This window comes from Sphingopyxis sp. Q841, from assembly GCF_052384365.1.
In the GTDB taxonomy this organism is placed as follows: domain Bacteria; phylum Pseudomonadota; class Alphaproteobacteria; order Sphingomonadales; family Sphingomonadaceae; genus Sphingopyxis; species Sphingopyxis terrae_A.
Window position 1 is genome coordinate 1 of record NZ_JBQSUM010000001.1, and the last position, 444,177, is coordinate 444,177.

Here is a 444,177-nt window from a genome sequence, read left to right on the forward strand (position 1 = left end):
TCGTCTCCCGCAAAGGCGAGCAGATAGTCGCTCGCCTTGCTGGCCGCGCTTGCCGCGCGGAAGATCGCCTTCTCGTCGCTGCGCAGCACCGACAGCCACGAGCCGATATAATCCGAATGGCGGACCGTGGGCGCGATACCGAGCGAGGCGCAGGTGAATGCCGCCGCCAGCTCGGCGACAAGTTCTTCGCGGGCATAGGCCTCCGATCCGAACCCGCCCTTCTGATCGCGGTCCAACCTGCTGGCGTGACCCGTCCAATGGCCAAGCTCGTGGAGCGCGGTGCGATACCAGTTGATCGGTTCATGGAACGCCGCCTGCGGGGGCACCTGCACAAAATCGTGGCTCGGGCTGTAAAAGGCTTCGCCGCCGCCAATATTGAAGCGCGCACCGCTTCCCGCAATCAACGCGTCGGCCTCCGCGATCGCCAGCACTGGGTCGGGGCTGACCATGGGGACGGTGTAATCCTCGGGCAGGCCCTCGCACTGATCGACGTTGAACACGACGAAGCGCTTGAGGAACGCCACCTGACGCGCTTCGCGATCTTCGCTGCGCGCCTGTTCCTTCTCCGCCTTCGGGGTGAACCGGTCGGCGTAACAGACAATCGTGCCCTTCTCGCCGCGCACGACATTGCCGCCTGCGGCTTCGGCCTGCCGATAGGTAAGCCAGCGCTGCGAAGCGTAGCCCTTGGCGATGCCCTCGGCCCAGAGGATCAGCACATTGATGCCGCTGTACCTGCGCGCCGTTCCGGCGTTCTGCGGCATGGCGCATCCGCAAGCTGCCTTGTCCCAAGGCTGCACCCAAGGCAGCCGCCCTTCTTCGAGCTCGGCGATGATGCGGCTCGTGACCTCGGTATAAAGGCTCTGCCGTTCGACCTTCTGATGTTTCATATCCCTTCTCCTTCCAACCGCGGCCCGGCCCGGAAGGGGCGCAGGGGGGCGGCAGGAAGGAGCCGGCAGACCCGCATGATCGGGCGGGCTGCATCCGGAGGACCGAAATGCAATGGAGGACCCGCAGCGCGGGTTGCGGCCCGACCGGGCGGGGCTAGAGGCGAGTGACGCCTGCCTGCGTCCCTCCCGTGCCGGGACCAAATGACGCCGCCGCGAAGCGGCGACCGCTTGCCCGCCAGCGGCATCTCATATCCTGCGAATCGGACCGACTCCGCGCCGCTCGCGGCGCGTCATTTTAGGCGCGGCCGTCGCCGACGGCCTCATTGACGGCCTCAATGTCCGGCCGCGACGCCGGGGGCGAGACGATTTGAGAAAAATATGTTCGCCTACGCCACCGCACGCTGCAGCCCTCCAGGATACGCCAGCGTACGCCAGCCTACGCCAGCGCACCTACGCTAAACTACGCTAAACTACGATCCAATAAATGGCGCTTTTCTGCGGTGTTGACGATGCCCCTCTCAATGGCCTTCAATGCTCTCACGCCGGAACATGATCCCCCGAAACATGGAGAAGCATCACATGGCATATCAGTCCCCCCTCCGCCTCATGCGGCTCACCGAAGTCCTCAACCTGACCGGGCTCAGCCGCGCCACCCTCTATCGGAAGATCGCCGCCGGCACCTTTCCGCCGCAGCACAAGCTCGCGACACGCTGCTGCGGTTGGCGCGTCGGCGAAGTCGACATCTGGCTTCGCAATCCCATGTCCTTCAAGCTCGCCGATCTCGAGCGCGCTCGCGACGCTGCCTGAGGATTGAAGTGTCCCGGCACGGCAGATCCCCGCGCCGCAGATCGCGGCGCGGGGCGGCTGCCGTCTCAGTCGACCGCGTTCCAGATGATCGCATAAGCGTCATCGCTTGCCTGACCGGCAGCGCGGCCGAGGTTCGCATAAAGCCGGCGCGGCCCAAACTCGGGCGCGGCGAGGCTCAGCGACACATAGCGCTCGCCTGACTGCTGGCCGACGCGGATCCAGCCGGCACCGATCTCGACGCCTTCGGAATAGACCCGGTAGTCGGGCTGAACATCGCCGCTCTTCGAGCGGTTGGTGCGGATCTCGATCGCTGCGCGGATCGAGAGGGTCTTGAGCTGGCCCACGAAGCCCTTGTCGATGGTGCCGTTCACAAAGCCGATAGCTGCCATTGGTCGTCTCCTTCACTGTGCCGCGGGACCATCCCTGCGGCATGGGCGGACCAGGGACCGGGGCTTGAGGCGCCCCCGCGAACCGGCAAGGCCGCAGCGCAGCGGAGGAGTGCGGGCGGCGGGATTATTTGAAGCGAAGCGGCCGCGAGGAGACTGCGCAGCAGGCGGGGACATAATCGCGCCGAGCGCACTTTCGCGGGGCGCCGCGCCGGTCCAGGTCAGATCGCCCGCCGCCGGGTTGGCTCCGGAAGGGTGGAGCTCGCCACTCGGCATCGACGTAAACGATCACTCTCCAGCAAAATGAGGGGCTCAGCCCATGGAGATGACTGCGACCGCAGGGTCCGGTGCGAATTCCCAACTGTTCAGCGGGGCCGATAAGGCTCGCATGCTATGCCGTCACCGTCACCGTCCATCTCCGGACGGTAACCAGGCTGACCGCGATAAATGGGCGCAGCTCCCGCAGCGCGGGCCGCCTGGCAATTGGGATAATAGACCGAAGATCGAGGGGTTTGCCGAGGAACAGCCAACGAACGCGGCGGCTGCGACTGCGCCTGAGGAACGCGGTGCACCGATCGCCATTCTGAGGGAGCGACGAATTCTCCCGCCCAAATCCCTCTCGCCGCTTCACGGGCCCGCGCTTCGTCTATTACATAAGCGTCGCTATACCGCCTGAAGGCGAGCGCCATGCCTGCTTCGACCATCGCTCGACCCAGGTCGGTGCCGTTGACAGTGCAGACTGCGACGTTGCGACCATAATCATCGATATCGCGCTGCTGGCAGCGAACCGACCCCCGGGCAACGAGTTCGCCAAGCTTCGCGGCAGCCGCTTTCCCGCAATCCCAAGCTTCCCCGCCGCGCGTACATTTTTGATCATATTCCGGCGCGTCAATTCCATAGAGGCGCACCGATATGCCCGAAAGCAACAGACTGTCGCCGTCAACCGCCTGAGCCGGGCCGCTGATGTCCTGGGCCAATGCCGGTGCAACCGCCCCGGCCAGAATATTTGCAAGAGCTAGCCGTATCAGCAGCGTGACCATGACTTGATCCTGAATTTGGGCCTTCCAGCGATATTGAGGCGCGCACGAAAGGCAAAGCGCGCTCGATCGACTTGCACGCCCCTCCCCTTCTGTATTCGCATAACATGGATTAAATTCTTGTAACATTGCGCCGCTGTGGCAAAAGAGCAGCCTCGTTGCGGTGACGTAGCGCTCAAAGGGCGCTTTCTAGGTCGGTCCTCACGCGCATTGCTGGCAAGATCAGCAGGTTGCACCATTCTGGGACAGACTTTTGCGCGCAAAAAAGACTCGCATATCAAGCGATTCGGGTTAAGAATTCCTAATAATTAACATTGCAGGGCGAGTCGCGGGCCTGCCACCACCAAGGAGGATACCGACGATGAGAAAATTTCTTTCCAAAGCGCTTCTAGTTTCGGCTGCGGTCTTGGCCATGCCGGCGGCGGCAAATGCTGCGGTTACGCTCAGCACCGTTACGCCTGGCACCGATCCCTATTCGGGCCCGGCGCCGACCTATGATTTCGAAACCCCTGCCCCGGTCAGCGGCGGGCTTGTGACGACCGGCTCGGCAAGCGGTATCCGCGCGCAGCCGTTCGGCAGCACCGGCAACTATTGGACGGTCGGACCGAGCGACGGCTCGCCGGGCATCCTCGACCTTTCGTCGATCGCTGACATTTTCAACGTCAGCTTCCTCTGGGGTTCGGTCGATGCCTACAACCTCGTCGAATTCCTCGACATGGACGGCAATGTCATCGCCAGCTTCACCGGCAGCGATATTTTCAACCCGGCCAACGGCAATCAGACCGATCCGAACCTCAACCCGGTCGTTCGCTTCGACATCACCGGCAATGATGTCAGCAATCTGAAGTCGCTGCGCCTCAGCTCGACGAGCAATGCGTTCGAGACCGACAATTTCACCATCAATGCGGTTCCCGAGCCGGCAACCTGGGCGTTGATGCTGCTCGGTTTCGGCGCGATCGGCTTCGGCATGCGTCGTCGGCGTGGAACGGGCGCGCTTCAGTTCGCCTGACGCTCAAGGTTCCAGCAAGGACCAGAAGAGGCGGCCTTACGGGCCGCCTCTTTTTTTACCATGCGTCTTAGAAACGACGATTTTGTTGACGAAGTGGCATTTGCGCCCTTCAGCCAACCCGCAGATTTGCCTCGCTAACGGCACGAAACAGTCCGGATCCACCCAGGCCGAGATAGACCAGCCCGACCTCCTGCATATCCGCGGCCAGTACGGTTCCATTATCCATGCTCCCGCCCGGGTAGCGGCCGATCGTTTCCCATTTTGCGGCACCCGGACGACGCGGGTCAAATTCGATGCAGCGATGGAGGCCTCGCACGCCGGCCAAACCGCCCCAGGCATAAAGTGTCGGATAATCGCTCCCAGGCGCGGCCTTGCCGAACGCGAAGTCGAGCGGTTCGCGCACGCCGGCAACCCGCGCCCAGCTTGAGCCCTCGTCGGCACTGAAGAAGATTCCAATGTCAGAATCGCTGTCGTTTGCATCGACGTCGCCGACGCAGAAGAACAGATGCGGGGAGCGTCCTGGCGGCATCTTCAATTTGCAATTGAAGGCGTCGGTTCCGAAAATCGGTCCGATCAGATCCTTGCGCATGCGTTGGAAATTTCGCCCGCCATCGTCAGATTTCCAGATCCCGCGGAAGCGCCGGCTCGCGTCATCATGACGTTCATTGCCGACATGGTAGAGAAAGAAGGTTCCGGGACGTTCCTTGTCGGCGAGAAGCTGGATGCGCTGATAGGAATATTGGTTATGCCAGCGCATTCCGCTGTTATCGGGCTCGGCCCCCTCGAAAAGGCAATAGGCCCAACCCGCGCCATCATCGAGCGTCACGCTCGGCTTATTGTTGCCGGTAGGCAGCCAGACCAGATTTCCTGGAGGGCCCACAGCGATGTTGCCGCCAAACCCCGTGCCTTCGGTTGCCGGCTGCGGCGCGGTGGCACGGACATTTTGCGGAACCGCGGCGACGGGCGCCCAGCTCTTTCCGCCGTCCCGCGAAATATTGCAGCAGCCATTCTTGCTGCCAACCACGGCAAGATAATTCTCATTGCCCGCGGCGTGATCGATGCCGCCGCCATGATCGAGCGGTACCGCATTGCTGACGCCGATGTTGGCGGGATATTGTCGGAACTGCCACCAGTCGCGGGTCGCGACGTTACGGTCCTGCGTGACATAATGTATCCGGCTGTTCTGCGGCGGCACCATGATCTGCATCGACACGAGATTTTCGATGCCGACGCTGTCTTCGAGATAGACCGGGACGCTGCCATCATGCGGCGGGCTGATACATTTCCAGCAGCCTATGCCTTCCGCAATATAGAGAATGTCCGCCTCCGTATCCCACACACAAGCGCCGTTCGACATGTAATTCTCGTTGGTGGTCTCGTGCCAGCCGATATGGACCGCCTTGCGCCGGATCCGCGGTGTCAGCGGACCGAAGGTGGCGCCCCCGTCCAGCGAAAGCCGATAAGCGCTTGAAGCAATCATCGACACAATCCGCTTGCCGTCGGCAGATATTGCAATGTGTTTTGCGTCGGGGACGCCAGGTACTGAAGTCCAGCCTCCCCGCTCGGTCCAGCGGCGTAGCGGCGCGCCATCACCGCGGGAGGTTCCTCCGGTCCACAGATTGCCGCCGCGCGCAACCATATGTCCGATGTCGGCGGGGCTGGCTTCAATAAGCTCGAAATGGCCTTGAATTCCGGAAATCGACCGAAAGATGCCATGGCCATAAGACCAAATATAGACCAGCCGGGTTCGCTCGCCATTGCTGCCGCTGTCAGGGTCAAATGCGATCGCCATCCCGCGATCGGGGGCACTTGGCGCGGGGATTTGGGGATGCGCCGCCCAGCTGTCCCCGCCGTCAAAGCTGATATGGAGCCCGCCACGGGCGCCCGTATCGGGATTGCCGATGCCCACGACCAGATGATTGGCAGGATCGACTGCCATTCGTTCGTTGGTCATTCTCGAGCTGCTGTTGGCGCCATAGCCGTCATAATAGGGAAGAGCGGTCCGTCGCCACGTCCTGGCCCGGTCGCCGCTTGCATAGACGAAGCCGCCTTGGCACACATAAATGCAATCGGTCCGGCTCGGCGCTACGGCAACATCGTAACAGCCCGCACCGCGCGGATAATGGTAGCGCATCAGCTCGGGATCGATGTTGATCCCCGCCTGCAGCAGCGGCTGCCACCGGTTTTCCTCGGAAGCCAAGATAAAGCCTCCGGCGGTGTCGGTGCGGCAAACCCGGACCTTTTCGGAGCCCCGCCCCGCGATCCGCATTCCGGTCACATATCCACCGCCACCGATCGCGACGCGCTCGTACCGCCAAGTGCCGGATTGCCTGTTTTCTGCGTCCACGCTTCTGCTCTTCCCTTTACCGCGCCAAGGCTTTTGCGGGGCCGCCAACGCGCTCGACATCTGCACCGCGTGATGCAGCTGGAGCCGGATGCTGGCAAACGGACCGGCGAAGGGCAGCCTCGCGCAAGCGCTGCACCATTACAATACAATATAAGCATTTATCGCTTAGGATGGCTTACAAGGCCGCTACCGCGAATATGCATTCGCTGCTATGCTGCGGCCCGGATTTAAAGGCGAGAGCGATCGCGGAAATCCGGGGTCGAGAGCTGGCGAGGGTTCGGGAGGGACATGTGGAGACGATTTGGGACTGGATCACCGTCATTGCCTTTTCAGGACTGGTGACCTTGCTGCTACAGCGATCGGCCGAGGAAACGCCGCGCGACAAGCTTTGGCAATATGCACCGCCGGCGGTCGGCTGTGCCGTCGTCAACTATATTGGCAATGAAGGCTATCCGCTATTTGCCGCAATTCTACTGGTCGGCGTGATCATCTACATCTTTACCGTGCTCAAGGTGCCGAACCCTTTCCAGCAATCGCGTTAAGCTTTGCCAAGAGGCCTTTCCCCATTCGGGACGGCGTGCCGCGAGTCCCGGAATTGCACTGTAAACGCTGTCGATTTCTCCGCCATTCTGCTATTTGCATTGGCTGGCGGTGATGCCGATAGGTCAACTGGGATCGGGCTTGAAGGGCCGGGTGCCAAGTGGTGAAGGGCGGGAAAATCTACAGCAGGCCTGATCATGACCTGTCGCTCGCGACACCGCCGAACCCGTCGAGCGAGGGCGGCCTCTTTGCGTCGGCGCGCGACAAGCGGACCTTTCTCTACATCTTCTCGCTGGCCCTCGACCTTCTGGCGCTGGTGCTCGGCTATGCTTGCGCGCTGCAAACCCGCGACGCGCAATGGCTCAGCGCCGGCGGTCATTCCATTCTCTTCATAGCCCTTCCGCTGTTCCTGATGTTCGAAATCGCGCGCGAAACTCAGGACGCCGAAACCTTGCAGAACCGGTTACTCGGTACCAAACGCGCGCTTGGCGCGCTCGGGGCGACGGCCTTCGTGATCGTCGGCATCAGCTTTCTTTTCAAGGTCGACGAAATCTCGCGCATCGGCTTTGCGATCACTTTCGGTGCGGCGGCCATATTTCTGATAGTGTCGAAAATCATCCTCGATCGCGTCGTGAAGCTCGTGATGGGCGACGTGGTGGTCGCCACGATCCTGTTACTCGACGGCCTCGATGCCGTTCCCGAAGGATCCGCCGTGGTTGTCGATGTCGGCGCCCAGGGCCTTTGGCCCGATCTTGATCGCCCGGACATGATCGACGCGCTCTCGCGGCTGATTGCGCCCTTTGACCGGGTGGTAGTCGCCTCGCAATATGATCATCGCGCGGAATGGTCGACCTTCCTGAAGGGTCACGATGTTGGCGGCGAGATCATGCTCGACCGGGACCTTCTGCATGGAGCAGTCGCGCTCGGCCGCTATGATCGGCGCGACACGATCGTTCTCTCGCGTGGGCCGCTCAATCTGATGAACCGGGTACAAAAGCGCGCGCTCGACCTCGTCACGGCCAGCGCAGCGCTGATCCTGCTCGGCCCTCTGCTCCTGCTTGTCGCCTTGGCGATAAAGCTCGACACGCCGGGGCCGGTCTTCTTCCGGCAATTGCGCGTGGGCCAGGGCAACCGCCAGTTCAGCATTTACAAATTCAGGTCGATGCGCGTCGAAGCGAGTGACGCGATGGGCGACAAGTCCGCCTCGCGTGCGGACGATCGCGTAACGCGGGTCGGTCGCTTCATCCGCCGCACGAGCATCGACGAGCTCCCGCAGATATTCAATGTCCTCAAGGGCGAAATGAGCATGGTGGGACCGCGTCCGCACGCGCTTGGCTCGACCGCGGGCAATGAATTATTCTGGCATGCTTCACAGAAATATTGGCTGCGACATGCGCTCAAGCCAGGCATTACCGGTCTTGCCCAAATTCGTGGTTATCGCGGATCGACCGAGAGAATTGAGGATCTGGAGCTCCGGGTGCGCTGCGACCTTGAATATCTGTCCGAGTGGTCGCTGTGGAGCGACATCATGATCCTTCTCAAGACCGTACGCGTGGTGATGCATAAAAATGCATATTGATCCCGTCTCGCAAGGGAGCTGAGCGCGCGGTGCGTATTCTTGGCATCCTCCTGATTCTCGCATCGCTGCCCGGCCTGATCTGGTGGGTACGGGCATTCCCGCAGCACCGCAAATGGGCCTATTTCGCGATCGGCGCCCTGCCCTTCACCATGAGCTTCGCGAATCTCGATGTCGCCTTCATCAACTGGGCGACATGGCCCGGTTTTGCGCGCGGGCTTATCGTCTCCATTCTCGACACGCTGGCGATAGCAATCATTGTCGCGGCCAGGTCACCCTTTCGGCGGCTGCCGCTCCTCGGCGCCCTCGGCGCCTATCTGGTTGCGGTGACGGTATCGGTATTCGTCTCGCATCAATGGGAAAGTTCGAGCTTCTACGTTTTTCAGCTCCTGCGTGTCATTCTGGTCTTCGTTGCCGTCGCTTCGGTTGCCGGCAAGCCGGGCGCGGTTCGCTGGATTGCCTTCGGGCTTGCTGCAGGCGCGATTTTCCAGGGACTTGTGACGATCGAACAACGCATGTCGGGCATAGTCCAGGCCACGGGCACCATGGCTCACCAGAATCTGCTGGGGCTGATGCTGCACTTCGTGACCCTGCCGCTGCTTGCGCTGCTGCTTGCCGGCGAACGCAGCAAGCTGATCATGGCTGGCGTCGTCGCCTCGCTCGTCGCAGTGGCGCTCGGCGCGTCGCGCGGTGCGGTCGCCTTCGTAGCGGTGGGGATCGCATTGCTACTCATCCTTTCGCTCGCAAGGCGGATGACGCCGCACAAATGGAAGATCGTTGGACTGGCGGCCTTGTCGCTGGGCATCGTCGGCCCGGTTGCTGCCACGAGCTTCGGGGAGCGCTTTGCTAGCGGAGCATCAGCCGCGCTTGGTCCCGACGGCGAACGACAGGCCTTCGAACGCGCTGCGAAAGCGATTTGGCGTGACCACCCGATGGGTGTGGGCGCGAACCAATATGTCGTGATCGCTAATTCGCAGGGCTATTCGCAAAAGGCCGGCGTCGTCTGGAACTACAACAGCCGTTCGGCGCATGTGCACAATATCTACCTGCTCGCTGCGGCCGAGACCGGCTGGCTCGGCCTTCTGACGCTCATTTTCCTGTTCGCCTGGAGCGTCATTCGCGGGCTCGCCTTCGCTTTCATGCATCGACGTGATTCACGCGGCGATATCGTGCTCGGGGCGAGCGTCGCCATTCTCGTGACGGCGCTTCACAGCCTGTGGGAATGGGTCTTCATCGTCTATTTTACCCAATATGTGTTCGCGATCGCGCTTGGCATCATCGCGGGATGCATTCGGCAGGCAAAGCTCGAACGCCGACATAAGACGATCCGCAAGCCACCTCCCGCCTCGTCCGGCGGACAGCAGGACGGCTTGGTCGATACTCCAGCCGCGGCCCTCACCATGGGGCGCGGGAGCGCGCGTCGGCGCGGTTCGGGCGCGTTGCGCCCGGCGCGGCGATAAGCCGCGATGGAAAGCAGTCCCACCGATATCGGCGCCGCCACGCCGCCGACCTCGCGGCGCTGGCTGCGGCAGATGGCGGGATGGACCGGCCATTTTGGCTCGGTCAGCTGGATTGCCGCGACCTATGCGATTCAACAGGTCGTGCGGCTCGCCTCAAGCATTCTCTTGGCCTGGCTTCTCGCGCCAGCGCTTCTCGGCACGATGCTGCTCATCAACGCGCTGCGGACGGGCGGGGAACTGCTCACCGACGTCGGCGTCGGTCAGAGCATCGTCAACAATCGGCGCGGCGAGGAATCCGACTTCTTCAACACCGCCTGGACGGTGCAGATCGTGCGCGGCCTGCTGCTCTTCGCGGCCGCCCTCGCCCTCACCGCGCCCATCGCTCATGCCTATGGCAAGCCGGAGCTGCTATACCTGCTGCCTGCCGCTGCCCCGATCTTTCTGCTCACCGGCCTCACTTCGCCGTCACGCTTCCTCCTTCAGAAGCGACTGGAGGTTCGCAAGCTGGCCTCCTTCGACCTCGCAATGGCGATCTTCGGCTCGGCGATCCAGATCATTCTCGCCTATTTCATGCCAACCATCTGGGCGCTCATCATTGCGCTCCTGATCAGCATGGCCGTCCCAGCAATCGCGAGCTTCTTCCTGGTCGACTGGCGCATGCATCGCCTCCGCTGGGAACGGACGGCGCTGCGCGACATTGTTCATTTCGGCAAGTGGGTCTTCCTGTCCTCGTTGATCTACTACCTCGCCATGAATTTCGATCGTCTCTATCTGCCAAGCGCGATACCGCTCGCGCTGCTCGGGATTTACGGTATCGCGCGGACATTCGCCGACGCGGCCGCGGAACTTTTCCAGCGCGTCGGCAGCTTCCTTGTGTTCCCGAAGATTTCGGCCACCAACCTGCGCGGGCATGATCTGCGCGAGGCAATCGGACCGATGCGCCTTGCGCTGCTTGGCTTTGTCGCGGTCGGGCTCGCGCTCGCTATCGCACTTGCCGATCGCTTCATCTACCTCGTCTACGACGCGCGCTATCACGATGCCGGCATTCTGCTGACCGTTCTGCTCGCTGGCAGCTGGTTTGCGATTCTTGCTGCCATGTCGGATGCCATCATGATGGGACTTGGAAAGCCATCGGGCGTGGCGTTCGGCAATGGAGCCAAGCTTGCCGTTGTGGCGATCGCCCTGCCCGTCCTTCTCCCACGCTATGGCCTCAATGCCGCGATGCTCGCTTTCGTTGCGGCGGAAGCCGTACGCTATTGCATCCTCGTCTGGCGCAAGCGAGCTGCAGGGATCAATTTCGTGCGGCAGGATATTGGGCTGACGCTGCTATTCATTGCCTTGATCTTCCTGTTCCGGGAGGCGAGCTATCTGGCCGGATTGACGGGCAGCATCGGCGATTGGCTGATCGAAGGGCAGAGGATGCATGGCTGACCGGCAGCAGAGCCGCATGGGAGTGGTGGCGATAGGCCGTAACGAAGGCGAACGGCTGCAGCGCTGCCTTCGCTCGATCCCGCCCGGCATTCCCATGGTATATGTCGACAGCGCATCGATCGACGACAGTGTCGCCTTTGCTCGCTCGGTCGGTGCCGACGTCGTCGAACTTGATATGCGCCTCCCCTTCTCGGCCGCGCGCGCGCGCAACGAGGGTGCAGCCCGGCTTACCGCGCGGCATCCCGAGCTGGCCTTTGTCCAGTTCGTGGACGGCGATTGTGAGTTCGAGCCCGGCTGGCTCGCCGAGGCGACCCGCTTTCTCGAAACCGAACCCGAATTCGCCGCGGTTTGCGGTCGCCGGCGCGAGCGCTATCCCGAGGCGAGCTTCTACAACAGGTTGTGCGACGCCGAATGGAACACGCCGCCGGGGGAAGCCGCGGCGTGCGGAGGCGACGCCATGGTTCGTCTCAGCGCTTTTGCTGCCGTCGGCGGCTATGATGGCGCGGTCATTGCCGGCGAAGAGCCCGAATTTTGTGCGCGGCTTCGCACGCGCGGCTGGCGGGTCTGGCGGCTTGATGCGCCGATGACGATACACGACGCCGACATGCATCATTTCCGCCAATGGTGGATGCGCGCGGTGCGCAGCGGCTATGGCTATGCGCAAGTCTGGTCGAAAACGCGGCGCCTCGGTGCGCCGCTCTACGGGCGCGAGCTTGCGCGCGCGATCGGCTGGAGCGCAGCGCCCATAGCGCTGTCACTGTTCTTGACAGTACTCCTCGGACCAATAGGTCTGCTTGCTGCACCATTGTTGTGGGCGGCTCAATTTGTTCGGCTCGCACGGCGAGACGGCGGCATGCAAGCCGTGCATCTGCTCGCCGGAAAATTCGCCGAGACCTGGGGAGCGCTGCGTTATGGCGCGGCGCGCGCGGCGAAGCGCCGGCAAGGAGCGATCTACTACAAATGAAGATCGCCTATCTCGTCAGCGACTATAGCGCCCCATCGCACACATTCGTGCGCCGCGAAGTGGCTGCCCTGCGCCTGCGCGGGGTTGAAATCGCAGCGTTCAGTGTCCAGCCGGTCGCGCGCGAAGGCGAAGCCGAGAGTCTGCTCGGGCGCCCGCTTTTGGTCTATTTCGCGGCAATTTGCGTTATTCTCGCCACCAGACCTGGACGCTTTGTGTCGACCTGGCGGCTGGCGCTCCGCCACCGCGTCGGGGGCCTACGCGCGCTGCTTTGGTCGCAATTTCACTTCGTCGAAGCGCTGCTGCTTGCGCGCCGGCTGCGCGCAGAGCATGTCGGTCATCTTCATAATCATTTCGCCAACAGCGGCGCCACCGTGGGCATGCTGGCCGCGCATTGCGCGAACGTGCCGTGGAGCCTGACGCTGCACGGCATTTCCGAGACCGACCCACCGGCAGGAGCGCTGCTGGCCGGCAAGATCGAGCGGGCGCGCTTCGTCGCCTGCGCGTCCTATTTCATGCAGGCCCAGGCGATGCGGCTCGTGAATCCAGCTCAGTGGGCCAAGATGCACATCATCCGCTGCGGGATCGATCTGGCGGCACTTCCCAAGGCACAAAAAGTTCGTTCGGCGCGCGCGTCGACACCGCCGCGCCTTGTGTCGGTGGGACGGCTGTCACCCGAGAAGGGTTATGCGGGCCTTCTTTCAGCGCTTGCGGCGCTGGTTGCCGAGGGCCGCGATTTTTCGCTGACCATTGTGGGCGGCGGGCCGGCGGCAGATGCCGTCCGGGAACAGGCCGCGACACTCGGGCTCGCTGAGAAAATCGAATTTACCGGACCGCTTCCCGAACGCTCGACGCTCGCGCGCATGGCCGAGGCCGACATCTTCGTCCTGCCGAGCCTGATGGAAGGTCTTCCGGTCGTTCTCATCGAAGCGCTCGCGCTGCAACTTCCCGTCGTAGCGAGCCGCGTTGCGGGTATTCCCGAACTGGTCGAGGACGATGTCACGGGCCGGTTGTTCACCGCGTCGGACTGGGACGACCTCAAGCGCGCGCTCGGCGCGCTGATTGATGACCGCAAGGCGTGGATTCGGTTAGGCGAGGCGGGGCGCCGGCGCGTGGCCGACGACTATCAGGCGCATAGCGCGGCCGCGCGCATGTCACGTCTGTTGACCGGCCTCGGCTGAGATGCCCCCCGTTTTTGACCGGCGCCGCAGACCGTCCGTTCCGGGCGGCCTGCCGCTCTACCAGTGGCTCGCCGCGCCGCGCCGCTTGATGAGGCGATTGGCGGCGATGCAGGGGCCGAGGTTCAAAAATGTTGCGGCGAGCGAGAATGGCGCCCGCGCCAATGCCTTGCGCCAGCCGACGCCCTTGAGATTGTGCAGTCGCCAGCTGAGCATCCGCGGGGGCAATGCCCACCATTTGCCCGCGACCTCGCGCGCGATGATCCGGTCGATCCAGTCGGGTTCATCCTCGTTCCAGGACCGGATGCGCTCGCCGACATGATCGCGGTGTTCGCCGGCCCACAGATGTTCGAATATCCATCCGTTGATCGTGGTGCCGAGCGTCATGCGCCGCTCGTGCGCGAAGAAGCCCGCGATACTATGGGCTTCAAAATAATGCGTCGGATGCGGCATGCGCGCGATCGTCTCGAACCGCGGGGGATGGGTAAAGCCGCCGGTGTGGATCATGGCGCTGAGCGCGCCATCCTCTCCCGGAGTCGGGACCGGGAGCCAAATCTTGCGCAATTCCGACATGCGCGCCGCGTAGAGCGAGCCATTGATCGCGTGCGGCGCCGGCGTCTGGCTCGAAATACGTAGCGAGAAGCGATCAATGAGCGTCTTGTGCGCCTTGCGGGCGATATTCTTTAGCGGAAATCCCGAAACGGCAAGCAGCACCGGATCGCCCGCGAGGCGATCGACGAGTTCCGCCAGCACATGCTCGCCCGCCAGTTCGATATCGGCATCGAGAAAGATCGCAATGTCGAGATCGCCATCGAGCAGTTCATGAACCGCGAGATTCCAGCTGCGGGCCTTGCCGCCGATCGGCGTGTCGTGGACACTCCAGATCGGTCCACCGTCGGCGAATGCGTGCGCGAGCGCTGCCGAGGCCTTGGCCGCGGTCGCGTCACTCGACCCGTTGCTGACAACGAGGATGCGGGATACGCCGTTGCCGGCCACCAGCGACTGTCCCGCCAGCTGATCGATCAAACCGCCGATCGTGTCGGCCTCGTTGCGCGCAATGATGCAGATCGCGACGCGATTGCCCTTACGCTCGGCGAGCGCCGGCTCCGCTTCCGCTTGGCGGGTCACGACGGATCGTAATATTTCCCGTAATCGGGCCCGCCATAGCCATAACCATAGCTGTCGGCGAAGCCGCCGCTGTAGCGGTTGAGAATCGTCCCGACGCACGGCGTCGGGTGAAGAACGGCCAGCACGTCTTCGACATGCTTCCTGGTGGTTTTGCCGCTGTCGACGACGAGCACATAGCCGTCGAGCAATTCAAGGCTGATCATCGCATCGTCGCTGGCGAAGGCTGGCGGTAAATCGAAGAGGATGATCGCTGCATCGCTGCGGTTGCGGAAAATGTCGATCATCTGCGCAAAGCGTTCGCCGGCGAGAAGCTCGGCGGTGTTACGCTTGCGGCGAACGGCGGGAAATATCCCGAGTTCGCTGCCGTCGACATGCCGACCGAGCGCTGCAAGATCATCGGCTTCGCCTTCGAGGAAGCTCTCGATCCCCTGATCGAGAGTCAGGCCGATCTCTTCGGCGACCGATGCGCGGCGAATATCGAGATCCACCAGGAAAACGGGTTGCTCGGCCACGCGCGCGAGCGACGAGGCCAGATTGAGCGAAAGATAGGATTTGCCTGCCGCAGGTGTTGCAGAGGTCAAGCCGATGAGCCGAAACCCGCTTTCCTTGAGCTTCTTGCTCAGGCTCGAACGGAGGAGATTGAAGGGACGCGCGCGAATGTCGCGGCTGTCGAAGCCAACGAGCTTGTGCGAGTTGAGCTCGGCGCGCTCGGGAGTGAAAAGCGGAAGGTCCGCGAGCCGGAGCAGGTCGCGGACGCCGGGAGAGGAAAAATCGCGGTCGGCCATGGTCGAACCTTTATTGGTATCAGGAGCGGCGAAGCGGAACGAAACGCTGCCAACCGCGCTTGGGAACGCGCGTTGACTCGATCACGGGGATGATACCGATCGGCGAGGCACCGAGGATCGCCTTGAGCGCCCCAGGATCCCGGATCGGGCGCAGGAAGAGCTCGACCGCAAAGGCGAGTACAAAACCGAGCCCGAGGCCGCCACCGATGCCGAGGGCAGCGAGTAGGATGCGGTTAGGCCAGCTGGGGCTGTCGGGAATGACCGGCGGCTCGACGACCGACAGGCGCTCGGCCATTTGCTCGTCCTCGGCGCGCACGCCCGCGCGCGCGGTCATCAGCTGCTTTTGCACCTGCTCATATTGCGTGTTGAGCGCCGTCAGACGTTGCTGGAGTTCGCCGAGCTGCTGCTGGACGAGCGGAGCCCGCGCCTGCGCGGCGAGCCGCGAGCTGACCTCGGCATTCTCCTGCGCCTTTGCGGCGCGCAGGGCCGCGATCTGCTTGTTATTGAACGCGATCTGGTCATCGATCGTGTCGAGCGGCAGCTTTTGCGTATTGTCTTTGGCAAGCCGCCGCGCCTCGGCGAGCGCCTGCTTGGCGATCACCACGTCGGGGTGGGTTTCGGAATAAAGCGCCCGCGCGGCGGCGAGCCGTTGCTCGGCTGCCGCAACCGTGGGATCGCGTTCGTCGCTCGTCTGCGCGACATTACGCTGCATGAGGAGAGTCTGGTTGTCGCGCTGGAGCGCGGCAATCTGTACGTCGTAGCTTCCTGCCCCCGAACCGATGACCATGCCGCCGGAGGCCAGCACATTGCCGTTGCGGGCGTTGACGCCAGCGATCTGCGATTGAAGGTCGCCGATCTGCGATTCAAGGCCCGCGGCCTGATCCGAAAGAAACTGGACAGTATTGGTCGCCTGCTCGGTATTGCCGCGCGCGTCGAGCTGCAGGACGCGATCCATCAGCGCCTGCGCTACAGCCTGTGCCTGCGCGGGCTGCGAATATTCAAAGGCAAGTTCGAAGGCGATGGCCCGCTGATCGGGGCGATTGGGCTGCGAGCCCGCATCGGTTGGTGTAAGGCTGATGGATTCGCGCATTTTCTCGAGAATTTTCGAGAGGGGCTTGCTCTTGCGGTCGCTCGCATAAAGACCGTTGCGTTCGATCAGTTCGATAAGATCGGGACGCGATGTGATCTGCTGCTGAATGGCCGCGATCCGGCGGTCGATCGCATCTCCGCCGTCGAGCCCGATAACCTCCTGCGGCAGCTGTGGCGACTCGACGAGCATGATGGCATTGGCTCGGTAGGTCGGCGGAATGAACAGGATACCCGCCAGCGCAGCGAGCGCGCCGACGATCGTCGGGACGATGATCCACCAGCGGCGTTGCCACAGGATTGCAGGCAATTGACCGATGAAATCGGACCCGCCTTCACCCTGCTCGCCGGCCATATCGTCGAACTGATCCATCAGCGAAGCTTCCCGAAACGCACCGTTACACCGACCATCAGCGAATAATTTGCATCGCGCCGGCCCTGGGTATCGCCATAGAGCTTGGTATAGGCCGGTGTCACGTTCAGACTGACGCGGTCGCTGAGCTTGCGACTGTAAGTGGCGCTCGCTCCGACGATGTCGGTGATGCGCGTCTGGAGCGGAAAGCCCGCAGCACCGCTTTGATCGGTGCGGCCATAGCGCCCGGAAAAGGCGAGACGGTCCTTCTCGGACAATTGCGCATCATAGGTCACCGCAAAGGCGGTGACGTTCGAGACGCCCCCGAGCGCGGTCGGCTGCGCGGAGCGATTTGCCGAAACGCACATGGTGCGATTGAGACCCTGATCACACAGGCCAATATTGCCGGAAAAGCTCGTAAGTCCGACCCTCGATCCGGTCCCCACATCGGTCCGAACGTAAGATATGCCTGCCCCCGCCACGAGGCTCAGGCGCGAATTGATTTTCTGCCGCAAGCCGATCTGCGGACTGATGATCGTACTGTCCCCGATGCTGCGACCGAGATAATTGACGCGGCCGACCGAGACGCTGGCCGTCAATGAGGTACGCTCGGTCAACTGACGCTGATAGCCGACGTGACCAGAGAGATCCTGATAGTCGAAGCCCACGTTGCGCTCGACGAAGGCAGCGTCGAGCGACAGGCCGGCATCAATCGAACTGCGCTCGTCGATCGCATGGCTAAGGCCGATCGACGCGCTGGCATTCTGCCGGCGGGTGCGCACGCCCGCAATCGACGTATCGACCGGCGGAATACTGGGATCGGGGATGCTTCCTGGATCGAGCGGTGCCTCGATCGGAAAGAAAAAGCCATCCTGCACGACCGAGCGCGAAGTCTGATAATATCCCGCCATGCTGAGCGTCGTGCGCTCATCGAGCTTCTGATCACTCGACACGCCGGCGCGCCCCGAAAAATCATTGCCGTAGCGCTGGCTATATTGCGCAAGGCGCAGCGTGCCATCGAGGCTGGTCCGGCCCGATTCAGTTTCCCAGACAATCATCGGACGCACTTCGAGCGTCGCGGCCGCGGCGGTCTTGCTATCAACGTAAAGAAAAGGATTGGTCGACACCGATGCGCCCGCCGACACATCGACGGTCACCTGCGGCTCCTGCGCCTGCGCGGTGCCGAAAAGGCCGCACGCCAACATCATTATCGATGAAGCAATTTTCCGCATCATGCCCCTCCTGCCCCACCTGCGCCTCACGGGACGATGACCGTGTCGCCGGTTTCGATGCGCAGAATATTGGCGCGCGCGATATCGCTGCTGTCGCCGCCCATCTTGAACAGGGGCGCCAGCCGGACCCGCATCGTGCGCAGCTCGTCACCGGATTTGCGAATGATGAGCACGTTGTCGAGATTGGCGAATTCGCTCGGTCCGCCCGCCATGCTGAGCGCTTCGAGCACATTGACGTAGCGCCCCGGCGTGAAGGTGCCCGGCGAACGGACACGTCCCATCACCGAAAACTGCATCCCCGAAGGCTGCACCACCGACACCGTCACCTGCGGAACCTGGCCGCGATACTGATCGCGCAGGCCGTTGGTGATCATCGCTTCGACTTCGGACGGCAAATAGCCCTGGGCTACGACCTTGCCGACAAGCGGGAAGGCGATCGTTCCGTCGGGAAGCACCTTCACCTTGCGCTGCAGTCGCTCCTCGCCCCACACGTAGATCTCAAGCTCGTCGCCCGCATTGATGCGGTAGGCACCCGCACGCGGCGTCGGCGCAGCGGTGGCGGCGGCGGCAGGGACCGGATCGGCCTCGACCGGCGCGGAAGACTGAACGGGCTGCGGCGCGGGGTCTGCCTGCACGGCGGCCGCGGGTGCCATCAATAGCAGGGAGATCCCGATCGAAAGCAAAAATCTGCGCATGGGGATAAAACCTTTACGGCGCCGACTCTATCGTTGCCCGGCGTCAGCCAGCCCGATCAGTCGACAGAAGAAGTTGCAACAGTATAAGGATGCCTATGATCCCTGACTATCACGTTAACCCTGAAAGGCAAAAGCAGCTGTGTCGCGGCGGCACAAAAACGCGCGCCGGCTTCACGCTTGTTGCTGCCCTCATGGCGAGCCTTTTGATGTCGGGATGCGGCCGTTCGGACGCCGCAGCGGCGCGCGATGCGATGCGCGCCCAGGAATTGCTGGGCGAGCGCCGTTTCGCCGAAGCCCGCATGGCGATCAAGGAAGCTATTGCGGAACGCGACGACGAACCGCAATATCATATACTTAGAGGCCGGATCGAATATGCCGTCAAGGCTATTCCGCAAGCCTTCGACGCGTATAGCAACGCCATGGCGCTCGACCCGAGCAATATGGAAGCACTGCAGGCGGTTTCGCAACTGGGTCTCCAGACCGGCAATCTGCGGGAATCGCTCGCGGCCACCGAAGCGATACTCTCACTCGAACCCGACGATCCGAACGCGCTGCTCGTCCGCGGCCTCCACGCGATCGTGCGCAACCGTTTCGACGATGCGATCGGCTATGCAGACAAGATACTGGCGCGCGACTCAGCAAATGAGGGCGGTGCGATTCTCAAGGCGCGCGCCCTGTTTCGCAAAGGGGAAGGCAAGGAGGCGCTGGCGGTCCTCGATCTCTTCAGTGCCAAGAAGACTGATACCAGCGGTATCGCGATGACCCGGCTCGAAATCTACCGCGCCCTCCATGATTCCAACGGCATGCAGGCCGAGTTTGCGAAGCTTCGGAACCTAGCGCCCGCCAATGATGCGTTGCGGATCGACGAAGCCAATTTTGCTTACAAGCAAGGCCGCACCAAGGATGCGGACGCGCTTCTCGCGGCGCTGTTGGCCAAGAGCGAACTTGCTCGGGACGATATCCCGCAAATCCTTGCCCTCTGGCGGGAATATCACCCCGAGGCTCCGAGTGATGCCGCTGTCGGCTCCATTGCCGCGTCCGGCACGCCGGCAGCACGGATCGCAGTGGCAGCCTATCTTGTCGAAGCAAAACGCCTCGCCGCGGCTGATCGCCTGATCGCCACCCTGTCAGGCACCGATCGGGCGACATTGGAAGCGGCCGCCCTCCTTCGTCGCGGCGATCGGGCCGGGGCGCTGGCACGCGCGAACGCAATCCTTGAAGAGGATTCGACCAATTGCCGCGCGCTTGTGGTGCGGGCGAGCGCGCGTCTCGACATGCGGCAACTTGATGGAGCGCTACGCTCGGCCCAGGAGGCGGCCACCCAGTGTCCCGAGAGGATCGACGCATGGCGTCTGGCCGCTATCAGCTATTCCGAACGCGGCGATCCTGAGAATGCCAATCGCATGTGGCGTCAGGGCATGGATGCAAATCGTCAGAGCTCGGTGCTCGCAGCGCAGTTCATGGGCTGGCTCGAAGCGAATGGAAAGCAGCGCGAGTCGATCGCGGTGGCCCGGCGACTGACCCATGATGCACCCGCGCTGATAAGTGGCTGGCGCCTCTATGCGGCGGCCTGCGATCGCGCGGGAGATGATTGCAGGGCGGCAGCGCAGCGCGGGCTTGAGCGTGCGCGTGAGCTTTACGGAATCGATCTTGTGCCCGGTGAGGCGCCGCCGAACGGGCTCTTTGGCCGGATCGTCACGCGATGAGAGAAAAAATCTCTACAAGACAGGAGTTTTTGGGACTTTCCTTCGATCCCATCGATATCGATTGCGCGCGGCGGGCGGTGGTAAGCCGCGCTGGCGGCGAGAGGTTTCACTATGTCGTCACGCCGAATGTCGATCATATCGTGGGACTTGACCGATCGCCAAATCCCCAGCTGCTCGCTGCCTATGAGGGCGCCGCGCTCTGCCTTTGTGACAGCCGCATCCTGGCGCGCCTCGCCGCGCTCGCGGATATTCGCTTGCCGGTCGTTCCGGGAAGCGATCTGACGCGCGATCTGCTCGGCTACGCGCTCCCGCGCGGCCGTATCGCGGTGATTGGCGGCGATCCGCTTATGCATGCGGCCCTTGAGCAAATTTACCCGCGTTTCGAGTGGCTGTTTCATGCGCCGCCTATGGGATTGCGGAGCAATGCCGACGCCCGACGAACGGTCGGCGACTTTGTTGTGAGCAGCGAAGCTGATGTCATCCTTTTTGCCGTTGGCGCTCCCCAGAGCGAATTGCTGTGCGCGGAGATCGCGGCGCGTGGCGGAGCCCGCGGGGTAGCGCTGTGCATCGGAGCCTCGCTCGAATTCCTGACCGGCGCGAAGCGCCGGGCGCCGAACTGGATGCAGCGGGCGAGCCTTGAGTGGTTATTCCGCCTGCTCAGCGAACCGCGCCGTCTTTGGCGACGCTATCTTGTCGAGGGACCCCGAATAATCGCCATCTGGCAACGTTGGCGAACCGCGCGGGCTAGTCGCGACCTGTCCGGTTCCACCCCGTCTGCCGGCGGGTGAAGAAGGCAAGATAGACGGGCAGCTTCCAGAGCAGATAGAGCGGGGCACGCAGAAGATCGCGCGCCGGAAGCAGCGCCCGCGCCTCGCGCCACCAGGCGGCGAGCAGGGCGAGCGCAACAAGCGCGAGGAGCACAAGCAGCAACATGGCGGGCCGACTGTCAGCGCCCGACAGCGCGAGACCGGTAACAAGCGCCAGGTCGAGCGCGGCTGCGAGCAGCAGCAGGGCGAGCGGCGGCACGAGCAGATGCGCACCAAGGGCGGCCAAATGCCGCGAGCGGCGGCGCCTCGCTGCGCCCAGCAGCGGCCCCGCCTGCCTTCGCGCAGTGTCGAGAAACCCATGTTCCCACCTGCTGCGCTGTCCACGGCTACTCGCAAGGCTGGCTGCGGGACTGGTCACGCGCGCGCCGTCGTCGAAGCCAACCTTGATCCCCTCGCGCGCAAGGCGAAGCCCGAGCTCGAGATCCTCGACCGCATTGGCGCTCGCGAGCGGAAGTCGCGCGAAGAGCAGCCAGGGAAAGGCCATGCCGGTTCCGAACAAGAGCGCCCCGCCGCCAATCCGCAGCAGCCCGCGCGCCCGGACGACATTCTTCACCAGCATCGCGAAATTGGAGATGGAGACGAGCGGCGACACACCGGGAGGGGACGCCAGCAAATTGCTGGCCTGAACCGGCGCGCCCGAGATCAGCGCTGCGGCCGCGAGCCGTTCGGCGCTTCCCGCATCCATGCGGCAGTCGGCGTCGACGACAATCACGGCGTCTGGTGGGGCGCCGGCAAGATGATCGCGTCCGAAGGCAAGTGCAAATCCCTTGCCCCGTCGCTCGCGATCGTTGCGCTCGATGGCCTCGGCGCCCGCTGCGCGCGCACGTTCGGCGGTGTCATCGGAACAATTATCGGCCACGACGAGGATGTGCGCTGTTGGTGAGGCTGCCGCCAGCCCGCGCACCGTCTCCGCAATCGAAGCGGCCTCATCATGCGCTGGTATGAGCAGCACCACATGCGCTGGCGGAGTGTCAGGATCGCGCGGCGCGAGGCGCGCCAGGCCGGCGGTCAGTTCGACCAGAAGATAGGCGAGGAGAAGAAGAAAGGGGGTCGCCAGGACCCAGGCGAGAAGATCGATCACCGCGCCATCGCTCCGGACGAAAGAGTTGGAGCGCGGGCTGTTTCAAAGTGCAACGCTGGCGCGCTGTGGAGCGCCGCGAGCTTGCAACATTCCTCAGTGCCGATAGAGAATGGAAAGCAGAGGGGAATTTCGGTATGGCGCGTGACTATTTTCTGGCCCGCAGGGTCCTGGTTACCGGAGGCGCCGGCTTTGTCGGTTCGCATCTGATCGACAGGCTTATCGAGCGCGGCGACGAAGTATTGTGCGTCGACAATCTCTTCACCGGTGCCAAGGCAAATATCGCTCATCTGCTTTCGCATCCGCGCTTCGAATTCATGCGCCACGATGTGTGCCATCCCCTTTTCGTCGAGGTCGATGCGATCTTCAACCTCGCCTGCCCCGCATCGCCCATCCATTATCAGCACGATCCGGTGCAGACCACCAAAGTCTCGGTGATCGGCTCGATCAACATGCTTGGCCTTGCAAAGCGCATCAAGGTACCGATCCTGCAGGCGTCGACGAGCGAAGTTTATGGCGACCCCACTCAGCATCCGCAAACCGAAAGCTATTGGGGCAACGTCAATCCCATCGGACTGCGCAGCTGTTACGACGAAGGCAAGCGCTGTGCGGAGACGTTGTTTTTCGACTATCACCGTCAGCATGGCATCGACGTAAAGGTCGCGCGCATTTTCAACACCTACGGTCCGCGCATGCATCCCGCCGATGGCCGTGTCGTCTCCAATTTTGTCATGCAGGCCCTGCGCGGCGAGGATATCACCATCTATGGCGATGGTTCGCAGACCCGCAGCTTCTGCTATGTCGATGATCTGGTCGAAGCGCTGCTGCGCCTGATGGAAACACCTACCGGCTTCACCGGCCCCGTTAATCTCGGCAATCCGGTGGAGTTCACGATCCGCGAACTGGCCGAGCTTGTTATCGAACTCACCGGCGCGCGTTCGAAGCTGGTCCAGCTCCCCCTGCCCTCCGACGATCCGACGCAGCGTAAGCCCGATATCAGTCTCGCGCGCCGCGAGCTCGACTGGGAACCGACAATTCGGCTGCGCGAAGGGCTCGAGCAGACGATCGCTTATTTCCGCCGCCTCGCGAACTGATCAGCGCCGCGCCAGCAGTGCCGAGATAAATTCGCGATACTGCGCGGCGATCGTCGGCCAGCCAAAACGCTCGATCCCGCTTGCGACGCCTTCGGTCCGGCGACCCTGCGCGAGCGCCCGGCGGATTGTCTCGACCAGCGCTTCACTTTGCTCGGTGTTGCACAGATATGCGCTGTTCTCACCCAGGATCCACCGCAGCCTTTCGCTGTCATGGCCGACAACCGGAAGGCCGCTCGCCCAGGCTTCGAGGAAAACATTCCCGAAGGATTCAAGAAGCGAGAGGTGCAGAAAGATATCAGCCGATCGGTATAGCGCCGGCATTTCGGTCGCTGGCAGGCTCACCCGCTGATAGCGACCGGGCAATATCTCGGCAGCGAGCGCTGCGGCTTCGTCGCGGAGCGGACCATCCCCCGCCACGACGAGATGCGCATCTTCAAGCTGCGCAACGGCGCGAATGCCGTCGAGCACGCGCTTTGTTGCGATATGCGCGCTGACCATGAGCACGATCGGTCGGTCCAGCGGGAGTCCGAAACGTGCGCGCTCAGCCTCGCCGGTATGGAAACGCTCGAGATCGACGCCGTTTGGAATGAGCGCCGAGGGCCATTTGGACCGGTTGCGTTCGAGATAGTCGGGATTGGTGCAAACCAGGCCATCACAGCGAAAGCTGCGATATTCGGAATTGGTGGCATAGGCTGGCCAGTCGCCGTTCTGGGTCACGAACAGGCGCAGCGGCCGCTTGCTCGCGGGCCTTCCGAGCGCCCAATGGGTGAAGGGAAAGGAGCAGGTTATGACCGCGTCGAAGTCGCCGGGCCGATAAGCCGCAAGGAGACCGGGAACAAAGCTCGCATCTTCCCATGCGGTTTCGCTACGAAGCGGCGGAAAGAAGGGAAAGGCTTCGAAGCGCTCACGGCGCACGGCACCGACGCGGCGATACGTGTAAGGCAGACCTTCACGTGGTTCGCCTGAACCCATTACGGTAACTGCGTCGCCGCCGCGCGCGAGTTCCGTCGCCACCGACAGCAAGGCAACCTCTGCGCCGCGGTCGAAACGATGAAATCCCGGCAAGGCAAACAGCAGCTTCATGAATTTCCCTGGTCAGCTTGGGTGCGCACGGCGCGCGCAATACAGTGGAAGGGCGGCGCTACCAGCGGCGCCACCCTTCCGCCCACTGTCATAGCGAAAAACTTGTTGCGAAGCGGTGAAGACCCTGCGGTGGATGATACGAAGAGAAATGCTCAGGTCCGCACGGCGAGATAATCATTATACCTGCAGTCGCCGCTCGAAACGATCGGAACGAGCCGCGTACGCAGCAGGCGCTTGTCGATTCCGAAGACGGTGTAGCGATGGCGGTGCAGCAGCGTACCTATCGCTTCGGCTGCCCCTGCCCCCTGATCCTCGAACAGAATTGCGCGCGGCGCGAGGCGCGCAAGCTGGACATCGATGGCACGAAAAACGGTCTCCTCATGACCTTCGACATCCATTTTGATGAGGTCGAGACGCGGCAGACCGGCAAGCAATTCTCCGGCATGCATCGCGGGCACGGCGAACTCTCCGTCCGCGTCTATGCGTGAGGCACCCCGATTGGCCTGATCTATGCGAAAACGGACTTCGCCAGCGGCGTCGGATAGCGCAACGCGGTGGATGGCGACTCTATCGCCAAAGGGCGCCATATTCGCTTCGAGCAGATCGACAATTTCGGGTTGAGGTTCAACGCAAATTGCACTTGAATCCGCGATCCGGCTCAGGAAGCAGGCCGCGACATAGCCGATATTCGCCCCGATATCGAGAAGCACGTCGCCTGGACGCGCGTGATCCAGCAGGACCTGGACGACCGAACGATCGAAGCGGCCTGTGAGCAGAATATGCCGTCCGATCAGGTCATCGGCGCGAACGCGCAGCGCAAATCCGTCGCTCGTCTGCGCCAATCTTTCGCCCTGTCCCAGATCGACCCCGCGCGCGAAGCGGTCGATGATCCGCCCCGACCCGTTCGCGAAGGGCCAATAGCGGGCGGCAAGAACGGCGAGGGTCATGATGCGGGAATAGCAAAACTGGCGCCGAGGGCAATGTGCGCGTCATACGTATCAAAAGGACACAGGCTGGGCTTGGCAACAGTGGACCTCGTGCTCAGGCTATCCTACGCCTTGACGGGCAGTTCGCGGATTCGCGAACGAAATCATAGGGGCATCGATTGGTGCGACGTCTGCGGAGGATCGGATTATGGGCAGCGCTGGTGCTGCTCTACGCATGGCCGGCCCTGCTCAACGGCGCCCCCTTTTTCTTTCCCGATACCAGCCATTACATCCGAGCCGCGGATGCGGCGGTGGTGTCGCTGACGGGTCATCGTTCGAGCTGGTCGGATCGGCTTCTCGAAGCACCTTCAGCCCCGGCAGCAAACGCCTCTGGTCCAGACGCGGCGTCGCCCCCTGGCGCTGACCCAGCATTGGCCACCGCAACGGCCATCCCTCCTCAGATCCGCCCGGCGCGGACTGTCCTCACCGGGCGATCAATCTATTATGGCGCCTTCCTCTATGCCGGGCTTGAAGGGCTCGGGCGGTTCGGGCCCGTGTTTTTGCAGTCCGCGATCGCGGTCGGGACGGTTGCGCTGTTCCTGTTCGGCGCGACGGCATCGCTCACGCCCGGTCGCCGGCAACGCTGGATTTGGAGCGGGCTGATCGCAGTGGGGCTTTTCAGCCCGCTGCCCTTCTTCGTATCGCGCCTCATGCCGGGCGCTTTCACCGGCCCGCTCATTCTGGCCTTTGTGTCATTGATCCTGTTCGGCGCGCACTATGGCCGTCTCGCGCGCACATTTCTATTCATGGTAGCAGCAGCGGCGATCACCTTTCATATTTCGCACATCCTGCTCATCCTCTCGGTCGGCGGCGGCGCCTTGCTCCTCAACCTCGGGCAGCGGCAGGGCTGGACGCTCCGGCTTCTGCTGCCGACGAGCCTCATTCTCATCGCTATCGCGGCACAAATGCTTTTCTCGGCAGCGGTAACGCGCACGCTCGGCGCTCCGCCGACCGCCCCGCCCTTCCTTTCCGCGCGGCTGATCGCCGATGGCCCCGGCTACCGCTACCTCGAGACCCACTGCAATCCGCCGAAGTTTCTTCTGTGCGGCTACCGCGATCGGATGCCGCAACCAAGTGACATCATGCTGTGGAGCGAAGATCCGCGCGAGGGAATATTCAGCACGCTCGGCGAGGATTCGAAGCGCCAGCTCGGTGGCGAAGATGTCCGCTTTTACCTTGCTGTCCTTCGCGAATATCCAGGCGAAGTGATCGGGTCGATCATCCGGTCAAGCGGCGAGCAGGCACTGGCTTTCGATCTTGATCACTTCAATTATGTCGCCGAGCATCGCGAAGGGGCGCGGAGCCATCTCCCCCCCAAGATATTTTCCTGGGTCGAACGCTCGGCCGCGTACCGCGGCACCGTTCCGGTCGCGCCCACGATTTTCGTGACGATCGCGGTGACACTGCTCTCCCTCATTCTGCTTGCGGCCGGCTTTGCCTCCCGGACCGGCCGCGCGTCATGGCGGTCTCCGGGCGCGGCCGCGGCACTTTTGATCCTGCTCGCGCTCGCTGCCAATGTCGTCATATGCGGCGGCATGTCGACCCCGCATGCCCGTTATATGATGCGCATTGTCTGGTTGCTGCCGCTTGCCGTCATCGCTTTTGCGGCCGCAATGCCGAGGCGGCGCGGCGATCATCAGCACGTGCCGGTATCGGACGCGCCGCCAGCAATGGAGAGGACCGCATGAAGCTGATCATCCAGATCCCATGCTATAATGAGGCCGATACGCTTCCGGCCACTATCGCCGATCTGCCGAAACAGATCGATGGCATCGATATGATCGAATATCTCGTCATCGACGATGGATCGGCGGACGGCACCGACGCGGTGGCGCGCGCGTGCGGGGTTCACCATATCCTGCGCAATCGCCGCAATATGGGCCTTGCCAGAAGCTTTCGGCGCGGCCTCGATTACGCGCTCGGCGCTGGTGCCGACATTATCGTCAACACCGACGGGGACAATCAATATTACGGCGCTGACATTGCGCGCCTCGTGGAACCGATCGTGGCAGGACGCGCAGACGTGGTCATCGGCGATCGCCAGACCCAGACGATCGCCCATTTCAGTCCCGCCAAGCGCATGCTGCAACGCTTTGGGAGCTGGGCGGTGCGCCATTTCTCGGGCGTCGATGTGCCCGATGCTGTAAGTGGCTTTCGCGCCATTTCCCGCACTGCTGCCTTTCAGGTAAATATCGTCTCGTCGTTCAGCTACACGATCGAGATGCTGATCCAGGTCGGTCAGAAGGCGATGGCCTATGAAGCAGTCCCCGTGCGCACCAACGCCAAGACCCGCGATTCAAGGCTCTTCAGATCGGTGTTTCGCTTCATGGAGCGCTCGGGAACGACCGCGCTGCGCATGTACGCCATGTATCAGCCGCTGCGCACTTTCGCACTCATCGGCGCGGTTATCGCGTTCATCGGCGTGCTGCCGATGCTGCGTTTCCTCTATTATTATTTCTTCGTCAGCGGTGAAGGCAAGATCCAGTCGCTGGTGATCGGTTCGGCACTGCTCACGGTGGGCGCGCTGACCTTTCTCCTCGGACTGATGGCCGATCTCATCGGCCGCAATCGCCAACTCACCGAGATGACCCTCGAGCGGGTCAAACGCATCGAACAGATCGCCCTCGCCCGCGGCGCCCTTTTACCTCCCGCCGCCGAAGAGCCGGCGATAGGCGAAGAATTTGACCAGGGTGGAGACCGCCAGCACGAGCAGCAGCGCGGCGGCGTAAGAGAGGATCGCGGCTGATCGTAACGCGGAGAATGCGAAAAACTCGGCAATCCGGAACAGCGCATTGACCAGGGCGTAGCGCCACAGATCGCGTCCAATACTTGCTTTGCTCGCAAACACCAGTCGGCGCAGCGTCAGAAAATTGAAGGCATAAGCAATGGCGAAGGACAGGCCGACCGCGGTTCGTTCGCCCAGCCCTGCCCACTCATGCAGCAGGATCGGCAATAGGAACGAAAGCGACGCACTTGCAAGTGTCGCCACCGCGAAGCGCGACAAGGCGGTCAGCAACGGCACTTTGGCTCCCATTTCGGCGGCGCGTGCGCGAAGGGAGACGGCCGCGCGTCCCATCACCGCATTCCCCAAATGAAGCGCAGCGCCTGCATGGACGGCGTCTAGCGCGCGCGGCATGCGATGCGCAAGCGCACTTCGCGCGCGACTCGGCAAGCGCCCGGCTGGTAACGGCAGTGGTTAACCATATGCAAGTTTTGCCTAATTTATGTAAAATCCCGCGATTCTGACCTCCGCCTTCCCGTCGCGGCCCATAAAGCCCAGTTTCCTAGGCCTTTTGAGATGCCATAATGATACTGCGCGAACGGCAGAATCCATGTTTCGCGACCGAACAAATTACTATAATTAGGTCAAATGGCAGGGGTCATAACATTTCTTGCGTCCAAAAGACGGATTGCCGCGGGTGCAGCAGCACTCGCCGTTCTTGCAACGACGTCGGTCACCGTGCCGCTGTTCAGCGGCGATGGCGGCCTTCTCCTGGCGCAAGCATCGGACGCGCTGCAACGCTTCGTCGACCGCTCGCCCGGCGAGCGCGGCGAAACCGACCTCATCAAGACCAAGGTGAAGCGCGACTTCGGCGGTCCAGCGAGCGCCCGTGCGCTCGGGCCGCAGCGCGATGCGCCCGAAGAACGCGCGCTCGGCAAGATTTTCGACACGCCGCCTGAAGAGGCTGTGGATCAGTTGAGCGAGAATCCGCTCGGTCCGCTGGCGCTCGCCGATCCCGATCCGTCGCTGCTCCCGCTCGGGGACGTCGGAACGATTGGCGGCACGCCGACCGGACCCGGGTTCCCGGGCGGTATCAGCACGGTCGTCCCGCCGATCGCGACCGATCCCGGGGACCCGACCACCCCTGTCGATCCTGAACCGCCGGTAACGGGTGCGGTGCCCGAGCCCGGGACCTGGGCGCTGATGATCCTCGGATTCGCGCTCTGCGGTGCAGCGCTTCGTCGCCGCAATGGCCTTTTGCAAGGTCGTCCGGGCATCGCCTGATGCGCGGCTGGATCGTCGGCATTCCCCTCGGCGCGCTGGCGCTCGCGATGCTTGGCTATAATCTTGATGCCGCAAGCTCGGTGGCCGCCGATCAGGCGGCGCGAACCGCACCGGTCCATCAGGCGCTGGCCGGTCGTACATTTCTTTCGGCGCAAGAGGCTGCCGCAGCCGTGCAAGCCGGGCTCGTCCCGGCAGGAACCAAATCGCTGCTCGACACCAAATACCGGCTTCGGCACGGCGAATATGACTGGAACGACATCAATATTCCTGCAGGGAAGTTGCGCGTGTGGGTTGATCTGCGGCGGCAGATGATTTCCGTTTTCCGGGGCGGACACGAGATCGGCACCGCGGTAATCGTCTATGGCGCCGAAGGGATGCAGTCGCCGCTCGGCACGTTCAAGATTCTCAACAAGGATGCCGATTATCATTCGCGCAGCTACGATGCGCCGATGCCCTATTCGATGTTCATCACCAATACCGGCATTGCGCTCCACGGCAGCCCGATGTCCAGCCGGCGCGCCACCCATGGCTGTATCGGCCTACCCGTCGAATTTGCAAAGCTGCTCTTCGCCGTCGCCCAGCGCGGCGACACCGTCGAAGTCGTGCGCACCGATCCGCGCAGCGTCGCGGCCGCCGAAAGCAGACGCTTCAGCTAGATGCGCATGACGGATCGCCGGATGTGGCGCGCGCCGTCTGCACCGAAAGCTCCTCTACCGCACGGCCTCGTCGGCCTTTGGCCCAAGCGAGCGGCCTTCGAAAAAATCTACGGCGGCGTGAGCGGCGCTTTCATAAGCGGCAAGCGAGGCGCGCGAACCGGCAAAATCGCCGCTGCGCTGCCTTGCCATATAGTCGGCATAATAGCCGAAGGCGCGGCGACATAAGATATCCCATTCTCCATCGCGGTCACCGCTTTTGAGACGGAAGCTTCGATAATTTTCCCAGCCATATCCGACGCATGCCGGTTTCTGATCGAGCCAATCAACCTTGCCATGTTCGCGCATGATCCGCTCGGCGACATCAGCCGGGTCGGCGGGCATGGAGCCGCTGCCGGGATTGCCGGCGCCACCTTCGCGTTCAAGCTCGTCAGCCGAGCGGCGCAATTCGGCGACATCTTCGCGTGACAACTTGCCCTCCATTGCATCGGCGGTAGCACGCAACTGACGCACAATGTCGGCATTGCCTGCAGCACCGGGCTGGCCGGCCAGCGACGCTGCCGATGCCAGAACAACGCCAACTAGGAGGCCAAGGCCGGAGGCACGCACCCGACCGATGCGGTGCCAGCGCACCTCAAGCCCCCCTGTTTTGGGCGAGCCTTGACAGCTTGTCCCAAATATCTGCCGGGTTGGGCAGGTCGATCGCGAAAATCTGCGTAAGCACGTCGGCAAACTCATCGGAGCTTGTCACAAGCCGCTCGCGCATACCAGCTGCGCTCACGCGCCGCAGCGTGCGATCCTGCAGGCTCGAATAACCGTCGCTATCGTGACGAAATATAGCGAGGGCGCCGGTGAAGGGCGAGCCGGCATCGCGCATCAACCATTGCTGCATGGCAGCGATTTTCGCTTCATCCTGCTGGCCGAGCCTGAAGTCGACGGTGCGAGCAACGCCGGCGGGATGGTTATGGAAGCGAAGCCAACCATCGTCCGCAGCTGATATCGAGAAGTCGAAACCGCGCTGCCGGAAAGACCCTGCCACCAGCGGCACGGGTTCTACGAACGCGTCGGCGACGCCGACCTCAGCCAGATAGGGCTGATCCAGGTCCACCTGCAGCGTCAAATGATTTCCTACCGCAATGTCGCCGAGCTTTGGCCGGTCGACGCACCCGCACAGGCGGGTTACCCGGTAGCCGAGCGCCGTCAGCGCCGCGCCGAAGAGCCCGTTCATCTCGTAGCACCAGCCGCCGCGGCGTCCCTCCACCATCCTTGCGAAGATATCGGAAATCCCGATCGCGGGCTGCCAACCCATGAAGGCATCGACGGCCTCCCAGGTGAAGGCCATCAAATGCGCCCGGTGCAGCTTCGCCAGCGTGGCCAGATCGGGCTTATCCGGTGCATCGACGCCGATGCGCGCAAGATAAGCCGTCAGTTGTGCCGGACTGAGTGTCGTGGGATCGGTGGTTACGGCTGCGGAGGCCATGCAATTGTCCTTCGGGGTTGATTGATCATGTTCGCCCGATAGCTCGGCAAAGCGATACCGCGTTCCTAAATGAATGTTCAAAGCGCCGTCGATTTCCTAAAACATGACTAAGCGGATTGGTGATGGGGGGAAGCAATGCGAATGACCGATGCGCTTGCGGCGTTTTTGGAGCAGCCACTCATGTGCATATTGGCGGCGACGGATTCGGAAGGGCGGCCGACCGCCGGGCGCGGCATTGGCGTAGAGGTCGTCGATGACCGTACCGCGATCGAGGTGATTTTCTCCAGCTGGCAGTGGCCCGCCCTCGAGACGGCGATCCGTGAGACAGGGCGGCTCGCCGCGACCTTCGTGACGCCGGCAGACTATGTCACCTATCAACTCAAGGGTACTGCTGCGGTGCGCGATGTGGTCCCGGGCGACCTGCTGCGCGCCGGACATTTCATGGCACGTGCGACCGGCGCACTTGAGGCGCTTGGTGTTCCCTCATCGATCATCGCCCCCTGGCTCACGGACCGGGGAGCAACCGCGGCGCGACTAACGATAGCGGAAATCTACATCCAGACGCCGGGACCTCAGGCCGGCATGCGCGCGAAAGCCGCCCCATGACGGATTATCGGCTGAGCGATCTTGCATCCTGCTTCGAGGGCGTGATTCCGTCGATCATCGCGACCGCGTCCGCCGACGGTACGCCCAACATTTCCTACCTGTCGCACGTCGTCCGGGTCGACGAGACGCATGTGGCGCTGTCCAACCAGTTCTTTGCGAAAACCGCCGCCAATATCCGGGCGAATCCGCATGCCACGATCATTCTTGTTGACTGTCTCACCGGAGACCAGTTCCTTCTTTCGGCACATTTTGTGCAGTCGGTCGACAACGGTCCGCTCTTCGAGAAGATCGCGCTCCAGCTCAAGGCGAGCAGCGCTCAGATCGGCATGTCCGACGTTATGCGGCTTCGCAGCGCCGACATTTTCCGCGTCGCGCGAATAGAGATCGTCCCTTCTCCGGTGGCGGGCACGCAGCCCCATCCCCGGCGCGCGCCGATCAGCCTGCCAACGCTCGTCGCCGCGGGTAAAGCGCTTGAGAAGGAAAGTGAAGCCGAGCGCATCATCGACGATCTATTGGGCGCAGTCTCAGAAATTCTGGGGTGCAGTCACGCCCTTGTCCTCCTCCGCGATGCGCACCGCGCCTGTCTCGTGACAATGGGCAGCATCGGCTATGATCGATCGGGGCTTGGCTCGGAGGTTGCGGAGACCGACGGGTTGATCGGAACGGCTGCCCGAACCGGACAGACGGTCAAGGTCAATGACATGAGCCGCGTGCGAAGATTAGGCGATGCCATTGCCCGCGATAGCGAGACCTCGGAAGATGAAGAACGCACCGTGGCCTTCCCCGCGCTTGCCACGCCGATGAGCCAGATCGCGGTTCCGATATGCGCGCGCGGCCAGTTGCTCGGTATCCTCTTCGCCGAGAGCCGCGATCGCATGGCATTTGGCGACGAGGACGAGGCTGCGCTCGAAATGCTTGCGGGCCAGGCCGGCCATGCGCTGAACGCTATCGAAGAGCCGGCAGCGGCGAGCGACGCCCCTTCCCCACCCCCGCCCGAAGGCCAAGCAGCCGATGGTCCAATGATCAGCATTGCCCATTACGCCTTCGACGACAGCATTTTCGTCGATGATGCCTATATTGTGAAGGGCGTTGCCGGCGCGCTGCTGCGGCAGATTATCGAATGGCATCTTGAAGGCGGGCGCACAGACTTCTCGAACCGCGAACTGCGGCTTGCGCTCGCGGCCCGGATGCCGGACATAAAGGATAATCTCGAAACCCGGCTGCTGCTGCTTCGCCGGCGACTGGACGAGAAATCAGCCCCGCTTCGCATCATTCGCATCGCGAGAGGGCAAATCCGCCTCGAGACGGATGGCCCGCTGATTTTTGTCGAACGGCGTTAGCCGGCACGTCCTGCCGTCTGTCGTGCACGCCTATCGTCGTAGCCGCACCACGATCTTGTTTCGCGCGCAATCGATGCATCGGCCTTTCTCGCGGACAAAGGCCTCTTCACCTTCCATGACGCGCGTCACCGCATTGGCCTGACTGCGAACCGACAGGTCGAGCCGGTCCGTTATGCAGTCGCCGCAGATGGCTGCACCGCCGAGCATCTCGACGAGCTGCTCGATTTGCCCGGCAATGGTAAAAGGATCACGCATTGGGATCGGCAGTCCATTCGCCGGCGACTGCGGCGAAATTCCCGATCGCGAACCTTTTTCGGGGATACGGGATCCGCGATGCCCCGCGCTGATTAAGAAGCCGTCGCAAGGCGCGGCCATCCCGCTCCTTCGGCATGGCTTTATCACAGCATCCCCCCGTCACGCATTCCTCGCTCCTGCAGCCGACCTTTGCCGTTGCGGGATTGCCTGGTTCGCGGTCCGTCGATCATTTGGATCGCGGGCGACCGCGTCCCTCGCTGGACATCCTGTTGAGCGCGGACGAGGGTTGCAACCCCTGGCTAGCAAAAGGGCGCGTCCTGCTCCAGGCTCAGCGACCGGAAGACACTACCGGCGAAGGGCAAGTGTCAGCCTCAAAGTGGTTAGGGCGCCGTTTACCGCCGACGTAAACCTTGTTTTAGCGGGCTTGCGATAGCTTTTCCCTGGTTTCGGGGATTTGCGCATGAAGCACATCAGCCTCAAGGCAGGAAAAATCGCGCTTCTGACAGCGGTTGCGCTCGTTTCGACCGGCGCGCAGCCGCGCCTGGGTGCGCTCGATGATCGCCTACTCGACAGCCACAACCGCGAGCGCGCCCTTATGGGCGTTCCCGCCTTGCGCTGGAACGACGAGCTGGCGCGCGGAGCCCAGGCCTGGGCCGATCATCTCTCGGCGACAGGCCGCTTCGAACATTCGCCGAATATTCCTGGCAGGCCGCTCGAGGGCGAGAATATCTGGGGCGGGACCCCCGGTGCATTCCGTCCCGAAGACATGATCGGGCTCTGGCTCAAGGAAAAAACCTATTTTACCCCGGGAACCTTCCCGCTCAACAGCACGACGGGCCGCCCCGAGGATGTGTCGCACTATACGCAGCTGATCTGGAGCCGTTCGGGCGAAGTGGGCTGCGGCATCAGCGATGTCGGGCGCGAGGAAATCCTCGTCTGCCGCTATTCCGAACCTGGCAATGTGCGCGGACGCGATCCCCTGGCGCGGAGCGAAGCCGCGCCTGCGCGGCGCATGCGCTATTCCCCTTTCAGCCGTCCGCTGGTGGCGTCGGCGGCCGGCGCCGTCCGGTTCGCATCGGCGGCCAGCGGGGAGACTGCCGGCGTCGCCGCCCCGCCTCCGCTTGCATCCCCGAGCGGCGCACCGGCATTTTCATCCGCAACGAGGCGCGGCGGGTTCAATATGGCGCTCGTATTCGGAACGGTTGCGTTCGCCATCAAACCCGCTTCGCCGATCGCCTCGATCTGCGGCTGGTCGGCAAGCGGCTGCTCCTGGCTCACCGATTGAGTGAAGGCTGCGCGGCGGCCCCAGCCGCCGGTCCATCGATAGAAAATATGATGATCGAGCTGCGCGATCTTGGCGAGCGAGCTCGCCCAATAGGGCACGACATAATCGGCATGATAGTGGGTCGCCATGCCAACGCTAGGCTCGACGGCGCCCGATAGCGCGGCAACCGCGATACGGCGCGCCGCCTCCCATCCCTGACGGGTCGGAATGCGCGCAAGGCTTCCATCGCAGGTGAAGGTGAACTGGCAGCCTGTCGGCCGTTCCGATCCCTGGTAAACCACCCCGCAAATGCTGTTGGGAAACGCCGGATGGCGGACGCGGTTGAGCACGACCTGCGCGACGCCGCGCTTGCCCTGATCGCTTTCCTGGCCCGCTTCATAATAGATGGCCGCCGTCAGGCAGTCGATCGACGAACGCCGCCCGGCAACGTCGGAGGCGTTGATCGGCAGGACCAGCGGCGGCGCCCGCTCGATTGGTGCCGTCGAAAAGGGAAGCGCGGCATTTTCCGCGCGCGCCGCCTCGGGTGCCAGTTCCTTGTAGAGCTGCGGCTGGGGAACGGGCGGCCTCGCCATGGCGACGGGTGTTCGTTCGGCGAGCTGGCGTGGAGCCTGGCCGCGATGAAGCAAGGCCCAGGCGGCGAACGCGAGCGCTGCAACTGCTGCAAGGACAAGCAGAGCCGCGATCAGGCGATCACGTATCAGCCCGCTATCGGTTCGAGTCCGGACCATATCCGCTCACCATTTCGGCACTCGCGCGGCTCTATGACAAAGCCCGGTCCGCGTCCAGTGGCTGCAACCGATACCCAGCCGATTGTGCCTTGCTGGTACGGTTCGACCGGGCGGTGCGTCGCCCATTGGCAGGTGCCGCGCTTTGCTCTATCGGATATTCATGACTGCCGATGCCGGAAAATTCGATGGCAACGCTCGCTGAGCAATCGCGAATTGCGCCGCCGTCGCTGCCGACGCGCCTGTCGCCCGGCGCGTGGGCCTTGATCGTCGGGCTTGCGCTCTACTGCATTCCCACCTTCATCTTCGTTGTCCGCGAATCCTGGTCAGGCGAAGCCGGCGCGCATGGCCCGATCGTGCTCGCAACCGGGCTCTGGCTGCTGCACACGCGCTGGCTCGAAGTGCGGGATATGCGCTCCATCCCCGCGCAGGGACCGGTCTGGGCAATGCTCGCGGTCCTCATTCCGCTGACGATCTTTGCCCGGATTACCCAGATCGTCGAGATCGAAGGCTATATGATGTACGCGACCGTGCTCGTCGTACTCTACAGCCTCGTCGGCCTGCGGGTCATGAAGGGGCTGTGGTTTCCGCTCTTCTATCTCGCCTTCATGTTTCCGCCGCCCGAGACGCTCGTCGCTGCGGTCACCGTGCCGATGAAGATGTGGCTCTCGCAGGCAGCCGTCGGCTTTCTTCAGCTGTTCGGCTATCCGATCGGCGGCGAAGGGGTTCGCATCTATATCGGTCAATATGAGTTGCTGGTCGCAGCAGCCTGCTCGGGGATCAATTCGATCGTCTCGCTGGCAGCGATCTCGCTCTTCTATATCTATATGCGGCATCAGGCCGAATGGCGCTATGCGCTGCTGCTCGTGCTGTTCATCGTGCCTGTCGCGCTAATCGCCAATTTCTTCCGCGTGCTCATCCTCATCCTCCTGACCTATCATTCGGGCGAGGCAACGGCGCAGGGCTTCCTGCATAATTTCGCAGGGCTGGTGATGTTCGGGATCGCACTGCTCACCATTTTCGGGATCGACGTGGTGCTCAAACCGCTCTGGGATCGTTTCGTGACGCATCGCCGGGAGGCGACGCATGCCTGACGAAGCCCCGGCACCCAATCGCACCGTATCGCGCCGCAGTGCGATGATCGGCGGCGCGCTTGCGGCAGCCTCCGCCTACGCCTTCGTCCGCCAGCCGGCCGTCGCCAATCCGATCGTTCCGGAGAAGACCTTCGAGACCTGGGTACCCCGGCAGTTCGGGCGCTGGACGAGCATTTCGGAGAGCGGCGTGGTGCTCCCGCCGCCCGATGCGCTTCGCGACCGGCTCTATGACAATCTCGTCACCCGCGTTTATGCCTCGGCGAGCGGCGTATCGGTGATGATGCTCCTCGCCTACAACAATGCGCAGGATGGTGTACTGCAACTCCACCGGCCGGAGACATGCTATCCGGTCGGCGGTTATGCGCTGAGCGGCACGCGTGAGGTCGATATTCCGGTGGGCGGGCGGCGCATCCCCGCCAATTTCTTCACCGCGACCGGTCCCGACCGGGTCGAGCAGGTGCAATATTTCACGCGGCTGGGCGACGCCTTTCCGCGCAACTGGGCGGAGCAGCGAATGGCGGTCATTCGCGCCAATATCGCCGGCGACATTCCCGACGGCATGATGATGCGCGTCTCGACGCTCGGGATGGACGCGCCCGAGGCGGAAACATTGCTCGACGAATTCTCTCGCAGTTTTATCCTCCATTCGAATGCCCGCCTGCAGCATCTGCTGCTCGGCGCGACCAGCAGTACATAGAAGGACCGATTGATGCGTACCAAGACCGTCACCGCCATTGCCTTGGCCTGTCTTTCGCTTTCCGCCTGCGACAAGGAGCCGACCGGCCAAGTTGCCGCCGTGGTCAATGGCGAGGAAATCACGCTTCAGGAAGTCAATGCCGAGCTCGGAAACGTCAATATTCCCGATGGTGTCGACAAGAAGGTGGTACAGCAGGCGGCGCTTGAGCGTGTTGTCGAACGGCGCCTACTGGCGCAGGCAGCACGTGACGAGGGCCTCGACAAGACCCCCGATTATCTACTGCGCGAGCGCCAGCTGCGCGATGCGCTGCTCGTCCAGCTCATGGGCCAGAAGGCGCAGCGCGCGCAGCGCGTTCCCGAGCAGGCCGAGATCGACAAGTTCATCGCCGACAACCCCGACATGTTCGCCGATCGCAAGATTTTCGCAATCGACCGCATCCAGTTCCCGCTGCCCAAGGATATGGGAGCGCTGAAAGCGCTCGAGAACGACCATTCGATGGAAGCGGTTGCGGCGCATCTTCAGGAGCTCGGCATCAAGTTCGCACGCACCGACGCGCAGATGGATTCGGCGCAGGTCGGCAAGCAGCGCATGCAGCAGATCCGCGCGCTGCCGGCGGGCGAGCCGTTCATCGCGCCTGAGAATGGCATGGTCACGGTTGCAGTGATCAAGAGCGAACGCGCCGTTCCGCTGACCGGCGACGCGGCGCGTCCGTTGGCGGTCCAGGCGATCCAGAATCAGCAGCTGACGAGCGCGATGCAGGATCGCCTCAAGCAGGCCCGCGCCGCTGCCGAAATCAAATATCAGCCCGATTTTGCGCCCAAGGGTGCGGCGAAGCCTGCCGCCAAGTAGCGCCGACCTGGCGGCGGCCTTCGCTTAGGCCGCCGGCGTGCGATCAGGCGCTGCGTCTTTGGGTGTGCCGCCTGAGAGAGCAGCCCCCGCGATCGCGGGATAGAAGAGAAAGCTGTTGAACAGCGCGTCGATCGCGGACAGCAAGAGGAGCAATATGGCGAGCCGCGCGCCCGCCGCGTTCGGTCCGCCCGAACGGGCGATGGCGGCAAGACGCACGAGCGCGCCGCCAAACGCCCCGCCAAGCAGCGCAAGCCCAACGAGGCCGTAGGCACCGAGGATGAGAAGCGGGAGCCCCCAGGGGCGCGTGCCCGCGGGCCGGAACCAGTCCCATCGCCCGGTGCCCCCAAATATATCCCTGCGCAGGAGCGGCAGGGTCTTGAGATCCTGGCTGACCCGCCAAGTTGCCGAGCCGCGCCCGCTCGCGCGCAGCGCACCGACAATCGCCTTGCCGGGCGCGGTGTCGGTGGCGATGCTTCGCAGCGGTACGGCGCCGCTCACATGGAGCGCGCCGACCGCGAGCGCACCAGCGAGCGCCATCGGCAGGGCGATGCGGAGCGTGCCGAACAGGCGCGGCATGAAGAGAAGCCCCAGCCCCGCCGCCAAGAGGATGATCGCTCCCGCCGATTGCGCGGCAAGCGTTGCGGCCGCGAGCAGGACGGCGGCGACGCGCCACCGCGCTGCCGCCCCCTCGCCCGCCGCATCGCGCCATCGCCAGGCCGCTGCGAGCGCTGCCCCGGCAATCCACAGTCCATATTGATTGCCATGTTCGAAGAAGAGTTGCGGCCGGAAGCCGATGTAGCGCTCGATGCCATCATGCGCGAAGGGATTGGCCCCGTAGATCAGCGTTTGAATACGAAAGCGCGTCAAACCCTCGATCAGCGCGAAGGGAAGAAGGAGCAGCGTCAGCCCGGCCAGCAGTCCCGCGAATGCGCGGGCATCGTCGCGGCCGCGAAGATAGAGTTTGCCCGCAAGCCATGGCAAACCCCAGGCGCCCAGAAGATAGAGCGACGCAACCGGCGGCGCGGGCGACGCGCTCCCGACGAACGCCCCCTGGAGGAGCGGCCAGAGGCAGAAGCCGGCAATCGGCAGGTCCCACCAACGCAAGGTAAGACCGCCCCAGCGCGCGCGATCGAACAGCGCGGACGCCAAGAGGGCGATTGCGGGGGCGGTCCATTGTTTGGTGACGAGCTGCGCCGAGGGCAGCCCACTGCCCACGATGGTGAAAGTGAAGCTGCCGGGCGGTGGCAGCGGCCCATAGGCCGCCGGGGGCAGCAGTAGCCACCCGCCGATCAAGGCTGCCCAGAATGCCTGGCGCGGCGGCACCGTGCGGAAGAGGATGATGGCGACGACGCCCCAGAGGATATGCGCGGCGATCAGCACAAGCTGGTCTTAGCCCCCCGCGAGGGATATTGAAGCCCCTTTAAAAGGTGGGGGGCTTGATGGACGCGACCCAATGGGCGGGACTTGTGGCTTTCGGCGGCGCGGCGGCCGCCTGCCTGTCGCTGCGCGTGCCGTCGGGGCGGATACTCGCGGCGGTCAATGGCTGCCTGGCTGCTGAATGCGCGCTCGGCTTCCGCCACGGCCTCCACGACCAAGTGATAAGCCTGCTGGGCGATTATTATCCCGAACGTCAGCCGTTCCAGATCGCGCTTGTGCTGATCGCCGCCTTTACGGGACTGACCCTCCTCGCGCGGCGCTGGCGGCGCACCCGCAAGACTTCAGTGAATGTCCCGCTGATCGCGACCGGGGCGGCTCTCTTCCTCTTTGCAGTGGAGACGATTTCGCTGCACGCGCTCGATCGGTTGCTCTATCGCCCGGCGGGCCCGGTGCTGGTCATCGGATGGCTGTGGATCGCGACCGGCTCCTTGACGATGGTGAACGCGATCACCCGCCGGGAAAGGCGAGCGTAAGCCAGCGCATGTATTCGCGACTATGGCTAGCCCTCAAGTTAGCTTCTTGCCCCCGCTCTTCGCTTGACCAAGGACATTTGCGACGCCTGCAAGTCTATAAGTTAATCAGCTACTGCGATAGCGGCGGACCCGCCCAAATCGGTGGCAGTTCCACTGACCTTGCGCGATGCGCCGAGACGAAACCCCGGCCCCTCGCGACCCAGCCTGGCCGAGAATTGCAGCGCACTGCCCGGCTGCCTCCGGAATGACTCTGGAACGCTGCGGTGACCAGGAGAATTGACCCTGCCCTGGTCCAGCGCCGCGAAGGCTTGACACGTGCCGGGGTAGTGGCAAACGCCGGGCCCTGCAGCGTTTATCGAACTGGTGAATATGCGCCCGACCTGCGTCCCCACGGGAGCGATCAGATCGTGCGCTGCGAACCCGGGATGATAAAGCAGCAAAAGGGCCGCCGATCAACGAGATCGACGGCCCTGCTCAATTTCAGGTAAGCTGGATCAGCCGAACGAGACGCGCACATTCGCGTCCTTGCGACGCGACCGCATCGCTCCGCCAATCAGGCCGAAGCCGAGCAGCATGAGCGCCCAGGTCGCCGGCTCGGGAACCGCGGCGGCGAGCTGGCTGACACCGCCGAGCCGCACCTGACGCATGTCATGGATGCCCGTCGTCGACGGATTGGCAACAAAGCCGGCGCTGGTGAAGACTTCGCCCGCATCACCGTAAATGCCGAACCAGTTGTTGCCATTGGTGGCAACCGACTTGGTGATCGAGGCAGTCGTGCCGTCGGAGAGAAGGTAGGTGAGAAACACGCTCGTCGCTTCGTTCAGCGCGTTGCCAGGGACGGGCGAGAGATTGAAGATTGCCGATTCGAAGCCATAGCCGGTCTGGATGGTGAAAGTCAGGGCGTTAAGAAGACCGTCAGCCGATTCAACGCGCGCCTGGCCATTGGCACCACCGACCAACGTCGAATCGGTGCTGCTGCTAAAGGTCAGGCCAACGCCGCCCACGCTGCCAGTGACCGTCGAACCGCTGCCGCTGTTCACAAGCACATTGCCGTCGGTGCTGACGCAGTTTGCGCTGGTGCAGATGAGGATGGCAGCGTTAGCCGGCGTTGCCGAAAAGGCGAGCGCGCCGAGGAGGGCCGGAGCCACAAGTGATTTGAGTGCGAACTTCATGACAAACGTCCCTTGAGAATTGAGATGCGCGACCCACGCGCCTTCGCTCGTCATCCGAGTCGATTTAGGTGCTCTTAACATTTCTTAGGCGCTGCAACATGATTTTTCCGGGCGCTTCGGCGCGCTGCCTGTCTCAAATTAACACATAATAAGAATCGGCTGAGCCATGCTCATCAGTTTTGCCGTCGGCGGGGGCCGCCGGAGCAGAAGCTGCCGTCCGTCATCTGCTCGAACTGGCGGCTTTGGCGCGGCGCTCGTTGGCGGAACGCGCCGCCGCACGTTCAGACTTGGGAAAAGTCCATTGGGCTTTCCGACGCTGGACCGAGCACGAAAGCGCGAAAGCGCAGCGTCTTGGCTCAGACCGCTACGGCGAGACAATTATTGAGCCGCGGCCACGTCGCCTAACGCTACTTTGGCAGAAGTTTGATTGTCGGGGCGGCGATGCGATATCCGCATTGCGGACAACAAGCGGGTGGGGGCCTGGACAGGTGGTCAAGGATGGCCTGGCGGACTGCCGGTAGGCTGGGTTGCGGTGGCGGGCCTGCGATTCTTTTTTTCCAGTCCCGCCTGAGCGAGGCGGCGGGATTGCAGGAAGGCATATGCGATCATCGTCATGAGGGCATGGCGATGGAGACCGGTCCAGGATCGCCCTTCAAAATGGTCGAGGCCAAGCTCTTCCTTCAGTTGCTGATGGGCTTGTTCGCAAATCCAGCGCGCCTTGATGGCGGCGGTGATATCCTTGACCGGCGTGTCTGCGGGCAGGTTCGAGAGATAATATTTGCGCTCGCCGCTGGAGCGATCAGCTATCGGATTACGCTAAACGCGGTGCGGCCGAGATCTGCGATCGCGGAAGCCCGAAAATGATATTGATCACGGTAGGGTAAGCGATCAGTGTCGATGAGATGGATCAACGGGTGCGTAGCGGCAACCGCTGCTTGAGCCTCCCTGACTCGTTTCAAAAAAGGATAGGATTTCCAGCTATTGGGAAGCCGCGAAATCAGGATATGTGCTGTCGGCCCGAGAGCCGCGCGCAAGTCGGCGCACAGCAAGGTCAATCGAGCATAGCACGCATCCGCGAGGTTTTCGCTTACGCCCTCGCTCTCCCCGTTCACCATAAACGCGACGACATCATCCCATGGCCCTCGGGCAAGGCCCTCTCGGGCATACGACTGAAGCCAGGCTCGTTGTGCTGACTGCGCTATCCATTGTCCCAGGTTCGAAGCATCCTGTTGGCGCTTCATAATCAGGAGACGGCTTTCGGCATGCGGGTTCGCGCTCGCCCAGGATGCCGCAAATCCCCCCTCCGGGCCCCATGCAGACGGCCCGTCGGGAAGGTTCGAGTGAGAAGGGTGATACGGCACCTGATGGAAAGCGCGGCCGTCCGAATATCCCAGCTGAACCTTATCGCCTGGAATCGTAAGTATATCTGGCGGGAATTCTGCCCGATCAGCTGTCAACGCCGCAGTCGTACAACCATATGCGATCGCGTTCGACTGGCCGAACAACAATAAAAATGTGCGCCGCGGCGCAGGATTCGTCTCGGATTGTGACATCAATGGTCCAAATAAAGCTTTTGCCATGCAGCACCACGGTCTAGCTGAAGCGCTATGGGGAACTCAACCGGGCAACGCATCCAGACGCTGGACGGGTTTCGCGCTCTCGCGATCCTGCTTGTAACCGCTTTCCACTTTACGATCACTTTCACAGCCCCGCGCGATCCGTTGAGTCATATCCCTGTCACGTCGCCTTTCTCCGGCTTTCTGCCCTTCGAATATGGATGGATCGGCGTCGAACTTTTTTTCGTGATTTCGGGGTTCGTTATCCTGATGACCCTTCGGAAGAGCGCGGGGATTTTGGACTTCGCCCGCCGCCGTATTGCGCGCATCTGGCCTCCGTTAATCGTCGCCGCGACGCTGACTGCGATAATCGTTCGGATAATTGGCCCCCAAGACTGGCACACGATGCCACAGGACTATGTGGCTAGCCTCCTTCTTCTAGACCCGAAGTTCATGGCGATTGCAGCTCCGGATCTGCCCGTTAAATGGGTGGACCCCGTCTATTGGAGCCTCGCGGTAGAAATACGATTCTATGCGGTGGCGGCGGCAATCTACGCGGTCTCGCGCGAGGCGTTTATCCGAAATTGGCTGATCTGGCAGGCAGCGGTTGCTTTCGCGGCCCTGATTATTGGCACTGAGGGCATGGCCGGACTGATTATAACGGTAGTGGGCATGCCCAAATACCTGCCGTATTTCACATTCGGCATCTGCTGTTATGAAATCTGGTCACAAGGCAGCGAGCGTCGATGGGCCTTGGCTGGCGCGACCCTCCCGGCGCTGCTGGTGCTTGAAGCGTCGTTGTTTCACGCCGACACCCGATCGCCCCTCGTGCTCGTCGTGGCCAATACGGCGATTTTCTCGCTCTTCGTCCTCTTCCTTCGGGGAAGCTCGACGCTTGCGATCTTCTCATCGCGACCGATGCTCCTGATCGGACAGACGTCCTATTCATTTTACCTGATCCACGACTTCATAGGCGTGTCGCTTATCCGGCTGTTTGTTATTGCCGGAGCCCCATTGCTCGTAGCGGTTCCAATCGTTTACGGGATTTGCCTCGCTGCGGCGGTCGCTATGTTCCGATCGATCGAAATGCGTGGGAAGGATCTCGTGATGCGCTGGACCGACCGCTTAACAAGGCCTCAGCTCATCCGAAACTTGTAATCATTACGCGCGCAGTACGCCGCCCGTCGAGCTGATCATGAGCGAGCGTGAGGCAAGCAACGTCTGATGTTCCCCACCTCAGCTTGAACGTGATGTCGTCAGCGACGACGCTATCGACGCTATCAAATTCATTCTGAAGGACCAGATTCTTCGCTGATGGCTCAGAAATGTTGCTCGCGATCTTCGCAGAATTGCGGTTGCCGACCCGATTTCCGCCCAGATTTACCGGCAGCAATTCCGAATTCAGGAAGCTCGCTCTGGATTGGGCAGGAAAAACCCTGCGCGGTGCCCATGCCTTGGCGGAGCAGTGTTTGGCGATGGGGCGCGATGCCCTTCCCCCTCGCTCGACGGTACACTGCAGCATCCCAGCCACCGCCTGTCGCATTGGGGGCTTCGCACCTTGTCCTATCTGAGGGAGCCTATATCGCCGCGTGCACCGCCCGTCGGCGCGGTCGCCAATTCTCGCGGCCTCGTCGCCCAACACATCTCCTGCTGAGAGTGGCCGCTAAGGAAGTCTTAACCCAATTTCTCCACTCTATGATCCCAATGGCCGACCATCTTTCCCCCGATCCGAATTTCGCGAGCGAGCGCCGAAGCGCTCGCCGCAATCTCCCGCTCCTTATTGAAGGCCGCCTGAGTGACGGCGAACGGCTCGCGGTTCAGATATACAATATTTCCGAAACCGGCCTGCTTATGGAATGCGACGCTGACCCCAAGGCCGGTGACCGGATCGAGGTGGATTTACCGCATGCCGGGCTGGTTTCAGCCAAGATCGTGTGGACGAGCGGCCTCCTCTTCGGCTGTCAGTTCCGGAAGCCGCTTTCGGCTGCGGCGTTGAGCGCCGTTCAGCTGCGCAGTGCAGCTACGCCGCATCTCGACGCGCTACCCGAAGAACGCCGCACGATTGCCCATTTCGGCGCGCGCTTACAAAGGCTGCGTGTCCGCAAGGGCCTAAGCCAGGCCGATATCGCGGCGCATCTCGGCGTTAGCGCGCCTTCGATCTCGGGTTGGGAAAAGGGCCGCGCCCGCCCCAAGAATGCGCGCCTCGATGCACTTGCCGAACTGCTCGGCGTATCGCTCGATGAGCTGATCGACGAACCCGAACCGGAGTCCATCCAGACCGTGATCGATCGCAGCCGCGAGGAGATCGCGCGTGCCGTCGGGACAAGTCCGGAAAAGGTGAAGATTAGCGTCGAGCTTTAACCAGGCGCTCGGCTTCCGCGCCTTCCGAAAATCTGTTCGTTGCGTGGTCTGCCGCGTCGGCAGGTACCTAATCCTGCGCGCCTAATCCGCGCGCGCCATTCATCGCGCTACTCTGTTGCCGCTGTGGTCGATCTCTGCGTTCCCATCACCAATCAAGCGCGATGCCCAATAGCGCCCCCCAATGCCCCGTTTTGGCACAGCTGCGCAGCGTGGCGAACTGATTGACTCCCCGCGCAATATTTCTTACTTTTTGTTAATCATCATCAGGGGAAGTTAACGATGCGCATCAAGACTCTGCTTTGCAGCGCGGCCCTCGCCGCAAGCTCCGTGCTTCTTGCCGCGCCCGCCTCGGCCGCAACCTCGCTCGATACGACGCAGCCATTTACCGGTGCGTGGAGCCCGTTCGGCGACCCTGATACCTCGGCCTATGGCCAGACCTTCACCGTCGGCGCTGACAATGTCCTCGACAGCTTCTCGCTGTATCTCACCGGAGGGGTCACAAACCCGGTCGATTTCCGCGCCTATATCTACGGCTGGGACGGATCGAAGGCGACCGGCGCGCAACTGTTCGCCAGCAGCCTGCAATCCTTTACCGGATCGCTCTACGACAATCCGACCGAGTTTCTTTTCTCGACCGGAGGCCTTGGCCTGACGACCGGCGCCCAATATGTCGCCTTTCTCTTCGCGGATTTCTCCGGCGCTGAGAGCACCGCATCGATGCCCTATTCGGGTAGCTTCGGCAGCGAACAGATGCCGGGGGGCGGCTTTGTCTACTATAATGCCGGCGACAATTTTGGCGCGCTGACCAGCTCGACTTGGAACAAGGCCTCAGGAGACGACGACGTCTGGTTCAAGGCGAGTTTCTCGCAAGGCGACGTGGGCGCTGTTCCCGAGCCGGCAACCTGGGCGCTTTTCCTGTTCGGCTTCTTTGCCGTCGGGGGCTTGATGCGTTCGGCGAAGCGCGAGCAGAAAGTTCGCGTAACCTACGGATGAAGCCCTAAGGCCGGTAGCGCTGTCGGGTTCCCTGCTGACCTTCGGCAGGGAATATCGGGAAATCATATTGCCGGAAAATCCGGCCGATCTTGATGTGGGGCTATGGCGAGATGGCGCCTAATGCCCCGCATTTTCGATCGCCACATCATGCAGCGTCATCCGCGCCCCCTTGCTTGGGGCCAGCGCTAAATCGGCGGGCGCGATTGCGGGCCGCCAGGTATCCAGATCTGCAAAAATCTCTTCGGTAATCCCGTGCCCGAGTTGGCCGCGCTTCAAAGACGCGCAAATGCGGTCGCAAGCTTGAACTCTGCAAGCAAGGCATAGGGACCGTTCCCTCGAGGGGGCGTTGCGCAACGCCTGGCTATCGCCTAGCCAGCGCAAGGGCGCGATAGAAAGGCGTAATCCGCCGAACTGTCCGGGCAGAAATCCGGACTATCGATCGCGGTAATGCAGCGATGCATCAGGACGCAGACTTCACCGACGATTAAGAAATATTGCGTGTCGATTGGCGCCGCGACGCCAAGGCACTTGAGACGGCCTATCGCTCACTCGCCAAAATTTATCATCCCGATCATCACGAGACGGCTGATGTCGTCAACTTGAACCAGATGATCGAAGCCTATCGCAAGCTGCGTGATGCTGAATTGCGTGCAGAATATGATCTACTCCACAAGGCCCATCGTCCCTGGGCTGACGGCGTACAATCGGCGAGCGCCGGCCTTGATATCGACACCCAGGCAGCGCTGGACGATGCGGATGCCCAAAGCCGTATCCTGCGCGAGCTGTACAAGCGTCGCCGACAAAATGCGCAGGACGCCGGCGTCGCGCCCTTCTTCCTTCAGGAAATGCTCGGGTGCAGCGACGAGCATTTCGATTTTCATCGATGGTATCTGAAATCCAAGGGACTGATCGAGACAAACGAGCGCGGAACGCTGGCGATTACCATCGATGGGGTCGATCATGTGATCACCACGTCGCGCACGACGGCCGCAGAACAATTACTGATTGCCCAAACGCGCGAGCGCAAGGGTGAACCAAGGCCATAATTGCCGACGTCAGTCCAGCGTCCCCTCCGCATTTCCGAAGCTGCCGACGACGCGACCGCCAGCGAGGCGGGCAGCAACTCTCGATGACTTGCGAACGAGCTTCAGGCCGACCCGTCGGTGTGGCCGGCCGTCCGCTCTGCTTCGCCTATCGGTTCAGCGACACTTCAGCTCCCCGCGGTCAATGGCACGGCCCAGCAGCCCACCGCCTGCAGCGCCGATGATCGTTCCTACGGTCCGGTCGCGCCCGCTGGCGAGCTCACGTCCCAACAATGCGCCGACCGCAGCGCCGATAATGAGACCGGTTGTTCCGTTGTCCCGTCGGCAATAATAGCGCCCATCCCGGCCGCGCCACACACGATCGCCGCGCGACAGTCTGCGCGGCTCATAATATCGTCCGTTGCTGTCGTAGAGACTGCGCTCCTTGGCACGTTTGCCATGGGCCGGCGCCCAGGGCGGAGGTTCGGCAAGAGAAGGTGTTGCCGGCGCTACCAGGCTACCGAGCAGAACTGCTGCAATAATCTTCTTCATACTTCAGCTCCCAATCGAGCAAGGCGGGTATCTGCCCCGGACGAGCCGGGCTGTGCTTCGTTGAAGCTAGTACCCGACCAACGTAAGACCGAACGCGCAAGCCCGACCATTTTGCGATGGTCCTGCAACGGCCAATCCGCCGATAGGTTGCCAGCAGCCGAATGCCTTGTCCCAAGCGGCAGATGGGCACGGCGATACAAGCTGAGGCCGCATGTTACGGTCTATCGAAAGCAGCCAGGGCCGGTCAGACGTCCCTTGAGGCTTCGCTCTGACATCGATCGTCGATGCTTTGAATGCGCCGGTGGGACGACAATCCGTACGATTTCTGGTAATTTCCTCGCCACGGTATCAGCATTGAATGACCATTAGGGTGGGGGCGAAGCGGATGACGGAAAATTTTGGAGCGCTAGTAGGCTGGGCCCATCATGATGCGGGCGACAAGATCATGCTCCGGCTCGAGAGCGTCAAATCGTCAGAAGCCGCAAGAAAGCACGATCCTGATCTTAGCCGTTTTGTGATGACGAAGCAGCAAGCTGCCATTCTTGGCAATTACCTCATTCAGATTTCCGGACTGTCGCCGCATCATCATGGAAGGCGCGGATGGGCCCGGCGCCTTTTCGGCTGATGGCCCCTCGGTCTTAGCGCACTGGCTCGGTCGGGTATTGCTCACCTGTGGTTTGAATCCATTCACCCTTTCAAAGACGGCAACGGACGTCTCGGTCGCGCCATTGCCGAAAAGGCGCTAGCTCAAGGCCTCGACGCGCCGGCGATTACCGCTCTTGCGGAGATGATCCAGCGGCATCGCAAAGATTATTACACGCAACTTCAGCGAGCGAGCGTGCCGAACCGTATAGACGAGTGGCTCGACTGGTTTTTCGATATTGCCCTTGCGGCTCAACAACGCACGCTCGAGCGGGTTCACTTCCTGATTGCAAAAACCAAGCTGCTTGATCGTCTTCGCGGTCGAATCAACGTGCGACAAGAAAAGGCTCTTTTACGAATGTTCGCGGAAGGGCCGGATGGCTTCAGAGGAGGTCTGAGCGCCGCAAATTATCGTACCATAACAGGTGCGGCCACGGCGACAGCCACGCGAGACCTTGCTGAACTGGTGCTGCTAGGCGCGCTTCGAAAAGATGGGGAATTTAAGCGCACGCGATATCGCCTGCGCACTTAAGGCGAGCAGGCGGACAAAGCCGACGCTCCGCCGCGAAGTAGAGCATAATGGCCAACAAAGGCTGCAGTTTGCCCGACCGCCGGATGCGGTGTGATCCCGCCGACGCACGCCTAATCGAGGCTGCTTCCATTTGGGACTTACAGCATCGCCTCGGCAGGGCCTCCGGCACAATAGCTTCCCCACGCGTCCATCAGCCTGACGCGCGCGCCGGGCCGGCCCGGCGTACCAAGATAGGTTGTGCGCCGATAAGCCGCCTCCACGGCATCGGGTGTCTTGTGAGCCAGCGCCGCGTCTACCACCGCATCGGCGAAATCATCGTTCGCCGCCCAGTCGGTAAAGGTGGAACGGAAGCCATGGACATGGAAGGGCACCTCCATGTCGCGTAACACCTTTAGCAGGGTCATGTCGGACATCGGCTTTCCGGCCGCGCCCGGGAAAACGACATTTGTATCGGGAAGGCGAAAGGCATTCGCTTTGGCCAGCACCGCGAGAGCCGCGTCGGACAGCGGAACCATATGTGCCTTGCCCCGCTTCATGTGGTCGGCTGGTATTGTCCAGAAGCGCTCCTCAAGATCGAACTCCGCCCACGTCGCGAGCCGAACTTCCTGGCTGCGCACGCCGGTAAGGATGAGCAGTTCGAGCGCCAACCGTCCGAAAGTAGGCTTTCGCCGTAGGGTTGTGATGAAGTCGGGCAACGCGCTGTAAGGCATGGCCTTGCGATTCTCTCGCGATTTCACCTGACGGGGCAACCCTCGCCCGGCTTTCAGGCTTCCACTGCCCGACGGAGCTTCGGTAGAGCGCCAGCCTTTCGCGTTCGCATAATCGAGAACAACGCAGATACGGTTGCGGATCTGACGCGCCGTATCGGGAATCTCCTGCCAGATCGGCGACAACACCTCGATAATATCGGCGGCAGTGATTTGCCCGGTCGGAAGATCGCCCAATTTAGGAAAAACGTAGCTCTCCAGAGACGCGAACCACTGGCGCGCATAGATGGCGCTTTTCCAGCTGGCGGCATTCTCGCTATGATATTTGCGCGCCGCTTCGCGGAACGTCACCTTGGCGGCGGCTTCGGCCTTCCTCTCCGCCAGCACATCGCGTCCGTCGATCTTGACTGCCTTGCGAATTTCATGGGCTTTCAGCCGTGCCTCTATAAGCGGAAGCAGCTTGGCGCTGCCCAGGCCGATATCATGGCGTTTGCCGTCGCGTTGCAGCCGGAGAAGCCACGAGGCGCCTCCCCGCTTATCGACCTTCAGAAACAGCCCGTCACCGTCCTGATAGGTCCCAGGATTTCCCAATGCTGCCTTGACCGCCAAAGCTGTTAGCTTTTTCATAGGTTTAATCCAATTTTTTTCCCCCACACTTCATTTAGGGGTCGAAAAACCTTCCCCCACATTTTCCCCCAACTTTTTTTCGCGCTGCAGTGATATGGCATGGGATGCAGAGGACCGACAAAGGGCTAATACCCCAGGTTTTCTGCGGCTTCCAGCGATTTCAGGAGATGCCCTCGGACCGGAGGGTGGTGGACAGGGCTGGATTCGAACCAGCGTACGGGAAACCCGGGCAGATTTACAGTCTGCTGCCTTTAACCACTCGGCCACCTGTCCATGGGGTCCGCGTTGGGAAGCGGTCCAATGGCGAAAGGAGTCTTGCCTGTCAATGGCAGTCATGGGAAAGGCCGCCGCTATGAGACAATTTTCCCGTCATCGCCGCCCACAGGGGCAGACTCCGCGCGGTCAGGGCGTCCGTTTCTGGGGACGCCACGCCGTTCTGGCCGCGCTCGCGAACCCCGAACGTCGCGTCAAGCGAATCTGGGGGACGCGCGAAGCGCTCGGCCAGCTCGATTTGCCGCCGGTTGTTCCCATCAGTTTTGCCGACGTTGCAGACCTAGCGCGGCTCGTCGCGCGCGATGCCCCGCATCAGGGGCTGGTGATCGAGGTCGATCCGCTCGACGAAATCTATCTCGGCGATCTTTTGCAGGACGAAGTCGATGCGGAGAGCAAGCGGCCGATCGTCGTCCTCGACCAGGTCACCGATCCGCACAATATCGGCGCGGTGCTGCGCTCCGCCGCGGCTTTCGACGCCGCCGCTATCGTCACGCAGGACCGCCACAGCCCGCCCGAAAGCGGCGTGATCGCACGCTCGGCATCGGGCGCGCTCGAAACCGTGCCGTGGGTTCGCGTCGTCAATCTGTCGCGGGCGCTCGAGGAAATCGCCGAAGCGCAATATTGGCGAATCGGCCTGACGGGCGACACCGAAACGACGCTGGGAGACACGCTGGACGGCAGCAAGGTCGCGCTGGTGCTCGGGTCCGAAGGCGACGGCATGCGGCACAATGTCATGGAACATTGCGACGTGCTGGCAAAGCTCCCCATCTCGCCGCGGATGGAGAGCCTCAACATCTCGAATGCTGCGGCGATCGCGCTCTACGCGGTCGCGACGGCTGGAGCCTGAGCCCATGAGCAGTCACCCCGGCGAAGGCCGGGGTCTCAACTTCGCGTTATAGCTGAACCGTCGAGATCCCGGCCTTCGCCGGGATGACGAATGGAATCAATCTTCGGCGGCGATCCGCACCTTCAGCCCGTCGAGCGCGTCGCTGAACGGGATCTGGCACGACAGGCGCGAGGTGTCGTCGCGGTCGCTGGTCGAATCGAGCAGATCATTCTCGTCCTCGCTCATCGCCGGAAGCGCCGCGGCGTCGCCCGCCTCGACATGGACGTGGCAGGTCGCGCACGAGCAGCAGCCGCCGCACAGCGCGAGCAGTTCGTCGAAACCGGCGTCGCGGATATTTTCCATCACGGTCAGGCTGGTATCGCCCTCGATTTCATGTTCGGTTCCGTCGCGCGTCACGACAATCAGCTTGGCCATGCTCGTCCCCATAGTTTCGATTCGGCAGGGCTATGTCGTGCGTTGCGTGGCAAATCAAGCGTTGCTAATGACGGCAGCCGGAACAAAAGGAGAATATCAATGGGGCTGTCGCAGGAGCAATTGAACGCCGGGATCGATGCGCTTGCGGCGCGCGAGCCCAATTTCGCGCGCGCGCTGGGCAATGCCGGCTATCCCGAACCGCGCATCCGCGAGCCCGGCTATACGACGTTGCTGCGTACCATCGTCGGCCAGCAGGTCAGCGTCGCAGCGGCAACCTCGATCTGGAACAAGCTGGAAGCGGGTTTCGGGGCGGGTTGCCCCGCCGAGGTGATGGCGGCCGCGGAGTTCGACGCCCTTCGCGCCTGCGGCCTCTCGGCGCAAAAGCAGGGCTATGCCAAAAGTCTCGCGCAACTCGTGCTCGATGGCGAGCTCGATTTCGCCGCCCTCCCTGCCGATGATGAAGAGGCGATCGCGCTGCTGACAAAGGTCAAGGGCATCGGACGCTGGTCGGCCGAAATCTATCTGCTCTTTGCCGAGGGGCGTCCCGACATCTGGCCCGCCGGCGACCTGGCGGTCCAGGAGGCCGTGGGCCGCATCCTCCGCCTCGACGCACGCCCGAGCGAGAAGCGCGTCCGCGAAATCGGCGAGGCATGGCGTCCCCACCGCGGCGCCGCCGCCATCTTCAGCTGGCATTGCTACAATATGGATGTGATTTAGCCACGCGGTCGGTCCCCCACCCTCGTCATTCCCGCGAAAGCGGGAACCGGGTAGCCGCGCCAAACAAAAAGGCCGGGCGGAGCATCCTCCACCCGGCCTTCATTGTTTCATCGCCGCAGGATCAATCCTTGGCGGCAGCCTTTTTGGCCGGAGCCTTTTTCGCAGGCGCCTTCTTGGCGGCTGCCGGCTTTTCCTCGGCATCGGCCTTGGCCGCAGCCTTCTTCGCCGGCGCCTTCTTTGCCGGAGCTTCGGCCTTTTCGGCCTTGGCTTCGTCCTTCACCGCGTCCTTCTTGGCAGCGGGCTTTTTCGCAGCCGCCTTTTTGGCGGGCTTGGCGTCATGATCATGGTCGTGGCCACAGCCCGGACCATGGACATGGTCGTCATCGGCTTCGATCGCGGCTTCCAGCTCTTCGCGGGTCACTTCGCGATCGCTGATTTCCGCCTTTTCAAACAGGAAGTCGACGACCTTGTCCTCGTACAGCGGAGCGCGAAGCTGCGCCGCCGCGAGCGCGTCCTGCTGGACATATTCGACGAAGCGCTGGCGGTCTTCGGGGCGATATTGCTGCGCCGCCTGCATGACCAGACGCTGCATCTCCTGCGCGCTGACCTGCACGCCATGCGCCTGGCCGATCTCCGAGAGGAGCAGGCCAAGGCGGACGCGGCGCACCGCGATGCTGCGATATTCGTCGCGATCCTTTTCGAGTTCGGCCTTCGCCGCTTCGGGATCGGCTTCGTGGCTCGCTTCATGTTCGAGCTGCTGCCAGATCTGTCCGAATTCGGCTTCGACCATCGTCGGCGGCACATCGAAATCGTGGCTCGCGGCGAGCTGGTCGAGCAGCTTGCGCTTCATATAGGTGCGCGTCAGGCCATTATGTTCCTGTTCGACCTGGCCCTGCATAAGCTCCTTGAGCTTTTCCAGGCTCTCGAGGCCGAGCGACTTGGCGAACTCGTCGTCGATCGCGGTCTTGGCGGGAACCTTCACTTCCTTCACCTTCACGGCGAATTCGGCGGGCTTGCCCTTCAGATTTTCGACCGGATATTCGTCGGGGAAGCTGACCTTCACGGTCTTTTCGTCACCGACCTTCACGCCGACGAGCTGATCCTCGAAACCGGGGATGAGCTGGCCCGAACCGATTTCGACCGCCATGTCTTCGCCCGTGCCGCCATCGAAGGCGACGCCATCGACGCTGCCGGCGAAGTCGATGATGACCTGATCGCCGGTCGCGGCTTTCTTGGTCTTGGGCGCCTCTTCGAAGCGCTTCATCTGCGCGGCGAATTCCTCGATCTTGGCCATCACGGCCGCATCGTCGGCCGCGACGGTCAGGCGCTCGAGCTTCAGCCCGTCGATCGACGGCGCCTCGATTTCGGGCAGCACTTCGAGCGCGACCGTCAACTCGGCGTCCTTGCCGCGTTCATAGCCGTCGTCCAGGCTGACGGCAGGCTGCAGCGCCGGACGAAGCTTTTCCTTCGTCATCAGATCGCGCACGCCGGCATCGATCGCCTTGTTCAGCGCGTCGGCCGACAGCGCTTCGCCGTGCATCTTGCGGATCAGGTTCGGCGGCACCTTGCCGGGGCGGAAGCCGGGCATGCGCACGGTCGGCGCGATCGCCTTGACTTCGTCATCGACGCGCGCGTCGATGTCCTTCGCGGTGATGGTCAGGCGATATTCGCGCTTCAGGCCTTCGTTCAGCGTTTCGACGGTCTTCATTGCCTTGGTCTTATCCTTGCTCAAAATCTCGTATCGCAAACCCGGCCCGAAAGCTGGGTTCTTCTATCCGACCTCGCTCTTACGGAAGTGGTGCGGGCGAAGGGACTCGAACCCCCACATCTTGCGATACTGGTACCTAAAACCAGCGCGTCTACCAATTCCGCCACGCCCGCATGAGCTGTCGGCCGGGTGCACGAATCCATGCGCTGTGCCGCGCACGCCCGTGCGGGCCGGGCGGGGCTATAGCAGACGCGTGGCCGAGGGCAAGGGCGGAAAGCCGCGATATTCCGTGAGCGGAACGATGAACGCGGCTATAGGTTGTTGGAGTCCAAGGAGACGATCATGACCAGCGGCACCAACAGCCTGCCTGACCCCCTTCCCAAGCCCAAGCCCGATATCATCGAGCCGCAGTCGCCGCCCGAAAGACCGGCGCAACCCACGCCACACGAAGACCCCGCGGGGCAGCCGCAGGAAATACCCGGAAGCCCCGGCGGCGGCGATATCGACGAGCCCGGCCGCGGCCCCGATGAAGCGCCGCCGCAGCACATTTAGTTTGCTAAGCGCTTGACCGTTCCCCTTCCCCGCCGCCAAGAAGGCCGCGGGAGAGAGGGCTATGAAAAAGACCATTGGGGCGTTCGCCCTTTTCGCCGCGCTGACCGTGCAGTCAGCGGGCGCGCAGGATCGTCCGACCATCTATCGCGGCGGACCGATTGTCACGATGGACGGCGACACGCCGCATCTGGCCAAGGCCGTCGTCGCCAGCGACGGCAAGATAATTTTCGTCGGCGATGAAAAGGGCGCGCGCCGCGCCGCCGGCAAGGACGCCGTGATCCACGATCTCGCCGGTGCGACGATGCTGCCTGGCTTCGTCGACGCCCATTCGCATTTCGCCGTCGCGCTCCAGATGTCGGGCGGGCTCGACCTGTGGGACAAGTCGCTGCCGCCCGTCACCGACATCGCCAGCCTGCAAGGCGTGGTCCGCGATTTCATAGCGCGGCGCGCCATTCCAAAGGGCGGCTGGGTGGTCGTGTGGCAATATAATGACGAAGCGCTGAAAGAGCGGCGTCATATCGCCCGCGCCGAGCTCGACGCGGTATCGCCCGATCACAAGATCGTCGTGCTGCACATCTCGCTCCACGGGCTCGTCGCGAACAGCGCAGCACTCGCCGCGGCGGGGCTGTCGGACGCGAGCCAGCCGCCGCCGGGCGGGCTGATGTTGCGCGACGACGCCGGACGGCTGAACGGCGTGCTGCTCGAAAAGGCGATGTACCAGATGCTGCCCGCGATGCCGCAGCCGACGGCGGAACAGAAGCTCGCGATGCTCGATGCGGCGCAGGCGCGCTATTTCGCCGAAGGCTACACCCATGCGCAGGACGGCGCGACCTCGCCCGCCGACCTGGGCTTTTTCACCAGCGATGCGGCCCGCGCGCGGCTCAAGATCGATCTGGCGCTGCTGCCCATCTATACCGGACTCGACGCGTTGCTCGCGAACCCTGACATCCGCTTCCGCACCTACCAAGGCCATGTGAAGATCGAGGGGGTCAAGTTCATCCTTGACGGCAGCCCGCAGGCACGCACCGCCTATTTCACGCGCGATTACGAACGCGGCAGCCCGAGCGGCGACCACCCGTGGCACGGGCAGCCGATCGTCAGCCAGGAAGAGTTCGACACGCTGGCCCGCAAGGTCTACGACCGCGGCTGGCAGATATTCGTCCACGCCAATGGCGACGCCGCGATCGACATGGCGATCAAGGGCTTCGATGCACTGGGGATCAAGGCCGCCGACGATCGCCGCCCGATTGTCATTCACTCGCAGTTCCAGCGCCCTGACCAATTGCCCGCCTATGCCCGCATCGGTGTCGGCCCGGCCTATTTCTCAAACCACACCTGGTATTGGGGTGACGTCCACCGCAGCAATTTCCCGAAGGAGGTGGTCGATTTCATCAGCCCCTTCCGTGCCGCGCGCGAAGCCGGCCTGATCGCGTCGAACCACAGCGATTTCAGCGTTACGCCGCTCGACACGCGCTTCATGCTCTGGACGTCGATGGCGCGCGTCTCCCCCACCGGCGTCGTCGCCGGCGCCGACCAGCGGCTTGACGCCTATGAAGGATTGCAGGCGCTCACGACCGCTCCCGCGTGGCAGGTTTTCGAGGAGAATCGCAAGGGTCGCATCAAGGCCGGGCTGCTCGCCGACTTCGTGATCCTCGACAAAAATCCGCTGGCGTCGCCGGTCGATGCCATCAAGGACATCAAGGTGCTGGAAACGGTGAAGGAAGGCCGGACGGTGTGGAAGGCGTCCGCCAACTAAGGGTGGCCGCCCTCCCCTCCAACATTGCCAGCGCCTTCAGGAAAGCGCCTTTTTCAGCAGCTCGTTCACGACCTGCGGGTTCGCCTTGCCCTGCATCGCCTTCATCGTCTGACCGACGAAGAAGCCGAACAGCGCTTCCTTGCCCCCCTTATACTGCTCGACCTTGTCGGCATTGGCGGCAAGAACCTTGGCGATTTCGGCCTCGATCGCGCCCGTGTCGCTCGTCTGCTTGAGGCCCTCGCGATCGACGATCGCGGCTGCGCCGTCGCCGGTTTCGAGCATCTTTTCGAAGACCTGTTTCGCAATCGTGCCCGAAATCGTGCCGTCGGCAACCAGGCCGAGCAGTTCGCCCGCCTGCGCCGGGGTCACCGGGCAATCGCCGATGTCCTTGCCGAGACGGTTTAGTGCGCCGAACAGCTCGCTGGTCACCCAGTTCGCCGCCGCCTTGGGCTCGGCGCCGGTTTCGAGCAGTGCGTCGAACCAGCGCGCGTTTTCGACCTCGGCGGTCAACACGTCGGCATTATAGGGCGAAATGCCCAGCCCCAGGTAGCGCGCGCGCTTGGCGTCGGGCAGTTCGGGCAAGCTGGCGCGGCACTCGGCGAGGAAGTCATCGTCGAGTTCGAGCGGCAACAGATCGGGATCGGGGAAATAGCGATAGTCGTGCGCGTCTTCCTTCGACCGCATCGTGCGCGTCGTTCCCGTGTCGGGGTTGAAGAGGCGCGTTTCCTGGTCGACCGTGCCGCCGGCCTCCAGCACCTCGACCTGGCGCTTTGCTTCATATTCGATCGTCTGCATGACGAAGCGCACCGAGTTCACATTCTTCGTCTCGGTGCGCGTGCCGAATTCGTCGCCGGGCTTGCGGACGCTGACGTTGACGTCGGCGCGCATCGAGCCTTCTTCCATATTGCCGTCGCACGATCCGACATAGCGCAGGATCGCACGCAGCTTGCGGACATAGGCCCCGGCCTCGGCGGGCGAGCGCATGTCGGGCTTCGACACGATTTCCATCAGCGCGACGCCCGAACGGTTCAAATCGACGAACGACATCGTCGGATGCTGGTCGTGCATCAGCTTGCCGGCATCCTGCTCGACATGGATGCGTTCGATGCCGATCACCTTGTCGGCGGCGATTCCGGCCTTCTCATCGGCCTCGATATGCAGCGAGCCTTCGCCGACAAGCGGATGATAGAGCTGGGAAATCTGGTATCCCTGCGGCAGATCGGCGTAGAAATAATTCTTGCGGTCGAAGCGCGACCATTTGTTGATCTGCGCATCGATCGCCATGCCGGTGCGCACCGCCTGGCGGATGCACTCGCGGTTCGGCACCGGCAGCATGCCCGGCATCGCGGCGTCGACTAGGCTCACCTGCGTATTGGGTTCGGCCCCGAAGGCCGTCGCGGCGCCCGAGAACAGCTTGGCGTTGGAGGTGACCTGCGCATGGACCTCGAGGCCGATCACGACCTCCCACTCGCCGGTTTCGCCCTTGATGCGATAATCAGACATCTTCGTTCCTTCTTGTATCCCCGCGAAGGCGGGGATCCAGTGCGGGGCAGCGCTAGGCCGCTCTGGGCTCCCGCCTTCGCGGGAGCACACCGCTAAATCACCACCACTTCTCAGCCCGCGCGGTGAAACCCGCGCGCTCCTCGATCGCCAGCCCGGCGTTGAGTACGCCCTGCTCGTCAAACGCCTTGCCGATGATCTGCAAGCCGAGCGGCAGCCCTTCGCGGTTCAGGGCCGCGGGGACCGACATCGCGGGGAGGCCGGCGAGGCTCGCGGGCACCGCGAATACGTCGTTCAAATACATCGACAGCGGATCGGCGGTTTTTTCGCCCAAACCGAACGCCGCCGACGGCGCGGTCGGCGCGAGGATCACGTCGCACGTCTCGAACGCCGCGGTAAAGTCGCGCGAGATCAGCGCCCGCACCTTTTGCGCCTGCGTGTAATAGGCGTCGTAGAAGCCCGCCGAGAGCACATAGGTGCCGATCATGATGCGGCGCTTGACCTCGGGACCGAAGCCGTCGGCACGCGTCGCGGCGTACATGTCCTGCAAGCCCGCACCCTGCGGCAGATCGCGCAAACCATAGCGCACGCCGTCATAGCGCGCGAGGTTCGACGAGGCCTCGGCCGGCGCGATGATATAATAGGTCGGCAGCGCATATTTGGTGTGCGGCAGGCTGATCTCGACGACCTCGGCCCCCGCATCCTTCAACATCGCGATGCCGGCGTCCCACATTGCGTCGATCTCGGGATCGATGCCCTCAAGGCGATATTCTTTGGGAATACCGACCTTTTTGCCTTTGAGATCGCTCGACAAGGCCGCTTCCCAATTCGGCACGGGCAGATCGAGGCTGGTCGCATCCTTCGGATCGAAGCCCGCCATATTTTCGAGCATGATCGCGCAGTCGCGAACATCGCGCGCCATCGGCCCCGCCTGGTCGAGCGAGCTGGCGAAAGCGACGATGCCCCAGCGCGAGCAGCGGCCATAGGTCGGCTTGATGCCCGAAATGCCCACGAAAGCCGCGGGCTGGCGGATCGAGCCGCCGGTGTCGGTGCCGGTCGCCGCAGGGCAGAGCCGCGCCGCTATCGCTGCAGACGAACCGCCCGACGACCCGCCCGGCGCGAGCGCGGCATTACCGCCGTCGTTGCGCTTCCACGGGCTGATCACATTGCCGAAATAGCTCGTCTCGTTCGACGAGCCCATCGCGAACTGGTCGAGGTTGAGCTTGCCGAGCATCCCGCAACCCGCGTCCCACAATTTCTGGCTGACGGTCGATTCGTACCGCGGCACAAAGCCTTCGAGCATATGGCTCGCGGCGGTCGTCTGGACGCCGTTCGTCGCGAACAGATCCTTCATGCCGATCGGCACGCCCGACAGCGGCTTCAGCGTTCCGGCCGCGCGGTCGGCATCCGCCACTTTGGCGGCCTCAACCGCGCGGTCGGGCGTTTCCACGATGAAGGCATTGAGCGCCTTGGCCGCGGCGACGTTCGCGTTGAACGCCTCGGCCACTTCGACGGCCGAAAAATCACCGGCGCGGTGGCCGTCGCGGATTTCTGCAACGGTGAGATTCGTAAGATCTGTCATTTCCCAAACCCGCTCGTGCTGAGCTTGTCGAAGCACCGTTCTTCATTTTTCGAACGGTGAAGAGAAGAACCGCCCGTCTCCCGGACTTGATCCGGGGTCAGGGCAAACGGAAAAAGAGCAAGGCGTATCATTCGATCACCTTCGGCACGCCAAAGAAGCCGTGCTGCGGTTCGGGCGCATTGGCAAGAATATCGTCGCGGCGGCCCCCGCCGGTCAGCGGGTCGGCATCAACCACATCGTCGCGCAGGCGCAGCGTGTTCGGGATGACGGCGGTCATCGGCTCGACGCCGGTCACATCGACCTCGCCCAATTGCTCGACCCAGCCGAGGATACCATTGAGTTCGCCTTCCATCGCCGCCGCTTCGTCATCGGTGATGGCGATGCGCGCGAGCGACGCAATTTTCCGGACTGTTGCTTGATCGATTGCCATGTCTGTCGCCTTATCGGGAGAAGCAGCGCCGCTAGCACCCTCGCCGCACCGCATCAACTATGATCCTGACCGCCGCGGCGCGGCTAGATCGAGTGACGCCCCTATTCGAAATTGCCGCCCACGGCCTTGCCGCCAACGAAAAGCTGCCGGCGCTGGACCGTGCGCAGCTCGACCGGCGCCTTTACCAGATCGTCGACGGTCAGCGCCGTGTCACCGCGCGATGCGCTGTCGCCCAACGCATAGTTCGGGCTCCAGCGGCCGTTGGCGTCGCGTTCGAGCATCATCACCCGCGCCTGCCCCCGTCCGATCACCGCGACGCGCTGATCCGACAGCCAGTAGAGAATGCAGGGTGCATCGCGGCACCATTGCTGCTCCTCGATCGCTTTTTCGAAATCCGGAATCAGGGTCCGCCCGGCCGGCAGGACGCGAACCTTGTCGGCGAGCGGCGTTGCGCGATAGGCGACTTCCGCCGCATCGCCGTCATCGCCGGGGCCCAAGTCCCAGCGGTTCTTCGCGCTCATGGCGATTTTCGCGCGGTTCGCGCGTGCCTTGTCCGGCGACTTGGCGAGACGCGCCAACGCCTGCCGCCCGCTCGGCCCAAAATCGAACGCCAGCGCCGCCCAGTCGAACTTGTCCGCACCGACCTTGCCGCTTTCCAGTCGTGCAAGCTGATCGCGCGTTGCGATCGCGCCGAAATCGACGATAGGAAGCGCCAGAAAACCTGCAAGCAGGACCAGCCCGATCGCCAATTTCTGTTGCAGCGGCCGCAACAGATCGTCGAAATCATGCCGTCCCCGGACGACCGACCACAGCCCCGATATGCCATAGGCGACGGCGATTACCGCCGCGATCACGCCCCACAGCCGCTCGGGCGTCCAGCCATATTGGAGCACGCGCAGGTGCATCGAATAAAAGGCAATGACCGCGAGCGGCAGAACCACCGCGACCAGCGCCGCCGCCGCGACGTGCAGCAGCAGGTTGCCCGCACGCTCTTCGCGGCCATTGCCGATCGCCGCATTCGCGAGCAACACGGCAAAGGCAGCCGCCGCCATCATCAGCGCCGCAGTCGAAAAACCCGATCGCCACAAGGGTTGCAGGCCCGTCCCGACAAGCGACAGCAAAAAGATCAGCAACGCCGCGGCGAGCACCGGGGCGAGCACCGAAAGCACGATCATCACCAGTCGCTGCAGTGTCGCGACGAGCTTGTCGCGTTCACGCAGCAGCCCCACTGCGCCGCCGAACGCCGCCCCTGCGAGCATCCATCCGAACCATTCTCCCCGCAGCAGTTCGCGGATCAGATCGATGCCGATCAGGTGGAACATTTCGCCGATCAGCACGGTGAGCAGGAAGGAAAGGCCGACGAACGCCAGCGATGCCGCCCCGATCACCGCATCGGTCCAGGCGTGGCTGTGCAGCCTGTCGTAGGGCATCTGCCACAGCTTCCAGAACCGTCCGTCGGGCGCGACGTCACGGCGCGTCTGAAAGAGCGGCGTTGCGACCAGGACCGCCAGCAGCCCCGACCAAAAGGGCCATTCAAAGGGCGAGGCATCGAAATTATAGCCTGCCCCGTTCCACACGATCAGCGCCATGATCGCGCCCCACAGGAGCGCGAAGCCCGCGGCCCAATGCACGCGGCGGATTTCCATGCCGAGCGTGAACACCAGCGTTGCGACCGCGACGAAGGTCGCGAGCGCCATTCGCCAACGGTCAAGCGGATCGCCATAGTCATGGTCGACGCAGGCGTGGAAAAGCAGGCCCGCGGTCGCGCAAAGCGCCGCCATGACCCAGGGGCGCTGAGGCCACGGCGGGTCACTGTCGTCGAGGCGAGTGGAAAGCATGGGCGAATCGGGCGCGGCGCCGCTAGCGATGCTGTCGGTCATGCCCCACATCTGGGCTTGTTTGATGGCGCCGCGCAAGCCAGATAGCACACCCATATCTCCCGCCGCATGGAGCCCCGACTTGGCCCGCAAATTCCTTTATTTCATCGCCGCGATCATTCTGATGATACTCGGTGTCGGCATTGCCTATCAGCTCAATCCCGGCTGGTTCGGCCGCGTTGCCTTCGTTCCGAACACCGAATTCAAACCGCAAGCGGCGGTGGCGGCCAACGCCTATGACGATCCCAAAATGTGGATCGCCCGCCCCGGCCTGCCCGACGACCCGTCGGCCTGGCGTCCGCCCGCCGCCGAAGCGGAGGCCGGAGGCGGCGAAGGCGAGGCAAGTGCCCCTGAACCGAGCGCGCGTCCGCTGATTGCGCCCGCAAAGGCGGCCGAAGCAGCGGGAGCGGCACCGATCGCGCCGCTCGGCGATGCCGCGGTCTTTTTCGTCCACCCGACAAGCTATTACAGCAAGGCGAGCTGGAACGCGCCGCTCGGCGATGCCGACGCCGATTACCGCGCCACGCTGTTCGTGCGCGGCATGGCAAGCGCATTCGGCGATGCGGGCGCCATATGGGCGCCGCGCTATCGCCAGGCGACGCTCGGCGCGTTTCTGGCCGAAGACCGCGTCACGGCGAGCAAGGCGATCGACGCCGCCTACCGCGACGTCGAACAGGCATTCGACGCCTTTCTCGCGGCGATCCCCAAGGACAAGCCGATCATTCTCGCGGGCCATAGCCAGGGCGCGCTGCATCTGACGACGCTGCTGAAGAACCGTATCGCGGGCACGCCGCTCGCGAAGCGTATCGTGGCCGCCTATGTCATCGGCTGGCCCATCAGCCGCGATACCGATATGGCCGCGCTTGGCCTGCCCGCTTGCGACAAGCCCGATCAAAAAGGCTGTATTCTGTCATGGGCAAGCTTTGCCGAGCCCGCCGATACGTCGATGGTCACCGGCGCCTATGATGGCACGATCGGCTTCGACGGGCGGCCGCGCGCCGGCACGCGCATGCTCTGTACCAACCCGCTCACCGGCACGCCCGATGCCGCCGCAGGACCGGAGGCGAACATCGGCACGCTCAAACCGTCCGATGGCTTCCGCAAGGGCGAGCTCATCACCGGCAAGGTTGGCGCCAAATGCGACGACGATCGCGGTTTCCTGATGATCGGGGACGCCGACGCGGCACAGCATTTCGTCGTTGCGGGCTATGTGCTGCCCGGCAACAATTATCATGTCTATGACATCACCCTGTTCTGGGCGAACGTCCGGGCCGATGCGCTGCGGCGTCTCGCTGCGTTCGAGGAGAAGGCGTCGCCGGTGTCGCCCCCGGCAGCGCCGGTTGCGGCGACGACGCCCACCTCTAAATCCTAACATCGTCATTGCTTCGCTTCGCTCGCAATGACGCGGCTTTAGGGTTAAGGGCAGCCCGATGATTACCACCACCGCCTCCGATTTTTCTGCCGCCCTGCCCCGCGGCGGCCGCCTGATGGGCCTCGATGTCGGAACCAAGACGATCGGTGTTGCGCTGTGCGACGCGGGGTGGAGCTTCGCAACGCCCGACAAGACGATCGTCCGCAAGAAATTCACGGTCGATCTGGAGGCGCTCAAGGCGCTGGTCGCAGCACAGTCCGTGGTCGGCATCGTCGTCGGCCTGCCGCTCAATATGGACGGTAGCGACAGCCCGCGCACCCAAAGCACCCGCGCCTTCGCCCGCAACCTCGCGCCGCTTGCGCTACCTCTGTTACTCTGGGACGAGCGCTGGTCGACCGCCGCGGTCGAGCGCGCGATGATCGCGGCCGACGTCAGCCGCGCCAAGCGCGCCGAGCGCGTCGACAGCGCGGCCGCCGCCTTCATCCTGCAGGGCGCGATCGACGCGCTGGTGCGCTGACCTTAACATTTCGCGGGTATTTCGCGGTTATACGGCCGAAAATGACCGCCTATATTCTCTATTGGCTTGTCGCGGCCAACCTGATCGCTTTTGCGCTGATGGTAATCGACAAGCAGCGCGCCGACAAAGGGCTTTGGCGCATCCGCGAAGCGACGCTACTCGACTGGGCAAGGATCGGCGGCGCGATCGGGGCCGTCGCGGCGTCACGCCTCGTTCGCCACAAGACGCGCAAACAGCCTTTCGCCGACGATATGCATTTTCTGTTCGCGATGGAACTCGTGCTCCTGGCCTTGTGGGCGCTCGGCCTCTTCGATCCGCTCCTGTCCGAAGCGGCAAGCAAAGTCGGTCCCTCCCTGTCTACGGCGCTTGCCTATTTGCGCGCTGCGACCTAAAGGCTCGGCTTTGATGACAAGCGCAACTCCTCGACCCGCCAGCGACTATCCGCCCGGCGGCGATGCCTTTCGCCATCGCCACCTGACCGGCATCGCCCAGCTCACCCCGTGGGAGATTTCCTACATCCTGGATGCCGCCGAAGAGTGGGTCGAACTCAATCGCAGCGGCGCGGCGAAGCATGACGACCGGCTCAAGGGGCTGACGATCATCAACGCCTTTTTCGAAAATTCGACGCGCACGCTCCTATCGTTCGAGATCGCGGGCAAGCGCCTTGGTGCCGACGTCGTGAACATGCACGCCGCGCAGTCGAGCGTGAAGAAGGGTGAGACGCTGATCGACACGGCGATGACGCTGAATGCGATGCGCGCCGACGCGATGGTGATCCGCCATGCGTCGTCGGGCGCGGTGCAGCTGATTGCCGACAAGGTCGATTGCCCGGTGCTCAACGCGGGCGACGGGCGCCACGAACATCCGACGCAGGCGCTGCTCGATGCGCTGACCATCCGCCGCCGGCTCGGACGCGTCGAAGGGCTGACGATCGCGATCTGCGGCGACGTATTGCACAGCCGCGTCGCGCGTTCGAACATCCTGGCGCTCACTCTGCTCGGCAATGAGGTGCGCGTCGTCGCGCCGCCGACGCTGACGCCGCCCGCGATGGAACGGATGCATGTCGCGACCTTCACCGACATGGACGAGGGGCTGAAAGGCGCAGACGTCGTAATGATGCTGCGTTTGCAGAACGAACGCATGGACGGCGCCTATCTGCCGAGCGCGCGCGAATATCACGCGCTCTACGGCCTGACGCCGCAGCGGCTGGACAAGGCGAAGCCCGATGCGATCGTCATGCACCCCGGCCCGATGAACCGCGGGGTCGAGATCGACAGCAATGTCGCCGACGATCCCGCGCGCTCGACGATTACCGAACAGGTCGAAATGGGGGTAGCGGTGCGCATGGCCTGCCTCGACATATTGACGCGCCGCAAGCGGGAGGTGCCGGGATGGAACTGAAGCCCCTTCTGATCGCCAATGCGCGCCTGCTCGGCGGCGAACCGGGTAGCCTGCTGGTTGCGGGCGGCCGCATCGCGGCGCTGAACCCGTCGGAAACGCCGGAGGGCACCGAAACGATCGACGCCAAGGGCCAATGGCTCGCCCCCGGCATCATCGATTTCGGCGTCTTCGCGACCGACAAGCCGGCCTTTCACTTCGGCGGCATCACGCGCGCGGCGCTGATGCCCGACAGCGGCCCGCTCGACGGCGCGGGTCTGGTCGAACGCGCCGCGAAGGGCGGCAAGCCCGACCTATGGGTTCACCCGCTCGCCGCCGCGACCAAGGGCCTCGCCGGCGCCGAACTCGCCGAGATCGGCCTGATGCAGCAGGCGGGCGCGCGCGCGGTCGCCACCGGACGCGCACGCATCGCCGATGCCGGCGTCATGCGCCGCGTTCTGTCCTACGCCGCGTCGCTCGGCCTTACCGTTATCGCTCATTCCGAGGACGAAGGGCTGACCGCCGGCGCGGTTGCGACCGATGGCGAGATGGCGACGCGGCTCGGCCTTGCCTCTGCGCCCGCGATCGCAGAGGCGATGGCGATCACACGCGACATCATGCTTGTCGAGGAAACCGGCGCGCCGATCCACTTCCGCCAGGTCACCACGGCGCGCGGGCTCGAAATTGTCCGCGCCGCCAAGGCGAAAGGCCTGCCCGTCACCTGCAGCATCACGCCCGCCCACCTGTTCCTGTCGGACACGGCGATCGGCGATTTCCGCACCTTTGCCCGCCTGTCGCCGCCGCTGCGCAGCGAGGATGACCGGCACGCCTGCCTCTCCGCCATCGCCGACGGCACGATCGACGTGCTCGCGTCGGGCCACGATCCGCGCGGCCCCGAAGACAAGCGCCTGCCCTTCGCCGAAGCGCTCCCGGGCATGGCGGGCGCCGAGACGTTGCTCGCGATGGGGCTGCAACTGGTGCGCGACGGTCATGTCACCCCGGCGCGCCTGTTCGATCTCCTCGCCGCGACGCCGGCGAAGTTGCTCGGGCTCGACGCGGGGACGCTGACGGTGGGTAGTGATGCCGACCTGATCCTGATCAACGAGGGCGCGCCGTGGCAGGTCGATGCGAAGCGGATGGCCGCCTGGGCGGGCAACACGCCCTTCGACGGCATGCCGGTGCAGGGCCGCGTCACCGCGCTATGGAAGGGCGGCCAGCGGATTCGCTGACCGCTCCACCGCGCCGGGTCGCAGGAGAGCCCGCCGCCGTTCGTCGATTGTGTCTGGAAAGTTTCATTTGCAACATTAGGGTCGCCCGAAATTTCGGGGAGTGACCATATGACGATTGCCGAGGCGACGCCGGATTTCGAAGAGGGCATGGACCGCGCCGACCGCGCCTTTCTGGGCCATCCCAAGGGACTCGGATATCTGGCTTTCGTCGAAGGGTGCGAGCGTTTTTCCTATTATTCGATGCAGACTTTGCTCGTCCTTTACATGGTCAAATATCTGCTGCTGCCCGAACATGCGAGCGGGGTCTTCGGACTGGAATGGTTGCGCGGCTGGTACGGCGGGATCGACGGCCAACCCTTCGCGTCGAAGATTTTCGGCGATTATACCTCGCTCGTTTATCTGACTCCGATCGCCGGCGGCTTCATCGCCGACCGCTGGCTCGGACGGCGCGCGACGTTGATCGCCGGCGGCCTGATCATGGCGATCGGTCATTTCCTGATGGCGTTCGAGGGCGCCTTCCTCTTCGCCCTGCTCGCGCTGATCGTCGGCGTGGGACTGTTCAAGGGCAATATCGCGAGCCAGGTCGGCGAACTTTACAAGCCCGGCGATCTGCGCCGTGCGATGGCGTTCCAGATCTTTTACATCGCGATCAACGTCAGCGTCATCGCCGCGCCGCTGATTTCGGGTACGCTGGGCGAAAAGGTCGGCTGGCATTGGGGGTTCGGCACCGCGGGCGTGGTGATGGTTATCGGCCTGATCCTCTATATCATGGCGGGACCATGGCTGCCCGCCGACAATCGGCCTGCGAAAGGCGCGGCTGCGAAAGCGAGCGAACCGATGTCGCGGCAGGACTGGCTGCGCGTCGTCGCGGTGCTGACGCTGGTGCCGGTGATGGCGGTCGCGCTGCTCACCAATCAGGAAATCTTCAACGCCTATCTGGTCTGGGCCGATCAGCATTTCCAGCTCACCTTCTTTGGTGAGACGCTGCCGACGAGCTGGATGATCACCATCGACGCGGCGGCGAGCTTCTCGATGCTCGCCGCGGTCGCCGCCTTCTATGTCTGGTACGGCAAGCGCCACCGCGAACCCGACGAGTTGGGCAAGATGATCATCGGCAGCGTCTTCACCATCGCCGGCGGACTCTGCCTCGTCATGGCGGCGGCGACGCAGGGTGACGGCAAGATCGGGCTGTTCTGGCCCGTGATGTTCCATCTGCTCAACAGCGTCGGCTTTGCGCATATCCTGCCCGTCAGCCTCGCGCTGTTCACCAAGCTGGCACCGAAGGCACTCAACGCGACGATCGTCGGCATTTATTACCTCGCTTTCTTCGGCGCGAACAAGATCGTCGGCGAGGTGGGCACGTGGTATTCGTCGATGCCGACGACCAGTTTCTGGCTGTTCCACGTCGCAACCGCCGCGGTCGGGCTGGTCGCGTTTATCCTCTTCAAGCTGTTCCTCGCGAAAAGGCTGATGGGTGGACCCGTTAAGCATGTGAGTTGAGCCCGGCATGTCGTCGACCAACCTCACACGCATGCGGACGCTGCTCTCTCAAGGCCGTTTTGCGGAGGCGGAACTTCAGGCACGAGATATTCTGGCAACCTCGAACAATGCGTATGAAGCACACGCATTGCTCGGACAATTCGCAGCGCGTCGTGGCGAAACGGCGTTGGCCCTGTATCACCTTGACCGGGGCACGCCGCCAGGTGAAGCACCTCACCCAGATCTGCTCGCTGCGCGCGGCGCTGCACTTGCCCGCGCCGGGCAATACGAACTGGCGGCGATGCAGTTAACGGCAAGCATAGACGGGAGCAGCGACCCGCTTGGGGTATTGCTCCGCTTAGGTTGGGTATTCGAAAGGCTTGATCGATTCGACGATCTCCGTGCAATTTTGGAGAGGGCCGACAAACTCGCAGCGCAATTGGGGCAGGATATCTCAGTTAGGACTGCGATTCTGAAGATGCGCACGGACGAATGGGAAACGGCGCTCGACATACTCGACCGAGCAAGTTCGATTTCCGGATCCGACAGGTTGGCACGCGGTCGACTGCGGGATCGCGCGGGCCGTTACGACGATGCGTGGGGAGATTTTGTCGCCGGCAAAGCGGAGATCGCGGCCTCAGAGAAGTTATCATATCCTGCTGCTCGCCTGACGGCACATCACGATCGAGTCATCGATATATTTTCAGCAGACTTTATCAATGCATTGCCCCGCGCACCGAAGAATGATCGCTTGCCTCAGCCGATCTTCGTCACGGGGCCGCCGCGGTCGGGCACGACGCTTTTCGAACAGCTGATAAGCGCTGATCAAATGGTCAGTGCGCGTGGCGAACTTCCCTTCGCGTTCCATCTCGTTCAACATATTTCTACGCAGTTCGGCAGCTATCCCGATGGCTTGGCGTCGCTCGGAAATGTTACAAAAGATCGCTTGGCTGTCGCGCTTCGCGACCTCTATTCAGGACTAGCCTCCGCCGACGCAGATACGGCTCAGGCGCCACACTTCGTGGATAAAATGCCGTTCAACGAACAGTTTTTGCCTCTTCTCACGATGGCGTTTCCGGAATCGCCGTTCATAGTGATGACTCGCCATCCCCTCGACGTTGTCGTTTCAATGATGTCGCATCATCTGACGCATGGATATAATTGCGCACTCAACCCGCTCAATGCAGCACATCATCTCGCGGCTATCGATAGACTTACCGCACATTGGGAAGCTGCCGGGTGCCTGCTGTATCGTCAGTCATATGAGCAACTGGTCGCCGATCCAGTAACGGCCGGAGAGCGGCTCAGCGTTGCAACCGGCCTCAGCTTTCCCGCGGCCAATTCCGTCGAAGTTACTTCAACGCCCGCAACGCCCGCAACGCCCAGCTATGCGCGCGCGCGCGGCCCGGTTAGCAAAGATGCGGTGTTTCGCTGGCGAAACTATGGACATCATCTAAGTGCTGCGATGCCGATTATTGCGCCTCTGGTCGCCCGCCATGGATACGATCTTGATTGAACATATTGTGTTAAGCTCATTCAGAACAGCCGAGCTCCATCGGGTACCACACGATCGGGAGCAAAGAGGATCACCTCGCCCGCCGCGTCGGCGAAACCCAGCGTCAGCACTTCGGACATGAACTTGCCGATCTGGCGCGGAGGAAAGTTGACGACCGCCGCAACCTGCCGACCCGGCAAATCCTCGAGCGCGTAGCGCGCGACGATCTGCGCGCTGCTCTTCTTGACGCCGATCGCGGGGCCAAAATCGATCTTCAGCTTGAACGCCGGCTTGCGCGCTTCGGGAAAAGGCTCGGCCGCGACGATCGTGCCGACGCGGATATCGACGCGCAGGAAATCGTCGAAGGCGATGGGCTCCGCAGCGGGGGCTGCGGCGTCGTGATTCAGGTGCATTCCAACTCTCCGTCATTCCCCCCCAGGCGGGAATCCAGCTTCCTCACTGCCTTAGCTGGATTCCCGCCTGCGCGGGAATGACGAAAGTGGATTATTCCATCTCCAAAATCACCGCATCGACCGCCAGGCTATCGCCTTGCGCTGCGTTGACCGTCTTCACGACACCCGATTTTTCGGCGCGCAAGATATTCTCCATCTTCATCGCCTCGACGGTCGCCAGCGGCTGACCCGCCTCGACTTTGTCCCCTTCGCCGACATGCAGCGCGACGAGCAGGCCGGGCATCGGGCAGATGAGGAATTTCGACAGATCGGGCGGGATCTTTTCGATCATGTGGCTCGCCAGCGGCGCGACGTGCCAAGGCAGCACGCGCACGTCGTGTATTGCGCCGCGCGTCGTCATGCGCCAGCCCGTACGCGTCTTCGCGACCTTCACCGCCAGTTCGCCGTCTCCGATCTCAGCAATCACCAACCGGTCGCCTGGCGTATATTCGAGCGCGATGTCGATCTTGTCACCGTCGACCTTGATATGCTTGTGGCCGAGTTTGACCTTGTGGCTCGTGCCGTCGATCGTCACCTGCCATTTCGCGGGCGGGTCGAGCCGGTCGCCGAGCTGACCGTCGGTGCGCCGCGCGCGATCGGCCTCGGCGCTCGCCATGAAGCCCGCGATCGCCGCGAGCGCGCGGGTCACCGCTTCGTCGGTCGGCGCGCCGTGGAAGCCCTCGGGATATTCCTCGGCAATGAAGCCCGTGGTCAGCTCGCCCGAGCGGAAGCGCGGATGCTGCATGATTGCCGAGACAAAATCGATATTGTGGCCAAGCCCCTCGAGCTCGAAGCGGTCGAGCGCCGCGACCTGCAGATCGGCTGCCTCGTCGCGCGTCTCGCCCCAGGTGATCAGCTTGGCGATCATCGGGTCGTAGAAAATCGACACTTCGCCGCCATCGTAAACGCCGTCGTCGACGCGCACGCCGTCGACACCCCGGCGGCCGTTTTCCTCGCCATCGTCGGTCCAGCCAGGCACCGGCGGTTTATAGCGCGTCAGGCGCCCGGTCGAGGGCAGGAAACCGCGATAGGGATCTTCGGCATAAACCCGGTTCTCGATCGCCCAGCCGTCGATCTTGATGTCGTCCTGCGTCATTTCGAGCTTCTCGCCCGCCGCGACGCGGATCATCTGTTCGACCAGATCGATGCCGGTAATCGCTTCGGTCACGGGATGCTCGACCTGAAGCCGGGTGTTCATTTCCAGGAAGTAGAAGCTCTCGCCCGTCGGGTCGGCGCCCGACACGATCAGTTCGACCGTCCCCGCGCTGTAATAGCCCACCGCCTTCGACAGCGCGACGCACTGCTCGCCCATTGCCTTGCGCATCTTTTCGGTGACGAAGGGCGACGGCGCTTCCTCGACGACCTTCTGGTGGCGGCGCTGGATGCTGCATTCGCGCTCGTTGAGGTAGAGGATGTTGCCGTGCTGATCGCCGAGAATCTGGATTTCGATATGGCGCGGATTGAGGATGAATTTCTCGATAAACACGCGGTCGTCGCCGAAGCTGTTCAGCCCCTCACGCTTGACGCTCTCGAAGCCTTCGCGGACGTCCTTTTCGTCATAGGCGAGGCGCATGCCCTTGCCGCCGCCGCCGGCGCTGGCCTTCATCATCACCGGATAGCCGATCTCGTTACTGATCTCGACGGCATGTTCGGTGTCGCGGATTTCACCAACAAAGCCGGGGACGACGTTGACGCCCGCTTCCTTTGCAAGCTTCTTCGACTCGATCTTGTCGCCCATCGCCGCGATCGCGTTCACCGGCGGGCCGATGAAGGCGATATTTTCCTTGGCCAGCGCCTCGGCGAAGCTGGTGCGTTCCGACAGGAAGCCGTAGCCCGGATGCACCGCCTCGGCGCCGGTCGCCTTGCATGCGGCGATGATCTTGTCGGCGATCAGATAGGATTCGGACGCAGGCGACGGCCCGATATGCACCGCCTCGTCGGCCATCTGCACGAAGGGCGCGCGCGCGTCGGCGTCCGAATAGACGGCGACCGTCGATATGCCCATGCGCCGCGCGGTCTTGATGACGCGGCAGGCAATTTCGCCGCGATTGGCGATCAGGATTTTCTTGAACATCAATATTCCTCGACAAGTGCCTTGAGTTCGGCGGTCCGCGCCTTGGTCAATCGTTCCATGCATCCGCTGTGGAGCATCGGTGCCATGCTACCGCCGCGCGCGGCGAAGCTTTCGGAGAGGCACTGCTGATCGCGATAGGTCAGCCACGCGCGCTGCGCGGCGAGCAGCGTGTCATAATGCTTCGGTTGGCTGTCATAGCGGCGATCGATCATCTTGTCGCGCGTTCGCATCTCGGCCACGGTCAGCTTCCACTGCGCATTGAGCGTAGCATCGGCGACCTCATAGGCCTTTCCGGCACAATGGTTCATCTCGACCTGATATCGTTGATTGTCGCAATCGACGGGAGGATCCTCCGCGACTGCTACCGCCAAATAGAAAAGGGCGAGGATCACTCCGCGGCCTCCGTCAGCATCCCTTGGCGCATCGGCTCTTCGCTTTCCATCGGCCGCAGCCCCAGCTTTGCGAAGAGCGCCGCGTCGGCATTGTCGCCCGCGTTCGCGGTCGTCAGCAGCTTGTCGCCGGTGAAGATGCTGTTCGCGCCCGCCATGAAGCAGAGCGCCTGCGTCGCCTCCGACATGCTCTCGCGTCCCGCCGACAGGCGGACCATCGATTTCGGCATCGTGATACGCGCGACCGCGATCGTGCGGACGAATTCGATATCGTCAATCTTCGCGAGCGGGGTGCCCTCGAGCATGTCGCCGAGCACGGTGCCCTTCACCGGCACCAGCGCGTTGACCGGCACGCTTTCGGGATGGCGTTCGAGCGTTGCGAGCGCGTGGATGAAACCGACGCGGTCGGCGCGCGTCTCGCCCAGCCCGACAATCCCGCCCGAGCAGACGTTGATCCCGGCATTGCGGACTTCCTCCAGCGTGTCGAGCCGGTCCTGAAAGGTCCGCGTGGAGATGATATTCTCGTAATTCTCCGGGCTCGTGTCGATATTGTGGTTGTAATAGTCGAGCCCCGCGACCGCGAGCGTCTGCGCCTGTTCCTTGGTCAGCATGCCCAGGGTCATGCAGGTTTCCATGCCCATCGCGCGCACGCCCTCGACCATCTCGACGATGCTCGCCATGTCGCGGTCCTTGGGGTTGCGCCAGGCGGCGCCCATGCAGAAGCGCTTCGACCCGGCATCCTTCGCCTGCGCCGCAGCTTGCAGCACCGCGCGCACATCCATCAGCTTGGTGGCCTTGAGCCCGCTGTCGGCATGTTTTGATTGCGAGCAATAGCCGCAATCCTCGACGCAGCCGCCGGTCTTGATGCTCAAGAGCGTGCAAAGCTGCACCTCGCCGCGCGCGTGATGGCGGCGATGGACGCCCTGCGCCTCCCACATCAATTCGTCGAACGGCAGGTCGAACAGTGCGGCGATTTCCTCGCGCGTCCAGTCGGTACGGGTTTCGGTCACGCTTCGGTCTCCAATGCCTGTGCCAGGTCAGCGATGATGTCGTCGATATGTTCGATCCCCACCGACACGCGGACGACGTCGGGCCCGGCGCCCGCTTCGACCAGTTCGGCCTCCGAAAGCTGGCTGTGCGTCGTCGATGCCGGATGGATGATCAGCGAGCGGGTGTCGCCCAGATTGGCGAGATGGCTGAACAGCTTGACCGCGGAGACGAGCTTGACGCCAGCATCGTAGCCGCCCTGGAGGCCGAAGGTGAACACGGCGCCGCCGCGCCCGCCGAGATATTTGTGCGCGAGGTCGTGATAGGGGCTGCCCCGCAGCCCGGCATAGGAGACCCAGCTCACTGCCGGATGATCCTGCAACCATTTGGCGAGCGCGAGCGCGTTGCTGCAATGCCGGTCCATGCGCAGCGCGAGCGTCTCCATGCCGGTGAGCGCAAGAAAGGCGTTCATCGGCGCGAGCGCGGGGCCAAGGTCGCGCAGGCCGAGCGTCCGCGCGGCGAGGATGAAGGCGAGCGGCCCGAACGCCTCGGTGAAGGTCAGCCCGTGATAGGAGGCATTGGGTTCGCTCAGCGCGGGATATTTGCCGCCCTTTGACCAGTCGAACGTCCCGGCATCGACGATCAGGCCGCCGATCGCATTGCCATGACCGTTCAGGAATTTGGTCGCCGAGTGGACGACGATGTCGGCGCCATGCTCGATCGGGCGGCAGAGCATCGGGGTCGCCATCGTGTTGTCGACGATCAGCGGTACGCCGGCATCGTGGGCGACCTTTGCAATCGCCGCGATATCCTGCACGACCCCGCCCGGATTGGCGAGGCTTTCGATGAAGACCGCGCGCGTCCTGTCGTTGATCGCGGCCGCAACATTCGCCGGATCGTCGGCATCGACGAAATGCGTCGTCCACGCCATCTTGCGAAAGCTCTGCCCCAGCTGGTTGAGGGAGCCGCCATAGAGCTTTTTCGCCGCAACGATCTCACACCCCGGCTCCATGATCGTATGGAAGGCCAGAAACTGCGCAGCATGGCCCGACGCCACCGCGAGCGCCGCCTGCCCGCCCTCCAGCGCCGCGATCTTGCCTTCGAGCGCGCCGTTCGTCGGGTTCATGATCCGGGTGTAGATATTCCCGAATTCCTGCAGGTTGAACAATCGCGACGCATGATCGACATCGTCGAACACATAGGATGCGGTCTGGTAGATCGGCGTGATCCGCGCCTTGGTCGTCGGATCGGGCGCGGTGCCGGCGTGAACGCTCAGCGTTTCGGGTTTATGGTTGCTCATGCAGCATCCTCCAGCGGGGGCATATTGTGGCCGAGCAGGCGCAGGACGTCGGCGGCGCATTCCACCACATTGCTACCCGGGCCATAGATGCCCTGCACGCCCGCGTCGCGCAGATAGTCGTAGTCCTGCGGCGGAATGACGCCGCCCGCGATCACCTTGATATCGCCGCGCCCCGCCTCGCGCAGCCCCTTGATGAGTTCGGGGATCAGCGTCTTGTGCCCGGCGGCAAGGCTCGACGCGCCGACCGCATCGACCCCGCTTTCGAGCGCGAGCACGACCGTTTCCTCGGGCGTCTGGAACAAGGGGCCCGACACCACGTCGAAGCCCATGTCGCTGAACGCCGAGGCGATGACATTGGCGCCGCGGTCGTGTCCGTCCTGCCCCATCTTGGCGACGAGCAGCTTGGGCGCGCGGCCCAGACGGCGTTCGACCGCCTTCACCCCGTCGACGACCTGCGCCCAGCGGTTGTCGCCCTGATAGGGCGCGGCATAGACGCCTTTCACCGGCTTCGGCACCGTGCCGTAGCGCCCGAAGCTGACCTCCATCGCGTCCGAAATTTCGCCCAGCGTCGCGCGCGCGCGCGCCGCATCGGCCGCGTGCGCGAGCAGATTGGTCTCGATCGACTGCGGAGCCGCCGCCGCGCGGCGCAGTGCGGTGAGCGCGGCCTGGCAAGCGACCTCGTCGCGGCTCGCCTTGACGCGGTTGATCCGTGCGACCTGCGCCTCGCGGACCTTGGTGTTGTCGACCTCGAGCGTTTCGAGCAGATCCTCGTCCTTCAGGCGATATTTGTTCACGCCGACGATGACATCGTCGCCGCGGTCCACCCTCGCCTGTCGGGCGGCGGCGGCTTCCTCGATCATCGCCTTGGGCCAGCCGGCGGCGACCGCCTTGGCCATGCCGCCTTCGCTTTCGACCCGGTCGATAATCTCCTGCGCCTTGTCGACGAGCTGCTGCGTCAGCGCCTCGATATAATAGCTGCCGCCGAGCGGATCGACGACGTTGCACATGCCCGTTTCTTCCTGGATCACGATTTGGGTGTTGCGCGCGATGCGGGCCGAAAAGTCGGTGGGCAGCGCGATCGCCTCGTCGAGCGCATTGGTGTGCAGCGACTGGGTGCCGCCCAGCATCGCCGCCATCGCCTCGATCGTCGTGCGCATGACATTGTTGTAGGGGTCTTGCTCGGTCAGGCTGACCCCCGACGTCTGGCAATGGGTGCGCAGCATCTTGCTGCGCTCGTCCTTCGCGCCCAACTTCGTCATCGCGCGGTGCCACAGCACGCGCGCGGCGCGCAGCTTGGCGATCTCCATGAAGAAATTCATGCCGATCGCGAAGAAGAAGGACAGGCGACCGGCAAACTTGTCGATGTCGAGGCCGCTCGCCACGCCATATTTAACATATTCGATGCCGTCGGCGATGGTGAAGGCCAGTTCCTGCACCTGCGTCGCCCCCGCCTCCTGCATATGATAACCGGAGATCGAGATGCTGTTGAACTTGGGCATTTCTCGCGACGTGTAGCCGAAGATGTCGCTGATGATCCGCATCGAGGGTTCGGGCGGATAGATATAGGTATTGCGGACCATGAACTCCTTGAGGATGTCGTTCTGGATGGTCCCGTCGAGCAGCTTGCGCTCGACCCCCTGCTCCTCGCCCGCGACGATGAAAAAGGCAAGGATCGGGATGACCGCGCCGTTCATCGTCATGCTGACGGACATCTGGTCGAGCGGGATGCCGTCGAAAAGGATCTTCATATCCTCGACGCTGTCGATCGCCACCCCCGCCTTGCCGACGTCACCGACGACGCGCGGATGGTCGCTGTCATAGCCTCGGTGCGTCGCAAGGTCGAAGGCGACGCTGAGACCCTTCTGCCCCGCGGCGAGGTTGCGGCGATAGAAGGCGTTCGATTCCTCGGCGGTCGAGAAGCCCGCATATTGCCGGATCGTCCACGGCCGCCCCGCATACATCGACGCCCGCACGCCGCGCGTGAAGGGCGCGAAACCGGGCAGGCCGGGATCGGTCTGGACGTCCTCGGCCGTGTAGAGCGGCTTGACATCGATCCCCTCCGGCGTGTGCCAGGTGAGGTCTTTACCCTTTACTTCCTTGTCGGCGGCGGCGGCCCATTGGTCGAGGGTCGGTTTGTCGGTCATATGCGTATCTCTACTCTCTTTTCGTCATGCCGGACTTGATCCGGCATCCGTTCCTCGCAGGGACGCAAGAATCGACCCCGGATCAAGTCCGGGGTGACGAGGAAAAATGGGTCAGTGCGCCCCCTTCGGCGTCTCCATGATCTCGGTCAGCACGCCGCCCATGTCCTTGGGGTGCAGGAAGAAGATCAACGTCCCGTGCGCGCCAATCCGCGGCTCGCCCAGCACGCGCTTGCCCATCGCCTCGAATTCGGCCTTGGCGGCGTGAATGTCGGGGACTTCGTAGCACATGTGATGCTGCCCGCCCGCCGGGTTCTTTTCGAGGAACCCCGCGATCGAGGTATTGCCCGGCAGCGGCTCGATCAGTTCGATCTGGGTCCCGTCGAGCGCCCCGCCCGCGCCGGGCGTATCGACGAAGCACACTTTGACGCCCTGATCGGGCAGGTCGAACGGCTCATGGATATTCGTCGCGCCCATCACGTCGCGATAAAAGACGATGCTGTCGGCGATCGACGGCGTCGCGACGCCGATATGGTTGAGGCGGCCGAGTTTCATCGGGAACTCCATCCAAGATAAATCAGAGCGGCGATAACGAGACCATAAACTGTCAATCCGCCGTAACGCCGAGCCGCTGCGGGCTTTCCCGAAAACAGCGCGGTCGCGAGAGAAGGTCTCTCATTGAAGTTGAGCCAGCCATCCACCAGCAGGAAGCCGACGACGAGGATCCAAAGCGCGGTGTTCATCGCAGCATTCCCTACAGCGGAATATTGTCATGCTTCTTCCACGGATTTTCGAGCTGCTTGTTTCGCAGCTTCCTTAACCCCAGCGCAATCCGCTTGCGCGTCGAGTGCGGATAGATCACCTCGTCGATATAGCCGCGCTGCGCCGCGACAAACGGATTGGCGAAGCGGTCCTCATATTCCTTCGTGCGTTCGGCGATCTTTTCGGGGTCGCCGATGTCGCTGCGGAAGATGATCTCGACCGCGCCCTTCGCGCCCATCACCGCAATCTCGGCAGTCGGCCAGGCATAGTTCAAATCGCCGCGCAGATGCTTCGACGCCATCACGTCGTACGCACCGCCATAGGCCTTGCGTGTGATGACCGTGATCTTGGGCACCGTCGCCTCGGCATAGGCGAAGAGAAGCTTCGCGCCGTGCTTGATAATGCCATTATATTCCTGCGCGGTACCGGGCAGGAAGCCCGGGACGTCGACGAAGGTAACGATCGGAATTTCGAACGCGTCGCAGAAACGGACGAAACGCGCCGCCTTCTTCGACGAATTGATGTCGAGCACGCCCGCAAGCACCAGCGGCTGGTTCGCGACGATGCCGATCGTGCGACCCTCGATGCGACCGAAGCCGCAGATGATGTTCGCGGCGTGCGCGGGCTGCACCTCGAAGAAATCGCCCTCGTCGACTGTCTTTCGGATCAGTTCGTGCATGTCGTAAGGTTGGTTCGCATTGGGCGGGATCAGCGTGTCGAGGCTCATTTCGGCGCGATCGTAGGGATCGCTCGTCGGGCGCACCGGCACGCCGCTGCGGTTGTTTTCGGGCAGATAATCGAAGAAGTCGCGCGCCGCGAGCAGCGCCTCGATGTCGTTCTCGAACGCCAGATCGGCGACCGAGCTTTTCGTCGTGTGGGTGATCGCGCCGCCGAGCTCTTCTTGCGTCACCACTTCGTTGGTCACCGTCTTCACCACATCAGGGCCGGTGACGAACATGTAGCTACTATCCTTCACCATGAAGATGAAGTCGGTCATCGCCGGGCTGTACACTGCGCCGCCCGCGCATGGTCCCATGATCAGGCTGATCTGCGGCACGACGCCCGACGCCAGCACATTTTTCTGGAACACGTCGGCATAGCCCCCGAGGCTGGCGACGCCCTCCTGGATACGCGCGCCGCCGCTGTCATTGAGGCCGATGACCGGCGCACCGACCAGCATCGCCTTTTCCATCACCTTGCAGATTTTTTCGGCGTGACGCTTGGACAGCGAGCCGCCGAAGACGGTGAAATCCTGGCTGAAGACATAGACGAGGCGGCCGTTGATCGTTCCCGATCCGGTAACAACGCCGTCGCCCGGAATCTTCTGATCCTGCATGCCGAAATCGACGCAGTCATGCTCGACATAGGTATCGAGTTCCTCGAACGAGTCTTCGTCGAGCAGTACCAGCAACCGCTCACGCGCGGTCAGCTTGCCCTTGGCATGCTGCGCATCGATGCGCTTCTGCCCACCTCCCAAAGCGGCAGCGGCGCGGCGACGTTCCATTTCGGCAATATTGGCGGACACTCGGCTTCTCCGGTTTTCTGAAGCCTGCCATCTGCGCCCGCGGCGCCCGCTATGCAAATGCGAATTTGCAAAGTTGCAAAGTGATAGTTTGCAAAGTAGAATTACCAGCTTCCGTTCGCCCTGAGCCTGTCGAAGGGCCGTCCTTGCCTTGGAGGAAGAAAAACCGGTGCTTCGACAAGCTCAGCACGAACGGAACAAGAGGGGGCGCCTATGACCCGCCAACGCATCTTTGCCGGTACGCGCCTGCGCCAGCTCCGCCTTGAGCGAGGCGTGAGCCAGGCCGATTTCGCCGAAGCGATCGGCATCTCTGCCTCTTACCTCAGCCAGATCGAGCATGACGACAGGCCGTTGACCCCTGCCCTGCTCGACCGGCTGCAAAGGCTTTTCCCGCTCGAATGGGAGGAGGTCGCCGCCGATGCCGGTGACCGCCGTGCCGGGGCGTTGCGCGAGGCGGCGGCCGATCCGCTGTTCGCCGCCGCACCGCTGGCGCCCGAGCAGCTTGAGCGCGCCGCGCTGCAGCAACCGCAGCTCGCCGACCAGTTCGTCGCGCTCCACGCCGCCTATCGCCGCGCGGGCCAGCGGCTCCAGATCATCGACGAAGCGATGACCGGCGGCACCGCCGAGGGCAGCCGTCTGCCGTGGGAGGAGGTACGCGACTGGTTCCACGACGCGGGCAATTATGTCGATAGCATCGACCGCGCCGCCGAGACGCTGGCGGGCCAGCTGCGCGGCCGCGATCCGTCGCCCGCGATCGAGACGATCGAACGACGGCTGCGCGAGGCGCTGGGCATTTCGATCGTCTATCGCCAGCACCAGGTGCTGCGCGATTTCGACGCGACGATGCGCCACCTGATCATCGATCCGTCGCAGCCCGCCGAAACGCGCCGCTTTCAACTTGCGCACCAGCTGGCGGCGCTGGCGCTCGCGCGCGAGATTGCTGCGGTGATCGAGGCGTCGCCGCTGCGCACCGCGGCGGCGCGCCAGTTGCTCCACGTCGGCCTCGCCAATTATGCCGCGGGCGCGGTTTTGATGCCCTATGCCGCCTTTCGCGCCAGCGCCCGCGCGGTGCGGCATGACATCGACCGGCTGCGGCTCGACTATGGCGTCAGCTTTGAACAGGCGTGCCATCGCCTCTCGACGCTCCAGCGCCCCGGCGCGCGGGGCATCCCGATGTTCTTCTGTCGCGTCGACATGGCGGGCAACATTACCAAGCGGCACAGCGCCACTCGCCTGCAATTCGCGCGCTTCGGCGGCGCCTGCCCGCTGTGGATCGTCCACGAGGCGGCGGCGATCCCCGACCGCATATTGTTCCAGCTCGCCGAGACAGCCGATGGGCTGCGCTATGTGTCGATGGCGAAGGGGCTCGTGAAACCGTCGGGCAGCTATGCGCGCTCGCCGCGCCGCTATGCCGTGGCGCTGGGGTGCGAGGCGCAATATGCCGCCGATTTCGTCTATGCTGACGGGGTCGATGTGACCGCGCCGCACGCCGCGACGCGTATCGGATCATCGTGCCGCATTTGCCCGCGCGACGACTGCGACCAGCGCGCCTTTCCGCCGAGCGACCGGCCGATCCTGGTCGACCCCGACCGCCGCGACGTGGTGCCCTACCGCATCGGTTAGCGAAATGTCATTGCAAGCGGAGCGAAGTAATGACGAAGACGCTCACACCTTCACGATTCCTCGCTCGATCAGGCTGTGCGCCGTCGCCAGCACCGCCTCCTCGGGCGTCCGCATCGTCCAGCCGAGCGTCTCCATCGCGTGACGGCTATCGCCGCCGCGAACATTGCCCAGCTCGGCGACGAGTTGCTTGAGTTCGGGGCGGAAGATCGCGAAGCCTTTGAGCAGCCAGTCGGGCATCCGCCGCGTCGGCACCTTGCGCGCCTGCTCGTCCAGGTTCGCGGTCAGGATGTTGGCGACGTCGATCATCTTCAGGAACGGTCCCGAACAGACATAGCGCTCGTCCCGGATGCCCGGCGCGGTGAGCGCGCGATAATGAAGGTCGGCAACGTCGCGCACGTCGATGATACCGAAGCCGACGTCGGGACACATCGGCACCTTGCCCTCGAGCAATTGTTTCACGACCTCGATCGACGTCGACAGATCGTCGGACAGCAACGGCCCGAACACCGCTGCTGGATTGACCGAGGCGAATTCCATGTCGCCGCCCTCGGCCGCCACCCAATCGCGCGCCGCGCGCTCGGCGACGGTTTTCGAGCGCGGATAGGGCATGACCGCCGGATTATCGAGGTTCGTCCAATCGGTTTCGCTGTAGATGCCGCCACCGTCGCCATGCCCATAGGCGATCGCCGCCATCGACGAGGTCAGAACGAAGCGCCGCACCCCCGCTGCCCTCGCGAAACGCAGCGCGCGCAACGCGCCTTCGCGCGCCGGAACCACCAGTTCATCGGCATGCTGGGGAACCCCCATCGGAAAGGGCGAAGCGACATGCGCGACATGGCTGCATCCGGCGATCGCCTCCGCCCAGCCGAGATCATGCTCCAGATCGGCCGCGAAGAACTGAAGCCGGTCGTTGTCGACCGCCAGCGAGCTGCGCACTTCGGCCTCGCGCTTCAGGCTGCGCACCGTCGTGTGAACCGTCCAGCCATTGTCGATCAACTGCCGGATCAGGAAGCCGGCGATATAGCCGCTGCCGCCTGTTACCAAGATCGTGCCCGTCATCTGCACCTCTCCTCGCCGCATTTGCGAAGAATAGCAGACAGGCCGCGCGGTCGCCGCTTATTTCAGCAGCACCAGTTCCTCGGCCATGCTGGGGTGCAGGGCAACCGTGGCGTCGAAGTCGGCTTTCGTCAGCCCCGCCTTCACGGCGACGGCGGCGGCCTGCAAAATTTCGGGCGCGTCGGGACCGATCATGTGAAGGCCGACGACCTGGTCGGTCGCCGCATTGACGACCATCTTGTACAGCGCCCGTTCGTTGCGGCCGGCAAGGACATTCTTCATCGCCCGGAAATCGCTGGTGTAGATGCGCACAGCGCCCAGCTTGTTGCGTGCCTCTGCCTCGGTCATCCCGACCGCGCCGATCGGCGGATGGCTGAACACCGCGCTCGGGACATTGGCATAATCGACGGTCGTCGGCTTGCCGCCGAAGACGCTGTCGGCGAACGCCTGCCCCTCGCGGATCGCCACCGGCGTCAGCTGGATGCGATTGGTCACGTCGCCGACGGCGTAGATGCTCGCCACCGACGACTGGTTATTGTCATCGACCTTGACCGCGCCAACCTTGTCGAGCTCGACACCCGCCGCTTCCAGACCCAAGCCCTTTGTGTTCGGTACCCGTCCGGTCGCGACGAGCACGGCATCGGCCGCGATCGGATCGCAATTGTCGAGATGGACCATCAGCGATCCGTCGTCCTGCTTCTCGATCGACTTGAACGGCGCATTGAAACGGAATTCGATCCCCTTGGTCATCGAAATCTGGAGCAGGCGGTCGCGGATCTGCTCGTCATAGCCGCGCAGGATCGCGTCGCCGCGGTTGACGATCGTCACCTTGCTGCCGAATTCGTTGAAGATACCCGCAAATTCGTTGGCGATATAGCCGCCGCCGGCGATCACCACACGCTTCGGCAGGCTGTCGAGATGAAACACCTCGTTCGAGGTGATCGCATGCTCGCTGCCCGGAAATTCGGGAACGAACGGCCAGCCGCCGGTCGCCACCAGGATGCGTTCGGCGGTGAGTTCGATCCCGTCGGCGAGCCGCACCTTTTGCGGACCGACGATTGTCGCGCGCGTTTTGAGCAGCGTAACCTTGTGATTGTCGAGCGTCTGACCGTAGAGACCTTCGAGACGCGTGACTTCGCTGAGCACATTGTCGCGCAGCCGCTGCCAGTCGAAATGGCAATCGGGAACGTCCCAACCGAAATGCCGCGCGTCCTTCAGATCTTCGGCAAAATGCGCGCCGTAGACGAGCAGCTTCTTGGGCACGCAGCCGCGAATGACGCAGGTGCCGCCAACGCGATACTCTTCGGCGACCGCGACCCGCGCGCCGTGCGACGCCGCGACCCGGCTCGCGCGAACGCCGCCCGACCCGGCGCCGATGACAAACAGGTCATAGTCGAAATCGCTCATGAAACACCCCTGGCAATCGTCGCTGACATTCGCGGCGAGGACCTATGTGGTTACGCCGCGCCGTCTTGCCAATCGAATATTTGGATTAGCCTGATCGCCTAGTCCCCCAGCGCGGCCTGCATCAGCGCTTCGGTGGCCGGATCGAATTGCACCGTTCCTTCGGCAAGGCCCTTCGCCATTTCCTTGCCTAGCTCGACCCCGAACTGATCGAAGGGATTGATGCCGAGCAGCACGGCGTTGGCGAAAACGCGATGTTCGTAGAAGGCGATCAGCGCACCCAGACTATGCGGCGTCACCTGTTCGAGCAGGATCGTCGTCGATGGACGGTTGCCGGGATAGGCGCGCGCGCCGTCCTCGCTCGCACGGCCGGTCATCAACGCCGCGCCCTGCGCGATGCAGTTCGCGACCAGCGTCTCGTGGTGGGCATCGTCAAGGATATGATCGGGCTCGCGCGCGACGACGAATTCAACCGGGGTCAGATGCGTGCCCTGATGCAGAAGCTGGAATACCGCGTGCTGGGCGTCGGTGCCGACGCCGCCCCAGGTGATCGGCGCGCTCTGCTGTGCGAGCGGCGCGCCGTCGAGCGTCACGCGCTTGCCGTTCGATTCCATTTCGAGCTGTTGCAGATAGGCGGGCAACAGCCGCAACCGTTCGTCATAGGCAAAAACTGCGCGGGTCTGGCAGCCCAGCCGGTTGGCGTAAATCTGGTCGGCGAAAGCGGCGAGCAGGCAGATATTGTCGGCGCCGTCGGCGAGCCGGAAATGGCGGTCCATCTCCGCCGCGCCTTCGAGCATGTCCTGAAAAGCGTCCCAGCCGAGCGCCAGCGCCGCCGGAAAGCCGATCGACGACCAGAGCGAATAGCGCCCGCCGACGGTTTCGCTGAACGGCAGGATGCGCGTTTCGTCGATACCCCATTCGACCGCGCGTTCGGGATTGGCGGTCAGCGCAATGAAACGGCCGACCGGATCATCGACGCCCGCTTCCTCCAGCCATTGAAGCGCCGAGGCCGCGTTGAGCAGCGTCTCGGTCGTCGTGAAGGTCTTCGACGCGACCGCGACAAGCGTATAGGCTGGATCGAATTTGGCGAAGACTTCGGCGAGCGCGGCCCCATCGACATTCGAGACGATGGCGACGTCGTAGCGCGAGCCATGCCGCCCCAGCGCATCTATCAACAGGTCGGGGCCAAGCGCCGAGCCGCCGATGCCGATGTGGAGCAAATGGCGGATTTCGCCGAACGCATCGGCCTCGATCGCGTCGATCAGCATCCGCATCCGCTGATGCAATGCCTGCGCGACATGGACGGACTCGGGCGCCCCTTCGCCGCGCTCGGCGCTGTGCTCTGCAGCACGGTCTTCGGTCGGGTTGGCGATGCCGCCCGCGAAAAGCGTCTTGCGGCGGCCGGCAAAATCCTGCGCTTCGGCAAGCGTCGAAAGGATCGCCAGCGCCTCGCCATCGAGATGCGTCTTTGCGAAGTCGAAGCGAATGTCAGCGACGTTGCGAACGAGCATCTGAAGCCGCGCCTCCGGATCGGCGGCGATCAGGTCGGCGATTGTTTGCGGTTGCCACGCGGAGAGCGCCTGCCACGCTTCGGAGGAGGTGGTCATCGAAAACTTCCTTCTAAGGTCCGTTCGTGTCGGGCAAAGTCGAGACACCCCAAGGCGCGAACGGCCGATGGGCATCTCGACTACGCTCGATGCGAACGGGGATGGAGATGTTCGCCCGTTTCATAAGCGCGCCACCGCTCGTACGCCAGCGTCATCCGCCGATATTTACTTGACGCGCAGACCTATTCACCGTCAATGCGCCCCCATGACCGACGCCAGCATCCCCGCCGAAAATCCCGCCCCCGCGACGCCCGAACCCGCACCCGTATCCGCCAAGGAAGAGGCGGTCGACACGATCCGTTTTCTCGCGCTGCTCGCGATCGCGGTGCTGATCTTTCGCAGCTTCTTTCTGTCGCCCTTCAACATTCCGTCGGAATCGATGCAGCCGCGCCTGCTGATCGGCGACTATCTGCTCGTGAACAAGATGGCTTACGGCTATTCGAAATACAGCCTGCCGTTCAGCGTGCCGCTGATCCCCGGCCGTATTTTCGCGCGTACGCCCGATCGCGGCGACGTTGTCGTGTTCAAGGCGCCGCCGGTCAACGACAACGACTATATCAAGCGCGTGATCGGCCTGCCCGGCGACACGATCCAGGTTAAGGACGGCATCGTCTGGCTGAACGGCAAGCCGCTGAAGCGCGAACCGATGGCCGATTTCGTCATTCCGGTGACGCAGAATATGATCGACGCCTCGCGCGCCAACGGCACCCTGCCCTGCTATTCGCCCGAGTTCGAAGAGATCGGCGCGAACGGCCAGCGTCAGTGCCGCTACAAGCGCTTCAAGGAAACGCTGCCCAGCGGCAAGAGCTACGCCATCCTCGATATCACCTCGATCCCCGAGGATAATACAGCGCCCGTTACGGTGCCCCCCGGCCATCTGTTCCTGATGGGCGATAATCGCGACCGCAGTGCCGACAGCCGCTTCCCCGCCGTCGAAGGTCAGGGCATTGGCCTGGTGCCCGAGGAAAATCTGGTCGGCCATGCGCTGGTGACGATGTTCTCGACCGACGGGTCGGCAAGCTGGCTCAACCCGATCAGCTGGTTCACCGCCGCCCGCTGGAGCCGCGCCGGGGAAGGCTTTTGAACGAAGGTGTATCCGCGGAAACGCTTGCCGCCATTACCGGCGCAACGCCCCGCGACCTTGGCCTCTACCGCGAGGCGCTGACCCACGGCAGCAGCGGTGCGGGTGATTATCAGCGGCTGGAATTTCTCGGCGACCGCGTGCTCGGCTTGGTCATTGCGTCCGAATTGTTCGCCCGCTTTCCGAAGGCTGCCGAGGGTGAGTTATCGTCGCGACTGCACGCGCTCGCGTCGGGCGAAACCTGCGCACGGATTGCGCAGGCGCTCGAACTTACCGCGCATGTCCGCTTCGGCGCGCAGGCGATCGGCGATGGCGGGCGGTATAGCGACAATATCGCCGCTGACGTGCTCGAAGCGCTGATCGGCGCGCTGTGGCTCGACCTTGGCCAGGACGCCGCGCGGGCATTCATCGTCCGCAATTGGGGCAGCATGATCGAAGGCCAGGTCGCCGCGCCCAAACATCCCAAAGCGGCGCTTCAGGAATGGGCGCTCGCGCGCAAGCGCAAGCCCCCCGAATATCGCCTCGTCCGCCGCGACGGCCCCGACCACGCCCCGCGCTTCCGCGTCGCCGTCGCGATCGGCAAGCTCGCCGAGGCCGAAGGCGACGGCCCGTCCAAGCAGGCTGCCGAGAAGGCGGCCGCCACCGCCCTGCTTGAAATCTTGACCCAGGAAGACGTGAAATGACCCAGCGCTGCGGTTTCGTGGCGGTCGTCGGCGCACCGAACGCCGGCAAATCGACCCTCGTCAACGCCCTTGTCGGCCAGAAGGTCGCCATCGTCAGCCCCAAGGCGCAGACGACGCGCACCCGCCTGATGGGCGTCGCGATGGACGGCGACACGCAGATCATCCTGATCGACACGCCGGGCATCTTCGCGCCCACCCGCCGGCTCGACCGCGCGATGGTCGCTGCGGCGTGGGGCAGCCTCGAGGAAGCCGAGGCCATCCTTGTCATGGTTGACGCCGCGGCCAAGCTGACGGGCCGCGTCGAACGCGTGCTGGAAGGAGTCGCGAACCGGCCCGAGAAGAAATATCTGGTGCTGAACAAGGTCGACCTGACCAAGAAGGACAAGCTGCTCACCATCGCGACCGAGCTCAACGCCCGGCTCGCCTTCGACGAAACCTTCTTCATCGCGGCGAGCAGCGGCGACGGCGTGCCCGAGCTCAAGGCGCATCTCGCCGCGCTGATGCCCGAGGGGCCGTGGCATTTCCCCGAGGACGAGGTCAGCGACGCGCCCGAACGGATGCTCGCGGCCGAGATCACGCGCGAGCAGCTCTATCGCCAGCTCCATGAGGAATTGCCCTATCAGTCGACGGTCGAGACCGAATTGTTCAAGACCCGCCCCGACGGCAGCGCCGAAATCCACCAGCAGATTTTTGTCGCGCGCGACAACCAGCGCGCCATCGTGCTTGGCAAGGGCGGCTCCCGAATCAAGGAAATTGGCGCAAAGGCCCGCGCCGAACTTGCCGAACTGATGGGCCGCAAGGTCCATCTTTTCCTGCACGTTAAGGTCAAGGAAAATTGGGACGAAGACCGCGGCGTCTATCGCGACATGGGCCTCGACTGGGTCGATTGAACGGCGAAATGGCGCACGATCCCTTCAACACCCCCGGCGACCGGTTCCGAGCGGTCTTCCGCTATTGGCAGGCCTATCTGCTCATCGCGGTGCTGATCGCGCTCGTCATCGAGCGCGATCGTTTCGCGAGCAGCGGCAAGGATCATCTGGTCGCCGGCGAGGTCATGCGGATTGAAACGCCGCCCGGCAAGCCGGAGGAGGCCGTCGTGCGCGTCAACAGCCTGCAGCAGGCGACCGTCGCGCTTCCCGCCAACGCGCATTGCCATAGCGGATCGAAAATCCGCCTCGTTCGACACGACGACGTCGCCCAGCACGACTTCCGCGCCGCCGACCAGCCCTGCGCGGGATAGGCGATGGAGCTTGGGCCGGTCGCCCAAGCAACATCACGCGTCCTTCGCGGCCTTCTTCTTTGCCGGCGCCTTCTTTGCGGCCGGCTTTTTGGCCGCAGCCTTCTTCGCGGGCGTCTTCTTCTTGCCCTTCGCCGGTCCCTTCGCGGCGCGGGCGTCGATCAGGGCGACAGCTTCCTCGACAGTCAGCGCGTCGGGCTCGACCGTCTTGGGCAGCGTGGCGTTGGTCGTGCCGTCGGTCACATAAGGCCCGAAACGTCCGGCCATCAGCTTCATTTCGCCGCCGCTCGTCGGGTGCGGGCCGAAAGTCTTCAATGGCTCGGCCTTGGCGCGCGCGCCGCGGCCGCCGCCATTCGCCGCATCGGCGATACGCGCCACCGCCGCGTTCATGCCGATGTCGAAGATTTCGGCGGTGCCGGTCAGCTTCGCATATTTGCCGTCATGGAGCAGATAGGGACCATAGCGCCCCAGTCCCGCGACGATCGGCTTGCCACTTTCGGGATGCGTCCCGACGTCGCGCGGCAGGCTCAGGAGCCGCAGCGCATAGTCCAGATCGAAATCCTCGGCCGGAATGTCCTTCGGGATCGACGAGCGCTTCGCCTCCTTGCCATCGCCGAGCTGGATATAAGGTCCGAACCGGCCGCTGCGCTTCGTCACCTCGAGCCCGCTTTCGGGATCGGTACCCAGCGTTTCGGGGCCGCTGTCGGCGCCGTCGCTGCCGCCCGGCTGCGCGAATTTTCGCGTGAATTTGCACTCAGGATAGTTACTGCACGCGATGAACGGACCGAAGCGCCCGCCGCGCAGCGCGAGCCGCCCGGTGCCACAATTCGGGCAGACGCGCGGATCGCTGCCGTCGCCCTTGTCGGGGAAGAGATAGGGGCCGAGAAACTCGTCGAGCGCCGCGGTAATTTCCGACGGCTTCTGCTCCATCACCTCGCCGGTGCGCGGCTTGAAGTCGCGCCAGAAGCGTTCGAGTACCGCCTGCCACTGGGCGCGGCCGCCCGACACGTCGTCGAGCTCTTCTTCGAGGCCCGCGGTGAAATCATATTCGACATAGCGGCCGAAGAAGCGTTCGAGGAAAGCGGTGAGCAATCGCCCGCTCTCTTCCGGCAGGAAGCGGTTCTTTTCGACGCGCACATAGGCGCGGTCCTTGAGCACCTGAAGGATCGAGGCATAGGTCGACGGGCGCCCGATGCCGAGTTCCTCCATCTTCTTGACCAGGCTCGCTTCCGAATAGCGCGGCGGCGGCTGCGTCTCGTGGGCTTCGACCTCGACGCCGGTCTTGGCGGGTGCATCGCCCTTTGCCATCGCGGGAAGCAAGCGCGCATCCTCATCGTCGGCGCTGTCGTCGCGGCTTTCGTCATAGAGCGCCAGGAAGCCGGGGAATTTCACAACCTGACCTGTCGCGCGGAGCATTGTCTTGCCGGTGCCGTCGCTCAGATCGATGCTCGTGCGTTCGAGCCGCGCCGAGGCCATCTGGCTCGCCAGCGCACGCTTCCAGATCAGATCGTAGAGGCGCGCATGATCGCCGCCGCCGACCTTGTCCTTGCCAAAATCGGTCGGACGGATCGCCTCGTGCGCTTCCTGCGCGTTCTTCGCCTTGGTCTGATACTGGCGCGGCTGATCGGGAACATAGCCCCCGTCGTAGCGGTCAGCAATCGCCCGCCGCGCGGCGCTTATCGCGCTGCCGTCCATCTGAACGCCGTCGGTACGCATGTAGGTGATCGCGCCGTCCTCGTAGAGATCCTGCGCAACCCGCATCGTGTGGCTGGCCGAGAAACCGAGCTTGCGCGCGGCTTCCTGTTGCAGGGTCGAGGTCGTGAAGGGCGGCGGCGGATTGCGCGTCAGCGGCTTGGTTTCGACGCTGTCGACGGTGAAATGGCCCGCCTTCACATCGGCTTCGGCGGCGCGCGCATCGGCCTCGTTGGTGATCGTCAAGCGCTCGATCTTGTCGCCGCGCCAGCGCGCGAGCCGCGCCTTGAACGGCGTGCCGCCCATTTCGAACTGGCCGGTGATCGACCAATATTGCTGCGCAACAAAGGCTTCGATTTCGCGTTCGCGTTCGACGACGAGGCGCAGCGCCACCGACTGGACGCGGCCCGCGGATTTGGCACCGGGCAGCTTGCGCCACAGCACCGGCGAGAGGGTGAAACCGACGAGATAATCGAGCGCGCGGCGCGCGCGGTACGCGTCGATCAGATCGTCGTCGAGACCGCGCGGATGCGCCATCGCATCGGTCACCGCCTGCTTGGTGATCGCGTTGAAGGTCACGCGGTCAACCTTTTGCGGCAGCGCCTTTTTCTGGCGCAGCAATTCCTGCACGTGCCAGCTGATCGCCTCGCCCTCGCGATCGGGGTCGGTCGCGAGAATCAGACGGTCGGCCTGCTTCGCGGCATCCTGAATATCCTTCAGCCGCTTCGCCTTGTCCGGATAGAGCTGCCACTCCATCGAAAAACCGTCATCCGGATCGACAGAGCCGTCCTTGGGCGGCAGGTCGCGGACGTGGCCATAGCTGGCCAGCACCTTGAAATCACGGCCGAGATATTTCTCGATCGTCTTCGCCTTGGCGGGCGATTCCACAATCACCAATTGCATCGAAAATTCGTTTCCCCGAAAACTCTTACGTACGTACGCGCGAGGGTGGCGGGCGCCGATCCCTTCCGTCAAGAGGGGAAATAGAGCGCCCGCCGTCGGGGATCAACGCAATGCGCCAAGTCTTCCGAGCAGCAATTCGTTTGCCAGGCTCGCTGCTTTCGCCGCGCCCTCCTCATAATTTCCTGGCTTTGCAGTGAACTGGAATTTACGCGTTTTGCCGAACATCGGCAGGCCGATGTTCGCCGCCGCTGCAAGGCCGCCTGCAACATTGGCAGCCGATTGCACGGCCTTTTCTGTACCGGTCGACGCATCGCTCTTGTCGATGAACTCGCCTTCGACGCCAATTGGGGCCTTGACCGTTATGACAGCCTGCTTGCCCGAGGGCGCAATAAGCGTCATTCGCGAATAATCCGCGCTGACAGACAGGCCGCTGTTTACATTGACCCCGCCGCCGAAGCTGAAAAAGCCCGGGCGCTTCTGATCCGAAAAGTCGATAAGATAGACGACATCAATCACGCCAACACCTGTTTGCCTGGCATAGTTTGACAGGGCCATATTCGCCTGCCCTGCCAACATATTGATCCCCATGCTGCTCATTCCGGAACCCGTAAAGTCCCCCGGGATCATCAACAGCGACGGGAGCGCACTCGGCTTGTAATAGGTTGCCTTGCCCTTGCTACCCTTCTCGAGCGCAATATTGACATCGAGCGGCGCTTCCAGCGACTTGGTCTTTGCAAGCGCCGCATGATCGAACAGGTCGGCGGCGGATTGAACGACATAACCGCGCGCACCCAGCTGCGACACGAAATCGGCATAGGCGGCATCGGTGATGGCCTGCATCATCTCAGGCGTGACGCCGACCAGTTCGCTCTTGGCCTTTGTGGTGCCGCCAAAGGCACCCATCAGACCACCCGTCTTCTTGATCTGGTCCGTAGACTCAAAGATGAAGCCGACATTGAAGGCACCGATCGTTACCGTCGTCACGCCCCTTGCATTGGCCGGCCCCGAAATCTTGACGGGTTCCTGATCCTTCGCAGCGACGACGACAGGCTGAAACAGCATCGCCGCAAGGGCGATGGCCGACAGCAATTTTTTCATGAAAACAAACCTCCGACCTCCCGCGGCCGGAATCGGACCAGCGACGGGAGATTTCCCGACGCAACCCACACCCCTGCATCGGTCAGATGCAGGAGGGTGTCAATGGCTGACGTCCAAGCGTCAGTTGCTGTCCCATTTGAAGTCGGCAGGCAGTACGCATTTGCCGCCGTCATATTGCCCCACGCTGCGGATCACCTCGTCCTTGTCGGGTTCGATGCGGCGGCCACTGATCTGGCTGTCGATCACCCGGCGCACCAGCGCGTCGAGCCGGGTCACGAGATAGCAGTCGATCGCCGGCGGTGCGTGCGGATTGCCCACGCCGCTGTCGTCGGTCAGGAAGAGGTAGCGCGACTGCGTTGCTGCGGCCATTGCGCGCATCGCATATTCGGCCTCGTCCGCAACGCCCGAAGCGGCGACCGGGGTGATATGGATCCGCTTGGCGCGAGCCGCTTCGGCGGCGGCCCAGGTGCGCCCGAACTTGTCGTCGTGCGGCGGCGCATCGGCGACGAGCAGCAGCGATTTGACCGCATCAGGACGCCAGGATTGCCCCACCGCGCGGATCATCGCCTGATCCATCGCTTCGGGATAGTCGCCGCCGCCGTTCGCGTCCTGCTGCGCCAGCACGCCTTGCGCGCGGCCGATATCGCGGTCGAAGCCGATAGTGCGCGTCACATAATCATCGCCGAGGTCGCGGTAGAAGACAAAGCCGACACGGATGTCGAGATCGCGGTGCCGCGTCGTGATCGCATTGATGATCGAACGCAGTTCGGACTGAAGATAGCGGATCTCGTCGCCCATGCTGCCGGTCGTGTCGATCACCAGCATCAGATCGAGCTTGGTGGCCTTCGCCGCCATCTGGTTAGCGGTCAGGCCGACAAGCTGGCCGCCCGGCGCATCGGCGACGAGCACCGGACGCGCGTCGGCAATCGTCCGTCCGCCCTGGCGCGCCGACACCGTAATGCGCTCGCTCAACCGGTCGAGCCCCGGAAAGAAGACTGCGCCGCCGTCGGCCTGCGTCGCCATGGTGATGCTGTTGCCGTCGCTGCACGTCACCACGACATCGGCGAAGGGAATGGGCTGCCCGTTGCGGTCGTTCACCTTCACGGTGACCACGCGCATCGTATCGACGCGCGGAAGATCGCGGATCTGCTGGCCCAGATTGCTGCGACCGACATAGGCCGCGTAAAGTTCCGGATTGAGCAGATCGTCATGCTCGCCGGCGGTCAGGATGCCCGACTGCGGCTGCGGCTGCGGATAGGGACGCGGCGGCATCACGGCGCCCGGCGCGCGATCGAAATCGGCCGACGATCCCTTTTCCATGGCGACGGGCTCGGCTGCACCGGCGCTGGCGTCACTGCGCGAGCCGGTGACGACGACGTCGCTCGCCGGCGGCGATGCCGCTTCGGCAGCCGGCGCCATCATCGGCGGTGGTGGCGGCGCAGGCGGCGGCGGTGGCGGCGGCGCGGCCATCACCGGTGCCACACTGTCATAGCGTCCACCCTTGCCGCCCGCGGCGGGAACGGGCCGCGGCCGCGTTTCGGGATCGAGCTGCGGCAGCGGCTCGGCATTGCGGCAAAAGCCGTCATTCCAGCCGGGCGCCGCCGCTTGCGCCGCCATGATCGGCAAGGGCGCCGGGCCGGAGGCCAGCAGCGCCGTTAATGTCACACCTGTCAGAAACCTGTTCCGCATCACCCAACTCCCCGCATGTGATACAATATCATCAGCCTGTCGCCGCGCCGCTGAACCGTGGCTGAACCGCGCCGAGCCGTTGCGGACCCTAAAGCAGCGCCCCCCGCGGGCCCATATGCCGCGCCAGCCCCCCGGCGCGTTCGAGTTCGAGCAGGACCGGTTGCACCGACGCGGCGGGATGTCCCGGCTGGCGAACGATCGCGTCGGTCGCCACCGGCGGCGGGCCGAGCCGGCTGGTCACGACATGCGGCGTGCGGATCAGCCGGATCCGCGCCGACCGCTCTGGGTGCGTCACGCAGCGCCCTTCTTTGCGCCGACGCGCGGTTCGGTTCCGGCGCGCAGCCGCGCGATATTCTCCCGGTGGCGCCACAGCACGATCACCGCCAGCCCGGCGAGGCCGACTGCATAGACCGGATAGCCGAAGGCAAGCGCCGCGACCGGCGCCGCGACCGCTCCCGCCATCCCGCCGAGCGACGAAATGCGCAGCAGCAACACAGTCCCCAGCCACACAGCTGCGAACACCAGCCCGACCGGCCAGGCGAGCGCCAGCGCGAGGCCGAGCAGTGTCGCAACCCCCTTGCCGCCGCGAAACTTCAGCCAGACTGGATAGCAATGACCGATCATCGCCGCCGCACCCGCGATCATCGCAGCATGATCGCCGAGCTGGGGAACGAAATGACGCGCGAGCAGCACCGCGACCGCGCCCTTCGCGCCGTCGAGGATCAGCGTCGCCGCGGCGAGTTCCTTGCGTCCGGTGCGCAGCACGTTGGTCGCGCCGATATTGCCCGATCCGATCTGCCGCAGATCGCCGGCGCCGAACGCGCGCGTCAGCAGGACGCCGAACGGAATCGAGCCGAGCAGATAGCCGGCGGCGGTCAACAATAAGATGGTCATGGCGCTCCCGGGCGTTGGTTCGGGAATATTGTGGCGATGTTGCAGCGGGCAATCAATGGATTCGATGAATCTGGACGCCGCAAAGGACCGGATTGACGCCGGGCGGGCGCATGCTAACCGGCTCGCATGCAGACTCCCGCGCCCGACGCGCCTATTCTCTTTTTCGACAGCGGCCTTGGCGGGTTGACCGTCCTCGGACCGACGCGTGCGCTGCTGCCGACCGCGCCGATAGTCTATGCCGCCGACTACGCCGGCCTGCCCTATGGCAAGAAAAGCGACGCCGAACTCGCGGCACGCGTGCCGGCGCTGCTCGGCCGGTTGGTCGAACGCTACCATCCCCGGCTCGCCGTTATCGCCTGCAACACCGCCTCGACCATCGCGCTCGCGCATGTTCGCGCAGCACTCGATCTGCCGATCGTGGGAACCGTGCCCGCGATCAAGCCGGCGTCCGAACTGACGCGCAGCGGCGTGATCGGCGTGCTGGGGACCGAGGCGACGGTGCGGCAGCCCTATGTCGATGACCTCAGCGCCAAATTCGCGCGCGACAAAATCGTGCTCCGCCACGGCAGCCCCGAACTCGTCACCGCTGCCGAGAGCAAGCTGCGCGGCGAACCGGTCGATCCCGCCGCGATTGCACGCGCGCTCGCCGGGCTGACCGATCAGGCGGGCGGCGGTGCCATCGACGTCATCGTCCTGGCCTGCACCCACTTCCCGCTGCTGCAGGACGAATTGCAGGCGGCGGCCGGACCCGGCGTCACGCTCATCGACGGCGCTGCAGGGATCGCGCGGCGGATCGCGCACCTCACCCAAGGGCAGGCGTGGCCCCAGACGGCGGCGCCCGGCATCGCGGTCTTCACGCGCAGCGACGATCGCCTGCCCCCGCCGCTGGCCGCGCTGGCGCCTTATGGCATCGGGCGAATTGAGACAATTTGACCCAGATCTGCGAATCGTTCGCACTGGATTTCACGGAAAATCGCGCGTATTGCCGCCCGGTTATCGCGCCGGCGGGGGCCGCGCACCCGAAACTGCGGGGCATGCAAGTGAACTACGACGATATTTTCGCCCGGGCCATCGACCGCCTTCACGAAGAAGGCCGTTACCGCGTGTTTATCGATATTCTGCGCAACAAGGGGGCCTTCCCCAACGCGCGCTGCTTTGCGGGGCATAACGGGCCGAAGCCGATCACCGTCTGGTGTTCGAACGACTATCTCGCGATGGGCCAGCACCCGAAGGTCATCGCCGCGATGGAAGAGGCGCTGCACGACGTCGGCGCCGGATCGGGCGGCACGCGCAACATCGGCGGCAACACCCACTATCACATCGATCTCGAAGCCGAACTCGCCGATTTGCACGGCAAGGAAGGCGCGCTGCTCTTCACCTCGGGCTATATCTCGAACGAAGCGACGCTCGGCACGCTCGGCAAGCTGCTCCCGAACTGCATCATCTATTCGGACGAACTCAATCACGCCTCGATGATTGCGGGTATCCGCAATTCGGGCTGCGAAAAGCGCGTTTGGCGCCACAACGACCTCGCGCATCTCGAAGAACTGCTCGCCGCCGACGATCCCGACGCGGCGAAGCTGATCGCGTTCGAAGGCGTCTATTCGATGGACGGCGACGTCGCCCCGATCCACGCGATCTGCGACCTTGCCGACAAATATAACGCCCTCACCTATTGCGACGAGGTCCATGCAGTCGGCATGTACGGCCCGCGCGGCGGCGGTATCACCGAACGCGACGAAGCCGCGCACCGCGTAACCATCATCGAAGGCACGCTGGGCAAGGCATTCGGCGTGATGGGCGGCTATATCGCTGCCGACAAGAATATCGTCGATGTGATCCGCAGCTACGCGCCGGGCTTCATCTTCACAACCAGCCTGTCGCCGGTGCTCGTTGCCGGCGTGCTCGCCAGCGTCCGTCACCTCAAGGGGTCGAGCGAGGAACGCGATGCGCAGCAGGCCGCCGCAGCTTACCTTAAGCGATGCTTCCGCGATGCCGGCCTGCCGGTCATGGATTCGGTGACGCACATCGTCCCGCTGATGGTCGGCGATCCGGTGCGCGCAAAGAAGATCAGCGACATATTGCTCGCCGAATATGGCGTCTATGTGCAGCCGATCAATTTCCCGACCGTGCCGCGCGGCACCGAACGCCTGCGCTTCACGCCCGGCCCGGCGCATGACGAAGCGATGATGCGCGAGCTGACGCAGGCGCTGGTCGAAATCTGGGGCCGGCTCGAACTCGAATTCAAAATCGCCGCGTGACGCAAGTCGAAGCGTATGACGCGGTCGTTCGCGGTCGCCGCTCGATCCGCGGCTTTCTCGACAAGCCCGTTCCGCGCGAACTGATCGCCGAAATCCTCGGCGTCGCGATGCGCGCGCCCTCGTCGTTCAACAACCAGTGCTGGAATTTCTCGGTCGTCACCGGCGACGCGCTCGCCGAAATCCGCCGGGGCAACACCGAAGGTATTCTTGCCGGCAAGCCGGACAGCCGAGAGTTTCGGCGTTTCGACGGCATCGCCGAGGAGCATCGCTTCCGGCAGATCGAAATCGCCAAGCAGCTCTTCGGAGCGATGGGGATCGCGCGCGACGACAAGGACGCGCGGCAGGATTGGGTGCTGCGCGGCTTTCGCCAATTCGACGCGCCGGTCAGCATCGTCGTCACCTATGACCGGGTGCTGCTCGGCAGCGATATCGCGCCTTTCGATTGCGGGGCGGTGACCAATGCGCTGGTCAACGCCGCCTGGTCGCGTGGCCTGGGGTGCGTCATCAACAGCCAGGGGATAATGCAAAGCCCGGTCGTGCGCGAACATGCGCAAATCCTCGACGATCAGGTCATCATGATCTGCGTCGCCATGGGCTGGCCCGACGAGGCGTTTCCCGCCAATGCCGTGGTATCGAACCGCAAGAACATCGACGAGGCGGTGCGCTTCGTCGGCTTCGACGACTGATCGCAAGCGCCCCGCCTTTCGAGAGCCCTCTGTAACGTTGGAGCCGCAGGCGCCGAATGACGGCCATGCGCATCCTGATCGTCCACGCCCACCCTGAACCCCGCAGCTTCAACGGCGCGCTAACCGATAGCGCCCGCGCATTATTGCCGACAATCGGTCACGAACTGATCGTGTCCGACCTCTATGCCATGGAGTGGGATCCGGTATCGGATCGACGCAATTTCAGGATACGCGCCAATCCGGAGCGATACGATCAGCAGGCCGAAGAGCGTTTCGCCGCATCCGCCGGCAGTTTCTCAAGCGACCTGCGCGCAGAGATGGACAAATTGCTGTGGGCCGACACGGTAATCTTTCAATTCCCCATCTGGTGGCTGGGAATGCCGGCAATCATGAAAGGGTGGATCGACCGCGTGTTCGCCGTGGGCGTCGCCTATGGCGGCGGCAAATGGCTTGACCAAGGGCGCCTGGCGCCGCGGCGAGCGATGCTGTCGGTTACGACCGGCGGCGGGGCGGCACCCTATTCGGATGACGGACTCTACGGCCCGATCGATCCCATACTCTATCCGATCCATCACGGAATTTTGCGGTTCACGGGTTTTCAGGTGATCGAACCATTTATCGTATACGGTCCATCGCGAATGACCGAGCTTCAGCGCGCGGCGACGCTTGCCCAGTATCGGTTGCGACTGATGAACCTCGCGTCGGCGCCGACACTCCCTGTCATACACGCCGCCGACTATGAGAATTTCGTGCGACGCCAGGCCTAGGTCAGGACCGGTTGCCGCATCATGCCCCAGAAATGGGGGCCGCCGCCCGCAACGTCCCATTCGGCCTCGATCACGAAGCCAAGCCGCTCGTACAGCGGCACATTCTCGGGCGTCGCCGTTTCCAGCCAGCAAGGAAGGCCATCGGCATCGGCCACCGCCGTCTGCGCCCGGATGATCCGCCCGCCGTGCCCCTTTCCCTGATGATCGGGGCGCACGCCAACATAATGGAGATACCAGAAGCGCCCTTTGGGCCGGTGCGCGTCGATGCTGCCCTGAACCTTCAGTCCGCGCGGGAGCGCCGTGCCGAAGGTTGCGATGAGTGGCAGCACCGTGCGCAAGAATTCCAGCCCGCCGCTGTGCGCTCGTTCCGGCCCACGCCACAGCGCCGCCGCCTCGCCCGCATCGGATCGCAGCGCTACGCCCGCGCGCATATCTGCGGGGACGAGCGTGCGGAACAGTCCGCGCAAGGCCCGCGCGCGATGGGCGGGGTCCGGCAGTATCCACGACAAGGCGGGATCGGTCTGGAATGCCTGCGCCAGCGTTTCGCCCACAACCGCTGCATCGCCGGGCTGCGCCGTCACGATTGCCTGCTCCATTGCCCACTCTCCCCCTGTTGCGCGCATGGGGATAGCAGTTTTTCAGCGCCGCGCGAGGCCCGCGCGGATCGCATATCCACGATAGAGCCGATCGCAGTTGACCCGTGCGGCGTCGGCCTCCCCCGCCAGGTTCGCGACCGCGATCGGCAGATCGGCGCGCGGCGCAACGTGAAAATGCGACAGCCAGCCGAACAGCAATCGGCGCCACAGGCCGGGCAATTCGTCCTGCTGGCCGAAATCGACAATCTCAAGCCGTCCACCCGGTGCGACGCAGCGCGCCGCTTGGGCGAGTGCCGCCCGCCAGTCGGGGATCATCGAAAGCGCATAGCTGATGAAGACGCGGTCGAAGGTAAGACGACCGAACAGCGCCACCGGGTCGAAATCGCACGCGTCGCCCCGAACGAGCGATGCCGCAATCGCGGCCTTTGCAAGCGATGCGTTGGCCTTTTCCAACATGGCCGCCGATATATCGATCCCGAACAGCTCGGCCTCGGGCCATGCCCGTCCGACGGCGATCAGATTGCGGCCCGTCCCGCAACCGATCTCGAGCACGCTGCCACCCGCCGGCGGCGCCAGATCGGCGATCAGCGCATCGCGGCCGAGCAGATAATATTTGCGCGTAGCATCATAGATGTGGCGCTGACCGCGATAGACGCGGTCCATCAACGCCCCATGGCTGCTCATATGCCGGCGTCCCGAAGCACATAGAGATGCACGCCGCCATATATCGCCGAGCGGTCGCGGCGCGCGAAGCCCGCCGATTCCTCGGCCCGATAGTCCCAGCGGCGCAGCAGATCGTCGGGCAGGCGCCCCGGCAGCAGGCTGGGTTCGGCCGCGGTGCGGAACAGCACGCGCGCGCCCGGCCGCGCGGTGCGCGTAACCTCGGTCCACAACGCCGCAAGCTGCGCGTTGCTCATCCAGTCCTGCGCGTCGAGGAAGACATAACGATCGAAGCTCGCGGCGTCCGACGCTGCCAGCATGTCGGTCATATTCGCGTGGAGCATCCGCACGCGCCCCGCCCGCGCCTTGACCGCATCATAATGGCGGGCCTGAAGATAGGGCGGCAGCGGCGCCCTATCATCCTTGGCGTAGCCGCGCCCGAACGCCTGCCAGGCGAAATAATTTTCGGCGAGCGGGAAATCGCAGGCCAGCTTTTCGAGCCGCGCGCGCAGGACGTCGGCCATCGGCTTGCCGCCCGCCAGGGCATCATATTGCGCCGGCGGAATGCCGAGCCCGAAAAGAGATGACCGCTGTGCCGTGACCCAGCGAATGAAGCCGCGGTCGAAAAAGGGCGCGAATTTCGCGTCGAAGATTGCCCGCTGTTCGGCGACGCTTTCCGCGGTCAGCAACACACGCGGATCAACGCCGTTCAGCCGCGCCGCCAAATGCGCAAGGCTGATGAAACTGCCGAGCAGGCCGCGCCGATAGACCCCGCGTGCGAAGCCCCCGATCCGGCGCCGTCCCGCGAGATCGCGCCCCTCCCAATAAGCCCGGCTGACCGCGTCGAGATGCGGCGCGATATAATGCTGATAGTCGGCGATATTCGCCTTGCTGTCGGCATCGCCGAAAAAGCGGCGAAGGCTGGCATGATGAGGCAGACGCTCAACCGCCGTGCGCTTCAGATGATTGAGCGCGACATGCGCGGTGTTGAGATCGACCGCGACGATCTCGCCGGGGTCGGCGGTCAGATAGGAGAAGACGTTACAGCCGCCGCTCGCGATCGTCGCGATCCGGTTGCCCGGTTCGATCGCAAGCGCCTCCATGTCGACCACCGGGTCTTCCCATATCTGGGCATAGACAAGACCCTTGAAGGCTAGCGCAAAGGCGCGGTCGAGCAGGCGCTGCTTCTGGTCGGCATCCTCGCGGACGACGGCGGTGGCGATCTTGCGGTTTGCTTGGCTGGCCATCGGTCATGGTCTCCCGGAAAAGCAATGTATCCGGGGCCGCGCATGGCAGCCTATGTTGCGATTCCCGCGTCGTTTCGATGACAAATCGGCGACACGGACGAAAATTATGATCCTATCCCGACATCCCGGCAGAGGTCGGGCTGCCGGGATGGAGGCCAATTAGTCGCGGCAATAGCCCTCGCCGCTTTTCACGATCAGGCATTCTTTCTTGCCCGCCAGATATTTGAGGCCGGTATCGTCGCCGTTGCCGCGATGCAGGCTCAATTCCTCGTCGCCGCGCTTGAACTTAATGCCATGCTCGCTGTCCCAACCGTCATATGTGCCCTTGGTGTCGAGATCGGATTGCATCTCCAGCTTGTAATGCTCGGGTTCGGTCGGGGTGATGGTGACGTACATGCCCTCTACCCCCGTCCACTTTCCAGCCCAACTGGCAAAGCGGTGCGGTGCAGTAGCCGGATCGCTCTCGGCTGCGGTGTCAGCAGCATCAGCCGGCATTGCGGTTTCGACCGGAACCTCGGTCGTTTCGGTCTGTGTCGGGGCGGGCGCTTCGGCCTTCTGACAACCCGCGAGCAGGGCCATCGCCGCGGCGCTGGCCAGAACCATGGTCTTCGTCATCTTGCGTCTCCTTCGCCTTCATAAACGCGCCAGCGCCGACAAATATCCTTGATGGCTCAGCCGGCAATGATCTCGGCATATTTTTGCGGATCGACATTACCGCCCGACAGGGTCACCAGCGTCGCATCGCCCGGCTCGACCTTCCCCGCAAGGATCGCCGCCAGCGCCGCCGCGCCGCCGGGTTCGACGACAAGATGAAGCTTTTCGAACGCAACGCGCATCGCGTGGCGCACTTCATCGCGCGTCACCACCACGCCGCGCACGCCGCGCGCCTGCAGCACCGCAAAATTGATCGGCCAGGTCTGCGGCGTCTGCAAAGCGTCGCATTCGGTCGGTGCCGCCAGATCCTCTACCGACAATATTTCGCCGGCGGCGAGGCTGCGGGTTACATCGTCCCATCCTTCGGGTTCGACAGCGACGATCTCGGCATCGGGACAGGCGAGCGCCAGTCCCGCCGACAAACCGCCGCCGCCGCAGCAGGCCACGACCTTGTCGGGCCCCACAATGCCGCGCGCGGCCAGCTGAGCGCGCGCCTCGATCCCCACGCTCCCCTGCCCTTCGATGATCCACGGGTCCCCATAGGCATGGACGAGCGTGCCGCCGCGCTTGTCGAGCAACCTTGCGGCGACCGCATCGCGCGATTCGGTGACGCGGTCATAAAGCACGACGTCCGCGCCGAGCGCGCGTGTTGCCGCGAGCTTCATCTGCGGCGCGTTGCTTGGCATCACAATCGTCGCCTTGATCCCCAGCCGCTTCGCCGCCCAGGCGACACCCTGGGCATGGTTGCCGCTCGATACGCCAACCACGCCCGCCGCCGCCTGATCGGGGGTGAGGTCGGTCAGCCGGTGCCACGCGCCGCGAATCTTGAACGCGCCGACCGGTTGCAGGCATTCGGCCTTGCACCATATCGTTCGGCCGCCAACATCAAGCGGCAGGAGCGGCGTTTGCGGCAGGAGTGCAGCGACTTTGGCCGCCGCGCGTTCCACTCCGGCGAGGCTCGGCGTACGGTCGGTGCTGAGCAAGGGATCGGGGCTTTGCTGAGTCATGGCTTCGTCCTATAGGGCGCGGCATACAAGACAAGCGGCGATGATCGCCGCGACAGGAGATTTTCGAATGACCAAGGTTCTGGTGATCGGCGCCGGTGGCGTCGGATCGGTTGCGGTTCACAAGATGGCGATGAATCCCGACATCTTTCCCGACATCACCCTTGCCAGCCGCCGCAAGTTCAAATGCGATGCGATCGCCGAATCGGTCAAGGAACGCACCGGCGTGACGATCAAGACCGCCGAGGTCGACGCCGACCATATCGACGCGACCGCCGCGCTGATCCGCTCGGTAGGAGCGACGCACGTCGTCAACCTTGCCCTTCCCTATCAGGATCTCACGATCATGGAGGCGTGCCTGTCGACCGGCGCGCACTATCTCGACACTGCCAACTACGAGCCGCGCGACGAGGCGAAGTTCGAATATCACTGGCAGTGGGCCTATCACGACCGGTTCAAGGACGCCGGCCTGATGGCGCTGCTCGGTTCGGGCTTCGACCCGGGGGTGACGAGTGTGTTCACGACCTGGCTTCGCAAGCATCATTTCGACCGCATCGACACGCTCGACATCCTCGACTGCAACGGCGGCGACCATGGTCAGCATTTCGCGACCAACTTCAATCCGGAGATCAACATCCGCGAAGTGACCGCGGTCGCGCGCCACTGGGAAAATGGCGACTGGGTCGAAACACCGCCGATGTCGGTGAAGCAGCAATTCGACTTCGAGGCGGTCGGCCCGAAGAATATGTACCTCATGTATCATGAGGAAATCGAAAGCCTCAAAACGCATCTGCCCGAGATCAAGCGCATCCGTTTCTGGATGACCTTCGGCGATGCCTATATCCAGCACCTGAACGTGCTTCAGAATGTCGGCATGACGCGGATCGACCCGGTGATGTATGAAGGCAAGGAAATCATCCCACTGCAGTTCCTGAAGGCCGTTCTCCCCGAACCGTCGAGCCTCGGCGAGACGACGAAGGGCAAGACCAATATCGGCGTCATCGCAACCGGCCTTGGCAAGGACGGCAAGGAAAAGACGCTCTATCTCTACAATATCTGCGATCATGAAGACGCCTATGCCGAGACGGGCAATCAGGCGGTCAGCTATACGACCGGTGTCCCCGCGATGATCGGCGCGGCGATGATGGTCACCGGCACCTGGTCCGGCAAGGGGGTGTTCAACATGGAACAGATGGACCCCGACCCCTTCATGGACATGCTAATGAAGCACGGCCTGCCCTGGCAGGTGAAGGAACTCGACGCGCCGCTGGATTTCTGACGCCACGTCTTTCAATTTCGTCATTCCCGCGACAGCGGGAACCCGGTAGCAACGGCTGAACTGGGTTCCCGCTTTCGCGGGAACGACGAGGGTTGGATAATCGATGAGACTTCGAATAGCCGCACTTGCTCTGCTCGCGGCCTGCGTCGCCCCCGCTGCCGCCCAAACCGACGACGCCTATGCTCCCGCGCGCGCCATTGTTGCCGACATCGGCAAGATCGTCACGCCGAACGGTGTGCAGGAGACGTTCGAAGCGACGCTGGGCGGCGCGCGGCAGGTTGTGAACGTGCGCGGCGCGGACCGCGACAACCCGATTCTCGTTTTCGTTCACGGCGGCCCCGGCGCCGTCGAAATGCCTTTTGCATGGGCATTCCAGCGGCCGTGGGAGGACGTTTTCACGGTCGTCCAGTACGACCAGCGCGGCGCCGGGCGCAGCTATCCGCTGAACGATCCGGTGGCGCTCGCGCCCACGATGACGCCCGAGCGTTACCGCGACGACGCCATCGAATTGATCGAACTGCTGAAGACACGCTATGGCAAGCGCAAGGTCGTCCTGATGGGCCACAGTTGGGGCTCGATCGTCGGCCTGTCGGTTGCGGTCAAACGCCCCGATCTGCTCTACGCCTATGTCGGCGTCGGCCAAGGCATAGATTTTCGCGAGGGCGAGAAAGCCGGCATGGCCTGGACACGTGCAAAGGCGCTGGCCGCCGGGAACAAGGAGGCCGTTGCAGCGATCGACGGCCTCGCGCCCTATCCGCAGGGCAACTTCACGATCGAGAAAGCCGATGGCTGGCGCAAATATGCGATCCCCTACGGCTCGCTGATCTACAACAAGCCCGATCTGAAATATTATTTCCAGACCCCACGGCTTTCGCCCGAATATTCCGCCGCCGACGTTCAGGCGTGGGGCAAGGGCAGCGAATTTTCGGTAAAGACGCTGTGGCCGCGTCTTGCCGATGTGAGCTTCCGGGGTGTGCACAGGATGGACGTCCCGGTGATCTTCCTGCTCGGTCGCCACGACTATACCGTTCCTTCACCGGTCGCCGCCGACTGGTTCGCGCAGGTCAAGGCGCCGTCGAAGACGCTCGTGTGGCTCGAACATTCTGCGCATATGCCGATGGTCGAGGAGCCGGGACATTTCTTTGCCGCATTGCTGAACGACGTGCTGCCGCTGACGAAAGAGAAGAAATGATCGCCTATCTTCTGCCGATCGGCCTGCTGTTCGTCTCGAACATCTTCATGACCTTCGCCTGGTACGGCCACCTCGGCGACACGTCGCGGCCGATCTGGCTCGCGGTGCTGCTCGCCTGGGGGCTGGCCTTCTTCGAATATTGCCTGGCCGTTCCGGCGAACCGGATCGGCTATAGCGTCTACACCGCCGCCGAACTCAAGACCTTGCAGGAAGTGATCACGCTCATCATCTTTGCGGGCTTCGCGGTCTTCTGGCTCGGCGAGAAGCTGACGGTGAATCATCTCGTCGGCTTTTCACTGATCGCGGCGGGCGCCTTTTTCATCTTCAAGGGGCCGATCGCGGCCTGACAGGAACGATATCATGGAAACCCGTGCCGGCGACCCCGGAGCCTTCGCCCGTTTTGACCTAAACCGCGTCCCTTCACCGGCCTTCGTCGTCGATGCAGCGAAGGTTCGCGCGAACCTGTCGGTCCTCCGCCACATCGGCGACGCGTCGGGCGCGCGGGTGCTTGCCGCGCTCAAGGCCTTTTCGATGTGGCCGCTCGGCCCGACGGTTGCGCACTATCTCGACGGGGTGTGCGCCTCGGGGCTTTACGAAGCCAAGCTCGGCCGCGAGGAATATGGCGGCGAGGTTGCAACCTATTGCGCAGGCTACAAGGAAGTGGATCTGCCCGAAATAGCGGCGCTGTCCGATCATCTGATCTTCAATTCGCCGGGACAGATTGCACGCTTCCGTCCGCTGCTCGCCGAATTGCGCGCCAAGGGTGTGACCTTCGATGTCGGGCTGCGCATCAATCCGCAGCATAGCGAAGGCGATGTTCCCAAATATGACCCCGCGGCGCCGTGCAGCCGGCTCGGTTTTCCGATCAGCCAGCTTTTGCCCGAACATATGGACGGCGTGGATGGCGTGCATATGCACACGCTGTGCGAGCAGGATTTCCCTCCGCTCGCGCGCACCTGGGCGGCGGTCGAACCGATGCTGCGTCCCTTTTTCCACCAGCTCAAATGGATCAATTTCGGTGGCGGCCACCATGTGACGCGCGCCGACTATCAAACGGATGACCTAATCGCCTTCCTGAAGCAGGTGCGCGCATCGACCGACTGCGACGTGATGATCGAACCCGGCGAAGCCGTCGCGCTCGACGCGGGTATCCTGGTGGGCGAAATCCTCGACCTGTTCGACAATGGCATGGCGATCGGCATCACAGACATTTCCGCAACCTGCCACATGCCCGACGTCATCGAGGCGCCCTATCGCCCCGCAATGCTGGGGGAGGAAGATACGGGCAAGCCGGTTCGGCTCGGCGGCCCGTCCTGTCTCGCCGGCGACGTGATCGGCGATTACCGGCTGCCCGGTGGCGCGCGCATCGGCCAGCGCTTCGCCTTCCTCGATCAGGCGCATTATTCGATGGTGAAGACGAACAGCTTCAACGGCGTCCCGCTGCCATCTATCTGGCTGTGGGATAGCGAGAGCGACGAACTGACGGAGATACGGCGCTTTTCCTATGAGGATTTCAAAGCGCGGCTCGGTTGAACGCCAGAAGTTAACGCGCGGTCCGATAAGGGTCTTTACAGGGGGGACCCCCCGCCATATATGCGCACCCCGCTGCCCCAGGGGGACTTCCAATAACCGCAAGGCAGCCTTTGATGTTTAACGTTAATTTTGGGGGTCCCTTGAGTTGCACCAGCATCATAGCGCCCACGGGCTGATTCAGGCACTTTCGCCGGTCGAACCTGTTACGCTTGTCCGCCCGCACGCCGCGCGGCGCGCAGCGCGTTTCTTCATCGAGCGATTTCCCGGCACGACCATGTATGCGGTCAAGGCGAATCCGTCGCCCGATCTGCTGCGCGTGCTGTGGGATTCGGGCGTCACCCATTTTGACGTCGCCTCGATCGCGGAAGTGCGTCTCGTTGCCCGCACGCTGCCCGGCGCCACCTTGTGTTTCATGCACCCGGTCAAGGCCGAAGAAGCCGTCCACGAAGCCTATTTCAAATATGGCGTGCGCACCTTCTCGCTCGACACGATGGACGAACTTCAAAAGATCGTCCGCGCGACCGAGGGCGCGCAGGATCTCAACCTGCTCGTCCGTCTGCGCGTCTCGTCCGATCATTCGAAGCTGAGCCTCGCCGCCAAATTCGGTGCCGAGCCCGAAGATGTCGCCGAACTGCTGATGGCGACCCGTCAGGCGGCCGATGCTCTGGGCATCTGCTTCCACGTCGGCAGCCAGGCGATGACGCCGCACGCCTATGCGCAGGCGATGGAACGTGTGCGCGCGGCAATCGTGGCGGCCGCGGTGACGGTCGATATCATCGATGTCGGCGGCGGCTTTCCGTCGTCCTATCCGGGCATGGAACCTCCGCCGCTCGACGCCTATTTCGACACGATCCACCGCAGCTTCGAGAGTCTGCCGATCAGCTATTCGGCCGAGCTGTGGTGCGAACCGGGCCGCGCGCTGTCGGCTGAATATAGCTCGCTGATCGTGCGCGTGGAAAAACGCCGCGGCGAAGAGCTTTACATCAACGACGGTGCCTATGGCGCGCTGTTCGATGCCGCGCATGTCGGTTGGCGCTTCCCCGTTTCGCTGATCCGCGAGACGGCGAGCGACGAGATGACGGCGTTCAGCTTCTATGGCCCGACGTGCGACGACCTCGACCATATGGCGGGCCCCTTCTATCTCCCGGCCGATGTGAAGGCCGGCGATTTCATCGAGATCGGCATTCTCGGCGCCTATGGCTGCGCGATGCGGACGCGGTTCAATGGCTTCGGTGCCGAGGAAACCCACGTCGTCAGCGACGAACCGATGGTGAGCCTCTACACCGGCGAAGTCGAGCAGGAACGCCGCAGCGCGACGGTGACCAAGCTCTTCTGAGCCAGCGGAAAAAGCCAAACGAAAAAGGGCTGGCGCAGCGATGCGCCAGCCCTTTTTTCCATTGCGCCCGCAGGTCGGGCTACCGCGCTTTCGCCTTTTGCCCCAACGCCTGCAGTTCGGCCTTGCTGACCTGATTGTCGCGGTTGCTGTCGGCGGCATCGAACATCGGCATCGGCCCGCCGACGAACTCGGCGCGCGAGATGCGACCGTCGCGATTCTTGTCGAAATCGCGGCGCAGCTGCGTCATGCGGTCGCCATCCCAGCGCGACCGCGCCAGCGCGGGCAAGTCGTCCCTGCTGAAATAGCCATCGCCGTTGCGATCCATCTTCGCCCAGCGGCCGACGCGATAGTGCTGAAACTCGGCGCGGCTTACGGCGCCGTCGCCATTGCGGTCGGCGTCGCGCAATTCCTGCGCAGCGCGTTCGAAATCGCCGCCGGGCGCGGCCAGCGCACCCATTGCCGGAAGAAACGCCGCAAAGGCGGCAAGCGGCAAGACAGTCCTGATTCGCATAAATATCCTGATAGCGTCTCGATGCCGTTACGGGAGGGGCGATGGGGACGCCCCTCCCAACCGGGGTGGGTCTGGAGGGGGGAGGCCCCGGTTAACGGCAGGGGATGACGGCGCCCGACGCGTCGGTGCAAGTTCCGCTGTGAACAGGCTTGCCCGTCGCGGGATCGATCGTCGTCGATCCAGAATAGCTGGTGCCGGTTGCCGAATTGGTGGCGCTCGTCGAACGACCGCCCGACCAGCTTCCGTCGGCTGCGCGCGCGACGGCGCCGCTGCTGTCGAAGGTGCCGCGCGCGCCGGTTGCCGACGCGCTGCCGCTGTGGGTCAGCGAACCGTCGGGTTTTACCGTCGTCGTCGACTGGCGCCTGCCCTTGCTTCCATTGGCACCGCGGAACGCACCGCCCGAGCGCGTGGTCACCGATCCATCGCCGTTCTGTACAGCGCCGCGGCCGCGGATCACGCCGCCCTTGGGACTGGCGCTGCCGGCGACGACGCCGTTCGAACCGCGGGCGCGGAACGAGCCCTGCCGGGCATCGGCGGTGGTAACGGCGGCAAGCGCAGCGGTCGCGACGAAGGCGGTCAAAATGCGGGAGGGGGTGTTCATCGGTTTCATCCTTCCTGATGGTGAAGACCAGCGTCTAATGCCCCTGCCCTGTATCGCGGCGATGTCGGCCAAACGCGACTGTGCGGCAAAATGCGACACAGGTGCCGCTTCGACATGCTTTGTCACATCTTTGGCTCTGGCGACGGTGCCACCGGGCTGGCATGTCGGGTCCATGGACGCCAAGGCACCCCGCATCCTGATTGTCGACGACGATCCCGAACTGCGCGCATTGCTCCAGCGCTTTCTGGCCGAGCATGGTTTTGCCGTACGCGCGGCCGACGGCGGCAAGGCGATGGATATCAGCCTGACGCGCGATCCGGCCGATCTGATCGTGCTTGATCTGATGATGCCGGGCGAAGACGGGCTGGCGATCGTGCGCCGGCTGCGCGAGCGCGACGAGACGATCCCGATCATCATGCTGACCGCGCGCGGCGATCCGGTCGATCGCGTGCTCGGCCTGGAAATGGGCGCCGACGATTATCTCGGCAAACCCTTTCTCCCGCGCGAATTGGTCGCGCGCATCAATGCGCTGCTTCGCCGTCTTTCGACTGACCGGGCAACGCTGCGCGATGAGGTGGTGACCATCGGGCCCTTCGTCATCAACTTTTCCGCCATGTCGGTGCGCCGCGAAGATCAGGCGCTGACGCTCTCGTCGCGCGAATTCGCACTGCTCGCCGCGCTCGCGCGGAGCGCCGGACGGCCGCTCAGCCGCGCGCAGTTGATCGACCGCGCGCTCGGGCGCGACGCCGAAGTGACCGACCGGGCGATCGACGTGCAGATCGGCCGTCTCCGCAAGGCGATTGGCGATGATGCCGCCAATCCCCGCTTCATCCGGACGATATGGGGCGTCGGCTATGTGCTGGCGCCGGGCACCGATGCTTAGGCGGCTGTTCAGTCGCAACGTCGCGATGCTGATCGGCGTCGTGCTCGCGGGTCAACTGCTCGCGGGCCTGCTGGTGCAGATATGGGTGATCGGCCCGCAAACGACACGCGTCGCCGACGTGACCGCCGACATGATCCACGCGCTGTCGACGACAGTGGGAAATCTGCCCGCCGATCGCCGCGCAGCCGTGATCGCTGGCCTCAGCGACGGATCGCATTTGCTGATCCGCCCCGTTTCCGCTCCCCCGACCGACGGGCAGCGTTTTCCCACCTTCATCGAATATAGGTTCATGCGGGCGCTCGCCGCGCGCCTGACGACACAGCACAAGCTCGACTGGATTACCGACACGCGCGGGCGGCTGTGGATCAGGCTTGCGCTCGGCCCCGATGATTATTGGGTCAGCGTGACACCGCCGCGTCGGCGCAGCGCGATGACCAGCCTGCTCGCCGCGCTTGCAGCGGCCTTCCTCGTCGCGACAATCGCCGGCCTGTTCCTGCAGCGCCGGCTCGATCGCCCGCTGCGCCGTCTCGCCGCTTCGGTCGACGCCTATGACCCCGAACGCCTGTCGCCGCCCGTTGCGATCGACGGCCCGGCCGAGGTCGCGGCGGTTGCGACCGCCTTCAACCGGCTGACCCAGCGCCTGGCCCGCAACGATGCCGACCGCGCGTTGATGCTGGGCGGCGTCAGTCACGACCTGCGCACCCCGCTTACCCGTCTTCGCCTGTCGCTCGAGATGATCCGCGGCGACGACGAGCTCAAGAATGTCGCGGTGCGGCAGGTCGACCGCATCGAAGCCATGCTCGGCCAATTTCTCGATTTCGCGCGGGGGTTCGAATCCGAAACGATCGCGCGCACCGATCTCGCGCCGCTGCTGCGCCAGATCGTCGCCGATTGCGGGGCAACGGACGGCGCGACAATATCGCTCGGCGACAATATCGTCATCCGTACGCGCCCGCACGCGCTGGCCCGTGCTGTCGCCAACCTGCTCGGCAACGCGCTACGCCACGGCGCCGCACCGATATCGCTTACCGCCCGGATCGCGGGCGACCGGCTGCGCATCGTGGTCCGCGATGCCGGGCCGGGGCTGTCCGCCGGCCAGGCCGACGCGATGCTGCGCCCCTTCGCCCGCGGCGATAGCGCACGCGGCGGCGACGGTGCGGGGCTCGGGCTGGCGATCACCGACCGCGCGGTCCGGGCGATCGGCGGACGCTTGCACTTTGCCCGCGACAGTGAGGGCTTCGCCGCGACCATCGACCTTCCGCTCGCAATAGACAATTGATCTGCTGGCGGATTTGCCCTTCCGTTTTGTTCCGCAACCATTCTATCGTGGCGGCGCAAAGCAGATGGGAGGACAAGCAATGCGGACGTCATCAGCACGATCGAGATGGCGGCGTGCGCAGGCAAGGCGCGCGCGGGCATGACCATGTTGTCAGGCATCCGCATCATCGACCTGACCACGGTCATCTTCGGCCCCTATGCCACGCAGATGCTCGCCGATCTTGGAGCGGAGGTCATCAAGGTCGAGGCCCCGGGCCTCGGCGACGTATCGCGCTATCTGGGGTCCGCGCGCAGCGACCCGACGATGGGATCGATCCATCTGACCGTCAATCGCGGCAAGCGCTCGATCGCGCTCGATCTCAAGCAGCCCGCCGATGCCGCCGTGCTGCGCGATCTGATAGCCGGGGCTGACGTCTTCTTCCACAACGTCCGCAGCAAGGCGATCGAGCGGCTCGGTTTCGACTATGCGAGTTGCAAGGCGCTGAAGGACGATATCATCTACGTCCATGGCACCGGCTTCGGCCAGAATGGCCCCTATGCCGACCTCCAGGCTTATGACGACGTCATCCAGGCGGCGACGGGGACGACCAGCCTCTTGCCGCGCGTCGATGGCGACCCGCGGCCCCGCTATTTTCCCTCGCTGATCGCCGACAAGATCGCAGGCCAGTTCGGCGCGCAGGCGATTCTCGCCGCGCTGGTCCACAAATTGCGCACTGGCGAAGGCCAGGCCGTCGAAGTCCCGATGTTCGAATGTTTCGCGGCCTTCATGCTCACCGAACATCTGCGCGATGCCGCGCTCGACCCGCCGATCGGACCTGCCGGCTATCCGCGCCAGCTTGATCCGAGCCGCCAGCCCTTCCCCACCGCCGACGGCTATCTGGCGATCGTACCCTATACGCCCGAATCGACCGCGCGGCTGATGACCTTGCTGGGCAGCGAGGCGCTGCTCGTAAGTCCGGCGTTCGAGGCGGCGCGCGCCGCCGGAACCCATATGTCGCTCGTCTATGCCGAAATCGCGCGCAAGACGCCGGCGAAGACCAGTGCCGAATGGCTGGAAATCTTTGCCGCCAACGATATCCCGGCGATGGTGGCGCGCGATCTCGACGATGTGATCGACGATCCGCATTTGCGCGCCTCGGGCTTCTTTCGCCGACGCGAGCATCCCGACGTCGGCTCCTTTTTCGAGATGCGCTCGCCCGTGCGCTATGGCGCCGCGCCGCATGTCGAACCCCGCTTCGCGCCGCGGATCGACGGCGACGGAGCCGCGATCCGCGACGAATTGGCGCGCGGCGCTCCCTGACATCAGTTTCCGTTGCATATTGCGACGCACGCCCTAGCATCGCGCGCAGGCGGCCAGGTCGTGAACGAGCCGCGAGGACAAGGGGGACTTTATGCCAGGAAATCTGCTGGCGGCCGGCGCGGTGCTCGTGCTTTGGACGCTCATCATGCTCGTCTGGGTTGCGGCAACGCGCTTCCCGGCGATGGCGAAGGCCGGAATCGACGTCAAAACGGCGCAGCCCGGCGGTCGCGGCGCCGATCTGGAGCCGGTGTTGCCGCCCGGCGTGAACTGGAAATCGCACAATTACACGCATCTGCTCGAACAGCCGACGCTCTTCTATGCGGTGATCGTCTTTCTGCACCTGTCGGGTGGTGACACGGCGCTGACGCAGGGCTTTGCCTGGGCTTATGTCGTGCTGCGCATCGTGCACAGCCTGTGGCAGGCGACGGTCAACCGGGTTCCGGTGCGTTTCGCGCTGTTTGCACTATCGACATTCTGCCTGCTCGCGCTGTCGGTGCTGGCCGTTATCGCAACCTTGGGCTGAGGGGGATATCATGGACACGAATGCAATATTGGGGCCGGTCGCGACGCTCGCGCTCTGGTCGATGGTCATGTGGGTGTGGATGTATGCGACGCGCATCCCCGCGATGAACCGCGCCAAGATCGACGCGAAGAATCTGGTCGGTACGACCGGGCGCGGGCTCGACGAGGTGCTTCCGCCCGAGGTGCAGTGGAAAGCCCATAATTATAACCATCTGATGGAACAGCCGACGGTCTTCTATGCCGTCGCGCTAGCGCTCGCGGTCGGCGGCATGGGCGGCGGGCTGAATGCCCAGATCGCCTGGGCCTATGTCGGCCTGCGTATCGTCCACAGCATTGTGCAGGCGACGGTCAACCGCGTGATGTGGCGCTTTGCCATCTTCGCGCTCGCCAGTCTCGCGCTGATCGCGCTATGTCTGCATGCCTTCATGGGTTTCGTGCTGCATTGATCAGCGACTGAACCGCGCGGCCAGTTCCACATGGGTCGACCAGCGGAACTGGCCGACGGGTTGCACCCAGTCGAGTCGATAGCCGCCCGCGACAAGCAACTTCGCGTCGCGGGCAAAGCTCGCCGGATTGCAGCTGACATAAGCGATCACGGGCGTCGCCGCGGCGGCAAGCTGCTTCACCTGCTCCTCGGCGCCGGCGCGCGGCGGGTCGAGGATCACGGCGCCGAAGCGGTCGAGCTCCGCAGGCACCAGCGGCCGCCGGAACAGGTCGCGATGCTCGGTCGCGACCAGCGCCCGCGCGCGGTTTGCGGCCCCCGTCAGCGCAGCGATCGCATCGCGCGCGCCCTCGGCGGCGTAGACTTTCCGTCCCGCCTGCACCGATAGCGCGAAGGTGCCCACGCCCGCGAACAGATCGGCCACCGCAGGCGCATCGCCGATTGCCTCGCGCACCGCGCCGAGCAGAGCCGCTTCGCCCGCAGTCGTCGCCTGCAGAAAGGCAAAGGGCGGCACTTCCACGGCAATGTCGCCGAAGCACACCGTCGGCGGTTCGGGTTGCCACAGGATTTCGAGCCCGTCGCCCTGATCGATGGCGAACCGCGCGAGCGCATGGGCGCCGGCAAAATCCTGCAGCGCCATCGCGGCATCGAGCCCCTCGGCCTTCACGCCTTCGAGGATGAGTTCGACGCCCTGATCGAGCCGTTGCAGCTTGACCTTCACCGGGCGCCGCTGCGGCGCGATGAGTCCGAGCAGATCGCGGATCGGAGCGATCAGCGCGAAGAGTTCGGGCGCGAGCAACGGACATTCGCGCATGTCGACGATCTGATTGCTCTGCGCGGCGTTGAAGCCGATCGCGACCTGTCTGCCCGCCTTGATCGCGGTGAGGACCGCGCGGCGGCGGCTATGGGGCGGCGACAGACGCGCGAGGCGGACATCGCCCGCCGTCACCTGCTGACCGGCGAGCGCCCCGGCAACGCGCTCGCGCACGAAATCCGCAAGCGCCGCCTCGCTGACATGCTGGAGCTGGCAGCCGCCGCATTTGCCGAAGTGTCGGCAGACCGGAACCGCGTGGTTCGGCCCGGCGACGAGCGTTCCGTCGGCGGCCACTTTGTCGCCCGGAACCCCGCCCGCGACATGGCGACCGTCGGCGGTTACGCCGTCGCCGCGCGCGGCGATGCGGACAATCAGGTCGGTTTCGGTCACGGGTATAGCTTTCGTCAGAACGGCGCGGCAACAAGATCGTCGGCGACAAGGCCGCCGCCTATACGCCGCGCCTGCGCAATATGCCAGCCGACGGCTGCGACCGCGGCATCGAAGGGGTCGCCGCCGCGCGCCAGCATCGCGCCGCACGCCCCCGCCAAGACATCGCCGGTCCCCGCCGTCGCAAGCCAGGGGCTCCCGGGCCAGGCCGCGCATATCCGCCCATCGGGCGCGGCGACCACCGTGTCGGCGCCCTTGTAGATCACGACGGAGCGCGCCCGTGCCGCCGCGGCACGCGCTCGGTCGATCTTGCTGCCGGTCGCTTCCGGAAAGGCGCGCGCGAACTCGCCCGCGTGCGGGGTCAGGATCGCGCTCCTGTCTCCGCCTTCGAGATTCGGAAGCGCGGCCGGGATCGCCGCCGCATCGAGCACCACCGGCGTCCGGCTTGCCAGCGCGGCGGCCAGTTGTTCATCGAGTGCATCGCCGGCGGGAAAGCCGGGGCCGATGACGAACGCGCCGACACGCGGATCGCCGAGCCGCCGGGCAAAGGCGTCGCCCTCTTCGGCGATGATCGCCGACAGCGGCGCCGGGCGATCGCTTTCGAGCACGACATAGCCCGCCCCGGCGCGCAGCGCCGCCGACGCACTCAGCGCCGCCGCGCCCGGCATCGGACCGGACGCGACCAGGACCATGCCGCGGCTATATTTATGCGCATCGGCGGCGGGCGCCCCGCGCGTCGGAGCAGGCAGCGTCTGCATATGGCGGCCGGCCGCAATCCCGATCGGTGCCAGCAGACAGCGCCCGCAGCCGGGTGCGGTCGGCAGCAGCACATGCGCGGGCTTGAGCGCGCCGAGCGCCAACGTCACGTCGGCAGCGAGCGGCGGCAGCCAGTCGGCGTCGCCATCGCTCGCAACCCCGCTCGGCACATCGACGGACAATATCCGCCGCCCGGAAAAGCGCCGCAACATCGCTGCCAGATCATCGGCCAGCGGCCGCGTCAGCCCGGCGCCGAACAGCGCGTCGACGATCAATGGCGCCGCAGCCGTTTCGTCGCTCAGGCTTTCGACGGGTCCGTCCCAGGCATCGCGCGCGGCCTTGGCCAGATCGGTGGTGGGCAGGCCAAGCGCGGCAACCCTCACCGCCGCGCCGCGCGCCTTGAGCCGGCGCGCCGCGACATATCCGTCGCCGCCATTATTGCCCGGCCCGCAAAGGATCAGGATCGGCGCGCCTGCCATCATGCGCCAGGCGAGATCGGCGACCGCAGCGCCCGCGCGCTCCATCAAATCCCCAAGCGACACGCCCGCGCGCACCGTCGCGGTCTCGGCCTCGCGCATCGCGGCAGCGGTCAGGATCGGTGCATCGGCGGGAACGGACATGCCCTTACCTACCATGCGAGCGGGAAAAGTCGCGCTACTTCGCTCCGCCGGTGTTGGCAGGCAGCCGGTAGCGGTCGGGGCCAACCGCAACCTCGATCATCCCGTCGCCGATCACCGTCACCTTCGCCGGATCGACGCCATCGGCCGAAACGACCCCGCGGCCATCGGTTGTCACCTGCAGGCGGCGGTAGCCGCTGTCGCTGCGGCCGACGATCAGGATGGTGCCGTCGGCGCTGCTCATTTCGGCGATGGTGCAGGTGCGGTCGAACAGCTTGGCGCCGCCAAGCGCGCAGTCGATCCGTCCGCTGATCGCGGCGTCCTTCGACCCCTGCGCTTCGGCCTCTGCCAGCGCGCCATTGTCGGGACCGGCATTGCAGCCCGCCAGAACGAGCAGCAGCCCTGCCCCCGCGATAGATTTCATCCCTTGCCCTTCAACTGCGACAGGTCGCGCACGGCGCCGCGCGCCGCACTCGTCGTCATCGCAGCATAGGCCTGAAGTGCTACCGAAACCTTGCGCGGGCGCGCCTTTTCGGGTTGCCAGGCAGCCTCACCTTTGGCGTCCATCGCGGCGCGGCGCGCCGCCAGTTCGGCCTCGGACACCGCCAGCGTGATTGTCCGGCTCGGGATGTCGATCTCGATCCTGTCGCCATTTTCGACCAGTCCGATCGTGCCGCCTTCGGCCGCCTCGGGCGACACGTGGCCGATCGACAGCCCCGACGTGCCGCCGGAAAAACGCCCGTCGGTGATCAGCGCGCAGGCAGCGCCCAGCCCCTTCGATTTGAGGTAGCTCGTGGGATAGAGCATTTCCTGCATCCCCGGCCCGCCCTTGGGCCCTTCGTAGCGGATGACGACGACGTCGCCCGCCTCGACCTGTCCGGTCAAAATGCCCGCTACCGCCGCATCCTGGCTTTCATAGACCTTCGCCGGGCCGGCGAATTTCAGAATCTTCTCGTCGACCCCGGCGGTCTTCACGATGCAGCCGTCGAGCGCAAGATTGCCCGATAGCACGGCGAGGCCGCCATCCTTGCTGAACGCGTGGGTGGCTGAGCGGATCACGCCATTTTCGCGGTCGAGGTCGAGCGAATCCCAGCGCCGATCCTGACTGAACGCCGTCTGCGTCGGCACGCCGCCGGGCGCCGCGAGATAGAAGGTCTGCACCGCCGGATCGTTGGTGCGCGCAATGTCCCATTTATTGAGCGCGTCGCCCAGCGTCGCGCTGTGCACCGTCGGCAGATGCGCGTGGAGCAACCCCGCGCGTTCAAGTTCGCCAAGGATCGCCATGATCCCGCCCGCGCGGTGAACATCCTCCATATGGACGTCGCTCTTCGCAGGCGCGACTTTCGACAGGCACGGCACGCGGCGCGACAGCCGGTCGATGTCGTCCATCGTGAAATCGACCTCTGCCTCATGCGCGGCGGCAAGCAGGTGGAGCACGGTGTTCGTCGATCCGCCCATCGCGATGTCGAGGCTCATCGCATTTTCGAACGCCTCGAAACTCGCGATGCTGCGCGGCAATACCCGCTCGTCCCCTTCTTCATAATAGCGGCGGCACATGTCGACGATCATCGCGCCGGCGCGCAGGAACAGCGCCTTGCGATCGGCATGCGTCGCGAGCTGCGATCCATTGCCGGGCAGCGACAGGCCCAGCGCTTCGGTCAGGCAGTTCATCGAATTGGCGGTAAACATGCCCGAACAGCTGCCGCAGGTCGGACAGGCGGACCGTTCGACCGCCGCAACCTCTTCGTCGCTATAGGCTTCGTCGGCTGCGACGACCATCGCATCGACCAAGTCGAGCGCGACCTCCTTGCCCTTCAGCACCACCTTACCGGCCTCCATTGGCCCGCCCGACACGAACACCACGGGAATATTGATCCGCAGCGCCGCAATCAGCATCCCGGGCGTAATCTTGTCGCAGTTGGAGATGCAGATCATCGCGTCGGCGCAGTGCGCGTTGACCATATATTCGACGCTGTCGGCGATCAGGTCGCGGCTCGGCAGCGAATAGAGCATGCCATCATGCCCCATCGCGATGCCGTCATCGACTGCGATGGTGTTGAATTCCTTGGCGACACCGCCCGCCGCTTCGATCTCGCGCGCGACCATCTGCCCCAGATCCTTGAGGTGGACGTGGCCGGGCACGAACTGGGTGAAGCTGTTGACCACCGCGATGATCGGCTTGCCGAAGTCGCTGTCCTTCATTCCCGTTGCGCGCCACAGGCCGCGCGCGCCCGCCATGTTGCGGCCGTGGGTGGTGGTTCGCGAACGATAAGAAGGCATTTTAGCGTCTTTCTGATAATTTTATTTCATAAAATAGCGACAGAAGGCGCCTCTACACGCCTAACGCGGTAGAATCAAACCCAGTTTCCGGCCCATATTGGACAGCCGCTGCGCCCAGAGCGCATGCCCCGCCGGATCGCCGACCAGGTCCTGCCGCATCTCGATCCCGACATAGGGGATGTCATTCGCCTCGGCGTGGCGGTTCATCGTCGCGTTGAGCAGCTTGCCCGAATAGGGAAGCTGGTCGCCGACGATCAGCCCCTCGTCGCCGAACGCTGCGATCGCTGCGGGCGCCAACCGCGCGTCCTCGTTATAGAGAACGCCGACATGCCACGGCCGCGCCTGCGCCGGATCGCTGGCGAGCGTGGGGGTGAAGCTGTGCAGCGAAAGGATCATCGCGGGCCGGTGCGCGGCGATCACCGCCGCGATATGATCGTGATAGGGGCGGAAAAAGCGCGCAATCCGTGCCTCGCGTCCGGCATGATCGAGCGCGTTGCCGGGGATCGCATGGCCGTCGCTGGCGATCGGCACCGCGCCCGGCGCATCCTCGTCGCGATTGCAGTCGACGACCAGCCGCGACACGCCGCCCAAAATCGCCGCGTCGACCGCGCCGTTCCGGACGAGCAACGCCGCGACTTCCGCAACGCCGATGTCGATCGCGATATGCTGCGACAGCAGCGCGGGGTCGATGCCGAGGTCGATGTCCGCCGGCACGGCCGCCGACGCATGATCGCCGATCAAAAGCACCCCGCCGACGCGCGGCGTACCTAGTTGTTGCCACGCCTCGCTCATCGCAGCGCCCCCGTCATCTGCCACCAGCCGGGATGGCGCACGGCGATTGCCGCCGCTGCGGCATCGCGTTCGGCGGGCGCGTCGAACAGCGCGAAACAGGTTGCCCCCGATCCCGACATGCGCGCGAGCCACGGGCCCAGCCCGCCAAGCTCGGTCAATATGTCGGCGATCGCCGGGCATTGCGCGATCGCCGGGCGCTGCAAATCATTGCGCGCCGCAAACAATTGCGCGCGCAGGTCTGCGCCGGTGAACAGCGGGCCGCGATCGGTGCCGTCCCAGGCCGCGAACACCGGCCCGGTCGCGACGAGTGCGCGCGGATTGATCAGCAGCACCGGAGTCCCGCCCAGCGCCAGTTCGGGCACCGGGCTCAATTCGGCGCCGGTCCCGACGCCGAGGCAGGTCGCACTGGCGACGCAGGCGGCGATATCGGCGCCGAGCGTAGCGACGAGCCGCGCCAGCGCGGTTTCGCCGACATCGGGCAGAAAATGCGCCCGCACCAGCCGCGCCATCGCCGCCGCATCGGCCGATCCGCCACCGATCCCCGCCGCGACCGGCAATGTCTTGGTCAGGCGGATGGCAAGCGGCGGCACGCGAGCCGCACCATAGCGATCGCGCAGCAAGGCGAGCACGCGCAGCACCAGATTGTCGGCGCCGGCGCTCAGCCCGTCGCCGAACGGTCCGTCGATAGTCAGTTCATCGGCGTCCGACACCGCCGCCGCAATTGCATCGCCGCCGTCGACGAACGCGAACAATGTCTCGATCTCGTGATAGCCGTCGGCGCGCCGCGCCCGGACGTGCAGCGCGAGGTTGATCTTTGCCCAGCCGGTTTCGTGGAACAGGGTCATGGCGCGATCAGGGCGCGGTCGTTTGCGGCGTCAGCCCGCCTTCGAGCTTCGCAGCAACGCGCGCCGCCATATCCTCTTCGGCGAGCAGCGCCGCGGCGCGCCACGTATAGCGCGCGCGGAAGCGTTGCCCCGCCTTCCAATAGGCGTCGCCCAGATGCTCGACGATCACGGCATTTTCGGGCTCGCCCTGCTGCGCCTGTTCGAGCAGTTCGACGGCCTTGTCGGTGCGTCCGGTCAGGAAATAAGCCCAGCCGAGCGAATCTGTGATGCTCGCATTCTGCGGCTCGGCCTTCCATGCCGCCTCGATCTGGCCGAGCGCGCGATCGACATCGATCCGCCGTTCAAGCGCGGAATAGCCGACGAAATTCAGGATTGTCGGGTCGTTCGGGCGCAGCGCGAGCGCGCGTTGCATCAGCGGCGCCGCACCGTCCCAATCCTTCGCCTGCAGCCGCAGTTCGGCGCGCGCCACAAGCAGCGTTGCGCGTAGCGGTGCGCTGTCGTCGCCATCGCCGAGCGCGGCTTCGAGCCGCGTGTAGGCGCGCTCGGCCGCCGCGGCATCGTCGCTCTGCCGTGCCAGATCGGCGAAACGGACGAGCAGGCTGCGCGGCGCATCGCCCTTGACGGCTTCCTCGGCGATCTTCACCGCCGCGGCACGATCGCCCTCCTCTGCCGTCAGCTCGGCGAGGCGCATCCGCAGAACGGGCGGCAACGGTCCGCGCAGTTCGCCAAGAAAGGCCGCGCCGTCGGCGGCGCGGTCGCTGCGCGCCAAGGCGTCGGCAAGCGCGCTGCGCGCGGTCCAGTCCTGATCGTTGAGCCAGGTCGCGGCGCGCGCGAAGGTCAGCGGCAGGCGCGCATTGCTCTTGGGCAACCGCGCAAGCGTATCGGCGACGAGCGCCAGCCAGTGGGCGGCGCCGGCCCGCGGGTTGGTGACCGCCTGTTCGGGCAGCAAGAGCAAAGGATCCTCGCGCTCACCCGCCGCCAAGGCGATACGCGACCGCAGCGTCTGGGCCGCATCCTTCTCCCGGGCGGCATCGAGGCTGGCGACAAGGCGCAGAGCGACGAGCTGGCTCAGCCGGTCGGTCGGGGTTGTTTCCAGGGCAGCGGCCACGGCGGCATCACTTTGTCCGGCCGCAAGCTGAACCAGCGCCGCTTCGAGCGCATAGGCGGGTTCGGGGCGCCCGCGCGTCGCGGCGGCCACCAGCGCGCGTTCGGGCTGGCGCGCGCGCTGCCCGGCATCGACCCATGCGCCCAGCGCCGGATCGATCAGGCGCGATATCGCATCGCCGCCCGACTTGTCGTCCTGCGCCGTCCCCAGAAGGGCGCGCGCGCCCTTCCAGTCGCTGCGCCGCATCGCGTCGACGACGAGCACGAGCCGCGCGTCGAACCGCTGCTCGCCGCTCGCCCACAGCGCCGCCGCTGCACTGCGCGCTGCGATGAGGTCGCCGGCGTCGATGGCGCGCTCGAGCATTTCGGCGCGCAAGCCCGGCAGATCGGGCGCCTGGCTTGCGAGCGATTGCAGCGCCGCCAGCGCCTCGGCGGGATTGCCTGCTTCTTCGGCAAGCCGCGCCCGGACAAGCGCGTCGAGCGCTGCCTGATCGGGATCGACCGCCGCCATCGCAGCGGGCGCCGCAGCCACCATCAGGGTGACCGCCAGCGGCGCAAGAATCGATCGGCGAGCGAACTTACATATTGGGATAATTGGGGCCTCCGCCGCCTTCGGGGGTGACCCAGTTGATATTCTGGGTCGGATCCTTGATGTCGCACGTCTTGCAATGCACGCAATTCTGCGCGTTGATGACGAAGCGCGGTTCGCCCTCATCCTGACCGACAACCTCATAGACGCCGGCCGGGCAATAACGCTGCGCGGGCTCGTCATACATCGGCAGATTATATTCGATCGGGATCGTCGGATCCTTGAGCTGCAGGTGGATCGGCTGATCTTCCTCATGGTTGGTGTTGGAGAGGAACACCGAGGACAACCGGTCAAAAGTCAGCACCCCGTCGGGCTTCGGATATTCGGGCTTGGGCATCATATCGGCGCGATAGAGCGTCGTGTTGTCGGGGTGATGCTTCATCGTGAACGGCATGCGGATGCCGAAGCTTTCGAGCCACATGGTCATCCCCGACAGGACCGTCCCCGCCAGATCGCCGAATTTTTCGACCAGCGGCAGCACGTTGCGGACGACACTCAGCTCCTTCTTCACCCAGCTGTCGTCATAGGCGTCCTGATAGGCGGTCAGCGTATCGCCCGAACGACCGGCATTGACCGCAGCGAAAGCCGCTTCGGCCGCCATCATCCCCGACTTCATCGAGGTGTGCGTGCCCTTGATGCGCGGCACGTTGAGGAAGCCGGCGCTGTCGCCGATCAGCGCGCCGCCCGGAAAGGCGAGCTTCGGCACCGACTGGTAGCCGCCGTCGCTGATCGCGCGCGCGCCGTAAGAGATGCGCTTGCCGCCCTTCAAAATCTTCGCGATCTCGGGGTGCGTCTTCCACTTCTGCATCTCCTGGAAAGGGGAGATGTGCGGGTTGCGGTAGTTGAGCCAGGTCACGAAGCCCAGCGCCACCTGCCCGTTCGCCTGATGATAGAGGAAACCGCCGCCATTGGCGTTGGCATCGAGCGGCCAGCCCTGCGTGTGGATGACGCGGCCGGGGGCGTGATTTGCGGGATCGATGTCCCACAATTCCTTGATGCCGATGCCATAGACCTGCGGCTCGCAATCGGCGTCGAGTGCGAACTGCGGCTTCAGCATCTTGGTCAGGTGGCCGCGCACGCCTTCGGCAAAGAAGCTATATTTCGCATGGAGCTCAAGCCCCGGCGCATAGTCGGGCTTGTGGCTGCCGTCGCGCGCGATGCCCATGTCGCCGGTGGCGACGCCCTTCACCGACCCATCGTCGTTGTACAGGATTTCCGCGGCGGCAAAGCCGGGGAAGATTTCGACGCCCAGCCCTTCGGCCTGTTCGGCCAGCCAGCGGCAGAGATTGCCGAGGCTGCCCGTATAGGTGCCCTTGTTGTGCATGAAGCCGGGCGTAATCAGATGCGGGACGGAGATTTTCTTCTTCTTCGTCAGCACCCAATGCTGATTATCGTTCACCGGCACCTCGGCGAGCGGACAGCCCTGCTCGCGCCAGTCGGGAAGCAGCTCGTCGAGCGATTTGGGATCGATCACCGCTCCCGACAGGATATGCGCGCCGACTTCGGACCCTTTTTCGAGCACGCAGACCGACAGCTCACTGCCCGCTTCGTTCGCGAGTTGCTTCAGGCGGATCGCCGCCGAAAGGCCCGCCGGCCCTGCCCCGACGATCACCACGTCATAAGGCATCGATTCCCGTTCGCTCACCTCAAAGCCCTTTCTGCCGTCCCCGCCGCGATCATTCATCGTAAGCGGCGCTCATTCTGTCACGATTTGCGATGCCTTCCAATTGACGCGCGCGTCAACCTCCTGTTTCAACATTTTCATGGGTGGGCGGAATTCAGCCTTGCTGGCGGAAAGCTATTGCGACTGGTGGTCGCTGGCCGGCGTCGATGCGCTGGTCGGCGAAGTGCCGGCCGGCTGGCTCGACGTGCCTGCCGCCAATGACGCTGCGGCACCGCGGCGAAGCCCCGTCCTTGCCGAACCCGAGGTCGCCCCGCTGCCCGCCGCGCTCCAGCGCGTCGAAGCGCCCCAAAATGACGAACCCAAGGGGCCGGTCGCCTTGCCGGGCGAATGGGACGAATTCCAGCTTTGGCTCGCCGAGCACCCCGACGTGCCCGGCAGCCAGTGGGACGCGCGCCGCGTGCTGCCGCAGGGAATGCAGGATTCGGCGCTGATGGTCCTCACCGCGTGGCCCGAGGTCGATGATCAGCGTGACGGGACGCTCTTTACCGGACCGGCTGGTCCGTTACTCGACGCGATACTGCGCGCGATCGGGCTGACGCGCGACGACTGTTATATCGCCAGCCTCGCAGTGACGCGCCCGGCGGGCGGCCGCTGCGACGAAAGCGACGCTGCAGAGCTCGACCGACTGCTGCGGCACCATGTCGCGCTGGCGCGGCCGCAGCGGTTGCTGCTCGTCGGCAGCGACATGCTGCGCATTGCGACGGGACGCCCGCTCTCCGAGGTGCGCGGAAAGTTACTCGATCTTAACCATGATGGCGGCAAAGTGGAGGCGGTGGCAATCGCGCATCCCGCGATGCTCCTCGCCCGGCCAGCGCACAAGGCGGCGGCCTGGGATAGTCTCAAACTGCTCAACCGGGGACGTTGACAGATGACAAAAGCGAAATGGGCGCTCGGCGCCTCGATCCTGATTTTCCTTGCGGCCGGAACCGTCCCGGCGATGGCCGCCGACGCGCCCGATCGCGATTTTTCGGCTCCGTCGCAAACGGTGCCCGAAATCCTGTCGGCGAAGCAGAAGCAATTCTACACGCAAGTGCTGACCGCCATTCGCGGACAGCGCTGGGCCGATGCGAAATCGATGCTCGACGGCGCCGACAAGGGCCCGCTCAACGATTTCCTGCGCGCCGAATTGCTGCTCGCGGCAAACAGCCCGCGCGCCGAAGTGTCGGACCTTATGCCGGTTCTCGCACGATCGCCCGAACTGCCGCAGGCCGACCGTCTGGCAAGCCTTGCCGCGAAGCGCGGCGCCACCGACGTGCCGGTCCTGCCCAACCAGAATCGCCTGAGCTGGTCGGGCAGCGCCCCGCGCCGGCTCGGCGCCGACAGCGTGGGCGGCGATCCGGTCGCCGCCGGGCTGGCCCGCACCATCCCGGACCGTATCAAGAACGACGATCCCGCTGGCGCCGAGGCGCTCTATGCAGCGGTCGCCGACCAGCTGACGCCCGAGGCGCGCGACGAATGGCGGCAGAAGATTGCTTGGTCCTATTATATCGAGAATGACGACGCCAATGCGCTTCGCCTCGCGGCGGAATGCAGCGCGAGCCAGGGCGCCTGGCCGGTGCAGGGCGCGTGGGTGCAAGGCCTCGCTTCGTGGCGCCTGCGCGACTATCGCACCGCACTGGGCGCCTTCGACCGCGTTGCCAAGGAAGCCCCCGACAGCGAGCAGCGCGCCGCCGCTTATTATTGGGCCTCACGCGCGGCGATCGCAACGGGCGAGCCGCAGCTTGTCGAGCCGCGCCTGCGCGCCGCGGCGAGCAATGAGGAAACCTTCTACGGCCTTCTCGCCGCCGAAACGCTGGGTCTGGAAACCAATATCCAGCGCGAGAATGTCCGCGCCGACCGCAGCGCCTTCCGCGCGCTCGAGGAACTGCCCAATGTCCGCGCCGCGGTTGCGATGGCCGAGATTGGCGAGGACGGCTACGCCGACGCGCTGCTGCGCCAGCAGGCGCGCATCGGCGACCCGCGCCAGCACGAACAGCTCATTGCCCTGGCCCAGGCGCTCAGCCTGCCCGAAACCCAGCTCTATCTGGCCCACAACACGCCGCGGGGCCGCAAGCTCGCCGCCGCGACGCGTTATCCGCAGCCGCGCTGGGAGCCCAATGGCGGGTGGAAGGTCGATCCGGCGCTGGTCTTTGCCCACACGCTGCAGGAATCGCGTTTCCAGCGCACGGTGGTCAGCCCGGCGGGCGCCTATGGCTTGATGCAGGTGCGCCCCGGCACCGCCAAGGATCTGGCGCGGTGGCGGGGCGAAAGCGTCAATCCTGCCGATCTGCGCATCCCCGCGGTGAATATGGATTTCGGCCAGAGCTATCTGCAGTATCTGAGCAAGGATTCGTCGACCGGCGGCCTGCTGCCCAAGGTGATCGCCGCCTATAATGCGGGCCCCGCGCCGGTTGCGCGCTGGTCGACCGAAGTGCGCGACAATGGCGATCCGCTGCTCTTCATGGAATCGATCCCCTATTGGGAAACGCGCGCCTATGTCGGCATCGTGCTACGCAATTACTGGATGTACGAAGCCGAACAGGGCAAGCCGTCGATCAGCCGCGCCGCCCTCGCGCAGGGCAAATGGCCGCGCTTTCCCGACAGCAAGGACCGGGTACGGCTGACCTACGCCGGTCCCGCCGGTCTCGCCAATGCCGATTGATCCGGCGCGCCCGTTCAAGCCCGTTCGCATCGCCATACTGACGATTTCGGACAGCCGCAGCAGCGACGACGACACATCGGGCGACAAGCTCGCTGAACTTCTTACCGGCGCGGGGCACGAGCTTGCGGCGCGCGCGATCATTCGCGACGAAACCGATCTTATCGTATCGCGGTTGCACAACTGGATTGACGACCCTGCGGTCGATGTCGTCATTGCGACCGGCGGCACGGGCCTGACCGGCCGCGACGTGACGCCCGAGGCGCTGCACCGCCTCGATGGCAAGGATATTCCGGGCTTCGGCGAACTGTTCCGCTGGATCAGCTTTCAGAAGATCGGCACCTCGACGATCCAGTCGCGCGCCTGCGCCGTCGTCGCACGCGGGACCTATATCTTCGCGCTGCCCGGGTCGACCGGCGCCGTCACCGATGCCTGGGAGGGCATTTTGGAAAGCCAGCTCGACAGCCGGCACCGCCCCTGCAACTTCGTCGACCTGATCCCGCGCCTCACCGAATAGCCCAAATGTCGCCACCGGCTTCCCGCGGGCGACGATATTTGTTCTTTATATGTTCTCGATGTTCCACTAGATTGCGACAGTGGAACCGACCCGTCCCCTTCCCCCGATTTCAGGCCGCGGCGCCCCGACCAACCTCCGCCCGACGCGGACCGGATCGCTCGACCGCGCGGCCGATGGCGACTGGCTCGACACGGCCGAAGACATCGACGGCACCGCGCCGGCGCTGCGCACCACCGTCACCGTCGAACATCCCAGGACGATCATCGCGCGCAACAACTCGCCAGACATCGGTTTCGACCGTTCGATCAATCCGTATCGCGGCTGCGAACATGGCTGCATCTATTGCTTCGCGCGCCCCACCCACGCCTTCCACGACCTGTCACCGGGGCTCGATTTCGAAAGCCGGCTCTTTGCCAAGCCCGATGCCGCCGCCTTGCTGCGAGGGGAACTGGCCAAGCGCGGCTATGTGCCCGCCCCGCTTGCCATCGGCACCAACACCGACGGCTATCAGCCGATCGAACGCGAATGGGGCGTGACCCGCGCGGTGGTCGAGGTGCTGGCCGAAACGCGGCATCCGCTGATCGTCACGACCAAGTCCGATCGCATCCTTCGCGATATCGATCTGCTCGCCGACATGGCGCGCGACAATCTGGTCGGGGTAGCGATTTCGGTCACGACGCTCGATCCCGCAGTCGCCCGTACATTGGAGCCGCGCGCGCCGCATCCCAAGCGGCGGCTCGCGGCGATCCGCAAGCTGATCGACGCGGGCGTCCCGACGCAGGTCAATATCTCGCCGATCATTCCCGCTATTACCGATCACGAGATAGAGGCGATCATGGCTGCGGCGGCAGAGGCCGGCGCGATCCGCGCCTCCTATATCCTTCTCCGCCTCCCCCACGAAGTCGCGCCGCTGTTCCGCGCCTGGCTCGACGCCCATTATCCCGACCGCGCCGCCAAGGTGATCCACATGGTGCAGGACATTCGCGGCGGCCGCGACAATGACCCCGACTATTTTTCCCGCATGAAGGGGCGAGGCGTTTGGGCGCAGCTCATCCGCACCCGTGTCAAGCGCGCGGCGCGCGAACATGGCCTCGACAAAAGCTTTCCGCCGCTCCGCAGCGACCTGTTCAGGCCGCCGGAACGCGACGGACAGATGGAATTGTTCTAACCGGCTGCAAAAGCCAATCGTCATTGCGAGCGAAGCGAGGCAATCCCCAGTTATTCGCTTGCCCTGTCGCGGTTGGCTGGAGATTGCTTCGTCGCTGCGCGCCTCGCAATGACACCCATAGGGGGTTACGCCTCCGCCAACGACTTCAGCTTGTAATCCTTGTAATCGTCGCGGATCTGGCGCTTCAGGATCTTGCCCGTCGCGGTGTGCGGCAGTTCTTCGACGAAGACGATCTCGTCGGGCAGCCACCATTTCGCGACCTTGTCCTTCAGATAATCGAGGATGCTCGCTTCGGTCGCCTCGGCGCCGGGTTTCCTGACGATCAGCAGGATCGGTCGTTCGTCCCATTTGGGGTGGAATACGCCGACCGCGGCGGCTTCCTGAACGCCGGGGGCGCCCACCGCGGCATTTTCGAGTTCGATCGACGAAATCCACTCGCCGCCCGATTTGATGACATCCTTCGCCCGGTCGGTGATTTGCATGACCCCGTCGGGATGGATCACCGAGACGTCGCCGGTATCGAACCACCCGTCGCTGTCGGCGGCATCGGCGTCAGCCTTGAAATAGCGCTGGATGATCCAGGGGCCCCGGCATTGCAGCCGCCCGCTCGTCACCCCGTCGCGCGGCAGGACATTATCCTCCTCGTCGACGATGCGCAGTTCGACGCCAAAGGGCGGGCAGCCCTGGCGGCAGACGATATCGACGCGCTCGTCGAAGCTCATTTCGTCCCAATTCCACGGCCGCTTGCCCATCGTTCCGATCGGCGAGGTTTCGGTCATGCCCCATGCGTGGCCGACGTCGATCCCCGCCTTCATGAAGCGTTCGATCATCGCACGCGGCGCCGCCGAGCCGCCGATGATGACGCGGTAAAGCTTGCCATAGTCGATCCCGGTCGCATCCATATGCGCGAACATCGCGAGCCACACCGTCGGCACGCCGGCGCTGTGCGTCACCCCTTCGGCGTGCATCAGTTCGCAGAGCACCTGCGCATCATTGGTCGCCGAAAAGACGAGCTTCGCCCCCACCGTCGCGGCGGCGAAGGGAATGCCCCAGCTGTTGGCGTGGAACATCGGCACGATCGGCAGGATGACGCTGCGGTTCGACATGTCGAAGACATCGGGTTGAATCTCGGTGATCGCATGGATGACGTTCGAGCGATGTTCGTAGAGCACGCCTTTCGGATTGCCCGTCGTTCCGCTGGTATAGCAGAGGCCCACCGGATCGCGCTCGTCGAGATCGACCCATTCGAAGCTGCCGTCTTCGGCGTCGATCAGATCCTTGTAGGAAAGATAGCCGTCGCGCGCCGGCGCATCGAACAGCACGAAATGCTCGACGGTGGGAAGCTGATCGCGCAGCCGTTCGACGATCGGCAGAAATGCCGCGTCGAAGAAGAGAATGCGGTCCTCGGCATGATTGACGATATAGACAAGCTGTTCGTCGAACAGCCGCGGGTTCACCGTGTGCAGCACCCCGCCCATGCCGGCGGTCCCGTACCAGCTCACCAGATGATGGCCATGGTTCATCGCGAGCGTCGCGATACGGTCGCCCTTCGTCATCCCCAGCCGCGTCATGGCGGCAGCGAAGCGGCGGGCGTCCTTGCCGACCTCGCCCCAGCTCGACCGCGTCATGCTGCCGTCGGCCCAGCGCGAGACGATTTCACGTGCGCCATGTTCGCGCGCCGCATGATCGATCAGGCTTGTAACGAGCAGCGGCTGGCCCTGCATTCCCATATGCATCTCTCCCGTGTCTTTCGTCAGGGATAGGGCCGGAAATGCGCGGCGCGCAAGAGGGGGCGAGCCTAGCGGACGCGAAAATCGCGCGGCGGGACCAGCGAAAGCGCCACATCGGTTACGCCTGCAACCATTTGGAGCCGCGAGACGGTGTCTGGGCCGAGCGCGAAGCCGCGTCCCAGCTCGATCCGGATGTCCTCGCCCGTCAGCGGATCGGTCGTCGATACGATCACCCGCCCGCGCGCATCCTCGCGCCGTTCGAGATAGCGGAGCATCTCGCCCGGCGCCTCGGCGAGTTCGACGCGGCAATCGAGTTGCAGCGCGGCACTCGCCGCAATGTCGGCGAGCGACTGCGCCCCGCGCACCGTCACGCGCGGCGTTTCCTCGCCCTCGAGCAGATCGAGTTCGACGTTGAGCAGCGCGCAGCCGCCGTCGACCGCCAAGGCCTCCAATATCTTGCCCGTCTGCTCGTCGAAGCAGCTCGACTGAAATTGTCCGCTGCGGTCCGACAGCGTCAGGTTGAGGAAGCGATTGCCGCGCTGCGACACGCGCGGGCGCGCGCTTTCGACCATCGCCGCCATCACCATCGGGATGCGGGTTCCGGGCGTCATTTCGACCGTTTCGCAGATATTGCCGTAGGTCCGCGCACCGCGCGCCGCGATCACCGCCTCATATTGTTCGACCGGGTGAGCCGAGAAATAAAAGCCGAACGCGTCCTTTTCCTTCGCCATCCGCTCGGCAAGCGTCCAGGGTTCGGCAGCGGACAGCTGGAGCACCGGCGCGATCGCGACATCACCGCCGAACAACCCGCCCTGCCCCGTCGAGCGTTCGTGCGCCGAACTATTGGCGCAGGCCAGCAACGCCTCGGCTCCAGCAAAGGCGCGCGGTCGGTCGGGTTCGACGCAGTCGAACGCGCCGCCCCCCGCCAGCGCCTCGATCTGGCGGCGGTTGAGCAGCTTGGGGTCGATGCGCGCGGCAAAATCGTCGAGACTCGCAAAATCGCCCTTGGCTTGACGCTCGGCGACGAGAGCCTCCATCGCCTTTTCGCCGACACCTTTGAGCGCGCCGAGCGCGTAGCGGACCGCGAGCCCGTCTTCGCTGCGCCCGACCGAAAAATCGGCCTCGCTGTCGTTGATCGACGGCGGCGCGATCGCGATGTCGAGGCGGCGCATATCGTCGATGAAGATCGACAATTTGTCGGTCTGATGGCTGTCGAACGACATCGACGCGGCGAAGAATTCGTGCGGATAATGCGCCTTCAGCCACGCCGTCTGATAGGAGAGCAGCGCATAGGCCGCCGCATGGCTCTTGTTGAAGCCATAGCCCGCGAATTTGTCGATCAAGTCGAACAGCTCGTTCGCGGCCTTGGCGTCGATGCCATTATGCTCGCCGCAACCTTTGACGAAGGTGTCGCGCTGCGCGTCCATCTCCGCTTGCACCTTCTTGCCCATCGCGCGGCGCAACAGGTCCGCGCCGCCGAGGCTGTAGCCGGCCAGGATCTGCGCCGCCTGCATCACCTGTTCCTGATAGACGAAGATGCCGTAGGTTTCGGCGAGGATGCCTTCGAGCAGCGGGTGCGGATAGGCGATCGGCTCGCGCCCGTTCTTGCGCGCGCCGAATAGCGGAATATTGTCCATCGGCCCTGGCCGATACAGCGCGACGAGCGCGATAATGTCCCCGAAATTGGTCGGCTTCACCGCCGACAGCGTGCGCCGCATCCCTTCGGATTCCAGCTGGAACACCCCGACGGTGTCGCCGCGCTGGAGCAACTCATAGACCGCGGGATCGTCCCAGCCGAGCGTATCGAGATCGACATCGATCCCGCGCAGCGCGAGCAGGCGCCGCGCTTCCTTGAGCACCGACAGCGTCTTGAGGCCAAGAAAGTCGAACTTCACCAGCCCCGCCGTCTCGACATATTTCATGTCGAACTGCGTGACCGGCATATCCGAGCGCGGATCGCGATAGAGCGGGACAAGCTGGTCGAGCGGCCGGTCCCCGATCACGACCCCCGCCGCGTGGGTCGAACTGTGCCGCGGCAGGCCTTCGAGCTGGCGCGCCATGTCGAACAGGCGGCGGACGCCGTCATCCTGCTTATATTCGGTCATCAGCTCGCTGACGCCGTTCAATGCGCGTTCGAGCGTCCAGGGATCGGTCGGATGGTTCGGTACCAGCTTCGCGAGCCGGTCGACCTGCCCATAGCTCATCTGGAGCACGCGGCCGGTGTCCTTAAGAACCGCGCGCGCCTTCAGCTTACCGAAGGTAATGATCTGCGCGACGGTGTCGCGGCCGTATTTCTCCTGCACATAGCGGATCACCTCGCCGCGGCGGGTTTCGCAGAAGTCGATGTCGAAGTCGGGCATCGACACGCGCTCGGGATTGAGGAAGCGTTCGAACAGCAGCCCGAGCTTAAGCGGGTCGAGGTCGGTGATGGTCAGCGACCAGGCGACGAGGCTGCCCGCACCCGATCCACGCCCCGGCCCCACCGGAATATCGTGCGCCTTCGCCCATTTGATGAAGTCGGCAACGATCAGGAAGTAGCCCGGAAAGCCCATCTGCGTGATGACGTCGACCTCGAAGTCGAGCCGCGCGACATAGGCCTGCTTTTCTTCCTCGGTAAGGTCCGGATAGAGCGCAAGCCGTTCGGCCAGCCCTGCGTGGGCATCGACCTTGAGCTGCGCCGCCTCGCCCTCGCGGTCGCCGGCAAGGCTCGGCAGGATCGGTTTGCGCTTGGGCGCCATGAAGGCGCAGCGCTGCGCGATCACCAGCGTGTTGCGGATCGCCTCGGGCAGGTCGGAGAAACTGTCCTCCATCGCCTCGGCCGATTTCAGCCAGGCTTCGGGGTTGGACGAGCGGCGATCCTCGCTTTCGACATAGGCCGACTGCGCAATGCACAGCATCGCATCATGCGCGGGATGAAATTGCGGATCGACGAAATTGGCGGGATTGGTCGCAACCAGCGGCAACGCGCGCGCATAGGCCAGCTCGATCAGCGCCTCCTCGGCGGCCTTTTCAGTCGCATCGCCCCGCCGCGACAGTTCGATATACAACCGCCCGGCGAAAAGCGCTTCCAGCTGCTCGACATACTCGTCGGCGGCCGTCTTCTGCTCGCCGGCCAGCAAGCGCGCCAGAGCGCCCTCGCCGCCCCCGGTCAGGCAGATGAGCCCGTCGGTCTTGCCGGCAAGGTCCGAAAGCAGGACATGCGGCTCCTGCTCGACCGGTCGGCCGAGGTGCGCCGCCGACACCAGCGCGCAAAGATTATTGTAGCCCGCATCGTCCTGCGCATAGAGCGCAATCCAGTCGATCAGCGGTGCGCCGCTCGCCAGCCGCTGCCCCGGCCGCGCCACGCTCAGCAGCGCACCGACTATCGGCTGGACACCCGCCGCCTTGCACGCGTCGCCAAAGGCCATGACACCGTACAGCCCGTTGCGATCCGCGACCGCTATCGCCGGAAAGCCCCGCTCGCGCGCCGCTTTCGCGATCGCCTTGGGCTCGATCGCCCCCTCCAGCATGGTGAAACTGGAAAAGACGCGCAGGGGAACAAAGGGGCTGTAGGCCATCGGATGACGCTAGGCACATGTGACGATTCGGGGAAGCGTCCGTGTGCAAAATATGCACATTGGCCGCGCACCCGAACCGTTCGTTCTGAGCTTGTCGAAGCACCGTCCTATTCTTTACCGCCGCAAAGTGAAGTACGACCCTTCGACAAGCTCAGGTCGAACGGCTTTGGCTTGGGGGTTCCTAACCCAGCAATTCCTCAATCTCCTTGCGCAGCTGCTCGGGCTTGGTTGTCGGCGCATGGCGCGAGACGACATTGCCGTCGCGGTCGACGAGGAATTTGGTGAAATTCCACTTGATCCCGCTGCCGAGCAGGCCGGTCTTTTCCTTCTTCAGATGCTTGAAGATCGGATCGGCGTCGTCGCCGTTGACGTCGATCTTCGCCATCAGCGGGAAGCTGACATCGTAAGTCAGCGAGCAGAAATTCTTGATTTCCTCGGCATCGCCCGGCTCCTGCGCGCCGAACTGGTTGCAGGGGAAGGCCAGAACCTCGAACCCGCGATCCTTGTAATCGCGGTAGAGCTCCTCCAGCCCTTCATATTGCGGGGTAAAGCCGCATTTGGAGGCGGTGTTGACGATCAGCAGCACCTTCCCCTTGTAGTCGGCCAGCGCTTGCGATCCGCCGCCCGGCAGTTTCGCTGAGAAATCGTAGAGCCCCATATTCGCCTCCCCTTCGGCTGGGCGTCGGCAATCGCTTCCAGCTTTGCCTACGCCTCGATCTGTCCTTCGTGCAAGCGCCACACGCGATCCATCCGCGCCGCCAGCCGTTCGTTATGCGTCGCAACCAGTGCGGCAGAACCATGATCGCGGACGAGTTTGACGAACTGGTCGAACACGCGGTCCGCCGTCGCTTCGTCGAGATTGCCCGTGGGTTCGTCGGCGAGCACGAGCAGCGGCCGGTTCGCCAGCGCGCGCGCCACCGCAACGCGCTGTTGCTCGCCGCCCGACAGCTTGCTCGGCTTGTGGTGCAGACGCTCGGCGAGTCCGAGCCGGCCGAGCAGGTCGGCAGCGCGCTCTTCGGCTTCGGCCTGGCGCGCGCCGCGAATGAGCTGCGGCAGCACGACATTCTCGGCCGCGCTGAAATCGGGGAGCAGATGGTGGAATTGATAGACGAAGCCGATCTTCTCGCGCCGCGTCGTTGTCCGCGCGCCCTGATCGAAGCGCGTCACATCTTCGCCATCGATGCGGATCGTGCCCTCGAAACCGCCTTCAAGCAGGCCGACCGCCTGCAGCATCGTCGACTTGCCCGATCCCGACGGGCCGAGCAGCGCGACGATTTCGCCGCGCTTCAGCGCCGCATCGATACCGCGCAGCACATGGATGGTAACGTCGCCCTGCGTAAAGCTGCGCTTCAGGTCGACAAGCTCGAGGACGACATCATTCATAGCGCAGCACCTGCACGGGATCGGTATTCGCGGCCTTGAGCGCCGGATAGAGCGTTGCGAGGAAACTGAAGACGATCGCCATCACCGCAATGCCGACGATTTCGAACGGATCGGGCTTCGACGGCAATTCGGTCAGAAAGCGGATCGACGGATCCCACAGCGGCTGCCCGGTGATGAATTCCGCTCCGCGCAGCACGCCGGCGCGGAAGTAAAGCAGGCTGAAGCCGATGATCATGCCGACAATGGTTCCCGCAACGCCGATCGACAGGCCGATCGCCATGAAGATGCGCATCACCGCATCGCGCGGCGCGCCCATGGTGCGCAGGATTGCCATGTCGCGCGTCTTGGCGCGGACGAGCATGATGAGCGAAGAGATGATGTTGAAAGCGGCAACGAGCACGATCAGCGACAGGATCACGAACATCGCGACGCGCTCGACCGACAGCGCCTCAAACAGACTGCTATTCATCGACCGCCAGTCCGAAATCACCGCCTGCGCCGCGACCTTTTCGGCCAGCGGCTGCAGTATCTCGCCCACCTTGTCGGGATCGGTCGTCTTGATCTCGATCATTCCCACCTGATCGCCGGTGAGCAGCAGCAGCTGCGCATTCTCCATCGGCATCACGACATAGGCCTTGTCGAAATCATAGACGCCGATCTCGAAGATCGCCGACACGCGATAGGCAATCTCGCGCGGCACCGTTCCGAACGGCGTCGACCGGCCTGCGGGATTGATGATCGTGATCATCGACCCGACCGTCGCGCCCAGATTACGCGCCAGTTCGCTGCCGATCGCGACATTGTCGGTGCCAGGCTTCAGCGAATCAAGGTTGCCCTGCAAAACCTTGCCGTTGAGCACGCCGTTGCCGCGAATGTCGGCGACGGTCATCCCGCGCACCAGCACCCCCTCGACGCGCCCGTTGAAGGTGGTGAGCAAGGGTTGCTCGATCAGCGGGGTTGCCGACACGACGCCCGGCGTCGCCTTCACCTCCTTGAGCAGATCGCGCCAGTCGTCGAGACGGCCGCCGAAGCCCTGCACCACCGCATGGCCGTTCAGCCCGACGATCTTGTCGAACAGGTCGGAGCGGACACCGTTCATCACGCTCATCACGATAACCAGCGCCGCGACCCCCAGCATCACCGCGGTAAAACTGAACGCCGCCGCGACGAAGATGAAGCCTTCGCCACGTTGCGGAAGCAGATAGCGTTTGAAGATGGCGCGTTCGTAAGGACGCAGGATCATCGGGCGGACGCCCCTTCAGGCGCGGTGCGCGTTGCGGTCATGCCGCCGCTTTAGGGGGCGTCCGGGCCGCTGGCAATGGTCACCGTGGGGCACAATTCGCTGCGAATGATTCGCAGAATATGTTGCCAAACGGCCACAGGGCGGTGCAAAAGCGCCGCAGCCTGTCGACGAATGGGTGACAAAGCCCGGCGCGGCGCATAGCCCAATGGCTTCTGGTTCAACGCGGCGCAAGGCCCGGTTCCAGGGAGTGCAGGCCGGTCGCCTGGCCTGTGCACAAGGGGGATGGCGACGTTCGTCACAGGCGCCCGGGTCTCGCATGAGGCCCGGGCGTTGTGATTCCGGGCCATCGTGCTGCCGGACCTCCGCGCCGCCCTCATTTGCGCCCGCACAGCTTCTCCACATCGTCCATCGCCAGCTTCACCCCAGCCAACCCACAAGAGGTGCCAGCTTTTCCGCCGAAGCTGGAGTAGAAATTCCCGATATGGGGATAGGAAGCGGACGAGAGACCGTCCCATTCGGCATTGGCGGCTAAGCCTTGATGCCATCCAGTATCGACTGTGCTTCGGCCCGGATTTGCTCCATTTCAGCTGCTGCGAGCATGGCCTCGGCATCACCGGAAGTTACATCGACGAGGTCGCAAAATCTTTCCGCAAGAGCCATGATCCGCGCATCCCAATGACCGAATACCGGTCTTCCGGACTTGAAATTCAGCGCCAAGTTGCTGCTGAACCGAATGGAATGGCATAGCTCTTCAGGAACGCATACTACGCTCTGGTCTCGCCCCATCCAGTAGTATTCTTGAAAGCCTTTGTCGCTTAGCTCTCTAAGAGCCTCTAAAACTATTCCCTTGTTTGGTTTAAACATGTCGGGGAATGCCTGCTACGATGATCGGTAACGACATCTTGGCAAATTGAGCCAAAGTCCGCAATGTCGGTCTTTTGCAGTCATCAATCATAGTCGTCCAAGCTATCAACAATGATCAATTAAAATAGCAACACGCTAACCCGTTCATTTACGGCCAAAAAGTCGCTCTACGTCCGCCATCTGCAGTTTCACCCAGGTCGGACGGCCGTGGTTGCACTGGCCCGAATGGGGCGTCACTTCCATCTGGCGGAGCAAGGCGTTCATTTCGGCGACATTGAGCGGACGCCCGGCGCGCACCGACCCATGACACGCCATCGTCGCCGCCACGAGTTCGAGCCGCTCGGAGAGGCCCAGCGCTGCGTCATAGCCCGCCAAATCGTCGGCGATATCGGTGACGAGTTTGTGGCAGTCAATCGCGCCCAGCATCGCGGGCGTCGCGCGCACCATCACCGCCGCGGGGCCGAAGCGCTCTATCTCGACCCCCAGCGCGGAAAGCTGACCCGCAGCCGCTTCGAGGCGATCGCACGCCGGCTCGTCGATCTCGACGATCTCGGGCAGCAGCAAGCCCTGCGACGGCACCGCCTGCCCCGCCATGCCGCGGCGCAATTGTTCGAGCACCAGCCGCTCGTGCGCCGCATGCTGGTCGACGATGACCAGACCGTCCTCGGCCTCGGCAACGATATAGGTGTTGGCGATCTGTCCGCGCGCGATGCCTAGCGGATGGTCGGCGGCGACCGGCGGCGGCGCTTCGGCCACTTCGGCTCGCCCTGCGATCGGCGCGGCGGCGCCCGCAAAGGTCATCATCCGGTCATAGACGCGTGCCGCGTCGGCGGGCGGCGGCGCGGCATCGGCGCCGAACAGATGCACCGCGCGCTCGCTGCGCTGGCCGAACAGAAATCCGGTCGTCGGCGCCGGTGCGGCCGGTTCCTGCTGCCACGCCGCGAGCGCGGCTTCGGCAGGGCGCTGGACGCTGCGAAACCCCTGTTCGTCGAGCGCGCGGCGCAGCCCGCCGACGATCATCCCGCGCACAAGCTGCGGATCGCGGAACCGCACTTCGGTTTTCGCCGGATGGACGTTCACATCGACCTCGCTCGTCGGCAGATCGAGGAAGAGCGCGACGACCGGATGGCGATCACGCGCGAGCAGATCGGCGTAGGCGCCGCGCAATGCCCCGACGAGCAGCCGGTCCTTCACCGGACGGCCGTTGACAAACAGATATTGATGGTCGGCGATACCGCGGTTGTAGGTGGGCAGGCTGATCACGCCGCCGAGCCGGACCTCGCCGCGCTCGACATCGACTCCGATGCTGTTCGCCGCCAGGTCGCGCTGGGTCAGTGCCGCGACACGGCTGAGACGATCCTGGCCGCCCTGGACGTCGAGCACGCGGCGCCCGTCATGCTCGACGGTAAAACCGACGTCGGCGCGCGCCATAGCCAGACGTTTCACGACATCGAGGCAGGCGGCATATTCGCTGCGCGCGCTACGCAGAAACTTGCGCCGGGCAGGCACGCGCGCGAACAGATCCTCGACCATCACCCGCGTGCCCTTGGCGAGCGCCGCCGGCCCTTCGGCGATGAGGCTGCCATTATCGATCACACGGCGCCACCCGTCCGCGCCCGCAACGCGGCTTTCAAGCGTCAACCGCGCAACGCTGGCAATCGACGGCAAGGCTTCGCCGCGAAAGCCCATTGTCGTCACTTCCTCGATCGCATCGGTCGGCAATTTCGAGGTCGCATGGCGCTCGAGCGCGAGCGCCATGTCGGACGCGGTCATCCCGCACCCGTCGTCATCGACTTCCAGCCGCAGAATTCCGCCCTCGGCGATTCGCACCGCAATGCGAGTCGCCCCCGCATCGAGGGCGTTTTCGACGAGCTCCTTGAGCGCTGCGGCGGGTCTTTCGACCACTTCACCGGCTGCGATCCGATTTACTAGCTTTTCCGGCAGGCGGCGTATTGACATGGGGGCTGTCCTAGCGCAGTCGGACGCAAATCGCGACCCATCCGCTCAGCCCTAATCATTTTGTCCAGCCACCCCGTCCGGGAAGAGCCGGAATCTCCCCCTGATTGGTCCTGTGCCGGTAGGCGCGCGGGTTCACATTCGATGGCGGCAGGACCAGACCGACCCGGCTGGCACGTGCCGATGACAGGAAGCAGTATCGATGTCCTTCTTTTCCCGTTTTCTGAAGTTCAATTCCCAAGACATGGCAATCGACCTCGGCACCGCGAACACGGTCGTTTACGTGCGCGGCAAGGGCATCGTGCTCAATGAGCCCTCGGTCGTCGCGGTCGAGACGCTGAACGGGATCAAGCGGGTCAAGGCGGTCGGCGACGATGCCAAGCTGATGATGGGCAAGACGCCCGACAGCATCGAGGCCATCCGCCCGCTGCGTGACGGGGTCATCGCCGACATCGATGTCGCCGAACAGATGATCAAGCACTTCATCACCAAGGTGCACGGCGGCAAGGCCAACGCGTTTCGCAGCCCCGAAATCGTGATTTGCGTGCCGTCGGGTTCGACCAGCGTTGAACGCCGCGCGATCCGTGACGCCGCATCGAACGCCGGGGCAAGCCAGGTGTGGCTGATCGAGGAACCGATGGCGGCCGCAATCGGCGCCGACATGCCGGTTACCGAACCGATCGGCTCTATGGTCGTCGACATCGGCGGCGGCACCACCGAAGTCGCGGTGCTCTCGCTGCGCGGCCTGGCTTACACGACCTCGGTCCGCGCCGGCGGCGACAAGATGGACGAAGCGATCGTCTCCTACGTTCGCCGCCATCACAATCTGCTGATCGGCGAATCGACCGCCGAGCGGATCAAGAAGGATTTCGGCATCGCGCGCGTGCCCGCCGACGGCGTCGGCATGACGATCCACATCAAGGGCCGCGACCTCGTCAACGGCGTGCCGAAGGAAATTTCGATCAATCAGGCGCAGATCGCCGAAGCACTGTCCGAACCGATCGGCACGATCGTCGAAGGCGTGCGCATCGCGCTCGAAAACACCGCCCCCGAACTCGCAGCCGACATTGTCGACCAGGGCATCGTGCTCACCGGCGGCGGCGCTTTGATCCGCGAACTCGACGAATTGCTGCGCGACGCAACCGGCCTGCCGGTGACGGTCGCGGAAGACCCGCTGACCTGCGTCGCGATCGGCACCGGCCGCGCGATGGAGGATCCCGCCTTCCGCGGCGTGCTGCAGCAAGCCTGATCGCGGACAGACGGTCCATGGTTCGCCCGGCACATCGGCGTCCGGGGCAATCCCGAAAGGCCCAGTACAGCCTGTTCGCCGCCTATGTTATTGCGATAACGGGCGCGCTTGCGGGGCTGCTTCTGGCGATCCTTTCGGTCGCCGACCCCGTCGGCTTTGCCGCCCTGCGCGTCGCCAGTCAGGAAATAACCGCGCCGATCGCGCGCGGCACGCGGTCGGTGATCGGGTCGATCTCGGGCGTCGACGACACTGTGTCGGCCTACGTCGGCGCGGGATCGCAGAACCGCCGCTTGCGCAAGGAACTGGCCGAGGCGCGCCGCCGTCTCGTCGCGACCAGCGCGCTCGAAGAGGAAAATCGCCAGCTCAAGTCGCTGCTCGGTCTGCAGCAGACCGATCGCTCGGCGCTCGCCCATGGCTATCTGCTCACCTCGACCTCGACGAGCAGCCGCCGCATCGCGCTGCTCAGCCTCGGGCGCAACCGGGGTGTTTTGGCGGGCCAGCCGGTACGCGGCGCCGACGGCCTGATCGGCCGCGTGCTGACCGCCGGGCCATCGGTGTCGCAGGTGCTGCTCCTTACCGACGTCGAAAATGTCGTGCCGGTGCGCCGGGCGCGTGACGGCCTGCCGGCGCTCGCAACGGGCCGCGGCAACGGCGATCTCGACGTTCGCACGCTCAACATCGCGAACAATCCCTTCAAACCCGGCGACATCCTTGTGACGTCGGGAACCGGCGGCCTTTATCCTCCGAACATTCCGGTCGCCATCGTCGTGCGGCGCCAGGACGATGGCGCGCTCGCGCGTCCGCTGGCCGACCCGGCAAAGGTCGATGCGGTAGCGGTGCTGCGGCCCTATACGCCCGATAATATCGAGGCGCAGGCGGTGCCCGCCCAATCCTCCACGGCGGCCGGCGCGCCATGAACCGGCACGGACAGCGGATCGGCGAGCCAGCCTCGCGCTGGCGGATGCAGGTCGTGCCGATCGCGACGGTGATGATCGCGTCGGCGCTGCCGTTGATGCTGCCGCTCGTCGCCAGTTCGCCCGTGCTGCCCCCGCTCGGTCTCCTCTTCTTCCTGAGCTGGCAACTTCTGCGTACCGAAATGTGGCCGGTGTGGATCGGTCTGCCGCTCGGCCTGTGGGACGATCTGTTCAGCGGCGCGCCGATCGGCACAGCCATCGCGCTGTGGACCGCCGCGAGCATCGCGATCGCCTATCTCTCGCAGCGCATCTATTGGCGCGGCTTCCTGCACGACTGGGCGATCGGCGCGCTGCTCGTCGCCGCTGTTCAGGCGCTTGCGGTGCTTATCACCTTTCCACACGCTCCCGCCGGGCATATGCTCGGCCTCGTGCTGCCGCAGATCATCATTTCGGTGCTGCTGATGCCGCTGTTCCTCCGCCTGACCGGCAAGTTTGACAATTTCCGTCTCAAGCGCCGATAATCGCCCGCCTCCCGCCCCCGCCTTAGCCTTCGCCCCAGATTGCCAACGAATTTCCGCTTTCATGTCCCGCAAGAAAAGTCCGCCCATTACCGAAGCCTGGAGGGGCCTCACCTTCACGCGCCGCACCCTTGTCGTCGGCGGCGGACAAATCGCCGTGGGCGCCGCGCTCGCGGCGCGGATGGGCTATATCTCGATCATCGACAATGATCGCTATGTCCTTGAATCCGAAAGCAACCGCGTCAATCTGACGCTCATCCCGCCGCGTCGCGGCTGGATCGTCGACCGCCACGGCAAGGCGCTTGCCAACAACCGCGTCTCGCTCCGCATCGACATCATTCCCGATCGCATGCACAGCAAGGAACTGGTGCTGGGCCAGCTCCGCACGTTGTTGCAGCTCGACGGCGACGCAATGGCGCGCATCGAACGCGACCTCAAGGCGGCATCGGGATTCCAGCCGGTTGCGGTTGCGGAGGACGTGACCGAGCAGCAATATGCATCGATCCTCGTCCGCCTCCCCGACCTCCCCGGCATTGCCCCGACGCGCGGTTTTGCCCGCAACTATCCCACCGGCGCCGCGGTCGGCCACCTGATCGGCTATGTCGGCGCCCCGACCGCCGAGGAATATGAAAAGGTCAAGGATCCGCTCTTCATCACCCCCGGCTTCAAGACCGGCAAGGACGGGCTGGAGAAATATTTCGAGGAATTGCTGCGCGGCAAGGCCGGCGCCAAGCGCGTCGAAGTCACCGCGCGGGGCAAGGTCGTGCGCGATCTCAGCACCCAGCCCGACACGCAAGGCAAGACCGTCCACCTGACCATCGACGCCGATCTGCAGGAATATGCCGCGCGCCGCATGGGCCCCGAATCAGGGGCGGCGGTCGTCATCGACTGCCTCAATGGCGACATCCTCGCCTTCGTTTCGATGCCGTCTTTCGATCCGAACAGCTTTTCGGACGGGATCAGCAATGCCGAATATGGCTGGCTGCGCGCCGACGATCACCAGCCGCTGATCAACAAGGCGACCCGCGGCCTCTACCCCCCGGGATCGACGCTGAAGCCGATGGCCGCGATCGCCGCGATCGAACATGGCATGGACCCGAGCGAACGCCACACCTGCATCGGCGGCTATCGCCTCGGCAACCGTTTCTTCCGCTGTCTCGGCACCCACGGCAGCGTCGACATGCCGACCGCGATCATGAAAAGCTGTAACAGCTATTTCTATTGGGTCGCCGACCGGCTGGGCTATGACGCCATCGCGCCGACCGCGAAGATGATGGGGCTGGGCGAGGAATTCCAACTTGCCGGAAGCAACCAGCGATACGGCACGATTCCCGACAGCGCGTGGAAGATGAAAAAATACGGCCAACCCTGGTCGGCGTCCGATTCGCTGAATGCGGTGATCGGCCAGGGCTATGTCAGCGTGAACCCGCTCCAGCTCGCCGTCATGGCGTCGCGTATCGCCTCGGGCCGCAAACTCTACCCCCGCCTCGTCAGCCGGCAATTCTCGAACGAGCCTTTGCCCTTCTCAGCCGAAGCCTTTGCGACCGCGCGCGAGGGGATGAACCGCGTCGTCAACGCCCCCGGCGGAACCGCGGGGCGCAGCCGCCTGCCGCTCGACGGCATCCAGATGGCGGGCAAGACCGGCACGGCCCAGGTTCGCGGCCTCAACACCGGCAACGGCAAGGGCGGCACGTGGAAATTTCGCGATCACGGCCTGTTCATTTGCTTCGCGCCGGTCGAAAATCCGCGCTATGCCGCGTCGGTCATCATCGAACATGGCATGGGCGGCAGCCGCGCGGCGGCGCCCGTTGCCAAGGACATCTTCACCTTCCTCTACGACCGTGAAAAGGCGATGGAGGCACTGACCGCCTTTGAGGCCGGCTGGGGCGGCACGATCAAGGAGCGGATGGACCGCGACTATGCTGCGTGGAAGGCGGGTATCGCGCGCCCCGATCCGGGGCTCGCGCAATGATCCCGGTTCCGCCCGCCGTCCAGCGCATCCCCTGGAAGCTGATCGCACTCCTGTCGGCGATCACCGGCTTCGGCCTGCTCGTCCTCTATTCGGCCGCCGGCGGCAGCGTGACGCCCTGGGCGCTCCAACAGGGGGTGCGCTTCATCGTCTTCCTGCTCGTCGCGCTCGCGATCGGGCGCATGCCGATCCGCATTTTCGAAGATTTCTCTTACCTTGGCTATCTGGGCGTCGCGCTGCTTCTGCTTGCGGTCGAAGCGCTGGGTTTTGTCGGCGGCGGCAGTCAGCGATGGCTCAATCTCGGATTCATGAACCTCCAGCCGTCGGAACTGATGAAGGTCGCGATCGTCCTCGCTCTCGCGCGCTTCTACGCCCAATTGCCGCCGGGCAGCACGCGCACCTTCAACGCCTTGTGGCCCGCGCTGGTGATGATCGGCATCCCCGCCGCGCTCGTGATGCTCCAGCCCGACCTCGGCACGGCGCTGGCGATCTGCGCCAGCGCGGCGATCGTGATGTTCGTCTCGGGCCTTCCGCTGTGGTGGTTCGGCAGCGCCGCGCTCGCGGGACTGGCCGCGTTGCCGATCCTCTTTTCGATGCTGCACGACTATCAGCAGAAGCGCGTGCTGATCTTCCTCGACCCCGAAAGCGATCCGCTGGGCGCCGGCTATCACATCAGCCAGTCGAAGATTGCGATCGGATCGGGCGGACTGTTCGGCAAGGGCTTCCTCAACGGGTCGCAAAGCCACCTCGATTATTTGCCCGAAGGGCATACCGACTTCATCTTCGCCACCATGTCGGAGGAATGGGGGCTGGTCGGCGGGCTGTTGCTGCTCCTCGGCTTCTTCTTCCTGCTGCGCTGGTCCACGCGCGTCGCGCTCGACGCGCGGACGCGCTTCGGCCAATTGACCGCGACCGGCCTCACCATGACGATCTTTTTCTACATCGCGATCAATCTGGGAATGGTGATGGGGCTGGCGCCGGTCGTCGGTATCCCGTTGCCGCTCTTCTCCTATGGCGGATCGTCGATGCTGACGATCATGACCTGCATCGGCATCATCCTCGCGATCGAGAGTGACAGCAAGAAGCGGCACAGCCGGCTGAGCTGACGACGCCAGCGGCGCCGCGACCGCGCGTGCCGCTTATTCGTGCCGCAGCGCGTCGATCGGATCGAGCTTCGACGCCCGGCGCGCCGGATAATAGCCGAATGTTATCCCCATCAAGGCGGAGAATAGGAAGCTCATCACATTGACGACCGGATTGAAGATGAAGGGCACGTCGATCACGCTCGCCATCCCCCAGGACAGGATGAAAGCGAAGGCGATGCCGACCGCACCGCCGAAACAGCACAGCACGACGGCCTCGGTCAGAAACTGGAGCTGCACCTCGCGCGCCAGCGCCCCGATGGCGAGACGGATGCCGATCTCGCGCGTCCGTTCGGTGACCGAGACAAGCATGATATTCATGATCCCGATCCCGCCGACAAGCAGGCTGATCCCCGCGATCACCGCAACCATCGCGGTCAACGCGCCGGTTGCCGCACCGAGCGCCTGATTGACCTGCGCGGTATCGACGATGTTGAAGTCGTTGGTGGCCGCGCCCTGCAACAGGCGCCGCTCGCGCAGCAGGCCGACGAGCGAATCCTGAATGGCGGTGCTGGCGTAGGCGCTGTCATATTTGATCACGAAATATTGGATATCGTCGCTGCCGGTGAAGCGGCGCTGCGCCATTTTCAGCGGGACCATCACGACATTGTCGCTGTCCTGATCGGGACCGCCGCCCTCGCCGCGTTCCTTGAGAACGCCGATCACGGTGCAGGACACGTTGTTCAACCGGATATTTTCGCCGAGCGGACTGCTCCCGGCGACGAATATCGCCTTTTGGACCTTGGGCCCGATCAGGCACATATTCTTGCCCGCGCTTTCCTCCTCGTTCGTGAACGCGCGGCCGCTTTCGATCTCAATCGACCGGGCGCGCAGGAAGTCATTGCCGACGCCCTGCACGGTCGTGCGCCAGCTCTGCCCGTTATGAAAGGCCGTGACGCTGGACGACACGCTGCCCGACACATCGACGACGCCGGCGATCTGCCTGCTCACTGCATCAACATCGGCTTGCTTGAACGGCCGCGGCCTGCCGCGATCGCCCTGCACGGGAAAGACGATCAGCACGTTAGACCCCAGCGAGGATATCTGGTCCTTGATCGATGCCGTGACGCCATTTCCGAGCGTCACCATCGTGATCACCGCCGCGACGCCGATGATGATGCCGAGCGTCGTCAGGAACGAACGCAGCAGATGGCGCCGTATCTCGCGAAAGGCGAGCAGGAGCGTTGCGCCGAACATCAGGCGGGTTCCTCGCTGCGGGTGCGCCTGCCGCGTTCGACCCGTTCGACCAGCCCGTCGCGAAAGCGCACGATGGTGTTGGCAAAGGCTGCCATTTCCTCCTCATGCGTGACCATCAGGATGGTGATGCCTTCGCCGTTCAGGCGCGTGAGCAACTGCATGATCTCGATCGAGCGTTCGGTATCGAGATTGCCCGTAGGCTCGTCGGCGAGCAGCACGTCGGGCTGGGTGACGAGCGCCCGGGCGATCGCCACCCGCTGCTGCTGGCCGCCCGACAATTCGGCCGGCGTGTGATCCGCCCAGGGCGCAAGACCCACCTGATCGAGCGCGCGCATGGCTGCGGCGTGGCGCTCGCTCTTCTTTTCGCCGCGATAGAGCAGCGGCAGTTCGACATTTTCGACCGCGCTGGTGCGGGCAAGGAGATTGAAGCCCTGAAAGACGAAGCCCAGATAACGCCGCCGCAGCAGGCTGCGCTGATCGCGATCGAGCGCCTGCACCTCGACCCCGCGAAAGCGGAACACGCCGCTCGTCGGGACATCCAGGCAGCCGAGGATGTTCATCGTCGTCGATTTGCCCGAGCCCGACGGCCCCATCACCGCGACGAAATCGCCGCGCTCGATCCGCATGTCGACGCCCTTGAGCGCCTGAAAGGCCGCCTCGCCCCGGCCGAAGGTCTTCGTTATCCCTTCGAGTTCGATCAGCGGGATCTCGGGGGGCGTCACTGGCCCGTCGCCCCCTTGCCCGTCACCACCTTCATGCCGGGCCGAAGCCCCTTGGCCGTCACGGCGGTCAGGCGGCCGTCGCTCTGCCCCGTCACAACGTCGACGGGCTTCAGCGTCCCGTCGGCCTGAAGCACCCAGACGCGCTGCTGGCTGCCCACGCCGATCGTCGCGCGCTGTTCATTCTTTTCCAGCCCGATTTCGGGATTGAGCACGCCGCCCTTTTCCTTTTCCTTCGCATCGGGCTGAAAGCGCAGGGCCCCGTTCGGAACCAGCAATTGTTTGCCGGTGCTGCCCGTCGCAATGGTCGCCGTCGCGGTCATCCCCGGACGCAGCAGCCCGTCGCCGTTGGCGACCGCCAGCCTCGCCTCATAGCTGACGACCGCATTGGCGGTTGCGGTGGCCGTCTGCTGGCTCGCCTGCGAAGCCGTGTTGCTCGACGCCTGATCGACGCGCTCGACGACCGCGGGAAAGCGACGACCGGGATAGGCATCGACCGTGAAGTCGGCCTTCTGTCCGGTCTGGACCTGTCCGACGTCGGCTTCATCGATCTCGACGCGAAGCTGCATCGCCGACAGATCTTCGGCGATGATGAACAGGGTCGGGGTGTTGAAACTTGCCGCGACAGTCTGCCCGGGCTCGACCTGGCGCGCGAGCACGACACCCGAAACGGGCGAACGGATCTCCGCGCGGTTGCGGTTGGTCACCGCCGACGACAATTGCGCCTCGACAGCGCGGACATTCGCCTGCGCCGCGGCAACGACGGCGGTATCGCGCTTCACTGCCGCGCGACCCTGATCGAGTTCGACCCCTGAGGGAACCTTGCCGCCCGAGATCTTGAACACATTTTCCAGCCGCGCGAGCTGCGCCTTGTCGACGTCAAGCGTCGCCTGCGCCTGCGCCACCTGCGCGCGCGCCGCGTTGAGATTGGCCTCGGCCTGGGTGATCTGGTCCTCGATCACGTCGGTGTTGATCTGGGCGAGGACCTGCCCCTTGGAGACGCGGTCGTTCACATCGACATAAATGTGATCGATCTTGCCCGACACTTCGGACCCGACCTCGACCTGATTGGTCGGCCGCAGATTCCCGGTCGCCGTGACGCTGAGCGTCAGCGACTTCTCGGTCACCGGCTCGGTGATATATTTGGCCTCGCCTTTCCCGCGCGAACAGGTTGCCATCGCCAGCAATATGAAGAGTATCAGCGCCGCCGGCAGCCAGTATTTCATCCAGCGCCGCCACTTGGGGCGCGGCTTCGCGCCAAGAAAATCCTCGAGTTCCTGCGTCGCAGTGCCGGTATCGGTCATTCGCTAGTCCCCTGTGTCCGAACGCCGGCATCCGGATCGAGATTGGTCCCGTCCCAACCGCCGCCGAGCGCCTGGTTGAGGCTGATAAAGGCGTTGGCCCGCTCGGCCTCGCTCGCCGCCAGCGCGTTGCGGGCCGCGAGCAACTGGTTCTCCGCAGTCAGCAAAGTCTGAAAGTCGATCAGGCCCGCCTGATACTGGCTGCGCGCCAGCAGCGCGGCATTGCTCGCCGCATCGCGCGCCGCTGCGAAAAGGACAACGCGCTCGCCCGCCGCGCGCTGGGCGGCGGCGGCGCTCTCGACATCTTCCAGCGCGCCAAGGATCGCCTTTTGCCATGCCGCAAGCGAAGCCTGCGCGGCTGCATTGGCGGCGTCGACACCCGCGCGCGCGCGGCCGCCGTCAAAGATCAGCTGGCTGATCCCCGCAAAGAGCCGCCCGGTTATCACATCGAACAGATTGCCGATCCCGAACGAGGCGGTGCCGAGGTTGCCGGTAAGGTTGACCAGCGGCAGCATCTGCGCGCGTGCAACGCCGATGCGCGCCGTGTCGGCGAGCAGCGTCGCTTCCGCCTGGCGGACGTCGGGGCGGCTGCGCAGCACGGCGGCCGGCGCATCGAACCCCACCGCGTCCGGCGGAGCCGGAATTGCTTTTGCTTCGCCCTCGATCGCCGTCCGCACCGGGCCGGGTGCTTCGCCGATCAGGGTCGAAATGCTGTTCGCCGCCTGCGCGAGATCGCGTTCAAGCGCCGGAATGCTCGCCGCAGTCTGGGCCCGCTGCGCGGCGGCCTGCTCGACATCGAGGCTCGATACGAGGCCGGCCTCGCGTCGCCAGCGCGCGATCTGGAGATTATCGTCCTGAATGGTCAGCGTTTCGCGCGCGATCGCGAGTTGTACCGCGAGCGTTCGCGCCGAAACGGTGGTCTGCGCCACCTGTCCCACGATCAGGCGCTGCAGGTCGGCAAGGCCATAGCCTGCGGCGGCAAGATCGGCCCGCGATGCGGCGACATTGCCGCCGATGCGTCCGAAAAGATCGATCTCCCACTGCGCGTCGGCGCCGAGCGAATATTGCAGCCGCTCGTCGGCCAGATCGCCGACATCGCGCTGCACGCCTCCGGAGGCCGTGACCTGCGGGAAATAGCCCGCGCGCGCTGCGCGCACACCCGCACGCGCCTGCACCAGGCGCGCCGCCGACTGGGCAATATCGCGATTATTCTCCAGTGCGCGCGCGACATAGGAATCGACCAGCGGATCGTTCAGCCGCGTCCAATAGGACGCAGTGGCGGCCGGGCGGCTTCCCGATTCGACCGACCATTGCTCGGGAACGGGAAGGCCCGGCCCGGACGGATATTCGGTCGGCGCCGAAACGCAGCCCCCAAGACCGCCCGCCATCAGGGCTATTGTCAGCCAGCGCCGTCCCGTCTGCATGCGCCCCTCAAAGTCCCACCGCGGATGCAAAAATTACCGCGCTTGCCGGACGGCAGACCATAAATTGCTGGAATACGCAAGCTTTCGGGCGCCGCGCAAGCCACCCGATGCCTCCATTTTGGTCGCCGACGCTCCCCCATTCCCGACATTTCCCGGCGCCGCCGTCCGACGCCCTCAACGCAAAAGCCCGATCGCACGCCTTACCCAAGCAACGTAAATTGCCTTTTGCGAAAAAATATTGCCGAAGCCCATTGCCATGCCTGAACGAGCATGATAGCGGGCCGCTCTCTTCGCAGCACAAAGCCTTTTTGGCCGCCGCGAAGTCCGCCGAAAACCGGCATGTGGACGCATAGCTCAGTTGGTAGAGCAGCTGACTCTTAATCAGCGGGTCCTAGGTTCGAGCCCTAGTGCGTCCACCATTATCTCTTGAAATTGGTCCGACGGTTTCGCCGATAGGGAGCCGTGGGCGTCGCCTTCGACCTGAGGACGAAACCCACGCAATCACCTTCGAACAGTCGCGGCCGTTCGTCCGTCACTCGGCGTCGGCCATCTTTTCGATGTCGCGGGCAAAGGCCGAGAAGCCGGCGGTCAGGATCACCGCAGCAAGGGGCAGCGCGATCCCCGTTACGAGCGCGATCGAATAGCGCAGTGCGCCATCGTCCATGAACAGATGATCGGTCAGCAATGCGATCAGCATCGGACCGAAACCCAGCCCGACCAGATTGACGACGAAAAAATAGAGCGCGGTCGCGCGCGCGCGATATTCGTTGGGCGTGATGAACTGCAGCGCCACCGTGCCGACGCCGTGCATTGTAAGCATGGGGAAAGCGACGGCGAGCAGGATGAAAGCCAGCGGCGGGTTCGGCATGAGCACAGCCGCTAAAAGGGGCGGCCCGCCCAGAAGGATAGAAAGGCGCATCACGCGCAGATGGGCGTCGGTCCGGCCCCGCGCGAACATCCGGTCAGCCAGCGTCCCGCCGAGCACGAGACCGGCCGCCCCGCCGGTCGCCATGATCAGGCCGAACCACAGGCCCGCCTGCGACACGTCCATGCCATAGGTCCGCGCGAAGAAGGTCGGCACCCACGCGATCACGCCGTACATGACGAGGCCGATCAGGGACATGCCGGCGAACAGCGCGCCAAGCGCGACCCTCTGTGCCCTGAGATGCGCCACAAAACCGGGCGCCGCCGCCTCGCGCGGCCCGGCGTCAGCCCTGGCCATGCCGCGCCGCAGCGGTTCGCGAAGCGTGAGCAGCAGCAGGCAGACGAGAATCCCCGGCGCTGCAACCCACAGGAAAATGGTACGCCAAGCCTCGACCGGACCGACCAGCGGCAGATGGACCATCGGCGCCGCAAGGACGGCCTGGACGACGAAAGAGCCGAGGATCATCGCAACCCCCGACCCCAGCGGCACGCCGATCGAATAGACCGCCATCGCGCGCGCGAGCCGATCACGCGGGAAAGTGTCGCTGAGCATCGAATAGGCGGCCGGCGACAGCGCCGCTTCGCCAACCCCCACCCCCATGCGCGCGAGGAACAGCGTCGCATAGCTTCCGGCGAAACCGCATCCCGCCGTCATCGCGCTCCACAGAGCGACGCCGATCAGGATGAGCTTCCGCCGGTTCCAACGATCGGCGATCCACGCGATCGGCAAGCCGAGCAAGGTGTAGAAAAGCGCGAATGCCAGCCCGATGAGCAGGCTGACCTGCGTGTCCGAAATGTCGAGCGCCGCCCGGATCGGCGCGACAAGCAGGGTCAGGATCATACGGTCGATGAACGACAAGGTGTAGGCGAGCAGCAGGACAGCAACGGTGTACCAGGCATAGGCGGGTCGCGGGAAATCGGCGGTATCGCCCGCGTCGGTCACGCGTCCGTGGAGATCACCCTGTCCCGCGTTTCCGCCCGCCATCGCACCCATCTCCCCGGCAGCCGCCCGCTCTTGCATCGCAAGTCAGCCTGTTATATAGAAACATATACTTAGAACACTAAGTAAATTTGTGACCGAGTCAAGCGCGATCGGGAAGCAAAATAACAAAACGGCTGGGAGAGTTGAGATGGCAAAAAACGGAAGGAAGCAGTCTGCCCTGTTTTTGACGGGCGTGGCCCTCGCCGCGATGCCCGCGGCGGCGACTGCACAGGATGCGGCAGCGGATAACAGCGGCGATATCATCGTCACCGCGCAGCGGCAGGAACAAAGGCTACAGGACGTCCCTGTGTCGGTCACCGCCTTCGGGGCCGAGCAGCTTCGCGACAACAGCATCGAGACCGTGCAGGACATCGCAATCCGCACCCCCGGCCTGGCGATCAGCGCGGTCGACCCGGTCAACACAAACTTCGCGATGCGCGGCATCGGCAGCGCGCCCGGGATCAGTCAGAATGCAGGCGGCGACCCATCGGTCGTTGTCTTCATCGACGGCGTTTACGCCGGCCGCGGCGGCACCCCCGATCTCGACGCGCTGGACCTCGAACGCGTCGAGGTGCTGCGCGGACCGCAAGGCACGCTGTTCGGGAAAAATGCAATCGGCGGGCTCGTCCAGTTCGTCAGCCGCAAGCCCACCGACGAAGAAAGTTTCCACTTCGAAGGCACCTATGGCAACTACAACCGCGTCGGGGTGATCGCGCGCGGCAACATGGCGCTCACCGACAAAATCTATCTGTCGGCGGGCCTGTCGCATAAACAGCGCGACGGCTTCGAATATAATGAAACCACGGGCAACGACGTCAACGATCTCAACCTGACGACAGGCCGCGCCGCGCTCCGCTTCGTGCCCACCGACACGCTCGACATCATCCTGCGCGCCGACGTCTCGCGTCAGGACCAGAAGGGCAACCCACGCCACAATAATTGCGATGCCACCTTTGCCGGTGGCATCCATTGCGTCGGTATCAACCCCGACCCGCGCGTCGTGAACGCCTATATCGACGGCGAGGTCAAACGGACGATCCAGACCTATTCCGGCGAGGTCAACCTCGACCTTCCGTTCGGGACGCTGACCTCGCTCACCGCGCTCCGCAAGGTCAAGTTCAACTTCGTCACCCCCTTCTTCAGCAACCCGATCAATCCGCCGGACCAGATCGAATCGACCAGTTTCGGCCAAGAAAACAACAGCCAGTTCAGCCAGGAACTGCGCCTCAGCTTCGATGCACTGGACGGCAAGCTGAAAGGCCAGACGGGCGTCTACTATTTGAAGGAAAACAATGATCGCATAGAGGGCCAGATCCAGGATTTCCCGACTCCGGCGGGATCGGGAACCGGCATCTACCCCCAGTCGGTCCATGCCCGCAGCATCGCGGTCTTCGGTCAGTTCGATTACGAAATCGTCCCGTCGCTGGTCGCGACGGTCGGAGCGCGCATGACGTGGGAGCGCAAGAGCGGCCGCTTCGCGGGCTACAAGGCCGACGACGGCCCGGGCCTTCCGCCGCCGCTCGGTTCGCTCGCCGGCTATGACGTGACCGGCAAGAAGAGCTGGAAAGCCTTCACGCCGCGGTTTGCACTCAACTGGAAAGCGACCGACGACGTGCTGCTCTATGGATCGATCGCGCGCGGCTACAAGAGTGGCGGCTTTCAAGGGCTTTCGGGCACTGCCGCGGGCGCATCGACCCCCTATGATCCCGAATTCGCGTGGAGCTACGAACTGGGTGCGAAGACCGACTGGTTCGATCGCCGCCTGCGGTTCAACGTCGCGGCGTTCCGCACGGATTATTCGGACCTCCAGATCTCGCAGCTCGTCCCGCTCTGCTGCGTCGTCGTCAGCAACGCGGCCAAGGCGCGGATCAAGGGCATCGAGGTCGAAACTGTCGTCAGGCCCTTCGACGGCTTCCAGCTTGACGGCAGCTATGCCTGGCTCGACGCGAAGTTCACCGAATATACGATCCCGGGGCAGAATTACACGGGCAACCGGCTGCCGCGCTCGCCGAAGAACAAGTTCAATATCGGCGGCCAGTATGAAGCCGCGATCGGCGACCTGTCGGCCAAGCTGCGCGTCGATTACAGCTGGGTCGACGATGCCTATTTCGAGGCATCGAATATTCCGCAGCAGCTGTGGCCCAGTCACGAAAATCTGGATGCGCGCCTCTCGCTAGGGGCGCCCGACAAGCGCTGGGAAATCTCGCTGTGGGGCAAGAATCTGACCAACGCGCTGGTCCCGACCTACGTCACCTACTTCGGCCCCTATCGCCAGACGCTCACCCCCTATGCCCCGCCGCGGACCTATGGCGTGACGCTGGCCTTCGGCATCTGAGTTCTGGCGCGGCGGGATCATCTCCCGCCGCGCCGACCGGTTCGACGAGAGGATGAACGATGGATAGTCCCGAATTCCGCTACCTTTGCTCCTACCGCGCCGCCTTTACCGAGCCGCAGCAACAGATTGGAACCGCCCATTTCGGGCGCCGGATGATCGCAGCGCTCACGGGCGGCGAAGTCGAAGGCGAGCGTTTGCGCGGCCGCGTGATGCCGAGCGGCGGCGACTGGGCGACGATCGACAGCAAGGACACGCTTCGCCTCGATGCGAGGATCACCTTCGAAACCCATGATGGGGCGTTGATCTACGTATCGTATCGCGGCGTCTTGCGACCGCTGTCGGTGGCGCATCGGCACGCCCGGAACGGCGGGCCGCAAACCGCCGACGAGCGCAAGGAAATCTATTTCCGCACGACTCCGATGTTCGAAACCGGCGACGAACGCTATGCGTGGCTCAACGACATAGTCGCCGTAGGCTTGGGCGCGAGTGTCGGCGGCGCCGTCCGCTACGACGTCTTCGAACTGCTATAATGTCCCGCGAGGCGGTGCCCGACCGAGCGCGCGCCGTCCGGCAGCGTGGCCGGAAAGCGCGCTAACCTTCGCTTTCGCTGATGTCCTCGAGCAGATCGGCGTCGAGGACGCGTACGCGCCCCTGTTCGAGCGCGATGATCCCCGATTCCTCCCAGCTGCGAAGCTGGCGGTTGATATGTTCGCGGCTCATGCCCGCGAAATTGCCAAGTTCGGTCTGGCTGAGTTCGACCTTATGCTCGGCATCGACGCTATCCTTGCGGATCAGGCGCTTGAGGTAGCGCGCCAGGCGCGGTCCCGAGGCATAGGCGCGGTCGCTTTCGATCGTCTGGTCGGCGGTGCGCAGGCGGCGCGCAAGCTGCTGGAGCAGCGACCAGGCGAAGTCGGGATGGCTGGCGGCGAAATCGCGCATCGCGTTGCGTCCGAGTTGCAGCGCGCTGCCGGCGCTGGTCGCGACCACCGACGCGGTGCGTTCGCCGCCGTCGAGTAACGCGATCTCGCCCAGGACGGCGCCCGGCTCGGCATAGGCCAGCACGATCTCGCGCCCGCCTGCGGTCAGCATCGACACGCGCGCCGTGCCTTCGGTCAGGATCAGCATGATGTCGCCCGGGTCGCCCTGGACGAGCAGTTCCTTGCCCTTGGCAAAGTTGATCTGCACCGCGCGGCTGGCGATATCGGACCAATCCTCCAGCGACAGGCCGGAAAAGATGCTGTCAGGCCCCTGAAGCTCGGCGAGTTTCGCGTGATCCATGGGCCCCCTTCCCCTGTTGATCCGTCAGACGAGCCGGCTCTGCTTCACCGCGGCCTCGATGAATCCCTTGAACAGCGGATGCGGATCGAAGGGCTTCGACTTCAGTTCGGGGTGAAACTGCACCCCGATGAACCACGGATGGTCCGGACGTTCGACGATTTCGGGTAACATGCCATCGGGCGACATGCCAGAAAAGACGAGACCGCCGCTTTCGAGCCGGTCGCGATAGGCGCCGTTGACTTCATAACGGTGGCGGTGGCGCTCGCTGATGTCGTTCGCGCCATAGATGGTCGCGACATGGCTGTTGGGCGACAGCTTCGCCTCATAGGCGCCAAGCCGCATCGTCCCCCCAAGATCGGTGTTTGCGCCGCGCTTCTGCAGCCCCTCGGCGCTCATCCATTCGGTGATCAGGCCGACGACGGGTTCGTCGGTCGGGCCGAATTCGGTGCTCGAGGCTTTCTCGATCCCGCTCGTGTTCCGCGCCGCCTCGATGCACGCCATCTGCATGCCGAGGCAGATGCCGAAGAAGGGGACGCCGCGCTCGCGCGCGAATTTGACGCTCTCGATCTTGCCTTCCGAACCGCGCTCGCCGAAGCCGCCGGGCACAAGGATGCCGTGCATCGGCTCGAGCTGCGCAGCGAGATCGTCGCCGCGCTCGAACATTTCGGCGTCGAGCCAGCGGATATTGACCTTCACCCGGTTCGCCATTCCGCCGTGCGCCAACGCCTCGTTGAGCGATTTATAGGCATCGGGCAGCGACACATATTTGCCGACCACCCCGATCGTCACCTCGCCTTCGGGGTGCCGCTTGCGGTCCATGATGTCGTACCAGGCGGTCAGGTCGGGTTCGCGCACGTCGTGCAGGCCAAACGCGCGCAGCACTTCGCTGTCGAGCCCTTCGCCATGATATTGCACGGGCACCGAATAGATCGAGTCGGCGTCGAGCGCCGGGATCACCGCTTCCTTCCGCACGTTGCAGAATTGCGCAATCTTGGCGCGTTCGCCCTCGGGCAGCGGCTTTTCGCATCGGCAGAGCAGAATGTCGGGCTGGACGCCGAGCGAAGCAAGTTCGCGGACGCTGTGCTGCGTCGGCTTGGTCTTCAATTCGCCCGCTGCGGCAATATACGGCACCAGCGTGACATGCACCGACAGCGTCTTGTCGCGACCCTCTTCGTTGCGAAGCTGACGGATCGCCTCGATGAATGGCAGCGATTCGATATCGCCGACGGTGCCGCCGATTTCGCACAGAACGAAATCGAGATCGTCGGTTTCGGCGCGCGCGAAGGCCTTGATCGCGTCGGTGACGTGCGGGACGACCTGCACGGTCGCGCCCAGATAGTCGCCGCGGCGCTCCTTAGTGATGATGTCGCGATAGATGCGGCCCGAGGTGACATTGTCGCTCTGCCGCGCAGCAACGCCGGTAAAGCGTTCATAATGGCCGAGATCGAGGTCGGTTTCGGCCCCGTCGTCGGTCACATAAACCTCGCCGTGCTGATAGGGCGACATCGTGCCCGGATCGACGTTGAGATAGGGATCGAATTTCCGAATGCGGACGCGATAACCCCGCGCCTGCAACAGAGCCGCAAGGCTAGCCGCCATCAAACCTTTGCCAAGGGAGGAGACCACGCCGCCGGTGATAAAAATGAACCGCGCCATGGGAGGAAAGACTTACTCAAAGGGTGGGTGACGGCGCAAGCCGTCGAATCGCATCCCGCGGAAAAAATTCCGCAGCATGCGGGGACGAAGCTGGAAGCCGAGCTTCCGGTTATTTCTTGGCGGGAGCCTGCTCGGCCGGAGCGTTCTGATTTGCAGCGGCAGCGGCGGCGGCAAGCGGATCGTCGCTTACCGGCGCGGCCGGAGCACCTTGAGCGGGCTGCTGCGCCGGGCCGGTCAGCGGCGCTGCGCCCCCGCTCGGCTGCTGCGCGGTCTTCGACAAAGAGGTGTCGAGCGCTGTAGTGCCGGCGCTGCCGACCGACGCCATGGCGGCCAGAACGATCGAAAGGCCGACGAACAGCGTCGCCAGCACGGTCGTCGCGCGGGTCATGAAGTCTGCGGCGCCGCGGGCCGAGAGCAGGCCTGCCGGGCTACCGCCGACACCCAGGCCGCCACCTTCCGACTTCTGCATCAGGATGACGCCGATCATCGCGGCGGCGACGAGCGCCTGAACGACGAGCAGGAAGGTAAAGAGGCTGGACATCGAATTTTCCCGAAAGCGTTGGTTGGCGCCGGATGGGCCGTGCTTGCGGCGCACATAGAGACGAAGCGCCTCCGCTTCAACCCACAGCGTGCGCCGCGCGTCAGCCGAGCGTCGCCGCCGCCGCGACGATCGGCAGGAATTTCTCCGCGGTCAGGCTCGCCCCGCCGACAAGCGCGCCATCGACGTCGCCCGCCCCAAGCAGTTCGGCGGCATTGTCGCCGTTGACCGAACCGCCGTAGAGCAGCCGCATCGCCGCCGCCGCATCGGCGCCGACCTGCGCATCGAGCTGCGCGCGGATCGCGCCGTGCATCGCCGCGACATCGCCGACCGTCGGCACCAGTCCGGTACCGATCGCCCAGATGGGTTCATAGGCGATGGCGAGCCGCGCCGGATCGAATTCGGCGGGCAGCGACCCCGCGACCTGCGCCAATACATAGTCGATCGCGCCGCCCGATTCGCGCACGCCGCGCGGTTCGCCAACACAAAGGATCACCGCAAGTCCGGCTGCCATTGCCGCCTCGGCCTTGGCCCGCACATCGACGTCGCTCTCACCAAAACCTTCGCGGCGCTCGCTATGGCCGACGATGACGAGTACGGCCCCGGCATCGGCCAGCATCGGCGCCGACACCGATCCCGTGTAGGCACCCGATGCCGCGCTGTGGCAATCCTGCCCGCCGACCGCCCCGCCCGGCGCCGCCGCCGCCATCGCGGCCACCAGCGTGAAAGGCGGGCACAGGGCGACATCGACCGCACCGTGCGCGCGCGCGCCATCGAATATCGCCCGCGCCTCGTCGATCGAGGCGGCAAGTCCATTCATCTTCCAGTTGCCGACCACATATTTGCGCCGTGCCATCATTTCCTCTCCTGCGATCGAGCCGTTGCGCCGAGCCCTAGCGGCGGTGGGGATCGAAAGGCAAGCCGCGCCTCACCACAGCGAGAAAAGGGGCTTTCCCGCCTTGATGCCCGCCGCCTCCCCGCCTAAAGCAACGCCGAAACCGCGCGCAATGCGCCACGCCGAAAGAAATGCTCCTCCATGATTACCGCAATCCGTCGCCTTTTCGGATCCCGGCTGGGCAAGGCCCTCGCATTGGGCTTCGTCATCCTCATCGGCGTCGGCTTTGCGCTTGCCGATGTGACCGGCAATTCGAGCTTCGGCGGGCTCGGCGGCGCCAATGTCGCGCGGGTGGGCAAGGAGAATATCGGCATCGGCGATCTGCGCGAGCGCGTTCGCAACGCCTATAATCAGGCGCGCCAGCAACAGCCCACGCTAACCATGGCTGCGTTCGTCGAATCGGGCGCGGTCGATCAGGTGCTCGACCAGATGATCGACGGGCTGGCGTTCGAACAATTCGCCGACAAGCTGGGCTTCGGCGTCAGCAAGCGGCAGATCGACGGGCGCATCGCCGATATCCCCGCGTTCGCCGGCGTATCGGGCAAGTTCGACCAGACCCGCTACGAAGCCTTTCTGCGCGAGAATAATCTGAACGAGGCGCAGGTGCGGACCGAGATCAAGCAGCAGTTGCTGCTCGAACAGCTGGGCGCGCCGATCGGCAAACTGCCAACGATCGCGCCGGGCGTTGCGCAGCCCTATGCCGCGCTGCTGCTCGAAAAGCGCGCCGGTCAGGCCGTCTACATCCCCTCTGCGCCCTTCGCGCCGACCGCCGACCCCGGCGATGCCGCGCTCAAGACCTTCCTGTCGAAAAACAAATCCAAATTCACCGTGCCCGAACGCCGCGTACTGCAATATGCGCTGTTCGACCGTAGCGCGGTCCCGGTTCCGGCAGTCACCGACGCCGAGATCGCCGCCGCTTACAAGGCCAATGCCGCCCAATATGCAGCGAGCGAGACGCGGCGCTTTGCGCAGGTCATCGCGCCCGATCAGGCGACCGCCAACAGCATCGCGGCGAAGGCGCGGGGCGGCGCCACATTGTCGGCAGCGGCGCAGGGTTCGGGCCTCGCGGCTTCGACCAGCGGCGAACAGACGCTGGCCGCCTTCACCAGCGCGACGTCGGACGCAATCGCCAAGGCGGCCTTTGCGGCCAAGCGCGGCGAAATCGTCGGGCCGCTGCAGTCCGGGCTTGGCTGGACCGTGCTGCGCGTCGAGGATGTCATTGCCAAGCCCGCGCGCACGCTGGCCGATGCGACCCCCGAAATTCGCGAGGAACTGGCCAAGAACAAGGCGAATGAAGCGATCGTTGATTATTACAACCAGGTCCAGGACGCCGTGAACAGCGGCGCGTCGATCGAGGAGATCGCAGCCGACCGCAAGCTCAAGCTGGTTCAAACGCCCGCCATCCTGCCGAGCGGCCGCGCGCCGAACGAACCCGGCTTCGCGCTGCCCCCTGAACTCGCGCCGATGGTTGGTCAGGCCTTCCAGGTCGCCGGCGAAGGCGAATCGCAACTTGCAACGCTGGTCGAGAATGAGAAATTCGCGGTCTATTCGGTTAAGTCGGTCGTCGCCGCGGCGCCGCCGCCCTTCGACCAGATCCGCAGCGCCTTGCTCGCCGAATGGCGCCTGTCCGAAGGCCAGAAGGTCGCGCGCGACAAGGCCCGTGCGATCGTGAAGGCGGTCGAAGGCGGCAAGAGCCTGGCCGATGCGACGCGGGCAGCCGGCCCCAATCTGGGCAATGTCCAGACCATCGGCGGGCTGCGCGGCGACATGGGCCGCGATGGCAAGCCGGTGCCGCCCGAACTCGCCCTGCTCTTCTCGATGGCGAAGGGCAGCGTCAAGACGCTCGAAATCCCCGGCAACCGCGGCTGGATGGTCCTGTCGCTGACCGAGGTGAACCGCCCCGATCCCAAGCAGATCGAACCCGCGCGCATCGCCGCGATGGCGCAGCCGCTGTCGCAGGCCTTCGGCAACGAACTGGTCGAACAGCTCGCTGCCGAGGCGAAGCGCCGCATCGGCGTGAAGATCAACAAGGATCTCGTCACCCAGCTCACCAGGGAGCTGACCGGCGCGTCGCCGGTCGGCGAATAACCCCGGTGGCGCTGGAAGGCAGGGCCGCCGCGCTCGAAGCGCTGGCCGCAGGGCGCGGCGCCGTCGTCTGGCAACGGATGATTGCCGACGTCGAAACCCCGGTTTCGGCGGCGCTCAAACTTATCGAGCCCGGCCGCGGCGACTGGGTGCTCGAATCGGTTGAAAGCGGCGAGACGCGCGGACGCTACAGCCTGATCGGCCTCGACCCCGACCTGCTTTTCGAAGTCACCGGCGACGCGGCGCGGATAAACCGCGAATGGCGCCATGACCGCGAGGCCTTTCGCCCGGTCGAGGCGGGGGCGCTGCAAGCACTACGCGATCTGGTCGCCGAATGTCGCTTCGACGTTCCCGAAGCGCTGCCGAAGGCGCTCGCAACGCTCGTCGGCTTCTTCGCCTATGAAACGATCGGCCTCGTCGAGCGCATCCCGCGCGCCGCGGGGGCGGGGCTCGACCTGCCCGACATGGTGTTCGTGCGCCCGACGACGATCCTCGTCTTCGACCGCTTGGCCGACGAGCTGTTCCTGATCGCGCCGATCTGGCCCGATCCCGACGCGCCGATCGACCGGATGATCGACGGCGCGCAAGACCGGCTCGACACCATTGCGGCCCGCCTGTCGAGCGCGAACGCGCACAGCGCGAAGGCAGAAACGGCACTGACCCCCGACATGGTCGCGGCGCAGCCGGCAACGACGCCCGAGCGCTTCGCCGAAATGGTCGCGGCGGCGAAGGAATATATCGCGGCGGGCGACATTTTTCAGGTGGTGCTGTCGCAGCGTTTCTCGACACCTTTCGACCTGCCTCCCTTCGATCTCTACCGGGCGTTGCGGCGCATCAACCCCTCGCCCTTCCTCTATTTCCTCGACCTGCCGGGCTTTGCGCTGATTGGTTCATCGCCCGAGATATTGGTGCGCGTGCGCGATGGCGAGATCACCATTCGCCCTATCGCGGGCACGCGACCGCGCGGCCGGACCAGCGCCGAGGATGCCGAAAATCGCGAAAGCCTGCTCGCCGACCCCAAGGAGCGCGCCGAGCATCTGATGCTGCTCGATCTTGGCCGCAACGATGTCGGCCGCGCCGCGGTCGGCGGCAGCGTGACGGTCACCGACAGCTATACCGTCGAATTCTACAGCCATGTGATGCACATCGTGTCGAACGTCATCGGCCGCATCGCGCCCGACAAGGATGCGATCGACGCGCTGTTCGCGGGCTTTCCGGCGGGAACCGTCAGCGGCGCGCCCAAGGTGCGCGCGTGCCAGATCATCGCCGAACTCGAGGCCGAAGCGCGCGGGCCCTATGCCGGCGGCGTCGGCTATTTTGCGCCCGACGGCAATATGGACAGCTGCATCGTGCTGCGTACCGCGATCGTGCAGGACGGGACGATGTACGCGCAGGCTGGCGCGGGCATCGTCGCCGACAGCGATCCCGCCTATGAACAGCGCGAATGCGAGGCCAAGGCGGGCGCGCTGTTCGCCGCCGCGCGCGAGGCGGTGAAGCTGGCCGGCACGCCGGCTTACGGACAATAGCTTGACCGGCGGGTGCGGTGCGTTAGCGTCGCGCTCATGCTGAAACGCCTCCTCCCGCTCGCCCTGCTGCTCGCCGCTTTTCCCGCTCAGGCCCAGATGGTCGAGGGCGCGACCGACGGCGATGCAATACTGAAGGATTTCACCTTCCGTTCGGGCGAAAAACTACCCGAACTCAAGATGCATTATACGACGCTCGGCAAGCCGCAGCGCGACGCGACCGGCGCAATCGTCAATGCGGTGATGATCCTCCACGGCACCGGCGGCACGGGAAATCAATTTCTCCAGCCCCAATTTGCGGGCGAATTATTCGGTCCCGGCCAACCGCTCGACACCGCAAAATATTACATCATCCTGCCCGACAATATCGGTCATGGCGGATCGTCGAAGCCGAGCGACGGGATGCGCATGGCTTTTCCCAGATATGACTATGACGACATGGTGGCGGCGCAGCACCGGCTGCTCACCGAAAAGCTGGGAATCGGCGAGCTCCAGCTCATCCTCGGCACCTCGATGGGGTGCATGCACGCCTTTGTCTGGGGCGAAAGCTGGCCGGGCTTTGCAAAACGGCTCGCGCCCTTCGCTTGCCTGCCCGTCGAAATAGCGGGCGAAAACCGGATGTGGCGGACGCTGATCATCGATGCGATCAAGGCCGACCCGGAGTGGAACGGAGGCAATTACGCGCAGCAGCCTGCCGCGGGTCTGCGGACCGCCGCCTCGATCGGCCTGATTGCGGGATCGAACCCATATGCGCTGCAGGCGCAATATCCGACCCGCGCCGCCGCCGAAGCCTATAAGGATGCCGCCTTTGCGCGCAGCTATGGCCGCAACGATGCCAATGACGTTATTTATCAGTTCGATGCCTCGCGAACCTATAATCCCTGTGCGGGGATCGAGAAGATCGACGTGCCCCTTTTGTGGGTCAATTCGGCCGACGATTTCATCAATCCGCCGGGCTATGGCATCGCCGAAAAGGCGGCCGCGCGCATGCCCAGGGCCCGCTATGTCCTGATCCCCGCGTCACCCGAAACCAAGGGGCACGGCACGCATAGCTGGGCGAAATTCTGGAAGGATGATCTCGCGAAGCTGATGGCCGAATAAAGCCCGCTTTGGGGCCGCCGAAGCTTCTATCCCTTCCCCCCGCTACGCAAAAGCATTAGGGCCGCGCCATGATCCTGGTCATCGACAATTACGACAGCTTCACCTTCAACCTCGTTCATTATCTGATCGAGCTCGGCGCCGAGGTGCGCGTGGTGCGCAACGACGATCTGACCGCCGCCGAGGCGCTGGCGACCGGGGCCGAAGCGATGCTGATCTCGCCGGGGCCGTGCACGCCGAACGAAGCCGGGATCAGTCTCGACCTCGTTGCCGCCTGCGCCGCCGCGCGGCGACCGCTGCTCGGCGTCTGCCTGGGGCATCAGGCGATCGGCCAGCATTTCGGCGCGACCGTCCAGCGCGGGCATCTGATGCACGGCAAGACCTCGCCGGTCTGCCACGATGGCACGGGACTGTTCGCCGGCCTGCCCTCGCCCTTCACCGCGACCCGCTATCACAGCCTCGAGGTCGTCGACATTCCCGACTGCCTCGCGATCAATGCGACGAGCGACGATGGGGCGGTGATGGGGTTCCGGCACGTCGACCTGCCGATCCACAGCGTGCAATTCCACCCCGAAAGCATCGCGACCGAGCATGGTCATGCGATGCTCGCCAACTTTCTCACGATCGCCGGGCTGCCGGTTCGCGCCCGCCAGGCGGCATGAGCCGCTTCGGTCCCTTTCCCGACCCGACGGGACAGCTCGCGCCCGATGAGGCGGCGCGCGCGTTTGCGACGATGCTCGATGGCGGCGGCAGCGACGAGGAGGTCGCGGCCTTTCTGGTTGCGCTGTCCGAGCGCGGCGAGACGACGGTCGAAATCGTGGCCGCCGCGCAGGCGATGCGCGACCGGCTGATCCCGATCGCCGCGCCCGAGGGCGCCATCGACGTCTGCGGCACCGGCGGCGACGGCCACCACACGCTCAACGTCTCCACCGCCGTATCGCTGGTCGTTGCAGCATGCGAAGTACCCGTTGCAAAGCACGGAAATCGCGCGGCTTCGTCAAAGGCAGGTGCCGCCGACACGCTCGAGGCGCTCGGCCTCGACATGGCGCGCGCGGGCCGGATGGCCGAGGCCCAGCTCGCCGACCTTGGCATCTGCTTTCTGTTCGCGGCGAACCACCATCCCGCGATGGCGCGCATCCAGCCGATCCGCAAAGCGATCGGCCGCCGCACCATCTTCAACCTGATGGGGCCGCTCGCCAATCCGGCGCGCGTCACGCGCCAGCTCGTCGGCATCGCGCGTCCCGCCTATGTCCCTGTCTATGCCGGCGCGCTGCACCAGCTTGGCACCGATCATTCGCGGGTCGTCTCGGGCGACGAGGGGCTCGACGAACTGTCGCTCGCGGGCGGCAACGAGGTGGCGGTGGTCACACGCGCCGGGGTGCAGATGCAGCGCAGCAGCGCCGCCGACGCCGGACTGCCGACGCATCCGATTGCGGCGATCCGTGGCGGTGACGCAAGCTATAATGCCAAGGCGCTGCGCGCGCTGCTCCAGGGGGAACCCGGCGCCTATCGCGATGCCGTTCTCTACAATGCCGCCGAAGCGCTCATGGTCGCGGGCGCGGTCAACACGCTGGCGGACGGGGTCGAGGAGGCCGCCGAAGCCATCGAAAAGGGGCTCGCCAACGCGCTGCTCAACTGCTGGATCGCGTATAAATGAACAAGCTCACCCAGATCCTCGAAACCAAGGCCGGCGAAGTCGCCGCGCGCCGTGCGCAGCGCACGCTCGCCGATCTCGATGCCGTCGATGCCGGGCCTGTGCGCGGCTTTGCCGCCGCGCTGCGCCGCAAGATCGACGCGGGCGGCTACGGCCTGATTGCCGAAGTCAAGAAAGCATCGCCGTCCAAAGGGCTGATCCGCGAAGATTTTTCTCCCGCCGACCATGCCCGCGCCTATGCCGCCGGCGGCGCGGGCTGCCTGTCGGTGCTGACCGACGCCCCCTATTTTCAGGGGCATGAGGATTATCTGATCGCCGCGCGCGCGGCCTGCCCGCTACCCGTGCTGCGCAAGGATTTCATGATCGATCCGTGGCAGGTCGCCGAAGCGCGCGCGATCGGCGCCGATGCAATCCTGATCATCGTCGCGGCGCTGGATGACGGCGCGATGCGCGAGATCGAGGCGGCGGCGGTCGAACGCGGCATGGACGTGCTCGTTGAAGTGCATGACGAGGCCGAACTCGACCGCGCGTTGACGCAGCTCAGGTCGCGGCTCATCGGCGTCAACAATCGCGACTTGCGCAGCTTCGAAACCGATCTTGGCGTCACCGAACGGCTGGCGAAACTTGTTCCCGCCGGAACCCTGCTCGTCGGCGAAAGCGGCATCGCGAGCCACGCCGATTGCGCACGGCTTGCGCAGAGCGGCGTTCGCGCCTTTCTGGTCGGGGAAAGCCTGATGCGCCACGCCGATGTCGAAGCGGCGACGAGGGCGCTGCTGCTCGGCTAAGCTTCGCGCGCGGGCAGGCTCAAGGTGAAGCGGGCGCCCTGGCCGGGGGCGCTGTCGACGGTGAGGTCGCCGCCCATCGCGCGCGCCAGGCGGCGCGCAATATAGAGGCCAAGCCCCGATCCGCCGCTGTCGGTGCGGCCAAGCCGTTCGAATTTTTCGAACACCACCGCCTGCTGGTCGGTGGCAATCCCCTGCCCCTGATCGGCGACCGTCACCATGGCGCGGTCGCCTTCGCGGTCGACGCGAATCCAGATTTGCGACTGTTCTGGCGAATAGCGGATCGCATTGCCGAGCAGATTGAGCAGCACCTGAAGCACGCGGCGGAACTCGCCATAGGCGGGCATCCGGTCGTCGGTACGCGGCGCGTCGATACGGATACCCTTTTCCTCGGCTTTCATGCCGAGCAGGCCGACTGCGCGGCGCGCCAGATCGCCCAGGTCGATTTCATCGCGCGCCGCCTTGAACCCCGGGCGTTCGATATTCTGCAAGTCGGCAAGATCGTCGACGAGACCGAGCAAATGCCGGCCCGCATGCGCGATATCGCCGGCATAACGGGCATAGTCGGCGCGGATCGGGCCGTCGAACTGGCCATGGATCGTCTCCGCAGTCGCGATGATGCGGCTGAGCGGACCGCGCAGCGCGCCGTCGATCCGCCGCCCGAATTGCGGATCCGACAGCGGCAGCGAGCCGAAGGCGGGATCGATGGTGCCGGACGTCGGCGCAGCGCCCGCCGTTTCGGTATCGCGTGTCGCCATGCCGCGAAAACCGGTAAAGCCCCCCGCTGCGTCGAAGAGCGCCTCGCCCGCCACGGTCATCGTCAGCGGCGCGCCGCCGATCTCTACGCGAACGCGCTGGCCTTCGAAGCTTGCCTGCCGCGCGAGCGCGCGCAGCACCGCAAAGCGCCCGTCGGCATCGGGTTGAAGCTCGAACAATTCGGACAGCGACCGCCCCTCCCAACCGGCGGGGATCGACGGAGCCTCCGCCCCGGCGCGCAGCGCCACGACGCGCAGATGCTGGTCGCATTCCCACGCCCATCCGTGCGGAACAATTCCCACGTCGGCGACCGGCGGCGTCTGCGGCATCACGACCGGGCGTGTGCGCCAGTCGCTGATCTCGATCGCCGCGCCATCGGCATCGGGGGCAATGCGCACCAGCGCATGAATGTCGCTATGATCGTCGGCGGCATAGAGCGGCCGGCTGATGTCGCGCTGGAGCCGCTGCGCCAGCGCGACGAGCCGCGCGAGCTGCGGCAGCGCCAGCGGACGGCCAAGCCCCGCCCCGGCGCGCTGTTGCAGCCGCAGCAGCGACGGATCGGCGCTGACGAGCGCCCCGCTGGCGTCGACGCGGCCGCGAATGATGCGTTCGCCGCTCATACCGCGGTCCCTGAACCGGCATCATCGCCGGCCAGCGCCCGCGCCGGCAGCATCGCGAGCGACGCCTCGAGCGGCGCCAGCGCAGCCGAATCGAGCCGCAACGGTGAAAGAAGGACCGGCAGTGCGGCCGCCTCGGCAGTGATCAGCGCCAGTGCCATGTCGGCATAGCGCCGTTTGCCCGCCGCCGCGGCCAGCGCAACAAGCGTCGGCCAGTCGTTTCGCGCGATGGCTCCCGCCGCCACTGCGGACAAATCTCCATTCGCGATCAGTAGGGCGTGATAAGCCTTTGCTTCGGCGTCGATTCCTATGGCACTCTGCTGTGCCTCGCCGGTCGTCCTTACCGCGTCGCCGAGCGCCGCCGCGCGATCGCCGTCGCCTTCGTCCCGCGCCAGCCACCACGCCGCAATATCGAGCAGCAGCGCGCGGAGCAGGTCGGGATCGAGATCGGCGACCGCGATCGCCGGGTTTCCGAGCGCGTCAAAGCGGCGCCCGTCCGCAATCCGCAGCGCAAGAAAGGCCCGATCGGTATCGCTGAGCTCGCTTTCGTCCGCAGCCGGCGCAGCCTCAGCGGTTTCGGCTGCGCCCGGCGACACCGTCGGCGCGCGCTGCGCCGATTGCTGCCGCCAGCGATGTTCTTCGGCGCGCGCGAAACAGGCCGGGGCCAGTCGCTCGGCCGAGGGAATTCCGCCCGCAAGCCAGTCGTCCCACAGCGCCGCGCCATCGATCCCGACATCGAGTTCAGCCGCCAGCGTCGTGACGAGCCGCCGGGCAATTCCCAGCGACAGCGCGCGCTGTTCCTCGGTCAGATGCCCCGCGGTCGGCGCCGCCAGATAGGCTGCCAGTTCGCGCAGCCGCGCCGACAGCGTCGGCGACGGCAGATCGAGACCGGTCGAGGGGAAGGATTCAGCCATGCACGCTCGCGGATAGCAGCATGTCGTTAATAGGCATTAAACCTTGAAGGCCTTTGTTCTACTTGGCCTCCGGTCGCCGCGCGAGGCGCATCCAGAGCAAAATCTGGAACAGCGCCAACAGCGGAAGGATCGCGAACATCAGCGGCGCCGCGCCGAAAACCAGCGCGGGGGCGAGCATGATCCATGCCTGATCGGCGTCGGGAAGCAGCCAGTGAAAGCGCCGCTTTTCGCCCGCATCCTCATAGAGCAGGCGCGCGAGCAGGATCGTCGCGGCAAGGCATGGTGCAAGCGCCGCTTCCGAAAAGCGCGGCATCGCGTGCCCCGCCCCGCCGAGCGAGAGCAGCCAGGGAAAGGCCGCCAGCAACAGCCACGCAAAACTGCGGATGGTCGCGCGTACCCGGTCGTGCGCCGCGCTCTGGGCGCGAAAGGAGGCAAGAAAGCGCATCGCGGCGAGGCAGAGGCCGCCGAACACCGCGACGAGCGCCCCCGCCGCCGCCAGCCCGCTCGCGGCGAGCAGCGCAACGCCGATCCAGAGCAGCGCGGTGACATAGGGCAGATAGCGCGCAGTTTTCGGCGATCGCACGAGCAGCGGCCCCGCAAGCCGGATCAACGGCATCATGACCGCCGAGCGGCCGAGCCCCATGCCGCCATAATCGACCTGTTGCAGGCTCGATTGCTCGATCAGCGCTGCCGTCGGCCGGTCGGTGACGATCGCGATGTCGCCCTGTTCGAACAGCGCGGGTTCGCAATAGAGGCGGCGCGCGCCGGTCTGCACCGCCATGCGCAGCAGCGTCAGCATTACGTCCCACTCGCCGGGCATCTCGGCGAGATCGCGCACCATCGCATCCGAAATACAGGCAAGCCCGCCCCAGCGCCGGGTCGCGTCGATGCGTTCGAACCCCTGCGTCAGCAGCGTATCGGCGGTGACGAGGATCGCCGGCGAACCGGGCTTGGCGATCGCGGCATAATGGGCGCTGCCCGCGCGCAAACCGTCGGCGACGAGGATGATGCGATCGTCGCCCTCGACCAGCGCCATCAGGTCGCTCGCCTCGCGCACCGGCGTCACCTTCATCCCGCGGCGGCGGATCCGGTCGCACGTTGCCAGCAGGTCGGCCGGCACCGCCGCGACGGCCACGGCGATATGCGTGACCCCGACGTCGGCAAGCCGCGCCGCCTGCCGCTCGATCAGTGTCTCGCCCGCAATCGCGACGAGCGCGCGCAGGCCGCCGTCGGGCAGCATTTCGCTGGCGCCGACCAGCGCGATCAAGGCCATCGGCGCCCCCCATTTGCAGCACAGCTCATCGCCGCCGACCTTTAGGCGCGAAGGATCGATTGGCAAGCGATCATCTGCGCAAGCACCGCCATGACGTCATCCTTCCCGCCCCGCGCAAAAACGTTGCCGAGCCACGAAAAAATCACGCTGAAAGGCACCGAATCGCTGGCAAAGACACCGGTCATGGGCTAGGCCCGAAGCATCTCCCGATAGCGCAACAGAAGGCCGGGCTTTGACCGAAGAAAATACGCATTTGCCGCCGTCCGACGACGGCATTTCGCCGATCAACATCGTCGACGAAATGAAGACGTCTTACCTCGATTACGCGATGAGCGTAATCGTCAGCCGCGCGCTGCCCGACGTGCGCGACGGGTTGAAGCCGGTGCATCGCCGCATCCTCTACGCGGCGCAGGAAGGCGGCTTCATTCCCGGCCGCCCCTACAAGAAATCGGCGAAAATCGTTGGCGACGTCATGGGTAACTACCACCCGCACGGCGACAGCGCGATCTACGACGCTCTCGCCCGCATGACGCAGGACTGGTCGCTCCGCGTGCCGCTGATCGACGGCCAGGGCAATTTCGGCTCGATGGACCCCGATCCGCCGGCGTCGATGCGCTATACCGAAGCGCGCCTTGCCAAGACCGCGATGGTGCTGCTGAACGACCTCGACAAGGATACCGTCGACTTCCAGCCCAACTACGACGCGAGCCGCGAAGAGCCGACGGTGCTCCCGGCGCGTTTCCCGAACCTTCTCGTCAACGGCGCGGGCGGCATCGCGGTCGGCATGGCGACCAACATCCCGCCGCACAATCTTGGCGAAGTCGTCGATGCGACGCTCGCGATGATCGACCGCCAGCTCGAGGGCGGTCCGGACATCACCCTCGAAGAACTGATGGCGATCGTCCCTGGCCCCGATTTCCCAACCGGCGCGATGATGCTCGGCCAGGGCGGCGCGCGCAACGCCTATGCCACCGGCCGCGGCTCGATCATGATGCGTGCGACGCATATCATCGAGGAAGGCAGGAACGACCGCCAATCGATAGTTCTGACGTCCATTCCTTTTCAGGTCGGCAAGTCGGGACTCGTCGAGAAGATCGCCGAGGCGGCGCGCGACAAGCGCATCGAGGGCGTCGCCGACATCCGCGACGAATCGAACCGCGAGGGCGTTCGCGTCGTTATCGAGCTGAAGCGCGACGCCACCGCCGAGGTCGTCCTGAACCAGCTCTGGCGCCACACCCCGGCGCAGTCGAGCTTCCCCGCGAACATGCTCGCGATCCGTGGCGGCCGCCCTGAAATGATGGGGCTGAAGGATATTCTTTCGGCCTTCATCGCCTTCCGCGAAGAGGTCATCACCCGCCGCTGCAAATTCGAACTCGCCAAGGCGCGCGACCGGGCGCACATCTTGCTCGGCCTTGTCGTCGCGGTCAGCAATCTCGACGAGGTTGTGCGCATCATCCGCGGCTCGAACTCGCCCGCAGCGGCCCGCGAAGCGCTGCTCGCGCGCGAATGGCCGATCGGCGAAATCGCGCCCTATATCCGCCTCGTCGAAGCGATCGAGGGCGAGATGGAGGACACCGCGACCTATCGTCTTTCCGAAATTCAGGTGAAGGCGATCCTTGACCTCCGCCTGCATCGTCTGACCGCGCTCGGTCGAGACGAAATCGGCAAGGAACTCGGCGAGTTGGCGACCGAGATTGAGGAACTGCTTTCGATCCTCGCCGACCGCGTCAAACTCTATGGCGTGATGCGGGAAGAGCTGGTCGCGGTGCGCGACGAATTCGCCACCCCGCGCAAGACGCTCGTCGCCCCCGCCGCCGATGGCATCGACGACGAGGATCTGATCGAGCGCGAGGAGATGGTCGTTACCGTCACCCTCGACGGCTATATCAAGCGCACCCCGCTCGACACCTTCCGCGCCCAGCGTCGCGGCGGCAAGGGCCGCGCCGGCATGGCGACGAAGGACGAGGATGTCGTCACCGAATTGTTCGTCACCTCGACGCACACGCCGGTGCTGTTCTTCTCCACCGCGGGCAAGGTCTATCGCATGAAGGTATGGCGCCTGCCCGAAGGCGGGCCGGCCACGCGCGGCCGACCTATGATCAACCTGCTCCCGCTGGCGCAGGGCGAGACGATCTCGACCGTCCTCCCATTGCCCGAGGACGAGGGTGAATGGGGCAAGCTCCACGTCATGTTCGCGACCGCGAAGGGGAGCGTGCGTCGCAACAGCATGGACGCTTTCACCAACGTTCCGTCGAACGGCAAAATCGCGATGAAGTTCGAAGGCGAGGACGAAGACGACCGCTTGATCGGCGTCGCGCTGCTGGACGAAAGCGACGATGTGCTGCTCGCGACGCGGCAAGGCAAGGCGATCCGCTTCGCCGGTGACGATGTGCGCGAATTCCAGAGCCGTAATTCGACCGGCGTGCGCGGTATGCGTCTGGCGGACGGCGACGAGGTGATCTCGCTCTCGATCCTCCACCGCGTCGGCACCAGCAGCGAGGAGCGCGAAGCCTATCTGCGCGCCGCCCCGTGGAAAGACAATGAAAACGCGCCGACGCTGCCGGTCGACCGGATGGACGAGCTCGCCGCACGCGAACAGTTCATCCTGACGATCTGCGCCAACGGCTATGGCAAGCTGTCCTCCGCCTATGAATATCGCCGCACCGGTCGCGGCGGCCAGGGGATCACCAATATCGACAATATCGGCCGCAACGGCCCCGTCGTGGCGAGCTTCCCGGCAACGCAGGCGCATCAGCTGATGCTCGTGACCGATCAGGCGAAGCTCATTCGCATGGGGCTCGACAGCCTGCGCGTCATCGGCCGCGGATCGGCGGGCGTGCGGCTGTTCGACGTTGCCAAGGACGAACATGTCGTATCGGCGGCGCTGATCGAGGATAGCGAGGACGAAGCACTCGATGCGGCCGACGCCCCGGCGGAGGCAACGGAAGCGGTCGCCGGCGGGACCACCGACGCGGGACCGGACGGCGCCGGCGAATGACCGCCGGCACCGCCTTCAAGGTGCTGACCGCCGACCAGTGGATGGATTTCGAGCGCGAAGGCCTGTTCCACGGCGCCCCCGTGGACCATGCCGACGGCTATATCCACATGTCGACCGCCGAGCAGCTTGCCGAAACGCTCGCCAAACATTTTGCCGGGCAGCAGGGGCTGGTGATCGCCGAGGTCGACCTCGCGCAGCTCGGCAAGGCGGTGCGCTGGGAAGAGTCGCGCGGCGGCCAGCTTTTCCCACACCTGTACGGCACGTTGCCGATGACGGCGGTCATCCGGGTCGAGAGCCGCGACTGACGGCAGCGCTCGCGGCGAGCCTCAGGCCATGCCGCGCGCCAGGTCGAGCCGCGATGCGTCGCCCACCTGGCTACCGCCATCGCAGTCGAGGATCGTTCCGGTGATATAGCTCGCGGCGGGCGAGCAGAGGAAAACCGCCGATTCGGCGACCTCCGAAACCTTGCCCCAGCGCTTCATCGCGATGCGGGCATAATGCGCCTCGCGCGTCGCGTCGTCGGGCGCGAGCCGTTTCATGCCCTCGGTGTCGGCGATCGGTCCCGGCGAGATGCCGTTGACGCGCACATCGGGGCCCCATTCGAGCGCCAGCACCCGCACGAGCTGGTTGATCCCCGCCTTCGCCGCACAGGCATGCGCCTGCAGCGCCGAGGCATTGACCGCCTGCCCTGCGGTGATCGCGATCAGCGAGGCACCCGGCTTGTTGAGCAGATCGTGGCAGCCGCGAAACACGTTGAAGGTGCCATTGAGATCGATATCGACCACGGTGCGAAAGGCGTTGGCCGACATGCCGAGCACCGGCGCGAGGAAATTGCCCGCGGCGCCCGATATGACGATGTCCATCGGGCCGAACTTGTCCGCGACCGTCTCCATCACCCCGCGAATCGCGCCATAATCGCGCACATCGCCCGACAGCCCGATCGCGTCATGGCCGATTTCGTCGGCGGCGCGGCGCGCCTTGTCGGGATCGCGCCCCGCGACGGCAACGCGCGCGCCCAATTCGGCAAAACGCTTGGCAATGCCAAGGTTGATGCCGCTCGTGCCGCCCGCGACGAAAGCGGTCTTGCCGGCGAGCAGATTGTCGCGAAAACTGGTCATGGCCTCACTCTTCCCTTCGCTGTTTCAGCGCCTTCGCCCCGCGCCGCCGCCCCATGCGGGGTTGACGGATCGGATTCGGTCGCCTTTTGAAACGCAACCAGACAGCAAGGATGATCAGATGGCAAGTGGCCCCACGTCGCACTCCTACATCTCGCAGCGGTTGAAGCTGCACTATGTCGATTGGGGCAATGCCGACGCGCCGCCCTTGCTTCTCGTGCATGGCGGGCGCGATCATTGCCGCAACTGGGACTGGGTCGCCGAAAAGCTGCGCGATCGCTATCATGTCATCGCGCCCGACCTGCGCGGCCATGGCGACAGCGCCTGGTCGCCCGACGGCAATTACGACATGGACGCCTTCGTCTATGACCTGGCGCAGCTCATCCACCAGCTCGATTTGTCGCCGGTGACGATCGTGTCGCATTCGATGGGCGGCAATGTCGCATTGCGCTACACCGGGCTCTATCCGGACACCGTATCCAAGCTCGTCGCGATCGAGGGGCTTGGCCCCTCGCCCAAGCTGATCGCCGAACGCCTCGCAACCCCGGTCGCCGACCGGTTCCGCAAATGGATCGACGACAAACGACAGGCGGCGGGCCGTTCGCCGCGCCGTTATCCGACGCTCGACGATGCGCTGGCGCGGATGATGGGCGAAAATGCCTATCTGACCCCCGAACAGGCGCGTCACCTGACCATCCACGGCGTCAGCCGCAACGAGGATGGGACGTGGAGCTGGAAGTTCGACAATTATCTCAACATCTGGTCGGTTTTCGATCTGTCGCACGACGAAATCGCGTCGCTGTGGGCGGAAATCACATGCCCGACGCTACTGCTCTATGGCGCCAACAGCTGGGCGTCGAACCCGGCGAAGGACGGTCGGATCGCACATTTCAAGTCCGCGCAGGTCATCGAGTTCGAGAACGCCGGCCACTGGCTGCACCACGACCAGTTCGAGCGGTTCATGTCCACGCTAGACGATTTCCTTTAATATTGGCCCCGAAGCCGCGCGATGGGCGCGCGCCGGGATCGGGCGATGGCATATAGCGGACAGCTTCCGGCGCGGCAGCGCGCCCTGGCAGGCGGCGGCGCGGCCCTGGCCGCGCTGCTGGTCGGCTCGGCGCTCGTCAGCAGCCTCGACATTGCGGTAATCCGCAAGGCCGGCGAGGCGATCAGCGCCATCGCGCTCCCCGCACCGAAACCTCCGCCGACACCCGCGACCCCCGCTCCGGCGAAAAGCGACGCGGCGAGCGGCAAGGCGTCGGCGGCGAACCGCTTTGCCAAGGCCGCGGCGGTCGCAGCGCCCAAGCCCCGGATCGTCCCGCCCGAGCCGCCTCCGGTCGCGGCGGCACCGCAGCCCGGCAGCGGCAGCGATCCATCGGCGGGCGCGACCCCAACCCCGGGCCCCGGATCGGGCGCTGGCGGACGCGGCGACGGCACCGGGTCCGGCGGTGCAGGCAGCGGAACCGGCGGCGGCACGCGCGCCGTGTGGCGCAGCGGAACGATCGAAGATAATGACTATCCCCGTGAGGCGCGCCGCGCGCATATCGGCGGGGTCGTCGAAGTACGCTTCACCATCGAGGCCAGCGGCCGCGTCAGCGGATGCCGGGTCAGCCGATCGAGCGGCGATGCCTCGCTCGATTCGACCACGTGCCGGCTGATCGAGGCGCGCTTTCGCTTCCGGCCCGCGACCAATGCGCGCGGCGAACCCGTCGCCAGCCCTTATGGCTGGCGGCAGAGCTGGTGGCTCGAGCCACGGCGCTAGTCACCGCCCCGCAGGCGTAGCCACACCCCGATCACTACCACCACCTGCGACAAAGTCGCGACATTATCGCGAACGATTCGCATTATTGTTGACTCTGCGAACGACTCTCAATAGCGGACTCCCAACAACAACCATAAGGGGGTAACACCGTGAAGCCTGTTTCTTTCCTCGCTCTCTCCTGCGTCGGCAGCCTCGTCAGCGCGCCCGCGCTTGCCGCGACCGCCGACGATGCGCAGGATGCGCCCGGCTATCGGGAAAATATCATCGTCACCGGCACCAATGGCGTCGCGGTGGAAACGCCCAAATCGACCGCGCCGATCGTCGACACGCCGCAGACGGTGACCGTGGTGTCGGAGGAACAGATCAGGCAGCAGAATCTGCTCACGCTGCGCGACGCGCTTTCGACGATTCCGGGCATCACCTTCGGCGCGGGCGAAGGCGGCGGCGGCTATGGCGATTCGATCAACCTGCGCGGCTATTCGGCGAGCAACGACATCACCGTCGACGGCGTGCGCGACAGCGCACAATACAGCCGGACCGACCCGTTCAACCTCCAGCAGATCGAAGTCTACAACGGCGCCAACTCGGTCTTCAACGGATCGGGCAGCGTCGGCGGGACGATCAATCTCGTCAGCAAGATTCCCTTCGCGCGCGATGCGACGACGGTGCAGGCCGCGGTAGGCACCGACAATTATTATCGGGCGGCGGTCGACAGCAACTGGCGGCTCAGCGAGCTGATCGCGGTGCGCCTCAACGCCATGTATCATGAAAATGACGTGCCCGGCCGCGACGTCGAATCCTATCAGCGCTGGGGCGTGGCGCCATCGATCACCATCGGCGTCGACAGCGACACCAGCCTGACCCTCGCCTATATTCACCAGGATGACGACAACACGCCGATCTATGGCGTCCCCTATTTCCTGAGCGGCGTGAACGATGGCCCGCTGCCGGGGGTCGATGACAGCTCCTATTTCGGCATCGTCAATCTGGACGAACAGAAGACCAAGGTCGACCGCTTCACCGCAACCTTCCGCCACGCGTTCAGCGATGCCGTGTCGATCCGTAACCTCACGCGTTGGCAGCGCGTCCACCAAGATAGCCAGACGAGCGCGCCGCAGGGTGTCTTCTGCCTGGCCAGCGGCCTGCAGCCGATCGGTGCGGCGCCCGATGCGACCGTCGGCGTCCCCTGCCCCAGCGGCCAGGATATGCCGGGCAATTATTACCCCGCCGGACCGCGCGGACTGGTCCGCGATCAGCTAAACGAACTGCTCTACAACCAGACCGACCTCACCATCGTCAGCGGTACCAAGGGCGGCATCCACAACACGCTGGTCATCGGCGGCTCGCTGAGCCAGGAGGATTATTCGATCGAGGTTGCGCAATTGCTGCGCAACGCGGGCGGCGCCACGCCCAATCCCGTGCAGGGACCGATCAGCTTGTCGAACCCCGACACCTATTGGTCGGGCCCGGTCAATTATGTCCGCACCGGCAACAGCTATGGCGATACGCGCGGCTGGGCGATTTACGCCTTCGACACGCTCGAGCTGTCGCCGATGTTCGAACTGAACGCCGGGCTGCGCTATGAAAATTCGCGCGCCAAATTCCGCGCGGACACCATAACGACGCCCGCAACCGGCGCGGTCTACACCCGCGGCGCCGACCAGATAAGCGACGAAAATCTCTTTTCCTATCGCGTCGGCGCGGTGCTCCACCCGGTCGAAAATGTCAGCCTCTATGCTGCCTATGGCAACAGCAAGACGCCGTCGTCGGCGACGGTCCGGCTCGGCTGCGGCACCAATTGCGATGTCGCGCCCGAAAGCGGCCGCACTTACGAGATCGGGGCGAAGGCCGAGCTCATGGACAAGAAGCTGCTGCTCACCGCCGCTCTGTTCCGTAACGAACGCAGCAATTACCGCGTGCCGTCGAACGACGCCTCACTGCCCAGCTCGCTGCAGGTGCTCGACGGCAAGTCGCGCGTCGACGGCTTCGCGCTCGGCCTGACCGGCGCGATCACGCCCAACTGGTCGATCTTCGCCAATTACACCTATCTCGACGGAACGGTGCGGCAGAGCGTGTCGGACTATTGCATCGCCAACCCCGGCGGCGGCACCTGCACCAACAGCGCCGCGCTGCCCGATCCGCAGGCGGGCGACCGGCTGATCCAGACCCCGAAACATTCGGGCAGCCTGTTCACCACCTACACGCTGCCGTTCGGGCTGCAGATTGGCTATGGCCTGACCTATCAGGGCAGCTTTGCGACCAGCCAGCGCAACATGGCGCAGCGCTCGCAATATTTCGTCGACGATTATCTGATCCACCGCGCGTTCGTGTCCTATGAATTCGGCAACGGCCTGGTGGCGCAGCTCAATGTGTCGAACCTGACCAACGAGGATTATTACACCGGCGTGCGCAACAATGTGAACAGCACCACCGGCATCGTCACCGGCGGCTGGGCGACGCCCGGCGAGGAACGCTCGGCGGTCCTCAGCCTCTTCTACAAATTCTGATTGCAACCCCGGGCGCGGCGATTGCCGCGCCCGGGCTTTTCGGCTTAGTAACGCGCATGATCCGCATCATTCCCGACCTCATCGATGCCGAGGGCGTCAAGGCGCTCCGCACCATCCTCGACCGCGCCGACTGGATCGACGGCAACGAGACGTCGGGACCGCAGGCGGCACTGGCCAAGCGCAACCAGCAGCTTCCCGAATTCGGCGACGCGGCGGTCGAGGCGGGCCGGATGGTGATCGACGCGCTCGGCCGCTCGCCGCTGTTCATGGCGGCGGCGCTGCCGCTCAAAATCTATCCGCCTTTCTTCAACCGCTATTCGGGCGGCGAGGCGTTCGGCGATCATATCGACAATGCCGTGCGGATGCGCCGCGGCACCGATTTCCGGATTCGCAGCGACCTGTCGGCGACGCTGTTTCTGACCGACCCAGACAGCTATGAAGGCGGAGGCCTGGTCATCGACGGCATGGCCGATGCGCCCGGCGTCAAGCTCCCCGCCGGCCACCTCATCCTCTATCCGTCGAGCACCGTTCACCGCGTCGAACCGGTCACGGGCGGCGTCCGTGTCGCCAGTTTCATGTGGATTCAGTCGATGATCCGCGATCAGGCGCAGCGCAACCTGCTGTTCGACCTCGACCTAGGGGTTCAGGGCGCCGCCGCGGCAATGGGTCAGGGCGATCCGACCGTCGTCCGTCTGACCGGCGTCTATCACAATCTGCTGCGCCAATGGGCCGACGCCTGAAGGCCTGGCGTTCCTAATCCAGCATCGCGCGCCACTCACGCGAGACATATTCGCGGCCGTCCGCGATTATCTGCATCGCAAGACCCTGCGCATCGGCAAGCGCCATGCCCTGCTCAGGACCAACGACGGTGAGCGCGGTCGCCCAGCCGTCGGCGATCATGCAGCTGCGATGCACCACCGTCACCGATGCCACGCCGTTGACGAGCGGGCGCCCGCTGCGCGGATCGAAGCTGTGCGAATAATGGCGGCAGCCGTCGGTAAAGCCGCGCCGGTAATTGCCCGAGGTCGCGACCGACAGGTCGTGCAGCGCGAGCCGCCAGGGCGCGAGCGACTGGCCGGGCGGCGGCTCGACATCGACCCACCAGGGCTGTGCGTCGGGCTGCAGCCCCTCGCCGCGCAATTCGCCCCCGACTTCGATCAGGAAATGGCGCACCCCGCTCGCGAGCAGCTGCTCGGCAGCAAGATCGGCGCCGAATCCCTTGGCGATCCCCGACAGGTCGAGCGCCGCCCCCGTCCCGCGCCGGACGCGCGCCGCCGCGGCATCGAAGGCAATGTCAGGCGGTGCATCGGGCGGTGCGATCTCGGGCACCGCAGCGACCGGCCCCGCCGCACCGAAGCCCCAGCGTTCGGTCAGCAGCCCCAGCGCCGGATTGAACGCGCCGCCGCTCGCTTCGGCGATCGCGGTCGCCGCAGCCATCACGCGCGCAAATTCGGGCGGGATCGCGTGCCATTCCCCCGCGGGCGCGCGGTTCAGGCGCGACAGGTCCGATTCCGCTTCCCACTGGCTCATCTGCCGCACGACGCGATCGAGCGCGCGCCGGACGCTTTCGCCCGCCGAAGCCGGTGCGTCGACCGCCTGCAACGACCAGCTCGTGCCCATTGTCCGTCCCGAAAAGCTCCGGACCGGCACCCCCGGACGGCGCGCCGCAAAGGCGGCGGGCGTCAGCGCCCGGGGGATCAATATCCGGTCGGTCAGGGCGCCATGACCTCGAGCGTCGTCACATAGCTTGCGCGGCGGGCAAGCGGCGGCGGGCCGCCCGCGCCCTCTTCGCGCTCCGCCTGCGGCGTGGTGACGTTGAGCCAGTACATACCCGGTTCGAGCCAGCTGATCGCGACCTTGCCGTCAGCACCGGTCTTGAGGACCATCTGGCCCAGCTGGTCGCGGTAGCGGATACCGCCCGGGATCACCGTGACGGGCAGGCCCGCCGCGGGCTTGCCGTCGAGCAGGAACTGAAAGGTCGCGGTTTCGCCCGCGAACAGATCATTTGGGTGCGTCACCGGCACCAGCTCGATCCCCTTGCCGGTCGGGGCGAACAGCGTCGTCGTCGGCTCACCCAACGTCACGAAAATCTCGTTGCGGTTGTTCGCCTCGGCGGTTCGCACATTGGTCGCCCCGGCGGGCAGGCGCTCGGCCAGATTGGCCGCCGTCGTCCCGCGCGGCAGGCGTTCGGTCTTGCCGTCCAGATCATAGCTGCCCATCAGCATGTCGGCGACCGAGGCGATGCGCCACGTCCCCTTCTGCGTCAGATGCACGTCGAAGGTGCTGCGATAGCGGCCGGTCGCCTTGTTCTCGATCGGCGCTTCGCTGCCGTCGGGCGCCCATGCCTTCATCGCGTCGAGCCGCAGCGGCTGATGCTCGAAATAGAACAGGTCGTTCGAAACGGCGGCATCGACCGTCACCCACGCATCGTCGCCCGACAGCACGGTCGAGGACGGCAGCATCCATTGGCGGTGCGCCTGCGCGGGCGCTGCGGCGAAAAGGGCCAGCGCGGCACTCGCGGCGATCAGCAATCGGGTCTTCATGATCGGTCCTCTCTTGATCAACGGAAGGAAATCGAAACGGTGCCAAGTTCGGCCTTGCCCACCGCGCGGCCCCCGGCGCCGGCCTTGGCGGGCCAGCGGAACGGAATGCGCAGCAACTCGCGCCCGCCGACTTCGCGCGCAGCCTCGATCACCAGGACATAGTCGCCGGGCGCCTGCGCGCCGAGCTGCGCGCGGCTGAAGGCGATCCTGTGCGTGCCCGGCGCGCGCGTCGCACCCGTCACGCCATTGGCCGGGAAGCGCATCGAACGGCCCGAGGCGCGCCACCACTGCCGCACGTCGCGCAGCCATTTGGTGCCCTCGTTATTCTTCATGTCATGGTCGTACCAGATCGCGACGGTCCTCGCGGGCGCGCCGGCCTTCTCTACCCAGATGGCGACATAGGGCCGATGATATTCGGCGACCTTGAGCTGCGGGATGGTGACGCTGACCTCCATCATCCCCGGATCGGCGGCGAGCGCCGGCGCCGACAGCGCCGCGCCCAGCCCCAGCGAGGCGCCGGTCAGGACGGATCGAAACTCGGTTTGCATGGCATCTCCTTAATGGATGAAGAGGATCGCGATGGTGGCGGGGATCGCCACCCCCGCGCCGACGAGCGGCCAGGTGCTCTTGCGCTTGGCCGAATGAAGCTGAAGCAGCACAAGCCCGGTCAGCGCGAACACCAGGCAGGCAAAGGCGAATATGTCGATGAACAGGCTCCACGCGCCGCCCGAATTGCGCCCTTTGTGCAGATCGTTGAGATAGGAAATCCAGCCGCGGTCGGTGATTTCCGCGGTGGCGGCGCCCGTCGCGCGATCGATCGCGACCCAGGCATCGCCGCCGGGACGCGGCGCGGCCATGTAGACCTCGTCGGCGGACCATTCGGCTTCGCCCGCACGGACCGGAAAATTCGCCTCGACCCACGCCGCAACCGGCGCGGGGAGCGTCCTCTTGCCGTCCGCCGGGTCCGCCGCCGCCAGCGCTTCGAGCAGCGGCGCCGGCAATTGCGCGCTACGCTCGGCGACGCGCGGTGCCCCCTCTATATCGGCGGCATGGTTCAGCGTGAAACCGGTGATCGCGAACAACAGCAGCCCGATCAGGCTGATAGCCGAGCTCATCCAGTGCCACATGTGAAGCTGTTTGAGCCAGAAGGCGCGGCGGCTCTTCTTGGTCGGCGTGCGCGTTGGGGTCGGTGCGTGCATGGAGGAGAGAGGCCCTTGAAATTTGGCCCTCACTATCGCGAACGATTCGCATTTACAATAGATAAGCGGGCGAAATTTGCGCGCATGCCCGCAGCCGCGGGCGACCGCCGCGAGCTGCTCGAGACAGATGGAAGGAAGAGGTGGCGGAGACGGAGGGATTCGAACCCTCGGTACGGTTCCCCGTACGACGCTTTAGCAAAGCGTTGGTTTCAGCCACTCACCCACGTCTCCGCATGGTCTGCCGCGCGAACGGCAGGTTGGCCTGAGCGGGCGCTATAGCCAGACCGATCCCGCCCCGCAACGCCTAACATTGGCCTTTTTGTCACTTATTCCCCTATTGGTCGGTGGAAATGATTCGGTCCGGCGCAAAATCGACTCAAGTCATCGCCCGTTCATTGCCGCGCCGACAGGATGAGTCATGGTTAACCCGGCTTGCGGCGCCCGAAGCCGCCGATTTTTGGGGGATTATATGCGGAATGCGCTCACCAATCTTGCCGTTGCGGCTCTCGCCTCGATCGGGCTGATGCTCGCCGGGCCGGCGGCGCACGCACAGATGACATCGGTCGATCCCAATACGGCGATCGATTCTGACCTCAACAATCCGGCGCCCCCGCCGCCTCCCCCCCCCGCCACGACGACCAGCGACCCGTCGCTCGACAGCGACCTTGCGACCGGTGCCGAACAATATTCGGTCACCTCACCCGACGCGAGCACGACCACCGCTGCGCCTGCAACGGGAACGACGGCCGCCGATGGCACCACATACAAGGAAGACGATCTGATCGGCGCCGCCGAAGGCGTCTTCGGCAAGGGCGCGCAGGGCCTCGCCGGCCTCATCGAAGATATTCTGAAGAAGCAGGGCGAGCCCAACGCTTATATCGTCGGCCGCGAAGCTGGCGGCGCGCTTGGTATCGGGCTGCGCTACGGATCGGGCACACTGTACCACAAGATCGAGGGTGAACGCCCCGTCTACTGGACCGGTCCCTCGATCGGCTTCGACGCGGGCGCCAATGCCGGCAACACCTTCGTGCTGGTCTACAATCTGTTCGACAGCGAGGATCTCTACAAACGTTATCCGGCGGGCGAAGGCGCCGCCTATCTCATTGGCGGCTTCAATGCGAGCTATCTGCGGCGCGGCGACGTAGTCCTCATCCCGATCCGCGTCGGCGTCGGCGCGCGGCTCGGCGCCAATATCGGCTATATGAAATTCCGCAAAAAACAGAGCTGGGTGCCCTTCTGAAGCACCCGCCACCCCCAAAGGGCGATGGGCCCGCGTCTCCGGACGCGGGCCTTTTTCTTTGGAGGGAAGCCGCGTTGCGGCGCGATGGGATATGACTGGAATCGGCCCTTAAGCAGACTCTAGCTCAATCTTTTGATCCGCCTCTCGGGGCACGATCCATCCGAATATCACTGGCACCCAGTTGATGATTGATCCGCCGATGTTGAAAGCTACATGATCCGAAAGATGCCATGTTGGTCCGATGCCAAACTGGAGGATCATCAAAAGCAACCACGCAGTGGATAGCTTCGCATCGCGAAGGCGATGATAAGTCATTATCGTCAGGGCAATCCCGGCAACGACTGCAACGAGAAAGATAAACCACGCGGGAATGCCGGCCGATATTTGCCGACGCTAAAGCAACGCCAGTAATTGCTACAAGCGCTGCCGAACCAATCCGGTAGCGCGACCTCTCCCCGTAGCGTCTCACATTCATCGGCATCATCAACAGCCTAAGATATGATCCGTCCACTGACCACTTCAAATCCGCCGCACCTCAATCGCCGTCGAAGGCGATCAGCGTTTCGCATGCGAGGCCCGCGGCCTCGAGCCGCTGCGAGCCGCCAAGGTCGGGAAGGTCGATGACGAACAGCGCCGCGGCGACGTCGGCGCCGACGCTGCGCATCAATTCGGCGGTCGCGAGAATGGTCCCGCCGGTGGCGAGCAGATCATCGACCAGCACGACGCGGTGGCCCTCGGTGACGGCGCCTTCGTGCAGCTCGAGCCGGTCGGTGCCATATTCCAGTTCATAGTCGACGCCGATGGTCACGCCGGGCAGCTTGCCGGCTTTGCGCACCGGCACCAGCCCGATACCGAGCGCGGTCGCCATCGCCGCGCCGAACAGAAAACCGCGCGCCTCTATCGCCACGATCAGGTCGGGGCGATAGCGGGCCGCGCGGTCTGCCAGGCGGCGGACGCTTTCGGAAAAGCCCGCCGCGTCGCCGATCAATGTCGTGATGTCGCGAAACTGGATCCCGGGTTTCGGGAAATCGGGGATCGTGCGCACCAGCCCCGAAAGGTCGAGGTCGGGACGCGGCGGAAGGGCGATCATCCTCGACCGCCCTTCGCTATGCCCGCGTCCCCAATCCTCAATGTTCCTTGCCGGCCCAGATGTTCCGGTACGACAGATAGGCAAGGATGGTGAAGATCAGAAGGTAGAGGAACACGGCCCAGCCGGTCCACACGCGCTTCACCAGCTTGGGTTCTGCCGTCCACACAAGGAAGGCGGTCACGTCCTTTGCCATGCTCTTGAGGTCGTTCGGCGAACCGTCCGCGAAGGTCACCTGACCATCGGCCAGCGGCGGTGCCATCGCGAGGTTGAGGTTCGCGAAATAGGGGTTGTAGTGCAGGCCGGTCGCCGGCTGCAGTTCCTTCGGCAGGTTCGCCGGCGGGTTCTGGAAGCCGGTGATCAGCGAATAGACGTAATTCTTGCCGTCTTCGCGCGCCTTGGTGATCAGCGAAAGATCGGGCGGCAGCGCATTGTTGTTCGCCGCGCGCGCCGCGGTTTCGTTCGCGTAGGGCGCCGGGAAGTGATCCGACGGCAGGCCGGTGCGGGTCGCCGGCTCGCCCGTGTCGGGGTTGATCGACGGGATATTGTCATAGCTTTTGGCAAAGCTCTTCACCTGACCCTCGGTATAGCCGAGTTCGGCGATGTCGCGGAACGCGACGAGATTCAGGCTGTGACAGGCCGAGCATACTTCCTTGTACACCTGCATCCCGCGCTGCAGCTGGGCTTTGTCCCAATGCGGGAACATGCCGTCGCTGGCGAGCGCGAGGTGGCGCGGGTGCTTGTGGAATTCATGCACCGCGTTGGGCTCGTTCGAGAGCGGCGTGGTGAAGATCGCGCACAGCAGCGCCAGGATGAAACCCAGGCCGACGAGAAATCCGAGCGGACGAACCATGGCTGTATCAGCTCCTATAAAAGTCCGGCGCTCAGGCCGTTGCCGGGGCCGACGACGCGTCGGCATTCTTGGCGAGGACCGCCTCGGTGATCGAATTCGGCATCGGAAGCGGCCGTTCGATCCGCGAGATGATCGGCAGGATGATCAGGAAGTGCGCAAAATAATAGGCCGCGCACAGCTGGCTGAGGATCACATAGGGCTGCTCCGCCGGGCTCTTGCCGCAATAGCCCAGGATGAACACGTCGACGACGAGGATCCAGAAGAAGATGCGGTTGAGCGGACGATAGTTCGACGACTTCACCGGCGAGCTGTCGAGCCACGGCAGGAAGAAGAGCAGCGCGATCGCCGCGAACATCGCGATGACGCCCCACAGCTTCGCATCGATCCACAGGAAGTTGAAGGTGAAGGCGCGCAGGATCGCGTAGAACGGCCAGAAATACCATTCGGGAACGATGTGCGCCGGCGTCGAAAGCGGATTCGCCGGGATATAATTGTCCGGGTGACCGAGCAGGTTCGGGCTGAAGAAGGTCAGCGCGACGAAGATCATCAGGAACACGCCGAGGCCGAAACCGTCCTTCGCGGTGTAATAGGGATGGAAGGGGACGGTGTCCTGTTCGTCCTTCACCTCGATACCGGTCGGGTTCGACGAGCCCGGGATATGCAGCGCCCAGATGTGCAGGATGATGACGCCCGCGATCACGAAGGGCAGCAGATAGTGGAGCGAGAAGAAGCGGTTGAGCGCGGCGTTGTCCGGCGCAAAACCGCCGAGCAGCCAGACGCGGATCGGTTCGCCCACAGCGGGTATCGCCGAGAAGAAGCCGGTGATCACCTGCGCGCCCCAGAAGCTCATCTGGCCCCAGGGAAGGACATAGCCCATGAAGGCGGTCGCCATCATCAGGAGGAAGATCACGACGCCGAGCAGCCACACCATTTCGCGCGGTGCCTTGTACGAACCGTAATAAAGGCCGCGGAAGATGTGCAGATAGACGACGATGAAGAACATGCTCGCGCCGTTCATATGCGCGTAGCGCAAGAACCAGCCGGCGTTCACGTCGCGCATGATATGCTCGACCGAGTTGAACGCGACGCCCGCATTGGCGGCATAATGCATCGCCAGCACGATGCCGGTGATGATCTGGATCGCGAGCGCGGCCCCGGCGAGGACGCCGAAGTTCCAGAAATAGTTGAGGTTGCGCGGCACCGGATAGCCGGCCCCGATCGCATTATAGACGAGACGCGGCAGCGGCAGCTTCGCGTCGAGCCACTTCATCAGCGGCTGCTGGGGTTCATAGTTCTTGGCCCAGGGAAAGCTCATCTTATCTCGCTCCTCAGCCGATCGTCACGACGGTGTCGCTGTTGAATTCATAAGGCGGCACGAACAGATTCTTCGGCGCCGGGCCTTTGCGGATACGCGCCGCGGTGTCGTAGTGCGAACCGTGGCACGGGCAGAAATAGCCACCATAATCGCCGCGCGGCTCGCCCTCGGCGGCGCCGAGCGGCACGCAGCCCAAGTGGGTGCAGACGCCTAGCGTGATCAGCCAGTTTTCCTTGCCGGGCTTGGTGCGCTCGTCGAGCGTCTGCGGATCGCGCAGATCGCTCAGTGGCACCTTCTTCGCCTCGGCGATTTCGACGGGCGTCAGGTTGCGGACGAACACCGGCTGCTTGCGCCAGCTCGTCTTGATCGCCTGACCCGACTGGATCGCGGAAATGTCGATTTCGGTCGACGACAGCGCCAGCACGTCCGCTGACGGATTCATCTGGTTCACCAGCGGCAAAACGACGGTGGCCGCACCAACACCCGCGAAGCTGACCGCCGCGATATTGATGAAGTCCCGGCGCCGCACGCCATCCTCGATGCCGGCGTTGAGATTGGATTCACTGGCCATTCGATTGCCCTTGCGCTGGGTGAACTGACAATGGTTCTCGGAAAACTGGCCACCCCGTTTTACGCGCGCAAAGCGTCGCAAATCCCAGCGGCCCCTCCGGGAATTGCGGGCCTGATAGCCGCACACAACAGCCTTGCCAACAGGCAATTTCCGCTTTGTGACCGCTATGTTGCCCCCTCTCGATTCCGCAGGCGCGCGAAGCTAAGGCGGAGCGATGCAAATCGCCCTGTTTCAGCCCGACATCGCCGGTAACGTCGGCACCATCCTGCGAACCGCGGCCTGTCTCGGCGCGCGCGCGCACATCATCGAACCGTGCGGCTTTCCTTTTTCCGACCAGGCACTGCGCCGCGCCGGAATGGATTATGCCGTGCGCGCCAATGTGCAGCGCCACGCCGATTGGGCGGGCTTCGGCGACTGGAACCGGGCCGAAGGCGGGCGGCTGGTGCTGATGACCACCGCGGGCGCGACCGCCCTGCCCGATTTCGTCTTTCAGGAGGGCGACGTGCTGCTGCTCGGCGCGGAGTCGTCGGGCGTCCCCGCGCATGTCCATGCCGCCGCGGCGGCGCGGGTCGCGATTCCGATGCGGCCGGGCTTTCGGTCCTTGAATGTCGCGGTCGCGGCTGGCATCGCGCTGGCCGAGGCACTCCGGCAGACGAAAGGCTTTGCGTCATGATTTCGCTCGATCCCCAGCAACAGGCGGCGCGCGACTGGTTCGAGTCGCTGCGCGACCGGATCTGCGCCGCGTTCGAGGCGATCGAGGCCGAGGCGGGCAGCGACGCGCGCTTTACCTATACGCCGTGGGACCGCGAGGCCGAGGGTGTTGCGGCGGGCGAAGGCGGCGGCGGCGTGCGCGGGGTGATGACCGGCCAGGTTTTCGAAAAGGTCGGGGTCAATGTTTCGACCGTCGCGGGCGAGTTCGCGCCCGATTTCGCTCAGTCGATCAACGGCGCCGAAAGCGACCCGCGCTTCTTCGCCACCGGCATCAGCCTCGTCGCGCATATGGCCAATCCGCATGTTCCGGCGGTGCATATGAACACCCGCTTTCTCGCGACGACTAGGCGCTGGTTCGGCGGCGGTGCCGACCTCAACCCGCCCATCCCCTATGCCGAGGACACCGACGCCTTTCATGCGCGGCTGCGCGCCGCCTGCGCGCCCTTCGGTCCCGATGCCTATGCCCGCTATTCGAAATGGGCGGAGGATTATTTCTATATCCCGCATCGCGGCGTCCATCGCGGCGTCGGAGGGATCTTCTACGATCATCTCGAATGCGCCGACGATGCAGGCTTCGACCGCAATTTCGAGTTCACCCGCGCCGTGGGCGAGGCCTTCCTCGACATCTTCCCTCAGATCGTGCGGCGCCGGATGAACCAGCCCTTCACCGAAGCCGAGCGCGAGGAGCAACTGGTGTGGCGCGGTCGCTACGCCGAATTCAACCTCGTCTACGACCGCGGCACGCTGTTCGGGCTCAAGACCGGCGGCAATATCGACGCGATCCTGATGAGCCTGCCGCCGCTCGCCAAATGGAGCTGACGAAAAAGGGGCGCCGCGTCGGCTGCGGGCGCCCCTGAATCTTGCGATATTGACCGTCGATCAGGCGAATACGCTGCCCGCATCGACGGGCCCGAGCGCGCGGTAGATGCCCGCCGGAATCCCGACCTGCAGATAGGCGACGGGAATGCTCATCACGATGCTGCCGACGATCAGGCCGACCATCGATCCCGCGCCCGGCATCCCGCCGCTCGCAAAAACCGAAAAGCCGACCACCGCGCCAAGGATCATCGCGATCACCAGGAAGGCGATGCCCAGCAGGATGAAATAGGCAAAGATCTTCCACTGCGCCGCGCCGGTGATCCGCCACGATTCGGACAGGCCGGTCAGGACGTTGAAGGTCCGCTTGTCGGCCATGATCGGCCCGGTGCAGCACAGCCGCGCCGCGAGCCAGACGATGAACAGCAGGAACAGCGGCACGAGGATCAACATCGCGAAGCCCATCCCTGCCAGCGCCGATTCGCTCGGCTGGCGGCCGCTAAGCAGCGCCGGCGCAAAGGCGCCGCCGAAGAGCAGAAAACCGATGATGCCGATCACGAAGAGGATCGCCGCCGTGAAAAGCAGCACGGGCAGCGCGGCGACCAGCCCATAGCCGAGGGCCCCCCCGACATTTTCCTGACCGTCGCTAAAGCCCAACCGCCACGAAGCAAAATAGCTGCCCGTCTGGAGGATGTAATTGACCAGGCCCAGCAGCATCGCAAAACCGCTGAACGCGGCGAAAGCCCCTGCCCCGCTCGTCATCCGCGCCGGATCGAAGGCGGCCATGCCGCCGCCGAGCGCGAGTTGCAGGATCAGCGGCACCGCGATGCCGACGCCGATCAGCGCGATGGCATGCTCGGCGGCACGGCCGCTGAAAAAGCTGGTCGCATAGGACCAGGCCTGACTGATGCTGATATTATTCACATCCATTCTCCCCTGTTGGACATGGTCAGGCGAAAATATCTCCCGCCTGGGTTGTCGCCAGCTGCCGATAGGCGGCCGCCGAAATCGCGATCGAGACCATCGTCGCGACGAGCCCGAAGCCCGCTTCGACCAACCCGCCGAGCATCTTGCCGACGCTGCCCGCGCCGCCGATCATGCCGACGAGCCCGCCCACCAGCGAGGCGGCGATGATGACGACCAGCGTGACGAGAAACAGGAAGAGGAAAATGCGCCAGCCATTGCCGCGCGTCATCTGCCAGCTCGTCGCGATCACCTCGACCGGATTGCGGATCGCGCGGTCGGCGACCAGCGGCGCGACGAAAGCGAGCCGCCCGATCAGATAAAGCCCCGGAATGATGAGCAGCAGAAAGCCGACGCCCAGCATCAGGCCGGTCAATATCTGCACCGCCACGATGGTGAGCAGCATCGAGGCGGCAAAGCCCAGCGCCTCGCCGACGCTGGTGCTCGACCGCGACAGCCACAGCCGCATGATCGCCACTGTCCCGAACATGGTGAACAGCGCAACGCCGATCTGATACGGCAGCATCTGAAGGATATTCTGCCGCATTGCTGCGGTCAGCTGGTCGATCGTCGCTTCGGCGGGCGGCTCGATCGGCGCCGGGCCGAACCAGGCCACCGCAAGCGCCGGCAGGAAAAGGAAAACCGCCGCGATGGTGCCGGTGAGCGGGCGGTGCGCCTTCAGAAGCTGAATGGCATCGTCCCACGCCGCGCCCATATCGAATTTTGCCATTGATACCCCGTCATTTATCGCTTCGGATTGGCGCTGAACCTGACTGGCTTCGCAGCCAAAGTCCAGCCCCGTTCGGTGCGGGTGCCGCCCCCTTGCGCTTCGCGCCCGCGCGGGGCAGAAGCCGCGCGATGTCCGCGCTCCCGCCTCCCGAATGGACCGTTTCGCCCGGCCTTGTCGATTTTCCCGCCGCGCTTGTCGATATGGAGGCGCGCGCCGCCGCGATCCGTGCAGGCACGGCGGGCGAGCGCATCTGGCTGCTCGAACATCCGCCGCTCTATACCGCCGGGACCAGCGCCGACCCCGCTGAGCTGCTCGACCCGCGCTTTCCGGTCTATGACGCGGGCCGCGGCGGGCGCTACACTTATCATGGCCCCGGCCAGCGCGTCGGCTATGTTCAGCTCGACCTCGCGCAGCGCGGGCGCGACGTGCGCGCCTATGTCCATGCGCTCGAAGGCTGGGTGATCGACGCGCTCGCGCGGCTCGGCGTCGAAGCGCGCCGCGCCGAGGGGCGGATCGGCATCTGGACCGATGACCGCGACGGCCGCGAGGCCAAGATCGGCGCGATCGGCGTCCGCGTCCGGCGCTGGGTGACGCTCCACGGCTTTTCGCTCAACGTCGCGCCCGACATGACGCATTTCGGCGGCATCGTACCATGCGGCATCGCCGAATTTCCGGTGACGAGCCTGGCGGAGCTTGGTCGCCCCGCTGATTTCGCCGCGGTCGACGCCGCACTCGCCGATGCCCTTCCGGCCTTTCTCGACAAGCTCGCGGCCAGCGATTAGGACCGGCACATGACGCGGATCATCCTCACCTCGCTCCTCACCCTGTCGCTCGCCGCCTGCGGAGGCAGCGAAGGCAGCAAGACCACGACCAAGCTCGACGCGGTCGAGGTCGAACCCGGCGCGATCAGCGACTCGATGATCGTCCTCGACAATGCGGCGAGCGACGGCACCGCGGTCGACACGAGCGTACCGAGCGACAATATGAAAAAGGCCGACAGCAAGGCCGACGACGAAAGCGCCGACAGCAGCAGCAGCGATGCAGCGCCCGCGGATCAGAGCGACAATCCCGACGCCGTTCCCGCTCCGGCGGCAAAGAAGGCCCAGGTCGACAGCCAGTAGGGCGGTCGCGAGCCTCTTCGCTCAGCGCAGCCCCAGCGTCTTGTGCGTCTGGAGCGACAGGCGCCAGCGCGGATCGCGCATCACCAGATCGATACAGTTCCGGACATTGTCCGCGGCATTGGCATCGTCGAGCGGCTGGATCAGCCGATGCGCAAAATCGAGTTCTGCGAGCCGTTCGACATCGCTTCCCGGCTGCGGCCACACCAGCTTGAGTTCGTCGCCGCTCGTCTGGACCAGTTCGCTGCCTGCCTTGGGACTGATACAGATCCAGTCGATCAGCCGCGGCACCGGCAGCGTACCGTTGCTTTCGATCGCGACGGTGAAGCCCTCGCCATGCAGCGCCTCGATCAGCGCATCGTCGACCTGCAACATCGGCTCGCCGCCGGTGAGCACGACATAGCGGCCCCCTTGCGCCGCCCCCCATGTTTCGCCAATCCGCTCCGCCAGCGCCGCAGCATCGGCATATTTGCCGCCCAGCGTCCCGTCGGTGCCGACGAAATCGGTGTCGCAGAATTTGCAGATCGCCCTGGCGCGGTCCTGCTCGCGCCCCGTCCACAGGTTGCAACCCGCAAAGCGGCAGAAGACCGCGCGCCGTCCGGCCTGCGCCCCCTCGCCCTGCAGCGTCAGGAATATTTCCTTGACCGCATAGGTCATGGGTCAGGCCTCGACTGCGTAGCGCGTCGGGTCGGCGAGCCCGGCGTCGGCGAAGCCCTTGCGGCGCAGGCGGCAGCTGTCACACAGGCCGCAATGCAGTCCCTCGGGCGTCGGGTCGTAACAGGACCAGCTCATCCCCGCATCCATGCCGAGCCGCGCCGCCTCGGCCGCGATGTCGGCCTTGGTCATATGCTGCAGCGGCGCATGGATCACAAAATCGACCCCCTTGTCGCCGTCGCGCGTCGCGAGCTGCGCGAGATGCTGGAAGCCCGCGATGAATTCGGGGCGGCAATCGGGATAGCCTGAATAGTCGAGCGCGTTGACGCCGATGAAGATGTCCTGCGACCGCCGCGCTTCGGCGAGGCCGAGCGTCAGCGACAGGAAGATCAGGTTGCGCGCGGGAACATAGGTGACGGGAATATCCTCGCACACGCTGTCCTTGGGCACATCGATGTCGGCGGTCAGCGCCGACCCGCCGAAGCGCCGCAGATCGAGCGGCAGCACGATATGCTCGGCCGCGCCCACCGCCGTCGCAATCCGCGCCGCCGAGTCCAGCTCGACGCGGTGCCGCTGGTTGTAATCGACGGTCAGTGCAACGATCCGTGCCCCCGCCTCGCGCGCCAGTCCTGCGCAAACCATCGAGTCCAGACCGCCCGACAGAAGGACGATCACCGTTTTTCCGGAAAGATCCTGCATCGCGGCGCGATACGCCCGCGCCGCGCTTCGCGCAAGACCGCGATTTGTGCGGCGCACCAAAGAAAATGGGCCGCGCGTCGTTCGACGAGCGGCCCAGTGCGGCATGAATGCCGTTAGGGAGAAGGACACACATCGGCGTGTCGCAATCCCCCTTCTAGCGAAGGATGGTTAACAAAAGGTTTGTTTCAGCAGCCGCCGGCGCGGCGCGCCTCGATCGCCTGCGAGAAGGGCTTGCCGTCGGCGATCCCCTGCGTGTCGATCTGAACGAGGCGGTTCGTTTCGCTGCGGATCGTGGTGCGGCCATGCCCGGCGCCGGGGCAGGTGTAATGCACCGTCACCGATGTCGGCGTATCCTCGATCACATAGCGCGAGCAGGTCGCGCGCGGATGATAGACCTGGATCAGGCGGCGCGCGTCACCCAGACATACGGTCTGGAGTACCGCATCCGTGCCGCGCTCGCGCAGCTGCCAACTGCCCTTTTCCAGCCGGTCGAGCATGGCCAGCGTCGGCGCCTGCGCAGGCACCGCGCTCGCCGCTCCGGTCAGGGCAAGCGCCATCGCCGATATGCGAAACATGGGAGAGAAGATCGTCATTTGCACCTTGTCCACCGGCCGTTCCGTGTGGAACGGCAACGACCCCGCGCATCACCTAATCATCGAACCCGCATATTTCAACCATTCAGCGCACGCATGCCTCGCTTCATCGACGGCCCGTGCGTCAGTGGCGGGTCGCGATCTCGGCGAGCGGGACGGGGAACAACCGCGAACAAAAGGCGCAATCGACCTGGATGATCCCCTCTTCGTCGGCCATTTCCTGCCGTTCGGCTTCGGGAAACTGTGCCAGCACCCGCGCATAATGGTCGATGTTGCAGCGGCAGCCGCGCGACACCGCCACGCCGGGTTCGACGCGCACTTCCTCTTCGTGGAACAGCCGCCACGCCAACGTCTCGAGCGAGGCCGCGGCGTCGGTCAGTTCCTCGTCCTTCAGCGTCGCCGCAATCGTGCGCGCATGGTCCCATTCGGGATGATCGGCGCGCGCTTCGATCCGGTCGCGCCCGACCTCGCCGTCGGGCAGATGCTGCAGCAGCAGCCCGCCGGCGACACAGCCGAGCTCAGCGTCGTGCCGCGCGCAAAGGCGGACGAGGCTCGGTATCTGCTCGGACTGCTCGAAATAATGTTCGGCGGCATCGGCGATCGACGATCCTTCGAGCGGGACGATCCCCTGCCAGCGCTCGCCGCTCACCGCCTGATCGAAGGTGATCGCCAGAAAACCCTCGCCGAACAGACCGAACAGCGTCGGATCGGGGCCGACCTCGGCCAGTCGTTCGGCATCGAACTTCAGATAGCCACGCAGCTCGCCAGCGCGATAATCGCAGACGAGCAGATCGACGGGACCGCCGCCGGTTTGCGCCTGCAGCGTCATCTGGCTTTCATCGTCCTTGAGCGTCGAACCGAGCAGCACGGTCAGCACCAGCGCCTCGGCGAGCAGCTTTTCCATCACCGGCGGATAGCTGTGCGCCGCCATGATGCGGTTGAGCACCGGCCCCAGCCGCACGAAGCGGCCGCGGACATGCCGCTCGGCGATGGTGAAGATCAGGGGTTCGTCGAACCAGGTTTCGCGCGTCTCGCTCACAATTTCCCCAACGCCCACAAAAGAACCGATTTCTGTGCATGGACGCGGTTTTCCGCCTCGTCCCACACGCGCGACTGCGCGCCGTCGATCACCGCATCGACCACCTCTTCGCCGCGATGAGCGGGCAGGCAGTGGAGGAAGAGCGCATCGCCCTTCGCCTTGCCCATCAATCGCTCATCGACCTGATAGGGCGCCATTGCGGCCAGTTTGTTGTGGGCATGCTCCTGCCCCATCGACACCCAGGTATCGGTGACGACGATATCGGCGCCCGCGACCGCCTCGGCCGCGTCGCGCAGGATGTCGATGCGCGCGCCCTGTGCGCGGGCCGCCTCGACGAAGCGCATGTCGGGGTCGTAGCCTTGCGGCACCCCGGCGCGGACATTGAAGCCGAACAGCCCCGCCGCCTCGATCAGCGAGGCGAGCACATTATTGCCATCGCCAAGCCACGCGAGCTCAAGGCCGGGCAAGGCCTTGCCGCCCTCGACGATCGTCAGCAGGTCGGCAACGATCTGGCACGGGTGCGACAGGTCGGTCAGCCCGTTGATCACGGGGACGCTGGCATGTTCGGCCAGCTCCTCGATCTTCGCATGATCATCGGTGCGGATCATGATCGCATCGACATAGCGCGACAGGACGCGCGCCGTATCGGCGATGGTTTCGCCGCGGCCGATCTGCATCGACCCCGCTTCCATCACCATCGCGCTGCCGCCGAGCTGGCGGATCGCCATGTCGAACGACGCGCGCGTGCGGGTCGAATTCTTCTCGAAGATCATCGCCAGCACATGGCCCGCAAGCGGCGCGTCGGCATCGACCCGGCCCTTGGGCCAGGCTGCGCGCGCCGTCTTGCGGTCGATCGCGTCGGCAAGCATCGCCGCAATGGCATCCCCGCCCGCGTCGGACAGGTTCAGGAAATGCCGCAGCGCGGGTGCGCTCATGCTTCCGGCGGCGTGTAGCTCGCCGCCCCCGCCGACAGTTTCTCGATACATTCGTCGATATGACCCTGTTCGATGTTCAGCGGCGGCAGGATGCGCACGACATTGTCGCCCGCCGCGACCGTCAGCAGTCCGTGGTTGTCGCGCAGATGCGCGACGAAGGCACGGCTGTCGGACTTCATCTTGATGCCGAGCATCAGGCCCATGCCGCGGATGCTTTCGAACAGATGATCGTGATTGGGGATAAGCTGTTCGAGCGCGCCGCGCAGCCGCTCGCCCGTCGCCTTGACCTGATCCATGAAGCCATCCTCCAGGATGACGTCGAACACCGCCTGCCCCGCCGCCATCGCCAGCGGATTGCCGCCATAGGTCGATCCGTGCGTGCCGATGACCATGCCGCGCGCCGCCTTTTCGGTGGCAAGGCAGGCGCCGAGCGGGAAGCCGCCGCCGATGCCCTTTGCGGTCGCCATGATGTCGGGCGCGACGCCGAACTGTTCATGGGCATAGAGCGATCCGGTGCGCGCGACGCCGCACTGGACCTCGTCGAACACCAGCATCAGGTCGCGTTCGTTGCAGATGTCGCGCAGCCCCTGCAGAAAGGGTTGCGACGCCGGGCGGATACCGCCTTCGCCCTGCACGGGTTCGAGCAGGAAGCCCGCCGTGCTGTCGTCGACCAGATCGAGCGCGGCGTTGAGATCGTCGAAGGGCGCATAGGCAAAGCCCGGAAGCAACGGGTCGAAGCCCTTGCGCAGCTTTTCCTGATTGGTCGCCGAAATCGTGCCGAGCGTGCGCCCATGAAACGCATTGTTGAAGGTGATGAGCGTGTGCTTGTGCGCATTGCCCGCGCTTGAATGATAGGCGCGCGCGGTCTTGATCGCACATTCGACCGCCTCGGCGCCCGAATTGGTGAAGAACACCGTATCGGCGAACGTATTGTCGACCAGCCGCTGCGCAAAGGCTTCACCCTGCGGGCTGCCGTAAAGGTTCGACACATGCATCAGCGTCGCCGCCTGATCCTGGATCGCCTTCGTCAGATGCGGATGGCCGTGACCGAGGAGGTTGACCGCGATGCCGCTCGCGAAATCGAGATAACGCTCGCCGCGCTCGCCGATCAGATAGGCGCCCTCGCCTCGCACCGGACGCACACCGCACCGGGGGTAAACGGGCATCAGCGGCGTGATCGACATATCGGGCACCTTTCCAAAAAGCCTAAAGTAAAAAGGCGACCCCAAAGCGGGCCGCCCTTGCACGGGCCGCCCCTATACCGCCGCCGCCAGAGGCGCGTCAACACGGCGCCTGACCCTGTCCTGTTCGATGCAACCAAGCCCTTTGATCCGCGTTCGCCCAATGATGCGAAAGATGCCCGCGCTCCTGTTGCTGCCCCTGCTGCTCGCCGCATGCGACGGCATGCCGCGCGATGCCGGCGGCACCAGCGAACGCATTTCCCGCACCGGCACGATGCGCGTCATCGTCCTTCCCGCGACACCCGACGCCGCGCCCGCGCTCGCCCTGCTCGGTCGCTACGCTGCGGCGCATGGCGCAACCCTCGCGCGCGTCGAGGCGCATGGCGAGCACGCCCTCCACATGCTTGAAGAAGGCGATGTCGATGCGGTGGTCGGCCATTTCGCCAAGGCCTCGCCGTGGAAGACCGAAATCGCGCTGTCGAAGCCGCTGACGCATGGCGAGCCCGACGATGCCGACACGCCCGTCCTGCGCATTGCGCGCCGCAATGGAGAAAATGCCCTCGTCCTCGCTACCGACCGCATGGTCGCAGAGGCGCGGCGATGACCGTCCACGGCGGTATTGATCCCGTCATCGCCGCCGACGTCCGGCGCGGCGAACGGCTCGAATGGTGGACGCTCTTCTGGATGAGCAGCGTGATCGTGCTGATGTGGCTGACGATGGGCGCCAGCCAGGCGATGAAATCGGCGGTGATCGAAGATTTTCTGAGCCTGGTGCCCGCGATCGTCTTCCTGCTCGCGGCGCGATGGGAACGCCGCGATCCGAACCGGCGCTTTCCCTTCGGCTATCGGCGGGGCAACAGCCTGGCCTTTCTGATCGCGGCAACCGCGCTGCTCTCGGTCGGTGCCTTCCTGTCCTATGAAAGCATCACCACGCTCATCCGCCGCGAACATCCCACCGTCGGCGGCGTCAACCTCTTCGGCCACACGGTCTGGCTCGGCTGGCTGATGATCGCGGCGCTGGTCTATTCGATCGTCCCGCCGATCATCCTCGGCCGGATCAAGCAGCCCGTTGCCGAACGCATCAAGGACAAGGTGCTGCACACCGACGCGCTGATGCAAAAGGCCGATTGGCAGACCGGGCTGGCGGGCATCGCGGGCATCGTCGGCATCGGTCTCGGCTGGTGGTGGGCCGATGCGACGGCAGCGCTGTTCATCGCGCTGTCGATCGTCAAGGACGCGATCGGCGCGCTCGATCAGGCGGTCGCCGAACTGCTCGACGGGACGCCGCGCAAACTGGCCTCGAACGAACTGTCCGACGATGCCGAGGATCTGATCGCGGCGCTCAAGGCCCGCTATGGCGATGTCAGCGTGCGGCTGCGCGAAACGGGCCGCTATATCGATGCCGAGGTCGATTGCCCTTCGCCCGCCGACGTGCCGACCGCCGCCGACCTGATGGGCGACGACGCGGCGTGGCGCCTCGCCAGTCTGAGCTTCCGTCCCGAACCGAGCGATCCGCCCGCCTGATCAGAGGCGCTTCGCCGCCTCGATCGCGATGGCGAGCGAGCGCTTGCGCGCGACATGGTCGTACATCGACGACGCGACGATCACCTCGTCGGCGCCGGTGCGCGCGGCAAAACTCTCTAGGCCCGCGGCGATGTCGTCGACCGTGCCGACCGCCGAACATTGCAGCACATGGTCGAGGATCGCGCGCGCATTGGGCGGAAGGCTGTCCTTGTAACCCGCCAGCGGCGGCTTCATCTTGCCCGGATTGCCGGTGCGCAGCGCGACGAACGCCTGCTGCTGCGACGAGGCGAGCAATTCGGCCTCCTTGCGCGTGTCGGCGGCGAAGACGTTGAACGCGGCGGCGGCGTAGGGCTCGGCCAGCTGCTCCGAGGGCCGGAACTGGCGGCGATAGATGTCGAGCGCCTCGTCGAGCGCGTCGGGCGCGAAATGACTGGCAAAGGCATAGGGCAGCCCGAGCATCGCCGCGAGCTGCGCGCCGAACAGGCTCGACCCCAGGATCCACAGCGGCACATTCGTCCCCTCGCCCGGCACCGCGCGGATACCCAGCCGGTCGTCCCCGGCAAGGAAGGCCTGCAATTCGACCACATCCTGCGGAAACTGGCGCTCGTCGCTCGCAAGATTGCGGCGCAGCGCCTGCGCGACGCGGCCGTCCGATCCCGGCGCGCGGCCAAGGCCCAGGTCGATGCGGCCGGGAAACAGCGCCTCCAGCGTCCCGAATTGTTCGGCGATCACCATCGGCGCATGATTGGGCAGCATGATTCCGCCGGCGCCGATCCGGATGGTCGACGTCGCCTGCCCGATATGCGCGAGTACCACCGACGTCGCCGCACTCGCGATCCCCGCCATCCCGTGATGCTCGGCCACCCAGTAACGCGCATAGCCGAGCGCTTCGGCATGGCGGGCAAGATCGGCGGCATTGGCGAGCGACTGGGCGATCGTGCCCGTGTCGGTGACGGGGACGAGATCGAGGAAGGACAGTTTCAGCATGAAACCGATATGCGGTGGCGGACGATGAGGTTCAAGGCGTTACCCTCGATCAAGCCCGCTCGTCCTTCGGCGAATCCATCAGCACATAGGTGGTGATCGAATGGACCTGCGGCAGCACGCCGAGCACTTCGGTATGGAAATGCTTGTACGCCGCCAGATCCTGCGTCTCGACGCGTAGCAGATATTCGATCGTCCCGGTAATATTGTGGCATTCGCGCACTTCGGGTGCGAGCGCCATCGCCGCTTCGAAATCGCTCCGCGACTTCTTCGTGTGCGACGACAGGCCGACGGTCACATAGGCCAGAAAGGTCAGCCCCAGCTTCGCCGGATCGACCACCGCGCGATAGCCCTTGATGACCCCGCTGCGCTCGAGTTCCTGCACGCGGCGCAGACACGCCGAGGGCGACAGCCCGACGCGGTCGGCGAGCTCGATGTTGGAGATTCGCCCCTCGCTCGCAAGTTCGCGCAATATCTTGCGGTCAATCTGATCCAGTCCAGCCATAAGTTGCAAAACTTATCACATTGACGCCCAAATTTGCAACCCGCCGGGACAGTTTCGCCCTTATGTTGCGCGGCATGCAACAGACCACCTTCGCCGCGCTTGCCGCCTTTGCCCTCGTCTCGTCGATCACGCCGGGGCCGAACAACATGATGCTGATGGCTTCGGGCGCCAATTTCGGACTGCGCCGCACCGCGCCGCATGCGCTCGGCGTGGGGTTCGGCTTCACGCTCATGATCGTCCTCGTCGGCGTCGGGCTGATGGGCCTGTTCGACCTGTTTCCGGTGTTGAACCTCATCCTCAAGGTCGTGAGCGTCGCCTATCTGCTGTGGCTGGCGTGGAAGATGGCCAACGCCGGCGCGCCGAGCGGCGGCGACAGCCTGCGCGGCAGACCGATGAGCTTCGGGCAGGCGGTGCTGTTCCAGTGGGTCAATCCCAAGGCCTGGTCGATGGCGCTGACCGCGATCGCGCTCTATGCGCCCGATCGCAATATCGCCGCGGTCCTGCTCGTCGCCGCGATTTTCGGCGTCATCAACCTGCCCTCGACCAGCCTGTGGGCGGTGATGGGCGTTTCGCTGCGCGGCTGGCTGTCATCGCCCGCACGGCTGCGCGCCTTCAACTGGACGATGGCGGCGCTGCTCGTCGGATCGCTCGCGTTGCTGATCTGATTGCAAGGTTGCGATCCGCAACCTATGCACGGGCCAGCTACCCCTCTCGAGACCGGAGATCCGCCCCATGAAAACGCGCCGCCTGGGCCAGAGCGCCATCCACGTCACCGACATCTGCATGGGCACGATGACTTTCGGCAGCCAGACCGACGAGGCCGAGGCGCTGCGCATCCTCGACCGCTGCTTCGACGAGGGGATCAATTTCTACGACACCGCCGAAGGCTATCCGGTACCGCCGGACATCAAATGGGTCGGCCGCACCGAGGAGATCGTCGGTCGCTGGCTCAAGACCAAGAACCGCGACGCAATCATCCTCGCGACCAAGGTCTCGGGACCGAGCCATGTCTGGTTCAAATCGCCGTGCCGCGGCGGCATGACCGCGCTCGACCGCCACAACATCCGCACCGCCATCGAAGCAAGCCTGACGCGACTGCAGACCGACTATGTCGACCTCTACCAGACGCACTGGCCCGACCATGACGCGCCCTATGATGAGATCATGGACGCGCTCGACGAGCTGGTCCGCGAAGGCAAGGTACGCATCCTCGGCTGCTCGAACGAGACGAGCTGGGGCCTCATGAAATCGCTCGCGGCGTCGGAAAAGCTGGGGGTCGCCCGTTATCACACGATCCAGAATAATTTCAGCCTCAACAACCGCCGCTTCGAGGACGAGCTGGCGCAGGTCTGCCGCCAGGAGGGCGTCAGCCTGATCCCCTATTCGCCGCTCGCCGGCGGCGTCCTGTCGGGCAAGTATCAGGGCGGCGCGACGCCCGAAGGCGCGCGCTTCTCCCGCTATCTGGCGATGGAGGGGCGGCAGGCCGCAATGGGCCGACGCTTCGTCAACGACAAGTCGCTCGCCGCCACCGAACGCTATCTCGCGATCGCCGCCGAGGCCGGCATCGACCCGGTGACGATGGCGACCGCCTGGTCGAAGCAGCATGACTTCGTCGCCTCGACCATCGTCGGCGTCAGCGGCTACGACCAGCTCGAACCGATCCTCGCCGCAAAGGAGCTGGTGCTCGACGCCGCGCTGATGAAGACGCTCGACCGCGTCGGCAAGGACATCCTCTACCCGATGGGGTGATCGACACGGCGAAGCGTCGGCCATTCGAGGACGAGCGCCTCCCCACACCGTAAGCCCCGCCATGCCTTCGACACCGTATCGAAGGCAGCAAACACGTCGGCTTGGACAGCGTCGATCCGCGCGCGCTCGTCGCTGCTGAGCGTTGTGCGCACGCGCGCAGCCTCGTCCACCGCCGCGCGCTGCGACGCGCTGTCCGAACGGGTCCGGCTGCGCCAACCGATGTCGAACAGGAAAGCGGCGAGCTCGGACAGTTCGCCTTCGCGCCCCTGCCCCTTCATCAGCGCTGCACCCTTCGCTGCCTGTTTGCGCGCCGCGCGGCGATGGGTCCTGGCATCGGCGCCTTCCGGGGCGCCGATATGAAAGGACCCGGCATCCCCGCCCGCCGCAATCTGGCCGAACACGCCGCCTTTCAACCCGAGAAGCGCTTCGGCGACAAAATGCACCATGTCGTGCGGCAAGTCGGGATCGAAACCCGGCGCGGGATCCATCACCAGGGCCGGCGCCGACGCGCGATCGATCCGCATCGCGTAACGCCGCTCGCCCGACCGAATGAAATGAACCCTCATCGCATCATCGGCGGCGTCAGAGCGCCGCCTTGAACAGCTCGAGCATCCGCCCCCACGCCTTTTCGGCTGCCGCCTCGTCATAGGCCCGGCCGTCGGGCGGGCACCAGCCGTGCATCGCGCCCTTATAGACCTCGACCTCGTGCCACTGCTTGCGCGGCAATAGGACCGCGTTCAGCCGGGTCTTTTCTTCAGGGTCCTTCGCATCGTCATTATCGGCGATCGCAAAGAGATACCCGGCGTCGCTCGCGGGGATCAACAGATGCGGGCTGTCGGGCTTGTCGGTCGCGACCGACGCGCCGTGAAAGCTCGCCGCCGCCTTGACGCGCGCCGGGTTCAGCGCCGCGGTATAGATGACCATCGGCCCGCCCATGCAATAGCCCGCGGTGCCGACCCCTTTCGTCGTATCGACCTCCGCCTGCGCATCGAGGAAGGCGAGATGCGCCTTGGCGTCGGTCTGCACGAGCGCGCGGTTCAGTTGCTTGAGATAGCCGAACAGCGTCTCGCGCACGCCGGGATCGTCGAAATCATGTCCTGCATAGACCACCGGCGCCTTCGCCCAGCGATAGAAGGGGTTGACGCACAGCACGGAATAGCCCGCCCCGGCAAGCCGGTCAGCCATCTGGCGAAAGGCGGGGCGCAGCCCGCGAATGTCGGGCCACATCAGCACACCGGGATGCTTGCCCTCGCCGGGCGCGACGAAATAGGCGTCGACGGTGCCGTCGTCGGTCGTGATCGTGACGTCGCGCCCCTTGATCGTCCCAGCCGCACAGGCCGCTGCGGGCAGCATTGCCGCCACCGCCCCGACGCCCATCAGCGCGCCGAAGTCGCGGCGCCGCACGGGCAGACCGGCACGGTCAAGGTCGGCTTCGGTAAATTCATCGCACATCGCATCTCTCCTCGGGTGAGGTGGGCCGTGAGAAACGGCAGGAAACCGCCGCTCGTCACGCGCGATCAGGGTTCGCGCGGACGGATCGCCGGGTTACCCGCAGCCTAACCGGCCTTTCCCTTGCAGGACAGCAATTTATGCGGTGGCTGCAATCGGCAGGCGGTGCAGCGTGGCGAAGTCCTCCGCAACATGGTGGACGCCAACGGCGCGCAGCATCGCGCCATGCGCGCCGCGATCGACGATATGCCCGGCGCCGCAAAAGCCGACGACTGTCACCCCGCGGCAAGCGCCGCCTGCGCGCCCGTCGGCGAATCCTCGATCGCCAGACAGGCGGCGGGAGCGGCGCCGATACCCTTCGCCGCCGCCAGATAGATGTCGGGATGCGGCTTGCCGCGATTCCAGCCGTCGGCGCTGTAGACGTGCCGGCCGAAATGATGCGCAAGCCCGAAGCGGTCGAGCGACATGGCGATATAGGCAGGGCTGCTCGACGAGGCGATCGCGCGCGGCCGGTCGCCCAGCGTCGCCAGAAACTCGGGCGCGCCCGGCACCGGCGCAAAGCCCTCGGCAAAGCGCTCGCGCGCCCGCGCCCGGTGCTGCTCGCGAAAATCAGGTGGCAGCGGCCCGCCGAGCCGCACCTCGATCCGCCGCTGCGTCTCCTGCCAATTATGGCCGTAATAGTCGCGCAGACACTCGTCATAGCTCGTCGGCAGGCCGATCGCGGTCAGGCTTTCGGCAAGCGTCGTGTTGGCGCGCACCTCGCTGTCGGCGATGACGCCGTCGAAATCGAAAATGATGGCGGTGGGCATTACGCGAAACTCATTATCTTCATACTTCACCGATAGAGCGGCCGGGGTCAGGAGACACAGTCATGAAATTCATTACCCTGAAATCGCGCGGCGGCGACTATCTCCTCGTTGCCGAAAATGTCGCCTGGCTTCGCGACTATGAAAATGGCCAGACGCAGGTCGGTATGGTCGGCGGTGCGCCGCTTCTGGTCGCCGGCAAGATCGACGACATTGCGGCGTCGATCCTGGCGCAAGCGAACGCGGCGGAGTGAACCACCGGACTCAGGGCATCATCGCGGCTTCGCGCGCATAGCCCCACGCCCCCTCGCCCGACCAGCCGCGCCCGTCGGGATAGACGAGCTTCAACCCGCTGAGCCGGTCGGGCGCGAACAGCCGCATGTTGACCCCCATCAGATCGACCGCGCCGCCCATCCGCTCGATCAACCCTGCGGTCGCCGACCAATGCGTCGAACAGCCGCAGGTCGCACAGAAATGCAGATCCGAATTGGGGTTCGCCCGGTCGGCGCGATTATAGGTCCGCGTTTTGCCCCCGATCGCGACGTCCTTCGGCGAATAATAGGCCCAGAGGATGCCGTGCGAAAGGCAGAGCGAGCAATTGCACTCGGCCACCTCTTCGGGCGCCTTGGCAAGACGCACCGAGACGGCGCCGCAATGGCAGGTCGTGTTCCAGGTCACTCCACCGTCACCGATTTCGCCAGATTGCGCGGCTGGTCGACGTCGGTCCCCTTCGCCACCGCCACATGATAGGCCAGCAGTTGTACCGGCACCGCATAGACCAAGGGCGCGATCAGCGGGTGGACCTTGGGCATCTCGATCGTCGCCATGCAGCCGTCGCCGGCTTCGGCGAGGCCTTCCGCATCCGAAATCAGTACGACCTTCCCGCCGCGCGCCATCACTTCCTGCATATTGCTGACGGTCTTTTCGAAAAGCGGCCCGCTGGGCGCGAGGACGATCACCGGAACCGCCTCGTCGATCAGTGCGATCGGGCCGTGCTTCATCTCGCCCGACGCATAGCCTTCGGCGTGAATATAGCTGATTTCCTTGAGCTTCAGCGCCCCTTCGAGCGCCAGCGGATAGTCGGGGCCGCGCCCCAGATAGAGGACGTCGCGCGCCGGGGCGATCAGATGCGCCATCGCTGCGATTTCCTCGTCATGCGCGAGCGCCGCATTCAATGCGGCGGGCGCTTCGATCAGATGCTTTACGATCTCGCGCTCGTCAGCCTCGCTGAGCTTGCCCTTCTTGAGCGCGAGGTGCGCGGCGAGCGCCGCGAGCACCGCGAGCTGACAAGTGAAGGCCTTGGTCGACGCGACGCCGATTTCCGGCCCGGCGTGCGTCGGGAGAAGCAGGTCGGCCTCGCGCGCCATGCTGCTCGTCGGCACGTTGACGACCACCGCGATCGTCTGGCCGTTGGCCTTGCAGTGGCGCAGCGCGGCGAGCGTGTCGGCGGTCTCGCCCGACTGCGAGATGAAGAGCGCGAGCCCGCCCGGTTGCAGCACCGGATCGCGGTAGCGGAACTCGCTCGCGACATCGATGTCGACCGGAACCCGGGCAAAGGTCTCGAACCAATATTTGGCGACCATGCCGGCATAATAGCTGGTGCCGCACGCGACGATGGTGATGCGGTCGATCGCCGACAGGTCGAAATCCATCTGCGGCAGCGCCACCGTCTGTTCGAGCGGGCGGATGTAGGAGGAGAGCGTCTGCGCGACGACGGTCGGCTGCTCGAAAATCTCCTTCTGCATGAAGTGGCGGTAATTGCCTTTTTCGACTGCCGCGGCGGTGACGCCCGACGTCGTGATCTCGCGCGTCACCGGATTGTTGTCGGCGTCGTGGATCTGCGCGCCGCCCTTCGTGATGACGACCCAGTCGCCCTCTTCGAGGTAGGAAATCTTCTGCGTGAGCGGCGCGAGTGCGAGCGCGTCCGAACCGAGATAGGTCTCGCCTTCGCCATAGCCGACGACGAGGGGCGAGCCGAGGCGCGCGCCGATCAGCAGGTCGGGATGCTGGCGAAACGCGATCGCGAGCGCGAAGGCGCCGCGAAGCTGCGGCAGCACCGCCTGCACTGCCTCCTGCGGCGACTTGCCCGCCTCGACCTGTTCCGAAACGAGGTGCGCGACGACTTCGGTGTCGGTTTCGCTTTCGAACACCCGGCCGCGCGCCTGCAGCGCCTCGCGCAGCGGCTTGAAATTCTCGATGATCCCGTTGTGGACGAGCGCGACTTCCTGCGTCGCGTGCGGGTGCGCATTGCTCGTCGTCGGGGCGCCGTGGGTCGCCCAGCGCGTGTGCGCGATCCCGACGGTGCCGGGCGCCGGATGGCCCGCCAGTTCCTTGACGAGATTATTAAGCTTCCCCTCGGCGCGGCGGCGGATCAGCTGGCCATCCTCGACCGTGCACACCCCCGCCGAGTCATAACCGCGATATTCCATGCGCCTCAGCCCGTCGACGAGGCGATCCGCCACTTGGGCCTGGCCGATAATTCCGATAATTCCGCACATGGGGATTCTTTCTGCTTAGCGAATTTGAGGGACGCGAATACCCGGCATATTTGCCGGGAAATCCTTGACATTTCGGGTCACGAGGATGCGATGATTAACCTGCGCCGACGCCAGGATCATGGCATCGGCAAGCTTCAGGCGCGGACGCTCCCTGCGCAAAGCAGCCGCATGTGCCGCGATGCGCGTATCGACTTCATCGATCGAAAAGCCGCCCAGAAAATTTTCGATGATCTTGAGCGTGCCGCCGGGCTCTTTCGACAACACCTCGATCCATGTGATGCGGCTGATCCAGGGACGGTCGACGCGCGCAATTTCCGCATGCGCAATCCGGTCCCCGGTCAGCGCATCGATCAGGATGTTGCTGTCGAATGAGTAGCCGCTCACTTTTTCTTCTGCTTGCGCGAAGGCTTCTTGCCCGACTTTCGGGGCGCCTTCATTTCAAGGTAACGCTGACGCTCCCGGCCATCATCCTCGTCGAACAAATCTGGGAATTCAGCCTTCACTTCCTCATAATCATCGTCCCACGGACGAGTCCAGGATGCCCGCTCGCGACGCTGCCATTCAACGGCGTCGCCGATGTCATCCCGATCATTCCATGCGCCGAAGGCCTGATCGAGCCAATGCTTCGAACCGGCATCGTGCGATTGCGCCTTATAGGTGGCCACGACATCGCGGAGAATCGACGCGCGCGACTTGCCCTGCTCGGTCGCAAGCTGGTCGAGCCACTTGATGTCCTCATCGGGCAGGTCGGCAAGTATCCGCGTCATTGATATACTGATATCATATCATGATATCATGTCAATCCTCACGCGCGCCCGAAATTGCGGTCGACGAAGGTCATTGCAAATTGCACCGGATCGGCAGGGCGGCCGTGCGCGGCAGCGAATTTGACGCGGCCGTCGTCCCAAATCTTGCGGATCTGCGCCGCAAGGTCGGGCGCGAATTTCATCTGCTGCGCAACCATCTCCTGCCAGCTTCCGGCAAGGCCCAGGCTGTGGCGCAGCGTCGGTTCCATCGCCGCACAATAGCTGCGCGTCGGCTCGTCGAGATGCCCGATCGCGTCGAGCACCCAGGCGTCGACATAACGCAGGAAGGGCTTGTCTTCGTAACGGTCGCTCATGCCTTTTTCTCCGCCGCCTTCTTCTTGCGCATCGCGTCGTGGAAGCGGTCGGCCCAGCCGGGCTTTACCGACTGTTCGGCGCGGACAATGCGCAGCTCGCCATCCATCACGTCGCGCGTCACGGTGCTGCCCGCCGCGACGATCGCGTCGGCGCCGATCTTCACCGGCGCGACCAGCGCGCTGTTCGACCCGATGAAGGCGCGTTCGCCGATCACCGTCTGATATTTGAAATAGCCGTCGTAATTGCAGGTGATTGTGCCCGCGCCGATGTTAGCGCCCGCCCCCACCGTCGCATCGCCGATATAGCTGAGGTGGTTCGCCTTCGCGCCCCTGCCGAGCACCGCCTTTTTCACCTCGACGAAATTGCCGACCTTCGCCTTGTCTTCCAGCACCGCGCCGGGGCGCAGCCGGGCATAGGGGCCGACCTCGCACCCCGCGCCGATACTCGCGCCCTCGATATGGCTGAAGGCGCGGATCGTCGCGCCGTCGGCGACGCGGACGCCGGGGCCGAAGACGATATTGGGCTCGACCGTCACGTCGCGGCCGATTTCGGTGTCCCAGCTGAACCAGACGGTTTCGGGCGCACGCAGTGACGCGCCGCCCGCCATCGCCTCCTCGCGCTTGAACGCCTGCCACTGCGCCTCGGCAGCGGCGAGTTCGGCGCGGCTGTTGATCCCCGCGACGTCGGCAGCGTCTGTCCTGACCACGGCGCAGTGCCGACCGTCGGCATTGGCGATATTCACGATATCGACGAGATAATATTCCTTCGCCGCGTTGTCGTCGGTTACGCGTGCGAGCAGCGCGAATAGATCGGCCGCCTTTGCCGCCATCAGTCCCGAATTGCAGAGGCGTACCGCGCGTTCGGCCTCGCTCGCGTCCTTGTGCTCGACCATTTTCACGACGCGATCGCCATCGGTGATCACGCGGCCATATTGCAGCGCATCATCAGGCTCGAACGCGAGGACGACGACTGCGGGCGCATCGGCAGCGTTCAGACGGTCGACCATTGCCTGCATTGTCGCGCTGGGCACAAAAGGCACATCGCCATAAAGGATCAACACATCGCCGGCGAAGCCCGCAAGCGCACCTTGCGCCTGCTGCACCGCGTGCCCCGTGCCGAGCTGCGGCTCCTGCACCGCCAGCGCCGCGCTGCCCGCGAGTGCCGCCTCGATCTGGTCGGCCTTGTCGCCGACGACGACGACCTTCTTCGCGGGCGCCAGCGCGTCGACCGCGGCCATCAGATGCATCAGCATCGGCCGCCCGGCAATGGGGTGCAGCACCTTGTGGAGATCGGACTTCATGCGGGTGCCCTTGCCCGCGGCAAGGATGACGGCGGCGATGGAATTGCTCATGCCGCGTGCCATGCCAGCAAATCATTGCGGTTTCCAGAGCGAGCGGCCATGCGGACCGGCATGAGCGACTTTCCCTTCCGCATCGTCGGCTTCGATCTCGACGGCACGTTGATCGACACCGCGGGCGACCTGACCGCCGCGGTGAACCATGCGCTGGCGCGGATAGACCGCGCGCCGCTTGCCGAAACAATGGTGCGGCCGATGATCGGGCTCGGCGCGCGTCACATGCTCGAACAGGGGCTGATCGCGACCGGCGGCGTTCCGGCGGAGGATTTCGATCGCTTGCTCGGCGAACTTCTTGCCTATTACGAAGCGCATATCGCGATCGAGAGCCGCCCCTACCCCGGCCTGATCGCGGCGCTCGACGCGCTCGAGGCGCGCGGGGTGCGCTGCGCGGTGGCGACCAACAAGGCCGAACATATGGCGCGCAAGCTGCTCGGCGAACTGGAACTGGCGGATCGCATGGCTGCGATCGTCGGCGGCGACACGCTCAGCGTCCGCAAGCCCGCGCCCGACCCCATCATCGCGATGATCGAGCGGAGCGGCGGCGGGCGAACCGCCTTCGTCGGAGATTCAATCTATGACGTCATGGCGGCGCGCGCCGCCGGGGTGCCCAGCGTCGCGGTGCGTTTCGGCTTTCTCGATCGCCCCGCCGAAGCCTTGGGCGCCGACCATCTTATCGGCCATTATGACGAGCTTCTGCCGCTGCTAGCGGGACTCTAGCTCTTCCGCCACTTCGTCCAAAGGTGCTTCGCCAGCAGCACCGGCGGCATGCGCAGCCAGTGCGAGCGGATGTAGAAAGCCTGTTGCAACGCGAAATTCGTGGGTCGCCCCCAATCGTCGCGCGCGAGCAGGCGGCGGACGAACCAGCCATCGCCCGGCTCGCGCCGGTCCCAGCCGGGCGGCAGCGCCGCACCGTAAAGATCGCGCGCCAGCCGGGCGGCGCGCTGCACCGGCGCGCGCAGTCCATGAAGCGCGGCGCGCGCTTCGAGCTTAGCCCAGAAATCCGCATCGGCGGCCGCGAAGTCGCGCGTCAGGCAATGGAAATCCCACAGATTGCGCAGGCCGCCCTGCAAGTCGCCGTCGGCGAGCAGATGCGCGGCGCAGTGGCACGCCATGTCGCTCGGACACAGCACGGCAAAACCGCCATCGACCAAGACTGCATCGCCGATCATCGCCAGCGCATCGGGCGTCACCCGGTGCGTGCGCGGCAATATCGTGTGGTGGACGTCGATCATCCGGTCTCGGCCCGAGTGGATCAAGGGCGGCAACTCGTGCATATGCTCGCGGTAATAGGCGTCGTCATAGGGATCGGGCTTCACCCATTCCCAGCCCGCCTCGATCAACTCGTTTTCGGCGCGGCCGATGTCGTGCCAGCCGACCAAAATGTCGAGGTCGCCGATCTGGCGCCCCTCGGCGCAAGACAGGCCCGCCGCCGCATAAGCGGTGCCCTTCAGCAGCACGAACGCGATCCCTTCGGGCGCGAGCGCGCGGCGCGTCATCTCGGCCTCCCACAGCGCCTGCGCCCGCGCGACCGCGGCGGCGGCGCGCTGGTCGGCAAGCAGCGCCGCGACGGGCGGCGGCAGCGCCGCATCCGCAAGCCGGTGGGCGAGCGTCGCGAGCAGCGCCTCGGCGCGCGCGGCGCCGATCACTCCGTTCCAGTCGCGCGGCGCTAGGCCGTCCGCATCGCGCCGCCCCGCGAGCAGATCGATCAGCGTACGCACCGCGCTCATCGCGCTGCCTCCGTCCATAATTGCTCGACCAGCGCCATGCCGGCCGCGCTGTCGGGATAGCTGATGCCGAAAGCGGGGGCCTCGCGGACCAGCCGCGCCAGTGCGGCAAAGCCCGCCTCGCCGAGCGCGACATAGTTCGTCGATGCTTCGGTCAGGCGGACGAACACCTCGCCCGGCGCCATCGGCTCGATCGCCGCCGTGCCGCCGAAGCGCGGAAACAGGATCAGCGCGGGCCGGGCCGGTTCGTGCATCGCGGCGATCGCATCGACGCGCGGGATCAGATGGCGGATATCGCCCTTGGGCGTTCCGGCAAGCAGCGGGCCGAGCCGTGCGGGGTCGACGCGCACCGCCAATTCGGCGATCGCCGCATTCTTCAGGCTTATGGCGCGCGGAAAGCCCAGCGCATCGCCGCTTGCGGGTTCGATCAGCGTGAATTCGTCGCCCATCAGCCGCCACGCGCCCTCGCCGAGCAGCGCCGCGAGCGTCGATTTCCCCGACCCTGATTCGCCCGACAGGATCACCGCGCGCCCGCCGCGCGCCACTGCGCTCGCGTGGAGCAACATGTGCCGCCGCCAGCCGAGCGCGACCTGCAAATTCATCCCCATTTCGGCGGCCAGCAAGCCCATCGACAGCGGCAGCGGCAGAGCGTCAGGAACGATAAAATCGCCGCCGATATGCACCGAGGGGCGCAGCCAGCGGCGCCACGGGCGCGCGGCGAACAGCCGCACCGTCGCATCGGCGGGGCGCGCCATGTCCTCGGGATAGCCCGCATAAAGGCGGTCGAGCGCCTCGATCGGCGCGCGCCAGTCGCTGCCGATGCGAAACTGGACCGGCCCTACCGCGATGCGCGTGCTGTGCCTCACGCCGGCGCCACCAGCCCCAGCGCCGCAAGCTCGGCGAGCCGCTCGCGCAAGACCGCCGCGACATCGTCGCCGCCCGCGCCCCCCAGGTCGAACATGGCGGCAAGCCGCTCCGCCAGCGCGCCCGCATCGCAGGGCGTATCGCCCATTGCGGCAATTATTTCGGGCATGGGCGCGACGACAAGGTGCGTCTGCATCGATCGCCGGTCGAAGATCGCGGTCAGGTCGCCAAGCGGCTCGATACGCAGCGCGCCGGCCTCGGGGGCACGATAAAGCCTATCCGCCATAATCTTCCGCGGCGCTCGTCAGCTTGGCGAGGATCGCCATCAGCGCGGCGCGCTCGCCCGCGTCCAGCGCCGCCTCCAGCTTCGCCTCGCTGGCGAGCGCAGCGGGCACGATCGCGTCATAGAGCGAGCGGCCCTCCGCGGTCAGTTCCAGATGGTGCGAGCGTCCGTCGGCCTCGTGCGCCTGGCGCGCGATAAGCTGGCGGTCGGCCAGCGCCTTGGCGGCGCGATTGACCGTCACCTTGTCCATCCGCGTCGCGGCGACCAGTTCGCGCTGGGTCAGCGGTCGCCCTTCGCCGAGCACCGCCATCAGCCGCCATTCGGGGATCTTCAGGCCGAAGCGGCTCTGATATTCGGCGGCAATCCGGCTCGAAACCGCGTTCGACGCAATCGACAGCCGATAGGGCAGAAATTCCCCGAGATTGAGTGTCTTCGCCGCCATGCCCCTATCCTTATCGCCTCTGCGCCGCCTGCGAAATCAATAAGCGGCGCGTATACCTACCCACAAGGTCCGCGGCGTCGCGCGTTCCAATATGCCCGCCGACGACAGCGCCGCCGGAACGAGCGCGTCGAAGATATTCTCGCCGCGCGCTTCGATCCGCAAGCCCTGCGTCAACCGCAACGACATCCCGGCATCGACGGTCAGCGCATCGCCGAGCGGTTGCAGCCCCAGATCATCCTCATTCTGCCTGCCGATATAGCGCAGGGTCGCGAAGCCGCCGAACGGTCCCGCATCGCCTGCGCGCAGCGACAGGCTGGCGCCATGTTTCGCGATCTGCGCCGGCCGCTTGCGGTCGAGCGCAGCCGCGGCGCCCGACGCCGCGACGCGCGCATCGGTGAAGGCATAGGTGGCGCGCAGCGTCAGCGGGCCGGCGCGCTGTTCGGCGCTGACTTCGGCGCCCTTGCTGTCGATCGCATCGAGATTCTGGCGCTGGCTATAGCTCGCCCCCGCCGCGACGAAACCGACGCCGGGGAAATTGCCCGGACCGGTGCCCAGCGTGACATTGGCGATCGCATTGTCGAGCCGGTTCGCGAACAGCGTGACGCTCAGCTTCGTACCGCCGCGCCTCCAGTCGGCGCCGATCTCGCCGCCCCACAATCGTTCAGGAGCCAGCGCCTCGTTCGCGGCCGTCGCATCGGCGCCGACGCGGAAGGGCCGGTAGAGTTCGTTGAGCGTCGGCAGGCGCCAGCCGCGATAGGCGGCGGCGCGCAGCGCCACATCGCCCGCCGACCAGCGGACACCCGCACGCCCACTGCCTTCCCAGCCCTGCCGCGCCGCAAAGCGGGCGTCGGTGATCGTCGATCCACCGAAATTATATTCGTGCCGGTACCCGGTGCCGATCCACCATTGATCGACCCGGCCGCTGAGCGTCCACAGCAAGCCGTCATCTTCGCCACCCGACGTCCATTCGGCGAAGGCGCCGACGGTGTCGCTGCTGCCCCCCGCGCTGCGGTGACGGCCGGGATTGAGGCCAGTGAAGAAATAATCCTCCTCGGTCCGCCCGACGGTGCGGTGCCAGTCGGCGCCGATACGCAGCGGGTTGGCCGCGCCGAACGCAGGCCGCAATTCGACGCGCGCGCCGAGCCCGGTCGCCGGCACCTGCTGAAAGAGCGCCGGCGCCACGCTGTTGCGGTTCGCCGCGACGCTGGCAAAACCTGTGTCGAAGTCGCGGACCTGGACATAGCCGAGCGCGAGCCATTGCAGCCCGTCCGCGGGTTCGTGCAGGTACCGCAAGCTGGCATCGATCCCGTCGACCGTGCTGGTCGTGAAATCAGTGCCGCGGTCGCGCCGGTCCGAAAAGCCGCGCACGCTCGCCTCGATCCGGCTGTCGGGGCCGGTATCGAAGCGCAGGCGTACGCCCAGCCCACCTTGCCGATAGGGCGCGGCGCGATCGGCGCTGCCCCGCTGTCTTTCGACGACGGGCACAAAGCCATCGCCGCGGCTGTAGCGGCCGTCGACCGCGACCTGTCCGTCGCCAAGCCGCGTGCCGACGCTGAACGCCGCATCCCAGCCGTCACGGCTGCCATAGGCAAGGCTCGCCTCGCCGCCGTCGGTCATCTGCGAATAGAGCGCAACGGTGCCCGCCAGCGCGCCCGGTCCGTCGGCGCCGCTGCCGCCGCCACGGGCAATCGCGACGCCGCCCAGCCGGATCGCATCATAGGCGCTCCACGCCACCCAGCCGCCGAACGGGTCGGCCTGCGGCACCCCATCGAGCGTCACCAGCGCGCGGCTCGACGCATTGCCGCCCAGCCCGCGCAGCGTGACGCCTTGGCTCGTCGGATGCGCCGATCGGCTGTCGCTGCGGCGAAACTGGACCAGCCCCGCCTCGTCGCGCAGCCGGTTCTCGACGCGCGCGCCAAGGCCGGGATCAAGGTCGGTCAGCACGGCCACCGCCTGCCCCGCGTCGCCGCTCCCGCTGAGCAGGCCGCCACCGGTCACGATGATGTCCTGCGGCTGCGGGCGACGATAGTCGGCGATCACAATGTCGCTATCGGACGCCGCCTCCTGCGCCAGCGCCGCCGCCGGCATCGCCAGCGCGGCCACCCCCAACACCAGCCGGATCACGCGGGCTTCACCGCATCGGGATGCGCGCGCCGGAACGCCTCATGCTCCATGCACGCAGCGTCGATTTCCATGAGGCGCGGATAATGATCCAGCGGCACCTCGAACCGGCGTGCATTGTACATCTGCGGCACCAGACAGCAGTCGGCGATCCCCGGTTCGTCGCCGCCAAGATATGGGCCTTCGCCGGCCATTGCCTCCAGCGCATCGAAGCCTTGCAATATCCATTCGGCGATCCAGCGATCCTTGGTCTGTTCGTTGAGCCCCAGGTCGCGGGTCAGATATTTGAGCACGCGCAGATTGTTGAGCGGGTGGATATCGCACGCGACGACATAGGCCTGCGCCAGCGCTACCGCGCGCGCCATCGGATCGTCGGGGATCAGCCGCGGTTCGGGGTGCGCGCGGTCGAGCCAGTCGATGATTGCAAGGCTCTGGATGATCGGCTCGCCGTCGGCGACGAGCATCGGCACGAAGCCCTGGGCATTTTGCGCAAGATAGGCGTCGCTCTTCTGTTCGCCGGCGATCAAGCTGACCTCGACGCGCTCGTAATCGAGACCTTTGAGGTTCAGCGCGATGCGAACGCGAAAGCTGGCCGACGAGCGGAAATAATCATGGAGGATGAGAGCGGTCATCGGGCCAGCCTAATGCGCGTCTTTGGGCATCGCCGCAATCCATTCCCGCAACAGCGCCGCGCCTTCCTTGTGAACCGTCGAGCGGCCAAGTTCGGGCATCGCAATGCCGGGGTCGAGACTTTCGAGGCGGTAGATCAGGAAACTGTGGTCGGGATCGCCCGGCTGGATCGCGAAATCCATGCCGCCGCTTCCGCGCCCGGCCGCTGTCGGACGCTTGCCGATGCCGTAGTTGACCCCGACCGGGTCGGTCCAGCGCAGGAACAGCCCGCTGTTCGACGCGCTGCCCTCGGGATTGTGGCAATGTGCGCAATTGGCCTCGAGATAGGCGCGCGCGCGGTCCTGCAGCGTGCCGCTCGCCGGATCGTCCCAGCGCGGCATCGCCGGCTTCAGCGCCGCAGGGTTGGTGAAATAGAGCGCGCGCGTATCGGCGCCGACCGTATCCGCCAGCACCATGTTGCGGGCCTTGGGGCCGATCGGGACGATCGCACCCGCGCGGCTGTGGCATTCCTTGCACTGGTTGCGGTTGGGCACGCCATATTGGATCGCATGCGCCGTCCCGTCGGGGCTTTTGAACGCCACCGGCACGCGCCGCCCCGCGATGGCGAGCGAGGCGTCCCGGCCGTCGGCGTCCCAGATATAGGGCAGCGCCACCCAGCCGCTCGCGCGGTGGATCAGCAGCCGCGTCTCGACCGGACGGCCATCGTTGAAGTCGGGCCAGCCGAAGCTTTTGACGATCACAGTGCCGACCGGAAAATCGACCGTGCCGTCCGCCAGCACCGTCGCCCGCTTGCCCGCCGGGATCGACACGAACCGATGCTTTTCGGCATAGTCGCTGAACAAGGGCGTGCGCAGCGTGTAGGCAAAGCTCGCGATCGGCCGCGCCGGATCATTCCCCGCGAACAGCCCAAAGGCGGAGAGCTTTGCGGGCATCGCGCTGCCCACGATCAAGGCCTGATCGACCGCGGCCGGCGCCGCCCCGCCGCCCGCGCTGGCGTAGAGCAGCGCCGCGATCAGCGCGGCGGCGATACGCTTCACTGGACCTTGGCCTCCATGCCCTCCGGCAGCACGATGGCGGGCAGCGCGGGCGGCGGCGTGCCGCCCAGCTTGACCGGCACCGGCTTCGCTTCGCTCTGCGGCGTCGTCACGTCGGGCAGGCCGAGCGACAGCACGCCGACATCGTCGAGGACGATCGCGTCGCCCGCGCCGTCCCACAGCACCGGCGGAATCGCTCCGCCCATTGCCGCCGCGATCTCGGCTCCGCCCGGAAAGGCCGGCGCGAAGCCCGCCTTGCCATGCGCATTATCGCGCACGACGATCTGCCGCGGCAGCGGCTGATATTTGGGGTCTTTCTGGTCGTAGCGATAGCCGACGATCATCACATTGGCGGTGCCATTGTCCTCGAACACATTGTCGAAAACCTCGACATTGCGGTTCGCCATCACCAGAACCCCGGTCCCCGTCGGCACGCTGGCGACGATATTGCCCTTCGGCGCGAAATTGGGCGTGCTGTTGTCGCTGACGACATTGTCGAAGACGCGGACATTATGCCCGCCTTGCTGCGGCAGATTGGGCAGGTCGAACACCAGGATCCCGCCGGTATTCTTGTTCGCGATATTGTCGTGCACGTCGGCGTCGAAACAGTTTTCGATCTCGATCCCGGCGACATTTTCGGTCGCGATCGAATCGCGCACGACGATGTTGCGCGACTGGCCCACATAAATGCCGGCGTCCGACGCGCCGCGCACATAGACGCTGTCGATCAGCACATCCTGGCTTTCGACCGGATAGATGCCATAGGCGCCGTTGGTTTCCTTCGGGCCCGCGGTCCATTCGACGCGCAGTTCGTTGTAGACGATGCGGTCGGCACCTTTCGACTTGATGCCGTCGCCGCGCGTGTTGAGCACCGCGAAATTGGTCAGCAGCACATCGTCGGAGGTGACGAGCAGCCCCTCGCCCGCTCCCTGCTGCCCTGAAAAGTCCAGGATCGATCCGCCCTCGCCGGTCCCCGCGCCGCGCACCGTGACGTTATCGACATCAAGCGACAGCCCGTCGGTCAGCTTCCAGGTGCCCGCACCCAGTTGCACGACATCGCCGGGCTCGGCGAGGATCAGCGCTTCCTGCAGTTTCTCGTTGGCGTCGGCGCCCTCGGCCGAGACATTGATCGTCTTGGCCGCGGCCGGACTGGCGGCGACCGCGACCATCGCGGCGGCCAGCGACAGGACATGGAATCGCATTGCACACTCTCCCTTGTTTTGCCCGAGCATGCGGCAAGACTTGACGGATGCCAAGCGGCTTGCTGACAAGCATGTCATTGGCGTGGCGGCACGCGCGCGGGAGACAGGCCGATGATCGACAATCGCTTTGTGCAGATGATGGCGCGCTACAACGGGTGGCAAAACCGCGCCGCCTATGCCGCCGCCGACACGCTGACCGATGCCGAGCGACGGCTGGATCGCGGCGCCTTTTTCGGGTCGATCCACGCGACACTCTCGCACCTTCTGTGGGCCGACCGCATCTGGCTGTCGCGCTTCGACCGCTGCCCGCCGCCCGATTGTCCGGGCAATGAAAGCGGCGGCTTCGTCGCCGACTGGGACGATCTGAAGGCGCAGCGCACCGCGATGGACACGCTCATCGTGACCTGGGCCGACGCGATGGCGCCGGGCGCCGTTGCCGGCAATCTCGACTGGTACAGCGGCGCCGCGGGCCGGAACGTCTCCGCCCCGCTCGGCATCGTGCTGCCGCATATCTTCAACCATCAGACGCACCACCGCGGTCAGGTGCACGCGATGCTGACCGCCGCCGGGTGCCGCACCGAAGACACCGACCTCTTCCTGATGCCGACGGCCGACTGGCTGGGCTTCGATCACAGAAGCTAGGCGCCGGAGACTGGGCCGCGTAGATAAATTCCAATGCTGCGAGGACGGCAGCTAACCTCCATTTCGTTCCGAAAGCTGCTTTTCCGGACACGACCGATTGTAGACGTCCGGCCGCTCAACTGACTGCTATTTTGTGACCCCGCTTTGAAAAAGCTTCATTCGAGCGAGCCAGAAAAGCCATATCATTCCAGAATAGGTTGCTATCGCCAGCATCCGTCCCGGCCAAAGCACCTCGAAAACAATCTCGGAGTCAGGTCGGAAAAACGGCAGACCGATCCACGATCCCAGCGGCGCATAGTAGAGCTGATGAAGGGCAAACAATATCAGATTTGGAAAAAGCTTTAGTAGCAGGAGCAAGGCCGCGGGTGCCGCCAATATGGCTATCGTGATGATCCTGATGGACATACTGCCTTTTTTAAGCGCGAAATCTTAATGGCAGCTCACCACCCCGGTTTTCGCCATCGGGTGCAGTTCGGGACGAGATGGCAGCTAAAGACCATTGCGGACGTCGCATCGCAGCGGCATTAAGCGTCGATGAAACCAAGCCTTCTGATCGCCTTTATCGCGCTAGCGGTCATTTTAGCATGGATGGGGTGGGCTTTCCGGGGGTTACTTGTCGTTGATGCATGTCTTGACGCGGGCGGCAGATGGCAAGCCAATGGGCAATATTGCCAAAGTGCTCGCTGACCGGTGCTACGACAGCATTCGACAGATACTGTTGAAAAAGTCGGCCGCCGCACGGCGCCCATCGAATTTCGGTAATAATGATTCATGAAGTCTCGGCCGCGCGAACGATCGATGCGCATAGGCAACTATGCTTGGTTCCAATATGGCCCGGCAAAACCCCTTTCGGACTTTTTCAACAGTATCGACCGATCTTAGGCCATTCCAATCGAGACGAGGGTGCGCCAATAGCCGTCATACGTTGACGCCCCGGGGGGGCATCGCGGTGCTTGAATATCGTGTGGCCGGAGGCCTGAATCCCTAGTCGCCGAGCGGACGCTCCGCTTGGGTTTTCACATAGCGTCCCATGAACAGGATCAAACCAGTCCGTAGGTCGCGCAGCAGGAAAAAGAACGGCTTGTCCGCCCGGAATATGAACGGCGGCGGAGGTGGTTCCCTTCGGGCGCTGGAGACGACGATATTCCCGACCGCAGTGGCGGCCGCAGCCTCCGCACCGACCTCGTCCACATCAAGATATGTCTTGTGAATGACGCGAGCGATTTTCAGTCCGACGGCTTCGGGAACCTCGCCGGGGTATGGAATTGTGGCCATTCCCGAAAAGTCGGCATCGTCTGAAAATGCTGTGGGTGCACCCATCGAGATAAGAGAATTCTTGAGGTCCTGCCGCAATTCTACATGCATCTTGGGTATCGTCAGGATGGTTTCGCGCCGCTCGGCGTTGGCGAGGTCGGTAAGCCAATTTGCGAGATCAGCGGCGGTGAGCTCTTCTTCGAATTTCGGCAGGCCCTTTGCCGAATTGGGCAGAAACACAACCATTTCGACTTCGTGGCCCACGTACGGCAGCGAGATCGCCTTGAAGCCGCCCCGCTCGATCAGTCGAAATCTGGACTGCTGGCGCATGAGCGGCGTGGAAACCTGATCGCCACTCAATTGCGTGAAAGGCTCCGTTTTTGTCTGCTTTTTATCGAAAGCGCCAGCCCATGCGCCCTTCCAGTAGATGGCATTGACGAGGATCGCGCGAGTTCGTTTTGTGATGTCGTCCGGCAGCAGCAGGTCTTTGATCTTGCCCCGAGTGCTTTCTGCAACCCAGCTATTGATCTGGATGCGCGCGGCATTCGCTCCTCCGCGAAAGTTCACACGCTGCAACCCTGCCTGCGCAAAAGCCGTCACGTCCTTCTCATACTCGGGCAGAAGCGGCATCTCGTCCTGCAACCAGACGGCATTCGCCGTTCGTAGTTCGCGTCGCGGTCCGGAAAAAGTCATCGTGTCAAGCACTTGCCCGTTGGCACGCAGATAGTCCCACGGCGGCTTGGTGAAATGGAATGTCTTCTCAAGCTCCCCCGCCGTCGTACCGCGCGCGCCGCGATAGGCAAGACCTATGGCAACCGAAACGCTGGCGGGCGACAGGAAATGGTTTTCATCAGCGGTCAGCGTGCGCCGATAAAGGTCAAGCGAGAACGTGTTGATCCCTGAAATAGCTGCTTTCGCATCTGATTCGACCACTGCCGAAATGGTGCGGATTGGCTCGTTCGACGAGACATCCGCGTCCTGGCAAAAAGCTGGCGAGGCCGTTGTCGTCGCCGCAATAACAACGATCTCTGCGATCCTGCGGAATGACATTTCTTGCTCCCACCCCTTCTTCAGCGCTACCCTTGTGCAAATTTCCTATGACTGCGTTAATTCTATCTTGGCTGATAATTATTAAGTCGTGGCACCATCGGATACTTGTAGCCAAATCCCGGCAGCATTTGCATATAGAAGACGCAGAGCAGCCTTTCAGCTCCCCATCCCATCCCGCTCATTCAGCTCGATGCCGAACATTCGCGAAAGCGGACGCTCCATGAGGTTGGTTTTTGTCCATGCGCCTTAGCTCCCCGACCCCAGCGCCCCGTCTTCGTCGTCCACCTTCGTCTGCCATCGGCTCGGTCCCCTTGCCTTCCTCTCATGCGACCGCGACGCATATAATCGACGAAGTCACTCGAAATTACCAATCCGATTGCTATATTCGATCAATGCAATATTACCTGCCCTCGCTAAAGCAGATGCAATATCTCGTCGCGCTGCACGAGCATGGCCATTTCGGCCGCGCCGCCGATGCCTGCAACGTCACCCAGTCGACGCTGTCGGCGGGTATCCGCGAGCTGGAAACCCTGCTCGGCCAGACCCTCGTCGAACGCACCCGCCGCGTCGTCCGCTTTACCGGGCTCGGCGACGCGATTGTCGAGAAGGCGCACCGGGTGCTGCGCGAGGCGGAGGAGCTTGCCGACATGGCCGCCGCCGCCTCGGCGCCGCTAGTGGGCGAATTGCGGATGAGCGTGATCCCGACGATCGCGCCTTTCCTGCTGCCCGACCTGTTGCCGCGGCTGCGCAAGGAACGCCCGTCGCTCAAGCTGTTCCTGCGCGAAGAGCCGAGCGCGCAGGCGTGTGAATCGCTGCACCACGGCCAGGTCGATTGCGTGCTGCTCGCCCTGCCCTACGCCTGCGGCGATGTGGAGAGCGAGGCGCTGTTCGACGACGCGCTGTTCGTCGCCTTCCCCGGCGATCAGTCGGAGGAACTTCCCGCAATGGTCAGCGCCGACCAGATCGACCCCGCGCAGATGCTGATGCTCGAGGACGGCCACTGCCTCAAAGACCACGCCCTTGCGGCGTGCAACCGCCCCGAACTGCGCGCGGGCGCACGCATGATGGGCACTTCGCTCCATACGCTCGTGCAGATGGTCGACAACGGGCTGGGTATCACCATGTTGCCGCAGATGGCGATCGAGGCGGGCATACTCGACCACACCGACATCGACACCCGCCCGCTCGATTCCGACCACGACTGGCGCACCATCGCCCTCGTCTGGCGCAAGGGCAGCCCGCGCGCCGACGAATTCCGCATGCTCGCCGACATTTTCCGCAAACACCGGGCAAATTGACCGACAGACCGCAACCGCGCCAGGGCGCGCAGCAGTAAAGCGCCCGGCCGGCAGCGGCCCCATTTATAATCTTATGAAAGTCCCGCGTCGATATATTGGTCCCCGGCGATCGAACGATCGCTAACGACCCCATGGCAGTTGCGGCGAATATTGATTATCGAACGCCCGATGCGGCTTATGATTTCGGCCTTTTCTTTGCTCGCGGCGTCCATCGTGATCACCTGTGTTATCGCGAGCGGGATGGAGCGAATCCCGGAGATCACGCGAGATCTCCCAGCAACATACGCCGAGGGTGAGCCGATCTTCGATGCGAGGCTGAAAGCTCGCTTCCCCCTCGGCACTGCTGAAAACGCCATCATCGAGGAGTTGGAGCGACAAGGTTTCTCAATCAAAGAGGGGCCACATGGTCGGTTCGCCACATTCGTAGAGAAGAAGCTGATCGTCTCAAACATATGGAATGTCGGCTGGGAGGCCGAGAACGGGGCGGTCTCGAAGATATGGGGGGTATATGGTGGTCGCGGCCCGTGAAGCACCTAACCATCCCAAACCGTCCCTTCCGCCCGCTCCCTAATCCCAGCCCTCCGCGCGCTCTTGATCGGCCGCGCGGGGTTCGACCCAGCGGACGGCGCCGTCAGCCAGCGTCTCGCGCTTCCACAGCATGACGTCGGTCTTCAACCGGTCGATCAGAAAGGTGCAGGCAGCGAGCGCTTCGGCGCGGTGCGGGCTGCTGGCGAGGACGAGCACGATCGCCTCGCCCGGCGCCATCGCGCCGACGCGGTGGATCAGCGTCAGCGCCGGCAGCCGCCAGCGGTCCGCGGCGGCGTGCGCCAGGTCGGCGAGGCCGCGCTCGGTCATTTGGGGGTGATGTTCGAGGAACAATTGGATCACGCCGTCGTCGCCGCGCACCCGGCCGACGAAGCTAGCGGTAGCGCCGTGCCCGCCCGCGTCGTGGCGGTCGGTCTCGGTCGCAAAGTCGATCGCCGCGTCCTGGACGACGACGCGGATCATCCGCCCGTCACCGGCGGGAACAACGCGACGTCTTGGGCGCCGGCAAGCGCCGCGTCATTGCCCATCATCTGGCCGTCGATCGCGACGCGAATCCGCGCCGGATCGGCAAAGGCCCGGGCGCCGCGGTCGTCGCGCGCGGCGAGCCATGCGATCAGGTCGGACGCGGTCGCGACATTGGCGGGCGGTTCGACCTGCTCCTCGCCGCATCCCATGCGTTCGCGCACCCAGGCGAAATAGGCGAGCTGCAGCGCCACCGGCGTCAGTCCATATGCCTCAGGCCGACGCGCAGATAATCCCAGCCGGTGATCATCGTCAGCACCGCCGCGCCCCACAGGGTGGCCAGGCCGACGCTGCGGACCCATTCCATAGCGGGCAGCGCGCCCGCCAGGATCAGCGCGCCGAACGAGACAAGCTGAAAGGTCGTCTTCCATTTGGCGAGCCGGGTGACCGGCATCGACACCTGCAAGGTCGCGAGGAATTCGCGCAGTCCCGACACGATGATCTCGCGCAGCAGAATGACGAGCGCGGCGATGACGTGGATGCCGGTGATGTCGCGCGTGAAGACGAGCAGCAGGATCACCGCCGCGATCATGATCTTGTCGGCGATGGGATCGAGGAAGGCGCCGAGCCGCGACACGGTGCCGCGCGCGCGGGCAACATAGCCGTCGAAATAATCGGTGATGCCCATCAGGCAGTAGAGGACGAAGGCCAGCGCATAATAGAGCGGCGCCGGCTGGTGCGTCCCCTCGCGCGCGCCCGGCCACAGCAGCGCCAGCAGGATCGGAACCGTCAGGATGCGCGAAAGCGTCAAAATGTTCGGTAGGCTGAGCATGACCCCTGATCGCGCGAAAGTTCCAAAATGGGCTTTGACCGTCCAAGCCCTAACCGATAAGCCCCCCGGGCGACAACCGAATTGCCCCTTTGGCGCGGCCGGGTCGCTATGTCGGACTGCAATGATGGAATTTCAATGACCGGATCCTTTGCGCTTTTGAAGCAACGCCGGTTCCTTCCCCTGTTCGTCACGCAATTGCTCGGCGCGTTCAACGACAATCTGTTCAAGAATGCGATGGTGCTGTTCGTCGTCTACGGCGTCTTCAACGACGAAGCGTCCGAAACGCTGTTCAGCGCGGTCGCGACCGGGCTGTTCATCCTGCCCTTCTTCCTCCTGTCGGCGCTCGCCGGGCAGCTTGCCGACACGCGCGACAAGGCGATGATCATCCGCATCGTCAAATTCTGCGAAATCCTCATCATGGCGGTCGGCGGCACCGGGCTCGTCCTCGCATGGATGGGCTGGGCGGTGCATCTGGTCGCCATTCCGCTGATGATGCTGGCGCTGTTTTCGATGGGCATCCACTCGACCTTCTTCGGTCCGATCAAATATGCGATCCTGCCGCAGCATCTGGAAAGCGACGAGGTGCTGGGCGGCACCGGGCTGGTCGAGGCCGGCACCTATATCGCGATCCTCGCGGGCACGATCCTCGCAGGTATCATCGACGTCGAATGGGCGGCGCTCGGCGTCGTGCTCGTCGCCTTCATCGGCTACTGGACCGGGCGCAAGGTGCCGCCGGCGCCGCCGCAGCACGAGGAAACGGGGATCGACTGGCACATCGTCCGCTCGTCGATCGCGCTGGTGCGCGGCACGATGCATATCAAGCGGCTCTATCTCGCGATCCTGTCGATCAGCTTCTTCTGGACGATTGGCGCGGTGCTGTTCATCCAGTTCCCGCCGCTGGTGAAGAATATCCTCCACGCCGACAAGAGCGTCGCGAGCCTGTTCCTCGCGGTCTTCTCGATCGGCATCGCGATCGGCTCGGTCGCGGTCAACCGGCTGCTCAAGGGCGAGGTATCGGCGCGCTACAGCCCGGCGAGCGTCGTCGTGATGGGCGCGTTCGTCGTCGCCTTCTATTTCGTCTGCCGCAACTGGGAGCAGGATCCCGCGGGCACGCTCTACGGCATCGGCGGCTTTTTAAACCACGCCGATGTCATCCCGCTGCTCGCCAGCCTGATGGGCATCGCGATCAGCGGCGGCATGTTCGTCGTGCCGCTCTATGCCTTCCTGACCACCACCGTGCCCAAGGACCAGACCGCGCGCACCGTCGCGGCGAACAATATCGTCAATTCGGGCGCGATGGTCGCGGGCTCACTGCTCGCTATCGGGCTCGGCTTCGCGGGCGTCGGCGTCGTCGATCAGCTGTTGATGAGCGCGGTCATGTGCCTGATCTCGGCGTGGCTCGCGGTCAAGCTCCACCGCGCCTGCGACTGACGCCCGCCGCCCGCCGCCCCCTTTCGCCTCAGCGCTCCCCCGCCGCCAGCCGCGCGCGCAGCGCCGCCAGCTCGCGCGGTGGCAAGGGGGCGAGCGCCGCCGCCGGCTTGCCCTTGCGCAGCCGAGCGCGATCCTCGTCGGACGGTTCGACCCGCCGCACGCGCACCGGCACCACGCCATGGCGGTGCGCGCCGAGAGCTTCGGCGGCGCCTTTCGACAGGTCGATGATGCGCCCGCCGCCGGCGAACGGCCCGCGGTCGTTGACGCGCACGACGATCCGCCGCCCGCTGTCGAGCGCCGTCACCTCGACATAGGTCGGCAGGGGCAGCGTGGTATGCGCGGCGGTGATCCAGCCGGGCCGGAATTTCTCGCCATTTGCGGTGCGATTGCCCGATTCGCTGCCGTACCAGCTCGCATAGCCGACGGCGTCATAGGCAGGCGCGGCGGCGGGGACATAGGTCGTTCCGCGGACCGCATAGGGCTTGCCGATCCGCACCGGAGTATCGGCCACCGGGCGATATTGGCCGCCCGCGCAGGCGGACAGCGCCAGCATGGCAAGGCCCGCCCCCGCCGCGCGCAGCATCGCCTATCCCATCACCCACTGGCGCCGCGCATAGCCCTGCGCCCACAAAAGCGCGGTCAGGTCGTGGTGGCGGATCGCCGCATCGGCGGCCGCGGCGGCGGCGGGATGCGGGTGATAGCCGATCCCGAGCCCCGCCGAAGTGATCATCGGAATATCGTTCGCGCCGTCGCCGACCGCCAGCGTGTCACCCAGCGTCAGCCCGCGCGCCGCGGCCTCGGCGCGCAGCGTTTCGAGCTTCGCCGAGCTGTCGACGATCGGTTCGGCAACCTTGCCGGTCAGCTGGCCGCCGGCGATCTCCAGCTCGTTCGCGACCACCTTGTCGAAGCCGATCGCTTCGGCAACCGGCGCGGCAAAGGGCAGGAAACCGCCCGATACCAGCACCGACCAGGCGCCATACGCCTTCATCGTCTGGACCAGCGTGCGCGCACCGCGGGTCAGTCTGACGCGTTCCGCCCGGCATTCGGCGATCGTCGCCTCGGCCATGCCGCGGAGCAGCCCGACGCGCTCGATCAGCGCGGCGCGAAAATCTAGTTCGCCGCGCATCGCGCGTTCGGTGATCGCGGCGATCTGCGGCTTGATCCCGGCATAGTCGGCCAGTTCGTCGATGCATTCGACGGTGATCATTGTCGAATCCATGTCGGCGATGATCAGCTTCTTCGTCCGGTCGCCAAGCGGCTGGACGACGACGTCGAGCGCGCCATGATCCATTTTTGCCAGTTCGGCGCGCGCGCTGACCAGACTGCCCTGAAAGAAGATGTCCGCGGCGTCGCCCTCGTCGATCCAGTGCGGCGCGCCCACCTCATGTCCTGTCGCATCGAGACGGTCGATCGCTTCGCGGACCACCTCGCCCGTCAGCTTCCCGGCTGCTATCAGCGTTGCAACGAACATGGCATCTCCTTCTTCTTCCTTCACGCACCGTCCACCGGTGGCGCTTATCGCTGGCCCCACCGCCAGCGGCAAGAGCGCATTGGCGGTCGCCCTCGCCCAGGCGCTCGGCGACGCAGAGGTCGTCAACGCCGACGCGAGTCAGGTTTATGTGGACATCCCCCTCCTCTCGGCACGGCCGGACGCGGCGGAGATGGCCGGCATCCCGCATCGCCTCTTCGGTCATGTCGATGGCGGGTCCGCCCACAATGCGGCGCGTTGGGCCGAAGAAGCGCGCCGCACCCTGTCCCACGCGCACGCCGCGGGGAAGGTTCCCATCCTCGTCGGCGGCACCGGCCTCTATCTGCGCACGCTGCTCGACGGCATCGCCCCGGTGCCCGAAATCGACCCGGATATTCGCGAAGCAGTGCGCGCCCTGCCCGTCGCCGACGCTTATGCCGCGCTCGCCAAAGCCGATCCCGCCGCTGCCGCCCGGCTCAATCCTGCCGACACGACCCGCATCGCGCGCGCGCTCGAGGTGGTGCGCGCGACCGGCCGGACGCTCGCTGCGTGGCAACAGGAACGCAGCGGCGGCATCGCCGAGGCGATCACGCTGGTGCCGCTCATTCTGCTGCCGCCGCGCGACTGGCTGCGCGAGCGCTGCGACACCCGCCTTGTGCGTATGTTCGACGGCGGCGCGATCGAAGAGGTGAGCGCGCTGCTCGCGCGCGGGCTCGACCCCGATCTGCCTGTCATGCGCGCGATCGGCGTGCCGCAGGTCGCGGCGCATGTCCGCGGCGAAAGCAGCCGCGAGACGGCGCTCGAGGCGGCGCAAGCGGCGACCCGCCAATATGCGAAGCGGCAATATACCTGGTTCCGCCACCAGCCCCCCGCCGGATGGCCGCGCCACGAAGAGTCATTATCCGTCGATTCCGTCAATCAGATCGCAATATTATTACGTGATACACTGTTGACAGGATAGAATCATATACCTATTGCCCGCTGCCTGCTGCGGCGCAACAAGGCCGCGGACAGGCTGCGCCCAGCATCGGGCCGCACGAAGGAAGGAGCGCATGTCGTGAAGGAAATGAGTGGTGCCGACATGGTGGTTCAGGCGCTGGTCGACCTCGGGGTCGATACGGTGTTCGGCTATCCGGGCGGCGCGGTACTTCCGATCTACGACGCCCTCTTCAATCATCCCTCGATCAAGCATGTCCTCGTTCGCCACGAACAGGCCGCGACCCACGCGGCAGAGGGCTATGCGCGCTCGACCGGCAAGCCCGGGGTCGTGCTCGTCACCTCGGGGCCCGGCGCGACCAACGCCGTCACCGGCATCACCGACGCGCTGCTCGATTCGATCCCGATGGTCGTGCTGACGGGTCAGGTGCCGACGACGCTGATCGGCACCGACGCCTTTCAGGAATGCGACACGGTGGGCATCACGCGCCACTGCACCAAGCATAATTATCTGGTCATGGACCCCGACCGGCTGGGCGCCGTGATTCACGAGGCTTTCTACATCGCGACGCACGGCCGCCCCGGCCCCGTCGTCATCGACATTCCGAAAAATGTTCAGGTCGCGACGGGCAGCTATAGCGTGCCCGAAAAGATCGAGCATCAAAGCTATCGTCCGCAGGTCGAACCCGATGCCGGCGCCATCGCGCAGGCGATCGACATGATCGCCGCGGCCGAACGCCCGATCTTCTATACCGGCGGCGGCGTCATCAACGCCGGCCCCGACGCCAGCGCGGCGCTGCGCCAGCTCGTCAGCCTGACCGGCGCACCGATCACCTCGACCCTGATGGGGCTGGGCGCCTTCCCGTCGGACGATCCGAAATGGCTCGGCATGCTCGGCATGCACGGCACCTATGAATCGAACATGGCGATGAACCGCGCCGACCTCATCATAGCGGTCGGCGCGCGCTTCGACGACCGCGTCACCGGCCGCCTCGACGCCTTCGCGCCCGAGGCGAAGAAGATCCACATCGACATCGACCGCAGCTCGATCAACAAGATCGTCCCGGTTGACATCGCGGTCGTCGGCGATGCCGGCCGCGCGCTCGACGCGCTAATCGCGGCCTGGGCCGACAAGGGCCACAAGGCGCGCGACCTTGGCGAATGGTGGCGCCGCATCGACGGCTGGCGCGCGACGCGCTGCCTCGACTTCCCCGAAAAAAAGGACGCGGGCGCCGAAATCATGCCGCAGCGTGCGGTCAAGGCGCTCTTCGACGCGACCCGCGGCCGCGATCCGATCATCACGACCGAGGTCGGCCAGCACCAGATGTGGGCGGCGCAGCATTTCGGCTTTGCCTCGCCCAACCGCTGGCTCACCTCTGGCGGGCTCGGCACGATGGGCTACGGCTTTCCCGCCGCCGTCGGCGCACAGATCGCGCACCCGAACCGCCTCGTCGTCTGCATCGCGGGCGAAGCCTCGCTGCAGATGAACATCCAGGAAATGGGCACGGTCAGCCAGTACCGCCTGCCGGTGAAGATCTTCATCCTCAACAATGAATGGATGGGGATGGTCCGCCAGTGGCAGGAACTGACCTACGAAAGCCGCTATTCGAACAGCTATTCGGACAGCCTGCCCGATTTCGTGAAACTGGCCGCCGCCTATGGCTGGACCGGCCTCAGGATCGACACGCTAGGCGAGCTTGAGGACGGCATCCGGCAGATGATCGAGACGCCGGGTCCGGTGATCGTCGACTGCCGCGTCGCCAAGCTCGCCAACTGCTTCCCGATGATCCCGTCGGGCGCGGCGCACACCGACATGATCCTCCAGCCGAGCGACGTCACCGGGACGATGGACGACGAAGCGAAAGCGCTGGTGTGATGATGGCAGACGCTCTTCATCCCCTCCCGCCTGCGGGAGGGGCAGCAAGGCTTGCGAACTTGTTCGCTCGCCGCAGCGGGGTGGGCACCGCAACGCCGCCTGCTCGATGCGCTCGCACCCACCCCTCGATCCCCTCCCGCAAGCGGGAGGGGAAGGAATAACGATGAAAATCACCACCGAAACGGGCGAGCGCCACGTGCTCGCCGTCACCGTCGATAACGAGGCGGGCATCCTCGCCAAGATCACCGGGCTCTTCTCGGCGCGCGGATATAATATCGAAAGCCTGACCGTCGCCGACATCAGCGCCGATCATGCGCTGTCGCGGATCACCATCGTCACCTCGGGTCCGCCCGCGGTGATCGACCAGATCATCGCGCAGCTCGACCGGCTGGTGCCGGTGCATCAGGTCACCGACCTCACCGATCAGGGCGCGCATGTCGAACGCGAGATCGCGCTGGTGAAGGTCGCCGGCACCGGCGAAAAGCGCATCGAGGCGCTGCGCCTTGCCGACGTCTTCCGCGCCAAGGTCGTCGACACGACGCTGACGAGCTTCATTTTCGAAATCACCGGCAACAGCGACAAGGTCGACCGTTTCATCGCGCTGATGCGCGAATGCGGTCTGGTCGAGGTCGGCCGCACCGGCATCGTCGCCATCGCCCGCGGGCCGGAGGCGCTCTAGTTTCACTTTCGCGTTCCCCCGCGAAGGCGGGGGTCCAGTCAACGTCAAATGGGTCCCCGCCTTCGCGGGGACACACTATGGGGAAGAAGAAAATGCAGGTTTACTACGATCGCGACGCCGACCAGGATCTGATCAAGAACAAGAAGGTCGCCATCCTGGGCTATGGCAGCCAGGGCCACGCCCATGCGCAGAACCTGCGCGACAGCGGCGTCAAGGATGTCGCGATCGCGCTGCGCCCCGGCTCGGCAACCGCGAAGAAGGCCGAAGGCGCCGGCTTCCGCGTCCTGTCGAACAAGGAAGCCGCCGCCTGGGCCGACGTCATCATGATCGCGGCGCCCGACGAGCATCAGGCAAGGATTTATTACGACGATCTCGCCGACAATCTGAAGCCCGGTGCCGCGCTCGCCTTTGCGCACGGCCTCAACATCCATTTCGGCCTCATCGAGGCGCGCCCCGACATCGACGTCTTCATGGTCGCGCCCAAGGGCCCCGGCCACACGGTGCGCAGCGAATATCAGAAGGGCGGCGGCGTTCCCTGCCTGATCGCGGTTGCGCAGGAAGCATCGGGCAACAGCGGTAACGGCCACGCCAAGGCGCTCGCCCTCAGCTACGCCTCCGCCGTCGGCGGCGGCCGCAGCGGCATCATCGAAACGACCTTCAAGGAAGAGTGTGAAACCGATCTTTTCGGCGAACAGGCGGTGCTGTGCGGCGGCATCACCCACCTCATCCAGGCGGGTTTCGAAACGCTCGTCGAGGCGGGCTACGCCCCCGAAATGGCCTATTTCGAATGCCTCCACGAAACCAAGCTGATCGTCGATCTCCTCTATGAAGGCGGCATCGCGAATATGCGCTATTCGATCTCGAACACCGCCGAATATGGCGACATCAAGACGGGTCCGCGCATCATCACCGACGAGACCAAGGCCGAAATGAAGCGCGTCCTTGCCGACATCACCTCGGGCCGCTTCGTCAAGGATTTCGTCCTCGACAACCAGGCCGGCCAGCCCGAACTCAAAGCCAGCCGCAAGGCCGCCGCAGCGCATCCGATCGAACAGACCGGCGCCCAACTGCGCGCGATGATGCCGTGGATCGCCAAGAACAAGCTGGTCGACAAGGCGGTCAACTGATCGGCGACGGGGGAAAGCGTTCCCTCTCTTTCCGCTCGTGCTGAGCCTGTCGAAGCACCGTTCTTACTTCTTCCATCGTCGAAGAATAGAACCGCCCTTCGACAGGCTCGGGGCGAGCGAATTTTCCTGTTGTGAGATTATCATCCTTGCCCCCACGGCCTGATCCCTTTCACGCCCACCGTGCCGACCTCGAAGCCCTCGCCGCCGCCGACCGCCGCCGCGCGCTCGCGCCGCGCGCCGGGATCGATTTCGCCTCGAACGACTATCTCGCGCTCGCGGGTTCCTACGCGCTCGCCGAAGCATTGGCGCAGGGCGCCGCGCGCGGCATTCCGGCTGGCTCGGGCGGCTCGCGGCTGCTGCGCGGCAACCATGCCGAGCATGAAGCGCTCGAGGCGCATGCGGCGCGCCACTATGGCACCGAGGCGGCGCTCTTCTTCCCCACCGGCTTCGCCGCCAACGCCGCGCTGTTCGCGACGCTGCCGCAGCGCGGCGACCTGATCGTCCACGACGAGCTGATCCATGCGAGCGCGCACGACGGGATGAAACTCGGCCGCGCCGAGCGCACGGAGGCTGCGCACAACGACCCGCAAGCCTTTGAAGACGCGATCCTCCGCTGGCGCGCGGGCGGCGGTACCGGCACGCCATGGATCGCGGTCGAAAGCCTCTATTCGATGGACGGGGACAGGGCCCCGCTCGCCGATCTCGCCGTCCTCGCCGACCGCCACGACGCGGTGCTGATCGTAGACGAAGCGCATGCGACGGGCGTCTATGGCCCGGCAGGACAGGGGCTTGCCCACGCGCTCGCGCCGCGGGCCAATCTGATCACGCTCCACACCTGCGGCAAGGCGCTGGGCTGCGAGGGCGCGTTGCTCTGCGGCCCCGCGATCGTGCGCGACTTCCTCGTCAACCGCGGCCGTCCCTTCATCTTCTCGACCGCGCCCTCGCCGCTCATGGCATGGCTCGTCCGCCAGGCGCTCGAAATCGTCGCCGAACAGCCCGAGCGCGCGGCGCGGCTCTCGGGGCTCGTCCGCCACGCCGAAAAGCGGCTCGCGGCGCTCGGCATCGCGCCGAGCGGCAGCCAGATCATCCCCGTCGTCATCGGCGACAACGCCCGCACGATGCGGATCGCCGCCATGCTGCAGGCCGAGGGTTTCGACATCCGTGGCATCCGCCCGCCGACGGTACCGCAGGGCACGGCGCGGCTGCGCATCGCGATCACCCTCAACGTCTCGACCCGCGACATCGACGCGATGGTCGATGCGCTGTCGGCGGCGATGGCGGCGGCATGACCCGCTTCGTCGTCACCGGCACCGATACCGGCATCGGCAAGACTGTCTTTTCGGCCGCGCTCGCGGGCGCGCTCGGCCTGCCCTACTGGAAGCCGATCCAGTCGGGGCTCGAAGAGGAGACCGACAGCGAAGCCGTCGCGCGCCTCGCCGGCGTTCGCGTCCATCCCGAAGCCTGGCGCCTCGTCACCCCCGCCTCGCCGCACCTTGCCGCCGAAATCGACGGCGTGACCATCGACGCCGACGCGCTCGCCCCGCCGCCCGGCGACCTGTTGATCGAAGGCGCGGGCGGCGCGCTCGTCCCCGTCACCCGCACGATGCTCTACGCCGACCTGTTCGCGCGCTGGCAGATTCCGGTGATCGTCTGCGCGCGCACCGCGCTCGGCACGATCAACCACAGCCTGCTCACGATCGAGGCGCTGAAGGCCCGCCACGTCCCCATCCACGGGATCGCCTTTGTCGGCGAGGCGGCCCCCGACAGCGAAGCGATCATCGCGGCACTATCGGGCGCAAAGCGTCTCGGCCGCCTCCCCCACCTTGACCCGCTGACCCCCGAGGCGCTCGCGGCGGCTTTCGCGGCCAATTTCAACATCGCGGATTTCTCCTGACTCCAATTCCCGTTCGCCCCCGAGCTTGTCTAAGGGCCGTCCTTGTCTTTATCGGGCATCCGACGAAAATGCGGTGTTTCGACAAGCGCAGCGCAAACGCAAAAGAGAGAAACCGCCAATGTCCCCCGTCTGGCACCCCTTCACTCAGCACGGCCTCGGCGAGCCGATCCCGCTGATCGACCGCGCCCGCGGCGCGCGCCTTTACGACGCCGAGGGCAATAGCTGGATTGACGCGATCTCAAGCTGGTGGGTGACGACGCACGGCCATGCGCACCCGCAAATCATGGCCGCGATCCGGGCCCAGACCGAAAGGCTCGACCAGCTCATTTTCGCGGGCTGGACACACGAACCCGCCGAGAGCCTCGCCGCCGAACTGATCCGCATCACCCCCGACCCGCTCACCCGCGTCTTCTTTTCGGACTCGGGTTCGACCAGCGTCGAGGTCGCGCTCAAGATGGCGCTCGGCTACTGGTTCAACATCGGCGAGGCGCGCAGCCGCATTCTCGTCCTCGACCACAGCTATCATGGCGACACGATCGGCACGATGTCGGTCGGGGAGCGCGGCGTCTACAACCGCGCGTGGCAACCTTTGCTGTTCGACGTCGACGCCATCCCCTTCCCCCATGAAGGCATGGAGCAGGCCACGCTCGACGCGCTCGAAGCCGCCTGCCTGCAAAAGCCCGCCGCCTTCATCGTCGAGCCGCTGATTCTCGGCGCCGGCGGCATGCTGATCTATCCCGCGTGGGTGCTCGCCGAAATGCGCAGCATTTGTGCGGCGCACGGCGTTCTCTTCATTGCCGATGAAGTGATGACCGGCTGGGGCCGCACCGGCACGCGCTTCGCCTGCGACCAGGCGGGGGTGATCCCCGATATCGTCTGCCTGTCGAAAGGCCTCACCGGCGGCGCGATGCCGCTCGCGGTGACGCTGTGCAGCGAAGCGATATTCGCGGCGCATTATTCGCCCGACCGCGCAAAGACCTTCTATCATTCGTCGAGCTACACCGCGAACCCCATCGCCTGCGCCGCCGCCAACGCCAATCTCGCCATCTGGCGCAACGAACCGGTGCAGCAGCGGATCGACGCGCTCGCCGATGCGCAGGCCGCGCATCTCGCGATGCTGGCGGCCGATCCGCGCATCACCAACACGCGCCACCTTGGCACCATCGCCGCGCTCGATCTCGTGGTTCCCGATGCGGGCTATCTTTCGGCGCTCGCTCCCCGCCTCACCGCCTTCTACCGCGATCGGGGCGTGCTGCTGCGCCCGCTTGGGAACAGCGTCTACGTCATGCCGCCCTATTGCACCGGCGCTGACGAACTCGCTGAAATATGGGCCGCCATCGCCGCGTCGCTCGACATCGCCTGAGCCCGGTTCGGCTTGCGTTCATCTTCGCGTGCCTATTGCGGATACGGGGATGGTCAGAGGGAACGCCATGTCGATTTCAACCGCCGCCCCGTCGCTGCTGCTCGCCGCTGCCATGCTGCTGGCCCCGCTACCCGCCGCCGCGCAGGACGAAAGCCTCGCGCAGCACAGCGAACCGCCCGAACGCATCTCCTTTCTCGTCACCTATGGCGACGACCATTGTCCGGTCGCCGAGGGTGAGGACATCGTCGTCTGCGCCCAGCGCCCTGAATCGGACCGCTACCGCGTGCCGAAGGAGTTGCGCGGCAAGGACGAGGACACGTCGGTCGGCGGCAGCGCCTGGGGCGCGCGGGTCGAGGATTATGACAATGTCGCCCGCCTGACGCGTCCCGACAGTTGCTCGGTGATCGGCTCTTACGGCTTCACCGGCTGCACCGCCGCGATGCTGCGCCAATGGTTTGCGGAGCGCCGCGCCGCGGGGCAATAACCCTCGCTTCCCGCCAAAGCCGCCCAAGCTCCCCAAAGCCCTCTACGCCCGATTTGCGCCGCGTCGCAATTTTGCCTAACCCTTTGGCTTCCGGCTTCGCCGCCTTGCCGGCGCGGCCGTTCGCGGGGGGCGGGATATGCGGCGGATGCGGACGATGCTGGCGGGGATATGGGCGGTGTTCTGGCTCGTCGCCGCGCTACCGGCCGCGGCGCAGATCGTCCCCGACCTGTCACCGGCGACCGCCGAGAAGGTTGCCGAGAATGACCGCAAGGAACTGGCGGCCGATCTTACCGACCGCGCCGCCATCTCCGAACGCACGCTCAAGCTGATCGCCGCCGACCGCGGCGAGAAGAGCGCTCCCTATCTCGCCAAGCTGCTCGTCCACGCGAATAATCTCAGCTGGGCGCACCGGGCACCCGAATCGCGGCAGGCGCTCGTACGCGCCGTCGAAATCGCCACCGCGCTGTACGGGGCGGGCACCTATGCGACCGCCGATGTCGAACGCCAATATGCGATCGCACTGCGCGTCAACGGCTACCGCGAAGAGGCGATCGAGCCCTTCTCCCACTATGTCCACGCGCTGACCGAGGAAGCCTATGGCTGCGGCCGCCGGGTCCCCGGCATGGTGATGGGCTGCGCGCGCGACGATACCGATCTTGGCGATACGCTGCTCGAATATGGACAGATGCTCAACGACGTCGGGCGCGGCGGCGAAGCCGTCGCCGCTTTCGATGCCGTCATCGCGCGCTTCGAACCGCGCTGGGCGGGGTGCGAGGGCCCGGCATGGGGCACGCGCTGCGACCGCGCGCGCGACAAGCGCGCCGACATGCTGTCGAGCTACGCTGCGCTGCTCGCCCTCGTCGGCCGCGCCGACGACGCCGGGGCGCTGCGCAAACGGCTGTTCGACGACAGCCTCGCCGCGATCGATGCCTGCACCGGCGACGATTGCGAAGGCCCCGATTTCCGCCTCGTCCGCCGCTATTACGACTATCGCGCCGCGCTTGCGGGCGCGAACCACCCCGACGACGCGCTTGCCCTCGACGAACGCATCCTCGCAATCCTGGTCGCCAGCCCGCATTATACGAAGGGCAAGGCGGGCAGCGGCGAATATTTCGACAAGGATATGGTCAATGATGTGACCGGCATCGCCGAAGCCTATGCCAAGGCGGCGGTCGCGGCGGGCAAGGCCGACCGCGCCCGCGACCAGCTCGCCCGCTATGGTTTCGGTGCGCTCGTCGGCACCCAGCTCGCCGGGATCGATTTCGACGCCGAGCAAAAGGCGATCGAGGCGGAGAGACGCACCCTGTCGAGCTATGGCGACGAGATCGAACGCATCGCCAACAGCCGCCGCAAGGTGGCGCTGTTCGCCGGCCATTACGGCAAGGACAGCGACGAATATGCCAAGGCGCTGCGCGACCTTGCCTGGGATCTCGACGATCTGCCCGTCAATGATACCGAAGCCGAAGCCGTCTACCGCGAGGCGCTGGCCGTCGAACGCAAGGCGTTTGGCGCCGGTGATTTCCGTACCCTTCATGCGCTCGACAATTTGACCACCTTCCTCAAGAAGCGCGATCGCAGCGCCGCCGCGATCGCAGTGCTGGCCGATGTGCTGGGCGATCCCGCCAATGACCATCTCGCCCTCTATCTCGACCCCGACCGGCGCTCGGCGCGGCGCGGCAGCTTCGGCGATCCCGACGACACGCTCAACGCGCTCAAGGCCGATCTTTCCGAACTGCTGCTGCGCAACCGCGGCGATCCGGCGCTGGCGCTCGCCGCGGCGCGCCATGCCGCGCTCGGCATGACCAGTTTCCGCGATGCGCTCGGCTTCGACCGCTTCGACGAAATGAAGCTCGACTGGGTGACCGCCGATCCCTGGGCATGGCTCGGCGAACGCCGCTACGCCGATTATTTCCTGCTCTACGCCGACGCCCTGTGGGCGAAGGGCGTGCATGACGGCGCTGCCGCCGAACAGGCTTTCACCGCGTTGCAGGATGCGATGGCGGGAACGACCAGCCGGGCCGTCGCGCGCGCCGCCGCCGAACGCGCCGCGGCGCGCGCTTCGGTCTCGCCGCTCGTCGAGGAACGACGCCGGATCGATGCAGAGATCGCGGCGCTCAACACGAAGCTCGAAACGCTCCCCGACGACCCCGCCGAACGCCAGCGTCAGTTCTCGACGCTGCAATCCGAAATCGCGCGCAAGGACGATCGCCGCGCGCAGGTCGATGCCGCGATTGCCGCGGCGACACCCGACTATTTCGCGCTGATCCGGCCGCGTCCGCTCGCCATCGCAGAGGCGCAGGCGCTGCTCGCGCCCGACGAAGCCTTCGTCATGCTCGTGCCGTCCGAATTTGGCACCCATGTCCTGCTCGTCACCCATGACGCGCTGCGCTGGAATCGCGCCGACATGCCCGCGGCAGAGGTCAACGCGCATGTGCGCCGCCTGCTGTGGGACGTCGGCGCCAGTATCGACGTCACCGCCGAAGAGGATGCAAAATGGTCGGCCGAAGGCGAAGGCGATTTTCCCTTCGATCGCGGCACCGCCTGGCTGCTCTACGACCGGCTGCTCGCGCCCTTCGCCGCCGATCTTGCGGGCAAGCGCCATCTCTTCACCGCCGCGACCGGGTCGCTTTCCTCGCTGCCGCTCGGCATCCTCGTCACCGAAAAGCCGACCGGCGCCGATGGCGATCCTGCGGTGCTGCGCGCGACGAAATGGCTCGCCGACGGCCCCGCGCTGCTTCAGCTTCCTTCGCTCCAGTCGCTGCAATTGCTGCGCGCGGTCGCGGCGCGCGACGAGGGCCAGGCGGGCACGCGCATGGTCGGCTTCGGCGATCCGGTGCTCGAGGGTCAGGCGGCCGCACGCGGCATTGCCGGCGCCCGCGCGCGCGGCACGCGCAGCAGCGGACTCCCCGTCACCGCCGGGCTGCAACCCGCGATCGGCGATGCGCAGCCGCTCGCCGATCCCGCGGCGCTGCGCCGCCTTGCCCGGCTGCCGGGGACCGAGGCCGAATTGAAGGCGATGCAGGCGCTGCTCGGCGCCGACGCCGCGCGCCTCTATCTCGCCGGCACCGCTACCGAAACGAATCTCAAGCGCAGCGATCTCGAACATCTCTCGGTGCTTTTTCTCGCGACCCACGGGCTGATCGCGGGCGAGGTAAAGGGGCTCGCCGAACCCGGCCTGGTCTTCACCCCGCCCGCCACCGCGACCCCGCTCGACGACGGGCTGCTTACCGCGTCTGAAGTCGCGGGGCTGCACCTCGGCGCGCGCTGGGTCGTGCTGTCGGCGTGCAACACCGCCTCGGGCGACGGCAGCGAAGGAGCGCCGGGGCTGTCGGGGCTGGCGCGCGCCTTCTTCTTCGCGGGCGCCGAAAGCCTGCTCGCCTCGCACTGGCCGGTGCGCGACGACGTCGCCTCGGTACTCACCGTGCGATTGTTCGAACTGATGCAGACGAACCCCGGCCTCTCGCGCGCCGAGGCGTTACAGCACGCGATGCGCGATATCCGCAACGATCTGCGCGCCGACGACTTCCTCAAAAGCTGGTCGCACCCCAGCGCTTGGGCGCCCTTCTCGCTGATCGGCGACGGGATCGACTGAGCGGACGAAACGCTGCGTTTCCGGGCGACGCGATTGACGGCGACGCGCGCCCTCGCCTAGCATCGCGTCTCCCCAACAGGAGGCTCCCGCTCATGCGCCGTATCGCATCGCTCACCACGCTTTTCGCTCTTGCTGTCGTTGCCGTTCCCGTCGTCGTCGCCCAGGCGCCCGGCGCCCCCGGCGCGCCCGACAAGAGCCGCGTTACCGCCGGCACCTACGCCGCCGATCCTGCGCACACGATGGTCGTGTGGCGCGTCGATCACCTCGGCTTCAGCAACTATACCGGCATCTTCGGCGACGTGACCGGCACCCTCGTGCTCGATCCCGCCAACCCTGCCGCCGCAAAGGTCGACGTCGTCATCCCGGTGTCGAAGGTCACCACCGCCAGCGCCGGCTTGACCGCGCATCTGCTGCGCGCGGGCAAGGACGGCGGCAAGCCCGACTTCTTCGGTCCCGCCCCCGCCGACGCCCGCTTCGTTTCGACTGCGGTCGTCCTCGACGACGACGGGACAGAGGCAAAGGTCACGGGCAACCTCACCCTCAATGGCGTTACCCGCCCCGTCACCCTCGACGTCGAATTTCACGGCGCCGGCATGGGGATGAGCAAGAAGGATACCGTCGGCTTCGAAGCCGAAACGACGATCAAGCGCAGCGATTTCGGCGTCCTCTACGGCATCCCCTTCGTCAGCGACGAGGTGAAGCTCGACATCCACGCCGCCTTCGAAAAACAGTGACGCATCAATCTGTCACACAGCGCCGCTAGCCAGGGGGCGGGGTCCGGTTGGGGCCCCGCCCTTTTCGCAGGAGTCGGCACGATGAGCGAACTGGTTCGCGAAATAGTCGAGGTGGCCGCCATGGTCGGCGGCGATGCGGACGATCCGCTGCTGATTGTCGAGGCCGACGGCCTCGCCCCCACCGCCGGATGGACGCATGTCCGGCTCGAACCCCATGTCTACATCACCCCGCCCGACGACGGGGTGCAGGATTTCGACCTTGTCGGCGATCGCCCGGCGGGCAGCGCCGCCGATGCGCTCGCCCCGGTCGAGGCGGGCTGGGAAGGCCCGCTTGCCGACTGGCTGATCGGCGTGCGCATCCACGCCGCTGACAATATGGTCGAGGAGGAAGTCTTCGAATTCGGCGATGATTTCGATGACGATGACGACGACGACGCGCGCGATCCCGCCGAAGGCCACGTCCGCGACAACGAAGACGCCTGAGGGGGCAACGCCCTCTCCCGCCGTTAACCCCACCCTGCGCCGGGCCGCCGCCCATCCTCTCGGATGGCGGTCCGGCGACATTTTCGCACGTTGCCCTTGCCAAGCGCGACATAATGCATCATGGGGGCGCCATGCGCGGCAACGCTCTTCTTCTTCTGCGACTTACACGCCCTTGGGCGTGACACTGGCTGCGCGTTAGTCGCGGCCACCCGCTCAAGGGTCCGATCGACACAGCCAGCCAATCCCAGCAGAAGAATTTCACCCCATGACCATGCTCCGCGACCCTTCGGTCAAATACCGCCCCTTTCCCCAGATTCCGCTGACCGATCGCCAGTGGCCCTCGCGCACGATCACGCGCGCGCCGATCTGGCTGTCGACCGATCTGCGCGACGGCAACCAGTCGCTGATCGATCCGATGGATGCCGAGAAAAAGACGCGCTTCTTCGACCTGCTCGTGCGCTGCGGGCTGAAGGAGATAGAGGTCGGCTTCCCCGCCTCGGGCGCGACCGATTTCGACTATATCCAGAACCTCGTCCGCTCGGGCCGCGTCCCCGATGACGTCACGCCGCAGGTGCTGACGCAGAGCCGCGCCGACCTCATTCGCACCAGCTTCGACAGCCTCGCGGGCGCGAAAACCGCGATCGTCCACGTTTACAACGCCGTCGCGCCCGCGTGGCGCAAGATCGTCTTTGGCATGGACAAGGCCGATATCAAGGCGATCGCCGTCGAAGGCGCGAAGCAGCTGCGCGACAATGCCGCGCGCCTGCCCGGCACCGACTGGCGCTTCGAATATAGCCCCGAATGCTTCTCGACGACCGAGATCGATTTCTCGATCGAGGTCTGCGCCGCGGTGATGGACATTCTCCAGCCCAGCGCCGACAAGCCGATCATCCTCAACCTGCCCGCGACGGTCGAGGCGGCGACCCCCAATATCTACGCCGACCAGATCGAATATTTCGGCAAGCATCTGCCGAACCGCGACGCCGCGCTGATCAGCCTGCACACGCACAACGACCGCGGCACCGGCGTCGCCGCAGCCGAGCTCGGCCTGCTCGCCGGCGCCGACCGCGTCGAAGGCTGCCTGTTCGGCAATGGCGAGCGCACCGGCAACACCTGCCTCGTCACCATCGCGCTCAACATGTACACGCAGGGCGTCGATCCCGAGCTGGATTTCTCGGACATCGATCAGGTCATCCAGACGGTCGAATATTGCAACAATATCCCCGTCCACCCGCGCCATCCCTATGGCGGCGATCTGGTCTACACCGCCTTTTCGGGCAGCCATCAGGACGCGATCAAGAAGGGTTTCGCCGCACGCGAACGCCAGAATGACGAAGCGTGGGAGGTGCCCTATCTGCCCATCGACCCCGCCGATCTGGGCCGCAGCTACGAAGCGGTGATCCGCGTCAACAGCCAGTCGGGCAAGGGCGGCGTCGCCTGGGTGCTTGAACAGGACAAGGGACTGAAGCTGCCCAAGAAGATGCAGGCGAGCTTCAGCCACGTCGTCCAGGCGCTCGCCGACGAAACGAGCCGCGAACTCGCCGCCGACGATATCTGGCAGGCGTTCGAACGCACCTATCTCGCCACCGAAGGCAAGCGCTTCCAGCTCGTCGACTGGTCGGAGACCCATTCGGGCGCCGACCGCATCTTCGCCGGCAAGCTAACCATCGACGGCACCGAACGCAGCGTCAGCGGCCGCGGCAACGGCCTGATGAGCAGCGTCATCGCTGCGCTCGCCGAATCCGGCGGCCCGCTGATGGACATCGTCGATTACAGCGAACACGCGATCGGCCAAGGCAGCAACGTGCAGGCCGCAGCCTATGTCGAATGCCGTACCGCCGACGGGAAAAGCCTGTTCGGCTGCGGCCTCGATACCGACGTCGCGACGGCGAGCGTGCGGGCGATACTTAGCGCGGCGAATGGAGCTTAAAGAAGTCATTCATCACTCGCCTCCTCGCAATCTCCCATTGGAAAACTCAGCTTCAGCGGGCGAAGGTCGGCATGTCGCCGTCCGCCGCCTATCAGTTGAAACAGCGGCCCTAAGGGGCGACGTTTCGCATCGGCTGCGCGGCGGCGGTGCTGATTGCGCGGACGCGGCTCGCCGACGAGTTTCTCGACTGCGCGATCCGGGGGCATGACGAGCCGGTGGAGATGCTGCGCGAAGAGGGGCGCAGTTTTGCCAAGCGCCGCCGCACCGACGCGCGGCTCGACCGCATGGTCGAAACGCGGGCGCGCGCGAACGATCGCGCGGTCGGTCCGCCCCCCGCCGCCGGGCGCGCGGCGCACGCCACGTAAAACGGCGCCGCGCGGCTGAATAATGGCGAATATTGTGGCGATCGTGGAAAATAGAATGGCGCGTCTTGCTTATATTCCGCCGGCTCGGGATGACTTAAAATCGGGGGGCGTTGCGGCGCGCGATTTTACCGCCACTTGCGCGGCACCTTGACTTTTCGGGAACAATCCTCCATATCGGCCTCGCTAACGTCGCCTGCGACGGAATTTGACGGCCCCTTGGGGCAGACTCTTCCCTTCACACGCTACCAGCTCCTCCGGTGCTTTTGCCGGGGGATTCCCGTTTCTCGTGAAAGGAAACACCCTATGCCGATCGGCACCGTAAAATTCTTCAGCCAGGACAAGGGCTATGGCTTCATCGAAAATGAAGATGGCTCGGGCGACGCATTCGTCCACATCACCGCCGTCCAGAACGCCGGCATGACGACGTTGGACAAGGACCAGCGCGTCCAGTTCGAACTCGAAACCGGCAAGAACGGCAAGACGTCGGCAGTCAACCTCCAGTCGGCCTGATCTTGGCCAAAGAGGAAGTCATGACCTTCGAAGGGCAGATCAACGAGATCCTGCCCGACGGGCGCTTCGGCGTCACGCTCGAAAACGGTCATCGGCTGATCGTCTATACGGCGGGCCGGATGCGGCGTTTCCGCATCCGGTCGGTCGTCGGCGACGCCGTGCGCGTCGAAGTGACGCCCTATGACCTCAGCAAGGGCCGCCTTGTCTACCGCGAACGCGGCGGCGGGCCGGTTCCGCCCAGCCAGCGCAAACGGCGCGGGCTCTGATCCTTCAAGGGTCAAACGATACGGGATCGGCGCAGTGGCGCCGGTCTCCAAAAACCACAACATCCAAAGCAAAGATAAAGATGATGACGAACTTCTATAACAACCCTTCTATTTTTCCCGCTCTGCCCGCGCTGTCGCTGGCCGGCCGGGCGCAGACGGCCCGGATTTCTCCGGCCCGCGCGCCGCGCCGCCGCCCGACGCTGTCGCGCCGCGAGCTTCGGCGCCTGATCGCCGATATGGTCGATTGATCGACCGTAACGGACAACCGTACAAGGAAGAGCAGCCATGTCGGCCACCACCGAATTCTACATCGCCCAGGCGGACAAGTGCCGCACCGATGCCGACGCATCGTCGTTGACGCAGGTGCGCGACCGCAATCTGCGCGCCGCCGCGGCGTGGCAGGCGATGGCCGACAAGCTGCTCCACTCCGAACGCCTGCGCGCCGAAAAGGAAGCGCGGGTCGTGGAGGAGGCTGAAGCCAGAACGACCGCGCCCGCGCCCTGACAGGTGCGCCGTGCGAGGCGCCGCTCAGCCGATGGTGCGCCACTCCTCATGCACGATTTCGCGGGCAATCCGTCCGCCGCGCATGTGAAAGACATGCACCAGCCGGAGCTCGACCCGCGCCCCGATCGCCACCGGTGCATTGACCATCCCGTCACCCGTCAGGCGAAAGCGCACCTTCATGTCATCGACGACGCGAGTTTCGGTGGCAAAACGGTCGAGCGGCTCCAGTTCGACCTCGGCCAGCGAGGCGAACATGCGGCGGTAATTGGCCTCGATTGCCGACTTGCTGTCGAGATATAGCCCCCGCCCCGGCACTTCCAGGACGATGTCATCGGTATAAAGATCCATCACCGACGCCGGATCGCGCGCCTCATTCTCGATATGCTCCGCCGCCACCGCCAGATTTCGGGCCACCATCTCGTCGCTGCGGTCCATCGCGGCCACCACCTGCTCCATTGCCGTCACTTTCTATCACAGCCTCCGGCGGATCGCCGATATAGGCAGTTATTCTGTCTAATGGTGCAATAGACAGTTAATCTGTCTTGTGTCAAGAGGCTGCAATGACCGAAAATCTCCCTCCCCCGCCATCCGGCGACGGCCAACGCCTCGCTCAGCTCTTCCACCTTGCCTACGACCGGCTGCGCACCCGCATCTACGGCCAGGCCCTCGCCGCCGGCTTCGCCGACCTCCGCCCCGCTCACTCCAGCCTGCTACGCAACATCGACCCCGCCGGGTCGCGGGTCGTCGACCTCGCCGAGCGGGCCGGCATGACGAAACAGAGCATGGCCTATCTGACCGACAGCCTGGCCAAACTCGGCTATGTCGCCGTCGGCCCCGATCCCGACGACGGGCGAGCGAAACGGGTTGTGCTTACCGAACGAGGCAAAGCCGCGGTCGACACCCTTGCCCGTCTAAGCCGCGAGGCCGAGGCCGAACTGACGAAAACGCTGGGCGAAACGGAAATGATGCGGCTTCACGCCACGATGCGCCAGCTGGTCGCAGCGCTCCACTGATGCAGCGCCGGACTAATCGACCGACCAGTAATCCGCGGCCCCCAGTGCCCCGCCGCGGCGGCAGATGAGCACGCCTTCACCATCACTAAGCTCGGCCCAGCTACCAACCGGCTCGCTCTCAGCTAGGGCTAGCGCTGCAGCGAGATCTGCCGCCTCGAAAGCGACGTGCTTCTCGATGCCGAACCATCGATCTTCGTAACGCAGGACGTATGTGTTTGGCGGCGGCATAGCGGGCGCATCACCGGCCGGTCGCGGCAGGCAGTCGCAACCGCCGCGCGGCACACCGTTATTTGGGGAGGGGATAGGCATGGTATAAATCCTTCGGCGGGGGGAAACGAAGGGGTCCGGCAGGCTTGTCAGGCCAGCCTGCGACCTGGGCAGGGCAATATCTCGACGCGCGAACTCCGAATCGCATACCGCCCAACCGGCACACGCTTAGTCCAACTTATAGAAAGATAGAGATATTTTTGCTTTATCTACTAAGCATCGTCTCTTCGACGGGCCGACGCTGCGGCTCGACGAACGACGGCACCATCCTTCCAAACAACGGCGCACGTCTGTCTTGATGCCCAACACGCTCGATGTCCCCAGACGCGGCTACGCCAAGCAGAGCGCGGCGCTTCATGCTTGCGCCACCTTCCGTTTACGTTAGGGTAAGCTCAAGACCATCTTGGAGAGACTGATTCATGGCCCTTCCCCCGATTTTCGACCGCCTGCGCCTGCCCGTCATCGGCTCGCCGCTGTTTATCGTTTCGGGCCCCGATCTGGTCATCGCGCAGTGCAAGGCGGGGATTGTCGGCAGCTTCCCGGCCCTCAACGCCCGGCCGCAATCGCTGCTGGACGAGTGGCTCCACCGCATCACCGAGGAATTGGCGGCATGGGACCGCGCCAACCCCGACCGGCTGTCAGCCCCCTTTGCCGTGAATCAGATCGTTCACCGCTCGAACGATCGGCTCGAGGCGGATATTGCAACCTGCGAAAAATGGAAGGTGCCGATCACCATCACCTCATTGGGCGCCCGGGAGGAATTGAACCAGGCGGTCCACGGGTGGGGCGGCATCACCTTGCACGACGTCATCGACGACCGCTTCGCGCGCAAGGCGATCGAAAAGGGCGCCGACGGACTGATCCCCGTTGCCGCGGGCGCCGGCGGCCATGCCGGCACCCAGTCGCCCTTTGCGCTGGTGCAGGAAATCCGCGAATGGTTCGATGGCCCGGTGGCGCTTTCGGGCGCCATAGCCCACGGTCGCTCGATCCTCGCTGCCCAGGCGTGCGGCGCCGACCTGGCCTATATAGGCAGCGCTTTCATCGCCGCTGCCGAAGCCAATGCCGACGACGGCTACAAGAACGGTATCGTCGAAGGGCGCGCGGCCGACATTGTCTATTCAAACCTCTTCACCGGCGTGCACGGAAATTATCTGCGCCAGTCGATCGTGGCCGCGGGGATGGATCCCGACAATCTGCCGGAAGGCGACCTCAAGACGATGAACTTCGGGTCTGGCGGCAACACCAAGGCGAAGGCATGGAAGGATATCTGGGGCTCGGGTCAGGGGATCGCCTCGGTCCGCGGCGTGCGCCCGGTCGCCGAATTCGTCGCTGAACTCGAAGCGCAATATCAGGACGCATGGTCCGAATTGCAGGGCAAGGTGCGGCTCCAAGGCTAACGGAACAGCCGCGAGATCGCTTCGTCAAGATATGGGCGATCCGCGAACAAGCGCATCGGATCGCGCCGGTTAAAGCCGGTGCCACGGCGGTCGGTGAGCGCGCGGCGCAAGCTGTCCTGCAGCAACGCCAGACTCATCGCGGCCGTGCGCCGTGCCGCGGGGGCGTCGCGATTGATCTGCCGCTCGAAACATATCCGGATCCTATCGACCCGCGCCGTCATCACATCATGATAACCATGGTGAGGGCCGCGGCTTTTGGGCATGGCCGCACGACAGCGCCAGCGGCTCCGAGCGAGGCGCCGTATGAGTCAGCGCGACTTCGGCGCCCCCCGGCAGGGTCGAAAAGCCATTTCCCGCAATCAGCGCGAAGGGCGCCGGCGCGGCGGGCCGTAACGAGGCGGAGCTAATCCCTGCTTGCATGTCGCGCGTCCCGATGGGTTCGCCCCAGCATCGCACGACGCGCGCCGATTTTCAGACGCCTGTCTGTTCAGAGCTGACGATCAGATGGCGACCTGGCTTCCCAGTTCGACCACGCGGTTGGTCGGCAGACGGAAATACTCCATCGCGCTTTCCGAATTGCGCAGCATCCATGCGAACAGCTTTTCGCGCCAGATCGGCATGCCGGGCTTCTTGGCGGCAATCAGCGTCTGACGCGACAGGAAGAAGCTCGTCTCGATCATCTTGAATTCGCCGCCGCACGCGGTCGTGCGTTTCAGCGCATCGGGCACGTCGACCGGCTGCATGAAACCATAGTGCAGGATCAGTCGGTGAAATCCCTGCCCCAGATCGTCAAGCTGGCAGAGTTTCGTTTCCGGCACGAACGGCACGTCGGCAATCTTGATGGTCAACAGGATGATGCGTTCGTGCAGCACCTTGTTGTGCTTCAGATTGTGAAGCAGAGCGTGCGGCACCCCATCGGAGGTCGACGTCATGAAGACAGCGGTGCCCGGAACGCGCGTTGCGCTGTTCGCCGCGGACTTCACGAACACCGGGATCGGCATCGCGCTTTCCGCCATTTCCTGCTGCATCAGCTTGCGGCCGCGGGACCAGGTCGTCAACATGGTGAAGATCGTCAGACCGATCACGAGCGGCACCCAGCCGCCATCGGGCACCTTGATCAGATTGGCGCCGAAATAGGCGACATCGACGATGAAGAATACCGCGAGCACGGGCAGCGCTTTCCACGCCGGCCAGCGCCACAGGCTGAACAGCACCACGCTCATCAGACAGGTGTCGATGAACATCGCGCCGGTCACGGCGATACCATAAGCCGCAGCCAGATTGCTCGACGAACCGAAGAACAGCACGAGCAGAATGACCATAACCATCAGGCCCCAATTGACGACGGGAATGTAAATCTGCCCCTGCGCCGACGCACTGGTATGTTCGACCCGCAGGCGCGGCACGAAACCGAGCTGGATGGCCTGCTGCGTCAACGAAAAGGCGCCCGAAATGACGGCCTGACTGGCAATGATCGTCGCCAGCAGCGCGAGCAGCACGACGGGGACGCGCCACGCGTCGGGCATCATCAGGAAGAAGGGATCCTGGATCAGTTGCGCCGTAGGTGCGACCTGTCCGGCAAGCACCATCGCGCCCTGCCCCATGTAATTGAGCATCAGCGCGGGTAGTACGAAACACAACCAGCTCAGCCCGATCGGCGCGCGGCCGAAATGGCCCATGTCGGCATAGAGCGCCTCCGCCCCCGTTACCGCGAGGACGACGGCCCCAAGCGCGATGAAGGCGGTGAAGCCGTCATAATAGAAAAAGCGCATCGCGTTGATGGGGTTCAGCGTGTGCATGACGATCGTCGGATGATCGACGATATGCATGACGCCCAACACCGCGAGCATCAGGAAGTAGCCGAGCATGATCGGCCCGAAAAGCATCCCGACCTTCGCGGTTCCGCGCGACTGGATCGCAAAGAGGCCGATCAGGATCGCAAGCGCGATCGGAACGATATAGGGTTCGAAACCGCGGCTGACATATTGCAGCCCCTCGGTAGCCGACAACACCGACATCGCCGGAGTGATCATGCTGTCGCCGTAAAAGAGCGCGGTGGCAAAAACGCCGAGCAAAACGATCGGCCAGGTCCAGCGAGCACCGCCCGACGAGCGACTTATCAGCGCGAGCAGCGCCAGACTGCCCCCCTCGCCCTTGTTGTCGGCTTTCATGATCGTCATCACATATTTGAAAGTGACGACCAGCATCATCGACCAGAAGACGAGACTGAGCACGCCATAGATGTGCAGCTGGTCGGCTTCGATCGAATGATGGCCGGCGAAGGTTTCGCGGAAAGCGTAGAGCGGGCTGGTGCCGATATCGCCGAAAACGACGCCGACGGCGCCGACCGCCAGCTTCAGCGTGCCGTCACCGTGATGGCCGTGACCCGTTTGGCCCGCTTCGATTCCGGTGGGCGCGGCGCTTTCGGCGCTTGCCTGACCCTGTTGCGACTCGACAGTCATTGGCGCGCCTTAGACCAGCGGGAGAGACAGGAATAGCATTGAATCAAGGCCCGGTCGGCGCATCGGGGGACAGGTCCGGCCCCATCGCCTGTCGCAATTGGGCCAGCCGCATCTCGAGGTCCGCGCGCCACGGCGCATCGGGCGGGGTGCGCGCCAGAAGCTGGCTCCATACCGCGTCCGCACCCTTCAGATCGCCGCTCTGCGCCATCGCAAGGCCTGCAAAGAAAGGCGGCGCGGGATGGTTCGGGTCGCGCTTTGCGGCCTCATCGAACGCGAGCGCGGCGGCGGGCGACATCACGCCGCCACCATGCGCAACAAGCGCATTGCCCAAGCCGACCCAAAGATCGACATTGTCGGGATAACGCTCCAGCCCCTTTTCAAGCGTTTGCGCAGCCAGCGCCGTCTTGCCGGTTCGCGCAAAGCCGTCCGACATCGCGATCCATTGTGCGGCCGGTCCAAAACGGTCGGCCATACCCTGCTGACGATCGGTGATCGCCTCGCCGAACCCTTCAAGCTGTTCGGGCGCCACGATCGGCTTGCCGGGCAAGGATGGGCTACCCTGCAGAGCATAACCGGCGACGCCCACCATGACCGCAGCGACAGCAAGCGGCCGAGCCGCCGCCGGCAGCTTGCCGAACAAGAAGATGGCGCCCAGCGTGACCAAGCCGACAAGCAATATCCACATCCAGATCATGGAGCGTTCTCCGCATCGCCTGCGTCGCGGCGGAAACGCCCGAAGGCCAGCCATCCTCCGAGCAACAGGAAAGCGAGCGGCCCGAGCCACAACAGGGCGGTGGCCGCATCGAACGGCGGATCGTAACTGACCCAATTGCCATAGCGCGCCACCAGCCATTGGCGGATCGCATCGGGGCTTTCTCCCGCGGCAATCTTGGTGCGCACCTCATGCCGCATGTCGCCGGCGAGCGGCGCATCGCTGTCGGCGATCGACTGCCCCTGGCAGACGAGGCAGCGCAACGTTTCCATAAGTGCCTTGGCTTTTTCTTCCTGCGCGGGATCGGGAAGCTGCTGATAGGCATAGGGCGCCGGCGGCAGGCGATCCTGCGCGGCCGCAGGCGCAGCGGCCAGAACAAGCGAGGCGAGCAGGATGGTCCAGCCCCTCACTTCATCTTCTCCAGCTTGGCGACGATTTCCGGCACCTGTTCCTGAAGGATTACGCCCTGTATCTGTTCGCGGATGATCCCCTTGCCGTCGATCAGGAAGGTTTCGGGGACGCCCGACGAGCCGAGCGCGATCTGGACGCTGCTTTGCACATCCGACCCGATGCGGTCGAAGGGATTGCCATTTTCCCGCAGGAATTGCGCCACATCGTCGGGCCGGTCGCGGATCGCGATGCCGTCGATCGGAACGCCCGCGGCCTTCAGCGCCTCAAGCTGCGGCGCCTCGGCACGGCACGGGATGCACCAGCTGGCAAAGACGTTGACGAGGCGCGGCCGCCCGTCGGCGAGGTCGCTGCTTTTCAGGCCCTCGACGCCGGCGGTTGCGGGCGGCAGGTCGAACAACGGCATCGGCTTGTTGATCCACTGCGACTGGATCAGCGTTTCGGGCGGAGTCGTCAGGCGATAGATGAAGGCCCCAAACAGCAGCGCGGTAATCGCCAAAGGCACGAACAGGATCCAGCGGGTCTTCATGCGTAGCGCCCCTCGGCCTTGCGCGCGCGGTGACTGCGCCACAGGGCCAGCAATTGCGCACGGCCGAGCAGCGACAGCGCCGCGCCGATCGCGATCAATGCCCCACCCAGCCAGATCCACCAGACGAGCGGCTTCCACCACAGGCGAAGCTGGTAGCGGTCGGCGCGGCCATCGGCGCCCGTGACCGGCTGGCCGAGCACGGCATAAAGCTGTCCGCCCGGCCGCGTCAGCAATGCGGCCTCATTGGTTTCGGTTGGCGCGCCGCCCATCAGGCCCGGAAAAGTTCGCGCCTCGGGCCGCAGGGTGAAGCTGTGTCCGGAGGGCGATGTCGCGATCAGCGTTCCTTCGACCGCGGTGTAATTGGGGCCAGCGATCGGGCGGACGCCGACGAACTTCACCGTGAAATCATCGACGGTGACCGTCTCGCCCGGCGCCGCAGCCACCAGCCGTTCCTTGATGAAAGCGCTTTCGGCGGCCATCCCGGCAAGCGCGACCGCGACGCCGAAGTGCGCGATCACCATGCCCCATGTCGGCAGCGGCGTCCGGCGCAGATTGCGGCCCCACAATGGCGCCAGGCTGGCAACCGCGACGATCCCGGCGACCGTCATGCCAAGCAGCGGCAGCACGCCGACCTTACCGCCGAACAGGATCAGGCCGAACAGCACCGCCGACCCGGCAAGAATCGCGGCAGGAAGTCGCGACCACAGCTTGCGCCCGTCGTCCTTGCGCCAGGCGAGTAGCGGACCGGCCACCATGACCAGACACAGGATCAGCGCGAGCGGGCCCGCAACCTTGTTATAATAGGGCGGTCCGACCGAAATCTTTTCGCCCATGGCCTCAGCCACGATCGGATAGAGCGTACCGAGCAGCACGAGCGCAAGGATCGTCGTGAGCAGCAGATTGTTGATGACGAGCGACCCCTCGCGACTGAGCAGCGCGAATTTCTTGCCTTCGGCGACGCTGCTGGCGCGCAACGCGAACAGCGTCAATGCGCCGCCGATGTAGATCGCCATCAGCGCGAGCAGGAAGGTTCCGCGTTCGGGGTCGACGGCAAAGCTGTGCACGCTGGTCAGCAGGCCCGACCGCACGATGAACGTGCCGACCATTGACATGGAGAAAGCGACAACCGCGAGCATCACCGTCCATGCGCGCAACGCGTTGCGCGTCGCGGTCACGCTCACCGAGTGGAGCAGCGCCGCGCCTGCAAGCCACGGGATGAGCGACACATTTTCAACCGGGTCCCAGAACCACCAGCCGCCCCAGCCCAGCTCGTAATAGGCCCAATAGCTGCCGGCGGTAATTCCCAGAGTCAGGAAAATCCAGCTTCCCAAGACCCACGGCCGCATGGCGCGCGCGAAGGCCGGGCCGATCTCGCGCGTGATCAGCGCGCCGACCGCAAAGCTGAAGGCGACCGACAAACCGACGTAGCCGACGTAAAGCGTCGGCGGGTGAAAGGCGAGCCCGGGATCCTGCAACAGCGGGTTCAGCCCCTGCCCGTCGGGCGGCGCGATCGGCAGCCGCTTGAAGGGGTTCGATGAAAAGAGCAGAAACGCAAAAAAGCCGAGGCTCAGCGCCGCCTGCGCAGCAAGCGTTGCGACCAGCGTATCCTCGCGCAGCCGCTTTTCGAAGATCGCAACGAGCGCGCCCGACAAGCCGAGGATCGTGAGCCACAGAAGCATCGATCCTTCATGATTGCCCCAGGCGCCCGCGACCTTGAACAGCATCGGCTTCAAACTGTGGCTGTTGCGCGCCACCAGTTCGACCGACATGTCGGACCGCACGAAAAGCGCGATCAGCATCGCGAAAGCCGCCGCGGTCAAAACGCCCTGCGCGACGCTCGCCGGCCGGACGAGGGCTGCAAGATCGCCTTTGCCGCTCCGCAGATAGAGGCTGCCCGCGACGAGCGACAGGCAGGCGAGCGCCGCAGCCATCCACAACAGCGCGAGACCCAGTTCGGCGATCATGCTTTCGGCGCTGCTTTCATAGCCTTGGGCATATCGCCCATTTGCGGCGGCATATAGCGTTCGTCATGCTTGGCCAGGATACGGTCGGCCACAAAGGTGCCATCGGCCCGCATCCGGCCGTCGGCGACCATTCCGGCATTTTCGGCAAACAGATCGGGCACGATGCCCTTATATTCGACTGGGATCGATGCCTTGCCGTCGGTGGCGACGAAGCGGATCGTCACGCCGTCGGGCTGATGCCTGATGCTGCCGGCCGCCACCATTCCGCCCAGCCGCATTGCTTCGCCCACTTCGGCTTTGCCCGCTTGAATTTCGGCAGGCGTGCGGAAATAGGCCGCCTCGTCGCGCAGCGCGCTCGCCGCGAGAACCCCCGCGCCGCCGACGCCGCACAGCGCCACCGCCGCCAGGATCAGTCGTTGATGTTTCGCTTTCATGTCCGGTCCCTGCGCAGCGCAGCGCTGCGCTTTTCAGCCTTCGTCATCGTCCGCCAGCTATGCCAGACCACCGCTCCGGTCAGGAGCGCGGTCAGCATATAGGCAGCCGCGACATAGGCCCATTGGCCGTTTCCGGTTATGACGCCGGTCAAAATTCGCCCCCCTCATCGTCCGCCAACCGGCGCAGGCGCGCCGCGACCCGATTGTCGGCTATGATCCGCCGCATGCGCATCAATACGATCGCCCCGAATAGCAGCGAAAATCCGGCCAAGGTCAAGCCCAGCGGCCACAACAGGCTGCCGTCGATGCTCGATCCGCGCATGGTGATGCTCGGCCCTTGATGCAGGCTGTTCCACCACACGACGCTGCGATTGATGATCGGGATGTTGATCGCGCCGACCAGCGCATAAATCGCGGCACCGCGCGAAAGCGTTCCGCCCTGCTGCTCGCTTTCGTCGCCCGTCGTCAACGCGACGAAACCGGCATAGAGAAAGAGCAGCACGAGCATCGACGTCATGCGGCCGTCCCACTCCCACCAGGTTCCCCAGGTCGGCTTTCCCCAGATCGATCCGGTCGCGAGACACAGTGCGGTGAACAGCATGCCAGGAACCGCGATCGCGCGCGCCGCAATCCCTGCCAGCGGGTGCCGCCACACGAGCTGCACCAATCCTGCAAGAGCGAGCGACGTCCAGCCCCCCATGCCGAGCCAGGCGGCGGGAACATGAACATAGAGAATGCGCGCCGTCTCGCCCTGCTTCGCTTCGCCCGGCACCATCGTCAGCCCGGCCCATGCGCCGGCGAGCAAGAACGCCAGTCCCAGCCACAGCAGCCACGGCGTCAGCGGACGCGCAATGGCCAGGAAACGGGTCGGATTCGCATAGGCGTGCATCGCGCGCCGAGCCTTAGGCGAGCGCACGGCCGCGGTCTAGACAATTGACGCCATCGGCGTCGCGCACGAATGATATCGATAGCAATGATGGGAAGACATAAAATTACTTAGTATGCGGCAATTGTGTGGCTCAATTGCCACATATGTCACCAAAACGAAATAATAGCGCCCCGCTCGGCCGCGTGAGGGGTGGAAGCGTCGGCATTTCTCATCAAACCTGTGCAGGTCGTTTCTAGGGGCAATCAACAGGGAAAGATGACCATGAAAAACACGACCCAATTATCGAGCCTCGCGCTCGCCACCGCTCTTGTCGCAAGCGGTTGGACTGCGCCGGCTTTCGCACAGGAAGGCGCCAACGACGCGGATGCGAACGAAACGATCATCGTAACCGGCACCCGCCGGACCGACCGGACGATCGCCGACAGCACCGTGCCGATCGACGTGATCTCGAGTGAATCGCTGCAGAATAGCGGGACGACCGAAACGAACCGGCTACTCAACCAGCTCGTTCCTTCGTTCAATTTCCCTCAGCCGTCGCTGACCGACGGCACGGACTCGCTGCGTCCGGCCACGCTGCGCGGCCTCGCGCCCGACCAGGTGCTCGTGCTCGTGAACGGCAAGCGCCGCCATCTTTCGTCGCTGCTCAACCTGAATGGCTCGATCGGACGCGGCTCGGCGGGCGTCGACATGAACACGATTCCGCCGCTGGCAATCGAGCGTATCGAGGTGCTGCGCGACGGCGCGTCCTCGCAATATGGCTCGGACGCGATTGCTGGCGTTATCAACATCCAGCTCAAGAAAAGCGTCGGGGGCCGTGCGCAGATCAGCTTCGGCAAATATATCACGACGATGGAGGATGTCGCGCAGGTCGCCAGCGTCGCACCGACGACGGGAGCGTCCGACGATCCGGCAATCACCTACACGGGCGAGGATCGCAAGCGCCGCGACGGCGACACCTGGACCATCGGGACCAATATAGGCCTGCCGATCGGCGATGCGGGCTATTTCAACTTCACGGCCGAATATAAGGACCGTTCGCCAACCAACCGCTCGGGCCCCGATTTGCGGCGCAACTATGCCGCTGCGGGGGATCCGCGCGAAGTGACCTTCAACCGCTACGAACACCGCTTCGGCGATGGCGAATCGAAGGACATGAACTTCTTCTTCAACGCCGGGATGGATGTTGGCGAAAGCTTTGAGCTCTACAGCTTCGGTAGTTACGGCATCCGTGACGCCAATGGCGCGGGCTTCTATCGCCGCTCGCTCGACTCGCGCAACGCCGACTGGGACAATGGCGGCCAGCCAATCTATCCCGACGGCTTCCTGCCGCTGATTACCAGCACCATTCAGGATATCGCCATCGCCGGCGGGCTGCGCGGCGAAACCGCAGGCTGGAACCTCGACCTGTCGGTCAACTATGGATCGAACCGGCTCGACTATGGCGTCGAGAACAGCGTGAACACCTCGCTCGGCAGCCTGCACAGCCCGCGCAAGTTCGACGCAGGCGGTCTCCGCTCGGGGCAAACCTCGGTCAACCTCGACGCAAGCCGTGACCTGAACCTCGGTATCGGCAGCACCACGCTGGCGCTCGGAGCGGAATGGCGGAACGAGAATTACCGCATCGTTCCGGGGCAGCTCGAAAGCTATATCGCCGGTCCTTACACCTTCTCCAACGGCGCGGCGCCGGGTTCGCAGGTGTTCCCCGGCTTTTCGCCGACCACCGCGATCGACAAGTCGCGCGACAGCTTTGCCGGCTATCTCGAACTCGATGCCGATATCAGCGATATGTTCAACGTCCAGGCCGCCGGCCGCTACGAACATTTCTCGGACTTCGGCGACACGGTGAACGGGAAGCTTGCGGCGCGGTTCGAGCCCATCGACGGTCTCGCTTTCCGCGGGTCGGTTTCGACCGGTTTCCGCGCACCGGGGATGGCCCAGCAGTTCTTCTCGACCACCTCGACGAACAATGTGAACGGGACGCTGATCGAGATCGGCACCTTCCCGGTTGCATCGCCGATTGCCGTCGCACTCGGGGCGCAGCCGCTGAAGCCGGAAAAATCGGTCAACTTCGGCGGCGGCTTCGCCTTCAACATGGTTCGCGGACTCAGCCTGACAGTCGATTATTACCGCATCAAGATCAACGATCGCATCACGCTCACCGAAAACCTGCAGGGCGCAGACGTCGTCGCGATCCTTCAGGCAGCCAATGTGCAGGGCACATCGGCACGCTTCTTCATCAACGGGATCGACACCCGCACGCAGGGTGTCGATATCGTCGGAAGCTATCGCCTGCCCGATTTCGGGATCGGCAAGGTTACGCTCACTGCCGGCTATAATCTCAACGATACCAAGATCACCGATCGCCGAACGTTCAGCGGCTTTACGGCGCAGCGGCTGTTCGCTCGCCCCGAAAGCTTCCGCCTGACCGACGGCCAGCCCTCGAACAAGCTGAACGTCGGGGTCGATTGGGAGGCGGGTCCCGCCGGCATGACGCTCCGTGCCAATCGCTATGGCAAGGTCTTTCTGCCCGGCCCCAGCCTCGACATCACCATCCCGAAGGGTGCCGCTCCTGGCGATATCACCCTGACCCCGAAATGGGTTGTCGATCTGGAGTTCCGCTTCCGCCCGATCCAGCCGGTGCAGATCGCCGTCGGTGCCAATAATCTGCTCGACGAATATCCGGACCGCCTGCCGTTCGGGGTTGTCGATGGCTATAACTATGGCCTGAACAACAGCTTCCTGCCCTATTCGTCGCAGTCGCCGTTCGGCTTCAGCGGTCGCTTCGTCTATGGGCGTGTGTCGGTCGACTTCTAAGCTCGGACGACATTGCTGAAAGGGACAAGGCCGGGGGCTATGCCTCCGGCCTTGTCCATATCCAGCTTCCCGTTACGACGGCCGCGATGATCGGCGCCATCATCCACGGCCAGGGCGCAAAGAGCAGCGCCAGCGCAATGCTGAAAACAAAGGCGGCACTTGCAGCAAGCTTGCCGCGGCGACTGATCGCCCCCTTCTCGCGCCAAGCAACAATGTGGTTTCCAAAGGTCGGATGCGTGAGCAGCCAGGCCTCGAGGCGCGGCGACGAGCGCGCGAAGCAGAAGGCGGCTAGGATCACGAAGGGCACGGTCGGCAACAGCGGCAGGAACGCACCGAGCGCGCCGAGCCCCAATGAGGCCCATCCCGAAACCAGATAGAAATGCCGCTTCATGGGAGCGGCTTAGCGCGTTTTCGCGCGCGCGCCATCCCATGTTGCAACCGGCCGCTGGTCAGCGCCGCCCGATCAGCTTTTGCGCCATATGATCCGCTACCGTCGCTGCCGGCGTGCCGCTTGCCTTGCTCTCGGCCCAGATCTCGGCGAGGCGACCCGGAATCAGGTGGATGCGGCTTTCGACCTCCTCCTGACTGCCCTGCCCCAGATATTCGAGCGCCACGTTGATGATGCCGCCGGCGTTGATCACATAATCGGGCGCGTAGACGATGCCGCGATCGTGGATGCGCTGCCCGTCGGCGGCGGTTGCGAGCTGGTTGTTCGCGCCGCCCGCGACGATCGGCACGCGCAACTTTTCGATGCTGCGTTCGGTCAGGATCGCCCCCAGCGCATTGGGGCTGAGCACATCGGCTTCGATTTCCATGATAGCCGCCGAGTCGGCGAGATCGGCACCCAATTCCTCTGCCAGTGCTTTTGCGCGCGCCAGATTGACGTCGGCAAGGGTCAGCTTCGCGCCTTCGGCCGCAAGCCGCCGCGCAACGCCGCCGCCGACGCTGCCGACGCCCTGGATCGCGATCCGCACGCCCGCGGCGCTGTCGGTACCCAGCCCTTCGCGGATCGCCGCCTTGATACCCAGATAAACGCCAAGCGCGGTATAGGGACCGGGGTCGCCCCCGGCCTCGCCGCTCGCGACCGGAAGGCCGCTGACATGTTTGGTCTGCTTCGCGATCTGGACCATGTCGGCGTCGGTGATGCCGACATCTTCCGCGGTCACATAGGCGCCGCCCAGCGATTCGACCGCCCGACCGAAGGCGGCAAGCAGTTCGGGGGTCTTGGTGCCGGCTTCGTCGGCCAGGATTACGCCCTTGCCGCCGCCCATCGGCAGCCCCGCCATCGCATTCTTATAGCTCATGCCGCGCGAGAGGCGTAGCGCATCGACGATCGCGGCCGACCGCTGCGGATAATGCCAGAAGCGCACCCCGCCCGCACCGGGGCCGAGGTGGGTCGAATGCACGGCGATGACCGCCGTCAGTCCGCTGTCGCGATCGCGGAACATGTGAACATGTTCATGATCGTCGAAATCGGCGAAATCCCAGACTGCGGACATGGCGTCACCCTCGCGTTAAAAAATTACGTAGGGGCGTAATAATGAAATAGCCGGCGCGAGTCACCCCCAAAGGGATCGCCACGGTTCTGATCAACGAAAAGCTTTGAAAATGGGGCGATCGACGGGACTTGAACCCGCGACCCCCGGTACCACAAACCGGTGCTCTAACCAACTGAGCTACGATCGCCATATGCCGGGCGAGACCGCCTGCGACAGCGCGCGGCGATAGGCGTGACCACCTCTTTCGTCAAGCATTGTTCGCATGACCAACGCCGCCTAAAAGAGGCCATGTCCGGAAACGAGCATGTCGATATGGCGCTGTCGGGCGCCGACCGTACCGCCGAGCGGCTGGCGCTGCTTCCCGGCATCCGGCGCGCACCGACGCCCAAGCTGCAGCAATTCATGCTGGTGGGTTTTCTCGATCCCGCAACATGCGCCGGGCTGATGGCGCAGATCGACCGCGACGTGCGCCCTTCGACGATCGCCGATCCCAATGGTGACGAAGCTTTCCGGACCAGCACGACCTGCGACCTCGATCACCGCGATCCGCTGGTGCGGGCGGTCAACGCGCGGCTGCACGATATCACCGGAATACCGCTGGATCATGGCGAGCCGCTACAGGGGCAGCGCTATGATGTGGGGCAGGAGTTCAAGGCGCATACCGACTATTTCGACCCGCACGGCGCCGACTGGGAGACCTATTGCGCGATTCCCGGACAGCGAACCTGGACGTTGATGGTCTATCTCAACCAGCCCCAGGCGGGCGGCGCGACGCGCTTTCTCGCCACGGGCAAGATGCACCAGCCTGAAACGGGCAAACTCGTCGCGTGGAACAATGTCCGCGCGGACGGAAAGCCGAACCCCGAGACGCTCCATCACGGAATGAAGGTGCGCAAGGGCCGCAAATATATCATCACCAAATGGTTCCGCGAACGCACCTGGCCATGGGCCGAGGGCGAGCTAGGCTGATCCGGCCGACCGTGCCTCGGCGTCTGCCGAGACACGGCCCAGACCTTTAGCGTACCAGCCGATACTGGAAACTCAAAGTCAACGTGTTGCCGACCTGACCCGGCTCGACCGGCGTCGATTTGGCCTCTGCGGCCATCATCTGCACGCGCGGCATGGGGACCGGCCCGCCGACAGCACCGCCTTCGCTGATCGAAACCAGCTCGGCGGCGCGATAGCCGGCCAGCTTGGCATAGTCCGCCGCCTTCGCTTCGGCAGCCTTGATCGCCGCGCCGCGAACGCCGACAAGCTGCGCATCGGGATCTTTTATCGCGAACCAGGGGCCATCGATATTGGTCCCACCCGCCGCGACGAGCGCATCGAGCAGCGGCCCGATATCGTCGATCTTCGGCGTCGTCGCGCGCACGCTGTTGCTGACCTGATAGCCCAGGAAGCGCGGCGGCTGACCGTCGCTACGATTATTATAGTCATATTGCGGCGACAAGCTGATGCCGCTTGTCTGAATATCCTCGGCCTTGATCCCGCGTGCCTTGGCAGCGGCGATCAGCTTGTCCATCGCGGCGGCGTTCAGCCGCATTGCTTCGACTGCGGTTGGCGCGGTCGTCGTCACGCCGGCGCCCACCGTCGCCTCATCGGGCCGCGAACGGACCTCCTCGCTCACGCTGAAGCTCAGGATCGGTCCTTCCGTCGTCGCTGTCGTCACCGTCGAACCTCCCTGCTGTGCAATGGCCGGCGTCGCAGCCAGCAGCGCGATGCCGGTCGCCATGGCGGTGAACATATGCTTGGTCATATCAAACTCCTGTAGGCCGGACCCCCGGCCGATCGTGGATACCCACCCCATACGCAGGACGGAGTGGGCCCGTTCCCGCCTTTGGGCGCTCGGCGCTTGCATGACGCTGAACGCCTATGTAGCGAGCCGTTCATCATGGCAGCTCCCATTCTCTCTTACGAAGGCCTGGCCCTGGTGCAGGGCACCGGCTGGCTGTTTCAGGATCTCGACATCTACGTCGGCGCGCGCGATCGGCTTGCACTGATCGGCCGCAATGGTGCGGGCAAGACGACGCTGCTCAAGTTGCTCGCCGGACGTATCGAGCCCGACAAGGGCAAGCGGACGATTGTCCCCGGCACCCACGTCGTGCTGCTGGAGCAGGAGCCCGATTTCACGGGCTATGCGACGCTGATGGACTATGCGATCGGCGGCGCGAACCCGCCCGCCGAACATGAGGTGGCGGCGATCGCCGACCAGCTTGGCATCGAAATGGCGCGCGAAGCGGCAAGCGCCTCGGGGGGCGAGCGTCGCCGCGCCGCCATCGCGCGCGCGCTGGCGCAGAACCCCGACGTGTTGCTGCTCGACGAGCCGACCAACCACCTCGACCTAGCGGCGATCGACTGGCTCGAAGGCTGGCTGTCACGCTTCTCCGGCGCCTTCGTCGCCATCAGCCACGACCGCACCTTTCTGACGCGCCTGACGCGCCAGACCCTTTGGCTCGACCGCGGCGGCATCCGGCGCAAGGAAATCGGCTTCGGCGGCTTCGATGCGTGGATGGAGGCCATCTATGCCGAAGAAACGCGCGCCGCGGAAAAGCTCGATGCGAAGCTGAAGCTGGAGGCACACTGGCTCCAGCGCGGCGTGACCGCGCGCCGCCGCCGCAACCAGGGCCGGCTCGAAAAGCTGATCGAGATGCGGGCCACGCGCGCGGCGATGATCGGCGGCCCCGGCGTCGCCAAGCTCGGCCTCGCCAACGACGACGTCCGCTCGAAGTCGGTGATCGTCGCCGACCATATCAGCAAGCGCTTCGGCGATCGCACGATCATCAAGGACTTCGACTTTCGCGTCCAGCGCGGCGACCGCATCGGGATCGTAGGCGCCAATGGCGCGGGCAAATCGACGCTGCTGAAGCTGCTCACTGGCGAAATCGAACCCGACGAGGGCAAGGTCACCCTCGCCCCGACGCTCGATGGCATCGTCATCGATCAGCAGCGCAGCCTGCTGTCGCCCGAAAAGACCGTGCGCGACATCCTCGCGGACGGCGGCGACTGGGTCGAGGTGCGCGGCGTGAAGAAGCATGTCCAGGGTTACCTCAAGGACTTCCTCTTCGATCCTTCGGTTGCCGAGGCCAGCGTCGCCGCGCTTTCGGGCGGTGAACGCTCGCGGCTTCTGCTCGCGCGCGAATTCGCGCGCGAATCGAACCTGCTCGTCCTCGACGAACCGACCAACGATCTGGACCTCGAAACGCTCGACCTCTTGCAGGAGGTCATCGCCGACTATGCGGGAACCGTGCTGTTGGTCAGCCACGATCGCGACTTCCTCGACCGCACCGTGACGGTCACCCTCGGCCTCGACGGATCCGGCAAGGTCGATATCGTCGCGGGCGGCTATGCCGACTGGGAAGCCAAGCGCAGCAAGCCCTCGTCGGCGAAAGCCAAGGCGGCCGGCGCCGATACCGCGCCGCCCCCACCGCCCCAGGCACGCCGGAAACTCTCCTACAAGGACCAGCGCGACTATGACCTGCTTCCGGGCCGTATCGAGGAGATTGAGAAGGAGATGGCCGGCATCGAAACCGAATTGTCCGACGGCAGCCTGTTCACGCGCGACAATGCGCGTTTCAGCGCCCTGACGGCAAAGCTCGACGCGTTGCGCTCGGAAAAAGCCGCAGCCGAGGATCGCTGGCTGGCGCTGGCCGAAGAAGTCGACGCGCTAGGATAAGTCCTGCACCACAGGCAAAGAAAAAGGGCACCGCGTTGCCGCGGCGCCCTTCTACGAAACAGGATTTCGTATCGAAGACGGTCTTACTTGATACCGTCGCGTTCCATCCGCTTGCGCTCCATCTTGCGGGCGCGGCGGACGGCGGCGGCGCGTTCGCGCGCACGCTTTTCGCTCGGCTTTTCGTAGTGACGGCGCAGCTTCATTTCGCGATACACGCCTTCCCGCTGCAGCTTCTTCTTGAGCGCGCGGAGGGCCTGGTCGACATTATTGTCGCGAACGATGATCTGCATACGCCGTGTCGTCTCCTGTTCGTCAGACGGCCGAGGCTTCCGGCGGAAATCCGGGTTGCCATAGCTCGCCGATATTCGGGCAATAAAAAGAGCGTCGCAAAGGCGCGACGTTCCGTTGGGGCGGCCACTAGAGAGATTCGCGCCAAAATGCAAGCCCCCACGCGGCAAATCGTCGCACTTCCGCGCGCGGATGCCCGCCGCCGCCATTGCGCGCGCCCGCTCGCCTGTGGCATAGGTAGCAAGACGAAACCGACAGGAAGAGGATCGCCCGATGGCAACCCAGCTCAAGCGCAACAGCAAATATAGCGAAGCCGAATGGACGGCGCGGCTCGAACTCGCCGCCTGCTACCGAATTTTCGCGATGATGGGCTGGGACGAAATGATCTTCAACCACATCACGGTGAAGGTGCCGGACGAGGACGGCAGCTACCTCATCAACCCCTATGGCATGCACTTCAGCGAAGTGACTGCGTCGAGCCTGATCAAGATCGACATCGACGGCAACAAGGTCGACGTGGATAATCCGTGGCACGTCAACAAGGCGGGCTTCGTCCAGCACAGCCTGTTCCACCGCGTGCTGCCCGACGCCCATGCGATCATCCACACCCACACGACCGCGACAACGGCGGTCTGTTCGCTAGAGGGTGGGCTCCAGCCTGTAAACTTCTATGCCTGCAATTTCATGGGCCAGCTTGGCTATCATGATTTCGAGGGTGTGACGGTGCGCGAGGAAGAGGGCGAACGCCTCGTCGAAAATCTGGGCGACAAGCGCATCCTGATGCTGAAGAATCACGGTCCCGTCGTGATGGGCAAGACGCTGACCGACGCCTTCATCAAATATTGGGCGCTCCAGCGCGCCTGCGAAATCCAGCTCGCTACGATGAGCATGGGCAAGCCGATCACCGTCCCCGAAGACGTGATCAAGGTTCATCAGCGCGACCTATACATGGCCGCAATTCCCGGCCAGTCGGGCAAGGCCGAATTCGACGCGATGGTGCGCAAGGTCGACAAGATCGACACGAGCTGGCGTGACTAATCACCGCGTTCGGCTAAGACGGGCGGCATGACAAAATTCTCGGTCAACGACCGCCCGGTCGAATATCGCATGGATCCCGAAACGCCCCTGCTCTGGGCGCTGCGCGATGCGTCGAACCTGACCGGGACCAAATATGGCTGCGGCACCGGCGACTGCGGCGCCTGCACCGTCGATATCGACGGTGAGGCCATCCGCAGTTGCCTTGTGACCATTGCCGAATGCGAAGGCCGTTTCGTCACCACGATCGAGGCATTGTCACGCGACCGCAGTCACCCGGTCCAGCAAAGCTGGGTCGCCGAACAAGTGCCGCAGTGCGGCTTTTGCCAGTCTGGGATGATCATGACGGCCGCCGCGTTGCTGCGCAAGAACAGCAACCCCAGCGACGCCGAAATCGACGCCGCGATGACGGGCATTTGCCGCTGCGGCAGCTACCCCCGCATGCGCGAAGCGATCCGCCGCGCCGGCCGGGTGATCCGGGGTGAGGAGCGCATCGCCGCCGCACCGCCGCCGGGCATCCGACCCGACGACGCTGCTCGCGCCGTCCCGGCGCTGCGCCCGGCGGAGAGAAACTGAACGACAGGCAACAGTCCGGTTCAGCGCTCACTCATCTGATCGGCGGTAATTTCCGATTCATCATCCCGATCGGCCGGGTGCCGCATGGGACATGGATCTGGAGTGTGCCGAAATGAAGAAGACATTCGGAGGATTGCTGATCGCAGCGACGATCCTCACCCCCATCGCGCCCGCCGCCGCTCAGGCGAATGGCGAGCGCATTCAGATTGCCCAGCGCGGCGATCGCGGTGACCAGCGCGGCGATCGCGGTGACCACCGCGGCTCGCGTGGGACCGATGGCCGCCGTGGCGACTGGAACGGCGGCAATCGCGGCCAGAACCGGACCGCCCAGCCAGCACCGCAACCGCAGGCCCAGCCGCAGCAGCGCAATTACCGCACCGACCGGCGCGCGCCGCAGGGGCAGCAGTGGCAGGGACAGCGCAACGATACGCAGCGCCAGCAGCAATGGCAGGGTCAGCGCGGCGAAAGTCAGCGCCAGCAATGGCAAGGCCAGCGCGGCAACACGAGCGACCGCAGCCGAGATCGCAGCGGCCAGCCCGACCGCCGTTTCTATCGTCAGGACAATGACCGGAACGACCGGCGTTACGACCGCAACGATAATCGGCGCTATGACCGGAACGACAACCGCCGGTACGATAACAACCGGCGCTATGATAACGACCGTCGTTACGACAATCGGCGCGGCAACAGCTGGAACCGCGACTGGCGCAGCGACCGTCGCTACGACTGGCGCGGGTATCGCGACCGCAACCGGAGCTATTACCGGATGCCGCGCTATTACAACCCGTACCGGGGCCGCAATTACACGCGCTTCAGCATCGGTTTTTCGCTGGGTTCGCTCTTCTACAGCCAGCGCTACTGGATCAACGATCCCGGCTATTATCGCCTGCCGCCCGCTTACGGTCCCTATCGCTGGGTGCGCTATTATGACGATGCGCTGCTCGTGAACACCTACACGGGCCAGGTGGTCGATGTGATCTACGACTTCTTCTGGTAATATTCCTTTCGGTTATCAGAAGCCAAACTGAAGGGCCGGTTCGTCCGGCCCCTCTTTTATGCACCCTCCCCTTGCCCTCGCGCTCCGGCCGCGCCACGGTAGGCGAAAGACAGGGGAGATATCATGCTGAAGAAAAGCCTGCTCGCCGCCGCAGCGGTTGCCGCCATGCTGGGCGGCGTTGCCGCCGAAGCCAAGACGACGCTCATCTATGCCGCGCGCGTCATCACCGATCCCGACAAGCCCGCGCTTGGCCCGTCGACCGTGACCGTCACCGATGGCCGGATCATGACGATCGAGCCGGGCCGCGCCGCCACTCCGGCAGGTGCCGAATTCATCGATCTCGGCGACAAGACGCTGCTTCCCGGCCTGATCGACCTCCACGTTCATCTGACCGGCGATCCGGGCGGTGATTTCCGCAACGAAGCGGTCGATCCCGACGAATGGGGCGTTGTCGTCGGCGTCAAAAATGCCGCGATCACGCTGCGCGCCGGCTTCACCACGGTGCGTGAGGCGGGGTCGGGGCAATATACCGCCTTCTCGCTGCGCCGCGGTACCGCCGAAGGGTTGATCGAAGGACCGCGGATCATAGCCGCCGGTGTGCCCTTGTCGATCATCGGCGGCCATGGCGACGTCACGGGCTTCCGCGAAGATGTCCACGCCATACTCGATCAGGGCTATACCTGCACGGGCGCCGTGGAATGCGCCGAAAAGGTGCGCAAGGCATCGCGCGCCGGCGCCGATGTCATCAAGATCACCGCGACCGGTGGCGTCCTGTCGCAGCAGGGCCGCGGCCTCGGTGCGCATTTCTCGAATGCTGAACTCGTCAGCATCGCCGATACCGCCCATTCGCTGGGCCTCAAGGTCATGGCGCATGCGCATGGCGAGCGGGGGATCGAGGCCGCCGCCGCCGCCGGGATCGACAGCATCGAACATGGCACCTTCGCCGATGATGCGGCGCTCAAGGTCATGAAGGCCAAGGGCACCTATCTCGTCCCGACCCTCATGGCGTTCGAGGGCGTGCGCGAACGGCTCGGCAAGGGCATCTACACCCCCACTGTCGAGGAAAAGGTCCGCATGACGCTCGGCCGCGTGGGTCAGGCCGTGACGCGGGCAAAGGCGCTGGGCGTGCCGATCGCGTTCGGCACCGACGCCGGTGTGTTCGAACATGGCCGCAACGCTGGCGAGTTCACGCTGCTCGTCAAGGCGGGGCTGACCCCGCGAGAGGCGTTGGCGAGCGCGACGACCACCGCCGCCCGGTTGCTGTCGATGGAAAACGAGATCGGCCGCATCGCACCGGGCATGTCTGCCGACATGATCGCGGTCGATGGCGATCCGCTCGGCGATGTGACGACCCTCGAACATGTGCGCTGGGTCATGGCGCGCGGGCGTATCGCCGACTGACGACAGGAGATCAGGCGGCGCGGTCGATCCGCCCGCCTGTCCGGCGTTCCTTCGCCCCGGCGCCGCCGACCAGCGCGCCGATGTCGACCATTTGTGCAAAACGGACGCCGACGCGGTTCCCGTCGGACCAGCGCGCTTCGGCGTCCATCACCACATCAGCGCCGAATTCGATCAGCAGCGACGTTCCTGCGGGGACATTCCACAAACCTTCGATCAGCGCGCCGCGCGACGACAGATTGCGCACAATCGCTTCATAGCGATAGCCGCCGCTCGCGATCTGGATCGTCCGGAAGGTCCGCATCCGCGCTTCGCGCGCGCTCTTGTAACCCTGCGCGACCGCCTTGCCATAGCCGTCGGCAAGCAAAGCCAGCACTTCCTCGACGGTCATCGGCTTGCCGTAGATATAGCCTTGGACATGGCTGCAGCCGAGGCCGCGGATCAGCGCCAGATCGTCGTGCGTTTCAACCCCCTCGGCGGTGGTTTCCATCTTGAGCGCCGTCGCCAATCCGACGATCGACGAAATGATCGCGGCATTCATGCTGCTGGGATCGGCCGCGCCGAGCACGAAGCTCTGGTCGATCTTGATCTTGTCGAACGGCGCCTTCTTCAGATAGCCGAGCGCCGAGTAGCCGGTGCCGAAATCGTCGAGGGCTAGCCGTACCCCGGTGCGCTTCAACCGTTGGAACATCTCCAGATTTTCGGGACTTTCGTCGAGGAAGACACCTTCGGTAATTTCCAGCTCGAGCTGATCGGGACGAATACCCGCGGCCGCGACCGCGCTGAGGATCGTCGCGGGCAGTTTTTCATTGGCAAACTGTCGCGGCGACACATTGACGGCAACGCGATACTCCTGCCCCAATCGCGCAATCGTGGCGCAGGCGGTGCGGATGATCCATTCGCCGATCGGGACAATCAGGTTCGATTCTTCGGCGATCGGAATGAACTTAGAGGGGCTGATGACCGCATCGCCGCCCTGTTGCCAGCGGATCAGCGCCTCGAAGCCGCTGATGCGTTCGCTGCAGACATTGACGATCGGCTGGTACAGCAGCTTCAGTTCGTCCTTCGCCAGCGCATCGCGCAGCGCATCTTCGATCGCCTTGCGCTCGCTTGCCTGATTATGCATCGCGTCGGCATAGAAGCGATAAACCCCGCGCCCGGCGTCCTTCGCCGCATAGAGCGCAAGATCGGCGTTGCGCACCAGCGCCGACGAGCCGATCCCGTCGCTTTCCGAAATGGCGATGCCGATCGACGATCCGATGCGGATGCGCTCGCCCTCGATCAGAAAGGGCTTGGCAAGGCTCAGGATGATCGCATTGGCGATCCCCGCGAGCTTTTCGACCTGGGTGATCTGGGGCAGCACGATCTGGAACTCGTCGCCGCCCAGTCGTCCCACCTGCCCTTTGTCGCCGACGACCTGCGTCAGCCGCGCCGCGACCTGTTGCAGCAATTGGTCGCCGACCGGATGCCCCATCGTGTCGTTGACCGCCTTGAACCGGTCGAGGTCCATCAGCAGAAGCGCGCAGGGCTGCGCCTGCCCGAGATGATTCTTGAGCGCGCGCTCGAGCAGATCGGTGATTTGCAGGCGGTTCGCGAGGCCGGTCAGCGTATCGTACCGCGCGAGCTGATTGATCTGCTGTTCGGACTTGCGCTTTTCGGTGAGGTCGGTGCCGCTGCCGCGAAAGCCCTGGAAATTGCCGAGCGCGTTCGAAATCGGATGGCCTGAAATCGACCACCAGCGCTCCTCGCCCGCGACCGCTGCCTGGACCGTCAGGTCGTTGAACGGCGTCCGCGACGACAGGCTGAAGCCCAGCGTGCGCTCCTCGCTCTCGTCGGCGCCGCCGCGCTTGCGGATCATGTCGGTAAACGGGCGCCCGAGCAGATCTTCGGCCGGCCGATCGAGCTTCGCCGCGACGGTCGGCGAAATATAGACGAGGTCGCCGTTGCGGTCGGTTTCCCAGAACCAGCCGCGTCCGGCACGCTCGAAGTCGCGCATCAGCCCAAGCGCCCGCTGCTGCTCGCTTCCCGACTGGCGTCGCACGCGCGTCGCGCGCCGCTGATGCCGGACATCCTCGCGCATCATCACGACCAGCATTCCCAGGAAGATGATACCCGCAATCCCGAACGGCCAGGACGCGATACCGACCGCGCCGCCGATCGCGGTGCCGCCGGCAAAGGCAAAGAAGGCCGGACGCACAATCGCCGCCGCGGCCGCGGCTACGAGGACGGTACCAAGCCGGATTGCCGAAAAGGCATCGAGGTGGGACAGCGCGTCAGGCGTCGCGAGTGCTGCGAAGGTGCCGATGGAAACGAAGAATGTTCCTGCGCCGACCAGCGCAAGCGAGGCTGCGGCAAGCGTCGGCAGCCATTCGGTCCGGTGCGCCCAGCGCAAGCGCGAGCATTGGCCGATCACGGTAAGCGCGACATCGCACAGCAGTCCAGCCACCAATGTGGCCCATTGCAGCGGATGCGATAGGAAGCCCGACAGGCCGGGGACGAAAGCGAAAGCGAAGAAGGCCACGGTCCGGCCGATCAGCACATAGTGCCACAGCTGCGCGACGCGCATCATGCGCCCCACGAATTCGGGGGTCTGCAACAGCGATTCGTTGTCGGATGACCCGCCGCTTGCGCCCCGGCTGATGCTGTGCCTAACCCCCAATGTGTTTGCCAATCCCGCTATCTGGTTCCGCCAGCCGCTCTGTCGCCGACGGGGTTTCCAAATCCTTACCGCGGGCGGATCGTTAACCCCATTGCTGTGCCAAAATGGAAGGGGTTGGGTTTCGCTTCGCAACGGGTTACAGCGGGACATGCCCGCCGTCCGCCTCTTGCCGCCCGATCGCTTTTTCGACCGCCAGCAGTGGGCGGCGATCACCAAGCCCTCCGCCTGGTACGGTATCTGGCTCGTCGCGCACGGCTGGATCGTCAGCGTCGCTGCCATCGGACTGGCGGCGTGGAGCGGCAATCCCCTGGCCTGGCTGCTCGCCATAATCATTGTCGGCGGACGCCAGCTCGGCTTTGCGATCCTGATGCACGACGCCGCGCACGGCGCGCTGCACCCCGATCGCAAGATCAACAATTTTCTGGGGCAGTGGCTCACCGGAGCGGCGGTGGGGTCCGATCTGATCGCCTATCGCACCTATCATCTCCAGCACCACAAATATACGCAGCAGGCCGAAGACCCCGACCTTGCGCTGTCCAAGCCATTCCCGACCACCCGCGCCAGCCTGATGCGCAAGATCAACCGCGACCTGACCGGACAGACATTTTTCAAACAGCGCGTCGCCCAATTCCGCTTCGCGCTCGTCGGATTGAAGGCGATGCTTCGCGGCGAAAGGGCGGAGAAAAGAGGCGCGAGCACCAAGGCGGGCACGCCGTTCAACAAGCAATCCGACGACGGCGTAACATCGCCCATGATCGATCTTGCCGGCGCGATGACGGTCACACGGTCCGTCGGCCGCTTTCTACTCGTTCAGGCCATACTGCTCGCGGCGTCGCTGCTGCTCTACGGCTGGACGCCCTATCTGCTCTGGCTTGCCGGACTGGCGACGACCTTTCAGCTCTATCTGCGCATCCGTAACATCGCCGAACATGCCTGCACCGCGACGGGAAGCGACGATCCCTTCAGCCACGCGCGCACGACGCACGCCGGCTGGCTCGCGCGCGCGACGGTTGCGCCCTATTGGGTGAATTATCATGCCGAGCATCACCTCTTCATGGGCGTGCCCTGCTATCGCCTTCCGCAAGTCCATGCCGCGCTCGGCCGCGCCGGCAAGCATGATGCGATGACGATCGCGCCGAATTACGCTGCGGTACTGCGTCAAGTTGCCTCTGCGGCCTGATCGGCCAGTATCAGCACGCCGTCGGCAAGCCACCGGGCGAGCAGCGCGGCCAGAGTTTCCATCGCGGTCGCCTCCCCAACTTCGTCCACTAAATGCGCGCTGATATCCGCGAAACTGGCGCCGCGCCCGATCCGCACCAGCGCAGCCGCCTCAACCCCGGCAAGGCTGCGAAACTGCGGCTGCAGCCCGCTGCGCCACACCAGCACATCGACAGGCGGGTCAAGGACCGCGAGCGCCGGAGGGGCTTCGCCGGCGCCGAGGGCGCTCCACAGGGCGGCGCTGTTATGGTGCATGGTGAGCAGCCGCGCCGAGGGATGCAGCGCTAGGCCGGCCCCGATCCATCCGTCGCCGAGCACGCCGATCGCGCCGGCATCGAGCGGCGATGCGTCGGGCGCGTCGAAGGCGTGGCGCAGGGCCCAGTCCAGCCGGGCAAGTTCGGCCAATTCGCCGTCTTCCGGAAAATGATGCGCGATAAAGCCGGGCAGCGCGGCGCCGTAATAGCGCAGATTTCGGGTCGTCGACGGGTGCGCCTTTACATAGGCATCGGCGATATGGCCAAATTGCGCATCGCCCAGATAGGCATGCAGCCGCTCGAAATGATCGGCGAGGACGCCGGTCAGGCTCACGCGGTAGTTGTTGCGATAAATGCCGATCCGGCGGGCCGCGCCGACGCGCGCGTCATCGACAATCAGGGCTTCGGCATCCGCATCCTCGCCCATGATCGCGGCGAGAAAGCGTTGCTGGATGGCGTACAGTGCGTCAGCCACCGACCGGCTCCAGCGCCGCCTGCGCCAGCTTGCGGGCCCGTTCGAGTTCGGACAACAGCGCCGCCAGCGGCGGAATGTCGTCATCGCGTTCGATCATCGTCGCGACGGGGCCGACCATCGCAATGGCGCGGGCATAGAGATCCCATACCGCATCGCATACCGCTGCATCGTGCGTGTCGATGACATAATCGCCCATGTCGCTGTGGCCCGCGAGATGGATTTGCTGGATACGCCCGGCGGGCAAGCCGCTCAGATAGTCCAGCGGATCGAAGCCATGGTTACGCGCGCTGACGTAGATGTTGTTGACGTCGAGCAGCAGCAGGCAGTCGGCGCGATCCGCCATTTCAGCCAGAAAATCCCATTCGCTGCGATCGGAGGCGCGAAAGCTGACATAGCTCGACGGATTCTCGATCAGGATCCGCCGCCCCAGATAATCCTGCACGCGGCCGATATTGTCGACAACGCACTGCAATGTCGGTGCGTCATAGGGCAGCGGCAGCAGATCATGGCTGTTATGCGCGTTGATCCCGGTCCAGCACAGATGATCCGAGATCCAAAGCGGATCGACCCGATCGGCGAGCGCCTTCAGCGCTGACAGATAGATGTGGTCGAGCGGCTCGTCGGACCCGATCGACAGCGACACACCGTGCATGACGATCGGATAATCGGCGCGAATCCGGTCGAGCGTCGCCATCGGGCGTCCGCCCGGCACCATATAATTTTCCGATATGATCTCCAGCCACTCGACCGGTTGGCGCCGCGCCAGGAAATCGGGATAGTGGGCGGGGCGCAGTCCCAGACCAAAGCCGGGCGAAGGGATCGCGATCTGCTGATCTTGAGACATGACCGGGCTCGATTATTCCCTCCCGCACGGAGCCGGAGCGCCGCGCGGGAGGGAATGGCATCAGCCGACGTCGCCGATGACGCCGCCGCCGGTCAGGCACTTGGCGGCGGCCATGGCCTTGAAACCATGGCCCTTGCATTCATTCTGACCCTTGCATTCGTTGGCCGAGGTCTTGCAGTCGGCCGTGCCCTTGCAGCTGTTGACGCCATAGCAATGCACGGTGTCCTTGGCGCCGACCGCGGCGCCCGAGCTGCCGGCAGGCGCCGGAGCGGCCAAAGCGGCGCCGGCAAGCGCGAGGGCGGTGGCCGAAGCGGCGATGGCAGCGGCGAATTTCGTGTTGGTCATACTATCCTCCGAAGACGGGATGGAGGGACAATATGTCCGTCCATGCTCCTATATTCGGAGACGCGCGCGCGAGGTTACAGCCGGGGCTATTCGCCCGCCGCGACGAAACGGCCGCCCGCGCGGTCCTTCACCGTGGTCTCGGGATCGAAGATCATGCCGTTCATCGCGACATAGACGTCGGGCGGCAGCGTCTGCACTGCCGCCAGCGCAAAGCCCACATTGAACTCGGCGTCGCTTGCCCGCACCGATGCGGGCTGCATCGCGCCGGTCAGCACAATCGTCTTGCCCGCGATTCCCGCCAGCGCCCGGCCGGTCACGACCATCGTGTCGGTGCCATGCGTGACGAGAACATGTGCCGAATCGCTCGCGGCGACCGCAGCGCGGATCGCCTCGCGGTCGGCGTCGGTGAGTTCCAGGCTATCCTTGCGCATCAACTGGGTGACGCGGTGGGGCACATGGACATTATTCTCTCGCAGCATGTCGGGGATCGCCGCCGGGCCGATCTGGAACTCTGACAGCGCGTCGAAATAGACTTTGTCGATCGTCCCGCCGGTGGTGAAGATGTCAATCATGCCAAGGCTTCTGCAATCAGGCGCCGCGTGTTGTCGATCCCGAACAGCGCGATGAAGCTACCCATTCGCGGACCTGCGCTCGACCCGAGCAGCGTTTCATAAAGCGCCTTGAACCAATCGCGCAGATTTTCGAAGCCATAGGCTTCGTTCTTGCCGATCTCATAGACGATATTCTGGATATCGTCGGCCGACGCATCGACATGCAGCGCCGCGAGCCGCTCGTCGAGTTCCTTGAGCGCAGCGCCCTCGCCCCCCACGGGCTTGCGGCGCTTCAGCGTCGGGGCGACATAGTCGCGATTGTACGCCATCGCATTGTCGATCAGCCGGTCGAGTTCGGGCCAGGTCGCCGCGTCGGCGCCCGCGACATATTGACCGAGGTAGCGCCAGATTTGGTCCTTCGCCGCATCGGCGCCCATCACGGCGACAAGGTTGAGCAGCAGCCCGAAGGTCACCGGCAGCACCGCGTCGGGCACATCTTCGCCGCGCGCGACATGGACGTGATGCACGGGGTTACCCAGCTTCTTGTCGGGTTCCTGCGCCGGATAGCTTCCGCGCATCTGCAGATATTCGTCGACCGCCTTCGGGATGACGCCGATATGAAGCTGCTTCGCCGCCTTGGGCTCGCGATAGGCATAGAAAGCCAGGCTCTCTTCGCTGCCATAGCTCAGCCATTGTTCGATCGACAGGCCATTGCCCTTCGACTTCGAAATCTTCTCGCCCTTTTCGTCGAGGAACATTTCGTAGATCAGCCCCTCGGGCTTGCGTCCGCCTAGCGCCTTGGCGATCTTGCCCGACTGGATGCCGCTGTCAGTCAGATCCTTGCCATACATCTCGTAATCGACGCCGAGCGCGACCCAGCGCATCGCCCAGTCGACCTTCCACTGCAGCTTGGCACCGCCCGACAGGATGCTGTGGGTGATCGTCTCGCCCTCATCCTCGAACGATACGAGCCCCGCATCGGGATCAACAACCGTCACCGGCACCTGCAGCACGATCCCCGACTTGGGGCTCACCGGCAGAATCGGCGAATAGGTCGCGGCGCGCTCGGCACGCAGCGTCGGCAGCATGATGTCGAGAATATCCTGATTGTGGCGCAGGACATTCTTCAAAGCATCGTCGAACGCGCCCGACAGATAGCGTTCGGTCGAGCTGACGAATTCATATTCGAAGCCGAAGCGGTCGAGAAATTCGCGCAGCATCGCATTGTTGTGATGCGCAAAACTCTCATATTTGCCGAAAGGATCGGGAATCGCGGTGAGCGGCCGACCCAGATGCTCGCGCAGCATGTCGCCGTTCGGCACATTGTCGGGAACCTTGCGCAGCCCGTCCATATCGTCGCTGAACGCCACGAGGCGCGTCGGCGCGCCGCCCGTCAGCGTTTCATAAGCGCGCCGCACCATCGTTGTGCGCAGCACTTCGTTGAAGGTGCCGATGTGCGGCAGGCCCGACGGACCATAGCCGGTTTCGAACAGCACCGGCGCGCCGCCCGGCTTGCCGTCGGGATAGCGTTTGATGAGCTTGCGCGCTTCCTCGAACGGCCAGGCCTTGGACGTTTGCGCGGGCTCGCGCAGCGAAGGATGAAGGTGCAAGTCGGTCATCGGGCGCCCATAGCGGCAAGCGCCCCCGAATCGAAAGGCAAAATTGTCCGCACACGGCAACGGAACCGCGCCAGACATGGTTACGCCAAATTAACCACGTCCGTCCTAGCCTCGGGCCATGACGAGTCCCCACACTCCCATCACCCGCGCTCACAAGCGCACCCCGGTCACGATCGAGGTGATCGTCAACGGCGTGCTCAACCAGATCGAAGGGCGCATCTGCGACCTTTCGGAAGGCGGCGCCCGCATCGACGGCGCGAGCATGCCGGCGCGATCCCGCTGCGAAATCCACTATGGGGGCCAGGTCGTCTATGCGATCGTCATGTGGTCCGAATTCGACCGCATGGGCGTGCGCTTTCCCTACGAGCTGTCGCACGGACCGCTGTTCAACGCACTCGAACGCGCACGCGGCGCCGCCAGCGCGCATCCTGCGCAGATATTTCTGTCCAACCGCAGCGCAGGTTTCGGACGCCGCGGGCTGAGCTGAGCGATCAGAAGGGCGCGATGGTGACGCCGTCGCGCTCATTGTCCCAGATCATCGCCATGATACGCCACCCGCGTTCGGGATCTTTGAATAGCTGGATCGAATTGATGCCGCGCCTCTCGGGCAGGGGGTCGTCGAGCGCCGAACGCGCTTCATAAGCGCTCCATACGTGCGCCATGTTGCCGAGTACGTCGATCCGCCGCGCAATTTCGAGCTCAAAGAAATCATTCTCGGCAAAGAAGGGCGTCGTATCGCGAGCATAGTCGGCGAGGCCCATGCTACGAAATATCGCGCGGCCATCGGCACCGACACCCGTTCGTATCTGACGGGCATCGGGATGGAAGCAATTATCCTGGCGCGACCAGTCGCGCGGCCCCTTCGGGCCCGAAATCATCGCATACATTTCGTCGACCACCGCGCCGATCGCAGCCTCTTCACCCATTGTGTCGCCCCTCTCATCTATCGCCCGCCGAACGATGGTCGTTTTTCACGCCGCTGCAACCCGAAAGCGTGTCACATTGATTGCCCGCCTTGCCGCGTTCGCCTTTTGTGCCTAGCGTGGGGCAATGGCGCCCGATCCGCTCTCCCTCCCCGCAATCCACGCGAGCCATGTCGGCATCTGGATCGCCGACGCCTCGGGCCGCGTCCAGCGCGTCGGACGCGGCGAAGCGATCGCGGCGGTCGCCGCAACTCCGCATGTCCTGCTCGGCGCGACGCTGACAGGCGACCGGCTCGGCTATCCCGAGCTGTCGGGGCTCGATCTGCTCGAACTCTTCGCCTTCCTGTTTCCCGCGCGCTTTGCGGTGCCGACGCCGGCGGGCATCGCCGCCGCGATGGACATCGCCCCGCCCGCTAGCGAAGCCGATGTTGCGGCGTTCCTGCCGCGCGCCGCCGCAGCGATGCTTGATCGCGCGGGCGATGCCGCGTGGCCCGAGCGCGAGGGCGCGTGGCACGGCCTGCAGGCGCTGTCGCGCCAGCGCTGGCCGTGGGCGCCGCTTCTGCAGCCCCGCATCGGCGCGCCCGAACGCAGCGAGCGCTGGCTGTTCGCGCGGCTGCCCGAATGGGAGGAAGCTGCCCCGCGCCCGCAGCCGCGCCAGGTAACGGTCAATCCCGACGATGTGACCGCCCGGCTCGACCGGCTCACCGGCGATGGCGCCGAACGCCGTGCGGGACAGCGCGACTATGCCCGCGCCGCCACCGCGATCTTCGAACCGCGCGAACGCCGCGACCGACCGCAGATGCTGGTCGCCGAGGCGGGCACGGGGATCGGCAAGACGCTGGGCTATCTCTCCCCCGCCAAGCAATGGATCGATCAGTCGGGCGGCAGCGTCTGCGTGTCGACCTATACCAAGGCGCTGCAACGCCAGCTCGCGCGCGAAACCGAGCGGTTGTATCCCGATGCACGCACGCACCGCGAAAAGGTGGTGGTGCGCAAGGGACGTGAAAATTATCTCTGCCTGCTCAATCTCGAGGATGCGCTGCAAGGCGGCTTTTCGGGCCGCGCTGCCGTTCTGGCGCAGCTCGTCGCGCGCTGGGCCGCGTATACGCGCGACGGCGACATGGTTGGCGGCGATCTGCCCGGCTGGCTGCCCGCGCTGTTCCGCCGCAACGGCACGACCGCGCTGACCGATCGGCGCGGCGAGTGCATCTATGCGGGCTGCCCGCATTTCCGCAAATGCTTCATCGAACGCTCGACCCGCGCGGCAGCGCAGGCCGACATCGTCATTGCGAACCATGCGCTGACGATGGTGCAGGCCGCCCGGCCCCGCGACGGCGGCGCCCCCGCAACGCGGCTGATCTTCGACGAAGGCCACCATCTGTGGGATGCCGCCGACAGTATGTTCGCCGCTGCGCTCACCGGGCAGGAAGCGATCGAGATCCGCCGCTGGGTGTTGGGGCCGGAGGGCAAGTCGCGCGGCCGCCGCCGCGGTCTCGCGGCGCGGCTGGCCGATGTCGCAAGCTATGACGAGGCTGGCGACAAGGCGATTCACGCGGCGATCGAGGCCGCGGGCCAGCTTCCCGGCGACGGGTGGCTCGCGCGCATTGCCGAGAACGACCCCTGGGGCGCGATCGAGCGGCTGCTCGTCGCCGCACGCGGGCAAGTCTATGCACGCGGCACCGATCCGAAAAATGCCGACAGCGGCTATGGCCTTGAAACCGAACTTGCCGATCCCGGCCCCGATCTGGTGGCGGCTGCCGCCGACGCGAGCGATGCGATCGAGGCGCTGCTGCGGCCGCTGATGACGCTCGGCAAGCGGCTCGACGCGTTGGTCGATGATCCGCCCGACTGGCTCGACGGACAGGCCCGCGCCCGCGTCGACGGCGCCCGCGCCAGCCTCGGCACGCGCATCGACACGCTCGGCGCGTGGCTGTCGCTGCTCGGGCGCGTCGGCGGCCCGGCCGATCCCGACTTTGTCGACTGGCTGGCGGTCGACCGCTTCGACGGGCGCGAATATGATATCGGCCTGCACCGCCACTGGCTCGATCCGGCGCGCCCCGTCGCCGATATTGTCTACGCGCCGGCGCAGGGCGTGCTTGTCACCTCGGCGACGTTGCGCAGCGGCGCGCAGGCGACCGGCGATGCAGGAAGCGGCTGGACTGACGCGGATATCCGCACCGGCGCACGGCACATCGACGGCGGCGTCCGCCATTTCGCGGTCCCGAGCCCGTTCGACTATGCGCGGCAGGCCGAGGTGCTGATCGTCACCGACATCGCGCGCGGCGATCTTCCCGCCCTTGCCGGCGCCTACAGCCGCCTGATTGAAGCATCGGGTGGCGGCGCGCTCGGCCTGTTCAGCGCGATCCGCCGGCTGCGCATCGTCCACGCCCGCATCGCCGACCGCCTCGCGCGCGCCGGGCTGCCGCTCTACGCCCAGCATGTCGACCCGCTCGACACCGGCACCCTCGTCGACATCTTCCGCGCCGATCCACACGCCTCGCTGCTCGGCACCGACGCGCTGCGCGACGGAGTCGACGTGCCCGGTGAATCGCTTCGGCTGGTGATCATGGAAGGGGTGCCATGGCCACGCCCGACGATCCTTCACGCGGCGCGGCGCGCGGCGCAGGGCGGCGGCGCCTATGACGACGGCGTCATCCGGGCCCGCATCGGGCAGGCGTTCGGCCGCCTGATCCGCCGCGCCGACGATTTCGGACAGTTCGTCATGCTGTCGCCCAGTTTCCCGTCGCGGCTGCTCAGCGCCTTTCCCGCCGGGACGCCCGTCCGCCGCCTGCCGCTCGACGAGGTTGTGAACCATGTTGCGGCGGCGAACGGCGAACAGCGAAAAAGAGCGTTTGCTGCCTTTTCACCGTCATGAGTTTCCGGCAGAAGGCAGCGCAGCAAGGCTATTGGGCTTAGGGGCTGGCGCAGCGGCGCGGGGAGAGATTTTGAAGACTTTGACTATCCTGCGTCATGCGAAATCGGGCTGGGACGCGACCGTTGAACGCGACTTCGACCGCCCGATCAACGCGCGCGGCCGTCGCGGCGCCGAACTCGTCGGCCAATATGCACGGCGGCACGCGATGGCGATCGACCGCATCATCGCCTCGCCCGCGGTGCGCGTGACTGAAACGCTCGATCTGTTTCAACCTGCCGCGGGAATCGATGCAATCGAACCCGATTGGGACCGCCGCATCTATCTTGCCTCGTCTGCGACGCTGATCGATGTAATCCGCGACATGGGCAAGGACTCGCAGAATTTGCTGATCTCGGGCCATAATCCGGGGCTGGAGGACCTGATCCTCGAACTCGTCCCCGAATCGCCCGACGACGAACTGCGCGCCAAGGTCGAGGAGAAACTGCCGACATCGGCACTCGCCCGCCTCGAACTCGACATCGCCGACTGGCGCGACCTCGATACAAAGAGCGCGCGTTTCGTCGCTTTCATCCGACCCCGCGACCTCGACGCATCACTGTCCCCCGCGATGGACGACGACTAAGGGATTTGACAATTGTGGGGTGGAGAACCGCCACAAGCCTTACCTTCAGTTCGATCTCATGCAATTCCGTGTTCGGCGACTTTGATTAGCAGGTCGGCACCTTCTTTACGGTTAGCTGTTTCTGGCATTCCCTTGCTTATGAGATCGCCAAGCTTCTCTGCGAGAGGACTGCATTTCTGAAAGCGATACAGATTCGCTTCACCGTTTGCAGGTTCAATATCGGTGGACCGCCAACCCGCTCTTTCCATGTCGCTTTTCAAGCACTTCCAATGGACTTCGTGTGCCTCAAACACGACGAAGTTGCTTTGCTGCATTTTTGAGCCCGCAAAATGTTCAAATAGTGGTCTAGCAAGCCAGATAACCCCGACTGCCAGCACTAGCGCCAATGCCACGACCAGTTCGATCCAGTCGATTAACAGTTCCATCACATCGAGACCTCTTGTTAATTGGCTACCCGTATGACGACCAAGGACTAAGGATTTCCTACGTCAGCAATCTGCCGATACTGTTGAAAAAGTCAGCCGCGGCGAGGCGTCCGTCGAATTTCAGTAGGAATGATTTATGAAGCCTCGCTGCACGAACGATCGACGGCGGCGGTATCCGGATGATAGAGGGCGACGGGCAACTTCGTGTCGCCTTCTGTCACCTTCCCCGATGGATGCATCGTTCTCCCCTGCCGTGACGCAACTTCTTGTCGCGCCGCCGCCCCACCGGCATTGCACCGCCCCCCTGCTGTGCTAACCGGTTGCCATGACCAGTATCGAATTGCTTGACAGCGCCTTCGCCACCCTGCCCGATCTCGTTCGCGCCCATGCCGCCGAACGTCCCGATGCCGTAGCGGCCGCAGACCCGGCGCGGCGATTGAGCTGGTCCGAACTGGATCAGATGGCCGACCGAATCGCCGCGCGGTTGCAGCAGGATGGGCTGGCGAAGGGCGACCGGACCGCGATTGCGGGCCTGAACAGCGTCGAACAGATGGCGGTCATTCTCGGCACGCTGCGGGCCGGCGGCGTCGCCGGGCTGATCACCAACAGCGCGACGGGCGAGCAAATGGCAGCGATGATCGCCGATACCGGCGCGCGCCACCTCTTCCTCGACAGCGCGGCGTCCGCAAGCCTCGAAGGCCAGACGGTCACAGCCAGCGATCGCATCGCGATGGACGGCAGCGACGTCGGCGTCGCGCTGGTCGAATGGATGGCGCCCGCAGGCACCACACCTGCAGCGGTCCCGATCGATCCGCTCGACGGCTTCAATATCATCTATTCGTCGGGGACGACCGGAACGCCGAAAGGGATCGTCCACAGCCACGCGATGCGCTGGCAGCACATCCAGCGCGGTGTCCCGGCCTATGGCCCTGACGCGGTGACGATCCTGTCGACGCCCCTCTATTCGAACACGACGATGGCAAGCTTTCTGCCCACGGTCGGTTCGGGCGGTCAGGTCGTGCTGATGAAGAAGTTCGATGCCCGCGGGTTTCTGGAACTGGCAGAGCGCGAACGCGCCACGAACACCATGCTCGTTCCCGTCCAGTATCGCCGCATCATGGCGCTCGAAGATTTCGACCGTTTCGATCTGTCCAGCTTCGTGATGAAATATTGCACCTCGGCGCCCTTCGCCGCCGCACTCAAGGCCGATGTGCTGAAGCGCTGGCCAGGCGGCCTCGTCGAAATCTATGGGATGACCGAAGGCGGCGCGGCCTTCATTCTCGAGGCGCATCAATTCCCCGACAAGCTGCACACCGTCGGCAAGCCCGCACCGGGCCATGTCGCAAAGGTCATCGACGAAGAGGGGCAGGAACTACCGCAAGGGTCGGTCGGCGAAATCGTCGGTCGCAGCCCGGCGATGATGACCGGCTACAACAACCGTCCCGATGCAACCAAGGCGATGCACTGGCACGATGCGGAGGGGAATCTCTTTTATCGTCATGGCGACATCGGCCGCTTTGACGAGGACGGTTTCCTGACGCTGATGGACCGCGCCAAGGACATGATCATTTCGGGCGGGTTCAACATCTTCCCGAGCGACCTCGAGGCGATCCTGCTTGCCGACGAGCGCGTGGTCGAGGCGGCGGTGGTCGGCATGCCGAGCGAGGAGTGGGGAGAAACCCCCGTCGCTTTCGTTGTGCTGAAACCCGACGCCGATGCGGAAAGCGTGCGCGCCGATTGCAACGCCAAGGTCGGCAAGACCCAGCGGCTGAGCGCGATCACCACCGTCGACGAACTGCCGCGCAGCCCGATCGGCAAGGTGCTGAAGCGCGAATTGCGCGACGCCTACGCCCGATAGGCGGGCCGCGGGTCGTTCAGATGGGGCTTGGCTGGCTCAGCGCAGTGCAGCCGCCAGCCGCTCCCGCAGTGCCACCAGCGCCGCCACCGGAATGCCCTTCGCTTCGCTGTGCGTCGCCCGCGCGACCGGGACATCGCGGGGTGTCGCGGCAGCGCCGTCGGGTTCCGACGACAGCGCCTTGCGGGCGCCATCGACCGTATAGCCCTTGACGTGAAGCAGGTGATGGATGCGCTCCGCCAGCGCAATATCATCGGGCCGGTAATAGCGCCGACGGCCCGACCGCTGGAGCGGCCGAAGCTGCGGAAAGCGCGTTTCCCAGTAGCGCAGGACGTGGGTCGGCACCCCGATGCGGTCCGCGAGCTCGCCAATGGCAAGCATCGCTCCGACCGCCTTGCCGTCCCCGTTGCGGCTATCGTGATCGCCCATCGGATACGACTGGCTTATTTGCCCGCAACGCGGGCGCGCATCGCCTGGCTGGCGCGAAAGGTCATCACCCGGCGCGGGAGGATCGGAACCTCGATCCCCGTCTTGGGATTGCGGCCGACGCGTTCGGCCTTGTCGCGCAGCACAAAGGTGCCAAAGCCCGAAATCTTCACATTCTGGCCCGCGGCCAGCGCGTCCGACATATGCGCGAGAATCGATTCGACGATCGTCGCCGATTCGTTTCGCGACAGGCCGACTTGCTGATTGATGCGCGCGGCAATGTCGGCGCGGGTAAGCGTTCCTGCTGTCATAATTGACCCCTCCCCTCCTGAAGCGGATGCACAAGAGGAACCCAGACAGCCCCCACCGTCGCGAGTCCCAAGATTATATGTAACAAAAGCGAATTAATCCGCCAAACTTAAACGGATGGAGCGTGGAGTTGATGCGACGAGCGTCGAACGCCCGTTCGTGGACTGCAAAAACTAGACGCGCAGGACCGCCGCACCCCAGGTAAAGCCGCCGCCCATCGCCTCCAGCACGACCAGATCGCCGCGCTTGATGCGCCCGTCGCGTACCGCAAGATCGAGCGCCAGCGGGACCGACGCCGCCGACGTATTCGCATGCTGATCGACCGTCAGCACGACTCGGTCGGCGGGCAGGCCCAGCTTTTTCGCGGTTGCGTCGATGATGCGCTTGTTCGCCTGATGCGGAACGACCCAGTCGATATCCTCCGCCTTCAGCCCGACGTCGGCCAGCACCTCGCCCAGCACACTGGCAAGATTGGTGACGGCATGGCGGAACACTTCGCGGCCCTGCATCCGGACATGGCCAACGGTGCCGGTGGTCGAGGGACCGCCATCGACATAGAGCATGTCGCAATATTGCCCCTCGGCGTGCAGCCGCGTCGCGAGGATGCCCTGGTCGTCCGCCACGTCCTTTGCCGACAAGATCACCGCCCCCGCACCGTCGCCAAACAGGACGCAGGTCGTGCGGTCCTCCCAGTCGAGGATGCGACTGAAGGTTTCGCTGCCGATCACCAGCGCATGTTCGGCCGCACCGGTGCGCAGCATCGAATCGGCGATCGAGACGGCATAGAGAAAGCCCGAACAGACCGCCGCCACGTCGAACGCGATACAGTCTGGCGCGCCGAGGAGCGCCTGGACCTTGGTGGCGGTGGCGGGGAAGGTGTTGTCGGGCGTCGCGGTCGCGACAATGAGCAGGCCGATGTCCGCAGGCGACAAACCCGCCGCCTTCAGCGCCTCGCGCGCCGCATCGGCGCCCAGCGTCGCTGTCGTTTCATCGGGTTCGGCGATATGGCGAAAGCGGATACCGGTGCGTTCGACGATCCATTCGTCGCTGGTATCGACGCGTTCGGCCAGTTCGGCGTTGGAAACGCGGGTGCGCGGGAGCGCCGAGCCGGTGCCGGCGAGGACAGCGCGCCGGGTCATGCCGCGCCGTCGCTGCGGAAATTGGCAAGATCCTCGGTCACCTGGCGTGTAATGTCCTTTTCGACGAGTTCGGCGCACAGATGCACCGCGTTCGCGACGCCCTTTGCATCGGCGCTGCCGTGGCTCTTGAGTACCACGCCGTTGAGGCCGAGGAATACCGCGCCATTGTGATTATTGGGGTCGAGATGGTGGCGCAGCAGTTCGGTCGCCGGCCGCGAGATCAGGAAACCGATCTTCGACCGCACCGACGAGGTGAAGGCGCGCCGCAGCAGATCGGTCACGAACCGCGCGGTGCCTTCGATCGTCTTGAGCGCGATATTGCCCGAAAAACCGTCGTGGACGACGACGTCGACATTGCCGCGCGACAGCTTGTCGCCCTCGATGAAACCCGCGAACTCCATCGGCAGCCCCGTAGCATCGCGCAGGATCGCGGCGGCGTCGCGAATTTCGTCGGTGCCCTTGAGCTCTTCGGTGCCGATATTGAGCAGCGCGACGCGCGGACGCTCCAGCCCCATCGCGGTGCGCGCATAGGCAGCGCCCATGACCGCGAACTGGACGAGGTTGTTGGCGTCGCAGTCGGTGTTCGCGCCGAGATCGAGCATGACGACGTCATTGTCGCCGAGCGATGGCAGCAGCGCCGCGAGCGCCGGCCGGTCGATGCCGGGCATAGTGCGCAGCGCCAGCTTCGACATCGCCATCAGCGCGCCGGTGTTGCCCGCCGAAACGGCGCCGCCGGCATCGCCGCGCTTCACCGCATCGATGGCGAGCCCCATCGAGCTGCCGCGGCCGCTCCGTAGCGCCTGGCTGGGCTTGTCCTCGCCGGACACGACCTTGTCGGTGTGGATGATGTCCGACGCGGCGCGCAGATTGGGGTGATTGTCGAGCGCAGCCTTGATCTGCTGCTCGTCGCCGACGAGCAGAAACCGCAGGCCGTCGTGCCGGTGGCGCGCCATGGCCGCGCCGGCGAGCATCACGCGCACGCCGACGTCACCGCCCATCGCATCGATCGCGATTCGCGGTGTAAGGCTCATACCAACGCCCTCCGGCTAATGCTTAGGCGCCAGCCGAAACCACTTCGCGGCCGTTATAATGGCCGCAGGCGTTGCAAAGGTTGTGCGGACGCTTCAGTTCGCCGCAGTTCGGGCATTCCTGATAGGCCTCGACCTTCAGGCTGTCGTGGCTGCGACGCATGCCGCGCTTCGAGGGCGAGGTTTTTCGCTTGGGGACGGCCATTTTAAATCCTGCATTCTCAAATGTTTATACGAATCGGCAAACCCGGTGTTGTCACCCCCCGATGCCGGGGAATGACTGGCCCGCCCGCCGCGCCGAAAACCATAACTGCCTTGGAACTGCAGTATAATCTTCCGCCGGAAGGTGCCTCAACGCCTGATGGTGTCGGGTGCCGGATCGGGCGCGGCTATAGCGTTTTTGCCCGCAAAGGCAACCCCCTCGCCGCGCGTCGGAGTACGGGCGGATGCTCCTTCCCCGTCGCCCCTTGCCGCGGACGCGCGCCGGTGCCACATCTGCACCCGGTCGCGCCAGCACGAGCGCCGGCCGATAACAAGAGGGGGAATCTCATGTTCATGTTGCCGATCAGCCTGACCATCGCCGCGGGCGCCGCCCTGCTCAATCTCTGGCTCGCGACCCGGGTCGGGCGCGTGCGTGGACAGGAAAAAGTCTCGATCGGCGACGGCGGCAACGACAGGCTGATTCGCCGCATGCGCGCGCAGGCCAATTATGTCGAGAATACGCCCTTCGTCCTGATCCTGCTTGCGCTGATCGAACTGGGGATCGGCTCGTCGATCTGGCTGTGGGCGGTGGGCGCGCTCTATCTCGTCGGGCGCATCCTGCACGCGGTCGGCATGGACGGCATGATGTGGGGCCGCATGGTGGGCACCGTTATCACCATGCTGACCCTGCTCGGGCTTGCGATCGCCGCGCTGCTGTCGGTCTATCTGACCCCGACGAAATTCGTCAGCACCGAAGTCACCGAAACCGTCGCCATCCAGCCGCAATAGAATGACGCAAGCAGGGCGGCCGCTTCAGCCGCCCACAACGCCGTCGGCGACATAGGGATTGGTGCGCCGCTCCTGCGCAAAGCTGCTGTGCGGACCATGGCCGGGCAGGAAGATGGTATCGTCGCCGAGCGGCCACAGCTTGCCGGTGATCGAATCGATCAGTTGCTGGTGATCGCCGCGCGGAAAATCGGTGCGGCCGATCGACCCCTGGAATAGCACGTCGCCGACGATCGCGAGCTTCGAGGGGCCATGATAGAAAACAACGTGGCCGGGGGTGTGACCGGGGCAATGGATGACGTCGATCGTCAGATTGCCGACCTTCACCGTATCGCCATCGACCAGCCAGCGGTCGGGCTCGAACACCTCGCCCGTCATGCCGAAGCGCGCGCCATCCTCGCCCAGCCGCTCGATCCAGAAACGATCGTCCTCGTGCGGCCCTTCGACCGGCACGCCCAATTCCCGGGCGAGCACCCCCGCCTGCCCGCAATGATCCATATGACCGTGGGTGACGAGAATCTTTTCGACCTCCACCCCCGTCTGCCGGATCGCCTCGCGCAGCTTGGGCAGGTCGCCGCCGGGATCGACGAGCGCCGCCTTGTTGGTTTCGGTGCACCACAGGAGAGTGCAATTCTGCTGAAAGGCGGTGACCGGGATGATGGCGGCCCTGAGCGGCGGGTTGGGAGCGTTCATGCTCGCAGATGTGGGGAAATGCCGCGCAAATGGCAAGCAGGCGCGAGCCCTGAAGAAGAACCGCCCGCGACCGATGCCGCTGCGTCAGGACTTGAAGGTTCCCGGACAGTCCCCATTTATCCGGTGCGGGCCGGGCCCCTCTGGCGATCCCAGGATCGTGATGTCGGACCGCATCGAGCGTGCTCGGTGCGTGATCGGCCATGGCCTTCGCTCTCCGCGCATCCTCGATGGATCGAAATCTTTCCACGAGGTGACCATGACATCTGCCCACAATATGCCCTGCCCCATCTGCAAGGTTCCGCTCGCGATGAGCGACCGGCAAGGCGTTGAAATCGACTATTGCCCGCAATGCCGCGGGGTATGGCTCGATCGCGGCGAACTCGACAAGATCATCGAACGGAGCGCTGCCGAAGCCGCGCCCCGCCCGGCAGCGCCGCAGGCCACGCCGCCGCCAGCTTACGGCCATGGCAACGACTATCGCCGCGGCTACCCCAAGCGGCGCAAGTCATTCCTGGAAGAATTGTTCGACTGATTCCCGGCGACGGGCGCGCCATTCGGATGGCGCGTCCGTCGTACTTTAAGCCGACGGCGAATACCCGGCGACTGGCTTGGCGTCCTAGCGCAGCGTCATTGTGTCGCCTTCGACATTCACCGCAGCGAGCTTTGCAAGATAGCTTTGGCCGAGCAGCGACACCCCCATGTTGGCATCGACCACTGCCGCCTCGACATTGCGGATCGTGATGCCGTCGACCTCGACACTGTCGAGAAGGACCGTCCGCATCGGCACCGTGCCACCCGCGGTCTGGGCGGTGCCGCCGATCGGCAGACGGTCGACATCGATGCCGATCGCCTCGGCATCGTTCCGCGTCAGCGCGACGAGCGATGCGCCGCTGTCGACCAGCATGCGAACCTGCCTGCCCTGGACACGGGTGTCCGCATAGAAGTGCGAATCGGATGCCCGCCGGATCCGGACTTCGCTGGGCCGCGAGGCGGCGTCGCTGGCAGTCACGGCGGCCTTATCGCGCGCGCCGGTCGTCCAGTTGCTCTCGCCGGCATAAGGATCCACAGGCGCTTCGGGCACATCGGCGACCTGCCGGCCGGCGATGCTCGCCATGCCGATCGATATGCCCGCGATCCCGGCTACCAGGGTAATGAAACGCCTCACCATGCCCGGTTTATTCGCAAATCGGGGTTGGAGAATGGTTAAATGGCGCCGCGATTTTGTGGTTCGGCAAGACCGCCTTCCGCCTGATCGATGAAGGCGCGCCATTGCGGCTCCCCGCCGCGGATGCTGTAGGCGATCCGCGCGCAGGCATAGGGGCGTCCCGGCCGGTTGTCGGCATCGAAGGCGGCGATCGGCCACAGGCGTTCGGCATCGACACGATCGGACCAGCACACGATCGCCTCGGCCTCCTGTCCCGCATCGACCAGCGCCCGTTCGCCCGCATCGAGCGTGGCCGCGTCCCAACCCAAAATCACGCGCTGCAGCTTCGCCGGAGCGCGCAACGCCGATGCAAAGGGGCTTGCCTGCGCGCCGAGCAGGCGCTCGACCCGCGCGCGGTCGGCGGCGGCCAGCCAGCGCCCGCCAAGCAACGGCACCCATTGCTTCGGATCGCCCGAGCGCAACGCGGGAAACAGCGCATCGGCCGCCGCGGAAAAGCGCGCCGTCCACGGCGAATCCGCAGCAAGCGGGCGAAGCTTCCATGCAGCCGGCGCGACGTCGGCGCGCAGTCGCCGTTCCACCGGCCGGTCACGAACCCTGTCCGCCCCCACGATGTCGAGCGTCGGCGCCGCTTCGGCCGCGCATTGCACGCCCGTGCAGCGCGCCGTCAGCGCGGTCAGGTGCAGCCATTGGGGCATCGACGCACGCGGCGCACCGGAATTTCCCGCATCGACAAATTCGCGCGAGGCCGGGTCGAAGACCATCCGCGCGGGCCCGCCGCGCATCGGGCGGCCCGGTACGTCGCCGCGATAGGCGATCGACACCCCGGCATAGATGGCGCCCACATCGGCGTAGAGGCGGCCGTTCCACGCGATGGCCTCGAGCTGCACGCAAAGCCCCGGCTCCGCCGCAGCGGTTTCGGCCAGCGTCATCGTGCGCGCATGATCGTCCGGGCAGGAGGCCGGACCGGCGGCGGCCAGCGCGGCGGGAGCAAGCAGGGCGAGCGGTGCGATCATCATTCCCCTCTACCCCGCCCGCGCTGCACCGGTCATGAACCGGGCGAAAGAAGGGCGCTGTGCATCCAGGCGGGTGCTTTCGCCGGATCAATGCCCTCGACGCGCCGATGCTCCACCGACCAGCCGAGTTCGGGATAGGCGATGACCTGACGCTTTTCGTCGGCTTCGGCGATCGGCACGACTATGAGTCGACGATTGACCTTCTGCCGCCAGTTCATCCGCGCGGTATTTTCCTGTCCGACGTAGCAGCCCTTGGAAAAGCTGACGCCGTTCAATTCGGCGGCATTGCATTCGAGCCACAGCGTCGTGCCGTCGCCGAGTTCGGCCCGCCCTTCGGTGACGCCGAGCGCCAGGCGGTACGCGCGCCATGCCGCCTCGACGCCCGCCGCGCCGCCTTCCTCGGCGGGAGCGAGCCAGCGCTGCCCCAATTCGGCAAGCCGCGGGTCGACGACGCCAAGATCGCCCTCGGGCGCCCAGTGAACCCGCAAAACCTCCTCGCGCTCGATCGTAATCGCGCGGCGCAGGCGATAGAGCGTCAGGCGCCGGGTCAGATCGTCCGCTGCCGCCGCCTCGCAATCGATCAGCACATCCGCCTCGTCGGCCCAGATCAGAAAATCGAACAGCGCCTTGCCCTGTGCGGTCAGCAGCGCCGCCCAGACCGGCAGATTGCCCGACACATCATTGGTGACAAGGCCTTGCAGAAAGCCGCGGACATCATCGCCCGACAATCGGATCAGCGCGCGGTCGTTGAGGGTGGTATTGGCCATGCCGATAATTTAGGGGCGGGGCAGCCAAAGCCAAGCCACGATTTGCCCGAGGGCCCGCCATGACCGATCGCCTGACCATACGCCGCCCCGACGACTGGCACGTCCATCTGCGCGATGGCGCGATGCTGGCGCATGTCACGCCCTATACCGCACGCCAATTCGCGCGGGCGATTGTCATGCCCAATCTGTCGCCGCCGGTGACGACCGTGGCCGAGGGCCGCGCCTATCGCGAGCGGATCGTCGCAGCGATCCCCGCGGCGCTCGATTTTACCCCGCTGATCGTCGCCTATCTGACCGATGGCACCGATGCGGAGGAAATGGCGCGCGGCCACGCCGAGGGCGTGTTCACCGCCGCCAAGCTCTACCCCGCGCATGCAACGACGGGCAGCGCCCACGGCGTGACCGATGTCGCGAACATCATGGGCGTGCTCGAACGCATGGCCGATATCGGCATGCCGCTCCTGATCCACGGCGAAGTCACCGACCATGACGTCGATATCTTCGACCGCGAGGCGGTATTCATCGATCGCACGCTCGCACCGCTCGTCGCGCGGCTGCCCGAACTCAAGATCGTGTTCGAACATATCACGACGGCGGAGGCGGCGCAGTTCGTCGCCGATGCGCCCGCCAATGTCGCCGCGACGATTACGCCGCAGCATCTTCACATCAACCGCAATGCGATGCTGGTCGGCGGCATCCGTCCGCACGCCTATTGCCTGCCCGTCGCCAAGCGCGAGCATCACCGGCTCGCGGTGCGCGCCGCCGCGACCTCGGGCTCGCCCAAATTCTTCCTCGGCACCGACAGCGCGCCGCACGCGGTGCATACCAAGGAAGCGCCGTGCGGCTGTGCCGGCATTTTCAACGCCCCCTTCGCGCTCGAAAGCTATATCGCGGCGTTCGACGAAGACGGCGCGCTCGACCGGTTCGAGGGTTTTGCGAGCGAACATGGCCCGCGCTTCTATGGCCTGCCGCTCAATCAGGGGACGATCACGCTCGAACGCGGCGCGACCGTGGTTCCCGACCGGATCGGCGATGTGGTGCCGTTCCATGCCGGAGAAACGCTCGGCTGGCGGATCGTCTAAACCCTAGGCGATCTCATAGGCCCTAGGCGATCTCGACCATCCGGTCGGCGCGCATCTTGCGCCACATGTCGAAACTGAACACCGCAATGCTGATCCAGATCAGCAGGAAGCACGCCAGTTGCACGGGCTTCAGCGGTTCGGCGAAGACGAACAGGCTGAGCAGGAATTGCAGTGTCGGCGCCAGATACTGGACGAAGCCGAGCGCTGCATAGCTCATCCGCCGCGCGGCGGTGGCGAAGAGGAGCAGCGGCACCGCGGTGACGATTCCCCCGGCCATCAGCAGTAGGCTGATTTTCGGGTCCGATCCGAAACCGCGCCCGTCGCCGATCCACAGATACCAGGCCGACGCCGCGAGCGCCAAGGGCATGAGCAGCGTCGTTTCGATCGCGAGGCCGGGCAGCGAGCCCACGGGCACCACTTTTCGCAGCAGCCCATAGAGGCCGAAACTGAAGGCGAGCGTCAGGCTGATCCACAGCGTATCGAGCGCACCGCCGAGCAGGATCGCCACCCCGACGGCGGCGATCGCGACCGCCACCATCTGCAATCGCGACAGGCGCTCGCCCAGGAAGACCATTCCCAGCATCACATTGACGAGCGGATTGAGATAATAGCCGAGGCTAGCGGCGAGGACATGATCGGTGAAGATCGAATAGATATAAACGAGCCAGTTCACTGCGATCAGCAGCGCGCTCGCCAACAGCATGCGCAGCACCCGCCAATCGCGCAAGGCGACAAGATAGTCGGCGATCTGCCGCCGGAATGCCATGATGAAGAAACAGAGCGGCAGCGACCAGACGATGCGCTGCGCCAGCACCTCGACCGGCGGCACGCTCGCAAGCAGCTTGAAAAACAGCGGGACGAAGCCCCAGATGCCATAGGCGGCGAGCGCGAAGGGCAAGCCGTTCTGCTGGCTCTCCGACGGAGCGGCGTGCGCTGACATTCTATGCGCGCTTAGAGCAGACCGCCGCCGAGCATCAGCCGGACGACGCCGACGACGATCACGACGATGTTCAGATTGCGCCCGCTCGTGCGGCTCGACATCGCGCCAAGCGCGAGCCCGACCACGGCGATCGGGATGATGCCCCAGTTCGCCCAGCCCAGAAACGGAATGAACGCGGGGATCGCGAGAATCAGCGCGACCAGACCGATGAAAATCGAAGCAATGTTCAGCATTTCCAATGTTTCGCACGCCGCCGGACGGCGGACAAGTGCCTTTCGGTTCGTCGATGACAGCACTCATTTCGTCTTGTTGCCGAAGGTTCATGCAACGCTGTGCGGACCCTTCTCGTTGTTTCGGGTGAAGCGCTCGTTCCTGAACGGTCGAGGCGCGAACCAGGAAAGGACAGGATATGGCTATTCTTACCAAAGGCATGATGGGCGCAATTGCGGCCGCCAGTGTCGTCGCGACCGCCCCCGCCTATGCCGGCATGGCAAGCGCCGTTCCGGCGCAGGGCTTGCACAAGAGCGAAATCACCGCTGACTTTTACAAGCGCAAGCATCACGACCGTCGCTATTATGCGAGCCGCGACCAGCGCGTCGGCGCCAACACGCGGATCTGGCGCGGTAACGACGGCCGATATTACTGCAAGAAGGACAATGGCACCACCGGCCTGCTGATCGGTGCCGCGGTCGGCGGCCTTGCCGGTCACGAAATCGCTGGCCGAGGCGACAAGCTGCTCGGCGTGGTTCTCGGCGCAGGCGCCGGTGCGCTCCTCGGCCGCGAGATCGACCGCGACAAATATCGCTGCCGCTAATTGACAGAAACCGTCCGGGTGCGGGTCCGAGACCCCTCCATCCGCACTCTGTGATGGCGAGGGCGTCGGTTCGAACCGACGCCCTCAAGGCCGATCGCGCGTTCGCGGTGCGTGTTTCAGCTTGCCCGCCAGCCTCCTTTCTCCCAGAAGCGTTGGCCACTGCTGCGGGAGAATATCGATGCTAAACGGCCCTCTGCTCGTTACCGAGCGGCTGATCCTCCGCCCGCCCGCGACTGAAGATTTCGACGCTTTCGCCGAAATGTGCGCCGAAGAAGACACGATGACCTTCATCGGTGGCAGCTGCGCCCGATCGCAGGCGTGGCGCCAATGGTGCACGCTCGCGGGGGCATGGCATATCCGCGGCTTCTCGATGTTTTCAGTCCTCGAACGCGCAAGCGGCGAATGGGTCGGGCGGCTCGGACCGTGGGAGCCCGACGGCTGGCCCGCGCCCGAGATTGCCTATGGCGTGCGCGCCAAATTCGCCGGGAAAGGCTATGCGTTCGAGGGGGCGGTCGCCGCCTGCGACTTCGCGGTCGAATTCCTCAAATGGCCCGAGCTGATGCACAGCATCGCCCCCGACAATGTCCGCTCGCAGGCGCTGGCCAAAAGGCTGGGCGCGACCAACAGTGGCCCGACGCACCTCCCCGCCCCGTTCGAACAGACCCGCGTCGACGCCTGGACGCAGAGCGCCGAGGCATGGCGGGGCAAACGCAAGGAGTTCCAGCCATGAGCGATCGTCACATCGACCCCGAACGCGCGCAGTTCGACACTTTCAAGGCATTGCCGCGCGATACGCCGATCCACATGCTCAACCTCGTCCGCTTCAAGGACAGGGCGACTTATCCGGACGATCACCCCCTCGCCGGCAAGGCACTGACCGGCGCGGAAGCCTATGCCAATTATGGCAAGGACAGCAGCGCCGTTTTTTCGCGCGTCGGCGGCAGTGTCGTTTGGAGCGGCATGATGGAGGCGATGGTGATCGGCCCAGCAGATGAACATTGGGACGCGATGTTCATCGCCCGCTATCCGAACAGCGGCGCCTTCATGGAAATGGTCACCGATCCGGTCTATCGTCAGGCGGTTGTCCACCGTCAGGCGGCGGTCGAAACCTCTCGCCTGATCCGCTGCGCGAGGAATCCGTCTCGGTCCGAGACAGTTTTCGGCTAACAAAGTCTTACCAATTAACGCTTTTTGCTCACATCTTCTTAACCAGCTTCCGGCAAGTCCGGGTGAGAGATTAAGGGAGTGTTAGCAATGATCGTCCGGGGAAAATGGCTGATTGCCGGCCTGCTGATGGCCGCGGCCCCGCTCGCGGGGTGCCGCGACAATCCGCAGGCAAAGGCCGACCTCAATCCGCTCGACGACGGGCTGACCAATGAAGACCCCGCGCTGAAGGGCGCGCTCGAAGACAAGATCATGGTTGACCCCAAGCTGGCCGGGCAGGCGAACCGCAATGCGGCGACGCCGGGCAACCGGCCCGTCGACGGCGGCGTTCCGGGCGTGGCGAGCGGCAAGGCGGCCGCGGCGGCCGAAGCGGCGGCGGCGCAGGCTGCGGGCAAGCTGCTCACCGCGCCCAAGGCACTGCCGTTCGAGGAAGGTTGCAACCGCGATTGCGCCGCCAAGCGCCCGGTCACCATCGGCGCGCTGGCGCGTGAACAGCAAAAGGGCAGCTGCGACGCCAAGCTGACCTACGGCAACCAGTGGGCCGACCGTCTGCCGCCAGCGTTCAAGCTCTATCCGCGCGCGACGCTGCGAGAGGCGGCGGGGGTGGCCGGCGGAAAATGCAACATCCGCGTCGTCAATTTCCAGACCGCCGCCTCGATCCAGGGCGTTCTCGACTATTATCACACGATGGCGGTGCGTGCGGGTTATACGAGCGACCACCGCGTGCGCGGCAACGAACATATTCTGGGCGGGACAAAAGGCGACCTCGCCTATGTCCTGTTCCTGCGCACCGACGGCGGGATGACCGACGTCGATCTGGTCGCATCCGGCGGCAAATAACGCCGCGTTCCCGAACCAGCAAAAAGCCCCCGGGATCGCTCCCGGGGGCTTTTTGTTGGCCGGTGGCCAGAGCGGGTCGGTCAGACCTTGTCGCCGAGCGCGCCCTGCACCTTGCCTTTGATGTTCTGGGCTTCGCCCTTGCGTTCCTGAAGGTCGCCTTCGGCGCGCAGGCGTTCATTGTCGGTCGCCTTGCCGATCGCCTGTTTGGTGTTGCCGATCGCTTCGTTCGTCAGGCCTTTCGCCTTTTCCGTCAGTTCGCCCATGGGGAGTCTCCTTTGCTGCAAAGAGGCGATCGCGCCTCTCGTCAAATCAACGACTTGCCACCCCTCATTGTTCCTTGGTCGCGGGACGAAACGAGACGAAGCGTCGACCGAGGGGCTTAGGCCGCACGCGCGTCCCGCTGCTGCATGAGCAGCGCGCGCAGGCCCATCCGAACCGGCGGCAGCGCGCCAAGCCGCAGCGCCGCATGGCGGAGCGCCATCGCCGGATGGCGGTTGTCGGTGAAGAGGCCAACGATCGCACGCGTCGCCTGAAACAGCGGCCAGGTCTCGGCACGATGCGCGGCAGCGTAGCCCGCAAGGCGGCGCGCATCGCCGACATCATCCGCAGACGCCAACAGCTTCGCGAGCCGGACCGCGCCCGCCAGCCCGAAGTTGAAGCCATGGGCGGTCACCGGATGCATGCCGACCGCCGCATCGCCGATCAGAACCGCACGCGGCGCCGCAAAGCGATGCGCGAAGGTCGTCGTCAGCGGATAGGCATGAAAATCACTCGCCAACGCGACCGCGCCCCATCTGCCGCGCGTCATCGCCGCAATCCGGCGCGCCTTTACCTCGCCGGATTCGGCCATGAAGGCATCGGCGGCTTCGGGCATCAGGGTGATGACTGCCGACGAAAGCCCCTCCCCCAGCGGCAGCATCGCCAGCGTGTGGTGCCGGGCGAACCATTCGGTCGCGACGCCCGCCTTGCAGGGCGCGTGACCTACCCGGCCGACGAGCATCGTCTTGCCGACCGGCCTGACGTCCACGCCGATGCCGAGCTGGTCGCGTATCGCCGAAAAGCGCGAGTCCGCCGCGACCAGAAGATCGGTCTCGATCACAGCGCCATCGGCAAGGGTCACGGTGACGCCGCCGCGCCCTGCCTGAACGCGTTCCACCGCGCATCCCGCGCGCAGATCCATATTCGCCTGTCCCGCAACGCTTTCGAACAGCGCCCGGCGCAAATGATGGTTCGACACGAGATGGCCGAGCGGCCGCGCGTCGCCGGCCCCCGGATCGATCCGCATCGCAAACCGCGCCCGGCCGCTCAGCACCTCGGCGCGGTCAAGGCGGTGAATGTCCGCCGCCGGAATCCGCGACCAGGCATCCAGGTCGCGCAGCGCGCGTTCGGACCGATGCGTCAGCGCAATCTCGCGCCCGTCGAAGCGCGGTTCGGCCAGTGCGGCAAGCGGCGCGCGCTCGATCAGCGTAATCTCGGCGGGGGTATCCGCCAGCGCGCGCGCGAAACTCAGCCCCGCCGGTCCCGCCCCGACGATGACGATCCGGCGCCGCGTGCCACCCATGCCCATGCCTCCTTGTCAGAGACACCGGCATGGCAGCGCCGCGCGGGCGGCGCATTGCGCTGGATCAATATCAGATGAGCCCGGCGAGCGGGCTCGACGGATCGGCGTAGCGACGCTGGCCCATACGGCCGGCGAGATAGGCATCGCGCCCCGCCTCGACCGCGAGCTTCATGGCGCGCGCCATGCGGATGGGGTCTTTGGCTTCGGCGATCGCGGTGTTCATCAGCACGCCGTCGCAGCCGAGTTCCATCGCCACCGCCGCATCGCTCGCCGTCCCGACGCCCGCATCGACCAGCACCGGCACCGACGCCCCCTCGACGATCAGGCGGATCGTCACCCGGTTCTGGATGCCCAGCCCCGACCCGATCGGCGCGCCGAGCGGCATGATCGCAACCGCGCCCGCATCTTCCAGCTGCTTGGCGGCGATCGGATCATCGACGCAATAGACCATCGGCAGAAAGCCTTCCTTGGCCAGCACCTCGGTCGCCTCCAGCGTTTCGCGCATATTGGGATAGAGCGTCTTCGCTTCGCCCAGCACCTCCAGCTTCACCAGATCCCAGCCGCCCGCCTCGCGCGCCAGCCGCAAGGTGCGGATCGCGTCGTCGGCATTGAAGCAGCCGGCGGTATTGGGAAGATAGGTGATCTTCTTCGGGTCGATATAATCGGTCAGCATCGGCGCGGTCGGGTCCGACACATTGACGCGCCGCACCGCAACGGTGACGATTTCCGCACCCGACGCGGCGACTGCCGCCGCGTTCTGCTCGAAATCCCTGTACTTGCCGGTGCCCACGATCAGGCGCGAGCTAAAGGTCCGTCCGGCAACGCTCCACTGGTCGGTCAACAACCGCCTCCTACAAAATGAACGATTTCCAGCGCATCGCCCTCGGCAAGCGCGATGTCGGCGAGCGTCGAGCGCGGTACGATCTCGCGATTGCGCTCGACCGCGACCTTCTTGACGTCGAGGCCCAGCGACGCGACCAGATCGGCAATGCTGCCTGCGCGCACCTGCCGCGGATCGCCGTTGAGAATGATGGAAATCACGAGTCCCGCCTGCTTTGCCTTTTGACGTGCAGCCCATATAGGGGGAGCGACCCGCGTCGCAACCGAAAGACCGTGCCCTTGTCCAACGAGTGTTCCGAAACGCCCGCCGTCTTTGTCCTTTCGGGCCCCAACCTCAACCTGCTGGGCACGCGCGAGCCCGAAATCTATGGGCATGACACGCTGGAGGACATCCACGAGCGGCTCGCCGAGCGTGCGGCGGCACTGGGTCTGCGCGTCGATTGCCGCCAATCGAACCACGAAGGCACGCTGATCGACTGGCTACACGAAGCGCATTTCGCCAGCGCCAAGGCGGTGCTGCTCAATGCCGGGGGCTATACGCACACATCGGTCGCGCTGCACGACGCGATCAAGTCGATCCGCGTTCCGGTGATCGAGGTCCATCTGTCGGACCCGATGAAGCGCGAATCCTTTCGCCATATCAGCTATATCGGCATGGCGGCGGCCGCGCATTTTGCAGGCCACGGCGCAGACAGCTATATGCTGGCGCTGGACGCCGCCGCGCGCTTCTGACAAGAGGCGCGATCAGAAACGGGGTCAAGGCACGCGATCAACAGTGCCGCAACAACAGGAAATATCTCATGGGTGACCATAAAGAGCACGGCATCAACATCGATCCGGCCTTCGTCCGCGCGCTCGCGGAACTGCTCGACGACACGCAGCTTTCCGAAATCGAGGTCGAGGACGGCGAACGCAAGGTGCGCGTTGCGCGGACGCTGACCGCCGCCGCGGCGCCGGTCGCTTTCGCGCCGGCCCCGGTTGCCGCGCCCGTCGCTGCCGCACCCGCAGCCGCCGCGCCGGCCGCCGTAGCTGCCCCCGCCGCCGACAGCTTCGCCGACGCCGTGAAGTCGCCGATGGTCGGCACCGTCTATCTTGCTGCCGAACCGGGCGCGCCCAATTTCGCGAGCGTGGGTTCGGCGGTGAAGGAAGGCGATACCATCCTGATTATCGAGGCGATGAAGGTGATGAACCCGATCACCGCGCCTACCTCGGGCACGCTCAAGGCCGTGCATGTCGAGAACAGCCAGCCGGTCGAATATGACCAGCCGCTGTTCACCATCGGCTGAGGGACCGCCGATGGCCATCGAGAAACTGCTCATCGCCAACCGCGGCGAGATCGCGCTGCGTATTCACCGCGCCTGCCACGAAATGGGCATCAAGACGGTCGCGGTCCATTCGACTGCCGACGCCGATGCGATGCATGTCCGCCTGGCCGACGAAGCCGTCTGCATCGGCCCGCCGGCGGCGAAGGACAGCTATCTCAACATCCCGGCAATCATTTCGGCTGCCGAAGTGACGGGCGCCGACGCCATCCACCCCGGCTATGGCTTCCTGTCGGAAAATGCGCGCTTTGCCGAGATTATCGAAGCGCATGACATGATCTTCGTCGGGCCGAAGCCCGAACATATCCGCACCATGGGCGACAAGGTCGAGGCGAAGCGCACCGCTGTCGCGCTCGGTCTCCCGGTGGTGCCGGGTTCGCCCGGCGCCGTCACCTATGGCGAGGAAACGAAACGGATGGCCGAGGAAATCGGCTATCCGGTGCTGATCAAGGCCGCGTCGGGCGGCGGCGGCCGCGGGATGAAGGTCGTCCCCGACCCCTCCGGCCTCGAAAGCCTCATGGGTCAGGCATCGAGCGAGGCTGCGGCGGCGTTCGGCGATCCGACCGTCTATATGGAAAAATATCTCGGCAACCCGCGCCACATCGAATTTCAGATTTTCGGCGACGGCAAGGGCAACGCCATCCATCTCGGCGAACGCGACTGTTCGCTGCAGCGCCGCCACCAGAAGGTGCTCGAAGAAGCCCCCTCGCCCGTGATTTCGGCCGAAGAGCGCGCCCGCATGGGCGGCATTTGCGCCGATGCGATGGCAAAGATGGGCTATCGCGGCGCGGGGACGATCGAGTTTCTGTGGGAAAATGGCGAATTCTATTTCATCGAAATGAATACGCGCATCCAGGTCGAACATCCGGTGACCGAGATGATCACCGGCTTCGACCTCGTCCGCGAACAGATCCGTATCGCCGACGGCATGGGTCTTTCGGTGCAGCAGAACGAGCTGGAATTCCGCGGCCATGCCATCGAATGCCGGATCAACGCCGAAGATCCGCGTAACTTCCTGCCCTCACCGGGCAAGGTGACCAATTATCATGCCGCCGGCGGCATGCATGTGCGCGTCGATAGCGGGCTTTATGCCGGCTATTCGATCCCGCCTTATTACGACAGCATGATCGGCAAGCTGATCGTCTATGGCCGCACGCGCGAAAGCTGCATGATGCGGATGCGCCGCGCACTCGAGGAAATGGTTATCGGCGGGGTGAAGACGAACATTCCGCTGCATCAGGCGCTGCTCGCCGATCCCGACGTCATCCACGGCGATTATACGATCAAGTGGCTGGAGGAATGGCTGGCGAAGCAGGATGCCGACAACAAGGCCTGACGCTGCCCCCATCGACGCCGGGTTCGCGCGCGGACACGACGGATTGTGTCCCAGCTCACTTTCGCACGGGGGGATTATTGGCTATGGGCCTTAACCATGGCCAGAAATCTCCCCCTTTACGCGCGCCCGGCCGCGGCGCTTATCCTCCCGCTGACCCTGCTTGCGGTGCCCGTCGCCGCACAGACGAGCGTCAAGGAGGACTCGGTCGTTCTGCAACCCGACAAGGTGACCGATGACGCGCCCGAGATCGAAACGGTCGCCGAGGCCAATCTGCCGAGCTGGAGCGTCGACAATGCCAGGGCGCTGCTCGCCTTCATCCAGTCGGCGGGCGATGAAGGCCTGTTCCCCAAGGATTACAATCCCGAAGCGCTGAAGGCCGCGATCGACGGCGGCAATCAGATCACGCTCGACAAGGTCGCGACCGATAGCTTCCTGCTGCTCGCCACGCACATGCGCGACGGCCGCACGCCCAATGCTGCGCGCAAACAATGGTTCATGACCGATGGCGACGCGCAGACCGAACCGCTGATCCCGCTGCTCGGCAGCGCGCTCACCGCGAACGACGTCGCGCAGGCGCTGGTCAGCCTCGACCCCGTCCATCCCGATTTCGCGGTGCTGAAAGCCGCGCTCAAGACCGCAAAGACGCCCGCCGACGCCAACGCGATCCGCGTCAACATGGAACGTTGGCGCTGGATGCCGCGCGATCTTGGCGAAGGCTATGTTGTCAGCAACGTGCCCGAATATCTGACCCGCGTCGTCCATGACGGCGTCGTCATCGCGACGCACAAGGCGGTCGTCGGCAAACCGTCGACCCCGACGCCGCAGCTCAACCCCATGGCGACGGGGATCATCGTCAACCCGACCTGGACGCTGCCCAAGAGCATCATCGCCGAAGGCATCGGATCGACGATTGCGACCAATCCGGCGCGCGCCCGCGCGCAGGGCTATACCTGGACGGGCAGCGGCAAGGCGCTGTCAGTGGTGCAGCAGCCGGGTGCCAACAATGCGCTGGGCGTCATGAAGCTCGAAATGCTGAACCCGCACGCCATCTATTTGCACGACACGCCCTCGAAGGGCGCGTTCGCCGCGGATTCGCGCGCCTTCAGCCACGGCTGCATCCGCACCGAAAAGGCGCTGCATTTCTCTGGCCTGATGGCGGTGATGTTCGCCGGCCGCACGCCCGAGGAATTCGGGGATGTCGTCGCTAGCGGCAAGACGACGCGCTTCGGCTTCGAAAAGCCCTTCCCCGTCTATGTCGCTTATTGGACCGTCGTCCCCGACGGCAAGGGCGGCATCAAGAAGCTGAACGACCTTTACGGCCGCGACGCGCCGGTGGTGACGAGCTTCGCCAAGCCCGGCCGCGCCGCTGCCGTGGTGATTTCGCCGACGCCGCCCGCGGTCGTTCCGACGACGCAGACGGTGCAGGCGCCCAAACCCGAAAAAGGCGCAATCTACTGATCAAGCGGCGACCGGGCGGCGATGCCCCCGGCTCCGTTCTTCCTTTCGGAATCGGATGACATTGCGTTGACATCCTCGGGCATGAAACCCGAGAATTCTCAATCAGCCTTGGTCGGCATCGATCCCTGGGTGGCGCCGGTGCGGATGATATTGTCGGCGACCGGCGGCAATTCGAAGGGCAGCGGAGACGCGGGCGCTACGCTCAGCTTGTCGGCGTAGAGCAATCGGCCCGGCCCCAGCTTGTATAGAATTTGCGGCAGCAACTCCTCTCCGAACACGAAACAGCCCTCGCTGCGCCCCAGCTTGCCTTGCGTCGCGATCAGCGACGGCTCGGCGTACCAGGCGCCATGCACGACGATCGCGCGCATGTCGGCATTGCTGTTGTCGGCCTCCAGCCCCGCGAGCCGCATCGACGATCCGTTCGATCCCCAATAATAATCGCTCGTGCGATAGGCGCCGCGCGACGAGGCTAGTGAGCCGGGGACGTTCGAAAAGGTCTTGAGCCATCCGTCATGTTGCGGGTCGGATCCGCGGCCATGGGTGACCGGATACATGTCCACCTTGCCGGCGATCAGATCGACGAGCGCAAAGCGCGGGCGATAGGAGGGCAGCCCGAAATCGACGATCCCGACACGGTCGGCCTGCGCGATCCGGTTGCCCTGCCGCGCCAGCTGTTGCCGCGCGACGGCCAGATAGTCGACCGGCGGCGGTGTCGCCGCCTGCCCATGCCCGGTGATCCAGTCCGGAAGTGGGGCTGCGCGCGCCGATGTCGCGGCCAGCGCCCCCGCGCCCGCCATCGCCGCCAGCATAGCCCTGCGATCGATCAATTCTTTCACGTGCAACCCAGCCCTCATTGCCGCCTTTGGCGGTCCCTCGGCAGACTATAAGCCGTGGTTCGGGCGCCAAAGGCAAGGAGTCCAAGCCTCTTCATGCGGGCAAATGTGCCATATATGCCATGAATAGTGCGTTTACGTTCCATTACGCTCCCGTTAGGAACTGCGCCATGAAGGCAACCATCTGGCATAACCCCGCCTGCGGCACTTCGCGCAAGACGCTGGCGATTCTCGAGGAAACCCCCGGCGTCGATGTCGAGGTGATTCAATATCTGACAACGCCCTACAGCGCCGACAAGCTGCGCCAGCTGTTTCGCGACGCGGGTCTGAGCGCGCGGGACGCGCTGCGCCTGCGCGGCACCGATGCCGAGGAACGCGGCCTGCCCGACGCCGACGAAGAAGCAATTATCGCGGCGATGGTCACCAACCCCGCCTATGTGAACCGCCCATTCGTCGAAACCGACAAGGGCGTCCGCTTCTGCCGCCCGCAGGATGTCGTGCGCGAGATTCTCTAGCAGTGTGGCCCGATCGGCGGTCCGCCGTCAGATCAGGAACATCATCGCCGCGGTAAAGAAGATCGCGAAGCTTTCCGCGAACAGACGAAAATCGCTGTCGCGCGACCAGAGCGCGGGACGCTCGCGCTGCGCCGCAAGCGCGCCACGCAATTCGCCCTGCCAATCCTCCGGCGCGCTCAGCCGCGCAAGGACCAGTTGCCGGGCGCCATAAGCGCGGATGCGCTCGCGGATGTCGATATGCTCGTCCGAATCCATGCCCGGCAGGCTAGGCGCCCGTTAACGAGTCGATAAGGTTAAAAGAGTGTTAACATCGCCGCCGTCCCGGCGCGGGACGCCTTGCCCTGCAGGTGTTAATCCATCGGCCGCACGCGCACCGCGCGCGCATCGGCGAGGCCGCGCTGAAAGGGTTTGCACGCCTGCGGCCGCATCCGCGGCCCCAGGCACAGCCGTACCTCGGTCAGCCAATCGCCGCGATCGGTCGCGACCGCGATCATCCGCTCATCGATGCCGCGATTGACCTTCGCAAAGGCGCGCCGCACGTCGCCCGCGGTGCGGACGTGCCCCGACAGCGCCTTCATGTCGGGGAAGCGCACGGCGCGGAACAGGATTTCGGCGGCGCGAAAATAGGCGGCGGGGTTGGAACTCATGCAGGTGCCGTGCTTCGCCCATTCATGCTGCAAAAGCTGCGCCGAAGGGGTCATGCACATATGGCGGCGCAGCACTGGCGCGGCGACGATCTTCGCGGGACGGCACCATTGGGGATAGGCCGGTGTATCGGTCTCGGGCCACAGACCGTGGAGCACCCATCCGAAACGCCCGTTTTCGCCCGAACATTGGAACCGGTCGCGTGCATCCTTGGGATTGCGCGCGCCTGCGCAATGCTGCGGGGACCAGCTCATGCTCAGCAGATAGCCGGTCGTCGGCGGCTTGCGGACGGGTTCGCCGCGCGCGGGCCGCTCGATCCGCGGCACCGGCGTCCGGTCGGGCGCGGCACAGGCCAGCGATTGCGCCTGCGCCGCCGCGGGGGCGAGCAGCAGAGTCAGCGCCAGAAGCGCCTTTCCTATCTTCCGCTCGTGCTGATCCTGTCGAAACACCGTTCTTCCTTGCCAAGGATGATGAAGGTCCACCCTTCAGACAAGCGCAGGGCGAGCGGATAGGGAGGGCGTATCAGACGAGCGCAAAATCGAGCCCGATGTCGGCCGCCGGCGCCGACTGGGTCAGGCGCCCGACCGAAACAAAGGTGACGCCGGTCGCGGCGATGGCGCCAATCGTGTCGAGCCGCACCCCGCCCGACGCCTCGGTCGGAACGCGCCCGGCGACGATCACCACCGCCTCGCGCAGTTGGTCGGGGGTCATATTGTCGAGCAGCAGATGCGTCGCGCCCGATGCCAACGCGGCCTCGACCTGGTCGATACGGTCGACCTCGACGATGATATCGGCGATTCCCGCCGCCACCGCCCGGCGCACCGCCTCTTCGACCGATCCCGCGACCGCGACATGATTGTCCTTGATCATCGCCGCGTCCCAAAGGCCCATGCGGTGATTGGTCGCGCCGCCCATGCGGGTTGCATATTTCTCCAGCACGCGCAGGCCGGGGATCGTCTTGCGCGTATCGAGCAGCGTCGCGCCGGTGCCGGCGATCGCATCGACATAGCTACGCGTCATCGTCGCAATGCCCGACAGATGCTGGACGGTGTTGAGCGCCGACCGTTCGGCGGTCAGCATCGCCCGCGCATTGCCCGAAAGGCGCATCAGGTCGGTGCCGGCGGGAACGCATGCGCCCTCCTCGACCAGAATCTCGATGACCATATCGGGCGCCAGCGCGCGAAAGAATCGCTCGGCGATCGGCAGCCCCGCAACGCTAATCGCATCGCGGCTGTCCATCACCCCGGTGAAAACGGCGTCGGCGGGGATGACGGCCATCGACGTGATGTCGCCGCCGCTCCCCATATCCTCGGCAAGCGTCGCACGGACGAAGGCGTCGAGGTCGAAATCGGGTAAGGAAAATCCGGTCATGCCCCGGCGATAAAGCGTGGCGGGCGCAAATCAACTTGACGTTTACGTCAACTGGCGCTGACATGGGTGCAAATAGCAAATTGGAGAGAGAGACATGCAATCGCCCATCTGCGCCATGCTCGGAATCGAATTTCCGTTGCTCGCCTTTTCGCATTGCCGGGACGTCGTCGTCGCGGTGTCGAAAGCCGGCGGCATGGGCGTGTTCGGCGCCGCTTCGTTGCCGCCCGAGCGACTTGAGGAAGAGCTTGCGTGGATCGACGCGCACATCGGCGGCAAGCCCTATGGCGTCGACCTGATCGTCCCCAACAGCTTCGCCGGCAAGGGCGAGGCACCGGCGGCGGGCGCGGCGCGCGTGCCCGAGACGCATCTCGGCTTCGCGGCCGATGTGCTCGACAAATTCGGCGTCGATGCGGCCGGCCTCGACGGTGCGACCGAAGCGCGGCAGAGCTTCGGCGACAATATGCATGAAGAAGGCGCGGCGAAGCTGCTCGAAGTTGCGTTTCGCCATCCGATTCGCCTGATCGCCAACGCGCTCGGCGTGCCGCCGCAACTGATGCTCGAACTCGGCAAGCGGCACGGCGTGCCGGTCGCCGCGCTCGTCGGCACCCGCGATCATGCGCTGGCGCAGGTCCGCGCCGGGGTCGATATCCTTGTCGTTGCGGGCGGCGAAGCGGGCGGCCATTGCGGTGAGGTCGCAACGATGGTGCTGGTGCCTGAGGTGGCTGCGGCGCTCGATGCCGTCGGCGCGACGACGCCGATCCTCGCTGCGGGGGGCATCGTCACCGGGCGTCAGATGGCCGCAGCGATGGCGATGGGCGCGCATGGCGCCTGGTGTGGATCGGTGTGGCTGACCACGTCGGAAGCCGAGACCAATCCGGTGGTGAAGGAAAAAATGCTCGCCGCCTCGTCGCGCGACACGGTGCGATCGAAGAGCCGGACGGGCAAGCCGTCGCGCCAGCTCCGCTCGCCCTGGACCGATGCGTGGGAGGCCGAGGGCGCGCCGAAACCGCTCCCGATGCCGCTGCAATCGCTGGTCAGCGAACCCGCGCTGCGCAAGGTCGACAAGCTGTCCGAAGGCGGTCACGAAGGCGCCAAGCAGCTCGCAACCTATTGGGTCGGCCAGGGCGTCGGCCTGATGAACGAGGCGATGAGCGCGGGCCAGGTCGTCCAGGCGTTCAAGGAAGACTGGATCGCCGCTTGCGAACGGTTGAACGGGTTCGTGGGAGAATGATGAAAGCCAAATCATCATCGCGAGCGCCCGCAGGGCGCGTGGCGATCTCCAGCCATCGTAACGTCATGCCGACAGCTGGAGATTGCGTCGTCGCCTGCGGCTCCTCGCAATGACGGAGCGAGTTACGCAACCGTCGCCTTGACGATCTTGCCGGGCTCGCGCGGCGGCTCGCCCTTGGGCAGCGCGTCGACATTTTCCATGCCTTCGATCACTTCGCCCCACACCGTATACTGGCGGTCGAGGAAGCGCGCATCGTCGAAGCAGATGAAGAACTGGCTGTTCGCGCTGTTCGGATTCTGCGCGCGCGCCATCGAACAGACGCCCCGGACATGCGGTTCGGCGTTGAATTCGGCGGGCAGGTCGGGAAGCTTGCTGCCGCCCATGCCGGTGCCGGTCGGATCGCCGCCCTGTGCCATGAAGCCGGGGATGACGCGGTGGAAGACGACGCCGTCGTAAAAGCCTTCCTGCGCGAGCTGGGTGATGCGTTCGACATGCTGGGGCGCGAGGTCGGGGCGCAAGCGGATGACGACGTCGCCGGTCGACAGCGACAGGGTAAGGGTCTGTTCGGACATGGTGTCTCTCCTTCGAATGAGTTGGCGCCGCCATAGCGGCGCGCCGCGCCAATGCCACGCACTAAATTCGGCTGCAGCGTTGCCATGACGCGCGTCCGCGACTAGTGGAGGGCCTTCGACGCCGTAGCAGCCAGGGAGGACCGCGCGATGGACAAACGCGAAGATTCCCTGCCGCCCGAAGACGTGCTCACCGCCGACGGGCTCGATCATGACCCCGGCCATCCCCCGCGCGAAACCGAAACCGAACTCGACGAAGACGATCGCCTGAAACCCGCGTTCGTGCGCGACGTCATCGATCTTGCCGAAGAGGGCGAGGTCGAGGCGGCGCGCGAACGCGTCGGCCGCCTGCACCCTGCCGACATCGCCGACCTTTTCGAGCTCGTCTCTGACGAAGACCGCCCGCTCCTGGCGCAGGTGCTCGGCGACCTTCTGTCGCCCGACGTGCTGGCGGAAATGAACGATTATGTGCGCGAGCGGCTGATCGATCTGCTCGCGCCCGAACAGGTCGCCGAAATCGCGTCCGAACTCGACACCGACGATGCCGTTGCGATCATCGAGGATATGGAGGAGGACGAGCAGCAGGCCGTTCTCCGCGCCATGGAGCCCGAAGATCGCGCCGCGATCGAGGACGCCCTCTCCTTTCCCGAGGAGTCCGCCGGGCGCCTGATGCAGCGCGAATTCGTCGCGGTGCCCGAACATGTCACCGTCGGCGACGTCATCGACCGGCTGCGCGAGGATGTCGATCTCGCCACCGACTTCTGGGAAATCTTCGTCGTCGACCCGATGCACCGCCCGGTCGGCACCTGCCAGTTGAGCTGGATATTGCGGGCGCCGCGCAGCGTCGCAATCAATGACATAATGAAGCGCGAGCAGACACTGATCCCGGTCGACATGGACCAGGAAGAGGTCGCGCTGCGCTTCCAGAAATATGCGCTCATCTCGGCCGCGGTGGTCGACAGGGCGGGGCGGCTCGTCGGGATGATCACGGTCGACGACGTCGTCCACATCATCCAGGAAGAGGCGGGCGAGGATATTTTGCGCCTGTCGGGTGCCGGCGACGGCGACATCAACGAACCGATCACGCTGACCATCCGCACCCGGCTGAGCTGGCTGGTCGTCAATCTCGGCACCGCGATGCTCGCAGCATCGGTCGTCGGCATCTTTGAAACCGCCATTGCCAAATATGCGCTGCTCGCAGTGCTGATGCCGATCGTCTCGGGCATGGGCGGCAATGCCGGAACCCAGACGCTCGCCGTGACCGTGCGCGCGATCGCCACCAATCAGCTTACCGCGTCGAACACGATGCGCATGATCCTGCGCGAATTTCGCATCGCGACAGTCAACGGCCTCTCGCTCGGCATTCTGATCGGCGCCGGCACCGCGCTCATCTTCGGCAACCCGCTTCTGGGTGCGGTGATCGCCTCCGCTATGCTCATCAACAATCTGGTTGCGGGGCTCGCGGGCATATTGGTGCCGGTAACGCTCGACCGTTTCGACATCGATCCGGCGGTGTCGTCGGCCGTCTTTGTAACGACGATGACCGACATGATGGGCTTTTTCTCGTTCCTCGGGCTTGCGGTGCTCAGCGGCCTGACGGCGATGGGCTGACCCAAATCGCTGGATTTGCACGCTTCGCCGGGCTCCCCGAAAATTTTTTCATCGCGGCGATTTTTTTGCGGAACTTATCCCTCGCAACGCGGGTTTCCCATTTGAGCAGCGATCATCGCCCCCCCGCAGCGCTGCTCAGCAACATTGGCCCGGCTCGCATTCCCTCCCCCCCCCTCGAAGCGCGCCGGGCCATTTTGCAAAAAATCCCGTGAGAGGTGACAGACTATGACGAGTGCTCGCGTAATCCTTCTTACCCTGCTCGCCAGCTTTCTGGTCGCTGGCTGCAACACGGTGAAGGGCGTCGGCCGCGATATCGAATCGGTCGGCCAAGCCGGCGACGACGCCATTCACTGATCGGCGGGTTACTTACCCTTTAGCCTCTTCCGGAGGCTCGACAGGCGCCGCTTCGGCGCCTGTTTTGCGTCGGCGCTGGGTAAACCAGATCGCAAAGATCGAAATCTCGTAAAGGAAGACAAGCGGCACCGCGAGGAGGAGCTGGCTCATCACGTCCGGCGGCGTGAACACGGCGGCGATCGCGAACGCCGCGACGATCATGTAGCGGCGCGCGCCAATCAGCTGCTGGCGCGTCACCAGCCCGGCGCGCTCGACCAGCATCAAAAGGATCGGCAACAGAAAGGCGATGCCGAACGCCATGATGAACTGCATCACGAAGCTCAGATAATTGCCTACTGACGGCAGCGCTTCCTGCGTCACGCCGCCGATCTCGCCCTGATAGCCGAGCAGGAATTTCAGCGCGATCGGGATCGTGATGAAATAGGCGAAGGAGGCGCCGATCGCGAACAGGACCGGCGTTGCGAAGAGGAAGGGCAGCAGGGCGCGCTGCTCCTTGCGATAAAGGCCCGGCGCGACGAATTTCCACAGCTGATTGGCGATCACCGGAAAGGCGATCATCATCGCCGCAAACAGCGCAACCTTGATCTCGACGAAAAACGCCTCGAACAATTGCGTGTAGATCAGCTTGCCCTGCCCCGCCGCGACGAGCGGGTGCACCAGCACGCCGAAGATCGGTCGCGCGAAATAGAGGCACACGCCGAATGCGAGCGCGATCGCGAGTAGCGATTTCAGCAACCGCGACCGCAGCTCGATCAGATGGTCGAGCAGCGGCATCTTGCCGCCCGCGCCATCCTCATCCTCTTTATGGACCGGCGTATCGGCGCTCATGGTAACGGGCCGTCCTTCGGCGGAACGGCGTGGGTTTCCGGCGGAGTTTCGGTCGACGTACCGGACGGGGCGGCGGTAGGCGGCGTCAGGGCCGCGGCATGATCGGGATCGACGGGCGGCGTTTCGCCGACGTCGGCCGCGCCCGCGTCGGGCAGCGAGGTCGCCGGAATCATCGGCGGCGCATCGACGCCATCGAGGCGCGGGAACTGGCGCATAATCGCGTCATTCTGTTCGCGCCACTGCTTTTCCAGCTCCTCAAGCTCGGCCTCGCGCATCATCGTGTCGAGTCCCGAACGGAAGTGACGCGCCATGCCGCGGGCCTTGGCGACCCATTTGCCGACAAAACGCATCGCCTTCGGCAGATCCTTGGGTCCGATGACGACCAGGGCTACCACCACGACGAGCAGCAACTCGGTCGGCGCGACGTCGAACATCGTTCAGGCCTTCCCCCGCGTGCGGGCCGCGATCAGCGGTTTTCGGTTTCCGCGGTGGGGGTCGGGGTCGCCTCGGGCGCGCGCTGACCGTCGATCTGGCGCGGTGCGGGCGGCGGCACATCGTCTTCGGCCATGCCCTTCTTGAAGCTTTTGATGCCCTTGGCGACGTCGCCCATCATGTCCGAAAAGCGACCCTTGCCGAACAATAGCAGGACGAGAATCCCGACCACGAGCCAGTGCCAGATGCTGAAGCTACCCATCTCAAATTCTCCTTGAGGCCGCTATCTAGGCTTCCTCGCCGTCTTTTACTAGGTCCAGTTCGTCCATCGCCGCATCGAAGGCGAGATCGACCGGGTCGAGCAGGCCCGCCGCGCGCAGATCCTCGATCCCGGGCAGATCCTTGCGGCTCGCGAGCCCGAAATGCTGCAGGAAAGCGTCGGTGGTCTTGTAGATCAGCGGCCGCCCCGGCACCTCGCGCCGCCCGGCAGGCGCGATCCATTCGGCCTCCATCAGCACGTCCAGCGTCCCTTTCGACGTCTGAACGCCGCGGATCGCCTCGATCTCGGCGCGGCTCACCGGCTCGTGATAGGCAATGATCGCCAGCACTTCCGCCGCGGCGCGCGACAGCTTGCGCGGATCGTCGCGTTCGCGGCGGAGCAGATGCGCAAGATCGGCGGGGGTCTGGAAATGCCAGTGGCCGCCGCGCTCGACCAGTTCGATACCGCTCCCCGCGTGGCGCGCTGCGATCGCCTGCAGAATCGCGCGCACTTCGCCCGGCGTCAGTTCGTCGTGGAAACGCCCGGCAATCTGTCGCGCATCGAGCGCCTCGTCGCTGGCAAAGACCATTGCCTCTATCGCGCGTTCGCGGTCGTCGATCTCGCTCATCCCTGGCTCGCTTTCAGATAGAGGGGCTCGAACGCCGCCTCCTGCCGCAATTCGACCCGCCCCTGCCGCGCCAGTTCGAGCGCGGCGACAAAGCTCGACGCGATCGCCGACCGGCGCAGCGGCCCTTGATAATCGGGGGGCAGAAAGGCCGACAACTCGGCCCAATCGAGCTGGACGCCCAGCATCCGCTGCAAGTGGGTGAGCGCCGCGTCGAGCGTCACCACGGGGCGCCGCGCGACCATATGCACGACGGGTTCGGTGCGCAGCTTGACCTGCCCATAAGCCGAGAGCAGATCGTACAGGCTCGCATCCCAGCGCCGCACCTTCACATCCTGCAACCCCTCGGGATTCGGACGCAGGAAGACGTCGCGGCCGATCCGGTCACGCGCCAGCAGCCGCGCCGCCGCCTCGCGCATCGCCGCGAGCCGCTGCAAGCGCAATTGCAGACGCAGCGCCAGTTCGTCGGGCGACGGGTCTTCGGTCGGATCCTTGGGCAGCAGCAGTGCCGATTTCAGATAGGCAAGCCACGCTGCCATCACCAGATAATCAGCCGCAACCTCCAGTTTTGCGCGCATTTCGGCGATGAAGGTCAGATATTGTTCGACCAGCGCCAGGATCGAAATCTGACGCAGGTCCACCTTCTGACTGCGCGCGAGCGTCAGCAGCAGGTCGAGCGGCCCTTCCCAGCTTTCGAGATTGAGCTGGAGCGCATCCTCGCGCTCCGCCGCTGCCGGCACGACTTCATATTCGAGCGGCAGTTCCTCCATCGATGCCTCAGCCCGCCATCACGCCAGCGCCAGCAGCGCGTCGCGCTGGTCGATCAGCGCCGCGAACTGGCGCTCGTCGTGCATCCCGGCGATCCGCTCCATCGCGCCTTCGAGCCGGGCGAGCGAGTCCGCGCCGATGGGGTCGAGTGCGTTGGCGATGCCGACCATGTCGTCCATCTTCGCCCAGCAGTTGAGCGCCAGGTCGCAGCCCGCGGCGATCGCCGCCGCCGCGCGCGTCGGGACGTCGCCCGACAGCGCCTCCATATCGAGGTCGTCGGTCATCAACAGGCCGTGAAAGCCGATGCGCTGACGGATCACGCTGCCGATGATCGTCGGCGAAAGCGTCGCGGGCAGATCGGGATCCCACGCCTTGAAGATAACGTGGCAGGTCATCGCCATCGCCGCGTCACGCAGAGCAGCAAAGGGCGCAAGGTCGGTCTGCAACTCGCGGTCGTGGGCATCGACGACGGGCAGTGCCTTGTGCGAATCGATCAGCGCACGGCCATGCCCCGGAATATGTTTGACAACCCCGACGACGCCGCCGTCCTGCAATCCGCTCAGGATCGCGCGGCCCAGCGCCGCAACGCGCATCGGCTCGCTGCCCAGCGCGCGATCGCCGATCACATCGCTTGCCCCCGGCTGGCGCACGTCGAGCAGCGGCAGGCAATCGACGGTGATCCCCACTTCGGCAAGCATGGAGGCGAGCGCCATCGCATTGAGCCGCGCCGCCTCGATCGCGCTCGCCGGCGCGCGTTCGTACAGCGCATCGAACGCCGCCCCGCTCGGAAAATCGGGCCATTCGGGCGCCTTCATGCGCGCGACGCGGCCGCCTTCCTGATCGATCAGGATCGGCAGATTGGCGCGCCCGTCAAGCTCGCGCAGCGTGTCGGTCAGGCGGCGAAGCTGGGTGCGGTTCTCGATATTGCGGCCGAACAATATATAGCCCGCGGGCGCGCTGTCGCGAAAGAAAGCGCGCTCGTCGTCGGTCAGCGTCAGGCCCGACAGGCCGAAGATCGCGGGTATCATCGTACGTCAACCTCCACCGGCGGACGCCCCCTCAGGCATCGGCCAAGGGATCGACTATGCCATAGCCGGTGCGGCGAACCAACGGCGGGTGCGGCAAAACGGGCGATATCAACGAACGACGACGCAATTTTCGCCCGCAACACGCAATTTTCCGCACAAATTCGATGCGTTAGCCGCCGTACCCGTCGCCACGCGCAAACGGTAGACGGTGCCGCTCCCGGTCTTCACCGGCGAAACGAACCGGTTCAATTCGGACAGATAGGCAAAGCGCTTGCTCAGATTGCCCCACGCCTTGTTCGCCGCCGCCTCGCTGCTGAACGCGCCAAGCTGAACCAGTCCGGTCGCGGCGCCAGCCGCCTCGGCCTGCGCGCCTGTCGCTTCGCCGGTCTTGACCGACATCGCCGCGGGCTTGGGCTTGCCCTTGTCAGCCGCCGCGATCCGCGCCGCTTCGGCCTTTGCAGCGGCGGCCTTGTCGGCCTGCGCCTTCGCGGCCTCGGCCTGCGCCATCGCGTCGCGTTCGGCGGGTGTCACTGCGGGTTCCTCGGGCATGCGGCTCGGATCGACCTTGCCCCCGGGGGTCAATCCTTCACTCGCCGCAAAACTCGCTGCGCCCTCACCCTCGAACGTCTTGGCGCCGTCGGTCTTTGGCGGCACTTTGTAGTCGCCCTTGTCGGCGACGATCAGCTCGCCCTGCCCGCGCGCGCCGCCGTTCTGGACCCACCACAGCCCGCCGAGCACAGCACCGATCAGCAGAAGCCCGCCGAGCACCATGATGAGCAGGCGCGCGGGCGAGACTTCGGCATCATCCTCGAAACCTTCGGCGGGTTCCAGCCACGGCAGGCGATCCTCGTCCTCCAGCCCCAATCCCGCATCCGTCGCCATCACGCCATCTCCTCGAGCGCCTCCACCCCCATCAGGTGCAGCCCGTTGCGGATAACCTGCCCGATTCCATCGGCCAAATAAAGGCGGGTTGCGGTCAGTTCGGCGTCATTTGCCAAAATGATACGGGCGTCGGGCCGATCGTTGCCCATGTTCCACCACGCATGAAAGGCCGCGGCGACATCGCCCAGATAAAAGGCGATGCGATGCGGCTCGCGCGCCGTCGCCGCCGCCTCGACCGTGCGCGGGAATTGCGCGAGCAGCTTGACCAGCCCCAGCTCATAGGCGTTGAGCCGCGCGATGTCGGGCGCCGCCGCAGCGATACCCGCATCGGCGAGCTTGCGCTTCAGCGATGCGATCCGCGCATGGGCATATTGAACATAGAAGACCGGATTGTCGCGCGACGCCTCGACCACCTTGGCAAAGTCGAAATCCATCTGCGCGTCAGCCTTGCGCGTCAGCATGGTAAAGCGCACCGCATCCTTGCCGACCTCATCGACGATGTCGGCGAGCGTGAGGAAATTGCCCGCACGCTTCGACATCTTGAACGGCTCGCCATTCTTGAGCAGCCGGACCATCTGGACCAGCTTGACGTCGAACTTCTTGGCGCCGCCGGTCAGCGCCGCGACCGCCGCCTTGATGCGCTTGACCGTCCCCGCATGGTCGGCGCCCCAGATGTCGATCAGCTCGTCGGCATCCTGCGCCTTCTGATAATGATAGGCGAGGTCGGCGCCGAAATAGGTCCAGCTCCCGTCCGATTTCTTGATCGGCCGGTCCTGATCGTCGCCGAACTTGGTCGAGCGGAACAGCGGCAGTTCAACCGGCTCCCAATCCTCGGGCGTCTCGCCCTTCGGCGCTTCGAGCACACCGTCATAGACCAGGTCATGCTCGCGCAGCCATTTTTCGGCGGCGGCGGGCTTGCCCTCGGCCTGCAGCTCGGCCTCCGACGAGAAGAGATCATGATGGATGCCCAGCTTGGCGAGGTCGGCGCGGATCATGTCCATCATCGCGCTCACCGCCTCGGCGCGGAACAGGCCGAGCCACGCACTTTCGGGCGCGCCGACATAACGGTCGCCATATTCGGCGGCGAGCTTTTCAGCGACGGGCTTCAGATAATCGCCGGGGTAGAGCCCCTCGGGAATCGCGCCGATATCTTCGCCCAGCGCCTCGCGGTAGCGCATGTGGACCGAGCGCGCGAGCACATTGACCTGCGCACCGGCGTCGTTGACATAATATTCGCGCGTGACCTTGTGCCCCGAATATTCGAGCAGCGCCGCCAGCGCGTCGCCCACCACCGCGCCGCGGCAATGGCCCACGTGCATCGGGCCGGTCGGGTTCGCCGACACATATTCGACATTGACGCGCCGCGCGGCGCCCATCGCCGAGCGGCCATAATCGCCCGCCTCGGCATGGATCAGCGCCAGCTCGCCGCGCCAGCTATCGTCGGCGACGCGCAGGTTGATGAAGCCCGGTCCGGCGACGCTCGCTTCGGTCACTTCGCCGATCGCCGTCAGTTCGGCGACGAGCAGTTCGGCGAGCGTGCGCGGGTTCGTCCCTGCGGGCTTGGCGAGCACCATTGCGGCGTTGGTCGCGACATCGCCATGCGCCGGGTCGCGCGGCGGCTCGACGCTGATCGCCCCGCGATCGAGCCCGGAGGGCAGTGCCCCGCGCGCGACAAGCGCATCCAGAGCGGTATCGATATGGTCGGAAAAACGGCTGAACAGGGTCATGGGTCAGGTCAATCTTCGGTCAAAAGGTCGGTCGGCGCCCTACCGCAGCTTGGCAGGCACGAAAAGCCCCGCGTCGCCCGGATGGCGGCGCAGGGTGAAACGGATGCGAACGGCGCGCGCATGCGCGCCGCCGCGACGCCTATCGTCGGACGTTATATTCGAGCTGTTCCTGCGTCAGCTGAAAGCCGACGAGCAGTTCGAAGCTCGCGCGCTGCACCGCGGCGCGCACTTCGGGGATGCTCAGCGGGTCGATCGCGGCGTCGGCATCGCCGGCGCGGCGCTTGCGGTTGATGCGTTCCTGCACATCAGCGGGCAGCGTCGCGGCGGCGCGGTCGACATAGGCGGCCGCCTGGGCATGGCCGCTGCCGCGCGTCTGGCCTTCGGGGAAGGAGACGGTGACGGTGCCGAGCCGCTTGGCCACGACCGCGGTGCCGCCCTGGACGACAGTCGCGAAATAGGGAAGCTCGACCGTCCGGGCCGGGCCGGCATCGCGGCGCGTCGCCACGACGTCGAAATCGGCAAGCTGATAGACTTTCTCCGCCTGGTCGTTGCACTGCGGCACAACATGGGTGATCGTCGCGACGACGTCGACCGCGCTCGCATCGCGGCTCGTCGCCGGATCGAACAGCGTGATGTCGCCGGTGTGCAGCGGCACGGCAACCGCCGGACAAGCGCTGCGCGTCGCGGTGATGCCGACGCCCGACGACAGGTCGATATCATTGTCCTTCGCGCACCCCGCGACCATGACCATGGCGGCCGCGCCGCACAGCATGGCGATTGATTTACGGGGCGGGACGAAACTGGGCATCATGATATAGCTTTCCAATCAGGCGCGGGCCGCGGAGGACGAACGTCACCGCTCCATGCGCGCCGCTTCTTATCGGTGCGATGAACAAGGCGCAACATGGACGAAGCGGCTTTACCTTGTCACGGCCGCTGCGCTAGAGCGCGCGGGTCATGACAGATCTTACGCAATCCGCCGCCGAAGCCCCGGAACTCAAGGTTTTGGTGGCTGCCCCACGCGGCTTTTGCGCCGGCGTCGACCGGGCGATCCGCATCGTCGAGCTCGCGATCGAGCGTTATGGCGCGCCCGTCTATGTCCGGCACGAGATCGTCCATAACCGCTATGTCGTTGAATCGCTGAAGGCGAAGGGGGCGATTTTCGTCGAATCGCTCGATCAGGTACCCGACGGCGTTCCGGTCGTGTTCAGTGCGCACGGCGTTCCCAAGGCGGTTCCGGCAAAGGCCGAAGCGCGCGGGCTCGACTATATCGACGCGACCTGTCCGCTGGTATCCAAGGTCCACAAACAGGCCGAGCGCGCCAACGAACAGGGCCGTCACATCATCTTCATCGGCCACGCCGGCCACCCCGAAGTCATCGGCACGCTCGGCCAATTGCCCGATGGCGCAATGACGCTGGTCGAATCGGTCGACGATGTCGCCGCGCTGTCGCCCGCCGATCCCGATAATCTCGCCTTCCTGACCCAGACCACATTATCCGTCGACGACACGCGCGACATCGTGGCGGCGCTGCAGCATCGCTTCCCCACCATCCAGGGGCCGCGCGGCGAGGATATCTGCTATGCCACGTCGAACCGGCAGGAAGCAGTGAAAGCAATCGCCGGCCAGTGCGACCGCGTCATCGTCATCGGCGCGCCCAACAGCTCGAACAGCCTGCGTCTCGTCGAAGTCGCGGAACGGCTCGGCACCCCTGCCCACCTCGTCCAGCGCGGCACCGACGTCGAACCCGCATGGCTGGCGGGGATCGCGACGCTTGGCATTACCGCCGGAGCCAGTGCGCCAGAAACACTGGTGCGCGAGGTAATCGACGCGGTCGCGGCGCATCGCGCGATCGTCGAAGATGTCGTCGTCACGGCCGAGGAGCATATGACCTTCAAGCTCCCCCGCGGGCTCGAGCCGGCGGCCGCCTGATGGCCGTCTATACCGCGGTCGACCCCGACGATCTCGCCGCGCTGGTCGGCCGTTACGACATCGGCACGGTGCTGTCGTGCAAGGGCATTGCCGAGGGCGTCGAAAACAGCAACTTCCTGCTCGAAACGACCGGCGGGCGCTTCATCCTGACGCTGTACGAAAAGCGGGTGCAGGAGGGCGACCTGCCCTTCTTTGTCGATCTGCTCGGCCATCTCGCACGGCGAGGCTGCCCGGTGCCGGCGATGATCCGCGACCGCGACGGCCGCGCGATCCAGCAGATTTCGGGGCGCCCCGCCTGCATCATCCAGTTTCTCGCGGGCATTTCGCTGACGCATCCGACCCCCGCGCAATGCGCCGCTGCGGGTGCCGCGCTCGGCGCGATGCACAAGGCGGTCGAAGATTTTTCCGGCGCCCGTGAAAACAGCATGGGCCGCGCGCATTGGCGCGGCGTCGCCGCCGCTGCGGGCGATCTGGACACCGTGCTTGCCGGGCTGCAGGCAATCGTCGATGGCGAGCTTGCCTTCCTCGACGATCGCTGGCCGGCAGACCTGCCGCGCCACGTCATCCACGCCGACTTGTTCCCCGACAATGTGCTGATGCTCGGCGATCGCGTGACCGGTCTCATCGACTTTTATTTCGCGGCGACCGACTTTCGCGCCTTTGACCTCGCGGTCACCCATGCCTCTTGGACCTTTTCCGACGACGGCCGGACCTGCGACAGTGCCCGCGCGTCGGCGCTGATGCGCGGCTATGCTTCGGAAATCGATCTCAGCGCAAACGAAGTCGCCGCGCTGCCGCTGCTCGCACGCGGCGCTGCGCTGCGCTTTCTGCTCACCCGCGCGCACGATTGGATCCACACCCCCGCTGATGCGCTGGTCACACGCAAGGATCCCGCGCCCTTCCTCGAACGCCTGCGCCGCTACCAGGCCGCCGACGCCGCCGACCTGTTCCGCGCGGGATGAGCGCTGCAATGGGCAAAGGCCATACCGTAATCGTGGCGACCGACGGCGCCTGCAAGGGCAATCCCGGCCCCGGCGGCTGGGGTGCGGTGCTGCGCTGGGGCGATGTCGTCAAGACGCTGTCGGGCGGCGAGGCGGATACCACCAACAACCGCATGGAGTTGCTCGCCGCGATCGAGGCGCTCGCCGCGCTCAAGCGCCCGTGCAAGGTCGAACTGTCGACCGACAGTGTCTATGTCCGCGACGGCATCACCAAATGGGTCCATGGGTGGCAGCGCAACGGCTGGAAGACCGCCGCGAAAAAGCCTGTCGCCAACGCCGACCTGTGGCAACGCCTGGTGCGCGAGGCCGCACGGCACGAGATCGAATGGCTGTGGGTCAAGGGCCACGCCGGCCACGGTGACAACGAACTCGCCGACAAGCTCGCGAGCGACGCCGCGTTGGCGATCAAACGCTAGGCGGCACGGGCCGACACGATGCGGCTAACCCTGTGCGGCAGTGGGGAGCAGCAGACGTTGCCGAAATCTCTTTTGCGTACCCCGGCGAAGGCCGGGGTCCACGGCCCTGTGCCGGCAATGTCAGCGCTGGACGCCCTGGACCCTGGCCTTTGCCGGGGTAAACAATATCAATGCCGCCCCTCTATTCGTTCGCAAAGCGCGCTCAGGCCGGCTTCCAGCTCTTGCGGTCTTCGGCCTGCTTCAGCACCTCGAACGCCGCCTGCCCGGCCGCGAAGCGTTTGGCAGCGTCGGCGTCGCCGGGCTTGACGTCGGGGTGGCATTCCTTGGCATAGGCGCGCCAGGCCTTTTTGGCCGCGTCGAAGTCGGCGTCGCTGTCGAGCCCGAACACCTCCAGCGCGCGCATCTCGTCCGCGCTGCGACTGCCGTCGCCCGGGCCGCCCCAGCCATAATGCTGTGCGCGGGCGTAACTGCGTGCGCCCTGCGCCTCTTCGGCGGCGCGCGCCGCGGCGTCTTCGGCGCTCAGGCCTGCGAAATAGTCCCAGCCGCGATTATATTCAGCGGCATGGGCTTCGCAGAAATACCAGCGTTCAGGACTGTTGGGCGATTTGGGTGCGGGGCATCGTCCGGGGGCGTCGCAACCATGGCGGTCGCACAGACGAACCTTTTGCGCCTCGCGGCCCTGCCCATAGGCGCGCCAGCGGGGGAAACCCCAATCGTCGGATCTCTTGGCGCGGCTCATCGGGACCATGTAGCGGCTCACGGCAGCGATTGCTACCCGAGCCGGCCAAAATCCTAAGTCTTTGGTTTATATCCGAACGCCTTTTGCGCCAGCTTCACGACAGCGGGATCGCGGTCGGGCGGGGTCATCGGAACCGCCGCCTCCAGCGTGGCCGCAACATGCGACAGCGCCGCGATCCGCGCCGCCTTCTTGTTGTTGCCGTCGATAACCTTCCACGGCGCCCAGCGCGTATCGGTGTGCGCGAACATGTCGTGCATCGCGTCCAGATAGGCGCCCCGGTGCGCGCGGTTGCGATAATCCTCGGGCCCGGTTTTCCAACGCTTCCACGGATCGTCGAGGCGGTCGGCAAGGCGCTTGTCCTGCTCGGCCTGAGTCACATGGACGAACAGCTTGACCAGATTGGTGCGGCTGCCGGTCAGCTGCGCCTCGAACTCGTTGATCTCGTCAAAGCCCTTGCGCCATTCGGCCTCGGTCGCGAACCCCTCGACCCGCTCGACAAGGACGCGGCCGTACCAGCTCCTGTCAAAGATCGAGATGTCGCAATTGCCAGGCAGGCGGGTCCAGAAACGCCACAGGAAATGACGCGCCTTTTCCTCGTCGGTGGGGGCGCCGATCGGCCAGACCTCGAAATAGCGGGGATCGAGCTGCGCGGTCAGGCGCTGGATGATCCCGCCTTTCCCCGCCGCGTCCCAGCCTTCGAGCATGATGATGCTGCGCTGCCCATGGGTGATGTGCGCCGCCTGGACATTTTCGAGCCGCGCCTGCAGCGCCGCCAGATCCTTGGCGTAATCGCCGTCATATTTGGCGCCGGCTTCATAGTCGGCGAGGTCGATCGTCATCCATCCATCCCCTTGGTCCGCGACCGCTGCTAACACAGCAGCGCGGTCGATGCGACGGGGTTAACCCTGAATGGCGGCAAGATCGGCGAGCAGCGCGGCGACGCGCGCGGGGTCTTCCATCGGGATGAAATGACTATGCTCGTCCCAGCGCTCGTCGCGCACCGCGCCGATATGCGCGCCGAGCCCCGGCGAGGTGGGACTTTGGGAAAAGTCCATCGAATCGCCGCGTTCGCCGCTCGGCGCGCGGATCAGCGTCACCGCCGCCGCCAGCCCCGATAGCCAGCGATAGGGGTCGATGCGCAGCGCATTCTGATAGACCGACGCCTCGAGGCGCGGCGGACAGGCCAACTCCAGCCCCGTCCCTCCGGACGCGGGCAGCAGGCCATAGCGGCAATAATCATCCAGCACCGCCGGTTGCCAATGTGCATAGGGCGGACGATCGGCGAAGCGCGCGCGCATCTGTTCTGCGCTGTCCCAATTATCGCGCCGACGCGCCACGGGATGCTCGGCGGGATCGGGGATCGGCAGCGCATCCTGACCCTCATAGAGGTCGGGCGCCATGATGACCGGATCGATCAGGACAAGGTGACGAAAGGCATCGGGCCGCTGCGCCGACAGGCGGGTCAGCGCATGCCCGCCCATGCTGTGCCCGCACCCGATCAGCGGCGTTCCGGCAAAGCGATCGATGAGCGGCAACAGCGCGTCGCCGGTCGCGCCCCAATCGGCGAGCGTCGCGGGGCGATAGCTGCGCCCATGCCCGCGATGATCGGGCGCGATGACATGCGTGCCTTGCGGCAAGGCGGCGACGACCTGGTCCCACAGCCGCGCATGAAATCCCGTCGCATGAAGCAGCAGCAGCGGCGGCCCCGCCCCCGCGGTCCCCCATTCGAACCAGCAGATGTCGCCTTCCGGCGTAGCGAGCCGGTGTTCGCGCGGCCCGTTCATTGGGTCAGCTCTTCGGCCCGTCCACCAGACGGATATGCAATTCCTTGAGCTGCTTCTCGGAGACCGGTGCCGGTGCGCCCATCATCAGATCTTCGGCCTTTTGCGTCATCGGGAAGACAATCACCTCGCGAATGTTCGGCTCGTCGGCGAGCAGCATCACGATGCGGTCGACGCCCGGCGCCGAACCGCCATGCGGCGGCGCACCGAACTTGAAGGCGTTGATCATGCCCGCGAAATTGGTGTCGACATCCTGCTGGCTGTAGCCCGCAATCTCGAACGCCTTGTACATGATATCGGGGCGGTGGTTCCGGATCGCGCCCGACGACAGTTCGACGCCGTTGCAGACGATGTCATATTGATAGGCGAGGATGTCGAGCGGGTCCTTGGTTTCCAGCGCCTCCATCTCGCCCTGCGGCATCGAGAAGGGATTGTGGCTGAAATCGATCTTGCCGGTTTCCTCGTCGGCCTCGAACATCGGGAAATCGACGATCCAGCAGAATTCGAAGCGGCTCTTGTCGATAAGATCAAGCTGTTCGGCGACGCGGGTGCGTGCAAGACCGGCGAGCTTCGCCGCCTTGGCTTCCGGGCCCGCGGCGAAGAAGATGCCGTCGTTCGGGCCGAGACCCATCGCATCGGCGATTGCCTTCATGCCTTCCTGGCCGTGGTTGTTGGCGATCGGGCCGCCGAACACGCCGTCTTTCTGCGTCGCATAACCCAGCCCCGGAAAACCCTCGGACTGCGCCCAGCTGTTCATTTCGTCGAAGAATTTGCGGCTCTTCTCGTGCGTTTCGGGCGCGGCAACGGCGCGGACGACCTGCCCTTCCTCGACCATCGAGGCGAAGCGGCCGAAGCCCGAGCCCTTGAAGAAATCGCCCACGTCATGGACGAGCAGCGGGTTGCGCAGGTCGGGCTTGTCGCTGCCATATTTCAGCATCGATTCGCGGTAGGGAATGCGCTGGAACGGCAGCGGCGACACGGTGCGGCCCTTGCCGTCGAAATCGGCGAACTCCTCGAACACGCCGTGCAAGACGGGTTCGATGGCGTTGAAGACGTCGTCCTGCGTGACGAAGCTCATCTCGAAATCGAGCTGGTAGAATTCGCCCGGCGAACGGTCGGCGCGCGCATCCTCGTCGCGGAAACAGGGTGCGATCTGGAAATAGCGATCGAAGCCCGCAACCATAAGCAGCTGCTTGAACATCTGCGGCGCCTGCGGCAGCGCATAGAATTTACCGGGGTGGACGCGGCTGGGCACCAGATAGTCGCGCGCGCCCTCGGGGCTGCTCGCGGTCAGGATCGGGGTCTGGAACTCGGTGAAGCCCTGGTCGATCATACGGCGGCGCAGCGACGAAATGACGTTCGAGCGCAGCACGATATTCTTGTGCAGCCGTTCGCGGCGGAGATCGAGGAAGCGGTTGGTGAGGCGGATTTCCTCGGGATATTCGGCCTCGCCGAACACCGGCAGCGGCAGGCGGTCGGCCGCCGACTGCACCGTCACCGCGCTCGGATAGATTTCGATCTCGCCGGTCGCAAGCTTGGGGTTCAGCGTCTCGGGCGACCGCGCGGCGACCTTGCCGGTGAAGGTCAGGACGGACTCGGGGCCGACGCCATTGACCGTCGGATACAGGTCCGAATCCGTCTCCACCACGATCTGGGTGATGCCATAATGGTCGCGAAGATCGACGAAGAGCACATTCGCATGCTCGCGCGTCCGGTGCACCCAGCCCGAAAGACGGACTTCCTCGCCGACGTTGGCGGCGCGAAGGTCGGCGCATGTGTGGGTGCGATAGGCGTGCATTATGTTCGTCTTTCAAATGTCCGGGGAGGCGCGCCGGAAAACGTGCCAATATGGCCGCGCCTAAGGCAGGTCGCGGGGCCTTTTGTCAAGGGTGGACCCGCGATTCGCCCCGAACGGCGCCGCCCATGTCCCTGCGATGAACAGCGGTAAATTTTCCTGACGATTATGCTGCGGGCGCTGTATAGGCTCCCCATGCAAATTCATCCGTTAATCGAGTCCAGCGAAGCGCTTCACCAGTTTGTCGACCTGATCAAGGGCAGCGACTTCATCGCCGTCGACACCGAATTCATGCGCGAAAACACCTTCTGGCCCGAACTCTGCCTGATCCAGGTGGCCGATGCACACCACGCCGCCGCCGTCGATCCGATGGCGCCGGGCATCGACCTCGCCCCGCTGCTCGACCTGCTCGTCGACAATGAAGATGTGCTCAAGGTCTTCCACGCGGGCGGGCAGGATGTCGAAATCATCTTCAACCTGACCGGCAAGACGCCGCACCCGATCTTCGACACCCAGATCGGCCAGATGGCGCTCGGTCAGGCCGAACAGGTCGGCTATTCGAATCTCGTCGAGGCCTGGCTCGGCCTGCAGCTCGACAAGGGCGCGCGCTTTACCGACTGGAGCCGCCGGCCGCTCGACAAGCGGCAGATCGACTACGCGATCGGCGACGTCACCCATCTGGCCAAAATTTTCCCGATGATGCTCAAAAAGCTCATCAAGACGGGCCGCGGCCACTGGCTCGACGAGGAAATGGAAAAGCTCGCCGATCCGTCCAACTATGCGATCGACCCCGAAAAGGCGTGGCAGCGGATCAAGGTGCCGTCGCGCAAGCTCGACGCGCTCGGCCGGCTCAAGGCTCTCGCCGCATGGCGCGAGCGCGAGGCGCGCAACAAGAATCTGCCGCGCGGACGCATTGTCAAGGACGAGACGCTCGCCGACCTTGCCGCGCATCCGCCGAAAAATCAGGACGGCCTCGGCAGCGTGCGCGGCCTGTCGGCGACATGGCGGTCGAACGACATCGGCGGGCGGCTGATGGACGCGCTCGCGAGCGCTAAGCCGTTGCCCAAGGACGACATGCCCGACCGCGCCCCGCGCGGTCCGGGGCTGGGCAAGGAAGGCGCGCTCGTCGCCGATCTGCTCAAGCTGCTGCTCAAGATCCGCTCGCGCGAACTCAATGCCGCGGCGCGGCTCATCGCGCGCAGCGACGATCTCGAAGCGCTCGCGGCCGGGCGCCGTGACGATATCCCGATGATGAAGGGCTGGCGCTACGACGTGTTCGGCCACGCCGCGCTCGACCTTGTCGAAGGCCGCGTCGGCTTTGCGGTCAAGAACGGCAAGCTGGTAATGAGCGAGATCGAAGCCCCCGCTCCGGCCGAAACCGACGCCTGAGGGCGCACCTGCGCGCCCTCCCATTCTGTTCAGAGCAGCACCAGCTCCGGTTTGACTCCGAACGCCTGCGCCAGCGCGCGCAGGCGCCGGTCGACCGATTCGCCCGCCAGATGATGCCAGCCGGGATCGAGGCTGAGCCGCAGCTTGCCGTCGTCGAGTGCGATGGCGCTCGCCTTGAGCGGCGCCTCCACCCCGCCGGTGAGCCGCTGCGCCAGCCGGATGGCAAGCCCCCACTGCCGCGCCCGGTCGATGCGGTCCGCCGGAACGAGGCTGGTCATCGCGGGAAAATCGATGTCGGCGCCGCCGAACCCGGCGTGCAGCGCGCGCGCGAGCAGGATGCGGCCCGGAATGTCGATGCTGCGCCAGTTGCCGTGCAGCCCGATCTCGGTCCCGCGTTCGGCACGGAAATCGGGGTTTGCCGACCAGGCGACATCGCTGAGCAGGCTGGCGGCGAGCCGGATGCGGCTGTCGCTCGCCTCCTCATTGGCGAACAGCGGCGCGATCCACTCGGCGATCGCGCGGCCGTGCGGGGCGAAGCGAGCAAGTCGTCGTCCCTCGAACTCCGCCGCGACGATCAGCGGATCCTGCGCCCGGGTCGCGGGGTCGAGCGCCTGATAGAGCAACCCTTCGCGCAGCCCCGATGAGGAGACGGTCATCTCGGGCACGTCGATGATATTGACCAGCGCCGCGAGCAGCGCCGCGGCATCGGGGAGCGTTGCAGCGCGGTTCGACGCCATCCCCGGAATCGCGCGCAACTCCTCGAAACTCATCCGTTTTGTCGCGCGCAGCAGCCGGCGCAGCGCGGCGCGCGGCATCACATGATGGTCGAGCACCGGCAGCGGGTCCTGCGTCAGTTCGATGTCGAGACGCGACAGCGCGCGCCACGATCCGCCGACAAGATAGAGCGGCAGCCCGGTCATATTGTCCGGCCAGCCCGCGCCCTTGAGCATCTTGCGCACGGATCGCTCGAAAGCCTGCTGCCCCTGCTTGCGCAGCGCGGGCAGGCGCAGCACGCCGAGCGGGAAGGACACGCGCCGCCCGACGGTGCCGCCCGACACTTCGGCCAGCTCAAGGCTACCGCCACCTAGGTCGACCGCGATGCCGTGCGCGTCGGGGATTGCCGAGATGACGCCGCAGCCCGCCGCTTCGGCTTCTTCTTCGCCCGACAGCAGGCGGATCTTCAATCCCGCCTCGGCAGCACCGGCGATGAAATCGGGGCCGTTCTCTGCATCGCGCACCGCCGCGGTCGCGACGCATTGCAGGTCCTTCACCTCCATGTGCCGCGCGAGCAGCGCATAGCGGCGCAGCGCGATCAGCCCGCGTTCGGCATCTTCGGGCGCGATGCGATTGTCGATCGCGAGCCCGCGGCCCAACCCGGCCGGCACCTTTTCGTTGAAGATCACCGCGGGCGCGCGCGGCGGCCCTTCATAGACGACGAGGCGGACCGAGTTGGACCCGATATCGATGACGGCGGAACGATGGGCGGTCAGTCTGGTGGATCGGGCGATCGGCAAGTGTCAGTCTTCGCGCATGTTAAAATCGAGGGTCGGAACATCCTGCCGCTTGTGCAGCGCGGTCCCGCGCCCCGAAAGCGAGGGGTTGTTCATGAAATAATGGTGCAGGTTAAACGGCTTGTCGCCCGGATCGACGCGCACATAGGTGCCGTCGGCCTGCAGCACCCAGCTTTGTTCATTGTCGATCAGATTGGCAACGAGCACCTGATCCAATATCTGGTCGTGGACGGTCGGGTTTTCGATCGGGATCATATATTCGACGCGGCGATCGAAGTTGCGCGGCATCCAGTCAGCGCTCGAGATATAAAGCTTGGCGCGCTGGTGCGGCAGGCGCGATCCGTTGGCGAAGGCCCAGATGCGGCTATGTTCGAGGAAACGGCCGACGACCGATTTGACGCGGATCGTCTCCGACAGGCCGGGAACGCCGGGACGCAGGCAACAGATGCCGCGCACGATCAACTCGATCGGCACCCCCGCCGCGCTCGCTTCGTAAAGCTTGTCGATGATGCCGGGATCGACAAGGCTGTTCATCTTCGCCCACAGCCCCGACGGCAATCCCGCCCGCGCCGCCGCAATCTCGGCATCGACAAGCTCGCAAAGATGCGCGCGCATGTTGAGCGGCGACATCGTCACCAGCTCGAGCCGCTCGGGCTCGACATAGCCGGTGATATAATTGAACAGTTGCGCCGCATCGCGCCCCGCGCGCGGATCGGCCGTGAAGAAGCTGAGGTCGGTATAGATGCGCGCGGTGATCGGGTGGTAATTGCCCGTACCGAAGTGGCAATAGGTCCGGTACCCCTGCCCCTCGCGGCGCACGACCATCGAGATTTTGGCGTGCGTCTTCCACTCGATGAAACCGTAGACGACCTGCACCCCGGCGCGTTCGAGCTGGTTCGCCCAGAGTAGATTCTGCTCCTCGTCGAAGCGCGCCTTGAGTTCGACAACCGCCGTCACCGACTTGCCCGCCTCGGCTGCCTCGATTAGCGCGCGGATGACGGGCGACTGGTTGCCGGCACGATAGAGCGTCTGCTTGATCGCGACGACATCTGGATCGGCGGCTGCCTGCCGGAGAAAGGACACGACGACGTCGAAGCTTTCATAGGGGTGATGGACGACGATGTCCTTGGACCGGATCGCCGCGAAACAATCGCCGCCATGTTCGCGGATGCGTTCCGGAAAACGCGGCGAATAGGCCGGGAATTTCAGGTCGGGGCGATCGACATCGACCAGCGCAGACAGCGCCGCGAGCCCTACGAAACCGCCGATCTTCGCCACGATCGCTTCATGCCCCTGAATATCGGCGTTGAGCACTGCGGCCAGTTCGGCCGGCATGTCGGCCTCGAGTTCGAGCAGGATCACCCGCCCGCGCCGGCGGCGGCGGATCGCGGTGCGGAACAGGCGCACCAGATCCTCGGCCTCTTCCTCGATTTCGATGTCGCTGTCGCGGATGATGCGGAACACGCCGATCGAGCGGCTCGTATAGCCGGGGAAAATCAGGTCGGCGAACAGTTCGACCAGATATTCGATCGGCACGAAGCTCGTCGCCTCGCCCGGTACCGGCACCAGTCGCGGCAGCGAAGCGGGGATCATCACCAGTTCGCGCACCGTGTCGCCCGTCGCCTGGCGCTGGAGATCGAAGATCACGCCAAGGCCGCGGTTGGGGATGAAGGGAAAGGGGTGCGCAGGATCGAGCACCTGCGGCGTCAGGATCGGGAATATCTGTTCGCTGAAATATTGGCGGAGCGAAGCGCGCAGTCGCTCGCGCTCCGACCCGGCGCCATGAACGATGACCCCTTGTTCGGCGAGCAGACCGTGCAGCTTCTGCCACTCGCTCTGCTGTTCGTCGACGAGCCGGTTCACCTCGGCCTCGATCTCGGCGAGCTGCTGCCCCGGCGAGCGGCCGTCGGCCGACGGATCGTCGATCCCCTGAAGCTGCTGCCCCTTCAGGCCGGCGACGCGGACCATGAAGAATTCGTCGAGATTGCTCCCCGAAATCGACAGGAAGCGCAGCCGCTCGAGCAAGGGATGCGCCGGATTGCGCGCCTCCTCCATCACCCGCCGGTTGAAGGCGAGCCACGACAGTTCGCGGTTGAAAAAGCGGTCGGGGTTCTTCTTGTCGAAGTCCGGAACCACCGGATCATTATCGGCGCGAAGGGGCTGACCGGTTATCGACATGTGCCTGTTTCCTGCCTTTCGAGCAAATCGGGATCGATGAGCCCCTGTGACAGTAATGTTTCACGCGTAAGACGAATGCTAATGGCGCGCCCTTTTTCGAGCGATGCCGCGTCGAGCGCCGCAACGACGCGGTGGATCATCGCATAGCTGCGCTCCATCCGCGGCACGACATAGGCGGCGACGTCCGGCGAAATCGCCATCCCGCGCTGGGCAAAAAGTGCGTCGATCAGGTCGCGTGCCAGGCAATCGTCGGGCTCGCCGATCGTCAGCACCGGCACTGCGCGCAACCGCGAAGCAAGGTCGGGAAGCGCGATCGCCCATTCGGACGGCGGCGCATCGGCAATGATGAGCAGGGGCGTTCCCGACGCCTGCGCCGCGTTCCAGGCGTGGAAAATCTCCTCTTCGGACACGCTGGCATGACCATCGATCACGCGCCCGCCCGATTCGCGTGCGAACAGCCGCCCCATCAGGCTGCGCCCCGATCCGCGCGGCCCGGTCAGCACCGCAGTGCGCACCGGCCAGGTCGCGACATGGCGCAGATAGCGCACCGCGTCGGCGTTGCTCGTCCCGACGATCAGCGGACCGTCATTGGCGCCGCCCGCGCTCCAGTCGAGCGGCAGCGCGATCTGTCCCGAACCACGAGGCATCAGCGACTGATCCTGAGCTGGCCGCCGCCTTCCTGCACCTTGAAACCGCGCGCCGCGAGCGCCGCCTTCAGTGCGCCGACGTCGCCGCGGAAGGTGACGCGCATCACCGACATGCCGCCGAGCGCGAGACTGCTCGTCGCGGCCGACTGGACTCCCGAAATGCCGCCCACGGCGCGTTCGGTCGCCGAAACCGATTCGACGTCGGGTGATGCATATTGGACCGTGAAGGTCTGCAGCCCCGCAGGCGCCGTCGTCGGCAGGCTGGTGTCGGTCTCGCCGGCCACCACAGTCTCGTCAGTCGCCACCTCTTCGGGCAGATCCTCCTTCTCGACCGGCTTTTCGAGCACGAGATAGGCGTCGGTGCGCAGCTGTCCGGCGGCGAGCGCCTGCGTGTAGAGCGCATCCATCCGTGCCACCGCCTTTTCCATCATGTCGGGAATCGCGGCGGCGTTGGGCGCGGTCATCGTGAAGGCGCCGATCAGGCGGTTGTCGGGACTGTAGCGCGCGGCGAAATGGCCCGTCACCGGTCCGCCGGGATAGCTGTATTCGACCCGCGCGATCGGAATCAGCACGTCGGCTGCGCCATATTGGTCGAGGATGACGCGCCACCAGACGCGGCCGCGCCGTCCGGTCTGCCCCGGATTGAGCAGCAGCGTGTCGGCGCCGGTGCCCGCGGTGCGGACATAGTCGATCGCGCTCTGCCCGGTATTATATTCGGCCCAGGCGCGCTGCCACGCGCTGCGCTGTTCGAATACCTGCTGAATGCCGTCGATCGAATAGACGGGAATCACCAGCAGCGGCGGCGAACGCAGGGTGCGGCCGCTGACGCCGAGGATCTGCCCGGCACGGACGCGGTCGAACTGGACGCCCAGCGTCGCGACATAGCGGCGCGGCCCGACCTGTTCCTTTTCCACCACGATCGCGGTGACGATGCCGTCGAGTACCGAATCGGACAGCGCCGGACCGTCGCTGCCGTTGGTCTTGCGATAGAGTTGCTGCCACCCCTTGCGCTGCGCCTCGCGCCATCCCTTTTCGCGCGCATCCTCCGGATTGTCGCCGGTGACGTCGATCGCGATGCCGCTCGCCAGAAAATCGCCGCTGCTGTTGATCGGCGTGATCCCGCGGTCGCCATGCGCGATCTGCCCCTGGACGACGCCGACGACAAGAATCAGCGTGAGGAAGCCGAGCAGGACGGCAAGCCGCCGGTCGCGGCCAAGAATTCCGCCAAGGTCGATGCGCGGAAGCGGGCGAAGGGATAGGGCGGAAATCATCTCTTCTCTGTTCTTTGCCCCGAAGTGCGGAGCCGGACAAGGAAATCATGGCATTTGTCGGCCGGAAGCGTTAGTCGCGCGGGCCATGGATTCCAAGCACAACCCGCCCGACGGCCAACCCGCCTCCTACACCTATGCGCAGGCCGGCGTCTCGATAGAGACCGGCAATGCGCTGGTCCGGGCCATCGCCCCGCTTGCCCGCGCAACACGCCGCCCCGGCGCCGATGCCGACCTCGGCGGCTTTGGCGGCTTTTTCGACCTGAAAGCGGCGGGGTTCGACGATCCGCTGCTCGTCGCCGCGAACGATGGCGTGGGCACCAAGCTCAAACTCGCGATCGACGCGGGCAAGCATAACGGCGTCGGCATCGACCTCGTTGCCATGTGCGCCAACGACCTCATCGTGCAGGGCGCCGAGCCGCTGTTCTTCCTCGACTATTATGCCACCGGCAAGCTCGACAATGCGATCGCGACCGAAGTGGTCGCCAGCATCGCGGAGGGCTGCAAGCAGGCGGGCTGCGCGCTGATCGGCGGCGAAACTGCCGAGATGCCGGGGATGTATTCGGACGGCGACTATGATCTTGCGGGCTTTTGCGTCGGCGCGGTCGAGCGCGACCAGGTACTCACCGCCGACAAGGTCGCGGCGGGCGACGTGATCCTCGGCCTCGCTTCGTCGGGGGTGCATTCGAACGGCTTTTCGCTCGTGCGCCGCCTCGCCGCCGACAAGGGCTGGAAGCTCGACCGCCCGGCGCTGTTCGATCAGACCGTCCTGCTGATCGACGCGCTGATGGCGCCGACGCGCATCTATGTGAAAAGCCTCCTGCCGCTCGTGAAGACCGGCAAGGTCCATGCGCTCGCGCACATCACCGGCGGCGGCCTGCTCGAAAATATCCCCCGCGTGCTGCCCAAAACGCTCCACGCGCATATCGATGCCGACGCCTGGGACCAGCCGCGGCTGATGGCGTTCCTGCAGGCGCAGGGCAATATCGAGCCCGAAGAAATGGCGCGCACTTTCAACTGCGGGATCGGCATGGCAGTCGTCGTCGCCGAACGCGACGTCGCGGCCGCGACCGAAACGCTCGAAGCAGCCGGCGAAACCGTCCACCGCATCGGCCACATCGCGGCGGGCGAAAAGGGCTGCACCGTGTCGGGCGGCGCGGAAACGTGGAGCGCGATGGGTGCGTGGAGCGCCACGCACCACGGCTGACGCACATTTCCGTTCGCCCTGAGCTTGTCGAAGGGCCGTCCTTCCCTTTGGACCTTGAAAGAGAAGAACAGTGCTTCGACAAGCTCAGCACGAACGGATTGAAAGGGTGGCGCCGTGATGAAAGCGAAAGTCGCGGTCCTCATCTCGGGCGCCGGGACAAATATGGCGGCGCTGCTCTATGCCGCAAAGGCCGCCGGCTGCCCTTATGAACTGGTGCTGGTCGCGAGCAACAACCCGGAAGCGCCGGGCCTCGCGCTCGCCGCTGCCGAAGGCATTGCGATCTGGGCGCAATCGCACAAGGAAATGTCGCGCGCCGCCTTCGACGCGCTGGTCGACGAACGGCTACGTGCCGCCGGCGCCGACTATGTCGCGCTTGCGGGCTATATGCGCATTCTCAGCGACGATTTCGTCGCCGGCTGGACCGACCGGATGCTCAACATCCATCCCAGTCTGTTGCCGCTCTACAAGGGGCTCGACACCCATCAGCGCGCGATCGACGCTGGCGACCGTTTCGGGGGGTGCAGCGTCCACATTGTCACGCCCGCACTCGACGATGGGCCGGTGCTGGCCCAGACCCCGGTCGCGATCGTGCCCGGCGACACCGCTGAAACATTGGCGGAACGCGTCCGTTTTGCCGAGCATCAGCTCTATCCCGCCGCGCTCGCCGCCTTCGTGACGCGCGAACGCGCACCCGACTGGCTGCTCGGCCGTGTCCGCACGCTGGCGATGGCGTTGCCCGAAGCCGACGAAGTGACGTCGCACGGCATGCCCTGTTTTGGCATCGTCAAGGGCAAGAAATTCGCCTATTTCACGCACGACCACCATGGCGACGGCAAGACCGCGCTGCTGGTCAAGATCAGCGGCGCCGACGAGCAGGCGCAGCTCATCGAACTCGACGAAGCGCGCTATTACCGCCCCGCCTATTTCGGCGACGGCTGGATCGGCATCCGCCTCGACCTCGGCGATACCGACTGGGATGCGATCGGCGACTGGCTCCGCAAGAGCTGGCTGGCGATCGCGCCTAAAAAGCTCGCGGGGCTGATGGGGGTGGCGGAGGAATTTTAGGCTCGGGCCGCAGTCAGCCAATTCGTCATCGCGAGCGGAGCGAAGCAACCCAGAGCAGATTACGCCCGCCCGGGATTGCCGCGTCGCTTCGCTCCTCGCAATGACGCCAAGGATTCCCCACCTTTCCCCTCCCCCAAAATTCGCACTGGCATTTTGCGCCAAAGCACGATGAACTGGCGGCGATGGAGTATGATTTCGCCCTGATCCTGTGGGCCGCGTACATCGCGGTCTTCATCGTCATCCTGGGCCGGATCATCCTGCGGCCGCAGCGCGAGCCCGCCTCACGGCTCGCGTGGTTGATCGCGACGATCGCGGTGCCGGTCGTCGGCATCCTCGCCTATCTGCTGCTCGGCGAGGCGCGGATCAGTGCTAAGCGCCGCGCGCGCTATGCCGCGATCGAGGCGCATCTGCCGCACCCCAGCGAGAAGGACGCCGTCCGCCGCGCGCTCGCCCGCAGCGCCTGGGCGGCGCCCTTCGCGCTCGCCGAAACGGTGAACGCGCTGCCGCCGACCGCGGGCAATCGCGCCCGTCTCGCCGCCGACAGCAACGCCGCGATCCGCGAGATGGTCGACGACATCGACAATGCGAAGTCGACCGTCCACCTCTGTTTCTATATCTGGCTCGCCGACAGTAACGGCTTCCGGATCAAGGACGCGCTGGTCCGCGCGGCCCGGCGCGGCGTGAAGGTCCGCGTCCTCGCCGACGCGCTGGGCTCGCGCGGTTTCATCCGGTCGGCCTATTGGATCGAGCTCGAAAATGCCGGAGTCGATGCGCGCATCGCGCTGCCGATCGGCGGGCTCATCTGGACGCTGATCCGCGGGCGCTTCGACCTGCGCAATCACCGCAAGCAACTCATCATCGACAATCGCATCGCCTGGTGCGGCAGCCAGAATCTCGCGGACCCCGAATTTCGCATCAAGTCGAAATATGCGCCATGGGTCGACATCATGACGCGCTGGGAAGGCCCGGTAGTGCGAGACTGCCAGTTTGTCTTTGCCGCCGACTGGGAAAGCGAGCGCGGCGACGACATCGGCGACCTTTTGCAGGACGATGCCGAGCCGCCTGCCGCCGCCGACCCGGGCATCGCGGCGCAGGTGATCGCGACCGGCCCCAATGTTCGTTATGCCGCGATGACCGCCTGTTTCACCGCGCTCATCCATTCGGCGCGGCACGAGCTGGTCGTCACCACCCCCTATTTCGTCCCCGACGAACAATTGCTCTTCGCGCTGCTCGACTGCGCGCGGCGCGGCGTCGCGACGGTGATGATCGTGCCGCACCGCAACGATAGCCGCGTCGTCGCGGGCGCGAGCCGCAGCTATTATGCCGACCTCGTCGACGCGGGGGTAAAGCTCTACGAATATCGTCCCGGCCTGCTCCACGCCAAGACGATGGTGGTCGACGGCGAAGTCGCACTGATCGGCTCCGCCAACCTCGATCGCCGCAGCTTCGAACTCAATTTCGAGAATAATATCCTGTTACGTGACAAGGCTTTCGCTACCGAACTTCGTACGCGGCAGGAAGTCTACCGCGCCGATTCGATACCCGTCGGCGCCGCCGATGTCGCATCCTTCGGCATCGTCCGGCGGCTGTGGCAAAACCTCGTCGCGACGGTCAGTCCGCTGCTCTAGCGCCAGCCGCTCCGCCACCGCCCGTTCCACCTGATTGCGGGCATGTTGACAGCGCTCCGCCCCTTCCCGAGAAGTGCGCTGCTAGATCTGGGGGATTTGACGATGGGCAAGGAATTCAATGCATTTTCGATCGTGGGCGTGGCGCTGCTGGCGACATCTGTGCCAGCTCATGCAGCGAGCGACCCTTTTATCGGCGAAGTAATGATGACAGCCGCGACCTTCTGTCCGCGCGGTTGGACCGAAGCCAATGGCCAACTCGTATCAATCAGCGAGAATATGGCGCTTTTTTCGTTGCTGGGAACGACTTATGGCGGGGATGGGAGCAAGACCTTTGCGCTCCCCGATCTGCGGGGACGCGCGCCGGTTCATGTAGGTAACGGCCGTGACGTACCGCCGCTGGTGCTCGGCCAAAAGGGCGGCAACAGCAGCGTCGCCCGCGACCCCGCGGCGTCGGGCGCAGTCAAAACGCAGCCGACACTAGCCATTCGCTACTGCGTCGCGATCCAAGGCATCTACCCGTCGCGCAACTGAAAAAGGCCGCCGGATCACTCCGGCGGCCTCTTTGGCCTTGCGGCTCGGCTGGTTCAGCCGACGATTTCTTCGGGCTTGAAGAAATAGGCGATTTCGATCGCCGCATTTTCGTCGCTGTCGCTGCCGTGCACCGTGTTCGCTTCGATGCTTTCGGCCAGCTCCTTGCGGATCGTGCCGGGGGCCGCATCCTTGGGGTTGGTAGCGCCCATCACGTCGCGGTTACGCTGCATCGCATTCTCGCCTTCGAGAACCTGGACGACGACCGGACCCGAGGTCATGAATTCGACGAGTTCGCCGAAGAAGGGGCGTTCCTTGTGGACCGCGTAAAAGCCCTCGGCCTGTTCCTTTGTCATGTGGATGCGCTTCGACGCGACGACGCGCAGGCCGGCGTCTTCCAGCATCTTGGTGACGGCGCCGGTGATGTTGCGGCGGGTCGCGTCGGGCTTGATGATCGAAAAGGTGCGGGTGACCGCCATTGGGAAAGCTCCTGCTTTATATCTTGTCGGAATGGGCGCGCCTCTAGCCGCGCTTTCGCCGCTCCGCAAGCAAAGAGCGCGGGGGCCTTTCCCGGCGCCGGATCAGCCGCCGTGGCCGTAGGTGATCGACCCGTTGACCATGTCGCCCGCCTGCGTCGCCGTGACCTGCACGCCCGACTTGCTGTCGCCAGGCCGTTCGGCGCCGAACATAGCGGTTTCGCCGGCCTTGACCTCGGTCGTGATCTTCATGCCCGCGGCCTCGGCCTGCTTGCGGAAATGCGCGATCACGTCAGCGGCCTGGCCCTTGACCTCAAAGCTCGCCATGCCGCCAGCGCCATCCTTGTTCGTCGCGGTGAAGCCGCCCGTAACCTTTGCGCCCGGATAGGGCGAGAAACCGGCGGGGAATTTCGCATTGCCCGCGCCGCCGCCGAACTGCATCTCGCCATCCTCGGTCTTGATGCTGATCGTGCCATTTTCGCCGCTGGTGTCGGACGTCACCTTATAGTCGGCGGTCTTTCCGGTTTCGGGGTCGGTGTAAGTGCCGCTGGCGACTTCCTTTTCAGATTTCGACCCGCACGCCGAAAGCGTTATCGCCAGCGCGATCGCGGTGCCAAGCGTCAATGTCCTGAGTGTCGCCATAATCTACCTCCTGCTGCCCCGAATCTCTCGGCTGCTGTCCCTAGGGTGCGACCCGATTGCCGTCGGTGATCCCCCTCACAGAAGACGATCTGCCCCGGCTCGGCCAGCCTATCGCGTCACGGCCCTTCGGACCAGCGTCCGCGTTCATCCTGTTTCCAGAAGTGAATTTCTACGCCCTCGGCCGTGGTCAGCGCGCGCCAGGTCGCGCGCGCATCGTCGATGCGGCTGTTGTCGAACAACAGGAATGCGCGCTGGAACGCCAGCGCCTCTTCGCGCCATTCGCCATCGGCGAGCGCGACATGGGTGGCGCCGTTGATCGCCGGGGCGCTGAGCGTGCCCGCGAGCAGGATCGGCTCGATCGCCTCGTCCGGCGATCCCGCCGCGCCGTGCGGCAGGAAACTTGCCGGTTGCAGCGTCCACAGCGCCTCGTCAATCGCCTGCCGCTGCAACGCCGCGGCGGCGACGACGAGCAACCGGTTGCCGCCTTGCAATATGCGCGTGGCGATCGCGGGGAGCACCCGTTCGACCGGGTCGCGGGTCAGCCGATAGAAGTCGACGCGCGCCATGCTCCCCGAACCGGATCAGCCTTCGTGATTGTCGGCGATATAGCGGTCGAGCAGGCGGACGCCATAGCCCGTCGCGCCCTTCGCCCACACCGGGCCGTCCTTGTCACTCCAGGCCGTGCCGGCGATGTCGAGGTGCGCCCAGGCGACTCCGTCCTCGACGAAGCGCTTGAGGAACTGCGCCGCGGTGATCGAACCGCCTTCGCGCGGGCCGATATTCTTCATGTCGGCGATGGGACTATCGATCAGCTTGTCATAGGCCGGCGACAGCGGAAAGCGCCACAGCTTGTTGTTCGTCGCCTCACCCGCTGCGATCAGTTTTTCAGAAAGCCCGTCGTCATTGGCGAAAATGCCCGCATATTCGTGGCCGAGCGAGATCACCATCGCGCCGGTCAGCGTCGCCAGATCGACGATGACCTTGGGCTCATAGACCTTCTGCGCCCAGGTGATCGCGTCGCACAGCACCAGCCGCCCTTCGGCGTCGGTATTGAGCACCTCGACCGTCTGGCCCGACATGGTGGTGACGATGTCGCCGGGGCGCTGCGCATTGCCGTCGGGCATATTTTCGACAAGGCCGACGATGCCGACGACATTCGCCTTGGCCTTGCGGCCCGCGATCGCTTTCATCGCGCCCGCGACGGCGCCCGCGCCGCCCATGTCCCACTTCATCATGTCCATGCCCGGGCCGGGCTTCAGGCTGATCCCGCCGGTATCGAAGGTCACGCCCTTGCCGATGAATACGACCGGCTTGTCGTCGGCATTGCCGCCGTTCCAGCGCATCGCGAGCAGCCGCGGCGGCCGCACCGACCCTTGCGCGACGCCAAGCAGCGCGCCCATGCCGAGCGCCTTCATCTGCCGCTCGTCGAGCACCTCGATCTCGACGCCAAGGTCGGCCAGATGCTGGCAGCGCTCGACGAAGCTTTCGGGATAGAGGATGTTCGGCGGCTCGGCGACCAGCGTCTGGGTCAGCGCCACGCCGTCGGCAACCGCCGAATAGCTGCCCCAGCGCGCCGAAATATCGCCCGCGGGCGACGCGATCACGATGGTTTTCAGGCTGGGCTTGGCGGTGTCGGAAAGGCGGGTGCGATAGGTGTCGATGCGCCAATCGCGCAGCTTCGCACCCATCGCGAAGGCGAGCACATCATCCTCGTCGATCTGGCCCGCGCTCGCAAAATCGACGTGCAGCACCGCCACGCCGCTCGTCTGCAGCCGCGCGGTCAGCGCGCCGCCGCCGCGCTCGAGATCATGGACCGTCCCTTCGCCGATGCCCACCAGCAGCAGCCGCGTGGCCCGGTCGCCATCGAAAGCGGCGGTTTCGGCCACCGAACCCGCGGCGCCGTCGAACCGCGCCTGCTTCGCCAGCGCGCCGAGCAACGCGCCGAGGGCGCCAGCCTCGCCCTTGCGGACCGGAAATGCGACAACGTCGGCAGACGCATCGATTTGCGCGACAAACTGAATGTCCATCTTTTAACTCTCTTATGCGATGATTGATTGGAACGTGCCGGACCGATAGGGGTTTCGCTCGCGAGTTGCAAAACTAAAGCAGCCAGCCCGCAAAGGGTGGACGCAAGATAAGGTGTGGGACAAAGAAATTAGATGAGTCGGACTTTGTTCCCCCACGCGGCGCGCGCGCGGCCCCTTTGGGTCGCCACCGCAAGCGGCATGCTGCTTGTCGCCGTGCCCGCCGCGGCACAGACCGACACGCCCGCGTCGGCTCCGGCCGCGCAGCCCGACCTCCAGAATCGCGACGTTTCGGCCGTCACGGTCGATGCACCGAAGCCCGGTGACGAAGAACAGATCGGCTTTGCCGCCGACAATCTGAATTACGACAGCGATGCCGACATCGTCGTTGCCGACGGCAATGTCGAAATGAACCGCGACACCATCTCGATGCGCGCCGACAAGGTGACGTGGAACCGCAAGACCGGCGAAGTGGTCGCCGAGGGCGATGTCGCGATCAAGAATCCCGAAGGCGACACCGCCTATGGCGACCGCATCGTGCTGACCGACACGCTGCGCGACGGCATCGTCCAAAATATGCTCGTCGTGTTCGATAATGGCGCGCGGCTCGCCGCGGTGAAGGGTAGGCGCTTCGACAACGGCAATATCGAGCTGGAAAACGCCGCCTACACGCCCTGCCCGGTCGAGGATGACGCTGGCTGCCCCAAGAACCCGAGCTGGCAGATCCGCGCCGTCCGCGTCATTTACGACCAGGCGAAGAACAAGATCCGCTACAAGGGCGCGCGCGTTGAAGTCTTCGGCCTGCCGCTCATCCCGCTGCCGGGGCTCAGCCACCCCGCCAACAATGATGCGGGCAGCGGTATCCTCGTCCCCGACGTCCGCCTCGGCCGCACCAACGGGTTCGAAATTGCCCTTCCCTATTATCTGCGCCTCGCCCCCGACCGCGACCTGACGATCACGCCGCACGTCTACACCAATACGGCGCCGATGATCGAAGGCGAGTTCCGCGCTCTCACCGATATCGGCGCTTTCCGAATCAACGGCTACGCGACCTACAGCTCGGTGGTGCCGCTGACCGGAACCGGCACCGCCGCCGATCAGCGCAACGATTTTCGCGGCTATCTGGAAAGCGCAGGCAAATTCCAGTTCGATCCCAAGTGGAGCCTGACCTATTCGGGCCGGATCACCACCGACCGCACCTTCATGCGCCGCTACGATATCAGCCGCGACGACAGGTTGCGATCGATGTTCGAGCTCGAGCGGATCGGTGGGCAGAGCTATTTGTCGATAGCCGGCTGGGCGACGCAGACCCTGCGCGCGGGCGACAGCCAGGGACAGCAACCGATCGCGCTTCCGATCATCGACTATCGCCAACGCCTGCCCGATCCGTGGCTGGGCGGACAGTTTGAGCTTCAGCTCAACACGCTGTCGATCGCCCGCACCGCGGGACAGGATACGCAGCGCGCCTTCGCCGGCGCGCGCTGGGATCTGCGCGGGCTGACCGGGCTCGGCCAGGAAGTCACGCTGACCGCACTGGTGCGCGGCGATGTCTATCACAGTGACGAAAATCTGCTGACGCCGATCGCCGACTATCGCGGCAAGTCGGGCTGGCAGGCCCGCGGCATCGCCGCCATCGCCGCCGACATGCGCTGGCCCTTCATCGGCGAATTCCTCGGCGGCACCCAGACGCTGACCCCGCGGGTGCAGATCGTCGCGACGCCGCCGCTCAAGAATGTCGATATTCCGAACGAGGATTCGCGCGCCTTCGATCTTGAGGACGGCAATCTTTTCGCGATCAATCGCTTCAACGGCTACGACCGGTTCGAGGACGGCGCGCGCATCACCTATGGCGTCGAATGGAATTTCAGCCGCCCCGGCTTCAATATCAGCAGCGTCATCGGGCAAAGCTATCGCCTGTCGGACAAGCCGACGCTGTTCCCCGACGGGACGGGGCTCACCGACCGGCTCTCCGACATCGTCGGGCGGACGACCGTCGCCTACAAGGATTTCCTGCGCCTCACCCACCGCTTCCGGCTCGACAAGGATAATCTGGCGATCCGCCGCAACGAATTCGACGCGACGATCGGCAGCCGCTCGACCTATGCCGTGCTCGGCTATTCGCGCCTCAACCGCGACATCACCCTGCTCGGCGAAGATTTGCAGGATCGCGAAGAAGCGCGCGTCGGCGGCCGTGTGGCGGTCGCGAAAAACTGGTCGATCTTCGGCTCGGCGATCGTGGATCTGACCAGCAAGGCCGACGATCCGCTCAGCACATCGGACGGCTTCGACCCGATTCGCCACCGGCTCGGCGTCGCCTATGACGACGACTGCCTGTCGATCGCCTTCACCTGGCGCCGCGATTACATCGACACCGGCGACGCGCGGCGCGGCAACAGCTTCTCTTTCCGCGTCGCGTTCCGCAACCTCGGTTTCTGATCGCTCAGCCTGCGTTCAGCGTTTTCCCGCTATCTCCCGGCTTCAAAGGTCCGGATGGCGGATTGCGCTGGACCATCGGGCGCTTCCGCTGATACGGAGCGTCGCATTCTTACTCGAATAGGATGGCAATGACCAAAATTTCGACCATGTTCGGACTGATTGCCGCTGCGGCCGCGGGGTCCGTCCCGGTGTCGGCCCAGACCGTAGCCGACAGCGAAACCCCTGCGACCAACCTCGCCATTCCCGGCAATGTCCAGCTTTACGGCGACGGCAAGCCCAACGTCTATCGCCCCTCGGCGATCGTCAACGGCGAAGTCATCACCGCGACCGACATCGAGCAGCGCATGGCGCTGATCCGCATTGCGAACAACAATATGGAATTGCCCGCCGAGGAAATTCAGCGGCTGCGCCAGCAGGTGTTCAGCAACCTGATCGACGAAAAGCTCCAGATTCAGGAAGCCCGCGCGGCAAAGATCGACATCGACGAAAATGTCATCAACGAACAATTTGCCCGGCTGGCGGCGCGTTTCAAGCAGACGCCCGACGAATTCAGCAAATATCTCGCGTCCAAGGGGTCTTCGGCCGCCGCGGTGAAGCAGCAAATCCGCGGCGAATTCGCTTGGGACCGCCTGCTGTCGCGCAATATCCAGTCGACGACCAATGTATCGACCGACGAGGTGGAAGCGGTGGTCAAGCGGCTGCAGGAGGCCAAGGGTCAGGACGAACTGCACCTCGGCGAAATCTATCTCGCGACGACGCCCGAAAATGCCGCCGCCGTGATGGCGAATGCGCAAAAGATCATTCAGGCGCTTCAGGCCGGCGGCAGCTTCGCTGCCTATGCACGCCAATTCTCCGAAGCCTCGACCGCGGTCGTTGGCGGCGATCTCGGCTGGGTCCGCCCCGCGACCCTTCCGCCGTCGATGGCGCAGGCGGCGCTCAGCATGCAGCCCGGCCAGCTCGTCGGCCCGGTCGAAGTCCCGGGCGGGATATCGATCCTGCTGATGATCGACCGGCGCCAGGTTCTGACGGCCGACCCGCGCGACGCGGTGCTCAGCCTCAAGCAGGTGTCGCTCGATTTCGCCCCCGGCACGACCGAAGCAAAGGCGAGCGAGCTCGCCAGCCAGTTCGCCGACGCGACGCGCAGCATCGCCGGTTGCGGCGCGGCCGACGATATCGCCGCCAAGCTCGGCGCGAATGTCGTGTCGCGCGACAATATCTCGATGCGCGCACTGCCACCGCAGCTGCAGAACACGCTGACCAACATGCAGATCGGCCAAGTCACTCAGCCGTTCGGCGCCGCCAATGAAGGGGTCAGCGTCTTGGTCCTTTGCGGCCGCGACCTGCCTGAATCGGCGACCGCTCCCGACGTTCAGGCGATCGAGCAGAAGCTGCTCGAGGACAAGGTCAACAAGCGCGCGCAACGCTATCTGCGCGACCTGCGCCGGGATGCGGTGATCGAATATAATTGATGACGGCTATGATTAAACGACGCCCGATCGCGGTCACCATGGGCGACCCGGCGGGCGTCGGTCCCGAAGTTGCGGCCCGCGCCTGGGCCGAACGCCACAAGCATGACCTTCCCCCCTTCGTCACCGTCGGCGACGCTGCGGTGATCGAAGCCGTCTGGGACGGCCCGATCGTTCGCGTCAACGACATGGAGGAGGCCGGACGGCTGTTCGACACGGCGCTGCCCGTCTGGCATCTCGAGGACAGCGGCCCCCTCACCCCCGGCGAACCGACTGCGGCCGGCGCGACTTGCGCCCTGCATGCGCTGGAAACCGGCATCGGCCTCACCCGCAACGGCGCCGCCGCGGCGCTGGTGACGGGTCCGGTGTCGAAACATGCGCTGCAAAGCATCGGCTATACCCATCCGGGGCAGACCGAATTCATCGCCGAACGCTGCGGCGTTACCGCGACCAATGCGGTGATGATGCTCGCCGGCCCCGGCCTGCGCGTCGTACCGCTGACCGTCCATATCCCGCTCGCCGAGGTGCCCGAACGCCTGACCGCCGAGCTTATCGTTGCCAAGGCGCGCATCGTCGTTCGCGGCCTGATCCGCGACTTCGGTATCGCCCAGCCGCGCCTCGCGATGGCCGGGCTCAACCCCCATGCCGGCGAAAGCGGCCGACTCGGCGACGAGGAAATCCGCATCATCGCCCCCGCGATCGAGCAGCTTGCCGCCGAGGGGATCGTCGTCGACGGCCCGCTCGCCGCCGATGCGCTGTTCGCGCCCGGCATCCGCGACCGCTATGACGCTCTGCTCTGCGGCTATCACGATCAGGCGCTGGCGCCGTTCAAGGCGCTGCATTTCCACGACGGCGTCAACCTGACGCTCGGGCTGCCGATCATCCGTACCTCGCCCGATCATGGCACCGCCTTCAACATCGCGGGTTCGGGAACCGCCGATCCCGGACCGACGATCGCCGCGATCGCAATGGCCGCGCGGATGGCCGGGGCGCGGGCGCGCGGCTGCGCCGCCGCCGCGTGACGACGCAGCCCAATCGTCCGCTGCCGCCGCTGCGCGATGTCGTGCGCGCGCACGGCCTCTCGGCCAGCAAGGCGCTTGGGCAGAATTTCCTTTTCGACGAACAATTGCTCGATCGCGTCGCGGCGATCCCCGGCAATCTCGACGGCGCGACGGTGTTCGAGGTCGGTCCCGGACCGGGCGGGCTGACGCGCGCGCTGCTGCGCGCCGGGGCGCGGGTGATCGCGGTCGAACGCGACGAACGCTGCCTGCCGCTGCTCGCCGATCTTGCCGATGCCTTCGACGGCCGGTTGACCGTCGTGTCAGACGACGCGATGGCGGTCGATGCGAACGCGCTGGCGGGCGGCCCCTATCATATCGTCGCCAACCTTCCCTATAATGTCGGTACCGCACTGTTCACGCGCTGGCTCGAACCCGCTGCCTGGCCGCCGCAATGGCTGTCGCTGACGCTGATGTTCCAGCTCGAGGTCGCCGAACGCATCGTCGCCCCCGTCGGCAGCTCGGCTTACGGGCGGCTCGCGGTGCTGGCGCAGTGGCGCGCCCAGGCGAAGCTCGCGATGAAGGTCCACCGCTCGGCGTTCACCCCGCCGCCCAAGGTGATGTCGGCGATCGTCCATGTCACCCCGGGAGACGAACCGCCGGGCGTGTCGCCTGCGGTGCTGTCGAAGCTCACCGAAAAGGGGTTCGGACAGCGCCGCAAGATGCTGCGCCAGAGCCTCAAGGGGGTTCCCGGCGCGATCGAGGCGCTGGACGCGCTCGGTATCGATCCGACCCGGCGCGCTGAGACGGTCAGCGTCGCCGAATGGGTGGCGCTTGCACGGTCGCTGACGCCCGCCGCCTGACGCTGGTGGATTGAGGCCCGCGGACCCGGCGCGACGCGACGCCCCTTGGCACCGCCGCCCATCTGCGCTAGCCTCTAGTTAACGTTTACGTAAATGGGAGGGTGCCGTGGCAGAGGCCCGCGAATTCGACATCATCGTCTATGGTGCGACCGGCTTTACCGGCCGCCTCGTCGCCGAATATTTCGTGCAGCATTATGGCGGCCGCAAGGACGCGCCCAAATGGGCGATGGCGGGACGCAGTCTCGACAAGCTTGCCGAGGTGCGCGACCTGATCGGCGCGGCGGCCGACACGCCGCTCGTCGTCGCCGACGCCAGCGAGCCCGCCAGCCTCGACATGATGGCGCATCGCACGCGCGTCGTGCTGACCACCGTCGGCCCCTATCAGCTTTATGGCAGCGACCTCGTCGACGCCTGCGCCAAGGCCGGAACCGCCTATGCCGATCTGTGCGGCGAGCCCGGCTGGATGCGCGAGATGATCGACGCGCATCAGGATCAGGCGCAGGCATCGGGCGCGCGCATCACCTTTTCGTGCGGCTTCGATTCGATCCCCTTCGACCTCGGCGTGCTGTTTCTCCAGGCCGAGGCGGTGAAGCGCCACGGCAAACCCGCGCCGCGCGTGAAGGGCCGCGTACGCAAGATGCAGGGCGGCGCCTCGGGCGGCACCATCGCCAGCCTGACCGAAACACTGAAGGCCGTCGCCAAGAAGCCGTCGCTCGCGCTGTTGCTCAAATCCTCCTTCGCGCTGACCCCGGGGTTCGAAGGTCCGCACCAGCCGTCGGGACTGATCCCCGAATATGATCATGCGACCGGCACCTGGACTGCGCCCTTCGTGATGGCGCCGATCAACACCAAAAATGTCCACCGCACCAATTTCCTGCTCGGCCACCCATGGGGGTCCGACCTTGTCTATGACGAGATGGTGATGACGACGATCGGCGAGGCCGGAAAGGCGATGGCCGAAGCGATGGCGAAGGCGAACCCCTTCGGCGAATCCAAGCTCAAACCCGGCGAGGGACCGAGCAAGGAAGAGCGCGAAAACGGCTTCTACGACATCCTCTTCGTTGGCGAATATCCCGACGGCACCACGATCCGCGCCAGCGTCCAGGGCGACCGCGACCCCGGCTATGGATCGACGTCGAAGATGCTCGCCGAAACCGGCATGACGCTGCTCGAAACCGATGGCGCGGGCGGCGTGTGGACCCCCGGCGCGCTGCTTGGTCAGGCCCTGATCGACCGGCTGACCGCCCATGCCGGACTGACCTTCCAGATCGAGGATTGAGTTTACCGATGACAAGCTCCCCCAGCGCGCTCGACGCGCTGCTCTCCACCCTGCGCGTCGACGGCAATGTCGCGACGGCGCATATCGACGACGGCTGGATGCAGGGCCGCACGGCCTATGGCGGGATCAGCTCGGCTGTCGCGCTCGCCGGCACGATGGCGCTCCACCCGACCGAGGCGCCGCTTCGCTATGCGCAGATCAGCTTCGTCGGGCCGGTCAGCGGCGATTGCACCGTGCATACGCGCGTGCTGCGCCAATCGAAATCGAGCCTGTTCATCGACGCTGGCGTCACCAGCGATGCAGGCTTCGGCACCGCCGCGGTCTTCGCCTTCTCGCCCGACCGGCAAAGCCATCTCGATCACGACCGGCTCGCCATACCCGACGCGCCCGCCCCCGAAACGCTTCAGCCGGTGCCCGAGCACAAGGCGCGGCCCAGCTTCACCCGCCATTTCGACATGCGCCCGACGACCGGCCCGCGCTTCAACTGGAAAAGCGATGTCGGCGAATATCTGACTTGGGTGCGCTTTGTCGAAGAGCCCGCCTGTCATCCGGCGGTCGCGCTGCTCGCGATGGGCGATGCACTGCCCCCCGCGGCGATGGCGCTGTTCACCGAATTCGGTCCGATCAGCTCGATGAACTGGACGGTCAACATGCTCACCGCAAAGCCCGAGACCGACGACGGCTGGTGGCTGCTCTCAGCCAAGACCGGCTTCGCCCGCAACGGGCTGTCGGTGCAGGACATGATGCTGTGGAACCGCGCCGGCGAACCGGTGCTGCACGGCAGCCAGGCGATTGCGATTTACGCCTGATAACGACCCCATCGCGGACTTAGGTGACCGAAGCCAAAAAAACAGATGGCTGGCCTGACTCAACTGGAACGCACTGCATTGCAGGCAATTTTTGCAGAAGCTGGTAATCTCGCAAGAGGTCTTGATCGTCTGCTCGATGCTGAGGTGTTGTCACGCGAAAACACCGGCGGAGGTTTCTTCACAACCCTAGCTGCACCGATTGCCCCTCGCCGGGAAAGTCTTCATTTAGGAGAGCATGTTTGGGTCGCGGTTGAAGGGCTGGATTTTGGGCTTGGCATCATCATTCACCTTCACGAACAGCGGCTACCGTTCATTGAGGGTTACGCGGTTGCGCTGGAAGACACATTGCAGGTGAACTTCGCTGAGGTCCGATTTGCGATGGTCAGCGAACCCGGCGCGATGCCGGCGGACTTCGGCTAACCACCCGTCTTACGTCAGAACCGGTAGCACAATCGCCGCCTCGAGCCCGCCGCCCGGACGGTTCGCCAGTACCAGCTCGCCGCCCTCGCCCGCCGCAATCTCGCGCGCGATCGACAGGCCGAGGCCGGCGCCGCCCGTCGCGCGGTTCCGCGACTGCTCGCCGCGCGCAAAGGGTTCGACCAGCGTGCGGATTTGCTCGTCGGTCAGCCCCGGGCCGTCATCGGACACGATGATGCGCGCATGGTCGCCCTCGCGCACCACCGACAGCCGCGCGCGAACGCCATAGGCCAGCGCATTGTCGATCAGGTTGCGCAGCGCCCGGCGCAGCAGCATCGGGCGCGCCCGCGCCGCCGCCTCGGCGAGCGCGCCCGCCGCGACATCCTTGCCCTGCTCGCCATAGTCTTCCGTCAGTTCGCGCAGCAGCAGCGGCAGCGCGATCGCCTCGGGCGCCTCGGTTCCCGCCCCCGACCGCGCGAGCGCCAATATGTCGGCCAGCATCGCGGTCATTTCCTCGATCGAAGCGATCATCTTTTCGCGCAGCCGGTCGTCGTCGACCTGCTCGACGCGGACGCGCAGACTTGCGAGCGGGGTGCGCAGATCGTGGCCGACCGCACCCAGCATCCGATCCTTGTCGGCGAGCATCGTGCCGATGCGCGCGCGATAGGCGTTGAACGCCGCAATCAGGTCGCGCACGTCGGACGGCCCCGCCTCGTCGATCGGCGGCAGATCGCGCGCCGCCGGATTGGCCCGCACCGCGCGGGTCAACTCGCGCAGCGGCGCCGCGACGCGCCACGCGATCAGGATGATCGGCACGAGGAGCAGCAGATAGAGCGACAGCGTCTGCCATAGCAAAAAGCCTTGCAGCCGCCCGCCGGTCGCCGGAATGCGGCTCCGCACGGTGAAATAGCGCCCGTCGACGCGCGCGCTCACCACGACGACGCGGCCGGGATAGCTGGTCTTCTGCGCACGCGGCCGCAGCGGCATCGCCCACGCGGACACCTCGCTCGCCTTGACCCCGCCCTCGCTCAGCAGGTCGGCGACATAGGCTGACAGGTCGGCAAGCGGCACCGACCCCGGAATCAGCGGCGGCGGCCCGTCGGTAATCAGTAGTTTCTGGACCCGGTCGTGCCGGCCTCTCGCGGCGCCGTCGTCGATCCGGCCGCGTCGGTCGCGATCAATCGCATCGATGATCCGTGCGACCGCCATGCCGCCGCCATGCGCAAGCGTCTGCTGCTTCTGGCCGCGTGCGAGCATCACGAAATTGATCCCCTGCGCGACGAACAGCATCGCTGCGACGGCCAGCACCAACTGCCCGATCAGGCTGCGCGGCCACAGACGAATGCTCATGCGGCCGGCCCCAGCCGCTTGACCTCGCAGGCCAGCGTATAGCCGCCGCCCCACACCGTCTTGACGATCTGCGGGTGCGCGGGGTCTTCCTCGATCTTTTTGCGCAGGCGGCTGACCAGATTGTCGATCGCGCGGTCGAAGATGTCGGCCTCGCGCCCGCGCACCAGATCGAGCAGCCGGTCGCGGCTCATCACCTGTCGCGGATGGCGCACCAGCGCTTGAAGCAAGTGATATTCGCCCGACGACAGCGCGACTTCGGTGCCCGCCTCGTCGACCAGCACGCGTTCGACCTCGCGCAGCACCCACGGCCCGAAGGCATAGCTCGTCCCGCCCGGATCGACCGCGCGGCCGTTCGCCTGCGTCCGGCGCAGCACGGTGCGGATGCGCGCGACCAGTTCGCGCGGGTTGAAGGGTTTGACGACATAGTCATCGGCGCCGATCTCCAGCCCGATGATGCGCTCGGTATCTTCGGCGCGCGCGGTGAGCAGGATCACGGGGATGCTGCTCGTCTCGCGCAGATGGCGGGTCAGCGACAGGCCGTCTTCGCCGGGCATCATGATGTCGCTTACTACCAGGTCGACCGATTGCGCGCGCAGCACCGACCGCGCTTCGGCGGCATTGGCCGCGTCGGTCACGGCAAATCCCTGCGCCTCCAGATATTCGGAAAGCGGCTCGCGGATCGACGGTTCGTCGTCGATCAGCAGAATGCGGGGGGTGTCGCTATCGGTCATGGCTATCCGCTACAAATAACTAGTTCGCCCACCGGCCCGCAGGGGGCCGATGGGCGATAGCTGGCAGGACGCGGCGGCAAAGGCAATGCCAGCGTGGGGGGCCAGGGAGGGGGGATAGGCCCACCCACGCCGCCCGCGTCACTGCCAATCAGTTGGTGGCGGGCGGCGCCGGCGGCGCACCGCGCTTGTCGCGCATCCCTTGGCGCATGGCCTGCCGCTCTTCCGCTGTCACCTTGCCGTCCTTGTTGGTATCCATCCGGTCGAAGCGCGCCAGCGCGCCGGCGACAAATTCGGCCTGGCTGATTGCCTTGTCGCCATTAGCATCGGCCTTCATCCAGCCGCCCGGACCGCCATGTCCGCCGCGCTTGCCGCCGTGATGGCCGCGCATCGCGTGCCGCTCGCCGCCTTCGCCCGGCGCACCGGCGCGTTCGCCGCGCTTGGCTTTCCATTCGGCGCGCTTCGCCTGGCGCGCGGCATCGGCCTGGTCCCATTCGGCCTTGCTGATGCTGCCATCCTTGTTGGCGTCAAGGCGGTCGAACATCTGGGCGCGCTTTTCGGCATGGCGTGCGGCGCGATCGGCCTGGTCGAGCTTGCCGTCCTTGTTGATGTCAAGCTTGACGAACATCGCCTTGGCGTGCGCTTCGGCCTCAGCGCGGGTCAGCACGCCGTCCTTGTTGGCGTCGCCCATGTTGCGGTCGCCGCCGGGGGCAGCCAGCACCGGCACCGCGATCAGCGCGGCGCCCAGCGTCAAAAGGGTCATCTTTTTCTTCACGTCACGAACTCCTGTCCAAGGGACCAGATGAAAGGGGGAAGAGCCTTCGGTCCCGATGACACCCTTCTAGGCTCCGTTTGTCCCACAGCATTGCCGCATGGTCGGAATAGTGTCGCAAAATGTCGCAAAACGCCCCCCGCGTTCATCCCACTGCAAGTTCCGGCTGCGCCGCCAGGCGATGGCAATCCGGACGCAAAGGCGCTAAGCAGCGGCACGGGTCGGTGGCGATCGCAAGAGGGGCAAGGGATGGGCGGCAAGTCGAGCGAAGAGGTCGAGCTCAAGCTCGAACTCCCGCCGGACGCGCGCAGCACGGTCGATTGGCCGGCGCTGTTCGGCGCGCCGCCGACGATGATCGCCCAGCATGCGGTCTATTTCGACACTCCCGACCGCGCGCTCGCCGCCGCGGGCTTTTCGCTGCGTATCCGCACGAGCGGCACCAAGCGCCTCCAGACGGTGAAGGCGCGTGCCGCGGCCGCAGGCCTCTTCGCACGCGCCGAATGGGAATTTGCGGTGGAGGGCGACATCCCCGTGCTCGACGATCGCACCCCAGTCGCGGCGACGCTGGGCGCGCGCACGGCGAAGCTTGGCCCCGTCTTTACGATCGAAAACGAACGGATGCTCTGGGATTTGGGCGGGATCGAGGTCGCACTCGATCACGCCCGCGTCGCCACCCCCGACGCCGAAACCCCGATCGACGAGATCGAGCTCGAGGCAAAGGGCAGCGCAATTCCCGCGCTATTCGCCCTCGCCCGCCGGATCGATGCGGCAACCCCGGTTCAGATCGCTATACTCAGCAAGGCCGACCGCGGCTACCGGCTGCTCGCGCCGCCGGCTCCCGGCGAAAAAGCCCGGCCGGTGGCGCTGGCGGCCGGGATCACGGCGGCGGAGGCGTTTTGCGCCATCGCCCGCGCCTGCCTGCGCCAGTTCCGCCTCAACGCCGCAACGGTGATCGAGCGCGGCGATCCCGGCGCGCTGCATCAGGCGCGCGTCGCGCTGCGACGGCTGCGTTCGGCGCTCGCGGTTCACGCGCCGCTGTTTCCGCCCTCCGCTTCCGCGCGCTGGGACGACGAGCTACGCTGGCTTGCCGGCGAATTGGGCGCGGCGCGCGATCTCGACGTTCTCGCCGTGCGCGCCGGACCGGGCGCCCTCGCCGACCGGCTGCGTCCCGCGCGCGAAGCCGCCTATGCGCGCGCCACCGCGGCGCTGCTTGCCCCGCGCGCGCGGCACCTGATGCTCGATTTCGTCGAGTGGCTCACCATCGGCGACTGGCGCACGGGTGATGAAGCCGCGGCGCCGTGCGCCCGTCCGGTACGCGGCTTCGCGGCCGAGGCGCTGGACCGGCTGCTCCGGAAGGTCCGCAAGCGCGGGCGCCACTTCGCGCGCCTCGACGATGCAGCCCGGCACCGCCTCCGCAAGACGGTCAAGAAGCTGCGCTACACCGCCGATTTCTTCGCACCGCTGTTTTCCGACGACGGGCGGTCTGCGGCCCTGCGCGATTATGCCAAGCTCACCGAGGCGCTGCAGGACCATCTCGGCGCGCTCAACGACATCGCCACCGCACCCCAATTGCTGCGCAGCCTGTCGCTCGATGCGGTTCCCGAAGTGGTAGCACTTTTCGCCACTGGCGATCGCGAGCGCCTGCTCGGCGAAGCGCGCACCGCCTTTCGCGCGCTCCGCGATGCCGCCCCCTTCTGGCGCTGAGCCTATAGCGGCAGTTCGGTCGTCGACTTGATCTCGGACAGCGCGACCGTCGAATTGATTTCCTGGACGCCGGGCAGCTTGCTCAGCTGATCGAAGAAGAAGCGTTCATAGGCGTCGATGTCGCGCGCGACGATACGCAGCATGAAATCGGTCGTCCCCATCAGCACATAGGCATCGAGCACTTCGGGAAAGCCGCGGATCGTCGCGCTGAATTCATCAAGATTGGCGCGGCCGTGCGCGTTGAGCTTCACTTGCGCAAAGACATGCGCGTTCAGTCCGACCTTGCGCCGGTCGACGATCGCGACGCGTTTCCGAATAAATCCCTCGCGCTCCAGCCGGTCGATACGCCGCCAGCAGGGCGACACCGACAGCCCGACGCGATCGGCGATCTCGGCGGTCGTCTGGCTCGCGTCGCGCTGCAATTCGCGAAGGATTTTTATCTCGAACGGATCAAGGTCGGTCATTCATTTCCCATATCAGCAGATTTCCGGTTTCAAAATCCCCAAAATCACCAATGCGGACGAAAATGCGAACAAGTATGTCCGGCGACATGATGCGATAAGGCTGAGCGAATTTACACCGGCCATTCCGCCAATCATTTCAAGGAGAACCATGATGGTCAGCCGCCCCGCCCGTATGACCCCGCCGGTCGAATGCGTCCGCCTGTTCGATGCCGCCGCCGGCCTCGACGGCGTGATCGCAATTCACTCGACCGCGCTCGGGCCGGGCGCTGGCGGTTGCCGCCTGTGGCACTATGACGATGTCGATGGCGCGCTCGCCGATGCGCTGCGGCTGGCCGAGGGGATGAGCTACAAGAATGCGCTCGCGGGTCTGCCCTTCGGCGGCGCCAAGGCGGTGCTGCGCCGCCCCGCCGGCTCGTTCGACCGCACAGCGCTGTTCCGCGCTTTCGGCCGCGCGGTCGAGGCGCTCGGCGGGCTCTACGTAACCGCCGAGGACGTCGGCACCACCGTCGCCGACATGCAGGATATCGCGGGCGTCACGCGTCACGTCGCCGGCCTGCCCCCTGCGGGCGGCCGCGCGGGCGGCGACCCCTCGCCCTGGACCGCGCGCGGCGTCTTCGACGCGATGCAGGCAGCGGCGGCGCACACGCTGGGCCGCGACCTTACCGGCCTGACCGTCGCGGTGCAGGGCACGGGCAATGTCGGCGCCGACCTCTGCCGCCGCCTCGCCGAGGCCGGGGCGCGGCTCGTCATCGCCGATCCGAACCCCGCGCGGCGCGACCGGCTCGCGGCGATCCACGGGGCAGAGGTCGTGCATGTCGACGACATCCTTCGCGTCGAAGCCGACATCCTCGCCCCCTGCGCCCTCGGCGGCGCCCTCAATGCCGAAAGCGTCGGCGGGCTGAAGGCGCGGCTGGTGTGCGGCGCCGCGAACAACCAGCTCGCCGAACCGGCGGTCGCCGACCTGCTGATGGCGCGCGGCATCGCCTATGTCCCCGATTATGTCGCCAACGCGGGCGGGATCATCAGCGTGTCGGCCGAATATCTGGGCGAAGACGAAGCCGAGGTTGCGGCGCGCGTGGCGAAGATCGCTCCGCGCGTGACCGCACTCCTCGACCGCGCCGCACAGGAAGGACGCTCGCCTGCCGTCGTCGCCGACGAAATGGCCGAGGAGGTCATCGCGGCCGGGGCACAGCGCGCGGCGGCCTGAATGCACCGCTTTCACATCGCCGCGCTCGCCGATCCGCAGTCGCTTCCCCGCATCACCGGCTTCTTCGGGCAGCGCGGCCTCGTCCCCGCGGCGGTTGCCATGCAGACCGGCGACGGCGCGATGCGACTGCGGATCGACGTACCTGGCCTCGACGATGGCGCGGCGGCCGTCATCGCATCGAAACTCGGCGCGCTCTTCGCCGTGACTGATGTCGCAATGATCGAAGCCGCCCTCGCCGAATAGGCTATTTCCCCTGCGCCGCGACGACGCGCAGGATGTTGCCGCTCCACATTTTTTCGATGTCGGCGTCCGAATAGCCTGCGGCCTTCAGCCGCTCGGTGACTTTCGGCAAGGCCGAAATATCCTCGATGCCCTTCAGGCCGCCGCCGCCGTCCCAGTCGGCGCCGAAGCAGATATGATCGACGCCGCCGACCTCGATCGCGCGTAGCACCAACTTCATATAACCCTCAAAATCCGCGGCCCACATGGCCTCGCTTTTGTCGAGTTCGCGCCACTGACGCGTCAGGTCCGCCTGCGCTTCGGGCGTCATCTCGCCGATATGCTCATATTCTCCGAACAGCTTGGCGCGCGCCGGCGACATGTTCATCTCGGACATGAAGATCGTCGAAATGCACATCGCCCCGTCCTTTTCGGCCAGCTTGCGCAAGCGTCCTTCGTCTAGGTTTCGTGGATGGTCATGCGCCGACCGCAGGCTCGAATGCGAGAGCAGGATCGGATATTTCGACAATTGCAGGATCTGATCGAAGGTCGCGTCCGACGAATGGCTCGCGTCGATCACGATGCCCAGCCGGTTCATTTCTGCCACCCATTGTTTGCCGAGCGGGCCCAGCCCGTTCCAGCGCGGCTTGTCGGTCGCGCTGTCGGCAAACTCATTGTTCGCCGAATGGACCGGCCCCGCCAGCCGCACGCCCTTGTCATAGAACTCCTGCAACAGCGACAGATCCTCGCCGAGCGGATAGCTGTTCTCCATCGACTTGAAGGCGACGAGCTTGCCTTCCTTGTTCAGCCGCCGCGCATCGTCGGCGGTGCGCGCCGCGCCGATGACCCCGCTGTTGTCGGCGATCATCTTGTCGATCAGGTCGGACCGTTTGCGCGCATGGGCAAGCGCCGCGGCATAGCCCGCCGGGGTCAACGGCCCCTGTTCGGTGTAGATGGCAAAGAAACCGCCATCGAGATTGCCGTCGCGCATCCTCGGGATATCGAGCTGCGACAGGTCGGTCGCCAGATCGTGCCGGTCGGCGAAGTTCCAGCCCTGCCGCTCGAAGTGGAGCGGCGTGTCGAGATGGGTGTCGAGCACCAGCATCCGGCTGTGCAGCGGCGGCGGCGCCGCCTGCGGCTTGTCGCCCACCGCCGAACAGGCGGACAGCACGGTGGCGGCGAGCAGAATGGCGATGCGCTTCACTTCTTGTCCTCCACGGGCTTGAGGTCGAGATCCTGATAGTCCCAGCTGAAATCGGCGATCATGCTGACGGGCTTCATCGTCACGCCGGTCACCTTGCCGTCGGCGTCGAGCTCGAAGGTCACATAGGCGGGCTCGATCGCGGGATCGTCGAATTCGGTGACGAAGCTGTCATATTGCCAATGCTTGAGCCGGCCCGCCATGCGCGGGGTCGAGGTGAAGTCGATCGTCAGCCCCTTCGCCCCGTCGGCAATCACGACATCGCCGTACCACGGATCGCGATAGCGCCCCGCATAACCCGCGGGCTTCAGCGACGGGCCGACCTTCGCCGGCGATGCCTTCGCCTGTTTCAGATATTCGACGCCGCCCGCCAATCGCGCTTCGAACCAGTCCTGCCATTTGGTCGTCCAGCCATAATCGGGCTGATCCAGATAATGGTCGAGCAGTTCGTAGGTCAGCCCTAGGATCATCCCGCTGTCCTCGCTGTTCATCATGATCGCAAAGCCGACATTCTTGTCGGGAATCATCACGACGCGCGTGATCGAACCGAACACGCCGCCGCTGTGCTGGATGATGCGGTGGCCGCGATAATCCTGCACCTGCCAGCCGAGCGCATAGGCCTGCTGCATCGGCTGCGCGGGTTTCAGGCTGTCGGGCAGTTCGGTGATCGGCATCGGCGTTACCGGGGTCCACATCTGCTTCGCCTGTTCCTCGCTGAACAGCCGTCCGCCGCCGGGCAGCGCGCCATGGGCAAGCTGGATTTTCAGCCACGCCGCCATATCGTCGGCGCTCAGCGCCAGCCCGCCCGCGGGCGCACCGTTGCGGCCGAGCTCGTCGCGTTCATCGAGCGCCTGCTGGGGCCCCAGCCCGCGCAGCGCCCCCGACAGGCGCGCATGCGGCCATGAGCGATTGGGGATACGGAAGCGGTCTTCGCTGTCGCTCGTCGCATTCTTCATGCCGCCGGCGCGCAGCAAATGCTCGCGGATGAAATCCTCCCAGCGCTGGCCGGTCACCTCCTCGATCAACTGCCCGGCAACGGCATAGAGGATATTGTCATAGGCATAGGCCGAGCGGAAACTCGTCTTGGGCTTGAGAAAGGCGACGCGCTCGACCGTCTGCTTGCGCGTCAGATAGGTGCGCGGCACGAACATCAGGTCGCCCTGCCCCAGCCCCAGCCCGCTTCGGTGGACGAGCAGATCGCGGATCGTAATCTCGCGCGTGACCCACGGGTCGTACATGCGGAACCACGGCATATGCTTGATGACCGGATCGTCCCAAGCGATCTTGCCCTGATCGACGAGCACCGCCAGCGCGGCGGCGGTCATCGCCTTGCCGGTCGATCCCGTCTGAAAGATGGTTTCGGCGTCGATCGGCGCGCTCTCGCCCAGCTTGCGCACGCCCCAGCCGCGCGCCAGCGTCGTCCGGCCGTCCTCGACGATCGCGATCGACACGCCGACCGCGCCGATCTTCTGGCGCAGCGCCTCGACGCTGTCGCCGATGTCGGCGGGCGGCTCGGCCCAGCCGGGAACCGAAAGGGCGAGCATCAGCGATGCCGCCAGCAGACGCGCGGATTTCATGGACGAACCTCCTGCTTGGACGAGGGGCCCCGCTTGACGAGGCGATAGGTGCCGATCCCCAGCAGCGGGACGACGTAAACGGCCAGGAACAGCCAGGCGAGGATGCGGTATCCGCTCGCGATCAGGTCGACGAGCCCGACGCGCGCCGCGACGAACATGCAACCCGCCAGGATTGCCGCGCCGATCAGCGCGCGTCCCGCGGTGCCGGGCGCCGCGCGACCGCGCGCCTCGAACGCACCCGCGATCCGTTCGTTGATCGCATGGATCGCCCCCACCCCGCTTTCGAGCAGCGCGGTGAAGATCATCAGCTGGAACAGCAGGTGAAAGCCCGGCACCGCCATCTGCCGCAAAAGAAAGTCGGAGGGCAGCGTCTCGTCGCCGATGCCGGTATAAAAGGCCATCATCGCCACGAAGAACAGGATCGCGGGCAGCATGGTCAGCGGCCCGGCGATCGCGCCCGCGATCAACGCGTCGCGGCGGCTCGTCAGGTGGCGCAGCACCGGCAGCACGACGACCGCCCCGACGATGTTATAGCTCGCATAGGTGATGCCGCCCGCCATCCACCCGTCCGCCGGCGGTCCGGCCGCGGCGAAACCCGCGCCGATGCGGTCGCCAAAGCGGGTCAGCGCAAAGAAGAGGAACAGCGCATAGACCGCATAGATCAGCATCGAGGCATATTTGAACAGGCGCTCGACCCCCGCTTCGCCGAACGCGGTCGCGAACAGGATCGCGGCGGCCAGCACGACCGCTCCCATCAGTTCAGGCCAGCCGAAGGTCGCCGCCCCGATCGCGCCGGCGGCGGCGCCGAACACCGCGAGGATCAGCACGACGAAGATCAGATAGGCCGCCTCGAACAGCACCCAGCCGGGGCCGAGCAATTGCTGGAAGAAGCTGCGATAGTCATAGGCGTGCAATTGCCGCGCGAGCGCGAAGGTCAGCGCCGCGACGACGCTCCAGATCAGCGTCGCGAGCAGCATCCCGGCAAGCCCGCCCCACGGTCCGGCCGGCACGAAATATTCGGCCAGTTCGCGGCCCGTCGCATAGCCGCCGCCGATGATGACCGCCTTCAGCGCGAAACCAGGCAGCAGAAAGCGCTGAAACCAGCTCCCTCCGCTGCCCGCCTCGCCCACCATCACGCGAGACAGTTTTCGACGAGCGCCGCGAACGCCGCGCCGCCGCGGATCGGATCGGCGACCGGCAGGCCCAGCCGTGCCGCCTCCGCCGCCATCAGCGCCGCGGCCGCATCGGCATCATAGCCCGAGGTGTTGAGGCTGACGCCGCCGCAGCGGATCGCGGGATTGGTCCGGCCGCCGAGCCGGATCGTCAGGTCGATCACCTCCTCGATGCTCGGCAGGGCGAAGCTTTCCATTCCCAGAATGACCGTGCGCGTCGGATCGTGGCAGACGACGAATACGTCTGGCTGGCTGCCGTGGAGCAGGCCGAGCGATACCGCGGCATAGGCGGGGTTGAAGATCGACCCCTGCCCCTCGATCAGATCCCAGTGATCGGCAGGCGCGTCGGGGCTCAGCATTTCGGCGGCGCCCGCTTCGAAATCCGACACCACCGCATCCATCGGCATCCCGCCGCCCGCGATCATGATCCCCGTCTGCCCGGTGGCACGGAAATCGGCGTCGATCCCGCGCTCGGCAAAGGCGCGGTGCAGCGCCAGTGCGGTATATTTCTTGCCCAAGGCACAATCGGTGCCGACGGTCAGCAGCCGCTTGCCGCTGCGCTTGCGGCCGTTGCCGATCGGAATCGAAGGCGGCGGGGTGCGAACGTCGATCAGCCGCTGGCCGGTGCGCCGCGCCGCATCGGCGAGCGCGGGGATGCTCGTCAGCCGGACGTGAAGCCCGCTCACGATGTCGAGCCCCGCCTCCATCGCCTCGACGAGCACCGCGACCCAGCTGTCGCCGATAATGCCCCCCTGATTGGCGACGCCGATGACCAGCGAACGCGCTCCCGCCGCCCGCGCCTCTGCCGGCGACAGGTGCGGCAGGCCGGTGGTGACGGTGCAGCCGCCGATCCCCCATTCGCCGACGCAGCGGTCGGCGGCCCAGTCGGCAAGGCCAAAGGCGGTCTTGGCATAGCCCGCCTCAGTCGTGTCGCCCAGAAAGAGCAGATAGGGCTGCGGGAGGGTGAGCTGGCTGTCCAGCCGGCCCGTCGGCGCGTTCATCGCTGTCACTCCGCTTTCGTTCAAAAGGCCATGTCGATCGCGACGCCGATCGTGCGCGGCTGCAACGGCGAGATCGACAGGAAGCTCGGCTGGTTCAGCCCGTCCGCCATCGTCGAGCGCGCCATCTCGCCCTTGTTGTCGAACAGGTTACGCGCGTAGGCGCGCAGCGTCCAATGGCCGTCCCACGTCACCGACGCATTGAGGTCGACCGAGGTATGCGGCTCGGCGCGCGCGGTCAGAGGATCGCTTTCGACCAGCGACAAGCGGCTGCTCGCGTGGCGGATGCCGGCGCCGAGGCTGCCCTTGGCGCTGCCGCCCAGCTCAAAGTCGTAGTCGGCGCGGAGCGCGCCGCTGAACTTCGGCACCGCTGGCAAACGGTCGCCCTTCGCTCCGCTGATTTCGGGAACATCCTCGCTCAGCGAGGCGTCGGTGTAGCTGCCGGTCGCGCTGATCGTCAGGCCCGGCGCCGGGCGAAAGGCGATGCTGCCCTCGAAACCCTTGCTCGTCGCCTTGCCGCCGTTGGCCCCGCCATTGACCCCGCCGAACGAGCGGACGACCTGAATGTCGGTCCAGTCCATCCAGAAGGCGGCGACATCGACCGTCACCATCCGGTCGGCCAGATCGGCCTTCAGTCCGACCTCATAGTTGGTCATGCGGTCGGCGGATACCGTCGGGGGCACATTGGGAACGATGACGTTCGGGCCGCCCGGACGGTAGCCGGTGGCGACGCGGCCGTAGAGCATTGCGTCCTTGTTTATGTGAAATTGCGGGCTGACCGAAAAGGTCCAGACGCTCTCTGCAGAGCTTCCCGGATCGTCGGCCTGGGGCACGATCGCGCCCGAGCTAATCTGGCGGAACGTCTGCTTGTTGCGCGCCCAGCGTAGCCCGCCGGTCACGTCGAACTGCTCGGCGAGCTTCAGCGTCGCATTGCCGAAGATCGCATATTCCTTGTAGGTCGCGGGCAGCCCGACGATCGCCAGCGGATCGAGCCCGGCGATCGGATCGCCGTTCATGTCATAGGACCGCACAAGCTGCGCGTTGCTCGTCTTCTCGTCGGTGAAAAAGCCGCCGATCATCCATTCGAACCGCCCGCCGCTTGGCGAGGTCAGCCGGACTTCCTGCGTCCACTTCTTGAGCCCGAGGTCGAGGTAAAACGGCGTGATGCCCGGATCGACCGCGCCACCCGTAAGCAGCGGAAAGAGTACGCCGAAAGCATAGCTCGCATCCTGCACCTGACGGCTCTTCGTCTTGCTGTAGGTGGTCGCAGAGGTCAGCGTTGCCGCGCCGAAATCATAATCGACCGTCGCCGAATAATAATCGAGCGAAATATCATAGGATTCGGGGACATAATTGTTGAACGAATGGCCGTTGCCGAGCCGGTTGCCCGCAAGATCCGCGGCATAGAGGCCGTTGCCGTCCGAATTGAGCGACTGCCAAATGCCCGCCAGCTTGACGCTCAATTGCGGCGTTGGTTGCCAGAGCAACGCCGCGCGGCCGCCGCGCTGTTCGAAATCATTCTGATCGGTCAGCCCGGAATTATTGACGCTGTCGACCCAGCCCGGGCTCCTGCGCCAGGCGAAACTGCCGCTGATCGCCAGCGTGTCCTGCGCGATCGGGACGTTGACATAGGCTTGCGCGCCCCAGCCGAGACCACCTGCATCCTTGATCGAAAAGCCCTCGAGCCCGGCGCGCACGCGGAATTCATGCGTGTCGGGTTGCACCGTGACATATTTGACAAGGCCGCCGATCGAGCTCGCACCATACAGAGTGCCCTGCGGACCCTTCAGCACTTCGACGCGATCGAGGTCATAGGGCATCAGGTCGATCGTGAAGGCTCCCGCGCGATTGTAGATCGCGCTCGATCCGACCGGCGCATCGTCGAGATAGATGCCGACCGTCTGCGCGGCGCTCAGCGGTGCGACGCCGCGCAGCGTGATCGTCGTCTGCCCCGGCGTGCCGCCGTTGCTCACGTTCATGCCGGGAACATAGCCGGCATAATCGACGAGCGAGGCCGAACCCTGCTGCTGGATATCCTCACCGCCGACCACGCTGATCGAAATCGGCACGTCCTGCACGTTCTGCACGCGCTTCTGGGCGGTGACGACGATCTCGCCGCTATATTCCGCGCCGCCCGCTTCCTGCGCCTGCACCGGCATCGCCACCGCGAGCGCCGCGATGCTGCTTGCAATCCAAAGACCCTGTTTCATCGCCTTACCCCCACACTTGCGCGAGCAGGCGGCGGAAATTGCCCCCCAGCACCGCGCGGATGTTATCGTCCGAATAGCCGCGACGGATCAGTTCCTCGGTCAGGTCGAAGACCTTGAGCGGGTGGTCGAAACCGTCGATGTCGATCTTGTCGCGAAAGGCATAGCTGTCCTTGTAGCTTGCCTTCAGCGCCGCATATTCCGCCGGCGCCATGTCGTCATAGCCGTTGAGGTCGGCGTCGGACCCGATGCCGACATGCTCGATCCCGACCAGCTTGGCGACATGGTCGATATGATCGGCCATATGGCCGACATTGGTGGGGTCGCTCGCGCGGACGAACATCCGCACTCCGGTGATCCCCATAACCCCACCCTTGGCGGCGAGCGCCTTGATTGCCTCGTCGGTCTTGACCCGCGGATGGTCGACCAGCGCGCGCGCATTGCTGTGGGTGATCGCGATCGGCCCCTTGGCGAGCGCGATCGCGTCGAGCGTGGTGCGGTCGCCGCAATGCGACACGTCGATCAGAATCTTCGCCCGCTCCATCGCGTCGATGATCGCCGCGCCATAGTCGCTGACCCCGCCATCGACCCGGTCGGTGCTGCCCGACCCGATGCGGTTCTGGCTGTTATAGGTGAGTTGCGCGCAGCGCAGGCCCAGCCGGCGAAAGACCGCGACATCCTCGACGCTGTCGAACTGGTCGGCATTCTGGATGCCCATGATGACCGCGCATTTACGCATCGCCTTTGCGCTGTCGAGGTCGTCCACCGTGTCGACGAGCGAAAAGACATGGCCGTTGCGGCCGACGAAGCCCTGCCACCCCGCCATATATTCCATTGCCTGCGCCCGCGCATCGGGACCACCCAGGCCGAAGCTGTTGTGGAAGCCGGTGATGCCGCTCGCCCGAAACTCCCCCGCCTCGGCATCGGTGAGGCGGTGCGCGATATAATCGGGGGCCATCGTGATCTTGAGCGGCGCGAGCATGTCGATCACGAGCGAAGCAGCGACCAGATCGACCGCGCGCGTCGAATAGCTGCGCGCCGGCGTTGCGGCGAAGGCATAGGCGCCGCGTCCGATCATCGGCGCTGCGATCGTCGCAGACAAGGCTGTCCCGACCGCGCCCGCCACAAAGGCGCGGCGCGTCGCCGGAAATGACGCGGTCATTCCACCCTCCACCTCAAGAAAATTTCATTTTCAAGACTATTGTCCTAATCAGAAAATTGTCAACCCATTTAGGACAGGAAAATTCATATCAGCCGCCACCCCAAAGGCTCGGCGGACAATGGATCTTGCCGTCGCGATAGGTGACGCCGGGCTCGCGGTCGCGCGCGAGGAACGTCGGCCCGTCGAGGTCGACGATGTCGCAGAGCTGCCCCACGAGGTAGGATGGCGCCATCGACAGGCTGGTACCCATCATATTGCCCACCATCACGTCGAGCCCTAACCGCCGCGCCTGCCGCGCGATCGCCAGCCCCTCGGTCAGCCCGCCGCACTTGTCGAGCTTGATATTGACGACATCGAAGCGCCCGACGAGCGAGGCGGTGTCGGCGAGCGACAGCGCGCTTTCGTCGGCAACGAAAGGCAAGGGCCGCTTGACCCCGTCGAGGTCGGCCTCGCGCCCGCGCCGCAGCGGCTGTTCGAGCTGCGCGATGCGATGCGCGACGAGCAGCGGCAACAGATCGCCCAGCGTAGCGCGATCATAACCCTGATTGGCATCGACGCCGATCCACGCATGCGGCCGCGCCGCGCGGATCGCGGCGATGCGCGCTGCGTCAAGGTCGACCTCGCCCGTCAGCTTTACCTTCACCGGCGCGTGCGGGTCGATCGCCAGCGCGGCGGCGGCCATCGCTTCGGGGCTGTCGGCGCCGAGCGTCAGCGTCGAGCGCAGCGCGCGCGGCGGGTCGAGCCCGGCCAATTCCCAAACGGGCTTGCCCGCACGCCGGGCCTCGAGATCCCAGAAGGCGCAGTCGATCGCGTTGCGCGCGCCGCCGGGGGGCAGCAGATGCTGCAGATCCTCGCGCGTCGCGCCGCCTTCGATCGCGGGCCGCACCCGCGTCGCTTCGGCGAGCATATGGTCGATATCGTCGCCGAGGTAATAAACCCCCGCCCCCTCGCCGCGGCCCTCATGGCGGCCGTCGGACAGGGTGGCGACGAGCAGCGCAGTCTCGGTGAACACATGGCCCGCGATGCGGAACGGCTGGTGATAGGGAAAACGCTCGACGCGAAGGTCGAGCGTCAGTCCGGTCATGACATCGGCCGTCATCAGTAGACCATGCCGAAGCCATAGAGGTGGAAGTGCAGCGTCAGCCAGACGAGCACCAGCGCCGACAGCAGCAACAGCACCGCCCCCAGCTTCATCGTCCAGCGGCGCTTGTCCTTGATGCACAGCCACAGGTGCCACGCGCTCGTCGCCAACAGGCCAAGGCTGGCGATCGGCGTCAGCACGCGCAGCAGGATGATCAGCCAGTCGAGCGGGCCGCCGACGCTCCCGATATCGCCCGAGAAGGTGACGATGAACATCGCCCATCCGGCGACCGCCGCGATGACGAGCCACGCGAACAGCCGCGACAGCCGCCACGCGCGCCGCGCCTGGCCTTCGAGCGCAAAGGTCGCGCCATAGCTGCGGCGGACCAGCGCGCGCACCGGCCACGCGAGCGCCGCAAGCAGCACGAGCAGCAGCGCTGCGATCAGCGCCGGGTTCAGCCAGGCGACATTTTCGCCCGCCGGGGCCGGCCAGAAGACCATGAAGGGCGACGCGGCATCCAGGCTGATGCGCACGACGCGTCCGTCCTTGACCTCGGCAGCGAGCCGTTCGCCGGTGCCGGTGTCGCGCCACACAAAGGGCTCGACTTCGACCCAGTCGCGCGGTCCGGCGCTCAGCCCGTCGAGCGCGGGCATCGCGATCTTGCCGTCGGTTCCGACCACGATCTGCGCCTGGCCGAGCAGGCCGAACAGGCTCATGAAATTGGTGAAGGACCCGCGGCTCGACACATAATGGCCGGCCAGCATCGCGGCATGGTCGCGCGCAGTCTTTTCATCGACCTGTCCGGGCTTGGGCGTGCCGGGCAGATAGCGGTCGGCGAACTGGTGGAACAGCGCGCTGCGGATCGCGCCCGCTGCGCCTTCCTTGCCGGGGCTGTTCATCGACACGAACAAGCCGATGTCCGAATCGGGGAACAGCCACAGATAGCTGTGGAACCATTCGGTATCGCCGCCGTGCGCGATCGCGCGATGCCCGTTGACCCATTGTTCGTAGAAGCCGAGCGCCATGCTGTTGAGCGGGCCGACGCCGGGCGCCTTGTAATCGTGCATCAGCTTCGCCGTCTCGGGCTTCAGCAGCACGCCGCCGTTGTTCAGATGCGCCATCATGAACTTGCCCATGTCGCCGCCCGACGCCGACAGGCTGCCCGCGGGGGCCGGCACGACGATTTCGAAGGGCTTGGCCTTGTCGGTCATCACGCGGTAGCCGCTCGACATGAAGGGCGCGAGCGCGGCCGGCAGCGGCTGGCGGAAGCTCGCATATTTCATGCCCAGCGGCGCAAAAATGTGCCGATCGATATAATCATCGAAGGATTCGCCGCTGGTGCGCTGAACGATGTATCCGGCCAGCGCGGTCGCATAGTTGGAATAGGCGGGCGTGCTTCCCGGCGCAAAAACCCGCGCGGGCAGCGCTTCGCGCGCATAATCCTTCAGCGGCATCACCGCCTTGGGATCGCTGCTGATCAGATAGCGGATCGATTCTTCAAAGCCCGCGGTGTGCGTCATGATATTGCGCAGCGTCACCGGCTTGCCCTCGAAGGGCGGAATCTTGAAATCGAGATAGGTGTTCACATCCTTATCGAGGTCGAGCTTACCGGCTTCGACAAGCTGCATCACCGCGGTCCAGGTAAACAGCTTCGACACCGAACCGGGGCGAAACAGCGTCGTCGCGGGATCGACGGGCTTGCGCGACGCGACATCGGCAAAGCCATAGCCCTTCTGCAGCACCGTGCCGCCGCCGCGCACCACGACGACGACCGCACCGGCAACCTCGCCGCGCGCGAGCGCATAGGGCATGAAACCGTCGAGCCACGCCTCGACATCGGCGGCGTCGAGCTTGGCCGCGCCCGCGGGCGGCGGCGGCACGGCCGGCGTCTGCTCCGCCGGCTTGGCGGCAATCTGCTGCACCGGCCCCTGCGCGGCCAGCGGGACGGCCGCCAGCACTCCCAATCCTATCATAAGCTTGCGAAGGAAACGCATCGCTTTATCCCCCTTATCCGGCGCGCCGCGCGACATGCTTGCAGCGAGCCGCGAGACGCCTTACCAAGGGTCAGCAATAAGTGACCCAATGCGGACATAATGATCCTGATTGGAAAATTGTCAAATGAGGAATGGACCGACCCGATGACATCCCGATCGAATCCCCCGACGCTCGGCGAGGTCATGCGGGGAATTCGCACCCGAAATGGCTGGACGCTCAAGGAAATGAGCGCGCGCTCGGGCATCCCGGTATCGACGCTGTCGAAGGTCGAACATGACCGGCTGACGCTCAGCTACGACAAGCTGCAACAGCTCAGCCAGCGGCTCAACATCCGCATGTCCGACCTGTTCGCCGAAGATGCGGGGGACAGCGCGCCGCGCGTCACCGGCCGGCGCAGCGTCGGCACCATCGACACCGCGGTTCGCGTCACCACCGACAATTACGACTATCATTATCTCTGCACCGACCTGCGGCAAAAGCGCATGATCCCTATCATCACGCGCATCCGCGCGCGCAGTGCGAGCGAATTCGGCGAGCTCGTCCACCACCAGGGCGAGGAGTTCATCTATGTCATCGAAGGACGGATCGAAGTGCACAGCGAATTTTACGATCCCGTGGTCCTCGACGCGGGTCAGGGCATCTATATCGATTCGTCGATGGGTCACGCTTATGTCGTCGCCGACGGCTGCGACGAGGCGCTGGTCCTCGGCGTCTGCTCGAGCGCCGACGAAGGGTTGATGGATTCGCTGATGAGCCTCCATGCATAGCCGCTCGCCCTTCGTCGCGGCGCTGCTCGCCAGCTCGCTGCTCCTTTCGGCCTCGGCCGGCGCGCGCGGCGCGGCCCCTGCCTATGACGTCGTCATCCGCGGCGGGACGCTCTACGACGGTTCGGGCGCCGCCCCCGTCGTTGGCGATATCGCGCTGAAGGGCGACCGCATCGTCGCGGTCGGCACGGTCGCGGGCCGCGGCCGGACCGAGATCGACGCAAAGGGCATGGCTGTCGCGCCCGGCTTCATCAACATGCTGAGCTGGGCAACCGAATCGCTGATCGCCGACCCGCGCAGCCTCAGCGACATCCGCCAGGGCGTGACGCTCGAAGTGATGGGCGAAGGCTGGTCGATGGGCCCGTTCAACGCGACGATGAAGGCGCAGGAGACCGAGCGTCAGGGCGATATCAAATATGACATCAGCTGGACGACGCTGGGCGATTATTTCGCCTATCTCGAAAAGCGCGGCATTGCGCCCAATGTCGCGAGCTTCGTCGGTGCGGCGACAGTGCGCGTGCACGAACTGGGCGAAGGCGATGTTGATCCCACCCCCGAACAGCTCGCGCGGATGCGCGCGCTCGTCCGTCAGGCGATGGACGAAGGCGCGCTGGGGGTCGGCAGTTCGCTGATCTATGCCCCCGGCTCCTATGCCGAGACCGACGAACTCGTCGCGCTGACCAGCGAGGCGGCGCGCTGCGGCGGCATGTATATCAGTCATATGCGCTCGGAAGGCGACCGGCTTGAGGAAGCGGTCGACGAATTGATCGCCATCGCGCGCCGGTCGGGCGCGCCGGCGGAAATCTATCACCTCAAGATGGCCGGCCGCGCGAACTGGGACAAATTCGCGCCCGTCGTAGCGAAGATCGAGGCGGCGCGCGCCGCGGGAACGCGGATCACCGCCGACATGTACACCTATACCGCGGGCGCCACCGGGCTCGACGCCGCCATGCCGACCTGGGTTCAGGCGGGCGGACTGGAAGCGTGGATCGAGCGGCTGAAGGATCCGGCGATCCGCGCCCGCGTCGCGGCCGAAATGAAAAGTCCGGGCAGCGACTGGGAGAATCTCTACATCGGCGCGGGTGCCGACAAGATGATCCTGACAGGCTTCAAGAATGACGCGCTCAAGCCGCTCACCGGCAAGACGCTGGCCGAAGTGGCGGCGATGCGCGGAAAATCGCCCGAGGAAACCGCGATGGACCTTGTCGTCGAGGATGGCTCGCGCGTCGGGACCGTCTATTTCCTGATGTCGGAAGACAATGTCCGGCGCCAAATCCAGCTTCCCTGGATGAGCTTCGGCTCGGACGCCGCATCGCAGGCGGCCGAGGGCGTGTTTCTGAAGTCGGGCGCCCACCCACGCACCTATGGCAATTTCGCGCGCCTGCTCGGCCGCTATGTTCGCGACGAAAAGCTGATCCCGCTCGAAGAGGCGGTGCGGCGGCTGACCTCGCTCCCCGCGGGTAACCTCAACCTTCAGGATCGCGGCGCGCTGCGCCCCGGCTATTTCGGCGATGTCGTGATCTTCGATCCGGCGACTGTCGGCGACCGCGCGACCTTCGAAAAGCCGCACCAATATGCGACCGGCGTGCGCGATGTGTTCGTCAACGGTACCGCGGTGCTGCGCGGCGGCGACCCGACCGGCGCGACCCCGGGCAAGGCGGTACGCGGATCGGGCTGGAAGCGCTGCTCCTGATCGCGCGCGCATTGATTGGCGGTGATTGACCGGCGGCGGCCGAAACCGCCGCCGGCCCCGTTCAATTCAGTCTTTTCAGTTGGATTCGCTCTGATCGGCGCCGTCGGCGGGCGCTTCGGGCGGCGGGGCGGCCGCGCGCGCCTTGCGCATCGCTTCCATTTCGGCCTTGTCGACGAAGCCGTCGCCATTGGTGTCGAGCCGCTTCATCAGCGCATCGACCCGCTCGGGCGTCGCCATCGATGGCTCGCCCATGCGCTCGGCGCGCATTTGCATCATCTTCGCGATCTCGTCCTTGTCGAGCTTGCCGTCGCCATTGGCGTCCATCATCGCGAACATGCGTTCGCCATTATGCGCCGGCGGCTGCGCGTGCGCGGCCGGTATTGCAAGCATCAGCGGCGCGGCAATCGTCAGAAATTTTCTCACATGTCGTCCTTCACTATGGGCGGCAAAGCGCCGGGCACCCCGCGGCTCAATGACCCATGGTTTGTCGCAAAACTATACCAGTTGCGCCGTGGTGCCGCAGTCGCGGGCCAAAGCGCCGCCGCGCCCGCTCGTCAGGGCGTCAGCACGACCTTCCCCACCACCTCGCGCCGCTCGAGCATGGCAAACCCCGCGCGCCAATCGGCAAGATCGAGCACGGCGTGGACATGGGGGCGGATCGCCCCGCTCTCCGCCATTGCGTCGATTGCGACGATATTCTCGGCCCCGCGCTCGGGAAAGCGGCGGCCATATTCGCCCGCGCGCACCCCAACGACCGAAAAGCCCTTGATCAGCGGCATATTGACCGAAATCTCGGGAATCCGCCCCGATGCAAAGCCGACGACAAGCAAGCGGCCGCCGAAGGCGATGCAGCGCGTCGATTCGTCGAACACATCGCCGCCGACCGGGTCGAAGATGACTTCGGCGCCCCTCCCTTCCGTCAACGCCTTAACCGTCGCGCGAAAACCGGGCGCCGCCTCGATCACCGCGTCGGGTGTGTAAAGCGCGGCAATGGCATCGCGCTTCGCGGCGCTGCTTGCCGCCGCAATCACCCGCGCGCCCAGTCCGCGCGCCAGATCGACTGTCGCCAGGCCCACACCGCCCGCCGCGCCGTGGACCAGCACCCAGTCGCCGGGCGCGACCCGCGCGCAGCGGACGAGCGCGACATAGGCGGTCAGATAGGCGACCGGACACGCCGCCGCCGCCGCCCAGTCGAGCGCGGCGGGCTTGCGCCGCAGCGTCGCCGCCGGAACGATGCAATCTTCGGCCATCGCACCGAAACGATTGCCGCCGATCACCGCATCGCCGGGCGCCCAGCCTTCGACGCCCGCGCCCACCGCATCGACCTCACCCGAAAACTCCAGCCCCGGCACGAAGGGCAGCTCGGGTTTGAGCTGGTAGGCGCCGCGCGTCATCAGCAGGTCGGGAAAATTCACTGCTGCTGCCCGCACCCGCACCCGCACCTCGCCCGGCCCGGGTTCGGGTCGCGGCAGGTCGGCGATCGCGCAACCCGCGTGATCGGGCGCCAATTGGCTCACTTGCAGCGCGCGCATGAAAATCCTTTCCTACAATATTCCAATATGGTTCGTTTCAATATCTCAGTGAACCAAAGAAGCGAATCATGTCACTTGCCGACCTGCCCCGCCTTGCGATTGACGCATTGATCGATGCCCTCATCGACCGCGAAGGCGGATATGTAAACCACCCCGCCGATTGCGGCGGCCCGACCCGCCGGGGGATCACCGATGCCGTAGCGCGGGCGCAGGGCTATACGGGGCCGATGCGCGATCTGCCCCGCGCCGAGGCGGCCACCATCTATTGCCGCATCTATTGGCTGCGCCCCGCCTTCGATCGCATCGCCGCGCGCGCCGCGCATTGCGGCCGAGCCGTTAGATACCGGCGTCACATGGGTACCGCGATCGCCACTGGCGTTCTCCAGCGCGCACGCAACGCGCTCAACCGCACGGCGCGCGACTATCCCGATATCATGGTCGACCGCGCCATCGGCCCGCGCACGCTGTCGGCACTCGACGGTTCTTCTGAAAGCGCGCGGCAAGGGCGGCGTAACCGTGCTGCTGCGCGCGATGGAGGCGCTGCAGGGCGAACGCTACATCGCGCTCGCCGAACGCCGCCCGAGCCAGGAGGCATTTCTCTACGGCTGGCTCGCAAACCGCATCGGCGGCGGCTGATGAGTATCATCATACCGGGACGTACCGTGAACTTTGACAACTTCCAGCAAAAGGATCTGCAAATATGAGCATCATCGAAGGCCTGATCGGCCCCGTCGCCAAGCTGATCGACAAGATCATCCCCGACCCCGAAGCGCGCGACCGCGCCAAGCTCGAACTGCTGAAGCTCGAGGGCAGCCAGGAAATGGAGGCGATCAAAACGCGGATGACCGCGATCGTCGCCGAAGCGAACAGCACCGACCCCTGGACCAGCCGCGCGCGGCCCAGCTTCCTCTACGTCATGTATACGCTGCTTCTGTGGGCGATCCCGATGGGCCTGATCGCCGCCACGCGCCCCGACATGGCAAAGGGCATCGCAGAGGGCATGAACGCCTATCTCGCCGGCATCCCCGAACCGCTCTACGCGCTCTTCGGCACCGGCTACCTCGGCTACACCGCCGCCCGCGCATGGGGGAAAGCGAAAGGGGGGGAGGACTGAACCTTTCCAAGCCCTACTCTCAATTGTGTGTCCCCGTGAAGGCGGGGACCCATCTCCCGCCGGCTCGTAATTGCACTGCCGAATGATGGATCCCCGCCTTCGCGGGGATACAGGTCGCTATTAACTGGCCGCTCTTTCTCCCACCACCGCCGCCAGCTTCGCCAGCGACGACGTCAGCCCCGCCTCATGATCCTTCGCCGAAATCCCCGGCGGCACATGATGCGCATCGACCGTGACCAGCGTCCCGCCGCCCTTGCGCGACAGATACCAGTGCATCGCCATCGTGCCCGAAAAGCGGGGATCATCCGACACGAATTCGACCTCCCACACGATCAGCCGCCCGTCATCGAGCACCGGGATGTGCACCGCGACCAGATCGCTGTCATCGTCGCTCTTGGTCTCGACATCGGAGTCGGCGAAGGTCAGGCGCAGGCGGAACCCGCCGCCCTCGCGCAGATCGCTATGCTCGAATGCGCCCGTCGCGCCCTCGGGCGGTAGCCAGCGCGCCAGTTTTTCGGCGCTGGTAAAGGCCGCGAACACATCGACCAGCGGCGCGGCGATCAGCCTCTCGGCATGATCGGTGCGCCGCGTCTTCTTTGTCGGTTTCACGTCCCACCGTTTCAGGCGAGCGCGGCCTTGACCGCCGCGACGGCGTCGTCCGCCGCGCCGCCGTTCGGGCCGCCGCCCTGCGCCATGTCGGGACGGCCGCCGCCGCCCTGCCCGCCGAGCGCCGCAACCGCGACCTTGACCAGATCAACCGCGCTATGGCTGCCCGTCTTGTTGTCGGTCACGCCAACCGCGACCGACGCGCGGCCATCATTGACCGCGACGAGCATCGCGACGCCGCTGCCGACCTGCTTCTTGAGGCCATCGACCGTGCCGCGAAGTTCCTTGGGATCGAGCCCCTCGACGACCTGCGCCAGAAAGGCGACATCGCCGACCTGTTCGATCGCCGGACCCGCCGCCGCTCCGCCGCCCGCACCGCCGCCACCAAGCGCCAGCGCCTTCTTCGCGTCGGCCAGCTCGCGTTCGGCTTTCTTCAGCGCCTCGGCCATCGCGGCAACGCGCGCCGGCACCTCGTCGGGCGAGGTCTTGAGCGCCGCCGCCGCCGACTTCAGCGCCTCGTCGCGGCCCAGCAGCCACTGGCGCGCCGCCTCGCCGGTCAGCGCCTCGATACGCCGGACGCCCGACGAAACCGCGCTTTCGCTGATGATCTTGAACAAGGCGATGTCGCCCAGCGCCCGCACGTGCGTACCGCCGCACAGTTCGACCGAATAGCTATGCTCGTCGCCCTTGCCCATGCTGAGCACGCGCACCTCGTCGCCATATTTCTCGCCGAACAGCGCCATCGCCCCCGCTGCGATCGCGTCCTCGGGGGTCATGAGCCGCGTCGAGACGGGTTCGTTCGCCCGGATCTGCGCGTTCACATCGGCTTCGATCTGGGCGATTTCCTCCGGCGTCAGCGCCTTGGGGTGCGAAAAGTCGAACCGGAAACGATCCTCGGCAACCAGGCTGCCCTTCTGCGTGACATGCGCACCCAGACGGTTGCGCAGCGCGGCGTGGACAAGGTGCGTCGCGCTGTGGTTGGCGCGGATGCGATCGCGGCGCGCGGCATCGACCGACAGATGCACAGTGTCGCCGACTTTCAGCTTGCCCGCCTCCAGCTTCGCCTGATGCGTGTGCAGCCGGCCGAGCGGCTTGCCGGTATCCTCGACATTGGCCTTGGCGCCTTCCAGCGTTGTGATCGTTCCCGCGTCGCCCATCTGGCCGCCGCTTTCGCCATAAAAGGGCGTCTGATTGGTCAGCACGACCACCGTGTCGCCGGCTTCGGCGGTCTCGACCGGCTGGCCGTCCTTGACGATCGCGATCACCTCGCCCTCGCCCTCTGTCGAGGTGTAGCCGGTGAACTCGCTGCTGCCATTGGCTTCGGCAAGGTCGAACCAGATTTCATCCGACGCCTTTTCGCCGCTGCCCTTCCATGCCGCGCGCGCCGCTGCCTTCTGCTGCGCCATCGCCGCATCGAAGCCCGCGCGATCGACCGCGATACCCTGCGCCCGCAGCGCATCTTCGGTCAGGTCATAGGGAAAGCCGAAGGTGTCATAGAGCTTGAAGGCGACATCGCCGGGCAGCGTCGCGCCCTTGCCCATGCCCACGGTCGCCTCGTCGAGGAGCCGCAACCCCTTGTCGAGCGTCTGGCGGAACTTGACCTCCTCGCGCTCCAGCGTCTCGGCGATCAGCGCCTGCGCGCGGATCAGCTCGGGATAGGCCGCGCCCATCTCGGTCGTCAGCGCCGGGAGCAGTCGGTACATCAGCGGATCCTTGGCGCCGAGCAGGTGCGCGTGCCGCATCGCGCGCCGCATGATCCGGCGCAGCACATAACCGCGCCCTTCGTTCGACGGCAGCACGCCGTCGGCGATCAGGAAGCTCGATGCGCGCAGATGGTCGGCGATGACACGGTGGCTCGCCTGGCTTCCGCCCTCGGCGGCAACGCCGGTCAGATCGACCGACGCTGCGATCAGCGCCTTGAACGTGTCGATGTCGTAATTGTCGTGGACGCCCTGCATCACCGCCGCGATGCGTTCCAGCCCCATGCCGGTATCGATGCTCGGGCGCGGCAGGTCGACCCGCTGCCCATCCGGCATCTGCTCATATTGCATGAACACCAGATTCCAGATCTCGATGAAGCGGTCGCCATCCTCTTCGGGCGATCCCGGCGGGCCGCCCCAGATATGGTCGCCATGGTCGTAAAAGATTTCGCTGCACGGCCCGCACGGACCGGTGTCGCCCATCGACCAGAAATTGTCGCTCGTCGGGATACGGATGATCCGCTCTTCGGGAAGACCCGCAATCTTGCGCCACAGGTCGAACGCCTCGTCGTCGGTGTGATAGACGGTCGCGGTCAGCTTGTCGGCGGGCAGGCCCCAGGTCTTGTGAACCAGCGTCCAGGCATGGTCGATCGCCTGTTCCTTGAAATAGTCGCCGAAGGAGAAATTCCCCAGCATTTCAAAGAATGTATGATGCCGCGCCGTATAGCCGACATTGTCGAGATCGTTGTGCTTGCCGCCGGCGCGAACGCATTTCTGCGACGACGCGGCCGTGCTGTACGGACGCTTCTCCAGCCCGGTGAAGACATTCTTGAACGGCACCATGCCCGCGTTGACGAACATCAGCGTCGGGTCATTGAACGGCACCAGCGGTGCCGACGGTTCGATATGGTGGCCGGCCCCGGCAAAATAGTCGAGGAACGAGCGGCGGATGTCGTTGGTCGATGTCATGCGCGCGATCTAGTGCCGGATCGTCCGTTACTCAAGCACAGACGCGCAGCATCAGCGCTGGCAGAGCCGGTCGAGCTGCTGCCCGGTCAACCCCTGCTGGTTCACCAGCGCCTGCGAGATGAACTGCACATCATATTGGGCGATGCGATATTCGCCTTCGCGAACGCGCTGCACCAATATCCCGCCGCACGTTCCGGCAATCCCCGGATGATCGTCGAGCACCGAAAACAGGACATAGGCGCCGGGATATGCGGCGCCATCTGGATTGTTGCTCCACGCGACGAATTGCGGCGTCATCGATCCGTCGCCGGTCTGGAACTGCGTGGCGCCGGCATGCAGGTTTGCCCAGTCCTTCGGCGTGATTTCCGCCAGCGGGTCCATCATCGCGATCCCGGCCTGATCGCCGCGATCGAGCCGGTCGAGGAAGCGCGTCACAAAGCTGGTCGCCGCCGCCGTATCGGCGTCGCTCGCCTTCCAGTCCGCCGGAACGGGCTTGTAGGGATCGGTCGCGGGATCGTAGCAGAAGAATTTCTGCCGCAGATTTTCGATCATCATGACATTGCGGGTCGTATCGACGCGGCTGTCGAAATTATACCGGCCGAAACGCACCTTCATCTTGCCGCAGCGCTGCGCCGCAATCCGCTGGACCTCTTCCATCGTCGTCGTCAGCCGCGCCGCCTCGATATCGGCGACATCGGCGCTGAAACCACCCGCGGCCAGCTTCTCGACGCGAATTGCGGGCTCGCCCGCCGCCGCAAGCAACAGCGCCAATACCAGACCTGCCATAACCCCGAACTCCCCCCGCCTTCCGTCGATCGGATGACCGCAGGCCCATATTGCGGACAACGGGCGCGCGCCGCAAGTCCGATGAGGGCTGGCTCAGCGCCACTGCGCTCAAAAAGCGGTCGCGATGCCCTTGCCCAGATAGCAGGGAAGCTGATGCAGCACGTCGGCCTTGGGCACCCCGTCCTCGATCAGGGCAGGCGGCACTTCCGACGTATCGACGCGCACGACGGTGAAGGCGGCACGGGGCGCGCTGCGATGGACGACGACATAGCCGCAATCCATCGTGCCATCCTTGCGATCGCCGCGAAAATCGAACGCGGCATAAAGGCCGGGCGGCTGTCCCGCCGGGTCGGCATACCAGGTCAGGCGCAGGATGCGCAGCGTGCCATCGGCCCACAGCGCAGCCCGCTTGCGCAGGTTCATCTCCCATTCCAGCCGCGGGTTCGACGCCTGAAACGACAGGCGCAGCATCGCATAGGCCGCCTCATAGTCGCGCTTCGCCAACGCCATCGTGAACCCGGTGAAGCGGTCGATCGCGCCCTCCTCGTCGGCTGGGGCGGGCTCGAAGCTCTTACCCGCGGGTACCACGACGTCGCGCTCGACCCCGGGCCCCAGAACGGGCGGCGCGGCCGCCAACGGGGTCGCCGCTGTGAATAGTGCGGTCAGGAGCAGCACGCCAAACCGGCGATCAAAAGACAAAATAATCGCCCCCGCGTTCGCGCGCGCGCTGCCAGGCGGGGCGCGCGTGGCACGCCGCGACGAAGGCGGCGAGGCGCGGATAGCGATCGGCACCGTTCATCGCCGCAACCTCGGCCGGGAAGCTCAGCATGATGTCGGCAGCCGACAGGCGATCGCCGATGAAATGCCCGGCGTCGCCGATCTCGCTTTCGAGATAGGCGAAATGCGCGCCGAGCTGTTCGTCGATCCGCGGTCGCAGCGGCGCCGCAGCATCGCCGAGGCGGGCAACATAGAGATTGAGGAGAACAGGAGTCATGGCCGAACCTTCGGCAAAGTGCAGCAGCTCAAGGTGCCGGACATGATTGTCGGTGCCGCGCGGCGGGATCAAGGCGTCACCGCCATGGCGCTCGCACAAATATTCGACGATCGCGCCCGATTCCTGGATCACCCGCCCGTCGTCCTCGAGCAGCGGCGATTTGCCGAGCGGATGGACGGCTTTCAGCTCGGGCGGCGCGAGGTTGGTAACGGCGTCGCGCTGATAGTGGCGAATTTCGAATGGAGCGCCGATTTCCTCGAGCAGCCACAATATGCGCTGCGACCGGCTGTTGTTCAGATGGTGGACGATCAGGCTCATCGCATTCTCCTCTTATCCGCGCCAATATCCGTTGCGATCGATTAACGCCGCCAGCTCGCGCACCAGCTTGGCGCCGACAATAGCGGTCACGCCGCCGATGTCGCGGCCCGGATGATGTTCGACGATGTCCGCGCCGACGATCGGCGCGCACTGCCGGTGCAGCACCGCGAGCAGTTCGCGCACTGTCAGCCCGCCGGGCTCGGGATGCGCGACGCCGGGCGCCGCCGACGGATCGAGCCCGTCGAGGTCGATCGAGATATAGAGCGGGCCGCTCAGCACCGGCACCGCTTCGGGAACCAAGCCCGCCATCGGGACGATCTCGACGCCGAAGCGATCGGCTTGTGTGGCGCAATGGCGATTCAACGTGCGGATACCGACCTGGACCAACCGCGCGGCAAGGCCCGCTTCGCATATCCGGGCAAAGGGCGACGCATGGCTGCGCGGATTGCCGCCGAAGTCGTCGTACAAGTCGGGATGCGCGTCGATGTGCAGGATGTTGAGCGGACCGAAACAAGCGGCGGCGGCTTCGACGAGCGGAAATGTCACCGCATGATCGCCGCCGAGCGCGAGCGGAATTTCGCCATCCTCGTGCAGCATCGCGACATGGCGCCGGATCGCGGCATCGTCGTGTGCGACATGCTCGGTCAGCGGCAGGTCGCCATCGTCAGTGAAGGCGATATCCGTGCCGATTTCGGGACCTAGCTCGCTTGCCATATTGCCGCGATCGCTGCGCAGCGCCGCACGGATCGCCGCAGACCCGCCCGCCGCGCCGCGTTCGAAACTACTGTTGACGTCGGTCGGCAAACCGAAAAGGCGGATCGCGGGCATCGAGCCTGTGTAGTCCTTGCCCCTGAACACGCAAGCCGGGATGCGGTACACGCCCCCGCCAGCATGGTCAGCGGCGGCATGGTCAACGGCGGCCGGGCCGACCTGCCAAGAGAGGGGTCGGGCAGATCCAAGGAGGCGTGCCGGAGAGGCACGGACCCGCCGCCGTTCGCCGGCGAGCCGTATTGCGACGGCTCGCCGGATCCGGATTAGATATCGTCGTCGTCCGCGTCGGGTCCGGTCATCATCTCTTCGGCCACCGCATCGGTGCGGCTGCGGATCGCCTTTTCGAGCCGTTCCATCAGTTCGGGATTTTCGGTCAGGAAATTCTTCGCATTTTCGCGGCCCTGACCGATGCGGATCGAATCATAGCTGAACCAGGCGCCCGATTTTTCGACGAGACCGGCCTTGACCCCGAGGTCGAGAATTTCGCCGATCTTCGAAATGCCCTGCCCGTACATGATGTCGAATTCGACCTGCTTGAACGGGGGCGCGACCTTGTTCTTGACGACTTTGACACGCGTGGTGTTGCCGACGATTTCGTCGCGGTCCTTGATCTGGCCGGTGCGGCGGATATCGAGGCGGACCGAGGCGTAGAATTTGAGCGCATTGCCGCCCGTCGTCGTCTCGGGATTGCCGTACATCACGCCGATCTTCATGCGCAGCTGGTTGATGAAGATCACCATGCAGCGCGAACGGCTGATCGAGCCGGTGAGTTTGCGCAAGCTCTGCGACATCAGGCGCGCCTGAAGGCCGACATGGCTGTCGCCCATCTCGCCTTCGATTTCGGCGCGCGGGACGAGCGCGGCGACCGAGTCGACGACGAGCACGTCGATCGCATTCGAGCGCACCAGCGTATCGACGATTTCAAGCGCCTGTTCGCCCGTATCGGGCTGCGATACGATCAGCTCGTCAATGTTTACGCCCAGCTTCTTCGCATAGACGGGATCGAGCGCATGTTCGGCATCGACGAAAGCCGCGGTTCCGCCGGTCTTCTGCGCTTCGGCGATGCAATGCAGCGCGAGGGTGGTCTTGCCCGAGCTTTCGGGACCGTAGATTTCGATAACGCGGCCACGCGGCAGACCGCCGACGCCGAGCGCGATGTCGAGCCCGAGCGATCCGGTCGAGACCGCCTCGACCTGCATCGCTTCCTTCGATCCGAGCTTCATCACCGAGCCCTTGCCGAACGCGCGATCGATCTGCGCGAGTGCGGCGTCGAGCGCCTTCTGCCTGTCTGTGCTGTTCACTGATTTCCCCGATTCGACGAGTGATAATTGTCCGGCCATGACCGTTCCTTTCCAGCTCTAGAGCGAAGGCAGAACCACCGCAACGCCAGAGCTGTGTACGCTATTTGTTCTATAGGAACAAGTGGAGAACAAATATTTTTGCGCTATCGGCGAGGCGCGCGCTATTCCCCGAAAAAACCATCCAGAACGGCCTCGATTTCGGCGATACGGAACGGCTTCGTCACCAGCTTGCGGTTCGCATGCGGCGCGGGAATCACGTCGCCGCCGCCTGACGTGAAGGCAAAGGGAATCCCCCGCTCCGCCAGCGCATCGGCGACCGGCCATCCCTTTTCGTCGCCCAGGTTGATATCGACGAGTGCGCCCGCCACCGGCTGCGACGCGACTACCGCGAGCGCTTCCTCGTTGGTCGTCGCCTGCGCCGGTTCGGGATAGCCGAGCGCGTCGAACATATCGACGAGCATCATGCCGATCAGGACATCGTCTTCGACAAGCAGGATCAACCTGTCTTCAGCCATGACCCACCCTATGCGCCGCATCGTCGAGCGCCATCGATACTGCTTCTGCAAGCTGCGCAACCGAGAAGGGCTTGGGCAGGAAGGCGACATCATCGATGTTGATCGACTGGCGCAACTGCTCCTCGGCATAGCCCGACATGAACAGCACCGGCAGGTTCGCCCGCTTGGCGCGCATCGCGCGGACCATCGTCGGCCCGTCCATCGTCGGCATCACAACGTCGCTGATCACCAGGTCAATCTTGTCCATCGCGGCGAAGCGTTCAAGCCCCTCTTCGCCCTGCGAAGCGGTAACGACCGTATAACCCGCGCGGGTCAGCGCCCGTTCGGCGACGGCCCGCACCATATCCTCGTCCTCGACGAGAAGGATGGTACCGGTGCCCCACTGGCTTTTCTTCGCCTTCGCAGCCGGCGGCGGCGTTGCCGGCACGCCGCTTTCGGCTCGGTGGACCGGCAGGTAAATGGTGAAGCTGGTCCCCGCGCCCGGTTTGCTGTCGGCAAAGATAAAGCCCGCCGATTGTTTGATGATGCCATAGACCGTCGACAGTCCCAGCCCTGTCCCCTTGCCGACATCTTTGGTCGTGAAAAAGGGTTCGAAAATTTTAGGCAGCACTTCGGCCGGAATGCCGGTCCCCGTATCGCCGACCTTCAGCGCGCTGTAATCGGCGGGCGGCATGAATTCATTGCCCATCTGGCGAACTTCAGCGGCGGAAACGGGATAGGTTTCGATCGTCAACGTCCCGCCGCCGGGCATCGCGTCGCGCGCATTGACCGCAAGGTTGATGATGACCTGCTCTAGCTGCCCGGGGTCGGCGCGCACCGCACCCAGCCCGCGGCCATGATGCACCGACAATTGCACCGTATCGCCGATCAGCCGCTTGAGCAGATGCGACACTTCCGAAATCACGTCGGGAAGCTGCAATATCTGCGGCCGCAACGTCTGCTGGCGCGAAAAGGCGAGCAACTGCCGCGTCAGGCTCGCCGCGCGGTTGGCGTTGCTACGGATTTGCTGAATATCGTCATAGTCGCTGTCGCCCGGCGTGTGCCGCATCAGCATCAGATCGCAGCTTCCGAGCACCGCGGTCAGGATATTGTTGAAATCATGCGCGACGCCGCCCGCAAGCTGGCCGACCGCCTGCATCTTCGATGCCTGCGCCACCTGCCGCTTGAGGCGCGACTCTTCGCTCGAATCCTTGAGGCTAAGCAGAACCGCCGCCTCGCCCAGCCCGCGCACGCCGACGACGCGCATCGACACCGGTTCGTCGCCTTGTCCGGCCAGCCGGATCGAGAGATCGCCGCCGACCTGCTGCCCGCTGCTGTGACGGCGGATCATGTCGGCGAGTGGTCCCTTGTCCTCGCCGACCACAAGATCGCCGGGGTAGCGCGGCCTCTTGCCATCGGCGACGCCCGCGGCGCGCATGAAAGCGCGGTTCATGTACAGAAAGCGCCCGTCGCGATCGACGAGCGCAAGCCCGAAGGGCAGCAGTGACAGCAGCGTTTCGATATAGCTTTGCGCGGTGCCGCGATCGGCGGGTCCGATCTCCTCGTCGAGCATGGCGAGCAGCATCGGCCCGTGCGTATCGGCCGGCGTCAGCGGGATTTGCAGCATCCGCACCGGCGTTGCCCGATCGCCCTCACGCGCAAAATAGAGCGCGCCGGCATCATCGAGCCGCAACATACCGGCGACATCGCGCCCCGCATAATGCAGCGCATCCTCTTCGCCGAGCGCGCGCAAAAGAAATGCCTGATTGGCAACGCGCAACCGGCCCTCGGCACTGACCAGCGCCGCCATCACCCCCGCCTGCGCCAACGTGCGCCCTGCGGGTCCGTCGAGGTGGCGGACGATCTCTCCTGCCAGATCGAGCCGTTCATGGGCCGAAAAGCGCCAGATGAGATAGTCTTCGGCCTGCCCCGATCGCAGCACTTGTGCACGAAGTTGCAAGGGCCCGACTGCGATTTCATCGACCCCGCCCTCACCTTCCCGCCACGCGGTCCGGCCCGCATTTTTGAGCAGCTCGGCGCCGCGCCCTTCGAGCGGCAGGCCCGGCGGCGTGACGAAGCCGCCCATCCATGTCGCGAACAGGTCGTTCGCACAGACGAGGCGTCCGGCCCGGTCGGTGATCGCAATCGCAATATCGTCATGATTGACCGCGGCGCGCAGCATCGACCAATCGGTCGGCGCCGCCTCGCCCACCGCGGCCGCCGGAAACAGACGCCGCGCGAGGATCATGCCGCCCGCCGCGAGCGCGAGTCCGGCAAGGAAACCGGCGGCAAGCACCGCGTCGCCGGTGGCCCAGAACAACAGCCCGACCGACACCAGCGCGAGGCCGCCGAGCAGCGCAAGGTCGATCCGGGAAAGCCCTTGAATTGCGGAAAGCGGACCGGCAGCGCCCACCCCCCTGCTGAAATCGGTATCAGCGGAAGGCAGGCTCTGCGCGGTCAATTCACACTTTCCCAGTCAGCGCATCACCAGATGCGAACACGATCCTTCGGATCCAGATAGAGCGTCTGGCCCGGCTTAACCTGATAGGCCTTATACCAAGGGTCAAGATTGCGCGAGACCCAAGTCCGCTGGATCGAGGGCGAATGCGGATCGGTCGAAATGCGCTGCGACAGATTCTGTTCGCGATAGTTGCGCCGCCATACCTGCGCCCAGCCGAGGAAAAAGCGCTGGTCGCCGGTCAGCCCGTCGATCACCGGCGCCTCCTTGCCGCCCAGCGACGCCTTGTAAGCGTCATAGGCGATGTTGAGGCCGGCGAGATCGCCGATATTCTCACCCAGCGTGAAGGTGCCGTCGAGATGCTCGCCCGGCAGCACTTCATAGGCGTCATATTGCGCGACGAGCGCCTTGCTCGCCGCTTCGAACGCCTTCACATCCTCGGGCGTCCACCAGTCGGCGAGTTTGCCGGTTTCGTCATATTTCGAACCCTGGTCGTCGAAATGGTGGCTGATCTCATGGCCGATCACCGCGCCGATGCCGCCATAGTTGATTGCGGGGTCGGCCTTCGGATCGAAGAAGGGCGGCTGCAGGATTGCGGCCGGGAAGACGATCTCGTTCATGCCGAAATTGGCGTAGGCATTGACCGTCATCGGGGTCATGCCCCATTCCCAGCGCCGGATCGGACCGCCGAGACGGCTGATATTGTCGTCATGCTGCCACTGGTTGGCGCGCAGCGCGTTACCAAACAGGTCGTCGGCCCGGATCTCCAGCGATCCATAATCCTTCCAGCGATCGGGATAGCCGATCTTGGTCGTGAAATTGGCCAGCTTCTTCTTCGCCTTCACCTTAGTTTCGGGCTGCATCCACGCAAGATTGTCGATGCGGTGGCCGAGCGCCGCGATGACATTCTTGACCAGCTTGTCCATTTCCGCCTTGGTTTCTGGCGGGAAATATTTCGCGACATAATCCTTGCCGACCGCTTCACCCAGATTGCCGGTCGTGAAATCGACCGCGCGCTTCCAGCGCTCCTGCATCTGCGGCGTTCCCGACAGCGCGGTGCCATAGAAGGAGAAGGCTTCCTTCGCGACCGCATCGGGCAGCACGTCCGAAAAGCCGTCGAGGCTGCGGACGAGCAGCGCGTCGCGCAGCACGCCGATCGGCGCGTCGGCAATCAGCTTCGCCTCGCCGGTGAAGGCGCTCGGCTGCGACACGAGCAGCGCGTCTTCCTTGACGCCGATGCCGCGAACAAAGGTCGTCCAGTCGAAGCCCGGCGCCGCCTTTTCCAGTTCGGCAAGCGTCATCTTGTTATAGACCTTGGTGGCGTCGCTGCTGTCATTCTTGTCCCAATGGACCGTCGCGATCTGCTTTTCGAAGGCATAGACTGCCTGCGCCCGCGCCGCGGCGTCCTGTTCGCCTGCCAGCGTCAGGACATTTTCCAGATGCTTGAGGTAAGCCGCCTGCAGCTTGGCGTTGCGCTCATTGTCCTTCAGGTAGAAGTCGCGATCGGGCATGCCGAGGCCGCCCTGGAACATCGTGTAGATGTAGACGTCGGGATTCTTGTCGTCCTGCCCGACATAGCCGCCGAAGAAGTGCGAGACGCCGTTGCGGTCGGCTTCGGCGAGCAACGCGGCAAGGCCCGGTTTGTCGACGGTGCGGATCTTCGCGAGCCACGGCTGGATCGGGGCAAGCCCCTTCGCCTCGACCGACGCCGAATCGAGATAGGAGGCATAGGCGCGTCCGATCATGCTGCTCGGATCGCCCTTCGCCGCTTCGAGAATCTCCTGCGTGCGCTTTTGCGACAGATCGGCAAGCGCGGTGAACATGCCATAGTTGGACTTGTCCGCCGGGATCGCGGTGTTCTTGGCCCAGGTGCCATTGGCATAGGCGTAGAAGTCGTTGCCGGGCAGCACGCTCTTGTCCATGCCGGTCGTGTCGAAGCCGAAATCGCCGATTTCGGGCTTGTCGGCCTTGGCCGAGGCGGCGGCCTGCTCCTTGGCCGAAACCGAAACCGCCGGCGCCATGCCGAACAGTATCGCGCCCAGCGCGGCGGTCGCCATCAGGCGCGAAGAATGCGTCATACGTGTCATGATTATCCCCAGGTTGACGGGCAGGACATGATTCTCCGCACCGTGAATGGCGCGGATCCTGCGATGGAGACAGCTATAAAAGCTGGCGGCCTGCGATCAACCGGCCGCCGTGTCGCTCGTCGATGACTCAAGTCGTTGGTCGCGCGCGCGGCGCAATTTGCGCCGCCAGCGCAGGCGGATCCAATTGTCCCAGATTACCGCCGCGAGCAGGAAGCCGACCACCGCGGTGACGACCGAGATTACGAACAGGCCCGCGATCAGAGCCGGCGCAGCGTCGGACAACAGCCACCGCGCCCATTCGCCGACCGATGCGCCATTGTCGATCATGATCGAGAAGGTCGCGACATTCGCATGCAGCCCGAACAGATCATTGCCGAGCCAAACCGCCGCGGCGATCAGCAGCGGCGTCGTCGCGGGGTTGGACAGGAAAGTCATCGCGACGCCGATCGGAATATTGGCACGGAAAGGCAGCGCGAGCATTGCCACGCCCAGTATCTGCGCGCCAGGGATCAGGAAAAAGATGCCGACGAACAGACCGAGCGCGGTGCCACGGCGCACCGAGGTGCGGGTGAAGCGCCATAAATGGCTATGCGCGACGCGATGGGCAAAGGGCTTGACGAACCGGCTTTCGAGCAGCTCCTCACGCGACGGCGAGTGGCGCTTGATCCAGTTCATCACCGCCGCCTTGTCGCGCGGCTTCCCCCCGCTCATCCCCGTTCCTTCATCAATCGCTGCTTGTCGCGCTTCCAGTCGCGTTCCTTGATCGACTCGCGTTTGTCGTGCGCCTTCTTGCCCTTGGCGAGCGCGAGTTCGACCTTCGCGCGCCCGCGTCCGTTGAAATATACGCTCAAGGGCACCAGCGTCATCCCTTGCCGGGCCACCGCCGCGTGCAATTTATTGATCTCGCGCGTGTTGAGCAGCAGCTTGCGGGGTCGGCGCGGTTCATGATTGAAACGGTTGCCATGGCTGAATTCGGGGATGTTGGCGTTGATCAGCCACACCTCGCCGCCCGCGACTTCGGCATAGCTTTCGGCGATCGTCCCCTCGCCGAAGCGCAACGATTTCACCTCGGTGCCCTGCAGCGCGATCCCCGCCTCGAACACCTCGTCGATGGCATAGTCGAAGCGCGCGCGCCGATTTTCGGCGACGACCTTCTTCTTGTCGAATTCGGGGGCGGATTGCGGACGGGCCATGAATGAAGAAAACCTAGAGAACGCCCGCCGAAACCAGTGCGGCATCGACGGCGGCGCGCGATGCAGCGGACGCCGGAATGATAGGTAGGCGCACATCGGGCGAAAACCAGTCGTGCACCCGCGCCAGCGCATATTTGACCGGCGCCGGTGACGCGTCGGTGAACATCGCCTTGTGCAGCGGAAACAGCCGGTCGTGCAGGACCAGCGCGCGCGCCCAGTCGCCTGCGGCGCAAGCGGCGGCGAAATCGGCGCACAGGCGCGGCGCGACATTGGCGGTGACCGAAATGCAGCCCACCCCGCCCAGAACGGCGTGCGGCAACCACAGGTCGTCGTTGCCGCTGAGCTGGCAGAAATCGGCGCCCGCCCCGGCCCGGTGCATCGTCACGCGCGCAAGGTCGCCGCTCGCATCCTTGGTCGCGACGACCGTCGGAATTTCGGCGAGTTTGCACATGGTTTCAGCGCTGATGTCGGCGACGGTACGGCCGGGGACATTGTAGACGACGATCGGCAGATCGCTCGCGTCGGCGAGCGCCCTGAAATGGGCGAGCATGCCTTCCTGTGTCGGGCGGTTGTAATAGGGCGCGACGATCAGCGCGGCGCTCGCCCCTGCGGCCTGCGCATGCCGCATGTGGCGGATCGCGGTGGCGGTGTCGTTCGACCCGCAGCCGGCGATCACCGGCACCCGTCCCGCCGCCGCCTCGATGCACGCGTCGATGATGCGATAATGTTCGTCGAAGCTCAGCGTCGGGCTCTCGCCGGTCGTACCGCACGGCACGAGCGCGCTCGTCCCCTCTTTGATCTGCCAGTCGACGAGGCGCGCAAAGGCCTGCATATCCAACGCACCGTCGCGAAATGGCGTCACCAAAGCGGGAATCGACCCCGAGAACATGCTCCGCTCCTTTACAAAAAGCCGCTTTCACCGATAGAATCCGGTCAGCGCGCCGCGTCATGAACGCCTATTCAGCGCCCTGCAAGGAGTTTGCCACTAACATGGCCGGCATGTTTTCGCTGCCCCCAATTTCCCGCCTCGCGCTCGCTGCGGCGCTGCTTGTCCCATCGGTCGCCACCGCGAGCGAACTGACGCCCGATCAGATGGCGTGGTATCGCGCTCAGATGGGGCTCGCGTCGGTCTCGACCTCGCCGCCGAGCGCGACCAACACCGTCGGCGACGCGGTGCTCGAATGGCGGCGGCTGACGCAGGACCAGACTGCGTCGTTCGACCGGCTTTCGCGGTTCCTGATGGCCAATCGCGACTGGCCCGATGCCGACAAGATGCGCGTCCGCGCCGAAAAGGCGATCGCGATCGACAGTTTCGATCCCGCGCGCACGCTCGCCTATTTCCAGGCCTTTCCGCCGCGCACCGCGAGCGGCGAGCTGCGTATGGCGCTAGCGCTCAACGCGTCGGGCCGCCGCGACGAAGCCTATGCCGCGGTGCGCCGGGCCTGGACCGGCGGCACGCTCGATGAAGCGGAGGTCAGCCGGGTGCTGAGTCTCTTCCCCGGCGCGATCTCGCTAGCCGATCATGATGCACGCATGGACAAGCTGTTGTGGCTGGGCGCGACCGGCCCCGCCTCGCGCCAACTCGCCTTCACCTCGCCCGACCGGCGGCCGATCTTCGCGGTGCGGCTCGCAATGCGCAGCGGCGCGGTCGACGCCGCGATGCAAGCGTCGGCGATCGAAGCGCAATATCCGTCGCTGACCCGCACCGACCCCGGCTATATCGCCGACAAGGCAACGTGGCTGCGCAAGGCGGGCCGCGTCGGCGAAGCGCGCGCGCTGCTCGCTGGGCCGCGCAATCTGGCCTCGGCACCCACTGATGCGGAGGAATGGCTCGAAACCCTGCTCACCAACGCGCGCCAGGCCGATGCCGCGGGCGACAAGGTGACTGCCTATAATATCGCGCGGCAGCTTGATGACGCGCTGCCGTCGGGGACGGTCGTGCGGGAACAGCCGCTCGGCGTGCGCGACGATTATACCTCGCTGGCATGGCTCGCAGGCCAGCTCGCTTACAAGAGCCTCGGCCGGCCAGGCGAAGCGGTACGGCTGTTCCGCGCTTATGGCGAAGCCGCGCGCTCGGCGCAGACGCGCACCAAGGGCTTTTACTGGGCGGGCCGCGCCGCGCTCGCAGCGGGCGACACGGCTGCGGCCAATGCGCATTTCGCCGACGCGGCCGAACATTATGACCAGTTTTACGGCCAGCTCTCGCTCGAACGGCTTGGCCGCCGCCAGCCCAAGCCGGTGCCCGTCCCGACGATCCGGGTCAGCGCGTCAGAGCGCGAGGCATTCGATGACGACCGGCTGGTGCGCGCCGCGCGCGCGCTGGGCGAAATTGGCGCGTGGCGTGAACAGTCGCTGTTCCTCCGTGCGCTGGCGCAGCGCGCGACGACGCCGACCGATCATGTTCTGGCGGGCCAGCTCGCCGCGTCGATCGGCCGTCCCGACCTCGGCGTCATGATCGGCCGCAGCGCGCAGGCGAACAGCCTCGACGCGGTCGAGGTTTCGGGCTTCCCCACGGTGCGTGTCCCGGCGGGGCAGGAAAACAACTGGACCTTCATCCACGCGATCACCCGTCAGGAAAGCCAGTTCGACCGCCAGGCGATCAGTCACGCCGGCGCGCGCGGGATGATGCAGTTGATGCCGGGAACCGCGCGCGAAGTCGCAAGCAAGCTCGGCCTCGGCTATGACGCGAACTCGCTGACCAGCGACACCAATTATAATATGACATTGGGGTCGACCTATTTTCAGCAGATGCTCAGCTATTTCGGCGGCAGCTATCCGCTCGCGGTCGCGGCCTACAATGCCGGGCCGGGGAATGTGAACAAATGGCTGCGCGCCAATGGCGATCCGCGATCGGGCACGGTTGACATGATCGACTGGATCGAGGCTATTCCGATTTTCGAAACGCGCAACTATGTCCAGCGCGTGCTCGAAAATGCGGTCGTCTACGACACGCTGCGCGACGGCGACCGGTCGCTGCCCAATGCACCGCTGAGCTTCTATCTCGGCAAGCGCACACCCGGCTGACCGGTCGATGGCGGGGGACAAGACCAATATCATCAGCCCGTCGGGCTTCGCCGCGCTGCGCGCCGAATATGATCTGCTGTTCGTAACCGAACGCCCCAAGCTCGTCGAAACGATCAGTTGGGCGGCCGGCAATGGCGACCGCAGCGAGAATGGCGACTATATCTACGGCCGCAAACGGCTGCGCGAGATCGACCGGCGGCTGTCCTTCCTCGCGCGCCGGATGAAGGCCGCGCGGGTCGTCGATCCCGCGGAACAGCCCGACAAGCACCGTATCTGGTTCGGCGCCACGGTCGAACTCGCCGACGAGGAGGACGCGCGCCGCACCGTCACGCTGGTCGGCGACGATGAGGCGGATGCGGGCGCCGGCCGGATCGGCTGGAACAGTCCGCTGGCCCGGGCGCTGCGCGGCGCGGCGACCGGCGATTTGCGCACGGTCCAACTGCCCGCGGGGCCCAAGGAATGGGAAATCGTCGCCATCGCCTATCCCTGATCGCGGCACGTGCCGCCTGTGCGCGCGATCACAGCGACGCGCGAAAGATCGTGCGAAGCCATCCGATCGTCACGCAAGGAGAGGGTCGATGCGGGGAATCATCATCGTTGCATTGTCGCTGGCGGCAACCGATAGCCAGGCGATGCAGCCGCCGGGCGACGCGCAGATCAAGGCCGAACTGGGCCGCGGCGAAGAGATTGAAGCACGCATCGCGGGTGACCTGAATGGCGACGGCGTCGATGACATCGCCTATATCGTGCGCGGCAACGACAAGAGGATATTGCGCGTCCGCCTGGCCGACAAGGGCAAGGGTTTCGGCCGCGCGCCGCAGGGCATGCTCGACCTCGACGCCTACCCGCTCGGCGCAGCCGAGATGTCCGTCGCGAAAGGCGTATTGGTCGTCAAGGATCAGACCGGGGGAACGACCGCGACGGCGGCAACCTATCGCTTTCGGCTAGACCCGGAGGCTGGGCGCATGAAGCTCATCGGCCTTGATGCAACGATGTATAGCCGCACCTTCGCGCACGACGGCAGCGAACTGAGCTGGAACCTGCTGACCGGCGACGTCATCACCTCGACGCTCAAGCTAAGCGGGTCGGGCGAAAATGCATCCTATCAAAAGACGGGACTCAAGCGCTTCCGCCGCCCGATCCGCGTCTATTGGATGGAAGACGCCCCCAGCGGCGAGGATGCGTTCGGCGCTGCCGCCAAATAATTATTGCCCCTGCCCCATCAGCGCCGGGATGATCCAGACCACCGATAGCACGATGACTGCCAGAAACAGCGAAATCGCAAGGACATAGCGCACGCCGTTGCCTTTGACGCCGCTGCTGGCTTCTTCGTCGGTCACTTCGACATGGTCGTCCACGACTTTCATGGTTCGTCTCCCTTCAGACTGTCTGCATCCAACGCGGGGCTGGACAGCGCGGTTCCCGCGCGCGGGGCGCGCGGGGATGGGAGAGTGAAGCCAGAGGGTCTGTAAGCCGGGTTCTGTCCACCCCGTTGCCGGGGATGGGCGATCATTCCTCTAGGCGGCCGGTTGCCCGGACGCTCAAGCAGTCAACCCGGACGGCGGGGCCGGAACCAGCCCTGAGTCACCTCGTGCCATCCCTATTCGACCTTGCTCCCGGTGGGGTTTGCCGTGCCGCGTCCGTTGCCGTCCGCGCGGTGCGCTCTTACCGCACCCTTTCACCTTTCGCCGGGCCGAAGCCGTTGGCGGTCTGCTCTCTGTGGCACTTTCCCTTGCTCCGGTTGCCCGAAGCCGCCGGACGTTATCCGGCACCGTGGTTTCCGTGGAGCCCGGACTTTCCTCCCCCGCTTGCGCGGCGGCGATCGCCCGACCCTCTGGCCTCATGCGGTTATAACGCGAACGAACGCCGATTGCGAGCGATTGCGCGAACGACTGACATGGGTGGATCCCAGCCTTTTAACGCTCGTCATGCTGAATCAAGTTCAGGATGACGATGCTGCGATGTCTCGCTTCGGTCACTCCCGCTCGATCAATCACCTTCGGGCTGCGGCAGCAGCAGTGCGAGCAGGATCGCGCGGCATTCGCCGTCGATCGTTCCGTCGATCAGTTCGGGGCGGAAGCGGCGCTGAAAGGCGACGGTCGCGGCAAAGCCGTCGGTGACATCATAGCCGAAACGTTCAAGCGCGAGCAGGAAGCCGGCGTCGGTCCATAGCGGATCGGTCAGTTTCTTGGTCGGCCGCGGCAGCGCCAGGCGCCGGCGCGCCAGCTCACCCCACGGAAAAAGCTCGCCCGGATCCTGCTTGCGCGTCGGCGCGATGTCCGAATGACCGACGACATTGCCGCGCGTGATCGCGTGGCGGTCCTTGATCTGGTGCACGAGCCGCACGACCGAGGCGACTTGCGGGTCGGGAAAGGGGACATAGCCGAATTCATGCCCGGGATTGACGATTTCGATACCGACGCTCGCCGAATTGATGTCACTGATCCCGCGCCAGTGCGACTTGCCCGCGTGCCACGCGCGCCTGTCCTCGGGCACCATATGGGTGATCTGGCCGTCTTCGCTGACGACATAATGCGCCGACACCTTCGCCTCGGGATCAGCAAGCCGATCAAGGGCTTCGGCGCCGGTCTTCATGCCGGTATAATGCAGCACGATCATCGAGATGGGCAGCGCGCGCTCGTCGAAATTGGGTGACCAGCGTTCGATAAAGTCGCTCATGCGTGTCGCGGCCCGTTCCTGCCCTGCCTTGTGTTCGCTTGCGCCAGTCGAGCGCAAAATGCAAGGTCAGGCCGCGACCGGCGCGCGCACCTGCTGATCGGCCGGCTCATAAAGTCCGCGCAGACGGCGGCTCGCCACGAACTGGTCGGTCTGGCCGAGCACCGTCTCGCCCGCTCCCAAGACCAGAAAGCTTTGCGGCGCGGCCACAGAACGCAGCCGCGCGAAAGCCTTCTGGCGCATCGGCAGCGAGAAATAGAGCAACAGGTTGCGGCAGAAGATCAGATCGGCCGGGCTGGCAAGCGGCGGGCGGTCGACGAGCATATTCTGCACGGAAAAGTCGATCCGGCGCCTCAGGTCGGCCTTGGCAAGCCAACCGCCTTCGGTCTGGTCGAACCATCGCACCATGCGCTGCACTGGCAGGCCGCGCTGAATCTCGAACTGGCTGTACAGCCCGACGCGCGCGCGGCTGATCGCATGATAGCTGACGTCGGTGCCGACGACATCGACCTGCCACCCCGCCCATTGCTCGCCCTGTTCGGCGAGCAGCATCGCCATCGAATAGGCTTCCTGGCCGGTCGACACGCCGCAATGCCAGATGGTCACGCGCCGCTTGGCCGCATTGGTTTCGCGAATATGCTCAAGCGCTGTCTTCGCTATGTCATCGAACACACTATGTTCGCGGTAGAAATAAGTTTCATTGTTGAGCATCGCATCGACCGTGTCGTCAAGCAGCTGCCGGCTGGTCGAGGTGACGAGCGCAGCGACGAGCGCGTCGAGATCCGCGATACCGTGACGCTGCATCACCGGCTTCAGCGACATTTCGATCCGCCATATCCGGTTCGGCGACAGCGTCTGGCCGGTGCGCGATTCGAGCACGCCCATCAGCACGCGATAGGCGGACTCGCTGGCACCGCCGCCCATCATGACTTTTTGCTGCCGCCAAGATAGGAGCCGAGCATCAGCGCGATCGCATCGGGGTTGAGCGTCGCCGCGGCAATCCCCGCCTTGGCAACGGCACCGGGCATCCCCCAGATAACGCAGCTTTCGGGCGCCTGCGCGAGGACGGTCCCGCCTGCATCCTTCAGCCGCGCCGCGCCGGTCGCCCCGTCACGGCCCATGCCGCTCAGCACGACGGCCACGCCCCCGGCGCCGTAGACATCGGCGACCGAAGCCAGCATCGGGTCGGCGGAGGGGCAACAGCCATTGTCGACCGGACGGCGATCGAGCGCGATCTCCTGCCGCCGCCCTGCGTTGACGACCATCAGATGGGCATCGCCGGGGGCGAGATAGATATGGTTCGGCAACACCGGCATGCCCGCTGCCGCGACGCGGACGGTGCGCACCGTCATCGTCGCAATCTGGCGCGCGTAAAATTCCATGAAGGCATCAGGCAGATGCTGGGTCAGCAGGATCGGCGCCGAAATTCGCGGGTCGAGATTGGCGAGGAAGTTGGTGAAGGCCGGAATGCCGCCGGTCGAGGCCGCGACTGCGATGCAGGCGAGCGGCGCCCCCGCATCGAATGCCACCGGGGCCGGGGGCGGAATTTCGCGGCGGGCGAGCCGCGCCTCGGGCGGGATCGGTTGCCGCTGGCCGAGCGACAGGATGCGGTCGGTCAGAATCTCGGCGAAGCGACCCGAAAAGCTGCCCCGCCCCGGCTTCGCCAGCGTATCGCTCGCGCCGAGCGAGAGCGCGTCGATCGCGGCCGGGCCGCCTTCGACGCAGTTCGACGAGAGGATCAGGACACGGGCGTTCACGGCGCTGCGCAGGATATGCGGCAGCGCGTCGATCCCGTTCATCCCCGGCATTTCGATATCGAGCACCACGACATCGACGGGCTCGCTCGCCAGAAAGGCAAGCGCATCATGCGCCGATGCGACCGAGGCACACACCGTCAGTCCCGGCGTTCCGTCGACGATGCGTTCAAGGATGCTGCGGACGACCAGGCTGTCGTCGACCAGCATCACGCGAACCGTGCGCGCCGCCGGTATGTCGGTTTCGACCCTGGGATCGGTCAGCGAAGATTGGGGCAGCGACACGTCCGGGCTCAGGCAACGCCGACGAGTTGCAATTTCCCTTCCAGCGTCTCGCGATCGAACGGCTTCATGACATATTCGTCGGCTCCGGCCTCGATCGCGGCGCGGATATGGTCGATGCTGTTTTCGGTCGTGCAAAAGACGACGCGCGGGCGCTCCTCGATCCCGAAATCGAGATCGTTGAAGGCGCCGAGAAATTCCATCCCGCTCATCACCGGCATATTCCAGTCGAGCAGGATCACGTCGGGCCGATTGGCGCGGCAGAAGGTCAGCGCCTCCTGCCCGTCGGCCGCTTCGTCGACCGAAAAGGACATGCTTTCAAGAATATGTCGCGCGACCTTGCGAATGACTTTGCTGTCATCGACGACCAGACAGGATTTCGACATTTATTCCTCCGACCCCCGGAATTTACGCCACGTTACGGCCAAGGGGTGTCCACTATGTTAATACGGCCCGCATCACGCTGCCTTAAGCGCGGGCGGTACGATAAAATGCGACGGGTCGACCACGAGCAGCGACGCGCCCTCATGCTCGATCATCGCTTCGGCGACACGCGCCCATCCCGGCATCAGCTTGCCGGCCAGGCGCGTCTCGGCCGCGTCGATGAAGCACACATCCTCGATTTCATCGGCGAGCAGCGCGTAGCCATGTTCCGCAACATCGACCACGATCACCCGCTGCCCGCTCGCCACCGCCACCGGCGGCAGGCCGACGACGACATGCGGGTCGATCAGCGTGAAGACGCGGCTGCGCAGCGCGAACAGGCCTGCGACGTGCGGCGGCGCGCCCGGCACCTCGACCGGTGCCCCGACCGTGACCACCGAATTGATCGAGCGCGAGCGCAGCGCGACGCGCGTGTCGGCGATACGCGCGATCAGATACAGTTTTTCCATCATGACCGCGCTCCTCCGACCTTACGGCGCAGCGCCGCGAGCAAGCCCGCTCGATCGTAGCGATAGACGCTCGCATCCTCGGGGCTTGCCGAAACCGCTGCCGATCGCAGGCAGATGACGGGAAGATCGCCCGCATCATGGGCGCAGCCCTGCCCGCTTTCGGTCAGGCACAGCATCACATCGGCCCCCTCGCCCGCGTCGGCGGCCGTGGCAACGCGGTAGCCCGCGCCGCGCAGCAGCGGCGCCAGAAAATTCTCGCCCCACCCGTCGGCATCGCCTGCGAGCCGGCACAGCGGCGCGCGGCCCGCGACGGCGGTGCGGCCGCCGGCGTGACACTCCATGATCCAGAAAGGATCGATGAGTTCGACGGGCTCGCCACCGACCAGCACCACGCCCGCGATCAGGCCCGGTGCCGACGCGGGTTCGACCACGTCGGGCAGGCGCACGATGTCGATCACCGCCGCGATCGGGTAACAGATCACCGTGTCGCCGTCGTACAGCCGAAGCAGCTTCACCGCCGCCTCGCCGGCAGGCACCGTTGCCGCATGGACCGGGAATATCTCGTCGCCAACCTGCACCCGAACGGCGCCGCCGCTTTCAAACAGTGCCGATTGCGGCACTTCTTCGACCCGTTCGATCACCGACAGGCGAACACCGCGCGTGCGGCCGTCGGCCTCGCGGAACAGCAGCAATTGCGTCGCGTTGCGCGCCCGCTCGGCCTGCGCCTCGCGTTCGTCGGCGCGGTCCTGACTGCGGCCAGCCTCACCGGCATCCACGCCCGACGCCGCGAGCAGCCCCTGAACATCGAGCAGCAGCACCGGCCGCCCGTTGTCGGGCAGCGTGGTGCCCGCATAAAGGCCGGTCGCCATGATCATCGGTGCGGCGGGCTTGATGACCAGTTCCTCATGGTCATGGATCGCCGCGACGCTGAGCGCATAGCTCTGCCCCTGCCCAGGCCGGATGATGACGAGAGCGCGGTCGTCCACATCGTCGTCGTCGCCGCGCTGACGCGCCAGCACATCCTCGAGCCGCAGCAAGGGGAATTGCTCGCCGCGCACCGTTGCGATTTCGCCGCCACCGAGCCGCTCGATACGAACGCTGTCGTTCGTCTCGAGCAGAATTTCGCGCACCGATCCGCGCGGAATGGCAAAATATTGCCCTGCAGCGCGCACCATCAGCCCCGAAATGATCGTCAGCGTCATCGGAACGCGCAGCAACACCGACAGGCTGCGTCCCTCTTCATTGCGCAGTTCGACGAGGCCGCCGATCTTTTCGACATTCGCCTTGACGATGTCCATGCCGACGCCGCGGCCGGAAATTTCCGTAATCTGCGCCGCGGTCGAAAAGCCCGGACGAAAGATCAGCTCCAGCTTTTCAGCCGGCGTCAGCGTCCGTGCGTCGGCCGCCGAGAGCAGCCGGTTGGCGATCGCCTTGGCAACCAGCGCGTCGGGCGAAAGGCCGCGCCCGTCGTCGCTCACCTCGATTTCGATCTGATTGCCCGACTGGCGCGCCGAAACCCTTATGGTGGCGGTAATATCCTTCCCCGCCGCGACCCGCTCGTCGAGCCCCTCGATCCCGTGATCGATGGCGTTGCGGACGATGTGGATCAACGGATCGCGGATATTCTCCATCATCTCGCGGTCGAGTTCGACCTCCCCGCCGCTCGTGTCGAAATGGATCTTCTTGCCGAGTTCCTGCGCCAGATCGCGCACAATGCGCGGCAACGGCGCAAACAGCTTGTCGATGCGCTGCATCCGCATCTGGCTCACCGATTGGCGCATCCCCGCGATCGAATCGGACAAACGGTCGAACGCGCCAATCAGCGCCGCATCGGCCCCCGATTCGCGCAACATCCGCGCGAACTCGTTGCGCGCGAGCACGATGTCGGTAACCCCCGTCATCACGCTGTCGAGCAGCGGCAGCGGCACGCGGATCGACCGCCAGCCCTGCAATTCGGTGATGATATCATCTTCGCGCCGTATCCGGATCGCCTCCGGAACCGCGGGTGCCGCGTCCGCCTGCACCGGATCAGGCGCACCGGCTGACAGGGCGGCGATCACGTCGCCATCCTCACCCGCCGGCTCGGCGCCTTCGCTCGCCAACCGCTCGCACAGCATCGACAGTCGATCGACGATGGCGAGCACGCCCGTGACGAGCGCGGCGTCGGGCGCGCGATGACCGCGGCGAACCTGGTCGAGCGCCTCTTCGGCGGCATGCGAAAGCGCGGTCACGCGTGGCAACGCCAGAAAGCCCGAGCTTCCCTTGATTGTGTGCATCATCCGAAAGATAGAATCGAGCTGCGCCCGGTCGGCCGGATCGGCCTCCCACACGACCAGCGCCCCGCCGGCATCGGCAAGGATTTCCGACGTTTCAGCCAGAAAATCGTTCAGAAGATCGTCCATCGCGGTTCCGCAGCGCCCCAAAATCAAGGCGCAACCATGACCGACAATGGTTAAGGAGGGCTTTACCTGGCGGGCCGCAGCACCGCGCCGACGAGCAACGACGTCGGCGTTTCGCGCGCCAGCATCACGGTGCCGTTATTCTGCGCCGCCACCGCCTGGACGAGCACCGCGGGAGCGGTTCGTGAGGTCATCGCGGCGGCCGCCTCGCCTTCCGCAAGGATGCGTTCGACGTCGGCATCGACAAGGATGCGCTCGGCCTCGGCATGCAACGCGATCTCGATGTTTTCGCCCTGCCGCTCGCAGCCGATGTCGAGCCGTCCGCCGCGGACCAGGGCATCGACCAGGATCAGCGCGAGGTTGAGGATGATCTTGACCGCCGGCTTGGGCAGAGCGTCGTCGCCGATCATCCAGTTGAGCGTGATCGGGCGGTCGGCCATGATCCCTTCGATCGCGCCCTTCGCTTCGGTCGGCGGCACCGCTTCGCCGAAGCCGCCCGCCGATCCGAAAGCGAGCCGGAAGAATTTGAGCTTCGCCGCCGATGTCCGTGCGCTTTGTTCGAGCAGGTCGACCACCCGCGCCCGCATCTCAGGGTCTTTTTCATCGGCCAGCAGCTCGAGGCCGTTGGCAAAGGCCCCGACGGGGCTCAGCAGGTCGTGACACAGGCGCGAGGCCATCATCGAGGCGAAATCGACGCGATCGTCGGTCATGGATGCATTGGCTCCCCAAGCTCGGCAGTTTCCGGCACCGCCGCTCCTAGGGCAGCCGCCCCCTTCAGGGCAAGCGCCATCCCCTTGAATATTGACCGGACGGGGCCACATGACGACCAATGAAGGGGGACGACGACATTCTGACCGTGGCGTTGGGCGACAGCGCGGCCGGGTTGCGGCTCGACCGGGCGTTGGCCGAGGCTTTGCCCAGCCTGTCGCGCGAGCGCGTCAAGACGCTGATCAAGGGCGGCCGCGTCACCGATGCTGGCGGGCGCATCCTGTGGGATCCCGCCGCCAAGGCATCCGCACCGGCGAAGCTCGAACTGCGCCTGCCCGCCCCCGCCCCCGCGCATAATGTGGCGCAGGACATGAATCTCGTCATCGCCTATGAGGACGAGCATCTGATTGTGGTCGACAAGCCCGCGGGAATGGTCGTTCACCCTGCCGCCGGCAATCTCGACGGCACGATGGTCAACGCGCTGCTCCATCATTGCGCCGGGCAATTGTCGGGAATTGGCGGCGTCGCGCGCCCCGGCATCGTCCACCGTATCGACAAGGATACGAGCGGACTGATCGTCGCCGCCAAGCACGACAAGGCGCATGAGGGGCTGGCGAAGCAATTTGCGGCGCACAGCATCGACCGCCGCTATCTCGCGATCGCGACCGGCCGCCCGATGCCCGCCAACGGCACGGTAGAGGCCGCGCTCGGCCGGTCGAGCGTCAATCGCAAGAAGATGGCGGTGGTCGAGCCGGGCCGCGGCAAACATGCGATCACCCATTACCGGACGATCGAGCCGCTGCGGGACGCAACCTTGGTGGAATGCCGGCTGGAAACGGGCCGCACGCATCAGGTTCGCGTCCATATGGCGCATATCGGCCACCCGCTCGTCGGCGATCCGGTCTATGGGCGCGCCCGAAAGCCGCTTTCGGACCTGCTGAAAGCCCGCCATTTTGCGCGTCAGGCGTTGCATGCAGCCCATTTGGGCTTTATTCATCCGGTGACCGGTAACAGCATCGCGCTCGACAGCGAACTCCCAGCAGACATGCGGGAACTGGTCGATGAATTGCGCGTTTAGGTTTCGAATGAAAATCTATTTTGACCGCGAAAGGCAATTGCGGCAGGATATTTTCAGGTTTTAGGGAAGACACTCTCCATGGCTAATAAAAGCAATGTTCCGGCAGTGGTGCCCGCGCTCGGCGGTGAGGCGAGCCTGAACCGCTATCTGGCCGAAATCCGTAAATTTCCGCTTCTGACGCCCGAGCAGGAATATATGCTCGCCAAGCGCTTTCAGGAGCATGGCGACAGTGAAGCTGCGGCGCAGCTCGTTACCTCGCACCTGCGTCTCGTCGCAAAGATCGCGATGGGCTATCGCGGCTATGGCCTGCCGGTCAGCGAACTGATCAGCGAAGGCAATATCGGCCTGATGCAGGGCGTGAAGAAATTCGATCCCGAACGCGGCTTCCGTCTCGCCACCTATGCGATGTGGTGGATCCGCGCCTCGATCCAGGAATTCATCCTGCGCTCGTGGAGCCTAGTGAAGATGGGCACCACCGCGGCCCAGAAGAAGCTGTTCTTCAACCTGCGCCGCATGAAGAATAATCTCGAAGCGTTCGAGGACGGCGATCTCAGCCCCGAAAACGTCGCCAAGATCGCAAAGGATCTGGGCGTCACCGAGGACGAGGTGGTCAGCATGAACCGCCGCATGGCGATGGGCGGCGACACGTCGCTCAACGTGCCCATGGGCGAGGATGGCGACAGCCAGTGGCAGGATCTGCTCGGCGACGAAGGCCCGCTTCAGGACGAACGCGTGGCCGAGGCCGAAGAACGCGACGTGCGGCACGAACTGCTCACCGAAGCGCTCGCGACACTCAACGAGCGCGAACGCCACATTCTGACCGAACGGCGTCTGACCGACGACCCGAAAACGCTCGAGGATCTGAGCCAGGTCTATGACGTCAGCCGCGAACGCGTCCGCCAGATCGAGGTCCGCGCCTTCGAAAAGCTGCAGAAGGCGATGCTCAAGCTTGCCGGCGAACGCCGACTTATCGGCGCCTGAACGCTAATCCTTGCTCCCGCCCCGGTTGGGGGCGCAGTTAGAGGTCTTGTTCCGATCGCGCGCTTGCCTCAGGCGAGCGAGCGGTTAATTTGCCCGCCATGGCATCCCGATCCCGCGCAAGAAAGCGCAAGCTCCCCTGGTATCTGCGCCCCTTCAAATGGCTGATATGGTTCGCCATAGGGACGGCGGCGTGGGTGCTTGTCTATGCGGTGGTGCCGCCGCCCATTACCTTCACCATGCTCGCCGACAGCAACGGCATCACCAAGGACTGGACGAGCCTTTCGGCGATCGACCGCAATATGGTCCGCGCCGCCATCGCCGCCGAAGACGGAAAATTCTGTACCCATAACGGCTTCGATACCGAAGCCATCGAAGCTGCGATCGAGCGCAACGCCAAGGGCAAGCGGCTGCGCGGCGGCTCGACAATCAGCCAGCAGACGGCAAAGAACGTCTTTCTGTGGCAGGGCAGCGGCTGGACCCGTTATCTGCGCAAGGTGCCGGAAGTTTGGTTCACCTTCCTGATCGAAACCTTCTGGAGCAAGCGGCGGATCATGGAAGTCTATCTGAATGTTGCCGAGACCGGGATCGGCACTTATGGCGTCGAAGCGGGCGCCCGGCGTTATTTCAACCATGGTGCGAACCGTCTCAGCCCGGCCGAGGCCGCGCGCATTGCCGCGATCCTGCCGCTCCCCAAGAAGCGCGAGGCGATCAGTCCGTCGGGGTTCACACGCCGTTACGGCAATATGATCGCGGCGCGCATCGGTCAGGTCCGACGCGATGGTCTGGACGCGTGCATCTATAAATAGGACAGCACAAGCGGCGCGCCGCCTTCAGTCCTGGCTGCCTCAGTTTTGGCTGCCTCAGTTTTGGCTGCCTCAGTTTTGGCTGGGAGTCACGGTCGCGACGACGGGTTTGGGCGTGATCGCCTCTGCCGCGACGACGCGCTTCGTGTCGCCATTGGCGATTGCCTTTTCGAGCGCCGCGACCTGCGGGCATTTATCCTTGCACAGCCGCTGCACGTCGGCGAGCTTTTCGCGCGCCAGTTCGATCGCGCCCTTGTCGGCGAGCGCTTCGCCCTGCCCCGCCAGCGCGGCGATGTCGTTGGGTTCGAGCAGCAGCGCTTCGCGATAAAGACCGATGGCCTTGCCCGGCAGACCCTGAGCGCGCGCGACCTGCGCCAGCGCGACGATCGCCGAACGGTTGCGCGGGTCGGCGGCGAGCGCCGATTCATAGGCGTCGATTGCGGCGTCGAGATCGCCCTTCGCTTGCGCCGCCTGGCCCTGGTTCATCAGCGCGACGGACTGGGGCAGGATATCATTGTCGGCACGCTGCGCATCGGAGGCTACAGGCAGGCTGGCCAGAACGAGACCGGCGCCAAGGGCCAGTAAACTGATGCGCATCGCATTCTCCCATCGCTTCATTTGCGGAGACGCTAACATGGCGCGCTCAGCCGTGCGAGGAAAAAGCCGTCGCATCGGTCGTGCGCCGGGGTGAACAGATAGCCCGCGCCCGCGGCGCGCGCGATACCATCCGGCAAATAGCCGCTGTCGGCGGTCCAGCCCCGACGTAGGTCCAGAAACGCTTGCACCTGTGCCCGCCCCTCGCGCGCGATGATTGAGCACACAGCATAAAGGAGTTTACCGCCCGGCGCCACCATATCGGCACCGATGGCGAGCAGGTTCGCCTGATCGGCCAGATGACGCTCGAGCCGCGCCGGCGTCAGCCGCCAGCGCAGTTCGGGACTGCGCCGCCAGGTGCCGCTGCCCGAACAGGGCGCGTCGACGAAAACATGCGTCGCCTTGCCGCGCCAGTCGGCGAGCATCGCCGATTCCTTCCCCGGATCGAGCAGGCGCGTCTCGATGCGCGTTGCCCCCGCCCGCTCCGCACGGGGCGGCAATTGCTGGAGCCGCGCGCGATTGACGTCGCACGCCAATATGTCGGCGGCATCGCCGGTCAGCGAGGCGATGGCGAGCGTCTTGCCGCCGCCCCCGGCGCACAGATCGACGATGCGCGCGCCCGCAGCGGCACCCAGCGCTGCGGCGGCATATTGGCTCGCGGCATCCTGCACCTCGAACGCGCCGTTTTCATGGGCGGGATGCTGGATCGCCGCGGTTTCAGGCGGCAGGCGCCAGCCGTCGGGCGCACCCTCGATCGCGCGCCCCTCGGGGAAAAGTTCGGCAAGCCCGTCGCGCGACGCCTTCAGGCGGTTGGCGCGCAAGTCGAGCGGTGCGCGCTCGAGCATCGCCCCCTCTTCGGCGCTCTCGATCAGCGGATCGAACAATTCGGCGAGCGCCGCCGCGGAGACGCCGGTTTCGGCGCGCGGCTCGTCGCTGCCTATCGGCGCGGGCCCGTAAGGCGATCCGTCGAACAGCGCTGCGAGCGCCGGATCACGGTCGGCGAGCGCGAGCATTGCCGCGCGCCCCGACGCCGGCACCGACCGCACCGCGCGGATCGCGTCATAGACGTGACCGCGGATCGCGCGCCGGTCCTTCGATCCCGCGTAGCGCCGTGCCCGCATCGCCTCGGCGAACAAAGCGTCGGCGGGCGCCCCGCCCTCGCGCGCCGCAGCGGCGATGGTATCGAGAATCTCGATTGCGGTCTGGACGCGGGCGGCGGGGGTCATGCGATGGCCTCACCCCGCCGGATAATTCGGTGCCTCGCGCGTGATCGACACGTCATGAACATGGCTTTCGCGCAGGCCCGCATTGGTGATGCGCACGAATTTGGCGCGCTCTCGGAAATCGGCCAGCGTGCGGCTGCCCGTATACCCCATCGCCGCCTTCACGCCGCCGACGAGCTGGTGGATGACATCTTTCGCCGCGCCCTTGAACGGTACCTGGCCCTCGATGCCTTCGGGAACCAGCTTCATCTGGTCCTTGATGTCCTGCTGGAAATAGCGATCGGCGCTGCCGCGTGCCATCGCCCCGACGCTGCCCATGCCGCGGTAGCTCTTGTAGGTGCGTCCTTGGTAAAGGAAGGTTTCGCCCGGCGCCTCGGCCGTCCCGGCGAGCAGCGATCCGACCATGACGCTCGACGCCCCGGCCGCCAGCGCCTTGGCGATGTCGCCCGAGGTACGCAGACCGCCATCGGCGATGACCGGAACGCCATGCTTGGCGGCAACTTCGACGCTGTCGAGGATCGCGGTGAGCTGCGGGACGCCGACCCCGGCGACGATCCGCGTCGTGCAGATCGATCCCGGTCCAATGCCGACCTTCACCCCGTCGGCGCCGGCGTCGATCAGCGCCCGCGTCGCTTCGCCGGTCGCGACATTGCCCGCCAGCACCTGGACCCGGTTCGACAGCTTCTTGATCTTCTCGACCGTCGCGCCAACCATCTTGCTGTGACCATGCGCGGTATCGACGACGATCAGATCGCATTCGGCGTCAAGTAGCGCCTCGGCCCGTTCGACCCCGGTGTCGCCGGTGTTAGTCGCGGCGGCAACGCGCAGCCGGCCGCTCTCGTCCTTCGTCGCGTCGGGAAAGTTGACCGCCTTTTCCATATCCTTGACGGTGATCAGGCCAATGCAGCGATAATCTTCATCGACCACGAGCAGCTTTTCGATGCGGCGCTGGTGGAGCAGCTTGCGCGCCTCTTCCTGGCTGACGCCCGCGCGGACCGTCGCCAGATTCTCCGCGGTCATCAATTCGCGCACCGGCTGGCCCGGATTATCGGCAAAGCGCACGTCGCGGTGGGTGAGGATGCCGACCAGCTTCCCGCCGGTCTCGACCACCGGAATCCCCGAAATGCGGTGCTGCGCCATCAGCGCGGTGGCGTAGGACAGCGGCGCGTCGGGCGTGATAGTGATCGGATTGACGATCATCCCGCTTTCAAAGCGCTTCACCTGGCGCACCGCCGCGGCCTGTTCTTCGATGGTGAGATTGCGGTGGAGGACGCCGATCCCGCCGATCTGCGCCATCAGGATGGCCATGTCGGCCTCGGTAACCGTGTCCATCGCCGACGACAGGATCGGAATGTTGAGGCTGATCTCGCTGGTCAGCCGGGTCGACAGATTGGCGTCGGAGGGCAGAATGTCCGAGGGGCCCGGCACCAGCAGCACATCGTCGAAGGTCAGGCCGGTGAAGATTTCCATGGGTGCCACTTTCTGGTGCGGGCGTCGCCTGACCCCGCGGCGGCGGGCGGCACACGCGATTCGTTCGGTGGCGGCCCATGTAACCAGTCAATTCCCGGCGCGCCAGTGGGCGGCGCAGGAATATTTGCGCCGGTTCGCGGCGCGAAAGGGCGGCGGGTTTGCGGCCAACTGTCCGCACTCCCGCCGCCCTGCCCCTACCAGCGCCCGAGCACGAGGAAGAGCCCGCCGATAAACAGCGTCACGCCGACCGCGAACTTCAGATAGTCGGCAACGCCCAATGTGAGCTTCGCACCGTGCCGGGCACGAAAGGCCGCGACATTGGCGCGCAGATCGGGGGTTCCGGTGACGCGTCCGACCTCAAGATGACGTCCCGTCTTGAGAAAGGCGAGCGCGTGCGCGACTTCCTCTTCGGACACATCGGGATAACGGCGAAATATGTCCTCGGCGCGCAGCGCGTCGGCGCCGAGCGGAGGCCCGGCGGCAATTGGTTCGGTCATGTTCAAATTCCATCGATGATCGCCCTCCGCACAGGGGGCAAGGATCGGCCGGCGCACGGTCGCGCACGGCCCGTCGATCAGATGGCAATCATCGGCGGTGCGCGCGCCGAATAGGGCGTAGCAGCAGCACTGCGCGTCCAGCCGGCGGCGACCCGGCCGAAGTCGGGCCGGAATAGCCCGACGGCGGGCAATGCCGGCGGCGCGGCTGACAGCTTGGCGAGATCGCCGCCTACCGGATGCCGGTCGTCCTCGCCGGCGCGATAATGCGCGCTGAGCGTAAGGCCGCCGGCACGGACGAAAGGATGCCCGCCATCATAGGGCGCTCCCGCGATGGCGGCGGCGGTTTGATCGACCAGCCGCGCCGGCGCCGAGGCATCACGCACGAGGCCGCCCGCGCCGAGCGCAACGAGCGCCAGCCACGCCAGAAAGACGCCAACGCGGTGGCGCAGGTCGGAATCGAACATCCGCATCGCCTCCATATTGCGTCTCGCGGCCGCAAAAGCTAGCGCGGAGGGGTGAACGCGCCAACGACACCCCGGGCATCCTCTCCCTTCGCGCCTTTTCGCTATCCTGCGTTTCGCGCGATCTGGATCGCCAATCTGGCGTCCAATATCGGATCGATGATCCAGTCGGTCGGCGCCGCCTGGCTGATGACCGAGCTCACCGGCTCGCATCTGCTCATCGCGCTGGTGCAGGCGAGCGCGACGATCCCGATCATGCTGCTCGGCGTCTTTGCCGGGGCAATCGCGGACAATTTCGATCGCCGCCGGATCATGCTGGCGGCGCAAAGCGCGATGCTGATCGTGTCGGCGGCGCTGACCGTCACGGCCTGGATGGGGGAGTTGACGCCGCTGCTGCTGCTCGGCTTCACGCTCGCGGTCGGTTGCGGTACCGCGCTCAACGGCCCCGCGTGGCAGGCATCGGTGCGATTGCAGGTCGGGCCGAAGGATCTGCCGCAGGCGATCACGCTCAACAGCGTCGCCTTCAACCTCGCGCGCAGCGCCGGCCCGGCGCTTGGCGGCTTGCTCATCTCGCTGACCGGCCCCGCCACGGCCTTCGGGATCAATGCGCTCAGTTATCTGGCGCTGATCGTCGTCCTGCTGCGCTGGCACCCCGAAGTCACGCCGCCGCGGCGCACCCCCATATTGGGCGCGATCGCGATCGGCATCGGCTATTGCGCCCGCTCCAGCCCGCTGCGCCGCGTGCTGACGCGCGGCTTTGCCTTCGGCATCGCCGGCGCTGCCTTTTCGGCGCTGCTGCCCTCGCTCGTTCGCGATCGGCTGCACGGAACCGAGATCATCTACGGCCTCTGCCTCGCCGCGTTCGGCGCAGGATCGATCTTCGCGGCGCTCTGGGTCGGCGAAGCGCGGAAACGCTGGGGCAGCGACCGCGTCGTCAGCATTGCGTCATTGGTCTTTGCCGCCGCGATGATACCCGCCGCCACGGCGCTGACGCTGCCGCCGCTGCTGGCGACCGCCTTCGTCGCCGGCGCGGCCTGGGTTTCGACGCTGACCACGCTCAACGTCGCCATGCAGCTCCGCTCGCCCGAAGAGATTTTGGGCCGCTGCCTGTCGATCTATCAGGCGGTAACCTTCGGCGCGATGGCGCTCGGCGCCTGGCTGCTCGGGACGCTCGCCGATCTCACCGACCTGCCGACGGCACTTTTCACCGCTGCCGGATGGCTGACCGCCACCGGTCTTTTGCTCCCGCTCATCGCCCCGATGCCCCGCCGCGACGATGGCCGCGTGATCCCCTGAAATTTTTTTCCGTACCGGTACAAAAGACGCGCCGCGCCACCTTAAGGGCCGAAGCGAGCGCCCGTTAAAGCGGGTATGACCACACATGCTACATCATCGAACGAGCCGGTAGGGCGGCTCCTTGGTTGGCTGGGGCTCCGCCACGGAAAAACCGGCGCCCAGGCAGGAGACGCCGCATCGCCCGGGGGGCGTACCCCGCGCGACATGGTGACCGAAGCCCGTCAGCAGCTCGTCGGCGCTATCGCTTCCTTCCTGCTCGACCATGATCTCGATGTATCGGCGGCCAATCTCCTGATCGCGCACAGTGCCTTTTCGGGGATCAATCCAAGGCTTGCGCGGCAGATCGCGACGCGATCGCAGACCGCCGACGGCATCACCCAGCAATGGCTCGACGAACTGGCGCAGCAGGAACCGATCCAGCCCGACCGCGCCGAACTCGATCGCCTCGTCACCCGCCTTGAAACCAACCTCGATACTTTCCAGACCAACACCAAGGCCGCGCGCAACGCGACGAGCGATTATGGCGTCAAACTCGAAAAACATGTGACCGACCTTCAGCAGGTGCAGGTCACGGGCGAACTCGTCACCCATCTCGCCGATCTCGCCAAGGCCATGCTCGACCGCACGCGCCATGCCGAAGAAGAAATGCGCCGCAGCGAGGATGAAGCCAAATCGCTGCGCCGCAGCCTCGCCCGCGCCAAGCGTGACGCCGAGGTCGACTATCTGACCGGCCTGCCCAACCGCCGCGCCTTCGAGGTGCTGCTCGAGCGCCATTATGAAGAAGCGCGCGCGAGCTGCGAGCCGCTGAGCGTTGCCTTTTGCGACATCGATAATTTCAAGCTGGTCAACGACACCCACGGCCATGAGGCGGGCGACCGCGTGATCAAGCTGATCGCCGATACGCTTGCGCATATCTCGAACGATCATTGCCACGTCGCACGCCACGGCGGCGAGGAATTCGTCATGCTGTTCCGCGGCCTGCCGCCCAGCGAAGCCGCCGCACGTCTCGACGAGGCACGCGAACAACTCGCGGGCCGCCGCCTTATCAACCGCAAGACCGACGAGCCCTTCGGCCAGATCACCTTCTCGGGCGGGGTCGCCGACGTTTTCGGTTACAATAATGCGCGCGACGCGCTGAAAGCCGCCGACGACGCGCTCTACCGCGCCAAGGAAAGCGGCCGCAACCGGATCGAGCTGGCGGGGATCTGAGGCCCCCTGCCCATCGATCGCAAATCGAGAGTCAGCGACTCCAGCGCGCGAAAATCGCCGTAGGCAGCAGCAGCCCCCGCGCCTCTTCGCGCACCGCAAGCTCGCCGCATTCGACCTTGCCCGGCAAATCGGCAAAAATCTGCGCCAGCAGTTCGCCGATCGCCAGCGCCGACATGCGCACCGCATAAACGGTGAGGAACAGGGCGCGGCTGTCGGCATCGAGGAGCTGGCGGCAATCGGCGAGCAAGGGCGCCAGCCCCTCCTCGATCTGCCAGCGTTCGCCGCCGGGACCGCGTCCGAACTTCGGCGGATCGAGCAGGATCGCATCGTAGCGCCGCTCGCGCCGCACCTCGCGCGCGGTGAACTTGCCGGCATCGTCGACGATCCAGCGGATCGGCCGGTCGCTCATGCCCGCGAGTGCGGCATTGTCGCGCGCCTGCGCCACCGATTTCTTCGACGCATCGACATGCGTGACCGCCGCGCCCGCCGCGGCGAGCGCCTGGCTGCCGACACCGGTATAGCCGAACAGATTCAGGAACGCGGGATCGGCCTTGTCGGCGACGCAGCCGCGCAGCCAGTCCCACACCGGCGCCATGTCCGGGAAAAAGCCGAGATGGCGGAACGGGGTGCAGGACGCGGTGAAGCGCGCTTCGCGCCATGCCAGCGGCCACCCTTCGGCCGGCACGGGGCGATGGAAATACCAGCGGCCGCCGCCATCTTCGTCGGATGCGGGGATGAATTCGCCGTCGGCGGCATCCCACTCGCTTTCGGCCAACGCAGGCTGCCACATCGCCTGCGGTTCGGGACGGATGAAACGATAGGAGCCGTAGCGTTCAAGCTTGCGCCCGCCGCCGCTGTCGAGCAGCCCGTAATCGTCCCACCCCTCGCCGACGAGCGTCGCGAGCGGCAGCAGATCAGCCACGGGCCGCCTCGCGCAGGATATGGGCCTTTACCGCGTCATAGTCGCCGGGCAGCTTTTCATAGCGCTCCTCGCGGTCGAACAGATTGCCGAGGCGGGTCGGCAGCGCCGGACGAACGCCTGTCGCGCGTTCGACCGCGTCGCGGAATTTGGCGGGATGCGCAGTCGCGAGCGTCACCACCGGCACGTCGGCATCGATATCGAGCGCGCGCGCCGCGGCCAGCCCGACGGCGCTATGCGGATCAATGATCTGCCCCCCATGTTCCTGCGCCCAGCGCAGCGCCAGCGTCATGCCATCGGCATCGATGCGCGCGCTCGAAAACAGGTCGCGGGCGCCGGCAAGCATATCCTCGGGAATCGTCATCGCTCGGCTGCGGTCAAATTCGGCCATCATCGCATCGATCGCAGCCCCGTCGCGACCCGCGAGATCGAAGAGCAGCCGCTCGAAATTGCTGCTCACCTGAATGTCCATCGACGGCGTCGCGGTCGCGGTCACGCTGCCCGCGCTGTAATCGCCACTCGACAGGGCGCGGTGCAAGATGTCGTTGACGTTGGTAGCGACGACCAGCTGCGCCACCGGCAACCCCATGCGCGCCGCGACATAGCCTGCGAACACGTCACCGAAATTGCCCGTCGGCACGCTGAACGCGATCGCGCGGTCGGGGGCGCCGAGGCGGACCGCGGCATAGAAATAATAGACCACCTGCGCCATCAATCGCGCCCAGTTGATGCTGTTGACCGCCGACAGCGTCAGCGCGCTGCGCGCCTCGGCATCGCCGAACAGCCGCTTCACCATCGCCTGCGCGTCGTCGAAGCTGCCGTCGATCGCGATGTTGTGGACGTTGGGCGCCAGCACGGTCGTCATCTGGCGGCGCTGCACGTCGCTGACCCGACCTTCGGGGTGGAGCATGAAGATACGGATATGCTCGCGCCCCGCGACCGCCTCGATCGCCGCCGATCCCGTATCGCCCGACGTTGCGCCGACGATGGTCAGATCGGTATCGCCGCCGCTCAGGAATTTCTCGAACAGCTGACCGAGCAGTTGCAGCGCGACATCCTTGAAAGCCAGGGTTGGACCGTGAAACAGCTCGAGCAGCCAGTGGCGATGGTCAAGCTGGACGAGCGGCGTCACCGCATCATGACTGAAGCGGCCGTAGGCGGCCTGGCACAATTCGCGCAGTTCGGCCTCGTCGAGCACGCCGGCGACGAAAGGCATCATCACGCGCACCGCGGTTTCGGCATAGTCGAGCCCCGCGAGCGCACGAATATCCTGCGCCGACATCTGCGGCCAGGCGGCGGGAACGTAGAGTCCCCCGTCGCTCGCAAGGCCGGCGAGGGTAGCGGCACGGAAGTCGAGGGTCGGCGCGGAGCCGCGGGTGCTGATATAGTCCATGACGGAAAAGCGCCTAGCGGCGCACCGTCACCGCTGCAAGCGGCGGCGCACTGCGATGATATAGATAATCAGCGCGATCGCCGCGAACAGGAACCATTGCACGGCGTAAGCGAGATGGTTGTTGGGCATGTCCGCCGCCGATGGCACCGCACTGGGCCGTAGTCCGACGGCGGGCTGGTCGGCGACCAGCATCGCGCGCGCCGGCACCGCACGGCCGGTCAGCCGCTCGATAAGGCTCGGCTGCTCGGGGCCCGGTACGATCGTGCCCTGAACCGCGCCGCCCGCCCATTTGGGCGGCGTGAAATCGTCGGCGATACCGATGTCGACCAGCACCCCCGGCCCCTCGGCGCCGGTGCGACAATCCGCAATCATGCGAATACCGCCTCCGCCCTTGCGATCGGTGCCGCTGCGCGGATCCCAGCGCACCGGTTCGAGACAGATAACGCTGCTTTTGCGATAGAGCATCTCGTCGGGAACCGGCGGCAGCTTCGGATAAGTCACCGTCGCCGACATCGCCCCGTTGCGCTCGTAAAGCGCGATCAGCGCTTCCTTCTCTCCCTTGCGCTGCAACTGCCAGATGCCGAGCGCGATCATCGTCGCCACGGCGGCCAGAACCAGGATGGTCGGAATCACCGGCCAGCCGCGCGGCGGCGGCGCGGCGGCTTCGCCGGGCGAAGGAGCGTCAGGCGTCGTCGTCATGCCGGTCCACCAGGCGCCCTTCCGCCGCCTTGCGCTGATGCTCGCTCGCGAGCAGCGCGGCCTTGCCAACCCGCAGGCCGTAGATGACTGCGGCGGCCGTTATCGGCACCCACAACAGCACATGCACCCACAGCGGCGGCTCGAATGCGAAATCGACGGCGATCGCCGCGGCAACGATCAGCGCACCGATGATCATGGTCAGAAACGCCGCCGGCCCGTCGCCGACATTATAGGTCGAATAGTCCAGTCCGCAGGCGCGGCAGCGCGGCGCAAATTTGGTCGGTCCCTCGAACAGCGTCGGCGCGCAGCATTCGGGGCAGAGACCGAAAAGGGCAGCGCGCCAGACCGGCGGCTGCCCCTTTTGATGCTGTTCGCTGTCCGGCAATTTAGTGCGCGGCGACCGGTGCGCCCCAGCCACCCCAGACATAGACGATGATGAAGAGGAACAGCCACACCACGTCGACGAAGTGCCAATACCAGGCAGCGGCTTCGAAACCGAAGTGCTGCGTCGGCGTGAAATGGCCCTTGTACACGCGGACGAGGTTCACGATCAGGAAGATCGTGCCGACCAGAACGTGGAAACCGTGGAAGCCGGTCGCCATGAAAAAGGCCGAGGTATAGTTGATCGTGCCGAAGGGGAACGGCGCTTCGGCATATTCATAAGCCTGAATGCAGCTGAAGGTCAGGCCGAGGATGATGGTCAGCCACAGACCCTTCTTGAGCCCTTCGCGATCGCCGTGGATCAACGCATGGTGCGCCCAGGTGATCGTCGTGCCCGAGCAGAGCAGGATCAGCGTGTTGAGCAGCGGCAGCGAGAAGGCGTCGATGACATGGATGCCCTTCGGCGGCCAGATCGACGCGGCAACGGCGCCTTCCTGCCCGAACAGCGAGGTCACCGCACCGTCGACGATCTCGACCGGCGCCGGGAACAGCGAGAAATCGAACCAGGCCCAGAACCAGCCGACGAAGAACATGACTTCCGATGCGATGAACAGGATCATGCCATAGCGCAGGTGCAGCTGAACGACCGGCGTATGATCGCCGGCATGCGCTTCCTTGATAACCTCGCCCCACCAGCTGAAGAAGGTGGCGATCACACCCATGAAACCGAGACCCAGCACCCATTTGCCGGCACCGCCGAAATGGTCGGCGTGCATCGCCATGACGAGGCCGAAGAACATCACCAGCGCGGCGACCGAGCCGAAAAGCGGCCAGACGCTGGGATTTACGAGGTGATAATCATGATGTTTGGCACCGGCCATGTCACAGTTCCCGTTTTTTGCCCCAGCGCGATGATCCCCATCATCTGCCGGTCCTTGGTAAGACTCTATTGGTTGCGGCCTTAGCTCGCCTTTTTGCCCTCGTCCACTGGGTAGAAGGTGTAGCTGAGGGTGATTTCCTGAATGTCGCGCGCGTCGGGATCGTCCTTGATCTTGGGATCGACGAAGAACAGCACCGGCATGCGGATCTGTTCGCCCGGCTTCAGCGTCTGCTGGGTGAAGCAGAAGCACTGGATCTTGGTAAAATATTTCCCCGCCTGGTCGGGCGTCACGTTGAAGGTCGCGGTGCCGGTGATCGGGTGCGGCGAATTATTCTGCGCGATGAAGATTGCCATGTCGCGCGCGCCGATGCTGACCGTATCGGTGGGATGTTCGGGATAGAATTTCCACGGCAGCTTGGGCGATACATTGGCATCGAAGCGCACCGAGACGGTGTCGCTCAGCACCTTCGGCGTCTCGGCCGCGGCGACCGGGTCGTAACGCTGCGTCGTGCCGCCAAAGCCGGTGACGCGGCAGAAAAGATTGTAGAGCGGCACCGCCGCGAAACCCAGCCCGACCATCGCTGCCGCGAGCAAGGCCGCGAGCGCCGCGGTGCGGCCATTTTTCCGGCGTGTCGCTTCGTCCGTCATGTCGGCACCACCATGCGCGCCATCGTAATGAAGAAAAAGAGGAAAGCGAGCCCGCCGAGGATCCAACCCATCAGGTTGGCGCGCACGCGCTGGCGGCGGCGATATTCGGCTTCGTCGAACGGCTGTTGCGGATTTTCGTCGGTCATAGCGGCAACCAGTGATCGGCGACCACCGCGCCGAAGAGGATGAAGAGATAGGCGATGGAAAAGGCGAAGAGGCGCTTTTCGGGCTGCATCCGGTCGTCCGCGCCCGCACTGCGCAAGCCGACCTGCGCCGACAGCAGCACGAACAGCGCCGACAGGATCGTCGCGGTCCAGCCATAGAGCGCGCCCGTGTAGCCGAGCGGCCACGGCGCGATCGCCGCCGCTGCCATCACGATGGCATAGAACAGAATCTGGCGGCGCGTCGCGCGCTCGCCTGCGACCACCGGCATCATCGGAATTCCCGCTGCGGCATAGTCCGAGCGCACGAACAGCGCGAGCGCCCAGAAATGCGGCGGGGTCCAGAGGAAGATCAGCAGGAACAGCGCGATCGGCAGTGGTGCGATGCTGCCCGTCGCCGCGACCCAGCCGATCAGCGGCGGGAATGCCCCCGCCGCGCCACCAATCACGATATTCTGCGGCGTCCGCGGCTTGAGCCACATGGTGTAGATGAAGACGTAGAATAGGATCGAGACGGTCAGCAGTACCGCCGCCTGCCAATTGGCGGCGAACAGCATGAGGAAGACCGAAAAGGCAGCGAGTCCGACGCCAAACTGCAACGCCGTCTGGCGGTCGAGACGACCGGCGGGCAGCGGGCGGTTCGCCGTCCGCTTCATTTTCGCGTCGATCGTCGCTTCATACCATTGGTTGAGCGCCCCCGATGCGCCTGCCCCGAGCGCGATCGCGAGGATCGACGAAAAGGCAAGCACCGGATGAACGCTGCCCGGCGCCGCGAGCAAACCGCACAGCGCGGTAAAGACGACGAGCGACATCACGCGCGGCTTGGTCAGCGCGAACAGGTCGCGCCAATCTGCGGGAAGCGACATCTCGCCGTGGGTCAGGCTCTGCGCCATGCTAACTCCAGGCCGGAAAGCGGGGCGCCCCCTGCCAAGGCTCTTAGCAGGGGGCGCAGCGCAATCAGGCGATACGCGGCAGTTCGTTGAACTGGTGGAACGGCGGCGGGCTCGACAGCGTCCATTCCAGCGTCGTCGCACCTTCGCCCCACGGGTTGTCGGCGGCCTTCTTGCCCGCGAACAGCGACCAGGCGATGTTCACGAAGAAGAAGATCATGCCCACGGCCATGATCACATAGCCGAACGACGAGATATAGTGCCAATAGGCGAAGGCTTCCGCATAGTCGGGATAGCGGCGCGGCATGCCCTGCTGGCCCAGGAAGTGCTGGGGGAAGAACAGGACGTTCACGCCGATGAAGAAGATCCAGAAGTGCAACTGTCCGAGGAACTCGTTGTACATCCGGCCCGACATCTTCGGGAACCAGTAATAGAAGCCCGCGAACAGCGAGAAGACCGCGCCGAGCGACAACACATAGTGGAAGTGCGCGACGACATAATAGGTGTCGTGCAGGTTGGTGTCGACGCCGCCATTGGCGAGCACGACGCCGGTCACGCCGCCCACGGTGAACATGAAGATGAAGCCGATCGCCCAGACCATCGGGGTCTTGAAGCTGATCGAACCGCCCCACATCGTCGCGATCCACGAAAAGATCTTGATGCCGGTCGGGACCGCGATGACCATCGTCGCGGCGGTGAAGTACATCTTCAGGTTCACGCTCATGCCGACGGTGAACATGTGGTGCGCCCACACGATGAAGCCGACGACACCGATCGCGACCATGGCGTAGGCCATGCCAAGATAGCCGAACACCGGCTTGCGGCTGAAGGTCGAGATGATCTGGCTGACGATGCCGAAGCCCGGCAGGATCATAATGTATACTTCGGGGTGGCCGAAGAACCAGAAGAGGTGCTGATAGAGCAGCGGATCGCCGCCGCCCGTGGCGTCATAGAAGGTGGTGCCGAAGTTACGGTCGGTCAGCAGCATGGTGATCGCGGCGGCGAGGACCGGAAGCGCGAGCAACAGCAGGAAGGCGGTGACGAGCACCGACCAGACGAACAGCGGCATCTTGTGCAGGGTCATGCCCGGTGCACGCATGTTGAAGATCGTGGTGATGAAGTTGATCGCACCGAGGATCGATGCCGCACCCGCAAGGTGGAGCGAGAAGATCGCCATGTCGACCGCCGGGCCGACCGACCCGCTGGTCGACAGCGGGGCATAGACGGTCCAGCCGGTGCCGGCGCCGAGGCCGCTGCCGCCGGGAACGAACATCGAGCCGCACAGCATGACGAACGCAACCGCCGTCAGCCAGAAGGACACGTTGTTCATGCGCGGGAAGGCCATGTCCGGCGCACCGATCATCAATGGCACGAACCAGTTGCCGAAGCCGCCGATCATCGCGGGCATGACCATGAAGAAGACCATGATCAGGCCGTGCGCGGTGATCATGACGTTCCAGAAATGCTTGCCCGCGGTCGCGTCCGCCGCGCCGCCGAGCATATGCGCCCAGCCCGGAAGATACTGGATGCCGGGTTCGGCGAGTTCGAGACGCATCATCCCCGAAAGCGCACCGCCGACGATGCCGGCGATGATCGCGAAGATCAGGTAGAGCGTGCCGATGTCCTTGTGGTTCGTCGACATGAACCAGCGGACAAAGAAGCTGGGCGTGTCATGGTCGTGGTCGTGCGCGTGGTCGTGGCCATGCGCCGGTGCAGTCGCTGCGATATCGGTCATCTGTCGGACCCCCTGATTAATTCTTGGCGGCCGGTGCGGCGGCGGGCGCCGCAGCCGGAGCCGCTGTGGTCGTGTCGGCGGCGGGGACAGTCGTCGCCGGAATCGGGCCGGTCGGGGCCGGAGCGGCGGCAGCGGGCGCTGCCGCAGCGGCGACCTGGGCGCCGTCGGGATTGCCGCCCTTCGAGCGGACCCACGCCTTCCACTTGTCCATCGGCAGCGCTTCGACCGCGATCGGCATGAAGCCGTGGTCAACACCGCACAGTTCCGAACACTGGCCGTAATAGACGCCGGGCTTGTCGACGGTAAACGTCGTTTCGTTGGCGCGGCCCGGAACCGCGTCCATCTTGGTCCACAGCGCGGGAACCGCGAAGCTGTGGATCACATCGGCGCCGGTGATGATCAGCTTCACCTGCTTGCCGACGGGAACGACCATGCGATTGTCCACCGCGAGGTGATAAGGCTCGCCGGCGGCGACGGCCTTGTCTTCGGGCAGCATCTTCGAGACATATTCGCCGATACCCTGGTCGGGATAGGCATAGCCCCAATACCATTGATAGCCGGTGACCTTGATCGTCAGCGCATCCTTCTTCGGCGGCTCATATTGCGCCGCGAGCAGACGGATCGACGGAACCGCGATCACCGCAAGGATCAGGACCGGGATCGCGGTCCAGATGATTTCTATGAACGTGTTGTGCGTCGTCTTCGACGGCACCGGATTGGCCGACGCGCGGTAGCGCACGACGACCCACAGCAGCAGACCGAGCACCAGCAGCGAGATGAAGGTGATGACGGGCAGCAGCATATAATGGTTGAACCAGTAAGCGCGCTTGCCGATCGGGCTTTCCTGTTCCTGGAAGTTCCATCCGCCCTCGACCGGCTGACCGATGCCTGCGGTCGGCTTCATCGGCACATAGGTCGCATCGCCGGCCGGTACCGCAGCCTTGTTGCCGGCGGGAGCCGCCGCATCGCTGGTCGCCGCGGCCGGAGTCGCGTTCGTCGTCGCGGCCGGCGCCGCAGCGGGAGCTGCCGCCGGGGCCTGCGCCTGCACCGCGCCCACGGTGCCGAGCGACAAAGCCGCCGCAATTACAAGGGTTTTCAAGCTCTTCATAAGGATAGTGCCGCCCGTTGCCTGTTGCTGTTCTCGATCCCCCAACCTCTCCGTCTCGGCAGCCGGGCACAGGCCCGGACAGCCCGCGAACAGGCTGAAACTCGCCGGGGCTATAGACCCGCTTGCCGCTTGCCTCAAGCATCTCTAACACTATTTTGCAGCACGATAATCTTCGTGCCCGAAACCCGCTCATCCGACGCGGGCGACTTGATGGACAAAAGACCGAACCTCCCATGACCGACGACGAAATTCTGGCCGAGTTCCGTGCCGCAGACGCGCTGCTGCAGGGGCATTTCCTGCTCTCTTCGGGGCGCCACAGCGAATATTATCTGCAATGCGCACGGGTGTTGATGGACACCGAACGCGCCGGACGGCTGGCGATCGCCCTCGCCGCCAAGCTGCCGCGCGACCTGCGCGCGGCGATCGACATGGTCGTTTCGCCCGCAATGGGCGGCGTCATCATCGGCCATGAAATGGGCCGCGCGCTCGGCAAGCCCGCGATCTTCGTCGAACGGCCGACCGGCACCTTCGAATTGCGCCGCGGCTTCGCGATCCCGGCCGGCGCCAAAATCATGATGGTCGAGGATGTCGTAACCACCGGCCTGTCGTCGCGCGAAGCGATGGAGGCGGTCCGTGCTGCGGGTGGCGACGTGATCGCCGAAGCCGCCCTCGTCGATCGTTCGGCGGGCAGCGTCGACCTCGGCGTTCCCTTCTACCCGCTCGTCGCGATCAATTTTCCGACCTATGCCGAAGACGAACTGCCGCCCGAACTCGCTGCGACTCCCGCAGTGAAGCCGGGGAGCCGCGCGAATTGAGCGCGTCCTCCCCTCGGCGGCTACGCCTGGGCGTCAACATCGACCATGTCGCGACGATCCGCAACGCGCGCGGCGGCGACCATCCCGATCCGGTGCGCGCGGCCGAAATCGTCGCGTCGGTCGGCGGCGACGGCATCACCGCGCATCTGCGCGAAGACCGCCGCCACATCCGCGATGACGACCTCGCCCGCATCCAGGCCGCGACCGACCTGCCCCTCAACCTCGAAATGGCGGCGACCGACGAGATGCTGGCGATTGCGCTGCGCCATGCGCCGCACGCCGCCTGCATCGTACCCGAAAAGCGCGAGGAGCGCACGACCGAGGGCGGGCTCGACGCCGCCGGCCAGCACAACCATCTTGCCCCGATCGTGGCGCGCCTGTCCGACGCGGGAATCCGCGTCAGCCTGTTCATCGAACCCGACGCGCGCCAGATCGAGGCGGCGATGCGGCTGAAGGCCCCCGTCGTCGAATTCCACACCGGCCGCTATGCGCATGTGGAGGGCGAGGAACGCGCCGCCGAACTCCGCCGCCTCGCCGACGCCGCCGCACTGGCGTGGAAGAACGGGATCGAGCCGCACGCCGGCCATGGCCTGACTTATGACAATGTCATCCCTGTCGCTGCCATCCCGCAACTCGCCGAGCTCAACATCGGCCATTATCTGATCGGCGAGGCTATCTTCACCGGGCTCGAAACCGCGGTGCGCCGCATGCGCGACCTGATGGACGAGGCGCGCGGATGAAGAATTTCGTCATTGCGAGCGAAGCGAAGCAATCTCCAGCCCTCCGCCTTGCGCGAGGCCGATGGCTGGAGATTGCGGCGTCGCCTTCGGCTCCACGCAATGACGGCCTTTTGGGGTCGTCATGATCATCGGCCTGGGCTCCGATCTCTGCAGCATCGAACGCATTCAGGCTTCGCTCGACCGTTTCGGCGAGCGTTTCGAACTGCGCGTTTTCACCGAAGTCGAGCGGACCAAGGCGGCCCGGCGGCCCTTCACCCGCGCCGGCACCTATGCGAAGCGCTTCGCCGCTAAGGAGGCTTTCTCCAAGGCCGTCGGCACCGGCTTCAAACGCGGCGTGTTCATGAAGGACATCGGCGTCGTCAATGCCCCTTCGGGCGCACCGACACTGGCCCTCACCGGCGGCGCCGCCGAGCGGCTCGCCGCGATGCTGCCCGACGGCCATAGCGCGCGCATCCACCTCACGCTCACCGATGACCATCCTTGGGCGCAGGCCTTCGTAATCATCGAAGCCATCAAGGATTGACCATGGCAAAGAACAAGACGGCAAAGACCAAGGCCGCGGACGAAGGCAGCATGCTCAAACTGCTGCGCGACATCGTCGTGATCCTGATCCTGGTGCTCGGCATCCATAGCTGCGTTGCCAAGCCCTTTTACATCCCGTCCGATTCGATGATGCCGATCCTGCGCAACGGCGACCGGCTGATCGTCAGCAAATATCCCTATGGCTGGTCCTACGCCTCGGTCAGCTTTCACCTCGCACCCAAGAAGCCGGGGCGCTGGTTCGGCAAGCTGCCCGAACGCGGCGACATCGTCGTGCTCGAACATCCCGTGACGCGCGTCGATTATATCAAGCGCGTCATCGGCCTGCCCGGCGATACGATCGAACTGCGTGGCGGCGCGCTGATCATCAACGGCAAGCCGATCAAGCGCGAGGTGCAGCCGATGCTGTCGGTGCCTGTCGATGCCAATATGCCGGGTTCGGACAGCAGCCTCGGCCGCTTCGTCACCCGCGACGCGGCCGGCAAGGCGGTGCTCGAATTGCCGATCGTGCGCGAGACGCTGCCCGGCGGAGCGACCTTCGACACGATCGACATGGGGCCGGGCTATCTGACCGACGATTACGGGCCGATCACGGTGCCCGCCGACCACCTGTTCCTGATGGGCGACAATCGCGACGGCAGCGCCGACAGCCGCGTGCCGGTCGACCGCAAGGGGCTTGGCGGCCCGGTGCCTTTCGACGCGATTGCCGGCAGGGCCGAGATCATCAGCTTTTCGACCGATGGTACCGCCGAATGGTATAATCCGCTGAGCTGGTTCGAGGCGCTGCGCCCCGGCCGCGCCGGAACCAATCTCCGGCCGGAGCGTCAGGCCAGCAAGAACTGAGGCGCAACAGCGGGGAAGCGAAGCGATGGCCGACAAGGAAACGCGGGTCGAAGCCCCCGGCCCGACCGAGATCCGCAGCCAGCTCGTTCGTACCGAACTGCTCAAGGCCGGCGTGTGGCTCGGCGTCGCGCTGCTCGTCGGCGTCTGCGTCATTCTGATCCAGCCCATTCTGCTGATCTTTGCCGGTATCGTGATGGCGGCGATGCTCGATGGCGGCACCCGCCTCCTTGGCCGCGTGCTGCCGATAGGACGCGGCTGGCGCCTGCTGATCATCTGCCTGTCGCTCGTCGCATTTCTTGCCTGGACCGCGATGTTCGCAGGCTCGCAGATCGCCGATCAGGCGGCGACACTGCAAAAGGTGATCATGAGCCAGGTCGAGCGCGCCGCCAATTGGGCGAGCGAGCATGGCATGGGCACGATCGACATCGACACCAAGACGATCACCGAGAATCTCGCAGGCACCGTCGGGCGCGTTACCGCAGCGGTCGGGTCGGTGCTCGGCGCACTCACCAGCCTCGTCATGGTCGTCGTACTCGGCATCTTCATTGCGATCGAACCGCGACTCTATGAACGCGGCATCGCCTGGCTGCTGCCGATGAAGAACCGCGACGATTTCTACGTGACGACCGCGCGCATGGCCTTCACGCTGCGCCGCCTGATGGCGGGACGGCTGCTCGGCATGGCGGTCGAGGGTGTCGGCACCTGGCTTGCTTGCATGGCGGTGGGGATACCGATGGCGGCGCTCATGGGGCTGCTCACCGGCCTGCTTGCCTTCATCCCCAACATCGGAGCGATCGTGTCGGGGGTGCTGCTCGTCCTCGTGGGCTTTTCGGCGGGCACCGACACCGGCCTGTGGGCGATCGGCATCTATTTCTTCGTGCAGACCGTCGACGGCTATCTCATCGTCCCGATGGTCGCGAAGCAGACCGTCGACCTCGCCCCGGCGCTCGTCCTCGGCGCGCAGATCCTGCTCGGCACCTTGCTCGGTATCATGGGGCTGTTCCTCGCCGACCCGATCGTCGCGATGATCAAGGTCGCACTGGAGCGCGAGGCCGAACGGAACGCGGGCGCCGCCCCCAAGAAAAAGGCGGCGGCGAGCGCCTAGCTCACCGCCGCGTCTTCAAAACGGAAAATCCCGATCAGGGCTGCGGCGCGGCGCCCGACGCTCCGGGTGCGCCGCCGGGGGCGCCCTGCATCATCTGTTGCTGCTGCATCATCTGCTGCATCGCGCGCACTTCGGCTTCGCTGCGGAAGTCGATCAGCTCGATGTCGAAGTGCAAGGTGCTGTTCGCGGGGATCGGCCCGGCGGCGCGGTCGCCATAGCCCAGCGCCGGCGGAATCACGACCTTGTACTTGCCGCCCTTTTTCATGCGGGTCAGCGCATCCGCAAAGCCGGGGACGACCTGCGATACCTGGAGCGGCGCCTGTTCGTTCGAATCGAACACGGTGCCGTCGTCGAGCTTGCCTTCATATTTGATGAGCACGATGTCGGCCTTGGTCGGGCTCGGGCCGCTGCCTTCCTTGACGACCTCGAAGCCGATCCGCGGCGTGTGCGTCAGGGCGAACGCAACGCCGATGCCCAGCAGCGCGATCAGGCCGATCCACAGCAGCCACAGCCCGCCCTTGCTCACCGGGCGCAATGGAACCGTCGTTACGCTCATGCTCTTGTCCTTCCCCTGCCCGTTCGGGCGAAAACATCGGCGAAGCCTATAGGCCGTGCGGTGCGCGAGGGTCCAGCGAGAAGTTGCGCCGCCCCGCTCAGCCGGTTCCATAGAAGCGCGCCAGCCGGTCGAGCGCCAGCGTCAAAACCAGCTTCCCCGATCGCGACGGCCACCCCAGCGCCTTTTCGGCGCCGCCGATCCCCTCGCCCGCACAAATCACGCCCCAGCAGATGTCGGCCAACCCCGACCGACATGCTCCACCGCGGCGTGGAAGCGCCGATGCGCGTCGATGCGCGGCAGCGAGGCATCGGTGGCCCGGGCACCTCCGCGGCTTTTCGACGGCGGCGCGGCGTACCAGCGCATCGTCACCCGTCCCGCCAGCCCTGCCCGCTCATAATCGGTCCGCAGCCGCTCGCGGGCGCGATACTGCGCGTCCGAGACCATCCCGCGCGCCGCGAGCCATGTCAGCGGACTTTCCGCGACACTGACGGTGACATGCCGCATCACCTGCGGCCCCGCCTTGCCGGGATCAACCCGATCGGGATGCAGAGGGTTACGAAATGGCGCGTCGTCATGCGATTCTCCTGCTGGGAGTGCCGGCTTGACATTGGAATATTTTGCAGGAAAGAAAAAACCGATTTGGTTATCGGAGGTTCGTCTTGATCAACAGCATCCGCGCCGTGCGCCGCGCCAAGGGACTCACGCTCGAAGAGGTTGCGCAGCGCTGCGACCCGCCGACGACCGCCCAGACGATCGGGCGCCTCGAAACGGGAACGCGCACCCTGTCGCTCGGCTGGATGAACCGCATCGCCAAGGCGCTCGGCGTCGATGCTGCCGATCTCGTCCAGCTGCCGCAGGATACCCAGCTTGCGATTACCGCGCTGCTCGGCGCCGATGGCGCCCACGCGCCGACGCGCGTCGAACAGGCGCTGACCGCGCGTCCGACCGAGGACATGATCGCGATGCGCGTCACCTCATCGATCGGCGACTATCGCGCGGGCGACGAGATATGGTGCCGCAAGGTCGAGGGCGACTGGACCAGCGCGCTCAACCGCGACCTGCTCGTGCCGCGCCCCGCGGGTCGTTTCATCTTTGCGCGGCTGCTCAACGTCGATCGCGAAAAGCTGCACCTGCTGCCGCTTGGAGCCGGTCAGCGCCAGCAGGTGGTGAGCAACCCGCCATGGGCCGCGGTCGCGGTCCGCCTCATCCGGACGCTTTGATGGCGCGATGAGGCGGACATGAAGCCCCTCCGCATTCTGTCGGTCGCCACGCTCTTTCCAGATGCGGCGCGCCCCAATTTCGGCCTTTTCGTCGAAAAGAGCCTGCTTGCGCTCGCCGCGCAGCCGGGCGTCATGCTGACCATCGTCGCCCCCATCGGCCTTCCGCCCTTCCCGCTTTCGCTTCATCCACGATATCGGGCGCTGCGCCGATTGCCGCAGCGCGAGGCGTGGCGGGGCCTCACCGTCCATCGGCCGCGCTTCACGCTGATTCCGAAATTCGGCGCAGCGCGCAATCCGGCGGCGATCGCGCACGCCGTGCTGCCGATTGCGCAGCAAGGCAGCTTCGACGTCGTCGATGCCCAATTCTTCTATCCCGACGGTCCCGCCGCAATGAATATCGCGGACGCCCTCGGCATTCCCTTTTCGGTAAAGGCACGCGGCGCCGACATCAGCCATTTCGGCCACGATCCGGCGACCCGCCCGCAACTGCTCGCCGCCGCCGAGCGCGCCGGAGGATTGCTTGCCGTGTCGGAGGCGATGCGCGGTGACATGGCGGCGATCGGCATCGATGCGGGCAAGACGATGGTCCACTATACCGGCATCGACACCATGCGCTTTCACCCCGGCGACCGCCCTGCCGCCCGGGCGGCGCTCGGCATGGGGGACGCGCCCGCCATCGCGACCGTCGGCGCGCTGATCCCCCGCAAGGGCCAGGCGCTCGTCATCGAAGCGCTGCCTGCCCTGCCGGGTGTCCATTACTGGCTGGCGGGTGCGGGCGAGGAGGACGCGCGATATCGCGCACTGGCGCAGCGGCTCGGCGTCGCCGACCGGGTTCACCTGATGGGGCCCGTCGCCAACGCCGACTTGCCGCAGCTCTATCGCGCGGTCGATGCCGTGGTGATGCCGTCGGTCAGCGAGGGGCTCGCCAATGCGTGGGTCGAGGCGCTCGCCTGCGGCACCCCGATCGTCATCAGCGATGCCGGCGGCGCGGCCGAACTCGTGACCTCGCCAGCGGCAGGGCAAATCGTCGAGCGCACACCAGCGGCGATCGCCGATGCGGTGCGAACGCTATTGGCGGCGCCCGCCGCGCCGGATGCGGTCGCGGCGAGCCTTGCCGGCCGCTTCGAATGGGACCGCAACGGCCGCGAGCTCGCGGAGCATCTCCGTCGCTGCGCGGGCCGCTGAGCGATCAGACGACCGCGCCGTCGTCGTCCTCTTTGCTGGTCACGCGTTCGGCGCCCTGCGTCGCGGCGCTGGTCCGCGGGACGAAACTGTCGGGACCGACCTTCAGCCACACCAGAATCGGCGCCGACATGTAGATCGACGAATAGGTGCCGACGAAAATGCCGAGCAGCATTGCAGCGGTAAAGCCGAAGATCACGTCCGGCCCGACCCACAGCAGCACCGCGAGCGCGATCAGCATCGTGAAGCTCGTCATCACCGTGCGCGCCAGCGTCTCGTTGATGCTGAGGTCGAGCAGCGGGATGATCTCCATCTTGCGATATTTCTTCAGATTTTCGCGGATGCGGTCATAGACCACGATCGTATCGTTGAGCGAATAGCCGATGATCGTCAGCAGCGCGGCCACGATGTTGAGGTCGAACTGCATCTGCGTCAGCGCGAAGAAACCGAAGGTCAGCATGACGTCGTGGAACAGCGCGAACAGCGCGCCCACCCCGAACTGCCATTCGAAGCGGATCCAGATATAGATCGAAATCGCGATCATCGCGAGCGCGAGACTGAGCACGCCGGTACGCAGCAGCTCGCCCGAAACCTTGCCCGACACCGTTTCGACCGATCCGGTCTTGGCGGTCGGGAAGGCCTTGTGAATTCCGTCAACAAGCTGCTTGCCGGCCCGGTCGGCGGCCGCCTTGTCGCCTTCGGGCAGCGCGGTACGGATCGCCACCGCCTGATCGGACCCGAATTGCTGGATCGTCGCTTCGCCGAGGCCGATGTCGTTAACTTTTTCGCGGATCTCGTCGATTTCGGGCATGGTGCCCGAAAATTCGACGCGCACCGACTGGCCGCCGACGAAATCGACGCCGAGGTTCAGCCCGCGCACCGCGACAAGCGCGATCGATGCGACGATCATCAGGAAGCTGATCCCCATGGCGATGTTGCGCCACTTGAGGAAATGGATGTTGGTGTCTTCGGGGACGAGTTTCAGCAGACGCATGGGATCGGTCCCTCTATCAAATATTCAGCGACGCCGGACGCGTCTTGTGCACCCAGTGCGCGGCGAACATGCGGGTCACGGTAACTGCGGTGAAGACGCTGGTCACGATGCCGATGGTCAGCACAACCGCGAAGCCCTTGATCGGCCCGGTGCCGAACCAGAACATCAGCGCGGCGGCAATGACGTTGGTGATATTGGCGTCGAAAATCGCGCGACTGGCCTCCTTGTAGCCCAGCTCGACCGCCTGAAAAACGCGTCGCCCGCGTTTCAATTCTTCGCGGATACGTTCGTTGATCAGCACGTTGGCATCGACCGCGGCGCCGATCGTGAGTACGAAACCCGCGATACCGGGCAACGTCAGCGTCGCGTTGAAGGCGGCCATGATCGCGACGATCAGGAAGATGTTAAAGAAGAGCGCGACGTTCGCGTAGATGCCGAAGCGGCCATAGACGACGATCATGAACGCCAGCACCGCGACCGTCGCGATGATCCCGGCGATCGCGCCCTTGCGGATCGAATCGGCGCCGAGTTCGGGCGTCACCGTCCGCTCTTCGACGACGGCCATCTTGACGGGCAGTGCGCCCGATCGCAGCGAAATCGCCAGCGCATTTGCGCTTGCGACGGTAAAATTGCCCGAAATCTGCGCGCTACCGCCCAGGATCGGCTCGTTGATCGACGGCGCCGACAGCACCCGGCCGTCGAGCACCATGGCAAAGCGCTTGCCCACATTCTGCGCCGTCACCTTGGCGAAGGTCGCCGACCCACCCGAATCGAAGCGGATGGTGACGACCGGCAGGCCGCTCTGCGGATCATAGCTCTGCTTGGCGTCGATAAGCTGGTCGCCGCTGATCATGACCTGGCGGCGCAATACTTCGAACGGCACGCCATTGCCGGCGTCAGGCGAATAGGGAACGACCTCGCTGCCGACCGGGACGCGCCCCGCGGCGACTTCGTTGGGATCGGCATTGGTATCGACCATGCGGAATTCGAGCCGCGCGGTCTTGCCGATCAGATCCTTCAATTGCTGCGGGTCCTGAAGGCCCGGCACCTGCACGACGATCCGGTCGTCGCCCTGACGGATGATCGTCGGCTCGCGCGTGCCGAGCGCGTTGACGCGCTTGTCGATAATGTCGCGGGCGGTATCCATCGCACGGCTGATCGCCTGCGCCTGCCCCGCCTTGGTCGGCGTCATCACGATGCGCGTCGTATCGACGACATCGATCGTCCAGTCGCGCTGGCCGGTCAGTCCCGCACCCTGCGTCTCGCGGAATAGCCGCTCGCGCGCTTCGTCGAGCTGCGCCTGATCGCGGACCAGAAAGCTGATCTTGCCGCCCGCGGTCGACAATTCGCCGATTGCGATATCGTCATCGGGTCCCCGCTCGCCGCGCATCGCGGTGCGCACGGTCTTTTCCATATTGGCAAGCTGCGTCTTCTGGAGATCGCCAAGATCGGCCTCGAGCAGCAAGTGGCTGCCCCCTGCAAGGTCGAGGCCCAGATTGACCTTCATCTGCGCGAAGGACGGCAGGCTTTCGAACTGCTTTTGGGGAAGGAAGCTGGGAATGGAAAAGATGACACCAAGCGCCAGGATGACGCTGATGCCAATGACTTTCCAGCGCGGGAAATCGAGCATGACGGGGTTCCGATGGTCTGAGCGGCGCCGGTTCCCCGACGCCGGCGCGTCAGTCGTTGGCGGGCTTGGCGCCCGGCTGGAGGACGTCGGAGATCGTCGACTTCACGATCTTGATCTTCACGCCCTGGGCGATTTCGACATCGGCGAAATCATCGTCGACGCGCGTCACCTTGCCGACAATCCCGCCGCCGGTGACGACCTGATCGCGCGGCTTCACCGATGCGATCTTGGCGCGATGCTCCTTCATGCGCACCTGTTGCGGACGGATGAGGAAGAACCAGAATACGACGAAGATCAAAAGATAGGGCACCAGCATGATGAAGCCGGCTGCCCCGCCCCCCGATCCGGCCGCCTGGGTCAGAAGCAATTGGGTCGACATGAATGAAAGACTTTCCGTTACCGTGGCGCGGCCTTTCCCAATGGAAGGACCGCGCAAAAATAAGCGCGGCGCCTATCACGCAGGGGCGTCCCGCGCAACCGTCGCTGCGCCCCTCCCCCACGGCAAGCTCCCCGCCAGATGGGGTCGACGGCGGCGCGATCAAGCCCGCCGAAAGAAACACCGGCAAATGCCCATCACCGCTTGCATCGCCAGCAAAGCCGCGCTAGGGGCCTCGCCTGCCCGAAAGGGCCGGTCGGGACGTAGCGCAGCCTGGTAGCGCATCACACTGGGGGTGTGGGGGTCGGAGGTTCGAATCCTCTCGTCCCGACCAAATTTACTGCAAAACCATATCGCAAAGCGCTCGCTGCATCTGCGCGCCATTGCTCCGCCCACGGGAACCAGCGCGCGCGGCCGCGAGTATGCGACGGTTATGCACCCCTCGCTTCGCCTCGTCGGACTCTTGGTCAACCTCCGTTCGGCAGTCGCCTTCCCCATCAAGCGCCAACCGCTCAGGGCGATGGCGCGATGACCCGCGTGTCCGAGACTTCGGTCACCCGGCATCGCGATCTGCGAACGGGGCGCCCGATCTGGCTCCGCCACCGTCGCCTCCCGCTCGCAATCAAAGAGCTTGCGCGATCGCTGCGCTGCGACGTGGCGGTCGTCGGCGCCGGCATATCGGGCGCGCTGATTGCGGAGACGCTCAGCGACGCCGGGCTCGGCGTGGTGGTCTTGGATCGTCGCGGCCCCGCCGCAGGATCGACCGCCGCGTCGACCGCGATGCTGCAATATGAGATCGACCTCCCGCTCTCGCAAATGGCCCGGCGGATCGGCACGGAACGCGCAACGCGGATCTGGCGCCGCTCGCGGCTGGCGGTCGACGCCTTGCGCGAACGAACCGAACGCCTTGGTCTCGATGTCGGCGCTGCCACGCGCTCGACGCTGTATCTCGACGGCAATATTCTCGACCCGGCCGCGCTCGCCGTCGAAGCAGATGCCCGGCGCAATGCGGGTTTCGAGATCGAATATATCGGCCCTGCCGAGGTCGAGCGACGCTACGGGATCAGCAGGCGCCATGCGATCGTCGGGTACGGCAATTATTCGGCCGATCCGCGGCGCCTGGCCGCGGCCTATCTGCAGGTCGCGCAGGAGCGCGGGATGCGCCTATACGCGCCTGCCGAGGTGATCGGCGTGGATAGCGACGACAGCGGCGTCCAGCTTCAGATCGACGGCGGGGCCACGATCACCGCGGCGCACGCCGTCTTCGCAACCGGCTACGAGATGCTGAAAGGCATCTCGAAAAAGGGAAATTACATTATGTCGACCTGGTCGATCGCGACGCGTCCGCAACCGCAGCGGATCTGGCGCGACGCGGCCATGATATGGGAGGCGTCCGACCCCTATCTCTACATTCGCACAACCCCTGACGGCTGCGTCATCTGCGGCGGGGAAGACGAGGATATTTCCGATGCGACGGCGCGCGACGCGAAGATTGCGGACAAGGCGAAAACGCTCGCCCGCAAGCTCGGGGCGCTGCTTCCCGCTATCGACCCCACGCCCGCTTATGCCTGGGCCGGAAGCTTCGGCAACAGTCCGCTCGGTATCCCGACGGTGGGACGCATACCGCGCATGCCCAATTGCTATGCGGCGATGGGCTATGGCGGCAACGGAATCACTTTTTCGATGATGGCGGCTCAAATCCTGCGCAGCACCATCTGCGGCGATCGCGATCCCGACGCCGACCTGTTCAGCTTTCACCGATCTTTCTGAACGCCAACACCTGCACCGCTTCACCGCCAACGGAAATATAATTGCGCATCCTCGGACCTTGGGCAACAAGGTCCTTCGTTCAACAGGAGAATATGATGCGCCTTGCCGTTGCCCTGATGCTGCTGCCCGTCGTCCCGATCGCCGTCAACGCCCCGGCATTTGCCCAAACCGCGTCACAGACCCGAGCGCAGGATGCCGCGCTGTTGCAATTTCTCGATCAGGCTTTCGACGCGCGCCTGGCGCTCAGCCCGGAATCGCAAACGCAGCTTGGCCTCAAAACCAACTACGACCGGCTCGATGACTATAGCGATGCGGCGGCATTGCGGGAGCAGGCGCTGGCCGAAACGCAGCTCAAAGCCATGCACGCCCATTTCAAGCCCGACCAGCTCGGTGAAAGCGCGCGGGTGAGCTATCGACTGTTCGAGTATGAAGTCGAGCGCGGCCGCGAATCGCTTCGCTTCCGCAAACTGCGTTTTCCCGTGTCGACCAATGGCAGCCCCGCGGGCGACATCCCCGTTCTGCTGATCAACAATCACAAGATCGACAGCGTGGCAGACGCCGAAGCCTATATCGCACGACTGCGCGACACCGACCGCGTCATGCGCGAAGTCGCGGCGCGAATGCGCGACCAGGCGGCGGCGGGGATCATCCCCAACAAGGTCAATTTCGCTCCCGCCCGCGCTGATGCACTCAAAATCCTTGCCGGTGCCCCGTTCGACGGCGGCGGCGATTCAACGCTGATGGCCGACTTCCGCAAAAAAGTCAGCGCGCTCGATGCGCCGGTGGCGACGAAGGAAAAACTGCTCGCGGATGCCAGCGCGGCCCTCACCGGCCCCTTCAAGCATGGCTATGAGACATTGATCGCCGCGATCGACGAGATCGAACCCAAATCGACAGGTAATTTCGGTGCCTGGCACCTTCCCGATGGCGCGGCCTATTATGCGGACCGCCTCAAGAGCTCGACGACGACAAATCTTACCGCGGACGAGATTCACGCACTTGGCCTCGCACAAGTCGCGGCTATCCACAAAGAGATGGAAGCCGTGATGCGCGAGGTCGGCTTCAAGGGCACGCTCGCCGAATTTTTCGACAGCATCCGCACCGACCCCAAGTTCAAATATCCGAATACCGATGCGGGCCGCGAAACCTATCTGGCCGATGCGCGCGCCGTCATCGCTTCGGTAATGGAGGCCGCACCGCGCTATTTCCGCGTTCTGCCCAAGGCGCCGCTCGAAGTGCGGGCGGTCGAGAAATGGCGTGAGGGCACGGCGTCGACCGCCTTCTACAACCCGCCGTCGGCGGACGGGACGCGGCCTGGCATCTATTATGTCAATCTTGTCGACATGAACCAGACGCAGAAGGTGCAGGTCGCCGGGATCGCCGCGCATGAAGGGGCACCTGGCCATCATTTCCAGATCGCGCGCCAGCAAGAGCTGACCGGCATACCCAAATTCCGGAAATTCGGCGGTTATGGCGCCTATATGGAAGGCTGGGGCCTCTATTCGGAGCGGCTTGCGGACGAGATGGGCGTTTACAAGACGCCTTATGACCGCTTCGGCATGTTGTCGCTTCAGGTGTGGCGCGCGATCCGGCTGGTTCTGGACACCGGCATCCATTCGAAGCGCTGGACGCGCGAACAGGCCATCGCCTATTTCAAGGCCAACAGCTCGGTATCGGACACCGACATTGCGCGCGAAGTCGATCGCTATTTCAACTGGCCGGGCCAGGCGACGAGCTACATGGTCGGCCAGCTCAAGATCGCCGAACTTCGCAAACGCGCCGAAACCGAACTCGGCCCGCGTTTCGACATTCGCGACTTTCACGAGGCCGTTCTAAGCGAAGGCGCGCTGCCGCTCGACATCCTGGAGGAACAGGTCGAGCGCTACATCGCCGCGCACAAGCAATAGTCGCACCTCCCCGCGCGCCTCGCCTCACCGCGGCGCGTGGGGAACGGCGCCGGGGCCCGCGAACGACCATCAATGGCGCGCAAGGAACCTTGCGCTCGCTCCCGCATATCGAAGACGCATGTTTTCGATAACCTCCCCGACCGTTCGCGCTTGCGAGCGAACCGCGTGAACCGCCCCGCCCTGCCGCACCTGTCGCGCAATGCGCGCGTGGCCCTTGTCGTCGCCGCGGGAGTGGTTCTTCTCGCCGCTTTGCTGCTCGCGACCTTTCCGGTGGGAATGCTGCGCGGGACGGCCGAGGCGCGCCTGAGCGAAAAATTCGGCGCGCCCGTTCATATCGGGGCGCTGGAGAGAAGGGATGTTTTCTCCTTCTCGCCCGAGATTGAAGCCCGCAGCGTCCGCATCGGGCAGCCCGCCTGGGCGGGACGCGGCGACATGGCGACGATAGGACGCCTGCGCATCCGCTTGCCCATCCTGAAGCTTTTGACCGGCACGATCACGCCGCGCTCGATCGATATCGACGGGCTGTCGCTGGCGCTGGTGCGCGATGCCGACGGACGGAGCAATTGGGGTGGCCCTCGGCCCGGCGGTTCGGACAGTTCGCCGCCGCCTGCCATCGGCACCGTTCGGATAAATGAGGGCCGCTTTACGCTCAAGGATGCCAAGCGCCGCCTTGATATCGCCGGAACGATCGAAGCCAAGGATGCGAAGGGCCTCGCAATCGCCGCCGACGGGCAATTCAACGGCGCGGCCGCGAAGCTCGGCGCGGCGGCAAGCTGGGCGCAGGACGCCAAGGGCCGTTGGCCGTTTTCTGCCGAGTTGACATCGGACCTGCTCCGGCTAAGCGCCTCGGGCACGATGGCCGCCCCCCTCGACACCGCGCATATGACGATGCGGATGACGGCGCATGGCACCAGTCTCAAGCAACTCGACTATATCATCGAGGCCGGGCTGTTCGGCACCCAGGCGATCGATCTTGACGGCGCGGTACGCCGCGACGGGACCGACTGGTTTATCGACAGGCTTGACGGGCGCATCGGTCGTTCGACGATTGCCGCCACGGCGAAGATACTGAAGCGCGGCGGTCGTACCAGGATCGACGCCAGCATCGATGCGCCCCGGCTGGACTTCGACGATCTGGCCGACGACGCCGGACTTGCGGCAGCACGCGCGCAGCAAGCGCGCATCGGCCCGCGCATCTTTCCCGACACGCGGATCAATCTTGCGAAAATGGGGCCGACCGACGGTGTCATCCGCATCACGATCCATCAGTTGCTCGTGAAGGGCGGGTCGGTGTTCAAAAGCCTCAAGGGCCAGCTGTCGCTCGACCATCGGATATTGACGCTCGACAAGGCCGTCGCACAGCTTGGGCGCGGCACTATGAGCGGCCGGGTAAAGGTCGATTCCCGCGGCAAGATTCCCCTGCTGACGACCGAATTGCGTATCGACGGAGCCAGCTTCGACGATTTTGTCGGTCAGCCCGACATGATCCGCGGCCCCGTGCGCGGGCTGGTTCGGATTTCGGGACGCGGCGACACCGTCCGCCAGGCCTTCGCTTCGGGGAACGGGAAGATCGCGTTCGTTGCCAGTGGCGGCGCAATGAACCGCGCTGCGGCTTATGTGATGGCGCAGGATCTTGGCGGAGCGATCGGACAGAAACTAGGCGACGACGAGGCAATGACACCGATCCGGTGCGCGATCCTCGCCTTCTCGGCCAAGGACGGGCTGCTGACGCCCGCCCCGCTGGTCATCGACACCACCATCGCCCGGGCGCGCGGGCGCGGCCAGATAAACCTCGATGGTGAGCGCATCGCGCTGGCCATGAATGGCGCGGGGAGCGAAAAGCCGGATCTCAAGCTCGTCGACCCGGTGAAGGTCGAGGGAACGCTGTCGCAGCCCACCATCGATTTCGCGCCGCCGGGAAAGAAATCGGGCGGCGGTCTATTCGGGGCTGTGACGCGGTCGATCGGCGCGGCGCTCGGCCTGCATAAGGACCCGCAGCGCGATGCGCCGCTTCCCAAGCCCGGAACGGTCAACTGCCGCGCACTTGCCGCCGAGGCGCTACGCTAGGGTCAGGACCCCGGGTTCGGAACGCAACCCAACGGCGTACCAAGACGGCGAAGGGGCCAGACCATTTTGACCCTGCTGAGCGACGCGGCCCATTCTCGAGCTTCGTCGATTGAAAATGCCGGGTGAGCTCCCAAGATCAGTTCGACGGTTTTCTTCGTTCCGGCCCCAAGGCGCTTGAAGCGCCGCTGCTTTCTTTCATGTGCAGCGACAACGACAGACAGGCTCGGGACTTCCCGGTCGGCTAGCGCGCCACCCTTGAGCCGCTCGATATGAGCGGAAGTCAGTTTCACGGGTTTGTCCATGATGACCTCGAAGGAATCGAGGCCATGGAACATTCGTAAGAATTCTCGCAAAAGATGTGTCCAAGCAGGTTCAAATCCGATGTGATTTGTCCAGGCAACGCGCTTTTGGACGAAGATGTGTCGCCATTGACAGCACTTCGACGAATGGCAGAAAACTGCCGGAAATGCTAGGTTTGAAGATGATTCGGACTTGGTAGCGGAGGAGGGACTCGAACCCCCGACACGCGGATTATGATTCCGCTGCTCTAACCTGCTGAGCTACTCCGCCCCGAAAGACCGCCCGTGGGCGAGCGGCGCCTATAGGATGCACCATGCGTCCGGTCAATATCATGCGCGCGGCCCGCGAAAATTCCTTGCGAATGCCGCCTCCCACGGGCCTCCGCGGTAGTGATGGGCCGCGATTCCGGTGATTTCGACCGGCCGCGGACGAAAGTTGCGCGCGAGGTCGGCAAGCAAGGCGCGCGCCTCGGCCGGAGAAACCTTGTTCTGCACCGTGACATGCAGACGCGGCGTCGCCTGATCCTGCGGCGTCAACAGTGCCGCAAAGCGATCGGCAATGCGCGCCCGGATCGCGATCAGGTCCGGGCTGTCGATCCGAAACGCAACCCCGCGCCCGAGAGAATAGACGGCCGACACGACGGCGCGCGGCGGCGGCGTATCAGCGGCGATGGCGCGGAACAGAGCCGCAAGTGCCTCGAGCAGCGACGGCGGCAGATGATGGAAAAGCGTGATATGCGCCGAGAGGTAATTGCGTTCGGGCGGGAAATGCGCGCGGCGCAGCGCATCGAAGTAGCGCTGATCGGCCGCGCCCATCGTTCCAGTGATGACGATGGGCGCGGCGTCAGCGACGCGAGCGGGAGGGGGGGTGTCCGCGCCGCCGCTTGCGAGATGGGATGGACGGTGAGCTCGGGAGGGGAGTTCGCTGTCGTCCATGGGACGCCCTTTCTCGCTGCAGCAGCCTCTGCGCCCAAGCGCGCCCGGCATCCAATCGATTAATTGGTTCAGAATGATCGCCCGAAACGATCAGAAAAATTCGGGTGCGCTTACAGGCTGTTCCAGAAAGCGTGAAGCGCCGCCGCAACCGCGTGCGGCCGCTGGGCGATCGCCCAATGTCCCGCATCCCCGACGATCGTCAGCGGCATCGCCCGATTCGCCGCGAACCGCTGTGCCACCGAAAGCTCGACATAGGGGTCGCCCGCCCCCCAGACGAGCATCCCCGCGCGCGGCAGGCGGTCGAGGTCGAGCGCCCAGTCGTGCGCGAAGCTGAGCCCATGCGCCGACCGATAGAGTTTCAGTATCGCGCGCCTTTTGTCCTTGAGCGCCCACTGCGCCGCTTCTTCCTGCGCGATGTCGGCTGGAACGCCCTGATCGATCAGTCCGCGGGCAAGCGCGCCGGGACGACTGATCGCCATGAAAGCTTCGCCCAGCAGCGGCGTGTTCCAGATGCGCGCGACCCGGTGACCGCGATAGTCGGGATCGATCACCGCATTGGAAACCGCCCAGCTCCGGATCAGGTCGGGGCGCAGCATCGCGACGCGCTGCGCAATCAGCGCCCCCCAGTCGTGACCGACGATATCGATGGGACCATGCTGGGCCGCCAGCGCCGCGGCCTCGCCGGTCGCCCAATCGGCATAGGCCTCCTTCGTCGCAGCGAAACCGGCGGGAAGCGGCCCGGTGAAGCCGGGAAGCGCAGGAACGGCAACCGGTGTATCACCCAGCGCCAGAGCATCCAGCAGCGGACTCCAGATTGCCGGACTGTCGGGAACGCCGTGCAGGAAAAGCTTTGCAGTCATTCCCCCGGTCATCGCTACATCTCCCCCCTGTCGCGGCGCAGTTCATACCATTTCTGCACATTGGCATTATGCTCGGACAGGGTGCGCGCAAAGACGTGGCCACCGTCGCCCTTCGCAACGAAATAGAGATACTCATTGGGCTCGGGGTCAAGCACTGCGGCGATCGACGCCTTGCCGGGATTGGCGATCGGCCCCTTGGGAAGACCGGCCATGGCGTAGGTATTATAACCGTTCACCGCCTGGATTTCGGAGCGCAGGATGCGGCGACCGAGCGGCTTGCCCTTGGTGATCGGATAGATGATCGTCGGATCGGCCTGCAGCCGCATCCCGATGGCGAGGCGATTGGTATAGACGCCGGCGACCGTGCGGCGCTCCGCCGCAACCCCGGTTTCCTTTTCGACGATCGACGCCAGCGTGATCGCCTCGTTGCGGTCCTTTGCCGCGGTGCGCGGGCTCCGCTTGGCCCAGAGCGCGTCGAAGGTCTTGGTCATCGCCGCCTGCATCCGCGCAACCACGGCTGCACGGCTCTCGCCGGTGGTGAAGGCATAGGTGTCTGGCAGCACGCTGCCCTCGGCAGGCACCGCGACCGTCCCCGTCAGGCGCGGCTCGGCCATAAGCCGCTCCCACACCATGATCGACGGCATGCCCTCGGGGACGGTCACGAAACGCTGGACGGTTCGGCCTTCCTGCATCATCCGCAGGATGGCGCCGGCGCCCATGCCCTTCTTCACCTCATATTCGCCGGGCTTGATCGGAGCGTCGGAACCGAAGAGGCGCGCGCGGTTGCGAAAGCCGGAGGCCGAGGTTGCACCTGCCTTTTCCAATATTTCGCCCGCCTTGGCGATGCTGGCACCGGGCGGAATAACGACCACGGTATCGCGCGGCGCGCCGCCGGAGCAGGCCGCAAGCAGCAGCGCGAGAAAGATGGTCAGAAGGGTACGCACCAAAACCCCACCTCATTCATGCGTCAGCCGGCCTGCCCGGAGAGCAGGCCGGCGCGACAAAGAGATTTAATCGAGTGCCTTGACGATCACGCTCGCATTGGTGCCGCCGAAACCGAAGCTGTTGTTGAGCGCGGCCTTCACCGCGCGCTTCTTCGCCTTGTGCGGCACCAGGTCGACGCCCTCGGTCCCCTCGTCGGGATTGTCGAGGTTCAGCGTCGGCGGCACGATCTGGTCGCGGATCGCGAGGATGCAGAAGATCGTCTCGACCGCGCCGGCACCGCCGAGCAGATGGCCAATCGCCGATTTTGTCGAGCTCATCGAGACATCGCCGATCGCGTCGCCGAACAAGCGCTTCACCGCGCCAAGTTCGATCGTGTCGGCCATCGTCGACGTGCCATGGGCGTTGATATAATCGATGTCGGCGGGCGTCATTCCCGCCTTCTTAAGCGCCATTTCCATCGACCGATAGGCGCCGAAACCTTCGGGATGCGGCGCAGTGACATGATAGGCGTCGCCCGAAAGGCCATAGCCGACGACTTCGGCGTAGATCTTGGCGCCGCGCGCCTTGGCATGCTCATATTCCTCGAGCACGACGACGCCGGCGCCTTCGCCCATGACGAAGCCGTCGCGATCCTTGTCATAGGGGCGGCTCGCCTGTTCGGGGCGGTCGTTGTAGCTCATGTTGAGCGCGCGCGCCTGCGCAAAGCCTGCAATGCCGATCGGACAGATGGTCGATTCCGATCCACCGGCGAGCATGATGTCGGCATCGCCATCCTTGATCATCCGCGCCGCGTCGCCGATCGAATGGGCGCCGGTCGAGCAGGCGGTGACGACCGCATGGTTCGGCCCCATCAGGCCGTATTTGATGCTGACCTGACCCGAAATCAGGTTGATGAGGCGGCCGTGGACGAAGTGCGGGCTGACACGGCCCGGCCCCTTTTCGGCGAGCAGCAGGCTTTCGCTCTCGATTCCCGGCAGGCCGCCGATGCCCGACCCGATCGAGCAGCCGGCGCGCAGCTTTGTCTCATCGTCCATCTCGGTCAGCCCTGCGTCTTCGAGCGCCTGTCCGGCGGCGTCGATGCCATAGATGATGAAGGGATCGACCTGCCGCTGCACCTTGTGGTCGACGCGCTTGTTGGCGTCGAAGCCATATTCATGGTCGGCCGGCTTGACCTCGCACGCGATCGTGCATTTCTGGTCGGAGGCGTCGAAGCGGGTGATCGTTCCCGCGCCCGACTTCCCGGCAAGCAGATTGGCCCAACTGGTTTCGACGTCTCCGCCCAGCGGCGTCACCAATCCCAAACCCGTCACCACAACCCGGCGCATAGACTTTCCTTTCGTCGGTTCCGGCCCTTGCGGAACCCGGCATCATTCTTGTCGGGGCATGCCCATAAAAAAAGCTTCCCGGCCACTGCGCGCGAGCGCTCGGGACCGGGAAGCCGGAAACGCGTGGGCAGCGTCGCCGCCGCGTCCGGCTGTGCCGGACCGGACCGCTTTAGCCCTTGTTCGCTTCGATGTAGTCGATCGCATCCTTGACGGTGGCGATCTTTTCCGCCGCGTCATCGGGAATTTCGACACCGAATTCTTCTTCGAACGCCATCACCAGTTCGACGATGTCGAGGCTGTCGGCGCCCAGATCGTCGATGAAGCTCGCTTCTTCGGTGACCTTGTCGGCTTCGACGCCCAGATGTTCGACGACGATCTTTTTAACCTTTTCGGCCGAATCGCTCATGCACAGTTCCTTTTTTCTGACTGTCTCGTGAATGTTGGGATTTGCCCTAGTGTCCGTCGGCGGGGCTGGCAAGAGGGCTGGCGCGTTGTGGGCGCCGAAGCTCGCATCAACCCGCCCTTTCCTGCCGCGCGGCGGGTGCAGACGCCTCCCCCTTTCGTCCCCTGGGCAACCACCGCATAAATAGGAAACGGCACCGCGGCCTTCAAGCGCCAGGCGCACCGTTCATCGCGCGACCGGCTGCGGTGCCACCACCCCCGATTCCCGCAGCGCCTGCGACGCACGCCGGATCACTTCGGGATTTATCATGAACTGGCGCAGCACCTTTTCGGGTGGCGCATCCTGCGGCTGGCGCGTGTAATCGAGCAGATGCCGCCACAGGCCGCGCGCTTCATCGACCTTTCCCTGCCGCGCAAAAACGATGGCCCGGACCATCGTATATTGCGGCTCCATGGTGCTGGTCGATGGCATATGATCGAGGACAGCCAGCGCGTCGTCCTGCCGCCCCTGCTGAGAATAGACGAAGGCGAGCGTGACCGCCGGGACGCCTGGCGCCGACGCGTCGAGCGCCAGCGACCGTTCGAGCAGCGCAATGCCCTCTAGGGGCTGGTCGCAGGCAATCTTGAACACGCCCTGGAATCCGGCCGTGTCGGCGTCATAGGGGTTGAGCCGTACCGCGGCATCGCCAATGCCAACGCCGCCGCGGCAATTGCCGCCATAATATTGTGCGCGCGCCATCGCGAAGGTCGCCGCCGCGGTTTCGGCGCCGGTGTCATAGGCCCGCTGTGCGAGCGAGACGGCTTCGGCATAGGCCTTGTCGCCCGCCGGTGTGCCGCGCAGCGGCTGCCAATCCCCGAAGCGGACGAGCGACAGCGCGGACAGCGCCGCGGCGTTGCGCGGATCGCGAAAGATCGTCGCGCGCAGGCAGGCATCGACCTTCTTCGCGGTGTCCTTGTCGCGCAGTTGTCGCAACCGGTTGAACTGCGCCAGGCACGGATAGCCGGGCGCAAAATTCTCCGGCTGCCGCGCCAACTGATCGCGAACGATCACGCCATAATCGCCAGCAATCTGGGCAATCGCCGGATCGATCGCCTCGAATCCAGGCATCTGATCTTGGGTCAGGTGAAATTGCTGCGACCAGATGGTACGCTGATCGGAAACGCGGTTGAGGACCAGCGTGACATCGGCCGGCCCCGCGAGCGTGCGGACGATCGAAACGTCGAGGCGATAGTCGGGGCGCTGCGCGGTATCGGGCTTGCCCGCCGACACTGCGCTGCGCAGGTCGACGAGATCGAAACGGCGCAAGCCGTCGCGCAGCCGCGCATCGAGCGCGCGGGCCAGCGCGCGCGAAACGGGAGTGCTCCCCGATTGCGGAAGCGCAATCTCGAGCAGCGGCGGCGGCACCGCCGAAGGCGCGAACATCCGCTGCCAATTGCCGGCAAGCCACCAACCGCCCGCAAGCATGGCAACCGCGACGATGACCAGCACCGTCCACCAGCGCGCCCGCGACGATGGCGCTCCAACGCCGGGATGACGCGTTGACGTCACACCGGCGCCGCCCGCCTCCGCAGCCGCCGCATCTTCGCCGACGCCGGGGGTTACAGCGGCGCTACGTGCCGGCGGTGCGGTGCGGTGCTGCACCACGATCTCGTAGCTGCCCTGTGGGACGCGCAGGCGATGGACCCACGGCGTTTCGGCATAATAGCGGTCGAGCAGATTGCGCAGGCGGCCCACCATCACGCGTGGATAGCTGTCGACCGCAGGGTCGAAATCGGCGTTACGCCCCAGCGCCTCGGTCGCGATCGCATAGGCCTTGGGAGCGCTGCGGCCGCCGCGAAGCCGGTGTTCGACCAGATATTGCAGCAGGCGCGACAAGACCGGCGAGCGCAGGAACAACTGGGACTCGCGGAGCCTCTCGAACTCCTCGGCGATGAACTGGTCGGTTTCGCCGGCCTCGAGTGTCTTGTTCGCTTTCGCGCGGTCCATGCAACCCTCTTATACCCTCTGGCGGGGTGTGTCCGCTAGATACGCAAATCGACGAATGCGGCCAGCCATATTTGTTTCAATGTAACGGTAACAGCCCGGATTGGCCATATTTCACCGGGTTTAACCCCTCTCGGAAGGGTGAAAGAACAGGACGAAAAGATTAAGGAAATCCTAATTTGGGGCGACATGCCGCAACGTGACCCCATGTTACTGTCATCTTCCCCGACGCCATGAGATCGTTCGATTGTCGTGATGCGCGCTTGCGCGGTCACGGCCCGGTTCGGGCTTTGCCTGCCGGGCAATTGAGGTTTCGGGATCGAAGCGCGCGAGCTGGTCCCTGGCGCACTCCGGTATATCCCGAGGCCTCATGAACAAGTGACTTCGCCGGGCGGGATTGTAGCCCCACCTGCACCTCGCCCGGCAAGTCCGCACTTACCCTATTCCGCAGAATGGTCGCTCCCAAGCGTCACGCCAGTGCGATCCGGATGGGGCCGTCGGCCGAAGTCTGCGCTCGTCACGTCAGACCTTGCAGGCGCCGGTCCGTTTGGCCGACATTTGCATCTTCATCGACATGCCCGCAGGCCCTTCGCCCTGCCCCGTACTCGCCATTTCCATCTCATAGCTGTCGCCGCTGTAGGTGCCCTTCATCGTCATCGTGCGCGGACCGGCTTCGCTGGTGCAGCTCATCTTCGCGTCGATCACGCCATGCGCCATCTCGAAATGATCATAGGTGCATTTGCCGCCCGAATTTTCCGCCATTCGCGCCTTCGGATCGCGTGCGTCTTCCGGGGTCAGGCAGTTTTCGAAACTGTGTCCCTGTGCCAGCCGCGCCTTCATCTGCTCCTGCATCTGCGGCGGCAGTTTTTCCATTCCGGGCATCGTCATATCGGTGATCTTCACCGTGCCGGCCCATTGGCCGGGCTTCATGAACTCGCCCGAAGCGACCGCATCGGCGACCTTGTTCTGCACCGATTCGACCGATTCATTCTTGGCCGACACGCCCTTGCCGCTGTCGCATGCGGACAGCGCGAGCAGCGCGCCCGTCGCCAACAGAATATTGCGCTTGAACATCATCCAGACTCCCGCCGTTGCCGATGCGCGGCATCCTCACCATATTGGCAGCGATGGCAATTCAGATTCGCACCTCGCTCGACGAAATCGACACGGCGCAGGACTATGTGCCGCACCGTCCCGCTCGCCCCGACAAGGTGGAGGGCGGCAAGCGGTTCGAACTGGTCAGCGACTATTCCCCGGCGGGCGATCAGCCGACCGCGATCCGCGAGCTGGTCGACACCGCCAGGGAGGGCGAACGCGATCAGGTGCTGCTGGGCGTCACGGGATCGGGCAAGACCTTTACCATGGCGAAGGTGATCGAGGAATTGCAGCGCCCGGCGCTGATCCTCGCGCCGAACAAGATCCTCGCGGCGCAGCTCTATGGCGAGTTCAAGAGCTTCTTTCCGAACAATGCGGTCGAATATTTCGTCAGCTATTACGACTATTATCAGCCCGAGGCCTATGTGCCGCGGTCGGACACCTATATCGAGAAGGAAAGCAGCGTAAACGAGGCGATCGACCGCATGCGCCATTCGGCGACGCGCGCGCTGCTCGAACGCGACGACGTGATCATCGTCGCCTCGGTGTCTTGCCTTTACGGCATCGGATCGGTCGAGACCTATTCGGCGATGATTTTCGACCTCAAGAAGGGGCAGGTCGTCGACAACGGAGAGATTATCCGCAAGCTCGTCGCGCTACAGTACAAGCGCAACGACCAGGCGTTCGCGCGCGGCAATTTCCGCGTCCGCGGCGACAGCCTCGAAATTTTCCCGTCGCACTATGAGGATATGGCGTGGCGTGTCAGCTTCTTCGGTGACGAGATCGAGGAGATCACCGAATTCGACCCGCTGACCGGCAAGAAGATCGCCAGCCTCAACTATGTGCGCGTCTATGCCAACAGCCACTATGTCACGCCCGGCCCGACGCTGAAGCAGGCGACCGAAGCGATCCGCCACGAACTCGCCGAGCGGCTGAAGGAACTCGAAACCGAGGGCCGGCTGCTCGAAGCGCAGCGGCTCGAACAGCGGACAAATTTCGACCTCGAAATGATCGCCGCGACCGGAAGCTGTGCAGGGATCGAAAATTACAGCCGCTTCCTGACCGGCCGCCTGCCGGGCGAGCCGCCGCCGACCCTGTTCGAATATCTCCCCGACAATGCGCTGCTCTTCGTCGATGAGAGCCACCAGACGATTCCGCAGATCGGCGCGATGTCGAAGGGCGACCATCGCCGCAAGATCACCCTCGCCGAATATGGCTTCCGCCTGCCCTCCTGCATCGACAACCGGCCGTTGCGTTTCGCCGAATGGGACATGATGCGACCTCAGACGGTCAGCGTGTCGGCAACCCCGGGGCCGTGGGAAATGGACCGCACCCAGGGCGTTTTCGCCGAGCAGGTCATCCGCCCGACCGGGCTGATCGACCCGCCGGTCGAGATCAAGCCGGTCGAGGAGCAGGTCGACGATCTGATCGCCGAGGCGAAGAAGACCGCCGCGGCGGGTTATCGCACCCTCGTCACCACGCTCACCAAGCGCATGGCCGAGGATCTGACCGAGTTCCTGCACGAAGCGGGGCTCAAGGTCCGTTACATGCACAGCGACGTCGAAACGCTCGAGCGCATCGAGATCATTCGCGACCTCAGGCTCGGCGTGTTCGACGTGCTCGTCGGTATCAACCTGCTGCGCGAGGGCCTCGACATTCCCGAATGCGGGCTCGTCGCGATCCTCGACGCCGACAAGGAAGGCTTTCTGCGCAGCGAAACCAGCCTCGTCCAGACGATCGGCCGTGCCGCGCGCAACGTCGATGGCCGCGTCATCCTCTACGCCGACCGCATCACCGGCAGCATGGAACGCGCGCTGCGCGAAACCGACCGCCGCCGCGCCAAGCAACAGGCGTATAACGAAGAACATGGCATCACACCGACGACGATCAAGCGCAACATCGGTGACATCATCGCGCATGTCGCGTCGAAGGATCAGGTCACCATCGACCTCGGCGACGACAAGCCGCAGCACATGGTCGGCCACAACCTCCGCGCCTATATCCAGGAGCTGGAAAAGAAGATGCGCGACGCCGCCGCCGACCTGGAATTCGAGGAAGCCGGCCGCCTGCGCGACGAAATCCGCCGCCTCGAAGCCGACGAACTCGGCCTGCCCGCAGACGAACAGGTCGCTCCGCGCGTCGGCCGCTCGAACGAGGGCAAGCCGGGTACGCGCAAGGGGCGCTTCGGGAAGCAGAGCAAGACGAAGTGGGGGCGATAACGCCCCCTTCGACCAAAGCCCGATTGTAACCGACAAGTAGCCTTGTCTCCCCCTTACGCGCGGCCTAGCGTCCGCTCCGCAAACGGGGAGAATATCTATGAAAACGGGTCTGTCGCTGATCGCGCTGGCGCTTGCCGCTGCGGTTCCTGCCACGCTTGCCGCGCAGGACGCGCCGGCCGAAAAAGCCAAGCCGGAAAAGGCCGAGGACATCGTGCCGCAGGTGCACACGACGCGCCTTTCGGGCACGTTCGGCGGACAGAAGATCGGCTATGCCGCGACGATCGGCGAGACGATCCTCAAGAACAAGGATGGCGTGCCCGAAGCGGCGATCGTCACCACCTCCTATATCAAGGAGCCGCGCGATCCGGGCCGCCCCGTGACTTTTCTGTTCAACGGCGGGCCCGGGTCGGGCACCGTCTGGTTGATGATGGGTGCGTTCGGGCCGAAGCGCGTCGCGATCCCCAGCGATGCCAAGGATGACGGCGCCCCGCCCTACCCCATCGTCGACAATCCCGATTCGCTGCTCGACGTGACCGACATCGTGTTCATCGATCCGCCGGGCACCGGCTTCTCGCACCTGATAGGCAAGGCCGATCCCAAGGATTATTACGGCGTGACGCAGGACGCGAAGGCCGTCGCCGAAGTCATCCGCCGCTGGCTCAACGACAATGGCCGCTGGAACAGCCCCAAATTCCTGGGCGGGGAAAGCTATGGCACCACGCGCTCGGCGGCGGTCGCGAACCAGTTGATGAATGTCACCTTCAACGATGTCGGCCTCAACGGCATCATCCTCATCTCGACCGTGCTCGATTTCGCGGCCGGGTCCGATACGCCGGGCAATGAACTCAGCTACATCACCAACCTTCCGTCGATGGCGACGACCGCCCTCTATCACGGCAAGGCGAGCGCGCCGTCGGTCGAACAATTCGCAGAAGAGGCGCGGCGGTGGGCGATCGGCCCCTATGCCGCGGCGCTGCTCAAGGGACAGAATCTGCAGGGCGAGGAACGCGCCGCGATCCGCCGCGAGCTTGCCCGCTTCACCGGCCTGTCCGAAACCTATCTCGAACAGGCGGATCTGCGCGTCACGCCCGGCCGCTTCTACAAGGAACTGCTGCGCGACCGCGGCCTGACCGTCGGCCGGCTCGACAGCCGCTACACGGGCAAGGACTATGACAATGCGGGCGAAGAGCCTGACAATGATCCCAGCTTCTATGGCATCGACGCGGGCTACACCGCCGCGATCAACAGCTGGGCGCGCGATACGCTGGGGTTCAAGACCGACCGCGAATATCAATCGATCAGCGGCATCGGCGGCCAGTGGGACTGGCGCATCGGAGGCCGCGACACCAATGCCTATCTCAACGTCGCGCCCTATATCGGGCAGGCGCTGCGCGAAAACAGCGGACTGCGAGTCTTTGTCGGTCAGGGCTATTATGATTTCGCGACGCCCTTTTTCGCCGCCGAATATTCGCTGTCGCGCACCGGCATCCCGCAGGACCGGATCGAATATAAATATTATGACGCCGGACACATGATGTATATTCGCGACGAGGATCGCCACAAATTGTCGTCGGACATCCGCGCGTTCATTCGCGCGCGGTAGGCAGGACGGGACGCGACGAATCGATAGCGTCGCACCGCGAAGGCAAGGCCAAAAGCGGCCCCCGCCTTCGCGGGGGCGACGCTTTATCGGCTTATCCGCGCCATCTAGCGCAGCACCCCGGCTGCCGCCTGTTTGCGCGCATAGACGAACAGCGCGATCAGGATGACCCAGATAACCGCAGTGAAGATCATCGGGAAGGTCCCGAACATCCGCATCAGGTCGCCATAATGCATGCCGAACTGGTAAATACAGCTGACGGCGAGCCCGACGAGCGATACCAGGAACGCCGTGACCGCATGGCGGCTGCGAACGAGCAGCAGAAGCGATCCGAGCACCGATCCCCAAACGCCGAGCGCCCATCCGGCGTTCGCCCAGAGGGGAAAGCCTGTGAACCACGCCTGCTGCTCGGGCGTGAAAGCGGCCAGATAATCGGGATTCTGTATCTTGGTCATCACATAGTCCACCGCGCCGAAAGCGTTCCAGACGAGCGATACGGCCCCGACGACCCACAGGTGCCACGGCGTTTTGACGGCTACATTCATGTTGATCTCCCCCTCCAGAAAGATGGGGGCAGACTATCATCCATTCGCGCGCTGCACAATTGGTGATTTACGCGCGCAACACACCATGAACGCTTGGCAAATCCGTCGCGCTCTCCGATAGGCAGCGCATGTGTGTCGTCGCCCTTGCCCGCCGCGTCCATCCCGACTGGCCGCTGATCCTGATCGGCAACCGTGACGAGTTTCACGCCCGGCCGGCGGCGGCGCTCGCCGAATGGGACGATGGCAGCGGCATCGTTGCTGGGCGCGACCTGCAAGCCGGCGGGACGTGGCTAGGCGTGCATCGACCGAGCGGACGCGTCGTCGTGGTGACCAATGTCCGCGGCGCGATGCCCGATCTGGCGAAGGCATCGCGCGGCGCGCTGGTGGTCGACATGTTGCGCGGCGATGGGCGTTTCACCGATCCGTCCGAAGCCGATCTCGACCGGTTCAATGCCTTCAATCTGTTCGCCGCCGATGGACGTGCCCGCCTGCTCACCAACCGGCCGCAGCCGCTGATCGCGGCGCTGGCGGACGGCGTTCATGCCCTCGCCAACGAACCCGTCGACCGCCCCTGCCCGCGCGCCGAACGGCTGCGCGCTGCACTGGCCGCCACGGTCGAGGCCGGCGCCGATCCCGAAGGGTTGCTCGATACGCTGACCGCCGAAGGAGGCCCGGCGCTGTTCCTGCGCGGCGAGGTCTACGGCACGCGCGCCTCGACGCTGGTCATGATCGGCGCGAGCGGCGATGCCCGCATGGTCGAGCGCCGATACGAAGCGGGCGGCCGCTCCGGTGGAACGACCGCCCTCGATTTTCGTATCGGCTGAGCCGCAAATCCTATTTAGGCGCGAGCACCATCAGCATCTGACGCCCTTCGGTGCGCGGATGCGCCTCGACCTTGGCGATCTCTGCCGTCATCTCCGCCACGCGCTGCAGCACGTTGAGGCCGAGCTGCGTATGGCTCATTTCGCGGCCGCGGAAGCGCATGGTCATCTTGACCTTGTCGCCTTCCTCGAGGAAGTCGAAGACCTTCTTCATCTTCACTTCGAAATCATGATCGTCGATGTTCGGACGCATCTTGATCTCTTTGATTTCCTGGGTCTTCTGCGTCTTGCGGGCCGCATTGGCCTTCTTCTGGGCTTCGTATTTATACTTGCCCACATCCAGGAACTTGCACACCGGCGGATCGGCGTTGGGGGATACTTCGACCAGATCGAGGCCGACTTCGGCCGCCTGTTCGATCGCTTCAGCAGTCAGCATTACGCCCAGATTTTCGCCTTCCTCGTCGATCACACGGACCTTGGGCGAGGCGATGAATTCATTGTATCGCGGGCCGTTCTTCGGCGGCATTGGCGCCAGCGGGCGGCGGGTCATGGGCGGGCGTATAGCTGTATCTCCTGTGTCGTTTCAGTTCGTATGCGCAGCGGGTGCGCAAACGCGCGCGCGGTGCACATATAATGAACATTGGCGCGGCGTAAAGGTTGCCGTGCGCAATTTACCGGCGGTTTTCGTCCGACTGTGGCGGCTATGCCACGCCCGCTGCCCCTAGGATCCGGACCCTACCATTTGGCGGGTGCGGGGTCGATCACACGGAAGCCGCCCGCTCCCACCTCGCTGACCTCCAGCGCGCGGATCGCGATGCCGCGGTCGTTGAAGCGGAAGATGCCGTCGATGCCGCCGAACCCGTCCGCCGCCATCAGGCGTCCGGCAGGAAAGTTGGTCCCCGGCTTCCAGTCGCGTGCGATACGCACGGTCAGCAGCACCGAATCATAGCCGAGGCTGGCCAGGCGATAGGGCGCCTTGCCGAACCGTGTGCGATATTTGGTGGCAAGCTGGCCGTAGAGGCCATCTGAAACGCTGGCGAACCACGCACCGCGCATTGCCGGATTGCCGCCCAAGGTGGCATCGGTGTTCCACAATTCGGTGCCGAGGATCTGGCGCTGTCCCGCGCCCTTGATGATCGGAACCGCGCGCACCGCATTGCCGCCGACATCGGCGATCAGCACCGCGTCCATCGCACCGGCGCTCGCCAGACGGCGCGCCGCGCCCGTCAACGCCGCGGCGCTGCGGTCATAGGATTCGGTCGCGACGAGCGTTCCGCCCGCATTGGCGACCGCCGCCTTGAACGCCGCCATCGAACGCTCACCATAAAGATTCTTGGGGATCAGCGCGCCAAAGCGCTGCTGCCCCTTGGCGCGGGCAAAGCTCACGACCCGCTCGACCGACTGGCCGGGAACGAAGCCCATGATGAAGACGCCGTTGCCCGCGACGCTGCTGTCGTTCGAAAAGCTGATGACGGGCACCTTCGCCGCCCGCGCGATCGGCGCCACTGCTGTCACATCCTCGCTGAGCAGCGGGCCGAGGATCAGCTTGTTGCCGTCGGCCACTGCCTGCTTCGCGGCCGCGGCGGCGCCCAGCGCGGTGTCATACGTCGTGATGCGGACCTTGTCGGCCTTGGTATCGAGCAGCGCCATCGTCGTCGCATTGGCGATCGCCATGCCGACATCGGCGTTGGTTCCCGTCTGCGGAACGAGCAGCGCGACGCGGTGGCGGTCGGTATCGGTCGGCAGGCCGGGGCCGACATTGTCGGCGGGCTTGTCGGGCGGCGGTGGGGTCGCCGGACCGCTGGTCTTCGGCACCACCTGGCATGCGGCGAGCAGCCCGCCAAGCGCCAGCGTCGCGATACCGCGCAGCAATTGCCGCCGCGGCGACGCATTCCCTTGGCGCTCGCGCGTCGTTTCTGCCATCTCTGACGCCATGCCGGATTCGACCATCTCTATATCTCCCTTGCCCGGTCTCTATATCGTCGCGACGCCCATCGGCAACCTTGGCGACATCACCCCGCGCGCCGCGGCGGTGCTTGCGCGCGCCGACGTGATCGCGGCGGAGGACACGCGCGTCACGGCAAAGCTGCTCGCACATCTGGGTTTGCGTGTTCCGATGACCCCCTATCACGATCATAGCGACGAACGCGCCCGTGCGGCGCTGGTTGCCCGGATGGCGGACGAAGTCGTCGTGCTGGTGTCCGACGCGGGAACCCCGCTGATTTCGGATCCCGGCTACAAGCTGGTGCGCGATGCGCGCGCAGCGGGACGGGCGATCACCACCCTGCCCGGTCCCTGCGCGGCGATCGCCGCCATCACCCTGTCGGGCCTGCCGAGCGATCGCTTTCTTTTTGCGGGCTTCCTGCCGAACAAGGCCAAGGCACGCGCCGACACGATCGCTGAATTCGCCGCTTTGCGCGCCACACTCGTCTTCTACGAAAGCGGGCCACGTCTCGCCGCGACCCTGACCGCGCTCGCCGCCGGCCTCGGCAATCGCGAGGCGGCGGTCGCGCGCGAAATCAGCAAATTATACGAAGAATGTGTCACCGGCTCGCTCGAAGATCTCGTCGCGCGCTACGCCGACGCACCGCCAAAAGGCGAAATCGTCGTGATGGTCGGCCCGCCCCAGGAGCAGGCCGTCGAAGCTGCCGACGACGCAGCGATCGACGCGGCGCTGCGCGATGCGCTGGACGAGCAGCCGGTGGCCAAAGCCGCCAAGGCCGTCGCCAAGCGCTTCGGGCTTGACCGTCACGCCGTCTATGCGCGCGCGCTCGCGCTTAGGGATCGCGCTTGAACCGCGCCGCCGCCGAAGCGCGCGGACGCCGGGCCGAGCGGCGCGCCGCCTGGTGGCTGCGCCTGCATGGCTGGCGTATCCTGGGCGAACGGTTGCGCGTTCCCGCGGGCGAAGTCGATCTGGTGGCGCGGCGCGGCCGCCCCCTCGCTTTCGTCGAAGTGAAATGGCGCGACCACGCCGCCGACCTCGATATGGCGATCGACGAATTTCGCTTGCGCCGCGTCGCGGCAGCCGCAGAAATGCTCAGCGCGCGCTTTGCGCGAACCGATGATGATATTCGCATCGACGTGATGCTCCTTGCGCCGGGGCGCTTGCCTCGCCATCTGGTCCACGTCTGGCAGCCCTGAAGGAAGACGGAATGACCCTGCGCGCGGCGGTTCAAATGGACCCGATGGATGGCATCAATATAGGCGGTGACAGCAGTTTCGCGTTGATGCTGAAAGCGCTCGAACGCGGCTACGCCCTCTATCACTACGATGTGCGCGGGCTGACCTGGGAGGCCGGACGGCTGACGACACGGGCGCACCCCGTGCTCGACGTCAAGCGCGAGACCAGCGCGCATTACCGCTTCGGCGATCCGGTGACGATCGACCTCGGCCGCGATGTCGATGTCGTGCTGATGCGGCAGGATCCGCCCTTCGACCTCGGCTATCTTACCGGCACCTGGTTGCTCGAACGCATTCGGGGCGAGACGCTGGTGGTCAATGATCCGGTTTCGGTGCGTAACGCGCCCGAAAAGGTCTTCGTGCTCGATTTCCCGCAATTCATGCCGCCGACGATGGTCACGCGCGATCTTGACGCGGTGAAGGATTTTCAGGCGCGCCACGGCGCCGTCGTCGTCAAGCCGCTGCACGGCAACGGCGGCAAGGCGGTGTTCCGTATCGACGCCGACGGCAGCAATCTGGGCGCACTGGTCGAACTTTTCGGTCAGGTCTGGCCCGAACCCTTCATGGTCCAGCAATTCCTGCCCAGCGTGTCCAAAGGCGACAAGCGGATCGTTCTGGTCGACGGCGAGGTGGCCGGCGCGATCAACCGGAAGCCCGGCGAAGGCGAATTCCGGTCGAACCTTGCCGTCGGCGGCTATGCCGAAGCGGCTGATTTGACGCCGCGCGAGCAGGAAATCTGCGCCGCGCTCGGCCCGCAGCTCAAGGAACGCGGCCTGATCTTCGTCGGTATCGATGTGATCGGCGGCGAATGGCTCACCGAAATCAACGTCACCTCGCCGACCGGGATCGTCGCGATCGACCGTTTCAACAACAGCGATACGGCCGGCATGATCTGGGATGCGATAGAACGCCGGATCGCTTGAGCCGCCACCGCGTTTGCCATCCATGACCGAATTCATCCTCGATCTGATTCAGGCGTGGGGATATTGGGGCATTGCCGTCCTGATGTTCCTCGAAAACGTCTTCCCGCCCGTCCCGTCCGAAGTCATCATGGGACTGGGCGGCATCGCGGTCGCGCAAGGGCGCTTCGACTTCTGGACCCTCGTCGCGGTAGCGGTCGCCGGCACCACTGCGGGCAATTGGGTGTGGTATGCGATCGGGCGCTGGATCGGCTACAAGCGGCTGAAGCCCTTTATCGACCGCCACGGCCGCTGGCTGACGCTCGACTGGCACGAGGTCGAGCGGCTGCACGCGGGCTTCGTCCGATATGGTCCGGGCATCGTCTTCGTCGCGCGCTTCATGCCCGTCGCGCGGACGATGGTTTCGCTGCCCGCGGGCATGGTCCATATGAATCAGGCGAAATTCCTGCTGTGGACCGCTGCCGGATCGACAATCTGGATCGCCGCGCTCGCCGGTGCGGGCAACTGGTTCGGCAAGCAGTTCGCCGATATCGAACAGTTCGTTGGCCCGCTCGCGCTCGTCGCGATCGGCTCGCTGGTCCTTCTCTACTTCTGGCGCGTCTTCACCTGGAAACCCAAGCACCGCCGCGACTAACCGGCGCGCGGGTGGGCGCTGCGATAGACGTCGAGCAGATGCGCGGCATCGACTGCGGTGTATATCTGCGTCGATGCGAGACTCGCATGGCCCAAGAGTTCCTGCAGGCTGCGCAAATCGGCCCCGCCCGCCAGCAGATGCGTTGCGAAGCTGTGGCGCAGCGCGTGCGGCGTCGTGCGCTCGGGCAGGCCGAGCGCGCGGCGCGCCTGCCGCACGCTGGCGCGCACCACACCCGGTTGCAGCGGCCCGCCGCGCGCGCCGACGAACAGCGGCGCATCCTTGCCCATCGGCCAGGGGCAGGCCGCGACATAGCGTGCGACCGCCGCCGCGACCGCAGGCAGGATCGGCACGATCCGCGTCTTGCCGCGCTTGCCGGTCACGCGCAGCGTTTCACCGAGCGGCAGCGCTGCGCCCGATAGCGACAGCGCTTCTCCGATGCGCAGACCCGCGCCATAGAGCAGCAGCAGCAAGGCAAAATCGCGCGCGCCGACCCAGGCTTCGCGGGCATTGTCCTCGACATTCTGCGCAAGCTGCATCGCCTCGGCCGGCGCGACCGGGCGCGGCAGTCCCTTTTTGACGCGCGGGCCGCGCACCTGCGGTACGCTGGCGTTCGACCCGCCGACGAAGCGCAGAAAGCTGCGCAGCGCCGACAATTCGCGCGCGGCCGAGGCATTGCCCAGCCCGTCGGCCCGGCGATCGGCAAGATAGGAGCGCAGATCGTTCGGGGTCAGGCCTTTCAGCATGCGCGCATCGACTGCCCCGCCGCGATGATGCGCCAGAAAGCCGCAAAAGCGCTCGGCGGTCGCGATGTAGGCGCGCCGCGTATGGTCCGACCGGCGCTTTTCATGCGCCAGATGGGCGTCCCAGTCGCGGATCAGGAGGTCAACCAAAACCCACTCCGTTCGGGCTGAGCTTGTCGAAGCCCCGTCCCTTCTTTCAGCCTTCAAAAGAGAAGAACGGCCCTTCGACAAGCTCAGGGCAAACGGGCTTTGCAGTCGTCTAGCCTGTTCGCACCACCTCGGAAAGGATCGAGTCGAGCAGCAATATACCATCGTCGGTCACGCCCAGCCGGTCGCCGGCCTGCCGCATCAGCCCCTGCCCGATCAGCCGCGCCACCGCGGCGGCATCGACGAACGCGTCGCGCCCCAACCCGCTCCGTGCCTCGATCCGCGCCAGATCGATGCCCTCGCTCAGCCGCAGGCCCATCAGCATCGCCTCGGTCGCGCGTTCGTGCGGCGGCAGGTCGGTCTCGACCTTCAGGCCGTGGCCGTTGCGTTCGACCGCCGTGATGAAATTCTCGGGCTTCTTGTGGCGCTCGCTCGCCTGGGCAAGCCGCCGTCCATGCGCGCCAGGCCCGACCCCCGCATAATCGCCGTAGCGCCAATAGGTCAGATTATGGCGGCTTTCCTCGCCCGGCCGTGCATGGTTCGACACTTCGTAACGCGGCAGCCCCGCCGCGCGCGTCATCGCCTGCGTCGCGTCGAACAGGTCCGCGGCCGCATCGCCGTCGGGCAGGCGAAGCTCGCCCCTGGTGGCGAGCGTCGCGAAGCGCGTGCCGGGTTCGATGGTCAATTGATAGAGCGAAAGGTGCCCGGTGCCGAACCCCAGCGCATCGGCAAGTTCGCGCTCCCAATCGGCAAGCCCTTGGCCCGGCCGCGCGTAGATAAGGTCGAAGCTGGCTCGGCGGAAATGCGCCTGCGCTGCCGCAATCGCCCGTCGTGCCTCGTCGCCGCCGTGCGCGCGCCCCAGAAATTCAAGCACTTGCGGATCGAAGCTCTGAACCCCGATCGACACCCGATTGACCCCCGCAGCCGCAAGATCGGCGAAGGCGGCAACCTCGACCGAGTTCGGATTGGCCTCCAGCGTGATCTCGCAGTCGTCGGTCAGGCCCCACAGCGCCGCCGCCTCGGCGATCACCGCCGCCACCGTCGCAGGCGGCATCAGGCTGGGCGTGCCGCCTCCGAAGAAGATCGACGACACCCGCCGCCCCGGCAACAGCGCCGCCTCATGCCGCAAATCGGCAAGCAACGCATCGCGCCAGACCGCCTGATCGACGCTTTCGCGGACATGGCTGTTGAAGTCGCAATAGGGGCACTTGCTGACGCAAAAGGGCCAATGGACATACAGGGCGAGCGGTTCGGTCATACCAAGGAATATAGCGATGCCCATTTCACTTCGTCATGCTGAACTCGTTTCAGCATCCATGGCCCGAGCCCGATTTTCGTGCGGTGCTCAAAGGCAGGGGTGGCCCATGGACCCTGAAACAAGTTCAGGACGACGAATCTCGGGACGCCAGCGCTCTAAAACACCCCCGCCACCAGCTTCGCAAAAGCATCGGCCCGGTGGCTGATCGCATGTTTCTCGGCCGGATCGATCTCGGCATAAGTCAGGGACTTGCCAGTCGGCACGAAGACCGGATCATAACCGAACCCCAGCGTACCGCGCGGCGGCCAAGTCAGGCTGCCGCCTGCCCGCCCCTCGAAAATCTCGGCATGCCCGTCGGGCCAGGCGAGCGCCAGCGTGCAAACGAAACAGGCGTTGCGGTCGACGTCCGGTCCTTGCTCGGCGAGCAACCCCTCGACCTTGCCCATCGCCATATACCAGTCGCGGCCCTTTTCGCCCTCGAACCACTGCCGCTCGGCCCAGTCGGCCGTATAGACGCCGGGCCGCCCGCCCAGCGCCGCTACTTCTAGCCCGCTGTCATCGGCAAGCGCGGGATGACCCGAAGCCGACGCACTCGCATGCGCCTTCAACAACGCATTCTCGGCGAAGGTCGTCCCGGTTTCGGCGGGTTCGGGAAGGCCGAGGTCGCTCGCCGACACCGGTTCGATGCCATAAGGCAACAGCAGCGCGCGAATTTCGCGCACCTTGCCCGCATTATGGCTCGCGATGACGAGTTTGCCGGGAGCGAGCTGGCGCGTCATGTCAGCGTCCCACCGCCTTCGCCTGCGCCGCGAAAATCTCGCCGCAGCCGATGCGCGCGAGGCGGAGGAGGCGCAGCAGGCCTTCCTCGTCATAGGTCGCGCCTTCGGCGCTCGCCTGCACTTCGACGATCTGGCCCTTGCCGGTCAGCACGAAATTGCCGTCGGCTTCGGCGTTCGAATCCTCGTCATAATCGAGGTCAAGGACGGCGGCGCCCTGATACATGCCGCACGAAATCGCCGCGACCTTGTCCTCGATCGGATCTTCGGCAATCGCCTTGGCCGCGATCAGCTTGTCGACCGCGAGGCGCAGCGCGACCCACGCACCCGAGATCGACGCCGTGCGCGTGCCGCCGTCGGCCTGGATCA

General features: G+C 65.0%; 445 protein-coding genes, 7 tRNA genes, 1 other RNA gene and 5 pseudogenes (1 of these 458 only partly in view). 192 read left to right on the forward strand and 266 right to left on the reverse strand.

Features of this window, described 5'->3' with window-relative positions; translation table 11 throughout:
* Window positions 1–887, reverse strand: an 887-nt coding sequence (locus tag ACT17R_RS00005; protein WP_444808731.1) for an ArdC family protein, incomplete at its 3' end; no start/stop codon positions are given.
* Window positions 888–1,466: 579 nt separating this feature from the next.
* Between ACT17R_RS00005 and ACT17R_RS00010 the strand changes: the two genes are divergently transcribed.
* A complete protein-coding gene (locus tag ACT17R_RS00010) occupies window positions 1,467–1,694 on the forward strand; it encodes a helix-turn-helix transcriptional regulator (protein ID WP_444808732.1) in 228 nt (75 codons plus the stop codon).
* 65 nt (window positions 1,695–1,759) lie between these two features.
* On the opposite strand, the gene ACT17R_RS00015 is transcribed toward ACT17R_RS00010, so the two are convergent.
* Together ACT17R_RS00015 and ACT17R_RS00020 are read right to left on the reverse strand one after the other, a co-directional pair.
* Entirely contained in the window at window positions 1,760–2,083 is a 324-nt protein-coding gene (locus ACT17R_RS00015; protein ID WP_444808733.1) for a DUF736 domain-containing protein, read from the reverse strand.
* 362 nt (window positions 2,084–2,445) lie between these two features.
* The gene (locus ACT17R_RS00020; RefSeq protein WP_444808734.1) at window positions 2,446–3,120 is read right to left on the reverse strand and encodes an excalibur calcium-binding domain-containing protein; all 675 of its coding nucleotides are present in this window, start codon (window positions 3,118–3,120) and stop codon (window positions 2,446–2,448) included.
* A 409-nt stretch (window positions 3,121–3,529) separates the two neighbouring features.
* On the opposite strand from ACT17R_RS00020, the gene ACT17R_RS00025 reads away from it, so the two are divergent.
* Window positions 3,530–4,126, forward strand: a complete 597-nt coding sequence (locus ACT17R_RS00025; RefSeq protein WP_444809381.1) for an Npun_F0296 family exosortase-dependent surface protein — start codon at window positions 3,530–3,532, stop codon at window positions 4,124–4,126.
* Between the two features lie 109 nt (window positions 4,127–4,235).
* On the opposite strand, the gene ACT17R_RS00030 is transcribed toward ACT17R_RS00025, so the two are convergent.
* Window positions 4,236–5,918: a hypothetical protein gene (locus ACT17R_RS00030; RefSeq protein WP_444808735.1), complete on the reverse strand. Its 1,683-nt coding sequence runs from the start codon at window positions 5,916–5,918 to the stop codon at window positions 4,236–4,238.
* Between the two features lie 845 nt (window positions 5,919–6,763).
* On the opposite strand from ACT17R_RS00030, the gene ACT17R_RS00035 reads away from it, so the two are divergent.
* The 6 genes from ACT17R_RS00035 to ACT17R_RS00060 all read left to right on the forward strand — a co-directional run bounded on the left by ACT17R_RS00035 (window position 6,764) and on the right by ACT17R_RS00060 (window position 13,622).
* A complete protein-coding gene (locus tag ACT17R_RS00035) occupies window positions 6,764–7,015 on the forward strand; it encodes an XrtV sorting system accessory protein (RefSeq protein WP_186401999.1) in 252 nt (83 codons plus the stop codon).
* 161 nt (window positions 7,016–7,176) lie between these two features.
* Window positions 7,177–8,592: an exopolysaccharide biosynthesis polyprenyl glycosylphosphotransferase gene (locus tag ACT17R_RS00040; protein WP_444808736.1), complete on the forward strand. Its 1,416-nt coding sequence runs from the start codon at window positions 7,177–7,179 to the stop codon at window positions 8,590–8,592.
* Between the two features lie 29 nt (window positions 8,593–8,621).
* Window positions 8,622–10,049, forward strand: coding sequence for an O-antigen ligase family protein (locus ACT17R_RS00045; RefSeq protein WP_444808737.1), 1,428 nt, complete (start codon window positions 8,622–8,624; stop codon window positions 10,047–10,049).
* A gap of 6 nt (window positions 10,050–10,055) precedes the next feature.
* Complete coding sequence (locus ACT17R_RS00050) at window positions 10,056–11,480, forward strand: oligosaccharide flippase family protein (RefSeq protein WP_444808738.1); 1,425 nt, start codon at window positions 10,056–10,058, stop codon at window positions 11,478–11,480.
* A complete protein-coding gene (locus ACT17R_RS00055; protein ID WP_444808739.1) occupies window positions 11,473–12,444 on the forward strand; it encodes a glycosyltransferase in 972 nt (323 codons plus the stop codon). Before ACT17R_RS00050 ends, ACT17R_RS00055 begins: the two co-directional genes overlap by 8 nt.
* 377 nt (window positions 12,445–12,821) lie before the next feature.
* Window positions 12,822–13,622: a glycosyltransferase family 4 protein gene (locus ACT17R_RS00060; protein WP_444808740.1), complete on the forward strand. Its 801-nt coding sequence runs from the start codon at window positions 12,822–12,824 to the stop codon at window positions 13,620–13,622.
* 57 nt (window positions 13,623–13,679) lie between these two features.
* Here the strand turns inward: ACT17R_RS00060 and ACT17R_RS00065 are convergent, their stop codons facing one another.
* The 5 genes from ACT17R_RS00065 to ACT17R_RS00085 are packed head-to-tail and all read right to left on the reverse strand — an operon-like array spanning window position 13,680 to window position 18,855.
* Complete coding sequence (locus ACT17R_RS00065; protein ID WP_444808741.1) at window positions 13,680–14,747, reverse strand: glycosyltransferase; 1,068 nt, start codon at window positions 14,745–14,747, stop codon at window positions 13,680–13,682.
* Window positions 14,744–15,532 carry a CpsD/CapB family tyrosine-protein kinase gene (locus tag ACT17R_RS00070; RefSeq protein ID WP_444808742.1) on the reverse strand — a complete coding sequence of 263 codons (789 nt, stop codon included), beginning with the start codon at window positions 15,530–15,532 and terminating at the stop codon, window positions 14,744–14,746. Before ACT17R_RS00070 ends, ACT17R_RS00065 begins: the two co-directional genes overlap by 4 nt.
* A 19-nt stretch (window positions 15,533–15,551) precedes the next feature.
* Window positions 15,552–16,991: a GumC family protein gene (locus tag ACT17R_RS00075; RefSeq protein WP_234178843.1), complete on the reverse strand. Its 1,440-nt coding sequence runs from the start codon at window positions 16,989–16,991 to the stop codon at window positions 15,552–15,554.
* Window positions 16,991–18,178, reverse strand: coding sequence for a hypothetical protein (locus ACT17R_RS00080; RefSeq protein WP_444808743.1), 1,188 nt, complete (start codon window positions 18,176–18,178; stop codon window positions 16,991–16,993). Before ACT17R_RS00080 ends, ACT17R_RS00075 begins: the two co-directional genes overlap by 1 nt.
* Window positions 18,179–18,228: 50 nt before the next feature.
* A complete protein-coding gene (locus ACT17R_RS00085; protein ID WP_444808744.1) occupies window positions 18,229–18,855 on the reverse strand; it encodes a polysaccharide biosynthesis/export family protein in 627 nt (208 codons plus the stop codon).
* Window positions 18,856–19,148: 293 nt separating this feature from the next.
* Here ACT17R_RS00085 and ACT17R_RS00090 point away from each other — a divergent pair, with 293 nt between their 5' ends.
* Together ACT17R_RS00090 and ACT17R_RS00095 are read left to right on the forward strand one after the other, a co-directional pair.
* Window positions 19,149–20,603 (forward strand): tetratricopeptide repeat protein, encoded by a 1,455-nt coding sequence (locus ACT17R_RS00090; RefSeq protein WP_444808745.1) that lies wholly within the window; start codon window positions 19,149–19,151, stop codon window positions 20,601–20,603.
* Window positions 20,600–21,391 carry a WecB/TagA/CpsF family glycosyltransferase gene (locus tag ACT17R_RS00095; RefSeq protein ID WP_444808746.1) on the forward strand — a complete coding sequence of 264 codons (792 nt, stop codon included), beginning with the start codon at window positions 20,600–20,602 and terminating at the stop codon, window positions 21,389–21,391. Before ACT17R_RS00090 ends, ACT17R_RS00095 begins: the two co-directional genes overlap by 4 nt.
* Here ACT17R_RS00095 and ACT17R_RS00100 read toward each other — a convergent pair.
* Window positions 21,348–22,511 carry a glycosyltransferase family 2 protein gene (locus ACT17R_RS00100; RefSeq protein WP_444808747.1) on the reverse strand — a complete coding sequence of 388 codons (1,164 nt, stop codon included), beginning with the start codon at window positions 22,509–22,511 and terminating at the stop codon, window positions 21,348–21,350. The genes ACT17R_RS00095 and ACT17R_RS00100 overlap by 44 nt on opposite strands.
* Window positions 22,508–22,834, reverse strand: a complete 327-nt coding sequence (locus ACT17R_RS00105; RefSeq protein ID WP_444809403.1) for a hypothetical protein — start codon at window positions 22,832–22,834, stop codon at window positions 22,508–22,510. The genes ACT17R_RS00100 and ACT17R_RS00105 overlap by 4 nt, the downstream gene beginning before the upstream one ends.
* On the opposite strand from ACT17R_RS00105, the gene ACT17R_RS00110 reads away from it, so the two are divergent.
* The gene (locus ACT17R_RS00110; protein WP_367652038.1) at window positions 22,718–23,602 is read left to right on the forward strand and encodes a UDP-glucuronic acid decarboxylase family protein; all 885 of its coding nucleotides are present in this window, start codon (window positions 22,718–22,720) and stop codon (window positions 23,600–23,602) included. The two genes, ACT17R_RS00105 and ACT17R_RS00110, sit on opposite strands and share 117 nt — an antisense overlap.
* On the opposite strand, the gene ACT17R_RS00115 is transcribed toward ACT17R_RS00110, so the two are convergent.
* Window positions 23,603–24,685: a glycosyltransferase family 4 protein gene (locus ACT17R_RS00115; RefSeq protein ID WP_217372252.1), complete on the reverse strand. Its 1,083-nt coding sequence runs from the start codon at window positions 24,683–24,685 to the stop codon at window positions 23,603–23,605.
* A gap of 152 nt (window positions 24,686–24,837) precedes the next feature.
* On the reverse strand, window positions 24,838–25,632 hold the full coding sequence (locus ACT17R_RS00120) for an FkbM family methyltransferase (RefSeq protein ID WP_217372253.1): 795 nt from the start codon (window positions 25,630–25,632) through the stop codon (window positions 24,838–24,840).
* Between the two features lie 533 nt (window positions 25,633–26,165).
* On the opposite strand from ACT17R_RS00120, the gene ACT17R_RS00125 reads away from it, so the two are divergent.
* Together ACT17R_RS00125 and ACT17R_RS00130 are read left to right on the forward strand one after the other, a co-directional pair.
* On the forward strand, window positions 26,166–27,359 hold the full coding sequence (locus tag ACT17R_RS00125; protein ID WP_444808748.1) for a hypothetical protein: 1,194 nt from the start codon (window positions 26,166–26,168) through the stop codon (window positions 27,357–27,359).
* A complete protein-coding gene (locus tag ACT17R_RS00130; RefSeq protein WP_444808749.1) occupies window positions 27,356–28,417 on the forward strand; it encodes a glycosyltransferase family 2 protein in 1,062 nt (353 codons plus the stop codon). Before ACT17R_RS00125 ends, ACT17R_RS00130 begins: the two co-directional genes overlap by 4 nt.
* On the opposite strand, the gene ACT17R_RS00135 is transcribed toward ACT17R_RS00130, so the two are convergent.
* Window positions 28,313–28,807 carry a GtrA family protein gene (locus ACT17R_RS00135; protein WP_444808750.1) on the reverse strand — a complete coding sequence of 165 codons (495 nt, stop codon included), beginning with the start codon at window positions 28,805–28,807 and terminating at the stop codon, window positions 28,313–28,315. The genes ACT17R_RS00130 and ACT17R_RS00135 overlap by 105 nt on opposite strands.
* Before the next feature lie 234 nt (window positions 28,808–29,041).
* Here ACT17R_RS00135 and ACT17R_RS00140 point away from each other — a divergent pair, with 234 nt between their 5' ends.
* Window positions 29,042–29,677 carry a PEPxxWA-CTERM sorting domain-containing protein gene (locus ACT17R_RS00140; protein WP_444808751.1) on the forward strand — a complete coding sequence of 212 codons (636 nt, stop codon included), beginning with the start codon at window positions 29,042–29,044 and terminating at the stop codon, window positions 29,675–29,677.
* Complete coding sequence (locus ACT17R_RS00145) at window positions 29,677–30,333, forward strand: L,D-transpeptidase (protein WP_444808752.1); 657 nt, start codon at window positions 29,677–29,679, stop codon at window positions 30,331–30,333. Before ACT17R_RS00140 ends, ACT17R_RS00145 begins: the two co-directional genes overlap by 1 nt.
* A gap of 54 nt (window positions 30,334–30,387) precedes the next feature.
* Here ACT17R_RS00145 and ACT17R_RS00150 read toward each other — a convergent pair whose 3' ends face one another.
* Window positions 30,388–30,939, reverse strand: a complete 552-nt coding sequence (locus ACT17R_RS00150) for a hypothetical protein (RefSeq protein ID WP_444808753.1) — start codon at window positions 30,937–30,939, stop codon at window positions 30,388–30,390.
* 25 nt (window positions 30,940–30,964) lie between these two features.
* A complete protein-coding gene (locus ACT17R_RS00155; protein WP_444808754.1) occupies window positions 30,965–31,810 on the reverse strand; it encodes an arylamine N-acetyltransferase family protein in 846 nt (281 codons plus the stop codon).
* A 141-nt stretch (window positions 31,811–31,951) separates the two neighbouring features.
* Here ACT17R_RS00155 and ACT17R_RS00160 point away from each other — a divergent pair, with 141 nt between their 5' ends.
* Together ACT17R_RS00160 and ACT17R_RS00165 are read left to right on the forward strand one after the other, a co-directional pair.
* Window positions 31,952–32,416, forward strand: coding sequence for a pyridoxamine 5'-phosphate oxidase family protein (locus ACT17R_RS00160; RefSeq protein ID WP_444808755.1), 465 nt, complete (start codon window positions 31,952–31,954; stop codon window positions 32,414–32,416).
* Complete coding sequence (locus ACT17R_RS00165) at window positions 32,413–33,756, forward strand: GAF domain-containing protein (protein WP_444808756.1); 1,344 nt, start codon at window positions 32,413–32,415, stop codon at window positions 33,754–33,756. The genes ACT17R_RS00160 and ACT17R_RS00165 overlap by 4 nt, the downstream gene beginning before the upstream one ends.
* A gap of 30 nt (window positions 33,757–33,786) precedes the next feature.
* On the opposite strand, the gene ACT17R_RS00170 is transcribed toward ACT17R_RS00165, so the two are convergent.
* Entirely contained in the window at window positions 33,787–34,131 is a 345-nt protein-coding gene (locus ACT17R_RS00170; RefSeq protein WP_444808757.1) for a hypothetical protein, read from the reverse strand.
* Window positions 34,132–34,471: 340 nt separating this feature from the next.
* Between ACT17R_RS00170 and ACT17R_RS00175 the strand changes: the two are divergent.
* Window positions 34,472–34,945: pseudogene (locus ACT17R_RS00175) on the forward strand (CAP domain-containing protein); the annotation flags it as partial.
* Between the two features lie 83 nt (window positions 34,946–35,028).
* Here ACT17R_RS00175 and ACT17R_RS00180 read toward each other — a convergent pair.
* Window positions 35,029–36,024, reverse strand: coding sequence for a cell wall hydrolase (locus ACT17R_RS00180; RefSeq protein ID WP_444808758.1), 996 nt, complete (start codon window positions 36,022–36,024; stop codon window positions 35,029–35,031).
* A 185-nt stretch (window positions 36,025–36,209) separates the two neighbouring features.
* Between ACT17R_RS00180 and xrtV the strand changes: the two genes are divergently transcribed.
* The 3 genes from xrtV to ACT17R_RS00195 are packed head-to-tail and all read left to right on the forward strand — an operon-like array spanning window position 36,210 to window position 38,661.
* On the forward strand, window positions 36,210–37,115 hold the full coding sequence (gene xrtV / locus ACT17R_RS00185; RefSeq protein ID WP_444808759.1) for an exosortase V: 906 nt from the start codon (window positions 36,210–36,212) through the stop codon (window positions 37,113–37,115).
* Complete coding sequence (gene epsI, locus ACT17R_RS00190) at window positions 37,108–37,812, forward strand: exosortase-associated protein EpsI, V-type (protein ID WP_444808760.1); 705 nt, start codon at window positions 37,108–37,110, stop codon at window positions 37,810–37,812. The genes xrtV and epsI overlap by 8 nt, the downstream gene beginning before the upstream one ends.
* Before the next feature lie 12 nt (window positions 37,813–37,824).
* The gene (locus ACT17R_RS00195; RefSeq protein ID WP_444808761.1) at window positions 37,825–38,661 is read left to right on the forward strand and encodes a hypothetical protein; all 837 of its coding nucleotides are present in this window, start codon (window positions 37,825–37,827) and stop codon (window positions 38,659–38,661) included.
* Window positions 38,662–38,685: 24 nt separating this feature from the next.
* Here ACT17R_RS00195 and ACT17R_RS00200 read toward each other — a convergent pair whose 3' ends face one another.
* A complete protein-coding gene (locus tag ACT17R_RS00200; RefSeq protein ID WP_444808762.1) occupies window positions 38,686–40,041 on the reverse strand; it encodes a hypothetical protein in 1,356 nt (451 codons plus the stop codon).
* 56 nt (window positions 40,042–40,097) lie between these two features.
* Here ACT17R_RS00200 and ACT17R_RS00205 point away from each other — a divergent pair, with 56 nt between their 5' ends.
* A complete protein-coding gene (locus ACT17R_RS00205; RefSeq protein ID WP_444808763.1) occupies window positions 40,098–40,571 on the forward strand; it encodes a hypothetical protein in 474 nt (157 codons plus the stop codon).
* A gap of 494 nt (window positions 40,572–41,065) precedes the next feature.
* On the opposite strand, the gene ACT17R_RS00210 is transcribed toward ACT17R_RS00205, so the two are convergent.
* From ACT17R_RS00210 to ACT17R_RS00220, 3 genes and pseudogenes are all read right to left on the reverse strand, one after another.
* The gene (locus ACT17R_RS00210) at window positions 41,066–41,797 is read right to left on the reverse strand and encodes a PEPxxWA-CTERM sorting domain-containing protein (RefSeq protein WP_444808764.1); all 732 of its coding nucleotides are present in this window, start codon (window positions 41,795–41,797) and stop codon (window positions 41,066–41,068) included.
* A gap of 438 nt (window positions 41,798–42,235) precedes the next feature.
* Window positions 42,236–42,541, reverse strand: a pseudogene (locus tag ACT17R_RS00215) (transposase); the annotation flags it as partial.
* A gap of 5 nt (window positions 42,542–42,546) precedes the next feature.
* Window positions 42,547–43,323 (reverse strand): sialate O-acetylesterase, encoded by a 777-nt coding sequence (locus tag ACT17R_RS00220; RefSeq protein ID WP_444808765.1) that lies wholly within the window; start codon window positions 43,321–43,323, stop codon window positions 42,547–42,549.
* 27 nt (window positions 43,324–43,350) lie between these two features.
* Between ACT17R_RS00220 and ACT17R_RS00225 the strand changes: the two genes are divergently transcribed.
* Window positions 43,351–44,457 (forward strand): acyltransferase family protein, encoded by a 1,107-nt coding sequence (locus ACT17R_RS00225; RefSeq protein WP_444808766.1) that lies wholly within the window; start codon window positions 43,351–43,353, stop codon window positions 44,455–44,457.
* Here the strand turns inward: ACT17R_RS00225 and ACT17R_RS00230 are convergent.
* Window positions 44,441–44,821, reverse strand: a complete 381-nt coding sequence (locus tag ACT17R_RS00230; RefSeq protein ID WP_444808767.1) for a hypothetical protein — start codon at window positions 44,819–44,821, stop codon at window positions 44,441–44,443. The genes ACT17R_RS00225 and ACT17R_RS00230 overlap by 17 nt on opposite strands.
* A 20-nt stretch (window positions 44,822–44,841) precedes the next feature.
* On the opposite strand from ACT17R_RS00230, the gene ACT17R_RS00235 reads away from it, so the two are divergent.
* Both ACT17R_RS00235 and ACT17R_RS00240 read left to right on the forward strand, forming a co-directional pair.
* Window positions 44,842–45,660 carry a helix-turn-helix domain-containing protein gene (locus tag ACT17R_RS00235; protein ID WP_444808768.1) on the forward strand — a complete coding sequence of 273 codons (819 nt, stop codon included), beginning with the start codon at window positions 44,842–44,844 and terminating at the stop codon, window positions 45,658–45,660.
* 279 nt (window positions 45,661–45,939) lie between these two features.
* Window positions 45,940–46,653: a PEPxxWA-CTERM sorting domain-containing protein gene (locus ACT17R_RS00240; protein WP_260833951.1), complete on the forward strand. Its 714-nt coding sequence runs from the start codon at window positions 45,940–45,942 to the stop codon at window positions 46,651–46,653.
* A gap of 117 nt (window positions 46,654–46,770) precedes the next feature.
* Here ACT17R_RS00240 and ACT17R_RS00245 read toward each other — a convergent pair whose 3' ends face one another.
* Entirely contained in the window at window positions 46,771–46,929 is a 159-nt protein-coding gene (locus ACT17R_RS00245) for a hypothetical protein (RefSeq protein ID WP_186402028.1), read from the reverse strand.
* Between the two features lie 218 nt (window positions 46,930–47,147).
* Here ACT17R_RS00245 and ACT17R_RS00250 point away from each other — a divergent pair, with 218 nt between their 5' ends.
* Complete coding sequence (locus ACT17R_RS00250) at window positions 47,148–47,699, forward strand: DnaJ domain-containing protein (RefSeq protein ID WP_444808769.1); 552 nt, start codon at window positions 47,148–47,150, stop codon at window positions 47,697–47,699.
* Between the two features lie 153 nt (window positions 47,700–47,852).
* On the opposite strand, the gene ACT17R_RS00255 is transcribed toward ACT17R_RS00250, so the two are convergent.
* Window positions 47,853–48,227: a glycine zipper 2TM domain-containing protein gene (locus ACT17R_RS00255; RefSeq protein ID WP_062902567.1), complete on the reverse strand. Its 375-nt coding sequence runs from the start codon at window positions 48,225–48,227 to the stop codon at window positions 47,853–47,855.
* Between the two features lie 358 nt (window positions 48,228–48,585).
* Here ACT17R_RS00255 and ACT17R_RS00260 point away from each other — a divergent pair, with 358 nt between their 5' ends.
* The 3 genes and pseudogenes from ACT17R_RS00260 to ACT17R_RS00270 all read left to right on the forward strand — a co-directional run bounded on the left by ACT17R_RS00260 (window position 48,586) and on the right by ACT17R_RS00270 (window position 49,401).
* Window positions 48,586–48,852 carry a hypothetical protein gene (locus tag ACT17R_RS00260; RefSeq protein ID WP_186402030.1) on the forward strand — a complete coding sequence of 89 codons (267 nt, stop codon included), beginning with the start codon at window positions 48,586–48,588 and terminating at the stop codon, window positions 48,850–48,852.
* 21 nt (window positions 48,853–48,873) lie between these two features.
* Window positions 48,874–48,957 (forward strand): annotated as a pseudogene (locus tag ACT17R_RS00265) (Fic family protein); the annotation flags it as partial.
* Window positions 48,958–49,014: 57 nt separating this feature from the next.
* Window positions 49,015–49,401: a hypothetical protein gene (locus tag ACT17R_RS00270; protein WP_444808770.1), complete on the forward strand. Its 387-nt coding sequence runs from the start codon at window positions 49,015–49,017 to the stop codon at window positions 49,399–49,401.
* 137 nt (window positions 49,402–49,538) lie between these two features.
* On the opposite strand, the gene ACT17R_RS00275 is transcribed toward ACT17R_RS00270, so the two are convergent.
* Together ACT17R_RS00275 and ACT17R_RS00280 are read right to left on the reverse strand one after the other, a co-directional pair.
* Window positions 49,539–50,735 carry a tyrosine-type recombinase/integrase gene (locus tag ACT17R_RS00275; RefSeq protein WP_444808771.1) on the reverse strand — a complete coding sequence of 399 codons (1,197 nt, stop codon included), beginning with the start codon at window positions 50,733–50,735 and terminating at the stop codon, window positions 49,539–49,541.
* A gap of 186 nt (window positions 50,736–50,921) precedes the next feature.
* Window positions 50,922–51,008 (reverse strand) — tRNA-Tyr (locus tag ACT17R_RS00280).
* A 79-nt stretch (window positions 51,009–51,087) separates the two neighbouring features.
* Between ACT17R_RS00280 and rlmB the strand changes: the two genes are divergently transcribed.
* A complete protein-coding gene (rlmB, locus tag ACT17R_RS00285) occupies window positions 51,088–51,855 on the forward strand; it encodes a 23S rRNA (guanosine(2251)-2'-O)-methyltransferase RlmB (RefSeq protein WP_040589946.1) in 768 nt (255 codons plus the stop codon).
* A 96-nt stretch (window positions 51,856–51,951) separates the two neighbouring features.
* Here the strand turns inward: rlmB and ACT17R_RS00290 are convergent, their stop codons facing one another.
* Complete coding sequence (locus ACT17R_RS00290; RefSeq protein ID WP_003043571.1) at window positions 51,952–52,269, reverse strand: 2Fe-2S iron-sulfur cluster-binding protein; 318 nt, start codon at window positions 52,267–52,269, stop codon at window positions 51,952–51,954.
* A gap of 99 nt (window positions 52,270–52,368) precedes the next feature.
* Here ACT17R_RS00290 and ACT17R_RS00295 point away from each other — a divergent pair, with 99 nt between their 5' ends.
* Window positions 52,369–52,986, forward strand: coding sequence for a DNA-3-methyladenine glycosylase family protein (locus ACT17R_RS00295; RefSeq protein WP_003043574.1), 618 nt, complete (start codon window positions 52,369–52,371; stop codon window positions 52,984–52,986).
* A gap of 121 nt (window positions 52,987–53,107) precedes the next feature.
* Here ACT17R_RS00295 and tig read toward each other — a convergent pair whose 3' ends face one another.
* Window positions 53,108–54,694: a trigger factor gene (gene tig / locus ACT17R_RS00300; protein ID WP_062902569.1), complete on the reverse strand. Its 1,587-nt coding sequence runs from the start codon at window positions 54,692–54,694 to the stop codon at window positions 53,108–53,110.
* A gap of 88 nt (window positions 54,695–54,782) precedes the next feature.
* Window positions 54,783–54,867: transfer RNA gene (locus ACT17R_RS00305), tRNA-Leu, on the reverse strand.
* Window positions 54,868–55,036: 169 nt separating this feature from the next.
* On the opposite strand from ACT17R_RS00305, the gene ACT17R_RS00310 reads away from it, so the two are divergent.
* Together ACT17R_RS00310 and ACT17R_RS00315 are read left to right on the forward strand one after the other, a co-directional pair.
* Entirely contained in the window at window positions 55,037–55,246 is a 210-nt protein-coding gene (locus ACT17R_RS00310; protein WP_062903227.1) for a hypothetical protein, read from the forward strand.
* Window positions 55,247–55,307: 61 nt separating this feature from the next.
* The gene (locus ACT17R_RS00315) at window positions 55,308–57,002 is read left to right on the forward strand and encodes an amidohydrolase (protein ID WP_444808772.1); all 1,695 of its coding nucleotides are present in this window, start codon (window positions 55,308–55,310) and stop codon (window positions 57,000–57,002) included.
* A gap of 36 nt (window positions 57,003–57,038) precedes the next feature.
* On the opposite strand, the gene gatB is transcribed toward ACT17R_RS00315, so the two are convergent.
* From gatB to ACT17R_RS00335, 4 genes are all read right to left on the reverse strand, one after another.
* Window positions 57,039–58,505, reverse strand: a complete 1,467-nt coding sequence (gene gatB, locus ACT17R_RS00320; protein ID WP_444808773.1) for an Asp-tRNA(Asn)/Glu-tRNA(Gln) amidotransferase subunit GatB — start codon at window positions 58,503–58,505, stop codon at window positions 57,039–57,041.
* Between the two features lie 97 nt (window positions 58,506–58,602).
* On the reverse strand, window positions 58,603–60,084 hold the full coding sequence (gene gatA, locus ACT17R_RS00325; RefSeq protein ID WP_186402034.1) for an Asp-tRNA(Asn)/Glu-tRNA(Gln) amidotransferase subunit GatA: 1,482 nt from the start codon (window positions 60,082–60,084) through the stop codon (window positions 58,603–58,605).
* 127 nt (window positions 60,085–60,211) lie between these two features.
* On the reverse strand, window positions 60,212–60,514 hold the full coding sequence (gatC, locus tag ACT17R_RS00330; protein ID WP_058811578.1) for an Asp-tRNA(Asn)/Glu-tRNA(Gln) amidotransferase subunit GatC: 303 nt from the start codon (window positions 60,512–60,514) through the stop codon (window positions 60,212–60,214).
* Between the two features lie 101 nt (window positions 60,515–60,615).
* The gene (locus tag ACT17R_RS00335) at window positions 60,616–62,394 is read right to left on the reverse strand and encodes a DUF4153 domain-containing protein (protein WP_186402035.1); all 1,779 of its coding nucleotides are present in this window, start codon (window positions 62,392–62,394) and stop codon (window positions 60,616–60,618) included.
* 79 nt (window positions 62,395–62,473) lie between these two features.
* Between ACT17R_RS00335 and ACT17R_RS00340 the strand changes: the two genes are divergently transcribed.
* From ACT17R_RS00340 to ACT17R_RS00370, 7 genes are all read left to right on the forward strand, one after another.
* Window positions 62,474–63,763 carry a DUF3089 domain-containing protein gene (locus tag ACT17R_RS00340; RefSeq protein WP_444808774.1) on the forward strand — a complete coding sequence of 430 codons (1,290 nt, stop codon included), beginning with the start codon at window positions 62,474–62,476 and terminating at the stop codon, window positions 63,761–63,763.
* A 58-nt stretch (window positions 63,764–63,821) separates the two neighbouring features.
* A complete protein-coding gene (gene ruvX, locus ACT17R_RS00345) occupies window positions 63,822–64,280 on the forward strand; it encodes a Holliday junction resolvase RuvX (protein WP_263588762.1) in 459 nt (152 codons plus the stop codon).
* 41 nt (window positions 64,281–64,321) lie between these two features.
* Window positions 64,322–64,672, forward strand: a complete 351-nt coding sequence (locus ACT17R_RS00350; protein WP_186402038.1) for a DUF1294 domain-containing protein — start codon at window positions 64,322–64,324, stop codon at window positions 64,670–64,672.
* Between the two features lie 13 nt (window positions 64,673–64,685).
* Window positions 64,686–65,681, forward strand: coding sequence for an aspartate carbamoyltransferase catalytic subunit (locus tag ACT17R_RS00355; protein WP_062902575.1), 996 nt, complete (start codon window positions 64,686–64,688; stop codon window positions 65,679–65,681).
* Window positions 65,672–66,886, forward strand: a complete 1,215-nt coding sequence (locus ACT17R_RS00360) for a dihydroorotase (RefSeq protein ID WP_234178792.1) — start codon at window positions 65,672–65,674, stop codon at window positions 66,884–66,886. Before ACT17R_RS00355 ends, ACT17R_RS00360 begins: the two co-directional genes overlap by 10 nt.
* Window positions 66,887–66,994: 108 nt before the next feature.
* On the forward strand, window positions 66,995–68,386 hold the full coding sequence (locus ACT17R_RS00365; protein ID WP_082819980.1) for a peptide MFS transporter: 1,392 nt from the start codon (window positions 66,995–66,997) through the stop codon (window positions 68,384–68,386).
* A gap of 31 nt (window positions 68,387–68,417) precedes the next feature.
* On the forward strand, window positions 68,418–69,881 hold the full coding sequence (locus tag ACT17R_RS00370; protein ID WP_186402042.1) for a tetratricopeptide repeat-containing sulfotransferase family protein: 1,464 nt from the start codon (window positions 68,418–68,420) through the stop codon (window positions 69,879–69,881).
* 20 nt (window positions 69,882–69,901) lie between these two features.
* On the opposite strand, the gene ACT17R_RS00375 is transcribed toward ACT17R_RS00370, so the two are convergent.
* The 9 genes from ACT17R_RS00375 to ACT17R_RS00415 all read right to left on the reverse strand — a co-directional run bounded on the left by ACT17R_RS00375 (window position 69,902) and on the right by ACT17R_RS00415 (window position 79,490).
* Complete coding sequence (locus ACT17R_RS00375) at window positions 69,902–70,273, reverse strand: tRNA-binding protein (RefSeq protein WP_186402043.1); 372 nt, start codon at window positions 70,271–70,273, stop codon at window positions 69,902–69,904.
* 91 nt (window positions 70,274–70,364) lie between these two features.
* A complete protein-coding gene (locus ACT17R_RS00380) occupies window positions 70,365–72,386 on the reverse strand; it encodes an acetyl-CoA carboxylase biotin carboxylase subunit (protein ID WP_234178787.1) in 2,022 nt (673 codons plus the stop codon).
* Window positions 72,386–72,778 (reverse strand): lysozyme inhibitor LprI family protein, encoded by a 393-nt coding sequence (locus ACT17R_RS00385; protein WP_186402045.1) that lies wholly within the window; start codon window positions 72,776–72,778, stop codon window positions 72,386–72,388. The genes ACT17R_RS00380 and ACT17R_RS00385 overlap by 1 nt, the downstream gene beginning before the upstream one ends.
* On the reverse strand, window positions 72,775–73,785 hold the full coding sequence (bioB, locus tag ACT17R_RS00390; RefSeq protein ID WP_186402046.1) for a biotin synthase BioB: 1,011 nt from the start codon (window positions 73,783–73,785) through the stop codon (window positions 72,775–72,777). The genes ACT17R_RS00385 and bioB overlap by 4 nt, the downstream gene beginning before the upstream one ends.
* Window positions 73,782–75,062 (reverse strand): O-acetylhomoserine aminocarboxypropyltransferase, encoded by a 1,281-nt coding sequence (locus ACT17R_RS00395; protein WP_062902582.1) that lies wholly within the window; start codon window positions 75,060–75,062, stop codon window positions 73,782–73,784. The genes bioB and ACT17R_RS00395 overlap by 4 nt, the downstream gene beginning before the upstream one ends.
* Complete coding sequence (gene scpA / locus ACT17R_RS00400) at window positions 75,059–77,206, reverse strand: methylmalonyl-CoA mutase (RefSeq protein ID WP_444808775.1); 2,148 nt, start codon at window positions 77,204–77,206, stop codon at window positions 75,059–75,061. The genes ACT17R_RS00395 and scpA overlap by 4 nt, the downstream gene beginning before the upstream one ends.
* A 111-nt stretch (window positions 77,207–77,317) precedes the next feature.
* Window positions 77,318–77,758, reverse strand: a complete 441-nt coding sequence (gene mce / locus ACT17R_RS00405) for a methylmalonyl-CoA epimerase (RefSeq protein ID WP_186402048.1) — start codon at window positions 77,756–77,758, stop codon at window positions 77,318–77,320.
* Window positions 77,755–77,946: a hypothetical protein gene (locus tag ACT17R_RS00410; RefSeq protein ID WP_186402049.1), complete on the reverse strand. Its 192-nt coding sequence runs from the start codon at window positions 77,944–77,946 to the stop codon at window positions 77,755–77,757. Before ACT17R_RS00410 ends, mce begins: the two co-directional genes overlap by 4 nt.
* A gap of 11 nt (window positions 77,947–77,957) precedes the next feature.
* Complete coding sequence (locus ACT17R_RS00415; RefSeq protein ID WP_062902586.1) at window positions 77,958–79,490, reverse strand: acyl-CoA carboxylase subunit beta; 1,533 nt, start codon at window positions 79,488–79,490, stop codon at window positions 77,958–77,960.
* A 210-nt stretch (window positions 79,491–79,700) separates the two neighbouring features.
* Here ACT17R_RS00415 and ACT17R_RS00420 point away from each other — a divergent pair, with 210 nt between their 5' ends.
* Complete coding sequence (locus tag ACT17R_RS00420; protein ID WP_186402050.1) at window positions 79,701–81,110, forward strand: helix-turn-helix domain-containing protein; 1,410 nt, start codon at window positions 79,701–79,703, stop codon at window positions 81,108–81,110.
* 42 nt (window positions 81,111–81,152) lie between these two features.
* Here the strand turns inward: ACT17R_RS00420 and ACT17R_RS00425 are convergent, their stop codons facing one another.
* The 3 genes from ACT17R_RS00425 to pgi all read right to left on the reverse strand — a co-directional run bounded on the left by ACT17R_RS00425 (window position 81,153) and on the right by pgi (window position 85,177).
* Entirely contained in the window at window positions 81,153–82,169 is a 1,017-nt protein-coding gene (locus tag ACT17R_RS00425) for an SDR family oxidoreductase (protein ID WP_186402051.1), read from the reverse strand.
* A gap of 57 nt (window positions 82,170–82,226) precedes the next feature.
* The gene (gor, locus tag ACT17R_RS00430; protein WP_186402052.1) at window positions 82,227–83,573 is read right to left on the reverse strand and encodes a glutathione-disulfide reductase; all 1,347 of its coding nucleotides are present in this window, start codon (window positions 83,571–83,573) and stop codon (window positions 82,227–82,229) included.
* A gap of 98 nt (window positions 83,574–83,671) precedes the next feature.
* Window positions 83,672–85,177, reverse strand: a complete 1,506-nt coding sequence (gene pgi / locus ACT17R_RS00435; protein WP_186402053.1) for a glucose-6-phosphate isomerase — start codon at window positions 85,175–85,177, stop codon at window positions 83,672–83,674.
* A 205-nt stretch (window positions 85,178–85,382) separates the two neighbouring features.
* On the opposite strand from pgi, the gene lepB (ACT17R_RS00440) reads away from it, so the two are divergent.
* From lepB (ACT17R_RS00440) to ACT17R_RS00455, 4 genes are read left to right on the forward strand one after another with little or no spacing between them, the layout of a single operon-like run.
* The gene (gene lepB / locus ACT17R_RS00440; RefSeq protein ID WP_186402054.1) at window positions 85,383–86,261 is read left to right on the forward strand and encodes a signal peptidase I; all 879 of its coding nucleotides are present in this window, start codon (window positions 85,383–85,385) and stop codon (window positions 86,259–86,261) included.
* Window positions 86,258–86,941 (forward strand): ribonuclease III, encoded by a 684-nt coding sequence (gene rnc / locus ACT17R_RS00445; protein WP_186402055.1) that lies wholly within the window; start codon window positions 86,258–86,260, stop codon window positions 86,939–86,941. The genes lepB (ACT17R_RS00440) and rnc overlap by 4 nt, the downstream gene beginning before the upstream one ends.
* Window positions 86,938–87,831: a GTPase Era gene (gene era / locus ACT17R_RS00450; protein ID WP_062902591.1), complete on the forward strand. Its 894-nt coding sequence runs from the start codon at window positions 86,938–86,940 to the stop codon at window positions 87,829–87,831. Before rnc ends, era begins: the two co-directional genes overlap by 4 nt.
* 8 nt (window positions 87,832–87,839) lie before the next feature.
* On the forward strand, window positions 87,840–88,181 hold the full coding sequence (locus ACT17R_RS00455; protein ID WP_444808776.1) for a hypothetical protein: 342 nt from the start codon (window positions 87,840–87,842) through the stop codon (window positions 88,179–88,181).
* A 33-nt stretch (window positions 88,182–88,214) separates the two neighbouring features.
* Here the strand turns inward: ACT17R_RS00455 and topA are convergent, their stop codons facing one another.
* The 5 genes from topA to plsY form a co-directional block, all read right to left on the reverse strand.
* Window positions 88,215–90,773, reverse strand: a complete 2,559-nt coding sequence (gene topA / locus ACT17R_RS00460; RefSeq protein ID WP_186402057.1) for a type I DNA topoisomerase — start codon at window positions 90,771–90,773, stop codon at window positions 88,215–88,217.
* A gap of 102 nt (window positions 90,774–90,875) precedes the next feature.
* A complete protein-coding gene (locus tag ACT17R_RS00465) occupies window positions 90,876–91,940 on the reverse strand; it encodes a hypothetical protein (RefSeq protein ID WP_444808777.1) in 1,065 nt (354 codons plus the stop codon).
* Window positions 91,941–91,991: 51 nt separating this feature from the next.
* The gene (locus tag ACT17R_RS00470) at window positions 91,992–93,560 is read right to left on the reverse strand and encodes a VWA domain-containing protein (protein WP_186402059.1); all 1,569 of its coding nucleotides are present in this window, start codon (window positions 93,558–93,560) and stop codon (window positions 91,992–91,994) included.
* Between the two features lie 88 nt (window positions 93,561–93,648).
* Window positions 93,649–93,855 carry a DprA-like winged helix domain-containing protein gene (locus ACT17R_RS00475; protein WP_234178773.1) on the reverse strand — a complete coding sequence of 69 codons (207 nt, stop codon included), beginning with the start codon at window positions 93,853–93,855 and terminating at the stop codon, window positions 93,649–93,651.
* Window positions 93,852–94,454 carry a glycerol-3-phosphate 1-O-acyltransferase PlsY gene (gene plsY / locus ACT17R_RS00480; RefSeq protein ID WP_186402061.1) on the reverse strand — a complete coding sequence of 201 codons (603 nt, stop codon included), beginning with the start codon at window positions 94,452–94,454 and terminating at the stop codon, window positions 93,852–93,854. Before plsY ends, ACT17R_RS00475 begins: the two co-directional genes overlap by 4 nt.
* A gap of 126 nt (window positions 94,455–94,580) precedes the next feature.
* Between plsY and murI the strand changes: the two genes are divergently transcribed.
* The 4 genes from murI (at window position 94,581) to ACT17R_RS00500 (ending at window position 98,168) form a co-directional block, all read left to right on the forward strand.
* Window positions 94,581–95,387, forward strand: coding sequence for a glutamate racemase (gene murI / locus ACT17R_RS00485; RefSeq protein WP_062902598.1), 807 nt, complete (start codon window positions 94,581–94,583; stop codon window positions 95,385–95,387).
* A gap of 107 nt (window positions 95,388–95,494) precedes the next feature.
* The gene (gene hemA / locus ACT17R_RS00490; RefSeq protein WP_062903231.1) at window positions 95,495–96,715 is read left to right on the forward strand and encodes a 5-aminolevulinate synthase; all 1,221 of its coding nucleotides are present in this window, start codon (window positions 95,495–95,497) and stop codon (window positions 96,713–96,715) included.
* On the forward strand, window positions 96,712–97,401 hold the full coding sequence (locus tag ACT17R_RS00495) for a nitroreductase family protein (protein WP_444808778.1): 690 nt from the start codon (window positions 96,712–96,714) through the stop codon (window positions 97,399–97,401). Before hemA ends, ACT17R_RS00495 begins: the two co-directional genes overlap by 4 nt.
* A gap of 56 nt (window positions 97,402–97,457) precedes the next feature.
* Window positions 97,458–98,168: an NAD(P)H-dependent oxidoreductase gene (locus tag ACT17R_RS00500; protein ID WP_444808779.1), complete on the forward strand. Its 711-nt coding sequence runs from the start codon at window positions 97,458–97,460 to the stop codon at window positions 98,166–98,168.
* Here ACT17R_RS00500 and ACT17R_RS00505 read toward each other — a convergent pair.
* The 5 genes from ACT17R_RS00505 to ACT17R_RS00525 all read right to left on the reverse strand — a co-directional run bounded on the left by ACT17R_RS00505 (window position 98,165) and on the right by ACT17R_RS00525 (window position 102,332).
* Window positions 98,165–98,764, reverse strand: coding sequence for a GNAT family N-acetyltransferase (locus ACT17R_RS00505; RefSeq protein ID WP_062902601.1), 600 nt, complete (start codon window positions 98,762–98,764; stop codon window positions 98,165–98,167). The genes ACT17R_RS00500 and ACT17R_RS00505 overlap by 4 nt on opposite strands.
* A gap of 42 nt (window positions 98,765–98,806) precedes the next feature.
* A complete protein-coding gene (locus tag ACT17R_RS00510) occupies window positions 98,807–99,448 on the reverse strand; it encodes a class I SAM-dependent methyltransferase (protein ID WP_444808780.1) in 642 nt (213 codons plus the stop codon).
* The gene (locus ACT17R_RS00515) at window positions 99,445–100,671 is read right to left on the reverse strand and encodes a DUF3419 family protein (RefSeq protein ID WP_444808781.1); all 1,227 of its coding nucleotides are present in this window, start codon (window positions 100,669–100,671) and stop codon (window positions 99,445–99,447) included. Before ACT17R_RS00515 ends, ACT17R_RS00510 begins: the two co-directional genes overlap by 4 nt.
* Window positions 100,672–100,830: 159 nt before the next feature.
* Complete coding sequence (locus ACT17R_RS00520; protein WP_263588779.1) at window positions 100,831–101,286, reverse strand: hypothetical protein; 456 nt, start codon at window positions 101,284–101,286, stop codon at window positions 100,831–100,833.
* Between the two features lie 56 nt (window positions 101,287–101,342).
* Window positions 101,343–102,332: a threonine ammonia-lyase gene (locus tag ACT17R_RS00525; RefSeq protein WP_444808782.1), complete on the reverse strand. Its 990-nt coding sequence runs from the start codon at window positions 102,330–102,332 to the stop codon at window positions 101,343–101,345.
* A 67-nt stretch (window positions 102,333–102,399) separates the two neighbouring features.
* Between ACT17R_RS00525 and ACT17R_RS00530 the strand changes: the two genes are divergently transcribed.
* The 5 genes from ACT17R_RS00530 (at window position 102,400) to ACT17R_RS00550 (ending at window position 107,669) form a co-directional block, all read left to right on the forward strand.
* A complete protein-coding gene (locus ACT17R_RS00530; RefSeq protein WP_444808783.1) occupies window positions 102,400–103,608 on the forward strand; it encodes a saccharopine dehydrogenase family protein in 1,209 nt (402 codons plus the stop codon).
* A 103-nt stretch (window positions 103,609–103,711) separates the two neighbouring features.
* Complete coding sequence (locus ACT17R_RS00535) at window positions 103,712–104,800, forward strand: alpha/beta fold hydrolase (protein WP_062902607.1); 1,089 nt, start codon at window positions 103,712–103,714, stop codon at window positions 104,798–104,800.
* The gene (locus ACT17R_RS00540; protein ID WP_444808784.1) at window positions 104,797–105,147 is read left to right on the forward strand and encodes a DMT family protein; all 351 of its coding nucleotides are present in this window, start codon (window positions 104,797–104,799) and stop codon (window positions 105,145–105,147) included. The genes ACT17R_RS00535 and ACT17R_RS00540 overlap by 4 nt, the downstream gene beginning before the upstream one ends.
* Window positions 105,148–105,160: 13 nt before the next feature.
* Complete coding sequence (locus ACT17R_RS00545; RefSeq protein WP_444808785.1) at window positions 105,161–106,333, forward strand: carboxynorspermidine decarboxylase; 1,173 nt, start codon at window positions 105,161–105,163, stop codon at window positions 106,331–106,333.
* 145 nt (window positions 106,334–106,478) lie between these two features.
* Window positions 106,479–107,669, forward strand: a complete 1,191-nt coding sequence (locus ACT17R_RS00550) for a type III PLP-dependent enzyme (RefSeq protein ID WP_062902609.1) — start codon at window positions 106,479–106,481, stop codon at window positions 107,667–107,669.
* Between the two features lie 79 nt (window positions 107,670–107,748).
* Here ACT17R_RS00550 and ACT17R_RS00555 read toward each other — a convergent pair whose 3' ends face one another.
* Both ACT17R_RS00555 and ACT17R_RS00560 read right to left on the reverse strand, forming a co-directional pair.
* Window positions 107,749–108,180: an EF-hand domain-containing protein gene (locus ACT17R_RS00555; protein ID WP_062902610.1), complete on the reverse strand. Its 432-nt coding sequence runs from the start codon at window positions 108,178–108,180 to the stop codon at window positions 107,749–107,751.
* A gap of 91 nt (window positions 108,181–108,271) precedes the next feature.
* A complete protein-coding gene (locus ACT17R_RS00560) occupies window positions 108,272–108,781 on the reverse strand; it encodes a hypothetical protein (RefSeq protein WP_444808786.1) in 510 nt (169 codons plus the stop codon).
* A 172-nt stretch (window positions 108,782–108,953) separates the two neighbouring features.
* Between ACT17R_RS00560 and ACT17R_RS00565 the strand changes: the two genes are divergently transcribed.
* The 5 genes from ACT17R_RS00565 to ACT17R_RS00585 all read left to right on the forward strand — a co-directional run bounded on the left by ACT17R_RS00565 (window position 108,954) and on the right by ACT17R_RS00585 (window position 113,210).
* A complete protein-coding gene (locus tag ACT17R_RS00565; protein WP_062902611.1) occupies window positions 108,954–109,664 on the forward strand; it encodes a response regulator in 711 nt (236 codons plus the stop codon).
* Window positions 109,657–110,943, forward strand: coding sequence for an ATP-binding protein (locus ACT17R_RS00570; protein ID WP_444808787.1), 1,287 nt, complete (start codon window positions 109,657–109,659; stop codon window positions 110,941–110,943). Before ACT17R_RS00565 ends, ACT17R_RS00570 begins: the two co-directional genes overlap by 8 nt.
* 138 nt (window positions 110,944–111,081) lie before the next feature.
* Entirely contained in the window at window positions 111,082–112,242 is a 1,161-nt protein-coding gene (locus tag ACT17R_RS00575) for a CaiB/BaiF CoA transferase family protein (RefSeq protein WP_444808788.1), read from the forward strand.
* A 91-nt stretch (window positions 112,243–112,333) separates the two neighbouring features.
* Window positions 112,334–112,765, forward strand: a complete 432-nt coding sequence (locus ACT17R_RS00580; RefSeq protein ID WP_058811540.1) for an MAPEG family protein — start codon at window positions 112,334–112,336, stop codon at window positions 112,763–112,765.
* Window positions 112,766–112,775: 10 nt separating this feature from the next.
* Entirely contained in the window at window positions 112,776–113,210 is a 435-nt protein-coding gene (locus ACT17R_RS00585; RefSeq protein WP_003043707.1) for an MAPEG family protein, read from the forward strand.
* On the opposite strand, the gene ACT17R_RS00590 is transcribed toward ACT17R_RS00585, so the two are convergent.
* The 8 genes from ACT17R_RS00590 to ACT17R_RS00625 are packed head-to-tail and all read right to left on the reverse strand — an operon-like array spanning window position 113,211 to window position 123,035.
* A complete protein-coding gene (locus ACT17R_RS00590; RefSeq protein WP_186402076.1) occupies window positions 113,211–114,410 on the reverse strand; it encodes a class I SAM-dependent RNA methyltransferase in 1,200 nt (399 codons plus the stop codon).
* A 14-nt stretch (window positions 114,411–114,424) separates the two neighbouring features.
* Window positions 114,425–115,783, reverse strand: a complete 1,359-nt coding sequence (locus ACT17R_RS00595) for an NAD(P)H-hydrate dehydratase (RefSeq protein WP_444808789.1) — start codon at window positions 115,781–115,783, stop codon at window positions 114,425–114,427.
* Window positions 115,784–115,817: 34 nt separating this feature from the next.
* Entirely contained in the window at window positions 115,818–116,204 is a 387-nt protein-coding gene (locus tag ACT17R_RS00600; protein ID WP_444808790.1) for a hypothetical protein, read from the reverse strand.
* On the reverse strand, window positions 116,201–118,060 hold the full coding sequence (ilvD, locus tag ACT17R_RS00605) for a dihydroxy-acid dehydratase (protein ID WP_444808791.1): 1,860 nt from the start codon (window positions 118,058–118,060) through the stop codon (window positions 116,201–116,203). The genes ACT17R_RS00600 and ilvD overlap by 4 nt, the downstream gene beginning before the upstream one ends.
* 60 nt (window positions 118,061–118,120) lie before the next feature.
* Window positions 118,121–118,852 (reverse strand): N-formylglutamate amidohydrolase, encoded by a 732-nt coding sequence (locus tag ACT17R_RS00610; RefSeq protein WP_444809382.1) that lies wholly within the window; start codon window positions 118,850–118,852, stop codon window positions 118,121–118,123.
* On the reverse strand, window positions 118,849–119,697 hold the full coding sequence (locus ACT17R_RS00615) for a 4-(cytidine 5'-diphospho)-2-C-methyl-D-erythritol kinase (RefSeq protein WP_444808792.1): 849 nt from the start codon (window positions 119,695–119,697) through the stop codon (window positions 118,849–118,851). The genes ACT17R_RS00610 and ACT17R_RS00615 overlap by 4 nt, the downstream gene beginning before the upstream one ends.
* Before the next feature lie 7 nt (window positions 119,698–119,704).
* Complete coding sequence (locus ACT17R_RS00620; protein WP_444808793.1) at window positions 119,705–121,336, reverse strand: tetratricopeptide repeat protein; 1,632 nt, start codon at window positions 121,334–121,336, stop codon at window positions 119,705–119,707.
* 43 nt (window positions 121,337–121,379) lie between these two features.
* Complete coding sequence (locus ACT17R_RS00625) at window positions 121,380–123,035, reverse strand: electron transfer flavoprotein-ubiquinone oxidoreductase (RefSeq protein ID WP_062903235.1); 1,656 nt, start codon at window positions 123,033–123,035, stop codon at window positions 121,380–121,382.
* 118 nt (window positions 123,036–123,153) lie between these two features.
* On the opposite strand from ACT17R_RS00625, the gene ACT17R_RS00630 reads away from it, so the two are divergent.
* From ACT17R_RS00630 to ACT17R_RS00645, 4 genes are all read left to right on the forward strand, one after another.
* Window positions 123,154–123,939 (forward strand): uracil-DNA glycosylase family protein, encoded by a 786-nt coding sequence (locus ACT17R_RS00630; protein ID WP_444808794.1) that lies wholly within the window; start codon window positions 123,154–123,156, stop codon window positions 123,937–123,939.
* 3 nt (window positions 123,940–123,942) lie between these two features.
* Window positions 123,943–125,715, forward strand: a complete 1,773-nt coding sequence (locus tag ACT17R_RS00635) for a lytic transglycosylase domain-containing protein (protein WP_444808795.1) — start codon at window positions 123,943–123,945, stop codon at window positions 125,713–125,715.
* Window positions 125,705–126,229 carry a molybdenum cofactor biosynthesis protein B gene (gene moaB / locus ACT17R_RS00640; RefSeq protein ID WP_062902621.1) on the forward strand — a complete coding sequence of 175 codons (525 nt, stop codon included), beginning with the start codon at window positions 125,705–125,707 and terminating at the stop codon, window positions 126,227–126,229. The genes ACT17R_RS00635 and moaB overlap by 11 nt, the downstream gene beginning before the upstream one ends.
* A 79-nt stretch (window positions 126,230–126,308) precedes the next feature.
* The gene (locus ACT17R_RS00645; RefSeq protein WP_444808796.1) at window positions 126,309–127,397 is read left to right on the forward strand and encodes a PA0069 family radical SAM protein; all 1,089 of its coding nucleotides are present in this window, start codon (window positions 126,309–126,311) and stop codon (window positions 127,395–127,397) included.
* 125 nt (window positions 127,398–127,522) lie between these two features.
* On the opposite strand, the gene ACT17R_RS00650 is transcribed toward ACT17R_RS00645, so the two are convergent.
* The 7 genes from ACT17R_RS00650 to mutL all read right to left on the reverse strand — a co-directional run bounded on the left by ACT17R_RS00650 (window position 127,523) and on the right by mutL (window position 138,133).
* Entirely contained in the window at window positions 127,523–129,127 is a 1,605-nt protein-coding gene (locus ACT17R_RS00650) for a long-chain fatty acid--CoA ligase (protein ID WP_409372271.1), read from the reverse strand.
* 68 nt (window positions 129,128–129,195) lie between these two features.
* Window positions 129,196–132,684 carry a DNA polymerase III subunit alpha gene (gene dnaE / locus ACT17R_RS00655; RefSeq protein ID WP_444808797.1) on the reverse strand — a complete coding sequence of 1,163 codons (3,489 nt, stop codon included), beginning with the start codon at window positions 132,682–132,684 and terminating at the stop codon, window positions 129,196–129,198.
* A 181-nt stretch (window positions 132,685–132,865) separates the two neighbouring features.
* The gene (locus ACT17R_RS00660; protein WP_444808798.1) at window positions 132,866–133,342 is read right to left on the reverse strand and encodes a glutathione peroxidase; all 477 of its coding nucleotides are present in this window, start codon (window positions 133,340–133,342) and stop codon (window positions 132,866–132,868) included.
* Window positions 133,343–133,389: 47 nt separating this feature from the next.
* Window positions 133,390–134,067, reverse strand: coding sequence for an ABC transporter ATP-binding protein (locus tag ACT17R_RS00665; protein ID WP_444808799.1), 678 nt, complete (start codon window positions 134,065–134,067; stop codon window positions 133,390–133,392).
* Window positions 134,060–135,310 (reverse strand): lipoprotein-releasing ABC transporter permease subunit, encoded by a 1,251-nt coding sequence (locus ACT17R_RS00670; protein ID WP_062902626.1) that lies wholly within the window; start codon window positions 135,308–135,310, stop codon window positions 134,060–134,062. Before ACT17R_RS00670 ends, ACT17R_RS00665 begins: the two co-directional genes overlap by 8 nt.
* Window positions 135,311–135,838: 528 nt before the next feature.
* Window positions 135,839–136,174, reverse strand: a complete 336-nt coding sequence (locus tag ACT17R_RS00675) for a hypothetical protein (protein ID WP_234178760.1) — start codon at window positions 136,172–136,174, stop codon at window positions 135,839–135,841.
* 144 nt (window positions 136,175–136,318) lie between these two features.
* Window positions 136,319–138,133: a DNA mismatch repair endonuclease MutL gene (gene mutL / locus ACT17R_RS00680; protein ID WP_186402089.1), complete on the reverse strand. Its 1,815-nt coding sequence runs from the start codon at window positions 138,131–138,133 to the stop codon at window positions 136,319–136,321.
* A gap of 199 nt (window positions 138,134–138,332) precedes the next feature.
* Here mutL and ACT17R_RS00685 point away from each other — a divergent pair, with 199 nt between their 5' ends.
* The 5 genes from ACT17R_RS00685 to rodA all read left to right on the forward strand — a co-directional run bounded on the left by ACT17R_RS00685 (window position 138,333) and on the right by rodA (window position 143,886).
* Window positions 138,333–139,379, forward strand: a complete 1,047-nt coding sequence (locus ACT17R_RS00685) for a rod shape-determining protein (protein WP_003043744.1) — start codon at window positions 138,333–138,335, stop codon at window positions 139,377–139,379.
* 17 nt (window positions 139,380–139,396) lie between these two features.
* Window positions 139,397–140,296, forward strand: a complete 900-nt coding sequence (mreC, locus tag ACT17R_RS00690) for a rod shape-determining protein MreC (protein ID WP_062902629.1) — start codon at window positions 139,397–139,399, stop codon at window positions 140,294–140,296.
* Window positions 140,293–140,814: a rod shape-determining protein MreD gene (mreD, locus tag ACT17R_RS00695; protein ID WP_062902630.1), complete on the forward strand. Its 522-nt coding sequence runs from the start codon at window positions 140,293–140,295 to the stop codon at window positions 140,812–140,814. Before mreC ends, mreD begins: the two co-directional genes overlap by 4 nt.
* Before the next feature lie 61 nt (window positions 140,815–140,875).
* Window positions 140,876–142,783: a penicillin-binding protein 2 gene (gene mrdA, locus ACT17R_RS00700; RefSeq protein ID WP_062902631.1), complete on the forward strand. Its 1,908-nt coding sequence runs from the start codon at window positions 140,876–140,878 to the stop codon at window positions 142,781–142,783.
* Window positions 142,780–143,886 (forward strand): rod shape-determining protein RodA, encoded by a 1,107-nt coding sequence (gene rodA / locus ACT17R_RS00705; RefSeq protein ID WP_186402090.1) that lies wholly within the window; start codon window positions 142,780–142,782, stop codon window positions 143,884–143,886. Before mrdA ends, rodA begins: the two co-directional genes overlap by 4 nt.
* 33 nt (window positions 143,887–143,919) lie before the next feature.
* Here rodA and ACT17R_RS00710 read toward each other — a convergent pair whose 3' ends face one another.
* Genes ACT17R_RS00710 through ACT17R_RS00725 form a run of 4 tightly spaced genes read right to left on the reverse strand, consistent with a single transcriptional unit; the run spans window position 143,920 to window position 148,527 of the window.
* Window positions 143,920–145,119, reverse strand: coding sequence for an ABC transporter permease (locus ACT17R_RS00710; RefSeq protein WP_062902633.1), 1,200 nt, complete (start codon window positions 145,117–145,119; stop codon window positions 143,920–143,922).
* The gene (locus ACT17R_RS00715; protein WP_003043762.1) at window positions 145,119–145,841 is read right to left on the reverse strand and encodes an ABC transporter ATP-binding protein; all 723 of its coding nucleotides are present in this window, start codon (window positions 145,839–145,841) and stop codon (window positions 145,119–145,121) included. The genes ACT17R_RS00710 and ACT17R_RS00715 overlap by 1 nt, the downstream gene beginning before the upstream one ends.
* Window positions 145,838–147,142, reverse strand: a complete 1,305-nt coding sequence (locus tag ACT17R_RS00720) for an efflux RND transporter periplasmic adaptor subunit (protein ID WP_186402091.1) — start codon at window positions 147,140–147,142, stop codon at window positions 145,838–145,840. The genes ACT17R_RS00715 and ACT17R_RS00720 overlap by 4 nt, the downstream gene beginning before the upstream one ends.
* Entirely contained in the window at window positions 147,139–148,527 is a 1,389-nt protein-coding gene (locus tag ACT17R_RS00725; RefSeq protein WP_444808800.1) for an efflux transporter outer membrane subunit, read from the reverse strand. The genes ACT17R_RS00720 and ACT17R_RS00725 overlap by 4 nt, the downstream gene beginning before the upstream one ends.
* A gap of 379 nt (window positions 148,528–148,906) precedes the next feature.
* Between ACT17R_RS00725 and ACT17R_RS00730 the strand changes: the two genes are divergently transcribed.
* Window positions 148,907–148,982: transfer RNA gene (locus ACT17R_RS00730), tRNA-Lys, on the forward strand.
* Between the two features lie 113 nt (window positions 148,983–149,095).
* On the opposite strand, the gene ACT17R_RS00735 is transcribed toward ACT17R_RS00730, so the two are convergent.
* The gene (locus tag ACT17R_RS00735; RefSeq protein ID WP_186402208.1) at window positions 149,096–150,472 is read right to left on the reverse strand and encodes a spinster family MFS transporter; all 1,377 of its coding nucleotides are present in this window, start codon (window positions 150,470–150,472) and stop codon (window positions 149,096–149,098) included.
* Window positions 150,473–150,662: 190 nt separating this feature from the next.
* Here ACT17R_RS00735 and ACT17R_RS00740 point away from each other — a divergent pair, with 190 nt between their 5' ends.
* Together ACT17R_RS00740 and ACT17R_RS00745 are read left to right on the forward strand one after the other, a co-directional pair.
* Window positions 150,663–152,804, forward strand: a complete 2,142-nt coding sequence (locus ACT17R_RS00740) for a TonB-dependent receptor (RefSeq protein WP_234179097.1) — start codon at window positions 150,663–150,665, stop codon at window positions 152,802–152,804.
* Between the two features lie 59 nt (window positions 152,805–152,863).
* Entirely contained in the window at window positions 152,864–153,334 is a 471-nt protein-coding gene (locus ACT17R_RS00745; RefSeq protein ID WP_062765218.1) for a DUF3237 domain-containing protein, read from the forward strand.
* A gap of 61 nt (window positions 153,335–153,395) precedes the next feature.
* Here ACT17R_RS00745 and ACT17R_RS00750 read toward each other — a convergent pair whose 3' ends face one another.
* From ACT17R_RS00750 to tpiA, 4 genes are all read right to left on the reverse strand, one after another.
* Window positions 153,396–154,082, reverse strand: coding sequence for a Crp/Fnr family transcriptional regulator (locus ACT17R_RS00750; RefSeq protein WP_003043848.1), 687 nt, complete (start codon window positions 154,080–154,082; stop codon window positions 153,396–153,398).
* A gap of 24 nt (window positions 154,083–154,106) precedes the next feature.
* The gene (locus ACT17R_RS00755) at window positions 154,107–155,738 is read right to left on the reverse strand and encodes a CTP synthase (protein WP_040589978.1); all 1,632 of its coding nucleotides are present in this window, start codon (window positions 155,736–155,738) and stop codon (window positions 154,107–154,109) included.
* Between the two features lie 109 nt (window positions 155,739–155,847).
* A complete protein-coding gene (gene secG / locus ACT17R_RS00760) occupies window positions 155,848–156,279 on the reverse strand; it encodes a preprotein translocase subunit SecG (protein WP_040589980.1) in 432 nt (143 codons plus the stop codon).
* Between the two features lie 100 nt (window positions 156,280–156,379).
* A complete protein-coding gene (tpiA, locus tag ACT17R_RS00765) occupies window positions 156,380–157,132 on the reverse strand; it encodes a triose-phosphate isomerase (RefSeq protein ID WP_186402532.1) in 753 nt (250 codons plus the stop codon).
* 180 nt (window positions 157,133–157,312) lie between these two features.
* On the opposite strand from tpiA, the gene ACT17R_RS00770 reads away from it, so the two are divergent.
* The 6 genes from ACT17R_RS00770 to trpC all read left to right on the forward strand — a co-directional run bounded on the left by ACT17R_RS00770 (window position 157,313) and on the right by trpC (window position 164,316).
* Window positions 157,313–159,259 carry a peptidylprolyl isomerase gene (locus ACT17R_RS00770; RefSeq protein ID WP_186402211.1) on the forward strand — a complete coding sequence of 649 codons (1,947 nt, stop codon included), beginning with the start codon at window positions 157,313–157,315 and terminating at the stop codon, window positions 159,257–159,259.
* A 5-nt stretch (window positions 159,260–159,264) separates the two neighbouring features.
* Complete coding sequence (gene trpE / locus ACT17R_RS00775; protein ID WP_444808801.1) at window positions 159,265–160,782, forward strand: anthranilate synthase component I; 1,518 nt, start codon at window positions 159,265–159,267, stop codon at window positions 160,780–160,782.
* A 36-nt stretch (window positions 160,783–160,818) separates the two neighbouring features.
* Window positions 160,819–161,880 (forward strand): alpha/beta fold hydrolase, encoded by a 1,062-nt coding sequence (locus ACT17R_RS00780; RefSeq protein WP_444808802.1) that lies wholly within the window; start codon window positions 160,819–160,821, stop codon window positions 161,878–161,880.
* Between the two features lie 68 nt (window positions 161,881–161,948).
* Window positions 161,949–162,539 carry an anthranilate synthase component II gene (locus tag ACT17R_RS00785; protein WP_003043867.1) on the forward strand — a complete coding sequence of 197 codons (591 nt, stop codon included), beginning with the start codon at window positions 161,949–161,951 and terminating at the stop codon, window positions 162,537–162,539.
* Complete coding sequence (gene trpD / locus ACT17R_RS00790) at window positions 162,536–163,534, forward strand: anthranilate phosphoribosyltransferase (RefSeq protein ID WP_062902642.1); 999 nt, start codon at window positions 162,536–162,538, stop codon at window positions 163,532–163,534. Before ACT17R_RS00785 ends, trpD begins: the two co-directional genes overlap by 4 nt.
* Complete coding sequence (gene trpC, locus ACT17R_RS00795; RefSeq protein ID WP_263588918.1) at window positions 163,531–164,316, forward strand: indole-3-glycerol phosphate synthase TrpC; 786 nt, start codon at window positions 163,531–163,533, stop codon at window positions 164,314–164,316. The genes trpD and trpC overlap by 4 nt, the downstream gene beginning before the upstream one ends.
* Here trpC and ACT17R_RS00800 read toward each other — a convergent pair.
* The 3 genes from ACT17R_RS00800 to ACT17R_RS00810 are packed head-to-tail and all read right to left on the reverse strand — an operon-like array spanning window position 164,313 to window position 167,873.
* Window positions 164,313–165,689 carry a sensor histidine kinase gene (locus ACT17R_RS00800; protein WP_062902644.1) on the reverse strand — a complete coding sequence of 459 codons (1,377 nt, stop codon included), beginning with the start codon at window positions 165,687–165,689 and terminating at the stop codon, window positions 164,313–164,315. The two genes, trpC and ACT17R_RS00800, sit on opposite strands and share 4 nt — an antisense overlap.
* Entirely contained in the window at window positions 165,686–166,600 is a 915-nt protein-coding gene (locus ACT17R_RS00805) for a hypothetical protein (protein ID WP_186402218.1), read from the reverse strand. Before ACT17R_RS00805 ends, ACT17R_RS00800 begins: the two co-directional genes overlap by 4 nt.
* Before the next feature lie 58 nt (window positions 166,601–166,658).
* Window positions 166,659–167,873 carry a hypothetical protein gene (locus ACT17R_RS00810; protein WP_186402219.1) on the reverse strand — a complete coding sequence of 405 codons (1,215 nt, stop codon included), beginning with the start codon at window positions 167,871–167,873 and terminating at the stop codon, window positions 166,659–166,661.
* 232 nt (window positions 167,874–168,105) lie between these two features.
* On the opposite strand from ACT17R_RS00810, the gene gyrA reads away from it, so the two are divergent.
* Window positions 168,106–170,871, forward strand: coding sequence for a DNA gyrase subunit A (gene gyrA / locus ACT17R_RS00815; protein ID WP_260833965.1), 2,766 nt, complete (start codon window positions 168,106–168,108; stop codon window positions 170,869–170,871).
* Window positions 170,868–171,176: a DUF952 domain-containing protein gene (locus ACT17R_RS00820; RefSeq protein ID WP_058811416.1), complete on the forward strand. Its 309-nt coding sequence runs from the start codon at window positions 170,868–170,870 to the stop codon at window positions 171,174–171,176. Before gyrA ends, ACT17R_RS00820 begins: the two co-directional genes overlap by 4 nt.
* A gap of 21 nt (window positions 171,177–171,197) precedes the next feature.
* Here ACT17R_RS00820 and ACT17R_RS00825 read toward each other — a convergent pair whose 3' ends face one another.
* Window positions 171,198–171,989 (reverse strand): SDR family oxidoreductase, encoded by a 792-nt coding sequence (locus ACT17R_RS00825; protein WP_062902648.1) that lies wholly within the window; start codon window positions 171,987–171,989, stop codon window positions 171,198–171,200.
* Window positions 171,990–172,107: 118 nt separating this feature from the next.
* Between ACT17R_RS00825 and ACT17R_RS00830 the strand changes: the two genes are divergently transcribed.
* The 4 genes from ACT17R_RS00830 to ACT17R_RS00845 all read left to right on the forward strand — a co-directional run bounded on the left by ACT17R_RS00830 (window position 172,108) and on the right by ACT17R_RS00845 (window position 176,995).
* Window positions 172,108–172,974, forward strand: coding sequence for an alpha/beta fold hydrolase (locus ACT17R_RS00830; protein WP_186402220.1), 867 nt, complete (start codon window positions 172,108–172,110; stop codon window positions 172,972–172,974).
* 45 nt (window positions 172,975–173,019) lie between these two features.
* Window positions 173,020–173,748: an energy transducer TonB gene (locus tag ACT17R_RS00835; RefSeq protein WP_260833966.1), complete on the forward strand. Its 729-nt coding sequence runs from the start codon at window positions 173,020–173,022 to the stop codon at window positions 173,746–173,748.
* 149 nt (window positions 173,749–173,897) lie between these two features.
* Window positions 173,898–176,255, forward strand: coding sequence for a TonB-dependent receptor (locus tag ACT17R_RS00840; protein ID WP_444808803.1), 2,358 nt, complete (start codon window positions 173,898–173,900; stop codon window positions 176,253–176,255).
* Between the two features lie 56 nt (window positions 176,256–176,311).
* Window positions 176,312–176,995: a Fe2+-dependent dioxygenase gene (locus ACT17R_RS00845; RefSeq protein ID WP_444808804.1), complete on the forward strand. Its 684-nt coding sequence runs from the start codon at window positions 176,312–176,314 to the stop codon at window positions 176,993–176,995.
* Window positions 176,996–177,008: 13 nt separating this feature from the next.
* Here the strand turns inward: ACT17R_RS00845 and ACT17R_RS00850 are convergent, their stop codons facing one another.
* The 5 genes from ACT17R_RS00850 to ACT17R_RS00870 all read right to left on the reverse strand — a co-directional run bounded on the left by ACT17R_RS00850 (window position 177,009) and on the right by ACT17R_RS00870 (window position 180,228).
* Window positions 177,009–177,956: an FAD:protein FMN transferase gene (locus ACT17R_RS00850; RefSeq protein WP_444808805.1), complete on the reverse strand. Its 948-nt coding sequence runs from the start codon at window positions 177,954–177,956 to the stop codon at window positions 177,009–177,011.
* Window positions 177,957–177,967: 11 nt separating this feature from the next.
* Window positions 177,968–178,798, reverse strand: coding sequence for a DUF4198 domain-containing protein (locus ACT17R_RS00855; protein ID WP_444808806.1), 831 nt, complete (start codon window positions 178,796–178,798; stop codon window positions 177,968–177,970).
* A gap of 17 nt (window positions 178,799–178,815) precedes the next feature.
* Window positions 178,816–179,346: a DUF2271 domain-containing protein gene (locus ACT17R_RS00860; RefSeq protein WP_444808807.1), complete on the reverse strand. Its 531-nt coding sequence runs from the start codon at window positions 179,344–179,346 to the stop codon at window positions 178,816–178,818.
* 9 nt (window positions 179,347–179,355) lie between these two features.
* A complete protein-coding gene (locus ACT17R_RS00865; protein WP_217372349.1) occupies window positions 179,356–179,997 on the reverse strand; it encodes a PepSY-associated TM helix domain-containing protein in 642 nt (213 codons plus the stop codon).
* A 141-nt stretch (window positions 179,998–180,138) separates the two neighbouring features.
* Window positions 180,139–180,228: transfer RNA gene (locus ACT17R_RS00870), tRNA-Ser, on the reverse strand.
* A 238-nt stretch (window positions 180,229–180,466) separates the two neighbouring features.
* Here ACT17R_RS00870 and ACT17R_RS00875 point away from each other — a divergent pair.
* Window positions 180,467–181,237 (forward strand): DUF1134 domain-containing protein, encoded by a 771-nt coding sequence (locus ACT17R_RS00875; protein ID WP_062902656.1) that lies wholly within the window; start codon window positions 180,467–180,469, stop codon window positions 181,235–181,237.
* A gap of 535 nt (window positions 181,238–181,772) precedes the next feature.
* On the opposite strand, the gene ACT17R_RS00880 is transcribed toward ACT17R_RS00875, so the two are convergent.
* From ACT17R_RS00880 to petA, 4 genes are read right to left on the reverse strand one after another with little or no spacing between them, the layout of a single operon-like run.
* The gene (locus tag ACT17R_RS00880; RefSeq protein ID WP_186402228.1) at window positions 181,773–182,327 is read right to left on the reverse strand and encodes an adenine phosphoribosyltransferase; all 555 of its coding nucleotides are present in this window, start codon (window positions 182,325–182,327) and stop codon (window positions 181,773–181,775) included.
* Window positions 182,328–182,364: 37 nt separating this feature from the next.
* The gene (locus ACT17R_RS00885; protein ID WP_003050484.1) at window positions 182,365–183,177 is read right to left on the reverse strand and encodes a cytochrome c1; all 813 of its coding nucleotides are present in this window, start codon (window positions 183,175–183,177) and stop codon (window positions 182,365–182,367) included.
* A gap of 31 nt (window positions 183,178–183,208) precedes the next feature.
* Window positions 183,209–184,492 (reverse strand): cytochrome b, encoded by a 1,284-nt coding sequence (locus ACT17R_RS00890; protein ID WP_062902658.1) that lies wholly within the window; start codon window positions 184,490–184,492, stop codon window positions 183,209–183,211.
* A gap of 13 nt (window positions 184,493–184,505) precedes the next feature.
* The gene (gene petA, locus ACT17R_RS00895) at window positions 184,506–185,063 is read right to left on the reverse strand and encodes a ubiquinol-cytochrome c reductase iron-sulfur subunit (RefSeq protein WP_003050479.1); all 558 of its coding nucleotides are present in this window, start codon (window positions 185,061–185,063) and stop codon (window positions 184,506–184,508) included.
* Between the two features lie 214 nt (window positions 185,064–185,277).
* Here petA and ACT17R_RS00900 point away from each other — a divergent pair, with 214 nt between their 5' ends.
* Window positions 185,278–185,736, forward strand: coding sequence for a tRNA (cytidine(34)-2'-O)-methyltransferase (locus ACT17R_RS00900; RefSeq protein WP_062902659.1), 459 nt, complete (start codon window positions 185,278–185,280; stop codon window positions 185,734–185,736).
* A complete protein-coding gene (gene hemF / locus ACT17R_RS00905) occupies window positions 185,733–186,593 on the forward strand; it encodes an oxygen-dependent coproporphyrinogen oxidase (RefSeq protein WP_263588926.1) in 861 nt (286 codons plus the stop codon). Before ACT17R_RS00900 ends, hemF begins: the two co-directional genes overlap by 4 nt.
* 60 nt (window positions 186,594–186,653) lie before the next feature.
* Here the strand turns inward: hemF and ACT17R_RS00910 are convergent, their stop codons facing one another.
* Window positions 186,654–187,514, reverse strand: coding sequence for a hypothetical protein (locus tag ACT17R_RS00910; RefSeq protein WP_186402231.1), 861 nt, complete (start codon window positions 187,512–187,514; stop codon window positions 186,654–186,656).
* A 25-nt stretch (window positions 187,515–187,539) separates the two neighbouring features.
* Window positions 187,540–188,283 (reverse strand): hypothetical protein, encoded by a 744-nt coding sequence (locus tag ACT17R_RS00915; RefSeq protein ID WP_234178637.1) that lies wholly within the window; start codon window positions 188,281–188,283, stop codon window positions 187,540–187,542.
* A 128-nt stretch (window positions 188,284–188,411) separates the two neighbouring features.
* Here ACT17R_RS00915 and lipB point away from each other — a divergent pair, with 128 nt between their 5' ends.
* Together lipB and ACT17R_RS00925 are read left to right on the forward strand one after the other, a co-directional pair.
* Window positions 188,412–189,065, forward strand: coding sequence for a lipoyl(octanoyl) transferase LipB (gene lipB / locus ACT17R_RS00920; RefSeq protein ID WP_263588927.1), 654 nt, complete (start codon window positions 188,412–188,414; stop codon window positions 189,063–189,065).
* Window positions 189,066–189,074: 9 nt separating this feature from the next.
* Window positions 189,075–189,404, forward strand: coding sequence for a hypothetical protein (locus tag ACT17R_RS00925; protein WP_217372364.1), 330 nt, complete (start codon window positions 189,075–189,077; stop codon window positions 189,402–189,404).
* A gap of 21 nt (window positions 189,405–189,425) precedes the next feature.
* Here the strand turns inward: ACT17R_RS00925 and queE are convergent, their stop codons facing one another.
* From queE to ACT17R_RS00955, 6 genes are all read right to left on the reverse strand, one after another.
* On the reverse strand, window positions 189,426–190,058 hold the full coding sequence (queE, locus tag ACT17R_RS00930) for a 7-carboxy-7-deazaguanine synthase (RefSeq protein WP_234178633.1): 633 nt from the start codon (window positions 190,056–190,058) through the stop codon (window positions 189,426–189,428).
* A gap of 3 nt (window positions 190,059–190,061) precedes the next feature.
* Complete coding sequence (gene queC, locus ACT17R_RS00935) at window positions 190,062–190,754, reverse strand: 7-cyano-7-deazaguanine synthase QueC (protein ID WP_444808808.1); 693 nt, start codon at window positions 190,752–190,754, stop codon at window positions 190,062–190,064.
* Window positions 190,755–190,939: 185 nt separating this feature from the next.
* Window positions 190,940–191,311: a hypothetical protein gene (locus ACT17R_RS00940; RefSeq protein WP_234178632.1), complete on the reverse strand. Its 372-nt coding sequence runs from the start codon at window positions 191,309–191,311 to the stop codon at window positions 190,940–190,942.
* Between the two features lie 160 nt (window positions 191,312–191,471).
* Window positions 191,472–192,386 carry an Hsp33 family molecular chaperone HslO gene (gene hslO / locus ACT17R_RS00945; protein WP_186402233.1) on the reverse strand — a complete coding sequence of 305 codons (915 nt, stop codon included), beginning with the start codon at window positions 192,384–192,386 and terminating at the stop codon, window positions 191,472–191,474.
* Entirely contained in the window at window positions 192,383–193,321 is a 939-nt protein-coding gene (gene argF, locus ACT17R_RS00950; RefSeq protein ID WP_217372365.1) for an ornithine carbamoyltransferase, read from the reverse strand. The genes hslO and argF overlap by 4 nt, the downstream gene beginning before the upstream one ends.
* Entirely contained in the window at window positions 193,318–194,505 is a 1,188-nt protein-coding gene (locus ACT17R_RS00955; RefSeq protein ID WP_062902667.1) for an aspartate aminotransferase family protein, read from the reverse strand. Before ACT17R_RS00955 ends, argF begins: the two co-directional genes overlap by 4 nt.
* 172 nt (window positions 194,506–194,677) lie before the next feature.
* Between ACT17R_RS00955 and ACT17R_RS00960 the strand changes: the two genes are divergently transcribed.
* Together ACT17R_RS00960 and ACT17R_RS00965 are read left to right on the forward strand one after the other, a co-directional pair.
* Entirely contained in the window at window positions 194,678–195,106 is a 429-nt protein-coding gene (locus ACT17R_RS00960) for a hypothetical protein (RefSeq protein WP_186402236.1), read from the forward strand.
* Window positions 195,103–196,026: a cation diffusion facilitator family transporter gene (locus tag ACT17R_RS00965; RefSeq protein WP_444808809.1), complete on the forward strand. Its 924-nt coding sequence runs from the start codon at window positions 195,103–195,105 to the stop codon at window positions 196,024–196,026. Before ACT17R_RS00960 ends, ACT17R_RS00965 begins: the two co-directional genes overlap by 4 nt.
* Here the strand turns inward: ACT17R_RS00965 and ACT17R_RS00970 are convergent, their stop codons facing one another.
* Both ACT17R_RS00970 and ACT17R_RS00975 read right to left on the reverse strand, forming a co-directional pair.
* Window positions 196,027–197,013, reverse strand: a complete 987-nt coding sequence (locus ACT17R_RS00970) for an LLM class flavin-dependent oxidoreductase (RefSeq protein WP_234178629.1) — start codon at window positions 197,011–197,013, stop codon at window positions 196,027–196,029.
* A gap of 49 nt (window positions 197,014–197,062) precedes the next feature.
* Window positions 197,063–197,515 (reverse strand): Lrp/AsnC family transcriptional regulator, encoded by a 453-nt coding sequence (locus ACT17R_RS00975; protein WP_444808810.1) that lies wholly within the window; start codon window positions 197,513–197,515, stop codon window positions 197,063–197,065.
* A gap of 74 nt (window positions 197,516–197,589) precedes the next feature.
* Between ACT17R_RS00975 and ACT17R_RS00980 the strand changes: the two genes are divergently transcribed.
* The gene (locus ACT17R_RS00980; protein ID WP_186402240.1) at window positions 197,590–198,180 is read left to right on the forward strand and encodes a LysE family translocator; all 591 of its coding nucleotides are present in this window, start codon (window positions 197,590–197,592) and stop codon (window positions 198,178–198,180) included.
* A 67-nt stretch (window positions 198,181–198,247) separates the two neighbouring features.
* Window positions 198,248–199,264, forward strand: a complete 1,017-nt coding sequence (locus ACT17R_RS00985; protein ID WP_062902672.1) for an aldo/keto reductase — start codon at window positions 198,248–198,250, stop codon at window positions 199,262–199,264.
* On the opposite strand, the gene ACT17R_RS00990 is transcribed toward ACT17R_RS00985, so the two are convergent.
* From ACT17R_RS00990 to ACT17R_RS01005, 4 genes are all read right to left on the reverse strand, one after another.
* The gene (locus tag ACT17R_RS00990) at window positions 199,249–199,788 is read right to left on the reverse strand and encodes a hypothetical protein (protein WP_222103020.1); all 540 of its coding nucleotides are present in this window, start codon (window positions 199,786–199,788) and stop codon (window positions 199,249–199,251) included. The genes ACT17R_RS00985 and ACT17R_RS00990 overlap by 16 nt on opposite strands.
* Before the next feature lie 58 nt (window positions 199,789–199,846).
* Window positions 199,847–200,716, reverse strand: coding sequence for a dienelactone hydrolase family protein (locus ACT17R_RS00995; protein ID WP_444808811.1), 870 nt, complete (start codon window positions 200,714–200,716; stop codon window positions 199,847–199,849).
* Window positions 200,717–200,851: 135 nt separating this feature from the next.
* Window positions 200,852–200,992 carry a hypothetical protein gene (locus tag ACT17R_RS01000; RefSeq protein ID WP_444808812.1) on the reverse strand — a complete coding sequence of 47 codons (141 nt, stop codon included), beginning with the start codon at window positions 200,990–200,992 and terminating at the stop codon, window positions 200,852–200,854.
* Window positions 200,989–201,522: an HAD family hydrolase gene (locus ACT17R_RS01005; protein ID WP_444808813.1), complete on the reverse strand. Its 534-nt coding sequence runs from the start codon at window positions 201,520–201,522 to the stop codon at window positions 200,989–200,991. Before ACT17R_RS01005 ends, ACT17R_RS01000 begins: the two co-directional genes overlap by 4 nt.
* Window positions 201,523–201,584: 62 nt before the next feature.
* Between ACT17R_RS01005 and ACT17R_RS01010 the strand changes: the two genes are divergently transcribed.
* The gene (locus ACT17R_RS01010; protein ID WP_058811798.1) at window positions 201,585–201,773 is read left to right on the forward strand and encodes a hypothetical protein; all 189 of its coding nucleotides are present in this window, start codon (window positions 201,585–201,587) and stop codon (window positions 201,771–201,773) included.
* A gap of 10 nt (window positions 201,774–201,783) precedes the next feature.
* Here the strand turns inward: ACT17R_RS01010 and ACT17R_RS01015 are convergent, their stop codons facing one another.
* From ACT17R_RS01015 to glmU, 6 genes are read right to left on the reverse strand one after another with little or no spacing between them, the layout of a single operon-like run.
* Window positions 201,784–202,197 carry a GFA family protein gene (locus tag ACT17R_RS01015; RefSeq protein WP_444808814.1) on the reverse strand — a complete coding sequence of 138 codons (414 nt, stop codon included), beginning with the start codon at window positions 202,195–202,197 and terminating at the stop codon, window positions 201,784–201,786.
* Window positions 202,194–204,017, reverse strand: a complete 1,824-nt coding sequence (gene glmS / locus ACT17R_RS01020) for a glutamine--fructose-6-phosphate transaminase (isomerizing) (protein WP_062902677.1) — start codon at window positions 204,015–204,017, stop codon at window positions 202,194–202,196. The genes ACT17R_RS01015 and glmS overlap by 4 nt, the downstream gene beginning before the upstream one ends.
* A gap of 15 nt (window positions 204,018–204,032) precedes the next feature.
* On the reverse strand, window positions 204,033–204,401 hold the full coding sequence (locus tag ACT17R_RS01025; protein ID WP_062902678.1) for a type II toxin-antitoxin system VapC family toxin: 369 nt from the start codon (window positions 204,399–204,401) through the stop codon (window positions 204,033–204,035).
* Window positions 204,398–204,784 (reverse strand): ribbon-helix-helix protein, CopG family, encoded by a 387-nt coding sequence (locus ACT17R_RS01030; RefSeq protein WP_062902679.1) that lies wholly within the window; start codon window positions 204,782–204,784, stop codon window positions 204,398–204,400. The genes ACT17R_RS01025 and ACT17R_RS01030 overlap by 4 nt, the downstream gene beginning before the upstream one ends.
* A gap of 38 nt (window positions 204,785–204,822) precedes the next feature.
* Window positions 204,823–205,137: a hypothetical protein gene (locus ACT17R_RS01035; protein WP_062902680.1), complete on the reverse strand. Its 315-nt coding sequence runs from the start codon at window positions 205,135–205,137 to the stop codon at window positions 204,823–204,825.
* Window positions 205,134–206,501, reverse strand: coding sequence for a bifunctional UDP-N-acetylglucosamine diphosphorylase/glucosamine-1-phosphate N-acetyltransferase GlmU (gene glmU / locus ACT17R_RS01040; protein ID WP_062902681.1), 1,368 nt, complete (start codon window positions 206,499–206,501; stop codon window positions 205,134–205,136). The genes ACT17R_RS01035 and glmU overlap by 4 nt, the downstream gene beginning before the upstream one ends.
* A 48-nt stretch (window positions 206,502–206,549) precedes the next feature.
* On the opposite strand from glmU, the gene ACT17R_RS01045 reads away from it, so the two are divergent.
* Window positions 206,550–207,212, forward strand: coding sequence for an HAD-IA family hydrolase (locus ACT17R_RS01045; protein ID WP_082820068.1), 663 nt, complete (start codon window positions 206,550–206,552; stop codon window positions 207,210–207,212).
* On the opposite strand, the gene ACT17R_RS01050 is transcribed toward ACT17R_RS01045, so the two are convergent.
* Genes ACT17R_RS01050 through ACT17R_RS01085 form a run of 8 tightly spaced genes read right to left on the reverse strand, consistent with a single transcriptional unit; the run spans window position 207,209 to window position 214,795 of the window.
* A complete protein-coding gene (locus ACT17R_RS01050; RefSeq protein ID WP_186402247.1) occupies window positions 207,209–208,222 on the reverse strand; it encodes a nucleotidyltransferase domain-containing protein in 1,014 nt (337 codons plus the stop codon). The genes ACT17R_RS01045 and ACT17R_RS01050 overlap by 4 nt on opposite strands.
* A complete protein-coding gene (locus ACT17R_RS01055) occupies window positions 208,219–209,085 on the reverse strand; it encodes an HprK-related kinase A (protein WP_444808815.1) in 867 nt (288 codons plus the stop codon). The genes ACT17R_RS01050 and ACT17R_RS01055 overlap by 4 nt, the downstream gene beginning before the upstream one ends.
* On the reverse strand, window positions 209,082–209,369 hold the full coding sequence (locus ACT17R_RS01060) for an HPr-rel-A system PqqD family peptide chaperone (protein ID WP_263588937.1): 288 nt from the start codon (window positions 209,367–209,369) through the stop codon (window positions 209,082–209,084). The genes ACT17R_RS01055 and ACT17R_RS01060 overlap by 4 nt, the downstream gene beginning before the upstream one ends.
* On the reverse strand, window positions 209,359–209,808 hold the full coding sequence (locus ACT17R_RS01065; protein ID WP_062902685.1) for a MarR family winged helix-turn-helix transcriptional regulator: 450 nt from the start codon (window positions 209,806–209,808) through the stop codon (window positions 209,359–209,361). The genes ACT17R_RS01060 and ACT17R_RS01065 overlap by 11 nt, the downstream gene beginning before the upstream one ends.
* Before the next feature lie 36 nt (window positions 209,809–209,844).
* Window positions 209,845–211,932 carry a TonB-dependent receptor gene (locus ACT17R_RS01070; protein ID WP_444808816.1) on the reverse strand — a complete coding sequence of 696 codons (2,088 nt, stop codon included), beginning with the start codon at window positions 211,930–211,932 and terminating at the stop codon, window positions 209,845–209,847.
* The gene (maiA, locus tag ACT17R_RS01075) at window positions 211,929–212,561 is read right to left on the reverse strand and encodes a maleylacetoacetate isomerase (protein ID WP_062902687.1); all 633 of its coding nucleotides are present in this window, start codon (window positions 212,559–212,561) and stop codon (window positions 211,929–211,931) included. The genes ACT17R_RS01070 and maiA overlap by 4 nt, the downstream gene beginning before the upstream one ends.
* Before the next feature lie 9 nt (window positions 212,562–212,570).
* On the reverse strand, window positions 212,571–213,596 hold the full coding sequence (locus ACT17R_RS01080) for an SO2930 family diheme c-type cytochrome (protein ID WP_263588939.1): 1,026 nt from the start codon (window positions 213,594–213,596) through the stop codon (window positions 212,571–212,573).
* Window positions 213,593–214,795 (reverse strand): parallel beta-helix domain-containing protein, encoded by a 1,203-nt coding sequence (locus tag ACT17R_RS01085; protein ID WP_186402254.1) that lies wholly within the window; start codon window positions 214,793–214,795, stop codon window positions 213,593–213,595. The genes ACT17R_RS01080 and ACT17R_RS01085 overlap by 4 nt, the downstream gene beginning before the upstream one ends.
* Before the next feature lie 111 nt (window positions 214,796–214,906).
* Between ACT17R_RS01085 and ACT17R_RS01090 the strand changes: the two genes are divergently transcribed.
* Window positions 214,907–215,437, forward strand: coding sequence for a DinB family protein (locus tag ACT17R_RS01090; RefSeq protein WP_186402255.1), 531 nt, complete (start codon window positions 214,907–214,909; stop codon window positions 215,435–215,437).
* Window positions 215,438–215,563: 126 nt separating this feature from the next.
* Here ACT17R_RS01090 and ACT17R_RS01095 read toward each other — a convergent pair whose 3' ends face one another.
* Window positions 215,564–215,842 (reverse strand): hypothetical protein, encoded by a 279-nt coding sequence (locus ACT17R_RS01095; protein WP_186402256.1) that lies wholly within the window; start codon window positions 215,840–215,842, stop codon window positions 215,564–215,566.
* Window positions 215,843–216,421: 579 nt separating this feature from the next.
* A complete protein-coding gene (locus tag ACT17R_RS01100; protein ID WP_444808817.1) occupies window positions 216,422–217,741 on the reverse strand; it encodes a serpin family protein in 1,320 nt (439 codons plus the stop codon).
* Between the two features lie 392 nt (window positions 217,742–218,133).
* Between ACT17R_RS01100 and ACT17R_RS01105 the strand changes: the two genes are divergently transcribed.
* The gene (locus ACT17R_RS01105; protein WP_186402258.1) at window positions 218,134–219,039 is read left to right on the forward strand and encodes a hydrogen peroxide-inducible genes activator; all 906 of its coding nucleotides are present in this window, start codon (window positions 218,134–218,136) and stop codon (window positions 219,037–219,039) included.
* Between the two features lie 150 nt (window positions 219,040–219,189).
* Window positions 219,190–219,567, forward strand: coding sequence for a hypothetical protein (locus ACT17R_RS01110; RefSeq protein WP_444808818.1), 378 nt, complete (start codon window positions 219,190–219,192; stop codon window positions 219,565–219,567).
* Window positions 219,568–219,606: 39 nt separating this feature from the next.
* Here ACT17R_RS01110 and ACT17R_RS01115 read toward each other — a convergent pair whose 3' ends face one another.
* The 3 genes from ACT17R_RS01115 to pgsA are packed head-to-tail and all read right to left on the reverse strand — an operon-like array spanning window position 219,607 to window position 220,879.
* Complete coding sequence (locus ACT17R_RS01115) at window positions 219,607–220,047, reverse strand: molybdenum cofactor biosynthesis protein MoaE (RefSeq protein ID WP_062902695.1); 441 nt, start codon at window positions 220,045–220,047, stop codon at window positions 219,607–219,609.
* A complete protein-coding gene (locus ACT17R_RS01120) occupies window positions 220,044–220,301 on the reverse strand; it encodes a MoaD/ThiS family protein (RefSeq protein ID WP_217372376.1) in 258 nt (85 codons plus the stop codon). The genes ACT17R_RS01115 and ACT17R_RS01120 overlap by 4 nt, the downstream gene beginning before the upstream one ends.
* A gap of 5 nt (window positions 220,302–220,306) precedes the next feature.
* A complete protein-coding gene (pgsA, locus tag ACT17R_RS01125) occupies window positions 220,307–220,879 on the reverse strand; it encodes a CDP-diacylglycerol--glycerol-3-phosphate 3-phosphatidyltransferase (RefSeq protein ID WP_234179967.1) in 573 nt (190 codons plus the stop codon).
* A gap of 135 nt (window positions 220,880–221,014) precedes the next feature.
* Here pgsA and ACT17R_RS01130 point away from each other — a divergent pair, with 135 nt between their 5' ends.
* Complete coding sequence (locus ACT17R_RS01130) at window positions 221,015–222,310, forward strand: MFS transporter (RefSeq protein WP_062902697.1); 1,296 nt, start codon at window positions 221,015–221,017, stop codon at window positions 222,308–222,310.
* Window positions 222,311–222,338: 28 nt separating this feature from the next.
* Here the strand turns inward: ACT17R_RS01130 and ACT17R_RS01135 are convergent, their stop codons facing one another.
* A complete protein-coding gene (locus tag ACT17R_RS01135; RefSeq protein ID WP_186402260.1) occupies window positions 222,339–222,893 on the reverse strand; it encodes a septal ring lytic transglycosylase RlpA family protein in 555 nt (184 codons plus the stop codon).
* Between the two features lie 3 nt (window positions 222,894–222,896).
* Window positions 222,897–223,781: a phosphoserine phosphatase SerB gene (gene serB, locus ACT17R_RS01140; RefSeq protein WP_444808819.1), complete on the reverse strand. Its 885-nt coding sequence runs from the start codon at window positions 223,779–223,781 to the stop codon at window positions 222,897–222,899.
* Here serB and miaA point away from each other — a divergent pair.
* The 17 genes from miaA (at window position 223,780) to ACT17R_RS01225 (ending at window position 240,521) form a co-directional block, all read left to right on the forward strand.
* Window positions 223,780–224,739 carry a tRNA (adenosine(37)-N6)-dimethylallyltransferase MiaA gene (gene miaA, locus ACT17R_RS01145; protein ID WP_444808820.1) on the forward strand — a complete coding sequence of 320 codons (960 nt, stop codon included), beginning with the start codon at window positions 223,780–223,782 and terminating at the stop codon, window positions 224,737–224,739. The genes serB and miaA overlap by 2 nt on opposite strands.
* A gap of 96 nt (window positions 224,740–224,835) precedes the next feature.
* A complete protein-coding gene (ilvB, locus tag ACT17R_RS01150) occupies window positions 224,836–226,590 on the forward strand; it encodes a biosynthetic-type acetolactate synthase large subunit (protein ID WP_444808821.1) in 1,755 nt (584 codons plus the stop codon).
* Between the two features lie 163 nt (window positions 226,591–226,753).
* Window positions 226,754–227,269 carry an acetolactate synthase small subunit gene (ilvN, locus tag ACT17R_RS01155; protein WP_062902701.1) on the forward strand — a complete coding sequence of 172 codons (516 nt, stop codon included), beginning with the start codon at window positions 226,754–226,756 and terminating at the stop codon, window positions 227,267–227,269.
* Between the two features lie 92 nt (window positions 227,270–227,361).
* Window positions 227,362–228,396, forward strand: a complete 1,035-nt coding sequence (ilvC, locus tag ACT17R_RS01160) for a ketol-acid reductoisomerase (RefSeq protein WP_062903244.1) — start codon at window positions 227,362–227,364, stop codon at window positions 228,394–228,396.
* A 146-nt stretch (window positions 228,397–228,542) separates the two neighbouring features.
* On the forward strand, window positions 228,543–229,685 hold the full coding sequence (locus ACT17R_RS01165; protein WP_186402263.1) for an 8-amino-7-oxononanoate synthase: 1,143 nt from the start codon (window positions 228,543–228,545) through the stop codon (window positions 229,683–229,685).
* Entirely contained in the window at window positions 229,682–230,290 is a 609-nt protein-coding gene (bioD, locus tag ACT17R_RS01170) for a dethiobiotin synthase (RefSeq protein WP_062902703.1), read from the forward strand. The genes ACT17R_RS01165 and bioD overlap by 4 nt, the downstream gene beginning before the upstream one ends.
* A gap of 118 nt (window positions 230,291–230,408) precedes the next feature.
* A complete protein-coding gene (locus ACT17R_RS01175) occupies window positions 230,409–231,653 on the forward strand; it encodes an adenosylmethionine--8-amino-7-oxononanoate transaminase (RefSeq protein ID WP_263588947.1) in 1,245 nt (414 codons plus the stop codon).
* A 67-nt stretch (window positions 231,654–231,720) separates the two neighbouring features.
* Window positions 231,721–232,137 carry a hypothetical protein gene (locus ACT17R_RS01180; protein WP_062902705.1) on the forward strand — a complete coding sequence of 139 codons (417 nt, stop codon included), beginning with the start codon at window positions 231,721–231,723 and terminating at the stop codon, window positions 232,135–232,137.
* Window positions 232,138–232,282: 145 nt separating this feature from the next.
* Complete coding sequence (locus ACT17R_RS01185) at window positions 232,283–235,729, forward strand: CHAT domain-containing protein (protein ID WP_444808822.1); 3,447 nt, start codon at window positions 232,283–232,285, stop codon at window positions 235,727–235,729.
* Window positions 235,730–235,821: 92 nt separating this feature from the next.
* On the forward strand, window positions 235,822–236,463 hold the full coding sequence (locus ACT17R_RS01190) for a YceI family protein (RefSeq protein ID WP_186402266.1): 642 nt from the start codon (window positions 235,822–235,824) through the stop codon (window positions 236,461–236,463).
* An 81-nt stretch (window positions 236,464–236,544) separates the two neighbouring features.
* Window positions 236,545–236,946, forward strand: coding sequence for a hypothetical protein (locus ACT17R_RS01195; RefSeq protein ID WP_062902708.1), 402 nt, complete (start codon window positions 236,545–236,547; stop codon window positions 236,944–236,946).
* Window positions 236,947–237,217: 271 nt separating this feature from the next.
* A complete protein-coding gene (leuA, locus tag ACT17R_RS01200) occupies window positions 237,218–238,876 on the forward strand; it encodes a 2-isopropylmalate synthase (RefSeq protein WP_263588976.1) in 1,659 nt (552 codons plus the stop codon).
* 146 nt (window positions 238,877–239,022) lie between these two features.
* On the forward strand, window positions 239,023–239,241 hold the full coding sequence (locus ACT17R_RS01205; protein WP_062902710.1) for a hypothetical protein: 219 nt from the start codon (window positions 239,023–239,025) through the stop codon (window positions 239,239–239,241).
* A gap of 303 nt (window positions 239,242–239,544) precedes the next feature.
* The gene (locus tag ACT17R_RS01210) at window positions 239,545–239,751 is read left to right on the forward strand and encodes a cold-shock protein (protein ID WP_003047572.1); all 207 of its coding nucleotides are present in this window, start codon (window positions 239,545–239,547) and stop codon (window positions 239,749–239,751) included.
* A gap of 2 nt (window positions 239,752–239,753) precedes the next feature.
* Window positions 239,754–240,017: a translation initiation factor IF-1 gene (gene infA / locus ACT17R_RS01215; RefSeq protein WP_040590296.1), complete on the forward strand. Its 264-nt coding sequence runs from the start codon at window positions 239,754–239,756 to the stop codon at window positions 240,015–240,017.
* A gap of 80 nt (window positions 240,018–240,097) precedes the next feature.
* Window positions 240,098–240,265: a hypothetical protein gene (locus ACT17R_RS01220; protein ID WP_156001238.1), complete on the forward strand. Its 168-nt coding sequence runs from the start codon at window positions 240,098–240,100 to the stop codon at window positions 240,263–240,265.
* A gap of 37 nt (window positions 240,266–240,302) precedes the next feature.
* Complete coding sequence (locus ACT17R_RS01225; protein WP_062902711.1) at window positions 240,303–240,521, forward strand: hypothetical protein; 219 nt, start codon at window positions 240,303–240,305, stop codon at window positions 240,519–240,521.
* 24 nt (window positions 240,522–240,545) lie between these two features.
* On the opposite strand, the gene ACT17R_RS01230 is transcribed toward ACT17R_RS01225, so the two are convergent.
* On the reverse strand, window positions 240,546–240,956 hold the full coding sequence (locus ACT17R_RS01230) for a nuclear transport factor 2 family protein (protein WP_234179979.1): 411 nt from the start codon (window positions 240,954–240,956) through the stop codon (window positions 240,546–240,548).
* Between the two features lie 125 nt (window positions 240,957–241,081).
* Here ACT17R_RS01230 and ACT17R_RS01235 point away from each other — a divergent pair, with 125 nt between their 5' ends.
* Together ACT17R_RS01235 and ACT17R_RS01240 are read left to right on the forward strand one after the other, a co-directional pair.
* Window positions 241,082–241,534 (forward strand): MarR family winged helix-turn-helix transcriptional regulator, encoded by a 453-nt coding sequence (locus ACT17R_RS01235; protein ID WP_444808823.1) that lies wholly within the window; start codon window positions 241,082–241,084, stop codon window positions 241,532–241,534.
* A 686-nt stretch (window positions 241,535–242,220) separates the two neighbouring features.
* The gene (locus tag ACT17R_RS01240; RefSeq protein ID WP_186402270.1) at window positions 242,221–243,198 is read left to right on the forward strand and encodes an NAD(P)H-dependent flavin oxidoreductase; all 978 of its coding nucleotides are present in this window, start codon (window positions 242,221–242,223) and stop codon (window positions 243,196–243,198) included.
* On the opposite strand, the gene ACT17R_RS01245 is transcribed toward ACT17R_RS01240, so the two are convergent.
* From ACT17R_RS01245 to ccmC, 9 genes are all read right to left on the reverse strand, one after another.
* Window positions 243,195–243,461, reverse strand: a complete 267-nt coding sequence (locus ACT17R_RS01245; protein WP_444808824.1) for a hypothetical protein — start codon at window positions 243,459–243,461, stop codon at window positions 243,195–243,197. The two genes, ACT17R_RS01240 and ACT17R_RS01245, sit on opposite strands and share 4 nt — an antisense overlap.
* A gap of 237 nt (window positions 243,462–243,698) precedes the next feature.
* Window positions 243,699–245,660 (reverse strand): potassium transporter Kup, encoded by a 1,962-nt coding sequence (locus tag ACT17R_RS01250; RefSeq protein WP_062902716.1) that lies wholly within the window; start codon window positions 245,658–245,660, stop codon window positions 243,699–243,701.
* A 43-nt stretch (window positions 245,661–245,703) separates the two neighbouring features.
* Window positions 245,704–246,354 carry a tetratricopeptide repeat protein gene (locus ACT17R_RS01255; protein ID WP_062902717.1) on the reverse strand — a complete coding sequence of 217 codons (651 nt, stop codon included), beginning with the start codon at window positions 246,352–246,354 and terminating at the stop codon, window positions 245,704–245,706.
* Window positions 246,351–246,782 (reverse strand): cytochrome c-type biogenesis protein, encoded by a 432-nt coding sequence (locus tag ACT17R_RS01260; RefSeq protein ID WP_062902718.1) that lies wholly within the window; start codon window positions 246,780–246,782, stop codon window positions 246,351–246,353. The genes ACT17R_RS01255 and ACT17R_RS01260 overlap by 4 nt, the downstream gene beginning before the upstream one ends.
* Window positions 246,779–247,309 carry a DsbE family thiol:disulfide interchange protein gene (locus ACT17R_RS01265; protein WP_186402274.1) on the reverse strand — a complete coding sequence of 177 codons (531 nt, stop codon included), beginning with the start codon at window positions 247,307–247,309 and terminating at the stop codon, window positions 246,779–246,781. The genes ACT17R_RS01260 and ACT17R_RS01265 overlap by 4 nt, the downstream gene beginning before the upstream one ends.
* Window positions 247,306–249,273 (reverse strand): heme lyase CcmF/NrfE family subunit, encoded by a 1,968-nt coding sequence (locus ACT17R_RS01270; RefSeq protein ID WP_444808825.1) that lies wholly within the window; start codon window positions 249,271–249,273, stop codon window positions 247,306–247,308. Before ACT17R_RS01270 ends, ACT17R_RS01265 begins: the two co-directional genes overlap by 4 nt.
* Window positions 249,270–249,707, reverse strand: a complete 438-nt coding sequence (gene ccmE / locus ACT17R_RS01275) for a cytochrome c maturation protein CcmE (RefSeq protein WP_062902721.1) — start codon at window positions 249,705–249,707, stop codon at window positions 249,270–249,272. Before ccmE ends, ACT17R_RS01270 begins: the two co-directional genes overlap by 4 nt.
* Window positions 249,704–249,859, reverse strand: a complete 156-nt coding sequence (locus tag ACT17R_RS01280; RefSeq protein WP_186402276.1) for a hypothetical protein — start codon at window positions 249,857–249,859, stop codon at window positions 249,704–249,706. The genes ccmE and ACT17R_RS01280 overlap by 4 nt, the downstream gene beginning before the upstream one ends.
* Window positions 249,856–250,596: a heme ABC transporter permease CcmC gene (ccmC, locus tag ACT17R_RS01285; protein ID WP_444808826.1), complete on the reverse strand. Its 741-nt coding sequence runs from the start codon at window positions 250,594–250,596 to the stop codon at window positions 249,856–249,858. The genes ACT17R_RS01280 and ccmC overlap by 4 nt, the downstream gene beginning before the upstream one ends.
* 261 nt (window positions 250,597–250,857) lie before the next feature.
* On the opposite strand from ccmC, the gene ACT17R_RS01290 reads away from it, so the two are divergent.
* Window positions 250,858–253,410 (forward strand): TonB-dependent receptor plug domain-containing protein, encoded by a 2,553-nt coding sequence (locus ACT17R_RS01290; protein ID WP_186402278.1) that lies wholly within the window; start codon window positions 250,858–250,860, stop codon window positions 253,408–253,410.
* 37 nt (window positions 253,411–253,447) lie between these two features.
* Here ACT17R_RS01290 and ACT17R_RS01295 read toward each other — a convergent pair whose 3' ends face one another.
* From ACT17R_RS01295 to ACT17R_RS01305, 3 genes are all read right to left on the reverse strand, one after another.
* Window positions 253,448–253,801, reverse strand: a complete 354-nt coding sequence (locus ACT17R_RS01295) for a YbaN family protein (protein ID WP_263587427.1) — start codon at window positions 253,799–253,801, stop codon at window positions 253,448–253,450.
* A 58-nt stretch (window positions 253,802–253,859) separates the two neighbouring features.
* On the reverse strand, window positions 253,860–254,909 hold the full coding sequence (locus ACT17R_RS01300; RefSeq protein ID WP_444808827.1) for a Glu/Leu/Phe/Val family dehydrogenase: 1,050 nt from the start codon (window positions 254,907–254,909) through the stop codon (window positions 253,860–253,862).
* 110 nt (window positions 254,910–255,019) lie between these two features.
* Window positions 255,020–255,096: transfer RNA gene (locus tag ACT17R_RS01305), tRNA-His, on the reverse strand.
* Window positions 255,097–255,197: 101 nt separating this feature from the next.
* On the opposite strand from ACT17R_RS01305, the gene ACT17R_RS01310 reads away from it, so the two are divergent.
* Window positions 255,198–255,878: a prolyl hydroxylase family protein gene (locus ACT17R_RS01310; protein WP_263587428.1), complete on the forward strand. Its 681-nt coding sequence runs from the start codon at window positions 255,198–255,200 to the stop codon at window positions 255,876–255,878.
* A gap of 46 nt (window positions 255,879–255,924) precedes the next feature.
* On the opposite strand, the gene ACT17R_RS01315 is transcribed toward ACT17R_RS01310, so the two are convergent.
* Window positions 255,925–256,665: an SIMPL domain-containing protein gene (locus tag ACT17R_RS01315; protein WP_444808828.1), complete on the reverse strand. Its 741-nt coding sequence runs from the start codon at window positions 256,663–256,665 to the stop codon at window positions 255,925–255,927.
* 135 nt (window positions 256,666–256,800) lie between these two features.
* On the opposite strand from ACT17R_RS01315, the gene ACT17R_RS01320 reads away from it, so the two are divergent.
* Entirely contained in the window at window positions 256,801–258,582 is a 1,782-nt protein-coding gene (locus ACT17R_RS01320; RefSeq protein ID WP_263587430.1) for an ABC-F family ATP-binding cassette domain-containing protein, read from the forward strand.
* A gap of 83 nt (window positions 258,583–258,665) precedes the next feature.
* On the opposite strand, the gene rpsU is transcribed toward ACT17R_RS01320, so the two are convergent.
* On the reverse strand, window positions 258,666–258,872 hold the full coding sequence (gene rpsU, locus ACT17R_RS01325) for a 30S ribosomal protein S21 (RefSeq protein WP_003047635.1): 207 nt from the start codon (window positions 258,870–258,872) through the stop codon (window positions 258,666–258,668).
* A gap of 271 nt (window positions 258,873–259,143) precedes the next feature.
* On the opposite strand from rpsU, the gene ACT17R_RS01330 reads away from it, so the two are divergent.
* The 4 genes from ACT17R_RS01330 to ACT17R_RS01345 all read left to right on the forward strand — a co-directional run bounded on the left by ACT17R_RS01330 (window position 259,144) and on the right by ACT17R_RS01345 (window position 262,879).
* Complete coding sequence (locus ACT17R_RS01330) at window positions 259,144–259,908, forward strand: class II aldolase/adducin family protein (RefSeq protein WP_062902728.1); 765 nt, start codon at window positions 259,144–259,146, stop codon at window positions 259,906–259,908.
* Window positions 259,909–259,935: 27 nt separating this feature from the next.
* Window positions 259,936–260,481, forward strand: coding sequence for a (2Fe-2S)-binding protein (locus ACT17R_RS01335; RefSeq protein WP_444808829.1), 546 nt, complete (start codon window positions 259,936–259,938; stop codon window positions 260,479–260,481).
* Window positions 260,482–260,593: 112 nt separating this feature from the next.
* Window positions 260,594–261,478 carry an RcnB family protein gene (locus ACT17R_RS01340; RefSeq protein WP_444808830.1) on the forward strand — a complete coding sequence of 295 codons (885 nt, stop codon included), beginning with the start codon at window positions 260,594–260,596 and terminating at the stop codon, window positions 261,476–261,478.
* A gap of 123 nt (window positions 261,479–261,601) precedes the next feature.
* Window positions 261,602–262,879: an amidohydrolase family protein gene (locus tag ACT17R_RS01345; RefSeq protein WP_444808831.1), complete on the forward strand. Its 1,278-nt coding sequence runs from the start codon at window positions 261,602–261,604 to the stop codon at window positions 262,877–262,879.
* 10 nt (window positions 262,880–262,889) lie between these two features.
* On the opposite strand, the gene ACT17R_RS01350 is transcribed toward ACT17R_RS01345, so the two are convergent.
* Complete coding sequence (locus ACT17R_RS01350; protein ID WP_444808832.1) at window positions 262,890–265,472, reverse strand: EAL domain-containing protein; 2,583 nt, start codon at window positions 265,470–265,472, stop codon at window positions 262,890–262,892.
* A 211-nt stretch (window positions 265,473–265,683) separates the two neighbouring features.
* On the opposite strand from ACT17R_RS01350, the gene ACT17R_RS01355 reads away from it, so the two are divergent.
* The gene (locus ACT17R_RS01355; protein WP_444808833.1) at window positions 265,684–266,715 is read left to right on the forward strand and encodes a fatty acid desaturase family protein; all 1,032 of its coding nucleotides are present in this window, start codon (window positions 265,684–265,686) and stop codon (window positions 266,713–266,715) included.
* Here the strand turns inward: ACT17R_RS01355 and ACT17R_RS01360 are convergent.
* The 5 genes from ACT17R_RS01360 to ACT17R_RS01380 form a co-directional block, all read right to left on the reverse strand.
* Window positions 266,694–267,482 (reverse strand): HvfC/BufC family peptide modification chaperone, encoded by a 789-nt coding sequence (locus ACT17R_RS01360; protein WP_444808834.1) that lies wholly within the window; start codon window positions 267,480–267,482, stop codon window positions 266,694–266,696. The genes ACT17R_RS01355 and ACT17R_RS01360 overlap by 22 nt on opposite strands.
* The gene (gene bufB, locus ACT17R_RS01365; protein WP_444808835.1) at window positions 267,475–268,326 is read right to left on the reverse strand and encodes an MNIO family bufferin maturase; all 852 of its coding nucleotides are present in this window, start codon (window positions 268,324–268,326) and stop codon (window positions 267,475–267,477) included. The genes ACT17R_RS01360 and bufB overlap by 8 nt, the downstream gene beginning before the upstream one ends.
* A 60-nt stretch (window positions 268,327–268,386) precedes the next feature.
* Complete coding sequence (gene bufA2, locus ACT17R_RS01370; protein ID WP_062902734.1) at window positions 268,387–268,671, reverse strand: BufA2 family periplasmic bufferin-type metallophore; 285 nt, start codon at window positions 268,669–268,671, stop codon at window positions 268,387–268,389.
* Window positions 268,672–268,757: 86 nt separating this feature from the next.
* Window positions 268,758–269,243, reverse strand: coding sequence for an asparaginase domain-containing protein (locus ACT17R_RS01375; protein WP_263587435.1), 486 nt, complete (start codon window positions 269,241–269,243; stop codon window positions 268,758–268,760).
* Window positions 269,240–270,841 carry a lysine--tRNA ligase gene (locus tag ACT17R_RS01380; RefSeq protein WP_444808836.1) on the reverse strand — a complete coding sequence of 534 codons (1,602 nt, stop codon included), beginning with the start codon at window positions 270,839–270,841 and terminating at the stop codon, window positions 269,240–269,242. The genes ACT17R_RS01375 and ACT17R_RS01380 overlap by 4 nt, the downstream gene beginning before the upstream one ends.
* A 118-nt stretch (window positions 270,842–270,959) precedes the next feature.
* On the opposite strand from ACT17R_RS01380, the gene ACT17R_RS01385 reads away from it, so the two are divergent.
* Window positions 270,960–271,328, forward strand: coding sequence for a PilZ domain-containing protein (locus ACT17R_RS01385; protein WP_186402290.1), 369 nt, complete (start codon window positions 270,960–270,962; stop codon window positions 271,326–271,328).
* Window positions 271,329–271,332: 4 nt separating this feature from the next.
* Here ACT17R_RS01385 and ACT17R_RS01390 read toward each other — a convergent pair whose 3' ends face one another.
* A complete protein-coding gene (locus ACT17R_RS01390) occupies window positions 271,333–271,767 on the reverse strand; it encodes a hypothetical protein (RefSeq protein ID WP_444808837.1) in 435 nt (144 codons plus the stop codon).
* 124 nt (window positions 271,768–271,891) lie between these two features.
* Between ACT17R_RS01390 and ACT17R_RS01395 the strand changes: the two genes are divergently transcribed.
* Entirely contained in the window at window positions 271,892–274,639 is a 2,748-nt protein-coding gene (locus ACT17R_RS01395) for an ATP-dependent DNA helicase (protein ID WP_444808838.1), read from the forward strand.
* 70 nt (window positions 274,640–274,709) lie between these two features.
* The gene (locus tag ACT17R_RS01400; RefSeq protein ID WP_062902740.1) at window positions 274,710–275,261 is read left to right on the forward strand and encodes a SixA phosphatase family protein; all 552 of its coding nucleotides are present in this window, start codon (window positions 274,710–274,712) and stop codon (window positions 275,259–275,261) included.
* A 56-nt stretch (window positions 275,262–275,317) separates the two neighbouring features.
* Here the strand turns inward: ACT17R_RS01400 and ACT17R_RS01405 are convergent, their stop codons facing one another.
* A complete protein-coding gene (locus ACT17R_RS01405; protein WP_444808839.1) occupies window positions 275,318–275,686 on the reverse strand; it encodes a hypothetical protein in 369 nt (122 codons plus the stop codon).
* A gap of 325 nt (window positions 275,687–276,011) precedes the next feature.
* On the opposite strand from ACT17R_RS01405, the gene ACT17R_RS01410 reads away from it, so the two are divergent.
* On the forward strand, window positions 276,012–277,544 hold the full coding sequence (locus ACT17R_RS01410; RefSeq protein ID WP_186402294.1) for a class I adenylate-forming enzyme family protein: 1,533 nt from the start codon (window positions 276,012–276,014) through the stop codon (window positions 277,542–277,544).
* Between the two features lie 36 nt (window positions 277,545–277,580).
* Here the strand turns inward: ACT17R_RS01410 and ACT17R_RS01415 are convergent, their stop codons facing one another.
* From ACT17R_RS01415 to rpmF, 5 genes are all read right to left on the reverse strand, one after another.
* Complete coding sequence (locus tag ACT17R_RS01415; protein ID WP_186402295.1) at window positions 277,581–277,970, reverse strand: MerR family transcriptional regulator; 390 nt, start codon at window positions 277,968–277,970, stop codon at window positions 277,581–277,583.
* Between the two features lie 14 nt (window positions 277,971–277,984).
* On the reverse strand, window positions 277,985–278,278 hold the full coding sequence (locus ACT17R_RS01420) for an integration host factor subunit alpha (RefSeq protein WP_003047685.1): 294 nt from the start codon (window positions 278,276–278,278) through the stop codon (window positions 277,985–277,987).
* A 171-nt stretch (window positions 278,279–278,449) separates the two neighbouring features.
* On the reverse strand, window positions 278,450–279,415 hold the full coding sequence (locus ACT17R_RS01425; RefSeq protein WP_444808840.1) for a beta-ketoacyl-ACP synthase III: 966 nt from the start codon (window positions 279,413–279,415) through the stop codon (window positions 278,450–278,452).
* The gene (gene plsX, locus ACT17R_RS01430) at window positions 279,412–280,446 is read right to left on the reverse strand and encodes a phosphate acyltransferase PlsX (protein ID WP_444808841.1); all 1,035 of its coding nucleotides are present in this window, start codon (window positions 280,444–280,446) and stop codon (window positions 279,412–279,414) included. Before plsX ends, ACT17R_RS01425 begins: the two co-directional genes overlap by 4 nt.
* 22 nt (window positions 280,447–280,468) lie before the next feature.
* A complete protein-coding gene (gene rpmF, locus ACT17R_RS01435; RefSeq protein ID WP_003047695.1) occupies window positions 280,469–280,648 on the reverse strand; it encodes a 50S ribosomal protein L32 in 180 nt (59 codons plus the stop codon).
* Between the two features lie 344 nt (window positions 280,649–280,992).
* Here rpmF and ACT17R_RS01440 point away from each other — a divergent pair, with 344 nt between their 5' ends.
* Window positions 280,993–281,433, forward strand: coding sequence for an MAPEG family protein (locus ACT17R_RS01440; RefSeq protein WP_186402296.1), 441 nt, complete (start codon window positions 280,993–280,995; stop codon window positions 281,431–281,433).
* A 24-nt stretch (window positions 281,434–281,457) separates the two neighbouring features.
* On the opposite strand, the gene ACT17R_RS01445 is transcribed toward ACT17R_RS01440, so the two are convergent.
* Complete coding sequence (locus ACT17R_RS01445; RefSeq protein WP_186402297.1) at window positions 281,458–282,123, reverse strand: MBL fold metallo-hydrolase; 666 nt, start codon at window positions 282,121–282,123, stop codon at window positions 281,458–281,460.
* A gap of 256 nt (window positions 282,124–282,379) precedes the next feature.
* On the opposite strand from ACT17R_RS01445, the gene ACT17R_RS01450 reads away from it, so the two are divergent.
* Complete coding sequence (locus tag ACT17R_RS01450; protein ID WP_062903246.1) at window positions 282,380–282,655, forward strand: TFIIB-type zinc ribbon-containing protein; 276 nt, start codon at window positions 282,380–282,382, stop codon at window positions 282,653–282,655.
* 84 nt (window positions 282,656–282,739) lie between these two features.
* Here the strand turns inward: ACT17R_RS01450 and ACT17R_RS01455 are convergent, their stop codons facing one another.
* The 3 genes from ACT17R_RS01455 to ygfZ are packed head-to-tail and all read right to left on the reverse strand — an operon-like array spanning window position 282,740 to window position 285,068.
* A complete protein-coding gene (locus ACT17R_RS01455) occupies window positions 282,740–283,291 on the reverse strand; it encodes a retropepsin-like aspartic protease family protein (protein ID WP_062902748.1) in 552 nt (183 codons plus the stop codon).
* A gap of 35 nt (window positions 283,292–283,326) precedes the next feature.
* Complete coding sequence (locus ACT17R_RS01460) at window positions 283,327–284,304, reverse strand: hypothetical protein (protein WP_444808842.1); 978 nt, start codon at window positions 284,302–284,304, stop codon at window positions 283,327–283,329.
* 29 nt (window positions 284,305–284,333) lie between these two features.
* Window positions 284,334–285,068, reverse strand: a complete 735-nt coding sequence (ygfZ, locus tag ACT17R_RS01465) for a CAF17-like 4Fe-4S cluster assembly/insertion protein YgfZ (protein ID WP_263587443.1) — start codon at window positions 285,066–285,068, stop codon at window positions 284,334–284,336.
* A gap of 59 nt (window positions 285,069–285,127) precedes the next feature.
* Here ygfZ and pyrC point away from each other — a divergent pair, with 59 nt between their 5' ends.
* Window positions 285,128–286,150, forward strand: coding sequence for a dihydroorotase (gene pyrC / locus ACT17R_RS01470; RefSeq protein ID WP_186402300.1), 1,023 nt, complete (start codon window positions 285,128–285,130; stop codon window positions 286,148–286,150).
* A gap of 22 nt (window positions 286,151–286,172) precedes the next feature.
* Here the strand turns inward: pyrC and rarD are convergent, their stop codons facing one another.
* Window positions 286,173–287,090 (reverse strand): EamA family transporter RarD, encoded by a 918-nt coding sequence (rarD, locus tag ACT17R_RS01475; RefSeq protein ID WP_444808843.1) that lies wholly within the window; start codon window positions 287,088–287,090, stop codon window positions 286,173–286,175.
* An 11-nt stretch (window positions 287,091–287,101) separates the two neighbouring features.
* Window positions 287,102–287,323, reverse strand: coding sequence for a hypothetical protein (locus tag ACT17R_RS01480; protein WP_288990189.1), 222 nt, complete (start codon window positions 287,321–287,323; stop codon window positions 287,102–287,104).
* 176 nt (window positions 287,324–287,499) lie between these two features.
* Here ACT17R_RS01480 and ACT17R_RS01485 point away from each other — a divergent pair, with 176 nt between their 5' ends.
* The 4 genes from ACT17R_RS01485 (at window position 287,500) to ACT17R_RS01500 (ending at window position 289,908) form a co-directional block, all read left to right on the forward strand.
* On the forward strand, window positions 287,500–287,904 hold the full coding sequence (locus tag ACT17R_RS01485; protein WP_062902753.1) for a glycine zipper 2TM domain-containing protein: 405 nt from the start codon (window positions 287,500–287,502) through the stop codon (window positions 287,902–287,904).
* 178 nt (window positions 287,905–288,082) lie between these two features.
* Complete coding sequence (locus tag ACT17R_RS01490; RefSeq protein ID WP_062902754.1) at window positions 288,083–288,634, forward strand: GNAT family N-acetyltransferase; 552 nt, start codon at window positions 288,083–288,085, stop codon at window positions 288,632–288,634.
* Window positions 288,631–289,071, forward strand: coding sequence for a DUF1330 domain-containing protein (locus ACT17R_RS01495; RefSeq protein ID WP_062902755.1), 441 nt, complete (start codon window positions 288,631–288,633; stop codon window positions 289,069–289,071). The genes ACT17R_RS01490 and ACT17R_RS01495 overlap by 4 nt, the downstream gene beginning before the upstream one ends.
* An 87-nt stretch (window positions 289,072–289,158) precedes the next feature.
* Entirely contained in the window at window positions 289,159–289,908 is a 750-nt protein-coding gene (locus tag ACT17R_RS01500; RefSeq protein ID WP_444808844.1) for a hypothetical protein, read from the forward strand.
* 80 nt (window positions 289,909–289,988) lie between these two features.
* On the opposite strand, the gene ACT17R_RS01505 is transcribed toward ACT17R_RS01500, so the two are convergent.
* The 4 genes from ACT17R_RS01505 to thiS form a co-directional block, all read right to left on the reverse strand.
* Complete coding sequence (locus tag ACT17R_RS01505) at window positions 289,989–290,171, reverse strand: CsbD family protein (protein ID WP_062902757.1); 183 nt, start codon at window positions 290,169–290,171, stop codon at window positions 289,989–289,991.
* 116 nt (window positions 290,172–290,287) lie between these two features.
* Window positions 290,288–291,469: a 5-demethoxyubiquinol-8 5-hydroxylase UbiM gene (gene ubiM / locus ACT17R_RS01510; protein WP_444808845.1), complete on the reverse strand. Its 1,182-nt coding sequence runs from the start codon at window positions 291,467–291,469 to the stop codon at window positions 290,288–290,290.
* A gap of 70 nt (window positions 291,470–291,539) precedes the next feature.
* Window positions 291,540–292,310: a thiazole synthase gene (locus tag ACT17R_RS01515; protein WP_234179908.1), complete on the reverse strand. Its 771-nt coding sequence runs from the start codon at window positions 292,308–292,310 to the stop codon at window positions 291,540–291,542.
* Window positions 292,307–292,510 (reverse strand): sulfur carrier protein ThiS, encoded by a 204-nt coding sequence (thiS, locus tag ACT17R_RS01520; RefSeq protein ID WP_234179906.1) that lies wholly within the window; start codon window positions 292,508–292,510, stop codon window positions 292,307–292,309. Before thiS ends, ACT17R_RS01515 begins: the two co-directional genes overlap by 4 nt.
* A gap of 78 nt (window positions 292,511–292,588) precedes the next feature.
* On the opposite strand from thiS, the gene ACT17R_RS01525 reads away from it, so the two are divergent.
* The 4 genes from ACT17R_RS01525 to ACT17R_RS01540 all read left to right on the forward strand — a co-directional run bounded on the left by ACT17R_RS01525 (window position 292,589) and on the right by ACT17R_RS01540 (window position 296,425).
* Window positions 292,589–293,041, forward strand: coding sequence for a type II 3-dehydroquinate dehydratase (locus tag ACT17R_RS01525; protein ID WP_062902761.1), 453 nt, complete (start codon window positions 292,589–292,591; stop codon window positions 293,039–293,041).
* Window positions 293,042–293,109: 68 nt separating this feature from the next.
* Entirely contained in the window at window positions 293,110–293,595 is a 486-nt protein-coding gene (gene accB, locus ACT17R_RS01530) for an acetyl-CoA carboxylase biotin carboxyl carrier protein (RefSeq protein WP_003047748.1), read from the forward strand.
* 10 nt (window positions 293,596–293,605) lie between these two features.
* Complete coding sequence (accC, locus tag ACT17R_RS01535; protein WP_058812720.1) at window positions 293,606–294,967, forward strand: acetyl-CoA carboxylase biotin carboxylase subunit; 1,362 nt, start codon at window positions 293,606–293,608, stop codon at window positions 294,965–294,967.
* Between the two features lie 96 nt (window positions 294,968–295,063).
* Window positions 295,064–296,425 carry a L,D-transpeptidase family protein gene (locus ACT17R_RS01540; RefSeq protein WP_444808846.1) on the forward strand — a complete coding sequence of 454 codons (1,362 nt, stop codon included), beginning with the start codon at window positions 295,064–295,066 and terminating at the stop codon, window positions 296,423–296,425.
* Between the two features lie 98 nt (window positions 296,426–296,523).
* Here the strand turns inward: ACT17R_RS01540 and ACT17R_RS01545 are convergent, their stop codons facing one another.
* Window positions 296,524–297,261 (reverse strand): murein L,D-transpeptidase catalytic domain family protein, encoded by a 738-nt coding sequence (locus tag ACT17R_RS01545; RefSeq protein WP_444808847.1) that lies wholly within the window; start codon window positions 297,259–297,261, stop codon window positions 296,524–296,526.
* A gap of 167 nt (window positions 297,262–297,428) precedes the next feature.
* Here ACT17R_RS01545 and ACT17R_RS01550 point away from each other — a divergent pair, with 167 nt between their 5' ends.
* Window positions 297,429–297,773, forward strand: coding sequence for an arsenate reductase family protein (locus tag ACT17R_RS01550; RefSeq protein ID WP_062902764.1), 345 nt, complete (start codon window positions 297,429–297,431; stop codon window positions 297,771–297,773).
* 27 nt (window positions 297,774–297,800) lie between these two features.
* Here the strand turns inward: ACT17R_RS01550 and ACT17R_RS01555 are convergent, their stop codons facing one another.
* The 3 genes from ACT17R_RS01555 to nadC form a co-directional block, all read right to left on the reverse strand.
* Window positions 297,801–298,028, reverse strand: a complete 228-nt coding sequence (locus tag ACT17R_RS01555) for a hypothetical protein (protein WP_062902765.1) — start codon at window positions 298,026–298,028, stop codon at window positions 297,801–297,803.
* A gap of 95 nt (window positions 298,029–298,123) precedes the next feature.
* Window positions 298,124–298,867 carry a ribonuclease T2 family protein gene (locus ACT17R_RS01560; protein ID WP_254535660.1) on the reverse strand — a complete coding sequence of 248 codons (744 nt, stop codon included), beginning with the start codon at window positions 298,865–298,867 and terminating at the stop codon, window positions 298,124–298,126.
* A gap of 73 nt (window positions 298,868–298,940) precedes the next feature.
* Window positions 298,941–299,789 carry a carboxylating nicotinate-nucleotide diphosphorylase gene (gene nadC / locus ACT17R_RS01565; RefSeq protein ID WP_263587449.1) on the reverse strand — a complete coding sequence of 283 codons (849 nt, stop codon included), beginning with the start codon at window positions 299,787–299,789 and terminating at the stop codon, window positions 298,941–298,943.
* 94 nt (window positions 299,790–299,883) lie between these two features.
* Between nadC and ACT17R_RS01570 the strand changes: the two genes are divergently transcribed.
* Entirely contained in the window at window positions 299,884–301,020 is a 1,137-nt protein-coding gene (locus ACT17R_RS01570) for an NAD(P)H-dependent flavin oxidoreductase (RefSeq protein ID WP_003047772.1), read from the forward strand.
* A gap of 122 nt (window positions 301,021–301,142) precedes the next feature.
* Here the strand turns inward: ACT17R_RS01570 and ACT17R_RS01575 are convergent, their stop codons facing one another.
* Window positions 301,143–301,592 (reverse strand): peptidylprolyl isomerase, encoded by a 450-nt coding sequence (locus ACT17R_RS01575; protein WP_058812727.1) that lies wholly within the window; start codon window positions 301,590–301,592, stop codon window positions 301,143–301,145.
* Between the two features lie 147 nt (window positions 301,593–301,739).
* On the opposite strand from ACT17R_RS01575, the gene mgtE reads away from it, so the two are divergent.
* Window positions 301,740–303,200 (forward strand): magnesium transporter, encoded by a 1,461-nt coding sequence (gene mgtE, locus ACT17R_RS01580; protein ID WP_234179896.1) that lies wholly within the window; start codon window positions 301,740–301,742, stop codon window positions 303,198–303,200.
* 225 nt (window positions 303,201–303,425) lie between these two features.
* Window positions 303,426–303,554 (forward strand): entericidin A/B family lipoprotein, encoded by a 129-nt coding sequence (locus tag ACT17R_RS01585; RefSeq protein WP_003047780.1) that lies wholly within the window; start codon window positions 303,426–303,428, stop codon window positions 303,552–303,554.
* 12 nt (window positions 303,555–303,566) lie between these two features.
* Here the strand turns inward: ACT17R_RS01585 and tatC are convergent, their stop codons facing one another.
* From tatC to ACT17R_RS01630, 9 genes are all read right to left on the reverse strand, one after another.
* Window positions 303,567–304,382 (reverse strand): twin-arginine translocase subunit TatC, encoded by an 816-nt coding sequence (gene tatC, locus ACT17R_RS01590; protein ID WP_003047782.1) that lies wholly within the window; start codon window positions 304,380–304,382, stop codon window positions 303,567–303,569.
* Entirely contained in the window at window positions 304,379–304,816 is a 438-nt protein-coding gene (tatB, locus tag ACT17R_RS01595; RefSeq protein ID WP_444808848.1) for a Sec-independent protein translocase protein TatB, read from the reverse strand. Before tatB ends, tatC begins: the two co-directional genes overlap by 4 nt.
* A 32-nt stretch (window positions 304,817–304,848) precedes the next feature.
* A complete protein-coding gene (locus ACT17R_RS01600; protein ID WP_062765399.1) occupies window positions 304,849–305,076 on the reverse strand; it encodes a twin-arginine translocase TatA/TatE family subunit in 228 nt (75 codons plus the stop codon).
* Between the two features lie 25 nt (window positions 305,077–305,101).
* A complete protein-coding gene (scpB, locus tag ACT17R_RS01605) occupies window positions 305,102–305,701 on the reverse strand; it encodes an SMC-Scp complex subunit ScpB (RefSeq protein ID WP_062765402.1) in 600 nt (199 codons plus the stop codon).
* Window positions 305,698–306,468 carry a segregation and condensation protein A gene (locus tag ACT17R_RS01610; protein ID WP_234179894.1) on the reverse strand — a complete coding sequence of 257 codons (771 nt, stop codon included), beginning with the start codon at window positions 306,466–306,468 and terminating at the stop codon, window positions 305,698–305,700. Before ACT17R_RS01610 ends, scpB begins: the two co-directional genes overlap by 4 nt.
* An 18-nt stretch (window positions 306,469–306,486) precedes the next feature.
* Window positions 306,487–307,494: a beta-N-acetylhexosaminidase gene (gene nagZ, locus ACT17R_RS01615; RefSeq protein WP_062902769.1), complete on the reverse strand. Its 1,008-nt coding sequence runs from the start codon at window positions 307,492–307,494 to the stop codon at window positions 306,487–306,489.
* A 108-nt stretch (window positions 307,495–307,602) separates the two neighbouring features.
* Entirely contained in the window at window positions 307,603–308,376 is a 774-nt protein-coding gene (locus ACT17R_RS01620; RefSeq protein WP_234179892.1) for an SPOR domain-containing protein, read from the reverse strand.
* Window positions 308,376–310,103, reverse strand: coding sequence for an arginine--tRNA ligase (gene argS / locus ACT17R_RS01625; RefSeq protein ID WP_444808849.1), 1,728 nt, complete (start codon window positions 310,101–310,103; stop codon window positions 308,376–308,378). Before argS ends, ACT17R_RS01620 begins: the two co-directional genes overlap by 1 nt.
* 139 nt (window positions 310,104–310,242) lie before the next feature.
* Complete coding sequence (locus tag ACT17R_RS01630; RefSeq protein WP_003047809.1) at window positions 310,243–310,914, reverse strand: hypothetical protein; 672 nt, start codon at window positions 310,912–310,914, stop codon at window positions 310,243–310,245.
* A gap of 146 nt (window positions 310,915–311,060) precedes the next feature.
* Here ACT17R_RS01630 and ispH point away from each other — a divergent pair, with 146 nt between their 5' ends.
* From ispH to rnhA, 3 genes are read left to right on the forward strand one after another with little or no spacing between them, the layout of a single operon-like run.
* Window positions 311,061–312,035, forward strand: coding sequence for a 4-hydroxy-3-methylbut-2-enyl diphosphate reductase (ispH, locus tag ACT17R_RS01635; RefSeq protein WP_062902772.1), 975 nt, complete (start codon window positions 311,061–311,063; stop codon window positions 312,033–312,035).
* Entirely contained in the window at window positions 312,035–312,997 is a 963-nt protein-coding gene (thrB, locus tag ACT17R_RS01640; RefSeq protein ID WP_444808850.1) for a homoserine kinase, read from the forward strand. The genes ispH and thrB overlap by 1 nt, the downstream gene beginning before the upstream one ends.
* An 8-nt stretch (window positions 312,998–313,005) precedes the next feature.
* The gene (gene rnhA, locus ACT17R_RS01645; protein WP_003047820.1) at window positions 313,006–313,452 is read left to right on the forward strand and encodes a ribonuclease HI; all 447 of its coding nucleotides are present in this window, start codon (window positions 313,006–313,008) and stop codon (window positions 313,450–313,452) included.
* A 202-nt stretch (window positions 313,453–313,654) separates the two neighbouring features.
* Here the strand turns inward: rnhA and ACT17R_RS01650 are convergent, their stop codons facing one another.
* The 4 genes from ACT17R_RS01650 to aspS are packed head-to-tail and all read right to left on the reverse strand — an operon-like array spanning window position 313,655 to window position 317,770.
* Complete coding sequence (locus ACT17R_RS01650) at window positions 313,655–314,191, reverse strand: DnaJ domain-containing protein (protein WP_062903249.1); 537 nt, start codon at window positions 314,189–314,191, stop codon at window positions 313,655–313,657.
* 53 nt (window positions 314,192–314,244) lie between these two features.
* On the reverse strand, window positions 314,245–315,030 hold the full coding sequence (locus ACT17R_RS01655; protein ID WP_062902774.1) for a polyphosphate kinase 2 family protein: 786 nt from the start codon (window positions 315,028–315,030) through the stop codon (window positions 314,245–314,247).
* A 60-nt stretch (window positions 315,031–315,090) separates the two neighbouring features.
* Complete coding sequence (locus tag ACT17R_RS01660) at window positions 315,091–315,975, reverse strand: alpha/beta fold hydrolase (RefSeq protein WP_444808851.1); 885 nt, start codon at window positions 315,973–315,975, stop codon at window positions 315,091–315,093.
* 4 nt (window positions 315,976–315,979) lie between these two features.
* A complete protein-coding gene (aspS, locus tag ACT17R_RS01665; RefSeq protein WP_062902776.1) occupies window positions 315,980–317,770 on the reverse strand; it encodes an aspartate--tRNA ligase in 1,791 nt (596 codons plus the stop codon).
* Window positions 317,771–317,962: 192 nt separating this feature from the next.
* Here aspS and rnd point away from each other — a divergent pair, with 192 nt between their 5' ends.
* Window positions 317,963–319,156, forward strand: coding sequence for a ribonuclease D (gene rnd / locus ACT17R_RS01670; RefSeq protein WP_062902777.1), 1,194 nt, complete (start codon window positions 317,963–317,965; stop codon window positions 319,154–319,156).
* A gap of 29 nt (window positions 319,157–319,185) precedes the next feature.
* On the opposite strand, the gene ACT17R_RS01675 is transcribed toward rnd, so the two are convergent.
* Genes ACT17R_RS01675 through ACT17R_RS01690 form a run of 4 tightly spaced genes read right to left on the reverse strand, consistent with a single transcriptional unit; the run spans window position 319,186 to window position 324,763 of the window.
* Entirely contained in the window at window positions 319,186–320,670 is a 1,485-nt protein-coding gene (locus tag ACT17R_RS01675) for a Ppx/GppA family phosphatase (protein WP_444808852.1), read from the reverse strand.
* Window positions 320,671–320,673: 3 nt separating this feature from the next.
* Window positions 320,674–322,845, reverse strand: coding sequence for an RNA degradosome polyphosphate kinase (locus ACT17R_RS01680; RefSeq protein ID WP_234179883.1), 2,172 nt, complete (start codon window positions 322,843–322,845; stop codon window positions 320,674–320,676).
* Window positions 322,836–323,492, reverse strand: a complete 657-nt coding sequence (locus ACT17R_RS01685; RefSeq protein ID WP_003047844.1) for an HdaA/DnaA family protein — start codon at window positions 323,490–323,492, stop codon at window positions 322,836–322,838. The genes ACT17R_RS01680 and ACT17R_RS01685 overlap by 10 nt, the downstream gene beginning before the upstream one ends.
* On the reverse strand, window positions 323,492–324,763 hold the full coding sequence (locus tag ACT17R_RS01690; RefSeq protein ID WP_062902779.1) for a hypothetical protein: 1,272 nt from the start codon (window positions 324,761–324,763) through the stop codon (window positions 323,492–323,494). Before ACT17R_RS01690 ends, ACT17R_RS01685 begins: the two co-directional genes overlap by 1 nt.
* Before the next feature lie 85 nt (window positions 324,764–324,848).
* On the opposite strand from ACT17R_RS01690, the gene purM reads away from it, so the two are divergent.
* From purM to ACT17R_RS01710, 4 genes are all read left to right on the forward strand, one after another.
* Window positions 324,849–325,967 (forward strand): phosphoribosylformylglycinamidine cyclo-ligase, encoded by a 1,119-nt coding sequence (gene purM, locus ACT17R_RS01695; protein WP_263587455.1) that lies wholly within the window; start codon window positions 324,849–324,851, stop codon window positions 325,965–325,967.
* 114 nt (window positions 325,968–326,081) lie between these two features.
* Window positions 326,082–327,032 carry a phosphoribosylglycinamide formyltransferase gene (purN, locus tag ACT17R_RS01700; RefSeq protein ID WP_062902781.1) on the forward strand — a complete coding sequence of 317 codons (951 nt, stop codon included), beginning with the start codon at window positions 326,082–326,084 and terminating at the stop codon, window positions 327,030–327,032.
* Between the two features lie 182 nt (window positions 327,033–327,214).
* Complete coding sequence (gene cls, locus ACT17R_RS01705; protein WP_444808853.1) at window positions 327,215–328,660, forward strand: cardiolipin synthase; 1,446 nt, start codon at window positions 327,215–327,217, stop codon at window positions 328,658–328,660.
* 102 nt (window positions 328,661–328,762) lie between these two features.
* On the forward strand, window positions 328,763–329,191 hold the full coding sequence (locus ACT17R_RS01710; RefSeq protein WP_062902783.1) for a phage tail protein: 429 nt from the start codon (window positions 328,763–328,765) through the stop codon (window positions 329,189–329,191).
* Window positions 329,192–329,244: 53 nt separating this feature from the next.
* On the opposite strand, the gene ndk is transcribed toward ACT17R_RS01710, so the two are convergent.
* The 4 genes from ndk to ACT17R_RS01730 form a co-directional block, all read right to left on the reverse strand.
* Window positions 329,245–329,667 (reverse strand): nucleoside-diphosphate kinase, encoded by a 423-nt coding sequence (gene ndk, locus ACT17R_RS01715; RefSeq protein WP_003047863.1) that lies wholly within the window; start codon window positions 329,665–329,667, stop codon window positions 329,245–329,247.
* A 102-nt stretch (window positions 329,668–329,769) separates the two neighbouring features.
* A complete protein-coding gene (locus tag ACT17R_RS01720; protein WP_186402327.1) occupies window positions 329,770–330,306 on the reverse strand; it encodes a hypothetical protein in 537 nt (178 codons plus the stop codon).
* A 116-nt stretch (window positions 330,307–330,422) separates the two neighbouring features.
* Complete coding sequence (locus ACT17R_RS01725; protein ID WP_062902785.1) at window positions 330,423–330,872, reverse strand: DNA polymerase III subunit chi; 450 nt, start codon at window positions 330,870–330,872, stop codon at window positions 330,423–330,425.
* Window positions 330,873–330,887: 15 nt separating this feature from the next.
* A complete protein-coding gene (locus ACT17R_RS01730) occupies window positions 330,888–332,333 on the reverse strand; it encodes a leucyl aminopeptidase (RefSeq protein ID WP_062902786.1) in 1,446 nt (481 codons plus the stop codon).
* A gap of 132 nt (window positions 332,334–332,465) precedes the next feature.
* Between ACT17R_RS01730 and ACT17R_RS01735 the strand changes: the two genes are divergently transcribed.
* From ACT17R_RS01735 to ACT17R_RS01765, 7 genes are all read left to right on the forward strand, one after another.
* Window positions 332,466–334,766: an LPS-assembly protein LptD gene (locus ACT17R_RS01735; RefSeq protein WP_263587458.1), complete on the forward strand. Its 2,301-nt coding sequence runs from the start codon at window positions 332,466–332,468 to the stop codon at window positions 334,764–334,766.
* A gap of 128 nt (window positions 334,767–334,894) precedes the next feature.
* On the forward strand, window positions 334,895–336,235 hold the full coding sequence (locus tag ACT17R_RS01740; RefSeq protein WP_444808854.1) for a peptidylprolyl isomerase: 1,341 nt from the start codon (window positions 334,895–334,897) through the stop codon (window positions 336,233–336,235).
* Window positions 336,235–337,254 (forward strand): 4-hydroxythreonine-4-phosphate dehydrogenase PdxA, encoded by a 1,020-nt coding sequence (gene pdxA, locus ACT17R_RS01745; RefSeq protein WP_062902788.1) that lies wholly within the window; start codon window positions 336,235–336,237, stop codon window positions 337,252–337,254. Before ACT17R_RS01740 ends, pdxA begins: the two co-directional genes overlap by 1 nt.
* Window positions 337,251–338,093 carry a 16S rRNA (adenine(1518)-N(6)/adenine(1519)-N(6))-dimethyltransferase RsmA gene (rsmA, locus tag ACT17R_RS01750; protein ID WP_444808855.1) on the forward strand — a complete coding sequence of 281 codons (843 nt, stop codon included), beginning with the start codon at window positions 337,251–337,253 and terminating at the stop codon, window positions 338,091–338,093. Before pdxA ends, rsmA begins: the two co-directional genes overlap by 4 nt.
* A 106-nt stretch (window positions 338,094–338,199) precedes the next feature.
* On the forward strand, window positions 338,200–339,372 hold the full coding sequence (locus tag ACT17R_RS01755) for a saccharopine dehydrogenase family protein (RefSeq protein WP_444808856.1): 1,173 nt from the start codon (window positions 338,200–338,202) through the stop codon (window positions 339,370–339,372).
* 8 nt (window positions 339,373–339,380) lie between these two features.
* Window positions 339,381–340,181 carry an acyl-CoA thioesterase gene (locus ACT17R_RS01760; protein WP_062902790.1) on the forward strand — a complete coding sequence of 267 codons (801 nt, stop codon included), beginning with the start codon at window positions 339,381–339,383 and terminating at the stop codon, window positions 340,179–340,181.
* A gap of 45 nt (window positions 340,182–340,226) precedes the next feature.
* On the forward strand, window positions 340,227–340,601 hold the full coding sequence (locus tag ACT17R_RS01765) for a hypothetical protein (RefSeq protein WP_444808857.1): 375 nt from the start codon (window positions 340,227–340,229) through the stop codon (window positions 340,599–340,601).
* 9 nt (window positions 340,602–340,610) lie between these two features.
* Here the strand turns inward: ACT17R_RS01765 and ACT17R_RS01770 are convergent, their stop codons facing one another.
* The 3 genes from ACT17R_RS01770 to ACT17R_RS01780 all read right to left on the reverse strand — a co-directional run bounded on the left by ACT17R_RS01770 (window position 340,611) and on the right by ACT17R_RS01780 (window position 343,451).
* Window positions 340,611–341,948 carry a sensor histidine kinase gene (locus tag ACT17R_RS01770; RefSeq protein ID WP_444808858.1) on the reverse strand — a complete coding sequence of 446 codons (1,338 nt, stop codon included), beginning with the start codon at window positions 341,946–341,948 and terminating at the stop codon, window positions 340,611–340,613.
* Window positions 341,945–342,679, reverse strand: a complete 735-nt coding sequence (locus tag ACT17R_RS01775; protein ID WP_263587462.1) for a response regulator — start codon at window positions 342,677–342,679, stop codon at window positions 341,945–341,947. Before ACT17R_RS01775 ends, ACT17R_RS01770 begins: the two co-directional genes overlap by 4 nt.
* Window positions 342,680–342,827: 148 nt before the next feature.
* Entirely contained in the window at window positions 342,828–343,451 is a 624-nt protein-coding gene (locus ACT17R_RS01780) for a hypothetical protein (protein ID WP_062902793.1), read from the reverse strand.
* Window positions 343,452–343,697: 246 nt separating this feature from the next.
* Here ACT17R_RS01780 and ACT17R_RS01785 point away from each other — a divergent pair, with 246 nt between their 5' ends.
* Entirely contained in the window at window positions 343,698–345,152 is a 1,455-nt protein-coding gene (locus ACT17R_RS01785; protein ID WP_444808859.1) for a CYTH and CHAD domain-containing protein, read from the forward strand.
* Window positions 345,153–345,154: 2 nt separating this feature from the next.
* On the opposite strand, the gene ACT17R_RS01790 is transcribed toward ACT17R_RS01785, so the two are convergent.
* Window positions 345,155–345,616: an Lrp/AsnC family transcriptional regulator gene (locus tag ACT17R_RS01790; RefSeq protein ID WP_058813303.1), complete on the reverse strand. Its 462-nt coding sequence runs from the start codon at window positions 345,614–345,616 to the stop codon at window positions 345,155–345,157.
* 151 nt (window positions 345,617–345,767) lie between these two features.
* Between ACT17R_RS01790 and ACT17R_RS01795 the strand changes: the two genes are divergently transcribed.
* Window positions 345,768–346,823: a Leu/Phe/Val dehydrogenase gene (locus ACT17R_RS01795; protein WP_444809383.1), complete on the forward strand. Its 1,056-nt coding sequence runs from the start codon at window positions 345,768–345,770 to the stop codon at window positions 346,821–346,823.
* The gene (locus tag ACT17R_RS01800) at window positions 346,824–347,066 is read left to right on the forward strand and encodes a hypothetical protein (protein ID WP_062902795.1); all 243 of its coding nucleotides are present in this window, start codon (window positions 346,824–346,826) and stop codon (window positions 347,064–347,066) included. It abuts the gene before it with no gap.
* 1 nt (window position 347,067) lies between these two features.
* On the opposite strand, the gene ACT17R_RS01805 is transcribed toward ACT17R_RS01800, so the two are convergent.
* The 8 genes from ACT17R_RS01805 to ACT17R_RS01840 form a co-directional block, all read right to left on the reverse strand.
* A complete protein-coding gene (locus ACT17R_RS01805; RefSeq protein ID WP_444808860.1) occupies window positions 347,068–348,246 on the reverse strand; it encodes a membrane dipeptidase in 1,179 nt (392 codons plus the stop codon).
* A complete protein-coding gene (locus ACT17R_RS01810) occupies window positions 348,243–349,820 on the reverse strand; it encodes a serine hydrolase (RefSeq protein ID WP_444808861.1) in 1,578 nt (525 codons plus the stop codon). Before ACT17R_RS01810 ends, ACT17R_RS01805 begins: the two co-directional genes overlap by 4 nt.
* Entirely contained in the window at window positions 349,817–350,953 is a 1,137-nt protein-coding gene (locus ACT17R_RS01815; protein ID WP_444808862.1) for a YkvI family membrane protein, read from the reverse strand. Before ACT17R_RS01815 ends, ACT17R_RS01810 begins: the two co-directional genes overlap by 4 nt.
* Entirely contained in the window at window positions 350,953–351,993 is a 1,041-nt protein-coding gene (locus ACT17R_RS01820) for a DUF1611 domain-containing protein (RefSeq protein WP_062902798.1), read from the reverse strand. Before ACT17R_RS01820 ends, ACT17R_RS01815 begins: the two co-directional genes overlap by 1 nt.
* A 20-nt stretch (window positions 351,994–352,013) precedes the next feature.
* Window positions 352,014–354,200 (reverse strand): TonB-dependent receptor, encoded by a 2,187-nt coding sequence (locus ACT17R_RS01825; protein ID WP_444808863.1) that lies wholly within the window; start codon window positions 354,198–354,200, stop codon window positions 352,014–352,016.
* A 4-nt stretch (window positions 354,201–354,204) separates the two neighbouring features.
* The gene (locus ACT17R_RS01830; RefSeq protein ID WP_444808864.1) at window positions 354,205–355,359 is read right to left on the reverse strand and encodes a dipeptidase; all 1,155 of its coding nucleotides are present in this window, start codon (window positions 355,357–355,359) and stop codon (window positions 354,205–354,207) included.
* Window positions 355,360–355,447: 88 nt separating this feature from the next.
* The gene (locus ACT17R_RS01835; RefSeq protein WP_222103021.1) at window positions 355,448–356,458 is read right to left on the reverse strand and encodes a dipeptide epimerase; all 1,011 of its coding nucleotides are present in this window, start codon (window positions 356,456–356,458) and stop codon (window positions 355,448–355,450) included.
* Window positions 356,458–358,434, reverse strand: a complete 1,977-nt coding sequence (locus tag ACT17R_RS01840; RefSeq protein WP_062903254.1) for a serine hydrolase domain-containing protein — start codon at window positions 358,432–358,434, stop codon at window positions 356,458–356,460. Before ACT17R_RS01840 ends, ACT17R_RS01835 begins: the two co-directional genes overlap by 1 nt.
* 144 nt (window positions 358,435–358,578) lie before the next feature.
* On the opposite strand from ACT17R_RS01840, the gene ACT17R_RS01845 reads away from it, so the two are divergent.
* Window positions 358,579–359,202: a helix-turn-helix domain-containing protein gene (locus ACT17R_RS01845; protein ID WP_062765817.1), complete on the forward strand. Its 624-nt coding sequence runs from the start codon at window positions 358,579–358,581 to the stop codon at window positions 359,200–359,202.
* Entirely contained in the window at window positions 359,195–360,892 is a 1,698-nt protein-coding gene (locus ACT17R_RS01850) for an N-acyl-D-amino-acid deacylase family protein (RefSeq protein ID WP_062902802.1), read from the forward strand. Before ACT17R_RS01845 ends, ACT17R_RS01850 begins: the two co-directional genes overlap by 8 nt.
* Window positions 360,893–360,967: 75 nt before the next feature.
* On the opposite strand, the gene ACT17R_RS01855 is transcribed toward ACT17R_RS01850, so the two are convergent.
* Both ACT17R_RS01855 and ACT17R_RS01860 read right to left on the reverse strand, forming a co-directional pair.
* Window positions 360,968–361,315: an EF-hand domain-containing protein gene (locus ACT17R_RS01855; RefSeq protein WP_133058461.1), complete on the reverse strand. Its 348-nt coding sequence runs from the start codon at window positions 361,313–361,315 to the stop codon at window positions 360,968–360,970.
* A gap of 131 nt (window positions 361,316–361,446) precedes the next feature.
* Window positions 361,447–362,424: an NADPH:quinone oxidoreductase family protein gene (locus ACT17R_RS01860; RefSeq protein ID WP_444808865.1), complete on the reverse strand. Its 978-nt coding sequence runs from the start codon at window positions 362,422–362,424 to the stop codon at window positions 361,447–361,449.
* Between the two features lie 68 nt (window positions 362,425–362,492).
* On the opposite strand from ACT17R_RS01860, the pseudogene ACT17R_RS01865 reads away from it, so the two are divergent.
* Window positions 362,493–363,060: pseudogene (locus ACT17R_RS01865) on the forward strand (glycoside hydrolase family 108 protein).
* Between the two features lie 64 nt (window positions 363,061–363,124).
* Entirely contained in the window at window positions 363,125–363,538 is a 414-nt protein-coding gene (locus ACT17R_RS01870; protein WP_186402348.1) for a holin family protein, read from the forward strand.
* Between the two features lie 120 nt (window positions 363,539–363,658).
* Here the strand turns inward: ACT17R_RS01870 and ACT17R_RS01875 are convergent, their stop codons facing one another.
* From ACT17R_RS01875 to dapA, 13 genes are all read right to left on the reverse strand, one after another.
* Complete coding sequence (locus ACT17R_RS01875) at window positions 363,659–364,147, reverse strand: SRPBCC family protein (protein ID WP_444808866.1); 489 nt, start codon at window positions 364,145–364,147, stop codon at window positions 363,659–363,661.
* Between the two features lie 11 nt (window positions 364,148–364,158).
* Entirely contained in the window at window positions 364,159–366,813 is a 2,655-nt protein-coding gene (alaS, locus tag ACT17R_RS01880; protein WP_444808867.1) for an alanine--tRNA ligase, read from the reverse strand.
* 51 nt (window positions 366,814–366,864) lie between these two features.
* A complete protein-coding gene (locus ACT17R_RS01885; protein ID WP_444808868.1) occupies window positions 366,865–367,599 on the reverse strand; it encodes a hypothetical protein in 735 nt (244 codons plus the stop codon).
* A 108-nt stretch (window positions 367,600–367,707) separates the two neighbouring features.
* Entirely contained in the window at window positions 367,708–368,274 is a 567-nt protein-coding gene (locus ACT17R_RS01890) for a hypothetical protein (RefSeq protein ID WP_238929690.1), read from the reverse strand.
* Window positions 368,275–368,287: 13 nt separating this feature from the next.
* The gene (locus ACT17R_RS01895) at window positions 368,288–368,911 is read right to left on the reverse strand and encodes a glutathione S-transferase family protein (RefSeq protein ID WP_062902810.1); all 624 of its coding nucleotides are present in this window, start codon (window positions 368,909–368,911) and stop codon (window positions 368,288–368,290) included.
* A 12-nt stretch (window positions 368,912–368,923) separates the two neighbouring features.
* Window positions 368,924–369,739 carry an agmatinase family protein gene (locus tag ACT17R_RS01900; RefSeq protein ID WP_263587472.1) on the reverse strand — a complete coding sequence of 272 codons (816 nt, stop codon included), beginning with the start codon at window positions 369,737–369,739 and terminating at the stop codon, window positions 368,924–368,926.
* A gap of 206 nt (window positions 369,740–369,945) precedes the next feature.
* Complete coding sequence (recA, locus tag ACT17R_RS01905) at window positions 369,946–371,022, reverse strand: recombinase RecA (protein WP_003050311.1); 1,077 nt, start codon at window positions 371,020–371,022, stop codon at window positions 369,946–369,948.
* A 122-nt stretch (window positions 371,023–371,144) separates the two neighbouring features.
* Complete coding sequence (locus ACT17R_RS01910) at window positions 371,145–371,498, reverse strand: response regulator (RefSeq protein ID WP_062902812.1); 354 nt, start codon at window positions 371,496–371,498, stop codon at window positions 371,145–371,147.
* Entirely contained in the window at window positions 371,491–373,890 is a 2,400-nt protein-coding gene (locus tag ACT17R_RS01915; protein WP_062902813.1) for a hybrid sensor histidine kinase/response regulator, read from the reverse strand. The genes ACT17R_RS01910 and ACT17R_RS01915 overlap by 8 nt, the downstream gene beginning before the upstream one ends.
* Window positions 373,891–373,961: 71 nt before the next feature.
* Window positions 373,962–376,013 (reverse strand): M13 family metallopeptidase, encoded by a 2,052-nt coding sequence (locus tag ACT17R_RS01920; protein ID WP_263587473.1) that lies wholly within the window; start codon window positions 376,011–376,013, stop codon window positions 373,962–373,964.
* Window positions 376,014–376,118: 105 nt separating this feature from the next.
* Window positions 376,119–376,733 carry a DUF2062 domain-containing protein gene (locus tag ACT17R_RS01925; protein ID WP_082819993.1) on the reverse strand — a complete coding sequence of 205 codons (615 nt, stop codon included), beginning with the start codon at window positions 376,731–376,733 and terminating at the stop codon, window positions 376,119–376,121.
* Window positions 376,730–377,215: an SsrA-binding protein SmpB gene (smpB, locus tag ACT17R_RS01930; protein WP_062902814.1), complete on the reverse strand. Its 486-nt coding sequence runs from the start codon at window positions 377,213–377,215 to the stop codon at window positions 376,730–376,732. The genes ACT17R_RS01925 and smpB overlap by 4 nt, the downstream gene beginning before the upstream one ends.
* Before the next feature lie 13 nt (window positions 377,216–377,228).
* Window positions 377,229–378,104 carry a 4-hydroxy-tetrahydrodipicolinate synthase gene (gene dapA, locus ACT17R_RS01935; protein WP_062902815.1) on the reverse strand — a complete coding sequence of 292 codons (876 nt, stop codon included), beginning with the start codon at window positions 378,102–378,104 and terminating at the stop codon, window positions 377,229–377,231.
* Window positions 378,105–378,205: 101 nt separating this feature from the next.
* On the opposite strand from dapA, the gene ACT17R_RS01940 reads away from it, so the two are divergent.
* The 3 genes from ACT17R_RS01940 to ACT17R_RS01950 all read left to right on the forward strand — a co-directional run bounded on the left by ACT17R_RS01940 (window position 378,206) and on the right by ACT17R_RS01950 (window position 381,444).
* Window positions 378,206–380,239: a lytic transglycosylase domain-containing protein gene (locus ACT17R_RS01940; RefSeq protein ID WP_444808869.1), complete on the forward strand. Its 2,034-nt coding sequence runs from the start codon at window positions 378,206–378,208 to the stop codon at window positions 380,237–380,239.
* Between the two features lie 7 nt (window positions 380,240–380,246).
* Complete coding sequence (gene greB / locus ACT17R_RS01945; protein ID WP_186402359.1) at window positions 380,247–380,729, forward strand: transcription elongation factor GreB; 483 nt, start codon at window positions 380,247–380,249, stop codon at window positions 380,727–380,729.
* A gap of 88 nt (window positions 380,730–380,817) precedes the next feature.
* The gene (locus ACT17R_RS01950) at window positions 380,818–381,444 is read left to right on the forward strand and encodes a hypothetical protein (protein ID WP_444808870.1); all 627 of its coding nucleotides are present in this window, start codon (window positions 380,818–380,820) and stop codon (window positions 381,442–381,444) included.
* On the opposite strand, the gene ACT17R_RS01955 is transcribed toward ACT17R_RS01950, so the two are convergent.
* The 9 genes from ACT17R_RS01955 to ACT17R_RS01995 all read right to left on the reverse strand — a co-directional run bounded on the left by ACT17R_RS01955 (window position 381,445) and on the right by ACT17R_RS01995 (window position 388,953).
* Window positions 381,445–381,606: a hypothetical protein gene (locus tag ACT17R_RS01955; protein WP_186402361.1), complete on the reverse strand. Its 162-nt coding sequence runs from the start codon at window positions 381,604–381,606 to the stop codon at window positions 381,445–381,447.
* Between the two features lie 86 nt (window positions 381,607–381,692).
* Window positions 381,693–382,077, reverse strand: an RNA gene (rnpB, locus tag ACT17R_RS01960) — RNase P RNA component class A.
* A 151-nt stretch (window positions 382,078–382,228) separates the two neighbouring features.
* Window positions 382,229–382,918 (reverse strand): N-acetylmuramoyl-L-alanine amidase, encoded by a 690-nt coding sequence (locus ACT17R_RS01965; protein WP_062902818.1) that lies wholly within the window; start codon window positions 382,916–382,918, stop codon window positions 382,229–382,231.
* A gap of 66 nt (window positions 382,919–382,984) precedes the next feature.
* Window positions 382,985–383,842, reverse strand: a complete 858-nt coding sequence (locus ACT17R_RS01970; protein WP_120649319.1) for a CheR family methyltransferase — start codon at window positions 383,840–383,842, stop codon at window positions 382,985–382,987.
* On the reverse strand, window positions 383,839–384,954 hold the full coding sequence (gene cheB / locus ACT17R_RS01975; protein WP_444808871.1) for a chemotaxis-specific protein-glutamate methyltransferase CheB: 1,116 nt from the start codon (window positions 384,952–384,954) through the stop codon (window positions 383,839–383,841). The genes ACT17R_RS01970 and cheB overlap by 4 nt, the downstream gene beginning before the upstream one ends.
* Window positions 384,955–384,962: 8 nt before the next feature.
* Window positions 384,963–385,337 carry a response regulator gene (locus ACT17R_RS01980; RefSeq protein ID WP_003050271.1) on the reverse strand — a complete coding sequence of 125 codons (375 nt, stop codon included), beginning with the start codon at window positions 385,335–385,337 and terminating at the stop codon, window positions 384,963–384,965.
* 72 nt (window positions 385,338–385,409) lie between these two features.
* On the reverse strand, window positions 385,410–385,847 hold the full coding sequence (locus ACT17R_RS01985) for a chemotaxis protein CheW (RefSeq protein WP_120649320.1): 438 nt from the start codon (window positions 385,845–385,847) through the stop codon (window positions 385,410–385,412).
* Window positions 385,844–388,246: a chemotaxis protein CheA gene (locus ACT17R_RS01990; RefSeq protein WP_444808872.1), complete on the reverse strand. Its 2,403-nt coding sequence runs from the start codon at window positions 388,244–388,246 to the stop codon at window positions 385,844–385,846. The genes ACT17R_RS01985 and ACT17R_RS01990 overlap by 4 nt, the downstream gene beginning before the upstream one ends.
* Before the next feature lie 62 nt (window positions 388,247–388,308).
* The gene (locus tag ACT17R_RS01995; protein ID WP_062902821.1) at window positions 388,309–388,953 is read right to left on the reverse strand and encodes a histidine phosphotransferase family protein; all 645 of its coding nucleotides are present in this window, start codon (window positions 388,951–388,953) and stop codon (window positions 388,309–388,311) included.
* Between the two features lie 119 nt (window positions 388,954–389,072).
* On the opposite strand from ACT17R_RS01995, the gene ACT17R_RS02000 reads away from it, so the two are divergent.
* From ACT17R_RS02000 to mtgA, 3 genes are all read left to right on the forward strand, one after another.
* A complete protein-coding gene (locus tag ACT17R_RS02000; RefSeq protein WP_444808873.1) occupies window positions 389,073–390,029 on the forward strand; it encodes an RluA family pseudouridine synthase in 957 nt (318 codons plus the stop codon).
* A 78-nt stretch (window positions 390,030–390,107) separates the two neighbouring features.
* A complete protein-coding gene (gene rpoH, locus ACT17R_RS02005) occupies window positions 390,108–391,010 on the forward strand; it encodes an RNA polymerase sigma factor RpoH (RefSeq protein ID WP_003050258.1) in 903 nt (300 codons plus the stop codon).
* Window positions 391,011–391,108: 98 nt separating this feature from the next.
* Window positions 391,109–391,816 carry a monofunctional biosynthetic peptidoglycan transglycosylase gene (gene mtgA, locus ACT17R_RS02010; protein ID WP_062902822.1) on the forward strand — a complete coding sequence of 236 codons (708 nt, stop codon included), beginning with the start codon at window positions 391,109–391,111 and terminating at the stop codon, window positions 391,814–391,816.
* 69 nt (window positions 391,817–391,885) lie between these two features.
* Here mtgA and ACT17R_RS02015 read toward each other — a convergent pair whose 3' ends face one another.
* The 5 genes from ACT17R_RS02015 to ACT17R_RS02035 all read right to left on the reverse strand — a co-directional run bounded on the left by ACT17R_RS02015 (window position 391,886) and on the right by ACT17R_RS02035 (window position 396,061).
* Complete coding sequence (locus ACT17R_RS02015) at window positions 391,886–392,410, reverse strand: tetratricopeptide repeat protein (RefSeq protein WP_062903258.1); 525 nt, start codon at window positions 392,408–392,410, stop codon at window positions 391,886–391,888.
* A 32-nt stretch (window positions 392,411–392,442) separates the two neighbouring features.
* Entirely contained in the window at window positions 392,443–393,633 is a 1,191-nt protein-coding gene (locus tag ACT17R_RS02020) for an RsmB/NOP family class I SAM-dependent RNA methyltransferase (RefSeq protein ID WP_444808874.1), read from the reverse strand.
* Window positions 393,634–393,642: 9 nt separating this feature from the next.
* Entirely contained in the window at window positions 393,643–395,100 is a 1,458-nt protein-coding gene (guaB, locus tag ACT17R_RS02025; protein WP_062902824.1) for an IMP dehydrogenase, read from the reverse strand.
* Window positions 395,101–395,294: 194 nt separating this feature from the next.
* Entirely contained in the window at window positions 395,295–395,597 is a 303-nt protein-coding gene (locus ACT17R_RS02030) for a hypothetical protein (protein ID WP_062902825.1), read from the reverse strand.
* 77 nt (window positions 395,598–395,674) lie between these two features.
* Window positions 395,675–396,061 carry a hypothetical protein gene (locus ACT17R_RS02035; protein ID WP_202988324.1) on the reverse strand — a complete coding sequence of 129 codons (387 nt, stop codon included), beginning with the start codon at window positions 396,059–396,061 and terminating at the stop codon, window positions 395,675–395,677.
* A 51-nt stretch (window positions 396,062–396,112) separates the two neighbouring features.
* Between ACT17R_RS02035 and ACT17R_RS02040 the strand changes: the two genes are divergently transcribed.
* Window positions 396,113–397,354 (forward strand): MFS transporter, encoded by a 1,242-nt coding sequence (locus ACT17R_RS02040; protein WP_444808875.1) that lies wholly within the window; start codon window positions 396,113–396,115, stop codon window positions 397,352–397,354.
* 204 nt (window positions 397,355–397,558) lie between these two features.
* Window positions 397,559–398,563: a GGDEF domain-containing protein gene (locus ACT17R_RS02045; protein ID WP_003050239.1), complete on the forward strand. Its 1,005-nt coding sequence runs from the start codon at window positions 397,559–397,561 to the stop codon at window positions 398,561–398,563.
* 31 nt (window positions 398,564–398,594) lie between these two features.
* Here ACT17R_RS02045 and ACT17R_RS02050 read toward each other — a convergent pair whose 3' ends face one another.
* From ACT17R_RS02050 to coxB, 10 genes are all read right to left on the reverse strand, one after another.
* Window positions 398,595–399,473: a class I SAM-dependent methyltransferase gene (locus tag ACT17R_RS02050; protein ID WP_217373546.1), complete on the reverse strand. Its 879-nt coding sequence runs from the start codon at window positions 399,471–399,473 to the stop codon at window positions 398,595–398,597.
* Between the two features lie 4 nt (window positions 399,474–399,477).
* Window positions 399,478–400,875 carry a threonine synthase gene (thrC, locus tag ACT17R_RS02055; protein ID WP_234179848.1) on the reverse strand — a complete coding sequence of 466 codons (1,398 nt, stop codon included), beginning with the start codon at window positions 400,873–400,875 and terminating at the stop codon, window positions 399,478–399,480.
* A 27-nt stretch (window positions 400,876–400,902) separates the two neighbouring features.
* On the reverse strand, window positions 400,903–401,574 hold the full coding sequence (locus tag ACT17R_RS02060) for an SURF1 family protein (protein ID WP_444808876.1): 672 nt from the start codon (window positions 401,572–401,574) through the stop codon (window positions 400,903–400,905).
* Window positions 401,558–401,959, reverse strand: coding sequence for a DUF983 domain-containing protein (locus tag ACT17R_RS02065; protein WP_444808877.1), 402 nt, complete (start codon window positions 401,957–401,959; stop codon window positions 401,558–401,560). The genes ACT17R_RS02060 and ACT17R_RS02065 overlap by 17 nt, the downstream gene beginning before the upstream one ends.
* Window position 401,960: 1 nt before the next feature.
* Window positions 401,961–402,836 (reverse strand): cytochrome c oxidase subunit 3, encoded by an 876-nt coding sequence (locus tag ACT17R_RS02070; RefSeq protein WP_003050228.1) that lies wholly within the window; start codon window positions 402,834–402,836, stop codon window positions 401,961–401,963.
* Window positions 402,837–402,916: 80 nt separating this feature from the next.
* Window positions 402,917–403,483: a cytochrome c oxidase assembly protein gene (locus tag ACT17R_RS02075; RefSeq protein WP_003050226.1), complete on the reverse strand. Its 567-nt coding sequence runs from the start codon at window positions 403,481–403,483 to the stop codon at window positions 402,917–402,919.
* Window positions 403,480–403,629 carry a hypothetical protein gene (locus ACT17R_RS02080; RefSeq protein WP_162928272.1) on the reverse strand — a complete coding sequence of 50 codons (150 nt, stop codon included), beginning with the start codon at window positions 403,627–403,629 and terminating at the stop codon, window positions 403,480–403,482. Before ACT17R_RS02080 ends, ACT17R_RS02075 begins: the two co-directional genes overlap by 4 nt.
* A complete protein-coding gene (locus tag ACT17R_RS02085; RefSeq protein ID WP_444808878.1) occupies window positions 403,626–404,537 on the reverse strand; it encodes a heme o synthase in 912 nt (303 codons plus the stop codon). The genes ACT17R_RS02080 and ACT17R_RS02085 overlap by 4 nt, the downstream gene beginning before the upstream one ends.
* Before the next feature lie 64 nt (window positions 404,538–404,601).
* Window positions 404,602–406,269 (reverse strand): cytochrome c oxidase subunit I, encoded by a 1,668-nt coding sequence (ctaD, locus tag ACT17R_RS02090; RefSeq protein WP_003050220.1) that lies wholly within the window; start codon window positions 406,267–406,269, stop codon window positions 404,602–404,604.
* 16 nt (window positions 406,270–406,285) lie between these two features.
* On the reverse strand, window positions 406,286–407,377 hold the full coding sequence (gene coxB, locus ACT17R_RS02095) for a cytochrome c oxidase subunit II (RefSeq protein ID WP_444808879.1): 1,092 nt from the start codon (window positions 407,375–407,377) through the stop codon (window positions 406,286–406,288).
* 233 nt (window positions 407,378–407,610) lie between these two features.
* On the opposite strand from coxB, the gene pyrE reads away from it, so the two are divergent.
* The 5 genes from pyrE to ACT17R_RS02120 all read left to right on the forward strand — a co-directional run bounded on the left by pyrE (window position 407,611) and on the right by ACT17R_RS02120 (window position 411,420).
* Window positions 407,611–408,192, forward strand: coding sequence for an orotate phosphoribosyltransferase (gene pyrE / locus ACT17R_RS02100; RefSeq protein WP_444808880.1), 582 nt, complete (start codon window positions 407,611–407,613; stop codon window positions 408,190–408,192).
* Entirely contained in the window at window positions 408,189–408,932 is a 744-nt protein-coding gene (locus ACT17R_RS02105; RefSeq protein ID WP_062902834.1) for a pyridoxine 5'-phosphate synthase, read from the forward strand. The genes pyrE and ACT17R_RS02105 overlap by 4 nt, the downstream gene beginning before the upstream one ends.
* Before the next feature lie 121 nt (window positions 408,933–409,053).
* Complete coding sequence (gene acpS, locus ACT17R_RS02110) at window positions 409,054–409,455, forward strand: holo-ACP synthase (protein ID WP_444808881.1); 402 nt, start codon at window positions 409,054–409,056, stop codon at window positions 409,453–409,455.
* Window positions 409,456–409,457: 2 nt separating this feature from the next.
* Window positions 409,458–410,315 (forward strand): signal peptidase I, encoded by an 858-nt coding sequence (gene lepB, locus ACT17R_RS02115; RefSeq protein WP_062902835.1) that lies wholly within the window; start codon window positions 409,458–409,460, stop codon window positions 410,313–410,315.
* 25 nt (window positions 410,316–410,340) lie between these two features.
* Window positions 410,341–411,420, forward strand: coding sequence for an AI-2E family transporter (locus ACT17R_RS02120; protein ID WP_444808882.1), 1,080 nt, complete (start codon window positions 410,341–410,343; stop codon window positions 411,418–411,420).
* A 34-nt stretch (window positions 411,421–411,454) separates the two neighbouring features.
* Here the strand turns inward: ACT17R_RS02120 and ACT17R_RS02125 are convergent, their stop codons facing one another.
* Entirely contained in the window at window positions 411,455–411,976 is a 522-nt protein-coding gene (locus ACT17R_RS02125; protein ID WP_062902837.1) for an FKBP-type peptidyl-prolyl cis-trans isomerase, read from the reverse strand.
* A 97-nt stretch (window positions 411,977–412,073) separates the two neighbouring features.
* Window positions 412,074–412,480 (reverse strand): annotated as a pseudogene (locus tag ACT17R_RS02130) (DUF6456 domain-containing protein).
* 155 nt (window positions 412,481–412,635) lie between these two features.
* Between ACT17R_RS02130 and ACT17R_RS02135 the strand changes: the two are divergent.
* Window positions 412,636–413,196, forward strand: a complete 561-nt coding sequence (locus ACT17R_RS02135) for a helix-turn-helix domain-containing protein (RefSeq protein ID WP_062902838.1) — start codon at window positions 412,636–412,638, stop codon at window positions 413,194–413,196.
* A gap of 18 nt (window positions 413,197–413,214) precedes the next feature.
* The gene (locus ACT17R_RS02140) at window positions 413,215–414,381 is read left to right on the forward strand and encodes a glycosyltransferase (RefSeq protein ID WP_062902839.1); all 1,167 of its coding nucleotides are present in this window, start codon (window positions 413,215–413,217) and stop codon (window positions 414,379–414,381) included.
* 4 nt (window positions 414,382–414,385) lie between these two features.
* Here the strand turns inward: ACT17R_RS02140 and secF are convergent, their stop codons facing one another.
* Genes secF through yajC form a run of 3 tightly spaced genes read right to left on the reverse strand, consistent with a single transcriptional unit; the run spans window position 414,386 to window position 417,381 of the window.
* On the reverse strand, window positions 414,386–415,372 hold the full coding sequence (gene secF / locus ACT17R_RS02145; RefSeq protein WP_062902840.1) for a protein translocase subunit SecF: 987 nt from the start codon (window positions 415,370–415,372) through the stop codon (window positions 414,386–414,388).
* 16 nt (window positions 415,373–415,388) lie between these two features.
* Window positions 415,389–417,002 (reverse strand): protein translocase subunit SecD, encoded by a 1,614-nt coding sequence (secD, locus tag ACT17R_RS02150; protein WP_062902841.1) that lies wholly within the window; start codon window positions 417,000–417,002, stop codon window positions 415,389–415,391.
* Between the two features lie 49 nt (window positions 417,003–417,051).
* Window positions 417,052–417,381, reverse strand: a complete 330-nt coding sequence (yajC, locus tag ACT17R_RS02155; RefSeq protein ID WP_003050198.1) for a preprotein translocase subunit YajC — start codon at window positions 417,379–417,381, stop codon at window positions 417,052–417,054.
* A gap of 254 nt (window positions 417,382–417,635) precedes the next feature.
* On the opposite strand from yajC, the gene ACT17R_RS02160 reads away from it, so the two are divergent.
* From ACT17R_RS02160 to ACT17R_RS02175, 4 genes are all read left to right on the forward strand, one after another.
* Window positions 417,636–417,712 (forward strand) — tRNA-Pro (locus ACT17R_RS02160).
* Window positions 417,713–417,906: 194 nt separating this feature from the next.
* Window positions 417,907–419,148 carry an NAD(P)/FAD-dependent oxidoreductase gene (locus ACT17R_RS02165; RefSeq protein ID WP_062902842.1) on the forward strand — a complete coding sequence of 414 codons (1,242 nt, stop codon included), beginning with the start codon at window positions 417,907–417,909 and terminating at the stop codon, window positions 419,146–419,148.
* Window positions 419,149–419,240: 92 nt separating this feature from the next.
* Window positions 419,241–421,055: a DUF885 domain-containing protein gene (locus ACT17R_RS02170; protein ID WP_444808883.1), complete on the forward strand. Its 1,815-nt coding sequence runs from the start codon at window positions 419,241–419,243 to the stop codon at window positions 421,053–421,055.
* 165 nt (window positions 421,056–421,220) lie between these two features.
* Window positions 421,221–423,122, forward strand: a complete 1,902-nt coding sequence (locus tag ACT17R_RS02175) for an AsmA family protein (protein ID WP_444808884.1) — start codon at window positions 421,221–421,223, stop codon at window positions 423,120–423,122.
* A gap of 2 nt (window positions 423,123–423,124) precedes the next feature.
* Here ACT17R_RS02175 and ACT17R_RS02180 read toward each other — a convergent pair whose 3' ends face one another.
* From ACT17R_RS02180 to ACT17R_RS02220, 9 genes are all read right to left on the reverse strand, one after another.
* Window positions 423,125–423,457, reverse strand: coding sequence for a DUF4102 domain-containing protein (locus ACT17R_RS02180; protein WP_062902845.1), 333 nt, complete (start codon window positions 423,455–423,457; stop codon window positions 423,125–423,127).
* 158 nt (window positions 423,458–423,615) lie between these two features.
* Window positions 423,616–423,692, reverse strand: a tRNA-Met gene (locus ACT17R_RS02185).
* 59 nt (window positions 423,693–423,751) lie between these two features.
* Window positions 423,752–424,237, reverse strand: a complete 486-nt coding sequence (locus tag ACT17R_RS02190; protein WP_444808885.1) for a 2'-5' RNA ligase family protein — start codon at window positions 424,235–424,237, stop codon at window positions 423,752–423,754.
* 230 nt (window positions 424,238–424,467) lie between these two features.
* Entirely contained in the window at window positions 424,468–425,229 is a 762-nt protein-coding gene (locus ACT17R_RS02195; RefSeq protein WP_082819763.1) for an alpha/beta fold hydrolase, read from the reverse strand.
* 2 nt (window positions 425,230–425,231) lie between these two features.
* Window positions 425,232–426,164 (reverse strand): endolytic transglycosylase MltG, encoded by a 933-nt coding sequence (gene mltG, locus ACT17R_RS02200; RefSeq protein ID WP_062900329.1) that lies wholly within the window; start codon window positions 426,162–426,164, stop codon window positions 425,232–425,234.
* Window positions 426,165–426,227: 63 nt separating this feature from the next.
* Entirely contained in the window at window positions 426,228–427,487 is a 1,260-nt protein-coding gene (gene fabF / locus ACT17R_RS02205) for a beta-ketoacyl-ACP synthase II (RefSeq protein ID WP_003039414.1), read from the reverse strand.
* A gap of 169 nt (window positions 427,488–427,656) precedes the next feature.
* Window positions 427,657–427,893: an acyl carrier protein gene (locus ACT17R_RS02210; RefSeq protein ID WP_003039428.1), complete on the reverse strand. Its 237-nt coding sequence runs from the start codon at window positions 427,891–427,893 to the stop codon at window positions 427,657–427,659.
* A gap of 222 nt (window positions 427,894–428,115) precedes the next feature.
* Window positions 428,116–429,876 (reverse strand): tetratricopeptide repeat protein, encoded by a 1,761-nt coding sequence (locus ACT17R_RS02215; protein ID WP_444808886.1) that lies wholly within the window; start codon window positions 429,874–429,876, stop codon window positions 428,116–428,118.
* Between the two features lie 519 nt (window positions 429,877–430,395).
* Window positions 430,396–430,950 carry a DUF3617 domain-containing protein gene (locus tag ACT17R_RS02220; RefSeq protein WP_444808887.1) on the reverse strand — a complete coding sequence of 185 codons (555 nt, stop codon included), beginning with the start codon at window positions 430,948–430,950 and terminating at the stop codon, window positions 430,396–430,398.
* A 50-nt stretch (window positions 430,951–431,000) separates the two neighbouring features.
* Between ACT17R_RS02220 and uvrB the strand changes: the two genes are divergently transcribed.
* On the forward strand, window positions 431,001–433,187 hold the full coding sequence (gene uvrB / locus ACT17R_RS02225) for an excinuclease ABC subunit UvrB (protein ID WP_444809384.1): 2,187 nt from the start codon (window positions 431,001–431,003) through the stop codon (window positions 433,185–433,187).
* A 97-nt stretch (window positions 433,188–433,284) separates the two neighbouring features.
* Entirely contained in the window at window positions 433,285–434,790 is a 1,506-nt protein-coding gene (locus ACT17R_RS02230) for a S10 family peptidase (protein WP_444808888.1), read from the forward strand.
* 104 nt (window positions 434,791–434,894) lie between these two features.
* Here the strand turns inward: ACT17R_RS02230 and ACT17R_RS02235 are convergent, their stop codons facing one another.
* Window positions 434,895–435,332, reverse strand: coding sequence for a hypothetical protein (locus tag ACT17R_RS02235; RefSeq protein WP_444808889.1), 438 nt, complete (start codon window positions 435,330–435,332; stop codon window positions 434,895–434,897).
* Between the two features lie 128 nt (window positions 435,333–435,460).
* Between ACT17R_RS02235 and ACT17R_RS02240 the strand changes: the two genes are divergently transcribed.
* Window positions 435,461–436,156: an NRDE family protein gene (locus tag ACT17R_RS02240; protein ID WP_444808890.1), complete on the forward strand. Its 696-nt coding sequence runs from the start codon at window positions 435,461–435,463 to the stop codon at window positions 436,154–436,156.
* Window positions 436,157–436,166: 10 nt separating this feature from the next.
* Here the strand turns inward: ACT17R_RS02240 and infC are convergent, their stop codons facing one another.
* Entirely contained in the window at window positions 436,167–436,703 is a 537-nt protein-coding gene (gene infC / locus ACT17R_RS02245; protein WP_003039450.1) for a translation initiation factor IF-3, read from the reverse strand.
* A 185-nt stretch (window positions 436,704–436,888) separates the two neighbouring features.
* Complete coding sequence (locus ACT17R_RS02250; RefSeq protein WP_444809385.1) at window positions 436,889–438,076, reverse strand: penicillin-binding protein activator; 1,188 nt, start codon at window positions 438,074–438,076, stop codon at window positions 436,889–436,891.
* A 10-nt stretch (window positions 438,077–438,086) separates the two neighbouring features.
* Here ACT17R_RS02250 and rsmI point away from each other — a divergent pair, with 10 nt between their 5' ends.
* From rsmI to ACT17R_RS02270, 4 genes are read left to right on the forward strand one after another with little or no spacing between them, the layout of a single operon-like run.
* Complete coding sequence (gene rsmI / locus ACT17R_RS02255; protein ID WP_217372463.1) at window positions 438,087–438,947, forward strand: 16S rRNA (cytidine(1402)-2'-O)-methyltransferase; 861 nt, start codon at window positions 438,087–438,089, stop codon at window positions 438,945–438,947.
* Window positions 438,944–439,294 (forward strand): YraN family protein, encoded by a 351-nt coding sequence (locus ACT17R_RS02260; protein WP_444808891.1) that lies wholly within the window; start codon window positions 438,944–438,946, stop codon window positions 439,292–439,294. The genes rsmI and ACT17R_RS02260 overlap by 4 nt, the downstream gene beginning before the upstream one ends.
* Window positions 439,295–439,305: 11 nt before the next feature.
* A complete protein-coding gene (gene gshB, locus ACT17R_RS02265) occupies window positions 439,306–440,256 on the forward strand; it encodes a glutathione synthase (protein WP_444808892.1) in 951 nt (316 codons plus the stop codon).
* A gap of 22 nt (window positions 440,257–440,278) precedes the next feature.
* Window positions 440,279–440,887, forward strand: a complete 609-nt coding sequence (locus ACT17R_RS02270; protein ID WP_003039464.1) for a DedA family protein — start codon at window positions 440,279–440,281, stop codon at window positions 440,885–440,887.
* Here ACT17R_RS02270 and ACT17R_RS02275 read toward each other — a convergent pair.
* From ACT17R_RS02275 to rph, 4 genes are all read right to left on the reverse strand, one after another.
* On the reverse strand, window positions 440,884–441,777 hold the full coding sequence (locus ACT17R_RS02275; protein ID WP_444808893.1) for a tyrosine-type recombinase/integrase: 894 nt from the start codon (window positions 441,775–441,777) through the stop codon (window positions 440,884–440,886). The genes ACT17R_RS02270 and ACT17R_RS02275 overlap by 4 nt on opposite strands.
* 109 nt (window positions 441,778–441,886) lie before the next feature.
* A complete protein-coding gene (gene hemW / locus ACT17R_RS02280) occupies window positions 441,887–443,032 on the reverse strand; it encodes a radical SAM family heme chaperone HemW (protein WP_444808894.1) in 1,146 nt (381 codons plus the stop codon).
* Between the two features lie 155 nt (window positions 443,033–443,187).
* Complete coding sequence (gene rdgB / locus ACT17R_RS02285) at window positions 443,188–443,811, reverse strand: RdgB/HAM1 family non-canonical purine NTP pyrophosphatase (RefSeq protein WP_444808895.1); 624 nt, start codon at window positions 443,809–443,811, stop codon at window positions 443,188–443,190.
* A gap of 1 nt (window position 443,812) precedes the next feature.
* Window positions 443,813–444,177: the 3' portion of a ribonuclease PH gene (rph, locus tag ACT17R_RS02290; protein WP_186402404.1), read on the reverse strand. The gene runs 352 nt beyond the window's last position; 365 of the gene's 717 nt are visible here — the last part of the coding sequence; its start codon lies beyond the right edge, outside the window — the gene reads right to left on this strand; the stop codon is at window positions 443,813–443,815.

Excerpts from the sequence above, each read along its gene's own strand:
- ACT17R_RS00010 (WP_444808732.1), top strand. The coding sequence starts at position 1,467 with ATGGCATATCAGTCCCCCCTCCGCCTCATGCGGCTCACCGAAGTCCTC.
- ACT17R_RS00015 (WP_444808733.1), bottom strand. The coding sequence starts at position 2,083 with ATGGCAGCTATCGGCTTTGTGAACGGCACCATCGACAAGGGCTTCGTG.
- ACT17R_RS00020 (WP_444808734.1), bottom strand. The coding sequence starts at position 3,120 with ATGGTCACGCTGCTGATACGGCTAGCTCTTGCAAATATTCTGGCCGGG.
- ACT17R_RS00025 (WP_444809381.1), top strand. The coding sequence starts at position 3,530 with ATGCCGGCGGCGGCAAATGCTGCGGTTACGCTCAGCACCGTTACGCCT.
- ACT17R_RS00030 (WP_444808735.1), bottom strand. The coding sequence starts at position 5,918 with ATGGCGATCGCATTTGACCCTGACAGCGGCAGCAATGGCGAGCGAACC.
- ACT17R_RS00050 (WP_444808738.1), top strand. The coding sequence starts at position 10,056 with ATGGAAAGCAGTCCCACCGATATCGGCGCCGCCACGCCGCCGACCTCG.
- ACT17R_RS00055 (WP_444808739.1), top strand. The coding sequence starts at position 11,473 with ATGGCTGACCGGCAGCAGAGCCGCATGGGAGTGGTGGCGATAGGCCGT.
- ACT17R_RS00060 (WP_444808740.1), top strand. The coding sequence starts at position 12,822 with ATGCTGGCCGCGCATTGCGCGAACGTGCCGTGGAGCCTGACGCTGCAC.
- ACT17R_RS00070 (WP_444808742.1), bottom strand. The coding sequence starts at position 15,532 with ATGGCCGACCGCGATTTTTCCTCTCCCGGCGTCCGCGACCTGCTCCGG.
- ACT17R_RS00075 (WP_234178843.1), bottom strand. The coding sequence starts at position 16,991 with ATGGATCAGTTCGACGATATGGCCGGCGAGCAGGGTGAAGGCGGGTCC.
- ACT17R_RS00080 (WP_444808743.1), bottom strand. The coding sequence starts at position 18,178 with ATGATGTTGGCGTGCGGCCTTTTCGGCACCGCGCAGGCGCAGGAGCCG.
- ACT17R_RS00085 (WP_444808744.1), bottom strand. The coding sequence starts at position 18,855 with ATGGCACCCGCGGCCGCCGTGCAGGCAGACCCCGCGCCGCAGCCCGTT.
- ACT17R_RS00090 (WP_444808745.1), top strand. The coding sequence starts at position 19,149 with ATGCGCGCCCAGGAATTGCTGGGCGAGCGCCGTTTCGCCGAAGCCCGC.
- ACT17R_RS00095 (WP_444808746.1), top strand. The coding sequence starts at position 20,600 with ATGAGAGAAAAAATCTCTACAAGACAGGAGTTTTTGGGACTTTCCTTC.
- ACT17R_RS00115 (WP_217372252.1), bottom strand. The coding sequence starts at position 24,685 with ATGAAGCTGCTGTTTGCCTTGCCGGGATTTCATCGTTTCGACCGCGGC.
- ACT17R_RS00120 (WP_217372253.1), bottom strand. The coding sequence starts at position 25,632 with ATGACCCTCGCCGTTCTTGCCGCCCGCTATTGGCCCTTCGCGAACGGG.
- ACT17R_RS00130 (WP_444808749.1), top strand. The coding sequence starts at position 27,356 with ATGAAGCTGATCATCCAGATCCCATGCTATAATGAGGCCGATACGCTT.
- ACT17R_RS00135 (WP_444808750.1), bottom strand. The coding sequence starts at position 28,807 with ATGCCGCGCGCGCTAGACGCCGTCCATGCAGGCGCTGCGCTTCATTTG.
- ACT17R_RS00140 (WP_444808751.1), top strand. The coding sequence starts at position 29,042 with ATGGCAGGGGTCATAACATTTCTTGCGTCCAAAAGACGGATTGCCGCG.
- ACT17R_RS00145 (WP_444808752.1), top strand. The coding sequence starts at position 29,677 with ATGCGCGGCTGGATCGTCGGCATTCCCCTCGGCGCGCTGGCGCTCGCG.
- ACT17R_RS00155 (WP_444808754.1), bottom strand. The coding sequence starts at position 31,810 with ATGGCCTCCGCAGCCGTAACCACCGATCCCACGACACTCAGTCCGGCA.
- ACT17R_RS00160 (WP_444808755.1), top strand. The coding sequence starts at position 31,952 with ATGACCGATGCGCTTGCGGCGTTTTTGGAGCAGCCACTCATGTGCATA.
- ACT17R_RS00165 (WP_444808756.1), top strand. The coding sequence starts at position 32,413 with ATGACGGATTATCGGCTGAGCGATCTTGCATCCTGCTTCGAGGGCGTG.
- ACT17R_RS00170 (WP_444808757.1), bottom strand. The coding sequence starts at position 34,131 with ATGGCCGCGCCTTGCGACGGCTTCTTAATCAGCGCGGGGCATCGCGGA.
- ACT17R_RS00180 (WP_444808758.1), bottom strand. The coding sequence starts at position 36,024 with ATGGTCCGGACTCGAACCGATAGCGGGCTGATACGTGATCGCCTGATC.
- xrtV (WP_444808759.1), top strand. The coding sequence starts at position 36,210 with ATGGCAACGCTCGCTGAGCAATCGCGAATTGCGCCGCCGTCGCTGCCG.
- epsI (WP_444808760.1), top strand. The coding sequence starts at position 37,108 with ATGCCTGACGAAGCCCCGGCACCCAATCGCACCGTATCGCGCCGCAGT.
- ACT17R_RS00195 (WP_444808761.1), top strand. The coding sequence starts at position 37,825 with ATGCGTACCAAGACCGTCACCGCCATTGCCTTGGCCTGTCTTTCGCTT.
- ACT17R_RS00210 (WP_444808764.1), bottom strand. The coding sequence starts at position 41,797 with ATGACGAGCGAAGGCGCGTGGGTCGCGCATCTCAATTCTCAAGGGACG.
- ACT17R_RS00220 (WP_444808765.1), bottom strand. The coding sequence starts at position 43,323 with ATGGCAAAAGCTTTATTTGGACCATTGATGTCACAATCCGAGACGAAT.
- ACT17R_RS00225 (WP_444808766.1), top strand. The coding sequence starts at position 43,351 with ATGGGGAACTCAACCGGGCAACGCATCCAGACGCTGGACGGGTTTCGC.
- ACT17R_RS00230 (WP_444808767.1), bottom strand. The coding sequence starts at position 44,821 with ATGCTGCAGTGTACCGTCGAGCGAGGGGGAAGGGCATCGCGCCCCATC.
- ACT17R_RS00240 (WP_260833951.1), top strand. The coding sequence starts at position 45,940 with ATGCGCATCAAGACTCTGCTTTGCAGCGCGGCCCTCGCCGCAAGCTCC.
- ACT17R_RS00255 (WP_062902567.1), bottom strand. The coding sequence starts at position 48,227 with ATGAAGAAGATTATTGCAGCAGTTCTGCTCGGTAGCCTGGTAGCGCCG.
- ACT17R_RS00260 (WP_186402030.1), top strand. The coding sequence starts at position 48,586 with ATGACCATTAGGGTGGGGGCGAAGCGGATGACGGAAAATTTTGGAGCG.
- ACT17R_RS00270 (WP_444808770.1), top strand. The coding sequence starts at position 49,015 with ATGATCCAGCGGCATCGCAAAGATTATTACACGCAACTTCAGCGAGCG.
- ACT17R_RS00275 (WP_444808771.1), bottom strand. The coding sequence starts at position 50,735 with ATGAAAAAGCTAACAGCTTTGGCGGTCAAGGCAGCATTGGGAAATCCT.
- rlmB (WP_040589946.1), top strand. The coding sequence starts at position 51,088 with ATGAGACAATTTTCCCGTCATCGCCGCCCACAGGGGCAGACTCCGCGC.
- ACT17R_RS00290 (WP_003043571.1), bottom strand. The coding sequence starts at position 52,269 with ATGGCCAAGCTGATTGTCGTGACGCGCGACGGAACCGAACATGAAATC.
- ACT17R_RS00295 (WP_003043574.1), top strand. The coding sequence starts at position 52,369 with ATGGGGCTGTCGCAGGAGCAATTGAACGCCGGGATCGATGCGCTTGCG.
- tig (WP_062902569.1), bottom strand. The coding sequence starts at position 54,694 with ATGAAGACCGTCGAAACGCTGAACGAAGGCCTGAAGCGCGAATATCGC.
- ACT17R_RS00310 (WP_062903227.1), top strand. The coding sequence starts at position 55,037 with ATGACCAGCGGCACCAACAGCCTGCCTGACCCCCTTCCCAAGCCCAAG.
- ACT17R_RS00315 (WP_444808772.1), top strand. The coding sequence starts at position 55,308 with ATGAAAAAGACCATTGGGGCGTTCGCCCTTTTCGCCGCGCTGACCGTG.
- gatB (WP_444808773.1), bottom strand. The coding sequence starts at position 58,505 with ATGTCTGATTATCGCATCAAGGGCGAAACCGGCGAGTGGGAGGTCGTG.
- gatA (WP_186402034.1), bottom strand. The coding sequence starts at position 60,084 with ATGACAGATCTTACGAATCTCACCGTTGCAGAAATCCGCGACGGCCAC.
- gatC (WP_058811578.1), bottom strand. The coding sequence starts at position 60,514 with ATGGCAATCGATCAAGCAACAGTCCGGAAAATTGCGTCGCTCGCGCGC.
- ACT17R_RS00335 (WP_186402035.1), bottom strand. The coding sequence starts at position 62,394 with ATGACCGACAGCATCGCTAGCGGCGCCGCGCCCGATTCGCCCATGCTT.
- ruvX (WP_263588762.1), top strand. The coding sequence starts at position 63,822 with ATGATTACCACCACCGCCTCCGATTTTTCTGCCGCCCTGCCCCGCGGC.
- ACT17R_RS00350 (WP_186402038.1), top strand. The coding sequence starts at position 64,322 with ATGACCGCCTATATTCTCTATTGGCTTGTCGCGGCCAACCTGATCGCT.
- ACT17R_RS00355 (WP_062902575.1), top strand. The coding sequence starts at position 64,686 with ATGACAAGCGCAACTCCTCGACCCGCCAGCGACTATCCGCCCGGCGGC.
- ACT17R_RS00360 (WP_234178792.1), top strand. The coding sequence starts at position 65,672 with ATGGAACTGAAGCCCCTTCTGATCGCCAATGCGCGCCTGCTCGGCGGC.
- ACT17R_RS00365 (WP_082819980.1), top strand. The coding sequence starts at position 66,995 with ATGACGATTGCCGAGGCGACGCCGGATTTCGAAGAGGGCATGGACCGC.
- ACT17R_RS00370 (WP_186402042.1), top strand. The coding sequence starts at position 68,418 with ATGCGGACGCTGCTCTCTCAAGGCCGTTTTGCGGAGGCGGAACTTCAG.
- ACT17R_RS00375 (WP_186402043.1), bottom strand. The coding sequence starts at position 70,273 with ATGCACCTGAATCACGACGCCGCAGCCCCCGCTGCGGAGCCCATCGCC.
- ACT17R_RS00380 (WP_234178787.1), bottom strand. The coding sequence starts at position 72,386 with ATGTTCAAGAAAATCCTGATCGCCAATCGCGGCGAAATTGCCTGCCGC.
- ACT17R_RS00395 (WP_062902582.1), bottom strand. The coding sequence starts at position 75,062 with ATGAGCAACCATAAACCCGAAACGCTGAGCGTTCACGCCGGCACCGCG.
- scpA (WP_444808775.1), bottom strand. The coding sequence starts at position 77,206 with ATGACCGACAAACCGACCCTCGACCAATGGGCCGCCGCCGCCGACAAG.
- mce (WP_186402048.1), bottom strand. The coding sequence starts at position 77,758 with ATGAAACTCGGCCGCCTCAACCATATCGGCGTCGCGACGCCGTCGATC.
- ACT17R_RS00410 (WP_186402049.1), bottom strand. The coding sequence starts at position 77,946 with ATGAACACCGCGCTTTGGATCCTCGTCGTCGGCTTCCTGCTGGTGGAT.
- ACT17R_RS00420 (WP_186402050.1), top strand. The coding sequence starts at position 79,701 with ATGACCCGCCAACGCATCTTTGCCGGTACGCGCCTGCGCCAGCTCCGC.
- ACT17R_RS00425 (WP_186402051.1), bottom strand. The coding sequence starts at position 82,169 with ATGACGGGCACGATCTTGGTAACAGGCGGCAGCGGCTATATCGCCGGC.
- gor (WP_186402052.1), bottom strand. The coding sequence starts at position 83,573 with ATGAGCGATTTCGACTATGACCTGTTTGTCATCGGCGCCGGGTCGGGC.
- pgi (WP_186402053.1), bottom strand. The coding sequence starts at position 85,177 with ATGACCACCTCCTCCGAAGCGTGGCAGGCGCTCTCCGCGTGGCAACCG.
- lepB (WP_186402054.1), top strand. The coding sequence starts at position 85,383 with ATGACCGACGCCAGCATCCCCGCCGAAAATCCCGCCCCCGCGACGCCC.
- era (WP_062902591.1), top strand. The coding sequence starts at position 86,938 with ATGACCCAGCGCTGCGGTTTCGTGGCGGTCGTCGGCGCACCGAACGCC.
- ACT17R_RS00455 (WP_444808776.1), top strand. The coding sequence starts at position 87,840 with ATGGCGCACGATCCCTTCAACACCCCCGGCGACCGGTTCCGAGCGGTC.
- topA (WP_186402057.1), bottom strand. The coding sequence starts at position 90,773 with ATGCAATTGGTGATTGTGGAATCGCCCGCCAAGGCGAAGACGATCGAG.
- ACT17R_RS00470 (WP_186402059.1), bottom strand. The coding sequence starts at position 93,560 with ATGCGGAACAGGTTTCTGACAGGTGTGACATTAACGGCGCTGCTGGCC.
- plsY (WP_186402061.1), bottom strand. The coding sequence starts at position 94,454 with ATGACCATCTTATTGTTGACCGCCGCCGGCTATCTGCTCGGCTCGATT.
- murI (WP_062902598.1), top strand. The coding sequence starts at position 94,581 with ATGCAGACTCCCGCGCCCGACGCGCCTATTCTCTTTTTCGACAGCGGC.
- ACT17R_RS00500 (WP_444808779.1), top strand. The coding sequence starts at position 97,458 with ATGACGGCCATGCGCATCCTGATCGTCCACGCCCACCCTGAACCCCGC.
- ACT17R_RS00505 (WP_062902601.1), bottom strand. The coding sequence starts at position 98,764 with ATGGAGCAGGCAATCGTGACGGCGCAGCCCGGCGATGCAGCGGTTGTG.
- ACT17R_RS00510 (WP_444808780.1), bottom strand. The coding sequence starts at position 99,448 with ATGAGCAGCCATGGGGCGTTGATGGACCGCGTCTATCGCGGTCAGCGC.
- ACT17R_RS00515 (WP_444808781.1), bottom strand. The coding sequence starts at position 100,671 with ATGGCCAGCCAAGCAAACCGCAAGATCGCCACCGCCGTCGTCCGCGAG.
- ACT17R_RS00520 (WP_263588779.1), bottom strand. The coding sequence starts at position 101,286 with ATGACGAAGACCATGGTTCTGGCCAGCGCCGCGGCGATGGCCCTGCTC.
- ACT17R_RS00525 (WP_444808782.1), bottom strand. The coding sequence starts at position 102,332 with ATGACTCAGCAAAGCCCCGATCCCTTGCTCAGCACCGACCGTACGCCG.
- ACT17R_RS00530 (WP_444808783.1), top strand. The coding sequence starts at position 102,400 with ATGACCAAGGTTCTGGTGATCGGCGCCGGTGGCGTCGGATCGGTTGCG.
- ACT17R_RS00535 (WP_062902607.1), top strand. The coding sequence starts at position 103,712 with ATGAGACTTCGAATAGCCGCACTTGCTCTGCTCGCGGCCTGCGTCGCC.
- ACT17R_RS00540 (WP_444808784.1), top strand. The coding sequence starts at position 104,797 with ATGATCGCCTATCTTCTGCCGATCGGCCTGCTGTTCGTCTCGAACATC.
- ACT17R_RS00545 (WP_444808785.1), top strand. The coding sequence starts at position 105,161 with ATGGAAACCCGTGCCGGCGACCCCGGAGCCTTCGCCCGTTTTGACCTA.
- ACT17R_RS00555 (WP_062902610.1), bottom strand. The coding sequence starts at position 108,180 with ATGCGAATCAGGACTGTCTTGCCGCTTGCCGCCTTTGCGGCGTTTCTT.
- ACT17R_RS00560 (WP_444808786.1), bottom strand. The coding sequence starts at position 108,781 with ATGAACACCCCCTCCCGCATTTTGACCGCCTTCGTCGCGACCGCTGCG.
- ACT17R_RS00565 (WP_062902611.1), top strand. The coding sequence starts at position 108,954 with ATGGACGCCAAGGCACCCCGCATCCTGATTGTCGACGACGATCCCGAA.
- ACT17R_RS00570 (WP_444808787.1), top strand. The coding sequence starts at position 109,657 with ATGCTTAGGCGGCTGTTCAGTCGCAACGTCGCGATGCTGATCGGCGTC.
- ACT17R_RS00575 (WP_444808788.1), top strand. The coding sequence starts at position 111,082 with ATGACCATGTTGTCAGGCATCCGCATCATCGACCTGACCACGGTCATC.
- ACT17R_RS00580 (WP_058811540.1), top strand. The coding sequence starts at position 112,334 with ATGCCAGGAAATCTGCTGGCGGCCGGCGCGGTGCTCGTGCTTTGGACG.
- ACT17R_RS00585 (WP_003043707.1), top strand. The coding sequence starts at position 112,776 with ATGGACACGAATGCAATATTGGGGCCGGTCGCGACGCTCGCGCTCTGG.
- ACT17R_RS00595 (WP_444808789.1), bottom strand. The coding sequence starts at position 115,783 with ATGTCCGTTCCCGCCGATGCACCGATCCTGACCGCTGCCGCGATGCGC.
- ACT17R_RS00600 (WP_444808790.1), bottom strand. The coding sequence starts at position 116,204 with ATGAAATCTATCGCGGGGGCAGGGCTGCTGCTCGTTCTGGCGGGCTGC.
- ilvD (WP_444808791.1), bottom strand. The coding sequence starts at position 118,060 with ATGCCTTCTTATCGTTCGCGAACCACCACCCACGGCCGCAACATGGCG.
- ACT17R_RS00610 (WP_444809382.1), bottom strand. The coding sequence starts at position 118,852 with ATGAGCGAGGCGTGGCAACAACTAGGTACGCCGCGCGTCGGCGGGGTG.
- ACT17R_RS00615 (WP_444808792.1), bottom strand. The coding sequence starts at position 119,697 with ATGACCCTGTTCCACGAAACCGGCTGGGCAAAGATCAACCTCGCGCTG.
- ACT17R_RS00620 (WP_444808793.1), bottom strand. The coding sequence starts at position 121,336 with ATGGTGGCTGCGGCGCCCGCTGCGATGGCGGCGGTCGATCCCGATCAG.
- ACT17R_RS00630 (WP_444808794.1), top strand. The coding sequence starts at position 123,154 with ATGGGTGGGCGGAATTCAGCCTTGCTGGCGGAAAGCTATTGCGACTGG.
- ACT17R_RS00635 (WP_444808795.1), top strand. The coding sequence starts at position 123,943 with ATGACAAAAGCGAAATGGGCGCTCGGCGCCTCGATCCTGATTTTCCTT.
- moaB (WP_062902621.1), top strand. The coding sequence starts at position 125,705 with ATGCCGATTGATCCGGCGCGCCCGTTCAAGCCCGTTCGCATCGCCATA.
- ACT17R_RS00650 (WP_409372271.1), bottom strand. The coding sequence starts at position 129,127 with ATGGGAATGCAGGGCCAGCCGCTGCTCGTTACAAGCCTGATCGATCAT.
- dnaE (WP_444808797.1), bottom strand. The coding sequence starts at position 132,684 with ATGGCCTACAGCCCCTTTGTTCCCCTGCGCGTCTTTTCCAGTTTCACC.
- ACT17R_RS00660 (WP_444808798.1), bottom strand. The coding sequence starts at position 133,342 with ATGGGGCTCTACGATTTCTCAGCGAAACTGCCGGGCGGCGGATCGCAA.
- ACT17R_RS00665 (WP_444808799.1), bottom strand. The coding sequence starts at position 134,067 with ATGAATGATGTCGTCCTCGAGCTTGTCGACCTGAAGCGCAGCTTTACG.
- ACT17R_RS00670 (WP_062902626.1), bottom strand. The coding sequence starts at position 135,310 with ATGATCCTGCGTCCTTACGAACGCGCCATCTTCAAACGCTATCTGCTT.
- ACT17R_RS00675 (WP_234178760.1), bottom strand. The coding sequence starts at position 136,174 with ATGTTTAAACCAAACAAGGGAATAGTTTTAGAGGCTCTTAGAGAGCTA.
- mutL (WP_186402089.1), bottom strand. The coding sequence starts at position 138,133 with ATGTCAATACGCCGCCTGCCGGAAAAGCTAGTAAATCGGATCGCAGCC.
- ACT17R_RS00685 (WP_003043744.1), top strand. The coding sequence starts at position 138,333 with ATGTCCTTCTTTTCCCGTTTTCTGAAGTTCAATTCCCAAGACATGGCA.
- mreC (WP_062902629.1), top strand. The coding sequence starts at position 139,397 with ATGGTTCGCCCGGCACATCGGCGTCCGGGGCAATCCCGAAAGGCCCAG.
- mreD (WP_062902630.1), top strand. The coding sequence starts at position 140,293 with ATGAACCGGCACGGACAGCGGATCGGCGAGCCAGCCTCGCGCTGGCGG.
- mrdA (WP_062902631.1), top strand. The coding sequence starts at position 140,876 with ATGTCCCGCAAGAAAAGTCCGCCCATTACCGAAGCCTGGAGGGGCCTC.
- rodA (WP_186402090.1), top strand. The coding sequence starts at position 142,780 with ATGATCCCGGTTCCGCCCGCCGTCCAGCGCATCCCCTGGAAGCTGATC.
- ACT17R_RS00710 (WP_062902633.1), bottom strand. The coding sequence starts at position 145,119 with ATGTTCGGCGCAACGCTCCTGCTCGCCTTTCGCGAGATACGGCGCCAT.
- ACT17R_RS00720 (WP_186402091.1), bottom strand. The coding sequence starts at position 147,142 with ATGACCGATACCGGCACTGCGACGCAGGAACTCGAGGATTTTCTTGGC.
- ACT17R_RS00725 (WP_444808800.1), bottom strand. The coding sequence starts at position 148,527 with ATGGCGGGCGGTCTTGGGGGCTGCGTTTCGGCGCCGACCGAATATCCG.
- ACT17R_RS00735 (WP_186402208.1), bottom strand. The coding sequence starts at position 150,472 with ATGGCGGGCGGAAACGCGGGACAGGGTGATCTCCACGGACGCGTGACC.
- ACT17R_RS00745 (WP_062765218.1), top strand. The coding sequence starts at position 152,864 with ATGGATAGTCCCGAATTCCGCTACCTTTGCTCCTACCGCGCCGCCTTT.
- ACT17R_RS00750 (WP_003043848.1), bottom strand. The coding sequence starts at position 154,082 with ATGGATCACGCGAAACTCGCCGAGCTTCAGGGGCCTGACAGCATCTTT.
- ACT17R_RS00755 (WP_040589978.1), bottom strand. The coding sequence starts at position 155,738 with ATGGCGCGGTTCATTTTTATCACCGGCGGCGTGGTCTCCTCCCTTGGC.
- secG (WP_040589980.1), bottom strand. The coding sequence starts at position 156,279 with ATGTCCAGCCTCTTTACCTTCCTGCTCGTCGTTCAGGCGCTCGTCGCC.
- tpiA (WP_186402532.1), bottom strand. The coding sequence starts at position 157,132 with ATGGCACGGCGCAAATATGTGGTCGGCAACTGGAAGATGAATGGACTT.
- ACT17R_RS00770 (WP_186402211.1), top strand. The coding sequence starts at position 157,313 with ATGATTACCGCAATCCGTCGCCTTTTCGGATCCCGGCTGGGCAAGGCC.
- ACT17R_RS00780 (WP_444808802.1), top strand. The coding sequence starts at position 160,819 with ATGCTGAAACGCCTCCTCCCGCTCGCCCTGCTGCTCGCCGCTTTTCCC.
- ACT17R_RS00785 (WP_003043867.1), top strand. The coding sequence starts at position 161,949 with ATGATCCTGGTCATCGACAATTACGACAGCTTCACCTTCAACCTCGTT.
- trpD (WP_062902642.1), top strand. The coding sequence starts at position 162,536 with ATGAGCCGCTTCGGTCCCTTTCCCGACCCGACGGGACAGCTCGCGCCC.
- trpC (WP_263588918.1), top strand. The coding sequence starts at position 163,531 with ATGAACAAGCTCACCCAGATCCTCGAAACCAAGGCCGGCGAAGTCGCC.
- ACT17R_RS00800 (WP_062902644.1), bottom strand. The coding sequence starts at position 165,689 with ATGAGCGGCGAACGCATCATTCGCGGCCGCGTCGACGCCAGCGGGGCG.
- ACT17R_RS00805 (WP_186402218.1), bottom strand. The coding sequence starts at position 166,600 with ATGGCTGAATCCTTCCCCTCGACCGGTCTCGATCTGCCGTCGCCGACG.
- ACT17R_RS00810 (WP_186402219.1), bottom strand. The coding sequence starts at position 167,873 with ATGGCCTTGATCGCGCTGGTCGGCGCCAGCGAAATGCTGCCCGACGGC.
- ACT17R_RS00820 (WP_058811416.1), top strand. The coding sequence starts at position 170,868 with ATGACCGCCGGCACCGCCTTCAAGGTGCTGACCGCCGACCAGTGGATG.
- ACT17R_RS00825 (WP_062902648.1), bottom strand. The coding sequence starts at position 171,989 with ATGACCAGTTTTCGCGACAATCTGCTCGCCGGCAAGACCGCTTTCGTC.
- ACT17R_RS00830 (WP_186402220.1), top strand. The coding sequence starts at position 172,108 with ATGGCAAGTGGCCCCACGTCGCACTCCTACATCTCGCAGCGGTTGAAG.
- ACT17R_RS00835 (WP_260833966.1), top strand. The coding sequence starts at position 173,020 with ATGGCATATAGCGGACAGCTTCCGGCGCGGCAGCGCGCCCTGGCAGGC.
- ACT17R_RS00845 (WP_444808804.1), top strand. The coding sequence starts at position 176,312 with ATGATCCGCATCATTCCCGACCTCATCGATGCCGAGGGCGTCAAGGCG.
- ACT17R_RS00855 (WP_444808806.1), bottom strand. The coding sequence starts at position 178,798 with ATGAAGACCCGATTGCTGATCGCCGCGAGTGCCGCGCTGGCCCTTTTC.
- ACT17R_RS00860 (WP_444808807.1), bottom strand. The coding sequence starts at position 179,346 with ATGCAAACCGAGTTTCGATCCGTCCTGACCGGCGCCTCGCTGGGGCTG.
- ACT17R_RS00865 (WP_217372349.1), bottom strand. The coding sequence starts at position 179,997 with ATGCACGCACCGACCCCAACGCGCACGCCGACCAAGAAGAGCCGCCGC.
- ACT17R_RS00875 (WP_062902656.1), top strand. The coding sequence starts at position 180,467 with ATGCGGAATGCGCTCACCAATCTTGCCGTTGCGGCTCTCGCCTCGATC.
- ACT17R_RS00880 (WP_186402228.1), bottom strand. The coding sequence starts at position 182,327 with ATGATCGCCCTTCCGCCGCGTCCCGACCTCGACCTTTCGGGGCTGGTG.
- ACT17R_RS00885 (WP_003050484.1), bottom strand. The coding sequence starts at position 183,177 with ATGGTTCGTCCGCTCGGATTTCTCGTCGGCCTGGGTTTCATCCTGGCG.
- ACT17R_RS00890 (WP_062902658.1), bottom strand. The coding sequence starts at position 184,492 with ATGAGCTTTCCCTGGGCCAAGAACTATGAACCCCAGCAGCCGCTGATG.
- petA (WP_003050479.1), bottom strand. The coding sequence starts at position 185,063 with ATGGCCAGTGAATCCAATCTCAACGCCGGCATCGAGGATGGCGTGCGG.
- ACT17R_RS00900 (WP_062902659.1), top strand. The coding sequence starts at position 185,278 with ATGCAAATCGCCCTGTTTCAGCCCGACATCGCCGGTAACGTCGGCACC.
- hemF (WP_263588926.1), top strand. The coding sequence starts at position 185,733 with ATGATTTCGCTCGATCCCCAGCAACAGGCGGCGCGCGACTGGTTCGAG.
- ACT17R_RS00915 (WP_234178637.1), bottom strand. The coding sequence starts at position 188,283 with ATGGCAAAATTCGATATGGGCGCGGCGTGGGACGATGCCATTCAGCTT.
- lipB (WP_263588927.1), top strand. The coding sequence starts at position 188,412 with ATGTCCGCGCTCCCGCCTCCCGAATGGACCGTTTCGCCCGGCCTTGTC.
- ACT17R_RS00925 (WP_217372364.1), top strand. The coding sequence starts at position 189,075 with ATGACGCGGATCATCCTCACCTCGCTCCTCACCCTGTCGCTCGCCGCC.
- queE (WP_234178633.1), bottom strand. The coding sequence starts at position 190,058 with ATGACCTATGCGGTCAAGGAAATATTCCTGACGCTGCAGGGCGAGGGG.
- queC (WP_444808808.1), bottom strand. The coding sequence starts at position 190,754 with ATGCAGGATCTTTCCGGAAAAACGGTGATCGTCCTTCTGTCGGGCGGT.
- ACT17R_RS00940 (WP_234178632.1), bottom strand. The coding sequence starts at position 191,311 with ATGGCGCTTGCCCTGACCGGAGCGGCGAGCGCGGTGCCTGCGCAGGCG.
- argF (WP_217372365.1), bottom strand. The coding sequence starts at position 193,321 with ATGAGCGCACCCGCGCTGCGGCATTTCCTGAACCTGTCCGACGCGGGC.
- ACT17R_RS00955 (WP_062902667.1), bottom strand. The coding sequence starts at position 194,505 with ATGTCGATCACGCCGCTGATGCCCGTTTACCCCCGGTGCGGTGTGCGT.
- ACT17R_RS00960 (WP_186402236.1), top strand. The coding sequence starts at position 194,678 with ATGCCCGCGCTCCTGTTGCTGCCCCTGCTGCTCGCCGCATGCGACGGC.
- ACT17R_RS00965 (WP_444808809.1), top strand. The coding sequence starts at position 195,103 with ATGACCGTCCACGGCGGTATTGATCCCGTCATCGCCGCCGACGTCCGG.
- ACT17R_RS00970 (WP_234178629.1), bottom strand. The coding sequence starts at position 197,013 with ATGCTGAAACTGTCCTTCCTCGATCTCGTCCCCGTCACCGACACGGGC.
- ACT17R_RS00975 (WP_444808810.1), bottom strand. The coding sequence starts at position 197,515 with ATGGCTGGACTGGATCAGATTGACCGCAAGATATTGCGCGAACTTGCG.
- ACT17R_RS00980 (WP_186402240.1), top strand. The coding sequence starts at position 197,590 with ATGCAACAGACCACCTTCGCCGCGCTTGCCGCCTTTGCCCTCGTCTCG.
- ACT17R_RS00985 (WP_062902672.1), top strand. The coding sequence starts at position 198,248 with ATGAAAACGCGCCGCCTGGGCCAGAGCGCCATCCACGTCACCGACATC.
- ACT17R_RS00990 (WP_222103020.1), bottom strand. The coding sequence starts at position 199,788 with ATGCGGATCGATCGCGCGTCGGCGCCGGCCCTGGTGATGGATCCCGCG.
- ACT17R_RS00995 (WP_444808811.1), bottom strand. The coding sequence starts at position 200,716 with ATGTGCGATGAATTTACCGAAGCCGACCTTGACCGTGCCGGTCTGCCC.
- ACT17R_RS01005 (WP_444808813.1), bottom strand. The coding sequence starts at position 201,522 with ATGCCCACCGCCATCATTTTCGATTTCGACGGCGTCATCGCCGACAGC.
- ACT17R_RS01010 (WP_058811798.1), top strand. The coding sequence starts at position 201,585 with ATGAAATTCATTACCCTGAAATCGCGCGGCGGCGACTATCTCCTCGTT.
- glmS (WP_062902677.1), bottom strand. The coding sequence starts at position 204,017 with ATGTGCGGAATTATCGGAATTATCGGCCAGGCCCAAGTGGCGGATCGC.
- ACT17R_RS01030 (WP_062902679.1), bottom strand. The coding sequence starts at position 204,784 with ATGACGCGGATACTTGCCGACCTGCCCGATGAGGACATCAAGTGGCTC.
- ACT17R_RS01035 (WP_062902680.1), bottom strand. The coding sequence starts at position 205,137 with ATGAGCGACCGTTACGAAGACAAGCCCTTCCTGCGTTATGTCGACGCC.
- glmU (WP_062902681.1), bottom strand. The coding sequence starts at position 206,501 with ATGGCACGCGGCATGAGCAATTCCATCGCCGCCGTCATCCTTGCCGCG.
- ACT17R_RS01045 (WP_082820068.1), top strand. The coding sequence starts at position 206,550 with ATGAGCGACTTTCCCTTCCGCATCGTCGGCTTCGATCTCGACGGCACG.
- ACT17R_RS01050 (WP_186402247.1), bottom strand. The coding sequence starts at position 208,222 with ATGAGCGCGGTGCGTACGCTGATCGATCTGCTCGCGGGGCGGCGCGAT.
- ACT17R_RS01060 (WP_263588937.1), bottom strand. The coding sequence starts at position 209,369 with ATGGCGGATAGGCTTTATCGTGCCCCCGAGGCCGGCGCGCTGCGTATC.
- ACT17R_RS01065 (WP_062902685.1), bottom strand. The coding sequence starts at position 209,808 with ATGGCGGCGAAGACACTCAATCTCGGGGAATTTCTGCCCTATCGGCTG.
- maiA (WP_062902687.1), bottom strand. The coding sequence starts at position 212,561 with ATGACCGCTCTCATCCTCCATGATTATTTCCGCTCGTCGGCCAGCTTT.
- ACT17R_RS01085 (WP_186402254.1), bottom strand. The coding sequence starts at position 214,795 with ATGCGATTCCATGTCCTGTCGCTGGCCGCCGCGATGGTCGCGGTCGCC.
- ACT17R_RS01090 (WP_186402255.1), top strand. The coding sequence starts at position 214,907 with ATGATCGACAATCGCTTTGTGCAGATGATGGCGCGCTACAACGGGTGG.
- ACT17R_RS01095 (WP_186402256.1), bottom strand. The coding sequence starts at position 215,842 with ATGTCCATCAGGATCATCACGATAGCCATATTGGCGGCACCCGCGGCC.
- ACT17R_RS01100 (WP_444808817.1), bottom strand. The coding sequence starts at position 217,741 with ATGTCATTCCGCAGGATCGCAGAGATCGTTGTTATTGCGGCGACGACA.
- ACT17R_RS01105 (WP_186402258.1), top strand. The coding sequence starts at position 218,134 with ATGCAATATTACCTGCCCTCGCTAAAGCAGATGCAATATCTCGTCGCG.
- ACT17R_RS01115 (WP_062902695.1), bottom strand. The coding sequence starts at position 220,047 with ATGATCCGCGTCGTCGTCCAGGACGCGGCGATCGACTTTGCGACCGAG.
- pgsA (WP_234179967.1), bottom strand. The coding sequence starts at position 220,879 with ATGCTCAGCCTACCGAACATTTTGACGCTTTCGCGCATCCTGACGGTT.
- ACT17R_RS01130 (WP_062902697.1), top strand. The coding sequence starts at position 221,015 with ATGACCGGATCCTTTGCGCTTTTGAAGCAACGCCGGTTCCTTCCCCTG.
- ACT17R_RS01135 (WP_186402260.1), bottom strand. The coding sequence starts at position 222,893 with ATGCTGCGCGCGGCGGGGGCGGGCCTTGCCATGCTGGCGCTGTCCGCC.
- miaA (WP_444808820.1), top strand. The coding sequence starts at position 223,780 with ATGGCATCTCCTTCTTCTTCCTTCACGCACCGTCCACCGGTGGCGCTT.
- serB (WP_444808819.1), bottom strand. The coding sequence starts at position 223,781 with ATGTTCGTTGCAACGCTGATAGCAGCCGGGAAGCTGACGGGCGAGGTG.
- ilvN (WP_062902701.1), top strand. The coding sequence starts at position 226,754 with ATGAAAATCACCACCGAAACGGGCGAGCGCCACGTGCTCGCCGTCACC.
- ilvC (WP_062903244.1), top strand. The coding sequence starts at position 227,362 with ATGCAGGTTTACTACGATCGCGACGCCGACCAGGATCTGATCAAGAAC.
- bioD (WP_062902703.1), top strand. The coding sequence starts at position 229,682 with ATGACCCGCTTCGTCGTCACCGGCACCGATACCGGCATCGGCAAGACT.
- ACT17R_RS01175 (WP_263588947.1), top strand. The coding sequence starts at position 230,409 with ATGTCCCCCGTCTGGCACCCCTTCACTCAGCACGGCCTCGGCGAGCCG.
- ACT17R_RS01180 (WP_062902705.1), top strand. The coding sequence starts at position 231,721 with ATGTCGATTTCAACCGCCGCCCCGTCGCTGCTGCTCGCCGCTGCCATG.
- ACT17R_RS01185 (WP_444808822.1), top strand. The coding sequence starts at position 232,283 with ATGCGGACGATGCTGGCGGGGATATGGGCGGTGTTCTGGCTCGTCGCC.
- ACT17R_RS01190 (WP_186402266.1), top strand. The coding sequence starts at position 235,822 with ATGCGCCGTATCGCATCGCTCACCACGCTTTTCGCTCTTGCTGTCGTT.
- ACT17R_RS01195 (WP_062902708.1), top strand. The coding sequence starts at position 236,545 with ATGAGCGAACTGGTTCGCGAAATAGTCGAGGTGGCCGCCATGGTCGGC.
- leuA (WP_263588976.1), top strand. The coding sequence starts at position 237,218 with ATGCTCCGCGACCCTTCGGTCAAATACCGCCCCTTTCCCCAGATTCCG.
- ACT17R_RS01210 (WP_003047572.1), top strand. The coding sequence starts at position 239,545 with ATGCCGATCGGCACCGTAAAATTCTTCAGCCAGGACAAGGGCTATGGC.
- ACT17R_RS01220 (WP_156001238.1), top strand. The coding sequence starts at position 240,098 with ATGATGACGAACTTCTATAACAACCCTTCTATTTTTCCCGCTCTGCCC.
- ACT17R_RS01225 (WP_062902711.1), top strand. The coding sequence starts at position 240,303 with ATGTCGGCCACCACCGAATTCTACATCGCCCAGGCGGACAAGTGCCGC.
- ACT17R_RS01230 (WP_234179979.1), bottom strand. The coding sequence starts at position 240,956 with ATGGACCGCAGCGACGAGATGGTGGCCCGAAATCTGGCGGTGGCGGCG.
- ACT17R_RS01235 (WP_444808823.1), top strand. The coding sequence starts at position 241,082 with ATGACCGAAAATCTCCCTCCCCCGCCATCCGGCGACGGCCAACGCCTC.
- ACT17R_RS01240 (WP_186402270.1), top strand. The coding sequence starts at position 242,221 with ATGGCCCTTCCCCCGATTTTCGACCGCCTGCGCCTGCCCGTCATCGGC.
- ACT17R_RS01245 (WP_444808824.1), bottom strand. The coding sequence starts at position 243,461 with ATGCCCAAAAGCCGCGGCCCTCACCATGGTTATCATGATGTGATGACG.
- ACT17R_RS01250 (WP_062902716.1), bottom strand. The coding sequence starts at position 245,660 with ATGACTGTCGAGTCGCAACAGGGTCAGGCAAGCGCCGAAAGCGCCGCG.
- ACT17R_RS01255 (WP_062902717.1), bottom strand. The coding sequence starts at position 246,354 with ATGATCTGGATGTGGATATTGCTTGTCGGCTTGGTCACGCTGGGCGCC.
- ACT17R_RS01265 (WP_186402274.1), bottom strand. The coding sequence starts at position 247,309 with ATGAAGACCCGCTGGATCCTGTTCGTGCCTTTGGCGATTACCGCGCTG.
- ACT17R_RS01270 (WP_444808825.1), bottom strand. The coding sequence starts at position 249,273 with ATGATCGCCGAACTGGGTCTCGCGCTGTTGTGGATGGCTGCGGCGCTC.
- ccmE (WP_062902721.1), bottom strand. The coding sequence starts at position 249,707 with ATGAAAGCGAAACATCAACGACTGATCCTGGCGGCGGTGGCGCTGTGC.
- ccmC (WP_444808826.1), bottom strand. The coding sequence starts at position 250,596 with ATGCACGCCTATGCGAATCCGACCCGTTTCCTGGCCATTGCGCGTCCG.
- ACT17R_RS01290 (WP_186402278.1), top strand. The coding sequence starts at position 250,858 with ATGAAAAACACGACCCAATTATCGAGCCTCGCGCTCGCCACCGCTCTT.
- ACT17R_RS01295 (WP_263587427.1), bottom strand. The coding sequence starts at position 253,801 with ATGAAGCGGCATTTCTATCTGGTTTCGGGATGGGCCTCATTGGGGCTC.
- ACT17R_RS01300 (WP_444808827.1), bottom strand. The coding sequence starts at position 254,909 with ATGTCCGCAGTCTGGGATTTCGCCGATTTCGACGATCATGAACATGTT.
- ACT17R_RS01310 (WP_263587428.1), top strand. The coding sequence starts at position 255,198 with ATGTCCGGAAACGAGCATGTCGATATGGCGCTGTCGGGCGCCGACCGT.
- ACT17R_RS01315 (WP_444808828.1), bottom strand. The coding sequence starts at position 256,665 with ATGACCAAGCATATGTTCACCGCCATGGCGACCGGCATCGCGCTGCTG.
- ACT17R_RS01320 (WP_263587430.1), top strand. The coding sequence starts at position 256,801 with ATGGCAGCTCCCATTCTCTCTTACGAAGGCCTGGCCCTGGTGCAGGGC.
- rpsU (WP_003047635.1), bottom strand. The coding sequence starts at position 258,872 with ATGCAGATCATCGTTCGCGACAATAATGTCGACCAGGCCCTCCGCGCG.
- ACT17R_RS01330 (WP_062902728.1), top strand. The coding sequence starts at position 259,144 with ATGGCAACCCAGCTCAAGCGCAACAGCAAATATAGCGAAGCCGAATGG.
- ACT17R_RS01335 (WP_444808829.1), top strand. The coding sequence starts at position 259,936 with ATGACAAAATTCTCGGTCAACGACCGCCCGGTCGAATATCGCATGGAT.
- ACT17R_RS01340 (WP_444808830.1), top strand. The coding sequence starts at position 260,594 with ATGAAGAAGACATTCGGAGGATTGCTGATCGCAGCGACGATCCTCACC.
- ACT17R_RS01345 (WP_444808831.1), top strand. The coding sequence starts at position 261,602 with ATGCTGAAGAAAAGCCTGCTCGCCGCCGCAGCGGTTGCCGCCATGCTG.
- ACT17R_RS01355 (WP_444808833.1), top strand. The coding sequence starts at position 265,684 with ATGCCCGCCGTCCGCCTCTTGCCGCCCGATCGCTTTTTCGACCGCCAG.
- bufB (WP_444808835.1), bottom strand. The coding sequence starts at position 268,326 with ATGTCTCAAGATCAGCAGATCGCGATCCCTTCGCCCGGCTTTGGTCTG.
- bufA2 (WP_062902734.1), bottom strand. The coding sequence starts at position 268,671 with ATGACCAACACGAAATTCGCCGCTGCCATCGCCGCTTCGGCCACCGCC.
- ACT17R_RS01375 (WP_263587435.1), bottom strand. The coding sequence starts at position 269,243 with ATGATTGACATCTTCACCACCGGCGGGACGATCGACAAAGTCTATTTC.
- ACT17R_RS01380 (WP_444808836.1), bottom strand. The coding sequence starts at position 270,841 with ATGACCGACTTGCACCTTCATCCTTCGCTGCGCGAGCCCGCGCAAACG.
- ACT17R_RS01385 (WP_186402290.1), top strand. The coding sequence starts at position 270,960 with ATGACGAGTCCCCACACTCCCATCACCCGCGCTCACAAGCGCACCCCG.
- ACT17R_RS01390 (WP_444808837.1), bottom strand. The coding sequence starts at position 271,767 with ATGGGTGAAGAGGCTGCGATCGGCGCGGTGGTCGACGAAATGTATGCG.
- ACT17R_RS01395 (WP_444808838.1), top strand. The coding sequence starts at position 271,892 with ATGGCGCCCGATCCGCTCTCCCTCCCCGCAATCCACGCGAGCCATGTC.
- ACT17R_RS01405 (WP_444808839.1), bottom strand. The coding sequence starts at position 275,686 with ATGGAACTGTTAATCGACTGGATCGAACTGGTCGTGGCATTGGCGCTA.
- ACT17R_RS01410 (WP_186402294.1), top strand. The coding sequence starts at position 276,012 with ATGACCAGTATCGAATTGCTTGACAGCGCCTTCGCCACCCTGCCCGAT.
- ACT17R_RS01415 (WP_186402295.1), bottom strand. The coding sequence starts at position 277,970 with ATGGGCGATCACGATAGCCGCAACGGGGACGGCAAGGCGGTCGGAGCG.
- ACT17R_RS01420 (WP_003047685.1), bottom strand. The coding sequence starts at position 278,278 with ATGACAGCAGGAACGCTTACCCGCGCCGACATTGCCGCGCGCATCAAT.
- ACT17R_RS01425 (WP_444808840.1), bottom strand. The coding sequence starts at position 279,415 with ATGACCCGGCGCGCTGTCCTCGCCGGCACCGGCTCGGCGCTCCCGCGC.
- plsX (WP_444808841.1), bottom strand. The coding sequence starts at position 280,446 with ATGAGCCTTACACCGCGAATCGCGATCGATGCGATGGGCGGTGACGTC.
- rpmF (WP_003047695.1), bottom strand. The coding sequence starts at position 280,648 with ATGGCCGTCCCCAAGCGAAAAACCTCGCCCTCGAAGCGCGGCATGCGT.
- ACT17R_RS01440 (WP_186402296.1), top strand. The coding sequence starts at position 280,993 with ATGTTCATGTTGCCGATCAGCCTGACCATCGCCGCGGGCGCCGCCCTG.
- ACT17R_RS01445 (WP_186402297.1), bottom strand. The coding sequence starts at position 282,123 with ATGAACGCTCCCAACCCGCCGCTCAGGGCCGCCATCATCCCGGTCACC.
- ACT17R_RS01450 (WP_062903246.1), top strand. The coding sequence starts at position 282,380 with ATGACATCTGCCCACAATATGCCCTGCCCCATCTGCAAGGTTCCGCTC.
- ACT17R_RS01455 (WP_062902748.1), bottom strand. The coding sequence starts at position 283,291 with ATGGTGAGGCGTTTCATTACCCTGGTAGCCGGGATCGCGGGCATATCG.
- ACT17R_RS01460 (WP_444808842.1), bottom strand. The coding sequence starts at position 284,304 with ATGATGATCGCACCGCTCGCCCTGCTTGCTCCCGCCGCGCTGGCCGCC.
- ygfZ (WP_263587443.1), bottom strand. The coding sequence starts at position 285,068 with ATGGCCAATACCACCCTCAACGACCGCGCGCTGATCCGATTGTCGGGC.
- pyrC (WP_186402300.1), top strand. The coding sequence starts at position 285,128 with ATGACCGATCGCCTGACCATACGCCGCCCCGACGACTGGCACGTCCAT.
- rarD (WP_444808843.1), bottom strand. The coding sequence starts at position 287,090 with ATGTCAGCGCACGCCGCTCCGTCGGAGAGCCAGCAGAACGGCTTGCCC.
- ACT17R_RS01480 (WP_288990189.1), bottom strand. The coding sequence starts at position 287,323 with ATGCTGAACATTGCTTCGATTTTCATCGGTCTGGTCGCGCTGATTCTC.
- ACT17R_RS01485 (WP_062902753.1), top strand. The coding sequence starts at position 287,500 with ATGGCTATTCTTACCAAAGGCATGATGGGCGCAATTGCGGCCGCCAGT.
- ACT17R_RS01490 (WP_062902754.1), top strand. The coding sequence starts at position 288,083 with ATGCTAAACGGCCCTCTGCTCGTTACCGAGCGGCTGATCCTCCGCCCG.
- ACT17R_RS01495 (WP_062902755.1), top strand. The coding sequence starts at position 288,631 with ATGAGCGATCGTCACATCGACCCCGAACGCGCGCAGTTCGACACTTTC.
- ACT17R_RS01500 (WP_444808844.1), top strand. The coding sequence starts at position 289,159 with ATGATCGTCCGGGGAAAATGGCTGATTGCCGGCCTGCTGATGGCCGCG.
- ACT17R_RS01505 (WP_062902757.1), bottom strand. The coding sequence starts at position 290,171 with ATGGGCGAACTGACGGAAAAGGCGAAAGGCCTGACGAACGAAGCGATC.
- ubiM (WP_444808845.1), bottom strand. The coding sequence starts at position 291,469 with ATGGGTGGCACGCGGCGCCGGATCGTCATCGTCGGGGCGGGACCGGCG.
- accB (WP_003047748.1), top strand. The coding sequence starts at position 293,110 with ATGGGTGACCATAAAGAGCACGGCATCAACATCGATCCGGCCTTCGTC.
- accC (WP_058812720.1), top strand. The coding sequence starts at position 293,606 with ATGGCCATCGAGAAACTGCTCATCGCCAACCGCGGCGAGATCGCGCTG.
- ACT17R_RS01540 (WP_444808846.1), top strand. The coding sequence starts at position 295,064 with ATGGCCAGAAATCTCCCCCTTTACGCGCGCCCGGCCGCGGCGCTTATC.
- ACT17R_RS01550 (WP_062902764.1), top strand. The coding sequence starts at position 297,429 with ATGAAGGCAACCATCTGGCATAACCCCGCCTGCGGCACTTCGCGCAAG.
- ACT17R_RS01555 (WP_062902765.1), bottom strand. The coding sequence starts at position 298,028 with ATGGATTCGGACGAGCATATCGACATCCGCGAGCGCATCCGCGCTTAT.
- nadC (WP_263587449.1), bottom strand. The coding sequence starts at position 299,789 with ATGACCGGATTTTCCTTACCCGATTTCGACCTCGACGCCTTCGTCCGT.
- ACT17R_RS01570 (WP_003047772.1), top strand. The coding sequence starts at position 299,884 with ATGCAATCGCCCATCTGCGCCATGCTCGGAATCGAATTTCCGTTGCTC.
- ACT17R_RS01575 (WP_058812727.1), bottom strand. The coding sequence starts at position 301,592 with ATGTCCGAACAGACCCTTACCCTGTCGCTGTCGACCGGCGACGTCGTC.
- mgtE (WP_234179896.1), top strand. The coding sequence starts at position 301,740 with ATGGACAAACGCGAAGATTCCCTGCCGCCCGAAGACGTGCTCACCGCC.
- ACT17R_RS01585 (WP_003047780.1), top strand. The coding sequence starts at position 303,426 with ATGACGAGTGCTCGCGTAATCCTTCTTACCCTGCTCGCCAGCTTTCTG.
- tatC (WP_003047782.1), bottom strand. The coding sequence starts at position 304,382 with ATGAGCGCCGATACGCCGGTCCATAAAGAGGATGAGGATGGCGCGGGC.
- tatB (WP_444808848.1), bottom strand. The coding sequence starts at position 304,816 with ATGTTCGACGTCGCGCCGACCGAGTTGCTGCTCGTCGTGGTGGTAGCC.
- ACT17R_RS01600 (WP_062765399.1), bottom strand. The coding sequence starts at position 305,076 with ATGGGTAGCTTCAGCATCTGGCACTGGCTCGTGGTCGGGATTCTCGTC.
- scpB (WP_062765402.1), bottom strand. The coding sequence starts at position 305,701 with ATGAGCGAGATCGACGACCGCGAACGCGCGATAGAGGCAATGGTCTTT.
- ACT17R_RS01610 (WP_234179894.1), bottom strand. The coding sequence starts at position 306,468 with ATGGAGGAACTGCCGCTCGAATATGAAGTCGTGCCGGCAGCGGCGGAG.
- nagZ (WP_062902769.1), bottom strand. The coding sequence starts at position 307,494 with ATGATACCCGCGATCTTCGGCCTGTCGGGCCTGACGCTGACCGACGAC.
- ACT17R_RS01620 (WP_234179892.1), bottom strand. The coding sequence starts at position 308,376 with ATGGCGACGGATGCGGGATTGGGGCTGGAGGACGAGGATCGCCTGCCG.
- argS (WP_444808849.1), bottom strand. The coding sequence starts at position 310,103 with ATGACCCTGTTCAGCCGTTTTTCCGACCATATCGATACCGCTCTGGAT.
- ACT17R_RS01630 (WP_003047809.1), bottom strand. The coding sequence starts at position 310,914 with ATGATGCCCAGTTTCGTCCCGCCCCGTAAATCAATCGCCATGCTGTGC.
- ispH (WP_062902772.1), top strand. The coding sequence starts at position 311,061 with ATGACAGATCTTACGCAATCCGCCGCCGAAGCCCCGGAACTCAAGGTT.
- thrB (WP_444808850.1), top strand. The coding sequence starts at position 312,035 with ATGGCCGTCTATACCGCGGTCGACCCCGACGATCTCGCCGCGCTGGTC.
- rnhA (WP_003047820.1), top strand. The coding sequence starts at position 313,006 with ATGGGCAAAGGCCATACCGTAATCGTGGCGACCGACGGCGCCTGCAAG.
- ACT17R_RS01650 (WP_062903249.1), bottom strand. The coding sequence starts at position 314,191 with ATGAGCCGCGCCAAGAGATCCGACGATTGGGGTTTCCCCCGCTGGCGC.
- ACT17R_RS01655 (WP_062902774.1), bottom strand. The coding sequence starts at position 315,030 with ATGACGATCGACCTCGCCGACTATGAAGCCGGCGCCAAATATGACGGC.
- ACT17R_RS01660 (WP_444808851.1), bottom strand. The coding sequence starts at position 315,975 with ATGAACGGGCCGCGCGAACACCGGCTCGCTACGCCGGAAGGCGACATC.
- aspS (WP_062902776.1), bottom strand. The coding sequence starts at position 317,770 with ATGCACGCCTATCGCACCCACACATGCGCCGACCTTCGCGCCGCCAAC.
- rnd (WP_062902777.1), top strand. The coding sequence starts at position 317,963 with ATGCAAATTCATCCGTTAATCGAGTCCAGCGAAGCGCTTCACCAGTTT.
- ACT17R_RS01680 (WP_234179883.1), bottom strand. The coding sequence starts at position 322,845 with ATGTCGATAACCGGTCAGCCCCTTCGCGCCGATAATGATCCGGTGGTT.
- ACT17R_RS01685 (WP_003047844.1), bottom strand. The coding sequence starts at position 323,492 with ATGCCTCGTGGTTCGGGACAGATCGCGCTGCCGCTCGACTGGAGCGCG.
- ACT17R_RS01690 (WP_062902779.1), bottom strand. The coding sequence starts at position 324,763 with ATGATTTCCGCCCTATCCCTTCGCCCGCTTCCGCGCATCGACCTTGGC.
- purM (WP_263587455.1), top strand. The coding sequence starts at position 324,849 with ATGGATTCCAAGCACAACCCGCCCGACGGCCAACCCGCCTCCTACACC.
- cls (WP_444808853.1), top strand. The coding sequence starts at position 327,215 with ATGGAGTATGATTTCGCCCTGATCCTGTGGGCCGCGTACATCGCGGTC.
- ACT17R_RS01710 (WP_062902783.1), top strand. The coding sequence starts at position 328,763 with ATGGGCAAGGAATTCAATGCATTTTCGATCGTGGGCGTGGCGCTGCTG.
- ndk (WP_003047863.1), bottom strand. The coding sequence starts at position 329,667 with ATGGCGGTCACCCGCACCTTTTCGATCATCAAGCCCGACGCGACCCGC.
- ACT17R_RS01720 (WP_186402327.1), bottom strand. The coding sequence starts at position 330,306 with ATGGCGACACTCAGGACATTGACGCTTGGCACCGCGATCGCGCTGGCG.
- ACT17R_RS01725 (WP_062902785.1), bottom strand. The coding sequence starts at position 330,872 with ATGGCGCGCGTCGACTTCTATCGGCTGACCCGCGACCCGGTCGAACGG.
- ACT17R_RS01730 (WP_062902786.1), bottom strand. The coding sequence starts at position 332,333 with ATGGACATTCAGTTTGTCGCGCAAATCGATGCGTCTGCCGACGTTGTC.
- ACT17R_RS01735 (WP_263587458.1), top strand. The coding sequence starts at position 332,466 with ATGAGTCGGACTTTGTTCCCCCACGCGGCGCGCGCGCGGCCCCTTTGG.
- ACT17R_RS01740 (WP_444808854.1), top strand. The coding sequence starts at position 334,895 with ATGACCAAAATTTCGACCATGTTCGGACTGATTGCCGCTGCGGCCGCG.
- pdxA (WP_062902788.1), top strand. The coding sequence starts at position 336,235 with ATGACGGCTATGATTAAACGACGCCCGATCGCGGTCACCATGGGCGAC.
- ACT17R_RS01760 (WP_062902790.1), top strand. The coding sequence starts at position 339,381 with ATGACAAGCTCCCCCAGCGCGCTCGACGCGCTGCTCTCCACCCTGCGC.
- ACT17R_RS01765 (WP_444808857.1), top strand. The coding sequence starts at position 340,227 with ATGGCTGGCCTGACTCAACTGGAACGCACTGCATTGCAGGCAATTTTT.
- ACT17R_RS01770 (WP_444808858.1), bottom strand. The coding sequence starts at position 341,948 with ATGAGCATTCGTCTGTGGCCGCGCAGCCTGATCGGGCAGTTGGTGCTG.
- ACT17R_RS01775 (WP_263587462.1), bottom strand. The coding sequence starts at position 342,679 with ATGACCGATAGCGACACCCCCCGCATTCTGCTGATCGACGACGAACCG.
- ACT17R_RS01785 (WP_444808859.1), top strand. The coding sequence starts at position 343,698 with ATGGGCGGCAAGTCGAGCGAAGAGGTCGAGCTCAAGCTCGAACTCCCG.
- ACT17R_RS01790 (WP_058813303.1), bottom strand. The coding sequence starts at position 345,616 with ATGACCGACCTTGATCCGTTCGAGATAAAAATCCTTCGCGAATTGCAG.
- ACT17R_RS01795 (WP_444809383.1), top strand. The coding sequence starts at position 345,768 with ATGGTCAGCCGCCCCGCCCGTATGACCCCGCCGGTCGAATGCGTCCGC.
- ACT17R_RS01800 (WP_062902795.1), top strand. The coding sequence starts at position 346,824 with ATGCACCGCTTTCACATCGCCGCGCTCGCCGATCCGCAGTCGCTTCCC.
- ACT17R_RS01810 (WP_444808861.1), bottom strand. The coding sequence starts at position 349,820 with ATGAAATCCGCGCGTCTGCTGGCGGCATCGCTGATGCTCGCCCTTTCG.
- ACT17R_RS01815 (WP_444808862.1), bottom strand. The coding sequence starts at position 350,953 with ATGGTGGGCGAGGCGGGCAGCGGAGGGAGCTGGTTTCAGCGCTTTCTG.
- ACT17R_RS01820 (WP_062902798.1), bottom strand. The coding sequence starts at position 351,993 with ATGAACGCGCCGACGGGCCGGCTGGACAGCCAGCTCACCCTCCCGCAG.
- ACT17R_RS01825 (WP_444808863.1), bottom strand. The coding sequence starts at position 354,200 with ATGAAACAGGGTCTTTGGATTGCAAGCAGCATCGCGGCGCTCGCGGTG.
- ACT17R_RS01830 (WP_444808864.1), bottom strand. The coding sequence starts at position 355,359 with ATGACCGCGTCATTTCCGGCGACGCGCCGCGCCTTTGTGGCGGGCGCG.
- ACT17R_RS01835 (WP_222103021.1), bottom strand. The coding sequence starts at position 356,458 with ATGACGGCCGATGTCATGACCGGACTGACGCTCGACCTTCGCGTCGAG.
- ACT17R_RS01840 (WP_062903254.1), bottom strand. The coding sequence starts at position 358,434 with ATGCGTTTCCTTCGCAAGCTTATGATAGGATTGGGAGTGCTGGCGGCC.
- ACT17R_RS01845 (WP_062765817.1), top strand. The coding sequence starts at position 358,579 with ATGACATCCCGATCGAATCCCCCGACGCTCGGCGAGGTCATGCGGGGA.
- ACT17R_RS01850 (WP_062902802.1), top strand. The coding sequence starts at position 359,195 with ATGCATAGCCGCTCGCCCTTCGTCGCGGCGCTGCTCGCCAGCTCGCTG.
- ACT17R_RS01860 (WP_444808865.1), bottom strand. The coding sequence starts at position 362,424 with ATGCGCGCGCTGCAAGTGAGCCAATTGGCGCCCGATCACGCGGGTTGC.
- ACT17R_RS01870 (WP_186402348.1), top strand. The coding sequence starts at position 363,125 with ATGAGCATCATCGAAGGCCTGATCGGCCCCGTCGCCAAGCTGATCGAC.
- alaS (WP_444808867.1), bottom strand. The coding sequence starts at position 366,813 with ATGACATCGACCAACGACATCCGCCGCTCGTTCCTCGACTATTTTGCC.
- ACT17R_RS01885 (WP_444808868.1), bottom strand. The coding sequence starts at position 367,599 with ATGGCAGGTCTGGTATTGGCGCTGTTGCTTGCGGCGGCGGGCGAGCCC.
- ACT17R_RS01895 (WP_062902810.1), bottom strand. The coding sequence starts at position 368,911 with ATGAGCCTGATCGTCCACCATCTGAACAACAGCCGGTCGCAGCGCATA.
- ACT17R_RS01900 (WP_263587472.1), bottom strand. The coding sequence starts at position 369,739 with ATGCCCGCGATCCGCCTTTTCGGTTTGCCGACCGACGTCAACAGTAGT.
- recA (WP_003050311.1), bottom strand. The coding sequence starts at position 371,022 with ATGGCCGGACAATTATCACTCGTCGAATCGGGGAAATCAGTGAACAGC.
- ACT17R_RS01910 (WP_062902812.1), bottom strand. The coding sequence starts at position 371,498 with ATGGCTGAAGACAGGTTGATCCTGCTTGTCGAAGACGATGTCCTGATC.
- ACT17R_RS01920 (WP_263587473.1), bottom strand. The coding sequence starts at position 376,013 with ATGACGCATTCTTCGCGCCTGATGGCGACCGCCGCGCTGGGCGCGATA.
- ACT17R_RS01925 (WP_082819993.1), bottom strand. The coding sequence starts at position 376,733 with ATGAGCGGGGGGAAGCCGCGCGACAAGGCGGCGGTGATGAACTGGATC.
- smpB (WP_062902814.1), bottom strand. The coding sequence starts at position 377,215 with ATGGCCCGTCCGCAATCCGCCCCCGAATTCGACAAGAAGAAGGTCGTC.
- dapA (WP_062902815.1), bottom strand. The coding sequence starts at position 378,104 with ATGTTCTCGGGGTCGATTCCCGCTTTGGTGACGCCATTTCGCGACGGT.
- ACT17R_RS01940 (WP_444808869.1), top strand. The coding sequence starts at position 378,206 with ATGGCCGGCATGTTTTCGCTGCCCCCAATTTCCCGCCTCGCGCTCGCT.
- greB (WP_186402359.1), top strand. The coding sequence starts at position 380,247 with ATGGCGGGGGACAAGACCAATATCATCAGCCCGTCGGGCTTCGCCGCG.
- ACT17R_RS01950 (WP_444808870.1), top strand. The coding sequence starts at position 380,818 with ATGCGGGGAATCATCATCGTTGCATTGTCGCTGGCGGCAACCGATAGC.
- ACT17R_RS01955 (WP_186402361.1), bottom strand. The coding sequence starts at position 381,606 with ATGAAAGTCGTGGACGACCATGTCGAAGTGACCGACGAAGAAGCCAGC.
- ACT17R_RS01965 (WP_062902818.1), bottom strand. The coding sequence starts at position 382,918 with ATGAGCGACTTTATCGAACGCTGGTCACCCAATTTCGACGAGCGCGCG.
- ACT17R_RS01970 (WP_120649319.1), bottom strand. The coding sequence starts at position 383,842 with ATGATGGGCGGCGGTGCCAGCGAGTCCGCCTATCGCGTGCTGATGGGC.
- ACT17R_RS01980 (WP_003050271.1), bottom strand. The coding sequence starts at position 385,337 with ATGTCGAAATCCTGTCTGGTCGTCGATGACAGCAAAGTCATTCGCAAG.
- ACT17R_RS01985 (WP_120649320.1), bottom strand. The coding sequence starts at position 385,847 with ATGATGGAAAAACTGTATCTGATCGCGCGTATCGCCGACACGCGCGTC.
- ACT17R_RS01990 (WP_444808872.1), bottom strand. The coding sequence starts at position 388,246 with ATGGACGATCTTCTGAACGATTTTCTGGCTGAAACGTCGGAAATCCTT.
- ACT17R_RS01995 (WP_062902821.1), bottom strand. The coding sequence starts at position 388,953 with ATGACCGACGATCGCGTCGATTTCGCCTCGATGATGGCCTCGCGCCTG.
- ACT17R_RS02000 (WP_444808873.1), top strand. The coding sequence starts at position 389,073 with ATGAAGGGGGACGACGACATTCTGACCGTGGCGTTGGGCGACAGCGCG.
- rpoH (WP_003050258.1), top strand. The coding sequence starts at position 390,108 with ATGGCTAATAAAAGCAATGTTCCGGCAGTGGTGCCCGCGCTCGGCGGT.
- mtgA (WP_062902822.1), top strand. The coding sequence starts at position 391,109 with ATGGCATCCCGATCCCGCGCAAGAAAGCGCAAGCTCCCCTGGTATCTG.
- ACT17R_RS02015 (WP_062903258.1), bottom strand. The coding sequence starts at position 392,410 with ATGCGCATCAGTTTACTGGCCCTTGGCGCCGGTCTCGTTCTGGCCAGC.
- ACT17R_RS02020 (WP_444808874.1), bottom strand. The coding sequence starts at position 393,633 with ATGACCCCCGCCGCCCGCGTCCAGACCGCAATCGAGATTCTCGATACC.
- guaB (WP_062902824.1), bottom strand. The coding sequence starts at position 395,100 with ATGGAAATCTTCACCGGCCTGACCTTCGACGATGTGCTGCTGGTGCCG.
- ACT17R_RS02030 (WP_062902825.1), bottom strand. The coding sequence starts at position 395,597 with ATGACCGAACCAATTGCCGCCGGGCCTCCGCTCGGCGCCGACGCGCTG.
- ACT17R_RS02035 (WP_202988324.1), bottom strand. The coding sequence starts at position 396,061 with ATGTTCGATTCCGACCTGCGCCACCGCGTTGGCGTCTTTCTGGCGTGG.
- ACT17R_RS02045 (WP_003050239.1), top strand. The coding sequence starts at position 397,559 with ATGGTGACCGAAGCCCGTCAGCAGCTCGTCGGCGCTATCGCTTCCTTC.
- thrC (WP_234179848.1), bottom strand. The coding sequence starts at position 400,875 with ATGGACTATATCAGCACCCGCGGCTCCGCGCCGACCCTCGACTTCCGT.
- ACT17R_RS02060 (WP_444808876.1), bottom strand. The coding sequence starts at position 401,574 with ATGACGACGACGCCTGACGCTCCTTCGCCCGGCGAAGCCGCCGCGCCG.
- ACT17R_RS02070 (WP_003050228.1), bottom strand. The coding sequence starts at position 402,836 with ATGGCCGGTGCCAAACATCATGATTATCACCTCGTAAATCCCAGCGTC.
- ACT17R_RS02075 (WP_003050226.1), bottom strand. The coding sequence starts at position 403,483 with ATGACGGACGAAGCGACACGCCGGAAAAATGGCCGCACCGCGGCGCTC.
- ACT17R_RS02080 (WP_162928272.1), bottom strand. The coding sequence starts at position 403,629 with ATGACCGACGAAAATCCGCAACAGCCGTTCGACGAAGCCGAATATCGC.
- ACT17R_RS02085 (WP_444808878.1), bottom strand. The coding sequence starts at position 404,537 with ATGGCGCAGAGCCTGACCCACGGCGAGATGTCGCTTCCCGCAGATTGG.
- ctaD (WP_003050220.1), bottom strand. The coding sequence starts at position 406,269 with ATGACCGATATCGCAGCGACTGCACCGGCGCATGGCCACGACCACGCG.
- coxB (WP_444808879.1), bottom strand. The coding sequence starts at position 407,377 with ATGAAGAGCTTGAAAACCCTTGTAATTGCGGCGGCTTTGTCGCTCGGC.
- pyrE (WP_444808880.1), top strand. The coding sequence starts at position 407,611 with ATGACCGACGACGAAATTCTGGCCGAGTTCCGTGCCGCAGACGCGCTG.
- acpS (WP_444808881.1), top strand. The coding sequence starts at position 409,054 with ATGATCATCGGCCTGGGCTCCGATCTCTGCAGCATCGAACGCATTCAG.
- lepB (WP_062902835.1), top strand. The coding sequence starts at position 409,458 with ATGGCAAAGAACAAGACGGCAAAGACCAAGGCCGCGGACGAAGGCAGC.
- ACT17R_RS02120 (WP_444808882.1), top strand. The coding sequence starts at position 410,341 with ATGGCCGACAAGGAAACGCGGGTCGAAGCCCCCGGCCCGACCGAGATC.
- ACT17R_RS02125 (WP_062902837.1), bottom strand. The coding sequence starts at position 411,976 with ATGAGCGTAACGACGGTTCCATTGCGCCCGGTGAGCAAGGGCGGGCTG.
- ACT17R_RS02140 (WP_062902839.1), top strand. The coding sequence starts at position 413,215 with ATGAAGCCCCTCCGCATTCTGTCGGTCGCCACGCTCTTTCCAGATGCG.
- secF (WP_062902840.1), bottom strand. The coding sequence starts at position 415,372 with ATGCGTCTGCTGAAACTCGTCCCCGAAGACACCAACATCCATTTCCTC.
- secD (WP_062902841.1), bottom strand. The coding sequence starts at position 417,002 with ATGCTCGATTTCCCGCGCTGGAAAGTCATTGGCATCAGCGTCATCCTG.
- yajC (WP_003050198.1), bottom strand. The coding sequence starts at position 417,381 with ATGTCGACCCAATTGCTTCTGACCCAGGCGGCCGGATCGGGGGGCGGG.
- ACT17R_RS02165 (WP_062902842.1), top strand. The coding sequence starts at position 417,907 with ATGACCCGCGTGTCCGAGACTTCGGTCACCCGGCATCGCGATCTGCGA.
- ACT17R_RS02170 (WP_444808883.1), top strand. The coding sequence starts at position 419,241 with ATGATGCGCCTTGCCGTTGCCCTGATGCTGCTGCCCGTCGTCCCGATC.
- ACT17R_RS02180 (WP_062902845.1), bottom strand. The coding sequence starts at position 423,457 with ATGTTCCATGGCCTCGATTCCTTCGAGGTCATCATGGACAAACCCGTG.
- ACT17R_RS02190 (WP_444808885.1), bottom strand. The coding sequence starts at position 424,237 with ATGGGCGCGGCCGATCAGCGCTACTTCGATGCGCTGCGCCGCGCGCAT.
- ACT17R_RS02195 (WP_082819763.1), bottom strand. The coding sequence starts at position 425,229 with ATGACCGGGGGAATGACTGCAAAGCTTTTCCTGCACGGCGTTCCCGAC.
- fabF (WP_003039414.1), bottom strand. The coding sequence starts at position 427,487 with ATGCGCCGGGTTGTGGTGACGGGTTTGGGATTGGTGACGCCGCTGGGC.
- ACT17R_RS02210 (WP_003039428.1), bottom strand. The coding sequence starts at position 427,893 with ATGAGCGATTCGGCCGAAAAGGTTAAAAAGATCGTCGTCGAACATCTG.
- ACT17R_RS02215 (WP_444808886.1), bottom strand. The coding sequence starts at position 429,876 with ATGGACCGCGCGAAAGCGAACAAGACACTCGAGGCCGGCGAAACCGAC.
- ACT17R_RS02220 (WP_444808887.1), bottom strand. The coding sequence starts at position 430,950 with ATGATGTTCAAGCGCAATATTCTGTTGGCGACGGGCGCGCTGCTCGCG.
- uvrB (WP_444809384.1), top strand. The coding sequence starts at position 431,001 with ATGGCAATTCAGATTCGCACCTCGCTCGACGAAATCGACACGGCGCAG.
- ACT17R_RS02230 (WP_444808888.1), top strand. The coding sequence starts at position 433,285 with ATGAAAACGGGTCTGTCGCTGATCGCGCTGGCGCTTGCCGCTGCGGTT.
- ACT17R_RS02235 (WP_444808889.1), bottom strand. The coding sequence starts at position 435,332 with ATGAATGTAGCCGTCAAAACGCCGTGGCACCTGTGGGTCGTCGGGGCC.
- ACT17R_RS02240 (WP_444808890.1), top strand. The coding sequence starts at position 435,461 with ATGTGTGTCGTCGCCCTTGCCCGCCGCGTCCATCCCGACTGGCCGCTG.
- infC (WP_003039450.1), bottom strand. The coding sequence starts at position 436,703 with ATGACCCGCCGCCCGCTGGCGCCAATGCCGCCGAAGAACGGCCCGCGA.
- ACT17R_RS02250 (WP_444809385.1), bottom strand. The coding sequence starts at position 438,076 with ATGGCAGAAACGACGCGCGAGCGCCAAGGGAATGCGTCGCCGCGGCGG.
- rsmI (WP_217372463.1), top strand. The coding sequence starts at position 438,087 with ATGCCGGATTCGACCATCTCTATATCTCCCTTGCCCGGTCTCTATATC.
- gshB (WP_444808892.1), top strand. The coding sequence starts at position 439,306 with ATGACCCTGCGCGCGGCGGTTCAAATGGACCCGATGGATGGCATCAAT.
- ACT17R_RS02270 (WP_003039464.1), top strand. The coding sequence starts at position 440,279 with ATGACCGAATTCATCCTCGATCTGATTCAGGCGTGGGGATATTGGGGC.
- hemW (WP_444808894.1), bottom strand. The coding sequence starts at position 443,032 with ATGACCGAACCGCTCGCCCTGTATGTCCATTGGCCCTTTTGCGTCAGC.
- rdgB (WP_444808895.1), bottom strand. The coding sequence starts at position 443,811 with ATGACGCGCCAGCTCGCTCCCGGCAAACTCGTCATCGCGAGCCATAAT.